Annotated in this window: 422 protein-coding genes, 6 tRNA genes, 6 pseudogenes and 1 riboswitch (2 of these 435 cut by a window edge); of the genes and pseudogenes, 177 read left to right on the top strand and 257 right to left on the bottom strand. The window is 60.9% G+C overall.

Going from position 1 to position 457,370, the window contains the following annotated elements:
* Positions 1–62, top strand: the 3' end of a protein-coding gene (locus tag ACD590_RS03020) for an FAD-binding oxidoreductase (RefSeq protein WP_047621995.1). The gene continues 1,375 nt to the left of window position 1, outside the view; the window shows 62 of its 1,437 coding nt (coding positions 1,376–1,437); its start codon lies off the left edge, out of view; its stop codon occupies positions 60–62.
* Positions 63–112: 50 nt separating this feature from the next.
* On the opposite strand, the gene ACD590_RS03015 is transcribed toward ACD590_RS03020, so the two are convergent.
* A complete protein-coding gene (locus ACD590_RS03015) occupies positions 113–3,448 on the bottom strand; it encodes a DUF1217 domain-containing protein (RefSeq protein ID WP_439002110.1) in 3,336 nt (1,111 codons plus the stop codon).
* A gap of 300 nt (positions 3,449–3,748) precedes the next feature.
* On the opposite strand from ACD590_RS03015, the gene ACD590_RS03010 reads away from it, so the two are divergent.
* Positions 3,749–4,315 carry a DUF6101 family protein gene (locus ACD590_RS03010; RefSeq protein WP_017990459.1) on the top strand — a complete coding sequence of 189 codons (567 nt, stop codon included), beginning with the start codon at positions 3,749–3,751 and terminating at the stop codon, positions 4,313–4,315.
* A gap of 95 nt (positions 4,316–4,410) precedes the next feature.
* Here ACD590_RS03010 and ubiA read toward each other — a convergent pair whose 3' ends face one another.
* From ubiA to ACD590_RS02985, 5 genes are all read right to left on the bottom strand, one after another.
* The gene (gene ubiA / locus ACD590_RS03005) at positions 4,411–5,370 is read right to left on the bottom strand and encodes a 4-hydroxybenzoate octaprenyltransferase (protein ID WP_439002109.1); all 960 of its coding nucleotides are present in this window, start codon (positions 5,368–5,370) and stop codon (positions 4,411–4,413) included.
* Positions 5,371–5,528: 158 nt separating this feature from the next.
* Positions 5,529–6,341, bottom strand: a complete 813-nt coding sequence (locus tag ACD590_RS03000) for a MipA/OmpV family protein (protein ID WP_439002108.1) — start codon at positions 6,339–6,341, stop codon at positions 5,529–5,531.
* Positions 6,342–6,452: 111 nt separating this feature from the next.
* A complete protein-coding gene (locus ACD590_RS02995; RefSeq protein WP_439002107.1) occupies positions 6,453–7,034 on the bottom strand; it encodes a histidine phosphatase family protein in 582 nt (193 codons plus the stop codon).
* Positions 7,035–7,101: 67 nt separating this feature from the next.
* Positions 7,102–8,361 (bottom strand): class I SAM-dependent methyltransferase, encoded by a 1,260-nt coding sequence (locus tag ACD590_RS02990; RefSeq protein ID WP_439002106.1) that lies wholly within the window; start codon positions 8,359–8,361, stop codon positions 7,102–7,104.
* Between the two features lie 133 nt (positions 8,362–8,494).
* Positions 8,495–10,804, bottom strand: coding sequence for a Tex family protein (locus ACD590_RS02985; RefSeq protein ID WP_047621987.1), 2,310 nt, complete (start codon positions 10,802–10,804; stop codon positions 8,495–8,497).
* Between the two features lie 219 nt (positions 10,805–11,023).
* On the opposite strand from ACD590_RS02985, the gene glyS reads away from it, so the two are divergent.
* Both glyS and ACD590_RS02975 read left to right on the top strand, forming a co-directional pair.
* Entirely contained in the window at positions 11,024–13,138 is a 2,115-nt protein-coding gene (glyS, locus tag ACD590_RS02980; RefSeq protein WP_439002105.1) for a glycine--tRNA ligase subunit beta, read from the top strand.
* Positions 13,139–13,195: 57 nt separating this feature from the next.
* Positions 13,196–13,684, top strand: a complete 489-nt coding sequence (locus tag ACD590_RS02975) for a DUF523 domain-containing protein (RefSeq protein WP_193445774.1) — start codon at positions 13,196–13,198, stop codon at positions 13,682–13,684.
* Between the two features lie 78 nt (positions 13,685–13,762).
* Here ACD590_RS02975 and ACD590_RS02970 read toward each other — a convergent pair whose 3' ends face one another.
* The 10 genes and pseudogenes from ACD590_RS02970 to ACD590_RS02925 form a co-directional block, all read right to left on the bottom strand.
* The gene (locus ACD590_RS02970; protein ID WP_247265855.1) at positions 13,763–15,586 is read right to left on the bottom strand and encodes a methyl-accepting chemotaxis protein; all 1,824 of its coding nucleotides are present in this window, start codon (positions 15,584–15,586) and stop codon (positions 13,763–13,765) included.
* A 261-nt stretch (positions 15,587–15,847) separates the two neighbouring features.
* Positions 15,848–16,396: pseudogene (locus ACD590_RS02965) on the bottom strand (methyl-accepting chemotaxis protein); the annotation flags it as partial.
* Between the two features lie 114 nt (positions 16,397–16,510).
* Positions 16,511–16,972, bottom strand: a complete 462-nt coding sequence (locus ACD590_RS02960; protein WP_065277932.1) for a plant virulence effector HPE1-like domain-containing protein — start codon at positions 16,970–16,972, stop codon at positions 16,511–16,513.
* 99 nt (positions 16,973–17,071) lie between these two features.
* Positions 17,072–18,349 (bottom strand): phosphoribosylamine--glycine ligase, encoded by a 1,278-nt coding sequence (gene purD, locus ACD590_RS02955; protein ID WP_439002104.1) that lies wholly within the window; start codon positions 18,347–18,349, stop codon positions 17,072–17,074.
* A 65-nt stretch (positions 18,350–18,414) separates the two neighbouring features.
* Positions 18,415–20,349 carry a DUF2207 domain-containing protein gene (locus ACD590_RS02950; RefSeq protein ID WP_439002103.1) on the bottom strand — a complete coding sequence of 645 codons (1,935 nt, stop codon included), beginning with the start codon at positions 20,347–20,349 and terminating at the stop codon, positions 18,415–18,417.
* Between the two features lie 37 nt (positions 20,350–20,386).
* Complete coding sequence (gene aroA / locus ACD590_RS02945; RefSeq protein WP_439002102.1) at positions 20,387–21,649, bottom strand: 3-phosphoshikimate 1-carboxyvinyltransferase; 1,263 nt, start codon at positions 21,647–21,649, stop codon at positions 20,387–20,389.
* Positions 21,650–21,757: 108 nt separating this feature from the next.
* The gene (locus ACD590_RS02940; protein ID WP_439002101.1) at positions 21,758–22,309 is read right to left on the bottom strand and encodes a LemA family protein; all 552 of its coding nucleotides are present in this window, start codon (positions 22,307–22,309) and stop codon (positions 21,758–21,760) included.
* Positions 22,310–22,449: 140 nt separating this feature from the next.
* Entirely contained in the window at positions 22,450–23,406 is a 957-nt protein-coding gene (locus ACD590_RS02935) for a glycine--tRNA ligase subunit alpha (RefSeq protein WP_018245021.1), read from the bottom strand.
* Positions 23,407–23,575: 169 nt separating this feature from the next.
* Positions 23,576–23,767, bottom strand: coding sequence for a membrane protein (locus ACD590_RS02930; protein ID WP_003556931.1), 192 nt, complete (start codon positions 23,765–23,767; stop codon positions 23,576–23,578).
* Positions 23,768–23,785: 18 nt separating this feature from the next.
* Entirely contained in the window at positions 23,786–24,646 is an 861-nt protein-coding gene (locus ACD590_RS02925) for a S49 family peptidase (RefSeq protein WP_113543179.1), read from the bottom strand.
* Positions 24,647–24,829: 183 nt separating this feature from the next.
* On the opposite strand from ACD590_RS02925, the gene ACD590_RS02920 reads away from it, so the two are divergent.
* Positions 24,830–26,170, top strand: a complete 1,341-nt coding sequence (locus ACD590_RS02920; protein WP_018245019.1) for an Nramp family divalent metal transporter — start codon at positions 24,830–24,832, stop codon at positions 26,168–26,170.
* 17 nt (positions 26,171–26,187) lie between these two features.
* On the opposite strand, the gene ACD590_RS02915 is transcribed toward ACD590_RS02920, so the two are convergent.
* Both ACD590_RS02915 and ACD590_RS02910 read right to left on the bottom strand, forming a co-directional pair.
* On the bottom strand, positions 26,188–26,964 hold the full coding sequence (locus ACD590_RS02915) for a methyltransferase (RefSeq protein WP_047621971.1): 777 nt from the start codon (positions 26,962–26,964) through the stop codon (positions 26,188–26,190).
* A gap of 6 nt (positions 26,965–26,970) precedes the next feature.
* Positions 26,971–27,198, bottom strand: a complete 228-nt coding sequence (locus ACD590_RS02910) for a putative signal transducing protein (protein ID WP_003545870.1) — start codon at positions 27,196–27,198, stop codon at positions 26,971–26,973.
* Positions 27,199–27,306: 108 nt separating this feature from the next.
* On the opposite strand from ACD590_RS02910, the gene ACD590_RS02905 reads away from it, so the two are divergent.
* The 4 genes from ACD590_RS02905 to moaB all read left to right on the top strand — a co-directional run bounded on the left by ACD590_RS02905 (position 27,307) and on the right by moaB (position 31,821).
* The gene (locus ACD590_RS02905) at positions 27,307–28,323 is read left to right on the top strand and encodes a polyprenyl synthetase family protein (protein WP_018245017.1); all 1,017 of its coding nucleotides are present in this window, start codon (positions 27,307–27,309) and stop codon (positions 28,321–28,323) included.
* Positions 28,324–28,456: 133 nt separating this feature from the next.
* Positions 28,457–30,289, top strand: a complete 1,833-nt coding sequence (locus ACD590_RS02900; RefSeq protein WP_018245016.1) for a tetratricopeptide repeat protein — start codon at positions 28,457–28,459, stop codon at positions 30,287–30,289.
* A gap of 69 nt (positions 30,290–30,358) precedes the next feature.
* Positions 30,359–31,270, top strand: a complete 912-nt coding sequence (locus ACD590_RS02895) for a 4-(cytidine 5'-diphospho)-2-C-methyl-D-erythritol kinase (RefSeq protein WP_018245015.1) — start codon at positions 30,359–30,361, stop codon at positions 31,268–31,270.
* The gene (moaB, locus tag ACD590_RS02890; protein ID WP_018516570.1) at positions 31,270–31,821 is read left to right on the top strand and encodes a molybdenum cofactor biosynthesis protein B; all 552 of its coding nucleotides are present in this window, start codon (positions 31,270–31,272) and stop codon (positions 31,819–31,821) included. Before ACD590_RS02895 ends, moaB begins: the two co-directional genes overlap by 1 nt.
* Before the next feature lie 34 nt (positions 31,822–31,855).
* Here the strand turns inward: moaB and ACD590_RS02885 are convergent, their stop codons facing one another.
* The gene (locus tag ACD590_RS02885; RefSeq protein WP_026231129.1) at positions 31,856–32,170 is read right to left on the bottom strand and encodes a hypothetical protein; all 315 of its coding nucleotides are present in this window, start codon (positions 32,168–32,170) and stop codon (positions 31,856–31,858) included.
* Positions 32,171–32,351: 181 nt separating this feature from the next.
* Complete coding sequence (locus ACD590_RS02880; protein WP_018245012.1) at positions 32,352–32,870, bottom strand: glycosyltransferase family 2 protein; 519 nt, start codon at positions 32,868–32,870, stop codon at positions 32,352–32,354.
* A 139-nt stretch (positions 32,871–33,009) separates the two neighbouring features.
* On the opposite strand from ACD590_RS02880, the gene ACD590_RS02875 reads away from it, so the two are divergent.
* The gene (locus ACD590_RS02875) at positions 33,010–34,167 is read left to right on the top strand and encodes a PA0069 family radical SAM protein (RefSeq protein ID WP_018245011.1); all 1,158 of its coding nucleotides are present in this window, start codon (positions 33,010–33,012) and stop codon (positions 34,165–34,167) included.
* A gap of 276 nt (positions 34,168–34,443) precedes the next feature.
* Positions 34,444–35,133 (top strand): ribonuclease HII, encoded by a 690-nt coding sequence (locus ACD590_RS02870; RefSeq protein ID WP_439002100.1) that lies wholly within the window; start codon positions 34,444–34,446, stop codon positions 35,131–35,133.
* A 92-nt stretch (positions 35,134–35,225) separates the two neighbouring features.
* On the opposite strand, the gene ACD590_RS02865 is transcribed toward ACD590_RS02870, so the two are convergent.
* The 11 genes from ACD590_RS02865 to ACD590_RS02815 form a co-directional block, all read right to left on the bottom strand.
* Entirely contained in the window at positions 35,226–35,717 is a 492-nt protein-coding gene (locus ACD590_RS02865; RefSeq protein WP_018245009.1) for a F0F1 ATP synthase subunit B, read from the bottom strand.
* Between the two features lie 3 nt (positions 35,718–35,720).
* Positions 35,721–36,344: a F0F1 ATP synthase subunit B gene (locus tag ACD590_RS02860; RefSeq protein WP_018245008.1), complete on the bottom strand. Its 624-nt coding sequence runs from the start codon at positions 36,342–36,344 to the stop codon at positions 35,721–35,723.
* Between the two features lie 77 nt (positions 36,345–36,421).
* Positions 36,422–36,649 carry a F0F1 ATP synthase subunit C gene (locus ACD590_RS02855; RefSeq protein ID WP_003545854.1) on the bottom strand — a complete coding sequence of 76 codons (228 nt, stop codon included), beginning with the start codon at positions 36,647–36,649 and terminating at the stop codon, positions 36,422–36,424.
* Between the two features lie 67 nt (positions 36,650–36,716).
* On the bottom strand, positions 36,717–37,469 hold the full coding sequence (locus tag ACD590_RS02850; RefSeq protein WP_018245007.1) for a F0F1 ATP synthase subunit A: 753 nt from the start codon (positions 37,467–37,469) through the stop codon (positions 36,717–36,719).
* A gap of 62 nt (positions 37,470–37,531) precedes the next feature.
* On the bottom strand, positions 37,532–37,870 hold the full coding sequence (locus ACD590_RS02845; RefSeq protein WP_012756239.1) for an AtpZ/AtpI family protein: 339 nt from the start codon (positions 37,868–37,870) through the stop codon (positions 37,532–37,534).
* Positions 37,871–38,141: 271 nt separating this feature from the next.
* Positions 38,142–39,353 (bottom strand): cell wall hydrolase, encoded by a 1,212-nt coding sequence (locus ACD590_RS02840; RefSeq protein ID WP_028734917.1) that lies wholly within the window; start codon positions 39,351–39,353, stop codon positions 38,142–38,144.
* Positions 39,354–39,506: 153 nt separating this feature from the next.
* Positions 39,507–41,405: a potassium transporter Kup gene (locus tag ACD590_RS02835; protein ID WP_439002099.1), complete on the bottom strand. Its 1,899-nt coding sequence runs from the start codon at positions 41,403–41,405 to the stop codon at positions 39,507–39,509.
* Between the two features lie 18 nt (positions 41,406–41,423).
* Complete coding sequence (locus tag ACD590_RS02830; RefSeq protein WP_018449361.1) at positions 41,424–42,401, bottom strand: magnesium transporter CorA family protein; 978 nt, start codon at positions 42,399–42,401, stop codon at positions 41,424–41,426.
* Between the two features lie 336 nt (positions 42,402–42,737).
* Positions 42,738–43,898, bottom strand: coding sequence for an Mrp/NBP35 family ATP-binding protein (locus ACD590_RS02825; RefSeq protein WP_210066970.1), 1,161 nt, complete (start codon positions 43,896–43,898; stop codon positions 42,738–42,740).
* 636 nt (positions 43,899–44,534) lie between these two features.
* The gene (locus ACD590_RS02820) at positions 44,535–45,269 is read right to left on the bottom strand and encodes a LuxR family transcriptional regulator (protein ID WP_018449364.1); all 735 of its coding nucleotides are present in this window, start codon (positions 45,267–45,269) and stop codon (positions 44,535–44,537) included.
* Between the two features lie 254 nt (positions 45,270–45,523).
* Positions 45,524–46,321: an IclR family transcriptional regulator gene (locus tag ACD590_RS02815; protein WP_439002098.1), complete on the bottom strand. Its 798-nt coding sequence runs from the start codon at positions 46,319–46,321 to the stop codon at positions 45,524–45,526.
* A 108-nt stretch (positions 46,322–46,429) separates the two neighbouring features.
* On the opposite strand from ACD590_RS02815, the gene ACD590_RS02810 reads away from it, so the two are divergent.
* The 5 genes from ACD590_RS02810 (at position 46,430) to ACD590_RS02790 (ending at position 50,492) form a co-directional block, all read left to right on the top strand.
* Positions 46,430–47,197 carry an SDR family NAD(P)-dependent oxidoreductase gene (locus ACD590_RS02810; RefSeq protein WP_182563996.1) on the top strand — a complete coding sequence of 256 codons (768 nt, stop codon included), beginning with the start codon at positions 46,430–46,432 and terminating at the stop codon, positions 47,195–47,197.
* Positions 47,197–48,114: a 2-dehydro-3-deoxygalactonokinase gene (locus ACD590_RS02805; RefSeq protein ID WP_439002097.1), complete on the top strand. Its 918-nt coding sequence runs from the start codon at positions 47,197–47,199 to the stop codon at positions 48,112–48,114. Before ACD590_RS02810 ends, ACD590_RS02805 begins: the two co-directional genes overlap by 1 nt.
* A 13-nt stretch (positions 48,115–48,127) precedes the next feature.
* Positions 48,128–48,769: a 2-dehydro-3-deoxy-6-phosphogalactonate aldolase gene (locus tag ACD590_RS02800; RefSeq protein ID WP_047621959.1), complete on the top strand. Its 642-nt coding sequence runs from the start codon at positions 48,128–48,130 to the stop codon at positions 48,767–48,769.
* The gene (locus ACD590_RS02795; RefSeq protein WP_439002096.1) at positions 48,766–49,653 is read left to right on the top strand and encodes an SMP-30/gluconolactonase/LRE family protein; all 888 of its coding nucleotides are present in this window, start codon (positions 48,766–48,768) and stop codon (positions 49,651–49,653) included. Before ACD590_RS02800 ends, ACD590_RS02795 begins: the two co-directional genes overlap by 4 nt.
* A 233-nt stretch (positions 49,654–49,886) precedes the next feature.
* A complete protein-coding gene (locus tag ACD590_RS02790) occupies positions 49,887–50,492 on the top strand; it encodes a PRC-barrel domain-containing protein (RefSeq protein WP_018244995.1) in 606 nt (201 codons plus the stop codon).
* A 53-nt stretch (positions 50,493–50,545) separates the two neighbouring features.
* Here the strand turns inward: ACD590_RS02790 and ACD590_RS02785 are convergent, their stop codons facing one another.
* On the bottom strand, positions 50,546–51,910 hold the full coding sequence (locus ACD590_RS02785) for a putative bifunctional diguanylate cyclase/phosphodiesterase (protein WP_439002095.1): 1,365 nt from the start codon (positions 51,908–51,910) through the stop codon (positions 50,546–50,548).
* 126 nt (positions 51,911–52,036) lie between these two features.
* Complete coding sequence (locus tag ACD590_RS02780) at positions 52,037–53,758, bottom strand: response regulator (RefSeq protein WP_112906032.1); 1,722 nt, start codon at positions 53,756–53,758, stop codon at positions 52,037–52,039.
* Positions 53,759–53,941: 183 nt separating this feature from the next.
* Between ACD590_RS02780 and mutL the strand changes: the two genes are divergently transcribed.
* Complete coding sequence (gene mutL / locus ACD590_RS02775) at positions 53,942–55,744, top strand: DNA mismatch repair endonuclease MutL (RefSeq protein ID WP_439002094.1); 1,803 nt, start codon at positions 53,942–53,944, stop codon at positions 55,742–55,744.
* Between the two features lie 171 nt (positions 55,745–55,915).
* Positions 55,916–56,146 (top strand): DUF2093 domain-containing protein, encoded by a 231-nt coding sequence (locus ACD590_RS02770; RefSeq protein WP_003588271.1) that lies wholly within the window; start codon positions 55,916–55,918, stop codon positions 56,144–56,146.
* Between the two features lie 92 nt (positions 56,147–56,238).
* Here ACD590_RS02770 and lpxK read toward each other — a convergent pair whose 3' ends face one another.
* The 6 genes from lpxK to ACD590_RS02740 form a co-directional block, all read right to left on the bottom strand.
* The gene (lpxK, locus tag ACD590_RS02765; RefSeq protein WP_283186107.1) at positions 56,239–57,303 is read right to left on the bottom strand and encodes a tetraacyldisaccharide 4'-kinase; all 1,065 of its coding nucleotides are present in this window, start codon (positions 57,301–57,303) and stop codon (positions 56,239–56,241) included.
* Positions 57,304–57,585: 282 nt separating this feature from the next.
* A complete protein-coding gene (locus ACD590_RS02760) occupies positions 57,586–58,308 on the bottom strand; it encodes an HAD family hydrolase (RefSeq protein WP_222284445.1) in 723 nt (240 codons plus the stop codon).
* Between the two features lie 9 nt (positions 58,309–58,317).
* Positions 58,318–59,637 (bottom strand): lipid IV(A) 3-deoxy-D-manno-octulosonic acid transferase, encoded by a 1,320-nt coding sequence (gene waaA / locus ACD590_RS02755; RefSeq protein WP_028734924.1) that lies wholly within the window; start codon positions 59,635–59,637, stop codon positions 58,318–58,320.
* A 170-nt stretch (positions 59,638–59,807) separates the two neighbouring features.
* Positions 59,808–60,056, bottom strand: coding sequence for a DUF4170 domain-containing protein (locus tag ACD590_RS02750; RefSeq protein WP_018244984.1), 249 nt, complete (start codon positions 60,054–60,056; stop codon positions 59,808–59,810).
* 61 nt (positions 60,057–60,117) lie between these two features.
* Positions 60,118–60,927, bottom strand: coding sequence for a 3'(2'),5'-bisphosphate nucleotidase CysQ (locus tag ACD590_RS02745; RefSeq protein ID WP_283186106.1), 810 nt, complete (start codon positions 60,925–60,927; stop codon positions 60,118–60,120).
* Positions 60,928–61,003: 76 nt separating this feature from the next.
* Complete coding sequence (locus ACD590_RS02740) at positions 61,004–62,350, bottom strand: TldD/PmbA family protein (protein ID WP_018244982.1); 1,347 nt, start codon at positions 62,348–62,350, stop codon at positions 61,004–61,006.
* Positions 62,351–62,469: 119 nt separating this feature from the next.
* On the opposite strand from ACD590_RS02740, the gene ACD590_RS02735 reads away from it, so the two are divergent.
* From ACD590_RS02735 to ACD590_RS02720, 4 genes and pseudogenes are all read left to right on the top strand, one after another.
* Positions 62,470–64,284 carry a monovalent cation:proton antiporter-2 (CPA2) family protein gene (locus ACD590_RS02735; RefSeq protein WP_439002093.1) on the top strand — a complete coding sequence of 605 codons (1,815 nt, stop codon included), beginning with the start codon at positions 62,470–62,472 and terminating at the stop codon, positions 64,282–64,284.
* Positions 64,285–64,404: 120 nt separating this feature from the next.
* Positions 64,405–64,776 carry a VOC family protein gene (locus ACD590_RS02730; RefSeq protein ID WP_168299030.1) on the top strand — a complete coding sequence of 124 codons (372 nt, stop codon included), beginning with the start codon at positions 64,405–64,407 and terminating at the stop codon, positions 64,774–64,776.
* Between the two features lie 3 nt (positions 64,777–64,779).
* Positions 64,780–65,187: pseudogene (locus ACD590_RS02725) on the top strand (EVE domain-containing protein); the annotation flags it as partial.
* 44 nt (positions 65,188–65,231) lie between these two features.
* Positions 65,232–65,373: pseudogene (locus ACD590_RS02720) on the top strand (IS481 family transposase); the annotation flags it as partial.
* Between the two features lie 95 nt (positions 65,374–65,468).
* On the opposite strand, the gene ACD590_RS02715 reads toward ACD590_RS02720, so the two are convergent.
* Genes ACD590_RS02715 through ACD590_RS02705 form a run of 3 tightly spaced genes read right to left on the bottom strand, consistent with a single transcriptional unit; the run spans position 65,469 to position 69,015 of the window.
* Positions 65,469–66,350, bottom strand: a complete 882-nt coding sequence (locus tag ACD590_RS02715) for a patatin-like phospholipase family protein (protein WP_018244977.1) — start codon at positions 66,348–66,350, stop codon at positions 65,469–65,471.
* A 12-nt stretch (positions 66,351–66,362) separates the two neighbouring features.
* Entirely contained in the window at positions 66,363–66,923 is a 561-nt protein-coding gene (gene rsmD, locus ACD590_RS02710) for a 16S rRNA (guanine(966)-N(2))-methyltransferase RsmD (RefSeq protein ID WP_017959156.1), read from the bottom strand.
* On the bottom strand, positions 66,904–69,015 hold the full coding sequence (locus ACD590_RS02705) for a pseudouridine synthase (protein ID WP_439002092.1): 2,112 nt from the start codon (positions 69,013–69,015) through the stop codon (positions 66,904–66,906). The genes rsmD and ACD590_RS02705 overlap by 20 nt, the downstream gene beginning before the upstream one ends.
* Positions 69,016–69,105: 90 nt before the next feature.
* Here ACD590_RS02705 and ACD590_RS02700 point away from each other — a divergent pair, with 90 nt between their 5' ends.
* Complete coding sequence (locus ACD590_RS02700; RefSeq protein ID WP_439003505.1) at positions 69,106–69,543, top strand: nucleoside deaminase; 438 nt, start codon at positions 69,106–69,108, stop codon at positions 69,541–69,543.
* Between the two features lie 49 nt (positions 69,544–69,592).
* Here the strand turns inward: ACD590_RS02700 and ACD590_RS02695 are convergent, their stop codons facing one another.
* The 4 genes from ACD590_RS02695 to ACD590_RS02680 all read right to left on the bottom strand — a co-directional run bounded on the left by ACD590_RS02695 (position 69,593) and on the right by ACD590_RS02680 (position 75,379).
* On the bottom strand, positions 69,593–70,222 hold the full coding sequence (locus tag ACD590_RS02695) for a hypothetical protein (protein ID WP_026231134.1): 630 nt from the start codon (positions 70,220–70,222) through the stop codon (positions 69,593–69,595).
* 133 nt (positions 70,223–70,355) lie between these two features.
* Positions 70,356–73,247, bottom strand: a complete 2,892-nt coding sequence (gene ileS, locus ACD590_RS02690) for an isoleucine--tRNA ligase (protein WP_026231135.1) — start codon at positions 73,245–73,247, stop codon at positions 70,356–70,358.
* 285 nt (positions 73,248–73,532) lie between these two features.
* Positions 73,533–74,516 (bottom strand): bifunctional riboflavin kinase/FAD synthetase, encoded by a 984-nt coding sequence (locus tag ACD590_RS02685; protein ID WP_026188634.1) that lies wholly within the window; start codon positions 74,514–74,516, stop codon positions 73,533–73,535.
* A gap of 14 nt (positions 74,517–74,530) precedes the next feature.
* Positions 74,531–75,379: a TIGR01459 family HAD-type hydrolase gene (locus ACD590_RS02680; RefSeq protein ID WP_439002091.1), complete on the bottom strand. Its 849-nt coding sequence runs from the start codon at positions 75,377–75,379 to the stop codon at positions 74,531–74,533.
* A gap of 364 nt (positions 75,380–75,743) precedes the next feature.
* Between ACD590_RS02680 and groES the strand changes: the two genes are divergently transcribed.
* The 3 genes from groES to ACD590_RS02665 all read left to right on the top strand — a co-directional run bounded on the left by groES (position 75,744) and on the right by ACD590_RS02665 (position 78,962).
* Positions 75,744–76,040 (top strand): co-chaperone GroES, encoded by a 297-nt coding sequence (gene groES, locus ACD590_RS02675; protein ID WP_003545797.1) that lies wholly within the window; start codon positions 75,744–75,746, stop codon positions 76,038–76,040.
* A gap of 72 nt (positions 76,041–76,112) precedes the next feature.
* Positions 76,113–77,753, top strand: a complete 1,641-nt coding sequence (gene groL / locus ACD590_RS02670) for a chaperonin GroEL (RefSeq protein WP_018244970.1) — start codon at positions 76,113–76,115, stop codon at positions 77,751–77,753.
* A gap of 732 nt (positions 77,754–78,485) precedes the next feature.
* Entirely contained in the window at positions 78,486–78,962 is a 477-nt protein-coding gene (locus ACD590_RS02665; protein ID WP_026188633.1) for a hypothetical protein, read from the top strand.
* Between the two features lie 142 nt (positions 78,963–79,104).
* Here the strand turns inward: ACD590_RS02665 and ACD590_RS02660 are convergent, their stop codons facing one another.
* On the bottom strand, positions 79,105–79,815 hold the full coding sequence (locus tag ACD590_RS02660; protein WP_439002090.1) for a glutathione binding-like protein: 711 nt from the start codon (positions 79,813–79,815) through the stop codon (positions 79,105–79,107).
* Between the two features lie 192 nt (positions 79,816–80,007).
* Here ACD590_RS02660 and ACD590_RS02655 point away from each other — a divergent pair, with 192 nt between their 5' ends.
* Positions 80,008–80,421 (top strand): DoxX family protein, encoded by a 414-nt coding sequence (locus ACD590_RS02655; RefSeq protein ID WP_439002089.1) that lies wholly within the window; start codon positions 80,008–80,010, stop codon positions 80,419–80,421.
* An 82-nt stretch (positions 80,422–80,503) separates the two neighbouring features.
* Here ACD590_RS02655 and hisG read toward each other — a convergent pair whose 3' ends face one another.
* Genes hisG through hisS form a run of 3 tightly spaced genes read right to left on the bottom strand, consistent with a single transcriptional unit; the run spans position 80,504 to position 83,883 of the window.
* Positions 80,504–81,199, bottom strand: a complete 696-nt coding sequence (gene hisG / locus ACD590_RS02650; protein ID WP_112906022.1) for an ATP phosphoribosyltransferase — start codon at positions 81,197–81,199, stop codon at positions 80,504–80,506.
* The gene (locus ACD590_RS02645; RefSeq protein ID WP_018244965.1) at positions 81,196–82,317 is read right to left on the bottom strand and encodes an ATP phosphoribosyltransferase regulatory subunit; all 1,122 of its coding nucleotides are present in this window, start codon (positions 82,315–82,317) and stop codon (positions 81,196–81,198) included. The genes hisG and ACD590_RS02645 overlap by 4 nt, the downstream gene beginning before the upstream one ends.
* Positions 82,318–82,359: 42 nt before the next feature.
* On the bottom strand, positions 82,360–83,883 hold the full coding sequence (hisS, locus tag ACD590_RS02640; protein WP_018244964.1) for a histidine--tRNA ligase: 1,524 nt from the start codon (positions 83,881–83,883) through the stop codon (positions 82,360–82,362).
* 130 nt (positions 83,884–84,013) lie between these two features.
* On the opposite strand from hisS, the gene ACD590_RS02635 reads away from it, so the two are divergent.
* The 3 genes and pseudogenes from ACD590_RS02635 to copM all read left to right on the top strand — a co-directional run bounded on the left by ACD590_RS02635 (position 84,014) and on the right by copM (position 85,743).
* On the top strand, positions 84,014–84,772 hold the full coding sequence (locus ACD590_RS02635; protein ID WP_439002088.1) for a hypothetical protein: 759 nt from the start codon (positions 84,014–84,016) through the stop codon (positions 84,770–84,772).
* 168 nt (positions 84,773–84,940) lie between these two features.
* Positions 84,941–85,308: pseudogene (locus tag ACD590_RS02630) on the top strand (hypothetical protein).
* A 75-nt stretch (positions 85,309–85,383) separates the two neighbouring features.
* Entirely contained in the window at positions 85,384–85,743 is a 360-nt protein-coding gene (copM, locus tag ACD590_RS02625) for a CopM family metallochaperone (protein WP_018244961.1), read from the top strand.
* Positions 85,744–85,809: 66 nt separating this feature from the next.
* Here copM and ACD590_RS02620 read toward each other — a convergent pair whose 3' ends face one another.
* Positions 85,810–86,859: an aldo/keto reductase gene (locus tag ACD590_RS02620; RefSeq protein WP_439002087.1), complete on the bottom strand. Its 1,050-nt coding sequence runs from the start codon at positions 86,857–86,859 to the stop codon at positions 85,810–85,812.
* Positions 86,860–87,209: 350 nt separating this feature from the next.
* Here ACD590_RS02620 and ACD590_RS02615 point away from each other — a divergent pair, with 350 nt between their 5' ends.
* On the top strand, positions 87,210–87,914 hold the full coding sequence (locus ACD590_RS02615) for an HAD family hydrolase (protein ID WP_018244959.1): 705 nt from the start codon (positions 87,210–87,212) through the stop codon (positions 87,912–87,914).
* Between the two features lie 29 nt (positions 87,915–87,943).
* On the opposite strand, the gene ACD590_RS02610 is transcribed toward ACD590_RS02615, so the two are convergent.
* Both ACD590_RS02610 and ACD590_RS02605 read right to left on the bottom strand, forming a co-directional pair.
* Positions 87,944–88,447, bottom strand: a complete 504-nt coding sequence (locus ACD590_RS02610; RefSeq protein ID WP_018244958.1) for a hypothetical protein — start codon at positions 88,445–88,447, stop codon at positions 87,944–87,946.
* Positions 88,444–89,073: a DNA-3-methyladenine glycosylase I gene (locus ACD590_RS02605; RefSeq protein WP_112906015.1), complete on the bottom strand. Its 630-nt coding sequence runs from the start codon at positions 89,071–89,073 to the stop codon at positions 88,444–88,446. Before ACD590_RS02605 ends, ACD590_RS02610 begins: the two co-directional genes overlap by 4 nt.
* A 249-nt stretch (positions 89,074–89,322) precedes the next feature.
* On the opposite strand from ACD590_RS02605, the gene ACD590_RS02600 reads away from it, so the two are divergent.
* From ACD590_RS02600 to ACD590_RS02590, 3 genes are all read left to right on the top strand, one after another.
* Entirely contained in the window at positions 89,323–90,072 is a 750-nt protein-coding gene (locus ACD590_RS02600) for a L,D-transpeptidase (protein WP_018449395.1), read from the top strand.
* Positions 90,073–90,312: 240 nt separating this feature from the next.
* Complete coding sequence (locus tag ACD590_RS02595) at positions 90,313–91,005, top strand: L,D-transpeptidase (RefSeq protein ID WP_439002086.1); 693 nt, start codon at positions 90,313–90,315, stop codon at positions 91,003–91,005.
* A 123-nt stretch (positions 91,006–91,128) separates the two neighbouring features.
* Positions 91,129–91,803, top strand: a complete 675-nt coding sequence (locus ACD590_RS02590) for an outer membrane protein (protein WP_018244954.1) — start codon at positions 91,129–91,131, stop codon at positions 91,801–91,803.
* 19 nt (positions 91,804–91,822) lie between these two features.
* Here the strand turns inward: ACD590_RS02590 and ACD590_RS02585 are convergent, their stop codons facing one another.
* The 4 genes from ACD590_RS02585 to ACD590_RS02570 all read right to left on the bottom strand — a co-directional run bounded on the left by ACD590_RS02585 (position 91,823) and on the right by ACD590_RS02570 (position 96,320).
* Entirely contained in the window at positions 91,823–92,263 is a 441-nt protein-coding gene (locus ACD590_RS02585; RefSeq protein ID WP_026231136.1) for a hypothetical protein, read from the bottom strand.
* Positions 92,264–92,305: 42 nt separating this feature from the next.
* On the bottom strand, positions 92,306–93,616 hold the full coding sequence (gene glcF, locus ACD590_RS02580; protein ID WP_439002085.1) for a glycolate oxidase subunit GlcF: 1,311 nt from the start codon (positions 93,614–93,616) through the stop codon (positions 92,306–92,308).
* A gap of 68 nt (positions 93,617–93,684) precedes the next feature.
* Positions 93,685–94,884 (bottom strand): glycolate oxidase subunit GlcE, encoded by a 1,200-nt coding sequence (glcE, locus tag ACD590_RS02575; protein ID WP_439002084.1) that lies wholly within the window; start codon positions 94,882–94,884, stop codon positions 93,685–93,687.
* Positions 94,881–96,320, bottom strand: coding sequence for an FAD-linked oxidase C-terminal domain-containing protein (locus ACD590_RS02570; protein ID WP_018449400.1), 1,440 nt, complete (start codon positions 96,318–96,320; stop codon positions 94,881–94,883). The genes glcE and ACD590_RS02570 overlap by 4 nt, the downstream gene beginning before the upstream one ends.
* Positions 96,321–96,481: 161 nt before the next feature.
* Here ACD590_RS02570 and ACD590_RS02565 point away from each other — a divergent pair, with 161 nt between their 5' ends.
* Complete coding sequence (locus ACD590_RS02565; RefSeq protein ID WP_018244949.1) at positions 96,482–97,378, top strand: LysR family transcriptional regulator; 897 nt, start codon at positions 96,482–96,484, stop codon at positions 97,376–97,378.
* A 13-nt stretch (positions 97,379–97,391) separates the two neighbouring features.
* Here the strand turns inward: ACD590_RS02565 and ACD590_RS02560 are convergent, their stop codons facing one another.
* On the bottom strand, positions 97,392–98,243 hold the full coding sequence (locus tag ACD590_RS02560) for a LysR family transcriptional regulator (protein ID WP_439002083.1): 852 nt from the start codon (positions 98,241–98,243) through the stop codon (positions 97,392–97,394).
* 138 nt (positions 98,244–98,381) lie between these two features.
* On the opposite strand from ACD590_RS02560, the gene ACD590_RS02555 reads away from it, so the two are divergent.
* Positions 98,382–99,377 carry a zinc-dependent alcohol dehydrogenase family protein gene (locus ACD590_RS02555; protein ID WP_427147079.1) on the top strand — a complete coding sequence of 332 codons (996 nt, stop codon included), beginning with the start codon at positions 98,382–98,384 and terminating at the stop codon, positions 99,375–99,377.
* A gap of 19 nt (positions 99,378–99,396) precedes the next feature.
* On the opposite strand, the gene ACD590_RS02550 is transcribed toward ACD590_RS02555, so the two are convergent.
* Positions 99,397–100,554 (bottom strand): adenosylhomocysteinase, encoded by a 1,158-nt coding sequence (locus ACD590_RS02550; RefSeq protein ID WP_439002082.1) that lies wholly within the window; start codon positions 100,552–100,554, stop codon positions 99,397–99,399.
* A gap of 155 nt (positions 100,555–100,709) precedes the next feature.
* Positions 100,710–101,621: a LysR substrate-binding domain-containing protein gene (locus tag ACD590_RS02545; RefSeq protein ID WP_439002081.1), complete on the bottom strand. Its 912-nt coding sequence runs from the start codon at positions 101,619–101,621 to the stop codon at positions 100,710–100,712.
* 234 nt (positions 101,622–101,855) lie between these two features.
* On the opposite strand from ACD590_RS02545, the gene ACD590_RS02540 reads away from it, so the two are divergent.
* The 5 genes from ACD590_RS02540 to ACD590_RS02520 all read left to right on the top strand — a co-directional run bounded on the left by ACD590_RS02540 (position 101,856) and on the right by ACD590_RS02520 (position 107,312).
* Positions 101,856–102,368: an NUDIX hydrolase gene (locus ACD590_RS02540; protein WP_113542636.1), complete on the top strand. Its 513-nt coding sequence runs from the start codon at positions 101,856–101,858 to the stop codon at positions 102,366–102,368.
* Positions 102,369–102,430: 62 nt separating this feature from the next.
* On the top strand, positions 102,431–103,927 hold the full coding sequence (locus tag ACD590_RS02535) for an inorganic phosphate transporter (RefSeq protein ID WP_439002080.1): 1,497 nt from the start codon (positions 102,431–102,433) through the stop codon (positions 103,925–103,927).
* Between the two features lie 17 nt (positions 103,928–103,944).
* A complete protein-coding gene (locus ACD590_RS02530) occupies positions 103,945–104,682 on the top strand; it encodes a 16S rRNA (uracil(1498)-N(3))-methyltransferase (protein ID WP_131704181.1) in 738 nt (245 codons plus the stop codon).
* Positions 104,683–104,829: 147 nt separating this feature from the next.
* The gene (locus ACD590_RS02525) at positions 104,830–106,203 is read left to right on the top strand and encodes a glutamate--cysteine ligase (RefSeq protein ID WP_439002079.1); all 1,374 of its coding nucleotides are present in this window, start codon (positions 104,830–104,832) and stop codon (positions 106,201–106,203) included.
* A 242-nt stretch (positions 106,204–106,445) separates the two neighbouring features.
* A complete protein-coding gene (locus ACD590_RS02520) occupies positions 106,446–107,312 on the top strand; it encodes a DUF937 domain-containing protein (RefSeq protein WP_439002078.1) in 867 nt (288 codons plus the stop codon).
* Positions 107,313–107,507: 195 nt separating this feature from the next.
* On the opposite strand, the gene ACD590_RS02515 is transcribed toward ACD590_RS02520, so the two are convergent.
* Positions 107,508–107,807 (bottom strand): DUF1127 domain-containing protein, encoded by a 300-nt coding sequence (locus ACD590_RS02515; RefSeq protein WP_439002077.1) that lies wholly within the window; start codon positions 107,805–107,807, stop codon positions 107,508–107,510.
* Positions 107,808–108,022: 215 nt separating this feature from the next.
* On the opposite strand from ACD590_RS02515, the gene ACD590_RS02510 reads away from it, so the two are divergent.
* A complete protein-coding gene (locus tag ACD590_RS02510) occupies positions 108,023–108,979 on the top strand; it encodes a LysR substrate-binding domain-containing protein (RefSeq protein ID WP_032995021.1) in 957 nt (318 codons plus the stop codon).
* 6 nt (positions 108,980–108,985) lie between these two features.
* On the opposite strand, the gene ACD590_RS02505 is transcribed toward ACD590_RS02510, so the two are convergent.
* The 3 genes from ACD590_RS02505 to ACD590_RS02495 all read right to left on the bottom strand — a co-directional run bounded on the left by ACD590_RS02505 (position 108,986) and on the right by ACD590_RS02495 (position 111,135).
* Positions 108,986–109,627, bottom strand: coding sequence for a TetR/AcrR family transcriptional regulator (locus ACD590_RS02505; RefSeq protein ID WP_032998819.1), 642 nt, complete (start codon positions 109,625–109,627; stop codon positions 108,986–108,988).
* Positions 109,628–109,850: 223 nt separating this feature from the next.
* Positions 109,851–110,267, bottom strand: coding sequence for an MAPEG family protein (locus ACD590_RS02500; protein ID WP_439002076.1), 417 nt, complete (start codon positions 110,265–110,267; stop codon positions 109,851–109,853).
* 112 nt (positions 110,268–110,379) lie between these two features.
* The gene (locus ACD590_RS02495; RefSeq protein WP_247265017.1) at positions 110,380–111,135 is read right to left on the bottom strand and encodes an SDR family NAD(P)-dependent oxidoreductase; all 756 of its coding nucleotides are present in this window, start codon (positions 111,133–111,135) and stop codon (positions 110,380–110,382) included.
* A 92-nt stretch (positions 111,136–111,227) separates the two neighbouring features.
* Here ACD590_RS02495 and ACD590_RS02490 point away from each other — a divergent pair, with 92 nt between their 5' ends.
* A complete protein-coding gene (locus ACD590_RS02490) occupies positions 111,228–112,145 on the top strand; it encodes a LysR family transcriptional regulator (protein WP_439002075.1) in 918 nt (305 codons plus the stop codon).
* Between the two features lie 7 nt (positions 112,146–112,152).
* Here the strand turns inward: ACD590_RS02490 and ACD590_RS02485 are convergent, their stop codons facing one another.
* The 3 genes from ACD590_RS02485 to ACD590_RS02475 all read right to left on the bottom strand — a co-directional run bounded on the left by ACD590_RS02485 (position 112,153) and on the right by ACD590_RS02475 (position 115,568).
* The gene (locus ACD590_RS02485; protein WP_131605784.1) at positions 112,153–112,707 is read right to left on the bottom strand and encodes a hypothetical protein; all 555 of its coding nucleotides are present in this window, start codon (positions 112,705–112,707) and stop codon (positions 112,153–112,155) included.
* Positions 112,708–112,709: 2 nt separating this feature from the next.
* Positions 112,710–114,194: an IMP dehydrogenase gene (gene guaB, locus ACD590_RS02480; protein WP_018244933.1), complete on the bottom strand. Its 1,485-nt coding sequence runs from the start codon at positions 114,192–114,194 to the stop codon at positions 112,710–112,712.
* 381 nt (positions 114,195–114,575) lie between these two features.
* Positions 114,576–115,568 (bottom strand): MBL fold metallo-hydrolase, encoded by a 993-nt coding sequence (locus ACD590_RS02475; RefSeq protein ID WP_439002074.1) that lies wholly within the window; start codon positions 115,566–115,568, stop codon positions 114,576–114,578.
* 250 nt (positions 115,569–115,818) lie between these two features.
* Here ACD590_RS02475 and ACD590_RS02470 point away from each other — a divergent pair, with 250 nt between their 5' ends.
* On the top strand, positions 115,819–117,243 hold the full coding sequence (locus ACD590_RS02470) for an MFS transporter (protein WP_018244931.1): 1,425 nt from the start codon (positions 115,819–115,821) through the stop codon (positions 117,241–117,243).
* Between the two features lie 108 nt (positions 117,244–117,351).
* On the opposite strand, the gene ACD590_RS02465 is transcribed toward ACD590_RS02470, so the two are convergent.
* From ACD590_RS02465 to ACD590_RS02455, 3 genes are all read right to left on the bottom strand, one after another.
* Positions 117,352–117,735: a VOC family protein gene (locus tag ACD590_RS02465; RefSeq protein WP_130651761.1), complete on the bottom strand. Its 384-nt coding sequence runs from the start codon at positions 117,733–117,735 to the stop codon at positions 117,352–117,354.
* A gap of 158 nt (positions 117,736–117,893) precedes the next feature.
* Positions 117,894–118,613 (bottom strand): RlmE family RNA methyltransferase, encoded by a 720-nt coding sequence (locus tag ACD590_RS02460; RefSeq protein WP_018449420.1) that lies wholly within the window; start codon positions 118,611–118,613, stop codon positions 117,894–117,896.
* Positions 118,614–118,622: 9 nt separating this feature from the next.
* On the bottom strand, positions 118,623–120,188 hold the full coding sequence (locus tag ACD590_RS02455; protein WP_439002073.1) for a Ppx/GppA phosphatase family protein: 1,566 nt from the start codon (positions 120,186–120,188) through the stop codon (positions 118,623–118,625).
* A gap of 243 nt (positions 120,189–120,431) precedes the next feature.
* Here ACD590_RS02455 and ACD590_RS02450 point away from each other — a divergent pair.
* Positions 120,432–120,505 (top strand) — tRNA-Gln (locus tag ACD590_RS02450).
* 225 nt (positions 120,506–120,730) lie between these two features.
* Here ACD590_RS02450 and ACD590_RS02445 read toward each other — a convergent pair.
* Positions 120,731–121,726 carry a KpsF/GutQ family sugar-phosphate isomerase gene (locus ACD590_RS02445; RefSeq protein WP_166480824.1) on the bottom strand — a complete coding sequence of 332 codons (996 nt, stop codon included), beginning with the start codon at positions 121,724–121,726 and terminating at the stop codon, positions 120,731–120,733.
* A gap of 177 nt (positions 121,727–121,903) precedes the next feature.
* On the opposite strand from ACD590_RS02445, the gene ACD590_RS02440 reads away from it, so the two are divergent.
* Both ACD590_RS02440 and ACD590_RS02435 read left to right on the top strand, forming a co-directional pair.
* On the top strand, positions 121,904–123,019 hold the full coding sequence (locus ACD590_RS02440; RefSeq protein WP_439002072.1) for an IS110 family transposase: 1,116 nt from the start codon (positions 121,904–121,906) through the stop codon (positions 123,017–123,019).
* 590 nt (positions 123,020–123,609) lie between these two features.
* Positions 123,610–124,581 (top strand): rhamnan synthesis F family protein, encoded by a 972-nt coding sequence (locus tag ACD590_RS02435; protein WP_439002071.1) that lies wholly within the window; start codon positions 123,610–123,612, stop codon positions 124,579–124,581.
* 31 nt (positions 124,582–124,612) lie between these two features.
* Here ACD590_RS02435 and ACD590_RS02430 read toward each other — a convergent pair whose 3' ends face one another.
* Entirely contained in the window at positions 124,613–126,457 is a 1,845-nt protein-coding gene (locus ACD590_RS02430) for a hypothetical protein (protein WP_439002070.1), read from the bottom strand.
* Between the two features lie 228 nt (positions 126,458–126,685).
* Here ACD590_RS02430 and ACD590_RS02425 point away from each other — a divergent pair.
* Positions 126,686–127,875, top strand: a protein-coding gene (locus ACD590_RS02425) for an IS3 family transposase (protein WP_115156737.1) whose coding sequence is annotated in 2 segments (ribosomal slippage) — positions 126,686–126,938 and positions 126,938–127,875 — 1,191 coding nt in all. Because the reading frame shifts where the segments join, the coding sequence is not laid out codon by codon here.
* A gap of 220 nt (positions 127,876–128,095) precedes the next feature.
* Here the strand turns inward: ACD590_RS02425 and ACD590_RS02420 are convergent.
* From ACD590_RS02420 to ACD590_RS02410, 3 genes are all read right to left on the bottom strand, one after another.
* Entirely contained in the window at positions 128,096–129,337 is a 1,242-nt protein-coding gene (locus ACD590_RS02420; protein WP_439002069.1) for a glycosyltransferase family 1 protein, read from the bottom strand.
* A gap of 226 nt (positions 129,338–129,563) precedes the next feature.
* Entirely contained in the window at positions 129,564–130,640 is a 1,077-nt protein-coding gene (locus ACD590_RS02415) for a methyltransferase domain-containing protein (protein WP_439002068.1), read from the bottom strand.
* Between the two features lie 330 nt (positions 130,641–130,970).
* Entirely contained in the window at positions 130,971–131,981 is a 1,011-nt protein-coding gene (locus tag ACD590_RS02410; RefSeq protein ID WP_128401378.1) for a glycosyltransferase, read from the bottom strand.
* Positions 131,982–132,243: 262 nt separating this feature from the next.
* On the opposite strand from ACD590_RS02410, the gene ACD590_RS02405 reads away from it, so the two are divergent.
* From ACD590_RS02405 to ACD590_RS02375, 7 genes are all read left to right on the top strand, one after another.
* A complete protein-coding gene (locus ACD590_RS02405) occupies positions 132,244–133,131 on the top strand; it encodes a class I SAM-dependent methyltransferase (protein WP_439002067.1) in 888 nt (295 codons plus the stop codon).
* 70 nt (positions 133,132–133,201) lie between these two features.
* Positions 133,202–134,002: an ABC transporter permease gene (locus tag ACD590_RS02400; protein WP_439002066.1), complete on the top strand. Its 801-nt coding sequence runs from the start codon at positions 133,202–133,204 to the stop codon at positions 134,000–134,002.
* A complete protein-coding gene (locus ACD590_RS02395) occupies positions 133,992–135,227 on the top strand; it encodes an ABC transporter ATP-binding protein (protein ID WP_439002065.1) in 1,236 nt (411 codons plus the stop codon). The genes ACD590_RS02400 and ACD590_RS02395 overlap by 11 nt, the downstream gene beginning before the upstream one ends.
* Positions 135,228–135,436: 209 nt before the next feature.
* Entirely contained in the window at positions 135,437–135,979 is a 543-nt protein-coding gene (locus tag ACD590_RS02390; RefSeq protein ID WP_439002064.1) for a TylF/MycF/NovP-related O-methyltransferase, read from the top strand.
* 18 nt (positions 135,980–135,997) lie between these two features.
* Positions 135,998–136,495: an acyltransferase gene (locus tag ACD590_RS02385; protein WP_439002063.1), complete on the top strand. Its 498-nt coding sequence runs from the start codon at positions 135,998–136,000 to the stop codon at positions 136,493–136,495.
* Positions 136,496–137,473: 978 nt separating this feature from the next.
* The gene (locus tag ACD590_RS02380; protein ID WP_439002062.1) at positions 137,474–138,574 is read left to right on the top strand and encodes a hypothetical protein; all 1,101 of its coding nucleotides are present in this window, start codon (positions 137,474–137,476) and stop codon (positions 138,572–138,574) included.
* Positions 138,575–138,579: 5 nt separating this feature from the next.
* A complete protein-coding gene (locus tag ACD590_RS02375) occupies positions 138,580–140,382 on the top strand; it encodes a glycosyltransferase family 2 protein (RefSeq protein ID WP_439002061.1) in 1,803 nt (600 codons plus the stop codon).
* A 199-nt stretch (positions 140,383–140,581) separates the two neighbouring features.
* Here ACD590_RS02375 and ACD590_RS02370 read toward each other — a convergent pair whose 3' ends face one another.
* The 3 genes from ACD590_RS02370 to ACD590_RS02360 all read right to left on the bottom strand — a co-directional run bounded on the left by ACD590_RS02370 (position 140,582) and on the right by ACD590_RS02360 (position 144,195).
* Complete coding sequence (locus ACD590_RS02370; RefSeq protein ID WP_439002060.1) at positions 140,582–141,493, bottom strand: glycosyltransferase family 2 protein; 912 nt, start codon at positions 141,491–141,493, stop codon at positions 140,582–140,584.
* Between the two features lie 100 nt (positions 141,494–141,593).
* A complete protein-coding gene (locus tag ACD590_RS02365) occupies positions 141,594–142,784 on the bottom strand; it encodes a hypothetical protein (protein WP_439002059.1) in 1,191 nt (396 codons plus the stop codon).
* A 10-nt stretch (positions 142,785–142,794) separates the two neighbouring features.
* Complete coding sequence (locus tag ACD590_RS02360; protein ID WP_439002058.1) at positions 142,795–144,195, bottom strand: MBOAT family O-acyltransferase; 1,401 nt, start codon at positions 144,193–144,195, stop codon at positions 142,795–142,797.
* Positions 144,196–144,661: 466 nt separating this feature from the next.
* Here ACD590_RS02360 and rfbC point away from each other — a divergent pair, with 466 nt between their 5' ends.
* Genes rfbC through rfbA form a run of 4 tightly spaced genes read left to right on the top strand, consistent with a single transcriptional unit; the run spans position 144,662 to position 148,052 of the window.
* Positions 144,662–145,228, top strand: a complete 567-nt coding sequence (gene rfbC, locus ACD590_RS02355; protein ID WP_131647306.1) for a dTDP-4-dehydrorhamnose 3,5-epimerase — start codon at positions 144,662–144,664, stop codon at positions 145,226–145,228.
* 13 nt (positions 145,229–145,241) lie between these two features.
* Complete coding sequence (gene rfbB, locus ACD590_RS02350; RefSeq protein WP_439002057.1) at positions 145,242–146,297, top strand: dTDP-glucose 4,6-dehydratase; 1,056 nt, start codon at positions 145,242–145,244, stop codon at positions 146,295–146,297.
* A gap of 1 nt (position 146,298) precedes the next feature.
* Positions 146,299–147,192 (top strand): dTDP-4-dehydrorhamnose reductase, encoded by an 894-nt coding sequence (rfbD, locus tag ACD590_RS02345; RefSeq protein ID WP_439002056.1) that lies wholly within the window; start codon positions 146,299–146,301, stop codon positions 147,190–147,192.
* Positions 147,189–148,052 carry a glucose-1-phosphate thymidylyltransferase RfbA gene (gene rfbA / locus ACD590_RS02340; protein WP_131647285.1) on the top strand — a complete coding sequence of 288 codons (864 nt, stop codon included), beginning with the start codon at positions 147,189–147,191 and terminating at the stop codon, positions 148,050–148,052. The genes rfbD and rfbA overlap by 4 nt, the downstream gene beginning before the upstream one ends.
* Before the next feature lie 27 nt (positions 148,053–148,079).
* Here rfbA and ACD590_RS02335 read toward each other — a convergent pair whose 3' ends face one another.
* From ACD590_RS02335 to ACD590_RS02325, 3 genes are read right to left on the bottom strand one after another with little or no spacing between them, the layout of a single operon-like run.
* Positions 148,080–148,883 (bottom strand): anti-sigma factor, encoded by an 804-nt coding sequence (locus ACD590_RS02335; protein ID WP_439002055.1) that lies wholly within the window; start codon positions 148,881–148,883, stop codon positions 148,080–148,082.
* Positions 148,880–149,485 (bottom strand): RNA polymerase sigma factor, encoded by a 606-nt coding sequence (locus ACD590_RS02330; RefSeq protein WP_439002054.1) that lies wholly within the window; start codon positions 149,483–149,485, stop codon positions 148,880–148,882. Before ACD590_RS02330 ends, ACD590_RS02335 begins: the two co-directional genes overlap by 4 nt.
* A gap of 48 nt (positions 149,486–149,533) precedes the next feature.
* Positions 149,534–150,070, bottom strand: coding sequence for a tetratricopeptide repeat protein (locus ACD590_RS02325; RefSeq protein WP_193445703.1), 537 nt, complete (start codon positions 150,068–150,070; stop codon positions 149,534–149,536).
* Between the two features lie 168 nt (positions 150,071–150,238).
* Between ACD590_RS02325 and ACD590_RS02320 the strand changes: the two genes are divergently transcribed.
* From ACD590_RS02320 to ACD590_RS02310, 3 genes are all read left to right on the top strand, one after another.
* Complete coding sequence (locus tag ACD590_RS02320; RefSeq protein ID WP_439002053.1) at positions 150,239–151,291, top strand: type III polyketide synthase; 1,053 nt, start codon at positions 150,239–150,241, stop codon at positions 151,289–151,291.
* Positions 151,288–151,791, top strand: coding sequence for an isoprenylcysteine carboxyl methyltransferase family protein (locus ACD590_RS02315; protein WP_439002052.1), 504 nt, complete (start codon positions 151,288–151,290; stop codon positions 151,789–151,791). Before ACD590_RS02320 ends, ACD590_RS02315 begins: the two co-directional genes overlap by 4 nt.
* Before the next feature lie 76 nt (positions 151,792–151,867).
* Positions 151,868–153,115, top strand: coding sequence for an NAD(P)/FAD-dependent oxidoreductase (locus tag ACD590_RS02310; RefSeq protein ID WP_439002051.1), 1,248 nt, complete (start codon positions 151,868–151,870; stop codon positions 153,113–153,115).
* Here ACD590_RS02310 and ACD590_RS02305 read toward each other — a convergent pair.
* The 8 genes from ACD590_RS02305 to ACD590_RS02270 all read right to left on the bottom strand — a co-directional run bounded on the left by ACD590_RS02305 (position 153,105) and on the right by ACD590_RS02270 (position 161,876).
* Complete coding sequence (locus tag ACD590_RS02305; protein ID WP_113542212.1) at positions 153,105–153,644, bottom strand: gluconokinase; 540 nt, start codon at positions 153,642–153,644, stop codon at positions 153,105–153,107. The two genes, ACD590_RS02310 and ACD590_RS02305, sit on opposite strands and share 11 nt — an antisense overlap.
* 27 nt (positions 153,645–153,671) lie before the next feature.
* Positions 153,672–154,625: a peptide ABC transporter ATP-binding protein gene (locus tag ACD590_RS02300; protein WP_439002050.1), complete on the bottom strand. Its 954-nt coding sequence runs from the start codon at positions 154,623–154,625 to the stop codon at positions 153,672–153,674.
* Entirely contained in the window at positions 154,622–155,638 is a 1,017-nt protein-coding gene (locus tag ACD590_RS02295) for an ABC transporter ATP-binding protein (RefSeq protein WP_018445769.1), read from the bottom strand. The genes ACD590_RS02300 and ACD590_RS02295 overlap by 4 nt, the downstream gene beginning before the upstream one ends.
* Complete coding sequence (locus tag ACD590_RS02290) at positions 155,638–156,528, bottom strand: ABC transporter permease subunit (protein ID WP_439020841.1); 891 nt, start codon at positions 156,526–156,528, stop codon at positions 155,638–155,640. Before ACD590_RS02290 ends, ACD590_RS02295 begins: the two co-directional genes overlap by 1 nt.
* Positions 156,529–156,537: 9 nt before the next feature.
* On the bottom strand, positions 156,538–157,542 hold the full coding sequence (locus ACD590_RS02285) for an ABC transporter permease subunit (protein WP_439002049.1): 1,005 nt from the start codon (positions 157,540–157,542) through the stop codon (positions 156,538–156,540).
* Positions 157,543–157,629: 87 nt separating this feature from the next.
* Positions 157,630–159,225, bottom strand: coding sequence for an ABC transporter substrate-binding protein (locus ACD590_RS02280; RefSeq protein ID WP_439002048.1), 1,596 nt, complete (start codon positions 159,223–159,225; stop codon positions 157,630–157,632).
* A 339-nt stretch (positions 159,226–159,564) separates the two neighbouring features.
* Entirely contained in the window at positions 159,565–160,047 is a 483-nt protein-coding gene (gene rirA, locus ACD590_RS02275) for an iron-responsive transcriptional regulator RirA (RefSeq protein ID WP_018244873.1), read from the bottom strand.
* A gap of 332 nt (positions 160,048–160,379) precedes the next feature.
* Complete coding sequence (locus ACD590_RS02270) at positions 160,380–161,876, bottom strand: CoA-acylating methylmalonate-semialdehyde dehydrogenase (protein ID WP_018445771.1); 1,497 nt, start codon at positions 161,874–161,876, stop codon at positions 160,380–160,382.
* Positions 161,877–162,070: 194 nt separating this feature from the next.
* On the opposite strand from ACD590_RS02270, the gene ACD590_RS02265 reads away from it, so the two are divergent.
* Positions 162,071–162,385, top strand: coding sequence for a putative quinol monooxygenase (locus tag ACD590_RS02265; RefSeq protein ID WP_018244870.1), 315 nt, complete (start codon positions 162,071–162,073; stop codon positions 162,383–162,385).
* Positions 162,382–163,263, top strand: coding sequence for a LysR family transcriptional regulator (locus ACD590_RS02260; RefSeq protein WP_131704701.1), 882 nt, complete (start codon positions 162,382–162,384; stop codon positions 163,261–163,263). Before ACD590_RS02265 ends, ACD590_RS02260 begins: the two co-directional genes overlap by 4 nt.
* Here the strand turns inward: ACD590_RS02260 and ACD590_RS02255 are convergent.
* From ACD590_RS02255 to traA, 3 genes are all read right to left on the bottom strand, one after another.
* Complete coding sequence (locus ACD590_RS02255; protein WP_128401352.1) at positions 163,235–163,426, bottom strand: hypothetical protein; 192 nt, start codon at positions 163,424–163,426, stop codon at positions 163,235–163,237. The genes ACD590_RS02260 and ACD590_RS02255 overlap by 29 nt on opposite strands.
* Positions 163,427–163,468: 42 nt before the next feature.
* Positions 163,469–163,906, bottom strand: coding sequence for a DUF4174 domain-containing protein (locus ACD590_RS02250; RefSeq protein ID WP_439002047.1), 438 nt, complete (start codon positions 163,904–163,906; stop codon positions 163,469–163,471).
* Between the two features lie 109 nt (positions 163,907–164,015).
* Positions 164,016–168,638: a Ti-type conjugative transfer relaxase TraA gene (gene traA / locus ACD590_RS02245; protein ID WP_439020839.1), complete on the bottom strand. Its 4,623-nt coding sequence runs from the start codon at positions 168,636–168,638 to the stop codon at positions 164,016–164,018.
* Positions 168,639–168,936: 298 nt separating this feature from the next.
* Here traA and ACD590_RS02240 point away from each other — a divergent pair, with 298 nt between their 5' ends.
* Positions 168,937–169,950 (top strand): nucleotidyltransferase and HEPN domain-containing protein, encoded by a 1,014-nt coding sequence (locus ACD590_RS02240; protein WP_128408936.1) that lies wholly within the window; start codon positions 168,937–168,939, stop codon positions 169,948–169,950.
* A 31-nt stretch (positions 169,951–169,981) separates the two neighbouring features.
* A pseudogene (locus ACD590_RS02235) lies at positions 169,982–170,163 on the top strand (IS481 family transposase); the annotation flags it as partial.
* Positions 170,164–170,280: 117 nt separating this feature from the next.
* Here ACD590_RS02235 and ACD590_RS02230 read toward each other — a convergent pair.
* Positions 170,281–170,357: transfer RNA gene (locus ACD590_RS02230), tRNA-His, on the bottom strand.
* 130 nt (positions 170,358–170,487) lie between these two features.
* Positions 170,488–170,937: a phasin gene (locus ACD590_RS02225; protein ID WP_131604439.1), complete on the bottom strand. Its 450-nt coding sequence runs from the start codon at positions 170,935–170,937 to the stop codon at positions 170,488–170,490.
* Positions 170,938–171,150: 213 nt separating this feature from the next.
* Between ACD590_RS02225 and ACD590_RS02220 the strand changes: the two genes are divergently transcribed.
* Entirely contained in the window at positions 171,151–174,948 is a 3,798-nt protein-coding gene (locus ACD590_RS02220) for an ATP-binding protein (RefSeq protein WP_439002045.1), read from the top strand.
* A 221-nt stretch (positions 174,949–175,169) separates the two neighbouring features.
* Here ACD590_RS02220 and ACD590_RS02215 read toward each other — a convergent pair whose 3' ends face one another.
* Positions 175,170–177,122 carry an acetoacetate--CoA ligase gene (locus tag ACD590_RS02215; RefSeq protein ID WP_439002044.1) on the bottom strand — a complete coding sequence of 651 codons (1,953 nt, stop codon included), beginning with the start codon at positions 177,120–177,122 and terminating at the stop codon, positions 175,170–175,172.
* A 276-nt stretch (positions 177,123–177,398) separates the two neighbouring features.
* On the opposite strand from ACD590_RS02215, the gene ACD590_RS02210 reads away from it, so the two are divergent.
* On the top strand, positions 177,399–179,291 hold the full coding sequence (locus ACD590_RS02210) for an AsmA family protein (protein WP_439002043.1): 1,893 nt from the start codon (positions 177,399–177,401) through the stop codon (positions 179,289–179,291).
* A gap of 89 nt (positions 179,292–179,380) precedes the next feature.
* Here ACD590_RS02210 and ACD590_RS02205 read toward each other — a convergent pair whose 3' ends face one another.
* The 5 genes from ACD590_RS02205 to ACD590_RS02185 all read right to left on the bottom strand — a co-directional run bounded on the left by ACD590_RS02205 (position 179,381) and on the right by ACD590_RS02185 (position 184,989).
* On the bottom strand, positions 179,381–180,199 hold the full coding sequence (locus ACD590_RS02205; protein WP_018244860.1) for an ABC transporter permease: 819 nt from the start codon (positions 180,197–180,199) through the stop codon (positions 179,381–179,383).
* A 3-nt stretch (positions 180,200–180,202) separates the two neighbouring features.
* Positions 180,203–181,114, bottom strand: a complete 912-nt coding sequence (locus ACD590_RS02200; protein WP_439002042.1) for an ABC transporter permease subunit — start codon at positions 181,112–181,114, stop codon at positions 180,203–180,205.
* A 4-nt stretch (positions 181,115–181,118) separates the two neighbouring features.
* Positions 181,119–182,261 carry an ABC transporter ATP-binding protein gene (locus ACD590_RS02195; RefSeq protein WP_012756109.1) on the bottom strand — a complete coding sequence of 381 codons (1,143 nt, stop codon included), beginning with the start codon at positions 182,259–182,261 and terminating at the stop codon, positions 181,119–181,121.
* Positions 182,262–182,355: 94 nt separating this feature from the next.
* The gene (locus tag ACD590_RS02190; RefSeq protein ID WP_439002041.1) at positions 182,356–183,453 is read right to left on the bottom strand and encodes a polyamine ABC transporter substrate-binding protein; all 1,098 of its coding nucleotides are present in this window, start codon (positions 183,451–183,453) and stop codon (positions 182,356–182,358) included.
* Between the two features lie 126 nt (positions 183,454–183,579).
* Positions 183,580–184,989: a helix-turn-helix domain-containing protein gene (locus ACD590_RS02185; protein ID WP_018244857.1), complete on the bottom strand. Its 1,410-nt coding sequence runs from the start codon at positions 184,987–184,989 to the stop codon at positions 183,580–183,582.
* Between the two features lie 190 nt (positions 184,990–185,179).
* On the opposite strand from ACD590_RS02185, the gene aceA reads away from it, so the two are divergent.
* Entirely contained in the window at positions 185,180–186,469 is a 1,290-nt protein-coding gene (gene aceA / locus ACD590_RS02180) for an isocitrate lyase (protein ID WP_112905983.1), read from the top strand.
* A 21-nt stretch (positions 186,470–186,490) separates the two neighbouring features.
* Positions 186,491–186,727, top strand: a complete 237-nt coding sequence (locus ACD590_RS02175; RefSeq protein ID WP_439020837.1) for an SMc00767 family acetate metabolism repressor — start codon at positions 186,491–186,493, stop codon at positions 186,725–186,727.
* Between the two features lie 142 nt (positions 186,728–186,869).
* Here the strand turns inward: ACD590_RS02175 and ACD590_RS02170 are convergent, their stop codons facing one another.
* Positions 186,870–187,739: a LysR family transcriptional regulator gene (locus ACD590_RS02170; protein WP_439002040.1), complete on the bottom strand. Its 870-nt coding sequence runs from the start codon at positions 187,737–187,739 to the stop codon at positions 186,870–186,872.
* Between the two features lie 90 nt (positions 187,740–187,829).
* Between ACD590_RS02170 and ACD590_RS02165 the strand changes: the two genes are divergently transcribed.
* Complete coding sequence (locus ACD590_RS02165; protein WP_018244853.1) at positions 187,830–188,066, top strand: hypothetical protein; 237 nt, start codon at positions 187,830–187,832, stop codon at positions 188,064–188,066.
* On the opposite strand, the gene ACD590_RS02160 is transcribed toward ACD590_RS02165, so the two are convergent.
* The 4 genes from ACD590_RS02160 to ACD590_RS02145 all read right to left on the bottom strand — a co-directional run bounded on the left by ACD590_RS02160 (position 188,039) and on the right by ACD590_RS02145 (position 194,623).
* Entirely contained in the window at positions 188,039–189,886 is a 1,848-nt protein-coding gene (locus ACD590_RS02160; RefSeq protein WP_026188629.1) for a methyl-accepting chemotaxis protein, read from the bottom strand. The genes ACD590_RS02165 and ACD590_RS02160 overlap by 28 nt on opposite strands.
* Positions 189,887–190,145: 259 nt before the next feature.
* Positions 190,146–192,677: a methyl-accepting chemotaxis protein gene (locus tag ACD590_RS02155; protein ID WP_439020835.1), complete on the bottom strand. Its 2,532-nt coding sequence runs from the start codon at positions 192,675–192,677 to the stop codon at positions 190,146–190,148.
* Between the two features lie 311 nt (positions 192,678–192,988).
* The gene (locus tag ACD590_RS02150) at positions 192,989–193,132 is read right to left on the bottom strand and encodes a hypothetical protein (protein WP_003556626.1); all 144 of its coding nucleotides are present in this window, start codon (positions 193,130–193,132) and stop codon (positions 192,989–192,991) included.
* Between the two features lie 270 nt (positions 193,133–193,402).
* Positions 193,403–194,623, bottom strand: coding sequence for an NAD(P)/FAD-dependent oxidoreductase (locus tag ACD590_RS02145; protein ID WP_026188628.1), 1,221 nt, complete (start codon positions 194,621–194,623; stop codon positions 193,403–193,405).
* Between the two features lie 88 nt (positions 194,624–194,711).
* Between ACD590_RS02145 and ACD590_RS02140 the strand changes: the two genes are divergently transcribed.
* The 5 genes from ACD590_RS02140 to edd all read left to right on the top strand — a co-directional run bounded on the left by ACD590_RS02140 (position 194,712) and on the right by edd (position 201,676).
* Positions 194,712–196,148 carry a glutamine synthetase family protein gene (locus ACD590_RS02140; RefSeq protein ID WP_018244849.1) on the top strand — a complete coding sequence of 479 codons (1,437 nt, stop codon included), beginning with the start codon at positions 194,712–194,714 and terminating at the stop codon, positions 196,146–196,148.
* A 9-nt stretch (positions 196,149–196,157) separates the two neighbouring features.
* Positions 196,158–197,456, top strand: coding sequence for an NAD(P)/FAD-dependent oxidoreductase (locus ACD590_RS02135; RefSeq protein ID WP_439002038.1), 1,299 nt, complete (start codon positions 196,158–196,160; stop codon positions 197,454–197,456).
* Between the two features lie 134 nt (positions 197,457–197,590).
* Positions 197,591–199,066 (top strand): glucose-6-phosphate dehydrogenase, encoded by a 1,476-nt coding sequence (gene zwf / locus ACD590_RS02130; protein ID WP_018244847.1) that lies wholly within the window; start codon positions 197,591–197,593, stop codon positions 199,064–199,066.
* Positions 199,067–199,076: 10 nt separating this feature from the next.
* Positions 199,077–199,775 carry a 6-phosphogluconolactonase gene (gene pgl / locus ACD590_RS02125; protein WP_028734002.1) on the top strand — a complete coding sequence of 233 codons (699 nt, stop codon included), beginning with the start codon at positions 199,077–199,079 and terminating at the stop codon, positions 199,773–199,775.
* A 77-nt stretch (positions 199,776–199,852) separates the two neighbouring features.
* A complete protein-coding gene (gene edd / locus ACD590_RS02120; RefSeq protein ID WP_018244845.1) occupies positions 199,853–201,676 on the top strand; it encodes a phosphogluconate dehydratase in 1,824 nt (607 codons plus the stop codon).
* 118 nt (positions 201,677–201,794) lie between these two features.
* Here edd and ACD590_RS02115 read toward each other — a convergent pair whose 3' ends face one another.
* The 6 genes from ACD590_RS02115 to ACD590_RS02090 all read right to left on the bottom strand — a co-directional run bounded on the left by ACD590_RS02115 (position 201,795) and on the right by ACD590_RS02090 (position 208,973).
* Complete coding sequence (locus ACD590_RS02115) at positions 201,795–202,148, bottom strand: hypothetical protein (RefSeq protein WP_018445791.1); 354 nt, start codon at positions 202,146–202,148, stop codon at positions 201,795–201,797.
* A 176-nt stretch (positions 202,149–202,324) separates the two neighbouring features.
* Positions 202,325–203,413, bottom strand: a complete 1,089-nt coding sequence (locus ACD590_RS02110; protein ID WP_018244844.1) for an ABC transporter ATP-binding protein — start codon at positions 203,411–203,413, stop codon at positions 202,325–202,327.
* A gap of 145 nt (positions 203,414–203,558) precedes the next feature.
* Complete coding sequence (gene bglA, locus ACD590_RS02105) at positions 203,559–205,211, bottom strand: beta-galactosidase BglA (protein ID WP_439002037.1); 1,653 nt, start codon at positions 205,209–205,211, stop codon at positions 203,559–203,561.
* A gap of 34 nt (positions 205,212–205,245) precedes the next feature.
* The gene (locus tag ACD590_RS02100) at positions 205,246–206,409 is read right to left on the bottom strand and encodes a carbohydrate ABC transporter permease (protein WP_439002036.1); all 1,164 of its coding nucleotides are present in this window, start codon (positions 206,407–206,409) and stop codon (positions 205,246–205,248) included.
* Between the two features lies 1 nt (position 206,410).
* Positions 206,411–207,424 carry a carbohydrate ABC transporter permease gene (locus ACD590_RS02095; protein ID WP_018445795.1) on the bottom strand — a complete coding sequence of 338 codons (1,014 nt, stop codon included), beginning with the start codon at positions 207,422–207,424 and terminating at the stop codon, positions 206,411–206,413.
* A 187-nt stretch (positions 207,425–207,611) separates the two neighbouring features.
* Positions 207,612–208,973 (bottom strand): ABC transporter substrate-binding protein, encoded by a 1,362-nt coding sequence (locus ACD590_RS02090; protein ID WP_018244840.1) that lies wholly within the window; start codon positions 208,971–208,973, stop codon positions 207,612–207,614.
* 297 nt (positions 208,974–209,270) lie between these two features.
* On the opposite strand from ACD590_RS02090, the gene ACD590_RS02085 reads away from it, so the two are divergent.
* Entirely contained in the window at positions 209,271–210,296 is a 1,026-nt protein-coding gene (locus ACD590_RS02085) for a LacI family DNA-binding transcriptional regulator (RefSeq protein WP_018072597.1), read from the top strand.
* Between the two features lie 16 nt (positions 210,297–210,312).
* Here ACD590_RS02085 and folD read toward each other — a convergent pair whose 3' ends face one another.
* The 26 genes from folD to ACD590_RS01955 form a co-directional block, all read right to left on the bottom strand.
* Positions 210,313–211,212 carry a bifunctional methylenetetrahydrofolate dehydrogenase/methenyltetrahydrofolate cyclohydrolase FolD gene (gene folD / locus ACD590_RS02080; RefSeq protein WP_222284317.1) on the bottom strand — a complete coding sequence of 300 codons (900 nt, stop codon included), beginning with the start codon at positions 211,210–211,212 and terminating at the stop codon, positions 210,313–210,315.
* 120 nt (positions 211,213–211,332) lie between these two features.
* A complete protein-coding gene (locus ACD590_RS02075; RefSeq protein ID WP_439002035.1) occupies positions 211,333–213,099 on the bottom strand; it encodes a succinoglycan biosynthesis protein exop in 1,767 nt (588 codons plus the stop codon).
* Positions 213,100–213,318: 219 nt separating this feature from the next.
* Positions 213,319–214,158, bottom strand: a complete 840-nt coding sequence (locus ACD590_RS02070) for a WecB/TagA/CpsF family glycosyltransferase (protein WP_018445798.1) — start codon at positions 214,156–214,158, stop codon at positions 213,319–213,321.
* A 290-nt stretch (positions 214,159–214,448) separates the two neighbouring features.
* Positions 214,449–214,988 carry a hypothetical protein gene (locus tag ACD590_RS02065; protein ID WP_112905977.1) on the bottom strand — a complete coding sequence of 180 codons (540 nt, stop codon included), beginning with the start codon at positions 214,986–214,988 and terminating at the stop codon, positions 214,449–214,451.
* Complete coding sequence (locus tag ACD590_RS02060; RefSeq protein WP_003556590.1) at positions 214,988–215,353, bottom strand: hypothetical protein; 366 nt, start codon at positions 215,351–215,353, stop codon at positions 214,988–214,990. The genes ACD590_RS02065 and ACD590_RS02060 overlap by 1 nt, the downstream gene beginning before the upstream one ends.
* 124 nt (positions 215,354–215,477) lie before the next feature.
* Positions 215,478–216,041: a rod-binding protein gene (locus ACD590_RS02055; protein WP_018244835.1), complete on the bottom strand. Its 564-nt coding sequence runs from the start codon at positions 216,039–216,041 to the stop codon at positions 215,478–215,480.
* Between the two features lie 32 nt (positions 216,042–216,073).
* Positions 216,074–216,487 carry a hypothetical protein gene (locus tag ACD590_RS02050; RefSeq protein ID WP_018244834.1) on the bottom strand — a complete coding sequence of 138 codons (414 nt, stop codon included), beginning with the start codon at positions 216,485–216,487 and terminating at the stop codon, positions 216,074–216,076.
* 7 nt (positions 216,488–216,494) lie between these two features.
* Positions 216,495–217,247, bottom strand: a complete 753-nt coding sequence (gene fliR, locus ACD590_RS02045) for a flagellar biosynthetic protein FliR (protein ID WP_018244833.1) — start codon at positions 217,245–217,247, stop codon at positions 216,495–216,497.
* Positions 217,244–219,331, bottom strand: coding sequence for a flagellar biosynthesis protein FlhA (gene flhA, locus ACD590_RS02040; RefSeq protein WP_018445802.1), 2,088 nt, complete (start codon positions 219,329–219,331; stop codon positions 217,244–217,246). Before flhA ends, fliR begins: the two co-directional genes overlap by 4 nt.
* Before the next feature lie 215 nt (positions 219,332–219,546).
* Positions 219,547–219,813, bottom strand: coding sequence for a flagellar biosynthesis protein FliQ (gene fliQ, locus ACD590_RS02035; protein ID WP_017967052.1), 267 nt, complete (start codon positions 219,811–219,813; stop codon positions 219,547–219,549).
* A gap of 105 nt (positions 219,814–219,918) precedes the next feature.
* A complete protein-coding gene (gene flgD / locus ACD590_RS02030; protein WP_439002034.1) occupies positions 219,919–220,347 on the bottom strand; it encodes a flagellar hook assembly protein FlgD in 429 nt (142 codons plus the stop codon).
* On the bottom strand, positions 220,338–220,787 hold the full coding sequence (gene flbT, locus ACD590_RS02025; RefSeq protein ID WP_018244830.1) for a flagellar biosynthesis repressor FlbT: 450 nt from the start codon (positions 220,785–220,787) through the stop codon (positions 220,338–220,340). Before flbT ends, flgD begins: the two co-directional genes overlap by 10 nt.
* Positions 220,784–221,131, bottom strand: coding sequence for a flagellar biosynthesis regulator FlaF (flaF, locus tag ACD590_RS02020; protein WP_003545562.1), 348 nt, complete (start codon positions 221,129–221,131; stop codon positions 220,784–220,786). Before flaF ends, flbT begins: the two co-directional genes overlap by 4 nt.
* A 34-nt stretch (positions 221,132–221,165) precedes the next feature.
* Complete coding sequence (locus tag ACD590_RS02015; RefSeq protein WP_130728889.1) at positions 221,166–222,212, bottom strand: flagellar hook-associated family protein; 1,047 nt, start codon at positions 222,210–222,212, stop codon at positions 221,166–221,168.
* Positions 222,213–222,215: 3 nt separating this feature from the next.
* The gene (gene flgK / locus ACD590_RS02010) at positions 222,216–223,703 is read right to left on the bottom strand and encodes a flagellar hook-associated protein FlgK (protein ID WP_018244828.1); all 1,488 of its coding nucleotides are present in this window, start codon (positions 223,701–223,703) and stop codon (positions 222,216–222,218) included.
* 19 nt (positions 223,704–223,722) lie between these two features.
* Entirely contained in the window at positions 223,723–225,027 is a 1,305-nt protein-coding gene (locus ACD590_RS02005) for a flagellar hook protein FlgE (protein ID WP_439002033.1), read from the bottom strand.
* 126 nt (positions 225,028–225,153) lie between these two features.
* A complete protein-coding gene (rem, locus tag ACD590_RS02000) occupies positions 225,154–225,825 on the bottom strand; it encodes a transcriptional activator Rem (RefSeq protein WP_003545558.1) in 672 nt (223 codons plus the stop codon).
* Between the two features lie 280 nt (positions 225,826–226,105).
* A complete protein-coding gene (locus ACD590_RS01995) occupies positions 226,106–226,663 on the bottom strand; it encodes a transglycosylase SLT domain-containing protein (protein ID WP_018244826.1) in 558 nt (185 codons plus the stop codon).
* A complete protein-coding gene (locus ACD590_RS01990; RefSeq protein ID WP_439002032.1) occupies positions 226,611–228,044 on the bottom strand; it encodes a flagellar hook-length control protein FliK in 1,434 nt (477 codons plus the stop codon). The genes ACD590_RS01995 and ACD590_RS01990 overlap by 53 nt, the downstream gene beginning before the upstream one ends.
* A complete protein-coding gene (motC, locus tag ACD590_RS01985; RefSeq protein WP_130715630.1) occupies positions 228,041–229,336 on the bottom strand; it encodes a chemotaxis protein MotC in 1,296 nt (431 codons plus the stop codon). The genes ACD590_RS01990 and motC overlap by 4 nt, the downstream gene beginning before the upstream one ends.
* A 4-nt stretch (positions 229,337–229,340) precedes the next feature.
* Complete coding sequence (locus tag ACD590_RS01980) at positions 229,341–230,669, bottom strand: MotB family protein (protein WP_018244823.1); 1,329 nt, start codon at positions 230,667–230,669, stop codon at positions 229,341–229,343.
* Positions 230,666–231,295, bottom strand: coding sequence for a hypothetical protein (locus ACD590_RS01975; RefSeq protein ID WP_439002031.1), 630 nt, complete (start codon positions 231,293–231,295; stop codon positions 230,666–230,668). The genes ACD590_RS01980 and ACD590_RS01975 overlap by 4 nt, the downstream gene beginning before the upstream one ends.
* A 204-nt stretch (positions 231,296–231,499) precedes the next feature.
* Complete coding sequence (locus tag ACD590_RS01970; protein ID WP_018244821.1) at positions 231,500–232,462, bottom strand: flagellin N-terminal helical domain-containing protein; 963 nt, start codon at positions 232,460–232,462, stop codon at positions 231,500–231,502.
* Between the two features lie 300 nt (positions 232,463–232,762).
* Positions 232,763–233,674, bottom strand: coding sequence for a flagellin N-terminal helical domain-containing protein (locus tag ACD590_RS01965; RefSeq protein ID WP_018244820.1), 912 nt, complete (start codon positions 233,672–233,674; stop codon positions 232,763–232,765).
* A 247-nt stretch (positions 233,675–233,921) separates the two neighbouring features.
* Positions 233,922–234,830 (bottom strand): flagellin N-terminal helical domain-containing protein, encoded by a 909-nt coding sequence (locus ACD590_RS01960; protein WP_047622530.1) that lies wholly within the window; start codon positions 234,828–234,830, stop codon positions 233,922–233,924.
* A gap of 282 nt (positions 234,831–235,112) precedes the next feature.
* Positions 235,113–236,018, bottom strand: a complete 906-nt coding sequence (locus tag ACD590_RS01955; protein WP_018244818.1) for a flagellin N-terminal helical domain-containing protein — start codon at positions 236,016–236,018, stop codon at positions 235,113–235,115.
* A gap of 447 nt (positions 236,019–236,465) precedes the next feature.
* On the opposite strand from ACD590_RS01955, the gene ACD590_RS01950 reads away from it, so the two are divergent.
* The gene (locus ACD590_RS01950) at positions 236,466–238,382 is read left to right on the top strand and encodes an O-linked N-acetylglucosamine transferase, SPINDLY family protein (protein ID WP_130715629.1); all 1,917 of its coding nucleotides are present in this window, start codon (positions 236,466–236,468) and stop codon (positions 238,380–238,382) included.
* A gap of 243 nt (positions 238,383–238,625) precedes the next feature.
* Here the strand turns inward: ACD590_RS01950 and fliP are convergent, their stop codons facing one another.
* From fliP to flgF, 13 genes are all read right to left on the bottom strand, one after another.
* Positions 238,626–239,363, bottom strand: a complete 738-nt coding sequence (fliP, locus tag ACD590_RS01945) for a flagellar type III secretion system pore protein FliP (protein WP_018244816.1) — start codon at positions 239,361–239,363, stop codon at positions 238,626–238,628.
* Positions 239,360–239,863: a flagellar basal body-associated FliL family protein gene (locus tag ACD590_RS01940; RefSeq protein WP_018445812.1), complete on the bottom strand. Its 504-nt coding sequence runs from the start codon at positions 239,861–239,863 to the stop codon at positions 239,360–239,362. Before ACD590_RS01940 ends, fliP begins: the two co-directional genes overlap by 4 nt.
* 12 nt (positions 239,864–239,875) lie before the next feature.
* Positions 239,876–240,592, bottom strand: a complete 717-nt coding sequence (flgH, locus tag ACD590_RS01935; RefSeq protein ID WP_003556536.1) for a flagellar basal body L-ring protein FlgH — start codon at positions 240,590–240,592, stop codon at positions 239,876–239,878.
* Positions 240,589–241,131, bottom strand: coding sequence for a MotE family protein (locus tag ACD590_RS01930; protein WP_439002030.1), 543 nt, complete (start codon positions 241,129–241,131; stop codon positions 240,589–240,591). Before ACD590_RS01930 ends, flgH begins: the two co-directional genes overlap by 4 nt.
* Positions 241,128–242,249, bottom strand: coding sequence for a flagellar basal body P-ring protein FlgI (locus tag ACD590_RS01925; RefSeq protein ID WP_027685986.1), 1,122 nt, complete (start codon positions 242,247–242,249; stop codon positions 241,128–241,130). The genes ACD590_RS01930 and ACD590_RS01925 overlap by 4 nt, the downstream gene beginning before the upstream one ends.
* Positions 242,246–242,728: a flagellar basal body P-ring formation chaperone FlgA gene (gene flgA, locus ACD590_RS01920; RefSeq protein ID WP_018244812.1), complete on the bottom strand. Its 483-nt coding sequence runs from the start codon at positions 242,726–242,728 to the stop codon at positions 242,246–242,248. Before flgA ends, ACD590_RS01925 begins: the two co-directional genes overlap by 4 nt.
* Before the next feature lie 15 nt (positions 242,729–242,743).
* Positions 242,744–243,532, bottom strand: coding sequence for a flagellar basal-body rod protein FlgG (gene flgG, locus ACD590_RS01915; RefSeq protein WP_028734020.1), 789 nt, complete (start codon positions 243,530–243,532; stop codon positions 242,744–242,746).
* 19 nt (positions 243,533–243,551) lie between these two features.
* Positions 243,552–243,893, bottom strand: a complete 342-nt coding sequence (locus ACD590_RS01910; protein ID WP_028734021.1) for a flagellar hook-basal body complex protein FliE — start codon at positions 243,891–243,893, stop codon at positions 243,552–243,554.
* A gap of 2 nt (positions 243,894–243,895) precedes the next feature.
* Positions 243,896–244,312: a flagellar basal body rod protein FlgC gene (flgC, locus tag ACD590_RS01905; RefSeq protein WP_027685989.1), complete on the bottom strand. Its 417-nt coding sequence runs from the start codon at positions 244,310–244,312 to the stop codon at positions 243,896–243,898.
* 4 nt (positions 244,313–244,316) lie between these two features.
* Positions 244,317–244,709, bottom strand: a complete 393-nt coding sequence (gene flgB / locus ACD590_RS01900) for a flagellar basal body rod protein FlgB (protein WP_027685990.1) — start codon at positions 244,707–244,709, stop codon at positions 244,317–244,319.
* 177 nt (positions 244,710–244,886) lie between these two features.
* The gene (locus ACD590_RS01895) at positions 244,887–245,429 is read right to left on the bottom strand and encodes a flagellar protein (RefSeq protein ID WP_168298652.1); all 543 of its coding nucleotides are present in this window, start codon (positions 245,427–245,429) and stop codon (positions 244,887–244,889) included.
* A 2-nt stretch (positions 245,430–245,431) separates the two neighbouring features.
* A complete protein-coding gene (gene fliI / locus ACD590_RS01890) occupies positions 245,432–246,829 on the bottom strand; it encodes a flagellar protein export ATPase FliI (protein ID WP_018244807.1) in 1,398 nt (465 codons plus the stop codon).
* A 21-nt stretch (positions 246,830–246,850) separates the two neighbouring features.
* A complete protein-coding gene (flgF, locus tag ACD590_RS01885) occupies positions 246,851–247,585 on the bottom strand; it encodes a flagellar basal-body rod protein FlgF (protein WP_113544505.1) in 735 nt (244 codons plus the stop codon).
* A 254-nt stretch (positions 247,586–247,839) separates the two neighbouring features.
* Here flgF and motA point away from each other — a divergent pair, with 254 nt between their 5' ends.
* From motA to ACD590_RS01855, 6 genes are all read left to right on the top strand, one after another.
* Positions 247,840–248,712 (top strand): flagellar motor stator protein MotA, encoded by an 873-nt coding sequence (gene motA, locus ACD590_RS01880; protein ID WP_018244805.1) that lies wholly within the window; start codon positions 247,840–247,842, stop codon positions 248,710–248,712.
* Positions 248,713–249,663, top strand: coding sequence for a FliM/FliN family flagellar motor switch protein (locus ACD590_RS01875; protein WP_439002029.1), 951 nt, complete (start codon positions 248,713–248,715; stop codon positions 249,661–249,663).
* A 65-nt stretch (positions 249,664–249,728) separates the two neighbouring features.
* On the top strand, positions 249,729–250,313 hold the full coding sequence (gene fliN / locus ACD590_RS01870) for a flagellar motor switch protein FliN (protein WP_047622533.1): 585 nt from the start codon (positions 249,729–249,731) through the stop codon (positions 250,311–250,313).
* 28 nt (positions 250,314–250,341) lie between these two features.
* A complete protein-coding gene (fliG, locus tag ACD590_RS01865) occupies positions 250,342–251,382 on the top strand; it encodes a flagellar motor switch protein FliG (protein WP_003545520.1) in 1,041 nt (346 codons plus the stop codon).
* A gap of 335 nt (positions 251,383–251,717) precedes the next feature.
* A complete protein-coding gene (gene flhB / locus ACD590_RS01860) occupies positions 251,718–252,797 on the top strand; it encodes a flagellar biosynthesis protein FlhB (protein WP_026188625.1) in 1,080 nt (359 codons plus the stop codon).
* A gap of 5 nt (positions 252,798–252,802) precedes the next feature.
* On the top strand, positions 252,803–253,246 hold the full coding sequence (locus ACD590_RS01855) for a hypothetical protein (RefSeq protein ID WP_018072559.1): 444 nt from the start codon (positions 252,803–252,805) through the stop codon (positions 253,244–253,246).
* A gap of 114 nt (positions 253,247–253,360) precedes the next feature.
* Here the strand turns inward: ACD590_RS01855 and visR are convergent, their stop codons facing one another.
* The 13 genes from visR to ACD590_RS01790 form a co-directional block, all read right to left on the bottom strand.
* The gene (visR, locus tag ACD590_RS01850; protein WP_113544501.1) at positions 253,361–254,107 is read right to left on the bottom strand and encodes a transcriptional regulator VisR; all 747 of its coding nucleotides are present in this window, start codon (positions 254,105–254,107) and stop codon (positions 253,361–253,363) included.
* An 8-nt stretch (positions 254,108–254,115) separates the two neighbouring features.
* Positions 254,116–254,862: a transcriptional regulator VisN gene (visN, locus tag ACD590_RS01845; RefSeq protein ID WP_028734030.1), complete on the bottom strand. Its 747-nt coding sequence runs from the start codon at positions 254,860–254,862 to the stop codon at positions 254,116–254,118.
* Between the two features lie 448 nt (positions 254,863–255,310).
* Positions 255,311–257,002 carry a flagellar basal-body MS-ring/collar protein FliF gene (gene fliF / locus ACD590_RS01840; RefSeq protein ID WP_018244797.1) on the bottom strand — a complete coding sequence of 564 codons (1,692 nt, stop codon included), beginning with the start codon at positions 257,000–257,002 and terminating at the stop codon, positions 255,311–255,313.
* 210 nt (positions 257,003–257,212) lie between these two features.
* Entirely contained in the window at positions 257,213–257,602 is a 390-nt protein-coding gene (gene cheT / locus ACD590_RS01835; RefSeq protein WP_018072555.1) for a chemotaxis protein CheT, read from the bottom strand.
* Positions 257,603–257,618: 16 nt separating this feature from the next.
* Positions 257,619–258,173, bottom strand: coding sequence for a chemoreceptor glutamine deamidase CheD (gene cheD / locus ACD590_RS01830; RefSeq protein WP_018244796.1), 555 nt, complete (start codon positions 258,171–258,173; stop codon positions 257,619–257,621).
* The gene (locus tag ACD590_RS01825; RefSeq protein WP_003556488.1) at positions 258,170–258,559 is read right to left on the bottom strand and encodes a response regulator; all 390 of its coding nucleotides are present in this window, start codon (positions 258,557–258,559) and stop codon (positions 258,170–258,172) included. The genes cheD and ACD590_RS01825 overlap by 4 nt, the downstream gene beginning before the upstream one ends.
* Positions 258,560–259,603 carry a protein-glutamate O-methylesterase CheB gene (gene cheB, locus ACD590_RS01820; protein ID WP_018445823.1) on the bottom strand — a complete coding sequence of 348 codons (1,044 nt, stop codon included), beginning with the start codon at positions 259,601–259,603 and terminating at the stop codon, positions 258,560–258,562.
* Complete coding sequence (gene cheR, locus ACD590_RS01815; RefSeq protein ID WP_026230582.1) at positions 259,600–260,508, bottom strand: protein-glutamate O-methyltransferase CheR; 909 nt, start codon at positions 260,506–260,508, stop codon at positions 259,600–259,602. Before cheR ends, cheB begins: the two co-directional genes overlap by 4 nt.
* A complete protein-coding gene (locus ACD590_RS01810; RefSeq protein WP_012756045.1) occupies positions 260,505–260,972 on the bottom strand; it encodes a chemotaxis protein CheW in 468 nt (155 codons plus the stop codon). Before ACD590_RS01810 ends, cheR begins: the two co-directional genes overlap by 4 nt.
* Before the next feature lie 4 nt (positions 260,973–260,976).
* On the bottom strand, positions 260,977–263,268 hold the full coding sequence (locus ACD590_RS01805; protein WP_018244794.1) for a chemotaxis protein CheA: 2,292 nt from the start codon (positions 263,266–263,268) through the stop codon (positions 260,977–260,979).
* A 17-nt stretch (positions 263,269–263,285) separates the two neighbouring features.
* Positions 263,286–263,651 carry a chemotaxis response regulator CheY1 gene (cheY1, locus tag ACD590_RS01800; protein ID WP_003545492.1) on the bottom strand — a complete coding sequence of 122 codons (366 nt, stop codon included), beginning with the start codon at positions 263,649–263,651 and terminating at the stop codon, positions 263,286–263,288.
* Positions 263,648–263,944 carry an STAS domain-containing protein gene (locus ACD590_RS01795; RefSeq protein WP_003545491.1) on the bottom strand — a complete coding sequence of 99 codons (297 nt, stop codon included), beginning with the start codon at positions 263,942–263,944 and terminating at the stop codon, positions 263,648–263,650. Before ACD590_RS01795 ends, cheY1 begins: the two co-directional genes overlap by 4 nt.
* Positions 263,945–264,007: 63 nt before the next feature.
* Positions 264,008–265,636, bottom strand: a complete 1,629-nt coding sequence (locus ACD590_RS01790) for a globin-coupled sensor protein (protein ID WP_439002028.1) — start codon at positions 265,634–265,636, stop codon at positions 264,008–264,010.
* Positions 265,637–266,465: 829 nt separating this feature from the next.
* Between ACD590_RS01790 and ACD590_RS01785 the strand changes: the two genes are divergently transcribed.
* Positions 266,466–267,887 carry an ArnT family glycosyltransferase gene (locus ACD590_RS01785; protein ID WP_439002027.1) on the top strand — a complete coding sequence of 474 codons (1,422 nt, stop codon included), beginning with the start codon at positions 266,466–266,468 and terminating at the stop codon, positions 267,885–267,887.
* Positions 267,888–267,893: 6 nt separating this feature from the next.
* Here the strand turns inward: ACD590_RS01785 and ACD590_RS01780 are convergent, their stop codons facing one another.
* Positions 267,894–268,199, bottom strand: a complete 306-nt coding sequence (locus ACD590_RS01780; RefSeq protein ID WP_018244791.1) for a helix-turn-helix transcriptional regulator — start codon at positions 268,197–268,199, stop codon at positions 267,894–267,896.
* 34 nt (positions 268,200–268,233) lie between these two features.
* On the opposite strand from ACD590_RS01780, the gene ybaL reads away from it, so the two are divergent.
* The 4 genes from ybaL (at position 268,234) to ACD590_RS01760 (ending at position 273,998) form a co-directional block, all read left to right on the top strand.
* Entirely contained in the window at positions 268,234–270,054 is a 1,821-nt protein-coding gene (ybaL, locus tag ACD590_RS01775) for a YbaL family putative K(+) efflux transporter (RefSeq protein WP_018445828.1), read from the top strand.
* 54 nt (positions 270,055–270,108) lie between these two features.
* A complete protein-coding gene (locus tag ACD590_RS01770) occupies positions 270,109–270,489 on the top strand; it encodes a hypothetical protein (RefSeq protein ID WP_018445829.1) in 381 nt (126 codons plus the stop codon).
* A gap of 82 nt (positions 270,490–270,571) precedes the next feature.
* On the top strand, positions 270,572–273,118 hold the full coding sequence (gene secD / locus ACD590_RS01765; protein WP_018244788.1) for a protein translocase subunit SecD: 2,547 nt from the start codon (positions 270,572–270,574) through the stop codon (positions 273,116–273,118).
* A gap of 163 nt (positions 273,119–273,281) precedes the next feature.
* Positions 273,282–273,998, top strand: coding sequence for a sensor histidine kinase (locus tag ACD590_RS01760; protein WP_018244787.1), 717 nt, complete (start codon positions 273,282–273,284; stop codon positions 273,996–273,998).
* Positions 273,999–274,001: 3 nt separating this feature from the next.
* Here ACD590_RS01760 and ACD590_RS01755 read toward each other — a convergent pair whose 3' ends face one another.
* From ACD590_RS01755 to ACD590_RS01745, 3 genes are all read right to left on the bottom strand, one after another.
* Positions 274,002–274,439 (bottom strand): response regulator, encoded by a 438-nt coding sequence (locus tag ACD590_RS01755; RefSeq protein ID WP_018445830.1) that lies wholly within the window; start codon positions 274,437–274,439, stop codon positions 274,002–274,004.
* Between the two features lie 30 nt (positions 274,440–274,469).
* Positions 274,470–275,174, bottom strand: coding sequence for a response regulator transcription factor (locus tag ACD590_RS01750; RefSeq protein WP_018244785.1), 705 nt, complete (start codon positions 275,172–275,174; stop codon positions 274,470–274,472).
* A gap of 480 nt (positions 275,175–275,654) precedes the next feature.
* The gene (locus tag ACD590_RS01745; RefSeq protein ID WP_018445831.1) at positions 275,655–276,032 is read right to left on the bottom strand and encodes a response regulator; all 378 of its coding nucleotides are present in this window, start codon (positions 276,030–276,032) and stop codon (positions 275,655–275,657) included.
* Between the two features lie 28 nt (positions 276,033–276,060).
* Here ACD590_RS01745 and ACD590_RS01740 point away from each other — a divergent pair, with 28 nt between their 5' ends.
* The 4 genes from ACD590_RS01740 to ACD590_RS01725 are packed head-to-tail and all read left to right on the top strand — an operon-like array spanning position 276,061 to position 282,017.
* Positions 276,061–278,364, top strand: a complete 2,304-nt coding sequence (locus tag ACD590_RS01740) for a sensor histidine kinase (RefSeq protein WP_018244783.1) — start codon at positions 276,061–276,063, stop codon at positions 278,362–278,364.
* Positions 278,351–278,776: a response regulator gene (locus ACD590_RS01735; protein ID WP_018244782.1), complete on the top strand. Its 426-nt coding sequence runs from the start codon at positions 278,351–278,353 to the stop codon at positions 278,774–278,776. The genes ACD590_RS01740 and ACD590_RS01735 overlap by 14 nt, the downstream gene beginning before the upstream one ends.
* Before the next feature lie 4 nt (positions 278,777–278,780).
* Positions 278,781–280,376: a response regulator gene (locus ACD590_RS01730; RefSeq protein WP_018244781.1), complete on the top strand. Its 1,596-nt coding sequence runs from the start codon at positions 278,781–278,783 to the stop codon at positions 280,374–280,376.
* A 21-nt stretch (positions 280,377–280,397) separates the two neighbouring features.
* Positions 280,398–282,017, top strand: a complete 1,620-nt coding sequence (locus tag ACD590_RS01725; RefSeq protein WP_439002026.1) for a VOC family protein — start codon at positions 280,398–280,400, stop codon at positions 282,015–282,017.
* 3 nt (positions 282,018–282,020) lie between these two features.
* Here ACD590_RS01725 and ACD590_RS01720 read toward each other — a convergent pair whose 3' ends face one another.
* The 3 genes from ACD590_RS01720 to ACD590_RS01710 form a co-directional block, all read right to left on the bottom strand.
* Positions 282,021–282,914: a DMT family transporter gene (locus tag ACD590_RS01720; RefSeq protein WP_439002025.1), complete on the bottom strand. Its 894-nt coding sequence runs from the start codon at positions 282,912–282,914 to the stop codon at positions 282,021–282,023.
* A 107-nt stretch (positions 282,915–283,021) separates the two neighbouring features.
* Positions 283,022–284,506, bottom strand: a complete 1,485-nt coding sequence (locus tag ACD590_RS01715; protein WP_439002024.1) for an FAD/NAD(P)-binding protein — start codon at positions 284,504–284,506, stop codon at positions 283,022–283,024.
* A gap of 54 nt (positions 284,507–284,560) precedes the next feature.
* A complete protein-coding gene (locus tag ACD590_RS01710; protein ID WP_247265629.1) occupies positions 284,561–284,989 on the bottom strand; it encodes an OsmC family protein in 429 nt (142 codons plus the stop codon).
* A gap of 144 nt (positions 284,990–285,133) precedes the next feature.
* Here ACD590_RS01710 and ACD590_RS01705 point away from each other — a divergent pair, with 144 nt between their 5' ends.
* From ACD590_RS01705 to ACD590_RS01695, 3 genes are read left to right on the top strand one after another with little or no spacing between them, the layout of a single operon-like run.
* On the top strand, positions 285,134–285,394 hold the full coding sequence (locus ACD590_RS01705; RefSeq protein WP_247265628.1) for a hypothetical protein: 261 nt from the start codon (positions 285,134–285,136) through the stop codon (positions 285,392–285,394).
* A 46-nt stretch (positions 285,395–285,440) separates the two neighbouring features.
* On the top strand, positions 285,441–285,674 hold the full coding sequence (locus ACD590_RS01700; protein ID WP_018244775.1) for a DUF2188 domain-containing protein: 234 nt from the start codon (positions 285,441–285,443) through the stop codon (positions 285,672–285,674).
* Between the two features lie 18 nt (positions 285,675–285,692).
* Positions 285,693–286,544, top strand: a complete 852-nt coding sequence (locus ACD590_RS01695; RefSeq protein WP_439002023.1) for a Ku protein — start codon at positions 285,693–285,695, stop codon at positions 286,542–286,544.
* 157 nt (positions 286,545–286,701) lie between these two features.
* Here the strand turns inward: ACD590_RS01695 and ACD590_RS01690 are convergent, their stop codons facing one another.
* Positions 286,702–287,505 (bottom strand): Ku protein, encoded by an 804-nt coding sequence (locus ACD590_RS01690; protein ID WP_439002022.1) that lies wholly within the window; start codon positions 287,503–287,505, stop codon positions 286,702–286,704.
* Positions 287,506–288,076: 571 nt separating this feature from the next.
* Between ACD590_RS01690 and ACD590_RS01685 the strand changes: the two genes are divergently transcribed.
* Positions 288,077–289,411: an O-antigen ligase family protein gene (locus tag ACD590_RS01685; RefSeq protein WP_047622549.1), complete on the top strand. Its 1,335-nt coding sequence runs from the start codon at positions 288,077–288,079 to the stop codon at positions 289,409–289,411.
* Positions 289,412–289,456: 45 nt separating this feature from the next.
* On the opposite strand, the gene ACD590_RS01680 is transcribed toward ACD590_RS01685, so the two are convergent.
* Entirely contained in the window at positions 289,457–290,602 is a 1,146-nt protein-coding gene (locus ACD590_RS01680) for a right-handed parallel beta-helix repeat-containing protein (RefSeq protein ID WP_439002021.1), read from the bottom strand.
* A gap of 596 nt (positions 290,603–291,198) precedes the next feature.
* Between ACD590_RS01680 and ACD590_RS01675 the strand changes: the two genes are divergently transcribed.
* Positions 291,199–293,040, top strand: coding sequence for an acyltransferase family protein (locus ACD590_RS01675; protein ID WP_047622551.1), 1,842 nt, complete (start codon positions 291,199–291,201; stop codon positions 293,038–293,040).
* A 162-nt stretch (positions 293,041–293,202) separates the two neighbouring features.
* Here the strand turns inward: ACD590_RS01675 and ACD590_RS01670 are convergent, their stop codons facing one another.
* Positions 293,203–293,898, bottom strand: coding sequence for an alpha/beta hydrolase (locus ACD590_RS01670; RefSeq protein ID WP_439003504.1), 696 nt, complete (start codon positions 293,896–293,898; stop codon positions 293,203–293,205).
* 520 nt (positions 293,899–294,418) lie between these two features.
* On the opposite strand from ACD590_RS01670, the gene ACD590_RS01665 reads away from it, so the two are divergent.
* From ACD590_RS01665 to ACD590_RS01620, 10 genes are all read left to right on the top strand, one after another.
* Complete coding sequence (locus ACD590_RS01665) at positions 294,419–294,901, top strand: MSMEG_0572/Sll0783 family nitrogen starvation response protein (protein WP_018244765.1); 483 nt, start codon at positions 294,419–294,421, stop codon at positions 294,899–294,901.
* A 75-nt stretch (positions 294,902–294,976) separates the two neighbouring features.
* Positions 294,977–296,023 (top strand): Nit6803 family nitrilase, encoded by a 1,047-nt coding sequence (locus ACD590_RS01660; RefSeq protein WP_439002020.1) that lies wholly within the window; start codon positions 294,977–294,979, stop codon positions 296,021–296,023.
* Complete coding sequence (locus ACD590_RS01655; RefSeq protein WP_439002019.1) at positions 295,950–297,068, top strand: MSMEG_0568 family radical SAM protein; 1,119 nt, start codon at positions 295,950–295,952, stop codon at positions 297,066–297,068. The genes ACD590_RS01660 and ACD590_RS01655 overlap by 74 nt, the downstream gene beginning before the upstream one ends.
* A complete protein-coding gene (locus ACD590_RS01650; RefSeq protein WP_130750811.1) occupies positions 297,065–297,607 on the top strand; it encodes an MSMEG_0567/Sll0786 family nitrogen starvation N-acetyltransferase in 543 nt (180 codons plus the stop codon). The genes ACD590_RS01655 and ACD590_RS01650 overlap by 4 nt, the downstream gene beginning before the upstream one ends.
* A 2-nt stretch (positions 297,608–297,609) precedes the next feature.
* Positions 297,610–298,584, top strand: coding sequence for a sll0787 family AIR synthase-like protein (locus tag ACD590_RS01645; RefSeq protein WP_317277861.1), 975 nt, complete (start codon positions 297,610–297,612; stop codon positions 298,582–298,584).
* Positions 298,581–299,750 carry an MSMEG_0565 family glycosyltransferase gene (locus ACD590_RS01640; RefSeq protein WP_439020833.1) on the top strand — a complete coding sequence of 390 codons (1,170 nt, stop codon included), beginning with the start codon at positions 298,581–298,583 and terminating at the stop codon, positions 299,748–299,750. The genes ACD590_RS01645 and ACD590_RS01640 overlap by 4 nt, the downstream gene beginning before the upstream one ends.
* Positions 299,743–300,030: an MSMEG_0570 family nitrogen starvation response protein gene (locus ACD590_RS01635; RefSeq protein WP_018445851.1), complete on the top strand. Its 288-nt coding sequence runs from the start codon at positions 299,743–299,745 to the stop codon at positions 300,028–300,030. The genes ACD590_RS01640 and ACD590_RS01635 overlap by 8 nt, the downstream gene beginning before the upstream one ends.
* Positions 300,031–300,041: 11 nt before the next feature.
* Positions 300,042–301,316 carry an MSMEG_0569 family flavin-dependent oxidoreductase gene (locus tag ACD590_RS01630; protein WP_130759246.1) on the top strand — a complete coding sequence of 425 codons (1,275 nt, stop codon included), beginning with the start codon at positions 300,042–300,044 and terminating at the stop codon, positions 301,314–301,316.
* Positions 301,317–301,318: 2 nt separating this feature from the next.
* Positions 301,319–302,179: a Pnap_2097 family protein gene (locus ACD590_RS01625; protein WP_439002018.1), complete on the top strand. Its 861-nt coding sequence runs from the start codon at positions 301,319–301,321 to the stop codon at positions 302,177–302,179.
* A gap of 181 nt (positions 302,180–302,360) precedes the next feature.
* Positions 302,361–303,380 (top strand): LacI family DNA-binding transcriptional regulator, encoded by a 1,020-nt coding sequence (locus ACD590_RS01620; protein ID WP_183619644.1) that lies wholly within the window; start codon positions 302,361–302,363, stop codon positions 303,378–303,380.
* A gap of 33 nt (positions 303,381–303,413) precedes the next feature.
* Here the strand turns inward: ACD590_RS01620 and ACD590_RS01615 are convergent, their stop codons facing one another.
* The 12 genes from ACD590_RS01615 to ACD590_RS01560 all read right to left on the bottom strand — a co-directional run bounded on the left by ACD590_RS01615 (position 303,414) and on the right by ACD590_RS01560 (position 315,307).
* On the bottom strand, positions 303,414–304,424 hold the full coding sequence (locus ACD590_RS01615; RefSeq protein WP_183619646.1) for a zinc-dependent alcohol dehydrogenase family protein: 1,011 nt from the start codon (positions 304,422–304,424) through the stop codon (positions 303,414–303,416).
* Between the two features lie 88 nt (positions 304,425–304,512).
* The gene (locus tag ACD590_RS01610) at positions 304,513–305,301 is read right to left on the bottom strand and encodes an L-iditol 2-dehydrogenase (protein WP_018244754.1); all 789 of its coding nucleotides are present in this window, start codon (positions 305,299–305,301) and stop codon (positions 304,513–304,515) included.
* A gap of 132 nt (positions 305,302–305,433) precedes the next feature.
* Complete coding sequence (locus ACD590_RS01605) at positions 305,434–306,492, bottom strand: carbohydrate kinase family protein (protein ID WP_018244753.1); 1,059 nt, start codon at positions 306,490–306,492, stop codon at positions 305,434–305,436.
* Entirely contained in the window at positions 306,492–307,163 is a 672-nt protein-coding gene (locus ACD590_RS01600; RefSeq protein ID WP_183619650.1) for a D-lyxose/D-mannose family sugar isomerase, read from the bottom strand. Before ACD590_RS01600 ends, ACD590_RS01605 begins: the two co-directional genes overlap by 1 nt.
* Positions 307,163–308,317, bottom strand: coding sequence for a Gfo/Idh/MocA family protein (locus tag ACD590_RS01595; protein WP_183619652.1), 1,155 nt, complete (start codon positions 308,315–308,317; stop codon positions 307,163–307,165). The genes ACD590_RS01600 and ACD590_RS01595 overlap by 1 nt, the downstream gene beginning before the upstream one ends.
* Before the next feature lie 21 nt (positions 308,318–308,338).
* Entirely contained in the window at positions 308,339–309,163 is an 825-nt protein-coding gene (locus ACD590_RS01590; RefSeq protein WP_130750789.1) for a class I fructose-bisphosphate aldolase, read from the bottom strand.
* Positions 309,164–309,320: 157 nt separating this feature from the next.
* The gene (locus tag ACD590_RS01585) at positions 309,321–310,094 is read right to left on the bottom strand and encodes an SDR family NAD(P)-dependent oxidoreductase (protein WP_182563804.1); all 774 of its coding nucleotides are present in this window, start codon (positions 310,092–310,094) and stop codon (positions 309,321–309,323) included.
* A gap of 11 nt (positions 310,095–310,105) precedes the next feature.
* A complete protein-coding gene (locus ACD590_RS01580) occupies positions 310,106–310,831 on the bottom strand; it encodes an SDR family oxidoreductase (protein WP_018244748.1) in 726 nt (241 codons plus the stop codon).
* A gap of 29 nt (positions 310,832–310,860) precedes the next feature.
* Positions 310,861–312,138: a D-tagatose-bisphosphate aldolase, class II, non-catalytic subunit gene (locus ACD590_RS01575; protein ID WP_439003503.1), complete on the bottom strand. Its 1,278-nt coding sequence runs from the start codon at positions 312,136–312,138 to the stop codon at positions 310,861–310,863.
* Positions 312,138–313,115 carry a tagatose kinase gene (locus tag ACD590_RS01570; RefSeq protein WP_439002017.1) on the bottom strand — a complete coding sequence of 326 codons (978 nt, stop codon included), beginning with the start codon at positions 313,113–313,115 and terminating at the stop codon, positions 312,138–312,140. Before ACD590_RS01570 ends, ACD590_RS01575 begins: the two co-directional genes overlap by 1 nt.
* Positions 313,116–313,145: 30 nt before the next feature.
* The gene (locus tag ACD590_RS01565) at positions 313,146–314,360 is read right to left on the bottom strand and encodes an ROK family protein (RefSeq protein WP_113541873.1); all 1,215 of its coding nucleotides are present in this window, start codon (positions 314,358–314,360) and stop codon (positions 313,146–313,148) included.
* Between the two features lie 62 nt (positions 314,361–314,422).
* The gene (locus ACD590_RS01560) at positions 314,423–315,307 is read right to left on the bottom strand and encodes a sugar phosphate isomerase/epimerase family protein (RefSeq protein WP_439002016.1); all 885 of its coding nucleotides are present in this window, start codon (positions 315,305–315,307) and stop codon (positions 314,423–314,425) included.
* 297 nt (positions 315,308–315,604) lie between these two features.
* On the opposite strand from ACD590_RS01560, the gene ACD590_RS01555 reads away from it, so the two are divergent.
* The 6 genes from ACD590_RS01555 to ACD590_RS01530 all read left to right on the top strand — a co-directional run bounded on the left by ACD590_RS01555 (position 315,605) and on the right by ACD590_RS01530 (position 320,916).
* Entirely contained in the window at positions 315,605–317,038 is a 1,434-nt protein-coding gene (locus ACD590_RS01555; protein ID WP_018447076.1) for an extracellular solute-binding protein, read from the top strand.
* A gap of 96 nt (positions 317,039–317,134) precedes the next feature.
* The gene (locus ACD590_RS01550) at positions 317,135–318,010 is read left to right on the top strand and encodes a carbohydrate ABC transporter permease (RefSeq protein ID WP_017966968.1); all 876 of its coding nucleotides are present in this window, start codon (positions 317,135–317,137) and stop codon (positions 318,008–318,010) included.
* Between the two features lie 4 nt (positions 318,011–318,014).
* The gene (locus tag ACD590_RS01545; protein WP_018447077.1) at positions 318,015–318,851 is read left to right on the top strand and encodes a carbohydrate ABC transporter permease; all 837 of its coding nucleotides are present in this window, start codon (positions 318,015–318,017) and stop codon (positions 318,849–318,851) included.
* Positions 318,852–318,855: 4 nt separating this feature from the next.
* Positions 318,856–319,062: a DUF2160 family membrane protein gene (locus ACD590_RS01540; protein ID WP_018447078.1), complete on the top strand. Its 207-nt coding sequence runs from the start codon at positions 318,856–318,858 to the stop codon at positions 319,060–319,062.
* A gap of 55 nt (positions 319,063–319,117) precedes the next feature.
* Positions 319,118–320,179, top strand: coding sequence for an ABC transporter ATP-binding protein (locus ACD590_RS01535; protein ID WP_018244740.1), 1,062 nt, complete (start codon positions 319,118–319,120; stop codon positions 320,177–320,179).
* A gap of 11 nt (positions 320,180–320,190) precedes the next feature.
* Positions 320,191–320,916, top strand: coding sequence for an SDR family oxidoreductase (locus tag ACD590_RS01530; RefSeq protein ID WP_113541875.1), 726 nt, complete (start codon positions 320,191–320,193; stop codon positions 320,914–320,916).
* 3 nt (positions 320,917–320,919) lie between these two features.
* Here the strand turns inward: ACD590_RS01530 and ACD590_RS01525 are convergent, their stop codons facing one another.
* The 5 genes from ACD590_RS01525 to ACD590_RS01505 form a co-directional block, all read right to left on the bottom strand.
* Positions 320,920–321,177, bottom strand: coding sequence for a hypothetical protein (locus tag ACD590_RS01525; RefSeq protein ID WP_018244738.1), 258 nt, complete (start codon positions 321,175–321,177; stop codon positions 320,920–320,922).
* 174 nt (positions 321,178–321,351) lie between these two features.
* On the bottom strand, positions 321,352–322,497 hold the full coding sequence (locus ACD590_RS01520; RefSeq protein ID WP_018244737.1) for a CaiB/BaiF CoA transferase family protein: 1,146 nt from the start codon (positions 322,495–322,497) through the stop codon (positions 321,352–321,354).
* Between the two features lie 43 nt (positions 322,498–322,540).
* Entirely contained in the window at positions 322,541–324,205 is a 1,665-nt protein-coding gene (locus ACD590_RS01515; RefSeq protein WP_439002015.1) for an electron transfer flavoprotein-ubiquinone oxidoreductase, read from the bottom strand.
* A gap of 42 nt (positions 324,206–324,247) precedes the next feature.
* Entirely contained in the window at positions 324,248–325,135 is an 888-nt protein-coding gene (locus ACD590_RS01510; protein WP_439002014.1) for a 3-hydroxybutyryl-CoA dehydrogenase, read from the bottom strand.
* Positions 325,136–325,196: 61 nt separating this feature from the next.
* Positions 325,197–326,372: an acyl-CoA dehydrogenase gene (locus ACD590_RS01505; RefSeq protein WP_018244734.1), complete on the bottom strand. Its 1,176-nt coding sequence runs from the start codon at positions 326,370–326,372 to the stop codon at positions 325,197–325,199.
* A 117-nt stretch (positions 326,373–326,489) separates the two neighbouring features.
* Between ACD590_RS01505 and ACD590_RS01500 the strand changes: the two genes are divergently transcribed.
* From ACD590_RS01500 to ACD590_RS01485, 4 genes are all read left to right on the top strand, one after another.
* Complete coding sequence (locus tag ACD590_RS01500; protein ID WP_018244733.1) at positions 326,490–327,404, top strand: LysR family transcriptional regulator; 915 nt, start codon at positions 326,490–326,492, stop codon at positions 327,402–327,404.
* A 193-nt stretch (positions 327,405–327,597) separates the two neighbouring features.
* Complete coding sequence (ppc, locus tag ACD590_RS01495) at positions 327,598–330,354, top strand: phosphoenolpyruvate carboxylase (RefSeq protein ID WP_439002013.1); 2,757 nt, start codon at positions 327,598–327,600, stop codon at positions 330,352–330,354.
* Positions 330,355–330,443: 89 nt separating this feature from the next.
* Complete coding sequence (locus ACD590_RS01490; protein WP_439002012.1) at positions 330,444–331,406, top strand: C-terminal binding protein; 963 nt, start codon at positions 330,444–330,446, stop codon at positions 331,404–331,406.
* A 21-nt stretch (positions 331,407–331,427) separates the two neighbouring features.
* Complete coding sequence (locus ACD590_RS01485; protein ID WP_247264797.1) at positions 331,428–332,423, top strand: phosphotransferase family protein; 996 nt, start codon at positions 331,428–331,430, stop codon at positions 332,421–332,423.
* Positions 332,424–332,754: 331 nt separating this feature from the next.
* Here ACD590_RS01485 and ACD590_RS01480 read toward each other — a convergent pair whose 3' ends face one another.
* The 9 genes from ACD590_RS01480 to ACD590_RS01440 all read right to left on the bottom strand — a co-directional run bounded on the left by ACD590_RS01480 (position 332,755) and on the right by ACD590_RS01440 (position 342,200).
* A complete protein-coding gene (locus ACD590_RS01480; protein ID WP_018447581.1) occupies positions 332,755–333,306 on the bottom strand; it encodes an NADPH-dependent FMN reductase in 552 nt (183 codons plus the stop codon).
* Positions 333,307–333,359: 53 nt separating this feature from the next.
* The gene (locus tag ACD590_RS01475) at positions 333,360–334,478 is read right to left on the bottom strand and encodes an alcohol dehydrogenase catalytic domain-containing protein (RefSeq protein WP_439003502.1); all 1,119 of its coding nucleotides are present in this window, start codon (positions 334,476–334,478) and stop codon (positions 333,360–333,362) included.
* 109 nt (positions 334,479–334,587) lie between these two features.
* Positions 334,588–335,727 carry an amino acid ABC transporter substrate-binding protein gene (locus ACD590_RS01470; RefSeq protein ID WP_439002011.1) on the bottom strand — a complete coding sequence of 380 codons (1,140 nt, stop codon included), beginning with the start codon at positions 335,725–335,727 and terminating at the stop codon, positions 334,588–334,590.
* Positions 335,728–335,861: 134 nt separating this feature from the next.
* The gene (locus ACD590_RS01465; RefSeq protein WP_439002010.1) at positions 335,862–336,863 is read right to left on the bottom strand and encodes a VOC family protein; all 1,002 of its coding nucleotides are present in this window, start codon (positions 336,861–336,863) and stop codon (positions 335,862–335,864) included.
* Positions 336,864–336,961: 98 nt separating this feature from the next.
* Positions 336,962–338,278, bottom strand: coding sequence for a phosphopyruvate hydratase (eno, locus tag ACD590_RS01460; RefSeq protein WP_439002009.1), 1,317 nt, complete (start codon positions 338,276–338,278; stop codon positions 336,962–336,964).
* Positions 338,279–338,323: 45 nt separating this feature from the next.
* Entirely contained in the window at positions 338,324–338,767 is a 444-nt protein-coding gene (locus tag ACD590_RS01455) for a cupin domain-containing protein (protein ID WP_245498899.1), read from the bottom strand.
* 139 nt (positions 338,768–338,906) lie between these two features.
* Complete coding sequence (locus tag ACD590_RS01450; RefSeq protein WP_018244723.1) at positions 338,907–339,614, bottom strand: ABC transporter ATP-binding protein; 708 nt, start codon at positions 339,612–339,614, stop codon at positions 338,907–338,909.
* A complete protein-coding gene (locus ACD590_RS01445) occupies positions 339,604–341,346 on the bottom strand; it encodes a branched-chain amino acid ABC transporter ATP-binding protein/permease (protein WP_439002008.1) in 1,743 nt (580 codons plus the stop codon). Before ACD590_RS01445 ends, ACD590_RS01450 begins: the two co-directional genes overlap by 11 nt.
* A 2-nt stretch (positions 341,347–341,348) precedes the next feature.
* Positions 341,349–342,200 (bottom strand): branched-chain amino acid ABC transporter permease, encoded by an 852-nt coding sequence (locus ACD590_RS01440; RefSeq protein WP_439002007.1) that lies wholly within the window; start codon positions 342,198–342,200, stop codon positions 341,349–341,351.
* Positions 342,201–342,573: 373 nt separating this feature from the next.
* Between ACD590_RS01440 and ACD590_RS01435 the strand changes: the two genes are divergently transcribed.
* Positions 342,574–343,575 carry a LacI family DNA-binding transcriptional regulator gene (locus ACD590_RS01435; RefSeq protein WP_130728834.1) on the top strand — a complete coding sequence of 334 codons (1,002 nt, stop codon included), beginning with the start codon at positions 342,574–342,576 and terminating at the stop codon, positions 343,573–343,575.
* A 206-nt stretch (positions 343,576–343,781) separates the two neighbouring features.
* Here ACD590_RS01435 and ACD590_RS01430 read toward each other — a convergent pair whose 3' ends face one another.
* From ACD590_RS01430 to ACD590_RS01415, 4 genes are all read right to left on the bottom strand, one after another.
* Positions 343,782–344,315 (bottom strand): carboxymuconolactone decarboxylase family protein, encoded by a 534-nt coding sequence (locus ACD590_RS01430; RefSeq protein WP_018244718.1) that lies wholly within the window; start codon positions 344,313–344,315, stop codon positions 343,782–343,784.
* Between the two features lie 174 nt (positions 344,316–344,489).
* A complete protein-coding gene (locus ACD590_RS01425; protein WP_130718745.1) occupies positions 344,490–345,263 on the bottom strand; it encodes a fumarylacetoacetate hydrolase family protein in 774 nt (257 codons plus the stop codon).
* Positions 345,264–345,695: 432 nt separating this feature from the next.
* Positions 345,696–346,460, bottom strand: coding sequence for a LuxR C-terminal-related transcriptional regulator (locus ACD590_RS01420; RefSeq protein ID WP_439002006.1), 765 nt, complete (start codon positions 346,458–346,460; stop codon positions 345,696–345,698).
* 715 nt (positions 346,461–347,175) lie between these two features.
* Positions 347,176–348,264: a hypothetical protein gene (locus ACD590_RS01415; RefSeq protein ID WP_439002005.1), complete on the bottom strand. Its 1,089-nt coding sequence runs from the start codon at positions 348,262–348,264 to the stop codon at positions 347,176–347,178.
* A gap of 602 nt (positions 348,265–348,866) precedes the next feature.
* Between ACD590_RS01415 and ACD590_RS01410 the strand changes: the two genes are divergently transcribed.
* From ACD590_RS01410 to ACD590_RS01395, 4 genes are all read left to right on the top strand, one after another.
* On the top strand, positions 348,867–349,442 hold the full coding sequence (locus ACD590_RS01410; protein ID WP_131607034.1) for a PE-PGRS family protein: 576 nt from the start codon (positions 348,867–348,869) through the stop codon (positions 349,440–349,442).
* A gap of 103 nt (positions 349,443–349,545) precedes the next feature.
* Complete coding sequence (locus ACD590_RS01405; protein ID WP_028731523.1) at positions 349,546–351,261, top strand: type I secretion system permease/ATPase; 1,716 nt, start codon at positions 349,546–349,548, stop codon at positions 351,259–351,261.
* Between the two features lie 14 nt (positions 351,262–351,275).
* Positions 351,276–352,700, top strand: a complete 1,425-nt coding sequence (locus ACD590_RS01400) for an HlyD family type I secretion periplasmic adaptor subunit (RefSeq protein WP_131704510.1) — start codon at positions 351,276–351,278, stop codon at positions 352,698–352,700.
* A 7-nt stretch (positions 352,701–352,707) separates the two neighbouring features.
* Positions 352,708–352,986, top strand: a complete 279-nt coding sequence (locus ACD590_RS01395) for an IS3 family transposase (protein ID WP_018244711.1) — start codon at positions 352,708–352,710, stop codon at positions 352,984–352,986.
* A gap of 989 nt (positions 352,987–353,975) precedes the next feature.
* On the opposite strand, the gene ACD590_RS01390 is transcribed toward ACD590_RS01395, so the two are convergent.
* The 10 genes from ACD590_RS01390 to ACD590_RS01345 form a co-directional block, all read right to left on the bottom strand.
* Positions 353,976–354,051, bottom strand: a tRNA-Phe gene (locus ACD590_RS01390).
* 282 nt (positions 354,052–354,333) lie between these two features.
* Entirely contained in the window at positions 354,334–354,546 is a 213-nt protein-coding gene (gene yacG, locus ACD590_RS01385; protein ID WP_018244709.1) for a DNA gyrase inhibitor YacG, read from the bottom strand.
* Positions 354,547–354,677: 131 nt separating this feature from the next.
* Entirely contained in the window at positions 354,678–355,298 is a 621-nt protein-coding gene (locus ACD590_RS01380; protein ID WP_439002004.1) for a Maf-like protein, read from the bottom strand.
* 57 nt (positions 355,299–355,355) lie between these two features.
* Positions 355,356–355,574: a translation initiation factor IF-1 gene (gene infA / locus ACD590_RS01375; protein WP_003545338.1), complete on the bottom strand. Its 219-nt coding sequence runs from the start codon at positions 355,572–355,574 to the stop codon at positions 355,356–355,358.
* 123 nt (positions 355,575–355,697) lie between these two features.
* Positions 355,698–356,183: an arsenate-mycothiol transferase ArsC gene (locus ACD590_RS01370; RefSeq protein WP_018244708.1), complete on the bottom strand. Its 486-nt coding sequence runs from the start codon at positions 356,181–356,183 to the stop codon at positions 355,698–355,700.
* Positions 356,180–356,653, bottom strand: a complete 474-nt coding sequence (locus ACD590_RS01365) for a UPF0262 family protein (RefSeq protein WP_018244707.1) — start codon at positions 356,651–356,653, stop codon at positions 356,180–356,182. Before ACD590_RS01365 ends, ACD590_RS01370 begins: the two co-directional genes overlap by 4 nt.
* A 6-nt stretch (positions 356,654–356,659) precedes the next feature.
* Positions 356,660–357,958, bottom strand: coding sequence for a histidinol dehydrogenase (gene hisD, locus ACD590_RS01360; RefSeq protein ID WP_439002003.1), 1,299 nt, complete (start codon positions 357,956–357,958; stop codon positions 356,660–356,662).
* Between the two features lie 56 nt (positions 357,959–358,014).
* Positions 358,015–358,446 (bottom strand): DUF2948 family protein, encoded by a 432-nt coding sequence (locus ACD590_RS01355; RefSeq protein WP_018244705.1) that lies wholly within the window; start codon positions 358,444–358,446, stop codon positions 358,015–358,017.
* Positions 358,447–358,603: 157 nt separating this feature from the next.
* Positions 358,604–359,896, bottom strand: coding sequence for a UDP-N-acetylglucosamine 1-carboxyvinyltransferase (gene murA / locus ACD590_RS01350; protein WP_018244704.1), 1,293 nt, complete (start codon positions 359,894–359,896; stop codon positions 358,604–358,606).
* Between the two features lie 107 nt (positions 359,897–360,003).
* Positions 360,004–360,198: a hypothetical protein gene (locus ACD590_RS01345; RefSeq protein WP_028731527.1), complete on the bottom strand. Its 195-nt coding sequence runs from the start codon at positions 360,196–360,198 to the stop codon at positions 360,004–360,006.
* A gap of 152 nt (positions 360,199–360,350) precedes the next feature.
* On the opposite strand from ACD590_RS01345, the gene ACD590_RS01340 reads away from it, so the two are divergent.
* Together ACD590_RS01340 and ACD590_RS01335 are read left to right on the top strand one after the other, a co-directional pair.
* Positions 360,351–360,425: transfer RNA gene (locus ACD590_RS01340), tRNA-Thr, on the top strand.
* 257 nt (positions 360,426–360,682) lie between these two features.
* A complete protein-coding gene (locus ACD590_RS01335) occupies positions 360,683–360,925 on the top strand; it encodes a DUF982 domain-containing protein (RefSeq protein ID WP_018244702.1) in 243 nt (80 codons plus the stop codon).
* 291 nt (positions 360,926–361,216) lie between these two features.
* Here the strand turns inward: ACD590_RS01335 and ACD590_RS01330 are convergent, their stop codons facing one another.
* The gene (locus tag ACD590_RS01330; protein ID WP_018244701.1) at positions 361,217–361,477 is read right to left on the bottom strand and encodes a hypothetical protein; all 261 of its coding nucleotides are present in this window, start codon (positions 361,475–361,477) and stop codon (positions 361,217–361,219) included.
* 116 nt (positions 361,478–361,593) lie between these two features.
* Entirely contained in the window at positions 361,594–361,854 is a 261-nt protein-coding gene (locus ACD590_RS01325; protein ID WP_018244700.1) for a BON domain-containing protein, read from the bottom strand.
* 179 nt (positions 361,855–362,033) lie between these two features.
* Between ACD590_RS01325 and ACD590_RS01320 the strand changes: the two genes are divergently transcribed.
* The gene (locus ACD590_RS01320) at positions 362,034–362,300 is read left to right on the top strand and encodes a hypothetical protein (RefSeq protein ID WP_439002002.1); all 267 of its coding nucleotides are present in this window, start codon (positions 362,034–362,036) and stop codon (positions 362,298–362,300) included.
* Between the two features lie 107 nt (positions 362,301–362,407).
* Positions 362,408–364,468, top strand: a complete 2,061-nt coding sequence (locus ACD590_RS01315) for an ATP-dependent helicase (protein ID WP_182563799.1) — start codon at positions 362,408–362,410, stop codon at positions 364,466–364,468.
* Positions 364,469–364,479: 11 nt separating this feature from the next.
* Here the strand turns inward: ACD590_RS01315 and ACD590_RS01310 are convergent, their stop codons facing one another.
* From ACD590_RS01310 to mscL, 5 genes are all read right to left on the bottom strand, one after another.
* The gene (locus tag ACD590_RS01310; RefSeq protein ID WP_439002001.1) at positions 364,480–365,532 is read right to left on the bottom strand and encodes an enoyl-CoA hydratase/isomerase family protein; all 1,053 of its coding nucleotides are present in this window, start codon (positions 365,530–365,532) and stop codon (positions 364,480–364,482) included.
* A gap of 81 nt (positions 365,533–365,613) precedes the next feature.
* Positions 365,614–367,575 (bottom strand): putative bifunctional diguanylate cyclase/phosphodiesterase, encoded by a 1,962-nt coding sequence (locus ACD590_RS01305; protein ID WP_047617029.1) that lies wholly within the window; start codon positions 367,573–367,575, stop codon positions 365,614–365,616.
* Positions 367,576–367,683: 108 nt separating this feature from the next.
* Entirely contained in the window at positions 367,684–368,718 is a 1,035-nt protein-coding gene (galE, locus tag ACD590_RS01300; RefSeq protein ID WP_026188615.1) for a UDP-glucose 4-epimerase GalE, read from the bottom strand.
* A gap of 221 nt (positions 368,719–368,939) precedes the next feature.
* The gene (locus tag ACD590_RS01295; RefSeq protein ID WP_334541652.1) at positions 368,940–370,106 is read right to left on the bottom strand and encodes a pyridoxal phosphate-dependent aminotransferase; all 1,167 of its coding nucleotides are present in this window, start codon (positions 370,104–370,106) and stop codon (positions 368,940–368,942) included.
* A 122-nt stretch (positions 370,107–370,228) separates the two neighbouring features.
* Positions 370,229–370,666, bottom strand: a complete 438-nt coding sequence (gene mscL, locus ACD590_RS01290; protein ID WP_012755977.1) for a large conductance mechanosensitive channel protein MscL — start codon at positions 370,664–370,666, stop codon at positions 370,229–370,231.
* A 206-nt stretch (positions 370,667–370,872) separates the two neighbouring features.
* Between mscL and ACD590_RS01285 the strand changes: the two genes are divergently transcribed.
* Positions 370,873–374,397 carry a hybrid sensor histidine kinase/response regulator gene (locus ACD590_RS01285; RefSeq protein ID WP_439002000.1) on the top strand — a complete coding sequence of 1,175 codons (3,525 nt, stop codon included), beginning with the start codon at positions 370,873–370,875 and terminating at the stop codon, positions 374,395–374,397.
* Between the two features lie 8 nt (positions 374,398–374,405).
* Here ACD590_RS01285 and ACD590_RS01280 read toward each other — a convergent pair whose 3' ends face one another.
* Positions 374,406–374,963 (bottom strand): TetR/AcrR family transcriptional regulator C-terminal ligand-binding domain-containing protein, encoded by a 558-nt coding sequence (locus tag ACD590_RS01280; protein ID WP_439001999.1) that lies wholly within the window; start codon positions 374,961–374,963, stop codon positions 374,406–374,408.
* 137 nt (positions 374,964–375,100) lie between these two features.
* On the opposite strand from ACD590_RS01280, the gene ACD590_RS01275 reads away from it, so the two are divergent.
* On the top strand, positions 375,101–376,303 hold the full coding sequence (locus ACD590_RS01275) for an MFS transporter (protein WP_166480621.1): 1,203 nt from the start codon (positions 375,101–375,103) through the stop codon (positions 376,301–376,303).
* Positions 376,304–376,312: 9 nt separating this feature from the next.
* Here the strand turns inward: ACD590_RS01275 and ACD590_RS01270 are convergent, their stop codons facing one another.
* Both ACD590_RS01270 and ACD590_RS01265 read right to left on the bottom strand, forming a co-directional pair.
* Positions 376,313–376,756 (bottom strand): YybH family protein, encoded by a 444-nt coding sequence (locus ACD590_RS01270; protein ID WP_130651692.1) that lies wholly within the window; start codon positions 376,754–376,756, stop codon positions 376,313–376,315.
* Positions 376,757–376,874: 118 nt separating this feature from the next.
* The gene (locus ACD590_RS01265; RefSeq protein ID WP_439001998.1) at positions 376,875–377,279 is read right to left on the bottom strand and encodes a GFA family protein; all 405 of its coding nucleotides are present in this window, start codon (positions 377,277–377,279) and stop codon (positions 376,875–376,877) included.
* Between the two features lie 58 nt (positions 377,280–377,337).
* Between ACD590_RS01265 and ACD590_RS01260 the strand changes: the two genes are divergently transcribed.
* Positions 377,338–377,838 carry a MarR family winged helix-turn-helix transcriptional regulator gene (locus ACD590_RS01260; RefSeq protein ID WP_018244688.1) on the top strand — a complete coding sequence of 167 codons (501 nt, stop codon included), beginning with the start codon at positions 377,338–377,340 and terminating at the stop codon, positions 377,836–377,838.
* 164 nt (positions 377,839–378,002) lie between these two features.
* On the opposite strand, the gene ACD590_RS01255 is transcribed toward ACD590_RS01260, so the two are convergent.
* From ACD590_RS01255 to ACD590_RS01230, 6 genes are all read right to left on the bottom strand, one after another.
* Positions 378,003–378,212, bottom strand: coding sequence for a cold-shock protein (locus ACD590_RS01255; protein ID WP_003545273.1), 210 nt, complete (start codon positions 378,210–378,212; stop codon positions 378,003–378,005).
* A 280-nt stretch (positions 378,213–378,492) separates the two neighbouring features.
* Complete coding sequence (locus ACD590_RS01250) at positions 378,493–379,056, bottom strand: YdeI/OmpD-associated family protein (RefSeq protein WP_018244686.1); 564 nt, start codon at positions 379,054–379,056, stop codon at positions 378,493–378,495.
* A gap of 119 nt (positions 379,057–379,175) precedes the next feature.
* Positions 379,176–381,389 (bottom strand): FAD-dependent oxidoreductase, encoded by a 2,214-nt coding sequence (locus ACD590_RS01245; protein ID WP_439001997.1) that lies wholly within the window; start codon positions 381,387–381,389, stop codon positions 379,176–379,178.
* 16 nt (positions 381,390–381,405) lie between these two features.
* A complete protein-coding gene (locus tag ACD590_RS01240; protein ID WP_017990215.1) occupies positions 381,406–381,789 on the bottom strand; it encodes a cupin domain-containing protein in 384 nt (127 codons plus the stop codon).
* 2 nt (positions 381,790–381,791) lie between these two features.
* A complete protein-coding gene (locus tag ACD590_RS01235; RefSeq protein WP_018244684.1) occupies positions 381,792–383,000 on the bottom strand; it encodes an acetyl-CoA C-acetyltransferase in 1,209 nt (402 codons plus the stop codon).
* Positions 383,001–383,139: 139 nt separating this feature from the next.
* Complete coding sequence (locus tag ACD590_RS01230; protein ID WP_018244683.1) at positions 383,140–384,936, bottom strand: acyl-CoA dehydrogenase C-terminal domain-containing protein; 1,797 nt, start codon at positions 384,934–384,936, stop codon at positions 383,140–383,142.
* Positions 384,937–385,301: 365 nt separating this feature from the next.
* Between ACD590_RS01230 and ACD590_RS01225 the strand changes: the two genes are divergently transcribed.
* From ACD590_RS01225 to ACD590_RS01190, 8 genes are all read left to right on the top strand, one after another.
* Entirely contained in the window at positions 385,302–385,661 is a 360-nt protein-coding gene (locus tag ACD590_RS01225) for a hypothetical protein (RefSeq protein ID WP_018244682.1), read from the top strand.
* Positions 385,662–385,847: 186 nt separating this feature from the next.
* Positions 385,848–386,549, top strand: coding sequence for an SDR family NAD(P)-dependent oxidoreductase (locus ACD590_RS01220; RefSeq protein WP_018244680.1), 702 nt, complete (start codon positions 385,848–385,850; stop codon positions 386,547–386,549).
* Positions 386,550–386,635: 86 nt separating this feature from the next.
* On the top strand, positions 386,636–387,001 hold the full coding sequence (locus ACD590_RS01215) for a VOC family protein (protein WP_018244679.1): 366 nt from the start codon (positions 386,636–386,638) through the stop codon (positions 386,999–387,001).
* Between the two features lie 330 nt (positions 387,002–387,331).
* Positions 387,332–391,111 carry a peptidoglycan-binding protein gene (locus tag ACD590_RS01210; protein ID WP_439001996.1) on the top strand — a complete coding sequence of 1,260 codons (3,780 nt, stop codon included), beginning with the start codon at positions 387,332–387,334 and terminating at the stop codon, positions 391,109–391,111.
* A 368-nt stretch (positions 391,112–391,479) separates the two neighbouring features.
* Positions 391,480–392,403: a sulfite exporter TauE/SafE family protein gene (locus tag ACD590_RS01205; RefSeq protein ID WP_017966911.1), complete on the top strand. Its 924-nt coding sequence runs from the start codon at positions 391,480–391,482 to the stop codon at positions 392,401–392,403.
* The gene (locus tag ACD590_RS01200) at positions 392,403–393,203 is read left to right on the top strand and encodes a TIGR02186 family protein (RefSeq protein ID WP_018244677.1); all 801 of its coding nucleotides are present in this window, start codon (positions 392,403–392,405) and stop codon (positions 393,201–393,203) included. Before ACD590_RS01205 ends, ACD590_RS01200 begins: the two co-directional genes overlap by 1 nt.
* A 225-nt stretch (positions 393,204–393,428) precedes the next feature.
* Positions 393,429–393,986, top strand: coding sequence for a dihydrofolate reductase family protein (locus tag ACD590_RS01195; RefSeq protein ID WP_439001995.1), 558 nt, complete (start codon positions 393,429–393,431; stop codon positions 393,984–393,986).
* A 150-nt stretch (positions 393,987–394,136) separates the two neighbouring features.
* Positions 394,137–394,718 (top strand): transglycosylase SLT domain-containing protein, encoded by a 582-nt coding sequence (locus ACD590_RS01190; RefSeq protein WP_018244674.1) that lies wholly within the window; start codon positions 394,137–394,139, stop codon positions 394,716–394,718.
* Between the two features lie 54 nt (positions 394,719–394,772).
* Here ACD590_RS01190 and pdeM read toward each other — a convergent pair whose 3' ends face one another.
* The 3 genes from pdeM to ACD590_RS01175 form a co-directional block, all read right to left on the bottom strand.
* The gene (gene pdeM / locus ACD590_RS01185) at positions 394,773–395,498 is read right to left on the bottom strand and encodes a ligase-associated DNA damage response endonuclease PdeM (RefSeq protein ID WP_032981568.1); all 726 of its coding nucleotides are present in this window, start codon (positions 395,496–395,498) and stop codon (positions 394,773–394,775) included.
* Positions 395,499–395,587: 89 nt separating this feature from the next.
* On the bottom strand, positions 395,588–398,098 hold the full coding sequence (locus ACD590_RS01180; protein ID WP_439001994.1) for a ligase-associated DNA damage response DEXH box helicase: 2,511 nt from the start codon (positions 398,096–398,098) through the stop codon (positions 395,588–395,590).
* Between the two features lie 152 nt (positions 398,099–398,250).
* Positions 398,251–398,883, bottom strand: a complete 633-nt coding sequence (locus tag ACD590_RS01175; protein ID WP_028731552.1) for a YitT family protein — start codon at positions 398,881–398,883, stop codon at positions 398,251–398,253.
* 133 nt (positions 398,884–399,016) lie between these two features.
* Between ACD590_RS01175 and ACD590_RS01170 the strand changes: the two genes are divergently transcribed.
* Positions 399,017–399,517 carry an RrF2 family transcriptional regulator gene (locus ACD590_RS01170; protein ID WP_131606998.1) on the top strand — a complete coding sequence of 167 codons (501 nt, stop codon included), beginning with the start codon at positions 399,017–399,019 and terminating at the stop codon, positions 399,515–399,517.
* Positions 399,518–399,540: 23 nt separating this feature from the next.
* A complete protein-coding gene (locus ACD590_RS01165) occupies positions 399,541–400,002 on the top strand; it encodes a carboxymuconolactone decarboxylase family protein (protein ID WP_018072447.1) in 462 nt (153 codons plus the stop codon).
* Positions 400,003–400,390: 388 nt separating this feature from the next.
* Here ACD590_RS01165 and ACD590_RS01160 read toward each other — a convergent pair whose 3' ends face one another.
* Together ACD590_RS01160 and ACD590_RS01155 are read right to left on the bottom strand one after the other, a co-directional pair.
* Positions 400,391–401,026: a YitT family protein gene (locus tag ACD590_RS01160; RefSeq protein ID WP_018447629.1), complete on the bottom strand. Its 636-nt coding sequence runs from the start codon at positions 401,024–401,026 to the stop codon at positions 400,391–400,393.
* A 211-nt stretch (positions 401,027–401,237) separates the two neighbouring features.
* The gene (locus ACD590_RS01155) at positions 401,238–402,170 is read right to left on the bottom strand and encodes a methyltransferase (protein ID WP_439001993.1); all 933 of its coding nucleotides are present in this window, start codon (positions 402,168–402,170) and stop codon (positions 401,238–401,240) included.
* 144 nt (positions 402,171–402,314) lie between these two features.
* Here ACD590_RS01155 and ACD590_RS01150 point away from each other — a divergent pair, with 144 nt between their 5' ends.
* The 3 genes from ACD590_RS01150 (at position 402,315) to ACD590_RS01140 (ending at position 404,510) form a co-directional block, all read left to right on the top strand.
* Positions 402,315–402,581 (top strand): DUF6460 domain-containing protein, encoded by a 267-nt coding sequence (locus tag ACD590_RS01150; protein ID WP_028731556.1) that lies wholly within the window; start codon positions 402,315–402,317, stop codon positions 402,579–402,581.
* A gap of 1 nt (position 402,582) precedes the next feature.
* On the top strand, positions 402,583–403,080 hold the full coding sequence (locus ACD590_RS01145) for a CAP domain-containing protein (RefSeq protein ID WP_439001992.1): 498 nt from the start codon (positions 402,583–402,585) through the stop codon (positions 403,078–403,080).
* An 83-nt stretch (positions 403,081–403,163) separates the two neighbouring features.
* Positions 403,164–404,510 carry an MATE family efflux transporter gene (locus tag ACD590_RS01140; RefSeq protein ID WP_439001991.1) on the top strand — a complete coding sequence of 449 codons (1,347 nt, stop codon included), beginning with the start codon at positions 403,164–403,166 and terminating at the stop codon, positions 404,508–404,510.
* On the opposite strand, the gene ACD590_RS01135 is transcribed toward ACD590_RS01140, so the two are convergent.
* Positions 404,486–405,574 (bottom strand): quinone-dependent dihydroorotate dehydrogenase, encoded by a 1,089-nt coding sequence (locus ACD590_RS01135; RefSeq protein ID WP_439001990.1) that lies wholly within the window; start codon positions 405,572–405,574, stop codon positions 404,486–404,488. The two genes, ACD590_RS01140 and ACD590_RS01135, sit on opposite strands and share 25 nt — an antisense overlap.
* A complete protein-coding gene (locus ACD590_RS01130) occupies positions 405,571–405,924 on the bottom strand; it encodes a DUF952 domain-containing protein (RefSeq protein WP_047617685.1) in 354 nt (117 codons plus the stop codon). The genes ACD590_RS01135 and ACD590_RS01130 overlap by 4 nt, the downstream gene beginning before the upstream one ends.
* Before the next feature lie 118 nt (positions 405,925–406,042).
* Between ACD590_RS01130 and ACD590_RS01125 the strand changes: the two genes are divergently transcribed.
* The 5 genes from ACD590_RS01125 to ACD590_RS01105 all read left to right on the top strand — a co-directional run bounded on the left by ACD590_RS01125 (position 406,043) and on the right by ACD590_RS01105 (position 409,196).
* Positions 406,043–406,441 carry a hypothetical protein gene (locus ACD590_RS01125; RefSeq protein WP_028731559.1) on the top strand — a complete coding sequence of 133 codons (399 nt, stop codon included), beginning with the start codon at positions 406,043–406,045 and terminating at the stop codon, positions 406,439–406,441.
* Between the two features lie 91 nt (positions 406,442–406,532).
* The gene (locus ACD590_RS01120; RefSeq protein WP_003545225.1) at positions 406,533–407,180 is read left to right on the top strand and encodes a response regulator; all 648 of its coding nucleotides are present in this window, start codon (positions 406,533–406,535) and stop codon (positions 407,178–407,180) included.
* Positions 407,181–407,296: 116 nt separating this feature from the next.
* Positions 407,297–407,959, top strand: a complete 663-nt coding sequence (locus ACD590_RS01115) for a S24 family peptidase (protein ID WP_018244658.1) — start codon at positions 407,297–407,299, stop codon at positions 407,957–407,959.
* Positions 407,960–407,970: 11 nt separating this feature from the next.
* On the top strand, positions 407,971–408,681 hold the full coding sequence (locus ACD590_RS01110; RefSeq protein WP_439001989.1) for a thermonuclease family protein: 711 nt from the start codon (positions 407,971–407,973) through the stop codon (positions 408,679–408,681).
* Positions 408,682–408,782: 101 nt separating this feature from the next.
* Positions 408,783–409,196: a tellurite resistance TerB family protein gene (locus tag ACD590_RS01105; RefSeq protein WP_018072434.1), complete on the top strand. Its 414-nt coding sequence runs from the start codon at positions 408,783–408,785 to the stop codon at positions 409,194–409,196.
* A gap of 33 nt (positions 409,197–409,229) precedes the next feature.
* Here the strand turns inward: ACD590_RS01105 and ACD590_RS01100 are convergent, their stop codons facing one another.
* A complete protein-coding gene (locus tag ACD590_RS01100) occupies positions 409,230–410,105 on the bottom strand; it encodes a transporter substrate-binding domain-containing protein (protein ID WP_439001988.1) in 876 nt (291 codons plus the stop codon).
* A 427-nt stretch (positions 410,106–410,532) separates the two neighbouring features.
* On the opposite strand from ACD590_RS01100, the gene ACD590_RS01095 reads away from it, so the two are divergent.
* Positions 410,533–412,536: a methyl-accepting chemotaxis protein gene (locus ACD590_RS01095; RefSeq protein ID WP_439001987.1), complete on the top strand. Its 2,004-nt coding sequence runs from the start codon at positions 410,533–410,535 to the stop codon at positions 412,534–412,536.
* 57 nt (positions 412,537–412,593) lie between these two features.
* Here ACD590_RS01095 and ACD590_RS01090 read toward each other — a convergent pair.
* Positions 412,594–412,975 (bottom strand): annotated as a pseudogene (locus ACD590_RS01090) (VOC family protein).
* Between the two features lie 415 nt (positions 412,976–413,390).
* On the opposite strand from ACD590_RS01090, the gene ACD590_RS01085 reads away from it, so the two are divergent.
* Positions 413,391–413,669: a hypothetical protein gene (locus ACD590_RS01085; RefSeq protein WP_028731565.1), complete on the top strand. Its 279-nt coding sequence runs from the start codon at positions 413,391–413,393 to the stop codon at positions 413,667–413,669.
* Positions 413,670–413,695: 26 nt separating this feature from the next.
* Here the strand turns inward: ACD590_RS01085 and ACD590_RS01080 are convergent.
* A tRNA-Gly gene (locus tag ACD590_RS01080) sits at positions 413,696–413,769 on the bottom strand.
* 59 nt (positions 413,770–413,828) lie between these two features.
* Entirely contained in the window at positions 413,829–414,923 is a 1,095-nt protein-coding gene (locus ACD590_RS01075; protein ID WP_018244652.1) for a 2'-deoxycytidine 5'-triphosphate deaminase, read from the bottom strand.
* Positions 414,924–414,996: 73 nt separating this feature from the next.
* Positions 414,997–415,075, top strand: a riboswitch (SAM riboswitch).
* A 42-nt stretch (positions 415,076–415,117) separates the two neighbouring features.
* Here ACD590_RS01075 and ACD590_RS01070 point away from each other — a divergent pair.
* Positions 415,118–416,302, top strand: a complete 1,185-nt coding sequence (locus ACD590_RS01070; RefSeq protein WP_439001985.1) for an O-succinylhomoserine sulfhydrylase — start codon at positions 415,118–415,120, stop codon at positions 416,300–416,302.
* A 242-nt stretch (positions 416,303–416,544) separates the two neighbouring features.
* A complete protein-coding gene (apaG, locus tag ACD590_RS01065; RefSeq protein ID WP_003556205.1) occupies positions 416,545–416,937 on the top strand; it encodes a Co2+/Mg2+ efflux protein ApaG in 393 nt (130 codons plus the stop codon).
* A gap of 209 nt (positions 416,938–417,146) precedes the next feature.
* On the opposite strand, the gene ACD590_RS01060 is transcribed toward apaG, so the two are convergent.
* The 3 genes from ACD590_RS01060 to ACD590_RS01050 form a co-directional block, all read right to left on the bottom strand.
* On the bottom strand, positions 417,147–418,139 hold the full coding sequence (locus tag ACD590_RS01060) for an Hsp33 family molecular chaperone (protein WP_018244649.1): 993 nt from the start codon (positions 418,137–418,139) through the stop codon (positions 417,147–417,149).
* Positions 418,140–418,227: 88 nt separating this feature from the next.
* A complete protein-coding gene (gene argF, locus ACD590_RS01055) occupies positions 418,228–419,142 on the bottom strand; it encodes an ornithine carbamoyltransferase (protein WP_018244648.1) in 915 nt (304 codons plus the stop codon).
* A 42-nt stretch (positions 419,143–419,184) separates the two neighbouring features.
* Positions 419,185–420,384: an aspartate aminotransferase family protein gene (locus ACD590_RS01050; RefSeq protein WP_047617086.1), complete on the bottom strand. Its 1,200-nt coding sequence runs from the start codon at positions 420,382–420,384 to the stop codon at positions 419,185–419,187.
* 420 nt (positions 420,385–420,804) lie between these two features.
* On the opposite strand from ACD590_RS01050, the gene ACD590_RS01045 reads away from it, so the two are divergent.
* Entirely contained in the window at positions 420,805–421,338 is a 534-nt protein-coding gene (locus ACD590_RS01045) for a GcrA family cell cycle regulator (RefSeq protein WP_018447648.1), read from the top strand.
* A 264-nt stretch (positions 421,339–421,602) separates the two neighbouring features.
* On the opposite strand, the gene phoB is transcribed toward ACD590_RS01045, so the two are convergent.
* The 7 genes from phoB to phoR all read right to left on the bottom strand — a co-directional run bounded on the left by phoB (position 421,603) and on the right by phoR (position 429,736).
* Positions 421,603–422,286: a phosphate regulon transcriptional regulator PhoB gene (gene phoB / locus ACD590_RS01040; RefSeq protein WP_003545181.1), complete on the bottom strand. Its 684-nt coding sequence runs from the start codon at positions 422,284–422,286 to the stop codon at positions 421,603–421,605.
* 147 nt (positions 422,287–422,433) lie between these two features.
* Positions 422,434–423,147, bottom strand: a complete 714-nt coding sequence (gene phoU, locus ACD590_RS01035; RefSeq protein ID WP_003556199.1) for a phosphate signaling complex protein PhoU — start codon at positions 423,145–423,147, stop codon at positions 422,434–422,436.
* Between the two features lie 44 nt (positions 423,148–423,191).
* Positions 423,192–424,007 (bottom strand): phosphate ABC transporter ATP-binding protein PstB, encoded by an 816-nt coding sequence (gene pstB / locus ACD590_RS01030; protein WP_439001984.1) that lies wholly within the window; start codon positions 424,005–424,007, stop codon positions 423,192–423,194.
* Positions 424,008–424,022: 15 nt separating this feature from the next.
* Positions 424,023–425,345 carry a phosphate ABC transporter permease PstA gene (gene pstA, locus ACD590_RS01025; protein WP_130699389.1) on the bottom strand — a complete coding sequence of 441 codons (1,323 nt, stop codon included), beginning with the start codon at positions 425,343–425,345 and terminating at the stop codon, positions 424,023–424,025.
* Positions 425,342–426,823, bottom strand: coding sequence for a phosphate ABC transporter permease subunit PstC (gene pstC, locus ACD590_RS01020; protein WP_439001983.1), 1,482 nt, complete (start codon positions 426,821–426,823; stop codon positions 425,342–425,344). The genes pstA and pstC overlap by 4 nt, the downstream gene beginning before the upstream one ends.
* 171 nt (positions 426,824–426,994) lie before the next feature.
* Complete coding sequence (locus ACD590_RS01015) at positions 426,995–428,029, bottom strand: substrate-binding domain-containing protein (RefSeq protein ID WP_003556194.1); 1,035 nt, start codon at positions 428,027–428,029, stop codon at positions 426,995–426,997.
* 483 nt (positions 428,030–428,512) lie between these two features.
* The gene (phoR, locus tag ACD590_RS01010; RefSeq protein ID WP_439001982.1) at positions 428,513–429,736 is read right to left on the bottom strand and encodes a phosphate regulon sensor histidine kinase PhoR; all 1,224 of its coding nucleotides are present in this window, start codon (positions 429,734–429,736) and stop codon (positions 428,513–428,515) included.
* Between the two features lie 242 nt (positions 429,737–429,978).
* Here phoR and ppk2 point away from each other — a divergent pair, with 242 nt between their 5' ends.
* Positions 429,979–430,860, top strand: a complete 882-nt coding sequence (gene ppk2, locus ACD590_RS01005) for a polyphosphate kinase 2 (protein ID WP_026188606.1) — start codon at positions 429,979–429,981, stop codon at positions 430,858–430,860.
* A 112-nt stretch (positions 430,861–430,972) separates the two neighbouring features.
* Here ppk2 and ACD590_RS01000 read toward each other — a convergent pair whose 3' ends face one another.
* The gene (locus tag ACD590_RS01000; RefSeq protein WP_130715547.1) at positions 430,973–432,160 is read right to left on the bottom strand and encodes a regulator; all 1,188 of its coding nucleotides are present in this window, start codon (positions 432,158–432,160) and stop codon (positions 430,973–430,975) included.
* Between the two features lie 288 nt (positions 432,161–432,448).
* Between ACD590_RS01000 and ACD590_RS00995 the strand changes: the two genes are divergently transcribed.
* The 3 genes from ACD590_RS00995 (at position 432,449) to ACD590_RS00985 (ending at position 434,459) form a co-directional block, all read left to right on the top strand.
* On the top strand, positions 432,449–433,408 hold the full coding sequence (locus ACD590_RS00995; RefSeq protein WP_439001981.1) for an NAD(P)H-dependent flavin oxidoreductase: 960 nt from the start codon (positions 432,449–432,451) through the stop codon (positions 433,406–433,408).
* A gap of 110 nt (positions 433,409–433,518) precedes the next feature.
* Positions 433,519–433,594, top strand: a tRNA-Thr gene (locus ACD590_RS00990).
* A gap of 259 nt (positions 433,595–433,853) precedes the next feature.
* Positions 433,854–434,459, top strand: coding sequence for a hypothetical protein (locus ACD590_RS00985; protein WP_247265642.1), 606 nt, complete (start codon positions 433,854–433,856; stop codon positions 434,457–434,459).
* Between the two features lie 111 nt (positions 434,460–434,570).
* Here ACD590_RS00985 and ACD590_RS00980 read toward each other — a convergent pair whose 3' ends face one another.
* Both ACD590_RS00980 and ACD590_RS00975 read right to left on the bottom strand, forming a co-directional pair.
* A complete protein-coding gene (locus ACD590_RS00980) occupies positions 434,571–435,071 on the bottom strand; it encodes an ankyrin repeat domain-containing protein (RefSeq protein WP_130750659.1) in 501 nt (166 codons plus the stop codon).
* 64 nt (positions 435,072–435,135) lie between these two features.
* Positions 435,136–435,309 carry a hypothetical protein gene (locus ACD590_RS00975; protein WP_165420482.1) on the bottom strand — a complete coding sequence of 58 codons (174 nt, stop codon included), beginning with the start codon at positions 435,307–435,309 and terminating at the stop codon, positions 435,136–435,138.
* A gap of 369 nt (positions 435,310–435,678) precedes the next feature.
* Here ACD590_RS00975 and ccoN point away from each other — a divergent pair, with 369 nt between their 5' ends.
* The 13 genes from ccoN to ACD590_RS00910 all read left to right on the top strand — a co-directional run bounded on the left by ccoN (position 435,679) and on the right by ACD590_RS00910 (position 446,338).
* Complete coding sequence (gene ccoN / locus ACD590_RS00970; RefSeq protein ID WP_439001980.1) at positions 435,679–437,322, top strand: cytochrome-c oxidase, cbb3-type subunit I; 1,644 nt, start codon at positions 435,679–435,681, stop codon at positions 437,320–437,322.
* Positions 437,323–437,325: 3 nt separating this feature from the next.
* Positions 437,326–438,078: a cytochrome-c oxidase, cbb3-type subunit II gene (gene ccoO, locus ACD590_RS00965; protein WP_018244636.1), complete on the top strand. Its 753-nt coding sequence runs from the start codon at positions 437,326–437,328 to the stop codon at positions 438,076–438,078.
* An 18-nt stretch (positions 438,079–438,096) separates the two neighbouring features.
* Positions 438,097–438,267, top strand: coding sequence for a CcoQ/FixQ family Cbb3-type cytochrome c oxidase assembly chaperone (locus tag ACD590_RS00960; protein ID WP_003546168.1), 171 nt, complete (start codon positions 438,097–438,099; stop codon positions 438,265–438,267).
* Entirely contained in the window at positions 438,258–439,136 is an 879-nt protein-coding gene (ccoP, locus tag ACD590_RS00955; RefSeq protein ID WP_018244635.1) for a cytochrome-c oxidase, cbb3-type subunit III, read from the top strand. The genes ACD590_RS00960 and ccoP overlap by 10 nt, the downstream gene beginning before the upstream one ends.
* A complete protein-coding gene (locus tag ACD590_RS00950; protein ID WP_018244634.1) occupies positions 439,133–439,327 on the top strand; it encodes a hypothetical protein in 195 nt (64 codons plus the stop codon). The genes ccoP and ACD590_RS00950 overlap by 4 nt, the downstream gene beginning before the upstream one ends.
* Positions 439,328–440,152, top strand: a complete 825-nt coding sequence (locus ACD590_RS00945; protein ID WP_439001979.1) for a DUF2189 domain-containing protein — start codon at positions 439,328–439,330, stop codon at positions 440,150–440,152.
* Between the two features lie 88 nt (positions 440,153–440,240).
* Positions 440,241–442,454: a heavy metal translocating P-type ATPase gene (locus ACD590_RS00940; RefSeq protein WP_439020830.1), complete on the top strand. Its 2,214-nt coding sequence runs from the start codon at positions 440,241–440,243 to the stop codon at positions 442,452–442,454.
* Positions 442,433–442,591: a cbb3-type cytochrome oxidase assembly protein CcoS gene (ccoS, locus tag ACD590_RS00935; RefSeq protein ID WP_439001977.1), complete on the top strand. Its 159-nt coding sequence runs from the start codon at positions 442,433–442,435 to the stop codon at positions 442,589–442,591. The genes ACD590_RS00940 and ccoS overlap by 22 nt, the downstream gene beginning before the upstream one ends.
* A 34-nt stretch (positions 442,592–442,625) precedes the next feature.
* Positions 442,626–442,937: a hypothetical protein gene (locus ACD590_RS00930; protein ID WP_112905879.1), complete on the top strand. Its 312-nt coding sequence runs from the start codon at positions 442,626–442,628 to the stop codon at positions 442,935–442,937.
* A gap of 118 nt (positions 442,938–443,055) precedes the next feature.
* The gene (locus ACD590_RS00925) at positions 443,056–443,469 is read left to right on the top strand and encodes a hypothetical protein (RefSeq protein ID WP_439001976.1); all 414 of its coding nucleotides are present in this window, start codon (positions 443,056–443,058) and stop codon (positions 443,467–443,469) included.
* Between the two features lie 258 nt (positions 443,470–443,727).
* The gene (locus ACD590_RS00920; protein ID WP_439001975.1) at positions 443,728–445,218 is read left to right on the top strand and encodes an MFS transporter; all 1,491 of its coding nucleotides are present in this window, start codon (positions 443,728–443,730) and stop codon (positions 445,216–445,218) included.
* Between the two features lie 40 nt (positions 445,219–445,258).
* A complete protein-coding gene (locus ACD590_RS00915; protein WP_018244627.1) occupies positions 445,259–445,699 on the top strand; it encodes a hypothetical protein in 441 nt (146 codons plus the stop codon).
* 63 nt (positions 445,700–445,762) lie between these two features.
* Positions 445,763–446,338 (top strand): AAA family ATPase, encoded by a 576-nt coding sequence (locus tag ACD590_RS00910; RefSeq protein ID WP_439001974.1) that lies wholly within the window; start codon positions 445,763–445,765, stop codon positions 446,336–446,338.
* A gap of 98 nt (positions 446,339–446,436) precedes the next feature.
* Here ACD590_RS00910 and ACD590_RS00905 read toward each other — a convergent pair whose 3' ends face one another.
* Positions 446,437–447,282: a class I SAM-dependent methyltransferase gene (locus tag ACD590_RS00905; RefSeq protein WP_439001973.1), complete on the bottom strand. Its 846-nt coding sequence runs from the start codon at positions 447,280–447,282 to the stop codon at positions 446,437–446,439.
* Between the two features lie 277 nt (positions 447,283–447,559).
* Here ACD590_RS00905 and ACD590_RS00900 point away from each other — a divergent pair, with 277 nt between their 5' ends.
* Positions 447,560–447,811: a hypothetical protein gene (locus ACD590_RS00900; protein ID WP_018244624.1), complete on the top strand. Its 252-nt coding sequence runs from the start codon at positions 447,560–447,562 to the stop codon at positions 447,809–447,811.
* A 139-nt stretch (positions 447,812–447,950) separates the two neighbouring features.
* On the opposite strand, the gene ACD590_RS00895 is transcribed toward ACD590_RS00900, so the two are convergent.
* A complete protein-coding gene (locus ACD590_RS00895) occupies positions 447,951–448,328 on the bottom strand; it encodes a nuclear transport factor 2 family protein (RefSeq protein WP_439001972.1) in 378 nt (125 codons plus the stop codon).
* Between the two features lie 126 nt (positions 448,329–448,454).
* Between ACD590_RS00895 and ACD590_RS00890 the strand changes: the two genes are divergently transcribed.
* Positions 448,455–448,913: a MarR family winged helix-turn-helix transcriptional regulator gene (locus ACD590_RS00890; protein WP_439001971.1), complete on the top strand. Its 459-nt coding sequence runs from the start codon at positions 448,455–448,457 to the stop codon at positions 448,911–448,913.
* 25 nt (positions 448,914–448,938) lie between these two features.
* Here ACD590_RS00890 and ACD590_RS00885 read toward each other — a convergent pair whose 3' ends face one another.
* Together ACD590_RS00885 and ACD590_RS00880 are read right to left on the bottom strand one after the other, a co-directional pair.
* Positions 448,939–450,936 (bottom strand): ABC transporter ATP-binding protein/permease, encoded by a 1,998-nt coding sequence (locus tag ACD590_RS00885; protein WP_439001970.1) that lies wholly within the window; start codon positions 450,934–450,936, stop codon positions 448,939–448,941.
* A gap of 808 nt (positions 450,937–451,744) precedes the next feature.
* Entirely contained in the window at positions 451,745–452,644 is a 900-nt protein-coding gene (locus ACD590_RS00880; protein ID WP_130651651.1) for a GntR family transcriptional regulator, read from the bottom strand.
* 227 nt (positions 452,645–452,871) lie between these two features.
* On the opposite strand from ACD590_RS00880, the gene ACD590_RS00875 reads away from it, so the two are divergent.
* The 5 genes from ACD590_RS00875 to ACD590_RS00855 all read left to right on the top strand — a co-directional run.
* Positions 452,872–454,374 carry a UxaA family hydrolase gene (locus ACD590_RS00875; protein WP_018447674.1) on the top strand — a complete coding sequence of 501 codons (1,503 nt, stop codon included), beginning with the start codon at positions 452,872–452,874 and terminating at the stop codon, positions 454,372–454,374.
* Positions 454,375–454,520: 146 nt separating this feature from the next.
* Complete coding sequence (locus ACD590_RS00870) at positions 454,521–455,540, top strand: aldo/keto reductase (protein WP_439001969.1); 1,020 nt, start codon at positions 454,521–454,523, stop codon at positions 455,538–455,540.
* 9 nt (positions 455,541–455,549) lie between these two features.
* Positions 455,550–455,996, top strand: a complete 447-nt coding sequence (locus tag ACD590_RS00865) for an RbsD/FucU family protein (RefSeq protein WP_018244616.1) — start codon at positions 455,550–455,552, stop codon at positions 455,994–455,996.
* 208 nt (positions 455,997–456,204) lie between these two features.
* The gene (locus ACD590_RS00860; RefSeq protein WP_028731590.1) at positions 456,205–457,194 is read left to right on the top strand and encodes an ABC transporter substrate-binding protein; all 990 of its coding nucleotides are present in this window, start codon (positions 456,205–456,207) and stop codon (positions 457,192–457,194) included.
* A gap of 107 nt (positions 457,195–457,301) precedes the next feature.
* Positions 457,302–457,370: the 5' portion of a sugar ABC transporter ATP-binding protein gene (locus tag ACD590_RS00855; protein WP_018244614.1), read on the top strand. 1,485 nt of this gene lie beyond the right edge of the window; only the first 69 of its 1,554 coding nucleotides appear in the window; its start codon is at positions 457,302–457,304; its stop codon lies beyond the right edge, outside the window.

Raw genomic sequence — 457,370 nt, 5'->3', positions numbered from 1 at the left:
AGCGCGCCTTCGATCCCGCCAATATCATGAACCCGGAAAAGGTTGTCAGCCTCGATCCTTGAGGCCGACGGTCAGAGCGATCAGGCCTGCTGCGTGCAGCAGGTCAGGGCGATCAGCTTTGCTGCGTGCCGCCGCCGGTCAGGATCATCAGCGCCGGCGACTGCTGGGCAGCGTTCTGGACATCGTACATCGCGGTAAACCGGCGCAGCAGCTTGTCGACCTTCTTCGGATCCTGGAGATCCTCGAGCTTGACGAAGCGGTTGATCAGATCGGCCTGCTTGGCGACATCCATGCCCGAGATCTGCGATGGCAGGCTGTAGGCTGTGGTGATGACCTGATAAAGCGCCTTGTCGCCGAGGATCGAATAGATCGAAGTGATGCTCGAGGCCTTGCGGCTGAAATAGAGCGCCAGGCGCACGCCGTCGTTGGTTTCGCCTTGCTGGGCTTCCATCGTCTGCTGGACGTAAAGCTCCTGGGTGTGGTCCTCGGCCGCCTTGTTCTGAATCGTGCCGATCTTGGCGCGGGTCAGATTGCCGTCCTTGTCGAAGTTGAAGGCGGCGACGATATCCTGGAAACGCGCATCGGCCTTGGTGTTGAGGTAGCTCTTCTTGTCGTCGGGATCCGAGGTGAAGATCTTCTTCAGCGTGGCCCTGTCGTAATCCTTCGGGTCAAGATTGTTCGCCTTCAGGACCAGGTCTGTCAGGCGGCTGTCATCCAGGAAATCGTCGAGCGACTTCACCTTCGCCATGCCCTTGGCGAAGTAATCGACTTCTGCCGTCGCATCTTTCGAGGCCTTGTCCTTCACCGGACCGTCCTTCATCAGCATGGTGATATGCGATTTATAGTCGGTGGCGTATTTGGCCATGGTCGCGTCGGGAAGCGCCTGGAAGGGTGACGCCGCCTTGCCGTCGGGGCCGAAGTTGAAGGCGCGGGCAAGGTTGGTGATGCGTTCATCCTTGAGCGAGGCGATATAGCCATCCGGATCATAGGCATCGCTCGTCAGGATCTTGCGCATCATCGAGCGCGGGACGTCCTGATCGGTCAGACCGAAGGCCTGCAGCGCCACATGATAGAGATCCGGCAGATTGTCATTGCTCTTGCTGAAATCGGCGGACGAATTGCTGCGCAGGAAATCATTGACGGTCTTGACGTCGGAGAAATTCAGCAGGCTGCTGCTGTCGGCCATAAGCTTCTGGTAGTTGGATGCGACCTCGTCGATCGCCTCGTCGCGTTCGTCGTCATAACGCGCCGCGTAATTGTCGTTGGTGGTCTGCGCCTGGTCGGCCGTCTGGACCGAACTGACGACAGGAAGCGATCCGTCGGCGGCGAAGTTGAAGTCGGCGTTGAGATCGGCGTGGCCGGCTGCGGCAGCCGCCGTCGCATCGGTCAGGATGCTCTTCAGATCGGCGTCCGAGATATCGAACGGCAGATTGTAGGTGCTCTTCAGGAAATTGGTGATGGTGCCATCGGCGATGAGATCATCGACATTGCCGATCGTCGCCATCCGGGCGGAATAGTCGTCCGTCCGCGCTGAGGCAGTAAATTTCGTGCTGCTGATCTGGCTGGCCGTCTGCGCCGCCATGCCGTCCTCAAGCGTGCCGTCCGCCTTGAAGTTGAAGGCGGCGGCAACATCGGCATAGGTGCCGGTGCCGCTCTGATCGGTCAGGATATTGCGAAGATCGACGTCGCTGACCGTCGACGGGATGCCGTAGGCGTTGCGGACGAAATTGTTCAGCTTCTGGTCCGTCAGCAACTGATCGACGTTTGAAATGCCCGCGATGGTCGACTGGTAGTAGACTGCTGCATTGTCGGCCTTGCTGGTGGTGCTGGCACTTTGTGTTGCCGTCTGCGACGCGTAAAGGGTCGCGACCGAACCATCCGCTTTGAAATTGAAGAGATCGTGAACGTCGCTGTAGCCCTGGGCGCTGGCAGCCGTGCGGTCGACGAGGAAAGTCCTCAACGTCGCATCGGAGACGCTGTCGGCGATCTGCATGCTGTTTCTGATATAGCTGACCGCAACAGCATCGGACATGATGTCATCGACATTGGTGACATTGCCGATCATGCTGTTGAAATGCGCTGCGTTCGCCGCCGACTTGTCGGTGGTCGACTTCCGCTGCGCCGCGGTCTGGATCACGGAACCGTTGATCGAGCCGTCTGCCTGGAAGTTGAAGTCGGCATTGAGATCGGCATGGCCCTGGGCCGCTGCATAGGCGGAATCGGTCAGGATGTTCTTCAGGTCGGCATTGCTGAAACTCGTGCCGAGACCATAGGCATCCTTGATGTAGCGGGCCAGCACACTGTCGGCGAGCAGGTCGTCGACATTGGTGATGCCGGTCGACTGCGAGGTGACGGTATAATAGTTGTTGGTGCTCGATGCCGCCGCCTTCAGGCTGTTTGCCTGGTCGACCGACTGGACGCGCGCCGTGCTGGAGGTCGACCCGTCAGCCTTGAAGTTGAAAGCATTGTAAACATTGGTAAAACCCATCAGCTGGGCATAACCGGGATCGGTCAGCACCGCGCGCAGCGCTGCCGCGGTGAAGTCGGCGCCCATACTATAGGCCGTCGTGATGTAGGAGGTCAGCCGCTTGTCGGCGACCAGATCGTCGACGTTGGTGATCGTGCCGATCTTCGCGGTGTAATAGGCCTTGTTGTAGTCCGCCGCCGTCTGACCGACGTAGTAGACATCCGAACCGACCGAATTGTCGATGATGAGGGACTGGGAATTCAGGGTGTAGGACTCGACGACCGAGGCCTTCTGCGCGGCGGTCTGCGCCGTGCCGTTGACGGTGCCATCCGCATTGAAGCTGAACTGGGCGGCAAGCGCCTTGTACTTGTCGCCGCCTTGCGTGTTGACGACGCTCGTGGGATCGCTGAGATCGCTCGTCAGCACCTGCCGCAGAAAATCCTTCGACGCATAGGTCGGATCGATCTTGAAGGTCTTCAGCACATAGGTGCGCAGCCGGGTGTTGTTGACCAGGTCGTCGACGGTCTGCACGCTATCGATATTGTTGCTGTAATAGGTGCTCTCGGCGGTCGCGGCCTTGTCGGCATCGATGAAGGACTGCTTGTAGAGGCCGATGAGGTCGTCCTCCTGCGCGTCCGTCTGCACGTCCTTGGCCGGCTCGTTGAAATTGAAGGCGGCGGCGAACTCGCGGTAGCGCGTATCGGAAAGCTTGTTGGCGTAGCTGTTGGGATCGGTGAGATCGCTCTCGAGCACCTTCTTCATGAAGGCCTTGGCGTAGGTCATGTCCTCGAGACCATAGGCCTTCATCGCATAGCTGTAGAGCTTGTAGTCGCCAAGGAAGTCGTCGACTGACGTGACCTTGTTGATATGGTCAGCGTAATACTGGGCATCCTTCTTGACCGTCGCTTGCGACGCAACCTTGTTGAGGCTGGACGTCATATCTCGCGACAGGATCGTGTAAGCGAGGGAAGCCGTGATCATAAAAAGCGCCCTTTTCGGCAAAATCTCTAAAAGAACGACGAACTGCTGGTGAGCACATTTTGCCATGGAAAACTTACCTGAGGCTTACCTCTGGATGCATCATTTCAGGACACCACGCCGTTCACCTTCCGGAAACCCTGCCGGATTCGGTTTTGATAACCATCAGAGGAGGCAAAGTTTTCTTAACCGCAATTTTTAAGCTGTACGGAAGGGCGGCTGCCTATTGTCGGCCATAGAGGACGAAAAGTCCCAAGGAGAAGACCGGAAATCGGCTCTCAGGTAAGACAAGGGTAGAATGAAATGAACAATCCCGTTATGAAGCCCGCTTGGGCTGGCACGACGTTACGCCTCGATCCGTCCCGCTTTCCCCAGCAGGTCAGCTACGCCATCCACGATTGTTCGGATGACGTGAATATCACGATAGACGAACGCGGTGCGGTCCTGCGCAAGGTCCTCCCCTCCAGCGGCCTGCCGCTCTCGATTGCGCTGCCGAAGCGCGTTTTCAAGGGTGTCGCCGCCCGCGCCATCGACCATGGCGACGGCGATGTCACCGTAACCCTGGAACTCCACCACGCCGATCCGGAGCTCTGCATTCCGCTGCTCGTCGCGCATGATCTCAGCGACATCGCCGCCGACTGGCGCAGCTGGTCCGAAGCCTTCCGCATTCCGATGCTGATGGTCGAGGCCGACGGCGTCGCCCGGCCGCTCGAAGACCATATCGGCGCCTTGCGCACCAGCGATCTCAAGCCTCGCCGCCGTCATTCCTACTTCGCCAATCGCCGTCCGCGCTTCCTCGTGCGCCGTACAACCGGCCGGCTGGGCGTCGCGATGAAGATCGAAGGTAAGGAAATCATCGCTCGCAACTGAACAAAAACGCGACAGTTCCATTTGGCGACGTCGCTTCGGAACCATTTTGAAACCCGGCGCCCGCGCCGGGTTTATCGTTTCATTCGTCGTCCCAATCAGGGAATGGCAAACAACAGCGAGATGAAGAGGCCGAAGAAGATGATCAGGCCGACGCGGTTGTTTGACTTGAAGAGCGCCAGGCACTGGTCGGCATCATCGATATCGAGCCGGACGATCTGCCAGGCGAACATGCCGGCCGCACCGAGCAGACCCAGAAACGCGATGAGATTGGCGCCGGCGAGAGCGAAAGCGATGAACATCAGCACCAGCGTCAGTCCATAAAGGCCGATCAGCCATTGCCGCGTCCTGTCGCCGAACAGGCGCGCAGTGGAGCGGACGCCGATCAGCTCGTCATCCTCCTTGTCCTGATGTGCATAGATCGTGTCGTAACCGATCGTCCAGGCGACGGAGGCGGCGTAGAGCAGGATGGCTGCAAAGGAGAGGCCGCCGAAAATGCCGGCCCACCCCATCAGCGCACCCCAGGAAAAGGCAAGCCCCAGGTAGAATTGCGGCCAGTCGGTGAAGCGTTTGGCAAAGGGATAAAAGGCCACGATCCCGAGCGAGAGCACGCCGAGGAAGACGTTGAGCCAGTTGAACTGCAGCAGCACGAAGAGGCCGACGAGCGCCTGCGAGCCGATGAAGATTTTTGCCCGACGGCGGGTGACGCGGCCGGAGGGGAGCGGACGTGACCGCGTGCGCGCCACTTCCATATCGATCTCGTGGTCGACGAGATCATTGTAGGTGCAGCCGGCGCCGCGCATGGCGACCGCGCCGATGAAATAGAGGAACAGGTGAGATACCAGCAGGCTGCCGGAATAGATCCCCTCGCCGATCGCCGCGTTGGCGGCAAGGGTCGCCGACCAGAAGCACGGCCACATCAAGAGCTGCCAGCCGATCGGGCGATCCCAGCGCGCGAGCTGCGCATAGGGCCAAAGCCATGGCGGCAGGATCCGGTAGACCCAGTTATCGGAAGGTGCGTCGGAGACGCGATCGTTGAAGTCGCCAGTATCGTGCATGCCGCTCATCTAGCGGCGGGCCGCCGATCCGGTCAAGAAGCGATCATTGTATTGCCAGTTGCATCATTCCTTCGATCGGAATCGATCTAAGGATAAAATATACGTAAATTCAAAGTGTTGCAGCGCCGCGCGCCTGAAAGGACCCGCAGCGCCGTCAATCACTGCAGTGAGAAATTGAACTTGTAGGTCGCCGAGACGCCGATCAGGACTTGGTTCTTCGAGCCGCGCTCGCGCACGAGGCTGCTGTCGGCGGCAGGACCTGCCAGCCGCTTATATTCGAGGAAGGAACTGGCCGAGAGGTTTTCCGTCGCCTTCCAGGTGAGCGCCGTGCCGGCGCCATAGGACTGGATGCCCGACGAGGGCTTATAGGGATCAAGGCCGCTTGCCGCCGCCTGCTTGGCGTTGACGCCATAATAGGCGTCGTAATAGCCGCTGGTGGCGAAGGTCGCACGCGGGCCGCCTGACAGTTGCAGGTCGGGCGCGATATCGGTGAAGGCATCGACCGCGAGATCGGCAACGATACCGTCATGCGAGCGGATGCCCTGGCGGACTTCGGCGCGGGCGCGAAGGAAATCGGTCGGGTAAACTTCGACAAAACCGCCGGCTTCCGCCCCCCATTTGACCTTCTTCAAGCCCTTCAGCTCGCTGCCGTCGCCGTCATCGCGCGACGGGACGAACCTGCCGACGATGCCGGCACGGAAGGCGCCCTTGTCGATGAGGGCGAAGGACGGATTGTCATTGCGCGACGAAAAACGCGGGCCGGCGCCTTGGCGGCCGACCGAGATCAGCGGGCTGAACTTGAATTCATTATGCGACGAGCCCTCGAATTTCGGGGCGGAAAAGCCGGCGACGCCGACGCTCAGATACCAGTCGCCGGACCAGAAGTGCTGGCCGCTTTCCTGGGCGGCGGCCGAACTGGTAGATAAAAGGGCAATAGCCAAAGGGATCGATACGACTGATCGATGAGACACGTCCGCACTCCAGAAAACGCAAAAACAAAGCCGCGGAGGGCGGCGGCCGCTACATTTATCCCGATCTCGTTACCCCAATGTTAACCACGGCGGTGAGGGAGACGATTGTAGCTAACGCTGGTTCCAGCGGCGGATGACCGGTTCGGTCAGATCGTGTTCGTAGCCGAGCACGCTGATGCTGGCCGTATCGAGCACGAAACGGGAGCCATCTTCCGGCGGCAGGCCGAGCCAGCGGGCGGCGAGGACGCGCAGGAAATGCGAGCTCGAAAAGATCAAAATGGTGCCGGCCGTTTCGCGAAGCGCATGGATGACGGCGTCTGCGCGGGCACCGACATCGGCGGCGAACTCGCCATTCGGGCAGCCGTCGCGAAAGAGCTGCCAGCCGGGGCGGTCGGCAAGGATCGCCTTGGTGGTGATAGCTTCATAAGCGCCGTAGTCCCATTCGGCGAGATCGTCCTTGATCACCGCGCCCGATCCGAATCCGGCGAGCGTGCAGGTCTTGCGGGCCCGCGCGGACGGGCTCGACCAGACGGCGGAGAAGGTAGGGCCCGCCAGCCGGTCGGCGAGTTTGCGGGCGGCCTCCTCGCCGTTCGCCGTCAAGGGAATATCGCTGCGTCCGGTATGGCGCCCGGACAGGCTCCATTCGGTTTCACCGTGGCGGACCAGGTAGATCTCGGGAAACGCACTGCTCATCGGCACGTCCTTTCATTGGAAGCGGTCCCTCGGCAAAACCGCCAGCGGAAGCGGCCCTTCCGCGGGATCAGAACGTCACCTTTTCCAACGGTGCGCGCCTCCCCTCGAATTCCTTCAACTTGGCTTCGTTGCGGGCGATGTAGTTGCGATTGTCGGGAACGGCGAACTGGTTCTTGGCGACCTGGATCTGCAGGATGAAGAGCTCGTCCCAGCGGAAGCCCATTTCGGAACCAGCCAGATAGAATTCCCACATGCGGAAGAACTGCTCGTCGTAAAGCGCCACCGCTTCGGCCTTGCGCGCCACGAAACGCTCGCGCCAATGGCGCAGCGTATAGGCATAATGCATCGGCAGGATTTCGATATCCTTGACCAGCAGCCCGGCTTTTTCGAGCGGCGGCACGACCTCGCCGACGGAGGGGATGTAGCCGCCGGGGAAGATGTACTTCTCGATGAAGGCATTGGTGCCGAAGCTTGGCTTCGGACGGCCAATCGAATGCAGCACCATGACGCCGTTGTCATCGAGCAGATCCGATACCTTGCGGAAGAAATTACCGTAATTGCCGATACCGACATGTTCGAACATGCCGACCGAGACGATGCGGTCGAACTTCCTGCCCGTCATGGTGCGGTAGTCCTGCAGTTCGAATCGCACACGGTCGGCAAGGCCGCGCTTTTCGGCGCGCAAACGCGAGACCTTGAGCTGTTCCTCGCTCAGCGTGATGCCGGTGAAATCGGCACCGTCGGTCGCTTCCGTCAGATACATGCCCATGCCGCCCCAGCCGGAGCCGATCTCCAAGATGCGCTGGTTCGGCTCGAGCAGAAGCTTGGCAGCGATATGGCGCTTCTTGGCGAGCTGCGCCTCGTCGAGACCAATGCCCGGCGGCTCGAAATAGGCGCAGGAATATTGCCAGTCCTTGTCGAGGAAAAGATCGAAGAGCTTGGCCGACAGGTCGTAATGATGGGCGACATTGTGCTTGTTGCGATTGACCGGCACGCGGCTCTTCAGCTGCTGCCAGGCAATGCGGCCGAGGAGCAGAGCCGCCATCTTGAAATCGAAGATTTCGTTGGTGGTGTTCTGTTTCACCAGCGACAGGAAATCGTAAATGTTGCCCTGTTCGAGAATGAACCGGCCCTGCATATACATTTCGCCGAGCTTCATGGTCGGGTCGCGCCGGATGGCGTCCTCGGCCTCCTGATCGGCAAGGCGGGCGACAACGGTTTCACCCGTGCCGTCGCCGATAGTATGGGTTTCGCCATTGGCAAGGGTAAGTTTCAATGAACCCTTGCGGACGATTTGCTGGACGATCGATAAGAATGCCGACGCCATGGACGCCTCGCAAATGTGACAGGATGGTCACATCAACTTAGTAGCTCTCTTTCGCCTTACAAGCGCCGGATTTAGCACTCCGTTCAGAACGCTGCCAAACTGTTGCATTTTTGCCGAAATGCCGGTTAAACCCTTATTTTCGCTTCATGGCTTCGGCAAGTGCCGCGCCGAATGCGCCCTGGCTCTCCGGTTTCTGAGCCGCGGGCCGGCGCTCGTTCTGCGGCCGCGACCCTTGGCTTGGGCGAGAATCACCACGCGGCGGCGGCGCTGATGAGCCGTCATCGCGTCGCATGGAAAGACCGATGCGCTTGCGCTTGGCATCGACTTCGACAACCCGCACCTTGACGACATCACCCGCCTTGACGACCTCGTGGGGATCCTTGACGAAGCGGTCGGCAAGCTGGGACACATGCACCAGACCATCCTGGTGCACGCCGATATCGACGAAGGCGCCGAAGGCGGCGACATTGGTGACCGTGCCTTCCAGCACCATGCCGGGCTGGAGGTCGGAAATTTCGTTGACGCCCTCGGCGAAGGTCGCGGTCTTGAAGCTCGGACGCGGGTCGCGGCCGGGCTTTTCCAGCTCCGCGATGATGTCTTTCACCGTCGGCAGACCGAATTTCTCGTCGATGAACTGGCGCGGATCAACCGATTTCAACACCGCGCTATCGCCCATCAGCGCGCGCAGATCGCGGCCACAAGCGGCGACGATCTTCTTGGCGACACCGTAGGCCTCCGGGTGCACCGAGGAGGAATCGAGCGGCTCCTTGCCGTTGGGAATGCGCAGGAAGCCGGCGCATTGCTCGAAGGTGCGGCCGCCGAGGCGGGCGACCTTCAGGAGATCCTTTCGCGTCTCGAAACGGCCTTCGCTGTCGCGGTGGCGGACGATGGCGTCGGCGATCGACGGGCCGAGGCCGGAGACGCGCGACAGCAGCGGCGCAGAAGCGGTGTTGAGATCGACACCGACGGCATTCACCGCGTCTTCCACCACGGCATCGAGCGAACGCGACAGCTTCTGCTGGTCGACGTCGTGCTGATACTGGCCGACGCCGATCGACTTCGGCTCGATCTTGACGAGTTCGGCGAGCGGATCCTGCAGGCGCCGCGCGATGGAGACGGCGCCGCGCAGCGACACGTCGAGATCGGGAAACTCAGCTGCTGCGGTTGCCGAGGCGGAATAGACCGAGGCGCCGGCTTCCGACACGATGACCTTGGTCGGCTTCGGCGCCGGCAACTCGGCCAGCATGTCGGCCACCAGCTTTTCGGTTTCGCGGCTGCCGGTGCCGTTGCCGATCGAGATCAGCTCGACATTGTGCTTGCGGATCAGCGATGCGAGCTCGACCTGGGCGCCACGCACGTCGTTCCTCGGCTGGAAGGGATAGACGGTCGATGTCGCCACCACCTTGCCGGTGCCGTCGACGACGGCGACCTTGACGCCGGTGCGGATGCCGGGATCGAGGCCCATCGTCGCGCGCGAGCCGGCGGGCGCGGCCAATAGCAGGTCCTTGAGATTGCGGGCGAAGACGTGGATCGCCTCTTCTTCGGCCCTTTCGCGCAGTTCCCGCATCAGGTCGAGCGAGAGCGACATGGAAAGCTTGACGCGCCAGCTCCAGCTCGCGACCTCCATCAGCCAGCGGTCGCCGGGACGGCTGGTACCGATCTCGTAGGCCGCCACGATCATGCGTTCGACCGGCTTGTTCGGAGAGGCGGTCTCGGCGTCGGCCTCGATCGTCAGCGTCAGAACCTCCTCGTTCCAACCGCGCAGCATGGCGAGCGCGCGGTGGCCCGGCGCCGTCGCCCAGCGTTCGGAATGGTCGAAATAGTCGGAAAACTTCTCGCCGGTCGCCTGCTTGCCGTCGACGACTTTCGCCTTCAGCAACGAGGCCTGGCGCATATGGGCGCGCAATCTGCCGAGCAGGTCGGCATTTTCGGCAATGCCTTCGGCAATGATATCGCGCGCGCCTTCGAGCGCCGTCTTCACATCGGGCACATCAGCTGTGACGAAGCCTTCGGCCAAGACCGCCGGTTCCCTGGCGCGGTCGGCGAGGATCGTCTCGGCGAGTGGGCCGAGGCCGCGTTCACGGGCGATTTCGGCCCGCGTGCGGCGCTTCGGCTTGTAGGGAAGGTAGAGATCTTCGAGCTCGGCCTTGGTTTCGGCCCCAGTGACCTTGGTCATCAGCTCGTCGGTCATCTTGCCCTGGCCGGTGATCGATTCGACGATCGCGTCGCGCCGGGCTTCGAGCTCGCGCAGATAGACCAGCCGCTCGGCGAGATTGCGCAGCTGCGTATCATCCAGCCCGCCCGTCACTTCCTTGCGGTAGCGGGCGATGAAGGGCACGGTGGCACCCTCGTCGAGCAACTCGATGGCGGCTTTGGCCTGTTCGGGCCGGGCGTTGATTTCGGCGGAGATGCGGGCTGCGAGAAAACGGAGGTCTGCGGCCATGGGATTTCCTGTTTCGTCAGAGGTGGCGGGACCATAGCGGCGAAAAGCGGCAAGGCAATGTTGGAGTTTACGGCTAAGCGCCGATCCACAGGATAAGCATGCCGGAAAGGCGGCGATTTTGCGGTTGTGCAGATGCGCCATTCTTTGCTAGCAGAAGCAACGTTTTGACCCGGCGCCCATGCCATCCCTCCCCGGTCGCGGGAGGCAAGGAAATTCGACATGCCAAACCTTCTTCTCGAACTCCGCTCCGAAGAGATTCCGGCCCGCATGCAGCGCAAGGCTGCCGGCGACCTCAAGAAGCTCGTCACCGATGCGCTTGTCGAAGCGGGTCTGTCCTACGAGGGGGCGCGCGAATACTGGACGCCGCGGCGGCTTGCGCTCGACATTCACGGCCTGACGGCCCGCTCCGCCGATGTGCGCGAGGAACGGAAGGGGCCGCGCACCGACGCCAACGAGAAGGCGATCGAGGGTTTTCTGCGCGGCGCCGGCCTTTCGTCGGTCTCCGAGGCGCAGGTGGTGAGCGATCCGAAGAAGGGCGACTTCTACGTCGCGGTCATCTCCAAGCCCGGCCGCGCGACGGAAGAGATCGTCACCGATGTCATGCCCGGCATCATCCGCGATTTTCCCTGGCCGAAATCGATGCGCTGGGGCAAGGCCTCGTCCAAGCCCGGTGCGCTGCGCTGGGTGCGGCCGCTGCAGTCGATCGTCTGCACCTTCGGCCCGGAGCATGAGGAGACCACCGTCATCCCCTTCGAGATCGACGGCATCACCGCTTCCAACATCACCTACGGCCATCGCTTCCATGCGCCCGAGGCGATCACCGTCCGGCGCTTCGACGATTATGCGGCGAACTTGGAAAAGGCCAAGGTCATCCTCGACGCCGAGCGGCGCAAGGACATCATCCTGCACGACGCCCGCGACATCGCCTTTGCCAACGGGCTGGAGCTGGTGGAAGACGAAGGCCTGCTGGAGGAGGTCTCCGGCCTCGTCGAATGGCCGCAGGTGCTGATGGGCAGTTTCGAGGAGGATTATCTCTCGATCCCCTCGGAAATCATCCGGCTGACGATCAAGACCAACCAGAAGTGTTTTGTCACCCGCAAACAGGGTGAAGAGACGCTTTCGAACAAGTTCATCCTCGTTTCCAACATCCAGGCAAGCGACGGCGGCAAGGAAATCGTCCACGGCAACGGCAAGGTGGTGCGGGCCCGGCTTTCGGATGCGCTGCATTTCTGGAAACGCGACCAGGGCAATCTGCCGGATCTCGAGACTTTGACGGCTTCGGCGGCAAAGTTCGGCCTCGACATCAAGAAGCCGCTCGACCAGCGCATGGCCAAGCTCGATGCTCTTGACGTGACCTTCCATGCCAAGCTCGGCACACAGGGCGCGCGCGTCGCTCGCACCCAGGCGCTGGCCAAGGAGCTGGCAAAGATCACCGGTGCCGACGCGGCTCTGGTCGATCGCGCCGCCGTGCTCGCCAAGGCCGATCTGCGCACCGAAGCCGTCGGCGAATTCCCGGAACTGCAGGGCTTGATGGGCCGCAAATATGCGGCGCTGCAGGGGGAGGACGCCTCCGTTGCCGCCGCGATCGAGGACCATTACAAGCCGCAGGGTCCGTCGGACCGCGTGCCGGAGGACAGAGTGGCGATCACGATCGCGCTTGCCGACAAGCTCGATACGCTGATCGGCTTCTGGGCGATCGATGAAAAGCCGACGGGGTCGAAGGATCCATTTGCGCTGCGGCGTGCGGCCCTCGGTGTCGTCAGGATCCTGCTCGAGCGAAAGATCCGCCTGCCGCTGTTGGCAACGACAAGGGATGGCGACCTGCTCTCCTTCTTCCACGACCGTCTCAAGGTCTATCTGCGCGACCAGGGCGCCCGCCACGATCTCATCGACGCCGTGCTGACTTCAGATGCCGACGACCTGTTGATGGTGGCGCGCCGCGTCGAAGCGCTGACGGCCTTCATCACCTCGGAGGACGGCAAGAACCTGCTCGCCGGCACCAAGCGCGCGACGCAGCTGCTCGCCGCCGAGGAAAAGAAGGGCACCGTGATCGCCGATGGCGTTTCGGAAGCGCTTCTGAAGCTCGATGCTGAGAAGGAACTGTTCGCCGCAATCTCCAGCGCCTCGAAGGATGCCTCGGACGCGGTCGCCAGGGAAGACTTCCGCTCGGCAATGGAAGCGCTTTCCAAGCTGCGCGGCCCGGTCGACCGCTTCTTCGAAGACGTGCTCGTCAATGACGAGGACGCCGCCATCCGCGCCAACCGTCTCGCCCTGCTGCGGCTGATCCGCGAAGCGACCGGAACGGTTGCGGATTTCTCGAAGATCTCGGGGTGATATTCGGCCGCCATCGGCGGTCTGGCATTGCCGCCGTCATCGCGTTATTCAAGAGACATGCAGAGCAAGATTCTTGTCAGCGCCTGTCTTATGGGCCAGGCCGTCCGCTATGACGGCCGGGCGAAGCCGTTGCTTCATCCTGTGATCGAGACATGGCAGGCCGAGGGCCGGCTGGTGACGATCTGTCCGGAGATGTCGGCAGGCATGACGGTGCCGCGGCCGCCGGCCGAGATCGCAAATGCCGCAACCGGCGAAGAGGTGCTGGCCGGCACGGCGCGGGTTGTCGAGCTGACGGGCGCCGACGTGACGGAAGAGTTCCTGCAGGCGGCGGAAAATGCCGTGGCGCTCGCACGACAGGCAGGCTGCCGCTATGCGCTGCTCATCGACGGCAGCCCCTCCTGCGGTTCGGCTTTCATTTATGACGGCACCTTTTCCGGCCGCAAGCAGGCCGGCCACGGCGTGACGGCGGCGGCGCTGAAAGCTGATGGCGTCGAGGTGTTTTCCGATCACCAGATCGAGGAACTGATCGACCGTATCGCGCAATGAGCCTCAAAAGGCACGGCCGCCGGAGAACCGACGGCCGCTAAAAATTTGGTGATAAAAACGCTTTTGTCCCCGCGCCGTTTAAGCGGCGCGGCGACCTTGATGCATGGCCGGAGCGGCGCTTTCGCCACTGACCCGGAAGCCGCGGATGAGGTCGATCAACTCGTCAGTATCGCTGGCCAACGTTTCGGCCGATGCCGTGGTCTCCTCGGCCATGGCGGCGTTCTGCTGGGTGGCGGCGTCGAGCTGGTTCATCGACGAGGAGATCGAGCGCAGCGTCGTATCCTGTTCCGAGGCGCTGTGGGCGATCTTGGCGACGATCTCGTTGGCGGCCTTGATCTGGTCGGAGATGCGCTTCAGCGCCTCGCCTGCCTCACCGACCAGACGGACGCCGTGGTCGACCTGGCTGGAGGAGCGGGCGATCTGGTCCTTGATCTCCTTGGCGGCCGCGGCGGAACGCTGGGCAAGTTCGCGGACTTCCTGGGCGACGACCGCAAACCCCTTGCCGGATTCGCCGGCGCGGGCTGCCTCGACGCCGGCATTCAGCGCCAGCAGATTGGTCTGGAAGGCGATCTCGTCGATGACGCCGATGATCTTGGTAATCTCCGACGACGACTTCTCGATGCCGCTCATCGCTTCGATCGCCTGGGTGACGATCGCATCGCTATGGGTGGCTTCGGTGCTGACCGCGTGGACACGCTTGCTGGCTTCATGGGCGCCATCGGCGGTCTGGCGGACGGCGACGGTGAGTTCATCGAGCGCGGCCGAGGTTTCCTCGAGGCTGGCGGCCTGGCGTTCGGTGCGCTGCGACAGCTCGTTGGAAGCGCGGCGGATCTCTTCCTTGCTGGTGCCGATGTCGGTGCCTTTGGCGCTGACCTTGGCCATGGCGGCTTCGAGATGCGACAGCGCATCGTTGAAGTTGTCGCGAAGGGCGGCGTATTTCTGGCCGAGATCGGCGCAGCGGACGGTGAGATCGCCGCGGGCGATCATCTCCAGCGCCTGGCCGATCGTCGTCACCACCCGCGCCTGCAGTGTGGCTTCATCCTGCTGCTGGCGCAGATTGTTTTCGCGCTCGTTTTCCAGCGCCAGCTGCTGGGCCGCCTCGCGATCGGACATCGCATGACGTTCCCTGATCTTTTCCTGCAGCGACTGCGTAGCCTTCGCCATCATGCCAACTTCGTTGTTCATGCCGATATGCGGGATAGTGATTGAAACATCCTCTTCGGCGACAGCCTTCAGGGCGGCATGGACGTTGTTGAGAGGTCCCGAAATGCCGCGGATGACGATATAGGCGGCCGTCATGGCAAGGAAGAACAGAACGATGCTGCCGGAGAGCGCGGTCAGGATCGTGCTGTTTATCTGAGCATCGAGATCATCCATGTAGACGCCGGTGACGACGACGACCTTCCAGGGATCGAAGGCCTGTCCATAGGCCGTCTTGCGGTAATCGCCGGCCGGCTGGCCCGGTTTGCTGGTGGAATAAAATTCGACGAGACCGCCGCCCTGCTGCCCGAGCTTGACCAGCTCTTCGCGATAGAGCTTGCCTTTGCTGTCCGCCTGGCCCTTCAGGTTCTGCCCGACTTTCGCGGCGTCGTAGTGGAACATCATCTGGACGTCGTAGCTATAGCCGAAGAAATAGCCGTCCGGATCGTATTTCATCCCGTTGACGGTGGCGTAGGCCTGCTTCTGGGCATCCTCGAGCGTCATTTCGCCCGCGGTTACCTTGGCCTGGTAAAGCTTGAGAACCGAGACCGCCGACTGAACCTCAGCGCGGAGCATGTCATAACGCTCCTTGTAGATCGCATCGACCGACGATCGGATCTGCAGGGAGGTGGCGATCGCAAAAGCGATCATCAGGCCGACGACCAGCAATATGAGCTGCTTCGATATCTTCAAATTTTTCATGACGCCTCGCAACGGGAATGGATAGCTGCATTCCGGTGCGGTTTTCTACCGCCTGTGCGAGCGCGCCAAACAAGACGACGCGTCTACCGCTGCTAAAATAAACATGCTGCGACCGGGTAAGTAACAATTGATGCCCACCCTATAAAAAAGCTTTAATTTTATTGTTCCCACCGCGCATTTCCCTAAAAATCCAGGGGTGCTTTACAAAGCAAAACCGCCGGATTTTCATCCTGCGGTCCATATCATTTGCTTCTAAAGTTCTCAGCCGGCCCGTCGCATCGGTTCGGCCTGGCGGTGCTGTGGCGCACCGACACGGAAGCCGCAGATGAGATCGATCAGCTCGTCGGTATCGCTGGCCAGCGTTTCGGCCGATGCCGTGGTCTCCTCGGCCATGGCGGCGTTCTGCTGGGTGGCGGCGTCGAGCTGGTTCATCGACGAGGAGATCGAGCGCAGCGTCGTGTCCTGTTCGGAGGCGCTGTGGGCGATCTTGGCGACGATCTCGTTGGCAGCCTTGATCTGGTCGGAGATGCGCTTCAGCGCCTCGCCTGCCTCGCCGACCAGACGGACGCCGTGGTCGACCTGGCTGGAGGAGCGGGCGATCTGATCCTTGATCTCCTTGGCGGCCGCGGCGGAACGCTGGGCAAGTTCGCGGACTTCCTGGGCAACGACCGCAAAACCCTTGCCGGATTCGCCGGCGCGGGCTGCCTCGACGCCGGCATTCAGCGCCAGCAGATTGGCCTGGAAGGCGATCTCGTCGATGACGCCGATGATCTTGGTAATTTCCGACGACGACTTCTCGATGCCGCTTATAATTGCACTTCAAAACAGGAATGCACCCCCGCTGCTCATCGAGGGTGCATTCGTCCACCGGTGGTGGAACCCCAAGCGATCGAAACCTTGATCAGGTAGGGGCAGGGAACTTTTTTAGAAACGCAGCTTAAACTCGGAAACGTTAATCGCTGCCGGTTGTTCCGCCATACCTGCCGCAACGGGCCTGGCGTCGCCGCCAATGACGGCCGCGGTGGTTGCATTCATGTCGATACCGTCTACCGGCGCCGCTGGCGGCGCGGCCGCAATCATGGATTCAGGCGTCGCCTTGCTGACGAAGACGACGGGCGAGCCGCCCATCCAGCCTTCGGTGCGATAGATCTTCTTTTCGCCGCCGACGTCCCGGACTTCACTTGCCTGGAAAGCACCGGGCTTCAGCTCCGGCACCGTATAGTCCTTCTTGGTCAGTTCGGCCTGGAGCGGCGGGCAATCGGCACAGCTTTCGGTGACGATGCTGCCTTCAGCGCGCGGCGCAGTTTTGCCGATCACCTCTATCGAGGACGCCATCGCAGAGCCTGCCATCAGCAGGATTGCCGCACCGAGGAAAATCTGACGCATCAATGCCACTCCGTCTCATCTTGGGAGCGGTATAGCGCAGCTTTGTTTCCATCCCGTCAGGGGAAAGGGTAAAAATTTAAAGAACGGGCCGGTTTATACTCACTCCGAGCCCGTTTCGCGCTCGATCGCCCGCCAGCCGATGTCGCGCCGGCAGAAGCCGTTTTCCCATCTTACCCTGTCGAGCAGCGCGTAGGCGCGGTTCTTGGCCTCGGCAACCGTGCCGCCTGACGCGGTGACGTTCAGCACGCGGCCGCCGGTCGCAACCAGTGCACCGTCTTTCAGACCCGTGCCGGCATGAAACACCTTCTCGCCCGCGCCTGCATCCGGCACGGAAAGAATCGGCGTGTTCTTCTCGTAGGCGCCGGGATAACCCTTGGAGGCCATGACCACCGTCAGCGCCGGATCGTCGTTCCATTCGGCGTTCACCTGATCGAGCGTGCCATTGGCGGTGGCGAGCAGCAGCGGCAGGAGATCGCTCTTCAAGCGCATCATCATCACCTGGCATTCAGGATCGCCGAAGCGGACATTGTATTCGATCAGCTCCGGCCCCTTCTTGGTGATCATCAGCCCGGCGAAAAAGACGCCGGAGAAGGGATGACCGCTCTCGGCCATGCCGCGCATCGTCGGCTCGATGATCTCCTTCATGGTCCGCTCGACCATCTCAGCGGTCATGACAGGCGCCGGCGAATAGGCGCCCATGCCGCCGGTATTGACGCCGGTATCGCCCTCGCCCACCCGCTTGTGATCCTGGGCGGTTGCAAGCGGCAGCGCATGTTTGCCATCGCAGAGGCAGAAGAAGCTCGCTTCCTCGCCATCGAGATAGGCTTCGACGACGACTTCGGCGCCGGCAGCGCCAAAGGCGCCCTCGAAACAGTCGTCGACCGCCGCCAGCGCCTCGTCGAGCGTCATCGCAACCGTCACGCCCTTGCCGGCGGCAAGACCATCGGCCTTGACGACGATCGGCGCGCCCTCGGCGCGGATATAGGCTTTGGCCTTCGGTCCATTGTTGAAGCGTTGGTAGGCGCCTGTCGGAATGCCGTAGCGGGCGCAGATATCCTTGGTGAAGCCTTTGGAGCCCTCGAGCTGGGCTGCGGCAGCGGAGGGACCGAAAACCACAAGGCCATCGGCGCGCAGCCGGTCGGCGAGGCCGGCAACCAGCGGCGCCTCCGGGCCGACAACGACGAAATCGATCGCCTTGTCCTTGCAGAAGGACGCGACCGCTTCGTGATCCTCGATGTCAACCGGCACGAGGACGGCGTGTTCGGCAATGCCGGGATTGCCGGGTGCGGCGTAAAATTCCGTCATCAACGGCGATTGCGCCAGCTTCCAGGCGAGCGCATGCTCGCGTCCGCCCGATCCGATCAACAGAACCTTCATGCGCGACCCTTTCCTTTTCTGTCTGGCGGTTAAGGGCCAAGGGCTAAAAGGTCAAGCGGGAAAGCTTACCAGCCCCCGCCTCCGCCGCCTCCGCCGCCGCCTCCCGACGAGCCGCCGCCGGAAAAACCGGAGGAGGAACTCGATGGCGGCGGCGCGGGAATCGTCGACGCGATGGTCGAGGCCATGGACGAGGAAAAGCCGCCGATGCGATCGGAAAAGCTGCCGCTGTTGAAGTTGCCGGAATACCAGGTGGGCGCATAGGCAGCAGCCGCGCCGGCAGCGGCCGCCGCAAGCCAGGTTTCGAAAGTGCGCGACCAAGGCTTTTCGACGCCGAGCGCCACCGCATAGGGCAACAGCGTCTCGAAATGCCGCGGCGACATTTCCGGAGCGCCTGCCGTGTTCATCCGGTCCTTCTCGGCAAGCGTCAGATACTGGCGCAGGCCGTCTATGCCATCCATCATCTTGGCGCCGAGCGGGGTCGGCGCGCCCATGATGAAGAAATAGAGGATGTTCAACAGCACGATGCCGCCGACGGCAAAGAGCATCGGCGTTTCGTGCAGTTCCACCAGCGAGGAGGCAAGCGCCAGAACCATGGTCGCCAGAATGCTGATGCCGATGAAAACTCCGACGGCGGCGGCGATGATGGCGATGATCTTGCCGAACAGTGATTTGCCGCGATGCAACGACCTGACGAGGCCGGCGGCGAACACCGCGACGAAGACCGAGATGGCGCTCGGGATCAGCATCAGCGCGATGGTGTCGGGCGCCAGCGAACCGAAGACGAACAGGATCACCAGGGCTGCCGCGCTGAGCGCGATGCCGCCTGCGGTATAGGCCAGGTTGGAATTGTAATATTTGCCGCGATGCTCCTTCTCGATCGCCGAGCGGAAGGCTTGGCCGACAGACTTCACCCGCTCGCCATTCGCCTTGTCGATCGTCAGCGTCGAACCGGCACCGCCGGCAACCTTCAGCAATTCGATTTCGCCGGCCTGGAATTTCTCCTTGCCGAGCGGCTTGCCGGTGCCTTGGATGACGATCGAATTCTTCAGGTCTTCGAGCTTGACGTAGCCGCGGACGGCAAGATTGAGCGCGGTGGCGGACAGCGCCGTCCAGCCCTCGCCGGAGAAGCCCTTATTGTCGATATAGTTGACCAGCGCCGGCGAGATACCATCGGGCGCGTCCCAGCGCGGCACGACGACGCCGCGGGCGGGATCGCGGCCGACCTTCAGCCAGGAGCGCGTGTAATAGGCGAAAACGAGGATCAGGCCGCCGAAGCCGATGAAATAATTGCGGTTGTCCTTCAACCACCAGGTGCTTTCCATATCCGCGCTCGGCGGATCGATCGAACCCTTCGGCATGCGGATCGCGAAGGTCAGGCCTTCGTGGGCGTCAAGCGGCGCGGTGGTGGAAAAGACCGGGCCAGCGCCGGTTTCGCTGACGCGGGCATTCTTTTCCGTCGCGCCCTGGGGGCCAGTGAAGAAGGCCGTCTCCGTCGCGCCGACGCCGGGCGGCAGCTTCACCGTCGCGGTTGCCAAGCGGATCGGGAAGATCCAGCCATTGCCGGTGACGTTCCAATAGAGTTCGTCGTGATCGTCGAAATAGCGGATCTGGCGATTGGTCCTGTAGGTGAAGACGTATCGATGACGGCCCGGCGTCACGGTCACGTCGGCAGAACCGGCATAGATGCGGATGCCGCCTGATATCGATTCGGTGTGCCAGGGCTCGTTATCGCCATCGCGCTGGACCGATACCATATCGAAATCGACGCTGCGGCGGCGGCCCGCGGCATCGGTGAAATAGAGCGGGAAATCACGGAAGATGCCGTGGTTGATCTGATTGCCCTCGGCATTGACGGTGATCGTTTCCGTCACCGTCATCGCGCCACTTTTTTCGAGCGCGATGTCGGAGGCGAAACTGTCGATCACCTCGGCGGCAAAGGCCCCCGGGGCGGCGAGCATCAAGACCAGTGCAAAGCAAAATCCGAAAAACCGACGCCCCATCCCTGTCTCCCGCCGGCAGCCTCGGCTGCGCGTTCCGTCAATCGTTGTCCTGATAGGTCACGCCGAGTGCCGCCAGCGTCCGCCAATAGGCGGGGAAGGTCTTGCCGACGCAATCGGGATCGAGAATGGTGATGCCGTCGATCTTCAGCCCGGCGAGCGCAAAACTCATGGCGATGCGATGATCGGCGAAGCTGTCGATATCCGCCGGCAGACGCTTGCCGGCAAGTGCGGGATCCGACTGCACGACCAGATCGTCGCCGTCTTCGTGGGCAAGCCCTGAAACAATGCGGTTGAGGCCGGTCGAAAGCGCCCGGATGCGGTCGCATTCCTTGACGCGCAGATTGGCGATGCCGACGAAGCGAACCGGCGTCTCGTTGAAGGCGGCAAGCACGGCAAGCGTCGGAACGGCATCCTGCATCTGCGAGCCGTCGATCTCTGCCGGCAGATGCGGGAATTTGGCGATGATGTCATAGGCGCGCGCATCGGGCTGCGAGAAGGTATCGGAGGGAACACCGAGATCGATCGCGCCGCCGGTGAGAACCTCGGCCGCCCAGAGATAGGTCGCAGCCGAGGCATCGGGCTCGACGATGAAGTCGGCGGCGCGGTAGCCGGTCGGCTCGACACGCCAGGTGACCGGGCTGGTCTTCTCGACCTTGGCGCCGAAAGCCTTCATCGCCGCCGTGGTCAGATCGATATAGCCGAGTGCACCGATATCCTCGCCGACGAGCTCGATGTCGACCGGCCGGTCGCCGCCGGCCGCCATCATCAGCAGCGCGGAGACATACTGGCTGGACAGGCCACCATCGATTCGGATGCGGTCGGCCTGGAAGCGGCCGGTGCCCTTGACGGTGACCGGCGGGCAGCCGGTCTCGGCGGTCGCATCGATGCCGAGCGTGCGCATCGCCTCGACCAGCGGGCCGATCGGGCGCTTGCGCATATGTTCGTCGCCATCGACGATGACGGTGCCGTCGACCAGAGCCGCGGCCGCTGTCAGGAAGCGTGTCGCCGTGCCGGCATTGCCGAGGAAGAGCGGCGCCTTGGGCGGCAGCAGCCTGCCGCTGCCGGTGACGACGAAACTGGTATCGTCAGGCTCGTCGATTGCGACACCCATGACACGCAGCGCTTCGGCCATATAACGCGTATCGTCGCTCTTCAGGGCCCCGGTCAGCCGGCTGGTGCCCTTCGCAAGGCCGGCGAGCAGCAGGGCGCGATTGGTGATCGACTTGGAGCCCGGCGGCATGGCGCGGCCGGAAAGCGGCCTGCCAGGCGGGATGATCGTGAGTTTGGCTGTGCGTGTCATGCTGTTTCTTCCGTCCATGGGGCGACCTTAAAGCGCGAAATGCTCTAGCCGGCCGCAATTCTGCCCTTGCTCTTAATCGCTTTCCGGCAAAGGCAAAATGCCGGATCGTCAGAATTTCACGGTGGGGACGGCGCGATCGGCCTCGTTGGTGATTTCGAAATATTCCCGTTTCGAAAATCCGAACTGGCCGGCAACGAGATTGGACGGGAAGCTTTCGACCTTGACGTTCAGGTCGCGGGCCGCACCGTTGTAGTAACGCCGCGCCATCTGCAACTCGCCTTCCATGGTTTCCAGCGAAGCCTGGAGCTCGGCAAAATTCTGGTTGGCCTTGAGATCGGGATAGGCCTCGGCGAGCGCGATGACACGACCGAGCGCCTGGCCGAGCAGGCCTTCCGCCTGCGCCCTGCCGGCGACATCGCCAGCCGGTACGGCCTGCGCCTTGTTGCGGAGCTCAACCACCTCTTCAAGCGTCGACTTTTCATGGGCGGCATAACCCTTGACCGTCTCGATCAGGTTCGGGATCAGATCGGCGCGGCGCTTGAGCTGGACGTCGGTGCCCGACCAGGCCTCTTCCGCCATCTGCCGCGCGCGAACCAGGCCGTTGTAGATGAAGATGAGATAGAGCGCGACCAGAACGATGACGCCAAGCGCAATAAACATCGCGAATTCCCCCGCAGCGAAGTAATGTCCGCGCGGAGACTACGCGGGTTTGCCGGCTGCCGTCAAACGCCGATATCCGCGACGATTCGGGGTGCCCGACCAGCCGTCGATATCGACGATACGGCTGGCAGGCTGTTGCGTTACGCCGCCTCTTTGCCCAGGTTGACGCCGCCGGCATCGGTCAGCAGGAAGGCTTCGCCGCAGGCCTTTGCGAGCGTGCGAACGCGCAGGATATAGCTCTGGCGCTCGGTGACCGAAATGACGCCGCGGGCATCGAGCAGGTTGAAGACATGGCTTGCCTTGATGCACTGGTCATAGGCCGGGAAGACGCATTTGTGCAGGCGCTGGTTGGCGTTGTCGCCCGGCGCGCCGGCATCGAGCAGCGCCCGGCATTCCTTCTCAGCATCGACAAAATGGCGATGCAACATCTCGGTATTGGCGAACTCGAAATTATGACGCGAATATTCCTGCTCGGCCTGCAGGAAGACGTCGCCATAGCTGATCTTCTCGTCGCCGTCGCGGCCGTTGAAGTTCAAATCGTAGACATTGTCGACGCCCTGGACATACATGGCGAGGCGTTCGAGACCATAGGTGAGTTCGCCGGCGACGGGCGAGCATTCGATGCCGCAGACCTGCTGGAAATAGGTGAACTGCGAGACTTCCATGCCGTCGCACCAGCATTCCCAGCCAAGGCCCCAGGCGCCGAGCGTCGGGCTTTCCCAGTCGTCCTCGACGAAACGGATGTCATGCAGCAGCGGATCGAGGCCGATCGCCGCCAGCGAGCCGAGATAAAGCTCCTGCAGATTTGCAGGGTTCGGCTTCAGGATGACCTGATATTGGTAGTAATGCTGCAGCCGGTTCGGGTTTTCGCCATAGCGGCCGTCGGACGGGCGGCGAGACGGCTGAACGTAAGCCGCCTTCCATGGCTTGGGGCCGAGGGCGCGCAGCGTGGTGGCCGGGTGGAAGGTGCCGGCGCCGACTTCCATGTCGTAGGGCTGCAGCACCGCGCAACCCTTGTCCGCCCAATAGCTATGCAGGGTCAGGATCAGCGCCTGGAAAGAGCGCTTCGGGTTCATATGGTCTGGAATAGCTGACATCGAACGGCACCGATTGCTGGGGAATTATCGGCGCGACAGGTGCCATGGAGGGCGGCGGGGGTCAAGACTTTTGCAGCGATGAAGAGGCGTCGAATGCCGATGGGGAAGAGGAATTCCGCTGCCCCTCCCCCTCACCAACCGGGTGAGCGGCAGTGCGTGGCGACGCCTTTTATTCGCCCTCGCGCTTCAGCCGGTATTCTCCCGTTGCCGGGTCCTTGACCAGCGTGCCGATCGCGCCGGTCTGACGCTCCTTTTCAGCGCGGCGCGATTTTTCGGCGAGCTTGCGGGCATCGGAGACGAAGCGGCGGTAGAGCCACCAGGCTGAGAAAACCAGAATCAGGATGGTAATTAGTTGCGGCATGCCCCTCTCTTGCTCCCTTCAAAGCCCGAAACGACTCCACAATGCTCTCTCTTCCGCCGCTTCGACAAGCCCCGTTGCGAGACCGGATGCAGCGCCTTCGAATGAGACCGGCGACACACCTGGAATCCGGCGGCCGAACAGGCCGCGGCCGGCGGTGACGAGCTCCAGCTTGGTCTTCTGGCCGTAGCGCCTTTTCAGTTCCTGGCGCATGTCGCCGAGGCCATCGATGAGGCCGAGCTCCAGGCCGCGCGTGCCGCTCCAGAACAGGCCGGAAAACACCGCCGCATCATCCCTCAGCTTGCCGGCGCGACGTTCGCGCACCATTGAGATGAAGACCTGATGGATTTCGAGCTGCAGGCTCTTCAGATACTCGATATCCTTTTCCTTTTCCGGCTGGAAAGGATCGAGGATCACCTTGTTTTCGCCCGCCGTATAGACGCGGCGTTCGACGCCGATCTTCTTCAGGAGTTCGGGAAAACCGAAGCCGCCGGAGACGACGCCGATCGAGCCGACGATGGAGGTAGCATCGGCAATGATCTCGTCGCCGGCAAGGGCGATCATGTAACCGCCGGAGGCGGCGACATCCTCAACGAAGACCAGCACCTTCTTCTGCTTCTCGCGAGCGAGCTCGCGAATGCGGGTGAAGATCAGGCGCGACTGGACGGGCGAGCCGCCCGGCGAATTGATGGAGATGGCGACCGCCGGCGCGTCCTTCATGGCGAAGGCTTTTTCCAGAACCGGAGAGACATTGGCGAGATTGAGGGTCGGCCTGAACTGGCCGCCGCCGCTGATGATCGCCCCCTGCAGCCGGACGACCGGGATGGTGATGCCGTCCTTGCGGAACCGTTTCGGCAGCAGTTTTCTCAAGAATCCGGCCATTTCCCATCCTTCGCTTCGGGTCGCACGATCGCAGTTTACGATCGGCATCCATGTATGCGCTGGAACGGCAAACGCAATGGCCGCGTTCCTGAAAATAGCAGGTTTGATTTTGTTGTTGCGAATGACTTGCATTATCATTCTAATTCGTCATAGTGCCCTGACGATAAAACAGGTGGAAATCGCATGGACGTCCTCAATCCGAATGCAAAGAGCGGCTGGCGGCACGAACGCGGAGAGGGATCGCTCTCCGATGTCTACCGCACCGTCGGAACCGGGCGTCACAGCTCGAGGTGGCGCAGGGCAGCAGCCTTCGCCGGGCCGGGCTACATGGTCGCCGTCGGTTACATGGACCCGGGCAACTGGGCGACCTCGCTCGCCGGCGGCTCGAAATTCGGATACGCGCTGCTCACCGTCGCACTGCTTTCCAACCTGATGGCGATTGTGCTGCAAGCGCTCTGTGCGCGTCTCGCGATCGCTTCCGGGCGCGATCTTGCGCAGGCCTGCCGCGACGCTTTTCCGAGATATGTCTCGGTACCGCTCTGGGCCCTTGCGGAAATCGCCATCATCGCCACCGATATCGCCGAGGTGATCGGCACGGCGATCGGCCTCAATCTGTTGATGGGCATCCCGCTCGAACTCGGCGTGCTGATCACCGCGCTCGACGTCTTCGTGATCCTCTTCCTGCAAAAGCTCGGCTTCCGCTGGGTGGAGGCCTTCATCATCGCGATGCTCGGCGTCATCGCGGTCTGCTTCGGCGTGCAGATCCTGCTTGCCGACCCACAGTGGGGCGCCGTCCTCACCGGCTTCTTCCCGACCACCGACATCGTCACCAATCCGGAGATGCTCTACCTGGCGCTCGGCATTCTCGGCGCGACCGTCATGCCGCACAATCTCTACCTTCACTCCGGCATCGTGCAGACGCGGGCCTACGGCCATACCGTTCCCGAAAAGAAGGAGGCGCTGACCTTTGCGACGATCGACTCGACGGTCGCGCTGTGTTTCGCGCTTCTGATCAACGCCTCGATCCTCATCCTTGCGGCGGCGGCCTTCAATGCGCACGGCAAGACCGACGTCGTCGAACTCGGCGAAGCCCATTCACTGCTGTCGCCGCTGCTCGGCCTCGCTATCGCGCCGACGCTCTTCGGCATCGCGCTTCTCTGCTGCGGCCTCAACTCGACGGTGACGGCAACGCTTGCCGGCCAGATCGTCATGGAAGGCTTCCTGAAGATCCGGCTGAAGCCCTGGATACGCCGGCTGATCACCCGCGCCATCGCCATCGTGCCGGCGGCGATCGTCACCATCTGGTACGGCGACCAGGGCACGGCGCAGCTTTTGATCCTCACCCAGGTGGTGCTCAGCCTGCAGCTTTCTTTCGCCGTCTTCCCGCTTGTCATGTTCACCGCCAGCAAGGCCAAGATGGGCGAACTGGTGGCGCCCCGCTGGCTGAGCGGCATCGCCTATCTGATCGCGGTCGTCATCGCCGGGCTGAACGTCAAGCTGCTCTTCGACTTTGTCACCGGCTAAAGCGTGAACTTACCACTCTAAAGCCTGGCGTAGGCCGCCCGGCCATTGTTGAAATCATCGACGAGAGGGGAGAACTTGTGGCTCCCCTCTTCGTGCATGATCAGAGGGGCGCGCAGCGACAGCCGCGCCCGCGATCCCTTGATACCAGTCACCAGGATACGGACGGCATTTTCGCCCGGACGCGGGTGGATAGCGGTGATCTCGATGCCGCCGAAGCGCCGGCCGCAGGCGGCAACGATCTCGGCGATCGACTGAGGCCTGGCGATCAACGACAATTGCCCGCCTGGGATCATGATGGCGCCAGCCGTGCGGATCCAACTTTCGAACAGGCCGTCGGTCATCGCATGGGCTTCGGCCTTCAGCGCATCCGGCGTGCGCCGGTCGCCGGCGTCGTTGAAGGGCGGATTCATGATGACGTGGTGGAAGCTCTCATCGGTGAGCCCGGCATCGTTGCGCGCCTTGGCGGTCAGCGTCACATCAGCCTCGACGACGCTGACGCGGTTGGCGATTTGGGCATTGTCGGGCAAGAGGATGCTGCGGCGGGCATAATCGGCCATCTCGGCCGAGCGCTCGAAGAGCACCACTTGTGAATCGGCAAGCCGCGAGGCGACGGCAAGGCCGGCAGCACCGGCGCCGGCGCCGAGATCGGCAACCCTGACCGGGCGATCGTCGGCGACCAGAGCCGCAAGCAGCATCGCATCCATGCCGGAGCGATGGCCCCTGCCCTTCGGCTGCACCACATGAAAGGCGCCGCGATGAAAGGCATCGATGGTGTCAGCGGTTTCCCCGGTCATCGGAGCTCACTTCCGCTCGCGCAACTCGCCACCGAGACCGGCATCGGTGAGGATGCGGCGCGCCTGATCGGCCATCTCCTCATCCACCAGCAGGCGACGCGACAGCATGCCGAGCGAGCCTTCCAGCACGCTCATGCCCTGGTCGGCGATGAAGCAGTGAATTCCCGCATCCTTCATCAAACTCTCGGCATAAGAGAGCAGAACGGGGTCGTTGGCGCGGATAAGCTCATGCATTTGCCGTCGTTTTCCTTCCAATTTCGCTCAGCGCGACAATTCACCCCTTGCCGCGTCCATCGCCCCTTTCTATTGTCAGGTGCAAAGAATGAACAGGAGTCCGGGTCGTTGGGCGTGGTCATACCGCTTGAAGAAAGCAAAAACAAACTGGCATCCATCAAGCCATTGGTCGATCTCACCAGGGCGGACATGGAGCGAGTGAACCAGCTCATTCTGTCCAAGGCCGGCTCCGACGTGCAGATGATCCCCGAAGTGGCGAACCATCTGATCTCGTCCGGCGGCAAGCGGCTGCGGCCGATGCTGACACTGGCTTCCGCCTCGCTGTTCGACTACAGGGGCGAAAACCACGTCAAGCTCGCCACATCGGTCGAGTTCATGCACACGGCGACGCTGCTGCATGACGACGTCGTCGACGAAAGCGATCTGCGCCGCAGCAAGCCGACGGCGCGGATGATCTGGGGCAACCAGGCAAGCGTGCTGGTCGGCGACTTCCTGCTCGGCCAGGCCTTCCGCATGATGGTCGATGTCGGCTCGCTCGATGCGCTCGACGTGTTGTCTTCCGCCGCCTGCGTGATTGCCGAAGGCGAAGTGCTGCAGCTTTCGGTCGCCAAGAACATGGAGACGACCGAGGACGATTATCTCTCCGTCATTCGCGCCAAGACGGCGGCTCTCTTTGCTGCCGCCGCCGAAGTCGGGCCGATCGTCGCAGAGGCCGGCCGCTCCGGCCGCAATGCGCTGAAATCCTACGGCATGAATCTGGGGCTCGCCTTCCAGCTCGTCGACGATGCGCTCGACTACGGCGGCAAGGCTGCCGATCTCGGCAAGAATGTCGGCGACGATTTCCGCGAGGGCAAGATCACCCTCCCTGTTATTCTCGCCTATCGCCGCGGCACCGAGGACGAGCGCGCATTCTGGCGCGATGCGATCGAAGCCGGCAACAGCACCGACGCCAACCTCGAAAAAGCGCTGGGGCTGATCACCAAATATGGCACGCTCAGCGACACGATCGGCCGCGCGATCCATTATGGCACGATCGCGCGAGACGCGCTTGCGCCGCTTCCCGATACGGTGTGGAAATCCGCCCTGATGGAAGTGATCGACTTCTGCATCGAGCGCGTCAATTGATCAAACGTCCTTGATCGCAGGCTGATTTTCTTGCGGCGCCGCTTCAAAAAAGCCATCCTGTTATGAATCAGTGATCGCAACTTGTTTTGCGGCCGGCACCATTGTCGGGACGCTGTCGAAGAAAGGTTTCCTAATGCGGCAGAGACTTGCCATCCGTCTTCTTACGAGCGCAGCGCTTGCAGCTGTCCTTTCGCTGGGCAGTGTCGGCGGCGTGAACGCCGAGGATGCGGCCAAGGCAGACGATGCCGGCACGGCCGCTCACTTTGATGCCGATAGCGTTACCAGTTTCTCCGGAGCCTTCCTTGCCGCGCGCACGGCCGATGTCGATCATGACTACGAAACGGCGATCGAGCTCTACAAGAAGGCGCTGCAGATCGAGCCCGGCAATCCCGAGATTCGCCAGCGGCTGATGATCTCGCTGCTGCTCAATGGCGACATCAAGGAGGGCGTCAAATACGCCAACGACCTGAAGGGCGATCCTTCCGTCGAGCGCATCACCACGATCGTGCGCGGCATGGATGCCGTACGTCGCGACGACTACAAGACCGCCGAGTCCATCCTGAAATATAAGGGGCCGAACGATCTCGATCGGATGATGAACGACCTGCTGCTCGCCTGGGCCCGCGTCGGCGCCGGCCGCGGCAAGGAAGCGCTCGCCATGGTCGAGAAGATGAAGGGGCCGGACTGGTTCCGCATCTTTCAGAATTACAATGCCGGCGCGATCGCCATCGCCATCGGCGACGTGAAGTCCGCCCGCCAGCATCTGAACGATGCCGTGCTCGACAAGGAAGGCGGAGCGACGGCGCCCGATACCTTCATGCGGGCGGTGATGGCGCTTGCCCGCCTCGAAGCAACACAAGGCAACAAGCAGAAGGCGCTCGACGCCGTTTCCGTCGGCGACAACCTGCTGCCGAACTACGCGCCGCTGAATGCGCTGCGCGACAGCGTCGAAAAGAACGAGAAGCAGGAACAGCAGGTCAAGACGGCCGAAGAAGGGGCTGCCGGCGTGCTCTTCTCCGTCGGCGGCGCGCTGAACCGCGACGGCGCCGAGGATATCGTCTCGCTTTACCTGCAGACGGCCAATGCGCTCGATCCGAACAGCGCCGATACGCTGGTGCTGCTCGGCGGCATTGCCGAGAAGCAGAACCAGATGGACCGCGCCATCGCGCTCTACAAGAAAGTGCCGGAGAATTCACCGATGCGGCGCATCTCCGAGCTGCAGCTCGGCCTTGCCCTTGCCCAGGGCGGCAAGGTGGATGAGGCGCGCAAGCACCTGCAGGCGCTGATCGCCTCCGACCCGAAGGACATCCGCAGTTACCTCGCCTATGGCAGCGTCCTTTCCGACGCCAAGGACTACCAGGCGATGGCCACCAATTACGACAAGGCCGTCGATGCGATCGGCCCCATTCCCGGCCGCGCCAACTGGAGCGTCTTCTTCCAGCGCGGCATCGCCTATGAGCGGCTGAAGAAGTGGGACCAGGCGGAACCGAACTTCCGCAAGGCGCTGGAGCTCAATCCCGACCAGCCGCAGGTGCTGAACTATCTCGGTTATTCCTGGATCGACATGAACCGGAACCTCGACGAAGGTCTCGGCATGATCAAGAAGGCCGTCGATCTTCGCCCTGACGATGGTTACATCATCGATTCGCTCGGCTGGGCCTATTTCCGCCTCAACCGCTTCGACGATGCCGTCGACGAGCTGGAACGGGCCGCACAGATCAAGGCCGGCGACGCGACGATCAACGACCATCTCGGCGATGCCTACTGGCGCGTCGGGCGCAAGCTCGAGGCCGTCTACCAGTGGAACCGGGCGCTCAGCTCGGAGCCTGAAGCCGCCGAAATTCCGAAGATCAAGGACAAGGTCGCCAACGGCCTGCCTCCCGCCAGCGACGATGCCAAGGCGGCCGACAAGAAGCAGCCGGATCCGGCACCCGTCATCCCGCCGCCGGTCGACAAGAAATCCTGACGGGCGGGACGTTTGCCTGGAGAGGGCCCTGAAGAGGGCTTGGCCGCTTCGAGATCAAAGAAGTAGAGCATGATGTCGTCCGAAAACCGCTCAGACTTTTCGGCATCATGCTCCAGCATCTCCGAGGAAGCTCGTGCGAAAATCAACCTGGCCCTGCATGTGACGGGCCAGCGGCCGGATGGCTATCATCTGCTCGATATGCTGGTGACCTTCACAGATCATGGCGACCGGCTGGACTTCATGCGGTCGCCGACCGACGAATTTACCCTGTCTGGCCGTTTCGGCGAAACACTTGCCGGCGACGGCGGCACCAACCTGGTGCTGAAGGCGCGCGATCTCCTGCGCGAGGCGATCGGTCCCCTCGCCTTTCCCGTCCGTATCCAGCTCGAAAAGAATCTGCCGGTTGCCTCCGGCATCGGCGGCGGCTCGGCCGATGCGGCCGCGACGCTGCGTGGGCTGATGCGGCTCTGGGGCACGAGCTTGCCCGAGGAGGCGCTCGCAGCTCTCGCCCTGAAGCTCGGCGCCGACGTGCCGATGTGCCTTGCGAGCCGGCCGCTGATTGCCCGCGGCATCGGCGAAAAGATCGAACCCGTGCCGGAGCTGCCCGTCCTTGCCATGGTGCTCGCCAATCCGCTGAAGGGCGTCTCCACGCCCGAGGTTTTCCGCCAACTGGCGACAAAGAACAATCCGGCCCTGAGCCTGCCACCGAGCCGGCCTCTAGCTGCCGACTGGCTCGCGGCGATTGCCGCTGCCCGCAACGACCTGGAGCCGCCGGCGCGCGAACTCGTGCCGGAGATTGCGGCGATCTCGGCGATGCTGCAGGCTAACGGCGCGCTTTTGACCCGCATGTCCGGTTCCGGCGCCACCTGTTTCGGCATCTTTGCGACCATGGCTGCTGCCGAAGATGCGGCGGCAGCTCTTCACGACGAGCGGCCCGACTGGTATTTCCAGGCGACGGAAACGGTTTCGGGAGGCGCATGATGGCAGGTCTGGACGAAAAGCGGCCCTTCATCGCGGTCGGCATTGCGGTTCTGACGATCTCAGATACGCGCACGCCGGAGACAGACAAGTCAGGCGACACGCTGGCGGCGCGGATCACAGAGGCGGGCCATAGGTTGGTCGACCGGGGAATCGTGCCTGATGATCGCGCGGAGATTGCCGCGCGGGTGAAGGCCTGGACTGACAGAGAAGACATAGACGTGGTCATCACCACAGGCGGCACCGGCTTTACCGGCCGCGACGTGACGCCCGAGGCGCTGGAGCCTTTGTTCGAAAAGCGGATGGACGGCTTTTCCGCCATCTTCCACCGGATCTCCTACGAGAAGATCGGCACGGCGACGATCCAGTCGCGCGCCACGGCAGGCGTTGCCAACTCCACCTTCATCTTCGTGCTGCCGGGCTCGCCCGGTGCCTGCCGGGATGCCTGGGACGGCATTCTGAAAGGACAGCTCGACTACCGCAGCGCGCCGTGCAATTTCGTCGAGATCATGCCGCGTCTGGACGAACACCTGAAACGCGGCGCGACGAAGTAGGGCATGGTTGCCCCTGGCGAACCAGGGGCATTCACTATGTGGCCAGGCCCGGCAAGACGGGCATGGTGTCCCAGCTATCACCCGACAGCAGAACGCAGCTTATGCCGTGAACATCCGTGACGATGAGGGTCCAGGTGCCGCTTTCGGCGGCATAGACCTCCAGAATGGCGTTCTCGTTGATCAGTCCGACTGCCGTGAGCTTTTCGGCGAAGTTTTTGTCCAGGAAATTGACGATTTCGGGTCGGCCTGCGCAACTGCGCATCATCTGCGATGCTGCCGAATGCGGATGCGCGATCACCAATGTCGGCAATATGACGGCAATGAGGCCGTAGATCATACTGCGTACCATGACGCACCTCCTTTCGCCGGAAACCGGCAGAAGAGGAGATTTTCGCTGACCTGTTCTGCCGTTCACCGGCATTCCATGGCCATTCCGTTGCGAAGCGAGGCGCTTCGACGGCGCCATGTTCGAATTATAGCGCGAAATCCTATTGGGCGCCATCTTTTGCTCATGGAGAGGTTTGCGGCACCTACCGTGCAGCGCGGGCAACCCAGGACGGAATCAGTTCGCTCGCGAGTTTGCGCGGCTTCTGGCCCTTGACGAATTCGGTAAGCCGCATCCCGCTTTTGGCGATGGCGAGCGCCTGCTTCTTCGGCAGGAGAAAGCCGAGTTCCAGCGGCGGCACGGCACGGCCGACACGCTGGAAGAACGGGCGCCTGTAACCACGCGAGGCGGTGAAGCGCGCCGGCAGCTTGTTCAATGCGACATATTCGGCGATCTCATCGATCCAGCCGGCCTGAGGTCTCGCGCCCGGCTCGACGAAGAGCAGCCATTCGCCGCGGGCGGAGCGGACGATGTCCTTGATATCCCACTGCGAATGGAAGCGGCAGCCGGCGGCGTCGGCCACCCGCGAGGTGCCGTCGCGCGAGCCGTGATCGAGCACGACCACATCGCTCACCAGCCCCTCCACCGCGCCTGCCACCAATACCGATAAGGTCTGCGCCAGCTCAGATTCCTGATCCTGACATTCGAGAACAACCGTCAACATTGACCATTTATAATGCGCCGCACAAATTTTTGCCAGCACCGTTTTCCTCATTTTGTTCTTGCATTGTTCTCGTTTTGCAGATAGGAATTTAATCAGCAGAACGGGCGGAGGCGATGGCTTTCCGCCACGGGAGAATCCGATGAGAGAGCAGTCCCTGGCAGGGCAGGCCGCATTCGCGCCTGCCAATACGGCAGATATTGCCGATGCGATGATCGTTTCCTCCGGTCTGAGAGTCGAGGTCGATCGGCGGCGTGGACGTGGGGCGGGGCTGAACCCGACAGGTCGGTTCGAGGCGCTGCAGCGGGAGACCGTCGACGATGGCTGGCAGACGTGGGAAGAGCTGCCGCCCTTCAAGACAGAAGTGCAGGTCGAGAAGCCGCGCACGGCAATCACCCGCAACGAATCGCCGGACATTCCCTTCGACCGCTCGATCAATCCCTATCGCGGCTGCGAGCACGGATGCATCTATTGTTTCGCCCGGCCGACACACGCCTATATGGGGCTTTCTGCAGGGCTCGATTTCGAAACGAAGCTCTTTGCCAAGCCCGATGCGGCAAAACTCCTGGAGCGGGAACTCGCCAAGCCCGGCTACAAAGTGCGAGTGATCGCGATCGGCACCAATACCGATCCCTATCAGCCGATCGAGAAGGAATGGCGCATCATGCGCGGTATTCTCGAGGTGTTGAACAAGGCGAACCATCCGGTATCGATCGTCACCAAGTCGGCGATGATCCTGCGTGATCTCGACATTCTGCAGGAGATGGCAGCTAAGAACCTGGTGCGCGTCGGCATCTCGGTGACCACGCTGGATCGCAAGCTTGCCCGGACGATGGAGCCGCGTGCCGCCACGCCGCCGCGGCGGCTGGAGACGATCCGCACCCTTGCCGAAGCAGGCGTGCAGACGGCTGTCATGGCCGCCCCGCTCATCCCGGCGCTGAACGACCACGAACTTGAGCGCATCCTCGAATCGGCCAAGGCTGCCGGCGCCGCCGAGGCGAGCTATGTCATCCTCAGGCTGCCGCTCGAGGTCAGCCCGCTGTTTCGCGACTGGCTGCTGCAGCATTACCCCGATCGTTACCGGCATGTGATGTCGCTGGTGCGCTCGATGCGCGGCGGCAAGGATTATGACGCCGAATTCGGCAAGCGCATGAAGGGCGCCGGCCCCTATGCCTGGCAGATCGCCCGGCGTTTTGAAATGGCAGCCCGACGTTTCGGCCTGACACGCCGCAGCGTGCCGCTGCGCGACGATCTGTTCGTGCCGCCCGATGGCAGCGGCGTGCAGTTGTCGTTGCTCTAACCTTTTGTTTTTACGCAATTCCGGACCGAAAACCGCGCCGCACTTTTCCTGGAATTGCCTCTAACCTTTTACGCAATTCCGGACGGGAAACCGCGCCGCACCTTCCTGGAATTGCTTCGAGCTTGCGCATCGGCTCTCGAAAAAACCGCCTGTTTTCGAGCCCGAGCGCAATTCCCGCGGATGGCCCTGACCGCCACCATCCGCCGGAGCGTCCCCGGCCGCCGCCCTGATCCGGGGACTTGCGGGCAATCGGGTTGGCGTGCGAGGTTCAGCCGCATGAAACCTCGCACGTCACCCGATTCTCCCCTGCTTTTCGACACGGTTCCGCTCGTGCCGGATTTCCGGCTGGAACTCAAAGCCCGCAAGGCCGGCCACTGGCCGGTTGCCGGTGCCGACGAGGCAGGCCGCGGGCCGCTGGCGGGACCGGTCGTTGCTGCTGCGGTCATCCTTGATCCGCGGCGCATCCCTGAGGGTCTGAACGATTCCAAGCAGCTTTCGGCGCAACGGCGCGAGGAACTGTTCGTACAGATCCTGTCGACGGCGACCGTCTCGATCGCCTCCTCCAGCTCGACGCGCATCGACGAGACGGATATCCGCAAGGCAAGCCTCGACGCCATGCGCCGAGCCATCTGCAGCCTCGCCATTCCGGCAAGCTACGTGCTGACCGACGGGCTCGATGTGCCGCCCGGCCTTGATTGCCCCGGGCAGGCCGTGGTCAAGGGTGATGCCCGCTCGGTCTCGATCGCCGCCGCCTCGATCGTCGCCAAGGTGACGCGCGACCGGATGATGGCACGAGCGCATAATGTATTTCCGGATTACGGTTTTGCCGCGCATGTTGGCTATGGCACGGCGCAGCACCGCGCCGGCATCGAGAGGCACGGCCCCTGTTCCCTGCACCGGATGAGCTTCAGGCCGTTGCGAAAGGTCGAGGATGGTCCTGAGACGGACGAGCTGCTTTCCGAATAGGCCATTCAAAAAAAGCCAAGCAGAAGAAAAAACCGCTCAAACGAAAAGGCCGGGACATTCCCGGCCTTTCCTCTCAATCTTTTTCGAAGCGCTCAGTTGAGCCGCGTCTTGACCTGGCCGACGGCATTGCCGAAGAGCTCGGACTGAACCTTGGCATCGGCCTGCTTGGCAAGCACGGTTTCTGCGGCGGCGATCGCCAGATCGACAGCAGCGGAACGTACCGCCTTCATCGCTTCGGCCTCGGCCTGCTTGATCTTCTGCTCGGAGAGCGCCGTGCGATTGGTGACGAATTCTTCCGTCTTCTTCTTCGCTTCAGCAGTCAGCATTTGGGCTTCGCGCTCGGCGGCGGCAACGATATGGGCCGCCTCGGCTTCCGCTTCCTTGCGCTTGCGCTGGTATTCGGCGAGCAGGTGCTGGGCCTCTTCGCGCAGACGCTTGGCTTCGGCCAATTCGTTGCGGATCTGGTCGGCGCGGTCGTCGAGCGACCGTGCCATCATGCCCGGAACCTTCAGGTAAACGACCAGCGCCAGGAAGAGGACGAGGCCGACAAAGGCGAAGAAAGTCGCGTCAAAGGCAAATTCCATCGATCAAGCCTCCTTCTTGGCAGCCGCGACGGCGGCAGCGACATCGGCCTTGGCAACGGTGCCGCCGATCAACTGATCGACAACGGCAGCCGCCGTCTCCTCGGCAATGGTGCCGACGTCGGCGAAGGCCTTGGCCTTGATCTCGCCGATGCGGAGCTCGGCAGCCTTGATCTTTTCCGACAGGCTCGCCTCGACAGCGCGACGATCCTCTTCGGCCTTGGCCTTAGCGGCGTCTCGGGCGGCGGCGCCGATCGCGTTGGATTTGGCGCGGGCAGCGGCCAGTTCACCTTCATAGGTCCGGACGGCGGCGTCGGCTTCCGCCTTCAGGCGGGCTGCCTCTTCCAGATCCTGGGAAATACGCGTGTGACGCTGATCAAGGATGGCCCCGATGCGCGGCGCGATGACCTTTTGCATGAGCAAATAGAAGACGCCGAACGTGATCACCAGCCACAGCAGCTGGGACGCGAAGGTCGTCGAATCGAAAGGCGGGAAAGGGCCGCGGGCGTGTTCGCCTTCGGCAACACCAGTCTCGGTATGGACCTCGCCTGCGGCCGGAGCGGCGTGCGCATCCGTACCCGTCGCTGCCGCCGGTGCTTCCTCAGCGTAAGCCGGGGTCACAAAAAACATGCTCACCTCCAGGTGGACTGCAAATGCAAAGGATCACGGCTTGCGGTCGCAGGCCGTGATCCATCTATTCGCCGATATCAGACGGCGAAGAGGAGGAGGAGAGCGACGAGCAGCGAGAAGATGCCCAGAGCTTCCGTAACGGCGAAGCCGAATACCAGACGGCCGAACTGGCTGTCAGCGGCAGACGGATTGCGCAGAGCGCCGGAGAGGTAGCTGCCGAAAATATTGCCGAGGCCGAGAGCCGTACCGGCCATACCAAAGCAAGCCAGGCCTGCACCGATGTACTTTGCTGCTTCCGCTTCCATGTTGAACTCCTTTGAAATGGTTGTTGCGGCGAATGACTGACGCCCTTTGACGTCGATGTCGTTATCCTTAGTGCCCGCCCGGATGGATTGCGTCGTTGAGGTACATGCAAGTCAGCACCGCAAAGACGTAAGCCTGAAGGAAGGCGACGAGGAACTCGAGACCGGTCAGGGCGACGGTCATGATGAGGGGAAGAACGGCGCCGCCGACACCGACAGCACCAAGGGCTCCGAGCGAGGCGACGAAGCCTGCGAACACTTTCAGCGTGATGTGACCGGCGAGCATGTTCGCAAAAAGACGAACAGAGAGTGAAATCGGACGGGACAGGAAGGAGATGATTTCGATCGTGACGACCAGCGGCAGCAGAACGCCCGGCACGCCCGAGGGCACGAAGACATTCAGGAAGTGGAAGCCGTGCTTATAGAAACCGTAGACGAGAACCGTACCGATAACCAAGAGCGCCAGCGCGAAGGTGACGATGATCTGGCTGGTGACCGTGAAGAAATACGGGAACATGCCGAGCAGGTTCGCCGTCAGAACGAAGGTGAAGAGCGAAAAGACCAGCGGGAAGAACTTCATTCCCTGCTTGCCCGCGCCTTCCTTCAGCATGTTGGCGATAAACTCATAGGACATTTCCGCGACCGACTGCGAACGGCCCGGCACGATGGCGCGGTTCGAGGTCGCGAAATAGAGGAAGCCGACGGCAACGGCAGCCGAAGCGGCCATGAAGAGCGATGCATTGGTGAACGAAAAATCAATTCCGCCGATTTCGATCGGCACAATCTTCTGGATCAGGAACTGATGAGTCGGATCGTTAGACACCGCTTGTTCTCTCTCGTTGGCCCGCAGGACGCGGGGTCATTGCACTGGACCGGAACCGGTCCTTATTTCTTGTCGTCCTTGTCGTCCAGGGGATGGGCCACCACCCCCGCAGAACGCAGCACGTTCAGAACGCCGGCACAAAATCCGAGAAGCAGAAGAACAATCAAACCCCAAGGCGCCGTGCCAACAAAACGGTCGAGGAGATAGCCAAGCAGAGCACCGACGACGATTGCGGAAATGAACTCGCTGGAAAGCTTCATCGCCTGGGCATAACCTTTGCGGCTTACCTCGGCGCGGGCTTCCCTAGCCTCGTCTTCTCCCGTCTCGACGCCCTTGGTCGCGAGTTTCGCTCCCAATTGCGCACGGCGCTTTTCAAGACTTTCCTCGCGGTCGTCCGCCATGGATCTCTCCTCGTCTGCCCGTCGCCCGCACTCCCGCTACCCCGGTCATTCGGACCCCGGACACGAAGGTTGAGACCCTTCCGGCCCGTTCTGAAGTCGCGCGCAACATAGTTTTAGGGATTAGCATAGTCAAGGCGTAGACAGCTTCTGTCCAGCGAGAAAATAATTCTATCAAATCAAAGAGATAAATCGACTCCGGATCGATCGCGCAAATTCGACGGAAAGAATCCGCTTTTCCGGGCCGGAAATCTGCTTGCCCAAGCGATTTATCTCAACTCCAGCCGCCGCCATAGGTGCGATAGAAGACGTGAAGACCGATGCGACCGACCTTTTCCATGGTCTTTGCCCATTTCGGTCTGACATAGACGGCATGATAGTGCGTCGCCGAGCCCACCTGCGGCAGCCAGATCTTGCCTGATGTCACCGCCATCGCCACATCGCGGGCGACTCGCCAGTGATATTCGGAGTTCACCCTGTCCTTGATGCTGTCGCAGGCGAAGGAAAACTGGCAGCGGTTGCGCCAATCCTCGTTCTGGTAGACGACGCCGCAGATGGTCTTCGGATAGGAAGGGTTGCGGACACGGTTGAGGATGACCTGGGCGACGGCCGCCTGGCCCTTCACCGATTCTCCCCGTGCCTCGAAATAGATGCCGGAGGCGAGGCACTGCTGTTCGCGGGCGGAGAAGACGCTCGGCGCCAGCACGCTTGCGGCCCAGGCATGATCGCGCGGGCCGATCTCCGGAACGAAGCGGCCGCTGTCCGGCTCGGCCAGGATGGAATCGAAGGGCGATTGGCGGGCATAGTCAGGTGTTGCCGGCGCATAGGCTGTGGCCAGCACATCGGCCTTGTTGCTGGTGACGAGGCTTGCGAGCATTGCCGGCACGCCATTATCGGTCACAACAGGCTGCGTCTTATAGAAAGATGTGGCGATCTGGATTTCCTTGCCCTGGATCTTCGGCTTGACGAAGGCCGACCTGTCCTTGAGATCGAAGCTCGGGGTGAAGAGCATCTTGGTGCGCTCGAGGATCGAGCCGGCGGAAAAGTCCTTCGGCGGCTGCATCTTCTCGACAGCGACGACGCGGCCCTTCTTGGTGCTGCGATTGACCCGATCCTCGTCCGGCGTGTCCTCGTGGCCCTTGTCCTTGGCGGTGAAGGCGACCTTGCGGCCATCGGGCAGCACCATGCCGGCACCGGCGGAGATCGAACCCGTCACCATCGGCTCGGCGAAGGCGAGTTCGGCCTGGTGGATGGAGCCGGCCGGCGAATTGGTCAGCACCATGCGCCAGTTCTCCCCCTCATGATCGAGGCCGGCGAGCATGGCGGCCAGATCGGCATGAGATGCGACGCTCGGGAAAATCAGCCAGCCGGCAAGACCGAAGATTACGGGCGACACCCAATTCTCGGGAATGAGACGCAGCTTGCTACGGGAAGGGCTCTTTCGACGCAACACGGACTCCGGGCATGGAACGCGGGAACATTCCATTGAAAATCTCGCATTAACCTTGACGTCCGGTTAACAGGCCGTGCCGGAATGTGCCTATGGGCAGCTCAGCACAACCCGAAGGGATGCGTGCTGTCGCAATACCCGCGACTTCTCCCCGTCGACACGGGGAGAAGGGCCGGCGGCGAAGCGCAATCAAATAATAACGTGCGAGCCCAGTTCCACCACGCGGTTGGCCGGCAGACGGAAGTAGTCCGAGGGATTGGCGGCGGCGTTGGCGAGGGCGATGTAGAGCCGGTCCTGCCAATAGGGCATGCCCGACTTGGCGTCCGGCACCAGCTTGCGGCGGCCGAGATAGAAGGAGGTCGACATGATGTCGAACTTCAGCCCTGTCTTGCGCAATGTCGCCAAGGCCTGCGAGACGTTCTGCGATTCCATGAAGCCGAACAGCAGCTCGACGCGGGAGAAACGCTCGGAAATCTGCTCGACCTTGTAGCGGTCGTGGCTTGGCACGCGCGGCTTGTTGATCGTGCGGATCGTCAAGATGACGTTGCGATCGTGGAGCACATGGTTGTGCTTGAGATTGTGCAGCAAGGCGGCGGGGGCGGATTCCGGATCGCTGGTCAGGAAGATCGCCGTACCCGGGACCTGGGCCGGCGAATGTTCGCTCTTGCGCTCGATCGAGCTGACGAAGGAGGCGAGCGGAATATCGGTATGGCGGGTCTTTTCCATCAGGATCGCCGTGCCGCGACGCCAGGTCCACATGACGACGGTAAAGGCCGTGGCGATCATGATCGGGATATAGCCGCCGTCGTGGATCTTCAAAAGGTTGGCGCCGAGGAAGATCATTTCGAGCACGACGAGCGGCGCAAGCGCGATCACCGCGACGGGAAGCGACCAGTTCCAGCGGGCACGGACGAATTCGAAGGCCATGATCGAGGTGACGACCATGGCGCCGGTGACGGAGATGCCATAGGCGGTCGCCAGCGCGTCCGAAGTCTTGAAACTCAGCACCAGGAAGATGACGCCGATGAACAGCATGGCATTGACCGACGGCACGAAGATCTGCCCGGTATTGGTTTCCGAAGTGAAGAGGATTTCCATCCGCGGCAGAAAGCCGAGGTTGATGCCCTGACGCACCATCGAGAAGGCGCCGGTGATGACGGCCTGGCTGGCGATGATCGTCGCAGCGGTCGCCAGGATAACGACCGGCAGCAGCGCCCATTTCGGATACATCAGATAGAAGGGATCGGACATCGTCATCGGATTGCCGAGAACGAGCGCCCCCTGCCCGAGATAGTTCAGCGTCAGCGCCGGGAAAACCAGCAGGAACCAGGCCCACTGGATCGGGCGGCGGCCGAAATGGCCGAGATCGGCATAGAGCGCCTCGGCACCCGTCACCGTCAGGAAGACGGCGCCAAGCACGACGACGCCGTAAAAGCCCTCATGCAGCAGGAAGCTGACGGCATAATAGGGATTGAAGGCGGCCAGGATGCCGTAATCGTCCGAGATATGGGAAATGCCGGCGGCAGCCATGACGAGGAACCAGACGGCGGTGATCGGGCCGAAGAACTTCGCGACGGCGCCGGTGCCGCGCGATTGCACGACGAAGAGCAGCGCCAGGATCACCACCGAGATCGGCACGATATATTCCGCGAGGCTGGGTGTGACGAGCTTCAGACCCTCGACGGCCGACAGCACTGAAAGCGCCGGCGTGATCATCGCATCGCCGAGGAAGAGAGCGGCACCCATCAGGCCGAGCAGCATCAGGATGGCGGTATGGCCGTTGGCGGTCTTCATCAGCAGTGCAAGCAGCGACAGCGTGCCGCCCTCGCCGTCGTTGTCGGCGCGCAGCAGGAAGAGCACATATTTGATGGTGACGATGATCGTCAGTGCCCAGATCATCAGCGAGATCAGGCTGATGACTTCAAAACGGGTGACGCCGTCATGGGCCACCGGCTTCAACGCCTCGCGAAAGGCATAGAGCGGGCTGGTACCGATATCGCCGTAGACGACACCGACGGAACCCAGCCCGAGATAGAACAGCTTTCGCGGCGTCATATGGCGTTCGTTCGGATGGCTCTCTTCGGACATGAAGTTGCAACAGGCTCCTTAGAGCCAGCCTTTCCAGCGGAAAAAGAAAAAGGGGATGACGGCGGATATCACCATCAGGGCCAGCGAGTAGGGATAACCCGCGACCCAGGTCAGCTCCGGCATGATCTGAAAGTTCATACCATAGATGGAGGCGACCAATGTCGGCGGCAAGAACACCACCGAGGCAATCGAGAAAATCTTGATGATCGAGTTCTGCTCGATGTTGATGAGGCCGAGCGAAGCGTCGAGCAGGAAGGTGATGTTGGCGGCGACGAAGGAAGCATGCTCCGACAGCGACTGGATATCGCGCGAGACGGTGCGGCAGAGCTCCTTCGCCTCGCGGTCCTGCTGGATCGCCGGGATCGTGTGAAAGAACGTCAGCAGGCGGGCAAGCGAACCGAGACTGTCGCGCACCTTGCTGATCATCCGGTGATGGCCGGCAATATCGCGCAGCTTCTCCTCGAGGTAGTTCGAGGGCTTGCGCACCTTCCTTGCCCGGTCGCCGAAGACATGTGTCGACAAGATGTCGAGGCGCGAGACAGAGATTTCGAGGATCTCGGCGGTGCGGTCGACGATCGTCTCCAAGAGCTTGGCGAGAAGGGCGGCACCACTGCGCCAGTTTTCCGGCAGCCGATGGAGCGCGGCGATGAATAGCGCAAAGGATTTGGGATGAGCGTAGCGAATGGTGACCAGGCGGTTTCCGGCCAGGATGAAGGCGACATCGGTCAGAGTCGGTACGTCGGTGTCAGCCTTCCAGAGCAGCGAGGCGGTCATGAAGACGGCGTCGTTTTCGACATAGAGACGGGCAGAAGGCTCGATATCCTTGAGATCGTCGCGGGTCGGAACCTCGATGCCGAGAATTTTTTCGACATAGAGCTCCTCGTCGCGGGTCGGCTCGATCATGTCGATCCAGACGACGTCCTCGGGAAAGGAGGCGGCATGCGACAGATCGCGGATCTCGACCGACTTGCAATTCGAACAGTAAGCGGTAATCACCGGTAGTCTCTCCGGCTGCATCCAACCTCAAAGGCCGGCATGCGCATTGTGCTCAACCGCATCGCAGTTCCCAATCCTTCGATCGACAAGACAACTCCGAACTTGCAGGCGGGCCGCCTCTTCGAAACGAAGACGACCGTCATTGAGCATCTGCAGCAAACGCCATCATGGCGCCGCGGCATATGAAGCAAAGCCGTGAAATAATCAAGACATCTTCCGTGAAGCGCGGCTTTTCACCACGTTTCCCCCACAATTTGGGGTATCCGCCGCGGTGATTCGGCTCGCTCAAGCACCGACGTTATCCCGGAACCGCTGCACACTTCCGGGCGACATGCATTATTCGAAGACGATCGTCGGCGCCGGGCGCTGGGACTGGCCGGCGATCTGCTCCCAGACCTTGGCGGCGATGCCGCGATAGATGCCGGCGACGACGCCGTTCGGCTCGGAGGCGACGAGCGGCGTGCCGGCGTCGGAGGTTTCGCGAATGTTCATCGTCAGCGGCACTTCGCCGAGGAAGGGCACGCCGATGCGCTCGGCCTCCCTGCGGGCGCCGCCATGGCCGAAGATGTCGTAGCGGGTGCCGGTATCAGGAGCGATGAAATAGCTCATATTCTCGACGATGCCGAGCACCGGCACCTCGACCTTGCGGAACATGTTGAGGCCCTTGCGGGCATCGATCAGAGCGAGATCCTGCGGCGTCGAGACGATGACGGCGCCGGCAAGCGGCACCTGCTGGGCCATGGTCAATTGCGCGTCGCCGGTGCCGGGCGGCATGTCGACGACGAGGACATCAAGTTCGCCCCAGGCGACTTCGCGCAGCATCTGCAACAGCGCCGACTGGACCATCGGCCCGCGCCAGATCATCGCCGTCTCCTCATCGACAAGGAAGCCCATCGACATGACCTTGAGGCCATAATTCTCCATGGGATTGATGATGCGGCCGTCGATCTGCGTCGGGCGGCCGGATATCTTCAGCAGTCGCGGCATCGAGGGACCATAGATATCGGCATCGAGAATGCCGACGCGAAGACCGTTGGCGAGCAGCCCGAGCGCGAGATTGACGGCGGTGGTCGACTTGCCAACCCCACCCTTACCCGAGGCGACGGCGATGATGGCGCCGATGCCAGGCACACCGATCTTGCCGGCGCGCGGCGGCTGTTGAGGGGCGTGGGCCGCGTGATCGTGGCCGGGATGACCGTGCGGCGGGTTCGGCGCAGGGCGGGCAGCCGGAGCGGCGGCGGCCGCCTTCTTGTCCGCGGTCAGTGTGACGAGGGCGCCCTTGACGCCCGGCATTTCCTTGATGACGCGCTCGGCAGCGAGCCGCATCGGCTCAAGCTCCTTGGCGCGGTCGGCCGGAACGGTGATCGAGAAATAAACCTTTCCGTCGGAGATGAAGACGTCGGAGACCATGCCGAGCTCGACGATATCGTGCTCGAGATCCGGTCCACGCACGGTCTTCAACGTTTCGAGAACCTGTTCCTTGGTGACGTCGGTCATTCCACCCTCACTGCTTTTTCTTGCAGACTACAGCGCCGCGCGTCTTTCAAGACGCGCAAAGGACGCTGTAGCACTTTGAATTGCTGCATGATTTCAGCCTTGATCGAAATCGATCAAGGCTGAAATCATGCAGTAGAGATAGTGGAGACGGAAGCCTTCGCCAAACAAAATCATCGGGAAGAAAATCGATTTGGCGGCGTGCCAAAAGAGCGCCGGGGAATTGGCAATCCGTTGCGGCCATCAAGTCCGCCGGGCTTTCGCCCTGATGGCCGCAACGGTCTCCCCGAGAACCGGCGCAATCCGGGGCGAACTAGAGCAAGCCGAGCAAAAGGCCAGTGAAAAGTGAACCGGGAAGAGGAAATCGCAAACAGCTGCGAAAGAAGCGGTGCCAAAACGCAACAACCGCCGCCGACACCGAAGGGCCGGGAGAAAGCGGCATCGGCGTCGGGCAGCGGTGTGTCGGCCGCGCCATTTCCTGGCGCTGGTCTCAAAGTCCCCTCTGGACCTCTCGCAAAAGAGATGCAGAAAGCGTGCCAGATGGAAAATCAGCGCAAAAGCGCTTGGGACAGCCCGCCAACGGGAAGGACTTGCCTATGCGCTGGGCGGCTTCGAAAGCATTCGGTTGTTTTTTGCAACTTATTTGATCAAGCCAATGCGCAGCGCCTTGGCGACGGCCTGGGTGCGGTTGACCGTGTCGAGCTTCTTGGTGGCGCGGTTGAGGTAGTGATTAACCGTGTGCTCGGACAGGGTGAGGATTTCGGCGATTTCGGCACTGGTCTTGCCGGCCGCCGTCCAGTTGAGGCAATCGATCTCGCGGTCGGTCAGCGTGTCGGTGATGCGCGTATCGAGGTTGCGGATCTCGGCAAGCCTGTCGAACACATGGATGGCGATATAGCAGAGTTCGCGCATTTCGGCCGGGCTGAAGGGTTCGCGGTCGCCGGCGAAAGAGACGGCGCCGCGCAGTCCGGAGGGCTCGTGCGTCGGAAAATAGGCGCCGCGCATCATCTTGAAGCGCTCGAACAGGGAGGCGACGAGGATGGACTTGCCGTCGTCCCGCGACCAGTTCTGTCTTGACATGTCGTAGAAGAAGGGCCGCGCAGATGTTCTGAGGCGTCTGAGGACCGGGCTGTTCACCATCAGGCCCTCCTGGTCGTAGAGAGCCAGAAGCTCGGCCGGCCAGCTGGTGATGACAGTGCTGCCCTGAAGATCGAAGGAAGTGATCGGCGGCAGGTTGAGGACCATGAAGGCACGGCTACGATAGGCTTCCGTCACCCGTTTCATGAAACGGAAAATATCGAACTGGGTCTTCAGGCCCGCTATTTCCTTGATATAATCGTCTTCTTCCGTGGATGTTTGCGACAAGGGTGCCATCACATTTCTTCATCTTCGGCACAGCGGCCGGCAAACCGTTTGCGAAACCTGCCCGCTATGGGTGTTTCGATTGCATCGGGGAACGACGATCGCTGGTTGGAATCGGCTTCAGCGTTGAGCGTTCGGCCGGTGACTGGTTGTAGATTTCGCGGACCGTTCTAGTTGTGGTGATTCGTCGGCAAATCTCAATATCGCGCTCATCATAAGCATGCTCTGCGATTCCGTCCAGCAGCGGGCTGATTGCAATTTTTCTCTCAGCGGCGCGGACCGAGACGGACGCGCATGCCTTCCATGATCCTCGCAGCCGCCAGTTGAACCGGAACGGCCCATTGGTGCAGAAGTTCCATCGACAACCGATAGGCCGGGCCGGTAATCGAAATACCCCCCATAAAGGTCCGATCCTCCGACCAGACCGGTGCGGCGACGCAGCGGATGCCGGCCTCATGCTCCTCGCGGTCGAAAGCATAGCCCTGATCGGCAATCTCGCGGATTTCGGCAAGCAGCGTTTCGGCCGAGACATGGGTCGAGGCGGTAAAGCTGGTGAAGCTCAGGCCGGCGACGAGATCGACGAGGCTTTCGGCCGCAAGCAGCGAAAGGGCGGCCTTGCCGACGCCGGTGCAGTAGCAAGGCGAGGCATTGCCGATCTGAGAATACATGCGCACCGGCTGTCGGCCTTCGACCTTGTCGAGATAGATGATCGACTGGCCCCTGAGAACGCCGAGATGCACCGTCTCGCCGGTTGCCCGCTGCAGATCGGCAAGGTGCGGCTCGGCGATCATGCGGAATTCGTTGCGCGCCCAGCTGCGCGCGGCGAAATCGAGCAGGCGCAGGCCGGGCGCATAACGGCCGTCGCCATCGAGCTCGAGCAGCCCTTCCTCGACCAGATGGCTGAGCTGGCGATGCAGCGTGCCGCGCGGCTGGCCGGCGAGAGCCAGAACATCAGTAAAACGCAGCGGCGCATCCGCATGGGTGACGAGATCGAGCAGAACCATCAGTTTGCCGAGCGTGCCGGTCTCACGTGCCTGTGCTGCGCCGCCGCCGTTTGAATCCATTGCCTCATCCACCCTTGACAGAAAGGCCACTGTAATTCGATAATTCCATATAGTCAAATTAAGTTCCAAATAATGGAACAACGATAGGGTCGGGAGGCGACGGTGACCATGATGCCAGCAGCACAATTTCCCGAGTTCAAAGACCGAGCCGTGCTCGTGACTGGCGGCGGATCGGGCATCGGTGCTGCGATCGTCGAAGGTTTCGCGCGCCAAGGCGCCAAGGTCTCGTTCATCGATATCGCCGAGGCGGCCGGCCGCGAACTCGCCGACAGGCTGTCGCGGGAGACGGCGCATCCGGTCTCCTTTCACCATGCCGACCTGCGCGACATCGAGGCGATCCGGCGCACGGTCGATAGCGTCATTGCCAGCTCAGGGCCGATCCGCGTGCTGGTCAACAATGCCGCCTGGGACGACCGCCATGAATTCGACGCGGTGACCGAGGCCTATTGGGACAACAACCAGGCGGTCAACCTCAAGCATGTGTTCTTCACCTCGCAGGCAGTCGTGCCGTCGATGCGGGTGGCCGGCGGCGGGGCGATCATCAATATGTCGTCGATCGCCTTCAAGCTGAACATGGGCGGCTTTCCCGCCTATGCGGCAGCCAAGGCGGCGGTCGTCGGGCTGACGAAGAGCCTGGCGGGCAGGCTCGGGCCCGAGAACATCCGGGTCAACTGCATTCTGCCCGGCATGGTCGTCACCGAGCGGCAGATGCAGCACTGGCTCACCGAGGAGAGCATTGCGCGCTCGGTCGAGGACCAGTGCCTGAAGGTCGCGCTCAAGCCCGATGCGATCGTCGGTCCCTGCCTGTTTCTTGCATCCGACTGTGCGGCTGGAATGACCGCCCAGTCCCTGATTGTCGATGGAGGCGTTCTGTAATGGCAAATCCCGCTTATGTCGCGGTGGACTGGGGCACCAGCAGCTTCCGGCTCTGGCTCATGGGTAGGGACGGCACCGTCCTTGCCGAACGCCGCAGCGGCGAAGGCATGACGAGCGCGGCAAAGACCGGCTTTTCCGCGGTGCTTACCGGCCATCTCACAGCCATTGAGGCGCCGGAAAACCTGCCGGTGATCATCTGCGGCATGGCCGGCGCACGGCAGGGCTGGGTCGAGGCCGGTTATATCGACGTGCCGACGCCGCTTGTCTCGATCCTGACCGGGGCGGTCTCCGTGCCCGGCGAGAGCCGCGACATCCGCATCCTGCCGGGCCTTGCCCAGCGGGACATGGCGACGCCGGACGTCATGCGCGGCGAGGAAACCCAGCTTCTCGGCGCGCTCGGCCGCGCAAGCTCCGGGGCGCAGGCGGTCTGCATGCCCGGCACGCATTCGAAATGGGTGCATGTGACGGACGCCAACGTCACCGGCTTTTCGACCTTCATGACCGGCGAGCTTTTCGACGTCATCAGCAAACACACGATCCTTTCGCATGCCGTTGCCGGTGCGGCAGAGCAGCCGGCGGATGCGGCAGCCTTCGAGGCCGCCGTCTCGGCCGCTTTCGCGCGCCCGGCCCTTGCCTCCAACCTGCTGTTTACTGCCCGCTCGGGCCAGCTCCTGCACGGGATTTCTGCCGCAGCGGCGCAAGCCCGGCTATCCGGCACGCTGATCGGCCTCGAAATCGCCGGCGCGCTGCAAGATGCGGCAAACGGCACCGACATCACCCTCGTCGCCTCAGGGCGCCTGCAGGCGCTCTACGAACAGGCCTTCACGACCCTCTCCCTTGCCTTCACCGCCATCGACGCCGACGCGGCCGTGCGCCGCGGGCTTTCGGCTGCCGCCGAAGCCATCTGGCCGAATTGAGAAAGCTGACACGATGAACCGTATCCCCTTCCCTGACATGAAGCGCCCGCTGATCGCCATCCTTCGCGGCATCCGGCCTGACGAGACCGAAAGCGTCGTCGGTGCACTGATCGAAAATGGCCTGACGGCGATCGAGATCCCGCTCAACTCGCCGGAACCGTTCAAATCCATCGAGATCGCCGCGAAGTTGGCACCGGCCGACGTGCTGATCGGCGCCGGCACGGTGCTGACCGTCGAGGCGGTCGACAGCCTGCATGCGGCCGGCGGCAAGCTGCTCGTCACCCCGAATGTCGAGCCCGAGGTGATCATCCGGGCGCGCGACTACGGCATGGTGACGATGCCGGGCGTCTTTACGCCGACCGAGGCGCTGGCAGCAGCGCGCGCCGGGGCCACCGGTCTCAAATTCTTTCCGGCCAGCGTGCTCGGCCCTTCCGGCATCACGGCGATCCGGGCAATCCTGCCGCCGGAGCTGATGATTGCCGCCGTCGGCGGTGTGTCGGATAAGAATTTCGGCGATTATACCAAGGCCGGCATCTTCGCCTTCGGCCTCGGCACCAGCATCTACAAGCCAGGAATGACCGCATCAGAGGTTGCCGAGCGCGCCAAGGCGACCATTTACGCCTATGATGCAGCCATTGGGAGCGTGAACGTATGACCGATATTTATGAGTTCGAGGGCAAGACACTTTGCAATACCAATTCCGTTCTCGGTGAAGGCCCGACCTATGATCCGGACAGCAATACCGTCTGGTGGTTCAACATCCTCGGCAAGGAACTGCACGAGCTCAATCTTTCGACGGGCGCGAAAAAGGTGCATCCGCTGCCTGTGATGGCGAGCGTGCTTGCCCGCATCGACGCCGGGCGGCAGCTGATCGCGACGGAAGAAGGGCTTTTCGTGCGCGACATCGCAAGCGGCAACCTCACCTTCTACGCAGCACTCGAAAACGACAGGCCGGAAAACCGTTCGAACGACGGCCGCACGCATCCTTCCGGTGCACTCTGGATCGGCACGATGAGCAAGCGGGCGGAAAACCAGGCCGGCGCCATTTATCACGTCGCTAGCGGCAAGGTGACGAAGATCTTCAACGGCATCAGCATCCCGAATTCAATCTGCTTCTCGCCTGACGGCACGATCGGTTATTATACGGATTCCCGCATCAACCGGCTGATGCGCGTCATGGTCGATCCATTGACCGGCCTGCCTTCGGGCGAGCCGATCGTGCTTGTCGACAGCATGGACGACCCCGGCGACATCGACGGCTCGGTGGTTGATGCCGACGGCTATTTGTGGAATGCGCGCTGGGGTGCCGGCGTCGTCGACCGCTACAGTCCGGACGGCCTGCGCATCTCGCGCTACAAGGTTCCTGCCGTCCAACCCTCCTGCCCTGCCTTCATCGGCGTCAATGCCGACCGCCTGGCGGTAACGACCGCCTGGGAAGGGCTGGATGAGGATGCCCGTTCGGCGCAGCCCAGTGCCGGCGCGCTGTTGGAACTCGGCATCGAGGTCAAAGGCGTGTTCGATCCCGTCTACGTGATCTGATCACCGGGTGATCGGAGGCCATCAGAGGCGCTCCCGACCGGGGCGCCTTTTCTCGTTTTAGCGGCGGTTCTTCGATAAATGTTCCGTGAAAATCGAGAAATTTTCCGTGTCTTCAACCGGAACCAATCGCTCCACCAGTCATTTTCCCTTCGAACCGGCGCGGCAACGAGACCTGAGAAACAGGTGTTGCCGCGCCAGCGAACACTCTAGGGAAAAACAAAGGTAGGTTCGAAATGACACGCAAACTTCTGACGACCGTTGCCGCTGGCGCACTGTTTGCCACGGCTTTCGTACCGGCGGCATTCTCGCAGACAGCCCCGCAGCCTGCGGATCCCGCTGCTCCGACCCAGGCGGCCCCCGCCGATCCGGCAGCACCGAAGCCGATGACGCCTGACGTCACCAAGCCCGCAGGCGATGCTGCACAGGCTCCGGCCGCAGCACCGACGGCAGACACGGCTCAGGCCGGCTATCTGACGGAACAGTCTCCGGACCAGGTCAGCGCCAACACCTATATCGGCCAGTCGGTCTATAACGGCAACAATGAAAGCATCGGCAGCGTCAACGACCTGATCCTGAAGAAGGATGGCGGGTTTGTTGCTGCAATCGTTGGTGTCGGCGGCTTCCTCGGCATCGGCGAAAAGAACGTCGCCGTGCCGATGGAAAAGATCACCGTCGCGCAGAACACCCAGGACGGCAGCGTCAAGCTGACGACCAGCGAAACGTCTGAATCGCTGAAGGCCGCACCTGAGTTCAAGACGCTGGCAATGCTGGCGGCCGAAAAGGCTCCGGCTGCGACCGGTACCGACACCACGGCAACCGGCTCGACCACGCCTAAGTAATACGTGCGTGGTAGTATAGCGTAGGCGATGGCGCTCCCAGGGGCGCCATCGTTTTATGCGCTGACACGCTCCATCCCGGTCGGATCATAATAGTTCTCGTGCAGGAAGCGCAGCGTCGCGATACCGTCCGCCGGGCGGCCGAAATGATAGCCCTGGCCCATGCCGCAGCCGAGCGTGCGCAACTTCACTGCCTCGGCATAATCCTCGATACCTTCCGCCACGACTTCCAGCTCCAGGCCCTCGCACATGGTAAGGATCGCCTTGATGATGTGTTCGGAGGCGCGATCGGAATTGATGCGCGAGACGAAGGCACGGTCGATCTTGATCTTGTCGAAGATGAAGTCGCGCAGGCGCCCGAGGCTCGACTGACCGGTGCCGAAATCGTCGAGCGAGATGCGCACACCGGCGGCGCGCAGATCAGCGATGATGCGATGAGCGGTATCGGCCGAACTCATCACCGCGGTCTCGGTGATCTCCAGCTCCAGGCGATGCGGATCGAAGCCGACGCGCCCAAGGATCGACAGGACGCTGCTGCTCGTGCCCGGATCCATCATTTGGGCCGAGGAAAGATTGAACGACAGAAAGAGTTCGCGCGGCCAGGAAAGTGCTGCTTCGGCAGCTTTACGCAGCAACGCCTCCGACAGCGCGTCGATGAAGCCGCGCTCTTCGGCGAGCGGCACGAAGACGCCGGGCGACACGAAGCCGAGATCGGGATCGTTCCAGCGGGCAAGCGCCTCGAAGCCGACGACCTGATTGTTGGACAGCGAGACGATCGGCTGGAAATGCACGTCGATCGCATCCGAGATGATGGCGTTTCTGAGCGCCTGCTCCAGCTGCGTGGCGCGCTTCATTTCCTGCGCGATCTCGCGCGAATAGACGGTGATCTGGCCGCGACCGCGGCGCTTGGAACGGTAAAGGGCGGTCTCGGCGCTCTTCAGCAGTTCCTCGCAATCCTCTCCGGCGAACGGATAGATGGAGAAGCCGAGGGAAGCGGAGAGACGGACGTTGCGGTCGCCGAGGTCATAAGGGGCCGATAGCACCTCACGGATCATCTGGCCGAATTTCTCGGCGCTCGCCCGCTCGAAGATCAACGGCAGCACGAAGGCGAATTCGTCGCCATCATGGCGGGTCACAAGCGCGCCATCAGGAATACAGGCCCTGAGACGATGGGCGACCTGGCAGAGGATTTCATCGCCGGCTGTCGAGCCGAACAGATCGTTGATCGGCTTGAAACTGTCGAGGTTGACGATGCCGATGGTGAAGGGGGCCGGATCGCTGGCGCGCTCAGAAGAGATCTGCAGGACCTTCTCCCGCATGCGATTGCGGTTTCCCAATCCGGTCAGCGGATCGGTATAGGCCATCGCCTGAAGCTCATTCTGACCCACGGTCAAGAAAGCTATTTCCGCCGATTTCATCATGCAAACCCGAGCTTCCCCCGCAGCCATGCAAAAGAATGACCGGCATGTCTTAACAATTCGATAGGAAATCAGCGGCCTCTGCCGCCTGAAACGCCCAAATTCTAGGGAGTTGACGGGTATCGCCTTCTAGTTTCGCGCCCGCATAGGTTCGTCCATCAGGTACTTCTGAAACACCGTCTCAAGCATATCGGGGCTGACGGGTTTCATGATGACGTCGTCCATGCCTGATTTGACGCATTCGGCGCGGTCGCGCTCGAAGGCCTGGGTGAGCACGCCGATGATCGGAGTGCGGGTGCCGCCGCCGGTTTCCTCCATCTGCCGGATGAGGCGGGCGGCCTCGAAGCCGTTGAAACCGGGCAGGGAAATATCCATCAGCACGATCTGTGGCCGGTGCTCGGCCCAGAGGCGCACGGCCTCGTCGCCGGTCGCTGCCAGCATATGGCGGTAGCCGAGGCCTTCGAGGATCTGCGAGAAGACGATCTGGTTGATATCGTTGTCTTCGGCCACAAGAACCTGCAGGCCGACCACATCGTCGGAAATGCTGATTTCCCAATCCGTATCCGAACCGGCAGCGCTGCGGCTGTTGCGATTGAAATGGCGGGCGATCTGGAATGTGAGCTCGTTGGCGATCTGGAAACCGTCCATGACGAGCGCCGGGATGCCGTATTGCTCGGCGAGCTCGAGGCAGCGCATACCCATCTGGTTGTCGATGATCAAGAGATCGAGCGAGATGCCGGAGGAGGTAGCGATTTCCAGGAACCGCTCCTCTTCGTCCTCGCCGCGGACCGAGCAGGATTCGAAGCCGTATTTCGTCAGCGTCCGCAGCGCGGCGGTCTCGGCTGCGAGGTCGGCAGTGACGACGAGGACCTTGCGGCCGGAGAAATTCTCCGGAACGATCGCTTCCATCGCCGCCGGTTCGCGCCGCTCGACGCCGGTTGGTACCGGCACATAGGCCCGGCGGTAGCTTTGATTGCTGGAGGCGGTGATCGCGGACGCTTGGCCGAACTCGTCGAGATCGGCGCCGTCGCGCGGCAGGTCCTGCATGGTCGATACCAGGAAATAGCGGCCGGGTTTGCCGATGCGGTGCTTGCGGCTGACGATGTCGCGCTCGATGCCGTCGCGGGAGATCTGACGCTGGCGAGAGACGGACATCTCGCCGGTCTCCAGTACGTGGCGGTCGCTCTCCTCGAAACGCTTGGCGATCTCCTCTGAAAAAAGATCACCGCTCTTGCGCCCGAGCACCTCGTCGGCGCTCGTTTGATATTTCTCGCAGAAGGCGAGATTCACCGCAACATAGGTGAGGTTGCGGTCCTTGACGAAAAGCGGAAACGGCAGATTGTCGAGAATGTCCTCGGTGAGCTGCACACGCTCAAGATCGGAGCGCCATTGCTCTTCGCGCTTCTTGTTCTCGGAAATGTCGGAGATGATGGTGACGCCGTAACCGCCCGGCAGCCTGCGCTTGACGAAGCGGACCCAGCTGTCGGCGCCGTGGCGCTCGACGGCGTCGAAGCGCTCACGCCAATGCGAGGCGATTTTCTGCGACAGCCAGTCCTCGCGGCTCAGCGAGCCGCCCTGCCTGACATCATATTGCTGGCGAATGCCGGTGTCGTACATCGCACCGAGGAAATCGCGAAGCCGCGTTCCCGGCTTCAGCATTTCGGCGGGCAGCGGAAAGAATTCGAGGGTCTGGCGGCTTGCGAAGATCAGGTGATCGTTCTTGTCGTAGATGATGAAAGCTGCGGAAAGGCTGTCGCACACCACATCGAAAAGCGCCGTCTGCAGATCGGCCTCGGCGGGAGACCCATCGATTTCTGATGATGTGTCCGCCTTTTCGAAGCCGGCACTCATTCCATTGCGTCCCACATCTGTTCGATTTCACAGCTTCCGGAAGTATGTGATTAGAAATGCCATTTTTATGTTAAAACCGGCTTAACACTAGCCACCCCTAAATTCGGAGACGGCGGTGATCACGCTTTGGGAAAGCGCATCGAAAGCCCTTCCCTCCGGCCCGCGAATCCCCGAAAATAGCCCATGGCCATCAGACAGCTTTCCGAAACTCTCATCAACCAGATCGCCGCCGGCGAAGTCATCGAACGGCCGGCGAGCGCTGCCAAGGAACTGATCGAAAACGCGCTCGACGCGGGCGCGACGCGCATCGAAATCGCCACGGCTGGCGGCGGCAAGGCGCTGCTGCGCGTCAGCGACAACGGGTCGGGCATGGACGCGGCCGATCTGGAACTGGCGGTCAGGCGCCACTGCACCTCGAAGATATCGGAGACGCTCGAAGATATCCGTACGCTCGGCTTCCGCGGCGAGGCGCTGCCCTCGATCGGCTCGGTCGCGAGGCTCAGCATTGCAAGCCGCAAGCGCGACAGCACAGGCGGCCACGAGATCGCCGTGACCGGCGGCAAAATCGCGCATATGCGCCCGGCTGCCGCCAATCCCGGGACGATCGTCGAGGTGCGCGACCTGTTCTTTGCCACACCGGCCCGGCTCAAATTCCTGAAGACGGAGAAAGCCGAGGCCGGCGCCATTACCGAGATCGTCAAGCGCATGGCGATCGCCTTTCCGGCGGTGCGCTTCGTGCTGTCGGGTTCGGACCGCACGACGCTGGAATTCCCGGCGACCGGCGACGATCATCTGGCGCGCATGGCGCAGGTGCTCGGCAAGGAATTCCGGGACAATGCGATTGCGCTCGACGCCGTGCGCGAAGAGATCTCGCTGACTGGCTTTGCCGGCGTTCCGACCTTCAACCGTGGCAACTCCGCTCATCAATATGCCTTCGTCAACGGCCGGCCGGTGCAGGACAAGCTGATCCTCTCGGCGATCCGCGGCGCCTATGCCGAGACGATCCCATCCGGACGCTATCCGGTGGCGGTGCTGTCGATCACGCTCGATCCCGCTCTCGTCGACGTCAACGTGCATCCGGCAAAATCCGACGTGCGGTTCCGCGACCCTGGCCTGGTACGCGGTCTGATCGTCGGCGCCATCCGCGAGGCCTTGGCGCGCGACGGCAGCCGAGCGGCAACGACCGGGGCGAGCGACATGCTGCGTTCCTTCCGCCCCGGCTTCCAGCCGAATACCCAGCGGCCGCAGGGAGGATGGTCGGCCGAGACATCGCCCTCCCGGCCCTTTCAACCGACAACGGGTTTCGGCGAGCGGCCGCAGGCGTCCTTCGACGGACTTTCGATGCCGACGGCACGGGCCGAGCCGCAGTTTTCGCCGCAGCCGGCAGCCCCCGAACCAAACGCACGGTATCCGCTCGGCGCGGCGCGGGCGCAGATCCACGCCAACTATATCGTTGCCCAGACCGAGGACGGGCTCGTCATCGTCGACCAGCATGCCGCGCATGAGCGGCTGGTCTTCGAAGCAATGCGCAAGGCGCTGCACTCCAAGCGGCTGGCCTCTCAGGTGCTGCTCATCCCCGAAATCATCGACATTCCGGAAGAGGATTGCGACCGGTTGATGCAGCATGCGGCCGAGCTTTCCGAACTCGGCCTTGCGATCGAGCGCTTCGGCCCAGGCGCTATTGCCGTGCGCGAGACGCCGGCAATGCTCGGCGAGGTCGATGCGCATGGGCTGATCCGCCAGCTTGCCGACGAGATTGCCGAATGGGACACGGCGTCGGGCCTATCGGCCAAGCTCGAATATGTGGCGGCGACCATGGCCTGCCACGGCTCGGTGCGCTCCGGACGGCGGCTGCGACCGGAGGAAATGAACGCGTTGCTGCGGGAAATGGAAGTGACGCCCGGCTCCGGCCAATGCAATCACGGCCGGCCGACCTATATCGAATTGAAGCTCAGCGATATCGAGCGGCTTTTCGGCAGAAGCTAAAAAAGCTGGAAAAGCAACCCTTTCGGGAGTATGGCAGACTAAAGCGTGTCGCGATCTTTCAGATTCGCTTGCCACGCTTTAGGTCTTTGGTGTTCCGCATGTCGTGATCGCAAAACCGCGGCACACTTTTGCGCAACATGCTTTAATGACAGACTGCAGGGAACGGAGCGCATGAATTTGTTCGAAGGACACGGAAACCGCGAAGCGAAGATCCGGTATCTCGATGGCGATTTCCAGATTCTCTCGCCCGGCTCCTATGTCGTCTGCGCGATGACGGGAAAACAGATCCCGCTCGATGAATTGCGCTACTGGAGTGTTGCCCGGCAGGAGCCCTATGCCGACGTGATCTCGGCGATCGAGGCCGACAAACGCGCCGGCGTGCTGCCAAACCAGCGGCGCTAGAGCCTCTCAGCTTCCCTGGAATTACAGAACTGCTCCAGCTTTTTACGCAATTCCCGGCAAAACCGCTTCGCGCTTTGCCTGGGAAAACCACGTCACACTTTTCCTGGAACTGCCTTGGCCGCAGTTTTGATCTCCCGCAGGCGCCGTTCGCGGCAGGCGACGATCGCCCGGTCGATGATGAGGCTTGGGGCGAGGTGATCCTCGAATACCATGTCGACCTCAATCACCCGGCTCTTTTCGGCGAGCTGCGCCGCCTTGCCGGGATGGCCGGAGAGGCGGACGAAATCCTTGGAGGTGGTGACGATCAAGAGACCTTGACGCTCGGCAGTCGTCAGGATGTCGTCGATCTCCTCCTCGGTCAGGTGCTCGTGATCGCCGAAGGACTTGGCGACAACGATCTCGCCGCCGCGGGATTCAATCGTGCGGAAAAATTTCGCGGGATCGGCGATGCCGGCGAAGGCAAGTACCTTCGTGCCGGCCAGCGTATTGTCGCCGCGCACTTTCAGCGATGCTGTGAAATAGGGCTTTGCCGCCCGCGCCGCCATCCGGACGATCCTGTCGGCGGCATTGCCGCCGCCGACCTTGAGCAGCGCCGTCGCAGAACGCAGCTGCTGGCGGATCGGCGCGCGGACCGGACCGCCCGGCACGATATGGCCGTTGCCGAGGCCGCGGGTCGCGTCGATAACGAGCAGGGCATAGTCGATCGCCAGCCGGGCGCTCTGGAACCCATCATCCATGATGATGAGATCGGCGCCCTCCGCCACCAGACGCGCAGCCCCTTCGACGCGCCGGCGGGAAATCACCGTCAGCGCTTCCTGGGCAAGCAGCAACGGCTCGTCGCCAACGGCGCCCGCCCGATGATGATCGGGGTCGACGACGGTCGTCACATCGAGCGAACCGCCGTAACCCCTGCTGAGAAAGCCGGGTTTCAGCCCCTTCGCCTTGGCGGCGCGGGCGATCGTCAGCGCCGTCGGCGTCTTGCCGGCGCCGCCGACGGTGAAATTGCCAACGCAGATGACGGGAACCGGAACGGAGGCGCGGCGCGCATGGGCCATGCGGTGGCCGGCGATACGGCCATAGAGAAAAGAAAGCGGCAGCAGCAGCCAGGCCCGCCAATCGGCTTTCCTCCACCAAAACGGTGGCGCTTCGGATATCATCTTGCCGTCCCGCTCCCCTGCCCGGCTTGTTCTCACGCAATCCCTTGGGAAAGTCGCTGCGCGCTTTTCCCGGCAAAACCGCTGTGCACTTTTGCTGGAATTGCTTTAGCCACAGCCAGCCCCTTGCTTTTCGACCGGACGGATTGAGAAGCCAAAACCTGAAAAAATGCAAGCCCTTACGGCACCGCGCCTCCGACAGGACGCGTCAAGGACGCTCTACGACTTTGAACCGGCACTTAACCGCGAAAATCGATTCCGATGTTCGCGGTTAAGTGCCGGCGGTCAGGCGGGCTGCAGATCGGGCAGCAGGGTCTCGATGGCGGTGATATCGTCAAGCACGTGATCGGCTGCGGCAGCAAGCGAATCCCGCGAACCGGTGCCGGTCAGCACCGCGATCCTCAGCCCCGTCCCGGCATTCAGACCCATATGCAGATCGTGGTTGTTGTCGCCGACCATGGCGACCTCTTCAGGCGAAAGACCGGTTGCAGCGCAGAAGCCGAGCACCATGCCGGGCTCCGGCTTGACGCCGAAACCGCTGTCGTAGCCGGCGATGTAATCGACATAGGGGGCAAAACCGAAACGTTCCGCCGTCTGGCGGATCGATCGTTCATTGTCGCTGGAGGCGACACCGAGCTTGAAGCCGCGCCGATGCAGCCGGGCGAAGAAACCGGCAAGATCGGTCACCGGCACGGAAAATTCGGCAGCGCTGGAAAAGAGCTCGTCAAGGCGGACCGTCAGTTCGCCGACATCGACCATCGAGCCCGCGGCAACGAGACCCTCGGCGATCTGGCGGGTATTGCCGGCGGCAAGCAGGCTGTCGGGAACGATATGGCCGGTCACCGGATCCATGCCGCAAGCGGAAAGCAGCCGGTCGGCGAGAGGCTCATCCCCCTGGGCTGCGATGCGGGCAAGCTCGCGGTTGACCGGCAGCCAGCTCTCATCATAGTCGAGCAGCGTGCCGTCCTTGTCGAAGAGAATGCCTTTGATAGGGGACGCTACCGACATCATATCTCCTTAGACCTGGGCCACGGCCTTGGGCAACAGCCGCGCCTTCACCGTCAGCGGATTGATATAGGGTTCCAGCCCCTTCACCGTCGCCGTCAGCGCGCCGCGCATCTCGTGCACGGCGGTGATGCCGGCCTCGATCATATTCCGGCGGGCTTCGTCGTTGATCAGCAGGTAATGCACGCCCTTGGCCAGCATTTCGGTATCGCGCACCATGCGGGCGCTGCCGCTGCGGGCAAGCTTCTGATAGGCATCGCGGAAATTCTGCACATGGCCGCCGGAGAGAATGGCGCAGCCGAGCATGGCAGGCTCCAGAGGATTCTGGCCGCCTTCGGCAAAGAGCGAGCGGCCGACGAAGGCGATTTCCGTCAGTCTCAAATAGAGGCCCATTTCGCCGATCGTATCGCCAAGGAAGATATCGACATCGGCGGACAAGACATCGTCGCGGGTGCGGCGGGCGACCTTCAGCCCCTGCTTGACCAGGGCCGCCTCGATCTCGTCGCTGCGCTCGGGATGGCGCGGCACGATGATCGTCAATTGGCGATCTCGCTCCCTCAGCGCCCGGTGAACGATGGCGGCGGCATTCTCCTCGCCGTCGAAGGTCGAGATCGCCGCCCAGGTCTTGCGCTCGCCGATCTGCTTCTTATAGCGGGCGAGGACAGCGCTGTCATAAGGCGGTGCGTCGGTATCGACCTTCAGATTGCCCGAGGTGATGACAGGGACAGCGCCGAGATCGCGGAAACGTTCGGCATCGACATCCGACTGGGCGATGACGAGGGCAAGATTCTCGAACAAGGCTTCGGCGATCGCCGGGCGCCGGCGCCAGCGGGCAAAGGAGCGGTCCGACATACGGGCATTGATCAGAATCTGCGGAATGCGGCGGTGGCCGAGTTCCAGCACCGTTGCCGGCCAGATCTCGGATTCGGCGATGATGGCGCAATCGGGCTGCCAATAATCGAGGAAGCGGCTGACGGAGGGCTTCAGGTCGAGCGGCACATATTGATGGATCGCTTCCTGGCCGAGGCGCTCGGCGGCGAGCTTGGCGGAGGTGATGGTGCCGGTCGTCAGGATGACATGAATGTCGCGGCGGCGGATTTCACGGATCAGCGGGATGACGGCGTTGGTTTCACCGACGCTTGCAGCATGAAACCAGACGAGCGGGCCTTGCGGCCGGTTGGCGCTCGGATAGCCAAAACGTTCCAGGCGGCGGGCCCGGTCTTCCTTGCCCTTGGCCGTGCGGTAGGTGATATAGAGGCCGACCACAGGAGAGGCCACGGTTCCCGCCAGACGGTATGCGTTCAGACCGAAGCGCGCCATCCGGGAGCTCATTGCGCCAGCCTCCGATCAAAACCGATCGACATCAAACCCATTCCCTAATTATCGTTGCGGCCGCAATGGCCGATTAATTTGTTCAGAATGCGTCCAACAATCCGGATCGACGGCGCCCGATGCACCAAAGCCCCGCTCGACGAGCGGCCGGCCGGCAGCACTTGCCAAGGTCAGTTGCCCCTGGCCTTTTCCTGCGGATCAAGCAAACGATGCATGTGGACGATGAAGTAGCGCATATGCGCATTGTCGACCGTCTGCTGCGCCTTCGCCTTCCAGGCCGTCAGCGCCGTGGCATAATCCGGGAAAATGCCGACGATATCGAGACCCTGCAGATCACGGAACTGGACGTCATCGAGGCTTTCCAGTTCGCCGCCAAAAACGAGATGCAGAAGTTGCTTCTTGTCACCGGATTCAGTCATTTTTTGTTCTCTTTCTGCCTATTCTCCTCCGCCACCCATCTGCGGGATTTTGACGGAAACGTCAACTGTCTCGTCGCCCCGCAAAGGCCGCGAGGAATTCGCCGAGGCGGGGCGTTGGGGCCGCGCAGAGGACCTTGTGGGTGACTTCGGCACGGTTGTAGACGATCGGCTGGCCTTCGATGTCGACGAGGCCGCCGCCGGCGCAGACAAGGATCAGATCGGCGGCTGCAAGGTCCCAATCATGGGAATTGCCCTTGACGAAGGTGCCTTCGAGACGACCATCCGCCACCATGGCGATGCGATAGGCGAGCGAGGGAATGTATTTCTCGCGCTTCACCCGGTCGCGGAACGCCGACGGAAAGGTCTTCAGCAGGTCGTCGCCGATCGCAAGGCGGCTCATCTCTTCCGCTCCGGCGGCCGAGACGGTGAAGGGCACGCCATTCTTCAGCGCCACGCCGCCCTCGACCGCCTCATAGAGCTCCTCGAGCGCCGGGGCATAGAGCACGCCGGCCACCGGCCGGCCGCGATGAACCACCGCGACGCTGACGCACCAGACCTTCTGTCCGCCGAGGAAGGCGCGCGTGCCGTCGATCGGATCGATGATGAACAGCGTCTCGCGTGAGAGACGGTCGGCATCGTCGTCGGTTTCCTCCGACAGCCAGCCATAATCCGGCCGGGCCTTGCGCAGGATGGTCTCGAGCGTCTTGTTTGCGGCGAAATCGGCAGCGCTGACAGGAGACCGGTCCTCGTTCTTCCACCAGACCTCGGGAGACTGGTTGAAGAAGCCGAAAGCGACGGCGCCCGCCTCTCTCGCAGCATCGGCGATCAGCGTGAGATCGCTCTGCCACCGGGCTTTCTCCATGTCGCTCATCAGATCAATCCATTTCTGAACTACGGTTGGAGCATGATGTCGTCCGAAAACCGCGCACACTTTTCGGCATCATGCTCTAGCGCCCGGCAAGCGTCATGCCTTCGATGGCGAAGGTGGGGGCCGCGACGCCGAACTTGCGATCGATGTCGTTTGCCGGCGTCAGGCGCATGAACATCTCCTTGAGGTTCGAGGCGATCGTCACCTCGGAGACCGGGAAGGTGAGTTCGCCGTTCTCGATCCAGAAGCCGGTGGCGCCGCGGCTGTATTCGCCGGTGATCATGTTGACGCCGTGGCCGATCAATTCGGTGACATAAAAACCGTTGCCGACGCTGCGGATCAAATCCTCCGGCGAAATGTCGCCGGGTTCCAACGCAAGGTTGGTGGAGGAAGGCGAGACGGCAGTGCCGCCGCGCACGCCGCGGCCGTTGGTCTCGAGGCCGAGCTCGCGCGCGGTCGAGGTCGAGAGGAACCAGTGCTTCAAAACACCATCCTCGATCATGACAAGCCGCTCGCCGGACACACCCTCGCCATCGAAGGGCCGCGAGGAGGGCCCACGCACGATCAGCGGATCGTCGGTGATCGACAGGCCCGACTTCAGCACCTGCTGACCCATTCTGTCGCGCAGGAAACTGGACTTGCGGGCGACGGAAGCACCATTGATCGCACCGGCGATATGGCCGACGAAGCCGCGGGCGACACGCGGGTCGAAGATCACCGTGACGTCCTTGCCGGTCGGCACCTGGCGCGGATTGACGCGCTTGATCACCCGTTCGCCGGCGCGACGGCCAATTTCAGCGGGGTCGTCGAGCTCGGCATAATAGAGACGGCTGTCGAAATCATAATCGCGCTCCATGCCGGTGCCTTCACCGGCGATGACGCTGACGGAATGGCCGAAACGCGAGGCCATGTAACTGCCTTCGAATCCGTGCGAGGTGGCAAGAACGAGGCCGCCCATGCCGGCTGAGGCGCCGGCGCCGGAGGAATTGGTGACACCCTTGACCGCAAGCGCGGCCGCTTCAGCGGCAAGACCCGCCTCGCGCAGCATCTCGGAGGAGACCTCCGTGGTATCGAGCAATTGCAGGTCGGGATAGGATCTCGAAAGGCTCGCCTCATCCGCCAGGCAGGCGAAGGGGTCTTCCGGGGAAACCTTGGCCATGGCAACGGCGCGTTCGGCAAGCGCCTGAAGATCGAAGCCCGGATTGGCCGAAACGCTGGCGACGCGCTTGCCGATGAAGACGCGCAAAGAAAAATCGTCGCTTTCGGAGGATTCCGTGCCCTCGACCTTGCCGAGGCGCACGCTGACCGATTGCGAGCGCGACCGGACGACGACGGCATCGGCGGCATCAGCCCCTGCCTTCCTTGCCAGATCGATCAATTGAGTTGCGCGGGAAAGAAGTGTCGAGGAATCAATTTCAGAGGACATGATTTGGCCTTTCCTTCGGCTTCCATCTATTGTGCACTCTCCCAAGCATCAAGGCCGCCGCCGCCGATTCTTTATCGGGGCTGCCTGCGTGCTCCCTGCCGTTGAAAGAAATTGTCAGCATGTCAGCGCCCAATGCCCTTTTTTCCGAAACGATCCTGCTGCTTGGCGGCGCGGTGGTCGCCGCTCCGATCTTCAAGAAGCTCGGGCTCGGCACGGTGCTCGGCTACCTCGCCGCCGGCATCGTCATCGGCCCGGTCTTCCACGGCATCACCGATGGCGAACAGATCCTCGCCGTCGCCGAACTCGGGGTCGTCTTCCTGCTCTTCATCATCGGACTGGAGCTGAAGCCCACCCGCCTGTGGCAGATGCGGCGCGACATCTTCGGCCTCGGCTCGGCGCAGGTGGTGCTGACGGGCCTGGCGCTGACCGCGCTTGCCTGGTTTTCCCAAGTTCTCGACTGGCGCGGCAGCATCGTTGCCGGATTTGGCCTGGCGCTGTCTTCGACCGCCTTTGCCATGCAGATCCTCGAGGGCGACGGCGACGTCAACACCAGATACGGGCAACGTTCCTTTTCGATGCTGCTGTTCCAGGACCTGGCAATCGTGCCGCTGTTGGCGCTGATCACCATCCTCGATGGCGGCGACAAGGGCAACAACGCACCGCTGTTGGATTTCGCGGTCGCCGTCGGTGCGGTTGCGGCGATGATCGTCATGGGACGCTACCTGCTAACGCCGCTTTTCCAGATCATCGCCCGGACCGGCGCGCGCGAGGCAATGATTGCCGCCGCCCTGTTCGTCGTCATGGGATCGGCGAGCCTGATGCAACTTGCCGGGCTTTCGATGGCGATGGGCGCCTTCTTATCCGGCGTGATGCTTGCCGAATCCTCCTACCGGCACGAGCTGGAGGCGGATATCGAGCCTTTCCGCGGCGTGTTGCTCGCTATCTTCTTCATCGCCGTCGGCCTGTCGCTGGAACTCGACGTTCTCGCCGACAACGCGCTCTTCGTCATCGTCGCCGTGCCGATCGTCATGGCCGTCAAGGCGATCGTCATCTATGGGCTCTGCCGGATCTCGGGCTCCCCGCACGACGATGCGATCCGCATCGCCTTCCTGCTGCCGCAGGGCGGCGAATTCGGCTTCGTGCTGTTCACCACGGCGGGTACGGTCGGGCTGATGTCGACGAGCACGGCCTCGCTGCTGGTCGCGGTCGTCACGCTGTCCATGGCGCTGACGCCGATCGGATCGGCCCTTTCGAAGCGGCTGCTGCGCGGCGACGAGCAGGAGGAGCTGGACGAGGATTTCGAGGGTGCCAGCGCCGACGTACTGATGGTCGGCTTCTCGCGTTTCGGCCAGATCGCCGCCCAGATCCTGCTTGCCGGAGGGCGCAGCGTCACCGTCATCGATTTTTCGGCCGACCGCATCCGCCAGGCCTCCTCCTTCGGCTTCCGCATCTATTTCGGCGACGGTGCCCGCAAGGACGTGCTGCGCTCGGCCGGCATCGACCGGGCGAAGATCGTGCTCGTCTGCACGCAGAAGAAGGAGATCACCGACAAGGTGGTGGAGCTGGTGCAGGCCGACTATCCGCAGACGCGGCTCTACGTGCGCTCCTACGACCGCATCCATTCGATCGAACTGCGCAACAAGGGCGTCGACTACGAGCTGCGTGAAACGCTGGAATCGGGCCTGCTCTTCGGGCGGCGAACACTGGAGGCGCTTGGCGTTTCCGAGGTCGACGCCTATGAAATCGGCGAGGATATCCGCAAGCGCGACGAGGCGCGTCTGGTGCTGCAGGTGTCCGAAGGGCTGCAGGCCGGGCGCGACATGCTGTTTTCCCACCCCGTCCGCCCCGAACCGCTGGTCAAGCCGAAACGTGCTGCCGATCCCTTCGAGGACGATCCGCTGGCCGGAACGGCGGATGCGACGGCGGACGCTTAGATCAACTCCAGGACGTGCGAAGCTTGAGCGTGGCGAACTCGCCGCCGGGGACTCGCTACTGCCAGAATCTGTCAGCATGTTTCTGTAAATGTCCTCCTGACTGACAAACAGGAGCTTACCGTGATCGACAGCAACAGCATTCTACTCTTCGTCGCCGACGCGCCAAAGAGCGCCAGCTTCTATACCCGACTGCTCGGGCTGGACGCCGTTGAGGCCAGCCCGACCTTCGCCATGTTCATCCTGCCTTCGGGTCTGGCACTTGGACTCTGGGGCAAGACGGGCGTTGAGCCGGCGCCAGCTCCCACGGGCGGCGGCTGCGACCTCGGTTTCAAAGTCGCGACAGCAGACCTGGTCGATACGCTTCACACCGAATGGCAAGGCAAGGGCGCGACCATCCTTTTGCCGCCGACCGACCTCGATTTCGGCCGTAGCTTTGTCGCGGCGGATCCCGACGGGCATCGCCTGCGCGTCTATAACGTGGCGGAAGCCTGAAACATGTCCCGCAACTGGATCGCAGTGGCATCGGCAAACCATGTACGCATCGGGCGGGAAGCGGGTTTCATGCAGGTTTGTCACGGAAAGGCCGCTCCGCTTAGGCGGAGCGCGCCTGGTGACCGCGTGATCTACTATTCGCCGACCGAAACATTTGGCGGCAGGGATCGGCTGCAAGCGTTGACTGCAATTGGCATGGTCAAGGAAACTGATGCATATCAGGTGGAAGTTCATCCCGACTTCCGCCCCTGGAGGCGGGATGTCGCCTGGTGGCCGGCCATGGAAACGCCTATCCGGCCACTGCTCGACCGACTATCCTTCACAAGCGGTCGGGCAAGCTGGGGCTATCAACTTCGCTTTGGCCTCTTCGAGATCGACAATGACGATGCCGAGCTGATAGCCGAAGCGATGCTCGGTGAAACGCCCGCGGAATTTGGGCTGCCCGACCGGTTTGGAACCTCCCGAAAAACCGCACAGGCCCCAGCCTCCGCTTCCTTGACCCGTCCATCTTCGCGCGGGTCTGCACGGCCCATCGCACCGAACATCTGCTGACCAAGCCTTCATCCGTGGACCAACGATCAATCCGACCGACAGAGCGGTTCAGCTTTTCATTGAAGCGCAGAGCCGCTCTAACTTTTTATTCTTACGCAATTCCGGGCGGAAAACCGCTTCGCACTTTTCCTGGAATTGCTCTAGCGCTTCAGCCGCGCCTCGATTTCCCGGTCGAGGGCGAATTTCAAATCGTCCTTGACGCCGACGGACATGGCGAGGACTTCGCGGGCCTTGAGGAAATCCATAACGCCGGTGCGGCCGACCGTCGGGCGCAGGAAAATATGCGGCGGCCGAAGCTTCAGCTTCAGCGAGATCGCCGTCTGCATCATCAACTGGCCAGAACCGAAGATGCTCTCCATGCGGTTCGGAATATGGGTGCCGTCGCCTTCCGGCGCGCCGACGACATCGATGCCGACGACGATGTCGGCAAGATCCATCAGGCATTCATAGGGCACCGGATTGCTGATGCCGCCGTCGATCATCACCCGGTCGCGCAGGCGCACCGGCATGAAGACGGCGGGGATGGCGGACGAGGCGGCCAGCGCCGGAAACAGTTCGCCCTGCTCGATGATGACTTCGCACTGCCCGTAATAATCCGTGGTGATCACCTTCATCGGGACCAGCAGGTCCTCGAAGCGGGCCGGCAGCTCGGACGGCAGGAAGGCTTTCAGGATCCGCTCCAGATTGAACTGGCCAATGCGGATACCCTTGGCCACCGCATCGCGCACCGTCGCCGGCCTCAGCCCCCAGATCCGAGCAACGACCGCCGTCTTATTGCCGACGGTCGTCAGCGCATGTTCGCGGATTTCGGCGCCGGACATGCCGGCAGCCATGCCGGCGCCCATGATCGCGCCCATCGACGAACCTGATACCGCCACCGGGCGGATGCCGAGTTCATCGAGCGTTTCGATGATATGGATATGGGAAAGTCCGCGCGCGCCGCCGCCGCCGAAAGCGACCGCAACCGTTGGCAGATCGCTGATCGCGGGCAATTTCGGGCTGATGATCTCTGCCTGCTGCACGCCCGCCCCCGCTTATTGCGGCTGATATCGGAAGAAATGCACCCTCGTATCGCCAAAGATGCGGCTTTCGAGGAAAACATAGGAAGGATGGACGGAAACGACAATATCGGCGCGTTCTTCGAGCACGGCGATTGCGCCAGGCCGTAGCCAGCCGCCTTCGGCCGCCGCCGCCATCGCCTTCTCACCGAGACCCTTGCCATAGGGCGGGTCGGCAAAGAGCACGTCGAAGGGTTCGAGATTGCCGACGCTGCCGAGATCGGTCGCATCCCGGCGCAGGATGCGCGTGCGGCCGTGCAGGCCGAGCGCATCGATGTTCTCCCAGAGCAGCGCCCTGCCCTCGACACTGTTTTCGACGAAGAGCGCATGGCGACAGCCGCGTGAAACGGCTTCGAGGCCGACGGCGCCGGTGCCGGCAAAAAGGTCGAGGATCCGGGTGCCATCGACGCATTCCGGATAGGCATGGCTCAATATATTGAACAGGCTCTCGCGCGTCCGGTCGGCAGTCGGCCGGATCTCGTTGGATTTTGGCACGGCGAGAGGCCGTCCGCGAAACTCACCGCCGACGATCCGCACCGCGCGTCATTCCCTTTCCTTTAGCACCACCTCTGGACGGCCCGCCTGCAGGCCTGTCGCCGCCCGGCCTGTCACCGCCGGGTTTGGCGCCTTTCGGCTTGCCGGAAAAACTCTTGGCCCCACCAGGCTTGGCCCCACCGGGCTTGGCCGCAAAGCCCTTGCCGCGCGGCCTGTCACCAGAAGGCCTGTCACCCGAAGGCTTGTCGCCGAACGGTCTTTCCCCGCGCGGACGCTCGGAGCGCCCCTCGCCGGCAAAGCTTCTGGCTGCCCGCGGACGCTCATCACCGTCCTCGCGCGGCTTGCGATCGCCACGCGGCTTGTCGCCGAAGGGCCGGTCTCCACGCGAGGGGCGATCACCGAACGGCCGGTCGCCGCGCGGACGCTCCGAACGGCCTTCGCCGGCGGTGGTTCTGGCGGCACGAGGACGCTCGTCGCCGTCCGTACGCGGCTTGCGATCACGGCGCGGCTTGTCGCCGAAGGGCCGATCCCCACGCGAGGGGCGATCACCGAACGGCCGGTCGCCGCGCGGACGCTCCGAACGGCCTTCGCCGGCGGAGGTTCTGGCGGCACGAGGACGCTCGTCACCTTCCGCACGCGGCTTGCGATCACCGCGCGGTTTGTCGCCGAAGGGCCGATCCCCACGCGAGGGGCGATCACTGAACGGCCGTTCGCCGCGCGCCGGGCGGTCGCTAAAACCGCGGTCCTCGCGAGCGGGGCGATCCCCGAAGGAACGCTTGCGGCCGAAGCCCTCGCCCTCATCCTTGCTACGGGGCTGCTCGCTCGAGCGGATCCATTCGCCATCCTCTTCGCGCACGCGGTTCACCTGTGTGCGCGGGCGATCCTCGATGCGATCATTCTTGGCAGGCGCCTGCTCGCCACGCCGGCGCGCGGTCTGCGCATTCTTGGCGGCTTTCGCAGCAGCCTTTTCGCCGAGCGGCCGGGCGCCCGGCGCCATCCAGACATTGGCGCTGCGGCGCTGACCGAGCGGCTGCGGACGCTTCGGCCTTTCATCGTCCCGGCGCCCGCCATCGCGGCGGTCGTCCTCTTTGCGCGCGCCACCGTGGCGGTCGTCGCGCTTGGTGTCGAGGCGGCTCAGCGCCCGTTCGCGCTTGTCCTCGTCGCGGCGCGGACGCTCGCGCCTTTCCGGTGCTGCTGGCTCTGCCTCTTCCTCGGCAGCAACGGCCGGCGCATTGTAGATCGGCGCGTCGAAATTCGCCTTGGCCTCCTCGATGAGGCGCGGGCCGAGCTGGTCGCGGAGTGTCCGGCCGCGCACTTCGATCACGTGGCCTTCCGGCAGGTCGCCGAGTTGGAATGGACCATAGGAAATGCGGATCAGGCGGTTGACGTCGAGACCGAGCGCACCGAGCACGTTCTTGATTTCGCGGTTCTTGCCTTCGCGAAGGCCCATGGTGATCCAGACGTTCGAGCCTTGCGTGCGGTCGAGCGTCGCCTCGATCGAGCCATAGAGCACACCGTCGACTGCGATGCCGTCCTTCAACTTGTCGAGCGCGTCCTGATCGATCTCGCCATGGGCGCGGACGCGGTAGCGCCGCAGCCAGCCGGTCGCCGGCAGCTCGAGCGCCCGGGCGAGGCCACCGTCATTGGTCAGCAGCAGCAGGCCTTCGGTGTTGATATCGAGGCGGCCGATCGACATGACGCGCGGCAGCTCTTCCGGCAGGTTGTCGAACACGGTCGAGCGGCCTTCCGGATCGGCATTGGTGGTCACGAGACCGGCCGGCTTGTGATAGAGCCACAACCTGGTGCGCTCGATGCCTCGGATCGGCACGCCGTCGACTTCGATCCGATCGGCGAGCGTGACGTTGACGACGGGGGTTTCGAGCACCCTGCCGTTCAGCGTCACACGGCCTTCCATAATCATGCGTTCGATGTCGCGGCGGGAGGCAACGCCAGCGCGCGCCATCACCTTGGAAATGCGTTCGGCCTTGGCCTCGCCATCGGTCTCGGCGGCGATCGCGCGTGCGGCCGCAGGCTTTGCCGGCTTCTCGCCGTCCGCCTTCGGGCCGCCTTTCGACCTGATATCCCGTGAAAGGGGCTTTGCGCCCGGGCGTTTTGGCTTGTCTTTGGGTGTCATTTGTTGTTTGCCTGCCTTTTGGGCCTGTCTATCAGGTCACGCATCTGCGGTTAAGTGGAAATTCTTGCGATCGTGAAGACAAATCGTTTCATGGAGATGGCGCTTGAAGAAGCGCGCGCGGCCGGAGAACGCGGTGAGGTGCCGATCGGCGCCGTCGTCGTTATCGACGATATCGCCGTTTCACGCTCGGGAAACCGTACGCGCGAGCTCAAAGACGTCACCGCGCATGCCGAAATCGCCGCGATCCGGCTCGCCTGCGCAGCGCTTGGACAAGAGCGCCTTGTCGGTGCCGATCTCTACGTGACGCTGGAGCCTTGCACCATGTGCGCAGCAGCCATCTCGTTTGCGCGTATCCGCAGGCTCTATTACGGCGCCGAGGACCCGAAGGGCGGCGCCGTCGACAATGGCGTGCGATTCTATGGGCAGTCGACCTGCCACCACGCCCCGGAAGTCTATTCCGGCTTCAACGAGGTCCAATCGGCCGATATGCTGCGAAAGTTCTTTTCGCAAAGGAGAGAGGCGCCGTAATCCCCAGCGCCGGTGCGCGCCGACGTCATCCTTGTCGGCGCCGAAAAAGCTATTGCAGGAAGTTCCACCACTGCTTGCCGGTGTTGGCGACAGCTGCTTCCTTCTTGCGCTTCTTCTGCTTCTTGAGCTCGGGCTCGCCGACATCATCGAGCTTTGCCGGATCGTCGACGGTGCGGTAGCCGGGCGGCGGATCTGATATATAACGCCGCTGATCGACATAGGAGCCCTTCTGCAGGGCACGGGCTTCACGATAGGCCTTGGTCTGGGCTTCCGTTGTGCGCCGACCGCCTTCGATTGCCGAGCTGGCCAGAGGCGAGCGGTAATTCGGATTGTCCGAATTCTCGTCGGCTTCCGAAACGAGACGGGCGCGGGTCTCCTCCGGCGATTCAAGCCATTGCGGATTGTCCTTGTTGGCGACCGTCTGCTGCGGCGCAACGAGGGTCTCTTTCTGCGCCTGTGCCGGCAGCACCAGCGTCGGCCGCGGCGTGTACTTGACGCCCTTGTTCTTCGGGTCCGGTCCGGTCAACGACACGGACTGGCCGAGATCGTCGGTCAGCTGTTCCATGGCGGTCTTGTCCGTGCCGTAGGTCGGGCTGCTGGCGCAACTGGACACCAGGGAGCATCCCGCCACTACAACAGACAGGCAGGCGCCCATACGGAACCAATGCGTTGCTAACATGAAAACCCTTCCAGCCCTGCCGGTGCAATCCTCGCCCAACCGGACAACCGTCCCCCTGACGCAAAAATCCGGCCATTTTCAGGCAGCTTTTACCGGATGAACCGCGAAAGCGCAATTCATCCGGCAATATTCTTCACTTGAGCGCGGCAAGCTCGCGAAGGGCAGCAGCGTCGCGGGCCGAAACATCGGGATATTCCGGATCGGAGCCGACATCCCTGGTGATGCGCCAGGAGCGGGCGCATTTTTCACCCTCTGCAAGCTTCGGCACGACGCTGACCTCAGGCACCTCGGCAAGGCGGAAAGCATCCGTCGGTCCTTCGCCGGCCTTGATCTCGATTGCCGAGGTGATGCAGACCTCGGTGAAGTCCTGGCCTTCCAGCGCCTTTAACAGCTCCGGATCGGCAATGTGGACAAGCGGAGCCGCTTCCAGCGAGGAGCCGATGCGCTTGTCCTTGCGCTCGATTTCCAGGGCGCCGGTCACAACCGAACGCACTGTACGGATCTTCTTCCACTTCTCGGCCAAGGCATCGTTGCGCCATTCCTTTGCAACCGGAGCAAACTGCTCAAGATGCACGGACACGGCGGACGGGTTGCGCGACAGCCAGGCCTCCTCGGTGGTGAAGGGCAGCATCGGGGCAAGCCAGGTCACCATGCAATCGAAGATCTGGCGGATGACGTGCAGGCTGGCACGCCGGCGCAGGCTCGACGGCGCATCGCAATAGAGCGCATCCTTGCGGACATCGAAATAGAAGGCCGAAAGCTCGACATTGGCGAAATCGATCAGCGCGCGGGCGATCTTCTTGAAGTCGAAGGCATCGTAGTTCTCGCGCACCAGCTCGTCGAGCTCGGCAAGCCGGTGCAGCATCAGCTGCTCCAGCTCTGGCAGATTGGAAAACGCGATCTCCTCGCCCTTGTCGTGGGCGAGCGTGCCGAGCATCCAGCGAATGGTGTTGCGCAGCTTGCGATAGGCGTCGACATTGGTCTGGATGATCGTCTTGCCGACACGCAGGTCGTCGGCATAATCCGAGGTCATGACCCAGAGGCGCAGGATATCGGCGCCGGCATCCTTCATCACCTCCTGCGGTGCGGTCACGTTGCCCTTCGACTTGGACATCTTCTCGCCCTTCTCGTCCATGGTGAAGCCATGGGTGAGGACGGCGTCGTAAGGCGCACGGCCACGGGTGGCAGCCGATTCCAGCAGCGACGAATGGAACCAGCCTCGATGCTGATCGGAACCTTCGAGATAAAGATCGGCCGGCCACTTCAGATCCGGACGGTCTTCGAGCGTGAAGGTGTGCGTCGAGCCCGAGTCGAACCAGACGTCGAGAATATCCATGACCTGCGTCCAGCGGGAATGGTCATGATCATTCCCGAGGAATCGCTCCTTGGCGCCTTCGGCAAACCAGGCGTCGGCGCCCTCATGTTCGAAGGCTTCGAGGATGCGGGCGTTGACGGCTTCATCGACCAGGACCTCGCCCTGCTCGTCGGCAAAGACGGCGATCGGCACGCCCCAGGCGCGCTGGCGCGAGAGCACCCAGTCCGGGCGACCTTCGATCATGGCGCGCAGGCGGTTCTGGCCGGCGGCGGGCACGAAGCGCGTATCGTCGATTGCACCGAGCGCGCGCGAACGCAGCGTCGTGCCGTCGGCAAGGGTCTTGTCCATATAGACGAACCATTGCGGCGTGTTGCGGAAGATGACCGGCTTCTTCGAGCGCCAGGAATGCGGATACTGGTGCTTCAGCCGGCCGCGGGCAAAGAGCGCGCCGCGGGCGATCAGCTCCTTGATGACGCGGTCGTTGGCATCGCCCTTCTTGCCGTTGTCGTCGATGACGCGGGCGCCTTCGAAGCCGGGGGCGTCTGATGTGTAGAAGCCGCCGTCGTCGACCGGGAACGGGATCTTGGTCTCGACGCCGCGGGCCTCAAGCGTGCGGACAGCCGACATCCAGGCATCAAAGTCTTCGCGACCGTGGCTTGGCGCCGTGTGCACGAAACCGGTGCCAGCATCGTCGGTGACGTGATCGCCATCGAGCAGCGGCACGAGGAATTCATAGCCACCGCCGAGACCCTTGAAGGGATGCGCACAGGTCATCGCTGCGAAGTCAGCCGAAGAGACATCGCTCAAGCGCTTGTACTGCAGCTTGGACTTGGCAAAGGATTCCTCGGCCAGCTTATCGGCAAAGATCAGCTTTTCGCCCGGGCGCGGGCCAAAATCGTTCTCGGCGGCCGTCACCTCATAGAGGCCGTAGGAAACACGCTCGGAAAAGGAGACCGCGCGGTTGCCGGGGATCGTCCAGGGCGTGGTCGTCCAGATGACGACGAATGCATCCTTGAGCGCAGCCGGACCTTCGACGACGGGGAATTTCACCCAGATCGTGTCGCTCTCATAGTCCTGGTATTCGACTTCTGCCTCGGCCAGCGCGGTGCGCTCGACGACCGACCACATGATCGGCTTGGAGCCGCGATAAAGCTGACCGCTTGCGGCGATCTTCAAGAGTTCGCCGGCGATGCGCGACTCCGCGTGGAAGTTCATCGTCGTATAGGGATTGTCGAAGTCACCCTCGATGCCGAGACGCTTGAACTCTTCCGCCTGGACCTTGATCCAGCCGGCGGCAAATTCACGGCATTCCCGGCGGAATTCGTTGACCGGGACCTCGTCCTTGTTCTTGCCCTTCTCGCGGTACTTCTCTTCGATCTTCCATTCGATCGGCAGGCCGTGGCAATCCCAGCCGGGCACGTAATTGGCGTCGTAGCCGCGCATCTGGAACGAGCGGTTGATGACGTCCTTGAGGATCTTGTTCAACGCGTGGCCGATATGGATGTTGCCGTTGGCATAGGGCGGACCGTCGTGAAGGACGAATTTCTCGCGGCCGGCGGCGGAAGCGCGCAGTTTCTTGTAGAGACCCATCTCCTGCCAGCGCTTGACGAGTTCCGGCTCCTTCTGCGGCAGGCCGGCGCGCATGGGGAAATCAGTCTCGGGCAAATAGAGGGTCTTCGAATAGTCGATCTTTTCGGCTGTGTCGGTCATGTCTGGCAATCGTTTCTGGCGGCCCGGAAAGGGCGCAACGGGCGTGAAATAGCTGGTGGCGGAAGCGCTCGTTTCCAAGCGCTGAAAACCCGGACCTTCCGGCCGCTTAGCGCGCGCGGAAGGCCGGGCCGATAATTCGCATCATCATTGCCAGCCGAAATTTCGTCATCGCGCCGGTTCATAGGCGTTTTTGCCGGGAAAAGGAAGAGAAGAATTGGCGGCTAGCAATCGGCATCAACGGCTGGAATTGACGGTGTCCCAGCGACAGCCGCACTCAAGGCGACCTTAGGAAAAGCACAGTTTCCCATCAAGCGCACTGAGCGGCGTAACACCCGCAAGCAGCGCCCTCGCCTCTTCCTCATCGCGTTTGATCTGGGCGACGAGCGGATCGAGGCCGTCGAATTTCAGCTCGGGTCTAATATAGCCGAAGAAGGAGACTGAGCAGAGCTGGCCGTAGAGATCGCCGCTGAAATCGAAAAGATAGGTTTCGAGCAGCGGTGCGCCGTTTTCCGTCACCGTCGGCCGGCGGCCGTAGCTTGCGACGGCATCGTGGAGCGTGCCGTCCTGACGGCGGAAGCGGACGGCATAGATGCCGGCAGCAAGATCGACCTCCGGCGGAAGGCGCATGTTGGCCGTCGGGAAACCGAGCTGACGGCCGAGCTTTTCGCCGTCGATCACCTCGGCTTCCACCGTGTAGCGGTAGCCCAGCATGCCGGCGACTTCGCTGACGCTGCCCTCCTTCAGGAGGGCGCGGATATGGCTTGAAGAGACGACATCGGCGTTTTCGTCGCGGAAGGCATCGATCAACGTGACGCCGAAGCCGTAGCTATGGCCGGCATTCATCAGGAAGGCGGGACCGCCCTCGCGGCCGCGGCCGAAATGGAAATCGAAGCCGGTGACGACTTCGGAGGCGCCGAGCCAATCCTTCAGGATCGAATGGATGAAATCATCGGCCGAGCGCTGCGAGAATTCGTAGTCGAAGGGATACTCGATGACGGCGCTGAAACCCAGCGTTTCCAGGATGCGGGCCTTCAGCGGCGCGGGCGTCAGGCGGAAGACCGGCGCCTGCGGCCGAAAGACCGTGCGCGGATGCGGCTCGAAGGTCAGCACCAAAGCGGGGATACCGCGCGCCTTGGAGATTTCGAGCGCGCGGCTCAGCACCGATTGATGGCCGCGGTGCACGCCGTCGAAATTACCGATGGCAATGACGCCGCCCTTCAGATGGGCGGGCAAGGGTTCCCGGGTTTCATTGCGGTGGAAGACGGTCATCGGCTGGCTTCTCTTCATGCAAGGCGTGGCATCCACCACTTCGGCGCGGCTTTTTCCCGTTCGAGATAGGCGTTGAGGATCGCCTCGTCGGTTTCGCCGTTGAGGGTGTATTCCCTAGCGTGGATACCGCCGCTGATGTAAAGAAGGTCGAGGCCATAATTCAAGGCACCGCGCACATCGGTCGGCATGCCGTCGCCGATCGCCAGCACTCGGTCGACGGGGAAATCGCCGCGAAGCTCGCGGGCAGCGGCCAGCGTCGCCTCGTAGATCGGCCGGTGCGGCTTGCCGGCGATGCGGGTGCTGCCGCCGAGCTGTTCGTAATAGGCTGCCATGGCGCCGGCGCAGGGGATGATGCGATGGCCGCGCTCGACGATGAGGTCAGGATTGGCGCAGATCATCGGCACGTCGCGGGCTTTGAAGTCGAGAAGCATGTCGGTGTAATCCTCCGGCTTCTCGGTCTCGTCGTCGAAAAAGCCGGTACAGACCAGCGATTGCGCTTCGCCCGCCGGCCGGCGCTCGACGCCAATGCCTTCGAGAAGCGCCTTGTCGCGCTCCGGGCCGAGCAGAAAGACCGTCTTCGGCCCTTCGGAGATCAGCCGGCGCGTGACGTCGCCCGAGGTGACGATCTTGTCATAGGCGCTGTCGGGAACGCCGATCTGGCGCAGCTGCTCGACCACCTGCCAGGAAAGACGCGGCGAATTGGTGATGAGGACGACGGTAAGACCACTCTCGCGTGCCGCTTCGAGTGCTGCCGCCGCCTTCGGGAACGGATCGACGCCGTTGTGAACGACGCCCCAGACATCGCAGAGCACCACATCATAGTGACTTGTTATCTCCGAGAAGTTTTCTATCCGCTTCGCCATTCCGATTTCCCGATTTGCTTCCGTCATCGGTGACATTGCAAAGGCGCAGGGCGATGGCAAGGCATTTTCTTTGCTGCCGGCCAATGGGAAGATTTCGACCGGCGATCGGCGGGAGTGGATGGGCAAAGCTTGACGATCCCATCCCGAGGCGGAGGGGTACGGCTGCGCCGGGTTTCGGCCGCAATCTCCGACTATTCTCCGGCCTCTTCACAATTCCGGCGCAAAAATTCGTGATTGCTCTCATTGACTCCTTTCGGAGCCATCCCTAAATGCTCGTCGCTAGCACTCACCGCAAGGGAGTGCTAACACCTATCCATGTGGGCCACTCCGGTCCGCGAATGTCATTCGATCGAGGGATTAGACAATGGCAAGCACCAACTTCCGCCCCCTTCACGACCGCGTCGTTGTTCGCCGCGTTGAGTCCGAAGCCAAGACCAAGGGTGGCATCATCATTCCCGATACCGCCAAGGAAAAGCCGCAGGAAGGCGAAATCGTCGCCGTCGGCTCCGGCGCGCGCGATGAGTCCGGCAAGGTTGTCGCACTCGACGTCAAGGCTGGCGACCGCATCCTGTTCGGCAAGTGGTCCGGCACCGAAGTCAAGATCGACGGCGAAGACCTTCTGATCATGAAGGAAGCCGACATTATGGGCATCATCGGCTGATCGGCCGACCTGCTTTCCCGAAATGGCTGACGGGCTCTTTGCCCGAACAACTCGAATTCAGGAGTTAAGAATATGGCATCTAAAGAAATCAAGTTTGGCCGCACCGCGCGCGAAAAGATGCTGCGTGGCGTCGACATTCTCGCCGATGCAGTGAAGGTCACGCTCGGCCCGAAGGGCCGTAACGTCATCATCGACAAGTCCTTCGGCGCTCCGCGCATCACCAAGGACGGCGTTTCGGTCGCCAAGGAAATCGAACTCGAAGACAAGTTCGAAAACATGGGCGCCCAGATGGTCCGCGAAGTTGCTTCGAAGACCAACGACATCGCCGGCGACGGCACCACGACTGCAACCGTTCTTGCCCAGGCGATCGTTCGCGAAGGCAACAAGGCCGTTGCCGCCGGCATGAACCCGATGGACCTGAAGCGCGGCATCGATCTTGCTGTTGCTGACGTCGTGAAGGATCTCCAGGCCAAGGCCAAGAAGATCTCCACCTCGGAAGAAGTTGCACAGGTCGGCACGATTTCGGCCAATGGCGACAAGCAGGTCGGTCTCGACATTGCTGAAGCCATGCAGAAGGTCGGCAACGAAGGCGTCATCACGGTTGAAGAAGCCAAGACCGCCGAAACCGAACTCGAAGTCGTCGAAGGCATGCAGTTCGACCGCGGCTACCTCAGCCCCTACTTCGTGACCAACCCGGAAAAGATGATCGCAGACCTCGAAGATGTCTTCATTCTCCTTCACGAGAAGAAGCTCTCGAACCTGCAGTCGATGCTCCCGGTTCTGGAAGCTGTCGTCCAGACCGGCAAGCCGCTCCTTATCGTCGCTGAAGACGTCGAAGGCGAAGCCCTCGCAACGCTCGTCGTCAACAAGCTGCGCGGTGGCCTCAAGATCGCTGCCGTCAAGGCGCCTGGCTTCGGCGACCGCCGCAAGGCCATGCTCGAAGACATCGCCATCCTGACGGGCGGCACTGTCATCTCTGAAGATCTCGGCATCAAGCTCGAATCCGTCACGCTCGACATGCTCGGCCGTGCCAAGAAGGTTTCGATCTCCAAGGAAAACACCACGATCGTCGACGGTTCGGGCGCCAAGACCGACATCGAAGGCCGTGTTGCCCAGATCAAGGCTCAGATCGAAGAAACCACCTCCGACTACGACCGCGAGAAGCTGCAGGAACGTCTTGCCAAGCTCGCTGGCGGCGTTGCCGTCATCCGCGTCGGCGGCTCGACGGAAGTTGAAGTGAAGGAAAAGAAGGACCGCATCGACGACGCGCTCAACGCGACCCGCGCTGCTGTTCAGGAAGGCATCGTCCCCGGCGGCGGTATCGCTCTGCTCCGCTCCTCCACGAAGATCACCGTCAAGGGTGCAAACGACGACCAGGAAGCCGGCATCAACATCGTTCGCCGCGCCCTGCAGTCGCTCGTTCGTCAGATCGCTGAAAACGCAGGCGACGAAGCCTCGATCGTTGTCGGCAAGGTCCTCGACAAGAACGAAGACAACTTCGGCTACAACGCCCAGACATCCGAATATGGCGACATGATCGCCATGGGTATCGTCGACCCGCTCAAGGTCGTTCGCACGGCGCTGCAGAACGCTGCTTCTGTCGCATCGCTGCTGATCACCACCGAAGCCATGATCGCCGAACTGCCGAAGAAGGATGCCCCTGCTGGCATGCCGGGCGGCATGGGCGGCATGGGCGGTATGGACATGATGTGATAGGCCAACGGCCTTTCACAGCATCGTTCATGAAACCGCCCATCATCTAAGATGGTTCAGCGCGTCAAGCGCGCTGAACTGGCGGTATGGACATGATGTGATCGGCGAAAGCCATCACTGACCACCATTCCGGTATCCGGAACAGGAAGGGCGGCCCTCGGGTCGCCCTTTCTTTTGTCCAAAGCGATTCGACGCCCGGCCCAATTGGCATAGCGATGAAACGTTTGCCTGGCTCCTATTGCCGACTCCGCGGCGCGAAGCTTGCGCCAGGCTTGCGCTGCCCGCGTCTTTCTCAGCTTGCCAACATGCGAGAGAACACAGTGTTGCGGCAAGATTTCCGGCCTGACGCGGAGTGAAAACGCTTCCAAAACCCTCAAGGATGATCTTCCGATGCTGTTTCTCGCGAAATCGCGCGCAAATGCAGACATCCCGTGAAAGGATGCGAATCCGAATACCCCTTAAAAAGCCGTTGCCGTTTGTCCAAAAGCCCCTATAAATCCGCGCTGCAATTAAAGCGCGCCCGGCGATAATTTTTCGCCAATAGACGAGACCGGAGCGCGGAAGGCGATGCGTGAACGTTCGGCTTCGAAGGGCTCCGGTTACGGAGGCCAGATGGCCGTGGCAATCATCGCCGGAGGTAAGCGCGGGCATCATGCCCGCTGCTGCGTGATCCTGTTTCTTTGTGTTTGCCGAGCGTGCGGCGGAAGAGCCGCATCCGAACTGGGGAACGCCTTGTTTAAGATCGCCAGAGCCAATGCAGCCGCACCCTTGACGCCCGGCTCGCTTGATGACGCCAATCAAAATCACGAGATGTTGGCGCAGTTTTCCGTTTCCGAAGCCTGGACTGGAGATTTTTCGAGCGGGATGCTCCGTCTCGGCGAATGGAGCGCGATGCTGCACGGCCTTGCCGCACAGGAATGCGGACTCTTAAGCCTGATCCGCTGCTACGACGCCAAGGAGCGCAGCCACATATTGGAGCTGTTTGAGCAGGCGGCGACGCTCTGCTCCTCCTTCTGTTTTTCGACGACGATCATCATGCCGAACGGCTTCCGCCAGCCGCTGTTCTGCATGGGCGAGTCGAACGGGCTTGAGCAGAAATACAGCGGCAGCATGGTTGGCGTCTTCATCTTTCCACGCTTCAAGCTGGAAGGGGCAAGCCAGATCACGACAGCGCCGCGCGTCTTTTCAGATGCGCAAAAGTCGCTGTAGCCCGCAAATTGCTGCACAACTCCTTAAATCGGTTCCGATCTAAGGAGTTGTGCCGGAGTTGGCGATAGGCCGGAAGAGCAAAATCAACGGCCGCTCCCGACGTCTTCGAGAGCGGCCTTTCTACTTTCCAGCGATCTGTTGGTTACTCCGGCTTGACCGGGATGTTGAGGCCCCTGGCACTGGCCGGACGGGCGATGCAGCGCTCCAGCCAATCCGAGACGGCGGGGAATTTCGCATATTCGAGCACCTCGCGACCGCCATAGAAGATATCGGCGCCGCGAACCCAGGTGAAGGTGGTGATGTCGGCGATCGTATACTGATCGCCCATGATCCACTGACGACCCTTCAGCCGGCCCTCGAGCACGCCGAGCAAGCGTTTGGATTCATCGCGATAGCGCTCCACCGGGTAGGCGTTGTTGGCGACCTTGTCGGCAGCGAATTTGTAGAAATGTCCGAACTGGCCGAACATCGGGCCGATACCCGCCATCTGGAAAAACACCCACTGGATGGTTTCGTAGCGACCGGCAGCATCAGCAGGGATGAGCTTGCCGGTTTTTTCCGCGAGATAAAGCAGGATGGCGCCGGATTCGAAAAGACCGATCGGCTTCCCGTCGGGACCGTTTGGATCGATGATCGCCGGAATGCGGCCGTTCGGATTGAGAGATTCGAATTCCGGCGACTTCTGCTCGTTGGCGGCGAAGGAAATATAATGCGGCTCATAGGCGAGAGCGAGCTCTTCGAGGGCGACGGAGACCTTCACCCCATTCGGCGTCTGCAGGGAATAGAGCTGGATGATATCGGAATTTCTAGCCGGCCAGCGCGTCGTGATCGGAAATGCGGAAAGATCTGCCATCGGAGCCTCCGTGTTATCAGCCGACCCACAAAGGCAAGCGATGGCCGATCATCGTTCCATATTATTGAACGAACTGTCCGCTTCCGTTTATCTTTCCATAAAGCAAGAAAAAGGCGACATAGGTGACATCCGAGGTCCATCCGGTGCCGGGGCACCCAGATCTCCAGAGTCCTTCAAACGGAGACAACATCCATGTCCAACGTCATCATCCTGATTGCCCGCATTCTTCTGTCTTTCATGTTCATTCTTTCCGGCTTCATGAAGCTCACCGATCCTGCCGGTACTGCGGGCATGATCGCCGGTGCCGGCCTACCGGCAGCAACCCTGCTGGCCTATGTCGCAGGCCTTTTCGAACTGGTGGCCGGCCTTGCGGTTCTCACAGGCTTCCAGGTCCGCATTGCCGGCTGGCTGCTCGCCGCCTTCTGTGTCTTCACGGGCATTGCCTTCCACCTGCCCTACGCGAGTGGCACGGAACTCGTGAACATTCTCAACCAGATCATGGTCATGAAGAATATCACGCTGGCCGGCGCGTACATACTACTCGCCACCGTCGGTGCCGGCGCCTACTCGCTCGACGCCCGCCGCGGCGCCTATGCGGCTGCGTAACACCAGCAGACATACTCCCCTGACATACAGAACCCGCCGTCATCCGACGGCGGGTTTTTGCATGCTTTTCGAATGGCACTAGCTAGAGGGCGTCGCGCACTGCCTCGATGATTGCCTGCACAGCCGGTTCACTGGCATGACTTTCCTTGCGGGCGCGCACGAGGCAGGCCTGCGAATGCAGGATGACGCCGTCCTGGAGCACCTTTAGGTGGTTGGCGCGCAGCGTCGAGCCGGTGGAGGTGATATCGACGATGATATCGGCCGATCCGGACGCGGGAGCGCCCTCGGTGGCGCCCAGGCTTTCGACGATGCGATAAAGCTGAATGCCGTGCTGGCTCGAAAAGAACTGCTGGGTCAGCCGCCAGTATTTGGTGGCGATGGCAAGGCGCCTGGAGTGGCGGGCGCGGAAATCGGCGGCGACATCGACGAGATCGGCCATGGTGTCGACATCCAGCCAGATCTCCGGCACGGCAACGACGACATCGGCATGGCCGAAGCCGAGCCGGGCGCAGAATTCGACCCGCTTGTCGACCTCGGCAAAACCTTCCCGCATCAGATCCTCGCCGGTGACACCGAAATCGACGGTGCCGTTGCCGATTTCACGGGAGATTTCGGAAGCCGAGAGGAAGGCGATCTCCACATCATCCCAGCCTTCGACGCGGCCGCGGTAGGAGCGATCGTTGCCAACCGCCGAGATCGTCATGCCGGCACGTTCGAAGATCGCCGAAGCGTCCTCCTTCATCCGGCCCTTGGAGGGAAGCGCGATGGTGATGGTCATGCGGCTGCCCTTTCGGTTTCGATACGGTCGAGCCAGAAGGAGAAGCCGACGGCCGGAATGCGGTCCGTTGCGCCGAGGAAAGTCAGGAGCCGATCGAAGCGGCCGCCGCCGGCCAGAACCGCGGTCGAGCCTTCCACCGTCACCTCGAAGACGAGGCCGGTGTAATAATCGAGCGGCCGTCCGAAGGCGGCGCGATAGTCGAGGCAGGAAAGATCGACGCCGGCATTGGAAAGTGCTGCGACCCGGCCATTGAAGCGCGCGAGGGCGTTGCCGAGTTTCAGCCCGGCAGCATCGGCGAAACCGGCAAGGGCCGCGGACGCATTGACGAGCGGCACGTCAAGCGACAGGAACTCTTCCAGCACGTGGAAGGCCGCGTCGTCGAGGCGCGTTTCGGAGAGGATGAGCTTTTCCTTGAGCCGTCGGGCAATCTCCAGGGCCGAACGGCCGGCATTCGTCGAATAGCCAGTCTTCTGCATCTCCCGTTCGAGATGGGCGACCAGCGCCTGCTCGTCGCCCGATGCGACAAGCCTGGCGATATCGTCGTCCAGCCCGGTGACGAATTGCGGGCTGACGAGGCTGGCAAGCAGCGCTTCCAGCTGGGTCATATTGCCGAAGGCGTGGATCAGCCGCTTCTGCCAGCCGAGCGGCAGGCCGAGCGCCTGGACGACCGCCTCGAACACCGCCTGGTCGCCCAGCGTCACCGCCAGGCGGCGGCCCGGCAGCAGACGGGCGAGAATGCCGGTGGCATCGCCGATGGCGCGGGCGTCGGCGTTTGACAGGTCGATATCGCCGAGATCCTCAATGCCGGCCTGATAGAATTCGTTGGCGCCGTCGCGGCGCTGGCGGAAAACCTCGCCGAGATAGGCATAACGCTTCGGCGTGCCGGTCGCCGTCTCGATGTGGCGCAGACAGACGGGGATGGTGAATTCGGGACGCAGGCAGAGGCTGGCGCCGGTTTCGCTCTCGGTCATGAAGATGCGGCGGCGCAGATCCTCGCCGGCGATATCAAGGAAAGGTTCGGCCGGCTGAATGACAGGCGTGTCGATGCGCTCGGCATTGCGCGCGACAAATTCGGCAAGCAGGTCGTTGGAGAATTCGGGGAGGTTGATCAGAGGCATGCGGGCCTCCGAACGATAGGCAAAGAGCGTGTCGGAAATGCCTCAGACATTGCCGCCCGCCCTCTTTCGATCCTCGGCCTGCGCAGCAAGGATCTCCTTCACCTTGGCGACGAGGTCGGCTTCCGGCGCCGTCTCCTGCGCCACGCGCGCTTCGCGCCAGCTGGCATTGTCTTCGATCTCGCCGGAGAGCCGCTTGCCTTCGATCAGATCCTTGATCTGCACGACGCCTTCGGCGCGCTCGTCGCCGCCCTGGATGATGGCGACAGGGCAGCCGCGGCGATCGGCATATTTCAGCTGGTTGCCGAACTTCTTCCAGTTGCCCTGGAACATCTCGGCGCGAATGCCGGCGGCGCGCAGTTCCTGCGTCATCTTCTGATAGCGCCCCATCGCCTCGACATCGCCGTCCATGACGGTCACCAGCACCGGCTCGATGACCTCACTGGCGCCGAGCTTGCCGAGGTTCTTCAGCGCCGTCATCAGCCTGGAGACGCCGATCGAAAAGCCGGTCGCCGGAACCGGCTGACCCATGAAGCGCGAGACGAGGCCATCATAACGACCGCCGCCGCCGACCGAACCGAAGACGACCTTTTCGCCCTTTTCATTGGTGACGTCGAAGCTCAGTTCGGCCTCATAGACCGGGCCGGTATAATATTCGAGGCCGCGGACGACGGAGGGGTCGATCTTGATGCGGTCAGGGCCATAGCCGGCGCTCGCGACGAGAGCCCCGATGAAATTCAGCTCCTCGACGCCTTCGCCACCCCTGGAGGTTCCGGCAACGAGCTCGGCGAGGCGGGCGGCACTTTCGGCATAGTCCTTGATGCCGACGAAGAACAGCACCTTGTCGATCTGCTCCTGGTTAAGCCCGGCGCCCTTGGTGAAGTCGCCGGATTCATCCTTGCGGCCGGGGCCGAGCAGCAATGCCACGCCCTCCGGGCCGAACTTGTCGAGCTTGTCGATGGCGCGCAGCACGTTCAGCCGCTGGCCGGCCTTGTCGTCGCCGCCGAGACCGATGGCCTCGAGCACGCCATCCAGGACCTTGCGGTTGTTGACGCGGATGACATAGTCGCCACGTTTGATGCCGAGGGCTTCCAGCGTATCGGCCATCATCATGCACATTTCGGCATCGGCCTGGACGCCGGGCGCGCCGACGGTATCGGCATCGAACTGCATGAACTGACGGAAGCGGCCGGGGCCTGGCTTCTCGTTGCGGAAGACGTAACCGGCGCGATAGGTGCGGTAGGGCAACTGGATCTCGTTGAAATTCTCGGCGACATGACGTGCGAGCGGCGCCGTCAGGTCGTAACGCAGCGACATCCATTGTTCGTCATCGTCCTGCAGCGAAAAGACGCCCTCGTTCGGCCGGTCGCTGTCAGGCAGGAACTTGCCGAGCGCATCGGTATATTCGAACAGCGGCGTTTCGAGCGGATCGAAACCATAATGCTCATAGACTTCCCTGATCTTTGCCGTCATCTCGTTGACGGCGCGGATATCGCCGGCCGTCCGGTCGACGAAGCCGCGCGGCAGGCGGGCCTTGAGCTTTTGTGGTTTCTTCTGCTTGTCGTTCATTTCCGGGAATTCCACTGACTGTGACAGTGGCGGTTTCCTAGCGGATTGGGCGGGGAGCGGCAAGGGCGAAGGGTCTTGATGTGGCTGCGAGAATCGATTGAACGAAGAGGCATCCATCAGAAATGCGGATATGCTCATGATCACTGAGGCGCTTCTCTATGCCGCGACCTTGCCGCTGACCGGCAAGCCGCATCGAAAGTTCATCCGCTATTCCGTCAATCTTTGGTCGCGCGCCGGGCGCTGCGCCGGGGATTGGGCCGAACATGAGGAGATGAGCCGGAAGGCGATCCTGGCGGCGAGCGCCGATCTCAGGCAGAAGCGGACCGCCGTCGTGCTCGGTTCCGGCCTGTTGCGCGATGTACCGATCGGGGTGCTGGCGCGAGATTTCGACACCGTCGTGCTGGTCGATCTCGTTCATCTCGCCTCGGTGCGCCTGTGGCTGTCGGCCAAGGGCTATCGCAATGTCCGGCTGATCGAGCGCGATCTCTCCGGCTACGATGAACTTGCCGCCGGCCGCGAGCCCGAACCGCTCGGCTTCCTGCGCGCTGTGCCCTATCTCGATCTGGTGGTTTCTGCCAACCTCTTGTCACAGATCGGTCGCGGTGTGAAACGGCGCCATGAAGCTGACGCCGGGCGAATGCCTGAAGACACGGTGGAAAGGCTGATCGCGGCACATCTGGCCGGGCTTTCCGGGCTTTCCTGCCGCAGTTGCCTGGTGACCGATATCGCCTATGCCGTTATCGACCGCAACGGCAAGACACATGAGGAGGCCGACCTGCTGCATGGCGTTTTGCCGCCACCGGCAAAAGCTAGCTGGACATGGCCGGTGGCGCCGCTCGGCGAAGAGAGCAAGGATTACCGGATCGAGCACAAGGTCATAGCCGCCTAGCGCATCGTGCTTTCCGAAAAATCGGAATCGATTTTCGGAAAGCACGATGCGAGGATTGAAAGTGTTACAGCGTCCTTTGCGCGTCGGAAAAGACGCGCAGCGCTGTAGTGATCAGGATGTGATCGCCGGTCGGCTTGGCTTGCATCCGGCCTTCGCCTATAAAACAGCATGCGCATGCTCGCCCTCATCACGATGTTTCTCGGCTGGCTGGTCTACAGCGCCATGTCCGCATGGGCGGGCTGTCCGACATGTGCGTCGATGAACGCACCGGTTGCCGTCGAAACCGGCAGTATGCACCATGAGATATCAGGCATAATATGCCTGGGGCGGCTGATAAGGCCGATCCGTTGAAAGACCCTTGCGCCACCGGTAATTCCGCGCATATGCCGCTTTGCGCCGCCTGTCTGCTGCTGCCACCGGCGGTGATGGTCATGGCCAGCGGGAAGTCCATCTTCGGCTATCCCGCCCCGGCGCCTGCCCGCGCCCTCGATGACAACAAACCGACACCGCAGTCGCCGCCTCCCCGACTGTCCTGACACCACAGCAATCCATGCCAATCGGGTGGCCCAGCTGCCCGGCAAACCTATTGTCAGACAGAGGAAGGAACTCTCATGTCTTTGAAAATCATCGCCCTCACCGCAATGCTCGCCATCATTGCCGCTCCTGTCCTTGCCGAAGACAAACCGATGGATATGAGCAAGCCGATGGGCAACCACGATGCGGCAAGCCACGCCTTCAGCGAGGCCAACGCCAAGATGCACAAGGATATGATGATCGAGTATAGCGGCGATGCCGATGCGGATTTCGTCCGCGGCATGATCCCGCACCATCAGGGCGCGATCGATATGGCCAGGATCGAGCTGCAATATGGAAAAGATCCCGATATCCGCAAGCTCGCCGAAGCCGTCATCAAGGCGCAGGAAGCCGAGATCGCCGAGATGAACGCCTGGCTCAAAGCCCACGGCAAATAATCGATCGTTGATAAAAAGGGGAACGCCGGAAATGTCCGGCGTTCCCCAGGACTTATGTTGGCGAGGTCAGTCCTTCGGCTCGAAATCAGCCGGGCGGCGGCCGGCGCCCTGTCGCGCCAGCATCCAGCCCGGATACTCGGGCGCAAGCGCGCTCACCTCGTCGAGCTTCTTCATATCGTCTTCATCGAGCTTCAGCTTGACGGCGGCAAGGTTCTGGTCAAGCTGATCGACCCGCTTGGCGCCGATGATGACTGTGGTGACGAAGGGCTTGGCGAGGATATAGGCGAGCGCCACAGTGGCGACGCTGACGCTATGCTTTTCGGCGACTTCGCGCATGACGGCGACGCAGGCCCAGGCCTTGTCCTTGTCGACGGGCGGGAAATCGAAACTGGCGCGGCGGCCTTCGCCGTTGCCGGGCGCGCCGGGACCGTATTTGCCGGAGAGCAGACCGCCGGCGAGCGGCGACCAGACCATCAGGCCGAGCTTTTCCTCCTGCATCATCGGCACGATGTCGCGTTCGAGATCGCGGCCGGCGATGGAGTAATAGGCCTGCACGGTTTCAAAACGGGCAAAGCCGCGGCGTTCGGAGAGGCCGAGCGCCTTGGAAATGCGCCAGGCCTGCCAGTTGGAGACGCCGATATAGCGCACGAGACCGCGGGAAACGAGATCGTCAAGAGCGCGCAGCGTCTCCTCGATCGGCGTCACCGTATCGGTCGCGTGGATCTGATAGAGGTCGATATGATCCGTCTGCAGGCGCTTGAGGCTCGCCTCGACGGAATCCATGATGTGGCCGCGCGAGGCACCGCGGTCGTTCGGCTTGTCGCCCATGACGCCGTAGACCTTGGTGGCGATGACGACGTCCTTGCGGGGGATGTCGAGGTTCTTCAGCGCCTGGCCGAGCAGCCTTTCGGACTCGCCGGATGAATAGACGTCGGCCGTGTCGATGAAATTGACGCCTGATGCAAGCGAGCGCTCGACGATCCGGTCGGCGGCATTCTGGTCGACGTCGGCGATGGCGCCCCACATACTGCCTTGTTTGGCTTCGCCGAAGGTCATCGTGCCCAGGCAGATTTCCGAGACGAAAAGTCCCGTATTTCCGAGTTGATTGTAACGCATGGTCGAAAAATTCCTTTGTGTCTGCCGCAAGAGGGGCTTGCGAACTGCTGAACTTCATTTTTTGATTATTGGCCTGCATATGACAGGCACAGCCGTGGCTGGCTGCAAGGTGAGGCGATTTTCATGTAGTGCGGCGGCGGCGCTTTTCAACGCCGACGCGCGGCGCTGTAAAGGCGGATGCCCTTGTCTCGACACAGGCATCCGATAGATTGCCGGCCATATTTCCAGAACAGGATGATTTTAGGCCGGGTCGGCCTAAAATCTGAATCCTGTTCTAAGTTAAATAGTGAGAGCATGATGTCGTCCGAAAACCGCTCACACTTTTCGGCATCATGCTCTAGGGTGCGCATATGGCGACGCGACCATTGACCACGATCGGCTTCGATGCCGATGATACACTCTGGCAGAACGAACAATATTACCGACTGACGGAAGCGCATTTCACCGGGCTTCTTGCCGATTTCGCCGAAGGACCGAAGATTTCCGAACGGCTGCTGGAAGCCGAGAAACGGAACCTTCGCCACTACGGCTTCGGCATAAAGGGTTTCACGCTGTCGATGATCGAGACGGCGATCGAAATCACCGAGGGCAAGATTCCGGCCGGCGTGATCGCCAAGATCCTCGATACCGGCCGCGAGCTCCTCTCTCATCCCGTCGAAACCATGCCGCATGTGCGCGACACGCTGGAAGCGCTTGCCGGCAAATACCTGCTCGTGATGATCACCAAGGGCGATCTCTTCGATCAGGAGCGCAAGCTTGCGCAATCCGGGCTCGGCGACTTCTTCGACGCCATCGAGATCGTCTCCGATAAGACGGCCGTCACCTATCGCCGCATCTTCGCCAAGGTCGGCGACGGGCCGGAGCGGGCGATGATGGTCGGCAATTCGCTGAAATCGGACATCGTGCCGGCAATTGCCGCCGGCAGCTACGGCGTTTTCGTGCCGCACGAACTGACCTGGGTGCTGGAACATGTGGACGAGCCGAAAGAGGCGCCGCGTTTCCGCAAGATCGACCACCTCGGCGAATTGCGCGACCTGATCGACCGGCTCTCATAAGCTGCCAAGCTGCGCTTGTAGCTCTTGGCTCACTGCTTGGCTGGCGCCTTTGGAAACAGCGACGGGCGCTCCGGCTCGGCGGCCGGTTTCGGCTGCTGCGGGGCAGCCGCCAACGGCTCGATCAGGATGCTGAAGGGAGCGCCGAGGCCACGGCGCGGCGAGACCTTGGAATAATAGGGGCGCAGCAGCCAGGTGGCGTTCTCCTTGACCGTTGTCTCGAAGCTCATGCCGTCCTCGTCGGTGCCGAAGAAGGCCTCGTCATCCGGTTTCGACAGGTCGAAAATCGCCAGGAAGGCAAATTTGCTCTTACTGGAAAAACTGATCTTCATATGCTGGCCGGCGCGCACCGGCAGCGTATAGACATGGCTATTGCCGAACTTCGTCCAGCCCTTCAACTGCATGGTGACGGCCGGGAACTGCAGCTTCTCCAGCTTCTCGCCGGGATCGAGCTGCGGCGTCTGCGCCATGGCGGAGACCGTCAGGAGGAAAAGGGCAGCGGCGGCGATAATTGTTCTCACGGATAGATCTTTCATGGGCGGACCAGAGCGGTGCGCATCGCCTCGACCTCGGGCCGGCAGAAGCAACCTTCCAGATGATCGTTGACGAGACCCATCGCCTGCATGAAAGCATAAACTGTGGTCGGGCCGACAAAGGTCCAGCCGCGTTTCTTCAGATCCTTCGAAATGACCACGGATGTCGGCGTCGTCGGATTGGCGACGATGTGATCACGGTCGACCACTGCCGGCCGCTCGTTGTGGCCGGGTTCGTAGCGCCAGAAATAATGGGCGAGCGAGCCGAATTCGTCCCTAAGCTCGATCGCACGCTTGGCATTGTTGATGGTCGAGACGATCTTGCCGCGATGGCGGATGATGCCGGCATCGGCAAGGCAGCGAGCGACATCCCCTTCGCCGAAGAGGGCGACCTTGTGGAAATCGAAACCTGCGAAGGCGGCGCGGAAATTCTCCCGCTTGCGCAGGATCGTCAGCCAGGAAAGGCCGGACTGGAAACCTTCGAGGCAGATCTTCTCGAAGAGGCGGATGTCATCGGTGACAGGGCGGCCCCATTCCTCGTCATGATACCGGAGATAATCGGGCAGATTGGCGTGCCAGTGGCAGCGGCTCCTGCCGTCCTCGCCGATGATGATGCCTGTCGCGCTCATGATCCTTCATTCTGCGGCGGTCCGCTTCGTTCTCCGGTCATTGATTCCGGCTTTACCATTTGCAAACCGTCTTTCCAAACCGAACGGTAACCCTGACGAAAAGTTTATCCCAACGGTCGGCTTTTCGTGAATCGATCTTTACCATTCGCTGGCGGATTGGGTGGCAGCGTCTTTGCCGGGCGGAACATCTCCGTCCGGGCGGACATGTCCCGCCAGCGCATTTTCGGTCATTTGTAGAGAGTTCGTCCGATGATGAAACAGCTTGTTCTTGCCGCAGCCCTCTTCGGCATTTTCTCCACGGCCGCCCTTGCAGACGACCGCTATGCCACTCGCCCGCCCGTCGTGCTCAGCCCCGATCTGACTGCGCCCTGGATCAACCAGCTGGGCGGCGGCACCGTTCGTCCCGTCGTCTATCAGCGGCCGGTCGTCCGCCAGCAGCAGCGCGGCCTTTTCCAGCGTCGCGTGCTGCGCCAGGCGCCGCAGGCCGCGCCGCAGACCGTTTCGGCGATCAATCCCGGCATCCCGTCGATCCGCCATCCGATCGAACCGCAATACCTGCCGCAGATGGTCGACTACGACACGCAGGAAAAGCCGGGCACGATCGTCATCGATACCAACAACCGCTTCCTCTATCTGGTGATGCAAGGCGGCAAGGCGCGCCGCTACGGCGTCGGCGTCGGCAAGCCGGGCTTCGAATGGGCGGGCGCCCACAAGATCACCCGCAAGACCGAATGGCCGGACTGGACGCCGCCTTCCGAGATGATCAGCCGCGAGGCCGCCAAGGGTCATTACCTGCCGGCGCGCATGGACGGCGGGGCGGAAAACCCGCTCGGCGCGCGCGCCATGTATCTCGGCTCGACGCTTTACCGCATCCACGGCACCAACGCGCCCTGGTCGATCGGCAGCGCCGTCTCCTCCGGCTGCATTCGCCTGCGCAACGAAGACGTCATCGACCTCTACGATCGCGTCAGTGTGGGAACCCGCGTCATCGTCATGTAACGGCGGCGCAATACTTACAGCGCCGCGCGTCTTTTCGAGAGCCGCAAAGGGCGCTGTGACCCTTTAAATTACTGCATAATTTTTTCTTAAGTCGATTCCGATTTGAGGATCAATTATGCAGCAGGGGCCGCAAGAACATCCTGCTCCCCTTCTCCAAAATTGCTGTATCCGGCCACGCCGATCTTGAATCGGGCAGAAGTTCATGTAGCTTCGGGCGGATTTGCTTGAGGGGAATCGATCATGATCAAACTAATGCCGGGTCTGGCTGCTGCCGGACTTGTCCTGTCCTTGATGTCTACATCCGCCTTTGCTGCACCCGCGGGCCCCGCGTCCGACAATGCACGACGCCCGGCGCAGATCGTGCGCGTGGCGCAGATGCCGAAATACGTGAAGACGCAGTTCAAGCGCAAAAAAGTGCGCCTGGTAACGACGGAAGCCGCCGGCACCGTCATCATCGACACCAACAACAAATATCTCTACCTCGTCGAGGGCAACAACCGCGCCACCCGCTATGGCATCGGCGTCGGCCGCGACGGCTTCGGCTGGTCGGGGGTGGTCAAGATCGGCCGCAAGGCTGAATGGCCCGCCTGGACGCCGCCGGCAGAGATGCGCCGCCGCGAAGCCGCCAAAGGACACATGATTCCTGCTTTCCAGGAAGGCGGCGAGGACAATCCGCTCGGCGCCCGCGCCATGTATCTCTACCAGGGTGGCCGCGACACGATCTTCCGTATTCACGGCACCAATCAGCCCTGGACGATCGGCCTCAACATGTCTTCGGGCTGCATCCGGATGATGAACGAGGATGTGACGCATCTCTACGATCGCGCGCCTGTCGGCACCAAGGTGATCGTCATCGGCCCCGGCAACCGGCAGGGCAATGTGGCGTTTGAGGACCGGGGCATCGACGTGCTGCGCACGATGTTTGGCGGCTGAGCAACACTTTCAAAAAAAACGAAAGGCGCTTTTTGACGCGCCTTTTATTTTGCTTAGACTTTCAGGCCGAAAGCTGGCAAACCTGCCTAAGAGTCGACACATTTGCAATATCGGGGCTATTCAATGACATATGCGCTGCGTTCCTCCGCTTCCGTACTTGCGGGCATCGCGTTTTTCACAATCTGTTCGGCAGTTTCCGCCTCGGCGGAAGACCTGCAATTCTCCATCTACGGCGGCTACCAGACCGCGCCGCATAGCGGCGTCGATCTGTCCGACGGCACGCACTTCACCGCCGGCTGGGAAGGTAAGTCCTTCGGCAGCCCGCCTTATTACGGCGGCCGCGTCACCTGGTGGCTCGAGAATTTCAACAAGCCGAACTGGGGTATTTCGCTCGATTATACCCATGACAAAGTCTATGCCGACGACGATACGCTGGCCAAGACCGGCTGGTCGCATTTCGAATTCACCGACGGCCTGAACCTGATCACGGTGAACGGTCTCTACCGTTTCCAGGATCCGACACGCCGCTGGACCCCCTATCTCGGCGCCGGTATCGGCGTGAACATTCCGCATGTTGAAGTGATTCGCCCCGAGGGTAAGACCTGGGCTTATGAATTCGGCGGCGTGACGCTGCAGGCCCAGGCCGGCGTCGACTTCAAGGTGACCGAGCGCTGGTCGACCTTCGTCGAATACAAGGGCACTTATTCGCGCATCGACGTTCCGATCGACAGCGGCGTGGACCTGAAGACCAACATCTTCACGAATGCCGTCAACGTCGGCGTATCGTTCCACTGGTAAATAAATTTCGGCTGCGGTGCTATTTCGTGCCGCAGCTGACCTTGCCCTCGACGGCATAGGGTTTTTCACCGCCTTCGATCGTCAGGGAATAGGTGCCGCTGAAATTTGCCGACGGCTTGCCGCGCTCACCGGCGACGACCACCAGATCCAGCGTTGCTCCGTCGGTATCGTCGCCGCCGCCGTCAAAGACCTCCATAAGCAGTTCGCCGTCGCGCGACCAGTGATTGGTCAGGTGCTGCGATTCGAAAACACGCTTTCCGAATACTGTCGATTGGGCCTCATCCTTGACGATCAACGCGCCGCGGAAATGGTTCAGCTTGTGGCCGGCATCGCTTTCGAAACCGCTTTCGAGCGTGAAGCGTGCTTCCTTGTCATCGGCGGAACAGAAATAACGGCTATTTGCATGGGCGGTGCCTGCCGCACCGAGCAGTCCCGCAAGCACAATCATTCCCCGCCACATCGTCTAAACTCCCGAGACCGGCCCGACGGGCCTTCGCAAGCTTCAGCCTAACGGCAAACCTGTTAATTTTTCCGGCACAGCGCCGCCGTAGGCCCAATCGAGCAGTTCGACCGTATGCAGGATCGGAATGCCGGTGCCGGTAGCGATCTGGGTGATGCAGCCGATATTGCCGGTGGCGATGACATCGGCCTTGGTGGCCTCGATGTTCTTGACCTTGCGCACCTTCAGCGCAGCCGAGATCTCCGGCTGCATGATGTTGTAGGTGCCGGCAGAGCCGCAGCAAAGATGACCTTCGGCGGGATCGCGCAGCGTAAAGCCCGCCGCTTTCAGCAATTGCTTCGGCGCAAGCGTGATCCGTTGCCCGTGCTGCATCGAACAGGCGGAATGATAAGCGACCGTGATGCCGTTCGGCATGTGTGCCGGCAGGTCGAGGGTGGCGAGATATTCGGTGACGTCCTTGGCGAGCGCCGAGACCCTGGCCGCCTTTGCAGCATAGGCGGGATCGAGGCGCAGCATGTGGCCGTAATCCTTGATCGTCGTGCCGCAGCCCGAGGCGGTGATGATGATCGCGTCGAGACCCTGCCCCTCGATCTCGCGCGTCCAGATATCGACATTGGCGCGTGCACTGGCGAGCGCCTGTTCGGCGCGGCCCATGTGATGGACCAGCGAGCCGCAACAGACCTCGCCTTCCGGAACCACGACCTCGACGCCGAGCCGCGTCAACAGCCGGATCGCTGCCGCGTTGATGCCGGGATCAAGCACCGGCTGGGCGCAGCCGGAAAGGATCGCCACTCGGCCGCGCCGTTCCGTTTCGGGCCGATGCGTGCCGGGTTTTGCGAAGTCCGAAGCTGCGGGCACGCGGCGCGGCGCAAGTGCCAGCATGGCGGCGAAGGGTTTCAGCGCGCCACCCCGCATCAGACCGGCGAAGGGCCGGCCGAGGCGAGCGAGATTTAGCGCCAGGCGGAAGCGGCCGGGATAGGGCAGCACGGCGGCAAGGATGGCGCGCGTTAGCCGGTTCATGAACGGGCGCTTGTAGGTCTTTTCGATATGGGCGCGGGCGTGATCGACCAGATGCATGTAATCGACGCCGGAGGGACAGGTAGTGACGCAGGCAAGGCAGGAAAGACAGCGGTCGATATGGGTGACGACCTCGGTATCGGCGGGGCGGCCGTTTTCCAGCATATCCTTGATCAGGTAGATGCGGCCGCGCGGGCTGTCGAGCTCGTTGCCGAGCGTCACATAGGTGGGACAGGTGGCGGTGCAGAAACCGCAATGGACACATTTGCGCAGGATCTGCTCGGATTCGGCGACATCGGGATCGAGGAGCTGGGTCAGGGTGAAGTTGGTTTGCATCTAGCGGGATCCCCCACGGGTATTGGAGGTTTTGCTGGAGATAGGGAGACACGGATCCATCTTGTCCCTCACCCCATCTTCCCCGGATTGAATATGCCGGCCGGATCGAACTTTTCCTTCACCCGCCGTGACAGCATCACCACCGCCTCGGGCTCGGGATGGAAGGCTGATGTGACCGCCCTCGCCTCATCCGATGCACGGATCAGCGTCGCATGGCCGCCGCCGAGCGCCTTGATATAGCGACGAACCAGTTCGGCTTCTGGGCCTGCCTCCATGCGCATCCAGACGAGGCCACCCTGCCAGTCGTAGAAGGCGTCGACGGCGGCTTCGAGGCGGAGTGCGGCGACCAGCTGATGGCCGGTGCCGGGGGCGACCGAGACGCGCCAGACCGGCCGCGCCGTGCCGTCGGCATAAGGCAGCACGTCACGAATTTCCTGCCAGAGCTTATGACTTTCCGGCTGCTCCAGCCGCGTGACCGTGGCGAAGGCCGACATTGCCGCGGCAAGCTTTTCGATGCGTACGTCGACCGAGCCCGGCAGGCCTTCGATGCGCAGAACCGTCGCTTCGCCCTCGGGCAATTTGCCGGCGAGGAATTTCCACGTCACCGTCAAGGGCAGATGCGCGGCACCTGAGACTTCGACCGGCAGCGCCATCGCCGCCGCCATAGCGTTTGCCGCCTCGGCGTCGTTGAGGTCCGATAGCACCACCGTCCGCTCCGTCTTCGGGCGCGGCGGCACACGGAAGGTGACTTCGGTGAGGAAACCCAACGTGCCATGCGAGCCGGCGATCAGCTTGGCGAGATCGAGGCCGGTGACATTCTTCATCACTCGGCCGCCGGCCTTGATGATCTCACCCCTGCCGTTGACGAATCGCACCCCGAGCAGGCTGTCGCGGGCAGCACCCGCGATCAGCCGGCGCGGACCGGAGACATTGGTAGCGAAGACGCCGCCGATGGTCGGCCCGCCGGATGTGCCCATCACGGGACGATGATCCATCGGCTCGAAGGCGAGCATTTGGCCACTTTCCTGAAGTGCCGCTTCGACCTCGGCAAGTGGCGTGCCGGATCGGACCGTCATGACCATTTCGCCGGGATTATAGGCGACGATGCCGGTAAGCCCGGTCGAGCGCAGCCGGTCCGGGGCAGCAACGGCATTGCCGAAGCCCGAGCGGGTATTGCCGCCGCAGATCACGAGCGGCCGGCCGCTCTGCGCATGGGCGCGGACGATCACTGCGGCCTCTTCCTCGCTCGTCGGCATCAGATCGATCATGCGGCGGGGCGCCCTTCGAGCGGGAAGACCTTCGACGGATTGAGGAGCCAGCCGGGATCGAAGGCGGCACGCGCTGCCATCTGCTGGGCGAGGTCGGTCTCCGAATATTGGTGACGCATCAGGTCGCGCTTCTCGATGCCGACGCCATGTTCGCCGGTAAGGCAGCCGCCGGCATCGACGCAGAGCCTCAGAATATCGTTGCCAGCCGCCTCGGCGCGGGCGGCATCCTCTGGATCGTTGGCGTTGAAGAGGATCAGCGGATGCATATTGCCGTCGCCGGCATGGAAGACGTTGGCGACGCGCAGGCCGTAATGATCGACGATCTCGGCGGTTCTTTTCAGCACGTGGGAGAGCTGGCTGAGCGGCACGGTGCCGTCCATGCAGATATAGTCGGCGATGCGGCCGGTGGCGCCAAAGGCGGATTTGCGGCCCTTCCAGATCAATGCCGCCTCGGTTGCCGACTGACATTCGCGCACGGTCTTGACAGCGTGCCGGCGGGCGATCTCGACGATGTCCTTCAGCGTGGCGTCCATCTCCGCTTCCGACCCCTCGACCTCGACGATCAAAAGCGCACCGACATCGAGGGGGTATCCGGCATGGGCGAAGGCTTCGCAGATCTCGATCGCCGGCTTGTCCATGAATTCGATCGCCACCGGGATAATGCCAGCGGCAATGACATCGGCAACGCAGGCGCCGGCCTCTTCCGAGTTCTCGAAGCCGAAGAGCACGGGGCGCGCGCCTTCCGGCTTGGCGATCAACCGCACCGTCGCCTCGGTGACGATGCCGAGCTGGCCTTCATGGCCGCAGACGAGGCCGAGCAGATCATAGCCTGCCGCATCCAGCGCCTTGCCGCCAAGCTCGATCACCGTGCCGTCGACCAGCACCATCCTGACGCCGAGCAGATTGTTGGTGGTGACGCCATATTTCAGACAGTGAGCGCCGCCGGAATTCATGCCGATATTGCCGCCGATGGTGCAGGCAAGCTGCGAACTCGGATCAGGCGCATAGAAAAAGCCGTCCGCGGAGACGGATTCGGAGATATTGAGATTGGTCACGCCGGCCTGGACCACGGCGACGCGGTTCGGCAGATCGATTTCGAGGATGCTGTTCATCTTCGACAGGCCGAGCACGACGGCATCCTCCTGCGGGATGGCGCCGCCGGAGAGCGAGGTGCCGGCGCCGCGCGGCACGACGGGAATGCCGTAGCGATGGCAATAACGCATGACGGCCGAAACCTCAGCCGTGGTGCGCGGCAGGGCAACGGCGAGCGGCAGGCGACGATAGGACACAAAGGCGTCGGTCTCGAACGGTACCAGCTCGCGCGCCTCATGCACCAGGCATTCCGGCGGCAGAAGATCGGTCAGATCGGCAACGATCTGGGCTCGGCGCGCCAGCACGTCGGCGCGGGGGCTGAGAAACGAAATGGCGTCGGACATGGCGCTCTCCCTGGCCCTGACGAGGGGGAATGACAGCGGGAAGATGACAGCGGAAACCGGCCGCGAACCTCCCTGCCGCCGATAGACCGGCTTAGCACTTTCCCGAAAGTGGCGCAAATGCTAAGCACTTATGCCAAAAGGGGAAAAAGTCACTAAACCTTATGACCAATCTGGGTGATCTCGAAATCTTTGCCAAGGTCGTTTCGACAGGCAGCATGTCGCTCGCCGGGCGTGCGCTCGGCTTTTCCCCAGCCGTCGTCTCCAAACGGATCAAGCGGCTGGAAGACCGGCTGGGTACCCGGCTTTTACAGCGCACGACGCGGCAGATCTCGCTGACGGAAGCCGGACAGGGCTTCTACGACCGCGTTCTCGGCATTCTCGCCGGGCTGGAGGAGGCAGAATTTTATATCTCAGGCCGCTCGGCGCAGATGCACGGCACGCTGAAGATCTCGGCCCCGACCTCCTTCGGGCGCATGCATATCGCGCCGCATCTGAAAGATTTCATGGAGGCGCATCCGGAGCTTGCGATCAACCTGGTGCTGACCGACGAATTCAGCGACATCGTCGGCGGCGGCTTCGATCTGGCGATCCGCATCGCCGAACTTACCGATTCGAGCCTCGTTGCCCGCCGTCTGGCGCCGGTACGCCGGCTGCTCTGCGCTTCACCGGACTACCTTGCAGCGCATGGCGAGCCGAAGCATATCGAAGAGCTGAAACACCACCGCTGCCTGCCGGCCCACAATAACGACACCTGGCGGCTGAACGGGCCGGACGGGGCGCTGAGTCTCAGGCCGGAAGGCATGCTGATCACCAATTCCAGCGAGGTGATCCGCGAGGCTGTCATCGCCGGCCTCGGGATCGCGTTGCGCTCCACCTGGGATATCGGCGAAGAGCTCAAGGCAGGCCGGCTGGTGCAGGTGCTGCCGGCCTATGAGGGCTCGCACAATGTCGCGCTGTCGGCCGTCTATCCCAGCCGGCAGTTCCTGCCGGCCAAGGTGCGGCTGTTCATCGACTATCTGGCAGAGCTTTACGGTCCCGTCCCCTATTGGGAGCGCTGATGGCAGCGCCGGTTCAGCGCGCCAATCTCTCGATGACGAGATCCAGCAGGGCGCGCAGCCGCGCCAGGCGCTTCATGTCGCGGTGATAGCCGACCCAGGTGTCGCGGCCCGGCGTCGGTTCACCGAGATCGACCAGTTCGATGGCGGCATGCGAATCGCCAAGCGGCCGCGGCAGGACGGCGAGCCCGGCTCCATTGGCACAGAGCGCCGCCTGCACGTCGCGGCTGTTGCTGCGCATGACGATGTCGGCCCGCGGCAACAGGCGTTGCAGCCAGCCGACATCCGGCATGTCGCCAAAAGCCTCGTCCATGGTGATGAGGCGGGCGCCCGTGCCGTCGCCGGCTTCGGGGTGCTGCGCGCCGCGTCTGATGTAAAGGCCGTATTCGATATGGATGAGCTTGCGCGATATGATCTCCGCTTCCGTGAAAGGTCGGATGCGGAAGACGAGGTCGGCTTCGCGTCGCGACAGGTTGAGAAGCCGGCTGTCGGTCAGCAATTCGATCTCTACCTTCGGATGGACTTGTGAGAATTCCGCCAGCACCGGCGAAAGCACATGCGCGCCGAACCAGTCGGATGAGGATAGCCTGAGAAATCCATCGAGCTGACGGCTGCCGCCGGCAAGGACGCGCTCCATGGCGAGCGCCTCCTCCTCGATGCGTTCAGCGCCGGCGAACACCGCTGTGCCTTCGTCGGTCAGCACGAAGCCATCAGCCGTGCGCTGAAAAAGCGTCTGGCCGAGAGAGGCTTCAAGGACACGCAGCCGCCTGCCCATCGTCGGCTGCGTCAGCCCGAGGCTGCGGGCTGCTGCCCCCAGCGTGCCGAACCGGGCGATGGCCAGAAACAGCTTGAGGTCGCTCCATTCCATCGCTCGCATCCGTCAAACAAAAATGCATGGGCTTCAGTCGTTATCTTTCATTTTCATTCGCGTTTCAATGAACCATCTTTCTTCCACGCCAATTGCGGTGCCCCTGCAGACGCCGCACCGCGAACGAAGGAGAGTTCCATGCCTGTAGAATCAACGATGAAAGCGCTCCTGGCGCAAATGCCGAATTCGCCATTGCGCATCGCCGATATTGCAAAGCCGGTGCCCGGCGAAGGCCAGGTTCTGGTGCGCATTAAGGCAAGCGGCGTCAATCCGCTCGATCTCAAGATCCGGGCCGGCAACGCGGCCCATGCCCGCCATCCGCTTCCCGCCATTCTCGGCATCGATATGGCCGGTGTCGTCGAAGAGATCGGAACTGGCGTCAGCGGTTTCCGCCGCGGCGACTCGGTCTACGGCATGACCGGCGGGGTCGGCGGCATTCAGGGATCGCTTGCCGAATTTGCAGCTGTCGACGCCGGTCTGCTGGCGCTGAAGCCGCAAAACCTGTCGATGCGCGAGGCAGCCGCCCTGCCGCTGATCTCAATTACCGCCTGGGAAGGGTTGGTCGACCGCGCCGGGGTCAAGGCCGGCCAGAAGGTTCTTGTGATTGGCGGCGGCGGTGTCGGCCATATCGTCGCACAGATCGCCAAGGCTGCCGGAGCCGCGGTCTATGTGGTCGACGGCGCTTCGAAAACGGATTATCTCACCGGCCTTGGCGCAACGCCGATCGATCGTGACGCGGAAACGGTTGAAACCTATGTCGCAAGACACACCGGCGGCAAGGGTTTCGATCTGGTCTACGATACGGTCGGCGGCCAGGGGCTCGATACGGCATTCCGAGCCGTCAGCCAGTTTGGCCACGTTGTGAGCTGCCTTGGCTGGGGAAGCCATGCGCTGGCGCCGCTGTCCTTCAAGGCCGCCACCTATTCCGGCGTCTTCACGCTGCTGCCGCTTCTGACCGGCGAAGGACGCGCCCATCATGGTGAGATCATGCGGGAGATGACGAAGCTCGTCGAAGCCCGCAAGGTGATGCCGAAGCTCGACCCGCGCCGCTTCACCCTTGCCGATACAGATGAGGCACATCGGCTGATCGAAGACCGGCAGGCAGACGGGAAGCTCGTCGTCGAGATCGACTGATCTCAATCCGTCGGCAGAATTAGCGCGCCAGATCGAGATAGGCGTTTGCTACCAACGCATCAATATCGGCGGGCACAGGCACGAGGCAGGATTGGGGACCGGCTTCGCCCCTGGCGATACGTTCCAGACAGCGGGCCTGAAGGGTGAAGCCGAGATCCATCGACTCGACCGTATTGCCGAGCGGCCGAGGACCGGCGAGATTGGTCATGTGACCGCCGCCCAGCACATGGAAGGAACGGCCGTCGCTGAGATGGAAGGTCTCGATATGATCGGCCTCGTAGCGGTCGGTGCCGGTGACATCGGGATGGCGACGGAAGGCTTCGACATCGATCTCATGCGGGAAATGGCCGCCATTCATCAGGATCGCGCCGTCATTGACGAGCGGCAGGTCGGCTGCCGTCACGATGCCGGCAAAACCTGTGACGGTGACGATGATATCGGCCGAGCGGATCGCTGCATCGCGCAGCGGCGTGACGAAACCATCGAGATGGGCTTCGAGCGTCGTCACCGGATTGATATCGACGACACTGACGGTTGAAAAGGCATTGCGGAAACAGGTGGCCGTGCCCTTGCCGCAAGCACCGTAGCCGAACACCGTCACGCGTTTGCCGTTGGTGGAGCGGTTGGTGAAGCGCAGATAGCTTTCGAACAGGCTCTGGCCGACGGCATGCCTGTTTTCGGCGAATTGTTTGATCGGGCTGTCGTTGATGACGAGGATCGGCATGTTCAGCCGCGCGCGCAGCGGCAGCAGGCGCGTACGGCCCGAGGTGGTCTCCTCGGTGCCGCCGCGGAGATTGGCGTAGGGTTTTTCCGCCGCGATGGCGAAGAGATCACCGCCATTGTCGAGCAGCAGATCCGGCTTTTCGGCAATGACCGCTTCGAGGTTCTGATGGTGAGCGGCCGGATCCGTCGTCTGCGTCGCGAAAACCGTGATGCCCTGCGAGCGCAGGAACTCGACTGTCGAAGGCTGGGTGCTGTTGAGATTGCCGGTGCAGACAAGACGCGCGCCGCCGGCGCGAAGCGTCGTCAACAGCGCCACCGTCTTCGGCTCCAGATGAATGCCGGTGCCGATCGACAGGCCCTCGAAAGGACGCGTCCGCTCGAATTCGGCGGCCGTCGCCTTGAGCAGCCTGCAGCTGTTGCCGATCCAGTCGATGCGGGTTGCGCTCTTTTCCATCATCTCTCTTCCCAATTCCGTGTTCGTGCGGTTTCTGGGGTTTGCGCAATTCCGGACGCAAAACCGCTGCACACTTTTGCTGGAATTGCTTTAGCGGAGCGACGAGGCGGCCGATATGGAAGTAATTCTGGCGAAGGGGCAGAAAATCTGCTCTTTCAGGCCGGTGTCCCGCAGCGAAGCAGCCAACCGGACAGGGCCGCGAAGGCTGGCCGTTTCGCATCCGGCATGCGGCAGCAGAAGCTATAACCCGATGGCCGGGAAATGAAGCCGTAGGGCGCGACCAGATGCCCGCGCTTGAGATCGTCCTCGATCGAGGCACGCGGGGCAAGTGCGATGCCAAGCCCGGAGCGGGCGGCAGCCAGGGCCAGCAGCAGATCCTCGAATTCTTGGGCGCGGGAAAAGACGACCGGCGGCGTGCCGCTTTCGGCAAACCATTCTTCCCAGAGCTTCGGAACGCTGCGGCTGGCGAGCATCGTCAGCGCGCCCATCGCCACCGGGTCGCGCAATAGTGTCGCGGCAAGCGAAGGCGTGGCGACCGGGCCGAACTCGTCCTCCATGAATCGCAGGGCAGTGATGCCCGCGGCAGGACGATATTCACCGCCCATGATCACAGCGTCCAATTCTGGGTGCATCTGCAACGGTTCGACGATGGTCATCGGCATGATGTCGACCGCCGTGTCGCCGAGACTTGCCTGCATCGCTGCGACACGCGGCATCAGCCACCAGACTGCGAAGGCGGAGGGCACGCCGAGACGGATGCGGTTCGCCGCAGTCCCGTCGAGCTCAAAAGCAGCACGCTGCAGGATGTCGAAAGCCGCACCCGAAGCTTCGGCAAAAGCCCGGGCCTGCAGGGTCGGGACGAGCCTGCGGCCGTCACGTGTGAAGAGCTTGCGGCCGAAGTGATTCTCCAGCGTGGCGATCTGCTGGCGTACGGCGCCGCGCACCACATTCAGCTCTTCGGCAGCCTTCAGAATGCTGCCATGACGGCAGACGGCCTCGAAGGCGCGGATGGCATTGAGCGATGGAAGACGCATGAGGACGACATTCACCAGATCATAGTGGATCACTAAATCTCGCCATTGAACGAAAGGCAAGATCACGCCATATTGTACAGCTGTGCAATGTGACGCATTCGAGACAGGGTGTGACGGATTTTCCGAACCTGTCCCACCTCGATTTCCCCTATGAACGGCGATCAAATCGCGTTTCGAGTCGTGCTGCGCCTTTTTGAATTGCGTAAGCTTTCCGTGATATACGTATATGAGTGATTCCTAACGACGACTGTGAAGGTGACCCGACCATTGACTCTTTTCGCCCGACTGGCTTCCGATGTGCAACTGATGTTCCGGCGCCCGCCGCGACAGCAATATGGTGCGCTCTGCTACCGGGTAAAGAAGAAGAGCGGCGAGGTCGAGGTGCTGTTGATGACGAGCCGCGACACCGGCCGCTGGGTCATTCCCAAGGGCTGGCCGATGACGCGCAAATGCGCCCATGAGGTCGCGATGCAGGAGGCCTTCGAGGAAGCCGGCGTCCGCGGCGTAGTCGAAACGGAAACGCTTGGCGCCTACAGCTATTCGAAGGTGCTGCGCGACGGGGTACAGGTGATCTGCAAGGTGCAGGTCTATGCGCTTGAAGTCACCGACATGGCAAAGAACTTCAAGGAAAAAGGCGAGCGCCGCATTGAATGGGTCTCGTTCGACGAGGCGGCAGGGCGCGTGCGTGAACCGGAGCTCCGGCACCTCTTGCTCGCCTTCAAGCGGACGATGACCGATCGGCTTTCGACCGGAGCGGCAAAGCAAATTCCGGCGGAATGAATCCTGCCATCTTGCACTGCTAAGAAAGCAGCGTAGAAGCAGAGTCATCCTCAGGAAAAAGAATGCCGCCACGTCCCGCAGTCCTCACGAAACGTACGCTCGACAAGGACCTCGACAAGATCACCCATGCCGAGGACGTGGCGAAGCATGTTTTGCGACGGCTGGTGGCGCCTGGCCTCGGATTGATTTTCGTCGGTCTCGTCATGCTCTTTGCTGGCGTCTATGTGTTCGACCGGCCGGGAGCGATGCTCGTCGTGGCAGCGGCGGCCCTTGCCGGCTACATGGCGATGAACATCGGCGCCAATGACGTGACCAACAATGTTGGTGCTGCCGTCGGAGCGCGTGCCATGACGATGGGCCAGGCACTGGTCATCGCTGCGATTTTCGAAGTTCTTGGCGCCACGGTCGCCGGCGGCGAGGTCGTCAAGACGATTTCGGCAAACATCGTCGACGCCGTCCAGGTGCCGCCGGTGCTGCTTGGCTGGATCATGATGGCGGCGCTGATGGCGGCGGCCCTCTGGATCAACCTCGCAACCTGGATGAACGCGCCGGTTTCCACCACCCATGCGATCGTCGGGGCGGTGATCGGGGCCGGCATCTCAGCCGTCGGGCCGGAACCGGTGAACTGGCGGGTGATGCTGGAGATCACCTCGAGCTGGATCACCTCGCCACTGATCGGCGGGCTGATCGCTGCCGGGCTGCTCTATCTCGTCAAGACGCTGATCATCTATCGCGACGACAAGATCGCGGCCGCGCAGCGCTGGGTGCCGGTGCTGGTCGCGGTGATGGCCGGCGGCTTCATGGCTTATATGGTGCTGCAGCTGTCGCCCCCGGGCAGGTTCCCGCCGCTGACCGTCCTCCTCATCGGGATCGGCATCGGGCTGGTAAGCTGGCTTGCCGCCCGGCCGCTCCTTCTTGCCCAAGCGCGGGCTCTCGAAAACCGCAACAGCTCGCTGCGGACGCTGTTCCGGTTGCCGCTGATCGGCTCTGCGGCGCTGCTGTCCTTCGCACATGGCGCAAACGACGTTTCGAACGCGGTCGGGCCGCTGTCGGCGATCGTCCATTCGGTCGGCATTGGCGGCGGCGGCATCGGGCATCCGCCGCTCTGGGTGATGCTGATCGGCGCCTTCGGCATCTCCGTCGGCCTGCTGCTCTTCGGGCCGCGCCTCATCCGCCTCGTCGGCGAGGAGATCACCAAGCTCAATCCGATGCGGGCCTATTGCGTCGCGCTGTCGACCGCCTTTACCGTCATCGTCGCCTCCTGGCTCGGCCTGCCGGTTAGCACCACACATATCGCCGTCGGCTCCGTTTTCGGCGTCGGATTCTTCCGTGAATGGTACACGCGCCACTCGAAGCGTCGCATCGCCTATATCAGGCGCAAGGCCGAGAGCTTTGATATCGACGAGCCGGAAGAGCCGAATATCCACGAGACGCGGCGGCGTTATCTCGTGCGCCGTTCGCATTTCATGACGATCATCGCCGCCTGGATCGTCACCGTGCCGGTTTCGGCAGCGCTTGCGGCAATGATTTATTGGGTTATGTTCGCGCTCTTCGTCTGAGGTCTCGAGTTTTTCGAATGCGCGCCAATTTCCGTATGCAACGGCTTTACGTTGAGGCGCCGCTTTCCAGCGGTGCCATCGTGGAGGCAAATGCCGATCAGTTCAACTATCTCGCCAATGTGCTGAGGATGGAGGAAGGTGGGGCGATCCTGCTCTTCAACGGCCGCGACGGCGAGTGGAAGGCTACCCTCTCCTTCCCCACACGCAAACGCATTCAGCTGACGGCTACCGAAGAGACGCGGCCGCAGCCGCAGCCTTGCGACCTGCATTATCTCTTTGCGCCGCTCAAGGTCGGCCGCATGGACTATCTCGTGCAGAAGGCGGTCGAAATGGGGGCGGGCCTGCTCCAGCCGGTCATGACCCAGCACGTCCAGGGCAAGATCACCAGTCTCGACAAGCTGCGCGCCAATGTCGTCGAAGCGGCGGAACAATGCGGCATTCTCGGCATTCCCGATGTGGCCGAGCCGGTGAGACTTCTCGACTTGCTCGATCGCTGGCCAAGCGAGCGCCGCATCATCTATTGCGACGAGGGCGATGCCGGGCAGAACCCGCTGCCGGTGCTGTCAGCGATCAAGGAGAGACATCTCGCTCTGCTCGTCGGACCGGAAGGCGGCTTTTCGGAAGAGGAACGGGCGCGGCTTCGAAGCCTCGATTTCGTCACCGCCATTCCGCTCGGACCGCGCATCCTGCGGGCCGATACGGCAGCCGTTGCGGCCTTGGCGGTGGTCCAGGCGGCGATCGGCGACTGGAACTAAGGTCGAAAACGGGTTGACATGGAAATCGCTGTTATTTTTTTGATGCGTCGTTGAAACAATTTCACTTGCAACATGGGTGGCTTGGGTCCTAATCACCCTTCCAACTGCCCGGCCCCCTGGGCGCCTTTTTGAATACAGGTATCCCGCATGGCCCGCGACACTACCGACCAGACACCGCTCTCTTCGGTCCAGGATTTGACCGATTATATCGCCGCGGGCAACAAGCCGCGGGAGCGCTTCCGGATCGGCACCGAACACGAGAAATTCGCCTTCTTCCGCGCCGACAACAGCCCGGTTCCCTATTTCGGCGATGCCAGCATTTCGGCCCTTTTGAGCGGCCTGCAGAAAAAAAGCGGCTGGGAGCCGATCACCGACGGCGGCAACATCATCGGCCTTGCCGAGCAGCACGGCATGGGCGCGATCTCGATCGAGCCTGGCGGCCAGTTCGAACTCTCCGGCGCACCGCTGGAGACGATCCACGAGACCTGCAAGGAATCGAACCAGCATCTGGCGACGCTGCGCGAAATCGCCGAGCCGATGGGTATCCGCTTCCTCGGCATCGGCGGCAGTCCGAAATGGACCTATGCGGAAACCCCGCAGATGCCGAAATCACGCTACGAGATCATGACCCGCTATATGCCGAAGGTCGGCACCCAGGGTCTCGACATGATGTACCGCACCTGCACGATCCAGGTGAACCTCGACTTCTCCTCGGAAGCCGACATGCGCAAGAAAATGCGCGTCTCGATGAAGCTGCAGTCGCTGGCGACCGCTCTGTTTGCATCCTCGCCCTTCACCGAGGGCAAGCCGAACGGGCTGCTCTCCTGGCGCGGCGATATCTGGCGCGACGTCGACAACCGGCGCGCCGGCCTGCTCGACTTCACCTTCCGCGACGACTTCGGCTTCCGCGACTATGCCGAATGGGCGCTCGACGCGCCGATGTATTTCATCGTCCGCGACGGCCACTATCACGACTGTACCCATGTCACCTTCCGCCAGTTCATGAACGGCGCATTGAAGGGCGAGGTCGCCGATCCGGCGCCGACGATGGGTGACTGGACGAACCATCTTTCGACACTCTTTCCCGACGTGCGGTTGAAGCGTTTCCTCGAAATGCGCGGCGCCGACGGCGGCCCGTGGCGACGCATCTGTGCGCTGCCGGCCTTCTGGGTCGGCCTGCTCTACGATGATGCGGCACTCGAGGCTGCCGACGAACTGACGAAGGATTGGAGCTTTGCCGAGATCAGCGCCCTGCGCAATGCCGTTCCCGCCGAAGGGCTGAAGGCGCAATTTCGCGGACATCCGCTCTTCGACATGGCGCGCGAGGTGGTCGGCATATCAAGGGCCGGTCTCAAGGCGCGCGGCAAGCTCAACCGGGAAGGCCAGGACGAGTGCATCTTCCTGGCGCCGCTCGACGAGGTGCTCGCCAAGAAGGCGACGCTGGCCGAGGATCTGCTTTCGCTCTATCACGGCCGCTGGCACGGTTCCGTGGAGCCGGTCTTCGAGGACTATCAGTACTGAGTCCGACCCAAAGCGGTTCCGGTTTTACCGGAATCGCTCTGACAGCCCCTATTTTCGACTGTCTCCGAGCGGCGGAAACGAAGGCCGGCAACGTGGTGCTCCACCGACCGGCCGCTGGAGCCTTGGTCGCATGCTCTCGATAAATTCCTCCCTAAGTTCTTATGGCAAAAAGCAGTTTGCGCATTGCCATTTCCGGTTATAGTGGCGTTACAACGCGTCACGACCCGGGGAAAGGGACTTCCATGCTGCCACTCTTCGACATGATGATGCAGGCGCAGAACGGCGCGGCGATGGAGGCGATCGCCCGGCAGTTCAACCTCGCGCAAGAACAGGCGACGAAGGCGATGGCGGCGCTGATGCCGGCCTTTTCCGCCGGGCTGAAACGCAGCACCAGCAATCCCTATGATTTCGTCGGGCTGATGCAGGCGGTCTCCTCCGGCAATTACGCGCGATATTTCGAGGATATGAACCGGGCTTTCACGCCGGAGGGTATTTCCGACGGCAACAACATCCTTGCCCAACTCTTCGGCTCGAAGGAGGTTTCGCGCGCGGTCGCCGCCCAGGCCGCACAGATGACCGGCATCGGTCAGGATATCTACAAACGGATGCTGCCGGTGCTGGCCGATACGCTGATGGGCGGGCTCTTCAAGCAGACGACCGGCCAGATGGCCTCGCCGGTCAACCCCTTCGTCAACACCGCGATGAACGAGACCATCCAGAAATGGCTGGAAAGCACCGGCTTTGCGCCGAAGCCGAGGACAGCTCCGGAACCCAGCATCTTCGACAATCCCTTCACGCAGGCGATGCAGCTGATGTTTTCGGTGCCGAAGCCGGAAGCGACATCTCAGCCGAACCCCTTCCTCGACAATCCCTTCGCCCAGGCTTTCCAGGAGATGATGGGCGGGCTTGGCCAGCAGCCGGCGGCCCAGACTAAGACCAAGGCACCGGAGGCGCCGAAGGAAGAGGCGAAGATCAATACCGACAGCTATACCGAAATCCTAAACGCCATGTTCGACAGCGGGCTGGAGGTGCAGAAGAACTATCAGAGGAACCTGGAAGCGATCTTCGAAACCTATCGGCCGAAGTCCTCCTCTGAGACCAGCGAATAACCCCGAAAGTCGGAATCGATTTTCGGAAAGGAATTCGCGCAAATCCATAATATTGCAGCGTCCTTTGCGCGTCTGGAAAGATGCACAAAGGACGCTGTAGGGCATAAAAAAACCCGGAGATGGCTTGGGAAAGCCGATCACCGGGTCAAGCGGCAGGGCTAATTGGCTATCACCCTGCGGGGAAACTCGACGCTCCTACTCTTCGTGGGAGCGGAAGAGCGACAGGCGCCAGCGATTGCGCGCTGAGCGCGTCAGATGTTCCGACGGGTCCTCGAAGAAGGTCGACGCCAGGAACGCGGAGGTCAGGTCAGCCCTGCTAAGGCCGATATCCCTCAGCTGAGTGTCGTTCAGATCGTGTAGACCGTTGATCTCCATGCGATTGCGGAACACGCGAAAGAAGGAGGTCAACGGTGTGAAGCCTGCTGCCAGACGCTGGAAAAACGTCGGGGTGAGCTTGCCGCAGTCGAGTTCTATTGTTCTGTCTGTCATCCGCATGGGACTCTCCTTTCTTTCGATTTTCTTTTAGGCGCGCAACAACCCAGCCCTCCCGCGAGGTCGCACGGGAAGGAGCAAGGCTGAATTGGGCTCGGACAGGCAGGGTGTCTGTCCTTCACTTTGCTTGATTTGCATCCCGAAGATGCCAAAGACCTATTGATCAGTCCAACGAATGTTTCTAATGATTATCATCAGCTATCTTTATGGGTGACAACATGTCCGCGCCTCTTGATCTCGACCAATTGCAGACTTTCATCGCCATCGTCGATTCCGGCAGCTTCACCAAGGCCGCCGACCGGGTCTACAAGACCCAATCGGCCGTCTCCATGCAGATGCGCCGTCTCGAGGAACGCATCGGCAAGCAGCTGTTCATCAAGGACGGGCGCGGCAACCGGCTGACGGTCGAGGGCGAAAAGCTGCTCAACTATGCCCGGCGCATCATCCGCCTCAACAACGAGGCGATCGCGGCCTTCGACGACAACAGGCTGGAGGGGATGCTGCGGATCGGCACGCCGGACGACTATGCCGACCGCTACATGCCCGAAATCATCGGCCGCTTCGCCAAGACGCATCCGAATGTCGAGCTCTATATCGTCTGCGAGCCCTCGGTGGATCTTGCCGAACGCATGCATAAGGGCGAGCTCGACATCGCGCTCGTCACCCACAATCCGCGCGAGCGCATGTCCGATGTGGTGAGAACCGAGCCGCTCTGCTGGGTGGGTTCGGCCAACCATCCGATCCGCGACGATGCGCCGGTGCCGCTTGCCGTCGGCCGGCGCGACTGCCAGTGGCGCCAGCTCGCCTGCTCGGCGCTCGATGCTGTGGGACGCGAGCACCAGATCCTGTTCACGAGCTGGTCCTGCACCGTCGTTGCCGCCGCCGTGCTTGCCGGCATGGCGGTTTCGGTGATGCCGGAATCGGCGCTGCGAACGGGCATGAAGGTGCTGAGCCAGGCGGACGGCTTCCCGGCGCTGCCGCCGGTGCAGATCGGCATCATGAAGCGACCTGGCGTTTCGCTCTCACTGATGAACGCGATCACGGCGCATATCACCGCCTGCCTCGACAACATCACGCCCACTGTCGTCGACGACACGCTCGAAGCGGATGTCAAATCCGCTCAGGCGCGCCTTTATCCGCGGCTGAAGGCGGCCAATATGGTACCAAGCTGGTAAGAGCTCTCAGGCGGCGCGCGACACGGTCGCAGTGAAAAGGGAGGCGCGGATGACGCGCTTCCACTCATCGAGCATACGCCGCGCTAGGCCCTCCTCGCTCACGGCGGCAAGCCGGATGACAGCGCCGATCAGGTGGCTGAACAGGTAAGTGCGCGCATACATTTCTTCGTCGCAAAGGTCGGGAGCCAGCTGGCGCACGGCGTCACGGAAGATGCCGGCGACGTGACCGCTATGCTCGATATTCAGCTGCAACAGATCCTGATCGGTCTCTGTTCCCATCCAGACGCCGAGATAGACGGGATCGTTGTGGTAGGAATCGTAATACCAGTCGATGGTGGCGCAGACGACATCCAGCGCCTGATCAAGTGACTGTACGCCGGTGAACATCGCCGCCATCTTCGCCTGGATCGCCGAGGCGTGCTGGTCGAACAGGGCTTTGACGATCGCCGCCTTCTCCGGGAAATACTGGTAAACCGAACCGATCGGCACCTTGGCGGCGGCGGCGAGCTCCGTCATCCGCATGGCGCTGACGCCCTTTTCGGCGATGATCTTGGCGGCGGCGGCGAGAATGAGGTCCAGCCTCTGGATGCTGCGTTCCTGCTTCGGCTTCCTTCGCAGGCCTATCCGATCCATGCTTTCCGCGCCCATGTCGTTCCCATTCTTTTTGTTCGCGGCGGAAGGCATGTGCCAAATCACCGCGTCGGGTCGATATGACATGCAGGTCTTCATCCGCCGTAAATGGAAACGTTCGCATTTTAACGGCCGGGAAAAGCGTGTGTAATCGCGATTTTAGGCTGCGGTTTTATCGACTCACAACCCGATCCAAGCGATCTGGTCCGCATGATGGTTGATGGTCAACTCGCCTGCCGCTTCACCCCATCGCCATCCAAATGGCGAGCCAGACCCACATGGCGGCCAGAGCCAAATAACCGGCGGCGAAGATCGGGCTGCGATAACGCAAGTCGTTGCTGGTGACATGGATGGCGGCGTGGGCGTAGCGCAGGGCGACGAAGGCCCAGGCGAGGCCGAGGGCGACGAGATTGTCGGCCTCGGTGACATAGAGAAGAATGCAGCAGGCGTAGAACAGCACAGGCAGTTCGAACTGGTTGGCGAGGCAGTTCTTCACGACAAGGCTTTCGGCCGGCTCGTCACGATTTTCGCGATAATCCGATTTCGCGATGGTGCCGGCGCGGACCATTTTTGCACGCCGAAGCCCAAGAACCGCATAAAGACCATAGACCAGGGCCACATGGGCGAGGAGTGGCCAGAAGATTTGATAGCCGGTCATGTGTGGCCGTTTCCTTTCCGCTTCCGATTTCGACGCGAGCATTAGTCGAAAGACGATCGGGATACCAGCGTCGGCGGCCCGCCATCAAAAACTGGCGGGCCGCCGGACTTCATCACACCTGCGCGGCGCCGCCGTCGGCAAAGAGTTCGGTACCGGTGACGAAGCTCGAATCGTCGGAAGCGAGAAAGAGTGCGGCGGCGGCGATCTCTTCGGCGCGGCCGACGCGCCCCATTGGCACCTGCGTTGCGAGATAATTGAGCAGGCCCTGCTGTTGCACCTCATCCTTGCCGGCGAGTTCGACGAGACCGGTTGTCTTTGTCGGACCGGGGCTCAGCGTATTGATACGAATGCCGCGATCCTTGAGATCGAGGATCCAGTTGCGAGCGAAGCTTCGTAGCGCGGCCTTCGAGGCGGCGTAGACGCTGAAGGCCGGAGTACCGGTCGAGCCCGCCGTCGATCCCGTCAAGATAACCGATGAGCCCTGACCGAGCAGCGGCAGCGCCTTTTGCACGGTGAAAAGAACACCTTTCACATTTCTGTCGAACGTGTCGTCATACTGCTCTTCGGTAATTTCGCCGAGTGGCAGCATCGAACCACCGCCGGCATTGACGAACAACACATCTATCCGGCCGGCTTCGGCTTTCACGCGGTCATAGAGCCGGTCAAGGTCCGCCAGCTTTGCCGAGTCCGCCTGGATGCCAACAACCTTACCCCCTATCTCCGCAACGGCCGCGTCGAGCACGTCCCTGCGCCGGCCGGTCACGAAAAGCTGGGCGCCTTCGGCGGCGAAACGCTTGGCAGTCGCAAGACCGATGCCCGACGTTGCGCCAGTAATCACTGCAATCTTTCCACTCAACCTCTGTGTCATTGTCGTCTCCTGTTGTTCGACCAAGGCTGAGATATGGACGCGACGAACGTTTCGAAATAGAAAGAAATGAAAGCTATTATTGCAGGAATGAAATGACGAAATTTCCGGATTTCGAAGGCCTCGCAATGTTCGCCAAGGTCGCCGAAGAGCGTTCTTTCGCCCGCGCCGCTAGGACGCTCGGTGTGTCGGTGCCTACCGTTTCGCGGGCTGTCAGCCGGCTGGAGGAGAGACTTGGCGCACGGCTATTCAACCGCACCTCGCGGCAACTGGCGCTGACCGATTTCGGCTTGCGATTGGTCGACAGTGCCTCGCGGCTCTATGCGGAAGCAGAGGCTGCGGAAAATGCAGCGCGCGAACTGTCCAGCCAACCGCGGGGGCTTATCCGGCTTGCCGTGCCGATGGCCTTCGGCACACGCTGGCTAGCGCCGATCCTGCCCGACTTTTTCGACCTCTATCCCGATATTTCTATCGACCTGCATATGAGCGACGCCATCGTCGACCTGGTGGGAGACGGTTTCGATGCTGCCCTGAGAATTGCCGTTCTGCCGGATTCCTCATTGGTCGCCCGGAGGCTGACAGCGGTCGCTCCGTTCATCCTCGCTGCACCGGCGTACATCGATAGATACGGCGCGCCGCGGCATCCGCGCGAGCTTAAGGCTGACCATTGCCTAGGGTACGCCTATCGGCCGCGCCAGGACGTCTGGCGCTTTCGCAATAAGGCAGGCGAAGAGGAAGTTGTCGTGCCGGCCGGTCCGTTGCGCTCCACCAATTCGCAAGCCTTGATTCCGATGGCGTTGCACGGCCTTGGGATTGTAGAGCTGCCGGAATTCATGGCGCATGAATATCTCGCCGATGGCAGGTTGAAAGCGATCCTCGCCGACTGGACGCTGCCGAGCGGAGCACTCTATTTCGTCACGCCCTCTGCCCGGGCTCGGCCTGCGAAGGTGGAGGTGCTCTCGGATTTCATGGTGGCGCGGCTATCAAATCCGACGTGGCGGTGGACAGGCTGATAGCACCTTAGTCTTGGCGCGGCGAGAGCCAGCGGGCGATGGCAAGTCGGGCGATGAGGATGAAGCAGATAGCAAGGCTTGCGAATTTCAGCCGCGTCATCCACGGCAGCAGCTGTGTTGCAAGGCCTGAGGGCGTACCATCGCCGAAGGCGATCAGGCTCGAGATGTTCTCGCCGTAATCGGCGATGCCGTAGATGAACGGCAGCAGGTAGACCGCCTTGCCGACGAGCGGATGCGCCGATCGGCCGAACCATGCGCCGCCGGGACCGAGCTTGAGGAAGGCGAGAAACAGCAGCGCCGTCAGCAATGCCGGAAAGATCAGCTCCGGCCCGAAATACATGGCGCGCAGCAACCTGGTCGCCGTCTCGTTCTCATCGAGCAGCTTCTGCATGTGGAAGACCGCGGACTCGTCGTAACCGGCGAAATAGGTATCGAGCACCGCCTGGCCGGTTTCGTGCTTGAACGGAACGACGAAGCCGAAGGTCGTCCAGGCGAGCACGGCAAGACAGAGGGCTGCGAGCAGCGCGACGATCCAGAGAGGAATCCGGCTGCCCGCCTTCATGATCAGAGGCCGGCGCCCGGATAGTTCGGGCTCTCGCGGGTGATCGTCACGTCATGGGCGTGGCTTTCGCGAAGACCGGCACCGGAGATGCGCACGAAAGTGGCGCGGTCCTGGAAATCCTTGAGGTCCTTACCGCCGACATAGCCCATGGCCGCTTTGAGGCCGCCGGCGAGCTGGTGGATAACACCCGAAACCGGCCCCTTGTACGGCACCTGACCTTCGATGCCCTCAGGCACAAGCTTCAGCGTGTCTCGCACCTCGGCCTGGAAATAACGGTCGGCCGAGCCGCGGGCCATGGCGCCGACGGAGCCCATGCCACGATAGGCCTTGAAGGAGCGTCCCTGGTAGAGATAGACCTCGCCCGGGCTCTCATCGGTGCCGGCAAGCAGCGAGCCGATCATGACGGCGGAAGCGCCGGCGGCAATCGCCTTGGCAAGATCGCCGGAGAACTTGATGCCGCCATCGGCGATGACGGGCACGTCCTGATCATTCGCGGCCTGCACCGCCGACATGATGGCGGCGAGCTGCGGCACACCGACGCCGGCGACGATGCGCGTCGTGCAGATCGAACCCGGACCGATACCGACCTTGACGGCATCGGCGCCGGCATCGATCAGCGCCCTGGTGCCGTCATAGGTGGCGACGTTGCCGGCCATGATCCGCACCGAGTTGGAAAGCTTCTTGACGCGCGTGACGGCATCAAGGACGCGCTGCGAGTGGCCATGGGCGGTATCGACGACCAGAAGGTCGACGCCGGCCTCGATCAGCCGCTCGGCGCGCTCGAAGCCATCATCGCCGACGCTGATGGCGGCGGCAGCGCGAAGCCTGCCCTGCGCATCCTTGGAAGCGTTCGGGTTCAGCTGCGACTTCTCGATATCCTTGACGGTGATGAGGCCGACGCAACGGCCTTCGGTATCGACCACCAGCAGCTTCTCGATGCGATGCGAATGCAGCAGGCGCTTGGCCTCCTGTTGATCGACGTTTTCCTTGACGGTGACCAGTTTGTCCTTGGTCATCAGCTCATGGATCTTCTGTTCCTGATCGGTAGCGAAGCGGACGTCGCGGTTGGTCAGGATCCCGACGAGGCGGCCGGACTTCTCCACGACAGGGATGCCGGAAATGCTGTAGGATTTCATGAGCCCGAGCGCATCGGCAAGCGTCGCATCGGGGCCGATCGTCACCGGATTGACAACCATGCCGCTTTCGAATTTCTTCACTTGCCGGACCTGCTCGGCCTGCTCGATCGGCGTCAGGTTGCGATGAATGACGCCAAGGCCGCCGGCCTGGGCCATGGCGATCGCAAGGCGGCTCTCGGTGACGGTATCCATGGCTGATGAGATGATCGGGATGTTGAGTTCGAAATCCCGGGCGATGCGGGTGGAGATATTCGTCTGGCCCGGCATGACCTCGGAATGTCCCGGCTGCAGCAGCACGTCGTCGAAGGTGAGCGCGTCTGCGCCGGTTGCCGTTTCAATGATGCGTGCCATGGCCAAATTCCTTCATTTAATAAAAATGCGACCCTGTCCGGAAACGAATCGTCCGCCCCGGCGGTCTGCATGGGTTGCTTGGAAGTTGGCGAGGGCTGGTAACACGTCTATGACAGGAAGGAAATAGCAAAAAGCCCGGCATGTCCGCCGGGTTCGTCATGGGTGCCATGCGCCAAGAGCATTGCAGGAAAAGCGCCAGCGCATCGGCCCGAAAATCGGAATCGATTTTCGGAAGCTCGATGCGAGGATTGAAAGTGTTACAGCATCCTTTGCGCGACTGAAAAGACGCGCGGCGCTGTAAGCGCTTTTCCGTTCGGAATTGCATAAAAACAAGAAGTTAGAGCGGTCCAGCGCTTCCGTGAAAGGCTGAACCGGTTCGGATCAGATGTTGAACTGATAGGTCTTCGGCACGAAGCGATAACCGCCATCCTGCCTTTCGACGAAGCCGACCGCCGGGAACGGCATGTGATAGCCAAGGAAGGCGATCTTCTCGCTCGCAATCATCTCGAAGACATTGCGGCGCGTGGCCGCCGCCTGCGTCTTGTCCATGTCGAAGCGCACTTCCCAATCCGGCCGCAGCAGCGACAGGATATAGTGATTGGCCGTATCGCCGGTGAGTACAAGGCGCTTGCCCTCGGATTCGACGTGGAACACCATATGCCCCGGTGAGTGGCCGGCCGCCAGCATCGCCGTTATGCCGGGCGCGAAACTGTCCCCTTCCTTAATGAAAGTGGTCTTTTCGGCGAGCGGCACCACATTGGCAAGCACCGCCTTGTGACCGCCTTCGGCCGGCGTGCCCTCACGTGCCTTGTCCGACCAGAAATCATATTCGGCCTGGCCGACGACATAGCGGGCATTCTTGAAGGCAGCCGCACCGTCTTCCATCAGACCGCCAATATGATCGCCGTGCAGATGGGTGAGCGCCACCAGCGTGACGTCGTCGGTTGAATATCCCGCCGCCTTCAGGCCTTCGGTCAGTTGACCGGCGCCACGTGCGCGGCCGCTGGCGCCGAAGCCGGTATCGACGAGGATGACATCCGAACCGGTATCGATAAGGGCCGGCGTATAGCCATTCATGAACTTGTCGGCCGGCAGGAAGTTTGCGGTCAGCAACGTCTTGACCGTTTCGGGGTCCTGATTGGTGCCGAAGGTTTCATAGGGCTTTTCGACAATGCTGGTGCCGTCGCGGACGACGGTGAACTTATAGGAACCTAGCTTGAATTGATTGACCTCGGGCAAAGGTGTTCCATCCATATGATTGCTGTCTCCAGTTGCGGCCGCTTCGGCCCTCTCTTTAAAAATTGCCGGCGCCGCCAGCAGGCCAAGGCCCGCGGCAAAAAGGGTGCGCCGCTTTATTCCCGATGAAATTGCCATATGTCCATCCTCTTATGACGTGCGGTGCGTCGCCGCACGGCCCCCGATGTCAGTTCCGCCGGGTTTTCATGCCCGGCGGAGTCGACATATCTCAATCTTGACACGCGACGTTGATGCGCAAGCCGTCTCACGCAGACGTGAAGCAAACGTGTCGTCGACCCGGATTTGGGGATTGGCATAACCCACAGCTGGGACTAAATAGCACGAGCCTTTCCAGCTCCAATCCGCTGCCCCATCAAGGCTCCCGCCTATGAATCGCATCGTCCCGCTGATCCTTGCCGTCGCCCTTTTCATGGAACAGATGGACTCGACCGTCATTGCGACCGCGCTGCCGGCGATCGCTAGTGATTTGCATGTCGGGCCGATCACGCTGAAGCTCGCGCTGACCTCCTACATGGTGGCGCTGGCAGTGTTCATCCCCGTCAGCGGCTGGATGGCCGACAGGTTCGGCGCCAAGAAGATCTTCCGGCTTGCCATCTCCGTCTTCGTCATCGGCTCGATCTTCTGCGCAATCTCGTCCAACCTCGTCGAATTCGTGTTTGCCCGCTTCCTGCAGGGCATGGGCGGCGCGATGATGACCCCGGTCGGCCGCCTCGTGCTGGTGCGCACCACGAAGCGCAGCGATCTGGTCTCGGCCATGGCGCTGCTCACCATCCCCGCACTTGTCGGCCCGCTCACCGGCCCGCCGCTCGGCGGCTTCATCACCACCTATTTCAGCTGGCACTGGATCTTCCTGATCAACGTGCCGGTCGGCATCATCGGAATCTGGCTTGCGACGATCTTCCTGCCCGAAGTGGAAGCGACGGCGCCGCCGCGGCTCGATTTCACCGGTTTCGTGCTGACCTCGCTATCGGCTGCGGGCGTCGTCTTCGGCCTGTCGGTGGTCAGTCTGCCGGCCCTGCCCCCGATCATCGGCGTCACCGCCACCTTGATCGGCTTCAGCTGCGGCGTCCTCTACGTGCGCCATGCCAAGCGGCACCCGGCGCCGATCCTCAACCTCAACCTGTTCAAGAACCCAACGTTCCGCGCCTCCACCTTGGGCGGCACGCTGTTTCGCATTTGCGTTGGCGCCATGCCCTTCCTGACGCCGTTGATGCTGCAGCTCGGCTTCGGGCTGACGCCGTTCCAATCCGGTCTCATCACCTTTGCCGGCGCGATCGGGGCGATCACCACCAAGTTCATGGCGAAGCGGGTCTTTGCAGCCGCCGGCTTCCGCACCACGCTTCTCGGCGCCGCCGGGGTAACCACCCTGGTGACTGTCATCACCGGCCTGTTCACGCCGTCTACGCCGCACCTCGTCATCATCGGCGTGCTGCTGCTCGGCGGCTTCTCCCGCTCCTTCATGTTCACCGGGGTGAATGCGCTTGCCTTCGCCGACATCGATGATGCCGAAGCCAGCCAGGCGACATCGATGAGCTCGGTGATGCAGCAGGTCAGCCTCGCGCTCGGTGTTGCGGTCGCCGCCGCGATCCTGGAGAGCTCGATCTATATCAGCGGCGAAGCGCTGCAGGTGGCCGATTTCCACCTTGCCTTCTACATCATTGCCGGACTGACGGTGATTGCGACCATTCCCTTCATCCGGATGGACCGCAATGCCGGCGCACTCGTTTCCGGCCACCGCTTGAAGACGATGACGGCAGCAACTGTTGAAGCCGAACAGCACGCGGTGAAATAGAGCATGTCGCGCAAAAGCGTGCAGCGGTTTTGCGGTACCGACATGCGTGGAAACAAAGACTGAAGCGCGAGGAACGAATCTGAAAGATTGCGACGGTTTAGGTCACCGTTACTGCGGGTTTTCGCAGACGGCAGAGAGCTTGTTGCCGTCGAGGTCACGGACATAGGCGGCATAGAAATGGGCATGGTAGGAGCGCAGGCCGGGTTCACCCTCATCCACGGCGCCTGCCGCGATCGCCGCCGCATGGAAGGCGTCGACATCGGCCCGTGTTTCGGCCGCAAGTGCCACCATGGCGCCATTGCCCGAGGTCGCCCGGCGGCGATTGAAGGGCGTCACCACCCAGAAGCGGCAGCGCGTATCGCCCTCGGCGGCATAGCCGATTTCCTCTTCGGAAGAACGCTGGCGGCGATAACCGAGCACAGGCAGCACGGCATCATAAAAATGCCCTGCGCGATAGAGGTCGTTGGTTCCGAGCGTGACGTAAAGAAGCATGGGATCAGCGGTTCAAATCCTGACAGCGCCGCGCGCCCTTTCAGATATGCAAAGGACGCGGCAACGCTTTCCATTGCTGCATATCTCATCTTTAAATCGACAGCGCTTTAAGGAGCTATGCAGTCGATCGCCATCATCCGTCAGGACCGGCACGAAGATCAAGCCTCTTCAGCGTCGCCTTCGGCCTTGCGCCCCTTGAACCCCTTGGCCAGCAGGAACATCTCGACCGATTCGGCGCGCGACGAGTTCGGCTTGACATGGACGACCTGGCGGAAGTTCTGCTTTAGCATGGCGAGCAGCTCACGCTCGGTGCCACCCTGGAAGGTCTTGGTGAGAAAATGTCCGCCTTCCTGGAGCACTTCGACGGCGAAATGTGCCGCGACTTCGCAGAGATGCATGGTGCGCAAATGGTCGGTGCGGTGGTGGCCAGTGGTTGGCGCCGCCATGTCTGAGATGACAAGATCGGGCGTGCCGCCGACGGCCTCCAGCAGCTTTTCCGGCGCACTGGGATCGAGGAAATCGAGCTGCAGGATCTTGACCCCCGGCAGCTGGGTCATCTCAAGGAAATCGATCGCGGCCACACGAATATCATCATCCGTCGAGCCGGTGACCTTGGCTGCGATCTGCGACCAGCTGCCCGGCGCAGCGCCGAGATCGATGATGCGCTTGGCGCCGCGCAGGATATGATGTTTCTCGTCGATCTCCAGCAGCTTGAAGGCGGCACGGGCGCGATAGCCTTCGAGCTGGGCGCGTTGCACATAGGGATCGTTGAGGTGGCGCTCCAGCCATTGGCGGGAGGAGGCCTTCATCTTCTTGTTTTTGACGCGCTGGCCGAGCTTGCGGCCGGTGCGGTTTCCCGCGATCGGTGCCTTGGTCATGCCTTCTTCCTATCTCGCGCGCTGGCCGCGGCGGTTACGGTTGCGCCGCCACACGCCGTCATCGGCCATCATGTCTGTGAGCAGGCCTTCCCTCAAGCCACGATCGGCAACGCGCATGCGCGGGCTTGGCCAGCGGCGGCGGATCGCCTCGAGAATGGCGCAGCCAGCCAGCACCAGATCGGCCCGATCCGGCCCGATGCAGGGATTGGCGGCGCGGCTTGCGAAATCCCAGGAGAGAAGCTTTGCCTGCATGGCGGAGACCTCGTCATCGGACAGCCAGATGCCATCGACCTTGCGCCGGTCATAACGCGGCAGATCGAGATGGACGCCGGCAAGCGTCGTCACCGTGCCAGACGTGCCGATCAGATGGAAGTCGCCGGTCTGGGCGACCTCGATCTCCGGGCAATCGAAGTGTCCGAGCATGCCTTCGACTTCGCGCACCATGCCTTCGAAAGCCTCCGGCGTGACGTCGTGCCCGCCATGGCGCTCCGACAGCGTGACGACGCCGACCGGCAGCGAGGTCCAGTGGGTGATGTGATTGGCGAGGCGGCTGAAGCGATTGTCGCCGATACGGATGACGGCAATCTCCGACGAACCGCCGCCGATATCGAACAGCACGACGGAGCGCGTCTCGCGACCGACCAGCGAGGAGCAGCCGGAGACGGCAAGCCGCGCTTCGGTTTCGCGATCGATGATCTCGAGCGCGAGGCCGGTTTCTGCAACGACGCGGCTGAGGAATTCCTCGCCATTGACGGCCTGGCGGCAGGCTTCGGTGGCGATCAGCCGCATGCGGCGGATCTCCCGGTTCCTGAGCTTGGAGGCGCAGATCCTCAAGGCCTCGATCGCCCGCTCCATCGCCTCGTCGGACAGACGGCCGCTGGCCGCAAGGCCTTCGCCGAGGCGCACGATGCGGGAAAAAGCATCGACGACGCGAAATTGTCCCGGACGGGTCGGCTGGGCAATGAGGAGACGGCAATTATTGGTGCCGAGATCGAGAGCGGCATAGAGCTCCTCCGGCCAAGCATGCTCGCCGGCCTGGCGATCCCCCTGATGCCCGGGATTGATATGGCTTTCCTGGCGGCCCCTGCGGTTGGCGCTCGCACCATTCAATGTTTCACGCAGCTCGGCACCGAGCGCCGTCTCTTCCGCGCGGCGTTCCTGTTGCGAGACACCTGATGGTTTTGCCGATGTCAGAGGCCGGCCCTGAAGACCGCGCTTGCCGCGATGCTTGCGGCGGTTGCGACGGCTGGGCGCCGAATCGCCATCGGACCGGGCGGCATGATCTGCCGCTCCGGCCTGTTCCATCACATGAGGTTGAAGTGAACCATCCTGCGCAGCACCATGGCCGCCACGACGGCGACGCTTGCGCTTGCGGGCCGGATTACCGGCTGCATCTTCCATCGGGCGCGCTGGCTGTCCGGCACCGCCGGAAGGCTCAAGCGAAGCGGGATGAGCCGCGTTGCGGGATTGCCCACCACGTTTGCCCTTACGGCGCCTGGACTTCTTGCCGTCCTTGCGCCCTGCCGCCGACGCCCCGTCAAATTGCGGCTTTGCGCCGCCTTCGGGGTCTTCCACGTTGTTTTTCCACCGCGCCGCGCAAGTCTTGAGATATGCAGCAGGCGCTCATTCGATTTTTGCGTTGCGGCAAGAATATCAGCGCCCGCCGAAATCGCCAAATTCTTTTTTGGACGGGGGATTTGGCGTGGTTTCACCTCTTCGACGGCAGCACCGAATTTTTTCAAAACGGCTATTTGCAATCCGCCCGCTTTTGGTTATAAGCGCCGCACAGCAGCCAAGCCATGCTTCGGCGGCAACTGCTGGGGAATAGTTCAATGGTAGAACGACGGACTCTGACTCCGTTAATCTTGGTTCGAATCCAGGTTCCCCAGCCAAAAATTTTTCTCAGTCAACGCGGCGACCGGAAATAGGGCAGCAAACTTGCGCATGTGATGTTGCGGGTGCTTGCAATGCAGTTCCCTGCAATTCCGCACGTTCGATAGCAAGATCGCGCCTCCCACGGATTATGGCGAGAAGCGCTTCTATAGCGCGACCAACTGCGATTCTGCTGGCAATGGCCGCGACCTCAGAGTCGAGCCCGTCTGATCGAATGAACCTGATCAGGCAACGCCGATCCGCAGCAGGTCGTGGAAATGCACCAGCCCGACCGGCCGACGGTCGTCGTCGATGACGATCAGTGCGCCGATGTGATGCTGGTTGAGCAGTGCCAGGGCCGCGGTCGCCAGCACCGTCGGCTTCACCGTCTTCGGCGTCCGCGTCATGATGTCGTCGACATCAAGCTCGGCCAGGTTGCGTGTGAGATTGCGCGCCATGTCGCCTTCGGTGACGATGCCGCAGAGCCGCCCATCTTCATCCAGCACCCCGACGCAGCCGAAATGCTTGCGCGACAGCACCGTGATCGCCTCCGGCATCGGCGTGCCCTTGGCAACGAGCGGCAGCCGCTCGCCGGTATGCATGACATCGGCGACATGCATCAGGCTCGCACCCAGCTTGCCGCCGGGATGGAAGACGTGGAAATCCGTAGCGGTAAAGCCGCGCGCTTCCAGGAGCGCCACCGCCAGCGCGTCGCCGATTGCAAGCTGCATCAGCGTCGAGGTCGTCGGCGCCAGCCCATTCGGGCAGGCCTCCTGCTCGTTCGGCATCAGCAGGACGATATCGGCGGCGGTCGCCAGCGAGGACCCTTCGCTACAGGTGATCGCGATCAGCGGAATGGAGAAGCGCCGCGTGAAGGAAATGATGCTCTTGAGCTCGGCGCTCTCGCCACCTTTGGAAATCGCCAAGACGACGTCGTCGCGCGCAATCATGCCGAGATCGCCGTGATTGGCCTCCGCCGCATGCACGAAAAAGGCGGGCGTTCCCGTTGAGGCGAATGTCGCCGCCAGCTTGGCGCCGATATGCCCGCTCTTGCCGACGCCGGTGACGATCACGCGTCCGGAGATGTCGCCGATGACTTCGACGGCCCGGGTGAAGGGACCGGCCAATCCGTCGTCAAAGGCCTGTTCGAGCGCTTCAAGACCGCGTCTTTCGGTCTCTACCGTGCGTTTTGCCGACTCGAGCACGCTGTTTTCAACGAGGTTTATCGCTCTTCTGATCATGAAGTTGCGTTAGACCTTTTCACTTTCCGAGTCCACCCCGCACGATTTCGGTCGGCATCTGGGGAATAAACGTAAGACCGTATGTCCGTCTTCGTGGCTGAGGTGGCTCGCCCTACACTGGTCTTCCGAGGGTTGCTCGGACAGGCCGAGCCGATCCTCATCACAGGAGGACGAGCCGTGGCAGATTATAGAGAAGCTTTTGTTGGAATCGACGTCGCCAAATTAAAGAATGCGATTGCTGTCGCTGAATCCGGCCGGGAGGGAGAGGTTCGCTTTTGGGGTGAGGTTGACGCGTCAGATACCAGCATGCGCCGCATCATCCAGCGGATAGCAGCAAAGTTTGATCGCGTTCATTTCTGCTACGAGGCGGGTCCGACCGGATACGGCCTACATCGGCTGATCCGATCGCTTGGCCATGAATGTGTGGTCGTCGCGCCTTCCTTGATTCCCAGGAAACCAGGCGACAGAGTCAAGACCAACCGTCGAGATGCACTCGCGCTCGCCCGGCTATTGAGGGCCGGCGAGCTCACAGCGGTGTGGGTTCCCGACGAGGGCCATGAGGCGATGCGAGACCTCGTTCGCGCCCGGGCTTCTGCAGTCGAGACGTTGCGGGTTCACCGGCAACAGATCAGCGCCTTCATGCTCAAGCATAGCCGCATCTATCCACGCAAGAAGTGCTGGACGATGCGATATTTGCGCTGGCTGCAGGAGCAACAGTTCGATCATCCGGCGCATCAGATCGCCTTGCAGGAGATGGTCGAGGCAGTGCGCGTCTCGAAAGAGCGCGTGGAACGATTGGAGAAGGTCATCGAGGAATTCGTGCCGAATTGGTCTCTCGCGCCGGTCGTCCGAGCGCTGCAGACCCTGCGTGGGGTCGATCTGATTGTCGCCGTCACCTTCGCCACAGAGGTCGGCGACGTCAGCCGATTTGAAAGCCCCCGCCAACTGATGGGATATCTCGGCCTGGTGCCCGGTGAGCGATCAACAGGTGAGACAGTCAGACGGGGCTCGATCACCAAGGCAGGCAATGGCCGGGTCCGGCATATGCTTGTCGAAAGCGCCTGGACCTATCGGCATCCACCAAAGGTGGGCGCAAGGAAGCTATATCGGCTGGAGGAAGCGCCACCGAAGGTGCGGGAGATAGCATGGAAGGCTCAGAGTCGGTTGACGGCTCGTTATCGAATGTTGACCGGACGCGGAAAGCGAACGACGGTGGTTTGTACGGCCATTGCCCGTGAGCTGACCGGCTTCATGTGGGCTGTTGCAAGGGAGGCGCAGGCGGGCAGATCGTAGGCCGCCGCATCGAACTTGCACCCTCGCGCATGGGCGGGGGCGGAACAACGGCAGGGGAACACCCGTCAGACGCTTTGTGGCCGGCACTTGACCGACGCCCGTAGTAAGATCGGAACAGCCCCGGACGCACAATCGGGAATGCGGTAGCCAATCCGCGCATCAGAGCTTGATCACCGACGTCCTTCAGTTCCGCCTCCACCCATACGCGATCATCATCATGAACTGCCGTTCGATTGGACGGTCGGTTCCTCGCGCCCAAAGCATTGACAACGGACATCAGAGCGCTGTTTTGCTCCCGCCTGTAGGAATCTGTTGTTGATTTCATTGGGAATTTTTCAATGGAAATCAACATTCCCTGGCGGGGCCATTGACACCCTGATGCACTTGAGTTCTTTGAGACCGCTGCACATCAGATTGTAACCGGGCAAGTTGCTTCAGCCCGGATGTGGCTGAAGTTCTGCACCGATATCCTGAATGTCACGACTAAATGGAATGCATCGCTCAATGAGTTTTTCCACCTCGGTTGAATGGTAATCGGTGAGGCATGACAGGGGTGAATTAAGATATTTGACAAGAGCGGAGCACATTGGATGAACGAAGCCCGCCACGCAGATTTCACCATCTTCGCCCATGTTTACTACCCTGACACTTGGGAGGAAATGGCCAACGACCTGGACGCAGTCATCCGACAGCCGTTTGACCTGGTTATCACTCGGCCGGCCGGCTCCCGTCCGGTGGCGCGTCCCCAGACTTCCTATCTTCGCTTCGCGACCGAACTTGAGGTCGAAAACCGAGGCCGCGATATCCTGCCGTTCCTGACGGCCTTAAAACAACAAATCGCGCCGCCTTTCGACATCGGCCTGAAGATGCATACCAAACGGTCCCCTCATCACCGAGACGGGGATGGCTGGCGACAATTTTTAGTCGGTTCGTTGCTGAAGACGGAAGGTAGCGGACGCTTGTTGGGCCACAAGTTGTTGGAGTCCGAGCCTTATATCGGTCTGATCGCGGCGCGGGCGCATCTCCTGCCCCTCGATGGCCGCACTTCGATCAACGAGAAGGTCATGATGAAGACCCTGCGGCGGATAGAGCATTTTCGTGCCGCGCAGAAATGCGGAGGTGCTTTGGAGGGCAGTATCCATCCATCTGCGCTTAAAGGTAGCCGCTTTCCCGCGGGATCGATGTTCTGGTTTCGCCGCGCCGCGTTGAGAAAGGCAGTCGAGATCGATTTTACCGACCTGTTCGTTCGTGAGGGCGGCCAACTCGACGGGACAGCCGCCCACGCCTTCGAACATCTGTTTGCGCTCATTGCCGAACGAGAAGGTTTAATCGCGGCCAGCATGGAAAACGTAGCGCCAATCCTTGATCATCGTGGCGCGCCTCTATCGCGACCGGAATTGATGAAGCTGATCGAGGATAGTCTGGCGCACGACAACCCATTCCTGGTGCCCTTAGCGGACTTCTGGCGTCGCCACCCTACCCTTCTGAAATGGGCGCTCAGCGTTTATGCTAGCCTACCCCAGAGTTCGGTGCGGCTGTTGCGAAGAAGCATTGGGCGATGATGGTGATCCTGCCCCAAGCCCGAGTGGGACATTAGTTTGCAAGAGGCATCTTTTGGTCGTCCGAAACATTGCCATCCGAACCACACGCCGGATTTGCCGGAGGCCGCTTACTTGTTCCGGTTTGCGCAGGGTCATCGAATAATTCGTCAACGAAGCCTCTCGCGGTCTGGGCGCTAAGCACCATCGCAGCTCCGTTCGTTGACGACAACGATCGAGCAATAACGCCAGTGCCGTCCACACCCGGTTCTAGCGCAAATGTCCTCACGCCGCGCGCTTCAGCAATCCTGGTGACAAAGGCCGCCAAGCCTTCCGGATCGCGTCGGTAACCGCCCGCCGTCAGCAGACAATCTAGGGAACGCAGGATACGATCATCCCCGGCAAGAATATTCTTTGCCTCGAGCGCATATGGGACTATCCGTCGTTCGATCATGGCGCGCGTCGAAGCGGCCAGCGCATGCGGCGTCACTAGGACACGAAGAAGCACATCACGCCGGTGACGCAACTCGTCGATCAGGGGCAATAGGAGCTCGAAACTCTCCGGCGCCTCAAGCAAGACGGCGATCTCTCCAGCGAACGGTGTCTCGATATAGCCAGGGCGAGGCCGGGTCGTCGCTTTGCCGATGAGGGTGGCCCAGGCCTTGCCAATTGCCTTGGAGGAATAGGTCTCCGCCAATATTGGACGAGCAGCTGCGGTCGCAGCGGTGCGTTCGGTAGCGCCGAGCGGCCCAAGGAAGCGGCGCAGACCTGCCTCCCAGTCGTCGAATGCCACCGCTCCCTTCAAAGGCTCCATCGAAGGGAGACGGGTTGTCACGACAGGCACGCCGTGCTCAAGAGCGAGTACGGCCCGGTTCGCAGACTTCGTTGCCGAGAACGCATCTATGCCGAATGGCAGAAGGCACACGTCGGCATCTTTGAGTGCTTCGAAAACAGCGTCAGTGGACCAGTCGACATAGCGGGTCGGCACGCCGATTTGGGCAATCGCGTTATCAAACGGCACTTTATTATTTGAAATGACCGTTAGCTCAAGCGGAATATCACGACACACCGCCTCAAGAGCCGGGGCTGCAAGCATCAGAGCTAACATACCGAAATCGCTATGTGGCGCACCGTAATTTCCGAACCACAAAACGGACTTCGGGCGCACGTGTGGTACGGTATTTACACCTGCAGGTACTAATCCACCGCCGGCAACATTGCTAGAATTTAAACCTTCTTGAGACGCCGACGCGCCGCTCAATGTCGCCAGGCGCATACCGATGAGCCGGTACACCAATGAGATCTTGCGTTTGAGGATTGCCATCGCGTCTTCAGGATGGCGTGCCATATGAAAAATAAACCGCGAGGCACGCTGCACGAAAGTGACGGGCCGCCTTTCGGCAGATGGCGAGACCTGCTCCTGAAGTCCTCCGGCCGCCGCGATGCTCTCCCTGGTCTCGACCTGATCGGGAATAACGACAAAGCACACGCCGGATCTCAATAGGGGCTTCAGCGCCTCGGCAAGCGCCGGACTGGGGACGACGATTGCATCCGCAAAAGCACCAATGCCGGCCAGGCGGAGTGCCGGGTGGAAGTCAGGCGCCATGGGATAGTTCGCTACGACGATGTTGTCGCATAGATCAACCAACACCTTAACGCCCTGGTCTTTGGCCAGACCTGCCAACTTCAGGCTCTCGCGATCAAGATGCTTGACGAAGACGATCGCGTCGAGCTCCTTTAGGTGCGGGATTGCTTCCTTTGAAGACTTGTAAAATACACTTTCGATCTCAAGCTCGCGCAAGGCAAGTACGGGATAATAACAGCGATAGCGCGTGCTCGCCAAAAGGTAGTTGAGCTGCGGACTGACCCAGGCAACACGGGGACGGGGAAGATCTGCCATAAAATTTCTTTACGCGGTGGAAGTCGGCAGTCACTAACCACAGACCTTGCATGCACACAACAGCATTTTGCAACTTTAGAGCATGACTCCAGATGGTCCTATAAATCCGGCACGATGATATTTCTAAGCAGCATATTTATGGCGCCCGGGTCATCGAAGAAGGCTTGACCTGCCACTGCGAATTTCCTCCAGAATGGATTAGAGTCCGGCCTATTAAGGGACGGACGAATGAAGAAGCAGCGATTTACGGAAGAGCAGATTATCGGTGTGCTGAAGGAGCAGGAGGCTGGCGCGAAGGCGGCCGACCTCTGCCGCAAGCACGGGATTTCAGAAGCGACGTTTTATAACTGGAAAGCCAAATATGGCGGCATGGAAGTCTCCGAGGCGAAGCGGCTGAAGGCGCTTGAGGACGAGAATACCAGGCTGAAGAAGCTGTTGGCCGAACAGATGCTTGATGCAGCCGCGCTCCGCGAGCTTCTTGCAAAAAAATGGTAGGGCCTGCCGCCAAGCGTGAAGCCGTCACGCATCTGAAGGCCGTCATGGGTCTTTCGGAACGGCGGGCCTGCCAGATCGTATCCGCCGACCGCAAGACGATCCGTTATCGGTCCAATCGACCGCCGGAGGTCGATCTGCGAGCGAAGCTGCGTGACCTCGCCAATGAGCGACGGCGTTTCGGCTACCGTCGGCTGTTCATCCTGCTTCGGCGGGATGGAGAGCCGTCCGGCGTCAATCGCATCTACCGTCTTTATCGCGAGGAAGGGCTTTCCGTTCGCAAGCGAAAGGCCCGGCGGCGTGCTGTCGGCACGCGTGCACCGATCCTGGTCGAAGCGAAGGCCAATGCCCGCTGGTCGCTGGATTTCGTCCACGACCAGTTCGCCTGCGGCAGACGCTTCCGCGTGCTCAACATTGTCGATGATGTGACGCGCGAATGCCTGGCAGCGATCCCGGACACATCTATCTCCGGTCGACGTGTCGCCCGAGAACTGACGACGCTGATCGAACGACGCGGCAAGCCCGGAATGATTGTCTCCGACAACGGGACCGAACTAACGTCGAATGCCATCCTCGCCTGGTCGAAAGATCACAAGGTCGAGTGGCACTACATCGCGCCGGGAAAGCCGATGCAGAATGGCTATGTCGAGAGTTTCAACGGGCGCATGCGCGACGAACTGCTCAACGAAAGCCTGTTCTTCGGCCTCGATCATGCCCGAAGCGCCATTGCTGAATGGGCCGACGATTACAACCATTTTCGGCCGCACTCATCCCTCGGATACCAAACCCCGGCAGACTTTGCCGGGACCATCGCCGCAACCGGCTCCAACGCTGCGCAAGATGAAAGCTTCGCGTTTCCGCCGGTTGCTCACACCGCGCCACTTGGCGTATTCAAAACCGCCGGGGCTCTAGTCGCCGCTGGATGAAAGTTCAGTGGCAGGTCAGGCTTTGACCCGTTCGGCGGAGGCTGCGAGCTTAGTCAGCGGCTTTGACCTTCGCCTTCCGGCCACATCAATTTTTGCGTGATAGTCCATGACTGTCCCTCGTTTGATGCCTGGGGCCGATACAATCGGCCCCGCCGACATGAGGCAGGGCGAATTTGACGCTACATTGCCCAATTCAGCCGACACGCGAGTTATTCCGGATTCAAGACAGTCGCTTGCTTTCCGGCACATAATGACTTTTAGAAATAGTCTCGGCGCGCTCAGAGGGAAGCCCAGCTAGTTTAAGCACACGCGATAGCTGAACCGCCATGTGACCTAACCCATGATGATTGATCAGCCGTTCGCGCGCAGCTGCGAGCGTTCGTTCTGCCAGTGCGCGGTCAGCGAGAACCTGCGGCAGCACCTCGGCCCACTGCATATCGCCAACCCGCACCGCTGCGCCATTTCGGCTGCAATCCTGATAGATGGCGTGGTCCGAAACGATGGCCGGGATGCCCGCAGCTGAATATTCCACCCATTTTGTATCGGTCTTAGCCTCGTTGAACCGGCCAGGCCGGAGCGGTGCGAGTCCCCAATCCCAACGCATGGCAGCAAGCTGGCTCAGAAAACCATCGTAATCGCCGACCGCCGGCACATGCTCAACGCGTGGACCAAACCCGGCCAGCTCTGGTGGCGGCCGCAATGAGCCGAAGATGGTGAATTGCAGATCCGAGTTAGCGGTAAGACCAGCGATGACGCCAGGCAAAGCAAGCTGGAGATCGGCGGCATGACTTGAAGAAGCCATGTAGCCAAAGCGAGGCCTGCTCTGCGCGACCGGGCCACCACCCGAAATCGGATCGCTTGCACTGGCAATTTCGCCGGCGAACATACTGGTGGCGAGTTGAGCATGCTTGCGCAGTTGTTCACCCAGCCGTTCTGTCGAGAGGTAAACCGTGTTCGCTCTTTCGAGCAGGGTTCGAATTGCCTGCTGGCGCGCCGGCGCACCATACTTCTTAGCCTTCTCGATGCCCGCCTCTATCGGCACCTCAAACAGGTTGTCATCGATGTGATAGACGAGCGGTATCCGCTTATCGGCGGACTTTTGCAAAAGCGCCTCGGCCAGCGAGCCGCCATAGCGGCTGACGAACACCAAATGTGGCGCCGCCTGCTGCCAGGCGTCCCTGAGAAGTTGCTGTGCCGACCCGCCCGATTTTAGGGCCAGACGCTCGTCTTCCTCAGTCAAGATCACCATCCGCATGTCGCCAGCTGCTATTGCTGCATGGGCAGGACGAAGAAGATTGATCTGAAGGGTTGCCCCAGCGGCGTCGGCGATCACCAGCAACCGAAGCTTTGCCTTGTCGGGATCGGCCGGGCCGAGCAAACGGCCAGCTGGAGCCGAGGATCGTTGACCCAACTTGGCCATCGACATCAGACGAGCATACGAGGCCTCTATCCAACGCGCCATGACTATATGCTCTTACTGCTCAGATTGCCTGTCGCGTTGCAGCACGGCCTTGGCGCGATCACAGCCTTTATGAGGCGAGGCAAACGATTGTGGAAGACCCAATATTGCAGACGAGAAACGAAAGCCATGTCACAAAGCCGGTCATTTACCTGTAATTGCAAATTGATGAACGGCTCGGCAACGGCTAGACATGCCGATAAGGGCCTCTGAACGGTGAAAGCTAGCCTCAATTGGAACCCGCCTTGGGATCACGCCACAATACCCAACCGAAGTCCTTGTTGTTTGGAGAAGTGCTCAAGAAGAAATGTGAGAATAGTCCCCTCTCGATCGCAATACGGGCTAGCTGCCGGAACCCGCTCGGCGTGTAATAGTGAGCGTGGATAGAGTAATTTCGTGCAGCGAGATCCTCAGGGGTATTATAAGGCGCGGTGTAATGGCACCACTTATCGTACTTTTCTGGCGTCAGCGACCATGTGCCTGATTCATACTCCGAGAGCCAGTCGGTCGGCGTGCTTGCCGGCTGTCGCAAGTCGAAGCAGTAGCGCAGATCGGGTACGACCCCCACGACGACACCTGTCGGCTTGAGTTTACTCGACCAGTTTTCCAATACCCCAAGCGGATTCATAAGGTGCTCGAAAACATGGTTTGAAAAAATGAAGTCGAGACTGCCTGCAACACAGGATTCGATGCGTTGAGCATCACCTATGATGTAGCGAGACCACAGCTCCTGCTTTTCCGGGGTAACCTCGATATGTTTTCCGTAATTGCGTAGCCATTCGTCGATGGGCAGTGCTTCCAAGTAGCGCACATCGACATTGCTACCTGGTTTCACGAAAGGATTGCTGCCGGGGCCGACTTCAATGCCGGTCCCCTGCAGATAACCACGTGCGGCAGCACGCGGGTCGAACACTGGACCTGACTTCAACTCGACAGACTTATTGCTCGAATTGGTGATTTCGAGATCATAGCCGTCGACATAACCGATCCAGCTTGGCCACGTGAGCAAGATCGAGCCGTTTGGATCGACTGTTGCGACCGAGGCCGACTGGCGACCATCGGAGGAACGAACCACAATCTCTATTGACGAGGGAACACTTTCACTTGCCACGAGGCTCCAGCCCAGGTCGCGCGGAAATGTCTCCATTACAACGAACTCGTCAGCCCGTTTCAGCTTCAATCGCGCGCCCGGCTGCAGCACTATACCGCAGTACCAGTGCGGTTTATCATAACGGAATGGCTCAACGGTCCCGTTAAGAACCTCTACACAGCGATCATTACGTTTGACGATATCGAATAGATTCACAAGAAATACTCAGCTTCTAGAATGGGGCCTTACCCGTTACCAAAAAGTCCATGTCGTGCGAACGATCCCATAGCAGAGAACCGCACCACCTTGCCCTCAATGAGACTGGCTTCGCTGCAGGCAATCCCGTAGCTCATCCGATGTAGACAACGTACAAATGAATTCTTTTGAGCGGAACAACATTTATAAACTCAAGCACTTCAACAACCTTTACACGTTCAACTGAACGCGCGACTTGTAGAGACACCAATGGTGCTGGTGGACTGCTCGCTCGAGGAGCGAGGCGCTGAACAGCCGTTCGCAATCCAATGCCTCAAGCCAAAATGGCATTCACCCCATGAGTCGACGCTTCAACGAACCCAAAGTTCCAAGTATGCCACTGCTTGCCGCATGCGCAACAGCAGCAGCCGGCCCTTTCTCCTTAGCCAGCTTAGCCTCGTAGGCTTTTACCGCAGCCGCCCGCTCGCGAGCCGCCCCGAAGACCGCTTTATGTTTGACAAAGCCGGCAGCCGCATCGATTGCTTCATAGCGCTTCACCTGCTCCGGCGTTATCTGCCGCACCGGCCCTGCTCCAGCATCCTTGATTTCTTGGATTATCGACGGACGGACATAGCCAAGGTTAACCTCCTCCTCGATCTGGCTTAGCGTCATTGAGCCGTTCTCGAGCATTATCCGAACTTCCTCCAAGAAGAGGTAACCGGTTGGGTTATTGACGTAAACCCAAGGCTGCGTGTTCATGTCCGTCCAATGGATCAGTCCGGTCTTGTTGGCATCGTAATGCTCAAGGCTGTTCCATTCGAACGGCACGCCGTAGTTAATCTCTGACTCATCCAGAATGCACATGTCGTAGAGCAGGTCCTGATAGGTGTACTGCCCATCAAGGCCAGCGATGATCTTGACCGGATCCCAATCAGAAAGGGCCTCGCAATCGAGCAGCATCACCGAGCATTGCTTAACGCGCTTCTTAAGCGCGCCCGGCTTGGATTGCTTCTGCGCCTCATCAGGCAATTCCTCCTGAATGATTATCTTGGCGGAATTGAACGGTAGATTCCATAGCTCGCGAAAGTCACGAAACACCAGCATGTCAGCGTCGAGGTAAATGGCGCGGCCTTTATATCCCATCAACTGCGGGATCGCGAAGCGGGCGAACGAGAAACCGGTGCGCTTTCCTTGCCGTATGTCCTTGGGGTCGGGCAGCACCACATCGTCCATCGATCGCAACTTGATGTTCATGCTGGTGTGGCGCCTGATCGAATGCTCCAGAACAGGGACAGCGAGAAGCTGTGATCGGTCCGCGCCTACAAATATGTACGCTGTATCGCTGTCATTCTCGTTCGTCATGCCTGTCTCCAATTTCGATCTGAAATTAATGCCTCGCGCAGGGGCTTACTTTTTTCTAGGCGGCTTTGGTGTCGTAAGCAAGATATTCGCTCCCTCGTCCACCGAACCGAATCCGGATTGACTGTCGTCAATTTAAAATTGCCACCCTAGTGCATTCATATTATGGGAGAGCCGGCCGAACCACAGCCCAAGCCGGATACTGACTTGAGTAACGGGAACTCATGAGATAGAGAGCGTGCGAAGGATAACGGAAATAGATGTCTTGAAGAAGATTTTGGGTTCTTTCAGCGGCGATTCTGCGAATTGCACCACCGGAACGTCTGCCAAGGACGAGAAACCAGCGTTCGCCGCTTGGCCGAACGCCGAGACAACTGTGCACTCATTTGGTGAGGTTGAGATACCTGGCGTCGACAATCTTCCTGACGACGAGCTCGAACGACTGAATAAGTTGCTGCCGTGGGCCGCTTTCGTGTTGGATAGTAAGGGACGCGAGTTCGGCGTTGCTCACTCCGCCACTAAGCGCAACTGGCCGCAGTCAATGCCCGATCCACGTATTGTCGAGCTTGACCGGCGCATCCCGTTGCGCGATCTCACCGTCTTTGAGATCGGCTGTTTCGAGGGCATTCACACGGCCGCGCTCGCGATGCATGCCAAGCACGTGCTGGCCTGCGACAGCCGGATCGAAAACGTTGTCAAAACGATCGTGCGCTGTGCCATGTACGGCACGTCTGCCCATATATTCCGCTGGGATGCGGAGGAGAATTTGCCGGTCGGCGTCTCGCTTGATTGCGATGTGTTGCACCACGTGGGTGTACTCTATCACTTGACAGATCCCGTCGGACATCTGAAGGCCCTGTTGCCGCACGTGCGCAAAGCGGTCATGCTCGATACACAGATCGCGCCGGAAGATGCCCAGAGCCTCAGCTATGAGACCGGTGGACGGACATACCGATATCATCATTATCGAGAGGCAGGCCGCGATGCGCCGTTCGCTGGTATGCTCGATCACGCCAAATGGATGTTTAAGGGAGACTTGCTCGCGCTGTTAAGTGAGGCTGGCTTCGACTCGATTGATGTAGCCGATTTTGAGATACAGCGGAACGGCCCACGTATCCTTATATACGCAACTCGTAGCGGCAACGATCGCTGATACGGAGAGCGAAGGGTGCGTGTAACTGGTGCACAGCGTAGATTCAGGCGATGAGAAGGTCGTCCGAGCAATGAGACAAACAATCCGCGGGATAGCACGCAACGCCCGGCTGGCGTGGGATCTCGCATATCGCGATATCGCCGCCCGTTATGGTAATTCCATCGGCGGTCCTTTCTGGCTTATCATCACCCCCGTGAGCTTCGCAGGGATCTATTGGCTAGTGTTCGCATACTTCTTGCGCCTCAAATGGCTGGACCCTGTAACGGGAGCAGAGGTACCTTACCTCGTGCCGCTATTTGCCGGGCTGGCGACTTATCTTCTGCTCAACGACGTAATCATGTCCTCGCTGTCGACTTTCCGGCAAAAAAGAGAATATGTGAGGCGGGCAGCAGTTCCTATATGGGTACTTTGGCTCTCGATGATCATGAGAGTTGCTGTCAGCTCTACAGTGAATTTTTTGGTGCTGGCTGCAATGGCCCTTATCGCTGGGCTTATTTCGGTGAAGTCGCTGGCTGCGATTCCGCAGGCGCTGCTTTTGGTGATGGTCGCGGCTATTGCGATTTCGCTGTTCCTATCGTTGCTCGGTCCGTTTTTCAAAGATCTCGACGAGCTCTCACGTATTCTCTTGCGAGTGTTGTTCTACACCTCGCCGATTACCTATCCGCTGACCACTGTACCGGAGCGTTTCGTTGGTTATCTGTGGGCCAATCCGCTGACTATTCTGGTCGAGGCCGTCCGCAATTCCTTCGTTTTCGGGTTGGCACCATCACCTTTGTCTTATGTCGTGATGCTTGTTTCTTCTCTGGCACTTTTCGGGGCAGGAATTTGGCTATACTCGCGACTGAAGGGACCGATCGTCGATGTCGTCTGATCTGCTTCTGGAGGCCCGCGGTGTCTCCAAGTCATACTCTATGTCGCTCTCGCCGCGCGAGCGATTCTTCGAGGCAGTGTTTGGCTGGACACCAGACAAGCCGCACCATGTGGTGTTGGACAACATCGACATCGAGGTTCGGCGGGGTGAAACGCTGGGCATTATGGGCCGCAATGGTGCTGGCAAGACGACGCTCCTTGGCATTCTCGGCAACGTTATCGAGCCATCTTCAGGTAGTGCCATCACCCGCTACGGCACTATCGCTGTCCTGCTCGCTGTGGGAGCCGGCTTCAATCCACAATTCACTGGGCGGCAGAATGCCGAACTGTTCTGCAGCCTGATGGGTCTCAGCAGCGCCGAGACCGCGGCACGCATGGGCGCCATAATCGCTTTCGCCGAGCTTGATGATTATTTCGACATGCCACTCAGGACGTACTCGTCGGGCATGATGGCGCGCCTCGGCTTTGCTTGTGCGATCCATGTGGACGCCGACATCGTCATCATCGACGAGACGTTGGCGGTTGGTGACGCCAACTTCCGCGTCAGGTGTTACGACCGCATCCAGCAAATGCAGCGCAACGGCCAGACATTCCTGCTCGTCAGCCATAGCCCTAACCTGGTCGCTAACTTCTGCACGCGCACGATCGTTATCGAGAAGGGACGCAAGGTGTTTGATGGGCCTCCCCTGGACGGCCTCAACGTGTACAAGGATATTCGCGAGAACCTCGCAGCCGGCAAGAAGTCGCTCGCGAGCGGTGGCAGCTCTGACCTCGTGGCACCAAAGCTGCGGCTTGAAAATGTACGCTTCAACGAGGTGACAGCCAGCGACGGCGTGAAACGCGGCAATTTGACCTGTGACCTCCTCTCAGAGGCCACTGTCCCAAATCCGGTGGTTAGCTTCGGCATACGCAATCAGGAAGGGATAGTGATTTGCAGCTACGACAGCGAGCATGACATAACTCAACTGAAACCAATGTCGACCGGCGACCGAACGTCGCTTGTGTTCGAGTTTAAGAACATCCTGCTTGCTGGAGCTTATTTTATCAGTGCCCGCGTGGCTGAGCAGGTGGGCGATGTGACACTGACCCTCGGCACCCACCACAACATCGCTCGTTTCGATATTGTTGGTAAAGGGACGAACTCCGGGCTAGTTGATCTTAACGCAACGCTGACTACGGCCACTCCATCGCACAATGACAGCGCTCCTGAGGTAGCAATTCGATGACAACGACAACGACTGCGCAACGGCCCCCAAAGCGGCCCTCAGTATACAGCGTTCGGCAGGAACTTCCCCACAATCGCCCTTACGACTTATACTATGCGGAGAAAGTCCCTCTGCTTCAGGTCTTTGAAAAGGCTGTGCTGGCTTGGGACAACCGCTCACGTTCAGGCATACTGCGAAATCTGGCCCGATCAGTTGGTGTCGGGAGACCAATGCAAGCTGCAGAATGCGGCGTCTACCGTGGACACTCGCTGGTGGCGTGCCTGCGGATCGCGCGAGATCTGCGCCTGCCGGTCAACTTCATTGGGCTCGATAGCTTCGCAGGTCTGCCATCGCTGGTCGAAGAGGACCTCAAGGTGGCGCCTGAAAATGCACCATACCGAAACAAGGTACTGTTTGACGATACCTCGTTCGAGGCCGTCAATGAACTCGTCACATCCGCCGGTTTCGCTGGCCATGCCAAGTTGATTCGAGGCTTTTTCGTCGACACCTTGCCGACACTTCCGGAGACCCGTTACGACTTCGTCAATATCGACTGCGATCTGTATGCGCCGCACATCGAGTGCCTAGAATACTTCTACCCTAAGATGCATACTGGCGGCATTATTTTCTTCGACGACTATCACTCTCGCGATTTTCCGATGGCCAAAAGCGCTATCGACAAATTTCTAGAGGACAAACCGGAAACTCTCCTACATCTGCGGTTCGGACCAGAGGGCACCAACCACACCAAGTGCTACATCGAGAAGCTGTAGCAGAGGAAGCAAGACCGCATGTCGCAAAGCTTGATTATTGATCCAACCGCTCGCATTGACGAGCGGGCTGTCATTGATGCGGGCGGCGGTAGTATTGTAATAGGGCGTAAGACCACAATCGCCTCTTTCGCCATGCTTCTTGCATATGGAGGCCAGATTGAGATTGGCGAGTTCTGCAGCGTCAATCCATTCTGCGTATTGTATGGTCATGGTGGTCTGCGAATCGGGAACTATGTGCGTATCGCTACGCATACCGTGATAATTCCGGCAAACCATGTCTTCGACGATCCTGATACTCCAATCACAAATCAGGGCTTGACCAAGCTCGGCGTCACGATCGGAGATGATGTTTGGATCGGTGCTGGAGCTCGAATTCTCGACGGTGTGACGATAGGGAATGGTGCGGTTATCGGGGCAGGATCTGTCGTTACAACTAACGTGCCTGAGCGGACCATTTTCGCCGGCGTTCCCGCTCGCAAGCTCGGAGAACGTGGCACGAAGCCGTTTACGACTTAGCAAGTTACCCAGCGCAGCATCAATGGCAAGTGAGGCCGCAACCTCAGGGAGTATCCGTGTGGCCGAAACGATGGGAAAAATGGGGTCACAGAGAAGACGGTGAAAGGTGTATCTCGGCAATTGCGCATCGCTATACTAGTGCGTGGTAACGACAAGGGAAACGTGCGTATCCTGCGTCGCGCACTCTGGCCCGCCTCTGTATGGCAGGCGGCTGGTTATCGAGTTGATCTCCATTTAACTCCACCGTCACGAACACGGCTGAAGCGCTACGCTGCACTCGTCATGATTGATCCCGCTCGCACCGATGAACTAAATTGCTGCGACGAAGCGGTCGAACTCGGCTTGGCGCTCATTGTCGACGTCAGTATGCCGGAAGGGGCCTCACCCGGCAGCCAGAACCGCTCAAGCGCAATTTCAGCGGTCACTCGTAATTGCTTGGCGCTGGCAACGATCGTGACAACGAGATCGCGCGCAGAGGCTGAAGAGTTCGCGAGTCTTGTGCCTGCTGACGTTCAGACGCTGGCTCTACCCGATCCATCGGAGGATGTCGTCGACACAACCCAGTTGTTAAACGCTTTCCGGGGCGATCTGCGCCGTGCGAGGGTGCGCGGTCTCCTTTCATCTCTGCCACAGCGCTGGCTGTCGCCGCGAAGTCCTCTCGCAGCCCCATGGCGCATGCTCAATATGGCCCGCTCGATTCCACTTTCGTGGTGGCTGACACGCGTACCCCGCGCGGTGGCAAGACGGCTTGCAACGCGATTTAGGTCCATTGCAGTTAGACCATCCCGGGCTAAGGAGGAACCGAGCCAGACATCGAAAGCAGCACAACGTAGTGTCGCGACTATGCCCACCACAGATGTAAGCCGGCAATTCGCGTCACGCACTGACCGGGCGGCGAGTGCTCAGCAATGGGCCGGCATTGTTGAACAGGCCTTGCATCAGGCTGATAGAGCCAGTCTGACAGGGACGCCCCTACGTGTGAACGCCCTGGTTCTGATGGACCTGATCCAGGATCTCGATGTGATCTTGCCAATTGTGGAGCGCATGCGAACCGACCGACGCTTCGCAGTGACAGTCGCGATTACGGACTGGCTCGACAAGGTTTCTCCACGTGTCTCGCGCGAATTGCTCGCCCGCTCCGTGGTCCCGCTAGTCATAACAAAGAAAGACGCTATCTCGGGCTTAGAGCCTGATCTTACCAGGGTAAATGCGGTGATCACCGCGTGTGAAACCAACCATCCCGCCCATCGCGTACCCCACGCAGTGGTGCGCCGGGCGAACAATCGCGCCATTCCGACTTACACGCTGCAGCACGGGCTGGAGAATGTTGGGCTGACCTATTTCGAGCCCTACCCAGATCACGACGGCCCCATCGAGATCGCCTCCTCGACCATCCTGACCTGGGGTCCGGTCGAAAAGCTACCCGCAGAGGTAAGCCCGACAATGCGGGCACGCTGTTTCGCCGTCGGGACACCGAAGCCGCCGCAACCTCCACGGGTGGAACTGCCTCTTCATCTCCAGGCCGGTCCCGTGGTGGCCGTGTTTGAGAACCTGCATTGGGAGCGCTATACCGATAGCTATCGCGATGCATTCATCCAAGACCTCCGTCAGGTCGCGGCGGCGCGTCCGGCAATGACGTTCCTGTTGAAGCCGCACCACGCTGGCAGGTACCTAGCTAAAAACAGCCATCTGCTGGCGGATGCGCCTGCCAACATCGTTTTGGCCGATCCCACAGTGCCGCCTTGGGAGGCCTATACGGCCAGCGCGATTATCGGCTCTGTCGACGCGGTGATCACAACGCCTTCTACGGTAGCCCTCGATGCCGCCCGTGCGGTTCGCCCCGTCGCCGTTGCTGGCTATGGCATGACGTTGCCAGTCTATGAACCGTTGCCAATTTTGACGAGCGCTGGTAGCTGGCTGAGCTTCATCGACGGGGTTGGTGCCGCGTCAAGTGACCTGCAGTCCTGTCTCGGAGAATTTCGTATGCGACATGTAATCGAGGGCGATGCCGTTGGCCGTATCCTCGAGAGAATCGCTGCGGACGTGCGCCGCCCTAACGAAGAGAAACGGTCGGGGTAGAAGGCATGATGGAGGTTAACGACATTCTAACTCTACCTCAGCGCCTCGTAGCGGCTCTGCGCAGGCGACTAGGCGGTGGCGCGAACATCCCTGTCCATGCACCTGCCATAGGCAAGTTGACATATGTTGACTGGGTGAGCCGCTACGCGACAATCGGTCAGCCCGAGCGCCGCCGGCTTATTGAGCTGCAGCAGAAACTTGCCGAACCGCCACTGATAACAGTCCTAATTGACGCAAACGGCACGAGCCCCGAGCACATCGAGCTGAGCCTTCGTTCCATCGGTGAGCAAACCTATGACCGTTGGGAGGCAATCCTCGTTGATCCGCCTGTTGACTTCCGGGCCCGAAAAGACGGAATACCAGCCAAAATTTTGGAGGTCAGGCGCACCGACAGGGCGGTCTTTGAGGAATTGTTGGAGGCCGCCTCGGGGACGCTCATCGTACCAATGGTGGCAGGTGATCAGTTGTCTCCGGCGGCATTGACGACTTTCGTGCTTGGATTTGCAGAAAGACCTGACACAAAGGCGCTTTACGCTGATGAGGACCGCATCGACTCGGCCGGCCGACGCTCCGATCCGTGGTTTAAAGGTGCCTGGAGCCCCGATCTAGTGCTGGCCCAAGCCTATACCCTCAGGTCCTGCGCTCTGAGCCGTGAGACCATTCTGGCTGCGGCCTCGCAGAGCGGGGATAAATCCTCGTTAACGGACGCAGTCTATGCCACCTGGTTGTGGCTCGCCGCGCAGGACGAGTTCTCGATCCAGCACCTACCATTCGTGCTCTATCATCGAAGGGCCGATGCGCCTCGCGCGGAGCCCAATGCATTCGCCGAGGCAGTTCAAGCCTCCCCCTTCGCGCGTAAGCACGGTCTTGAAATTCGTAGCAATGACAATGGCGAAGCCGGATGGCGCCACGTCGTCTGGCCAACACCTTCCCCGGCGCCGCGCGTATCGCTTTGCGTGCCGACGCGCGACCGTCATCAATTGCTCTCAAATTGCGTCGAGGGCCTACGTCAACACACCGACTGGCCCGATCTTGAGATCCTCATCGTTGACAATGGTAGCGTTGAGGCCGAAACCCATGCTTACCTCGACAGTCTTGCCGGTGATCCTCGAGTAAGAGTGTTGCGCGATGACGGCCCGTTCAACTTCTCACGGCTCAATAATTTAGGCGCGGCAGCCTCAACTGGCGCTTTGTTCGGTCTCATCAACAACGACCTTGCGGTCAAAGAGCCCGACTGGCTGCGCGAGATGGCAAGCCATGCCGTGCGCCGGGATGTTGGTGCGGTCGGGGCGTTGCTACACTACGGCAACGATACGGTGCAGCATGCGGGCGTCGTGCTGGGAATTGGCGGTGTAGCCTCCCACATCCATAAGGGCCTGCCTGCTGGACAAGCGGGCTATCATGGCCGGGTGACGGTGGCGCAAGATGTGACATGTGTCACAGCGGCGTGCCTCATCACCCGGCGTGAAGTTTATGAGCGCCTCGGGGGGCTCGATGAGCAGCGCTTCCCCGTTGCATATAACGATGTAGACTTCTGCTTGCGCGTTCGCAGCGCTGGGCTTAGGGTTATTTATACTCCACACGCACATCTATATCATTTGGAGTCCGCTTCGCGTGGCCGCGACGACGGCGGCACCCGCCGGGCTCGACTGGAGCTCGACAAGGCGGCTATGCGGGAACGATGGGGCGCGAAAATCGCCGAGGACCCGTTCTACAGTCCGAACCTTTCCGATAAGGCCACAGATTGCCGACCAGCATTTCCTCCGCGCGTTGCGCTTCCATGGGCAGAGGCATCGCATTATCCCTGACCGTCGCTGCCGGCTACGGAGTTTCCGCTAGCTGACGACTGATGCCTGAGTAATGGGTGGTCGATCCGATTATGGGCCACCGGGAATCGCGTTAACGTTGCATCACCAAATGGCACGCCTGCGCCGAATTTCTGATAGTTTCCAGATCTGCATCGAGGTGCCCCGCTTCCGTCGAAACCGCCGATAGCCAGCGCAGCGCCTACAGCCTGTTCAGTAGAGCGAGGATGGGAAGAAATTTGGTCTGGAGCGCGCTTTGGCGCTTTATCCCGGTTCGCTTGAGCACGGACAATCTCTCAAAGGGCCAGCCGCCATGGCGAGCCTGCTGAAAGGCATGGAACGCGGTACGATTTTCGGGAGTAAGGCGATCTTCGAAAGTCGCGATTGCGAGCTCATGGACAGTGTTCCACGCGCGCCATTGCCCCTGGAGGGCCATCCACAACCTTACGATTTGTCCCGAGGTACTATTGTTGGCGCCGATCAAGTTGGCGGCGTGCTGGCGGTATTTCAACACGGGCTCGGAATCATATCGGACAATCCCGCCGCAGCCCGCGACAACAATATAGAACCACCAGTCATGGGAAATGAGTCGTGTTTTCGGCAAGGTGCTGACCACAAGATCCCTCGCCGCCTGATTGAACATCATGGTGTTGCCTCCGCCGATGCTCTGGACCAGGGCGTTGCGAAAACTTGGCTCGAGTTTAAACTTGGGTGACATGCCTACATGGTTGAGGTGCTCATCGACAATTTCAGTCCGAGCGAAATAAACTGCCGGTGCGCCTGCATCGGTCCGCGCCAGCCAGTCAATCCCACGTTCGAGTTTTTCCGGATACCAAATGTCATCTTGGTCGCTGAACGCATAAACGTCGGCGTTCTTGAGCTTCGAAAGATTGCCCAGGAAATTTCCGCAAAAACCGAGATTGACGGGATTTCGTATCAAGCTGAAGCGAGCATCATTTACGGCCAGAGCTGCCAGCATTTCGACGGTACCATCCGTTGAACCGTCGTCGAAGAACGTGACATGCCAGTCGGTGAGCGTCTGCGCCTCAATAGATGCAATCTGCTCCCGAAGATGGCGCATCCCATTATAGGTCGCGCAAAGAATCTCGATCAATTGAACATCTCCGAATTTTCAACGGGAAGCGGCAGCAGCGCGCTCACCGGCAATTGGCACAGGGCTATGCAGCTCACAATCCCATGAGCCGCATGCGAACCTACTTGCCATTGCACGACGCCAGTTCCTGCGAGGATGCGCTCTCGACGGCTCGGCGTGAGATGGCTGGAAGTAGCTGTCCGTCTTGCTCGAACATCGCCTCCCCTTGCAAGATAGCCTCTAGGAGTAGAGTTGAACCGGTACACGTCTCCATGTGATCTTCGTCCGAAAAAAGGCTCCAATCCTCGGCAAATCCAAGCCCCTCACGCTCCAGATCAATGAACGGAATGTGATATTTTTCGGACACCCTCTTTAGGTCCTCAACATGCAAATCCAGGCCGTACTCTTTCTCGAATTCAAGCACATCGGATCGCACCGGCGGCTGATAGAAGACGATCTGAATATTGTGTGCTTTCCCCCATATTGCGAAATGGTCGAATAGCCCATCCCAGGGAAAATTGCTTCTGATATCAGTGAGCCTCTGAATTTTAGGATGTTCGCGCGCAATGGGCGGAAGTGGATTCGCATTCATCGCGGCAGACAAATCAATCCGCTCACCATTTGGACGAACCGTCTTGAACCAGGGATCATCGTAAACCGGGATGGAGCCATCTGCCCCGATTAGCCTGCGGTATAAATTCGTCAGGCGAAGTTCCGATCTGTACCGCACAAAGTGAAGCAAATGGGAATCTGGCGACCCTCCATTCGTTTCGTAGTTGATAATTTCCGCTTTGGTCTGCTTTGCCTGATCCAGTTGATCGATAAAAGGCATCAAAGAAAGGAGCAACGGAAAGTATTTCTGGTGATCTCTTTCCATGGTTAGCCCATCGCGACGCCTCATCAAAACTGGTGCCTCAACATACACCTTTCGCAAATTGGGGAATTGACGCCGTAATATTTCCGCCTGCACGAGCAGCCCGTACGAGATTGCATTATACGAGTTCCCGGATCCGTTGACTGCGTCCGCAAGCCCAAAGCGGGCGGGCCTGAGGACCTTTGAACGAGAACTGCCGACGAACGCAGTATGCACGGCCTCCGGATCCGGCAACTGTTCGAACAGCGCGACATTGTGTACCAGAAATTGGTTGCCGATTTCGCGTCCGAATATCTTTGTTTCCGGCAGCGACCGAAGCAAGCCCTCTACACCCTCCGTTCTCGTTGCGGCCTGGGACATTTCATAAGCGCGAACCGCCCCCTCAACCATGGCTAGCGCCAGAACAGACACGACGACGTAAGCGAATATCGTTCTCACCGCTGCTCTCCTAGAATTGGAAATAGATGAATTGCGCGCCATCCACATAGTAAATGAGTGAGAACACAAACATTGTTGAGAACACCAAAAGCTGATTCCGGGTTGAATAATGGGTTATGGGTTGAGAATTTGTGGTTTTATTTGCGATAAAATACAAAATAACAAACATAACCAGCAATTCAAAGAAAACTCCATCCAGTCTTGTTTGCATATACCCGGCACCGAAGCGAAATATATTTGAAACGACCATTAGCGCCTCGGAGAGGGTCGGCGCCCTGAAAAATATCCATGAAAAGAAAACCACCGCCATGGTGAGAATCCACGACATCGGCCCCCATGAGAACACCGCCTTCACGCCCGATGGGAGCCTCACGAGGTGGTAGTACCTGTTCACGCTGAGGGCGAGGCCATGAATTCCTCCCCATATGACGAAGTTATAACTGGCTCCGTGCCACAAACCTCCGAGCAACATGGTAATCATTAGATTTCGAGTGATTTTGAAATTGGAAAGATCTCTCGATCCCCCGAGCGGAATATACAAATAGTCGCGAAGCCAATTCGACAGCGTGATGTGCCAGCGACGCCAAAACTGTTGAATTGATCGCGCCGTGTATGGAGAATTGAAATTCGAGGGCAAGTCATAGCCAAAGAGCTTTGCCGCCCCTAGAGCCATGAGAGAATAGCCCCAGAAGTCGCAGAAAATCTGAACGCCAAATCCGACAACAGCCAGCAGATTGTCGAGGCCGCCATAATTGTCCGGGTTGGCAAATGTCGTATTGACGTAGGGAGCGATACCGTCGGCGATTCCACACTTCAGAGCGAAACCAGTGACAAAAAGATACGCTCCCGTAACAATGAGATCGCTTGAAAGCTTCTGCAGGGTGCCAATTTGCGGCATGAACTGATTAGCGCGGCAAATCGGGCCGGCAATCAGGTGCGGGAAGAACAATACGAATATCGACAGCTTCAGCGGATTTCGTTCCGCGACCATCTTTTTATTGTATAGATCGACAGCATACGAAATCAATTCAAAGACATAAAACGAGATGCCTAACGGCAGAAGAGCCGGAATCCTGGGGCTCTCTACCGCGATTCCGATCAACTGAAGTCCATCGACTACATTGTCGACGAAGAAGGAGAGGTATTTGAATGAGAATAATATGCCCAGATTTGCCAACATCACCAGCCATAGGCCCAGACGGCTGTTCCGCGGATAAACCCCGACAGTGATGACCCAATTCAGAATAATGAGGCCAAGCAGCAGAAATACAAATAGAAAACTCCACTGAATATAAAAAACAACACTGGCAATAAATACTATGACCTGCCGGAGAGGGACAGACTTCGTAGACCAATACGCCAATAATGTAAGAGCCAGAAGGATCCCATAACCTTCAGAATTGAACAGCAAACGTCACCTCTCCGCGATCCAGCTCGTACAACGGGCACCCAGCGACTTGTGGATCCGTTGTTTCATCACCCATGCCGCAAACCCCATGCGGCAGCGGCAAATGTCTATGCCGGCGTGCGCCATAGCGCATGATTGACACCTATGCCAAGCGCCAACTGGTATTCAAAGGGTGTCAGGAATGAATTCTCTTTTGGCTGCAGCCGTTATGTCACTGCAAAGCACCTTGCGACCTCGGATAGAGACAAGCGGGACGCAAAGCCTCGACGCAATTTTGCTGGAATTACTCTAGAAGCCAACACTTTACCTTGGCTTCAATCGTTTGCTCCGGCGCCGCACACAACTGGCGGCAGAACTGGATTCTCATCTTGCCGTCGGGGCCTCGCCAAGGTATGTGCTCAGCAGCACAATTGGCTATATTGCCGGCGTCGGCCGCTGTCACAATCCAGCGATCGAGCCTAATGCAAGGATGTATGCGTTGAATGTAGAACAACTGGAGATCGGGGACGTCAAAAAGATCACTCCCGCCAGGTTCGGTGACTCGAGGGGCTATTTCAGCGAAGTCTTCAAAGATTCCTGGTTCCGCACTAGTGTGGCCGACGTATCTTTCGTGCAGGATAATGAGTCCCTTTCAGCCCAACCGGGAACCGTCCGGGGATTACATTTTCAGTTGTCTCCCTTTGCGCAAGGCAAACTTGTGCGTTGTCTCCGTGGCGCGCTCCTGGATGTGGCGGTCGATATCAGACATGGCTCTCCGACATATGGGAAGTGGGTCTCCGCAGAACTGTCCCCTGAGAATGGCTCACAGCTTTGGGTGCCAGCCGGATTTGCGCATGGGTTCGTCACTTTGCAGCCCGATACGATCATAAGCTACAAAGTCACAGCGCCCTACAGCGCGGAACATGACCGTGGCGTGCGGTGGAACGACGCCGAGATCGGGATCGAGTGGCCGCAGATGGATGCCTACGTTCTTTCTGATAAGGACAATAAGCAGCCACTGCTTTCCGAACTCCCCGAATATTTTCAATTTTCGTAAAACGGAGGGCCTCATGCGTGTTCTTGTAACAGGTGGCGCTGGCTTCATCGGTTCGGCATTGGTGCGCTATCTCGTCAGCGAGATCGGCGCCGACGTTCTCAATATCGACAAGCTGACCTATGCCGGCAATCTTGCCTCGCTGAAAGCAATCGAGAATGCTCCGAACTACAGGTTTCTCAAGGCCGACATTTGCGACAGAAGCGCGGTCAGCAGCGCTTTCGAGGAGTTTCGTCCCGATTATGTCATGCATCTGGCGGCGGAAAGCCACGTCGACCGCTCGATCACCGGCGCGGCGGATTTTATCGAAACGAATATAAACGGCACCTTCAGCATGCTGGAGGCCGCGCGGCAATATTGGCAAGGTCTTCCGGCGGACGAAAAGGCGGCATTCAAGATGCTGCACGTGTCTACCGACGAAGTCTATGGTTCCCTCGGCGAAGACGGGCTGTTTGCCGAGACGACACCTTACGATCCGTCCTCTCCCTACTCCGCGTCCAAGGCAGCAAGCGATCACCTCGCGACGGCGTGGGAAAGGACTTACGGCCTGCCCGTGATCATTTCCAACTGTTCGAACAATTACGGTCCTTTCCATTTCCCGGAAAAGCTCATTCCTCTCATCATATTGAACGCGCTGGAACGGAAGCCGTTGCCCGTCTATGGAAGCGGCTCCAACATTCGCGATTGGCTCTATGTCGACGACCACGCACGAGCGCTTTGGCTGATCGTGCAACGGGGCCGTCCCGGCGAAAAATACAATGTCGGCGGGCGCAACGAGCGGCGAAACATCGACGTGGTCGAGCGCGTGTGCGCGATCATGGATGAAATCCGGCCAGGAACCGCGCGGCATAGTGATCTTATAAACTATGTTGCCGATCGGCCGGGCCACGATGCACGCTATGCTATCGACGCCACCAAGCTCGAGACCGAACTCGGCTGGAATGCACTGGAGAATTTCGACAGCGGTATCCGCAAGACCGTTGAGTGGTATCTGGAAAATGCTTGGTGGTGGCAGCCGCTGCGTGAGCGTGTGTATTCCGGTGAACGCCTCGGCGTGTTGAAAAAGGTGTGAGATGCGCATCGCGGTAACAGGCAAGTGCGGCCAGGTCACGTCTGCGTTGCAAGCGCTGAACGTGGGAGCTATCGAGGTCATCGCCATCGGGAGGCCCGAGTTGGATTTGCTCGAGCCGTCGACGGTGCGTGAAACCATTGCGAAGCTCAAACCTGACGTCGTCGTCTCGTCGGCCGCCTACACTGCCGTTGACAAAGCCGAAAGCGATGAGGCGGCGGCTTTCGCCATCAATCGAGACGGCGCAAGGGCCATCGCCGCAGCGGCTGCCGAGCTGTCCCTTCCCGTCATCCACCTCTCGACCGATTATGTTTTCGATGGCGACAAGCCCGAAAGCTATGTCGAGAGCGACCCGGTCGGACCGGTATCCGTCTATGGCAGATCGAAGCTCGAGGGCGAATTTGCGGTCGCCGCCGCGAATGAAAACCATGTCATCCTGCGGACAGCCTGGGTCTATTCAACGTTTGGCCACAACTTTGTGAAAACCATGCTCAGGCTTGCGGAGACGCGGGAAGAGTTGAGCGTTGTGAGCGATCAACTGGGTTGCCCGACCTCAGCCAACGACATAGCCGAGGCTATCGTCAAGATAGCAGGCAGGCTAGCAAGTGACTCCAGTCCGGACTTGCGTGGCGTTTTTCATTTGGCCGGCAACGGCGAAACGAGCTGGGCTGGGTTTGCACGATATGTAATGTCAGTTCTCGAGGAAAAGACCGGCAGGCGCGTCACCGTCAAGGACATTGCCACCGCTGATTACCCCACAGCCGCGAAACGGCCAGCCAATTCCAGATTGTGCTGCGATAAGTTGAAGGGCCTCTATGGCGTGAGCATGCCGGATTGGCGGATGTCAGCGCGAGATGCTGTGACAAAGCTCTTGGAAGAGCCGAAGGAGGCCGTATGAAGGGTATAGTGCTTGCGGGGGGGAGCGGCAGTCGCCTGCACCCGATGACTCATTCGGTCTCGAAGCAGTTGCTTCCGATCTATGATAAACCAATGATCTACTACCCGCTGACGACCTTGATGCTGGCTGGCATACGGGAAGTTTTGATCATCTCCACTCCACACGATATGCCGCTCTTTCAGCGTTTGCTGGGTGATGGCAGTGAATGGGGCATGTCTCTGAGCTATGCTGTCCAGCCAAGTCCCGATGGACTGGCCCAGGCCTATATCATCGGCGCAGACTTCGTGGCGGGCGGGCCATCCTGCCTTATCCTTGGAGACAATATCTACTTCGGCCACGGCCTTCCGGAACTCCTCGAAGAGGGTGTGTCCAAGGGTGATGGCGCGACGGTATTTGCCTATCATGTGCACGATCCCGAACGTTACGGTGTCGTCGAATTCGGCAGCGACATGACTGCCATTTCGATTGAAGAAAAGCCGGCTAAGCCCAAATCGCACTGGGCTGTCACCGGCCTATATTTTTACGATGCAGACGTCGTTGATATCGCAGCCAATCTAAAGCCATCGCCACGCGGCGAATACGAGATCACCGATGTCAACAAGATCTACCTGGAGCGGGGGAAGCTGCGTGTCTCGATGATGGGCCGGGGATATGCCTGGCTCGACACCGGCACACCCGAAAGTCTGCTTGAGGCCGGCGAGTTCGTCCGAACGCTTGAAAAACGCCAGGGCTTCAAAATCGCCTGCCCGGAGGAAATTGCGCTGGCGAAAGGCTTCATAACCAAGGAGCACTTCGCCCAGATTGCCGCCAAAGCGGGCAAAGGCGATTACGGCCAATATTTGCGTGGTCTGGTGGAATAATAGCTGCGATTCGGCAGAATATAGAGGTCAGGCTGAAAGCCTCCTCCTGACGTCCTCTCCCAATTCCTTCATGCGGTCGGCCGGAATGCGGCCGATCAGCATGAAGGCGTGCGTCTCGTTCGACCAGTAGATCACATTCAGGCCCTTGCGGCTTTCGAGGTCCGGCGCCTTACTGCCGGCATCTGATTTGACGATGCACAGCGCTATCGGACCGGTTTCGGGATCGAGATAGGCGATCTGGGCGAGCGGCTTGCCATCATATTGCAGCATCAGTGCGCGTTTGAAATCGATGCCCGGAAGCGACACGGCTTCGGGGGAGAGCGACAGGCCGAGTTTTTCGTCGAGCGAGCCGAGCTGGGCGGCCTGGATGTCTCTCTCGGGTACGGGGCCGGCGAGAGTCTCCGGGGTATAGAGTGAGATATAATCGGCGACCACGGCGCGCCATTCGCTGTTTTCGTCCTTTGCCGAAAAGCTCCTGCCGATGCCGATGACGGCGCGGTCGATCGCGATGCCGGCTACCAGCGAGGCGGCGAGCGCGCCGAGGAAGCGGCGACGGCTGCCGAAAGCGGGCGTGGGGTCGGATCTTGCGCTCTGCTGCACCGGGATGGCAGCGAGCATCGTCTCCAGCTTTTCGCGTGGGGCCTCAGACAGCAACGGGGCGAAGGCTTGCTCGAACGGCAGGCTGGCACGCGCCAGAAATTCCAGCCGTTCGGCGGTGCTCTCGTCTTCGTTCACAATGGCTTCAATGCGCGCAGCCTCTTCGGCCGTCAGTTCACCGTCGATGAAGGCGGTCAGGTCCTCGTCGGAGGGAATGGTGTGCTTCGTGTTCATTGCCGTCCCCCTTCCGATCCGACGCCGGAGAGCTTGGCGCGGGCAGCCGCCAGCCGGCTCATCACGGTTCCGATCGGGATATCCAATATGCCTGCAACCTCGCGATAGGAAAGTCCTTCCACATAGGCGAGGAAAATCACCGTCCTCTGCGCCTCAGGCAGCGCATTCACCTGTTTCAGCACCTGACCCGCCATCACATGCGTTTCGGTGTCGTGCGCACCATCGAAGGTCAGCGTCTCCCCGGCATCGACGAAACCCTGGCCCTGGCGCACCCGGCGGGAACGGATCTCGTTCAGCCAGATCGAATGCAGGATCGAAAACAGCCAGCGGTCGAGCCGGGTGCCGGGGATGAACTGATCGGCGCGCTCCAATGCGCGAAGGCAGGTCGCCTGCACCAGATCGTCGGCGACATCGCGCTGATGCGAGAGAACGAGACCATAACGCCAGAGCCTTGCCAGATTTTCCGTCAGGCCGCTCCTGATATCCGCTTCGCTCGCGATGGCCGCCTCCGCCAATCCTGCATCCCTCGAAACCGCCGGATGAACCGGCGATTCCATTCTCGCGCGACTATAGGCAGGAAAATGGGTGCGCGCGACCGACATTCTTACATCCCTTTCGTGCTTCCGTTTTCCCGCGCCGTGGCCTGCTGATCAGATCTTCGAGGGATCAAGGATTGCAGCGTTCAGATCCTGATACTCCTCGCAGCCGGTGCCGCAGATCGCCTTGATTGACTTCAGCTGGTCTTTGGCGAGATCGAGCTGACCCTTGATGACATAGGCTTCGCCGAGATATTCGCGGACCTTGGCGTATTGCGGATCCATCTTCACCGACTGCAGATAATAGGAGATGCCCTCGTCGGTGCGGCCGAGCTTGCGGGTGGCATAACCCCGATAATTCAGCACTTCGGCGGTGTTCTTATCCTTGACCGTGTCGAGGACGGCAAGCGCCTCCTCATAACGACCGGCCTTGGCCAGCGAATAGGCATAGTCGGCGCGGTTCTCGTCGGAGACGTTGGCGCTCTGCTGCTTGACGCATTTCTTGGTCTTCTGGTCGTAGATCTCGCCCTTCTTGCAGGTGGGCGTCGTGCTGCTATCATTGCCAACCGCAAAAACCGGGCCGGAGACAACAGAAGCGGCAAGGCAGCCGCCGAGAATGATGGAAGCGATGCGGGCTGTCATGATCGTCATGGGGAAACTCCTCGAAAGTGACGTTGCGACGAGAGAACACCGCTGCATCCAGCTTTATTCGGCTGCTGCTTGCATTTCTTTCTTCACCCTTTCGTGAAGCTTCAGAGCTGAATAATTTGGGCGTCTGCGTGTTTTCCTTCGTTCCGCCGGAGGGACAAGGAGAATTCTGTGACCGATACCGTCAAACTCGTCAGCCTCGCCGTTGCGACACCCGAACATGTCATTTTCCAAAAACAGGCGGTCGAAGCCTCGGCCCGGTTGTTTGCCGACCGCTTCGAAGATTTCCGCCATCTTGCCCGCGTCTTCGATAGCGCCGGTATCGAAAAGCGCCATGCGGCGCGGCCGCTTGCCTGGTTTGACGAGCCGCATGGTTGGCAGGACCGGATGCAGGCCTTTGCCGAGGTGGCAGGCGGGCTTTTCGTCGAGGCTGCCACCTCTGCCCTTCGCCAGGCAGGGCTTGAGGCCGGCGATGTCGACTGTGTCGTGACCGTCTCCTCCACCGGTTTTACGACACCGAGCCTTGATGCGCAGCATAGCCGCAGGATGGGTTTCAGACCCGATATCGAACGCGTGCCGGTCTTCGGGCTCGGCTGTGCGGCCGGCGTATCAGGCTTTGCGATCGCCTCGCGGCTGGCGCGAAGCCGGCCGGGCACTGTTGTGCTTTTCGTCTCGATCGAGCTTTGCACGCTCGCCTTCCGGCTGGACGAGCTGACGCGGCCGAACATCATTGCGACGGCGCTTTTCGGCGACGGCGCTGCCGCCTGCGTGCTGCGATCAGGCGGAGACGGACTAGCGGAAGTTGAGTCGACCGGCGAACATCTCTTTCCCGACACGCTCGATATCATGGGCTGGAAGATCGATGACGGCGGCTTCGGTATCGTGCTGGCGCAATCGCTGCCGCCGTTTGCCGAAAAGGAGCTCGGCCCGGCGGTGTCGGCCATTCTGGCGCGAAACGGGCTGAGGGTGGAGGATATCGACCGCTTCATCTGCCATCCCGGCGGCATGAAGGTGCTGGCCGCGATGGAGAGCGCGCTTTCGATACCGCCGGGCACGTTGGATCACGAGCGTACCGTGCTGGCCGAATACGGCAACATGTCCTCGCCAACCATCCTGTTCGTGCTGGAGCGGGCAATCCGCGCCGGGTTGCCGGCGCGCTCCGCGATGATCGCCATGGGGCCCGGCTTTTCGGCCAGCTGCGTGACGCTGCGGAGGGCGGCATGATGTGGCCGTCGATCGGGCTTTTGACATTCGTGACGCTGCAGCGGCTGGCGGAACTCGTGCTCGCCCGGCGCAACACCGCCGCTCTTCTCGCCAGGGGCGCCAGAGAGGTGGCACCCGAGCACTATCCCATCATGGTGGCGCTGCATGCAGGCTGGATCATTGGTCTCTGGCTGCTTGCACCGGGCAGGCCGGTCGCGCTCTTCTGGTTTCTCGTGTTCATGGGGCTGCAGGCGCTGCGGCTCTGGGTGCTGGCGACGCTGAAAGGCCGCTGGACGACGCGGATCATCATCCTGCCCGGCGCGCCACTCATCAGATCCGGACCCTATCTCTTCCTCCGCCATCCGAACTATGCGATCGTCGTCGGCGAGATCGCCGTCCTTCCCCTCGCCTTCGGCCTACCGCTTTACGCGATCGTCTTTTCGCTTCTCAACGCGCTTATCCTCCATGTCCGCGTGAAGGCTGAAAATGCCGCACTGAAAAGCGCAATGATTTTGAAATGAATGCGATTTTCCGTTTGCGTCGCGGTATCGGCACGGGCATTTTCACCCCGATAAACAACGTGGAATGCAAGCGGAAATGACTAAAAACGCAATCGTGCTCGGCGCCGGCATCGTCGGGGTTTCCACGGCCATCCATCTTCAGCGGCGCGGCCGGCAGGTAACGCTGATCGACCGCAAGGATCCGGGCAACGAAACCTCCTTCGGCAATGCCGGCCTGATCCAGCGCGAAGGTGTCGCGCCTTACGGCTTTCCCCAGCAGCTCGGGCTTTTGCTGCGTTATGCGCTGAATACCCGCATCGACGCGCATTATCACCTGCGTACGCTGCCGAGCCAGCTCGCCTTTCTCGCCCGCTACTGGTGGAATTCCAATGCGCGCCGCCACGCCATCATCACCCGGGCCTATGCGCCGCTGATCGCAAATTCGGTTGTCGAACACAAGGATCTGATCGAGGCGTCGCAGGCCGAAGGGCTGATCCGCAAGGACGGCTGGATGAAGATTTTCCGCACTGAAGCCAAGCGCGACGGGGCTCTTGCGGAGGCCGCACTTTGGCAGAATGAATTCGGCGTGGAGTATGACAGCCTGACGCCGGCCGATATCGCCCGCATGGAACCTCATATGACCGGCGATTTCGCCGGCGGTATCCACTGGCGCGATCCCTGGTCGGTGCTCGACCCGCATGCGCTGACATCGGCCTATCGCCGCTATTTCGAAAGCCTCGGTGGCAAGTTCGTCACGGGTGACGCCGCCTCGCTCGGTCAGTTCGGCTCCGGCTGGAAGATCATGACCCGGGAAGGTCCGCTCGAAGCAGAGGATGCGGTGATGGCGCTCGGCCCCTGGGCGGCCGTTGCAACGCGCCGGCTCGGCTATTCCTTCCCGCTCGGCGTCAAGCGCGGCTATCACATGCACTATGCCGCCGAGGGCAATGCCGTGCTCAACAACTGGACGCTCGATGCCGAACGCGGCTATCTCCTTGCGCCGATGCGCCGCGGCATCCGCCTGACGACAGGGGCGGAGTTTGCAACGCTCGACGCACCGAAGACGCCGGTCCAGCTCGACCGGGCCGAAGCCGTGGCGCGTACGATCTTTCCGCTCGGAGGCAGGCTCGATCCCGAACCTTGGATGGGGGCGCGCCCCTGCACGCCCGACATGATGCCTGTTATCGGCAAGGCGCCGCGCCATCAGGGCCTGTGGTTTGCCTTCGGCCATGCCCATCACGGGTTGACGCTCGGGCCGGTGACCGGCCGCGTGCTTGCCGAACTCATCACCGGCGAGACGCCGTTCATCGATATCGCGGCCTATTCGCCGCAGCGTTTCAACCCGTAACGCCGAGCGCTGCGAGGCCTTCGAGCGCCGTTGCGGCGATGCCGTCGATCGTATCGTCGATATCGACAGTGACGACGCCCGGCTCGCCTGTGGGCACCTCAAGCGTCGCCAACTGGCTGTCGAGCAGCGAGACCGGCATGAAATGTCCCTTGCGCTCGCCCATACGCTTCATCAGCAACGCCCTGGAACCTTCGAGATAGACGAAGAACAGATTGCCACCGGCAGCAGCCCGCAGCCTGTCGCGATAGATGCGCTTCAGCGCCGAGCAGGAGACGATGATGCCCTCGCTTTTCTCCAGCGAGGCCTTCATGTCTTCGCCGATCCGGTCGAGCCAGGGCATTCGGTCCTCATCGGTCAGCGGAATGCCCTTCGACATCTTTTCGACATTGGCGGCCGGATGAAGCGCATCACCTTCGACGAAGACCAGGTGCAAGGCTTCGGCGAGTTTCTCGCCGACGGAGGATTTGCCGCAGCCGCTGACCCCCATGACGATGATCGCATGAGGCCTGTTCATCTGCTCATCCGGCATGTTTACTCCTCGGGCTTATCTTCCCGCTCAATCGAGCGGGAAATGACAGGCATATTGATGTGTGCCTTCCCCAGTTAATTCGGGAGAAACCTGGCGGCAATGGTCCTGCGCCTTCCAGCAGCGCGGATTGAAGTGGCAACCCGACGGCGGCTTCAACGGCGAAGGCAGTTCGCCCTGCAGGCGAATGCGGGTCTTCTCGCGATCGGGATCGGCAATCGGCGTCGCCGACAGCAAGGCTGCCGTATAGGGATGGCGCGGCCTGGCGAAAACCTCGGCGGCGGGACCGGTTTCCACCGGACGGCCGAGATACATTACCATCACCTCGTCGGCGATATGATGGACGACGGACAGGCCGTGCGAGATGAAGAGATAGGCAAGCCCCATCTCCTTCTGCAGGTCCATCAAGAGGTTCAGCACCTGCGCCTGGATCGAAAGGTCGAGCGCCGAAACCGGTTCGTCCAGCACCAGTACCTTCGGCCGCAGCATCAGGGCGCGGGCTATGGCGATGCGCTGGCGCTGGCCGCCTGAGAACATATGGGGATAGCGGCCATAATGCTCCGGACGCAGACCGACGCGGGCCATCATCTCCTCCACCTTGCGGCGGCGGGCGGCGGCGTCGAGATTGGTGTTGATCTTCAGCGGTTCTTCGAGGATCGAACCAACTTTCTGGCGTGGGTTGAGCGAGCCGTAGGGATTCTGGAAGACGATCTGCACCTGGCTGCGCAGGCCGCGGTCGCCGACATGGGCGGGCTTGCCGTCGATCAGCAATTGCCCCGATGTCGGATTCTCGATCATGGTGACCAGGCGGGCGAGCGTTGACTTGCCGCAACCGGATTCGCCGACGACGGCGAGCGTCTTGCCGGAATGCAGGCTGAAGCTGACACCGTTCAGCGCCTTGACGGTGGCATCGGCTTTGAAGAGGCCGCGGTTGACGGTGTAAAAGCGGGCGAGATCCCTGCCCTCGAGAACGGCGTCCGTCATACGAGGTCTCCTGCAGTTTCAACGGCCATGATGCCGGGATGCCCGAGCGGCTTGCCGTCCTTCAAAGGATAGTTGCAGAGCGCCAGTCCGAGCTCCGGCCCCTGGCGGACAACGCCGCGCTCGCATTCGACCGTGGCGAAGCCACAGCGCGGCGCAAAGAGACAGCCCGTCGGGCGACCATGCTGGCCGGGAACGACACCGGCGATCGAGGGAAGACGCTGGCCGACTTTGGCGCGTTCCGGCAGAGCGGCGAGCAGGGCTGCGGTATAGGGATGATGCGGATCGCGGAACAGCGCCCTCACCGGCTGTTCTTCGACCTTCTGGCCAGCATATTGCACCTGCACGCGTTCAGCGGTTTCGGCAACGACGCCCATGTCGTGGGTGATCAGCACCAGCGCCATGCCCTGCTCCTTCTGCAGGCGAACGAGCAGATCGAGGATCTGTGCCTGGATCGTCACGTCCAGCGCGGTCGTCGGCTCGTCGGCGATGAGCAGCTTCGGATTGCAGGCGAGCGCCATGGCGATCATGACGCGCTGGCTCATGCCGCCGGACATCTGATGCGGGAAGTTCGACAGGCGCTCTTCCGGCGCCGGAATGCCGACGAGGTTGAGCAGTTCGATCGAACGTTGGCGGCGCTCCGTGCGGTTGAGGCCCATATGGAAGCGCAGGGTCTCGCCGAGTTGGAAGCCGACCGTGAAACACGGGTTCAGGCTGGACATCGGCTCCTGGAAGATCATCGCCATATCCTTGCCGACGATCCTGCGGCGCTGGCGGGCGGAGATGCCGCGCAGATCCTTGCCGTCGAACTGCATGCGGTCGGCGGTGATCTTCGCCGTCCAGGGCAAAAGCCCCATCAGGGCAAGCATGGCAACGGATTTGCCCGAGCCGGATTCGCCGACAACCGACAGGATCTCGCCCTTATCGCAGACAAGCGATACGCGGTCGACGGCGCGGAAGAGACCGGAAGAGGTCTGGAATTCGACAGTCAGATTTTCAATCTCGAGGAGTGGCATCACGACCTCTTCAGTTTGGGATCGAGCGCGTCGCGCAGGCCGTCGCCCATCAGGTTGATGGCGAGAACGGTGATGAGGATGGCAAGACCCGGAAACGTCACCACCCACCAGGCGCGCGAAATGAACTCACGGGATTCGGCTAGCATCGTCCCCCATTCGGGTGTCGGTGGCTGAGCGCCCATGCCGAGAAAGCCGAGGGCGGCGGCATCGAGAATCGCCGCCGAGAAGGCGAGCGTCGCCTGAACGATCAGGGGGCCCAGACAGTTCGGCAGGATCGTCTTGAACATCAAACGGAAGGTGCCGGCCCCGGCGACACGCGAGGCAATCACATATTCCTTCTCACGCTCTGAGATGACCGAGGCGCGCGTCAGCCGCACGAAATGCGGCTGGTTGACCAGCGAAATCGCGATCATCGCATTGGTAAGCCCTGGCCCGAGCACGGCCACCAGCACCAGAGCCAGCAGCAGCGACGGGAAGGCCAGGATGATATCCATCAGGCGCATGATCGCGGTATCGATCTTGCCGCGGAAAAATCCGGCGACGAGGCCGATCAGCACGCCTGAAATGACCGAAAGCGTAACGACGACGACGCCGATGAACAGCGAAAACCGCGCGCCGTAGATCAGGCGCGAAAGGATATCGCGGCCGACGGCATCCGTTCCAAGCGGGAAGGAGGCGCTGCCGCCCTCCATCCAGAACGGCACGGCCAGCAGTACCGCACGGTTCTGCTCGTTCGGCTGATGTGGCGCAAAGAGCGGCGCGAGGACTGCGACGACCAGAATGATGATGAAAACCACCAGGCCGATGACGGCGCCCTTGTTGCGGGAGAAATAATGCCAGAACTCCGCAAGAGCGGATGGTTGGCCGGTTTTGACGGTGACCGCGCTCATGGACCGCTCCTAGTGACGAATGCGCGGATTGATGAAGCCGTAGAGAACATCAACAATCAGATTGACCAGCATGATGACGCCGGCGATCAGCAGAAGACCGCCCTGGACCACGGCGTAGTCGCGCTTGAAGACCGAATCGACCATCCATTTGCCGATACCCGGCCAGGAGAAAATCGTCTCTGTGAGGATGGCGCCGGCAAGAAGGACGCCGATCTGCAGACCGATCGTGGTGATGACGGGGATCATCGCATTGCGCAACGCGTGCACGCCGACGACGCGCAACGGCTTCAGGCCCTTCGAGCGCGCCGTGCGGACATAATCCTCGCCCAGAACCTCGAGCATCGCCGAACGCGTCTGGCGGGCGATAACGGCGAGCGGGATGGTCGCCAGCACGATGGTCGGCAGAATGAGGTAGCTGACCGCCGAGGCGAAGGCGCCCTTTTGGCCCGACAGCAGGCTGTCGATCAGCATGAAGCCGGTGACCGGCTTGAAGAAATACATCAGCGAGATGCGGCCGGAAACCGGTGTCCAGCCGAGATAGCCGGAGAAGAAGATGATAAGCAGCAAGCCCCACCAGAAGATCGGCATGGAATAACCGATGAGGGCAACACCCATCATGCTCTGATCGAACCACGTGCCTCGCTTGACGGCTGCAAAGACGCCGGCGGGCACGCCAAGACAGACCGCGATGATGATGGCACAGAGCGAAAGTTCCAGCGTTGCCGGGAACAACGTGAAGAACTCACCGAGAACGGGCCGCTTGGTGACGATCGAGGTGCCGAGATCGCCGTGCAACACTTTTACGATATAATCGAAATATTGCACATATATGGGCCGGTCGAAGCCGAGATCGTGCATGATCTGGGCGTGACGTTCCGGCGCCATGACACGTTCCCCCGACAGAAGCATGACCGGATCACCGGGAATCAGGCGGATGAACGAAAAGGCAATGAGTGAAACGCCGAGAAACGTCGGGATCAGCACCGCGAGGCGGCCGATGAAAAAACGCAACATAGCAGGTTTTCCAATAGTTTCCGGCGGTCAGGGGAACCTGACCGCCGGCCGCACCCGGCGTTGACCGGGTAGTTTACAGATTTTTTATTATTCGGAAATGTCCACGCCGTCGAAACGGTGGATGCCAAGCGGATCCATGAAGAAGCCCGAGACCTTCTTGCTCATCGGAACGAAGACCAACGAGTGGTCGAGCGTATTCCAGGGAGCTTCCTTCTTGAAGATCAGCTGCGCCTGCTCATAAGCCTTCGTGCGCTCGGCGACGTCGGCCGTCTGCTTGGCCTTCGTCATCAGATCGTCGAATTCCTTGTTGCACCACTGAGCGCGGTTGTTGCCGCCGACAGCGTCGCAGCCAAGCAACGTATCCATGAAATTGTCTGGATCGCCGTTGTCGCCGGTCCAGCCGAGGATGACGGCACCGTCGCGATTCTTGTCGGACGAGAGCTTCAGATATTCGGCCCATTCATGGGTGACGATTTCCGCATCGACGCCGACCTTGGCCAAGTCGGCCTGCATCAATTCGGCGGCGCGACGCGCGTTCAACATGTACGGACGCGAAACCGGCATCGCCCAGATCTTCATCTTCAGATCCTTGACGCCGGCATCTGCCAGCATCTTCTTCGACGCATCGGGATCGTACTTGTCGTCTACGACGGCGTCGTTATAGGACCACATCGTCGGCGGGATCGGGTTCTTGGCAACGGCCGCGGCACCCTGGAAGACGGCATCGACGATCGCCTGCTTGTTGATCGCCATGTTCAGCGCCTTGCGGACTTCGGCCTTGTCGAATGGAGCAATCAAGGTGTTGTAAGCGAGATACGAAACGTTCAGGCCGGCCTGCTCGAGCACGGTCAGGTTCTCGTCCTTCTTAAGTTCGGCGACGTCAGCCGCATTCGGATAAGGAATGAGGTGGCATTCGCCGGCCTTCAGCTTCTGGGCGCGCACGGCGGCGTCAGAGGTGATGGCGAAAACCAGATCGTCGATCTTTTCCTTACCCTTGAAATAGGTTTCGTTGGCCTTGTAGCGGATAACGGCATCCGGCTGGTAGGCGACGAAGGTGAACGGGCCAGTGCCGAGCGGCTGCTGGTTCATCTGCGCCATCTTGCCGTCGGCGGCGAGCTTGTCGGCATATTCCTTGGAGACGATCGAGGCGAAGTCCATGGCGAGGTCGGCGAGGAACGGCGCTTCGGGATGGTTGAGCGTGAACTTGACGGTGAGGTCGTCGACCTTCTCGACCGACTTGATCAGCTCCGGGAAGCCCATGCCGGCAGCATATTCGTAAGAGCCGCCCTCGACATACTTGTTCCACGGATTGTCAGCCTTGAGCTGGCGCTCGAAGGAGAAGATGACGTCGTCGGCATTGAAGTCACGCGTCGGCGTGAAGAAGTCGGTGGTCTGGTACTTCACGCCCGGATGCAGCTTGAAGGTGTACTCCTTGCCGTCGGCCGAAACGCTCCAGGTGTCGGCCAGGCCCGGCTCGATCTCGGTGCCGCCATGCTTGAATTCGACGAGACGGCTATAGACCGTGCGCGACGACGCGTCGAAGGTCGTGCCTGCCGTATAGAGGCTCGGGTCGAAGCCTTCCGGCGAGCCCTCGGAGCAATAAACAAGGGTCTTGGACCAGGCCGACGTCGCCATGACGGAAATCAAGGCCGTCGCTGCCAGGAGGACAGAGATCTTTTTCATAATATTGTTTCCCGGTTGTTCTTTTTTGATGTTTGGAGATCGTAGAATGGCATCACGATCGACGGTTGATGGAACGATATTTATCTACTGAAAGCAACGGGCTACGCAGAAAAATTTTCCAGCTGGACAATTTTAGAAATTTTCAGTCAAAAATCAGCCGCATTTGGAAATATTCAGACAAAAAAGACCGGAATTTTGTCGCATTTGGTATAAAAGCGCGCCCATCGCGACATGCAACCGGCATTTCCCAGCATTCCGAAGGCCGATGAGACGCCCGCAAAAACAAAAACCGCGGTTGCCGGGGCAACCGCGGTTCAGAAGCATATTCTGCTCTCTAATTCAGGCGGCGGGGGCAACGATCGCGGGTTTGCGATATGCCGGCTCGCCGGTAATCCCGAGAAGGAAATTGATCTGCGGACGCGCCTTGACGAGGTCGTCGATGGAATATTCCGACAGCACGGCGAAGAAGGCGTTGAGCGCCTTGCGCAGCGCCGAATTCAAACCGCAACTGTCGACCAGCGGGCATTCGACTTCACCGTCATCCTCGAAGCATTCGGCCATGGCGAAGCTGTCTTCCGTCACCCGAACGACGTCGAAAAGACTAATGTCGGCGGCCGGCTTGCCCAAGCGCACACCGCCATTGCGACCGCGCACGGTTTCGACCAGACCCGCCTTGTTCAGCGGCTGAAGGATCTTGAAAAGAAAGAGCTCGGAAACGCCATAGGCCTTGGCGATTTCCGGAATCCGGCTCAAGTGGCCGTCATTGGCAGCACAATACATCAACATGCGAACCGCATAGTTCGTCTGCTTCGTCAACCGCATGCCATTCTCCTGACTCGTCTGTTCAGACCTATATAGGCGGTTTGGTAGTTTTGAACAATTCCAAAATATGAAATTCGCATTCAGCTTATGAGGCCATTTGCCGCGACGTCAATCCCGCTCCAGGATCTCGACGTCATCCAGGATGGCCCGCCTGCGCTCGGGCGTGCCTTGCGCATCAATTTGACCTCGGCACTGGGGGAATAGGAGATGGCGAGCAGACTCAGGACATCCTCGACGCCGGACCGATATCGCCGGCAATCAGCATGACGAGGAAAAATTCGGGAGCCAAATGGCCCCCGAATTGCAGATTTCAGATCGGAATGTCGTGACGATCACTTCATCGTCGGCATGACGAATTCAGCGCCGCTCTTGATGCCCGAGGGCCAGCGGGCAGTGACGGTCTTGGTCTTCGTCCAGAACTTGATCGAATCCGTGCCATGCTGGTTGAGGTCGCCGAAGCTCGAGGCCTTCCAGCCGCCGAAGGAGTGATAGGCGAGCGGAACCGGGATCGGAACGTTGATGCCGATCATGCCGATATTGATGCGCGATGCGAAATCGCGGGCGGCATCGCCGTCACGGGTGTAGATGGCGACACCGTTGCCATATTCGTGCTTCATCGGCAGCGACAGCGCATCCTCGTAGTTCGCGGCGCGAACGACGGAAAGGACAGGTCCGAAGATCTCGGTCTTGTAGATATCCATCTCGGGCGTGACATGATCGAACAGGCAGCCGCCGACGAAATAGCCGTCTTCATAACCCTGGAGCTTGAAATCGCGGCCGTCGACGACGAGTTTGGCACCTTCTTCGATGCCGCGGTCGATCAGGCCGCGAACACGGGTATAGGCTTCTTTGGTGACCAGCGGGCCCATGTCGGCCTTGTCGTCGGTATAGGGGCCGATGCGCAGGGACTCGATTTTCGGCGTCAGCTTCTCGACGAGGCGGTTGGCGGTCTCCTCGCCGACCGGAACAGCAACCGAAATCGCCATGCAGCGCTCGCCGGCCGAACCGTAGCCTGCGCCCATCAGCGCGTTGACGGCCTGGTCCAGGTCTGCATCCGGCATGATGATCATGTGGTTCTTGGCGCCGCCGAAGCATTGGGCGCGCTTACCGTTCATCGCCGCGGTGCCATAGACGTAGCGGGCGATCGGCGTCGAGCCGACGAAGGAGACGGCGCCGATATCAGGATCGGTGAGAATTGCGTCAACCGCACCCTTGTCGCCGTTGACGACGTTGAGGATGCCGGCGGGCAGACCGGCCTCGATCATCAGTTCGGCGAGGCGGATCGGCAGGGAAGGATCACGCTCGGAGGGCTTCAGGATAAAGGCGTTGCCGCAGGCGATCGCCGGCGCAAACATCCACATCGGGATCATGCCGGGGAAATTGAAGGGGGTGATGCCGGCGCCGATGCCGACCGGTTGGCGGATCGAATACATGTCGATCGCTGGCCCGGCGCCCTCGGTGAACTCGCCCTTGGCGAGATGGGGAATGCCGCAGACGAATTCGCAGACTTCGAGGCCGCGAATGACGTCGCCCTTGGCATCCTCGATCGTCTTGCCGTGCTCCTTGGAGAGGATTTCGGCAAGTTCGTCCATGTGCTTGTTCAGGAGTTCGACGAATTTGAAGAAGACGCGGGCGCGGCGCTGCGGGTTGGTGGCAGCCCATTTCGGCTGCGCAGCCTTGGCGTTTTCGACGGCGGCGCGCAGTTCCTCGACGCTTGCGAGTGCGACCGTCGCCTGCACTTCGCCCGTCGCCGGATTGTAGACATTGCTCACGCGGCCGCTGGTGCCGGCAACCTGCTTGCCGCCGATGAAATGACCGATCTCACGCATGGGTGTTCCTCCTGTTTTTCGATGACCGACAATCGCACTTCAATTTGCACAAATCAATGCGCTGATGTAAGCAACCGTTGTGCGCAAATTATAGCCCTATCGTCGCATCAGGCGCTGCGGCTGCTTCCAAACTTGGCCCTGCACGCCAACAAGTCAAACGCCGACAAGTCAAACCCTGGGGGGAGGTCAAACCGATGAGCCGGAAACCCATCGTCAGAATGGCGGAACTGGAGATCGATCCGGACACGCTTGAAACCTATCGCGCCTTGCTCACGGAAGAAATCGAAGCATCCCTAGCGCTGGAAGACGGTGTCCTTTCCCTGAGCGCTGTTTCCATCAGGGACAGCCCAAATCGGATCCGTATCCTTGAAGTCTACGCCGACCAAGAAGCATACGAGGCCCATCTGCGGACACCGCATTTCCTCAAGTACAAGAACCAGACGGCGCAGATGGTGACATCGCTGACGCTTGTCGAGGTCGATCCGATTGCAATGCGTGCCAAGCCATGAATTGGGATGATGTTCGGATTTTCCTAGCCGTCGCCCGCACCGGGCAGATCCTTGCCGCCTCGAAGCGGCTGGGGCTCAATCACGCCACGCTCTCACGACGATTGACTTCGCTGGAAGAGGCGCTGAAGACGCGGCTTTTCATCCGTCGCACGAATGGCTGCGAGCTGACGGCCGAAGGCGAAGTGTTCCTGGCATCCGCAGAACGGATGGAAACGGAAATGCTCGCAGCACAGGCCAGCCTTGGCCACACAGATACGGCAATTGCCGGGACTGTGCGCGTCGGTGCGCCTGATGGGTTCGGTGTTTCCTTTCTTGCGCCGCGCATGGGCAGACTGATCGAGCGCCATCCGGAGCTGAAGATCCAGCTCGTACCGGTGCCGCGCTCTTTCTCGCTGTCGCAGCGCGAGGCGGATATCGCCATCACGCTGGAGCGGCCCGAACAAGGCCGGCTCGTCTCCTCCAAGCTCACCGACTACACGCTCGGTCTCTATGCCTCACGCGACTACCTCGCCTCCCGGGGCACGCCAGGCGATATCGACGCGCTGAAGGCGCATCCGCGCATCGGTTACGTCGAAGACCTGATCTTCACCGCCTCGCTGAATTTCTCCGGCGAGGTGATGCGGAGCTGGGATGCAAGCTTCGAAATTTCGACGGCGATCGGGCAGACGGAAGCGGTGCGATCAGGCGCCGGGATCGGCATCCTGCACGATTATATCGCCCGGCAGTATCCTGAACTCCAGCGCATCCTGCCGGAGGTTTCGATCCGCCGCGCTTACTGGACGACCTATCACGAAACGGCGCGCGACCTCATGCGCGTCAGGAGCGTCGCCGATTTTCTGCAGGAACTCGTCAGCGCCGAACGGCACATCTTTCTTTAAGCTTCGAAGCGTGTTTTGCCGGTTCGTCGTTCTCGTCGGGATTTGGAACCGGCGCTTCATCGGGCAGCCGGTCAGGCTCCGGTTCCTTGATCGGCGGCACCGGCTTCCAGCCGGGCCCGGGCATCGGCGGCTGATCGGGAATGGGTTCGTTGGGCACGGACATGACCGCCTCCCTTTGATGATTTCAGTTTATGCGACGTCGGGGCTATTTGTCCGGCTTCAGCGATTCGGCAGCGCGCATCGGCATGCTGTCGATAATGGCAAAGAGCTCGCCATCGGTAATCGGCTCGCTGGCCTTGAGCTTCACGGTGCCGTCCTTGCCGAGAAGGAAAGCGGCGAATTCGCCCACCTCCGGTGCCTCGAGATCGCGGCGGATCGCTTCGCCGTCGAGGCCGCCAACCGCACCGAAGAGTGGTCGAACGCCGGCACCGGAAATCTTGAGCACCACCAGATCACGCTCATCGAGCGCTGAGCGGTCGGCCAGCAGGTGATTTTCCTGCCGGGCGGCGCGAGAATTATCCCTGTCGGCGAAAACAACGAAGACGCGGTTCTTCCACTGAAACTGGGCGAGACTTTCGGCCGGCGCATAAGCGCTGTTGGTCTCGTCGATCTTCGTCGCACCGTAGAGAAGAGTTTTCGACATGCATATTCTCCCGTCAACTGGAGAACGGCCCGAGACGGCGCGGGTTCCATCGAAACGTCAGGGAACCGTATTTTTGGTTTCGCTTCCCAACTTCATCGGTGAGATCCGTTTAAAGGCCATTCACACCGATGCCACGGCCACGACTGACAGCCCGCTGGCGCCGTTCCGAGATGATCTGTTCGCTGCTTTCCATGCGCACCGTCCGCTGCAGGACCTTCAACCTGTCCTGCATCGCCTCGAAGGCGCTGCGCTGCGCTTGTGGCACACGGTTGATGAGATCCTTTTCGCCGCGAATGATGGCATTGCGACCAAAGCGCTCGTCGAGTGCCCGGCTGACGGCGGCGAACTCCCGGCGAATGCTGGGATCGAGAGGGGCAGCGGAAGCCGTCAGCTTGCGGTCGTTGTTCTTCGCCTCGGCAGTCAGTCGCATGAGCACGTCTTCCGCCGCCGTCGACAGAGCAGGAATGGCAACCGCCATGCGCCGCCGCTCTTCGGCAATAGCCTGGCGTTCGGCATCGAGCACATTGACGTAGGCCGAACCGAGCGATCGCAAACGGGCGCCGGCTTCAGGCACGGCCTGCACCGCCTCTTTCCGCTCCCGGCCGACGGCCAGCATCCGGTCCATCAGGCGATCGGAACCGCGCAATGCGCCATAGGCGGCCGGATCATTGGTCACCGCGGCCGCGATGCGCTCGCCAGCAAAGCCTTTCTGAAGCAGCTCTTCGATCTTGCCGACGGCGTCGACCGGATCGCGCCAGATCGCGCTTGCCACCGCCGCCAGCGCTGCTCGCTGCTGGCGATAGAGAGGATCTGAGAGCACACGCGAGCGCGCCTCCTCGTCGATCGCGGTCCTGAACTCGGTGACGGCGGCAAGCATGGGGACATTCTCCATCCCTTGATCGGCACTGGCACCGGCAACAATCTTCGAACGATCCCGCCGCTCGGCGAGATGCTGCTCGTCGGCAAAGCGCTTCACGGCCTTGAACAGCCGGGTCAGCTTCTCGCCTCTGATACTGGCGAGGTCCTCCGGCATACGCTCGACCATGTTGCGTTCGCCAACCGCGTCGGCCTTCGAGGTAAACGCGCTCCAGCCGAAGCGGGCGGTCAGCGCCTCGCTGACCGCCTTGACCTCCTGGACGATCGAGCGGTCTTTGGCGGCAAGCGCAAAGGCGGCCTTGTAGGCGTCGTCACCACCTTGCCTGCGCACCGCCTCGATCTCGGTAAGACGTGCCATCACCTTTTCGGAGAGCGCCGGGATCGGCAATGCCATATGGGCGCGGCGCTGTTGCTCGTGGCTTTCGAAGCGTTCGGCATTCCGGCGGAACTGGGTGGCATGGGCGCGGACGAGCGGCAGTAGGTCCATCAATGCCGTGAAAGCGACACCGCGCTGGTCGCGTGCCGCACGACCGTCGACGATCAGGTCGGAACCCCGCAGGCGGCCGAGCCGCTCGGGTGCTTTGGCAAGATCATCGGCAAGCCTGCGCGGATCGACGCTTGTATCCGATGAAAGCGCGTTCAAGGCGACAAGGGCTGCATCCGGGTCACGATAGATCGTCTCCAGCAGCGGCCGGAGGATGGCTTCCCGTTCCTTCCAGGCAGGAGACGAAAGTTGTGCCAGCCGCGCATCTTCCTCGGCACTCCTGGCAAAGCCTGTGGTGGGTGGGATCAGATATCGGCCGCTCGCAACATCCGCCTCCAAGACGGTTTGGGGTTCACGTTCCTCGTTGTAGGCGATGCGCCGTTCCCGCTCGATCGTGAAGCCGAGCGCAACGCTTGCCCGCTCCCACAGCTTCGCCAGCTGCTCGCGCCTCTCGGCAATCCCGGCCCACCGCCGGGAAAGGCTTTCTTCCGCCCCGGCTGCGGCAAGCGAAAGGTGATCGAGACCACGGCGGCGCGCGAAGTCGTCGGCATGGGCGCGATAACCGGCCTCGCTTTCAAAATCGAGCGTCGTCGTCTTGGCGCCGGAACGCGACAGGCGCTCTACCAGTTGCTTGAACACATCCGGTCGATGGCTTTCCCGCTCGATCCGTTGCTGACGCGCTTCGGCGGTTTCGATCCGCTTGGCGGTCCAGACGTTGCGGTCGACCTCTCTTTCCTCGAACCGCTTCTGGCCGGTTTGCTCGTCGACGATCGCAACCTTGATCGTCACCCGCTCGACGCCGTCCTTGCGCAGCGTGACGGTATCGCCTTCTGAGACGCCACCTTCCTCGAGCGCCTTCGGCAGGCTGACACCCCATAGACGATGGAGGGTGCCGTCATCTGTTCTGACATCGGCATAGGGGCTATCGTCGGCATCCTCGTCATTCGGCCGGAACTTGGCTTGTCCTGTTTCCACGAGCGCGCCGGTGACGCCGGCGGCATGATCGACATGCGGCTTTCGTCCCCATTCCGGCTTTGCTTCAAAATCGTCCTTCGCCGCATAGAGATCGACGCGGTCTCTGTGCCTCGTCATCGACACATAGGTCAGGTGCTGGTCCATCATGCCGGTGGCGAGCACGAAGGTTCGCTCGACCGTGGCGCCTTGAGACTTGTGAATGGTCGCGGCGTAGCCATGATCGACATTGCGATAGCTGCTCTCGCTGAAGACGACATCACGGCCACTGTCGAGACGGACCGAAAGCACTGCGTCGCCACGTTTGTCGCCGGTGGAAACGACCGTGCCGAGCATGCCATTCTTCACATGTTGCGGGCCGAGACGAGTTGCGCGCGGTTCAACGAAGCGGGCATTCTCCAGGAAGATGATGCGGTCACCGGCAGCAAATGCCCGCGCGCCGCGCTCGGTCTGGAAAGCGCGGTTCTCACCAAGTGCGCCCTCTCCCACCATCACCGATCGCAGCGCCTCGTTCAGATACTTGACGTCCTCGTTGGTGTGGGCGAGCACCAGCAGTTCGTCACCACGAAGACGACCGTCATTGCCTGCCGTGGTTGAGTTCTGGATTGCCTGTTTGCGCGCTTGGCTCCAATCGGCGACGATCCGATCGATCGTTTCCGCCCGTGTCCCTGCCTCGATCAGATGCCCCTGCTGGGCATAGGCATCGAGGCCTTTCCCGGTCTCGCCGCGCGCAAAAAGCCGCGACGCCTCGCGCGCCCATGGCTGGCGCTGGCGGCGCACACCGGCAAGTTCGGCAAAACCGATCCGCTCAGTGATCGCCCGGAACGCCGCGCCCGCCTGGATCGGCTGCAGCTGCATCGCGTCACCAACCAGCACGACCTTCACCTCGGCTTGCTCGGCGATGTCAAGCAGGCGGGCCATCTGCTGCGACGACACCATGCCGGCCTCGTCGATGACAAGCACATTGCCACGTTCGAGCAATTCGCGTCCGCTGGCCCAGGCGAGTTCCCAGGCGGCGAGTGTCCGCGACCTGATGCCGGAACTGTCTTCCAGCCCTTCGGCGGCTTTCCCGGCAAGGGCAGCACCGATCACCCGGCGACCATCGCTCTCCCAGGCAACGCGGGCGGCGGCAAGCAAGGTCGACTTGCCGGCGCCGGCAAGGCCGACCACGGCGGCGATACCTTTGTCGCGGGTGATATGGTGGATGGCATCCGCCTGTTCCGGATCGAGCCGGAAGGAGTTTTCCGGATCCTGCGTTTCGACCTGCCTGATCGCGGCTGCAACCACCCGATCGGAAACGGCAAAACCACGGCGCTCCGCCAAAACCCGCGCCGACCGCCCCATGTCATATTCGATGCGCAGCATCTCCCGCGTGGTGAAGACGGCAGGTTCGCTCGCCTTTCCCGTTTCGGCATCGATCTGCTGCGGCTTCAGCATGATGAGATCGTCCGATGCCATCAGTCGCGCGCGGATATTGGCGAAGTCCGCGGGATCGTCGACAGTGCGATGCAGCGCCTTGGCGATATCGCGCTCATCGAAGGTGGAGCGTTCATTGCTCAACTGCTTCAGCAGGAGCGCAGGATCGGCAAGCAGCCGGTCGGCCATCTTCTGGCGACGGGCAAGGTCGGCCGGAGCAAAATACATCTCCGCGTCCCTGCGGGAGAGGGCTGCCTTCTCCGGTCCGAGGTGCTTCTGCGCGATGCCATCAAGGCCCTGTTCGGCATAGGAGCGGCCATCGAGCCGGATCTCGTGACCGGCAAGCGCCAGGTGCCGGCTGGCCGTCTCCGCCCAGGCGATCTTCCACGCCTGCAAGGTTTCCTTGTCGCCGCCCCAGGACTTATAAACAATCCGACCAGTGGGCCGCCTGGCCGTGACAAAACGCAATGGCTCGCCATTCTCTCCCAAAACAGGAGCGTTTTTCGGCCCGAAGCCCTCCTCCGTCAGCGGTCTCACGGTCGTTAACAGATGGATATGCGGATTGCCGTCTTTGTCGTGATAAACCCAATCGGCGACCATTCGCTCGGACGTAAAGTTATCACGGACGAACTCGCGCACCAGCGCGATGTTCTCGGCCCGCGTCAGCTCTTCCGGCAACGCGATGATCAGCTCGCGCGCCAGCCGCGCGTTTGCCTGTTTCTCGAAAGCTTCAACAGCATTCCACAGCGCTTCACTGGCACCAGCGACGGAACGCCCCTCGACCGCCGACCGCAGCCAGGCCGACGTCTGATCCGGTAGGGCCAGTTCCTCGTGCACCAGTTCGGAAGCCCCGCCGCGATAGCTGAACGAGGTACCGGCCTGTTCGTCCATCATCCTCGTGCGATGACGATAGGCGGCGGCCGAGACGATGTTGCGTCCCGCTCCCCTGCTGATCACCTGCGCTCTGACGAACATGATCGCCATGATTGTCCTCGCATATTCGGAGCAGTGCACCAACGAGCGACGCCGCTCTCTTGCAATGGTCAGGCCGAACGACGTTTTTGCGCCGGGTCCTTATCAGTTGCGACAAATAAGCGATTTAACTGAGTTATTCAAGATAGTATAATCGAAAACTTAATTCACGCTTTGTTCGGGCTGTCCACGGCGTTCCGACTACGCCGCGATCAGACGATACTTGTCCCTAAGCGACTGAAGTTTTTCATCAATCACGAGCGTGGGTTGGCAACCGGATGAGACACAAGGGCAAAGCTGGAGTTGAGCGGTGCTAAATTTGCCAGTAGACGATATTGGATCTTTCGCCTATCGATTGCTCATGAAATCGTCGCTCGATCATATGCCGCTTCGCAAGCAGCGAGAACTCGGCCGGGTTCTCGAAATCCTGCACGAAGAATTCGAGGATGCGCTGAAGGAAGGTACGGCCGATTTCAAGAAGCGCGGCAGGATCCTGAAGATTCTCCTGTTCGGCTCCTACGCGAAGGGTGGATGGGTCGATGAACCCTTTACCATGAAGGGGTATCGCTCCGATTTCGATCTGCTGATCATCGTCAACAACCGCAAGCTCTGCGAATTCACCGAATATTGGCACAAGGCCGCCGACCGGCTGATCCACGAGGCCTCGATCGAAACGCCGGTTAGCTTCATCGTCCATTCCAGACGCGAGGTGAACACCTACCTCAAGGAAGGACAGTATTTTTTCTCCGATATCCGCAAGGAAGGCATCGTTCTCTACGAACTCGACGATGAGCCGCTGGCCGAGCCCGAGCCTCTTTCGGCGGAGGATCGACTGCGGTTGGCAAAAGAGATTTTTGAGCAAAGGTTTGCCGAAGCCACAACCATCCTGGAGACAGCTAAATTTCAACTCAGCAGGTCGGAAAGGACCGGGGACGCCTGGATAAATTGGTCGGCATTCAGCCTGCATCAATCGCTCGAACAAGCCTACTCCTGCGTCCTGTTGACCCTAACCAACTACGGCCCGCCATCGCACAACATCAAGTTTCTGCGCTCGCTCGCTGAGGAGCAGGACCGTCGTCTGGCCGAGGCCTTTCCGCGTGATCAGCACAAGGAACGCGCCTGGTTCAATACGTTGAACGAGGCATACGTGAAGGCGCGCTATTCGAAACATTTCGAAATTAGCGAGGAAGCGCTTGGCTGGCTCGCTGAACAAACTGCATTACTGCTCGAACTGGTCAAGACGGTTTGCGAAGGGCACCTGGAGGTCCTTAAAGGAATAGTTGGCAGCGACGTAATCAAACGAGATTCGCGGTCATGCGGTTGACGTAATTCGGCATCTCGGCACGACCGGCTAAAAAATTTTCAATTGCTACAAAGATGACGGCCTGGAGGCCGTGGCGGATCGGTCGCGACGGCCGAAGCATTGCGCCAACCACTCCGTGAACCGGTCGAGGCGATGAGCATCTCGCAAAAGAAGCCGCATTGGGCTGCCAGGAAGATCAGAGAACTGCTGGTCAAGCGCGTGGCCGGCGATGTCGGCCTGCGGTCGAGCAAAGGACTTTGCGACCGATCGGCAACCCGTTCGCCACGAGGTTGTCACCTATGTCTTAGGGACGCTCTGTTACCTATGTCTTCGATATGGACAAGTGGGAGATGGTACGGTTGGGGGGTCTCGAACCTCCGACCTCAGGTGCCACAAACCTGCGCTCTAACCAACTGAGCTACAACCGCATAAATCGCGCTTGGCGCGACGGGGGTCACATACGAGGACTTGGCGACGAATTCAAGCCCCATTCCTCGCCAATATACAAAAAGGCTGGACGCGAGGTCCAGCCTTTTATCTCCGATCGGTAAAAACCGATCAGGCAACCTTGAAGGAAGCCATGGCCTTTTCGGCGGCGTCCTTGGAGGGCTTTGCGAGCTTCTCGGCCACCTGCTTGGTGGTTTCCTGGATCGACTTCGCCTGCTGGACGGTGAGTTCGGCCTGCTTGCGGATGAACGAGGTCTGCAATTCGAAGAATTCGGCCGGCGACTTGACGCCGAGCAGCGCTTCGAAGTGCGACAGCGAGTTCTCGGAATTGACGCGCAGGATGTCGATCGCCTTCAGGCCGATCTCGACCGAGCCGGCCTGTGCCGTCTGAACGGTGGCTTCGAGCGTCTTGCCGGCTTCCTCGCCAGCGGTCTTCAGCTTGGCATAGGCATCCTTCGACTGCTGAGCGCCCTTTTCGGCGAACTCACGGAAAGATTCCGTGAACTTGGACGGGTCGAAAGAAGCGATTGAAAAAACGTCGTCGGTCTTTATGGTAGCCATGGGTCGCATCCTTTGGGTTGAGGCAGCCGCTGCCTGCGTTTGTTGGATGATGCTTATATAAGACATTTCATTGTGCATTGCAACAATTATTGTGCGGTGCACAAGACGTTAACCTTTCCGGCCGAAAACCCCCTCCTCTTCTGGACCGGCATGCGCCCCGCAGTTATTAATAAGCCGTTAATTTAAGAAGGCCGACAGCGACAAGGTTCGAACATGCCCGCAGTCCAATATCCGTTCATCGATATCGCCGTGCATGCACGGGTACGAGAACGCTTTTCACGCGGCGAGGCCATGGTGCTGTTTTCGGCCGATCTTGCCCGTCTGCTCTGGGCGAACGGTGCAGGTGCCGAGCTTTTCGGCCATTCGGCTGTCTATGACCTGCTCGATCAGGGGGTCGACCGCGCCGACATCACCTTCCGCCAGCTGGAAACCGCCGCGCGCCAGCTGACCGATATCGGCGACAGCCGCAGCCTGATGATCCGCGTTGCCAAGGGCTTTCAGCGTGCCCAGGTACAGGCGGCTGCCGAACTGATCCGGCTTTCCCAGGGCGAAAAGGCTATCCTGTTTTCAGTGCCGATCTCGGCAAAGCCACTCGCGGCCGGCGCATCGGCGGCCCAGATGCTGCAGGGACTTGATGATCCCGACACACATATGGCGGTGATCGGCGCCAATGGCGAGGTCATCGCGGCCTCGCCGGGCTTTGCCTCGCTCGGGATCTCCGAGCAGACGGCAAAGACCTTGATCAACCTTGCCGGCGCGCATCCCGACCGGTTGGTGAAGCGACCCGTCGCCACCAGCAGAGGCAATCTTCCGGCCGCCGTCGGCAAGCTCAGCGACGATCCGGCTTTCAATCTGCTTTTTGCCGTGGAGACTGCGGTCGGTCATCTCGACCCGATCGATACGCCCGCGCTCGACCCGGTCGATGCGCCCACACAGGAAGAAAGCGTGCCGCCGGCCGAAGCGCTTCAGGACGAGCCTGTCGCCGCTAAAGGCTTCACCGAGATCATCGACGCGGTCTCGGGAATCGAAGAGGTCGAGGAGACGCTCGAGGAGATCGCCGGCGAAAGCGAACAGCCTGCCGGGACAGCTCTAGCATCCGCCGACGAGGCGGTTGACGATGGGCTGTATCCTGCCGGGGATGCGAAGCCGGAGAGCGACGAGAGAACGATCGATAGCAGCGCGGCTGAAGCCTCCGAGCCCGCCGCGGTCATCGAGGACGATTTGGCCTCCGTTGCCGAGACGGTGGAACCGCCTGTTGAAGCCAGCGAAACGCCTATCGAAGACACGCCGGAAGCGGTCCATGAACAGCCCGTCATCGCAAAGTCTGAGGTCGCCGACCTGCCCCCGCTTGCGGCTGAGCCCGGCTTCGTCTTCAGGCCGAACAGCCGCGCCACGCGCTTCGTCTGGAAAATCGACGCCGAAGGCCGGTTCAACGAGGTCAGCCACGAATTTGCCGAGGCCGTCGGTCCGCACGCCTCCGACATCATCGGATCTGCCTTCGGCGATGTCGCCGCCCTCTTCAATCTCGATCCTGACGGCAAGCTTTCCGAGGCGCTCGCCCGCCGCGACACGTGGTCGGGCAAGACGATCCTCTGGCCGGTCGAAGGCACCAGCCTCGTCGTTCCGGTCGATCTGGCGGCGCTGCCGACCTATACCCGCAACCGCGACTTCGATGGGTTCCGCGGCTTCGGCGTCGTCCGGCTTTCCGATGCCCAGGAAGATCCGCTGGCGCTCGGTCTGACACTCGGCCCTGATGGTATCGGCCATGACGCAGCGAGCCTCGGCCCACCTGCCGAAACCATTGCCGAGGTGGCAGATGAAGCGGAGACAGCGCTTGAAGAACCGCTGATCGAACCCGCCCTGACGCAAGAGGTCGAGGATCAGGCGCCGCAGACGGAGACAGCGCCGGAAGAGATTGCCACCGAGCAGGTGGCCATCGAGACACCTGCCCAGGAAAGTGCAGCAGAAAAAGCGGAAGGCAGCGTCGATGCCGGCGACGTTTGCGCAGCCGAGCCCGCGGCCGATCTTCCGCAAGAGCCGCCGGCGCTTCGCATTTCGGAAACGCCCAATCGCCGTTTCTCCGACAAGATCGTTCAGCTCCACAACAGCGGCGCTGCGCTGACGGCCGCCGAACAGGCCAATTTCCGCGAGATCGCCAAGCGCCTCGAAGCCTTCGGCGCCAGCAAGGACGAGCCTGCCGTTCCGGCGCCGATAGAAACCGCCGTCACCGAAACCGCCGGCTTCGAAAAGGCCTCCGGACCCGAAGAGGTCGAGGCCGAAACATCCATCGCCGAGAAGGCGGAAACACTGTCGCTCGAAGAGGTGGCGGCGCAGGAGGCGATCTTCGAGAATGCCGTCGAGGCGCAGAGCGAAGACGACGGCGCCACCGAAGAGCCTTCAGTCATCGCCGAAGACGAGGCAACGGAAGGGCTCGAGGAGACGGTCAGCCAGATCGAGGTTCTCACAAGCTTCATTCCGCCGCGCGTCAAGATGACGGACGGGCTTTCGGTGGGCACGGTCGACCAGCTGCCTGTTGCCGTGCTCATCCATATCGGCGATGCGCTGATCCATGCCAATCCGGAATTCATGCGGCTGACGGGCTACGATTCGCTCGAGGCATTGCGCGAGGTGGGCGGCATCGAAGCCCTGCTGCAGCGCCGTGAACTCGAGGAAAAGTCTGTCGGCTCCGGGACCATGATGCTCGTCAAGGCCGATGATACGCTGGCGCCGGTAACCGCGCGGCTACAATCGGTGCGCTGGGAAGACGCCAATGCATTGATGCTGGCGTTGATGCCGGTGGAAGGCAAGGAAGATGGCCGTGGCGAAGCAAACCGGTCCGAGGGCCGTTCCGAAGGCCGCCCCGAGCGGATGGTCGAGAAGGTCGCCAAGCTTCAGGTCGAAGTGGAAGAATTGCGCTCGATCCTGGAAACGGCGACCGACGGCGTCGTCGTCATCGGCACCGAGGGCGACATCCGCTCGATGAACCGGTCGGCCAGCGCGCTTTTCAATTACGACGAGCAGGAGACGCGCGGCAAACCCTTCGTCATGCTGTTTGCCCATGAGAGCCAGAAAGCGGTCATCGACTATCTGAACGGCCTCTCCGGCCATGGCGTGGCAAGTGTGCTGAACGACGGGCGTGAAGTGATCGGCCGCGAGGCCGCCGGCGGCTTCGTGCCGCTGTTCATGACGATGGGCCAGCTCACCTCCTCAAACGGCTATTGCGCCGTCATCCGCGATATCACCCAGTGGAAGCGCACCGAGGACGAGTTGCGCAACGCCAAGGGTGCGGCTGAAACCGCCAACGCCCACAAGACCGATTTCCTCGCCCGCGTCAGCCACGAGATCCGCACGCCGCTCAACGCCATCATCGGCTTTTCCGACATGATGGCGGGCGAGCGCTTCGGCCCGATCGGCCATCCGCGTTATATAGAATATGCCAATGACATCGGCCGCTCCGGCCGGCATGTGCTCGACATCGTCAACGACCTGCTCGACATTTCGAAGATCGAAGCGGGCGAGATGGATCTCGATTTTGATGCCGTCGGTCTCAACGAGGCGGTCTCCGAGGCCGTGGCGCTGATACAGCCGCAGGCGAATGGCCAGCGCGTCATCATCCGCACGGCGCTGTCGCAATCGGTGCCCGATGTCGTGGCCGACCTGCGCTCGATCAAGCAGATCGCCCTGAACATCCTGTCGAACGCCATCCGCTTCACCCCATCAGGCGGGCAGATCGTCGTTTCCACGTCCTATGAGGCCAATGGCAGCGTCGTCCTCAGGGTCCGCGATACCGGCATCGGCATGACGCGCAGCGAACTCGACCAGGCGATGAAGCCGTTCCGGCAGGTCTCCTCGACCCAATCGCGCCATCGCGGCGACGGCACCGGGCTCGGCCTGCCGCTGACCAAGGCGATGGTGGATGCCAACCGGGCAACGTTCTCGATCAATTCGACGCCCAACGAGGGCACGCTCGTCGAGATCACCTTCCCGTCGCAGCGCGTGCTGGCCGGCTGATCGGAGCGCAAAGAAAAGGCAGCCAGAGGCTGCCTAGAATTTGGTGCTGTTCAACAAGAGCTCAGTCGATCAACGTCATGTTTCGGAGGCTAGAAAGCCCCAGGCCGCCTCGTTCATGTGCGACCCTCAAGATGGCTTCACCTTTGACAAACCTTTCTTAACGAAAGGTTTCCATGACAGGAGATTGATAGAGGGTGAAAGCTTGTAGTTTCCGATCGCTGTCAATCCTTCAGTTCGCTTAGCCCGGCGAAGAGCCGCAGCGCCTCGGGATTGGCAAGCGCTTCCTGGTTCTTAACCGGCCGGCCGTGAACGACCTCGCGAACGGCAAGCTCGACGATCTTGCCGGATTTGGTGCGGGGAATATCAGCAACCGCGATGATCTTCGCCGGCACGTGCCGCGGCGAGGCGCCGGTGCGAACACGCGTCTTGATCGCTTTGACGAGATCCTCCGTCAGCGTCACACCGGGGGCAAGGCGAACGAAGAGGATGACGCGCACGTCGTCGTCCCACTCCTGGCCGATGCAGAGCGCCTCGGCCACCTCCTCCATCTGCTCGACCTGATTATAGATCTCCGCCGTGCCGATGCGAACGCCGCCGGGATTGAGCGTCGCATCCGAACGGCCGTGGATCACAAGGCCGCCATGCTCCGTCCATTCGGCGAAGTCGCCGTGGCACCAGACATTGTCGAAGCGGTCGAAATAGGCGGCGCGATATTTGGCGCCATCGGGGTCGTTCCAGAACATTACCGGCATCGACGGGAAGGCCTTGGTGCAGACGAGCTCACCCTTCTCCCCGCGCACCGGCTTGCCATCATCGTTCCAGACATCGACGGCAAGGCCGAGGCCGGCCCCCTGGATCTCGCCGCGCCAGACCGGTTGCAACGGATTGCCGAGCACGAAGCAGGAGACGATATCGGTGCCGCCTGAGATCGAGGCGAGCTGCACGTCCTCCTTGATGCCCTCATAGACGAAGGTGAATCCTTCCGGCGACAGCGGCGAACCGGTGGAGGTCATCAGCCGCAGGCTGGAAAGATCGTGACTTGCGCGCGGCGTCAGCCCGCCCTTGCGCACCGCGTCGATATATTTCGCCGAGGTGCCGAAGATGGCGAATTTTTCGGCCTCGGCATAGTCGAACAGCACGTTGCCATCGGGGGCGAAGGGCGAGCCGTCGAACAGGCAGAGCGTTGCGCCGCTGGCGAGACCGCTGACCAGCCAGTTCCACATCATCCAGCCGCAGGTGGTGAAGTAGAACAGCTTCTCGCCCGCCTGCAGGCCGCAATGCAACCGCTGCTCCTTCAGATGCTGCAGCAGCGTGCCGCCGGCCGAATGCACGATGCATTTCGGCACGCCTGTCGTGCCTGACGAAAAGAGGATGTAAAGCGGATGCGCGAAGCCAAGCCGCGTGAATTCGACTTCCCTTGCCTCATAGGGCGCGACAAAGGCTTCAAGCGTTGAAGCCCCCGGCGTCTTGCGCGCCACTGCCTCCGCATCGCCGGCGTAGTGGACAATGACGGAGGGAACACCCAGACTTTTTGTGACGGTGGCGACCTTGGCACCGACATCCTGCAGCTTGCCGGAATACCAATAGGCATCGCAAGCGATGAACAGCTTCGGGCCGATCTGGCCGAAACGGTCGAGCACACCCTGCTCGCCGAAATCAGGGGAACAGGACGACCAGATGGCGCCGATCGAGGCGGCGGCGAGCATGGCGGCGACGGTCTCCGGCATGTTCGGCATCATGGCGGCGATGCGGTCACCCTTGCCGATCCCGAGTGCTGCGAAGGCCTGCTGCAGCTTCGAGACCAGCGCGCGCAGCCGGTCCCACGACCAGCGGTCCTCGGCCTTGTCCTCGCCGCGGAAGATGATGGCATCGCCCTCTCCGCGGCCAGACAGCAGGTTTTCGGCGAAGTTCAGTGTCGCGTCAGGAAAGAAGCGGGCGTCCAGCATGCGATCGCCATTGGCAAGCACCTCTGCGCCGCGCTCTCCCTTCACGCCGCAGAAATCCCAGACGGTCGACCAGAAATTCTCCCGCTCGGCCACCGACCATGCATGCAGCTCCTCAAAGCCAGAAAGAGAAAGCCCGAAATCGGCATTGCAGCGTTCCATGAAGGCATGGATCGGGCTTTTTGCAACGGCATCCGCCGAGGGCACCCAAAGTGGTCTGTTATCCTGCATTCAATCCTCCTCCCCAATGCCGTCTTTATATCATGCTGCATTGCATTATAAAGTGCGGAACCGACGCGATCCGTCGCCTGGAGCATGATGCCGAAAAGTGTGAGCGGTTTTCGGACGACATCATGCTCCAACTATTTAATTGAAAGTGCTACAGCGTCCTTTGCGCGTCTGAAAAGACGCGCGGCGCTGTATGGGATTTGCATATGCCTGATATTTCCTATATCCGCCGAATTCAGCGCATAACGGGATGACCGGCTGAATTTGCCGGCGGAGATCATGAGCACGTCAAGACATCGCAGGTGGCGCAGGAAGATCGGACCCGTTTCGCGCTGGCTTCCGGCCTTCGCCCGCCTGTCGACGGTATTCCTGCTGATAGCGCTCGCGCTTTTCGTAGCGCTCAGGGTCGCCGCACCCTATCTCATCTCGACCGGCTTCGTGCGCTCCGGCATCGAGGACGCGCTGTCGAAATGGACGGGCTACCATGCCGAGATCAAGGGCAGTCCGGTTCTCGAATTCTGGCCGACGCCGCGCATCACACTGAACCAGATCACCATCCGCCAGCCGCGCGAAAGCGGCGACAAGCTGCTCGGCAGTATCGAAAGCCTGTCAGCCGATTTCAGCCTCATCGATGCGTTGCGAGGCCGGACGAGCTTCCACGAATTCCACCTGGTGCGCCCCAACCTGGCGCTGACGCGCGACGAGAAAGGGCTGATCGACTGGAGTTATGCCGGCCTGCTCGCACGCGCGATCAACGGCGTACGCTCCGAAAACGGAGCTGAGGTGCTTGCTCGGGATCTCGATGCCGAGATCGGCGCCGTGACGGTCGAGGACGGGACGCTTGTGGTCACCGACATCAAGTCCGCCAAGACCTATCATTTCGATAGCGTCACCGCAGATATCGCCTGGCCGAGGCTATCCGGCGCGATCTCGGCGGTCGTCATCGCCCGCATCAACGGCGAGGACCTGAAGGTCGATTTCGCCTCGCGCCAGCCGCTGCTCGCCTTTGCCGGCAGGAATGCCGAGACCCGGACGTCGCTCGCATCAAACCTGTTGACGGCGCACTTCCAGGGGATTGCCAGCATCGCCAGCCTTTCGGCCCTTTCCGGCAATATCACCGCCAGCATTCCCGATGTGCCGGCACTGCTGACGTGGTCGGGCAAATCGATCCCCGGCATCGCAACGTTGAAGAGCGCTTCGCTGGAATCCGACATCATGTCGTCGGGCAACGGGCTGCGCTTCAACAATCTCAGTCTCTCGCTGAACGAAGCGAGTGCCACCGGGGTGATGGACCTTTTCACCCAGCCCGGAAAACGGCCGAAGATCGGCGGCACGCTGGCCTTCGACCAGATGAACCTCAAGCCCTTCCTCGATGCCTTCGCCCTCAGGCTCGCCGCCGGCGAGGCGGAGGAAATCTCCGCCGGCATAACCGGGCCGCTGCGGGTGCTCGATGTCGACGTCAGGCTTTCGGCACGGCGCGCGCAGATGGGTCTCTTCGAGCTTTCCGACGTTGGCGCCAGCGTGATCGTTGCCGGCGGCGAAGCGAAATTCGATATTGGCGACAGCCAGTTCGAAGGCGGCGAGATGACCGCGCATCTGGAAGCGACGCAGCGCGACTTCGACGGCGGCGGCAGGCTGCAGCTGTCGATCCGCAATGCCGACTTCGCGGCCCTTGCAGAGCGCCTGCAACTGAAGGGTCCGCTGCCGCTTGCGACAGGATCGCTCGATCTCGACCTGCAGTCGCCGAAGGCGATCTGGACGACCGGCCTTGCCGACGTCACCGGCAAGCTGCACTTCTGGACCAGGGAAGGCACGATTCCCGGCATTGATGCTGCGGCATTGCGCACGCAGGCAGCCGAAAAGCCGTTCTTTCCGCTGAGCGCGGCAGCAGGCGGCGCCTTCGCCTTCAACCAGCTGAACCTGCAGGCCGATTTCGCCAACGGCACCGCCGAGATGCACGACGCCCGTATCGCCGGCGCCACTCAGACGCTGACGCTTTCCGGCGTCATCACCTATCAGTCGAACGGGCTGGCGCTTTCCGGATCGCTGGAGGCAACCGATCCTGCCAAGGCCGCAGAGCTGCCGCTTCTGCCGTTCTTCGTCGGCGGTTCATGGCCAAACCCGGTGATCTCGCCGGTGCCGCTTTTCGGCAATACACCCCACGCGCAATGAAGCATGTCGCGCAAAAGCGTGCAGCGGTTTTGCGAGAACGACATGCGTGAAATAGAGACATAAAGCGCGACCAGCACGCGCTTTAGACCTCACGCCCCGGCGGCGGCGGCGCGTTCGTCCCTCTGCCGCTGTGTTTCGCGGCGCTTGGTGATGATCGAGGCGCAGATGACGCCGAAGGCGACGACGCCGATCAGGATCGTGCACACCGCATTGATCTCGGGCGTCACGCCGAGGCGGACCTGGCTGTAGATCCTCATCGGCAGCGTGGTGGCGCCAGGCCCCGAGGTGAAGCTCGCAATCACCAGATCGTCAAGCGACAGGGTGAAGGCCAGGATCCAGCCGGAGAGCACGGCTGGCGCGATGATCGGCAGGGTGATCTCGAAGAAGGTCCGCACCGGCGGCGCGCCGAGATCCTGGGCAGCTTCCTCGATCGAATGATCGAAACTGAGCAGGCGCGACTGCACGACGACGGCGACGAAGCACATGGTCAGCGTCGTGTGCGCGAGCGTGATCGTCCAGAAGCCACGGTCGAGACCGATCGCCACGAAGAGCAGCAGCAATGACAGGCCGGTAATGACCTCCGGCATGACGAGCGGGGCATAGACCATGCCCGAAAACAACATGCGGCCGCGAAAACGGGTGTAGCGCACCAATGTCAGCGCCGCCATCGTGCCGAGGATGGTTGCAAACGTTGCCGACAGCAGCCCGACGCGCAGCGTCACCCAGGCAGCGTCGAGCAAGGCCTGATTGCTCATCAACGAGACATACCATTTCGTCGAGAAGCCGCCCCAGACAGTCACGAGTTTGGATTCGTTGAAAGAGAAAATGACGAGAAGCACGATCGGCAGATAGAGGAAGGCGAAGCCGAGCGTGACGGAGACGATGTTGAAACGGGTCCATTTCAGCATGGTTTATTTCCCCCGCTCTTCGGCTTTGGCCTGGACATTCTGGAAGAAGACGATCGGCATGACCAGGATCAGCAACAGGATGGTCGCCACCGCCGAGGAGACCGGCCAGTCGCGATTGGAATTGAACTCGTTCCACAGCGTCTTGCCGATCATCAGCGTCTGCGACCCGCCGAGCAGATCGGGAATGACGAATTCGCCGACGGCCGGGATGAAGACCAGCATGCAGCCGGCCACCACGCCGGGGATCGACAGCGGGAAGGTGACGCGCCAGAAGGCGGTGATCGGCGGGCAGCCGAGATCCTGTGCGGCTTCGATCAGCGTGCCGTCCATCTTCTCGAGCGCCGAATAAAGCGGCAGCACCATGAAGGGCAGATAGGAATAGACGATGCCGATATAGACGGCGGTATTGGTGTTGAGGATGATCAGCGGCGTATCGATCAGGTGCAGCGACAGCAGCAGTTGGTTGAACAGGCCCTCCGGCTTGAGGATGGCGATCCAGGCGTAGACGCGGATCAGGAAGCTCGTCCAGAAGGGCAGGATGACGAGCATCACCAGCGTCGGCCGCAGGCCACGTGGCGCCTGCGCCATGCCGTAGGCGATTGGATAGGCGATCAGCAGCGTCAGGAAGGTGGAGATCGCGGCGATTACCACGCTCGACACATAGGCGTTGAAATAGAGCGGGTCGTCGGTGAGGTAGGTGTAGTTGTCGAGGGAGAATTCGCCGATCTTGCTTAAGAGGCCGGCCCAGCCGTCGGCGAAGGAAAAGACAGGCTCATAGGGCGGCATGGCGATCGCCGTCGTCGACATCGAAATGCGGAAGACGATGAAGAAGGGCGCCAGGAAGAAGAGCAGCAGCCAGGCGTAAGGGATGACGATGACGAGGCGATTGTAGAGGCCGGACGCGAACTTGCCCATGATTTCAATCCTTCAGCAGGACGCCGGCATTCTCGTCGAAGGAGACCCAGACTTCCTGATCGTAGGTGAAGGGGTCGTCGACGGAGCGCTGCGCATTGAGGGACGAGGCCTTGACGACGTTGCCGCTCTGCAATTTCACATGGAAGACGGTCATGTCGCCGAGATAGGCGATATCCCAGAGTTCGCCTCTGGCGGCGTTGACGGAGGCGTTGGCGGGCGGCGTGCGCCCGACCCGCATCTTTTCCGGCCGGATGGCGAAACCGACGGCGCTGCCTGCAGAAGGTGTTTCGGCGGCGGCGACACGCACGCTGAAGCCGCTGTCGACTGATATCTCGACGGTGCCGTTGCCCGATGAGGCGACCTTGCCGTCGAAGATGTTCACGTCGCCGATGAAATCCGCGACGAAACGGCAATTCGGCGCCTCGTAGATCTCGGCCGGCGTCGCCACCTGCACGACCTTGCCGTGGCTCATGACGGCGATACGGTCCGCCATGGTCATCGCCTCTTCCTGGTCGTGGGTGACGACGACGAAGGTGAGGCCGAGATTCTGCTGCAGGTCCATCAGCTCGAACTGGGTTTCCTCGCGCAGCTTCTTGTCGAGCGCGCCGAGCGGTTCGTCGAGCAGCAGCACCTTCGGGCGCTTGGCGAGCGAGCGGGCCAGCGCCACGCGTTGGCGCTGGCCGCCGGAAAGCTGGTTCGGCTTGCGGGAGGCAAATTGCTCCAGCTTGACGAGCTTCAGCATCTGCAAGACGCGGTCAGTCATCTCGTCCTTCGCCATGCCGTCCTGTCTCAGGCCGAAGGCGATGTTCTTCTCGACCGTCATGTGCGGGAAAAGCGCATAGGACTGGAACATCATGTTGACGGGGCGCCTATAGGGCGGCGTGCCGGCCATGTCGGTGCCGTCGAGCACGATTTCGCCCGAGGTCGGCTGCTCGAAGCCGGCAAGCATGCGCAGAAGCGTCGACTTCCCACAGCCGGAAGCGCCGAGCAGCGCGAAGAACTCGCGGTGGTAAATATCGAGCGACAGGTTATCGACGGCGGTGAAATCACCGAAACGCTTGGTGACGTTCTTGATGGATATGAAGGGCTTGGCGGACGGATCGGTCCAAGGTGCGAAAGAGCGGCGAATATTGCCTAGAGACTTCATATTGTTCCCCGAAAATACATTCTTTTGCTCCCGGCTTCACCGGCCGGAATCGTCAAAAAAAGACCCGGACGTTTCCGTCCGGGCCGTTATTCTATCATTGGCCGGTGACCACGGTGGTCCATAGCCGCGTCACGATCCGCTGCGTCTTCGGATCGAGCGGCGGAACGGTGAAGAGTTTCGCCATCACCTCGGGCGTCGGGTAGATCGCCGTATCGTCGAGGACCTCCTTGTCGAGGAACTGCTGCGACGCCTTGTTGCCGTTGGCGTAGAAGACGAAGTTCGAGGCCTTGGCGATCACTTCCGGCTTCATCATGTAGTTGATGAATTCATGGGCTTCGGCGACATGCGGCGCATCTTTCGGAATGCCGAAGACGTCGAAGAAGATCTGGGCTCCCTGCGACGGCACCGAATAATCGACCTTGACGCCGGCATTGGCTTCCGAGGCACGGTCGCGGGCCTGGAACATGTCGCCGGAATAACCGAGCGCGATGCAGATATCGCCGTTCGCCAGCGCGCTGATATATTCGGACGAATGGAACTTGCGGACGAAGGGACGGACGGCCGTGAGAACCTCCTGTGCCTTCTTGAGATCGGCTGGATCGGTGCTGTTTGGATTGAGCCCGAGATAGGCGAGCACCGAGGGCACGACGTCAGTCGGGGAATCCAGCATATAGATGCCGCAATCCTTGAGTTTCGCCGCTTTCGCCGGATCGAACAACGCGTCCCAATTGGGCTTTTCGTCGGTGCCGAGGGCCGCCTTGACCTTGTCGACATTATAGCCGATGCCCGTCGTGCCCCACATGTAGTCGACGCTGTATTCATTGCCGGGGTCGAAGGACGCCACGCCCTTCATGATGACGTCCCACATATTGACCAGGTTCGGCAGCTTCGACTTGTCGAGCTTCTGGTAGACGCCGGCGGCGATCTGGCGCTGCATGAAGGATACGGTGGGGACGACGACGTCATACCCCGAACCGCCGGCCAACAGCTTGGTTTCCAGCGTCTCGTTGGAATCGAAAGTGTCGTAGACGACCTTGATGCCGGTTTCCTTGGTGAAATCCTCGAGGATGGAACTGTCGATATAATCCGACCAGTTGTAGACGTTGACCACGCGCTCCTGGGCAAAGGCCGGAGCGGCAGCAAGGAGTGCGGTAACGGCGGCGGCCGTCACGCATAGGATGGTTGACCTCATGACTTCTCCTGTTTGTTCAAAGATTCCGCACCCCCGGACATCTTTTCCCTCTGGTTTTCCACGCAGACTAAGAAGGAATTTCACAGCCCACAAGCGCAAAATCCTGCGCCCTCAATGATTTCACAATCACTGGAAATCGAAGGCGCTGAGCCCGGCCACCATCTCATCGAGCCCGAGCGGTCTCGTCACCGGCGGCTCGGCCCGGGAAAGGCAGCCGCGCCGCTCGCAAAGGCGACAGGCCGGGCCGATCGTGACCGGATCAAGCGCCATCGCCTGCCCATAGACCACACCCTCGCCAAGGGCAGCGTCGCAGCCGATCAGGATCGCGGTGCGCCTCACCCTTTCGCCGAATTCGACGCTCGGTCCCTCCAGGGTGCGGGCGACCGTCAGGAAGGATGCCCCGTCCGGCATGACCACCGTTTCGGCAAGGATCTGGCCCGGCTGCAGGAAGGCGGCATGGATATTGAGCTTCGGACAGCCGCCGCCGAAACGGGCCTGCGGAAAGCCCTGGGCGCCTGCCCGGCGCAGCCGGTGGCCAGCGGCATCGATCTCAATCAGGAAGAAGGGAATGGCCGCCGCGCCCGGGCGCTGCAGCATGGCAAGGCGCGCGGCGGCATGACCGAAGGAGACGCCGAAGCGTGCACGCAGAATGTCGATATCGTAGCGCGTTGCCTTGGCGGCCGAAAGAAAGGCCTCATAGGGCATTGCAAGCGCCAGTGCGGCGATGCGGGCAAGCTCGAAACGGGCGATGCGGCGCGCCTCGGCGGAGGAAAGCGAGAGATCGGCGAGCTCGGCATCGATTGCCGGCAGCAAAGCAAGGGTCGCAGCCTCGATTGATATCTCATGCGCACGGTCGGCCTGTGACAGGCGCTCCGAGATGAAAAGCCGCATTGAATGGCGATCGAAACGGCGGCGCAGATCCGGCATCACGTGGACGGGCAGGACACGCACCGCGATGCCGCGCTCGGAACGCAGCCAATCCTTCAGCCCGGCAGCAAGATCGAGGCCGCCGGGGAGCGTTGCGGCAAAAGCTTCCGCCGCCGTCTCGATCCGTCCGAAATAACCAGACCTGCGCTCCAGCGTCTCGCGCACCTCGTCCAGCGGCAACCGGCCGGCGGCGACCGGTGCATGTCCTTCGGCGACCATCAGCGCCGTCAGATCGGACAGCCTTGCCGCCTGCTCCCGATAGGCGCGATAGAGCTTGATCATGCCGCTCGCGGCATTGGGTGCTGCCTCGGCCACCTCCACCAATTCCTGATCGCCCGGCAACTCGCCCGACAGCAGCGGATCGACAAAGATCTCCTTGAGCTGGTCGAGACTGCCGCCGGTCTGCCCCCGCAATTCCTCCAGATCGACCCTATAGACGCTTGCAAGCTTGAGAAGGAGCTGCACCGTCAGCGGCCGCTGGTTGCGCTCGATCAGGTTCAGGTAGGACGGCGATATTTCAAGCGCCTCGGCCATGGCGGTCTGCGTCAGCGCCAGCGCATTGCGGATGCGCCTGACTTTCGGGCCTGCGAATATCTTTCGTTCCGCCATGTCACACCCTTTGACAAGGAAGGAGCGCTGTATTTACAAAATTTTACAAATTCACAGCGCCGCTCTGTCAATCCTCGTCATCTTAACCTCTTTCCAAGCAAGAAATCAAAGGTTTTTCTGGCCATCTCGGCTCATATTGTCAATCTTGTCATGCAGCACCTTTGTCGGGCTTTTTAGTAAGGAGAGCAGCATGACGGATTTTTACAAGCTTGTTCCAAACGCACCAGCTGATCGTTTCGACGGCATCGAGAGACCTTACTCGGCCGATGACGTGCGGCGGCTCAGAGGCTCGGTGGCGCTGCGCCATTCGCTGGCCGAAATGGGGGCGGACCGGTTGTGGCAGCTTCTGCTCCAGGAGGATTTCGTCAATGCGCTCGGCGCACTTTCCGGCAACCAGGCCATGCAGATGGTGCGCGCCGGGTTGAAGGCGATCTATCTCTCCGGCTGGCAGGTGGCGGCCGACGCCAATACGGCATCGGCGATGTATCCCGACCAGTCTCTCTATCCGGCCAATGCCGGTCCGGAGCTTGCCAAACGCATCAACCGCACGCTGCAGCGCGCCGATCAGATCGAGACCTCGGAAGCCCAGGGACTTTCCGTCGAGACCTGGTTCGCACCGATTGTTGCCGATGCGGAAGCAGGCTTCGGCGGACCACTCAACGCCTTCGAGATCATGAAGGCCTATATCGAGGCGGGTGCAGCGGGCGTTCACTTCGAGGACCAGCTCGCTTCGGAGAAGAAATGCGGCCATCTCGGCGGCAAAGTGCTGATCCCGACGGCCGCCCATATCCGCAATCTCGACGCCGCGCGGCTTGCCGCCGACGTCATGGGCGTTGCGACGCTCGTCATCGCCCGCACCGACGCGGAAGCGGCAAAGCTGCTGACGTCAGACATCGACGAACGCGACCAGCCCTTCGTCGACTATGATGCCGGCCGCACGGTCGAAGGTTTCTATCAGGTGCGAAACGGCATCGAACCCTGCATCGCGCGTGCCGTCGCCTATGCGCCGCATTGCGATCTCATCTGGTGCGAGACCTCGAAGCCGGACCTCGATCAGGCGCGGCGCTTTGCCGAAGGCGTGCACAAGGTGCATCCCGGCAAGCTGCTCGCCTATAATTGCTCGCCTTCCTTCAACTGGAAGAAGAATCTCGACGAGGCGACGATTGCGCGGTTCCAGCGCGAACTCGGCGCGATGGGCTACAAGTTCCAGTTCATCACGCTCGCCGGCTTCCACCAGCTGAACTACGGCATGTACGAACTGGCGCGCGGCTACCGGCAACGGCAGATGTCGGCCTATTCCGAGCTGCAGCAGGCGGAATTCGCCGCCGAGGTCAATGGCTATACCGCGACCAAACACCAGCGCGAGGTCGGCACCGGCTATTTCGACGCCGTGTCGCTCGCCATCACCGGCGGCCGGTCTTCGACCACGGCGATGCACGGCTCGACCGAACATGCGCAGTTCAAACCGGCTGCGGAATAACTCGAAGAGGAGGAGATGATCATGGCATCCATCACACGCGTCAGGGAACGGGCCGAGGAGCAGGCAAGCAGCATGAGCGAGGATCAGCAGACGACGATCCGCATGCTCGCCAACGACCTGCATCGGCTGAACCAATCGGTCATGAAAGCTGTCGAGGCCGGCGCCTCGGTCGAACTGGTGCGCTCGGCCCGTCATCACGGCGGCGACGGCAACTGGGGCGACCTACTGATCCCCATCGTCGTCACCAACCGGCATTGACGAAAAGCCGACCGTTGGCGGGCCGGCGAAGTCGGCCCGCTTCTTCAATCGCCGCGCGACCTATCGGGTGCGCGGCGCTTTACGTCTCTATTTGATGCATGTCGTGGCGCCAAAACCGCTGCACAGTTCTGGGTGACATGCACTAGCCGCGGCTCGGTCGTTTTCCGGCGAAGAGATCGGCATAACTTTTGATGAGCTTGGTCATGCGGTCGGCGACCGTGCGGATCTCCGGGCGATGACGATCCTCTGCATTCATGACGATCCATTGCCGGTGGCGCAATTCTGGCAACTCGCCGCCCTGCCGCTGCAATTCGGGGTGGAGATCGCCGACGAAACAGGGAAGCACGGTCTTGCCGGCGCCGGCGCGCACCAGATCCGGCAGCGAACGCGGCCGATTGACGGTGGCGACGATCCCCGTCGCGGCCTTGGCGTGCGGCCAGCGCAGATAGGCCGATATCGCCTCTTCCTCGGCGACTGCAATCCAGCGCTCGTCGCTCTCGGCAGCGTTGCGTCTGATATAGACGGCATAGGCCACCTCCCCAAGCTGACGTGCGGCGAGATTGGCCTCCTCAGGCTCGAAGGCGCGAATACCGATATCGCTCTCGCGATAGGCAAGGCTCGCCCGCGCCTCGCCGATGGTGAGCGAAATGGCAAAGGCATCGCCCGGCATGCGGATTGCGGCGAAATTCTCCGTCAGCAGCCAGGCGACCCAGGTGCCGGCGGCAATCCTGACGGTCGTGCCGCCCTCGCCGGATTGCCGCCACGCCTCGACCTTGCGGGCGGCGGCTTCCATTTCCTGAAGGTGATCGAGCAGCGCCTGACCATCCAGGGTCAGTCGGTATCCGGTCTGGCTGCGGACAAACAATGCACGGCCGATCTCCTGTTCGAGATCGAGCATGCGCCGGCCGACGGTTGCAGGACTAAGCCCGCTTGCGGTGCTTGCTCCCGTCAACCCGCCGAGCCGGGCGACCTGCAGGAAAAGCTGATAGGAATCCCAATTCGCATTTTTCATCAATGAAAAACATAGCGGGATTTTTCCCGTTTATAAAGAGAAATTCGATGCCTAGATCAGGTGATGGCTTACATAGGAAAGGACATCGTCATGATCGACATGATCACCATTGCAGGTACCATCGGCTATCGGCACTCTCCCAAGCGACGCTGTTGCAGGGCGGACGAGGATAGATTCTATGCCGAGTTCGGAAACAGCAGCCTCATTGGCTTCGCCGCCTGGCTGACGTCGCTCGATCTCAACCTGGGGAGGCACCGCAAGGCCACGGCGCAATCCCGTGGCAGCTGCGGCTGCGCGGTTCAGGCGACTTTTCTTGCCCCGAGATGAGCCGGTGCGGATTCTGCGACGATGCGGAAACGCTCGATCAGCGCCATCAGCGTGTCGGCCTCGCCGGCGAGCAGGCGGCTTGCCTGCGTCGTCTCGGCAACCATCGACGCGTTCTTCTGGGTCATCTGGTCCATGGCGTTGACCGAACCGTTGACTTCCTGCAGCGCGGCCGACTGATCGCGGCTGGCCGTCGCGATGGTTTCGACATGGCCGCTGATTGCGATGATCTCCTGGCTGATCGAGGCAAGGACGCTGCCGGTCTTCTGGACCAGTTCGGACCCTGCCGTCACTTCCCGGCTCGATGTCTCGATCAACGACTTGATCTCGCGCGCCGCATCGGCCGAGCGCTGGGCGAGTTCGCGGACTTCCTGGGCGACGACGGCAAAACCCTTACCCGCCTCGCCCGCGCGCGCCGCTTCGATGCCGGCATTCAGCGCCAGAAGATTGGTCTGGAAGGCAATGTCGTCGATCACCTCGATGATCTGCTCGATACGCTGCGAAGCCTGCTCGATGCGATCCATGGCGGCGACCGCATCGCCGACGACGGCGCCGGAATTGTCGGCCGTCTTCTTGGTCGCGGCCACGACATTGTTGGCCTCACGGGCACGCTCGGCGGACGAACGAACCGTCACGGTGATCTCTTCCACCGCGGCCGCAGTCTCCTCAAGGCTCGCCGCCTGCGCCTCGGTGCGTTTCGAAAGCTCGCCGGCAGAGGCGGAGACGGCGCCGCTGTTGCGCTGGATGCTCGAGGCGCTGTCGCGGATGCCGGACAGCGTGTCCTGGAGCCGCAGAAGCGAAGCGTTGAAATCAACGCGCAACTGCTCCAACCGGCCGACGAAAGGCGTGCCGATCGTCTGCGAGACGTCGCCCTGCGACAGGCGCCCGAGGCCGGCGGCAAGCTGGTTGACGGCAAAATCGATCTGGCCGTCGAGCGAGCGCTTGTCGGCATCGTTCCTGGCGCGTTCGGCATCGCTCAAGGCGCGCTGTTCGGCGGCCTGGGTCTCCAGATCGCGCCTTGCGCGGGCGCTGTCGCGGAAAAGCGCCAGAGCCCGGCCGATGTCGCCGAACTCGTTCTTCTTTTCGATACAGGGAATCGCTCCCTCGAGATCGCCCGCGGAAATCGAGTGGACGCTCGTCGTCAGCGCCTGCAAAGGCTTCACCGACAGGCGGATCGCATAGAAGGCGAGAACGCCGACGATGAGCATGACGATGGCGCCAACGCCGAGAACCAGCATCTGCAGATCATACATGCGCTGGTAATAGAGCTCCATCGGAATACCGATGAAGAGAATGCCGACATTGGCGTTCGAGGCGTTCTTGATCGGGAAATAACCGGTCATGAACTTGCGGCCGAAAAGCTCCGCCGGTCCGTAATAGGCTTCACCCCTGGCGAGAACCGGCTGGGCCGGGTGCTCGGCGACCAGCTTGGTGCCGACGGCGCGGTCGCCGTTTTCCTTCTTGACGTTTGTGGATATGCGGACGTAGTCGCCACCCTGCTTTTGGAAGATGGTCGCAACGCCGGCGATCGACTGCGCGGTGCGGTCAACCAGCGAATGATCGGCAAGGGCAGGAATGGCGTCTTCGGTGACGGCGGAGAGCTGATTGTCTTTCAGTTCGATCTTTGCAGCCTGATCAGCCGCGCCGTAGAGGACAGCCATCGCACGGGCGGCGTCCTTCGCGTCGGAGACGGCCCCGTCCATGACCTGATGGCTCAGATTGTAATAGGTCACGCCGACGATGGCGGCCGTGCTGATGGCCAGCAGAAACAGCGTGATCGCAACGATCTGGCGTACGATCGACGTAGAGAAAAGGCGCAGCATCGAGACCCCCGGGAGATAAACCAAGGTTAAATTAGACTAAAAGCGTTAAGGAAGATTCTCCGCAAATCATGGCTGTCGGAGATATTCATCGCCTCGTTTCCAGGCGTTTTTCGATTATCCCGGCGTGATAGGCTGCCCCGGCATTCGAGCTATTCTTCCATCGTTCAAATCTTCTCAATCGAGGCACTGTTTTGCAGAATAAAGAAAAACGGCCCCGGAAAGTCCGGGGCCGTTCGCATGAAGACGGATCGATCGATGATCAGGCGGCGCGGTAGACCGGCGCACCGGTGGCTTCACCGTCGATCTTGAACTGCTGGATGAGCCGGCGCAGCGAATCGGCCTCGTCGGCCAGTTCGCGGCTGGCGGCGGTTGTTTCCTCCACCATGGCGGCGTTCTGCTGCGTCATCTGGTCCATCTGGTTGACGGTCGCGTTGACGCTCTGCAGCGCGTTGGACTGGTCGTGGCTCGCGCGGGCAATCATCTCGACATGCTGGCTGATAGTGACGATCTGGGCGCTGATCTTGGCGAGCACCGTGCCGGTCTCCTGCACGAATTGCGAGCCGGAATTGACCTCGTTGGTCGACTTGTTGATCAGCCCCTTGATCTCCTGCGCCGCGGCGGCGGAGCGCTGGGCCAGTTCGCGGACCTCCATCGCGACCACCGCGAAGCCCTTGCCGGCTTCACCGGCGCGCGCCGCCTCGATGCCGGCGTTGAGCGCCAGGAGGTTGGTCTGGAAGGCGATCTCGTCGATGACGCCAATGATCTGCTCGATCTGGCGCGAGGCATCCTCGATGCGGCCCATCGCGTCGATCGCATTGCTGACGACGACGGCGGAATCGTCGGCGCTGCGCTTGGCCTGGCGGACGATCTGGTCGGCATCCTTGGCGCGTTCAGCCGACGAACGGACCGTGACGGTGATTTCATCGACGGCGGCCGCGGTCTCTTCGAGCGAGGCAGCCTGCTGTTCGGTGCGCTTGGAGAGGTCCTCGGCGGACTGGGCCATCTGGTTGCCGTTGCCCTGGATCAGTTCGACATTGTCGCGGATCTGGCTCATCGTCGCCTGCAGGCGCATCATCGAACCGTTGAAATCCTGGCGCAGCTGTTCGAGACGGCCGATGAAGGGCGTTTCGATCGTCGTCGAGATATCACCCTGCGACATGCGTTCGAGGCCGGCGGCGAGCGCGTTGACCGCAAATTCGATCTGACGATCCATCTCGCGCTTTTCGGCGTCGTTGCGCTGGCGCTCATGTTCGGCCGCGGCGCGTTCCTCGTCGCTCTGCTCCTCGATGCGGATCTTCGAGATGGCGTTTTCCTTGAAGATGCCGAGCGCGCGGGCCATGTCGCCGATTTCATCGTGGCGCTGCTCGCCGGAGATGCTGGTATCCAGCGCCCCTTCGGCGATGCGGCGCATAGCGGCGGTGATATGGCTGATCGGGCGCTGCAGCGTCAGCACCAGGGCAATGCCGCCGAGGATCGACAACAGGATGCCGAGACCGGTGGTCATGACGGAGATGCTGTTTGCCTGGGTGCGCTCGGTGCCGGCCGTCTCCTTCTGCAGCTCGGCGAAATCAGTCAGCTTTTTCCAGATCTGGTCGAGCTCCTGGCGGGCGGCGGCATAGGCGGTGACGCGCTCGCCGATCGTGTCGACGATCTTCGAGCCGCCGCCGGAGATGATGTCGAGCGCCGGCTGGATCGCGCCTGATATGCCTTCGGCAAAACCCATGCCCTTGGCGCTGGTGATCAGTACCTGCATGTCCTTGCCGAGCGTGCCGGCCTGCTGCTGCAGACGCACGAGATTTTCCTTGCTGGAGTCGGCGAGAAAGTCGGAAAGAACGATCTGCAGCAAATAGACGGAATTTTCGAGACGCCTCGTATCCTGCAGGACCGAGTTGGCCTGGGCAATCCGGCCGTCGAGCGCGGCGAATTCCTGGGTCGCGTCACGCATTTTCTGCGTGGCGGTCAGCTGCGTATAGGTCGAGGTCTGGCGGAAGCGCGAAACCAGGCGGCCGAGTTCGGTGGCGGTCTCGTCGGTCGGATTGGGCGTCTGGACGATCGCCTTGATTCCGTCGATGGTCGCAGCCAGGGCGTCGATGACATTCTTCTGATTGCTCGGAACCGAGATGGCGATCAGACGCTGCGATTTGATGATCTCCGGCATCTGTTCGTTGATGAAGGCGATCTTGTCCTGCGGTGTCTGCGGCTTGCTGAAGCCGCTGGCGACGGTGCCGAGAAAATCGCCGCCCTTCAACAGGCGGTCGGCCGTGCGAAGGGTGCTGGTGGCGGCGCTCTCGTCGCTCTGGACTGTGCTCTGCAATTCCTCGGCCTGATAGGACACGGTGAAGCGGGTGCTGATCACGCTCTTCTGCGCTGCATCGATCTGCTCATGCAATGCCCGCTCCTGCTCGTGCAGCGCCCAGAGCTTGTCAACGACTCCCGAAATGTCCTTGGTGCGGCGCGATGCCTCCGCAAGGCTGTCGCGACCGGCGGCCTCATCACCGACCTGGTTCAGCGTCTGGTCGAGCACGCCTTGCTGGGTCTTCAGATCCGCGAGCAGCTTGTCGCGCGCCTCAGGGCTGGTGACGCGCAGGAAATCGTCCATCGAACCATAGAGATCTTTGAAGCCGCTGAGCGACTGCAGCACGCTGTTGGATATTTCCATGCGGCCCTGCAGCAGCCCCGAAGCGTAGAGGCCCGTCAGGCCCACCGCCGAAATGGTGACGACGAAAGGCAGAACGAAGATCAGGACTTTCGTCTTGATCCTGAAACGGGAAAGAATCTTGTCAATCAACATGGCGTTCCGGGCCTTTCATACACCACTCCTCCCGCAGGCAGCCACATGGCGCCAGCCGGGTGCACATCGAGCTATTCTTAATTACATTGGGGAACCCGGAGGCCAGGCGGCAGTCATTGCCAGTTCATGTCCAAACAACTTGGAGATGCCCAAATATTCGCGAGCAATTGTGTCAGATTAGATATTAATTTTCGGATAAGCTGTTATGGCGGGTTAAGCCAAGGCAGTGAAATAGTTGCAAATTATGGGCCGCGACGCCGCGGTGCGACAATAGTCACGTCGCAACGTTCATTCCAGATCTGCGGACGGGATCAGATGAAGTGCGAGAGCAGCAGCGCGATGCTGGCGGCGGTGGCGCCAGCGGCAAGCATCAGATAACGCAGGGCGACCATTCGAGCGTTCGGCTTTGCCTCGGCAATTGCGATGGCGCGGGCGCGTCGTGTGTTTCTGGTCATGGTCGAAACCTCACTTCTCTCTAACACAACAACAATCCAACAAATCGGCTTGCCGGTAAAGCTTAATTTAGGAACGACCTTGCAAACCGCCAATTGAGACAGGATGGCGCACCTCTATTAAAAAGTCTTGAATCGGCTTTTCTAAAGCACGTCGCGTTGAATCGGAATCATGCGACGCGCTTTAGGTCTTGCTTTCTGATCAGCGCTGTGCTCCTCGGCTTCATGTATGTCGTTATCTCAAAACCGCTGCGTACTTTTGGGCGACATGCATCAGGCCCATTCACCGGCGGCAAAACCGGAGGCCCAGGCCCACTGGAAATTATAGCCGCCAAGCCAGCCGGTGACGTCGACGCATTCACCGATGAAATAAAGGCCGGGCACTGCTTTTGCTTCCATGCTGCGGGAATCGAGCGCTGCCGTGTCGATGCCGCCGAGCGTCACTTCGGCGGTGCGATAACCTTCCGAGCCGGACGGTTTGACCGCCCAATTCTGGACGCCAGCGGCAAGACGCAGCAGCGCCTTGTCTGGCAGGTCGGCCATGTTGCCGGAAATCTTTTCGCGTTCGACGAGAAATTGTGCCAGCCGCTTCGGCAGGATGTCGCCAAGGGCTGTCTGCGGCGACTGGCGGCCATTGAGCTGCTTTGCCGTCTTCAAATGCGCCGCAATATCGATATCCGGTTCGATGGCGACCACGATCTCGTCGCCCTCGCGCCAATAGGAAGAAATCTGCAGGATGGCCGGGCCGCTCAGCCCGCGATGGGTGAACAGCAGCGCTTCGCGGAAGCCGGTCCTGCCATGGCGAATTTCTGCCGGGGCGGCGATGCCGGCAAGCGGGGCGATGCTTTCCAGCAGGCCGGGATCGAGCGTCAGCGGCACGAGGCCGGGCCGGGTTTCGAGCACGGCCAAGCCGAACTGCTCGGCGAGGCGATAGGCAAAGCCGGTGGCACCCATCTTCGGGATCGACTTGCCCCCGGCGGCGACGATCAGCGATACCGCTTCATAATGACCTTCGCCGGTCGATACGCGGAAGCCGACTTCGGTCTTTTCGACACCTGATATCTCGGTGCCGAGATGCAGCATTGCACCGGCCATACGCATCTCGGCCAGCAGCATGCGGATGATGTCTTTGGCGCTATCGTCGCAGAAAAGCTGGCCGAGCGTCTTTTCGTGCCAGGCAATGCCATGACGGTCGACCATGGCGATGAAATCGGCAGGTGTGAAACGGGCGAGCGCCGATTTGCAGAAATGCGGGTTGGCGGAGAGGAAATTCTTCGGTCCGGCATGGATATTGGTGAAATTGCAGCGGCCGCCGCCCGATATGCGGATCTTCTCGCCAGGCGCCTTGGCATGGTCGAGGACCACGACCGAGCGACCGCGTTTTCCCGCGCCAATGGCCGCCATCATGCCCGCCGCCCCGGCGCCGATGACGATGACGTCGCTTTTGCGCTGCAAATCCGTTTCCCCGATCAAAATCACGTCTTCTTTTTCCATCAAAGGGCGAAAGTCAACGTTTGCCACCCCTCGCCAATTGGCAAAGTCTGGTTATGATGGTGCCACGATCAACACAAACCGGTGTGTCATGTCCCCAAAAAAGACGACGCTGAAACCTGCCAGAAACGTACCCGCCTCGAAGAAAACTCCCCCGGAACCCGGATCCCTGCGTGGCGTTGCGAACTGGAAGGAAGCAGCGCGGTGGCTGAGGGACAGAGGCATCGAAGACATCGAATGCATCACGCCGGACCTTGCCGGCGTTGCGCGCGGCAAGATGATGCCGAGCTCGAAATTCACCTCGAACACGTCGCTGGCACTGCCTTCGGCAATCTACCGGCATACGATATCGGGCGAATATCCCGACGAGACGGAGAGCTTCCGCTACGAGCCGCGCGACAGCGACCTGAAGCTGATGCCCGACCTTTCGACGCTTTCGGTCGTGCCCTGGGAGACCGACCCGACGGCGCAGGTGATCTGCGATATCGTCGATTCGGACGGCGGCGAAGTGCCCTATACGCCGCGCAACGTGCTGAAGCGCATCATGAGTCTTTATCACGAGCGCGGCTGGAAACCGATCGTGGCGCCCGAGATCGAATTCTATCTCGTCGCCAAGAACGACGATCCCGACTATCCGCTGCACCCGCCCAAAGGCCGGTCCGGCCGCTCGATCCTCGGCGGTCAGGGCTATTCGATCGCCGGCATCAATGAGTTCGACGAGCTGATCGACGACGTCTATCATTTCTCGGAGAAGCAGGGGCTGGAGATCGATACGCTGATCCACGAAGAGGGACCGGCGCAGCTCGAGATCAACCTGCGCCACGGCAATCCGATCGAACTTGCCGACCAGGTGTTCCTGTTCAAGCGAACGATCCGCGAGGCGGCGCTGAAGCACGACATCTACGCGACATTCATGGCCAAGCCGATGCAGGGTCAGCCGGGTTCGGCGATGCATATCCATCAGTCGGTGGTCAATATCGAGACGGGCAAGAACATCTTCTCCAATCCCGACGGATCGGCTTCAAAAGAATTCTTCCATTTCATCGGCGGCATGCAGAAATTCGTGCCGAGTGCGATGGCGATGCTTGCGCCCTATGTGAATTCCTACCGGCGCTTGCAGCCGGATATGTCCTGCCCCGTCAACAATGCCTGGGGCTACGACAACCGGACGACGGCTTTCCGCGTTCCGGTTTCCGATCCACAGGCGCGGCGCGTGGAAAACCGGCTGCCGAGCTCGGACGCCAACCCCTATCTCGCACTCGCCGCCTCGCTCGCCTCCGGCCTGCTCGGCATCATGAAGGAGATCGAGCCGACGGCGCCGACCGAGGATTCGGCCAATGAGGGCTCGATCGACCTGCCGCGCGGCCTGCTGGAGGCCGTGGCGCTGCTCGAGGACGAACCCGCTTTCGAGGAAATGTTCGGCAAGCAGTTCATCGGCCTTTATGCCGGCGTCAAGCGCGGCGAGTTCGAGACCTTCATGCAGGTGATCAGCCCCTGGGAGCGGGAATTCCTTCTGCTCAACGTGTGAGGGACTATCATGGCATCGCAGGAGACATGGCAGAGCCCGATCGCGCCGGGGCTATCCTGGTATCAGGCAACCGTCGGGGAGCGGCCGACCTATGCCGCTCTCGACGGCTCGAGAACATGTGACGTCGCCATCGTCGGCGGCGGCTATACCGGCCTGCAGGCCGCCTATAATCTTGCCAAATCAGGCGTTTCGGTGGCCCTGATCGAGGCCTGCCGCTTCGGCGACGGGGCGTCCGGGCGCAATGGCGGCCAACTCGGCACTGGCCAGCGATGGTGGCCGGAAGAACTCGAGGAGAAGATCGGCTACGAACGCTCGAAGGCGCTGTTCGATCTTGCCGAGGCGGCCAAGCGCCATCTCATCGATTTCGCCCGCGAGCATCAGATCGAGATCGACTATGTACCCGGCCAGCTCAACGTCGCACATAAGGCGAGCTACAAACGCGCCTATTACGAAAATGCCGAGATCGCCGCCTTCCGCTACGACTATCCGCATCTGCGCTTCATGGACGAGAAGGAAACGCAGGACAGGCTCGGCTCGAAGCGTTTCCATTGCGGCGTGCGCGATGTCGGCACCGGCCACATCCATCCGCTGAAGCTGCTGGTCGGGCTCGCGCGGGTCGCTGCCAATGCCGGTGCTGAAATCTTCGAGATGACCAAGGCAACGGCGATCCGCCAGGGCGGCGGCAAGGTGACGATCGAAACCGAAAGGGGAACGATCACCACTGAGCGCGCGCTGATCGCCTGCGACGGCTATATCGACGGCCTCGAACCGGTGACGGCAAGCCATGTCATGCCAATCCGCTCCTTCATCGGCGCCACGGCGCCGCTCGATGGGCATCCCGGTGTGCTGCCGGGGGGCGAGGCTGTGGCCGATTCGCGCTTCGTCGTGCGCTACTTCCGCAAATTCGGGGACGGCCGCCTGCTGTTCGGCGGACGCGAGGCCTATACGTCGGACAATCCGCGGGACATTTCTGAGCACATCCGCCGGCAGATCGCCGAGATCTACCCTGACCTGAAGAACATTGACATCACCCATGCCTGGGGCGGCAGCGTCGGCATCACCATGCCGCGTCAGCCCTTCGTGCGCGAGGTCATGCCCGGGGTCATCTCGATCGGCGGTTATTCCGGCCATGGCGTCATGCTGTCAAACTACTGTGGCAAGCTCTACGCGGAAACGGTGCTTGGAAAATCCGGCGATCTCGACCTGTTCACATCGCTCGATATTCCCGCCTTTCCCGGCGGGGCCCGCATGCGCGCCCCGTTGCTTTTCCTCGCCTTGTCGTGGTTTGCGCTTCGCGACAAGTTTTAGTCCGATTGCGGATTTCCTCTTCCGGAAATTCTCTCTAAAACCGGTTCCTGAGAGATTCATTGCACTGCACACTGGCTTTTTTAAATCGATTAGATTAAAAGGGCCGCCAACCAGCCTGATTGAGAGACAAGCTCATGAGCAGCCAAATCATTCCCGTTGAGCCCTTTGATTATGTCGTCTTCGGCGGCAGCGGCGACCTTGCAGAACGCAAGCTTCTGCCCGCGCTGTATCATCGCCAGATCGAAGGCCAGTTTTCGGAACCGACCCGCGTGATCGGCGCCTCGCGCAGCCCGTTGACGCACGAGGAATACCGCAAATTCGCCAAGGACGCGCTGAACGAGCATCTGAAGAAGGGTGAATACGACGAGGCGGAGGTGGAGAAATTCTGTGCCCGCCTCTACTACGTCTCGGTCGACGCCCGCACGGATGCCGGCTGGGATCAGCTGAAGAAGCTGCTCGACGAAGGCAAGGATCGCGTGCGCGCCTTCTATCTCGCCGTCGCTCCGGGCATCTTCGGCGACATCTCGCAGAAGATCCACGACCACAAGCTGATCACCAAATCGACCCGCATCGTCGTCGAGAAGCCGATCGGCCGCGACCTCGCCTCGGCGCTGCAGCTCAACGACACGATCGGCCGTGCCTTCAAGGAAGAACAGATCTTCCGCATCGACCATTATCTCGGCAAGGAGACGGTGCAGAACCTGATGGCGCTGCGCTTTGCCAACGCGCTCTATGAGCCGCTGTGGAACGCCAACTACATCGACCACGTGCAGATCACCGTGGCTGAATCGGTCGGCCTCGAAGGCCGCGCCGGCTATTACGATACGGCTGGCGCACTGCGCGACATGGTGCAGAACCACATCCTGCAGCTGCTCTGCCTGACGGCGATGGAAGTGCCCTCGTCGATGGATTCGGAAGCCGTTCGCGACGAGAAGCTGAAAGTGCTGCGCGCGCTGAAGCCGCTCAATGCCTCAAACGTCGAGCAGGCGACGGTTCGCGGCCAGTATCGCGCCGGCGCATCGGGCAGCGGCCCGGTCAAGGGCTACCTCGAAGAGCTCGAAGGCGGCGTGTCGAATACCGAGACCTTCGTTGCCATCAAGGCCGAGATCAACAACTGGCGCTGGGCGGGCGTTCCTTTCTACATCCGCACCGGCAAGCGCCTGACCGGGCGCATGTCCGAGATCGTCATCACCTTCAAGCCGATCCCGCATGCAATCTTCGATCAGGCGGCCGGGCGCATCGTTGCCAACCAGCTGATCATCCGCCTGCAGCCGGATGAGGGCGTCAAGCAGTCGCTGATGATCAAGGATCCGGGCCCGGGCGGCATGCGCCTGCGCAACGTGTCGCTCGACATGAGCTTCGCCCAGGCCTTCAACGTCCGCAATCCCGACGCCTACGAGCGCCTGCTGATGGACGTGATCCGCTCCAACCAGACCTTGTTCATGCGCCGCGACGAAGTCGAAGCCGCATGGAAATGGGTGGATCCGATCCTCAAGGGTTGGGAAACGACCGGCCAGCAGGTGCAGGGCTATACGGCCGGCACCTGGGGCCCGAGCCAGGCCATCGCGCTGATTGAGCGCGACGGCCGTACCTGGCATGACGAGATCTAGGACGAAACCGATGGCATCGACCCTGCATTCCTTCGCCAGCGCCGCAGATCTCGCCGGCAACCTCGCCGACAAGGTCGCGGATACGCTTTCGGCGGCGATCGCCGCTCGTGGAACGGCGTCCATCGCCGTTTCCGGCGGCTCCACGCCGAAGGCCTTCTTCCAGGTGCTTTCGACGCGCGACATCGCCTGGGACAAGGTGACAATCACCCTTGTCGACGAACGCTTCGTGCCGGCCGACAATGCGCGCTCGAACCATTTGCTGGTCGACGCCAATCTGCTGCAGAACAAGGCAAAGGCGGCACACTTCCTGCCGCTCTATCAGGACGTGGCTTCCGTGGAGGAGGCAGCCTTGCTCGCGACCGAGAAGACCAAGGCGATCAGTTCCCCCTTCGACACCGTCATCCTCGGCATGGGCGGCGACGGCCACACGGCCTCGTTCTTTCCCGGCGGCAGCAATCTTGCCAAAGCGCTCGATGCATCGACGCCGCGCGGCATCATCACCATGGAAGCGGAAGGAGCCGGCGAGCCGCGCCTGACCTTCACCTTCTCCAGTCTTGAGGATGCCGCACTCCTGGTTCTCCATATTGAGGGCGAAGGCAAAAAAGACGTTCTCGCCAAGGCGGAAGGCAGCGGTGACGAGGCAGAAATGCCGATCCGCGCCGTTCTGCGCCGGGCCACTTCCCCGGTCGAGATCTACTGGGCTCCCTGATCAGCCGTCATCCGGATTGAGATTCAGGCCAGAGCCGCCGAAACAGATAGAGACAACGAACAAGGCAGGGATTTTCCATGTCCGCTCACGCACGCATTTCTGCGATCACCGATCGCATCGTCGAACGCTCGAAGCCAAGCCGCGAGCGCTACCTGGAACGCCTGCGCGCCGCCGCTTCCAAGGGTGTCGCGCGCTCGGTGCTCGGATGCGCCAATCTTGCCCATGGCTTCGCGGTCTGTTCCCCCGCCGACAAGGATGCGCTCGCCGGCGACCGCATCCCCAATCTCGGCATCATCACCGCCTATAACGACATGCTCTCGGCCCACCAGCCATTCGAGACCTATCCGGCAATCATCCGCGAGGCGGCAGCCGAAGCAGGCGGCGTGGCGCAGGTGGCCGGCGGCGTGCCGGCGATGTGCGACGGCGTCACCCAGGGACAGCCGGGCATGGAGCTCTCGCTCTTCTCGCGCGACCTGATCGCCATGTCGGCGGGCGTCGGCCTGTCGCATAATATGTTCGATGCCGCCCTCTTCCTCGGCGTCTGCGACAAGATCGTGCCCGGCCTCGTGATCGCTGCCCTGTCCTTCGGGCACTTGCCGTCGATCTTCGTTCCGGCCGGTCCGATGACCACAGGCCTGCCGAACGATGAGAAGTCGCGCGTGCGCCAGCTTTTCGCCGAGGGCAAGGTCGGACGCGCCGAACTGCTGGAGGCGGAATCGAAATCCTATCACGGCCCCGGCACCTGCACCTTCTACGGCACCGCCAATTCCAACCAGATGCTGATGGAGATCATGGGCTTCCACATGCCCGGCTCGTCCTTCATCAATCCCGGCACGCCGTTGCGTGAAGCGCTGACGCGTGAAGCCGCCAAGCGGGCGCTGGCGATCACCGCACTCGGCAACGAATTCACGCCGGCGGGCGAAATGATCGACGAGCGCTCGGTCGTCAACGGCGTCGTCGGCCTGCATGCGACCGGCGGTTCGACCAATCATACGCTGCACCTCGTCGCCATGGCGCGGGCGGCCGGCATCCAGCTCACCTGGCAGGACATCGCCGAGCTTTCGGAAATCGTCCCGCTGCTTGCCCGCGTCTACCCGAACGGCCTTGCCGATGTGAACCATTTCCAGGCGGCCGGCGGCATGGGTTTCCTCATCAAGGAACTCTTGAAGCACGGACTGGTGCATGACGACGTGCGCACGGTCTTCGGCCAGGGTCTCCAAGCCTATACGGTCGATGCCCGTCTCGGCGAAAACGGTGCCGTCCTGCGCGAGCCGTCGCCGGAAAAAAGCGTCGATCCCAAAGTGCTCTCCAGCATCGAGACGCCGTTCCAGGCGAATGGCGGGCTGAAGATGCTGCGCGGCAATCTCGGCAAGGCGGTCATCAAAATATCCGCCGTCAAGCCGGAACGCCACATCATCGAGGCGCCGGCGATCATCTTCCACAGCCAGCAGGAGCTGCAGGACGCTTTCAAGGAAGGCAAGCTCAACCGCGATTTCATCGCCGTCGTGCGCTTCCAGGGCCCGAAGGCGAACGGCATGCCGGAACTGCACAAGCTGACGCCGCCGCTCGGCGTGTTGCAGGATCGCGGCTTCCGCGTGGCGCTCCTCACCGACGGGCGCATGTCCGGTGCATCCGGCAAAGTGCCGGCAGCGATCCACGTCACGCCGGAAGCGGTCGACGGCGGTCCTATCGCCCGCATCCGCGAGGGCGACATCATTCGGCTGGACGCGATCAAGGGCACGCTCGAGCTGCTCGTCGATGCGGCTGATTTGGCCGAGCGGGAGCCGGTGACCGTCGATCTCTCCGACAATGAATTCGGCATGGGCCGCGAACTCTTCGCGCCGTTCCGCCGCGCCGTCGGACCTTCGGACCAGGGTGCAAGCGTGCTCTTCCACCACTGAGTGGGTGGCTTCTGGCAAACAAAAACCCGCGGGGAGCATGAAGCACCCGCGGGTTTTTGATTTCAATCCGGCTTACTGAAGTAGTGAGCCATTCACACGTTCTGGCGGACGCGCGGCTTTAGGCTCGAATATCGAGAACGTAGTCGCGGTGCGCCGGATGGGTGCTGTAGACGAAGATCTTGTTCAGCTCCTTCTGCGTCAGCAGGCGCAGGAAGCGGACGTCGATCGTATTGTTGGCGTTGACCTTCATCAGCAGGCAGCCGACCTTGGTGATGCGGGCATCCGGAATATCCAGATAGAACTGCTTCGGCAGGCTGAACTGGGTCAGGATTGCGAGCGTCGCGCTGCTCATCGAAATCCGGACAATGTCGCAGCGGCGCGAAGCCGCATGCATGACGCCCTTTTCCGTATATTCGATGCGCGCGGCGTTCATGGTGTCCTCCATCTTGAACCGCGCCTCGCGGTCATACATGAAGGATTCTTCCTTGCTCAGGAAATGAGATTTTGGCTGTGACGGATTGGAAGCGGCCACGTGCTTATCCCCCTCATAAATTGACGAGGAAAAGGTAGCAGCCGATCTTTAACAGAAAGTGAGAATTAGGCCCGTCCCGCACAATTCTTGGGGCCATCACCCCAAAAATGGCCGCCTCACTTCCGGTAGGTATGGCCGGTTGCGTCAAAGAGATGCAACTTCTGCCTGTCGGCTGCAAACCGCATCCTCTGTCCCTTCTTCACATCATAGATGCCGGGCAGCTTGACGACGATCGGCTCGCCCGGAACCAGGCCCTCGATATAAAGCAACGTCACTTCACCGAGCGCTTCTACGATCGACACTTCACCTTCGAAAAGGTAGTCGCCGCCATCGGCAACCCGGAGATCCTCCGGACGAACGCCGAAGCTTGCCTGCTTGCCCATTTCCGACGCGTCGGTCGCCACATCAAGGGTCACCGACATGCCGCCGGTCAGCGTCACCGTCGTCTGGCTTCCGGTTCCGGCGACCGTCGCCGGAATGATGTTCATCGCCGGCGAGCCGATGAATTTCGCGACGAAGAGGTTTGCCGGGCGCTCGTAGAGGTCCAGCGGCGCGCCGACCTGCTCGATATTGCCGGCTGAGAGAACGACGATGCGATCGGCGAGCGTCATTGCCTCGACCTGGTCGTGGGTCACGTAGATCATCGTCGTATCGGCCATCTGTTCGTTCAGACGGGCGATCTCGATGCGGGTCGCGACGCGCAGAGCGGCATCGAGGTTGGAGAGCGGCTCGTCGAAGAGGAAGACCTTCGGATCGCGGCAGATGGCCCGGCCGATCGCCACGCGCTGGCGCTGACCGCCGGAAAGCGCCTTCGGCAGGCGATCAAGATATTTGGTCAGCTGCAGGCTCTCGGCCGCCGCCCGGACCCGGCGGTCGATTTCCTGCTTGCTTTCGCCGGCGATCTTCATGCCGAAAGCCATGTTGTCGAACACGGTCATATGCGGGTAGAGCGCATAGGACTGGAAGACCATGGCGATGCCGCGCTTGGAGGGCGGCACGTCATTGACGAGATGGCCGTCGATATACATCTCACCGCCGGTGATCGCCTCGAGACCGGCGATCATGCGCAGAAGCGTGGACTTGCCACAGCCGGACGGACCGACGAAGACGATGAATTCGCCCTGCTTGATATCGAGGTCGATACCATGGAGAACGTCCACGGAACCGTAAGATTTGCGGATATCCTTCAGCGTCAGTCCAGTCATTTCTCTCTCCCCTGTGTTCCTTAGGCCTGTGTTCCTAGAGCATGATGCCGAAAAGTGTGCGCCGTTTCCGGCATCATGCTCTATTTCTTTGATTTAGATCAGGATTCAGATTTTTGGGCCCCATGGGGCCTAAAATCATCCTGATCTAGGCAAGACGGGCGAAATACGCCCCCCAGGCCGGAATATCGATCTTGTCGCCATAGTTGTTGCTAGTAAAGCCATGGCCCGTCAATGCCTGCCATTCTCCAGCAGGCAGAATGACGGCGGCCTCGGCCGGACTCATGTTGAAGATGCAGAGCAGCTTCTCATTACCGTATTCACGGGTGAAGACCAGGCTATCGCCCTGTTGTTCCTCGAATTCGATCTCGCCCTTGGCAAAAGCCGGGTGCAGCTTGCGGAAGGCGATGAAGCGGCGATAGTGCTCCAGCACCGAAGTCTCATCGCCCAGCTGGACGCTGACGGCACGCAGGATATGCTCGACCGGCACCGGCAACCAGGGCTTGACCGTCGAGAAGCCGCCCTGGGCGACTTGGCTGTCCCAGACCATCGGCGTGCGGCAGCCGTCGCGGCCCTTGAATTCCGGCCAGAACTGAATGCCGTAGGGGTCCTGCAGATCCTGATAGGCGAGATCGGCCTCGGTCAGCGCCAGCTCCTCGCCCTGATAGAGGCAGACGGAGCCGCGCATGGTCATCAGCAACGAGGCATAAAGCTTGGCAAAGGCGTCGTGATCGGCGACCAGCCCGCCCCAACGGCTGACATGGCGCATGACATCGTGATTGGAGAAGGCCCAGCAGGCCCAGCCATCAGGTGCGGCGGCTTCGAAATCCAGCATCACCTCCTCGACGCGCTCCGGCGTCAGCGGATCGGGCGCCAGGAATTCGAAGGCGTAGCACATATGCATCTTGTCGTTGCCGGAGGTGTATTCACCGACGATTTCAAGGCCGCGCTGGCTGTCGCCGACTTCGCCGACGGCGGCGATCGCCGGGAATTCTTCGAGAACGGCGCGGAAGCGCTTCAGGAAGGCAAGGTTCTCCGGGCGGTTCTTGTCGTAGAGATGCTCCTGAAAATTATAGGGATTGACCGCCGGCGCCGTCGAGGCGTTGCGGCGCTCGGGAGCAAGCGCCGGATTGTCGCGCAGTTGCGTGTCATGGAAATAGAAGTTGATGGTGTCGAGGCGGAAGCCGTCGACGCCGCGATTGAGCCAGAAGCGCACGACGTCCAGCAGACGGTCCTGCACCTCAGGGTTATGCAGGTTCATGTCCGGCTGCGAGGTCAGGAAATTGTGCAGGTAATATTGCATGCGCGTCGGATCCCACGCCCATGCCGAGCCGCCGAAGATCGACAGCCAGTTGTTCGGCGGCGTGCCATCCGGCTTGGCGTCGGCCCAGACATACCAGTCGGCCTTGGCGTTGGTCTTGCTCGAGCGGCTCTGCACGAACCAGGGATGCTGATCCGAGCTGTGGGAGATGACGAGGTCGATCATCACCCGGATGCCGAGGCGATGAGCCTCGGCGATCATCGTGTCGAAATCCACCAGCGTGCCGAAGATCGAATCGACATTCTCGTAGTCGGAAACGTCATAACCGAAATCGCGCATCGGCGAGGTGAAGAAGGGCGAGATCCAGATTGCATCGACGCCAAGGCTTGCCACATGCGGCAGCCGGGCGGTGATGCCCTTCAGGTCGCCGATGCCGTCGCCGTTCGAATCCTGGTAGGAGCGCGGGTAGATCTGATAGATCACTGCGCCGCGCCACCAGTCCTTGTCGGGGGTCGAGATCGATTGAGAAGCCACGTTCATGGAATATCCTGTTTGAAGTCACGGTCGGGAATGGTCAGCCTCCCTTGACCGAACCCGCCAGCAGACCGCGCACCAAGTAACGCTGCAGCCCGAAGAAGACGAGCAACGGCACGATGATGGTGACGAAGGCCGACGCCGTCAAAATCTCCCAATTGCCGCCGCGAGAGCCGAGCAGCGCGTTCAGGCTGCCGGTCAGCACGAGGTGATCCTTGTCGGTGCCGAGGAAGACCATGGCGACGAGCAGGTCGTTCCACACCCACAGGAACTGGAAGATGGCGAAGGAGGCGAGTGCCGGGAAGGACAGAGGCAAAACGATGCGGACGAAGATCTCGAAATCGCTCGCGCCATCGACGCGGGCGGATTCGATGATCTCCTTCGGCAGGCCGGCAATATAGGCCCGCAAGAGATAGATGGCGAGCGGCATGCCGAAGGCGGTATGGGCCAGCCAGATGCCGGGATAGGTCTTCGACGGCTGGCCGAGCAGATTGCCGATCTCGTTATAGAGGCGCAGCAGCGGAATCAGCGACATCTGCAGCGGCACGACGATCAGGCCGACGACGAGCGCAATCAGCAGCCCGCGGCCGGGAAACTCCATCCAGCTCAGGGCATAGGCGGCGAAAGCGGCAATCAGGATCGGGATGATCGTCGCCGGGATCGTCACGGTCAGCGAGTTGATGAAGGACTGGCCGATGCCCTCGCCGGTCAGAACCGTTTTGTAGTTCTGCATGGTGAATTCCGGCGGTGCGGAGACGGACGCATAGATGCGCTTCGGGCGTTCGTCGGGCGAGAAGGCGGCATTCTTCACATAGCGATAACTGCCGTCGCTGTTGATCTGCAGAGTTTCGCCGTCGCCGAGATCGGCGGTCTCGCCGGCCTTGAAGGCGGCCGGCTGCTGTATACGGTTGCCGAAGGCCTTCACGGCACGGCCGGTCTGGCCTTCCAACACATTGCCCGAGATGACGTAGGTCGTACCTTCCTGCTTTTGCTGGTCGGGTGTACCGAGGCGGACCGCGGCCGTCTGGGTCGAGCCGACGAAGGCCGTCCACCACCCGGAGACGACGATCTGGTCCTTGTCGCGTAGCGCGCTGACGAAGATGCCGAGCGTCGGGATGAGCCAGACGATGACGATCAGCAGGACGGCTGCGTGAACGAAGAGGCGGGCGGGGCCGATCTTGAAGTAGCTTCCGATAGCGGTCATCTCAGTGCCCCTTCAGTTCGCGATTGGCGCGGCGCACGTTCCAGACCATGATCGGCGTGACGGCGAGCATGATGATGATGGCGATGACCGCACTTCGGCCGGAATCGCCGCCGCCGCGGAACATCCAGTCAAACATCAGGTTCGCCAGCACCATCGTCTGCCACTGGCCGTTGGTCATGGTCAGCACGATGTCGAAGACCTTGAGGACGAGAATGGTGATCGTTGTCCAGACGACGGCGATGGAACCCCAGACCTGCGGCACCATGATGCGCCAGAAGATCTGCCAGCCATTGGCGCCGTCGATGACGGCGGCTTCGATCGTCTCCTCGGGGATGCCGCGAAGAGCGGCCGACAGGATGACCATGGCGAAACCGGTCTGGATCCAGATCAGGATGACCATCAGGAAGAAGTTGTTCCAGAAGGGAATGGAGATCCACACCTCGGGCGTTCCGCCGAAAGTCTGGACGATGGCGTTCAGCAGGCCGATCTGGACGTCGTTGCCGCCGCGATATTCATAGATGAATTTCCAGATGACCGAGGCGCCGACGAAGGAGATCGCCATCGGCATGAAGACGATGCTCTTGGCGATATTGCCCCACCAGATGCGATCGGTCATCACGGCGATGACGAGGCCGAAGAAGGTGCAGGCGGCCGGCACGACGGCCAGCCAGAGGATGTTGTTGAAGATCGACTGACGGAATTCGCGGTCACCGAGCGCCCATTTGTAGTTGGCGAGGCCGACGAACTGCAGACCGGCTCGGTCGTAAAAGGAGAGGATGAAGGTCGCAACGACCGGATAAACGAGATAGACGATAAGCAGGAAGAGTGCCGGGCCGATGAACAACCACGGCCGGACGAGCGCACGGCGGTTGAGATTGCGCGATGCGGCGCGGATGTCGCCATCCTTCACCGGCAGAGCGAGATCCAGGATCTTGTTCGAAAAATAGAAATAGGCCGAGCACGCGAAAACGGCGACGACCACGACGCCCAAAGCGGACACTATCTGCGACAGCATTTCGTCCCTCCCCTGCTTCCCCTGATCTTATTCCGACCGGTTGTTATGCTGACGGATCAGCGCCGGTCATCGTCAATCTTTTTGTGTTGCCCAATCACAATATATCCTGCGATGGCCGGGCTCTTTGCGAGCCCGGCCAGTCATGCAAGCCATGCCGCCGGCAAGCCGGCGGCATAATTTTGAAAGATTACTTGATACCGTCCCAGGCGCTCTGGATTTCGCCTGCAGCCTCTTCAGCGGACTTGCCGCCGACGAAATCGACCATGCCCGTCCAGAAGGCGCCGGCGCCGATCTTGCCCGGCATCAGGTCGGAACCGTCGAAGCGGAAGGTGGTGGCGGAGGTCAGAATCTCGCCTTCCTTCTTCATCTGCGGGTTGGCATAGGCCTCGGTGCTGACGCCCTTATACGGCGTCAGGAAGCTCGACTGCGCCATCCAGACCTCATGGGCGATCGGGGTCTTCAGGAAGTCGATGAAGGCGCGGGCCGTCTTCGAGTCCTTGGCGATCGAGACGAGCGTGCCGGCGCCGAGAACCGGCTTGCCGAGTTCGGGATGCGAAGCAAAGGTCGGCATGTAGAAGAAGTCGGCATCCTGGCCGAGCTTCGTGCCCTCAGGGAAGAAGGACGGAATGAACGAGGCCTGATGGTGCATGTAGCACTTCGGCGGAACCGCGAAGAGGCCCTTCGGGCTGTCACGGAAATCGGTCGAGGCCACGGCTGCGACGCCGCCATCGACGTATTTCGCGTTCTTGGCGAACTTGCCGAACTCGTCGATCGCGGCAACGACGGCCGGATCGGTGAACTTCAACTCGTTGGTCGTCCACTTGTCGTAGGCTTCCGGCGGCTGCATGCGCAGCATGATGTCTTCGACCCAGTCCGTCGCCGGCCAGCCGGTGGCGCCGCCGGAACCAAGGCCGATGCACCAGGGAACGCCGCCATCCTTGACGATCTGATCCGTCAGGGCATGCAGTTCTTCCATGGTCGTCGGGATCTTGTAGCCGGCTTCCTCGAAGTTCTCCGGAACATACCAGACCAGCGATTTTACGTCGGCCTTATACGGGAAGGCGTAGAAGGCTTCCTTGCCGTCCTTGCCCTTGTAGGTGCCGTAACCGACCCAGCTGTCGCCGGCGCCGTAATTGTCCTTGATCCACTTGGAGTTGTCATCGCCGAGCGGCGTCAGGAAGCCCTTGCTGGCGAGATCGGCCAGGAGGCCCGGCTGCGGCAGAACGGCGATGTTCGGCGGCGAGCCTGCCTGCGTATCGATGACGATCTGCTGTTCGTAGTTTTCGGAAGAGGAGTATTTGACATCGATGCCGGTGGCTTCGGTGAAATAGGCAAGAACGCTCTGGAAGAACGCCTCGTCCTCGCCGCGCCACGGCCCGAAGATCGTCAGCGGCTGGCCCTTCAGATCGGCATGAGCAGCCTTGAACTCGTCATAGCTCTTCCAGTTGAACTTGGCATCCTGTCCCGGGGCAAATTTTAGATCGGCTGCAGACGCAGTACCGGCAAAAAGCGCTGCCACGGCAACGCCCATCAAAAATGACTTTTTCATGTGATCAACCTCCCATCACAATCCCAACCGCGCCGAATTCCCTCCAAAAGAAATTTCAAAGCGCTTTGACAGCCAACTCATTTCACTTTCGGGGGAATGGAGTCAAGTCAATTCGCGAAAACCCGCTGTGAACATGCTAGCTATCGCAGCGCAGCAACGTCTATCGGGAAATATGGAGCGATTTTTCTTGAGTCAAGCGCGCCAGATGATACATAATTGAAAGCGCTTTGGATGCCACTGGGAGGCGGCAAGCCTTTTCAGGACGGCGGACGGGCGGGCCGGGAGGAAGCATAGCAGGTGAATCTCAAGCAGCTATCGGAATTGCTGGGGCTGTCGCAGACGACGGTGAGCCGAGCGCTGAACGGCTATCCCGAGGTCAACGAGGCGACCCGGGAGCGTGTGCTCCAGGCTGTCAAGGAAACCGGTTACCGCCCCAACAAGGCGGCGCAGCGGCTTGCGACCGGCAAGGCAGGCTCGATCGGCCTCGTCATGCCGACGGCGCCCGGCCACCAGTCCGACGTGCATTTCGGTGAATTCCTGGCCGGGCTCGGCGAAGAGGCCGTACGCCACGATTTCCACTTCGTGATCATGCCGGCCGACCCGGATGACGAGGTGGCGGCGCTGCGGCGCCTTGCCATCAGCGGCAATGTCGATGCCCTGTTCGTCGCCTATATGCGCGGCCACGACCCGCGGCTCGCCATGCTGAAATCACTCTCGATGCCCTATGTCGTGCACGGCCGCTCCTTCGGTTCGGAGCCGGACTATCCCTATCTCGACATCGACAATGAAGGGGCCTTCTACGATGCGACGCGGCTCTTGCTGCAACTCGGCCATACGCGCTTTGCGCTGATGAACGGACCGATGCATCTCGATTTCGCCATCCGCAGGAAGAACGGCGTCATATCAGCCCTTGCCGAGCGCGGGCTTGCGCTCGATGAGGGTTGCATGAGCCACGCGCTGATGACGGACGAGCAAGGGCTGCTGGCGATGGAACACTTCCTGCAATTGCCTGAGCGGCCGACGGCGATCCTCTGCTCCAGCACGGTGCTGGCGCTCGGCGCGATCCGCGCGGTCAACCAGGCCGGATTACGGCTCGGCGAGGATATCTCGCTGATCGCCCATGACGACGTGCTGCCGCTGCTGAAACCGGAAAGCTTTTCCGTGCCGCTGACGACGACACGCTCGTCATTGCGGGCGGCCGGCGTTCGCATCGCGCAGCGGCTGATCGGCACGGTCAAGCAGGCCGGCCCCTTCCCCGACCAGGAGCTCTGGAAGACCGAGCTGATCGTCAGAGCCTCGACCGGTCCTGTTCCCCAGGCCTAGAGCCTTTCTGGTCTAATCAAAACTGCGGCGGTGTCTGCCCTGCCGTGCGATGGGCGGCGATGACGGTGTTGGCCATCAGCATGGCGATGGTCATCGGCCCAACGCCGCCGGGAACCGGGGTGATGGTGCTGGCGACCGCAGAGACCTCCTCGAAGGCGACGTCGCCGACGAGCCGGGTCTTACCCTCGCCTCTTTCGGGGGCGGGCACCCGGTTGATGCCGACGTCGATGACCGTCGCACCTGATTTGACCCAATCGGCCCTGACCATCTCCGGCCGGCCGACGGCGGCCACCAGGATATCGGCGTTGCGGCAGACCTCGGCGAGATTCTTGGTCCTGGAATGAGCGATCGTCACGGTCGCATTGGCGTTGAGCAGCAATTGCGCCATCGGCTTGCCGAACAGGTTGGAGCGGCCGATGACGACGGCGTTGAGGCCGGAGAGATCCTCGCCATGGGTGCGGCGGACGAAAACCATGGCGCCGGCCGGCGTGCAGGAGACCAGTCCGGTCTTCAGGTCGCCGGTGGCGAGCTTGCCGGCATTGACGACGCTCAGGCCATCGACATCCTTTTCCGGCAGAATGGACTGGATGATCGCCTCGCTGTCGAGCGGCTTCGGCAGGGGCAGTTGCACCAGGATGCCGTGGATCGACGGATCGGCATTGAGGGTGGCGACGAGGGCTGCCAGCTCCTCCTGCTTCGTTTCGGCCGACAGCGTGTGCTGGACGGATTTGAAGCCGCATTCCTTGGCCATGCGGCTCTTGGAGCCGACATAGGCGTGGCTTGCCGGATCGTCGCCAACGATGACGACCGCAAGGCCGGTGGTGACGCCGCTGCTCTTTTCCAGCGCCGCCGTCGCACTCTTGACCGTCTGAATGACCGATGCTGCTACGTTCTTGCCGTCGATTACTGTCGTCACGCGTCTCTCCGCCCTGTTTCGCGTCAATCTATGGATAGTTGACGAGCGTCAAATGCCCGCTAACGCCCTATCCTGTCGGAAAGCGGCAACGCAATATCAAAAATGCAAGGAAATGTTCGTTTAACGCAGCGGCTGCCGCGCGTCGAGTGCATGAACACGAAGCCGGTCGCGCAGGCCGGAGATCTCGGAGCGCAGCATCTCCATCTCGTCGACCTGGGCGGGGTCCTGCGCAGGGATCAACGGCGGTGGAGCCTGCGGCCGGGATACCGGCATTTTCTCCCTTGCGGGATTGGCGACCGGCCGACGCAGGCGCAGCATGAAAGCCGCGGCAAGACCGACCGCAAGGCCCGCGGCGGCGCCCATCAGCGAGCGGCCGATGCGGCCATCCGTTGCCGATACCGCCGTCGCCAGTGCCGGCTTCAGGAGAACGATACGACCGTCGGCGGCCGCTCCCACCGCTGCGGACGTCGCCTCTTCGAGGCGCGAGCGCGCGGCATTGGCTTTTTCGCGCAGCTCGGTCAGGCGTGACAAATCGACGCCGGTGTCCCGGCTCTGGGCGATCAGCGTATTGCGGCGGTCATTGAGGCCCTTGCGCGCATCGACGGCGGCCTTGGCGGCGAGGTTGGCGGTCTGGCCAAGACGGGCAAGCTCCTTGCCCATATTCTCCTTCAAACCATCAGTTTCGGCCTGCTGCTGCAAGAGGCGCGGATGGCGCGGGCCGAGCTCGGCCGAAAGCTGCGCAAGCGCTGTCTTGGCGACGGCATATTTGTCGCGCCAGTCCTGCAGCGCCGGCGAGAGCATATCGGAGGGCAACGAACCGTCGAGCACCTCGGCAAGTTTTGCGGCCTTCAGCCGGTCGGTCTGCGCCTTGGCGGCAAGAATATTCTGGTCGGCCGTTTTCAGATCGGCATCGAGCTGGTCGATCTGGCGGCGAAGATCAATCGCCACCTTGACGTTGCCCTCGCCGCTCTTTGCCGTGAAGGCGGCAAGCTCCGCCTTGGCCTCGTCATAGGTTTTGCGCAAGGCGGCATCGGTTTCGGCGTCGCCGGGGCCGTCTGCTGCGGAAACCGCTTCGGCAAGCTTGGCGGCGATGCGCATGGATTTGCCGCTGTCGCCGGTCGTCACCCTGACGAGGATCGTGCCTGTCGCGGCATCGGGCAGTATCTCGACCGCATGCTTCAGCGTCGCCTCGGCGCGCGAGGCCGGATCGGCAGCAGCACCGGTCGCCGAGAGGAGATCGAGCGCGACGCCGAGCGCATTGGCGCTGGCGCCGGCGAATTCGGGATCATGATCGAGTTTCAGGGCGGCGACCGTCGAAGCAACAGAACGCGCCGACAGCAGCCCTTTCGCAGCAGCCTGGGTGAAGGCAGCGCGGCTTGCGGCATCCGCCTTCACGGAAAGCGTCGTTTCGGCGCGATAGAGGGCCGGCGAGGCCGGCATCAGCGCCGGCAGGCCCGCACTGATGATCGTCGCGGCCGCGACCATCGTCGCAAGACCAATGCCGCCGACACGGCGGCGCGGCACCGGCCGGGGCTCGGCGGGTTCTTCACGGATCGCGGCCAGCGGTTCCGGTGAGATCATCGGTTCGTCGGCCGGAACGCTCAGCTCTTCATCGCCCGCCGGCTCCTGAAGAAGCGGATGGCCGACGTCGTTGGCGGCCCGGAGGCGGTTGCCGAGGATGGTTTCGATGCGGTCGACCAGCGGTGCGGTGCGCGCCGCCCTGGCGCGCTGCTCCTCCAGCACCCGGCCGATGGCGCGCAGCAATTCGGTCTCGGGCGGCGCAATATCAGGCCGGCTCGACCGGGGCGCCCCGTAGGAATCCTCAAGGGGGCGCTGCCCTGCGGCTGCGCGATCCTGGAAGCTGTTTCTGGCCCTGATATCGTACATTTGCGCCACATCTCATGCACATGATGGCCGAGTTCGCTCATCCGCACGGACGCAGATGATTAAGCCACTCTAAACATTCATGGCAAAGAAATGGTTAACCGCAGCGGGTAAGAACTAAGCATAGTCCCTTAAATCGGAAACGATTTGAGGACAAAACTATGCCGCAATTTAAAGTGCTGCAGCGTCCTTTGCGCGTCTCAAAAGACGCGGCGCTGTGGGTCAGCTCGCCTTCTTGCGATCCGACTGCGGCTGCAGCGCGCTGCCGTGCTCTTCCGGATAGCTGAGGATCCTTTCGCGCCGGCGGAAGCGATAGCGCAGGACATGGAAGAGGAATACCGGGATGCCGATGACGTAACGGCGCCAGAGGCGCGCCGGCTCCTGCAGCAGGCGATAGGCCCATTCCAGGCGCATCATCCGCACAGTCCTCGGCGCGCGTGGGACGGCGCCTGAGACGAAGTCGAAGAGAGCGCCCACCGTCAACACCAGACGCGCATGATCGGTGCGAATATGATCGTGAACCCACTTCTCCTGCAGCGGCGTCCCCATGCCGACGATCAGGATATCGACCTTCTGGCGCTCGAGCTCCTCGATGACATCAGTGGGATCGACCTTGTCGAAGTAACCGTCGGAAACGACGACGAATTCGTGCCAGGGCGTGTGCCTGCGGAAATTTTCCGCCGCCGCCTCGACGACCGAACGCTTGCCGCCGATGAGGCCGATGCGGCGCGGGGCCTCCATGAAAGTCAGGAAGGCCGGCACGAAATCGGTGCCGTTCAGATTGGCCGGAAACGGCGAACCATGGGCGATCTGCGATGCGATGTTGAGGCCGATGCCATCCGGCAGCACCAGATTGTGCGACATGATTCGGTAATATTCGTCGTCGCGCAGCGTGGTCAGCATGTTGTGGGCGTTGACGAAACAAACCACGGTCTGGCCGACGGGAATGGAGGCCAGCTCGTTGATGAAAACGAGGGCGTCGTCCCAGCCGAGATCGCAGACCGGCAGATCGAAGATCGTCCGCCGCGATGCGAGCACCGCGAAGTTTGCAATCAGATTCATTCCTACCTCCTGCCGAGGGTGCTGCATGCGCCCGACATCCCGGAAAACAAGCCCATATTTCCGCACCGGAGGTCTCGAAAGGACCGGTCGCGTCCCGCCGGGACGCGTCGCTCCGATCCCGGATAAGCGGCGCATGCCAAGCTGTGACACCTGATATAACAGGACGGTTTCAAACAACCCTTAGGAAAATTCCTTGAATTTCCATGCTCGCATAAGTGGTTTATTAACCACGCGCGCCAACGACAAACGGCGCCCTCAGGCGCCGTTTGTCGTCAATGATGTGATGGTCCTTAGTGGGCCGCTGGTGCCGGGGCCTCACCGGCCGGTACGGTCTCGACGATCTTGACGGGTGTGCCCACCTTCTTCGGCTGACCGGCGGAGCTTTCCTTGACCTCTTCCTTGGAGAGATAGTCGAGCTGCTCCAGCATCACTTCGGCGACGTATTCGCCACCCAAACGCTCGTTCATGCCCTTCTTGATCTCCTCGCGGAAGGCGTTCGGATCGAAGGATTTGATGTGGGCGATATCGACCATCTTGTTGCCGACAAGCAGGCTGAAAAGCTCGTCCGTCGTCATCTCGCTCAGCGGCAATGTCACGCCTTTCAGCATGTCCTTGTTCATCATGAACGAAACGCGGCCGAGGAAGTAACCGGTGATCGCACCGTTACCGATGATCGGTACCGTGATCGTTTCGCCCTTCACCAATTCGAGCGCGCTCTGCTTGGAATCCGTTGCCGCCGGCGCCGGCGCGGTCGCCAGGTACACCGAGAAATAGACCGATGCCAAGGTGATGGCGCAAACCCAGACACCGGTGAGGACGAGCTTGATCATCAGTTTCCACGCGCGGCGAATTGTTCCTGGGAATAGGTGCCGTCGGCATCGGCGTCCTGAACTGCGTTCTTCAGGAGGTCGGCCACGGCGCGAACCGCTTCGAGATGCGCCTCGACGCGACGGGCATTGAGAACCAGTTTCTTCTTCAGGCCGTGCAGCTGATCGAGATGGGCAGCGGCAAGCTCGGCCGGATCGGTGTCGCGGAAAAGCATCGACAGCTCGTAGAGGCAGCGGCTCTTATGTGCATTGGAGACCTTGAGATCGAACTGCGGATCGTTGCCGATCCGGGTGTTCTCATTGTCGATGATCATTTCGAGCCGTCCGAGAACGGATTTGATCCTGTATTCGTTCGAAACTATTTCCATTGTACCCCCGGTTATGCGTCGCTTAGAGCATGATGCCGAAAAGTGTGCGCGGTTTTCGGACGACATCATGCTCTAACTATTTAATTGAGAACGAGATTCAGATTTTAGGCCAACGGGCCTAAAGTCATCCTGTTCTATCGGACTTGGCTTCGGCGGTCGGCGTGCCAAAAGTCTTGCGCTGGAAGTCATCGATCATGCTGAGCGCGGTGTTGCGGTCATCGTCATCGGTCGAGGCATTGACGATCTTGCCTTCCTGCCGGCGCAACTGCTCGCTGTACATCTGCTTGGCAATACCGATGCCGTCACCCTTGGCCATGGTGTTGCCGAGCTGTTCGGCCATCATGCCTTTCCAGATATCGCCGGTCGCGCCCTTGCCGTAGACATCTTCGCTTTCGCTCGGCAGCATGGACTTGACGAAATTCTGCAGGACCATGGCCTCGAACTTCCGGTAGCTTTCCGGAACTTCCTCGGCCTTGGTGCGGTTCTGGATGTTGGCGAGGCCGCTCTTCTGGCCGATATGGTCGAGAACGTCGACCGTATTGGAGAAGCCCTTGCCATTCTCGGCGAGACTCGTTGCGGCAAAGGCCGCACGATTTGCCTTCAACTTTTCCTGGGCCGCCTGAACCTCCATGGGGTCGGCAGCTTTGACAACGTCCAGGACCAGATCACTGGGGGGCGAAATAGCCACGTTACAATCCTCTGAATTTAAGATCGTAACGACTATGGTTTTTGAAGCTTGCTGGAGGCTGGCGTTGCGAATTGCTGGTCGATGACATCGTAGACGGCGTTGTCATCGGCCTCGCGGCGCTCGGCGTCGAGGGCTTCCTGCATGCCCTCTTCAAAGCGGTCGCCCTTGGCGCGCTCGCGCGCCAGTCGCATCTCGTGGATCTGCTGCATGCCGGTCAGCTGCTGGTCCTTGATGCTGAGCCTGCCGAATCGGTCGGCGTAATTCTGCGAGAATGCGTGGTGGACGGGGTCCATCGAGCCGAGCGCGATGATGACGTCGTCCATCGCCGCATTGACCTCGACACGCTGACGGCTGGTTTCGGCCAGGTCGTTCTCGGCCATTCGTTCGATATGCCGCTGCACCGAGAGCAGTCGCTTGAGCTTCTGGGAGCGCTTCTTTTCGATCATATCAGCCTCATCGCCCGATATAGATCGAGCCGAAGGACTGGCCGAACTGGCTGAGCAACGCCGCAATCGAGAAATAGATCAGGAAGAGCCCGCCCATCAGCAGATAGGGCGTGGAAATGAAGTAGACCGGGATCTGCGGCGCCAGCTTGTTGATGAAACCGATCGAGACGTTGAAGATCATGCCGTAGATCAAAAACGGGCTCGACAGCCGCAGCATGATGTAGGTGGTCTGCTCCAGCGTGTCGGTGAAGGAGATCAGCGTCGCGCGCATCTGCATCAGGCCGCCGAAAGGCATGGTCGTGTAGGAATCGATCAGCGCGCGGAAGACGATGTGATGGAAATCCATGATGAAGAGAATCATGATGCCGGCAAAGGTAATGAAGCCGGAAAGGCTGGTCTCCGGCGTGTCTTCGAGGATGTCGGCCGAACCCGGTTGGGTGTAGCCGACCATCATCGCGATGATCGTCGCGGCGAACTGCATGCCGATCGTGTAGATCCTCGCCAGCATGCCGTACATCACGCCGATCAGCGATTCGCTGAAGATCAGGCCGATATAGGTTCCCGAGCTTGTGTGAACGGCCGGGTAGACAGTGTCCCAGAGCAGCGGCATGACAGCGATCGAGAGCGCGCCGGCGATGAAGACGCGCAGCTGTTCGGGCACGCGCGCCGAGGAAAAACCCGGAAGAGCCAGCACACAGCCACCGATCCGGCAGAAAACCAGAAACAGCGCGAGAACGGTCCCTTGCGGGTCTGTTATCATGAAATAGAGCCCAAAATCTTTATCTCGATGCCCTTGGCCAGTTCGACATGCGACAGGACCGGGAGCGTGGCGAACAGCCGTTCGATGATCATGCGCACATAGGAGCGTGTTTCCGGCGACGTGACAAGGGCGAATGGCAGGCCGCGATCCATGAACTCACGGATAACTTTGGTGGCCTGCTCGCTGAACTCTTCCAGGCTGCGCGGATCGATGTCGAATTCGATCACCTCACCCTTGGCGTCGCGCTTCAGCGCCTGGTGGAAAGCCAGATCCCATTTGCTGCCCAGCCGCAGGACGCGCAGCACGCCGTTGTCGGCCAGGTCGCCGCAGAGCTGCTGGGCCATGCGGATGCGGACATGCTCGACGATCTGCTCGGTCTTCCTGACATGCGGGGCGAGCTCGGCCACCGCTTCGAGGATGAGATGCAGGTTGCGGATCGAGACGCGCTCGGCAAGCAGCAGCTTGAGCACCGCCTGCAGGCCCGAATAGGACATGTGCGACGAGCAGATCTCGTCGGCAAGCTTCTTGTATTCGGGATCGAGCCGGTCGATCAGCACCTTCACGTCCTTGTAGGACAGAAGCTGCGGCAGGTTGTTGCGGATGACCTCGCTCATATGGGTCAGCACGACGGAGACGTTGTCGATCGGCTGGAAGCCCTCGCGTTTCAGATCGTCGGCGAAGTTTTCAAGGATCGAAACGGCAGGCATACCGAAAGCGGGTTCACGGATTTCGTCGCCGGGAATGCTCGGCCGGCGGCCGGCGCCGGTCACGACGAGGACTTCGCCGACGCGTAGCAGGTTAGAGGCGACCGTCGTGCCGTGGATGCGGATCTGGTAGGACTTCTCGGCGATGGCGATATCGTCGGTCACCTTGATCTCGGGTACGACGAAACCGTATTGCGTGGCAAACTTCTTGCGCATCTTGCCGACACGGAAGGCGAGCTCCTGGTGGGCGCCGAGCAGGCGCGTCGAGACCATCTTGCCGAGTGCGAGCTCGATCTCCGAGGTGCGCAGCACCGACTTGACCGAATCCTTTTCCAGCTCCTTGTTCTGGACGACCTTCTTTTCTTCCTGCTCGCGGCGAAGCTTGTTTTCAGCTTCGACCTGACGCGGGATGAACCAGGCGCCGAAAGCGAGAAGACCGCCGAGGACCACGAAGGGGACAAACGGCAGGCCCGGCATCAGGGCCAGCACGAACATCAGCACGGCCGAGACGGAAAGCGCGCGGGGATAACCGCTCAACTGGTTGACGACCGCCTGGTCGGTGGAGCCGACGGTGCCGCCGCGAGAGACAAGAAGGCCGGCGGCGAGCGAAACGATCAGGGCCGGCATCTGCGAGACGAGGCCGTCGCCGACGGAGAGCTTGACGAAGACGTCGGCCGCTTCGCCGATCGGCATGCCGTGGCGGAAGTAGCCGATGATGATGCCGCCGAAGACGTTGATGCAGGTAATGATGAGGCCGGCGACGGCATCGCCGCGCACGAACTTCGACGCACCGTCCATCGCACCGAAGAAGGAGCTTTCTTCCTCGAGTTCCTTGCGCCGGCGCTGGGCTTCCTTTTCGTCGATGATGCCGGCCGAAAGGTCGGCGTCGATCGACATCTGCTTGCCGGGGATGGCATCCAGGGTGAAACGCGCGCCGACTTCGGCGATACGCGTGGCGCCCTTGGTGATGACGATGAAGTTGATGGTGATGAGGATCAGGAAGACGATCAGACCGATGACGAAGTCGCCGGACATCACTAGGCTTGCGAAACCGGCGATGACGCCGCCCGCTGCTTCGTGGCCTTCATTGCCGTGGGACAGGATGACGCGTGTCGTCGCGATGTTCAGCGCCAGCCGGGTCATCGTCGCGATCAGCAGAATGGTCGGGAAAGACGAGAAATCGAGTGGTTTCTGGATCCACAGCGAGACCATCAGGATCAGCACCGAGAAGGCGATCGAGAAGGCCAGTCCCATATCGATCAGGAACGGCGGAATCGGCAGGAAGAGAATGCAAATGATGCCGATGATGCCAAGGGCAAAACCGACATCGCGCAGGCTCGGGGCGACTTTTGGAAGGGGGAGTGCAGGTGGTTGCGCCATGACGATTCCGTCTCTTCATGAGAGGAGGCGGACATGCGGCCCGCCCAATTCGGATCGAGAGTTAAACGGCGAAGCTTGCGCGAAGGTGGCTCAGAGCGGTTCAGCTTTTCATGGAAGTGTAGAACCGCTCTAACCTTTTGTTTCTACGCAATCCCCGGCAAAAGCACTTCGCGCTTTGCCTGACAAAACCGCTGCGCACTTTTGCTGGAATTGCCCTAGAAGCCGGACTGGATGCGCGAGAAGACCAGATTGGTGAAAATGGAGATCTGCGAGCCGGCGAAAGGTGCGGTGACGCCGACCGTGATCAGCACGGCGACGATCTTCGGCACGAAGGTCAGCGTCGCTTCCTGCACCTGGGTCAGCGCCTGGATCAAGGCAATGATGAGACCCACTGCCATCGCGACGATGACGGCGGGACCCGCGGCAATCAGGACGGTCCAGATCGCCGCCTGGAACAGATCCAATGCATCAGCTTCATTCATCCGAAGGCAACCTCATATCGCCTTGAAGCAGCCCCGCCGCGGCCGGACCACCATTGGTTGGTATCACTCGACGCATGGGCCGCTAAGGCGCGCGGCGCTGTCGTATCAGGTATCGCTGCTAGGAGCCTTGTCGGCAACAGTGATTCCCGCCTGCACCAGTATATTACCGCCAGCCGTGGTCGTCGCTATGATTCCGTCGGAATAAACCTTGACGGATTCGACGGTGCCTTTAACGGTGCCGTCGGCGCTTTCCATGTATTTGCCGACGTAGCTGCTGGCCTGGGTGAGGCTCGAGCTTGCGAGCAGCGTGTCCAGTTTGGTGTTGGTCTGGATCGTCTGTTCGACCTGCGAGAAGCTCGCCAGCTGCGACATCTGCTCGCTGGCGTCGACCGGATCCGTCGGATCCTGGTTCTTCATCTGCGCGATGAGCAGCTGAAGGAAATTGTCGTAATTCAGCGTTGCCTTCTGCTGAGCCGAGCTCGTCGAGTTCGAAGTGCCCGTCGTGCTCACGCTTGATGTGGCATCTACCGCCATGGTGCAATCTCCCTGCGAATCTGCTCGACCATTGTCGGCGGCATTTCGTGGTTGTTGAGAATACTGTCTTCGATCGTGTAGAGGCCACGGATCGCCTTGAGCGCATCGAAGGCGCGGCCCGTCGAGACGAGCGCATCAATGCGCTTCAGTTCGGCGAGGATCTCCTCGTTCTTGAAGCAGGAGAGCAGCATGGTGATCGACTTGCGGAACATCGCCGTCGAGTGGTCCTTGCCCTCAGGGTTGATGAGGATCATCTGCGCAATGAAATAGAGCTGACGCAGCGGCGTCGTGGCGCCCTCCGGTTGGAGGACGTGGTTTTCGAGAAGGAACGTCACATCATTCAGGAATTCCAGCGCGACCTTGCGGTCGACGCGCAGGACGGCGCCGTTGATGAAGATTCTTTCTCCGGCTTTCAGAGAAATGCGAAGTGTACTTTTCATTTAAGTCCATCCCTGATGATGGTGGTAACGTCGATGATGCCCTGGTAGTTATTGGACTGACGTTTTCTGATCCTGTCACATTCCTTCAATATCCAGATCGCGATCGAGATGAGGTTGGCCCTGAGCTCGATCTCCAGCTGGTTGTCGGGATGTTTCAGATCCTCGATGAAGCTGATCCACACCCGGCGTGTATAAAACAGGGCTTCAATGGCTTCGCGGCCGTATTTTTCCTTTTCGCGCGCCAACGACAGCAGGTCTATGGACCGGTCAAGAACCTGCCATTCCCGCTCTTTCGCGTCGGCCACCGAGTCCTGCATGACTTCGGCATATGAGAACTGATACATTCATGCATCCTTCTTTATTGCGCGCCTTTGCTCATCAAAGGTAGTTTACAAGACTCAACTGCTGGATCTTCGAGACGATCGTGTAAGCGGTTTCAAGCTGCGTTTCCAAAGTCTTGACGAGGGTCGAGGCTTCGTAGGGATCGACACCCTGGAGATCGACCAGCTTGTTCTTGATGATGTTCGACTGGGCGTCGAGAGCGTCGTTGGACTTCTTGACGCGCTCCTGGGAAAGGCCGAGCTGGCTTGCCTGCGTTACAAGGCCGCTGGTCGCCTTCGTCGTATAGCTGATCGCCTGCTTGGACACCGTGCTCATCGCATCGCTGCTGAGGTTCTGGCCCAACAGCGCCGAGGTCATCACCGAGGCGAGCGCGAAGTAGCGCATGCCTTCGGAATTGGCGTTGGTCGAGGATTCGATCACTTCCGAGTTGCTGATGCGGCTCGTCATGTTCTGGCTCGATGCCTGCGACCAGCCGGTCGTCGGGTCGGTCCAGGCGGTCTCGCTGAACATCGGCTCTACCGTCGTGGTGATGAAGGTGCTCATTTCGGCGCCGGTGAGATCACTAACCGCCTTGCCGAGGCCCGTTGCATAAGTGTTCAACTGCGTGACGATCGCTGCGCTCGTCCCTGTCGTCTTGTCGGTCAGCGGCTGCACGTCGGTGTTAATGCCCGAGAACAGATATTCGCCGTTCACCATGGTATTGGCAGTGTCCATCATGGTGGACAGGGCGCTGGTGGCGGACTGGATGGCGACGGTGATGCTGCCGGGATCGTGGCTGCCCTGGAGCGCCGTAAGCTTCGAAACGAGGCCGTCGCCGACGTCCTTCATCTTGGAAAGGCCGAGCTGCGATGATTCCATGCGTGCGTTGACGAGCGAATTGCTTGATTTGATCGAGGCTATCCTGTCGACCTCGCGGCTGAAGTCGACGCTCCTGGCGGCGTTGCCGCCGAGCGAGACACCGATATCCGCATAGACTCCCGTCGTCGCCTCCATCGTTGCTTTCGTCATCTGGTTCTGCGCCTGACGGATCGTCAACCGCATCGCGTTCTGAATGGCCGAACTTGAAATAAATGAGCTCTTCATGGCTTAACTCGCAATATCCAGCAATGACTTCAACATTTCGTCAACGGCGTTCAGGATCTTGGTCGCCGCCTTGTAGGACTGCTCTATGTCAAGGAGCAGCGTCAGCTCCTCGTCGAGGTTGACGCCGGTCTCATTGGAATAGGCTTCGTCGGAGCGCGACAGCGCCGCCGAGGTGTTTTCCGCAGCCGTCGTCGCGTTGCTGCGGTACTGCTCGAGCCAGCCGAGGGAATTCGTGGCGTATTCCATGATGCTGACGTTTGAATCGATGCCGGTCGTGGCGTCGAAGCCGACCGCCGGTCCCGCCGCCGGATCGAAATCGATGTCGGAGCCCAAGGCGGTATAGAGACGATCGAGGTCCGTCGTATAGCCGCTGAGGTGGGTAGGGTTGTTGACGACGCCGTTGGCGTTGACACCGCCATCGCGCAAGCGCATCGGATCGCCGCCCTGCGAGGTGATGACGGTGCTGCTGACGCTGATGGTCGACGCCATGCCGGCAACCGCAGCGCTGCCGGTATCGACCGTGCCGCCGCTCCAGGTGAAGAGACCGGGCACATAGGCCGGCGTGCCCGACGTGCTCTGCTCCTTGAAGAGCGAGACCAGGCCGCGGGCGATTTCATCGAGTTGCTTCTGGAAGTTGGGAGCGATCTCGTCACGGACCTGCAGGAGCGATTGAAGGCTCCCCTGCCCCGTCGTCGTCGACCCGCTACCGCGCGGAAGGGCCACACCGTCGACATAAACCGAATTGCCTGTGATGGTCGCGGTATAGATATCCTGAGACTTGAACGTCACCTTGCGCGGAACCGTCTCGAAGAGGATCGTCCCGTCAGACGTGCTCAGCACCATGTCGTTGTTGTCGCGCGTCGTTGCGTTGACGCCGACGATCTGCGAAATCTGCTTGAGAGCCTTCTCACGCTCGTCGAGGGCGCCGGATGCATCCGCACCCGAGGCCGTGGCGGTCTTCACCGCGTTGTTGGCCTTCTCGAAGTCGCTGAGGAGCGAATTCAGCTTGTCGACGTCGGTGGCGATCTGCTTGTCGGCGGTGGCGCGAACGTCCTGAACGGATTGCGAGGCATTGTTCAGCGAGTTGGCGACGTCCTGGGCGGCGGTGATGGCGCCCTGGGCGGCGACGGTGCTACCCGGCGCCGTGCGGAAGGCCTGAAGCTTTTGCTGGAAAACGCCGAGATAGGTGGATGGCGACGTTTCGTAGTCGTTGCCACCCATGATCGACTTGAGGTCCTCGAGACCGCCGAGCAATGCCTGCTGGGCGCTGTCCTGAGAGGATGTCTTCAGGTACTGGCGCAGCAGCGCATCTTCCTGCGCCCGGTCGATCTTGACGACCTGGGCACCGTTCAAGGACGTGGTGAGCATCGCCTGCCGGCGCACGTAATCTTTGTTGCCCGCATTCGAGATATTGTTCGATACGACACTGCTCTGCGTGCCTGTATTGTTGAATATGCTCTGTGCGGTATTAAGTGCGGATGTGAGCGACATGGCTTACCCGGTACCTTGCTTATCTCTTGAGGTTGACGAGGACGTCCATAATGTCGGACCCCGTCTGGAAGACCTTGGAATTGGCGGTATAGCTGCGCTGCGATTCGATCATCTCGGTCAGTTCGCCGGCGAGGTCGACGTTCGAGCCTTCAAGGGCGCCTGACTTGATGGTGCCAAGACCGTTGGTCTGCGGGAAGCCGGTGACGGTGACGCCGGACTGACCGTTGGCGCTGTAGACGTTGCCGCTCTGGAGCGTCAGCTTGTCCGGGCTGGCGACGTTGGCGAGCGGGATACGGTAGAGCGGCTTGTTAGTGCCATCCTCGTACTTGGCGTAGACGATGCCGTCGCCATCAATCGTGACGTCCTTGACCGGGCTTGCAGCCTGGCCGTTCGGCGTACCCGTGCCGGCAAAGGCAGCGCCGAGCTGCGTGAAGCCGGAGAGATCCATATTGATGGTCTGACCGGTCACCGTATCGGCGATGTTAACGGTGCCCGTCGAGTTGGTTATTTTGCCGGTGGCGTCGAAATCGAGCGTGGTTGTGCCAACGGCGCCGCCTGCGCTGTACGGAAAGGAGCTCGTGCCACCCGTTGCCGCATTGGCGTTGCGGAAGATCGCAACTTCCCAGCTGCTGTTAACGGCGGGAGGTGCCGGCGGCGGCGTCGCCGCGACCGAGGTCTTGGTGAAGTAGAAGTCGTACATCACCTTGTTGCCGAGTGTGTCGTAGGCGACCATGGAGAACTTCTTGGTGTCGGCTGTCGGCGTGGCGGGGTTGGCGCTCGGCCGCGTCGCAGCGGCCGCAACGACATTGGCGCCGGAATCGAGATTGCCCTTGAAGATCCCGGATGTCGAGGCGATGGCGGTCAGCCCTTCCTGGTTGACGTTGACAGGAACGAGGCCATCGAAGCCGTTGACGACAACAGCAGGAGAGCCGGCGTCGTAGGAATAGCCCATCAGCATGAAGCCGGCGGCATTGACGAGATTGCCTTCGTCGTCCTTGGTGAAGTCACCGGCGCGGGTCAGAACCGGCGTGCCATCCGCACCCTGAACGATGAAGAAGCCATCGCCCGAGATCGCAAGATCGGTGCCCGAGGTGGTGTAGGAAATATCGCCCTGGTCGGAGACAGACTGGCGGACCGAGGACTGAACGCCGCCGGAATTGTAGTTTCCGCCCGAGGAAGGCAGAACCAGCGACGAGAAGCTCGTCGACACGGACTTGTAACCGGTCGTGTTAACGTTGGCGATATTGTCGGCGACCGTGCTCAAGCGGTTGGCCTGCGCGTTCATCCCCGATACTGCCGTCTTCATGCTGCCGAAAATGCTCATCTGAAAACCTCGTTTTACCTGTTATGCACGAGAGTATTTGTCGGGCCTTGCGTGAAGCTGTCTGTCATGGCGAGGCGCGAGGCCAAGTTTAAGGTTCAGCCGGGCGCCGCCGCCCGGCCGAGAAAATCAGGCCCAATCAATGCAGTAGCCAAGGAAGCGCTTGGAATCGACCGGATCGACGCCGAGCTTTTTGCGCAGCTTCTTGCGCAGCTTCGAGATATGGCTTTCGACGACATTCTCCTCGACCTCTTCATCGAAGATGCCGTAGATGGCGTTGAAAATCTGGGTCTTGGTGACCCGGCGACCGCGATTGGCGATCAAATATTCAAGGATGCGGCGCTCGCGCCGGGGAAGCGCGAAGACTTCGCCGTTGATCTCGGGGTCACGGCCATCCGAGAAGACGCGGATCCCGCCGATCTCTGTGTAATTGGTGATTGCCTTCAGCCGGCGTCGGATCGCAGCCGCCCTAGCGAGGATCTCGCGGGGATGCACCGGTTTGCGCACCACGTCGTCCACGCCGCAGTCGAACAGCGCAAGGGTGTTTTCGAGCGAGTGCTGGTCGCTGACCGCAATCACCGGCGCCATCGACCGATCCCGGATCGCCCGGGGTAGTTCGAAGTTGCGCTGGCCCTGACCGATCAGGAAGGCCTCGACTGCAGCTATATCGGAATCGGCGGCGGTCTGTACCCACTCGCCGAATTCCGCTGGATCAAAGCCGGTGGAGGGAATGCCCTCACGACCAAACAGAGATGTGTATCCATCTTTCACGAGCTCACGCTCATCAACCACTACGATCATTCGTCCGCCTCCGAATCAGTGTGGCACTTCGATGATCTATGGGTACGAATCGCACGAATCGGCGACAACTCGTTAAAGTTAATGGCAGAAACTAATAATTGATTAAGATCTGGGTAGCGATTTGATCTATATCTAGTGGGTGCACTTATTTATGCACACCAAAATTTCGTGGAAAAGTTAACGGTCCGTTAATTATGGCTTGCGCACAGGATTCACGCCGGATTCCTGCCACATTGTGACACAGTTTCGTCACAATACGCCTCTTCTATCTTTGGTTGAATCAATTTTGACAAAAGTTACTCGCATTGGGAGTCCACTTGCCGTAGCCCGTGGCGACCAGATTGGCGATGACGCGGCAGACATATTGCTTCTGTGCCGGATTGTTGTTGGGGCCGGCATGGTATCTAGCTACCGCCATCGTCCATGTCTCATGACGGTCATGCAGGTTGCGGAGGAATTTCGCAGCATATTCCACGTTGCGATGCGGGTCGAACATCTCCTCGGCGGAGCGGAAATTCTCGCCGTGAAAGTAATGGTTGATCTGCATGCAGCCGATATCGATGAGCTTCGCGCCGCTGTTGCGGGCGACATCGAACTGCCTCAACGCGTCCTGCTCCGAGGGCGGAAAGATCGCTTTGCCTTCGACGTTCATGGCATAGGGATAGAGCGAGCCCTTGCGGCCGGTTTCCGTCAGGCCGACCGAATAGAGGATGCCTTCCGGGATGCCATACTTGGCCGCTGCCGACTGGATCTCGCGCTCGCAGGCGCCGGTAGAAGCGGCTGCCTCAGAGGTAAACGCCGCCAGTGCCGCTGCTACCGCCAGCACGAGCGTCTTCAATACCCGTCTCGCCTGCGCCATTGAAGCCTCCGTCCGTCCGCTGTGCCGTCTGATTGTGGCGCTCGCGCGCCTCGCCGCCCTGCCCCTGCTGGGTGAGCGGCTGCTGCTGGGAGGCCTGGCTGCCCGCCTGGTTGCCGGCGTCGGAACGCTCGACCGGCGCCATGCTGATGGTGACGTTTTCGACCGCGTAGCCCTGGCTGCGCAGAGCTTCGAGAATCTTGCCGTGATCCTCCTTCATTTGACGGTAAGCCGCCCCGGTTTCGACCTTAAGGTCGACGTTCAGTGCGTCGCCGGACAGCCGCATGGTGGCCGTCACCAGACCGAGGTCGAGCGGGTTCATCTGGATCTTCAGCGTATTGACCACCTTGCCGGTGCTCGTCCATTCCGCTGCGTTGGAGAGCGCCGAGCTCGGCTCCATGGCGCGCGCCCATTCGGAATCCCCCGAGAGAGCTGCGGTCACGGCGGCGGAATTCGAATTCTGCATCAGGCCGATATAGCGGCGCGATTCCAGCACCGAAACGTTTTCGACATCGGCTTTCTTCGAGCCATCCTTCGCTCCGGCCTGATCGGTGCCGATGTGAACATCCATCGACACGCCGCGGCCATCGGCGCGGCTGATCCTGAATGTCTTGCCATCGGCGGCTTCGGCATTCTCCGCTCCGGGAACCTTGATGTCATCCGCCTTGCCGCTCTCGATGTTGCTGCTGACCGCCGCCAGGGCGTCGGACGCATGGCCGCCCATCTTGGCGTCGAGCTTCTTGTCGGCCGTTCCAGCCTCATCGACCTTGGCGGAGACGTGATGCGCGGCTACCGCCGCCGGCAAAGTCACTGCACCATCGGCAGGTTCCTGCTTCAGCAAGCCGAGAACATCCGAAATGCCGCCGTCATCGCCATCGCTGGTCTTGTCCGTCTCGGTTTCCAATGCGTCGCCCTTGGCGTGCTTGGCGCCCTTGGCGGCCGGAGCGACCTCATCTGCGGAACGGTCCTTCGGATCGAGCTTGCCCAAGCCGAGATCGGCCGGCACTTTGACCTCAGGCTTTGCGGGTTTTGCCGCGACCTTGTCGACACTGGCGATCGTTGCCGGCTGAACATCAGCCTGCGCCTTCAGCGCGGCGTCGCTAAGATCGATCAATGGCTTTGCGCTGCTGCGGCCGCGGATCGTCTGCGCCACGTTGTCGGCGCTTCCATCGGCAACCACGCCCTGATCCGGCTGCGCATCGTCGGGCTCATCATTGGCGGTACCGCTGCTCGCCTTGGCCAGCGCGTCGGAGAAGCCGTTCTTTTGGCCGGCGGCATCGTCTTTTCCGGCCGGTCGCGCAGATTTCGCAATCGCGGCGGACTCCGCACCGGGGGCTCCGCCCGAGACGCTCATATCCATCATTGTTCGTTGCCTTCCTGCGCCAGAAGACCGTCGATCTCGTCGAGCTTGGATCGATTGGTCGTCACAAATGCGTTGAATGAGGGGTCGGTATCCTGGCTCTGGCCAGTCGATGCCACGCCTCCCGGAACAGGCTCGGGAAGCGCGCCTGGCGCTTCCGATTGCGTGGCTATAGCCACAGCCTTTTCAGAAGTGATTTCTTGATGATCAGTGTTAGGGTTGGAGGCTTGCGTCAAGCTTGCCGGGTCGGGAGCGCGCAGGATCTGCTCGGCAACGGATCGTGCGGCCTCCTGCAGCGCCTGATCCCGCGGCGAAAGTGTATTACCGTCGATGCCGCTGACATTCTTCGCCGCCCGGTCGATATCCTCTGTGGGAAGGCCGGCCATGCCGCCATAGAAATCCGCGAGCGGACCGAAGGCATTTTCGGTGTCGGCGCCAAGCGATTGCACACGTCCGACCGCCATGCGCGCCAGCTCCGGCTTGCCTGATATCGCGGCGGCGCGGGCGATGCGCAGATAGACCTCGCGCTGGCGCGGAGCGTCCATGAAGGAGAGGATATCGATGACGTCCTGCGGTTTCACGTCGTGATCGTGGCCGACGACGAGCGTGACGAAAAGATCGGCGAACTGGCTGGCATAGGGCGAATGCAGGAAGCGTCTGACATAACGCTGCGAATAGGCCATTCCCTTGTCGAGTATGCCCTTGTCGACGCAGATGGCTACGGAGCGGCGCAACGCCGCTTCCTCGACGATCGTACCGGGTGCTGCAAGACGCGCCTGGTCGTAGAGATCCAGCGCGTCTGTCGGTTTCGTCGCGATCAGCACGTTGCCGCCGATCAGCGCAAGATAGGGGCCGATCTTCTTGTCGCGATATTCCCTGGCCGTCTCCTCCAGCGTCTTGGCGACAAGCAGCCCCTTGCCGCTCAGATATTTGCGCAGCACATCGGTGACGCGGTTGTCGAAATAGCCGTTGACGTCGTGGGCGATCAGATATTCGAGCGTCTGGGGATTGCCGCCGCTCATCGCGTAGATCAGCGCTGCGTCGACATTGCGGTCGTCGTCGAACGTCGAAGGATCGACAGTGCGCAACCGCTCGTCGATCGTGCCCAGCATGAAGCGCTGCATCTCGCCGGCCGAATGATCGCCGCTGACGACGGAATCCTGCACGAATTGCAGCGACCGCAGCATCTTGTACGGCGCGAGATCATCCGGATCCTGTGCATTGCCTGCTGCCGGCGAAAGCATCGCCAGGCCAAGGGCCACAAATCCGACGTAGCGATGCTGCCGACGCGCCATTCGACTATCCTTGATCCGCCTGCACCAGAATCTCGATCCGGCGGTTGGTCGCGTTGAACGGGTCAGACGGCAGCTTCAGCCGACGGTCGGCGAAGCCGGAAACCTGGGAGATGCGTTTCTCGTCGAGCCCGCCGCGCACAAGCATGTAGTAGGCGCTCTGTGCGCGATCCATCGAAAGCCGCCAATTCTCGTTCTGCGTGCCCTTATACTGGCGCCCGTCCGTGTGGCCGCGGATGGCGATCGCACCACCCCTCGCCTTCAGGATCGCACCGATCTTTTCCATGGCGAGCACCATCTCCTGGCGCGGAACCGCAGAACCGATATTGAACATCGAATCGTCGGTCTGGTCGGAGATGCTGACCAGCAATCCGCCCTCGGACGCCGTCACGGTCAGACCTTCGGCGAGCTTGCCGGCGACACCGCCGATCTGCTGGGCGATCTGGGCCTGCAGCTGCTCGGCTTCCTTCTTCTGCTGCTGCTCGGTCTCGGAGGCACTCTTGTCCGCATCCTTCTGATGATCGGCGTCTTTCTGAGCGTCGGCTTTCTTGCCCTCAGGCGACTTGCCGTCCTTGGCTTCGACCGCGCCCTTGGTTTCCTTGGTTTCCTTGGTTTCTTTGGTTTCCTTGGCCGCCTTCTGATCGGTGGTCAGCGGTATCGGCTGCATATCCTCGACCTTGGCGATCTCGCTTGTCTCGCTCTCGACCGCCTGCTGGTCGTCGCTCTTGCCGGGCGGCAACGTCTTGCCGGCTGTCGTGACCTCGACCTGCTTCGTCCAGAAATCCGGATCGAAGGGATCACGATAGGCCTCGCCGCCGTCGGCGCCGGTGGCCGGGCCGGAATCGGCGGCACCGCCGTCACCCTTGGCGCTGACGTTGGCCTGCTGGCCGACCTCCTGGGCGATCTCGGCCAGAACCGAATAAGGATTTTCGAAGAAATCGGCCTCGGAATAATTGGTTTGGTCGCCTGATGTCGATGTCTGATCGTCACCATCGGCCGCAGCCTTGCCGTCGTTCGGATCTTCTTCCTTCTGCTTCGACTTCTCCTGCTTCTCTTCGCCCTCGGCGTTGTCGACGGGCTTCTTCAGGCCCTTCTCGGTGGGCTTTTCGTCGGAGAGTTTGATCGGATTGAAATAGGTCGCGACCGACGCCTTGGTCTCCTCGTTGGCGGCATTGACCAGCCACATGACCAGGAAGAACGCCATCATCGCCGTCATGAAGTCGGCATAGGCAATTTTCCACGCACCGCCATGGGCGCCATCGTGATCACCGCCGCCATGTCTCTTGACGATGATGATCTCGTTCTTGCCGTGGTGGTGGTTTTCGCCTTCGCTCATTCGAGAACTTTCTTCAAGCTGGCTGCCCAGGCGGACATACGGGTGACGATGACGGATTCACCGATTTCGACGGCGAGATCGATATCGTCGGTCTCAATGTGGCGAACCGCCCCGGCATGTTCGCCGAGCTCGGCCTTCACTATGTCGAAAAGCCGGGCCGGCCCCCTGACGACGATCGCTCCGGCCGCGCCTTCGAGGATCGCGTCGCGCAGCAGGGCCGCGAGGCTTTCGGCGGCCTTGGCGGCGAGCGCGTCCGTCATCACAGGCGCGATGGCGGACGCGGCGCCGGCGCTGACCAGCTGCGCCACCTCTTCGGCGATATCGCGGATGCGGGATGCAATGACCGCCGCCGCCTCGACTTCGTAGCGAAGCTTCAGTTCCTCGAGTTCACGCGCATGGACCTCCGCCAGCGTCCGCGCCTCGAGTTCGTATTTGTCAGTCAATTCCGCGGTCGCTGCGGCATGACCTTCCGCATAGGCTTCGCGGCGCTCTGCCTCGATATCGATCGCCGGTTCGCTCGGCATTTCGGGGAAAGCGTCGCCGCCGAAAACATCCATGTCGAGGATCGGCGCTGACGATTCCGGTTCACCGAAATCCTTCAAATACCGGGAAAGCGAAATGCTCATAAAAAAACCATCCAGCATTCGGGAGGCATGCAACATGCCCGCCCCCGCTCAAAGTGACCTTGCGCGCCGCCATCCCCTTCGAAACGGACAAGGGCCTGACCTTGCGCCGGCACGGATTCGGACGATGCCTTCATGCCGGAAACTAGGAAGTCAAACTTGCGCGAGGATGAATGGCGCCGCCGCCACCCGTGATCGCGCCCGCCCCTATTCCAGCAGGATCAGGATCTTGCTTGCGGCCGTGTTGAGGATCGAGATCGCTTCGACGGCCATTTGTTTCTGGGTTTCGATCGCCTTCTGCCGAATCGAAGCCTCGTCCATGTCGGTATCGACGAGCGCACCGACGCTCTTGTCGATCGAATCGGACAGATCGGCGGTATAGTCGATCTGATCATCGATGCGCGTCTTCATCACCCCGATGGACGCGGCCGTCGTCGTCAGCGAGGAGAGCAGCGAGTCGGTGACGTCAAGCATGTCGGTGAGTTGTGCATCGGTCGTGGTTTTGCCAATCGCAATTTCCGTACCTGTCGCCGGCGTGGTGGAGTTAGCGTTCAGCAAATAATAGTTCCGCGACGTCGTGCCGCTGTTATTGATCGCATTGGCATCGACCGGCTTGGTCAGCAGGCCGCCGCTGGCATTGTTCTTGTCGATGAGGATGGTCTGCGAGGATGGGAAATCGATGGTCTGGGCCTGATATTCGCCGGTCGGAGCGCGCACGAAACCAGAGATGACCTGCCATGTCGGCGGCGCAGCGGTGTCACCGTTCAACAGCCAGTTTTCACCCGCAAACGACGTCGATTCGACGACGGTCTGCAACTGCTCTTTGTATTCGCTGATCTCGGCGTTGATCTTGTCCTTGTCGGCGCCAGGCTCTCTTGCCGAAACCAGCTTGGCGCGAATCTGGCCGATGAGATCGATCGCCGAGTCCATCGCCGTGTAGGTCGCATCCACCTTGGCAGCGCCGAGACCGAGCGCATCTCCGATCGTTCCGAGATTGGTGCTGTCCGAACGCATGACGGTCGCGACCGACCAGTAGGACGCATCGTCGGCGGCCGTCTCGATACGATATCCCGAGGACACCTGCTGTTGGGTCTGGTTGGCTTCTTTGTTGATGCTGCGCAGCACCGCAAGCGCATTCACCGCGGCCGCGCTGGTAATCTTAACGGTCATCGACAGGTCTCGGAATCGGGGTGAAAGGGCAGGCCGGATTACCGGCGGCGACTGAACTGGCGTCATGCCTCCGGCAGAGTTTCTACCGGCGTGTCGCAAAAGCAAATCAACTCGAGGCGAAGTTAACTCGATACCAACCTATTGGGCAAGAGCGCAGCACTGAGCCTGGCGCAGCGATCGAAATGTCGACCAAAGCATTGATATAAAAGAAAGAACCGCGCCACTTCGGGCGCGGTCCGGGAGGCTTTGCGCTTGCTGCCAGACGGTGGCGCAAGATTCGGTCCAGCTTCAGCGCCAGATTTAGCTGCGGAACAGCGTGAGGATGTTCTGAGCGCTGGAGTTGGCGATCGACAGCGACTGGATGGCCAGCTGCTGCTGCGTTTGCAGCGCCGTCAGCTTGCTCGATTCCTCTTCCATGTCTGCATCGACGAGGCGGCCGACGCCCGAGTCGATCGAGTCGCTGAGCGCGCCGACGAAGTTTTCCTGCAGCTCGATGCGAGTGGAAATCGAGCCGAGCTGCGATGCAGCCTTGGTCATGGCATCCAGGCCGGCCTCGATTGACGTCAGGGCCATGGAGATCTCAACCGAGCCGAAAGTGCTGATGTCCATCGAGTAGATCGAGCCGATCGTACCAGATGATGTGCCGAGAATGCCGGAGCTCGTCTCGATCGTGCCAGTCGAGGTCATGCCGAAGAGGACGTTGCCCGCGGAGCTCGAGTTCAGAATGTAGTCCGTTGTCTTGACCGAGACATTGCCGTTGCCATCGCGCACGAAGGTGGAAACGACGCTCTTGGTGCCGTCAGCGCCGGCAACCCAGTTTTCACCGGAGAAGGAAGCCGATTGCGCGATGCTCAGAAGCTGCTGCTGCAGCTGGCTGATTTCTTCCTGAATCTTGGTTTTGTCGACGCCCTTTTCGGTCGCGGCGACGATCTTCGCCTTGATTTCGCTGATGACGTCGATGGCGCTGTCCATCGCGGAGTAAGCGGTGTCGACCTTGGCGGCGCCGAGGCCGAGAGCGTCGGAAACGGCGGAAAGTGCCTTGTTGTCCGAACGCATGGTCGTTGCGATCGACCAGTAGGCGGCGTTATCGGCTGCCTTTTCGACGCGGTAACCCGACGATACGTGGTTCTGCGTCGTTTCTAGGCTGTCGTTGATTCCGCGGAGTGTCTGAAGAGCGGCCATCGCCGCGACGTTCGTCAAAATGCTGGTCATGAAATGATTGCCCCTTGTTGGCAAATGGAAAAAAGGGACATTCCGGGAAGCTACCGGGAACGGGGATCAGCCTCATGCCTGTTAACCGGTTCTTAAATTTGGTTAACTCGCCGTCTCGTTGACCGCAGAAGACAGCATTATGGTTAATCAACAGTTAACGGAAATTAAAAAAGCCGCGCTCCATTGAAGCGCGGCTCGATTCCGAGATGCCCGCCGGAGACCGGCGGGCCGATATTTCCGAGGGTTATTAGCCGCGGAACAGCGTGAGGATGGTCTGCGAAGAGGAGTTCGCGATCGACAGCGACTGGACCGCCAGCTGCTGCTGGGTCTGCAGGGCGCTGAGCTTGGAGGACTCTTCTTCCATGTTGGCGTCAACGAGACGGCCGACACCGGAGTCGATCGAGTCGCTGAGGGCCGACACGAAGTTTTCCTGCAGCTCGATGCGCTTGGAGATCGAGCCGAGCTGAGCGCCGGCGCTGGTCATGGCCTTCAGAGCCGATTCAACGTTGGTCAGAGCGGACTGGATCTCGCCGAGGGTGAAGTTGGTGATGTCCATTGCGTAGACGGAACCGGTCGCACCATTCGAAGTACCGAGGATACCCGTGGAGGTTTCGACCGAGCCGCCGCTCATGCCGAACAGAACGTTGCCCGTGGAGCTGTCGTCGAGAATATAGTCGGTCATCACGACCGAAACGGCGTTGGAGCCGTCGCGGACGAACGACGAAACAACGTTCTTGGTGCCGTCAGCGCCGGCAACCCAGTTTTCACCGGAGAAGGAAGCCGACTGCGCGATGCTCATCAGCTGCTGCTGCAGCTGGCTGATTTCTTCCTGGACCTTGGCCTTGTCGACGCCGTTTTCAGTCGCGGCAACCAGCTTGGCCTTGATGTCGCCGACGACATCGATGGCGCTGTCCATGGCGGAGTAAGCGGTGTCGACCTTGGCAGCGCCGAGGCCGAGAGCGTCGGAAACGGCGGAAAGTGCCTTGTTGTCCGAACGCATGGTCGTTGCGATCGACCAGTAAGCAGCGTTGTCGGAAGCCTTGCCGACGCGATAGCCGGACGAAACGTGAGCCTGGGTTTCCTGGAGACCCTGGTTGATACCACGGAGAGTCTGGAGGGCTGCCATTGCAGCGTTATTGGTGTTGATGCTCGTCATAGTTTGCTTGCCCCTTGTTGGCAGATCTTAAGAAGGGACATTCCGGATTTTCGGCCGGCCCACAGCGATCAGCATCATGCCTGTTAACCATCTCTGTTAAGGTTAACTCGCCGTTTCGATGGGCCTAGAAAACAGCAAGATGGTTAAAGAAAGCTAAATCGAGATCGGAAATTATTCAAAAATATCTGAGGCTTAGAAGGATTTTCATTAACCTTATATTAAAACATTTCGCGGCCGGGGATGACCCGGCCGCGAAACTTGGAAACCTTGTGCCGACCGGTCTTAGCGGAAGAGCGACAGGATGTTCTGCGAAGAGGAGTTCGCGATCGACAGCGACTGGATCGCCAGCTGCTGCTGGGTCTGCAGGGCGCTGAGCTTGGAGGACTCTTCTTCCATGTTGGCGTCAACGAGACGGCCGACACCGGAGTCGATCGAGTCGCTGAGAGCAGACACGAAGTCGTCCTGGGCGTCGATGCGGCTGGAGAGCGAACCGAGAGCAGCGCCGGCGCTGGTCATGGCCTTCAGAGCCGCTTCAACGTTGGTCAGAGCCGACTGGATCTGGCCGGCGGTGAAGTTGGTGATGTCCATCGCGTAGATCGAACCGGTCGCACCACTCGAAGTGCCGAGGATACCGGTGGAGGTTTCGACCGAACCGCCGCTCATGCCGAACAGAACGTTGCCCGCAGAGCCGCTGTCGAGAACGTAGTCGGTCGTGGTGATCGAAACGGCGTTGGAGCCGTCGCGGACGAACGAGGAGACGACGCTCTTGGTGCCAGAGGCGCCGGCAACCCAGTTTTCGCCGTTGAAGGAAGCCGACTGAGAGATGCTCAGGAGCTGCTGCTGCAGCTGACCGATTTCTTCCTGGACCTTGGCCTTGTCGACGCCGTTTTCAGTCGCGGCAACCAGCTTGGCCTTGATGTCGCCGACGACATCGATGGCGCTGTCCATGGCGGTGTAAGCGGTGTCGACCTTGGCAGCGCCTACGCCGAGAGCGTCGGAAACGGCGGAAAGTGCCTTGTTGTCCGAGCGCATGGTCGTTGCGATCGACCAGTAAGCAGCGTTGTCCGAAGCCTTTTCAACGCGGTAACCAGAAGAAACGTGGTTCTGCGTGTTGTTGAGGCTCTGGTTAACGCTACGCAGCGTCTGGAGAGCGGCCTGCGCGGAAGTATTGGTGTTAATGCTTGTCATAAGTCTGTCCCCTGGAAAACTAGATACAAAAAGGAGGACATACCGGACTATAGTACCGGCGATGACGGACCAGCTTCATGCTACTCGGCGCCTTTTTTGTTTGGCCCAAACCCGTCATGTCCAGGGCAATCTCGCAGCCAATGCTTGCCAACTCCTTAAAAATACAGGCCCCAGGCCGGCTCCTCGCAGGGGATAGTTAATGCTTGCTGAATATATTCCTTGGCACTCTAATTCTCTTGAAAACTAAGCGTTTTCCCTAGGCAAAAGTCGGCATTTCCCCTCGAAAGCAGAGGTTCACCAAGCGCACCGGTTTCAAGCAAGCTTCGAATGCCAATGTGGCAGGCGCCGGGATAGCACCATCGGACCGATCCGCCCGTTTTTTGCGGAGGACGGCCTGTCCGTGCCTCGGCGGTCGACGCCAGAACATTTCCTTCACGGAGTTGGGTTTTGAACAGCAAAGTTTCGTTCTCTGCGGCATCCAAGGATTACCAGATGGGCCGCTACACACAGTCCTTGGCAACGCTCAACCAGCTGATGGATATTCAGCAGGACGCCAAGACCTATGCGCTGCTGGCCAAGAACCTCGTGCAGCTCGGCTTCAAGGCCGATGCCGCGAAAGCCTATGGCCTGGCCGGCAACTGCGAAGGACCGAACTCCTACGAATACCAGAAACAGGCGGCCAAGCTGCACTACGAGACCGGCAGCGAGGACGATGCTCTGCTGATCGCCATGCGAAACCTTAGCAAGGCGCAGGAAGACCCGGAACTCGCCTTCATCATCACCGCGATCTATCTGAAGCGGCAGCAGCGGGATATCATCCGCCCGTTCAAGACGGTGCTGTCGCAGAGCGCCAATCCCGATCATATGCGCCTGGCAGCCCTGCTACTGAGCGACGATCTGAACGATGCAACCAACCAGAGCCTCTCGCGCAACCTCTTCAAGCGGTTTCCAGGCAATCTTGCATTCCGCTTCCTGCATCTGGTTTTCGCCCGCGAATTCAATGAGTTCGAAGAGGCAAGCAAACATCAGGCGGTGATCGATGCCTCACTCGCAAAGGGCGATGTCGAGATCCTGCGCAAGGATAACCCGTTCTATCATCTGCACTGGTGCGGCAACGAGGATTTCAACCGATATGCGACGATCGGCACCACCCCCCTCAACCCGGAACGGGTGGCCCTCCGCCGCAACCAGCCGCACAGCTGGTCGGACAAGATCCGGATCGGCTACATGTCATCGGACTTCTGGGATCGCCACGCCACGATGAAGCTCTTGCAGCGCATCCTCGAACTGCACGACAAGGACCGGTTCGAGGTGACGCTCTTCTGCCATACAGGCCCTGAGTACCTCAAGCACAACAATACCGACCGCAGCCGCTGGGGCCGGATCGTCACCGTTCACGGCTTCTCCGACCAGGGGATGCTGGCAGCGGTGCGCGAGCATAATATCGACATCATGGTCGACCTGAAGGGCCATACTTCGGGCAGCCGCGCGTCGGCCTTCAATTTGCCGCTCGCGCCGGTGCATGTCGGCTGGCTCGGTTTCCCCGGCAGCACGGTCAATATCGATCTCGACTACGTCATCGGCGACCATTCGGTATTGCCCGAGGTGGCCAAGCCCTTCTACCATGAGAAATTCTGCCGGCTGCCGGAGAGCTACCAGCCGAACGACCCGATGCATCGCCCGAAGCCACGCCCTGTCACCCGCGAGCAGCTCGGCCTGCCGGAAGACGCCTTCATCTTCGCGTCCTTCAACGGCAACCGCAAGATCACGCCGGAGACGATCGACAGCTGGTGCCGCATTCTCAAGCGCGCGCCGAACAGCGTGCTCTGGCTGATGGCGAACACGCCGCGCAACCAGGCGAACCTCTTGAAGCAATTCCAGGCGGCTGGGATCTCCGCCAAGCGGATCATCTTCTGCCCGCGCGCGCCCTACGAAGAGCACATCGACCGTCAGCAGGCGGCCGACATCGGCATCGACACCTTCCCCGTCAACGGCCACACGACCACCTCGGAGCAGCTCTGGGGCGGTCTGCCGGTCCTGACCGTCAAGGGCACCAACTTCGCCTCACGCGTCAGCGAGAGCCTGCTCAGGGCCATCGACCTTCCTGAACTCGTGGCAAGCGACCTGCAGGCCTATGAGGATCTTGCCGTCGAACTGGCTGAGAATCCCGCGCGGATCGCGCAATACAAGACGCATCTCAAGGAGAAGCGTTATATCGCGCCGCTCTTCGATGCCGAACGGTTCTGCGACCATCTGGAGCAGGCCTATGAAATCATGGCCGAGCGTGCCAAGCAGGGTCTTGCACCCGATCACATGGACATTCCGGCGCTGCCGCCGCGCACGGTGCCGTTCGCGGCCGAGTGAGGCTTTCGATCTGCACTCCGTTGCGCGTCGGTTCAGACGCGCAACGGGCGCTGCAGCACTTTGGGACGGCTGCACAATTAGAAACCCGCCGGAGCGATCCGGCGGGTTTTCTCATAGGCGAATATCAAGCTGCGGCAGCCGGTTAGAGCAATTCCAGGAAAAGTGCGAAGCGGTTTTCCGTCCGGAATTGCGTAAAAACAAAAGGATAGAGCGGTTCTGCGCTTCCGTTAAAGCTGAACCGCTCTAGCTGAACGAGCGCACCAGGCTGCCGACGAGCAGGTTCCAGCCGTCAATCAGCACGAAGAAGAGAATCTTGAAAGGCAGCGAGATCGAGGTCGGCGGCAGCATCATCATGCCCATCGCCATGGTGATTGTGGCGACGATGAGGTCGATGACGAGGAACGGCAGCACGACGAGGAAGCCAATCTCGAAGCCGCGGCGAATTTCGGAAATCATGAAGGCCGGGATCAGCACGCGGTAGTCGATCGGATTGGTCGTCTGGATATTCTGCCCGCGTTCGCGCGCCAGATCGACGAAGAGCGCCAGATCCTTGTCGCGAGTATTGGCCGCCATGAAGGTGCGGAAGGGTTCGGCGATACGCTGGACCGCCTCGGTCTCGTTGATCTGATTGGCAAGCAGCGGCTGTACGCCGTTCTGCCAGGCCTGATCAAATGTCGGCGACATGACATAGAAGGTCATGAACAGCGACAGCGACAAAAGGATCATGTTGGAAGGCGTCGAGGAGAGGCCCATCCCTGAGCGCAGGATCGAGAAGGCGATGATGAAGCGCGGGAAGCTCGTCACCATGATCAGGATGCCAGGCGCGACCGAAAGAATGGTCAGCAGGCCGAATGTGCGGATGATCCAGGCGGCGACGGAGCCATCGACGGGCACGTTCAACAAGTCAGTCGGCAGCTGCTGTGCCACCGCCAGTTCCGGTACCGCCATCATGGCGGCAAGGAAAACTATGAGACGAATCATTCGATGACAAATGTCCTGAACATGACCTTCGATACCCGCCCTTGCGAGCGAAGGTCAACACGTTCCTGTATGTCATCCTTGAGATATTGAAAGCCGCGCGGCCCCTCGATCTGCTGAAGGGAAACGGTTCTGATATAGGCGAGGATATCCTGGTGAATATCCTCGGAAACCTTGACATCCGGTGGCCCGTTGAACAGCAGCGCGACTTCGAGTCGCACCCAGTTTTCCGAGGGGTAGGCGAGGTTCGAGGTGATCGGCTCGAGCTGGACGACGTTGTTGGCCTCGGTCGAGATGCGCGCCAGACCTTCCTCGGCCTTCTTCTTGGCCTCGGCATCCTTGGCCTGCTCGACCTCCTTGGCACCCTTGATGTTGGGCGCGACGATCGTGCCGACCGCCCAGCCGCCGCCGGCGCCGAGCAGGGTCAGGACGACGACGCCGATGATCGTCATCAGCGTGCCGGATTTCTTCGGTTGGCCTGCGCTTGCGTCTGGTTCTGCCATCGTCGTTCAGCCTCAAAGCGGCGAGAAAAGATCGACGGCCTGCTGGCCGCGCGGAGGCTGCTGCACTTCCATCAGGCGGCCGCGGCCACCGTAGGAGATGCGGGCTTCGGCGATCTTGTCGTAGGAGATCTGGTTTTCGGCATTGACGTCCTGCGGACGAACGATACCAGCAACGTTCAGAATGCGCAGTTCCTGGTTCAAGCGGACTTCCTGCGAGCCCGATATGACGAGGTTGCCGTTCTCGAGAATGCCGGTGACGACGGCGGCGACCAGAAGGGTGAGCTTGTCGGTGCGCTCGATCTTGCCCTTGCCGTCGGTGCTGGTATCGGAGCCATAGGTCAGATCGGTCTTGGACTCGGGCGTCCAGCCGAAGATCTGGGCGTTGACGTCCCAGTTCATGCCGCTCGAATTCTTGCGGCTGCGGTTGGTCTCGTTGTCGAAGGAGCCCTTGTCGTTGATCTGGATGTCGACGGTCAGGATGTCGCCGACGTTGAGCGCACGCGCATCCTTGAAGAGAGCGGCCTGCGAATCGCTCCACAGCGAGTAGCCCTGCGCCACGGCGCGCGGCTGCTTCGGATAGAGCGCCATCTGCGGCGTCTGGCCGTAGGCAAGACCGCTTCCGATCGGGCTCATGGCGGGCGCGCGGCCGATCTCGCTGACCGCGGTCGGAGACTGGCAACCTGCAAGGAGTGCGAGGGCGGCGATCGCGGCCGGGAAACGCATATTCATGAAGGATCCTTCGACGTATTGGGATCGGACGCACTGGCAATGACGCTGGCGATGGCAGCGGCCTTCTGCGGGTCCATCTCGTTGAGGATGAGGCTCGACTGCCGCGGGCCGAGCCGCATGATCACGGCGGAGGCCACCTCGATCTTCATGTCCTGCAACTGGAGTGCGGCCGCATCCGGCTTCATCTTCTTGTAGATCTCGGTGAGGCCGGCTTCCGCCTGCTTCAGGAAATCGTCGCGCCGCTTCAGCCAGTCCTGATATTCGGCCTTGCGCTTGTCCATCTCCGCCATGCGGGCGTCGATGTCGGCGCGAAGCTTTTCCAGTTCCTGCTTCTGCAGGAGATAACGCTGGTCGCGGGCGGGCTCGGCAATGTTGGTACAGAACTGCTTGATCTCGTCCTGGGACGTGATGTCGCCAGCCGGTGCATGTTCCTGCGCGAAGGCGCCGGGGATCGACAGAAGGACGAGGCCCGCGGCCGGCAGCGCCAGACGGCGCAGCAATTGCGGGACCGTCATGTCAGGGTTGATGATCTTGATCATTGCAGCACAAGCTCCGCCTGCAGGGCGCCTGCCGATTTGATGCCCTGGAGAATGGCGATAATACCATCCGGTTTCACCCCGATGTTGTTGAGGCCGGCGACGAGGGTCCGGAGGTCAGGGCCGTCGATGATCGCGACGCGCCCGCCGGTCTGCTCCGCGGCGATATCGGTCTGCGGCTGGACGGCGGTTACGCCGCGCGAGAAGGGTTCGGGCTGGATGATCTGCGGCGTTTCGGTGACCTGAACCGTCAGGGTGCCGTAGCTGACGGCAACCGGCGAGACGCGGACGTCCGAGCCGATGACGATCGTTCCGGTGCGTTCGTTGATGACCACCTTGGCCGGCGTATCGGTCTCGACGATGAGATTTTCGATATCGGCCATCAGCCGGGTGAGATCGGCCGTGCGCGGCTTCTGGATCACAACTTCCTGCGAATCCTTGGCTTCGGCAACCGGGCCGCCGAATCGCGCCGAGGCATAACCATTGACGATGTCGGCAATACGGATCGCCGTCGAGAAGTCGGGGTTGCGCAGCTGCAGGACGAGATTGACCGAATCCTTGAAGCGGGACGGCAGTTCGCGCTCGATGATCGCGCCGCCGGGCACGCGGCCGGCAGTGGTGACGCCTTCGGTGACGGTCGCCGCCTGGCCCTGCGCCTGAAAACCGGAAACAATGGCGGCACCCTGCGCGACGGCGTAGATCTGGCCGTCGGCGCCGGAAAGCGAGGTCATGACGAGCGTGCCGCCGCGCAGCGACGTCGCATCGCCGAGCGAGCTCACCGTCACGTCGATACGGCTGCCGGGGCTTGCGAAAGGGGGCAGGTTGGCGGTGACCATCACGGCCGCCGTATTCTTGGCGTTGGACTGGCCGCCCTGCGTCGAGATGCCGAGATTCTGCAGCATCGCGCGCATCGACTGCTCGGTGAAGGGCGAGGACCGGAAGCCGTCGCCGGTCCCCTGGAGGCCGACGATGAGGCCATAACCGATCAGCTGGTTATCGCGGCCGGCCTGAAGGGAGGCGATGTCCTTGATGCGGGAGGTCAGCGCCCAGGCGGGCGCGACATCAGCCAAACTCATGGCGAGAACCGCGACAAGAGTAACGAAACGGAAGAACAATTTCATTTTGCCCTCACATGGACCGTGCCGTCCGCAAGCACGGTGCCGCTGACGATGACGCCGGAATCCATATTGCGCGCGCGGACGACCTGCCCCGTCGCGCCATCTTCGAGCGGCGTGCCGGCGGCGGAGATCGTCATCGCGCCGAGCGAGAAGACCAGGCGGATCGAAGAGCCACGGGTCACGGTATAGGCCTCGCGCAGGGCCGAAACCGAGATGGTGCGGCCCGGCAACAGCGTGCGCTTGGAAACCATGCCTTCGACCTGCGAAACGGATTTGGCATAGTCGCCGGCGAGGTTGGGGTTGGTGACCTCGACCTCCTGAAGCTGGCTGGCCGACAATGTGTCGCCGGGGTAGATGATCGTGGTCGGGACGACGGCATAACCCATGCCGGCATCCGCGTTCGCAGGCAAGATAATGCCCGCGACTGCGATCGTGGCTGCCGCCACCCATCCTGAGATGTGTCCTGCCCGGCAAAACATCATGTTTCGGCCCTTCCCTTACTTCAGGTTCTTGCTGACGATGGAGGCCATTTCATCAGCGGTGGTGATCACCTTGGAATTCATTTCGTAAGCGCGCTGGGCCGAGATCAGCTCGGTGATTTCCTTCACCGGGTCGACGTTCGAAGATTCCAGATAGCCCTGCTTCATGTAAGCGAATCCTTCCTCATCGGGATTGCCGATAACGGCTTCGCCGGAGGCCGGCGTTTCCTGGAAGAGATTGTCGCCGAGCGGCTGGAGACCCGCCTCGTTAACGAAGTCGGCAAGCGTCAGCTGGCCGAGCACGGTCGCATCCGTCGCACCCGGCAGCTTGGCAGAAACCTGGCCGGAGCGGCTGATCGTCAGCTCGGTCGAGCCTGTTGGAATGGTGATGCCGGGAAGGACCTCGTAGCCGTCGATGGTGACGAGCTGGCCCTGGTCGTTCTTGTTGAAGGCGCCGGCGCGGGTGTAGAGCGTCGTGCCGTCGGTCGACTGGATCTGGAAGAAGCCCTTGCCGATCAGCGCCACGTCGAGATCATTGCCGGTCTGGGTCAGTTCGCCCTGGAGATGCAGGTTGCGGACCGCCGAGGTCTGGACGCCGAGGCCGATATTGGCACCTTCCGGAACGACGGCCTGGTTGGCGCGGTTGGCGACACCCTTGGCACGTTCGGTCTGGTAGAGAAGATCCGAGAATTCGGCGCGAGCGCGCTTGAAACCCGTCGTATTGATGTTGGCGATGTTGTTCGCGATGACTTCCAGATTGGTCTGCTGGGCATCCATGCCCGTTGCTGCGATGGCGAGCGCTCTCATGTGTTCGTCCTCAAATCAGTTACATCTGCATCTTGGTGACTTCGAGAAAGGCCGAGACGACCTTGTCGCGGATGGCAATCGCGGTCTGCAGCGTCTGCTCGGCCTGGAGCATGGAATCCACAACTTCACGCGTCGTCGCCGTGCCCTTGATACCGGCAAAGGACATGCTTTCCGCACCCTTCAGGCTGCTGACCGCGTCGCTCGCCATGTTGCCCATGACGGAGGCGAAGCTCATGCCATTGGCCGCACCGGCGGCGCCCGGCATGGTGGCGGCAGACGACGAGGCGGAATTTTCGGTGTCGACGGCGCCGAGCGCGCGGGTCATCGAAAGGTTGCTGACATTCTGGACGCTGCTGATCATTATTATTGGCTCTTCAGGAGATCGATCGTGGAGGAGATGAGATCGCGGGTCTGTTTGATGGTCTGCAGATTGGCGTCATACGAGCGGTTGGCTTCGCGCATGTCGGCCATCTCGACGAGGATGTTGACGTTCGGCAGTTTGACGACGCCCTTCTGATCCGCAGCCGGGTTGCTGGGATCGAATTCAGTGCTGAAGTCGCCTTCGTCGACGCCGACCTTCTTGACGCCGACCGTCTCGACGCCGCTGGCGCGATCCATCTGCTGGCCGAAGGTAATCGTCTTGCGCCGATAGGGCTCGGCGCCGGGCGTGTCGCCGGTCGAGCGGGCATTGGCAATGTTTTCCGAGACGATGCGCAAGCGCGTTGACTGCGCTTCGAGCCCGGAGCCGGCGATTTTCATTGCTGCTGAAAGCGGATCCATGACTTTACCTTCTGACGGTCATCAACATCATGCGGTTGAAGGAACTGACCAGCGAGGTGTTCAGATCGTACTGGCGCTTGATATCGCCCGACTTGGAAAGCTCCTCGGCCAAACCGACGGTATTGCCGGATTCCTGGACGCCGATTTCCTGGTCGAGTGCAGCGTCCTTGACGTCGATATCGCCGCTGTTGCTGAAATCGTTACCGCTGAGATGCGCCGGATTGGTGCGCGCCATGGCGATGTCGGACTTGTCGAGCACAGCGTCAAAGGGCGTGACGTCCTTGGCGTGGAACTTCGGGGTATTGGCATTCGCGATGTTGCCGGCAACAACCTGCTGACGAATCGTCAGCCATTCCGCCTGTCGCGAAGCCAAGTCGAAAAGTTGGATTGGTTGCATGAAACTCTCCGTTTTTACTGTCCCGAACCTAGTGCGGTAATCTTGCGTGGGACTTACGGGAATTCAGGCTTCGCGAGGCTTTTGTGCGAACGCCGCCATCAAAAGAACAGGGGCAAAAGAACAGGGGCTCCGGCCGGTTCGCGGCGGAGCCCCTGTTGCCTGGGTTTGCAGACAGGTTCAGTTGTTCTGGTAGGTCTCGCCCTTGGAGGTGACGATCACCCATTTGCCGTCGCGCTGCTCGAGTGTCGCAAGGCGGCTTTCATCGGGCAGGATCGAGCCGATACGCACCACATACATCCCGGAGGGATCCTCGATCAGCGCCCGGCCGTTGGAAACATGCAGTAGGCGGAAGGATGATTTGCCGGGGAAGGGCTGATCCTCCAATATGGGGCCGCCATCGCGCTCCTTGCCGAGATCGGACACCGTTGCGGTCGTCAGCGGATCGATTGGCGGGGCCTTCTTATCCCCCTCGTTCTTGTTGACCATGGCAAGCGGCGAGACGCTGAAGACGTTGCGCGCCGGCCAATCCGGCAGTTCGCGCGAATTGCTGCTGGTGGCAACATTGATGCCGAACTTGTCCGCGTTGAAGAACACGTACCAGGGGAAGAAAGCGGCGGCGCCGGCAAGCGCCAGGCCGGTAAAGGTCAGCAGCCGATCCAGGATGACGGTTTTCCTGCGCTGCTTCAGGGAAGCGATGCGTTCGTCGTCGAATTCAGTCACGTCTATCTCCTCTGGATGGGTCCGCCCTGATTGCCCATGCCGGCTGCAGCCTTGAGCGCGCCGGCGAGATCGGCAAAGGCATCGGGCGAGTCGCGATCGCCCGGAGACTGTTTCAGGACGTCGTATATGATCGGCACCTGCTTGACCGCCATGTCGAGATCGGGATCGGCACCCTGGCGGTAACCGCCGATCAGGCGCAGGTCGCGCGTCTCTTCAAAGCGGTGAATCAGCACCTTCAGCCGCGACACCAGCTTTTCCTGGTCCGGCGTCCAGGCCTTGCGGGCAAGACGCGAGATCGAGGCAAGCGGATCGATCGGAGGATAACGCCCTTCTTCGGCGAGACTGCGCTGCAGGACGATATGACCGTCGAGGATGCCGCGCGTCGAATCGGCAATCGGGTCGTTGTGATTGTCGCCGTCGACGAGGATCGAGATGATCGCCGTGATGGTTCCGGCGCCCTCGGGGCCGGGACCGGCGCGTTCCAGCAGACGTGGCAGCTCGGTGAAAACGGAAGCGGGATAGCCGCGCGCGATCGGCGGTTCGCCGGAGGCGGTCGCTACCTCGCGGATCGCATGGGCGAAACGCGTGACGCTGTCGACGATGAAGAGGACGTTCTCGCCCTTGTCGCGGAAATGTTCGGCGATGGTGACGGCCGTCAGCGGCGCCATCTTGCGAAGCATCGGGCTCTCGTCGCTGGTTGCGACGACGGCGATCGCCTTCCTCATATTGCTGCCGAGCGTATCCTCGATGAATTCGCGCACCTCGCGGCCGCGTTCGCCGACGAGCGCAATAACAACCTTGTCGAAAGCATCAGCGCGAGCGAGCATGGACAGAAGCGTCGACTTGCCCACACCGGAGCCGGCGAAGATGCCGAGGCGCTGCCCCAGGCAGAGCGGCGAGAAGATGTCGATCGCGCGCACGCCCGTCTTGAAGCCGGTCTCGACACGCTTACGGGTCATCGAGGGCGGCGCGGTATTGGAGATCGAGCGGCGATCGAGCCCCTCGGTGACCGGACCCAGCCCGTCGATCGGCTCGCCCAGCGAGTTGACGGTGCGCCCACACCAGCTGTCTGACGGTGAAATACGGAAGGCGCCCTTGCGGATGACGGTATCGTGTATGCCGATCGGCTCGCCGGGTTCGATCGGGCAGACATAGATCAGTTCCGGCTCGACGCGCACGACTTCGCCCAGATGGATGCCGGTCGCGGATTTATGGGCCACGAACTCGCCGAGACGAACATGGCGGGAGAGGCCGTGAACCGTGTAATGGCCGGCGGCGATGGTCTGCACGCGACCGCCATGGGCAACTGCGAACTCCGGCGATGCGTATCGGTCGACGAGGCCCGCCAGATGCGCCAGCTTCGGGGAAAGGCCGTCCTCAGACAGTAGCGTGGTGCTCATGCTTTAACTTTCAACTTTCGCCTAGCGGCTGCCCCCAAGTGTCTGGACGGCTTCCTTGAAGGAATCTTCGCTGTCGCGCATCAGCGACGAGACGCTTTCGAAGGCGCGGTTGACTTCGATCAGCTGGGTGATCTCGCGCATGGCGTTGACGTTGGAGTTTTCGAGATAACCCTGCTCGACACCGACATTGAAGCGGTCGACGACGGCGCGCGGCTGGTCGGTGGTCATGATGCCGCTGTTTTCGTAGCGCAAGTAACCCCTGCTGATATCGGCCTCGAACAGGCCGAGGGAGCCGACCTGGCGACCGCCCTGATAGATGATGCCGTCGGTGCCGACGGCGGGCTCGCCGCCTTTGGTATTGAGCTGGATCGGGGCACCGCCAGCGTCGAGAACCGGATATCCCCGGATCGAAACAAGTTCGCCGGTTTCCTTGATCGTGAAGCGGCCATCCCTCGTCAGGACGCGGCCGGCCGGCGTATCGAGCGAAAACCACGCATCACCCTTGATGGCGAAATCGAGCATGTTGCCGGTGTGCTGCAGTTCGCCGTTTCCCTCGTTCAGATAGTCGTTGCCCTGGGAAACGAACGCGACCTTGGTGTTCAGCTTGTTCTTGGTATTCGCCACCATCTCGTCGAACTTCACCTCGGTGGCGCGAAAACCGGTCGTATTCACGTTCGCCATGTTGTCTGCGATGGTGTTCAGACGCTTTTCGAGGGCCATCTGCGACGACAGAGAAACATAAAGACCGGATTGCATGTCGGTAAGCTCCAAGCATTGGCGATGAACGGGACGAAAAGCCGGGCGTCGTCTTGAGTGGTTCGGCCGGGATTTCGCTGAGGCGGCATCTCAGAAACGGGCGCGGGCACCCATTCGTCTCCTTTAGACTGACGGCAGATGCTTGCGCGAAGCTGGCACGCGGAAATGCCTCGCGATCGGGCCTTTCATCAGCCTCACGCAAGGCAGAAACCCTATCCGTCTCAAAGAAAAGCAACGTTCAGATTGGGCTGACGATGAATATCATTATCGGATTTATAGTGACTTGCGGCTGTATCGTCGGCAGCTTCATGGCGATGGGCGGCGAAGTGGACGCGCTGTTCCAGCCCTTCGAATTCCTCATCATCGGCGGCGCCGGCCTCGGCAGCTTCATCATGGCGAACCCGATGAAGGTGGTGAAGGACTCCGGCAAGGCGCTCAGCGAAGCCTTCAGGCACGCCGTGCCGAAGGAACGCAATTATCTCGATACGCTCGGCGTGCTCTATTCGCTAATGCGCGACCTGCGCACCAAGTCGCGAAACGAAATCGAAGCCCATATCGACAATCCGGCCGAATCGACGATCTTCCAGGCGGCTCCGACGGTTCTGAAGAACAAGGAGCTGACGGCGTTCATCTGCGACTACGTACGCCTGATCATCATCGGCAACGCTCGCAGCCACGAGATCGAGGCGCTGATGGACGAAGAGCTCAACACCATCATGCACGACAAGATGAAGCCCTACCACTCGATCCAGATCATGAGCGATTCCTTCCCGGCGATCGGTATCGTCGCGGCCGTTCTCGGCGTCATCAAGGCGATGGCCCACATCAACGATTCGCCTGAAGTGCTCGGCCACCTGATCGGCTCGGCGCTCGTCGGCACCTTCCTCGGCATTCTCCTGTCCTACTGCGTCTGCTCGCCGCTGGTCTCCCAGATCAAGGTCGTGCGCAACAAGCAGCACCGCCTCTACGTCATCGTCAAGCAGACGCTGCTGGCCTATATGAACGGCTCGGTACCGCAGGTCGCTCTCGAATACGGCCGCAAGACGATCTCGGCTTACGAGCGTCCGTCCATCGATGCGGTCGAGCAGGAAATGATGAACCCAGGTGGCGAAAACAAGGCGGCTTAAATGACTATGAGCAATGCTTCGCACGACAAACCGGCAATGGATCCTGCCCTTCTCGCCAAGCTGACAGGCGGGCTTGGCGACAGAGGCAGGGTCGCCAAGATCTGCAGTTCCTTCGGGGAGATCTACAGTGAATTCTTTCCCGACGTCATCAAAAGCGAGACCGGCCTCGACGTGACGGTCAACTATCTCGGCTGCGAGATCGGCTACAAGAACCACCTCATCGAAGACCTGAGCGCGAACGTCACACTCGTTGACGCGACGCTGCGCAACTGGTCGCAGAACATTACGCTTGCCTGCGGCAACGGCTTCGTCATCACGCTGATGGAGCATCTGCTCGGCGCCACCGCCGATACAATCGAGGAACCGGCCGACCGGATGCTTTCGATCATCGAGCTCGATCTGGCGATCATGGTCTTCGACAAGATCGCCAAGGTGCTGCGCTCGGCCGTCAACGCGCCGGGTGGTTTCGAACCGAGCCTTTCGGCTCCGCACGCCCATGACATGCGCGCCCGGCCGCAGGAGGATCGTCCGGATGAATTCGCGGCCGCCATCAACATGTCGATCGCGCTTGCCGGCATCGTTTCGGAATTTTCGTTGATCGTTCCGCAGACGGCACTGCTCAAGACCAAGGTGACGCCGCCGAAGCCGAAACGCCAGGCCAGCAGCAACTCAGCGGAATGGACCGAACAGCTCGGTGACCAGGTCCGCCGCTCACATGTCACGCTCGAGGCCAAGATCAGGCTGCAGGACCTGACGCTGCGCACGATATCGAAGCTGATGGTCGGCGACGTCATTCCGTTCCGCGACCACGGCGACGTGCGTGTCGAGGTCAGCGCCAACAGCAAGGAATTGTATGTGTGCGAGTTCGGGCGTTCAGGCGAAAACTACATGGTCCGCGTCAAGGATACGATGAACTCGGATGATGAACTCATCCGTCATTTAATGAATTAATCGGTTCTCTGGCTTTTGGGCTGCAAAGGCAGTTTGAGGCAAGTTTCAACTGGAATAGTGATTTCATGGCTACGAAGAAAACACAGCAGAACAGCGACCTCTCCCTGGATCTTCCGGGCAGCGAAGCGGATCTCGATCAGGCGATCGACGATCTGCGCGGCGTGCTGAAGCAGGATGCCGACGGCGACCTGTCGCAGTTTGGCGACGACCTGCAGAGCGACCCCTTCGCAGCAGGAACGGACCTGGCGGCCTTTGGTGGCGAGACTTCGGAAACCCCCTTTGGCAGCGACGATTTCGGCGGCGACTTCGGCGGCGGCGATGCCAGCCCGGCTGCCGGCATGGATTTCGGCAGCAGTTCCTTCGAGGCGTCGCCAGCCCCGCTCGGCAGCGCTTTGAATTCCAACTTCGACCTGATCATGGACATCCCGATCGACGTCCAGATCATGCTCGGCACCAGCCGCATGCAGGTCTCCGGCCTGATGAACCTCAATGAAGGGGCGACGATCGCCCTCGACAAGAAGATCGGCGAACCGGTCGAGATCATGGTGAATGGCCGCAGGATTGCCCGCGGCGAAATTACGGTGCTTGATAACGACGACACGCGATTCGGTGTGAAACTAATAGAAGTTTTGAGTACGAAAAAAGCCTGATCCCTGTGTGGGACGGAGAGGTTAGACCATGATGGACTTTGACGATTTCGGCGGCGCGCTAGCCGGGAAACCGTTGACCCAGGCTGAAAAGGCGGCGGCTGTTCTTCTCGCTATGGGAAAGGGAGTCGCCGGCCGGCTGTTGAAATATTTCACCCAGGCCGAACTGCAGACCATTATCTCATCCGCCCAGTCGCTACGCGCCATTCCGCCGGACGAGCTGCTGTTGCTCGTCTCCGAATTCGAAGACCTCTTCACCGAGGGCGCCGGACTGATGGACAACGCCAAGGCGATCGAGGCCATCCTGGAAGAAGGCCTGACGCCCGACGAAGTCGATAGCCTGCTCGGCCGCCGCACCGCATTCCAAGCTTACGAAACCTCGATCTGGGATCGCCTTAGCGAGGCGGAGCCGACATTCGTCGCACAGTTCCTGCTGCGCGAACATCCGCAGACCGTCGCCTATATTCTTTCGATGATGCCCTCCTCCTTCGGCGCCAAGGTGCTGCTGCAGCTTCCCGACAACCGCCGCGCCGACATCATGAACAGAACGGTCAATATGAAGGCGGTCAGCCCCAAGGCTGCGCAGATCATTGAAAACCAGGTCATGACGCTGCTTGCCGAGGTCGAGGCAGAGCGCAATGCAGCCGGCTCGACGAAGGTCGCCGATCTCATGAACGAGCTCGACAAGCCGCAGGTCGACACGCTGCTGAGCTCGCTCGAATCGATCAGCCGCGAATCGGTCAACAAGGTTCGCCCGAAGATCTTCCTGTTCGAGGACCTCATGTACATGCCGCAGCGCAGCCGCGTCATGCTGCTCAACGACATCTCGACGGATGTGCTCACCGTCGCGCTGCGCGGGTCGCCCCCCGAGATTCGCGAATCGGTTCTCTCCGCCATCAGCCCACGTCAGCGCCGCATGATCGAATCGGATCTGCAGAGCGGCATGGGCGGCGTCAATCCGCGCGAGATCGCGATTGCCCGCCGCGCCGTGGCCCAGGAAGCGATTCGCCTGGCCAATTCCGGTCAGATCGAGCTCAAGGAAAAGGAAGGCGACGCTTCGGCGGCCGCCTAAAACGCGTCGCAGTGAACTGATTCATGCGACTCGTTTTAGTTCCTTGTTTTATGCACGTCGTTATCCCGGAACCGCTGCACACTTCCAGGCAACATGCATCGGCACGTCGAGACTGTTGACAAATCCGGCATGCCGAAAGGCGGCTGTTGATCGCCGTGCCACAGGCGACTACCCTTCCAGCCATAGACCGCGCTCTAAAGCGCGTCGCATAGAACTCGGTTCCTGCGACGCGCTTTAGATCTTTGTTCTGATGCATGTCGTTATCCCAAAACCGCTGCACCTTTTTGGGCGGCATGCATTAGCTGCGGCCTATTTTTTTGACGGAGGGCCGCGACTTGGCAGACGATGACAAGGACAGCAAAACAGAAGCCCCAACCGCGAAAAAGCAAAGCGATGCCGCGGAAAAGGGCAACGTGCCGTCTTCGCGCGAGCTTTCGATCTTTGCGACGATCCTCGCGACCTTCATTTACCTCGTATTCTTCCTTCCCGACAGCGTCGGACGCATGAGTGAAACGCTGCGCGACATCTTCGAACAGCCCGATCAATGGAAGATCGAGACGGGGCCGGATGTCCTGGCGCTGTTCGGGCGGCTCGGCTGGGCAAGTGCCGCGCTGGTGGCGCCCGCCTTCATCCTGTTCATGGTGTTCGGCATCGCCTCCTCCGTCTTCCAGAATCTGCCGACACTGGTGCTTGAACGCATCCGCCCGCAGGCCTCGCGTATCTCGCCGATCAAAGGCTGGTCACGACTGTTCAGCGTGCCCGGCCTGGTCGAATTCGGAAAATCGCTGTTCAAGGTCGTCGTCGTCGGGGTGATCCTGTTCTTCGTGCTCAGGAGCGAATATTTCGGCTCGATCGACGCGATGTTCTCCGATCCGCAGACGATTCTCGTGCGAATGATGGCAGCGATGCGCAAGATCATCATCGTCATGCTGATCGCCACCGCGATCGTGGCGATCGCCGATCTTTTCTGGACGCGCCATCACTGGTTCACCGAGCTGAAGATGACGCGACACGAGGTGAAGGAAGAAAACAAGCAGGCGCAGGGCGACCCCTTCGTCAAGAGCCGGCAGCGCTCGCTGATGCGCGACCGCGCGCGCCGGCGCATGATCGCCAACGTGCACCGCGCGACGCTGGTGATTGCAAACCCGACGCATTATGCGGTGGCGCTGCGTTACGCGCGTGAAGAGAACGATGCGCCGGTGGTGCTGGCCAAGGGTCAGGACCTTATTGCGCTCAAAATCAGGGAGATTGCCGAGCAGAACGGCATACCGGTGTTCGAGGATCCGCCGCTTGCGCGCTCCATGTTTGCGCAAGTCTCGATCGATAGTGTCATCCCGTCAGTCTTCTATAAGGCCGTTGCGGAGCTCATCCACCGGGTCTACGCCGCAGACGCCAAGAACAAACGGGTCAGATAAGCCGAATGAAAAAATGTCCCCACTCTACCCAGCGTGAAAAGATCCTCGCAGACGCGATCAGCCCGGTCGCCACTGAACTGCGCCTTCTGGATGCTTCTGACCTTATTTCACTGCTGCGCTTCGAGTATTACGGCAATCTTTCCGATCTCGTCGCATCGGCGGCGGAGCTTTTCTTTCATCCGGGCACGGTGAATTTCGGCCTGGGCGGCAATTATACGCTGGAGTGGGGCGGCAAGCCTGAAGTCGTTCTCGACCTGGAAATCAAGCCGCGCGGCGTCACCGTCTACGCGCAGCTCACCCTTGCCGAAGATCACGCCGGCATCGAGATCAATCATATCGCTTTCCAGGACCCCTCGGCCGATCCTGACGAGAACACCATCTTCCTCAAAAAGAGCCTTCGGGAAGCGCGTTACAGCGTGAACCAGCCGCCTCAGGCGCTGGCCGGCTGACGTCTTTCAAGACAACCGCGCGCTTTCACATTCGCCTTGGACCGCAATTCAAAGCGTTACAGCGTCGCTTGCGCGTCTGAAAAGACGCGCAACGCTATGAAGGACTGCGCGGGTTCAGCTGATATAACCGAGCCGGATCGCCTTGGCGATCGCCTGAATACGGTTGACGGAATCGAGCTTGATGGTCGCCGAGCCGAGATAGGCGTTCACGGTGTGCACCGACAGGCCAAGCTTGTCGGCAATCTCTTCGCTGATGCGGCCGTCGCCGGCAAGCTGCAGACAGGCGATCTCGCGTTCGCTGAGCGCCTCGGCGGCGGCCGTGCGGCGTTCGTCGAGCGAGAGTAGATCCATCATGATATGGCAGCAGCGGCCGTGCAGCTCGACGATGGTATCGCTCGAGGGATCGATCTCATCGCCGGTAAAAAGGATGAAACCGTTGCCGACGGCGCCGAGCCGCACCGGAAAGGCAAGTCCGGAGAAAGGCAGAATACCGTCCTGCAGCCGTGTCATGAACGGCGCGAAGTCCGCCGGACCGGGCGCCGCACGGTCGTAACCGCCGGCCCATGAAAGCGGCAGCAGCGATTTGTCGATATGGTCGAGAAGAATATCGCCATAGGCGTCCGTGAAGGCCTTGCCGAAACCGCCATTGGACGGTCCCCAGTTCTCAAGCTCGCAGACAAGCCGCTGCTTTGCCGGAAGGCCCGAACCGCTGACGCGGAAGATCGCGAATCCTTGCGCATCGACGAGCTTCTGCATCGCGATCAGCCGCGGAAAAAGATCGGACCGGCTGGAAATCCTGCTCACACGCACCATGCGCAGCTGCTCAGCGCTGCTCATCGTCCTGCCTGATGGGTGCCCCATAGATCCCCCTATACGAGATTATTCCGGACGGCGAAAGCAATGGCCTCGGACCGGGTCTTGGTCGCCGTCTTGCGCATCACACTGGTGATGTAGTTGTTGATGGTATTGCGGGAAATTCCGAGGATCATCGCGATCTCGTCGCTGGTCTTGCCCTCGGCAATCCAGAACAGGCATTCCAGTTCCCGGTCCGTCAATTCGAAATCGCGATCGACCCTCGTCCCGCCGCAGCGAAGGAAGCTCGCGACATAACCTGCAAGCAGACCGACATCGCGCAACCGCTCCGGCGAAAGAATGAACCCCTCGCCGAACAGGAACATCAGAGCCAGCCGCGACCGGCCGACATTGAAGGTCACCGAACAATATTGGCGGCTGGCGCCGTCCGGAACTTCGGCACTGTCAGGCAGAAGAGCAAAATTCGGCTGGAAGACCTGCATGCATCTTTCCAGCTCGGTCGAACGGGCATAGCCACGGACCAGATCATTGGCGATGTCCCTGACCAGGTCGAAGGGCCAATCAGACGAAACGATGAAATCGAGGCCACTTTCCTGGAGGAGATCGCAGCGCGCCAGAAGATAGTGCGAAGCACCCACGTAGTCCGTCAGTGCGCGCAGGCCAGACTGCAACCTGCCGCTGCTGGTGACACCGTGGAGGCGCTGGAGCAGCTCATCGCGCGGCAACAGATCCGGCACCACCGCACTCGCGAAATTCGCCATCTGCCTCTCGCCTTTGCTCGCCTGAATTACATTCATATCCATTGGCAACGTCCTGCGGCTGAGAAACGATCGAACTCGGTGCAACAGCAATTTTTCTGTAAGGGATTCAATTCAAGTCCCGCTCGAATCCCATTTCGAATCACCTAAGGGTAAGCCAGCCGATGCAAATCACCATCTCCGACTTCTAGGGATTTACTTTCGCTGTCGCCAATGCACTGATTCGATCACTCGTTCCAGCCTTCAAGATATAAGGAGGCTAAGGTGATTCTGGCGGTATCGCAACTTGCTTCGCGTTTTACGCGAGTCCATCTCATCATGTCGCGCTACAGCCGCATTTCAGTGATCGGGTCTATCGTCTTATTCGAATTCCCGACCCTGAATGTCAGGCCGGGTCTCTCGTATCTGCAGTCACGGCTTTTCAGCAAACAGCGGTTGGGGAATCACGCTTCGGGTACCGACATGAAAAAAGGCCGGTTGCCCGGCCTTTGCTTTACGCTGCGTCGTCGATCGCCCATTTCCTGAGGATTTTCGCGGCGCGTTCCTCGTTGATCTCGACCATACGGGAAAGCTTGCGTTCCGGGCCTTCCTTGACGCGCCGATTGAAGTTTCCATCGTCGTCGCCGAGGCTGAGCAGGTCTTCGGTACTGTCGAAGCCGAAATCGGACCCGAAGCCGTCCATGAGAGCGCCACCGGCGGCGCCTGATGCAGGCGCGAAGTCCGGAAGCTCGAGGCCGGCCGCTTCCGGCGTGGCGTCGCCGAAAGCCGCGGAGCTGCCGTTGCCGCTGACGCTGCGCACCAGCGGCCGCAGACCCATCCAGACCACCACGAAGGCGACCGCGACAAAGGCGAGCGAGTTGATGATGCCGGCAAGGTTGCGGCTCAGCATGTCCATAACGCGGACGCCACCGGTGGCGTCTTCAAGCAGCTGGTTTTCGAGGAAGTCCATGGCCGTGACGGTGACGACGTCGCCGCGCTTGGCGTCGATGCCGGCCGCCGAAGCGACGATCTTCTGCATTTCGGCAAGATAGGCATCAACCTTGGTCTGGTCGGCGGGTTCTCCGACCATCTTGGCGATGCGGCCCTTGTTGACCACCACAGCGATCGAAAGCTTCTCGACCTTATAGCTGTTACGGGTCGTCGCCGTCGTCTTGCTGTTGATTTCGTAGTTGGTCTGCTCTTCGCGCTTGTCGGATTTGTCCTGCGATTCGGGCCCGGCGGAACCGCCGGCCTCGGGGGCCGCCTGCGGAATGTTCTGCTCGACCGTCGTCGCGCTATCGGACTGCTTCTGCTGTGACTGCTGGGCTTCCTTCGTCGAGCGAACCGAGCGTTCGACCTTGGATTCGGGATCGTAGGTCGTTTCCTGGATCTGCTGGGCGTCCGTGTTGAGATCGGCGGTGACGCTGGAGCGGAAGTTGTCCATGCCGAGGAAGGGTGCCAGCGCCTTGTCGATGTTGGATTCGACTTCCTGCTGAACGTTCTGGACGATGTTGAGCGAGCGGTTCAGCGAGCTGTTGCTCGCCTCGTCGCCGGAAGCGAGCAGCTGGCCGGCGGAATCGAGAATGGTCACGTCATCGACGTCAAGCCCCGGCACAGCCGAGGCGACGAGGTGGCGGATCGAGGTCGCTGCGCTGCGCCCGGTGGTCGCGCTGGCGCGAATCATGACGGAGGCAGTCGGTTTCTGCTCCGCCTTCCGGAAGTTTCCGACCTCCGGCATGACGATGTGGACGCGTGCGGCTGTTATGCCCGAGATCGACTGGATGGTGCGGGCGATTTCGCCTTCCAGCGCCCGAACCCGCGTCACCTCCTGCATGAAGGAGGTCAGGCCGAGAGAGCCGACATTGTCGAAGAGTTCGTAACCGGCATTGGCGCTGTTCGGCAGGCCGCGCTCGGCAAGCATCAAGCGGGCCTTGCCCGTCATCCCCGCGGGGACGCTGATGCTGGTGCCGTCCGTGCCGACCTGGAAATTGATGTTGGCTTCGGCAAGCGCCATGCTGATCTGGTTGAGATCCGGCGAGTCCAGACCGACATAGAGCGTTTCCTGTGCCGGCTTGTTGACGAAAAGGGCAGCCGCAAGGACGATTGCGATAGAGACGGCACCGACGCCTCCAAGAATCATCAGGCGCGTTCGGCCCAAGGCGCCGAAGTTCTTAAATATCTGAACTAATTGATTTAACAGATTCATTCTGTTCTCGCACGATCCGTCAAAGACAAAGCAGGCTTATTGCCTCATCAGACGAATAGTCGGCGAAACTTGTGCGAGCGTTTCGTGAAGAACGGCAGGGCCGAAAAGGTCCCAAGCATGTCGCGCAAAGGTGTGCTGCGGTTTTGCGAAAACGACATGCGCAAAATGGGCCTAAAGCGCAAGGCGCGAATCTGAAGATTGCGACGCGCTTTAGAAGAAATCGAAGTCGCCGGCTGCCTTGCTCAATGGCTGGGAATGGCCGTGGCGTGTGGCGCCGCCCAATGCCTTCTGCATCTCTGCCAGCTTGACGAGGCTGAGCGCGGTTGCGACATCGACTGCCCAGCCGTGCGGGATTTCACCGGTGATGGTATCGATAAATTCGGCAAGGCCGCGCGATTTCTGCACTGCCAGATCAATGCCCTGCATGACCTTCATGGCATCCGGCGAATTCAGGATTTCGGCGCCGCCGATTTCGAGAAGCTGCGGCTCGATGCGCTCGATGAGATAGGCGACATCGTGCAGTTCGGACACGATGCGCATCAGGATGTCGCTCAGCGCTTCAACAGGCGCAGGCGGCTCCATCACCGGGTTAAATGTCATATGAAAATCCTCGCCATCAAAAAAATTCGATACTGGTTTCGACGGGCTTCTGCGGAGCGGCGGGACGCTGCTCGAGAGCGACAGTTCTCTGCGTTTCGGCGCCGGTCAGGGGGTATTGCCGCGCACGACCGGAGACCGGCCAATATTCAAGCTTGCGTCCATGCTCTCCACCGGTCGAGGAACCGACCACCGGAATGCCTTCATCCCTCAGGAACTGCACGGCGAAGGCCGCGTTCTGCTCACCGACATTGGAGAATGTCGAGATCGTCTTCGCGCCGCCGAAGATTTTTGCTTCCAGCCGGTCGCGCCGGGCGCCCTGCTTCAGGAGGCCGTTGATCAGCAGTTCCATCAGATGCACGCCGTACCGCGTGGCATCGCCACCTGAAGTCGGCGACGTCGCCGAACCGGGCAGCAGAAAGTGGTTCATGCCGCCGACACCGGCGACAGGATCTCTGAGGCACGCAGCCACGCACGAACCGAGAATGGTCGAGAGGACCGCATTCGGATCGCTCAGAACCTTGTACTCGCCCTGAATGATGTGCACGCGGCGGGCTGCCCCCTCAGTGATCATTTCAGGGCTCCAAACACGGCTTCGATGGCCGCTTTCATCTTCTCGATCGTGAACGGCTTGGCGAGCACGTTGTTGGCGCCGAGCTGGGCCGCCTTCTGCACCAGCGCGCGGTCGCCCTGGGCGGTCAGGATGATGAAGGCCGCCTTCTTGGTGTTCGGGTTGGTGCGAACAGCCTGAAGGAAGCCGATGCCATCCATCTTCGGCATGTTGAAGTCCGAGATCACCAGGTGGTGCGGCTGCTCGGCCATGATCTTCATGCCCTGCTCGCCGTCGCCGGCCGAGGTGATCTGCTTGAAACCGAGCTGAGTCAGCGCGTCGCTGAGCAGCAACCGGCTCGTTACCTGATCATCGACGATCAGAACTTTGATTTTCTCCGCGATCGACATTTATTCGGTCCCTTCCTTTCGGGCGGCTGTCATTTTCAATATTTCTTCACCGATGGCAGACAGCGGGAGCTGCTGCTCAACGGCGCCAAGTTCGTGAGCAACCCTTGGCATTCCGTAAACGACACAGGTTTTTTCGTTCTGGCCGAGCGTTCTGGCGCCGGCGTGGCGCATTTTCAACAATCCGGCGGCGCCATCGCGGCCCATTCCGGTCAAAATCACACCGACGGCATTGCGGCCCGCCAGTTCCGCGACCGAATCGAAAAGTACGTCCACCGAGGGGCGGTGACCGTTGACCGGTGCCCGGTCTATGAGACGGCAGCACGGCGCCGAGGCGCTGCTGACCTGGAGGTGACGCTCGCCGCCGGGCGCCAGATAGATCTTGCCGATTTCGAGACGGGCACCATCGGTCGCTTCCTGCACCACCGGCGCACAGAGGCGGTTCAGTCGTTCGGCAAAGCTCTTGGTGAAGGTCGGCGGCATATGTTGGGTGATAACGGTCGGCGGGCAATTCGCCGGAAATTTCTGCAGCACGGCGATCAGCGCCTCGACACCGCCGGTCGACGAGCCGATCGCGACGATCTTGCGGCCGACGCGGAAATCGGCGACCGAGGGTGGTGGCGCGACGGCGGCAGCAGGCTGGGAATACTGGCGTTGCGTGCGCGCGGCGGCCTTGACCTTCTCGGCGAGGTCGCCAAACGGCCTGAGTTCGCCCGGCGCCGGCTTGCCGACGCAGTCGAACGCGCCGATCTCCAGCGCCGCAAGCGTCGCCTCGGCGCCGCGATGGGTCATGGTGGATACCATGATCACCGGCATCGGACGCAGCGTCATGATCTTTTCGAGGAAATCGAGACCGTTCATGTTCGGCATCTCGATGTCGAGCGTCACGACGTCGGGGTTCAGCCGCTTGATCGCCTCGCGCGCTTCCAGCGCATCGCCGGCCTGGCCGATGACGTTGACCTCGGGGTCGGAACTCAGCACGGCGGTGATCAGGCCCCGCATCGTCGGGGAGTCGTCAACAACGAGAACTCTTGCCGGAGCGCTCATGCCTTCCTCCCGAGACCTTTGGCCGTATAGCGATAGGTCGTGATGCCGATATTGTCGAAGACGTGTTTTGCCTCACCCGAAACGCGCTCGGAATGGCCGATATAGAGATGCCCGCCCTCCGGCAGCAGACCGGCGAAACGCTGCCAGATCTTCATCTGCGTCGGCTCGTCGAAATAGATGACGACGTTGCGGCAGAAGATGACGTCGAACTTGCCCTTGAACGGCCATTGCGCCATCAGGTTCAGCTCGTTGTAGGTGATCAGCCGCTTGACGCGGTCGTCGACCTGGAACTTCCTGCGGCCCTGTATCTCGACTTCGCTGAACCATTGCTTGCGCATGGCAGGCGACACGGTTTCAAGCGCGCTCTCGTCATAGGCGCCGGCCCGGGCGATCGCGAGAATCTTCGGATCGATGTCGGTTGCCAGGATCTTGAAGTCGTAGTCCGCGACATTCGGCATCAGCGACAGCACCGTCAGCGCGATCGAATAGGGTTCCTGCCCATCGGAGGAGGCGGCTGACCAGATGCGCACCCTGCCGCCCGATCTCGCCCGCTGCAGAAGTTCCGGCAGGACATGGTCGCGCAGGTGGTCGAAATGGTGGTTCTCGCGGAAGAAGCGGGTAAAATTGGTGGTCAGGTGCGAAAGCATCTCGCGCCGCGGCGCAGCACCCGCCGGCGAAGCGACGAGCTCGCAGTATTCCCGAAAGCCGGACAGACCGAGATTGCGGATATGCTTCGATAGACGCGAATAGACCAGCGACGCCTTCGTCTCGTTGAGGAAGATGCCGGCATCCGAATAGATCATTGCGGCGATCTCGGTGAGGTCGCGGCGCGTCAGCGGATATTCTCCGCTCGCCAGGACCTCGTCGGATCCCTGTCTCTGATCTTTTGCGCCCATTACACTCATGCGGCTTCGCTTTCGGTCTCTGGAAAGAGGGATTCGAGTTCGATCAGGCAGATCATTCGCTTCTCGATGGCGAGAATGCCGCGGGCAAATTGACGCTCGAGTTCGGAGGAGATCTCGGGCGTCGGCTGGATGGTTTCGTCGGTCACCGTCAGGATATCAGAAACGGCGTCGACCAGGAGGCCGACGACCTTACGCCGGACCTGGGCGACGATGATGACATGACGGGCGGTCGGATCGGCCGGCTTCATGCCGAGCCGGGCCGCAAGATCGATGATCGGCAGCACCGCACCGCGCAGGTTGATGACACCCAGCATATAGCCAGGCGAATGCGGCATCGCGGTCGCCGGAGTCCAGCCCCGGATTTCGCGAACCGACATGATGTTCACGCAAAATTCCTGATCCCCGATGCGGAACGCGATCAGCTCGCGATCCCCCTCGTTCAGATTTTTTACAGTGTACGACATTCCCTTAGCCCACCGCTGCTAACGACATTTCCGCTTTGAGCGACTGGCCGCGCGAGGCGCCGACAACTGCGTCGACATCGAGGATGAGAGCCACGCGGCCGTCACCGAGGATTGTGGCGGCAGCAATGCCCGGCACGTGGGTGTAGTTCGCTTCCAGGCTCTTGATGACCACCTGGCGCTGACCCTGGATGGCGTCGACCATCAGGGCGCGCTGGCCGCCGCCTTCGGATTCCACCAGAAGCGCCACGCCCTCGACCGGATTGGCCTGGGTGGCGCGGAAGTTCAGGATGCGGCCGACATCGACCAGCGGGCAGAAGCTGTTGCGGATCGAGATCAGCCGGTGGTTGGCACCGAAGGAATGGATCGCGGCAGCTTCCGGCTGCAGGGTTTCGACGATCGCGGTCAGCGGCACGACCAGCGTCTGGCCGGCGACGGTGACTACCATGCCGTCGAGGACGGCGAGCGTCAGCGGCAGGCTCATGGTGAAGACCGAACCGTGGCCCGGCTTCGAGGTGATGTTGATGCGGCCGCCGAGCGCCTGGATCGAGCGCTTGACGACGTCCATGCCGACACCGCGGCCGGAGATGTCGGAGATCTTGTCGGCCGTCGAGAAGCCCGGCAGGAAGATCAGGTTGTCGATTTCCTCGTCCGACAGGTTAGCGTCGGCCGGGATGAGGTCGTTGTCGATCGCCTTCTGGCGGACCTTCTCGCGGTTGATGCCGGCGCCGTCGTCGGCAAGCTCGATCAGGATGCGTCCCGAACGATGCTTGGCGGTGAGGCGGACCGTGCCTTCGGTGTTCTTGCCGGCAGCTGCGCGCTTTTCGGGTGTTTCGATGCCGTGGTCGACGGCGTTGCGGATCATGTGGGTCAGCGGCTCGGCCAGCTTGTCGATGACCGTCTTGTCGACTTCGGTGTTTTCACCTTCAGTGATGAGGCGGATCGATTTGCCGGTCATGTCGGCGATTTCGCGGACGATACGCGACATGCGCTGGAACACCGGCTTCACCGGCTGCGCGCGGATCGCCATGACCGAGTCCTGGATCTCGCGGGTGAGCTGCTGCAGCTCTTCGAGGCCCATATTGATCGAGGAGGTGCCGGTCGTGTCATTCTCGATGACACTCTGCGACAGCATCGCCTGGTTGATGACCAATTCGCCGACGAGGTTGATCAGGCGGTCGACACGGTCGAGATCGACGCGGATCGTCTGGCCGGCACCGGCGGCATTGTTCTGGGCGGCAGCACTTGCTGCGGCCGCTGCGGCGGCTGCCGATTCCTTCTTCTCGACGCGGGCGGCGGCTGCGGCCATCTGCGTGACGTTGGAGGCAGTTTCGGCGGCGGCAACGGCTGCGGCCGTCTCCTCGGCCCGCGCGTCTGAGGCGGAAACCTCTTCCGTTGCGCCCGTTTCGTCCAGGATCGACAGATCGAAGGGGACCGGCACCATCGGCAGTTCGTCGTTGCTGGTCGCGTCCGCCCTTGCTTCTTCGACCGGCTTCACCGTCAGTTCGCAATCCCACTCGGCGAATTCGAAGACGGTGCGAATAGCGTCCTCGCCTTTGTCCGTCTTGATCGTGACGTTCCAGAAGAAATAGGCGCCTTCCGGATCGAGTTCCTCCAGGCCCGGCAGCTCATCCGTATTGCAGTAGATGGTCATTTCGCCGAGGCGCGAGAGGTCGCGCAGCAGCAGGGTGGCGTCATTGCCCTTGGAATAGAGTTCGTAGCGCGGCTTGAAGATGACTTCATAGGCCGGCATGCCGCCCGCATCGCCCTCGCCGCCGAAATCGTCGAAGGAAAAGGGGACTGGCTGGAAGCCGCTGTCGTCGGTCGGCTTGGGGGTCGGCGCCGGAGCGGCCGGAGCAGCCTTTGCGGCGGCCTTCGGCGCCGGCGCTTCGGACGATGCCGAGGGAGACGGCAATTCGCCGTTGGCCAACGCCTCAAGTTCCTTGACGAGGCCGCGGCTGCGGCTTTCATCGACGCTGCCGCCGTCGCGTGCGGCGTTCGTCAGGTCGGCGAGCACGTCGGCCGACTTCAGCATCACCTTCAGGACATCCTGGTTCGGCTCAAGCTTGTTGGATCGAACGCAATCGAGAGTGGTCTCGAAAACATGGGCGAAGGCTACCAGATCGTCAAGGCCGAAGGCGCCGGCGCCACCCTTGATCGAATGCACGGCACGGAACACCGCATTGACGGTTTCCGGATCGCGATCGCCATCATTCATTTTCAGAAGACCGGATTCCAGCTCGGCGAGCTGTTCCTCGCACTCCTGGAAAAAGATCTCTTTGATTTCGTTCATATCCATAGGAGCAAATCCTGGGTTTAAGCGGTTACACGCTCAATGGCATCGATCAGCTTGGCCGGGTCGAAGGGCTTGACGATCCAGCCCGTGGCACCGGCCTGGCGGGCGCGGTTCTTCTTTTCCGCGTCGCTTTCGGTGGTCAGGACCAGGATCGGGATCGCCCGATATTTCTCGTTGCGGCGGACACCTTCGATGAAGCCGAAACCGTCGAGGCGCGGCATGTTGATGTCGGTCACGATGACATCAGGGTTGGACTCTTCGAGAACCTCGAGGCCCTCGATGCCGTCTTCCGCCTGGATCGTCTCGAAGCCGGCATTGTTCAGCGTCACGAGAAGCATGTTTCGGATGGTGCGGGAATCATCCACGGTGAGCACTTTTTTCTTCATTGCCGAATCTCCTTGGCAAGCAGGTGGTCAATATTGACGCCAACCAGCTGCATCGTTTTCTGAAATGCGTCGGACACCTTGGAGAAGGTGAACGGCTGCTTGTCCTGCTCCCAGGTCTTCTCGGCGGACATCAGAACCTGGGCGCAAAGAGCACCGATCCGTTCGACGCCGGAAGCGTCTATCGAAAGACCGCTACCCCGGAGGGAGAGGAGTTTATCGCGCAAGGCGGAAGCCTCGTTGAGGTCGAGCACCGCTGTCAAATCCAGCGTCTTGCCACTCTTCTTTGCTGCCATCAGCTTTTCCTTGTCCCCTTATCCCCGGCCCGAAAAGACGAGCTGGGGCAATCATCCGATAGGTTAGTAAACATTCCGCCCACCTCCGACGCCTGCGAAGGGCTGTGGAAGGCCAAAATCGTCATTTTCGTATTCGTCCACGGCCGGTGCCGGACGGGCGGCGGCCTCGATGGCGCGCGGCGGTGTCACGCGAACCGGTGCTTGACGCCCGGCAGTGGCATTTTCCCGGGCGATGCGGAATTCGCGAATCGTCTGGCCGAGCTCGAGAATGACGGTGTGGAGGTGGTCGGCGCCTTCAGCGGAGCGCTCCGCAAGTCCAGCACTATCCGCCACTTCGCCACCCAGGCCCTTGACGTCTGAAGTCACGCTGTCGAGGCTGGCGGCATGTTCGCCCGTTCGAGTAGCGATGCCGGCGATGGCGGCGTTGATGTCGGTTACCTGACGCACGATGCTGCCGATCGAATCCTGCGTGCGGCCGACCATCTGCACGCCGGCGTCGACTTGCGCCTTGGTCGTCGTCACCAGCGTCTTGATCTCGCGGGCGGCTTCGGCCGAGCGCTGGGCAAGGGCGCGAACTTCCTGGGCGACGACGGCAAAACCGCGGCCGGAATCGCCGGCGCGAGCGGCCTCGATACCGGCATTCAGCGCCAGAAGATTGGTCTGGAAGGCGATCTCGTCGATCGCGCCGATGATCTGGCCGATCTTTTCGGCCGACTGCTCGATATCGGCCATGGCGCTGATTGCGCGGCCGACGACCTCACCGCTTGCCTCGACGGCAGCGCGCGTCGTGGCGGCCGCCTGTTCGGCAGCGCGGCTGTCGGCAGCACCATCGCGCACACTGCCGGCAATGCCGGCAAGGGCCGCAGCGGAAAGCTGCAGCCGATCGGCCTGGCCGGAAGCCGTGCCGGCGAACTGCCGCGACAGACCGGCAAGCGAGCCCGTCGCCGCTTCCGCCTTGACCGTGCGCTCAGTAATGGCGGTGAACTCGGCCTGGAGGCCATCCAACGCGCCGTTCAGCGCGGCGGCGATCCCGGCATAGGCGCCGTCGACGGGCGCGCGTCGCGTCAGGTCGCGTGCGGAAAGACCGTCGATGACATCGCCGAAGATCCGGGCGATCTCGGCCTCGTTGTCGGCGCGCTGGTCGGCAAGCGCACGCTGCTCCCCGGCGCGCAGCGCGTTGAAGCGGAGCGAGACGGCAATTTCCACATCGACCATGACAATGCGGATGATCGCCGTCATCAGGTCGGAGATTTCGCGGGTGCGGCGCTTGGCCGACGGCAGCAGCGGACGGCCGGCGATCTCCTCGGCGAGACCGGAAACGACATGCTCCAGCATGACGGCATGGCCGGCCACGTGCCAGCGCGGGTCGAGGCCCATTTTGCTTTCGGTATCGGAGAGAACCTTGACGCGCTCTGCATAGAGGCTGTCGAACCGCGCATCCGTCAGCACATCCCAATGCGAGGACTGCAGATCGTGCAGGCGGTCGACCTGGCGCTCGCTCTCGAAATTGCGCGAGGCGTCGGGGAATGACTGGAACCTGTGAAAGAGATCCCTGAGGCCCGCCTTCAGATGCGCCTCGAGGGCCGGCCGGTTGCGGCGCACCAACTCGCACTGGTCGGCATCGAGACCGGCAAAGCGCAGGCGGTCGCGCAAGCTGCCTGCCTGCGCGCCACGAGCCTGATCTGATGGCATATCCTGCCTCAACGCCTGTCCCCAACCACTTTCCGGGCAAAGGCCCGGCCAAAAACTTTCGCAGCATCCGATGAACGCGAAGCGTGGAGACGGTCCTCACCACCGGTCGCAACCGGCGGATCGAGCCCCCTGATCAGCTATGTTTCGGAGCTGTCTGAAGAGATGGATACCGGATCAACCCGGTACGGCGGGACGGCGTCATGCCTGGTGGGAACGAGTGCATCTTCCCATTCCGACGTGTAACCCAATGTTTATGGTTAATTCCTTGCTTGAAGGTTAATAAGCCTTTCGCGGTGCAGGCTTTTGAAGCAATTCAAGGCCGTTCACAGCAAATACTGCTGCGGAGTTGCACGGCTGCTACAAGGCACACGCAAGCTCCGTGTTATATGCCGGTCGATAACCAAGACATGACGTCGACAAGGACAGAGCAATGATTGTTCTCGGATTGGGTTCCTGCTTGATTGCAATGACGCTGCTTGCCGCCGTCGCCCGTCTCGATTTTCTCGCTGCAAACCGCGATCTCCGCGCGCTTCGGGTGTTCTAAAGCGCATCGCGATCTTTCGGATTCGCTCCTCGCGCTTTAGTTCTCTGTTTTCCGCATGTCGTTATCCCAAAACCGCTGCACAGTTTTGCGCGACATCCAGTAGAGCGCCGTGCGTCCTTTCGGACGCACAAAGGACGCTCTAACACTTTGAATCTACGCATCGTGCTTTCCGAAAATCGATTCCGATTTTCGGGCCGATGCGCTAGATCCACCCTTCCCCGTTGGCAGTCCGACACCTTTGGTGTATCGCACTCGCGCCTTTCATGTCAGCGGAACTATCGGTTCATGTCCCCCAGATCTGGTCTCCTCATCGTTCTTGGCTTCACGCTCTGGCGCGTCGTCACGCTCAATTTCGATGCGACGGACCTTTTCGTCGACGAGGCGCAGTACTGGTTCTGGTCGCAGAATCTCGATCTCGGCTATTATTCCAAGCCGCCGATGATTGCCTGGGTGATCCGGGCGATGACCGAGCTTTCCGGCTCCAACGCCATCTATTGGATCAGACTGCTCGGACCGCTGATCCACATGGCGGCGGCACTGGTGCTGATGAAGACGGCAAAACGTTTCGTCGGGCCGGAGGTCGAAGGCTGGACGGGCGCCACCTACATCACGCTCCCCGGCGTTGCGCTTTCTTCGGTGTTCTTCTCGACCGACGTGATCCTGCTATTCTTCATCGCGATCGCGCTGCTTGCCTATTTCGGCCTTACGCAGCGACGCTCGGTCGAGCTGGCGCTCGTCATGGGCCTTAGCGTCGGCCTCGCCTTCCTGACGAAATATGCCGTGCTGTTCGTCGTTCCGGGCGGCGCGCTTGCCCTCCTCCTCATTCCGGCGGCACGCATCGCCATCCGGGATTGCATCATCGCGGTCGCGGTCGCGGCGGTCGTCGCCCTGCCGAACCTGTGGTGGAACCTGCAGCACGACAACACGACGGTGCGGCATACGCAGGATATCGCCCATTGGAGCGAACTCGGTATCAATGTCCGTCGCGGGCTTGAATTCTTCTCCGCCCAGTTCGGCGTCGTCGGGCCGATCATCTTCTTCGCGATGCTCTGGGCGGTCTATCACATGATCAAGGGCAGGAGCGACGACCGCGAGAAGATGCTGATCTGGCTGTCGATGCCGGTGGTGGTGCTCATCACGCTTCAGGCAACCGTCGCCAAGGCCTATGCCAACTGGGCGGTGACCGCCTATGTCGCCGGGACCATCCTTGCCGTCTGGCTGCTTTACCGGATGTGGCCGAAGGGGCTCAAGCTGTCGTTGACCATCAACGGCATCGCCAGCCTGCTTTTTCCGCTGGCGACGATCTTTCCGCATCAATTGCTGCTGCCGAACGGCGACGAGTTGATGAAGCGCTATCTCGGCCGCGCCGAAGTCAGCCGCGAGGCCGCAGCACTCGCAGCTCAGGCCGGCACCGACATCATCGTCACCGACAATCGCGACATGGTCGCCGATCTTTTCTATACGCTCCGCGATGCGACCTACAGGATCTATGCGCGAGCGCCCGCGGGCCTTCCGGAGAGCTATTACGAGCAGGAGTTCGCTCTGCCTGCCGACATCACCGGCAAGGTGCTTTTCCTGACGGACAGGCCCTTCACCTGCGCCACCGAGACGCCCGAGGTACTGAAGAACTGGCAGCCGACGGAAGGCAACTACAAGGGCAAGGCGCTTTCCATCTACAAGGTCTCAGCCACCTGCCTGGCACCCTGAGCCGGTTCAGCCGGCTGGATCAGGCAGGCAAAGGCCGGTGCCTGCCCCTTCGATCTCCACGAATTTGACGCCGCCCTCCTCGAAGGCGAGGCGCAGCTGCGCCTCCGTCGCGCGGTGGATGTCGTGGTGCCGGCCTTCATAATCGCGGATGGTGCTGCGCGAGACGGCAGCCCTCTCGGCAAGATCGGTCTGAGTCCAGTCGAGCAGTCCGCGCGCCGCGCGACAGAGAGGGGGAGTGAGAATTGTTTCCCTTGCGCCTTGACCCATGATTTCAAGTTGCCCATATTGGTCGATATAGACCATATATGTCATATTACGAACGGGATTTCCAGATCGGGAGACAGCAATGCCACACGATACGCCCTTGATTTCGACAATCGTCGGCGGCCTCGTGCTGGCTTTCATCTTCGGCGCCTTCGCCCATCGGCTGCGGATGCCGCCGCTCGTCGGTTATCTCATCGCCGGCGTGCTTGTGGGGCCACATACGCCAGGTTATGTGGCGGATCAGAACCTTGCGCCGGAGCTGGCCGAAATCGGCGTCATTCTGCTGATGTTCGGCGTCGGGCTGCACTTCTCCCTGAAAGACCTGCTATCGGTGCGCGGCATCGCCGTGCCCGGCGCGATCGTGCAGATCGCCTTTGCGACACTGCTCGGCTGGGGGCTTGGCGCCTTCATGGGCTGGCCGACCGGCGGCAGTCTGGTCTTCGGCCTGGCGCTTTCGGTCGCCTCCACCGTTGTGCTGTTGAAAGCGCTGCAGGAGCGGCGCCTCGTCGAGACGGAGCGCGGCAGGATCGCCGTCGGCTGGCTGATCGTCGAGGATCTCGCCATGGTGCTGGCGCTGGTGCTGATCCCGGCCGCAGCCAGCATCGGCGGTGAGGGTCACGCTCCCGTCGAGCCGCTCTCGGCCGCGTTGAGCCGCCTGTTCGACCTCGATCTCGGCATCGGCGGCATGATAGCCATGACGCTGGTCAAGGTGGCGCTGTTCGTGGCGCTGATGCTGGTCTTCGGTCGTAAGCTCATTCCATGGACGATGCACCGCATCGCCCATACCGGTTCGCGCGAGCTCTTCCGGCTTGGCGTGTTGGCGATCGCGCTCGGCGTCGCCTTCGGAGCGGCAAAGCTCTTCGGCGTATCGCTGGCGCTCGGCGCCTTCTTTGCCGGCATGGTGCTTGCCGAAAGCGAGCTCAGCCATCGCGCAGCACAGGAAAGCCTGCCGCTGCGCGACGCCTTTGCCGTGCTGTTCTTTGTCTCTGTCGGCATGCTGTTCGATCCGAACATCCTGATCGACAAACCGCTGCCGATCCTTGCCACCATCTTCATCATCGTCATCGGCAAGTCAGTCGCAGCGCTCCTGATCGTGCTCGCCTTCAAGAAACCGCTCGGCACCGCGCTGACGATTTCGGCCAGCCTCGGCCAGATCGGCGAATTCTCCTTCATCCTCGCCGCCCTCGGCGTCGAACTGGGACTGCTGCCGGAGGAAGGCCGCGATCTGATCCTTGCCGGCGCCATCATCTCGATCATCCTCAATCCGCTGCTGTTTTTCCTCTGCGACCGCATGCGGCCGCTGCTGGATGGTGCAAAGCGCGAAGACGTCGTGGCGGACCCTGCTCCCGCTGCGGATGCGATAGCAGCGCAGGAGGAGATGCCGCCCGAAGACGACGAGGTGCACCCAACCGCTCTCAGCGGCCACGCCATTCTGGTCGGCTATGGGCGGGTTGGCAGCATCGTCGGACAGAATCTCAAGTCGTCAGCCACACCTTTTCTCGTCATCGAGGACTCCGACAAGCGCATCGGCGAGCTGAAGGTGCAGGGTATCGAAACCCTGGCGGGCAATGCGGTGATGCGGGAAACGCTCGACCTTGCCAATCTTTCCGGCGCCCGCAGCATTGCCATCGCCATCCCCAACGCCTTCGAGGCCTGCCGCATCGCCGAGCAGGCCCGTAGCGTCAATCCATCGATCCTCATCGTCGCCCGCGCCCATTCCGACGCCGAGGTCGATGAGCTGAAGCTCTATGGCGCCGACACCGTCATCATGGGCGAGCGTGAAATCGCGCTTGGCATGGTTGACCGGCTCGCCCAAGTGCATCATGAGAGTGAACCCTATGAAGACGGGCATGGGCCTGATACAATTATGCCGACGGACGACCCTCCGCCGGAAAGAGAATGAGAGATTGGCGCGCTTTTGAGCCGATACGGGAGTGACATCGCCGGGACGGAGAAGATGGAGCTGGACCAGCACCGTCTGACGAGCCGTATCGCCGCTTCTCTCCTCGTCGCCATCCTTGCCTATCTCGGCCTGCTTTTCGGCGGCAATCTGGTGATCTCGCCAGCCGCTGCCGTCAATACGCTTTCCTCTTCCGGTCGAGATCCGCAGCCGCCGCAGTTGACTGCGCGCGACACCGTGCGTGGGCTGCTTGCCACGGAGCGCAAGCTTGCGCCGAAGCAGACGGCACATGACGCCGGCTCGCCTGCCCTTGCCGCCGCTCCGGCCCTTGATTTCGCCGGCTGGAACATATCAGCCGCTTTTCCGGCATTCGAAGCTTCGCTTCACGCCGCAGTCTCCAGGACCCATCAGCCGCGCGCACCGCCGGTCGCTGCCTGACGCTCGCGCCGATCGGCGCTTCCGACATTGACGACATGCCGCCAGCGCCCGAGCGCCGGCCCTCGATATCAAGGAATACAACATGCGTACTTCACCATGGCTGGTGTTCACCTATACGGTGATCATCCTACTCGGCCTATTGATCGCCCTGCCGAACGTCCTGCCGCAATCCGTCCTCCAGCGCGTGCCGGCCTGGCTGCCGCATGAGCAGGTGTCGCTCGGCCTCGACCTTCGCGGCGGCTCGCACCTCGTTCTGGAAGTCGACGAAGCCGACCTGACCAAGGAGCGGCTGCAATCGCTGCTTCAGGACGCGCGCCGCGTGCTGCGCGAAAAGGGCATCCAGCCGAAAGCCGTGGTCCGCAGCCAGAACCAGATCGTCGTGACGCTCGCCGATGCCTCACAGAGCGATGCTGCCGTCACCGAACTCAAGACGCTCGCCAACCCGATCAGCACCGGCCTCAGCGCCGGCCAGGCCGATCTTGATGTCACCGCGAACGGCGCCACCATCACCGTCGGCTTCTCGCCGGCCGGCATCTCCGCCAATGTCGACAATGCCGTCCAGCAGAGCCTCGAAGTCATCCGCCAGCGCGTCGACCAGGTCGGCGTCTCCGAGCCGACCATCCAGCGCATCGGCGCCAACCGCGTGCTCGTCCAGCTTCCGGGCGCGCAGGATCCGTCACGCCTGCGCGAACTTCTCGGTTCCACCGCCAAGATGTCGTTCCACATGCTGGCGCCGAACAATGCGCCCGGACCCGGCGTGACCATGCTGAAGGACGATGAAGGCCGATCCTATCCGGTCCTCGACCGCGTCGAAATCTCCGGCGACCGCCTTTCGGATGCCCGCGTCGGCTTCGACCCGAACACGCATGAGCCGATCGTCAGCTTCCGCTTCGACAGCGCCGGCGCCAGCCGCTTTGCCGAGATCACCCGCCAGAATGTCGGCAATCCCTTCGCCATCGTCCTCGACGACAAGGTGCTGAGCGCGCCTGTTATCCGCGAGCCGATCACCGGCGGTTCCGGCCAGATCTCCGGCAGCTTCTCGGCCGATAGCGCCACGACGCTGGCGGCCATGCTGCGCGCCGGCGCCCTGCCCGCCAAGCTGACGGTCATCGAAGAGCGCACCGTCGGCGCCGACCTCGGCGCCGACGCGATCAAGATGGGCATTTATTCCGGCATCGTCGGCTTTGTCCTCGTCGCAGTCTTCATCTTCGTTCTCTATGGCACCTGGGGCTTCCTGGCGAATATCGCACTGTTGATTCACACGATCCTGACCTTCTCGGCGCTTACGCTGGTTGGTGCGACGCTGACGCTACCGGGCATTGCCGGTGTCGTGCTCGGCATCGGCCTCGCGGTCGACGCCAACGTCCTCATCAACGAGCGCATCCGCGAAGAAACGCGCAAGGGCAGGAGCGCCTTCGCCGCCATCGACACCGGTTTCCGCCGTGCCTATTCGACCATCATCGACGGCAACATGACGGCCCTGATCGCTGCGGCCATCCTGTTCTTTTTCGGCTCCGGACCGGTTCGCGGCTTTGCCGTGACCATGGCGCTCGGCCTGATCATCTCGATGTTCACATCGGTCGCCTTCGTGCGTGTGGCGATGATCGAGATCACCCGCCGCAGAAAGCTCAAGGTGCTGAACATCCGGCCGTTGATCCCGTTCAGCCCCTATGACAAGCACATCCAGTTCATGAAGGCGCGCTTCTTCGGCATCACCGTCTCAGCGCTGCTTTCGATCGCCTCCGTCGTGCTCTTCATCCATCCCGGCCTCAACTACGGCGTCGATTTCCGCGGCGGCATCCAGATGGCCGTCAGGACCACCGCCCCGGCCGATCTTGCGACGTTCCGTGAAGGCCTGAACACGCTTGGTCTCGGCGAAATCTCGCTGCAGTCCTTCGGTGACAAGAACAGCATTCTCGTTCGTGCCCAACGGCAGGAAGGCGGCGAAGAGGCACAGACGGCAGCGGTGACCAAGCTGAAGGCCGAAGTCGCCAAAATCGATCCGACCGCCACCATCGAGGGCACCGACGTCATCGGGCCGAAGGTCAGCGGCGAGCTTGCCTGGGCCGGTATCCTGTCGGTCGTGATCGCAAGCTTCGCGATGCTCATCTATATCTGGGTACGGTTCGAATGGCCGTTTGCCGTCGGCGCCATCGTCACGCTGGTGCTCGACGTCACCAAGGCGATCGGCTTCTTCGCGATCACCGGCCTCGACTTCAATCTGACAGCGATCGCCGCCATTCTGACGCTCGTCGGTTACTCGGTGAACGACAAGGTCGTCGTCTATGACCGCATGCGCGAAAATATGCGACTCTATAAGTCGATGCCGCTGCGCGAGATCATCGACAAGTCGATCAACGAGACCTTGGCGCGAAGCCTCTACACCAATGCGACGGCCTTCCTCGCCCTGGTGCCTATGGCGATCTGGGGCGGTAGTGCCGTCTCGAGCTTCGCGATCCCGATGGTCTTCGGCATTCTCGTGGCCGGCGCCTCGTCGATCTTCATCGCAGCACCCATCCTGCTCTTCCTGGGCGACTGGCGCCGCCGCCATGCCAAGGCACCGGCAACCGATGCGGCAGTTGAGATCATCCCGCCGGAACAGGGTCGCCCGCGCAAGTCCGCGAGCTAAATCCCCGTTTTTAACGCATCTTTGAAGAGGGCGCCGGTTGCAGAGCCGGCGCCCTCTTTCTATTGTCGGCTGCTGCATTATGTGCCAATTCAAAGTGTTAGAGCGTCCTTAGCGCGTCTGAAAAGACGTGCGGCGCTGCAATTGAGATCGGGGAAACCGCCAGATGTCATCCGACCCGACGAGACCGCCGGAAACCACCGTTGCCGGAGACAGCGAGGAGCGCATCAAGCGTTTTCTCGCAACCGCCTCGCACGACCTGCAATCGCCGCTCCGCCATATCGCCATGTATGCCGAGCTGCTGCTCGACGATCTCGAGGAGACGCTCGACGGCGAACAGCTTCAGAGCCTCCGGATGATCATGGAAAAGGCGCAGACGGCGCAGCGTCTCACCAAGGCGTTGATGAGCCTTGCCGGTGGCACACCTCAGGTGACGCCTGAAGAGATCGATCTGCAGGCGTTGGCCGAAAATGTCTGGGGCGAACTGACCGATGAGACGGCGGTCCGTGAGGCAACGCTTGAAAGCGACGGCCTGCCTTCCATCCGTACCGACCCTGCCCTCTTCGGTCTGGTGCTGCGGCATCTGCTGACCAATGCCCTCACCTATCGCAGCGAAGTGTCGCCGCGTGTGGCCATTGCCGCGGAGCGCGAGGGGACGGACTGGTTCATCCGGATTGCCGACAATGGGATGGGCATCGATCCGGCTTATCGGGAGCGGATATTCGAGCCGTTCTGGAAATTGCCGAAGCCGGGAGCAGTCCAGGGCGCCGGTCTCGGACTGACGACGGCGCGGGAGTTTCTGACGGCGCTTGGCGGCGATATCAGCCTCGAACATTCGGATGCAAGCGGCAGCTGTTTCATCATCCGCCTTCCCATCGCATGATGGTTAGATGCTGTAATCGTCCTTCCAGAAATCCGGGACGTCATAGGTCACATATTCGCGGATGATGTGCTGCAGCGCCTGGGCATCGATTTCGTCCTTGCCGATGCGGAAATCGACGCCGTAATCCGGGAATTCCTGGAAATAGCCGCCCGATATATCGGTCGAGACAACGCCGATCGGGCCGGTGTAACCGATGCCCCGCAGCTCCGGCACCGTTTCGCGGAAATCGGCATTGGGCAGCAGGCGGTTGTCGAGCAGGATGAGATCGAAGCGCGCCAAGCGGATCTTTTCCAGCGCGTCACCGATCGATGGCGAATATTCAACCTCGACGGCCGGCTCGGAGAGATCGGCGATCTTCTTCTTGAGCGCACGGAATTCGATGAATTCGTCATCGACAAAGAGAACCTTGACAGTGTTCCTTCGGCTCGTTTCGGTGATCATCGTCTCATTTCCCCAATCCCGAAACCAACTTCACGAAACCAAACCATTCCTCAAGGCGATCGCCACCATATGAACGCGGTTGACAGCGTCAAGTTTGCGCGCGGCCGCGGTGATGTGCGAATTGACCGTATGTTCGGACAGACCGAGAATGATGGCGATTTCCGCCGACGTCTTGCCTTCGCTCGTCCATTTGACGATTTCCGATTCGCGCTGGGTCAGCCGTCCGGACATTTCCGGCGTCAGGATTTCCTCGTAGAGCTTGTCGAAAATGCGCATGGCGTCGAGAAGCATGTCGGCGATCTCACTCTGATCCGGCTCCTGACGCTCGCCGCTGAGCACGAGGCAATATCGCCGCCCTTCCGGCGTAAATAGCGGGATGAAGAGAAAGACGCCGCTCAGGAATTCGTTGAAAACAAGATTGGACGGGTAAGCTTCCGGCTGTGCGCTCCTGCCATGGACCGGCGTTGCCAGGAACTGGGCGCTCTTTGCCCGGACGGTCCCGAGCGCTTCCTTCAACGTCGTGATGAAAAGGCCGACACGTCGCTCAGCGACATTGGTGATGACGATATCACGTTCACCGAAAGGGGCCGAAGCCTCGGAAATGCGGGCAAGCGCGAAATTGTTGAAGTTGTAATGCTGCGCCGCCGACTTCAGCAGACGGAAAAAATCGGTGCGGTTGATCGCCCGGCTAAGCTCCGGTCCGGCATGAAAGGGAATTGCCGGGGCATTGCTCATTCCAACTCTTCCTCTCCTCCCGCCAATACCTCTAATCCCGAAATCTTGGGATATACGTCTTAAACGCGAAGAGCTACAAAAATTGCGAGACGGTTGATGAGGGATATCGAAAACGGGGACTTTCGATATGTAAGGCGGAAATCATCAATTATCTCAACGACAGGTGATGCACGGGCAGATTTTACTGAGGGGCAGTAGTTCTTACCTGGGTATCGTATTCTTCCTGCATTCAACATCCATGAATGCGAGAAGGCAGTGCCAGACGTAAGCGCGAGAGAGCCGATAGACCCATTCAGCTAAGGGGTTGGCTGATGTTCGTGGCGGCGAACGCGGGTTGATCGGTTCTCTCAGCGCTTATTTTGCGTTCCATATTCTTCGCTCCGGTTGCATCTTGTGATGCGTCCTCGACCTTGTCAATTGCGGTTCGTCATATGGCTTGGACGAATGAGGGGGAACAGGTCATCCGGCTTTCGCCGTATTCTACATCTCAAGATTGAGAATGATCGAGGCAAGGTCAAGTGGCTTTTCCAGATAGACATCGGCGCCGGCATCGAGTGAGCGCGCGCGGTCCTCGGCAGCATCCGATCCGCTGCAGATAGCAAGCCGCATCGCCTTGAAACGATCATCCAGGCGCAACCGAGTGATCAGGCCGATGCCGCTATCGAGTGGCATGTAGAGATCGGCGACCAGCACGTCAGGCGGTGTCTTGCCTTCCGCCGCGCGCGTCTCCAGCGCCTCCAGCGCCATTTCGGCTGCGGAGAAACAGAATAGATCGACGTCTATCTGCTGCTTTCTGCAGATATAGTCGAGATAGAAGAGGTCATCCTTGCTGTCGTCGACATAAAATAGGGTGGTCATCTAGCACCGAAATTTGGATATTGTTCGAATGAACCTCGCTGTCCTTCGACATCACCATATCGCGGTTCCACTGAAATTCGATATACCTCATCGCAGATCATTTCGCAAAAAGCGTGGCACCGCCCCGCCTTGCCTATTGAGTATTCCTCGATTTCGGAAAAGATGGCCGCGCGAACCGAAGGAGGACACACGGGTGCAGGATCAGGGCAACGTGGACCTGCAGGATCAGCCAAGGCGGCACTACCGTGCCTTTGCGATTGCGGTCGGCTGCCTGATGTTCCTTCTCGGCTTGACTGCCCTTGCCGGCTGGCTGCTGCAGGTCGAGATTGTCATTTCGCTGGTTCCCGGCTTTCCGTCGATGGCCTTCAACACCGCGCTGTGCTTCGTGCTTTCCGGCGTGGGGCTTGCCGCCTCGACACTGGCGGCCCGCCGTTTTCGCGTGACGGCAACGATCACGGCGGGGCTTGCGGCGGCGATCGCTGCGGCCCGGCTCGTGGAAATCGTCACGATCGGGCGGACTTTTCACAATGTCGACGTGTTGATCACGCGCTTCCTGGTTCCGCCCGATTTCATCGCCAAGATCGGCGGCGGCATGGGACCGAACACGGCGTTGGTCTTCCTGATCGCCAATCTTTCGCTGCTGCTCTCGCTCCACATGGAGAAAAAGAGCCAGGTGGTGCAGGAACTGACGAGCTATGTCGTTGTCACGCTCGGCATGATCGCGCTGGCCGGCTATGTCACCGACGCCGAACAGGGTTACCGCTGGGGTCCCTATGCGGCAATGGCGCTGCATACGGCGATCGGCATCGTGATCTTCGGCTCGGGGCTTCTCGCCCGCTCCTGGTGGATGCAGCCGGCAAACCGGGCGCAGATCCCGCTCTGGATCCCGGCTGCGGTCTGCTTCACCGGCCTTCTCGTCGATCTCTATACGCCGCTGGGTGTCGCCAACGGCATTCTCTATGTGCCGCTGGTGCTGACGGCGCTCTGGTTCGGCAACAGAAATGCGCCGCTTTTCTTCGCCTTTGCCTGCACCGTGCTGTTGATGCTCGGCTTTTTCGCCGTCAGGCACAATGAGGCGGCGTTCTGGCAGGAGATCGCCAACCGCACTATTACGGCTGCCACGCTCTGGCTGATCGCGCTCCTCGTCTACTATTTCATGCGCAACACCCATCACCTGGAAGGCGAGCGCGTCCGCTTCGGCGCGCTGGTGCGCGGCACCCCTGATGCCGTCGTCGTCATCGACGAGCGTGGAACGATCAAGAATTTCAATCCGGCGGCTGAAAGCATGTTCGGCTACTCCCCGCAGGAGACGATCGGCCGGAATATCAAGATGCTGATGCCCGAACCCTACCATTCCGAGCACGACGGCTATCTCGCCCATTACCGGCAGACTGGCGAGGAGCGCATCATCGGCACGACGCGCATGGTCTCCGGACGACGCAAGAACGGCATCGTCTTTCCGATCGATGTTTCCATCAGCGCCGTCGTCACCGGCCAGACAAAGACCTTCGTCGGTATCGTGCGCGACATCAGCGAGCGCGTCCGGCAGGAAGAACGGATGAAAACGACGCTTTCCCAGCTCGAGGCCTATACGGCCGAGCTCGAGCGCAGCAACCACGACCTCGATGAATTCGCTTATATCGCCTCGCATGATCTCAAAGAGCCGCTGCGCGGCCTGCACAACCACTCCCGCTTCCTTCTGGAGGACTATGAAGACAAGCTCGACGAGGACGGCGTGCGCCGGCTGAACCGGCTCGTGCGTCTCAGCCAACGCATGGAGAAACTCGTCAACGACCTACTTTATTTCTCCCGGCTCGGGCGTCAGCAGCTGGCGGTCAAACGCACCGACATCGGCCTGATCGTCAAGGATGTCGTCGCGACGATGGAGTTGTTGCTGGAGGAGCGGCATGCCAAGGTCATCATTGACGGCCGGCTGCCGGAGGTGGTCTGCGACGCGCCGCGGCTGACCGAAGTGTTCCGCAATCTCATTACCAATGCGATCAAATACAACGACAAGCCGGCGCCGCTCGTCTCGATCGGTTACCTCGACCGTTTCGTCGGCAAGGACGGCACGGTTGCCCGCAACGTGTTTTTCGTTAAGGATAACGGCAAGGGCATTCCGCAGGAATTCCACGAGGATATTTTCCGCATTTTCAAGCGGCTGGAAAAGTCGCAGGATTCCGACGACGGCACCGGAGCAGGCCTTACCTTCGTGCGCAAGATCATCGCGCGGCACAATGGCGATATCTGGCTGGAATCCGAGGTCGGCACCGGCACAACATTCTATTTCACCTTGGGAAAAAAGCGCGAGGGGCAAAATGCAGCAGCGTGACACGCAACCGATCCTGATCGTCGAAGACAGCGAAGACGATTTCGAAGCGACGATGCGCGCCTTCAAACGCACCAACCTGCGCAACTCGATCCGCTGGGCGGCTTCCGGTCAGGAAGCGCTCGACATGCTCGCCTCAATGGTGCCGAAACCGGGACTGATCTTGCTCGATCTCAACATGCCGGGCCTTGACGGCCGCAAGACGCTGGAGGCGATCAAGTCGAATGCCGGCTGGCGCAAGATCCCGGTGGTGATCCTCACGACCTCCGACGACGAACGTGACATCGAAGGCTGCTATGCGCTCGGCGCCAATACCTATGTGCAGAAGCCGGTCGATCTCGACGGGCTCTTCGCCGCGATCCAGCGGCTGAAGGAATACTGGTTCGAAATCGCCATCCTGCCGCTCGAGGACTGACAGATTGGCGGAACACTGCTCCATTCTCATCATCGACGACAACATCGACGATCGCGAGGTCTATCGCCGCATATTGGGCCGCGTTTCCAGCACCGCCTATACCGTCGTGGAGGCGGAGACGGGCGAAGAGGGCCTTGCACTGAACGGCCGGAAACGGCCGGACTGCATCCTGCTCGACTATTCGCTGCCGGGGCGCGACGGGCTCGGCGTTCTTGCCGATATCCTGGAGGATGACCCCGCCGCCAACGTCATCATGCTGACCGGCCAGGGCAACGAAACCGTCGCCGTCGAGGTGATGAAGAGCGGGGCACGCGACTATCTGACAAAGGATTCGCTTTCGCCTGAAACACTGCATCGCTGCATCCAGAACGCCATCATGCACGGCATGCTGGAAGCAAAGCTGGAGCAGAAGCGACAATCGCTGGAGATCTTCACTCGCGCCATGGCCCATGATCTGAAGGAGCCGCTCCGGACGATCAAATCCTTCAGCCGCATCCTGCACGGCTCTGCCGCGCTCCCGGCCGAAGACCGGGAGTTGCTTGATTACGTACTCAGCGCCGCCGACCATATGGAAGACCTGATCGTCAAAGTCTCGGGTTTCACCAAGCTCGAGGCCTACGGCGGGCTGGAGCTCAGGCCGGTCTCGCTATCGGCCGTGCTCGACCAGGTGGAGGACAATCTGCGTCAGCAGACCGAAAGCCGCGGCGCCGTCATCATCCGCGGGGCGCTGCCGGAGGTCATGGGCGATGCGACGCTGCTGACCCAGCTCCTGCAGAACCTGGTGTCGAATGCCATCCGCTATTGCGAGCAGAAGGTTCCGGAGATCAGCATCATAGGCGAAGCGCAGGGCGATATCTGCCGCCTCACCGTGGGTGACAACGGGCCTGGCATCGATCCGGAGCATCGCGAACTGATTTTCCAGCCGTTCAAGCGCCTCGTCGGTCGTGGCATCGAAGGCACCGGGCTCGGCCTTGCCATATGCCGCCGCATCGCGCAGATGCATGGCGGCTCGATCTGGTGCGAGGCAGAAAATGGGCCGGGCGCCACCTTCATTCTCGAAGTGCCGCTCGCCGAGGTGAGGTCCACGCCGCCTGCCGCATCGGTCATCCCGCACAGCGCCAAGCCGGCGGAGCAGCCAGGCGAAGGTTCGGGCAGGCTGGCCGAGGTGCTGCTGGTGGAAGACAGCCCGGCCGACATCCAGATTCTGAAGATCAAGCTGATGCGGCGGGAGAAGGTGAATTTCAACCTGCATGTCGCCACCAACGGACGCGAGGCAATGCGGCTGCTCGAAGAACGCGCAGGCATCGCCGATGTGCCGCAGATCGACCTGATGCTGCTCGACATCAACATGCCGATCATGGACGGCTTCGAGGTGCTGCATGCGCTTTCAGCCGACGTCCGCCTCAAGCAAATTCCCGTCTGCATCCTCAGCACGTCAAGCGACGAGAGCGACATGCGACGGGCCAGAAATCTCGGCGCGCGCGCCTATATGGTCAAGCCGCCGACCCTGCAGCAACTGGAAGAGGCGCTCGAAGATGTTGAACATTTGGAGTTGTTGCAGCGCGGCGATTCGCTTGCGCTTTGTGCGGAACAAAACTAAGCGATCGTCATTGGCAACGGTATGACCTTCGCAGCTCTCATACTCGCGCTCCTGACGACGCCGCTTCAATCAGGACTGCTCTCGATGGTATCAGGCATACATCACGTCACGGCCGTCACCCGAAAGGTGCAGGCGAACGTGGACTTCTACGCGGGATTTCTCGGCATGCGGCTCGTCAAGCAGACAGCCGGTTACGAGGACGCGACGCAACTTCATCTCTTCTATGGCGATGCGGCAGGGACGCCGGGGTCGCTGCTGACCTTCCTCGCCTGGGAAGATGGCGCGCCCGGCCGGGCCGGCTATGGCCAGATCAGCGAAATATCGCTGTCGATCGACCCTGCCAGCATCGGCTACTGGCTGACGCGCGCCATGAGTTTCGGCCTGCGCTCAGGGGGCCCGGCCGACGAATTCGGTGAGCCCGTCCTGCGGCTGAAGGACCCAGATAACATCATCCTCAAGCTCGCAGGCGCAAAGAACCTGGTATCGCCGGCCGCCTGGGACGGCGCCTCGATCCCGGTCGAGCATGCCATCCAGCGGGTGCGCGGCGCCACCATGCTGACGGAGAAGCCAGCCGAAAGCCGCAGCTTCCTCGAGAGCCATTTCGGTTACCGTTTGCAGGCCAGCCGTGGCACGATCGACAGGCTGGTGTCGCAGTCCGGCGACATTATCGACGTGCGCGATGCACGTGGCTTCTGGTCCGGTGCGCCGGGCACCGGCACGGTCGATCACGTCGCCTTCCGCGCCGCCGACGAGGAGGCGCTGCATTCGGTGCGAAAGGCGCTGGAAGCGACCGACGCGTCGCCGACCAATATGCACGACCGCAAATATTTCCGCTCGCTCTATGCTCGCGAGCCCGGCGGCACGCTGGTGGAGCTTGCGACCGACAAGCCGGGCATGACCGTGGACGAAGAGCACGCCGCCCTCGGGGGCAAGCTCTTCGCGCCACCCGAAGCCATCACCAATCTCCATGACCTGAAGGTGATGCTGCCGCAATTTTCAATGCCCGGTCAGCCGCGCATCAATTATCGCGAGCTGCCATTCGTCCATCGTTTCTATACGCCCCCCGATCCCGATGGCAGCGTCTTCGTGCTGCTGCACGGCTCCGGCGGCAATGAGACGACGCTGATGCCGCTGCTGAACAAGGCGGCGCCGCGGGCGACGCTGCTCGGCGTGCGCGGCCGGGCGACGGAGGAAGGGTTTCCACGCTGGTACAAGCGCATTACTCCCTTCTCCTTCGACCAGAACGACATCAAGACCGAGGCGGAGGCCTTCGCGGCCTTCATTGAGGGCGCTGTCAAATCCTACGGGCTCGATCCTCAGAAGGTCGTCTATGTCGGCTACTCCAATGGCGCCAACCTTTTGAACTCGCTGCTCTACCTGCACCCGAACCTGGTTCACAAGGCGGTGCTGCTGCGCTCCATGCCTGTGCTCAGCGACTATCCGCATGCCGATCTGAAAGGCACGGACCTGCTCGTCATCAGCGGCAAGACGGATGCCTACGGCAAATATGCGAGCGAGTTGGAAGAGAGGCTGAAGAGTTCAGGCGCCACCGTCGATTCCGACGTCATCCCCGGCGGCCACGATCTCGGCGATGCCGACATTCCGATCATCCAGAAATGGCTGCTGCAGGAAAATCGCTGACGATCAACCGCGGCGGGCAACCATTATGCCGGCCAGCACGACGGCGCCGCCGAGCGCCTGCATCGTCCCGATCGCCTCGTTTAGCAACGCCCAGGCGAGAATGGCCGCAACAACCGGCTGCAACAGCAGCGTCAGCGAGGAAAAGGCCGCCGGCAGATAGGCCAGCGCATAGGTGATCGCCACCTGCCCGCCGGCATGGCTGATAAAGGCCAGGCCGAAAACGATCGACCAGCCGTAGACGGTCGCGGGCAGCATATGGCCCTCGTAGATCAGGCCGATCGGAAAGATGCAGACCGCAGCGCAGGCTGTGCTCCACAACATGATGCGGATCGTATCGAACCGGCTGCGCAGCCTGCCGATCGCCAGGATGTAGCAGGCATAGAAGAAGGCGGCGATCATCGCGATGCCATCGCCGCTGAAATCGCCGTTGCCAATGGCTGCGGGCCCGCCCTTCAAAATGACGAGGCCGGAGAGAGCCACGGCAAGTCCGAGCATGAAGATGCGGCTGATCCTCGCGCTGAAGAAGAGGAAGGCGATCAGCGTGACGAAAACCGGTGCGAGGTTGGCCAGCAGCGTCGCATTGGCGACCGACGTCATGGTGAGCGAAAGGTGCCAGGCGCCGAGGTCGAGCGCCAGCATGACGCCTGGCAGAATCAGCATGCCATAGTCGGAAAGGCTCTGCGGCTTTGGCCCCGCATCCTTCTTCAGCAGCGAGACGGCGAGGATCGGGATCAGCGCCAGCACCACGCGCCAGAAGGCCGTCGCCATCGGTCCGACCTCGGACAGTCTGACGAAGATCGGCGAGCCGCCGATCGCCGCCCCGCCGAGAAGCAGCGCCGCGAGGGCGAAACGATTGGAAGGCGAGGCTTCGGAAAGGGTGGAGGCAGCCTGCGACATGGTCTCGATATTTCTGGTCGCCCGAATGCCGGGCGGGAATTGGTGGCCGAGTGACTATCAGAAGTCGCTCACCGGGGACAGTCGAAGAGCGACATATTGGTGGAAAATCAGGCAGGATGCCTATTCGTCGCGCTGGTCCGCAGCTTTTCGGCGATCTCGCCGGCGATGAAGAAGGCATGCTCGGTCACCTGCGGTAGGCCCATCAGCTCGCCGAACGTGCCGCGTGCCAACGGGCCGGAGATCAGCAGCGAAGGATCTGCATGTCCGGACGGGCCGATCGCTTGCGAATGCTGGTTACAGGCAAGGCCAAGGCCGGTCGGATCGAGCGATAGGTGGCCGCTTGCCGCAAGTGCCGCGAGCCAGGGCTGGGTTTCGAGAATGCCACCATGCGCCGGGCCGGTGGTGACGACGACGGCGTCATAGCGCCGCTCCAGCGGCTGGCGCTGTTGACGCGGCTGCAGGGTGCAAAGAATGAGTTCGCCCTCGATGCGCGCATCGGCAACCGACCCGGCCAGGATATCCAGGCGGCCCGAGGCAATCGCTGCGTCGAGCACGGCCTCGACCTGCGGGGCGATGCGAAAGCGATGCACATCCCAATAGGGACGCAGATGGCGGACGAGACGGCGTCGTTCGGCAACCGGTAGCGCCTGCCAGAGATCGTATCCCTGCGCCCGCACCTGATCGATCACGCCATGCCAGCTTATGCCCTCTGCCTTCGCCGCTTTTATGGCAGTGCGGATCGCTGCCAACAACGATATGGCCGAATGGGCGGCATTGGAGACGAAATCGCCGAAGAGCTCCTGCGGTACCGGCGGATGGCCGCGAGACCGCAGACCGCGGCGCGAGATCGCGGTCACCGAACCGTCATGCCCGCGCTGCGCCAGCGAGGCAATGACATCGGCAGCCGTCAGGCCATTGCCGATGACCAGCACCCGGTCATGCGGGCGGACCACGTCGAGCGCGCCCGGCTTGGTGGTATCGGCGACGAAACGGGGATGGGCGGCAAGCCGGGTCGCAAGCCGGCCGGGGGCTGCCGGCGGCGGATGGCTGGTGGCGATCGCGACGATATCGGCCTCCGTCACGCCGCCTCTGTCGTCGCGGATCGACCAACGGCCGGCACGGGCTTCGACAGCCGTCACCGCAGCGCGGCAATGACGCACGCTACCGTCTTCCAGCAGCGGCTTCAGCAGCGAGGCGACATATTCGCCGAAGAGCCGGCGCTGGGGGAAGAGCGAGCCATCGGGCTGCCTGGCCTCAGGGTCGCCGGCGACGGCGTCGCGGGCTTCGATCCAGGCCAGGAATTCGCCCAGGTCATCGGGCTGCAGGCTCATCTTGGCGGCGGGAACATTGATGCGGTGGGCCGGATCGGCCGTGTCATAGGCAAGGCCGCGGCCGAGTTCGGCGCGCGGCTCGAAGACCATGATGGCAGGGCGCTCGCCGCAGTCGGCTCTCGCGAGATGATAGGCGACGCCGGCGCCGGAGACACCGCCGCCGATGATGGCGACGACGGGCTGTTCAGACGTCGGGAGAGGCTTGGGCTGCATGGTGGCCGGGATCATTGCTTTCGATGCCCGAGCATAGAAGCCGGGCATTGGTCACGCAATCCTCCGCTCTCTATTGTCTATAATTATTATGTAGATACAGAATTACGCCGATATCGTCGTCGAGAACTCGGGATTGCCTCGGATGGTGTTGCTCACCGTGCAGATCTCGTCTTCGGCGGCATGGGCGATTTTCTGTCGGGTTTCCTCGTCGATATCGCCCTTGATCGAAAAGGCGATGTTGAACTTGGCGACGCGCGAAAGGCCTTCCGCCGCCTTCTCGCCGGTGACCTCGGCAGTGATCTCGCTGATCTTGTCGAGAACGCCCATCTGGCTGGCGGCGATGCGGGCGCTGAGCACCAGGCAGGCCGAGAGCGAGGAATAGAGCAGATCGAGCGGATTGAAACCCGGCTGCGACGGCGCGGTGACGATATCGATCTCGCCCTTGGTGGCGGAGGTGACGTGCGGGAAACCGGTACGGCCGAGAACGGCGGTGGCGCCGGTCGGGCGGGGACGAGCCTTGAGATCGGCCATGTTGAAATCCTCTTGCGAATATCTTGCAGATGGTGATTTCCGCCCGAGGCGGCAATGGCAAACGCCGCCCCTGGGTTTCGGAACCTTTCCATCCGTCATCAGTTGAATACACCTGAACGAAATCAGTGACAAAGGTGGATTGCGATGCCTGACGTCCGCAGCATGGATAACCAAGGCCGGCGGATGGATGCTCGCGATCGGCTGATCGTTGCGCTTTATGCGCAGTTGAAGGCCGAGCGGGAAACCCGCGAAACGCTGGAATGGGCGATCCGAAATGGCGCCGTCTCACAGGCGGTGCTGGAAGCCATCGCTGCCGATCCGGTTCCCGTCGTCACCAGCGAGGATATCGCATCGCTGGAGAAGATCATTGCACTCGATGAACGGCACAAATCAAAGCGGAACTAGCCGACGACATCATGCACCCTATTTAGTTGAGAAGAGGAGATCCGAAATGGCCGATATCACCTATCAGGTCGTGCCGCATGACAATGGCTGGGCCTATAAGCTCGGCGACACGCTTTCGGAAACCTATGCGACAGCTGATGAAGCGATTGTCCATGCCAAGGACGCCGCATCGCGCCAGAAGATCGGCAATGGCGATGCGCTGCTCGCCTATCCCGCACCCGACGGCCGCGGCTGGGCATTTCAGGAACTCGAAACCGACAAGAGCGGCAGCCGGCTCTGATTTGCGACGGAGGATGGAATGGCCGCTCGGGCAAGCTGGAAGGGTCATCTGAAGGTAGGCGACCTTGCCTGCGCCGTCGGGCTCTACACCGCTGTTTCCTCCTCTGACCGCGTCTCCTTCAACATTATCAACCGCAGGACCGGCCACCGGGTGGAACGGCAATTCGTCGACAGCGAGACCGGTAAACCGGTCGAGCGGGGCGACCAGGTCAAGGGCTACCAGATGGAGAATGGCGACTACATCGTCATCGAGGGCGACGAGATCGCCGAAATCATGCCGGAAAGCGACAAGGTCCTCAATATCAAGGCTTTCATCGCCTTCGACGATATCGACAAGCTATATTTCGACCGCCCTTACTATCTCGCGCCCGTCGACGAACATGACGAGGCGCTGTCGCTGATCGCCAGGGGCATGCGTGACGGCAAGGTCGCGGCTCTGGCCGAAGCCGTGCTTTTCCGGCGAATCCGGACGCTGCTGATCCGTCCGCATGACGACTACATCGTCGCGACGATGCTGAATTTCGACCACGAGGTGCGCTCGGCCGATACGGTCTTCAAGGATATCCCCGACATCAAGTTCGACAAGGAAATGATCGAGCTTGCGGGCCATATCATCGGCACCAAACAAGGCAGCTTCGAACCGAGCACGTACGAGGATCGCTACGAGGCTGCCCTCGTCGAACTGGTGAGGGCTAAGATCGAAGGCCGGGCGCCACCGAAGAAGAAACAGGCCCCGGAACGCAAGGTCGTCGACCTGATGGAGGCACTGCGCCAGAGTGCCAAGATGAGCGGCAAGGCGCCAGCAAAGAAGGCCCTGGCGAAGAAGAAGGCGCCGGCGCGCAGCGACAGCCGCAGCAAGAAGGCAAGCTGAGGTAGTTCTCGAAACCTATGAGGCGAAATGCAATTTCACGCTCACCCCGGAGCCCCACGCGGGCGGCTGTCGTCAAAAGGTCGGCGCGGCTGTAAAAGCCGCAACACCAGCGAAGGCGATTGGCCGAAGGGCGCGCGCATGGGGGCGATGCCCGAGTTCAGTGGGGCTTGCGTCCGCCTTCCGCGGCCAGGCTCTTCTTCAGCGCATCCATGATATTGATGACGTTGCCGGTCGATTTCACCGGTGCGGGTTTTGCCACGGGCGCTGCCTTCTTCAGGCTCTTCTGCTTGCCGCGGATCATCGACTTCAGGCGTTTCTGGACCGGGTCCTGCACCATGCTCGGGCTCCAATCCTTCGTCTCTTCCTTCACCAGTTGCGTCATCAGCGTCAGCAGCTTGCTGTCGATCTCGGTCTTATCGTCGAGTTCGGCTATGGGATCACGCACCTCGTCGCCATAGCGCAGGGTCCAGAGAACGATGCCTTTGCCTTGCGGCTCCAGCAGCACGGCACGCTCGCGACGATAAAGGACAAGGCGGGCGATGCCGACGACCTCATTCGCCTTCATCGCCTCGCGGATGACGCAGAAGGCTTCCACCCCGACCTTGTCCTCGGGCGCCAGAAAATGCGGTTTGTCGTACCAGATCCAATCGATCGAGCCGCGCGGCACGAAAGTGTCGATCTCGATGGTGCGGGTACTTTCGAGCCCGACCTCCTCGATCTCCTCGTCTTCGAGAAGAACATAGTCGTCGTCGCCGCGCGGATAGCCCTTCACCTGGTCCCTCTCGGCCACCGGTTTGTGGGTGACGCTGTCGACATAGCGGCTTTCGACGCGGTTCTTCGTCTGGCGATTGAGGACATGGAAACGGACCTTGTTGCTTTCGGTCGTCGCCGGCGTCAGCGAGACCGCGGCGGTGACGAGCGAGAGCTTGAGATAACCTTTCCAGAATGTCTGACGTGCCATGTCTGTCCTGCCTCCCGGACACGGTTGGGCATGGCTATCAACGGCGGGTTCGGTCTTTGGTTCCGCGAGCTGAACGAAGTTTCGATTGGCGACAACAGCCAACCTCCCGGCGTGCGTGTCAGGAGCGCGATCGTACCCGCCGGGGAAGTTGGACAAGATCATACCCACATTGAATGACAGTGGCGTTACGCAGTTGCGAGCGTGTGGCAGCGGATGGCTAGGACCAGTTGGCGCGACATATTGGAAGGTTTAGCAAACTGGATTCGACGAATAATATGGCTTAGAGTGGCGCCCACATGGCGGCTTAAGCAGAAATTGAAGCAATAACTTATTGATCTGGTTCATGAATTGCACGCCAACCACACACACTGCAAAAGAGCTACGTGCCGGCTGTTTTGGATTGTGGGAGTGGCGAACCAATCGAACCGTATCGATTTGTGATGGATTGTAGACAGAAACCAGTGTCGATGATTTCATGTCGCATACAGAGTCCGGCAGAGGTAAATTGTGATTTTGGCTCAGTCCTATTTCGAATAGGAACATCCCCGAACATGAGATAGAAGAGCTCTTAATGGCGATACAAGACGCGTCTATAGCACGAGACTATTATCAAGGCAGCCACCGTCGGCGCACTGCGTCCAGATGGCGCGTCAGGCGAGACGTGCTGGCGAAGCTGGTTCTTACTGTCGCATTTTATGCGGCGCTTTGGCGGGCGACCGGCATGTGGTACGGCCTGCCTGCAAATTTCGATGATGGCGCGTCGGTAGACCCGCTTCCGATGAAGTTAATGCTTTACAGCCTTATCCCATTGTCCGGTCTGTATTTTCTGTTGGAACAACGGCAATTCATAAGAACCTTTTCAAGGATTTCACCGCTCATCGGGGTCGTTGCCATTTCCTGTCTGACATCAATCGTCTTCTCGATTGACAAAGGTGCATCTTTAAAGGGATTGGCCGCCGTCATCGTTCTTGCGGTCCCGCCGCTTCTTTATCGCGCGCGCTATGGCAACGTGGAAGCATTTCGCATCCTGGGGCGTTTTGCGATCGCGGCGGCATTTATCAATGTTCTCTATACTGCCGCTTTCCCGCAATTTGCAATCATGCGCGGCAGCTATGCCGGTATGGTAAAGGGAGCGTTTTACCACAAGAATACATTGGGACAATTTTGCTCAGTCAGCTTTGTTTGCCTGTTGTCGACGCAGAAGCTAGGTCGACTTCGTTACAGCACGCTTGTTCGATGGGCTGCGATGCTTTGCCTCCTCGCTTTGATTGTAGCGACAAAGTCCTCGACAGCGGTTGTATTGACGATGTTCGGCAGTGTCATGCTGTATGCTATCCGGATTATCCACGTCTACCCAAATCGCCTTTTTCGCTCATTTGTCGTCGCTCTGCTGTTTCTTCTTGTGGGTTTTGCGGCCAGTTTCATTTATTTAGGTGTGGCCTCTGCCGTTGCTGAAGCTTTCGGCAAAGACCTTACTTTCTCGGGGCGCACCAACATCTGGGAACAGCTGTTTCCGCTGATATGGGATAGGCCCATAACCGGCTACGGCTTTGCGATGTTCCGCCAGCCTGATGTCATGGAGGAATATGTCAAGGTGACGTTCGACGCGCGGTCGACGCACAACACCTATCTCGAACTTGCCCTCAATATCGGCATTCCCGGTGTCGGTGCATGGGTTGTGTTTTTGGTGACTCGTCTTTTCCGGAAGATGACAATCGTCGAATCCGATCAAGAGCAATCGGGCGCCAGACGGAAGGAGATCGTGATTATCATCCTGATCATGCTTGGATCCATGACAGAGGCAGGGATGATGCTCGCACCCTTTATTCTCTGGCCACACACGGTGATTGCACTCTCCGAGCTGCGTCCGAGGTTGTTGGCAAACCGGAGACCGCGTGAGGCTTGAGACGCGGAGGCTTCACGGAGGCTCCGCCTGGCCTCAGTGTGGCGATTAAATAGAGAGATAGCGCTTCTGCCAAGGCAGCATGTTTTCTTGCCATGCACGCGGCGTGAAATCGTCATAGGCCGTCTCGGCAATCGCCAACATCCAATTCTGCCCCTTGCGGGCCAGCAATACGCATGACAATTCCATGCCAGGCTCGATCGCAATGGAGGGCCGGTTGGCGCCTGATATATCGATCCCTTTGTTCCGCCACTGGATGCGGATTTCGTCGGGCTCGGATGTCCATTCGCCGGAGGAAACGGAAGCCTTTCCGTCCGGCTTGACGCGAAGCGGCGGCGGCGTGACGTTCAGAAAGCTGCCGTCGTTGAGATAGTTGTCTTCGATTTCCCCCGCAGTCGCTCTGCCGTTTCCTTTCAGAAAGATGTCCTGCTTGCACCGCAAGAATATGTTGCGTCGAAAGCTTCCAGACCACGGCCGATTGGCAAAAAACCCAATCTCACATTCGCTGATCACGTTATCGTGGATATCCATGTCTTTGCGAAATGCCAGGCTCTGGTCCGAGTAACCGCTCAAACTCACGCCACGATTGCTGTTCTCGATCCTGTTGTCATAAACATGGTGGCCAGCATGGTCGACTTGATCGCCAACCCCATACCCGAAGGAATAATCATTCATCTTCCCGTCGCGCATGACGTTACTGCGCACGACGGCATCGTCGCCGATCGATGAAAAGGAGAAATTTTTCCCCCCGATGAAATTGTATTCAACAAGGTATTGTCGCGTTCTACCGCAAACCAGCGCCCCCTTGTTGGATGTGCTGGTCGGCGACTGAAGAAAAAGGTTGCCCCGAACCACCACATTGGAGCTCACATTGCGATCGTCGTTTTCGTAGGCGAATTGGCAACAATCCGCCCCCTGGCCGGGCGCCGGGCCGACGCGGTTGTTCTCCAGCAACACGTCCGACGTCATGGTTAGGTAAATGCCGTCGCCGTTCACATTCTCGGTCTCACAGCGCCGTATGACGAGATTCCTGCCATTGTGAAATTTGAAGCCGCGGGGAGAATTCTTGACGATCACGTCTTCGACCACCGTATCGGAAAACACCTGATAGGCGACGCCGATGTCCGGAGCGCCGTCGATGACCTGTCCCCGCGTAGATGCACCGTGAATTTTCTTTCGCGAGATGGCGGGCATCGGATCTCCATTCGATACGGTTACAGCTTCTAATAATGAGGGGTCGTGTGGCGGATGTTTGAATATCTGGAAATTATCCTAAACTGAACGACCGCTGAGAAATCCATGTAAATAGACCCATGACGTCCCGGCCACATCGATTGAAACTGTGTCCGTCCAGCTGCGTGCTCTGCCCTGGGATCGCCTTCCGGCACTCTGTTGGTCACACGTTCGCCCAATTTGGCCTGCAAGCCGTCCTTGCAATGCCGCGCTGCGTTTCGGCAGTCAATGTTAAATCGCCCGTCAGCCTTATGGCCTGAGTTGTGGAACCGTTGAAAGGCAGCTGTAAAATGTGCCCTTTAGTCGAATCACCGTCGAAATGAGAAGCGGATGGACATCGCTCTCCTTCTCGCCAGCTTCATCGGACGAATGGTAAAATAAGCAATACTCCGAAAACACCGATGACCCTTGCGGCCCCTCCGCCGACTCTCGAGGCCGTTTCTCGCTGTGGACAGAAGCCCGTCTAAGGCGAGTAGTTTTCATTTCACCCTGATGCTGATTGCATATTGACCGGTCTCACGGTACGAAATCCTGGGAGGCCAAATATCGAGGCCCAAATGATTACGCATCGTCAAGATATCGACGGCCTGCGTGCCGTAGCCGTAATTTTTGTGATTCTTTATCACTGTGGATTTGACCGCATTCTCCCCGGTGGATTTATCGGGGTGGACATTTTTTTCGTGATCTCGGGATACCTGATTACGAAAATCATTCTTGCTGACGTTGGGGATGGCCGATTCTCGATTGGCAACTTTTATAGTCGCCGCGCAAAACGAATTCTTCCCGCTGTCGTGGTCATGTATGCCGTTGTGATGGCGGCTTCTTATTTTACGATGCTGCCTGACGAAAGCTTGCGGGTCTTTAAGTCTGTCACTTCCTCCGCGCTTTTTGCCTCAAATGCTTATTTCTATTTTACAACTGGATATTTCGATGATTCCTCGGAATTCAATCCAGTTCTGCACACATGGTCGTTGTCGGTCGAAGAGCAGTTCTACGTCTTTTTTCCACTGATCGTCATGTTGGCAAGCCGATATGGGCGCAGGGCAACCGGGATGGCCATAGCGGGGCTTTTTGCGGTCAGCATCATTGCTTCCATTATCACTGTTCCAATCAACCGCTCCGCAGCCTTTTATCTTGTACAGTATCGCGCGTGGGAACTGCTCGTAGGCGCTCTCATCGCAGGACCGGCACTGACGAAATTCTCTGATGCGCGGATCAACGATGTGCTTTCGGCAATCGGTGCTTTGCTCATCTGCCTCAGCGCGTTGCTGCTGTCGAAGACGTCCGAGTTTCCCGGATTGACGGCGTTGCCCGCGACCGCAGGCACGGCGCTGATCATCTGGACGGGCCCAAGCACCCTTGTCAGCAAGCTTCTCTCATTGAGGGTCGCCACTGCTATAGGCTTGATCTCGTACTCCCTCTATCTGTGGCATTGGCCGATTTGGGTGTTTTCGAACCAGTACGGAGCTTGGGAGCATGGCTGGCAATTGGTGCCGATCGCTTTGAGTTTCATCGTCGCATATGTTTCGTGGCGATTTGTCGAAACGCCGTTCCGAACAATGAGATACCGACCTCTCGTGTCCGTAGCCGCCGGAGCTGCTTCAATCGCATCCGTAGCAATGCTGGCATTTGTCGGGCAACTCGCTGCCGATCAAATGAAAGAGGACAACACGGCTGTTGAACGGGTGGCGGAATTTGCTGACTACGACCCTTCGAAAGCCTTTCGCAGTGGACAATGCTTCCTCACGTCAAACGACGGCATCGAAAAATATGATCGTGATGCCTGCCTGGCTCTATCAAACAATCAGCAAAACATAGCGCTTGTCGGTGATAGTCACGCCGCTCATCTATATCCCGGGCTAAGGGCGCTTTCGGGGGCCAATGTCATTCAAGCGAACGCATCAGGGTGTCGTCCCACCCTCGACGCCGAAGGCGAGGAACGCTGCATTGAACTCATGAACTACATGTTCAAGGATTTCTTGCCGAGCCATAAAGTCGATGTTCTCGTATTGGCTGGACGCTGGACAAAAGATGACGTGAAACTCATCAGAAAGACGGTGGATTACCTATCACCGTTTGCCAAAAAGATCGTCGTCTTCGGACCAGTGGCAGAGTATAAATCTTCCCTGCCGCGGTTGCTCGCACACAGTCTCTACGACAAGCAACCATTTAAAGCCGCCGATCATCTGGTGCCTCGACAACACATCGGTCTGGACATTCAAGACGCATTGGCCGGAAGCGGGGCAACATACATCTCTACCTATAAGACGATGTGCAATCCAGATTGTGTGGTGTGGACAAACAGCGGAGACCCAGTCCAATTCGACTATGGGCACTTCACCGCCGACGGCTCCCGCGTTCTGATTTCAAGAGTTAAGCAAGCCCTCGTCGTTCAGTGATAAGAGCGTGCCCATCATCGCGCGTTTAGTTGAAATGATCACATCGATACCGGCGCAGCAGGGATTAAGCCGGAGCATGGAAGGCGGAAGCGATCAAGCAGATGATCGAGCGGCTCGCGCGGAGGCGCTCATTCTCACGCCCCCGCCACAAGCGCTTTGTTCTTACTTTGAGACTGCCATGGCCGCCTCATCGATAAAAGCCGCGACCTCCAGAGGCTTTGATTGCGGCAAAGCATGACTTGCTTCCAAGGTCATGACTTTCCGAGCATTGATACGAGCCGACATTGCTGCCTGGTTTTCAGGAGCAATCATCCTGTCTTCACTTGCTATTTGATACCAGGATGGCTTCTTCCGCCAGGCGGGCGCGGTGATGACGTCACCAAAGGTACCGGCAAGCGGCGCTTTTTGGGTGGCCGCCAGAACGACACCTTCTTCGGGAGGCAGATCCTGGCAGAAGCTTTCATGGAATTTGTCGGCCTTGAGCCAGAGATAGTTGTCGCTGTTCGGCTCGATATTGGCCAGTGCCGCAGGCGGATGCTGTTGGGTGATGCTGCCTGGACTTTCGCCTGCATCGGGGGCGAATGCGGCGATATAGACAAGCCCCGCGACATTCGGTTGATCTCCGGCTTCGGTGATGACCGCACCGCCGTAGGAATGACCGACGAGCAGGACCGCCCCTCTCTGCTGGGTCACTATCTTGCGTGTCCGTTCGGCATCCTCGGCTAGCGACGTCAACGGCAGTTCGACCGCGCGAACGGACTGATAGCCCCTATGCGCCAGTTCGAGTATCACCTTTCCCCAATGGGCGGCCCCGCCCCAAAAGCCGTGCACCAGAATGATCGTGGGTTTATGACTCATTAGTTTCTCCTGTTTTCTGAAAAGAACGATACGACCGTGATCTGCGAGAACGGACTCCAAATATCCTCTGTCGGCGGAAGAACGGCCTCACGCACACATCCAACCGCTTTAATTGATTGCATTCAATATAGCTAGATTTTTTCGATTGACGCGATAACGCCTGTTGACGCGTAGCCCTTCTTCGAACCGAGACGCATCCATTGTATTGCGATGCCGCCGGAAAGGCGGCCTCAACTCGGACAACAGCTTCGATCCTGGCCCGCGCCGGGCAAGTATCAATGCTTCCTGCTATGATTGACGACCAATTGAATGCACCTGTTTTGAGCTTTCGTGCATTCGATTTTTGCACGCCGTCGCTCAGAAAATTAGCTCTAAAATTTTCTCTTTCGTTATTGATTGCATAATTGAATGCATTATCGAAATATTTGACTGCTATTTGTGCATAATCAATCTGGCATAGCGCTTGCAATTGGATGGATGCTCCCCGGATGGGGATCGGATTTCAATCAAGGAGCCATCCATGCCCGCAGTGACCAAGCCAGCCAATCAAAAAGGCGACTTTCTTGTCGATTACGAGGACAAGGTTTTTGAGGACGTACAGGCCGGCGAAGGCGAAAAGGCCCTCGTCACCTTCCATACAGTAGCCTTCGAAGGATCGATCGGATTCGTCAACCTGCTGCAGGCGACGCGCCTGAAGCGGAAGGGGTTCGAGACCTCGGTCCTTCTCTACGGCCCGGGCGTCACGCTCGGCGTCCAGCGCGGTTTTCCGACGCTCGGGGCGGAGGCCTTTCCCGGCCATCTGAATTTCAATAACCAGATCGTCAAGTTCATGGAAGAAGGCGGCAAAGTCTATGCGTGCCGTTTTGCCCTTCAGGCGCTTTACGGCCATGGCGAAGGCGCGCTGATCCCCGGCATCACGCCGATCAGTCCGCTCGACGTTCTCGACCTGATCCTGATCCATCGCCGCGACGGCGCCTTCATCCTTGATACCTGGACGCTCTGAGCATCAGGCGCCCCAAAAAATAAAGGGCGGAGCCTTGGCGCTCCGCCTCCCCACCCGTCAATCGAGGATTTCGTCATGGAGAAAAAACCGAGCGTCCGGGTTGCCGCCGCGCAGATCGCGCCGGATCTGACCTCGCGCGAGAAAACACTGGCCCGCGTGCTGGATGCAATTCGTGAGGCCGCCGCCAAAGGCGCCGAGCTGATCGTCTTTCCCGAAACCTTCGTCCCCTGGTACCCCTATTTTTCTTTCGTGTTGCCGCCGGTTCTTTCCGGCAAGGAGCATGTGCGACTTTATGAGGAAGCCGTCACGGTGCCGAGTGCTGCCACCGATGCCGTCTCGGCAGCCGCCCGCCAGCATGGCATCGTCGTGGCGCTTGGCGTCAACGAGCGTGACCACGGATCGCTCTATAATGCCCAGCTGCTGTTTGATGCCGATGGCACGCTCCTCCTCAAGCGTCGCAAGATCACCCCAACCTTTCATGAGCGAATGATCTGGGGCCAGGGCGACGCCTCCGGCCTGAAGGTGGTCGACAGCGCCGTCGGACGCCTTGGGGCGCTGGCCTGCTGGGAGCATTACAATCCTCTGGCCCGCTACGCCCTGATGGCCCAGCACGAGGATATCCATATCGCCCAGTTTCCGGGCTCGATGGTCGGACCGATTTTTGCCGACCAGATGGAAGTCACCATCCGCCACCACGCGCTGGAAAGCGGTTGTTTCGTGGTCAATGCCACAGGCTGGCTGACCGACGAGCAGATCGCCTCCATCACCTCCGACGCCGGCCTGCAGAAGGCCCTGCGCGGCGGCTGCATGACCGCGATCATCTCGCCCGAAGGCAAACACGTCGTGCCGCCGCTGACGGTAGGCGAAGGCATCCTGATCGCCGATCTCGACATGAGCCTGATCGTGAAACGCAAGCGGATGATGGATTCGGTCGGCCATTATGCCCGGCCCGAGCTGTTGCATCTTGTCATGGATGGCCGCGCCACGGCGCCGATGGTCACCACCACCCAGCCATCCCTCCCCACAGCCGAAGCAAGGACCCTTTCCGATGGAGAATACGACACGTCTGCCGACCGAGATTCTGATCAACGAATTGCAGTCCTACGGAGCCCGGCTCGTTGACCCCAGGGCCGGGCATGAAAGTCGCCGCGGTGGTGCCGGACCTTCCGACCACAAGGCGCTGACCATTGACGGCATGACGGTGATGGTGCCGGTTCACACCGCACCCGCATTCGAGAGCCCCTATCTGGTGGAAAAGCCGGACGAGATGGGCCGCAGCCGTATCAGCCGGGATGGCACGGTGCTGGGCGAGGTTTCCTTTCCCCTGCGCCCGCGCTTCTACGAGCGCTCGACCGCCGACGGCATTCCCTATTCGCAGATCGCCGTTCTGCACGGCAAGGACGTGCTCGCTACCACCGTGCTGCAGACCTGCATCCGCTATCAGAGCCGCACCAAGACCTGTCAGTTCTGCGCCATCGGCCAATCGCTGGCCGCCGGCCGCACTATCGCCCACAAGACGCCAGAGCAGCTCGCGGAAGTCGCCAAGGCCGCCGTCGAACTGGACGGCGTCAAACATATGGTGATGACCACCGGCACGCCGAAGGGCGACGACCGCGGTGCTGCGATCCTCGCTGACAGCGCCCGCGCCATCAAGGCGGCCGTCAATATTCCTATCCAGGCGCAATGCGAGCCGCCGGAAGACGATATATGGTTCACCCGCATGAAGGAGGCCGGCGTCGATGCACTGGGCATGCATCTGGAAGCCGTAACGCCGGAGGTGCGTGCCCGCATCATGCCGGGCAAGGCACAGGTCTCGATCGCCAAATATATGGCCTCGTTCAAAGCCGCAGTGGAGGTCTTCGGGCGCGGCCAGGTCTCGACCTACATTCTGGCGGGTCTCGGCGACAGCCGTGAAGCCATTCTGGACATCTGCGAAAAGCTGGTTGCGCTCGGTGTCTATCCCTTCGTCGTGCCCTTCGTACCAATCTCCGGCACGCCGCTCGAAAGCCACCCGGCGCCGCGGCCCGACTTCATGCACTCGATCCTCGGACCCTTGTCCAGGATGCTGGTCGCCAGCGGCTTGAAGGCCGTCGACATCAAGGCCGGCTGCGGCAAATGCGGCGCCTGCTCCGCCCTTTCCACCTATGAAAGGATGCTCACCAAATGATGCTCGAAGCCTTTGCTCCCTATCGCTCAAGCGAATTCCAGGTGAAGTTCGCAACCTCCGCCTGGGAGCGCCGCGAAGCGCATACGCTACGCCGCGCCGTCTTCTGCCAGGAGCAGCAGATCTTCGAAGGCGATGACCGCGACGCGATCGACGACGACGCCATCCCGATCGTGGCTCTCTCCATGCTCGGCATTGCCGCCGACCAGTTGGTCGGAACGGTGCGCATCCATCAGGCCGAACCCGGCCTCTGGTGGGGCTCGCGACTGGCGGTCCATCCGGATTTTCGCAAGATCGGCGCCCTGGGGGCGACCCTGATCAAGCTCGCCGTATCCTCCGCCAATGCGATCGGATGCCACACATTTCTCGCCAATGTGCAGGTTCAGAACGGTCTGCTGTTCCGCAGGCTGCACTGGGATGTGATCGAGGAGTTCGAGGTCTACGGCAAGCCGCATCTCAGGATGAAGGCCGACCTTGCCTATTATCCGCCCTGCGTCACACCCGAGGCAGGCTTCACCGCCCTTTCCAGAAAGGCGGCGTGAGAATGGTCGCGATCGACATCAAGACCCTGGCGGCAAAACTCTCGACCAGCAGCGGCATCGCCGCCAAGCAGGATATCGGCACGATCGCGGCAAGGCTCGGCCTGCAGGGGCAGCAAATTGCCGTCGGCGACGATTGCGCCGCGCTGCGCGATGGCGACGGTTATCTGCTTTTTGCCATCGAAGGGTTCATGAACGAGTTCGTCGCCGCCGACCCCTGGTTCGCCGGCTGGTGCGGCGTCATGGTCAATATTTCCGACGTCGTTGCCATGGGCGGCCGGCCAATCGCCGTGGTTGATGCCGTCTGGGCCAATGGCGAGGCTGGCGCGACACCCGTTCTCGAAGGCATGCGGGCGGCATCCAGCGCCTTTGGCGTGCCGATCGTCGGCGGGCACACCAATATCCGCACCGAACGCGGCCAATTGTCGGTCGCCATTCTCGGTCGTGCCAAGAAGCTGCTGACGAGCTTCGATGCAAAGCCGGGCGATGTGCTGGTTGCAGCGATCGACCATCGCGGCCGTTACCGCGAACCCTTCAACAACTGGGAAGCCGCCACCGATGCCGCGCCGGCGCGCCTGCACGGCGACCTCGAGCTGCTACCCGAGATCGCCGAGGCCGGGCTGGCGCTGTCTGCGAAGGATATCAGCCAGGGCGGCATCGTCGGCACGGCCATCATGCTGGCCGAATGTTCGCATGTCGGCATCGATATCGACGTCACCGCCATTCCCCTGCCCGCCGGTGTGAGCCTCGACCGCTGGCTCGTCACCTTTCCGAGCTTCGGCTATCTGCTCTCGGTCGCGCCGGAACATGCGGTCGATGTCGTCACCCGCTTCACCGCGCGCGGCATCAGCGCCGCGGTCATCGGCGCAGTCGTGGCTGGTGCCGAGGTCGCACTGGTCGATGGCGAGAGCCGTGCAGTGGTGCGCAATCATGCCGAAACACCCCTTTTGCAGCTCGGTCGGCAGGATGTCGCCGCATGAGCCTCCCGCCGCACCGAACCCTGCGCATTGCCATGCTGACCCATTCCACCAATCCGCGTGGCGGCGTGGTTCATGCCATGCAGCTTTCGGAAGCGCTGACCTCGCTTGGCCATGAGGTGGTCCTGCATGCGCCTGATGCCAAGGGGGCGGGCTTCTTTCGTCAGCCCTCCTGCGGCACGGCCTGCATTGCCGTGCGGCCGGCACCCGCGGACATGACGCAAATGGTCGAGCAGCGGATTGCTGACTATGTCGGTTATTTCCGGAGAACCGGAACCAATGGCTTCGACCTGTTCCACGCCCATGACGGCATTTCCGGCAATGCGCTGGCAACCCTCAAGCTGGAGGGCCTGATCCCGAATTTTGCCCGCACGGTCCACCACATCGACCAGTTCGCCGATCCGCGTCTGATGGCTCTGCAAGATCGCGCGATCGACGCGGCCGATATCTTCTTCGCCGTCAGCCGCCTCTGGCGGGACAAGCTGAGAGAGGATCGCGGCATTGATGCGGTGGTAGTCGGCAATGGTGTCGACACCAACCGCTTCTCGCCTGCCTGGAGCGGCGAGCAGGTCGCTCTGCGCGACAGGCTGCAGCTGGGAAGCGGGCCGATCTTCCTTAGTGTCGGCGGCATCGAGGCGCGAAAGAACACCCTTGGTATTCTCGAAGCCTTTCGTCAGGTCCGCGCCATCCGGCCGGATGCCCAGCTCGTCATTGCCGGGGGCGCCTCGCTCCTGGACCATGGCGACTATCAGGAAGAGTTCCGTTCTTGCCTCGCCTGCCTCGGTCGGGACGCCGCGGCGGTGCATATCACCGGTCCGATAGCAGATACCGACATGCCCAGCCTCTACCGGCTGGCGGATGCGCTGGTATTTCCCTCGTTCAAGGAAGGTTTCGGCCTCGTCGTTCTCGAAGCCATGGCCAGTGGCATTCCGGTCGTGACGTCCTCGATTGCGCCCTTCACCGAATATCTGGGTCCCCGCGATGCGATCTGGTGCGATCCGCACCATCCCGTCTCCATTGCCGAGGGCATGGCGCTGGCGCTGGTCGCACCGATCCGCGAGCAGATCATTCCCCGTGGTCTCGAGGTTGCCGCCCGCCATGGCTGGCACCAAACCGCAATAGCCCATCTTGCCCGCTATCACAGTCTGTTGGAGCCCAACCATGCCTGAAATGCGGTTCGTCATTGCCTGGCCGGATGGCCGCAAGGAGACCTGTTACTCGCCCTCCCTGGTGATCAAGGACTATTTCGCCGAGGGCCGAAGCTATCCGCTGTCCGACTTTCTCGATCGCAGCCGCACGGCGCTGACCATCGCCAGCGACAGGGTCAAGGCGAAATACGGCTATCCCTGTTCCCTAGCGCTCGGCCAGCTGTCGCGCATCGAACAGGCCGCCACTCCCTATCTCACCGACGCAGGGGCCGAAGTCCGCTGCGAAAGCTTCATCCTTTGAAAGGACCCACCATGACCACACCATTCCTCAAGAGCCATTACAGTGCAGTCGTCATCGGCGGTGGCCAGGCCGGGCTCTCGGCCTCTCATTATCTGAAGGGGCACGGCATCGATCACGTGGTCTTCGAGAAGAAGACCGTTGCGCATAAGTGGAAGAACGAACGCTGGGACGCCTTCTGCCTGGTGACGCCGAACTGGCAATGCCAGCTTCCCGACCATCCCTATGACGGCACGGATCCGCACGGTTTTATGGTCAAGGACGAGATTCTCGCCTATGTCGATCGCTTCGTGAAAAAGCTCGATGCGCCGGTCTTCGAGCAAACCGGCGTGACGTCGCTCGAAAAGCACGGCGACCTCTTCCGGCTCGCGACTTCGGCGGGCGCGGTGACCGCCGACGCCGTGGTGATCGCCACCAGCCTCTATGCAGCTCCGGCCATTCCGCGTGCTGCCGAGCGCCTGCCCGAGGACATCATGCAGATCCACACCGCCGCCTACCGCAGCGCCGATCACCTGCCGGACGGCGGCGTCATCGTGGTCGGCTCCGGCCAGTCCGGCTGCCAGATTGCAGAGGATCTGCATCTGGCCGGCCGCAAGGTGCATCTCGTCACCGGCAACGCGCCACGCTGCGCCCGGTTCTATCGCGGTCGCGATGTAGTCGACTGGCTTTCCGATATCGGCCAGTACGACATCACGGTCGAACATGATGGCATGACGAAGAAGAAGCACGACACCAACCATTACCTGACAGGACGCGACGGCGGACGCGATATCGATCTGCGCAAGTTCGCGCTGGAGGGCATGGCGCTTTATGGCCGCATGTCCGGCGTCGCCGCCGGCCGGATGCTGTTCGAGCCGAACCTGAAGGCCAATCTCGACGGCGCCGACCGTGTCTACAACGGCATCAATGCCCTGATTGACCGGCACATCGCCGAAAAGGGCATCGATGCTCCGGCCGGGTCCCCCTATATCCCCGTCTGGGAGCCTGAGGCGGAGATCGCCGAACTCGACCTGAAGGCGGAGGGGATCACCTCGGTCATTTGGGCCACGGGATTCAGTCCGGATTGGTCCTTCGTCGGACTGCCGATCTTCGATGGCAATGCCTATCCCGTTCATCGCCGCGGCGTCACCGTCGTCGATGGCGTTTACGTGCTCGGACTTCCCTGGCTCTGGACCTGGGGCTCGGGCCGGTTCCTCAGCGTCGGCAGAGATGCCGAACATGTGGTCGGGCATCTGGCAGCTCGACGTTCGGCGCAGACATCGTCTCTCAAGCAATCGGTCAGCGCCTAATCATGAGCGCGGCCCTTCTCGATTTTCCGCCCGCAGGACCTTCGGCACGCGACCTGATGGAACGTGCCCTTGATCCGCACATGCTGCTCGGCATGCCCCATTTGAATGGAAACGGGCTATCGGAGACCTGGCTGATGAAGGAACTCGGCCATCGTCACTGGCTGATGCTTGCCTGTCATCTCGGGCTCGACAATGCGGATTTCAGAACGGCCGATGGAGAGGAGGCCTATGCCGCGATCTGTGCAACGTCACTGACGGATGCATGTTTCGACGTCGTACAGGCAAACGACATTTTGACCATCCACTCGAGACTGTCCGCAGTCTCGCGAACCCGGACGTCGACCCGACACGAATTGTCTGTCCACGGACGAAGCGTCGGCGCGGTCGAACTCATCTCAACCTTCGTTCACAGAACGATCAAAGACAACAATCACTCGATAGCGCGTGTGACGTTGCCTGAGCCGCAGGGACAGCGGTTCCAGCCTTGTCTTCTGGCCCAGAATGCTGCAGACATCCGGAATGGGCGGTTAGCAACGCATTTCGGGTTTCCGGTCCCCGCCAACAAAGCGCTCCGAACCTTTCGGTTTGATCCCAGCACCTCCCAGGAGTTCAACGGCGCAGGCCTGTTTTACTTTGCCGAGTATCAGGCTCTCGCCGATCGCGCCTTGGAAAACTGGTTTCCCTGCAAGGGGCCGGTCGTCCGTAAGGCCGTCTTCTTCCTGGGAAATATCGAACGAAATGAAAGCGTTGTCTTCGACCTTGTTGATTTTTCCGACGACCAAAAAACTGTCCATGGGCAGCTACGACGCGAAAACGGGAAAGTGATTGCCAAAATATTCGGTATATGGACGTTTCTTCGCTGAGGCATGGAGGGGAGCCCACACGTTCGGCGTGTGCTTGATGCGGCGTCCCGCTAATGATCTAGTGGAATGACAAATGGAGGTGAACTTCAGCAGCCCGCCTGATGAATCGACCGCTCCTGTGCTAGCGTCCTATGCGCGCCTGAAAAGACGCGCGGCGCCGTAGAGAAAGAAATGCGAGCACGTGACGACCAGCATCAGACATATCGCTAAGCTTGCAGGAACGTCAGTCTCTTCGGTCTCGCGTGTTCTCAACAACAGCGGTTATGCCTCGCCTGAGCTCAGGGACCGGGTCGAGGCGGCAATCCGAACACTGAACTACACACCCAGCAAGGGTGCACGTATGCTGCGGGGTGCACCAAGCCGGATGATCGGACTGATGCTGCCGTCGATTGAAGTGCCTTTCTTCGGCATCCTGGCCCATGCCATCGAACAGGAACTGTTCCAGCACGGCTATCAGACGTTGATCTGCAGCACGGCGGAAAACATGGACCATGAGGTGCGCTACATCTCGATGCTGCTCGCCCAGCGCGTCGACGGCGTCATCGTGGCGAGCGCCTTCGGCAGTATCGAGCATTTCGGGGTGCTCAGGGACGCCCGTATTCCGATCATCGCCATTGACCGCGAGCTGAGCGGCATAGCCGACGACGCTGTCATGGCCGATCACGAGGAAGGTGGACGGCTGATGGCGCGCCATCTGATCGACCTCGGCCACCGGGCGATCGCCATCGTCGGCGCGCCGGCACACAGCCAACCTATCCAGCTTCGCCTTCAGGGCATCACGGCGGAAATGGCCAAGGATGGCATCGCACCTGCCATCGTGGCGATGGCAGAAGAGCACAGTTTTGCAGAGACCTACCGGCTGGCGCGAGAATTGCTGGCGTCTCGACCTGAGGTCACCGCGATCATCGGCACAACCGACGTTTCGGCGATTGCCGCAATCCATGCCATCCAGGATCGCGGATTTTCCGTTCCGAACGACTATTCGGTCGTCGGCTTCGACGACCTGCCGGAGGCAGCCTACGTCTTTCCACGGCTGACAACGGTCGCACAGCCGATCCGCGATGTCGGGCGGCAGGCAGCACGGCTGCTGGAAGCGCTGATCGAAGAGCACCAGACAGGGGACGCATCTCGGCAGGGTGCGATCGTAAAGGTGCCGGTCACGCTGATCGAGCGCGATTCCACCGGCCCCATCCGCAGCTGAGCAGGCGGTGCGGATCAGAGTGGCGCGGCAAAGCTAGGGTCGGACGATGACCTTGATCTCGCCCGGTAATGGCGCGTTGCCCACCACGTCGGCGACCTCCTCGAGACCGATGGTTTTGGTGACCAGCGCGTCCAGCTCCAATGTCCCGTTTGCTACCATTGCCGCAGCGCGCGAATGGGTGAAGGGATTGAGGTAGGCCGGCCTGATATCGACTTCGTTCACCAGCAGATCGAAGGGCAGAACCGGCACCTCGACACCTGCCGGCGTGACCCCGAAAAGCACGAAGGTGCCACCGCGCCGCGCCATCCTCAGACCGCTTTGAAGCGTGTCGGGCACGCCGGCGCACTCGATGACCACGTCTGTGCCGCCTTTGGTAACCTCTCGCACGGAAGCGATCGTGTCCGAGGAGGCCGGGTCGAAGGCGTGCGTCGCCCCCAGGCGCAGAGCGGTTTGGCGTCGCGACTGCTGGCGCGTGATCAAAATGATCTCGCTCGCCCCCGCCAGGCGGGCCAATTGCACCATCAGCAGACCGATCACGCCCCCGCCGAGGATCGCGACGCTGTCGCCCGGACGGATCCTTGCCTTGTCGATGGCGTGGATACAGCAGGCCAGCGGTTCGCTGAAGGCGCCGTGAACGGGATCGAGGTCGGCCGGCAACACGAAGGCCTGCGCATGCGGTACCGCCACATATTCCGCAAAGCCGCCATCCCGTGTCACGCCGATGGCAGTCAGGCTCTCGCACAGGTTCGGCCGCGCCCGCGTGCAAGCCGGACAGATGCCGCAGGCGATGTTGGGGTCGACCGTGACGAGTTCCCCACCGCTAAACCGTGTCACACCATCGCCGATCTCCTCGACTATGCCGCAGAATTCGTGGCCCAGCGTGACGGGGATCGCTGTCGGATATTCGCCCTTATACATGTGGCGATCGGAACCGCAGATGCCGGCTGCTGCCACCCTGACAAGCAGTTCGCCTGGCCCGGCAACCGGTTTCTCAACGTTGCGCATGGTCAAAGACCCGATCGACTCCAAGCGTACAGCCTTCATTCCACTCCTCCAGACCTCAAGTTCGATTGCCGATCGTGCTGATGAAGCCGCCTTGCAGGATGATGCACCCGCGACGCGGCTCAAACGCTCAGCTCATGACATTGCCGCCATCGACATTGTAGCACTGCGCCACGATGTATGCTGCATCAGGCCCGGCCAGGAAGGCCGCCATGGCAGCTTGTTCTTGGGGAGCGCCAAATCGTCCGGCGGGAACGGCGGCAGCCACGCGGCGCTTGACGTCACCGGGTTTCAAACCTTCCCGGCTGCCGAGTTTTGCATCGACGACGTCCCACATCGGCGTATCGACGACGCCGGGAGCGATGGCGTTGACGTTGATGCCGTACCGGATCAGCTCCAGAGCGCAGCTTTGCGTGATGCTGATGACCGCCGCCTTGGATGCGCAGTAAGCCACAGCAGGACCTTCGCCCCGACGCCCCGCCTGGGACGAGAAGTTGATGATGCGTCCACCTTCCCCTCTCTCCACCATGTGCCGGGCAACGGCCTGTGTCATGAAAATCACGCCTTCGATATTGACCTGAAATACCCTAGCGGTGCGCTCCCGGGATATTTCCAGAATGGACTCGACCTCGTAAATGCCTGCGGCGTTGACCAGGATGTCGATCTGACCGGCGGTGGCTATGGAAAAGCGCGTCGCTTCTTCGATGCTGTCCTGGCTGGTCACGTCAAGGGCCACACCCCAGGCACCAGGGCCGATCGCTTCCGCCACCCGCGCGCATCGTTCACCGTCGAGATCCGCCACGACAACCCTGGCGCCTTCGGCGGAGAAGCGTTCGCATACGGCCTTGCCGATGCCGCTAGCTCCTCCTGTGACCAATGCCACCTTGCCGGAGAGCCGCGCCGTTTCCGCATATGTCATCGCACTGCCTCCCCGGTCGGACCTGCGCCGGCAAGGGTGCCGTGCGCGGCTGCCATAATGAATAGTTTCATGTTTGCTCCTCCCTTGACTGAACTATAATCGTAGCCGCCCTCCTGAGGCGACGCCAACGGGCTAAGCGGATTGCGGGCTCGTCTCCTGCGCCTCCCGAAGGAGCACAGACATGTCGGGGATGCCGTCGGTGGCCGTCGCACCCGCGAGGCAATGCGCAGCCGCAGCATGGGCGACGGCGCAGATATGCTCGACCGGCCAGTTCTCATGCAGGCCGTAGAGCACGGCGGCACAGAAGGCGTCTCCTGCGCCGACCGTACTGACGATGTCATCGGGATCGACGGGTCGTGAACGCGTCATGATCGGGGAGGCGCCGGGCGTAAACCAGAAGCAGATTTCCGGCGCATGGATGATCGCGCCTTTGGTGACGCCTGCGGCAAGCAGGCGCTCGCCCGCTTCCAAAAGCCCCGCCTCGATCAAATCTCCCTTCGCATCGCGAACGATGACGCCGGTTGCCCGACCCGCCTCCATCTCGTTGATAATAAGGAAATCGCAGAAGGGCAGAGCGACGCCGACCTTGGCCGCAAATTCCGGGTCTTCGCTCGATACGAAATCCACGCAGGTCGTCAGCCCCGCGCGGCGTGCGGCTTCCAGCAGGCGCGATGCTCCCGAACGACCGTCGGGGCTGATGCGGTCGAGACCCGGCAACAGCATGAGATAACCGAGATAGAACAGCCGATAGCCGGCCTTGGCGAAGGCTGCGGGTGAGACAAGCTCATCCGTGACGGCATCGTTGGCGCCGCCATGATAGAAGAAGGTCCGGTTCTGGCCGGGCACATTCATGACATGCGTATGCGCCGTCACCCGGTCGGCAAGCGCCGTCAAACCACCGACATCGACGCCGGCAACCGTAAGGCGGGCCTTGACGATCTCTCCGTCCTGATCAGCGCCGATGCATCCGGCCGCCGCCAGCTTTCCGGGAAATCCGAGCGAGGCCAGATCGGTGACGACATTGGCCGCCCCGCCCCCCACGCCCAGATCCTGGTGCAGGATATGCGCGAGATTGCCCTGTTCTGGCCAATAAGACAGGGTGTGGACGCGATCGACGATGAAGTTTCCCGCGCAGACGATGCCGCCCTGCTTCTGACTGTCGCGATCGCAAACCTCCTCCCCGACCCGCATCAGCTGACCCCTTCATTCCACAAGGGTCTCAGCGGCGGCTCATCTTCCTCGATCGCGGCAAAGCGCCCGATCGGCTCCAGAAAGAAATTGTCGTTGTTGTCGTCGTTGACCTGGCTGACCTCGCCGACAAGGACAGGTCCGCCCCCTTTCCTGCCGTAGAAGCGATGGTAGAGCCCCCTGCGGATCGTCACGCTTTGGCCAGGCTGGAGAACCAGCGGCTCCCATGCAGCGAGCCGGCGCGGCAACCCGTCGACCGGAACCGTCACATCCTCCGTCAGCACATTGCCATCGGCATCGGTTGCGGCGAATTCGATGATGAGATCGCCGCCGGCGCGATTGATGATGTCTTCCATCTTCGCCGCATGGCGGTGCGTCGGCGTGACCTGGCCTTCTTCGACGAAGAGCAGCTTTTCGGCATAGGTCCGCTCCCCCTCGACATCAACGATGCCATTGCGCAGGCAGAACAACACGAGGCCGCATTCGGCAAACCGGTTCGAGCCGAAATCGGTGACATCCCAACCCAGCTGATGGGCGCGCAAATAGGATGAAGCCTCCGGATGTGCGGCAAAATCCGCCGCCGTCCAATACCCCCATGCCGGCAGGGACCAGTGCAAGCGCTCGAGGGTCTCGGTTGCCCGCAGCAACGCGGCGTTGATCGCAGAGCGCTGCATCAGACGGACGCCCCGTCATACGCGACCGGTACCACGACGTCCTCGCGACCGGATTTAAGGGCTGCCGTCAGAACCGCATGATGCTCCTGCGCCTCCGCCGGCGTCGCGCAGCCGAAACCGTTCGCACCCCCGCCGGCAAGCTCATCGACGAAGGCCGCCCACATCTGCTGTATGGCGTCGGCAAAACCGAATTCGAAGATCTTGCCTGTTATGGCCGGAAACAGCGAGCCATAGCCAAGATCCTCGGTGCTCCAGGCCTGCGCTCCGCCATTATAATCCATCCACTGCCACTGGCGCGGCGACTTCGTGCTGAAGAATGCGCTTTTCTTCATGCCGAGAACCCTGATGTACCAGGTGTTGGATTCGCCGGGCGCGATGCGCCAGGTTTTCAGCACCATAGGGAAATCCTGATCCCCGGTGCGTACGCGGCTGCTGATCGTGGCATTGTCCCAGGTGGTGCAGGGCAGCATGCCGCCCTTGCCGTCGGGACGTTCGGTAACCTTCTTGACCAGTTGCGCATGCAGGGTCGTCGGGCGCCAGCCGAGACGCAGCGGCACGTGCAGCACATGCATGCCGAGATCACCCATGCAGCCATAGTCGCCATTGATCTCGGCCATGCGCTTCCAGTTGATCGGCTTCTGCCGGTCAATATCCGAAGAGTGCAGGAAACCCGCCTCGACTTCGAGGACATCCCCCATCTCGCCGCTTTTTGCGAGCGCGATGACCTTCTGTGCGCCGGGGAAGAAAGGCATTTCCGACGAGCAGCGGACCAGGAGTTCGGGATGCTCGGCCAGAACCGCCATGATTTCCCGGTTCTGAGCGGCGTCCATGCCGAAGGGTTTTTCGCCGAGAAGATGCTTTCCGGCCTTCAGGATGTCGATATAGAATTGCTGGTGCAGCACATGCGGGACAGCGCAATAGACCGCATCGATCTCCGGATTGGCCAGAAGCTCCTTATAGTCGGCTGTGAACTGCCGAACGGTCGGCACATGATCCCTGAACCAGTCGAGCAGCGTCGCGTTGGTATCACAGACCGCGACGATTTCCGGTCGCGCCTTCACATCGGCCAGATGCAGCCAGCGCGCCGCAGCACTCGCGAACTCGCGCCCCATCAGACCGCAGCCGATGACGCCGAAGCGGAATATTTTCGTCATGACATCTCCTCCCCAGGCGCGTCAGCCAATATGAAGCGAGGCTTGCTCGACGGAAGCCTTGTCATGGACGATCGCCATCAAGGCCCGCGTCATGCCGCCGGGATTGTTGTGTTGAATGACGTTGCGGCCATAGACGATGCCACGGGCGCCCTGCTCCATCAACTGCTTGGTGCGGATCAGGATTTCCTGATCCGAAACGCGGCCGCCGCCGCGCACGAGCACCGGCAGGCCCTGAGCGATCTCGACCACGCGGTGATATTCCTCGACATTGTCGCAGGGGTCGGCCTTGATGATATCGGCGCCGAGTTCGGCGGCCTGGCGCACAAGCGGCAGGATCTTGTCGATCGCGCCGTCGACCATGTAGGCGCCCTTTGAATTGTCCTGCATGACAAGCGGCTCGACCATCAGCGGCATGCCGTAGATCTCGCATTCGCGTTTCAAGCTGTTCACATTGCGCACACAGGCGCGGTAGACGTCCGGCTGGTCCGGCAGCATCAAGAGATTGACGACGACACAGGCCGCATCCAATGCAACGCCCTGTTCCACCGCCCTGTCGATCATTTCCGAAAACAGCTGAGACGGCAGGGGATTGCCATAGATGTTGGCGATGTCGGTGCGCAGCACCAGTGCCGGGCGCTGCTTGCCGGGAATAGCCTGCAGAATGGGTGCCGTCCCCGGCGGCAGCTGAATGGCATCCGGCGCCGCTTCCGCGATCACCTCGATGGCAGTCTTCATGTTCTCGATGCCGGCAAGGAAAGTCCGCTCATTGAACATGCCGTGATCGATAGCAACGTCAAAACAATTTCCAGACACGCCGAAGAGTCGGTTCAACCGCGCGGATTTCATCATGCTCCTCCCAGATATGGCAACGTTTCCACATTCGAATAAACAGAGCAGAATTGCGAGTCAAGAAAATGTGGTAACGTTTCCACATTCGTTGATTTGTCCGTAGCCGGCCTTCCCATGCGGACGAGGCGCCGCTCGCGCCTCGCCCGCGCAAGCACTACCAGCAGGTGAAGCCTGCATCGACGTTGACGATTGATCCGGTCATCAGGCTGGCGGCGCCCGACGCGAGGAAGAGGACGGCGCTTGCAACCTCTTCCGGCGTTCCCATCCTGCCCATCGGCGTGTCGGCGAGCCAGAGCGGAATACGCTCGCGATTGGCTTCGACGGCCACCACCATCGGCGTCTCGATATAGGTGGGCGCGACAGCATTTACCCTGACGCCGTGGTGCGCCCACTCGGCGGCCAACGAACGCGTGAGGTGATGGACTGCCGCCTTGGAGACGTTATAGGCCGTCTGAGGCTGGGGCCGGTTGCAGATGTGACCCGACATCGAGCCGAGATTCACGATGGCGCCGCGTTTCATCGAAATCATGGGACGACCGAACGCGCGCGAGCACCAGAATACGCCGTTGAGATTGACGTCCATCATGCGCAGCCAATCCGCGTCGGTGAGCTCTTCCGCTGGGATGCCACTCTGGCCAATTCCGGCATTGTTCACGAGGATCGTTGCCGGCCGGCCGCCATCGGCAAGCTCGGTTGCGATCGCATCCATTCGGGCTGCGTCGGTGACGTCGCCGACCCGGACTTCGACGTCGTACCCCTTGTCGCGCAGCGCAAGCGCTTGCTCAGCGTCGGCCTCGTTGCGTTCGATAACGACGACGGCGGCGCCCGCCTCCGCCAGCGCCTCGCTGCAGCACAGCCCGATCGCGCGCCCTCCGCCCGTGACCACCGCCCGTTCGCCGTCGAGGCGAAATTTCTGCTGGTAACTCATGTTCGGCTCCTTCAGATGTCAAAGGCGCTTGGAAGCACCACGATATCACGGATGGTGACGTTGCGCGGACGGGTCAGCATGAAGATGATCGCGTCGGCGACTTCCTTGGGCTCGATCAGAGCGCCGGCCTCCTTGGCCTTGCGAAGGTTTTCCTCCGGCCAATCCGCAAGCAAAGCGCTGATCACCGGCCCCGGAGAAACCGACCCCACACGAATGCCGCTTTTCAGAAGCTGGCGTCGCATCGTCTGGACGAAGCACGTCATCGCCCACTTCGATGACGAATAGACCGGTTCCCATGGAATCGCCGAATGTCCGGCGACCGAGCTGGTGACGACAATGTCGCCCGTGCCACGTTCGATCATGTGCGGAATGACGTTTCGAACGTTCTTGATGACGACGTTGACGTTGAGATTGAGCATCCGATCGATGGTATCGAGGTCGGTTTCCACCAGGTCACCGCCGATATAGGTGCCTGCATTGGCATGCAGGATGTCGAGTTTGCCGGTCTTCGACAGAATGCCCTCGAGTAATCCCGCACACTCGCCCGGATCCAGCAAGTTGATCTTGAGCGGAATAGCGCGCTCGCCAAGCCGGTCGCAAACTCTCTCAAGGGCCTTCTCATCGCGGTCCACCAGCACGACCGTCGCGCCAGCGGCGAGCATTGCCTCCGTCGAAGCGAGTCCTATCCCGGATGCCGCGCCGGTGACCGCCGCGATCTTCCCATTCAATTCCGTCATCGATTTCTCCTCCTGCTTGATCCTGATTGTCAATTCTTCCCGACGCCGCAGGCGGCGTGATAGTCCGAGAGACTCTTCGTCACTCTCCAGATCAAAACCTGTTCCGGATCGAGCGGCGCATCTGCGAAATCCTGCGCGGCCGGCATATGCTGCCAAAGCAATGGCAGCGGTACGGATTGGCCTCGAAGGGCCTCGCATAGGCGCCGGACGGCCTCTTGTGCTTCAGCTGACGCCCAATAATAGCGGATGCGGTCAGACAGCGAATAGTGCCGCAGCCAGCGCATCTCGGCGTTCGTCCCGTGGTAGTGGCGGCTCCAATTGCCTGGCTGATCGAGCATCAGCGCTTCCATCGCCGCATAGAGCGGACGCTCGCCGTAATTGGGCAAGAGGTCCGACGCGATCGCATCCAGCGCATAGAGCGCCTCGCGCAGGACGAAGGTCAGCTCGGGACCGACCTTCAGAATGGGAAACCCGTCCTCCACCAGCGCGGTCAACGGCCGGGTCCCCTGATAATCCGTCGAGTGAGCCTCGAAGACGAATTGCGGCTCGTCGGTCAGCACCGATTTCAGCGCGTCTATCTTGCTGCGATCATAAAGGATGACATTGTGATTGCCGAACTCGACGCCCGGCTGAACGACCAGCCCGATGGCCCGTCCAAACGCTTGCCCGAGTCCTGCCTCCGCAAAGATCCGGCGGTGGACTTCGATCGTCTTCAGCGCCGCTGCGGCGGCCGTCGGTTCGATTGATGTGAGGGCATGATCGGCCCCGCCAGGCGGCGGCACTTCGGTGCCGATGACATAAACCGGCATTGCGCCGCCCCTCTTCTTCGCCGACGCCTCGGCGACCGCCGCAAGCCGGGCGGCACGATGGGCCGTGGTTTCGTCGTCGAGCGCCACCGGCTCCTCCTTGCAGCCCATCGAAGCATCGAGGTGAATCTTGCGGAATCCGGCGTCGACATAGGCGGCAACCATCTTCTCGGCCTCGGCCATGGCCTCTTCCGCCGGGCGGTCGCGCCAAGGATTGGGGCCGAGGTGATCGCCGCCGAGAACGATAAGTTTTTCGGGGCACCCCTCCTCCGCCGCGATCTTCATTACGAGGGACGCGAAGTCGCTTGGCGTCATTCCGGTGTAGCCGCCGAGGTGATTGACCTGATTGCAGGTCGCTTCGATCAGGACGGTGCTCTCGTGTTGCCGCCCGTGTCGGAGTGCTGCTCGAAGCACGATCGGATGGGCGGAGCAGACGGAGGTCACACCTCTCGGGTGGCCTTCGCTCCTCAGCTTGGCCAGTTCGTTGAGATGCACCTGCATCACGGGCGCCTTTCCGTTGAAGCGATAAACGCATCGAGTTCTTGCTGAGTGCCGGCACCTTCCATCGGACCGAGGACCGTCACGTTGCGGGCGCCAGCGGCCGAGGCATAGGTAAGCGCTTCCTTCTGAGACATTCCGAGCCGCCGGCAGGTGAGATAGGCACCGCCAAAGCAATCGCCGGCGCCCGTGGGGTCGACCTGCTGAACGACAAATGCCGGCGCGTCGATGCGGTCTCCTTGCCTGCCGAAGTAGGTCGCGCCTTCGGCTCCGCGCTTCAGCACGACCTCCTTGACGCCAATCTCCAACAAGCGGCGGATCGCTTCTGCCTCGCCTTCGACACCTGCGGCACGCTCAAGCTCTTCTCCCGACGGCAGAAGCAGATCGGCGGCAGCCACGAGCTTGGAAAACCGGCGCTCGGTGTCCGCGTCCAGCTTCAATTCCTTGCGAATGTTCGGATCCACCGAGAGAGTTCCCCCGCGTGCCTTGACGATGTCGACCGCCTTGTCGATCACCGCGCGCGCACTGGGGACAGACAGCGCCGAACCCATCACGTGAAGATGGCCGCTCCGATTGATGAGATCGGCGACCGCTTGAGACCAGCCGAAGCGCGCAGCTGCTGATGTGGCGATGTTGTAGACGAAATCCCGGGAGCCATCCTTGCGGTAGCGAACAAACGCGCTTCCTGTTGGATAGTCCGGATCGATCGAGATCGTCGAAACATCGACGCCGTCACGTTTGAGGCGATCGGTATTAACACGACCGAAATCGTCATCGCCGACCGCGCCGACCATGGCGGCCTTGCCGCCCAGGCGGCCGCACTGCGAGATGAAGATCGCCGGCGCCCCGCTCGCGAACGGACCGACGAGCGGCTGGGCTTCGAGAAAACCGTCTCCCACCGTCGTGGCGACGATCTCGACGAGGATCTCCCCTACGCAAACCGTGGGACCAAGCTGGTCCGGAGCCAGTACTGAAGTCATTTGCAATCCTGCTTTCGATCGTTCTTGTCGTCAACTCGTCGCCGATTGGACCGGCGCGCCATCCTCGCTGCCGAACTCCTCGCTCTCCAATGACAGAAAGCGCTGGTGCAACATGCATGCCGCCCCGAAGGCAGAACCGAACTCCGCATCATCGTCCACGACGATCTCAGGTGTGGGGAAGGGTATATTCTGGCCCTCCGACATGTGGACCGCCACGCGGGCGGCGACCATCGGGTAGAGGGATGCGACGGAGCCACCTAGCACGATCCTGTCGGGGTCGAGCAGACGACAGGCCTGCAGCAATGCGTATGCGAGATGGCGCGACCAGGTTTCGGCGATATTGACCGCAGCCGGGACACGGTCACGAACGCCGCCGAGGAATTCCTGCAGATCCGCGTGCTTACGGCCAACAGCCTCACGATACTGCCGGATGAGCACCTCGCGACCGATCAGCTGTTCAAACTTCTGACCGCCGCTTCCCGGCACCAGAGTGTGGCCGATTTCGCCCGCCAGGCCGTGGCCGCCCCGGAATAGCTTGCCATCGATCATGATGCCGCCGCCGACGCCCGTTTCCATCAGCAGGAACAGGGTCACGCCTGCGGCACCGTGGCGATAGCTGTCACCGATCGCAAAGGCGTTGGCGTCGTTTTCGACCGCGATCGGAACGGCCGCCGGGAAGGCGGACCGCCCAATCTCCTTCAACGACACGTCTCGCCAGCCGATGATGGGGGCAAGCGTGACAATTCCGTCCGGCCGGATATGGGCCGGCGCCGAAATGCCCAGACCCTTGCACCGTCCGATCATCCCTTTCGCCATCGCGCCGACAATCAGCTCGACGCCCTGCGATACGGCCTCCTCCACCGTCGAAGATGGTGTGTCGAACGCTATTTTCCGGCATGCCCGGACGTCGGCGGAGAGATCGACAACTGCAGCCGATATATGCTCGACGCCAATCTCGATTCCGACGAAGAATGCGGCATCGGGGACCAGTTCGAGCATGATGCCCGGACGACCGGCGCGGGAATGCTCCAGGCGCTGTTTGCCGCTCTCGTCCGACTCCTGAACGAACCCGCCTTCCGTCAGTTCGGCGACGATCTCTCCCGAAGATGAGCGATTCATCCCGAGCTTCCGGGCCAGGTCGGCCCGGCTGAGGCTTCGATGGGCATAGATCGTCTGCAAGGCGGCGACGATATTGTTCTGTCGGATCCTGCGCGGCGAACTTCCCATGGAGACGGTGTCGTTCATATTTCAATTCCCTTCAGTCGGCCCAACCCTTACACGACTGGAACAGGCTGTCAGAAGGATAATTAGGGCCGCGCGTTTGTGGCGCGGCGACGCTTGGCCTCGTCATATTTCAGCTCGATGTAGCGCTTCGCGTGCGCGGCAAGCAGATCATTATCCTCCCAGGTGTCGCGCCAGATCGCGCAGGCGAGTGACAGGCCTTCGTCGACGACCGTCGTCGAGAAGCTCTCGAACACGATGTCGCGCTTGTAGTCGATGTCGAGCAGGGCGTCGAAGATCAGATCGAAGTTGATGACGCCGTCGCCGAGATAGCCGCGATTGCTCTCGCCGATGTGAAAGTAACCGATCTTGTCGCCGGCCAGACGGATCGCGGCGGCCGGATTGGCTTCCTCGATGTTCATATGGAACGTGTCGAGGTGGAGACGGACATGCTCCGATCCGGTCTCGGCGATGAACTTCAACCCCTGCGCCGCCGTATTCAGCAGGTTCGTCTCGAACCGGTTGACAACCTCCAGGACGAGGTCGACGTTCGCCTGCCTGGCGACTTCGCCGGTCGCGGCGATCGCAGCGACGCTGTTGTCCCAGCCCTTCTTCGTCGGCTGGCGATTGTACTTGGTGTGCGCGGAATAAAGAATCCCGCCGAGCTTGTTGCCGCCGATATCACGGACCGCACGAACGGCGTCGGCCAGTGTCTGCTTGCCAGCGGATACCGCAGACATGTCCTCGCTCGATACGTCCTTGTCGAGCGGCAGGCCCATCGTCACGCCAATCTCGACGTCAAGCGACTGCGCAAGCTTTGCCAGTCGATCGAGGTTGAATTTCTCGGGGCGCAGATAGGCAAATTCGATGGTGCGATATCCGTGTTCGGCCGTCTTGTTGAGGGCCATCTCCAGCCCTTCCTGCGTTTGGCCGCCTGTCCATACAAATGAATGGATACCCAATCGACGCATAGCCTTTTCCTCCAAAAAATGCCCTTGGCTGCGCACAGTGCTATGCCATTTAGTTTGGCAAGACAACAAATAATTTCGGATGCAATTTTTTTGCTGCTTTGCAAAATTACCTTGCAATGCAATATTTTATCCTTCTCACCATTGCATTCCGCTCTCTGCCAGAAATTAGTTTCTGCAAAAATCAATGGGATAGATCCGCGATTTGCATGTTTAGACAACAAATGTTGCGCTGGCAGTTTTTTTGGCCTACACAAAAGACCGGCGAAATGATCTCGCTGCACTTTGGGAGGATTGAAAATGAACTATGCTTTGAAGGCTAGCGCGCTTGCGCTGACGCTCAGCCTCGCCACTGCCGCTTCGCCGGCCTGGGCTGACTTCTGGTCCGACGCTGGAGCCAAATTCAAGGGCGTGACACTGCACGGCGTCACCGAGAGCACCCCGCCATCGAACTACATCAGGAACGTCCTCGCTCCGGAATTCGAAAAGAAGACCGGCATCAAGGTCGACATCGAGACGACATCCTGGGATCAGATGTACGACAAGGCCATCAAGGACATGGAAGCCAAGACCGGCATCTATGACATGGTCTACATCGAGCAGGACATCATCTATTCCTATCTGGCCAGGAATTTCCTCGTCGACATCACGAAGACGCTGAAAGACCAGCCGGATCTGAAGGCGCCGACCTACGACGATGCGAACTTCACCAGCTTTGCCAACTACTTCAAGGACGCGAGCGGCGATCTGTTCGGCGTTCCGATGGAAGCCTTCCTGAAGACGTATCTCTATCGCAAGGACCTCTTCGACGATCCGAAGATCAAGGAAGCCTTCAAGAAGGAAACCGGCAAGGACTTGAAGCCGGCGACCACACACGCGGAATACACCGAGATCGCCGACTTCTTCACGAAGTACGGCAAGGACAATGGCATGGAGCTCTGGGGCACGACCGCCCAGGCACATACAGGCCATGCGGCGTCCTGGTATGAATTCTTCGAGTCCATCGTGCCGACCTTCGGCGTCTACAATTGGGGCATCGACGCGAAGAACAACTATGCGGCGACGGTCGAACATGGCGGCGCGATGAACAGCGACAAGGCGAAGGCGGCGTTGAAGTATTGGCTGCACCTGCGCGACATCGCTCCTCCGGAATCGACGCAGTCAACCTGGACGGAAACCGCAACGACCTTCGCCGCGGGCCGTGTCGCCCAGGGGCTGATCTACGGTGAGAACGCCGCGTGGATCGCAAGCGATCCAGCGCAGTCGAAGGTGGTCGGTCAGGTCGGATTCGCTCTGCCGCCGCTCGAGCCGGGCGTGCTGGACGACGCGAAAGCCGGAAAGGGCTATATCGGCTACTATGATGGCGGCGCTTTCGGCGTGCCGGTTACGTCCAAGAACAAGGAAGCGTCGCTGCTCTTCCTCGAATTCATCGGTCAGAACGAAGTGCAGCCCGATTGGGCCATCGCCGCACCGCGCATCACCAACACGGCGACATTCGATGATCCAAAAGTGAAGGAAATGGACGTCAAGCTCGGCGGCTTCTACACGATGCTGAAGGACGAGGGCAAGCTCTTCGCCGGCGCTCCTCCCTACCCCTTCCACGCTCAGGTGCGTGAAGCGACCGCTCCCATCTTCTACGACATCCTGACCGGCAAGATCGCTCCCGATGAAGGCCTCGACCAGATGGCGGCCAAGGCCGAAGAGGAGCTCACCTCGCTCGGCTATCGCAAATAAAATATCCTCCCCAACTGACGGGTCGTTCCGACGACCCGTCATCTTTCGCTCCCTGATGGAGCGGACGTCCACATAGCGTTCAATGGGGGATAGGCGATGCATTCGCAGAAGCTCGGGTGGCTGTTGCTGTCACCGACCATAGTGATCCTCGGACTGTTCGGGATCTTTCCTTTCATCTACGTCCTCTGGGTCTCTTTCCATTCATGGAACCCGTTCGCGGCCAATCCGGGCATGATCTTCAACTGGGCTGAGAACTATCGGCGGCTCGTCTTCGACCCGCAGTTCCTGGCATCGCTCGGCATAACCCTGGCATTCGTCTTCTTCGCGGTCGTGTCGGAGCTGGTCCTCGGCTATATCCTCGCCCAGGCGCTGCTCAAGGACTTTCCCGGAAAAGCGGTGTTTCGCACGATCCATACTCTGCCCCTGATCATGGCCCCCATCATCGTCGGCTCAGTCTGGAAGCTGATGACCACCCCGTCCATCGGCATCATTCCCTATCTCCTCAGGAGCTGGTTCGGGTACGATCTGAATATCGGCCAGAGCGCCGTCGCGGCCTTCACCGTCACTGTCATCATGGACATCTGGCACTGGACGCCGCTCGTCACCCTCTCGCTGATCGCCGCACTCGTCTCGCTTCCATCAGACCCGTTCGAGCAGGCGCAGATCGACGGCGCCGGCAAGAGCCAGATCTTCTGGCACATCACGCTCCCCTTGATCCGCCCGGCCATGCTGGCCACTGTGTTCATCAGGCTCATGGACGCGCTGCGCACCGTCGACGAAGTCCTGATGCTGACCGGAGGCGGCCCGGGCTCATCGACGCGCTACATCGGCGTCCATATCTTCAGGGAAGTTTTTCCCAAGACGAATTATGGCTACGGTTCGGCGATCTCCGTCATCGTCCTCTACCTCACCATCGTCGTCTGCTGGCTGCTCTATGTTGGCTTGATTGCGCCCCGCGTGAAGAGAGGTTGAAGCGATGAAGACCAAAAACCCCTGGCTTCCGGTCCTCCTGTGGACCTTGATAAGCTTCGTGACCCTTTTCCCGATCTATTGGCTCTTCGTCATATCGGTGAAACAGCCCTTCGACCTGTTCTCGACGCCCGATGTCATTCTCCGGAGCTTCTTCTGGAAGAATTACCAGGACGTGCTGACCAATCCGACCTTGCGCGGATACATGCTCAACTCGCTGATCATTTCGTCAGGCAATGCGCTGCTCGTCACCACGCTCGGCTTCCTTGCCTGCTACGCCCTGACGCGCTTCGACCTCGCCGGCAAGGAAAGCATCTTCTTCTGGACGATCACCAACCGCATGGCGCCGCCGGCGGTCTTCCTGTTGCCGCTTTTCCTGCTGCTGACACAGGTCTACAGGATCGGCGACTTCTCGCTCGCCGATTCCAAGCTGGGCATGATCCTGGTCTATTGCTCCTTCAACCTTCCTTTTGCCATCTGGACGCTGCGCCCGACCGTGGAAGGCATTCCGAAGGAGTTGGACGAGGCGGCCTATATGGACGGCGCGAGCCCATGGACCGTCCTCTATGATATCATCTTTCCTTTGGCACGGCCCGGACTTGCGGTGACGCTGATCCTGACCTGGGTTTTCGCGTGGAACGAATACCTGCTCGCGGCGACGCTCACCAACTTCCATGCGCGGACTCTGACCACCGGCTTGTCGGAATATGTGACGACGACGGGAACGGCCTGGGGCATCATGGCCGCGATCTCAATGCTGACATTGGTTCCGGCGCTCATCGTCTTTTCGGTGGTCCAGCGTCACATCGTCGCCGGCCTGACCTTCGGTGCCGTGAAAGGATGAAACGATGACGTCTCAATCAGGAAATAACGAACCCAAGCCGGGGTTTCTGCCGATCGAAACGAACTGGTTCGACCGGCTCTTCATCTCGATCGTTATCTGGGTCGCACTCTCCCTGTTCTGGATGCGGTTCATCGAGCCGTTCGGGCTTTCCGTATGGTTTGCGGCGGCAATCTCGGCGGTCCTTGGCGCCTACATCGTCTGGAAGGGATGAGCCGATGAATTCCATCAACAACATCAAAGCCGTGCTGCTTTAGGGAGGAACGACATTGGCAAACGTACAGGTTAGCGACGTCACCAAGAAATATGGCTCTCTTCAAGTCATGCACGGCGTCAGCGTCGACATCGAGGACGGCGAATTCGTCGTGCTGGTCGGTCCATCCGGCTGCGGCAAATCCACCCTGCTCCGCATGATCGCAGGTCTTGAGACGGTCAGCAGCGGAGACATCCGGATCGGCGGCCGTGTCGTCACCGACGCTCCTCCAAAGGAGCGTGACATCGCGATGGTTTTCCAGAGCTACGCGCTCTATCCCCACAAGACGGTCGCCGAAAACATGGGCTTTCCGCTGAGGATGGCCAAGCGTCCGAAGGCGGAGATCGACGAGAAGGTCGGCAAGGCAGCCGAGATCCTCGACCTGACGCGTTATCTCGACCGCTATCCGAAGCAACTGTCGGGCGGACAGCGTCAACGCGTGGCGATGGGTCGTGCCATCGTCCGAGATCCGAAGGTCTTCCTGTTCGACGAGCCATTGTCGAACCTGGACGCTAAACTCCGCGTCACCATGCGTGTCGAGATCAAGGAGCTTCACCAGCGGCTGAAGACCACCACCGTCTACGTCACGCACGATCAGATCGAGGCCATGACGATGGCCAACAAGATCGTGGTCATGCGCGACGGCAGGGTCGAGCAGATCGGCAAGCCTCTCGATCTCTACGACTTCCCGGTAAACCTCTTCGTTGCCGGCTTCATCGGCAGCCCATCGATGAACTTCCTTCAGGGCCGCATCGCCACACGCGACGGCAGGAAGGTCGTCGTCACCGACCAGGGCATCACCCTTCCGATGGCAGACACAAATGCGGATGAGGGAAGAGCCGTTACCTACGGCATCCGACCGGAGCACATCACGATCGGCGATGAAGGCGTACCTGTGGAGGTGTCGGTGTTCGAGCCCACGGGTTCGGAGACATTGATCTTCGGCCGCACGGGAGGCGTGCCGATCGACGCGCTGATCCGCGAGCGCATCGAGGTAGATCCCGGACGGACAATGTACTTCCATATCGATCCCCGGCGTGCACACATCTTCGATCGGGAAACAGGCCAGAGACTGTAGGAGGACGGCCCATGGACTTCAAAGGAAAGACGGTCATCGTGACCGGCGCCGGCAAAGGCATCGGACGCGAAATTGTAAGGATGCTCGCCGAACGGGGAGCGCAAGTCGTCGCCCTGACCCGGAGTGCTGCCGATGTCGAAGCGCTGCGAGGGGAATCCGGCTGCCGGGCTATACAGGTCGATCTTGCGGACGCCGATGCGACCAGAGAGGCTGCCATCGCTGCCCTTCCCGCCGATTTGCTCGTCAACTGCGCCGGCACGACCGAGCTCCAACCGTTCCTGGAGACAACCGTCGAAGCATTCGACCGTCTTGTCGCGGTCAACACGCGTGCTCCGATGATCGTCGCCCAGGAATATGCCCGTTCGCTGATCAAGCAGGGCCGCAAAGGCGCCATCGTCAATGTCTCGTCGGTCGCCTCCTTCGTCGGCCTCGCCGACCACGCTGCCTATTGCGCGTCGAAGGGTGGATTGGATGGCTTGACGCGGGTCATGGCAAGGGAGCTTGCACCTCACGGCATCCGCGCGAACGGAATCCATCCCACGGTGACGCTGACCCCGATGGCGGTGAAGGCATGGAGCGATCCCGAGAAGGCCGCGGGGATGATGAAACGAATTCCCGTCGGTCGCTTCGCCGAGCCAGCAGACATTGCTGAGGTTGTTCTTTTCCTGCTCTCCGACGAGGCTGCGATGGTGAACGGGATATCGATGCCGGTGGACGGTGGCTACATGATTGCTTGAAGTTCAGGACTGCCGCGTGGTACGAGCCCGCGATTGCAATACGGGAAGCGGCGACGTTGACCGCCGCACCAACCGGCGTAGCTCATCCTGATCGATAAAATGATCGGTCACGCCGGCCTCTTTATCCGGATGACTGAAGACTAGACCGTCGGAATCCTCAAGCTTCAGAGCTTGCTCCGTATTCATGATCCCCAGTGCCTGGCGCTCGTACTCGGATTCGAGTGCCGCCTCGACGATGGCTTTTCTCTTGCGCATGTCCATGTCCTCCGTTCCTCAAAGGGTAACGGACAGGCGGAGTCGCGGTTCCGATCAAGGCATCACGATATGAGACTGGCTGAAACGAGCGTCCGCCGATACACGGCCGCGCGGGCCGCGCTGTTTTTGGCCCCTCACGAAAATTGGCGAATTCCTGTTCGATGGCACAAGCTCAAGGCATCAGTCCATCGAAGACCAGTCTGACTGCACTTTGCCATTGTGCTCGCCAAGCTTTGGCGACTTACGATGCTGAATCAACATCGCCCCTGAAAAGATGATTGGCGTCCGGATGCCCGGTATTCCTTCATTCTCCACCGCCATCTTCCGATGCGCGACTTGCGGGTCCGCGAATACATCCTTCACGGTGTTGATCGGCCCGGCGGGAACGCCCACACACGCGAGGTCGGCCAGCAGATCCGTCCGCTTGAAGAGCCTCGTGCTCGCTTCCATCATGGATGTCAGTTCTTCTCGATGTCGCACTCTGTCCGCGTTGGTCTTGAAGCGGACGTCGTCCGCCACAGCGGATAGCCGGAGGATTTCGCATAGCCTCTCGAACTGACCATCGTTCCCGCAGGCGATAATGATATTGCCGTCGGATACCGGAAATACCTGGTATGGTGCGATGTTGGGATGCGCATTGCCGAGTCTCGTCGGTGCCTTTCCCGAGGCCAGGAAATTCATCGCCTGGTTGGCCAACACGCCCACTGTGCTGTCCAGCAGCGCCATATCGATATGCTGTCCCTCACCTGTGCTGTTCCGGAGGGTCAAAGCGGCCTGGATAGCGATGACCGAATAGAGCCCTGTGAAAATATCGCCGAACGCCACGCCAATCTTCTGCGGCTCCCGATCTGGTTCACCGGTCAAATCCATGATGCCCGCCATGCCTTGGACGATGAAATCGTATCCCGCACGTTCGGCATATGGGCCGGTTTGGCCAAAGCCGGTAATCGAGCAGTAAATCAGCTTTGAATTGATCGCCTTCAGGCTCTCGTAATCAAGACCGAACTTCTTCAACGCGCCTACCTTGAAGTTCTCGACGACGACATCCGCGTTCGCGATCAGTGCACGAAGCTTTTCGACGTCTTCCGCCGAATTGAAATCCGCCGTGATGCTCAGTTTTCCGCGGTTGCAGCTATGGAAGTAGGCCGCAGCGACGTCATCGCCATCCCGAATGAAAGGAGGCCCCCAGCGGCGCGTGTCATCGCCCTCCGGGCTTTCCACCTTGATGACGGTCGCTCCAAGGTCGGCAAGTGTCTGTCCAGCCCATGGACCAGCCAGGATACGCGCCAATTCCACGACCCGAACGCCTTCAAGTGGAGATTGCATCGATAACTCCCTAATCATTCCTAAGTCCGCGGATCAATATAGGCTACATATTCGGATAGACCGGCCCCTCGCCGCCCTGCGGCGGCACCCAGTTGATGTTCTGGTTGGGGTCCTTGATGTCGCAGGTCTTGCAGTGCACGCAGTTCTGGGCGTTGATGACGAAGACGTCCTTGCCATCCTTTTCCACCCATTCATAAACGCCGGCCGGACAGTAGCGCGTCGACGGGCCGGCATAGATGTCGTGTTCCGAACTCTTCTGCAGCGCCATGTCCTTGACCTGCAGATGCACCGGCTGGTCTTCCTCGTGATTGGTGTTCGACAGGAACACCGAGGACAGCCGATCGAAGGTCAAGACGCCATCGGGCTTCGGATAGGCGATCGGCTTGTGCATCGAGGCAGGTTCGAGCGACTGCGCATCGGTCTTGCCATGTTTCAGCGTGCCGAAGACGGAAAGGCCGAACAGCGTGTTGGTCCACATGTCGAAGCCGCCGAGCGCTACGCCAAGTGCGGTGCCGAACTTCGACCACAGCGGCTTGACGTTGCGCACCCGCTTCAAATCCTTGCCGATGTCGCCTTTGCGCCATTCAGTCTCGATCTCGGTCACTTCGTCATGACTGCGGCCTGATACAATCGCGGCGGCGATCTTCTCGGCCGCCAGCATGCCCGACAGCACCGCATTGTGGCTGCCCTTGATGCGCGGCACGTTGACGAGACCGGCCGAACAGCCGATCAGCGCGCCGCCGGGGAAGGAAAGCTTCGGCACCGACTGGTAGCCGCCCTCGGTGATGGCGCGAGCGCCATAAGACAGCCGCTTGCCGCCCTCGAAGGTGGTGCGGATCGCCGGATGGGTCTTGAAGCGCTGGAATTCCTCGAAGGGATAGAGATAGGGGTTCTTGTAATTGAGGTGGACGACGAAGCCGACCGCCACCAGATTGTCTTCCAGGTGATAGAGGAAGGAGCCGCCGCCGGTCTTCATGCCGAGCGGCCAGCCGAAGGAGTGCTGCACCAGGCCCGGCCGATGGTTCTCGGACTTGACCTGCCAGAGCTCCTTGATGCCGATGCCGAATTTTTGCGGTTCACGGTCTTTCTGCAGATCGAACTTGGCGATCAGCTGCTTGGCGAGCGAACCGCGCACGCCCTCGCCGATCAGCATATATTTGCCGAGCAGTTCCATGCCGCGGGTATAGTTCGGCCCGGGTTCGCCGTTCTTCTCGATGCCCATGTCGCCGGTGGCAACGCCGGTCACGGCACCCTCGTCATTGTAGAGCACCTCGGTTGCTGCAAAACCCGGATAGATTTCGACGCCGAGTTCTTCGGCCTTGGTCGCCAGCCAGCGACAGACGAGCCCAAGCGAGACGATGTAGTTGCCGTGATTGTTCATCAGGGGCGGCATCAGCACATTCGGCAGGCGAACAGAGCCGGCCGGACCGAGCAGCAGGAAGTGATCTGATGTGACCTTGGTCTTGAACGGATGATCGGCCTCGTCGCGCCAGCCGGGCAACAGCCGGTCGATGCCGATCGGGTCGACCACGGCGCCCGAGAGGATATGCGCGCCGACTTCCGCGCCCTTCTCCAGCACGACGACCGACAGCTCCGGATTGACCTGCTTCAACCGGATCGCCGCCGCAAGACCGGCAGGACCGGCGCCGACGATCACCACGTCGAATTCCATGCTCTCGCGACTTTCGTCTGCGTGTTCTTCGGTCATGATAAATGCCTGACAAATCTCGATGTTGGGATGAGATGGGGGTCAGCGAGTTGGTCGAGCTGGAACGTATCCGTAGTCGTAGAACCCGCGTTGTGTCTTGCGACCGAGCCAGCCAGCTTCGACATATTTGACCAGCAGCGGGCATGGACGGTATTTGCTATCAGCCAACCCTTCGTGAAGGACCTGCATGATGGAGAGGCATGTGTCCAAACCGATAAAATCTGCCAGTTCGAGTGGCCCCATCGGATGATTGACGCCGAGCTTCATGCCGGTGTCTATGGCTTCTACGTTTCCAACACCCTCATACAGAGTGTAGATCGCTTCGTTGATCATAGGGATGAGGATACGATTTACGATGAAAGCCGGAAAATCTTCGGAGACGGTGACCGTTTTGCCGATGGATTCGGCGAAATCCTTGGCTATGGCAAATGTCTCTTGATCAGTTCCGATGCCGCGAACCAGCTCGACGAGCTTCATAACCGGTACGGGATTCATGAAGTGTATCCCTATAAAACGATTGGGCCTGTCGGTTGACGCCGCGAGCCGCGTTATGGAGAGCGACGATGTGTTCGTCGCCAAGATCGCGTCAGGCTTCAGCACGGTGCACACATCCGTAAAGACTTTCCTCTTGATGTCTTCATTCTCGCTGACCGCTTCGACGACCAAATCGGCAGTCGCCAGATCCGAAAGGGAGAACGCTCCCTTTATTCGGGAGATCGCCTGCTCAGCCGCCTCGGCCGGCATTTTGCCGGTTTCCGCCTGGCGCCCGAAATATCCGGCGCTCGCTTCGATGCTCGCGCGAATTCGACTTTTGTCGAGATCGTAAATCAGCGCCTCATACCCGTGTCTCGTCACGACCTCGACGATCCCAGTACCCATTTGTCCGGCACCAATGACGGCGACGGTAGAAATCTTATTCACTACAGGCATGCTGCCTCTCGCTAATCCGGAGGTTGAAGGACGGATCTGTGCCGAATAGGCTATCGGGGAATTAGGAGAACGCCTGGAGGTCCGTCTGGGCACGCCCAAGGATCAGGGCATGGACGTCGTGGGTCCCTTCGTAAGTGTTGACCGTCTCCAAGTTCTGCGCGTGGCGCATGACGTGATATTCGATCTGAATGCCGTTGCCGCCATGCATATCCCGGGCTTGCCGAGCGATATCCAGCGCCTTTCCGCAGTTGTTACGCTTGACGAGCGAGACCATTTCCGGGGCCATCTTGTGCTCATCCATCAGCCGGCCAACGCGAAGCGAACCCTGCAGTCCGAGCGTGATTTCGGTCATCATATCGGCGAGCTTCTTTTGATAAAGCTGCATCCCTGCAAGCGGCTTCCCGAACTGTTTGCGGTCCAGGCCGTATTGACGAGCGCGGAACCAGCAGTCCTCCGCGGCTCCCATAACGCCCCAGGAGATGCCGTAGCGGGCGCGGTTGAGGCAGCCAAACGGCCCCTTGAGGCCGGAAACGCCGGGCAGAAGCGCATCCTCTGTGACTTCGACACCGTCCATTACGATTTCGCCTGTGATCGAGGCACGCAGCGAAAGCTTGCCACCAATCTTCGGGGCCGAAAGGCCCTTCATGCCCTTTTCGAGAACGAAGCCGCGTATTTCATTGTTGTGAGCCTCGGACTTGGCCCATACGACGAAGACATCGGCAATCGGCGAGTTCGAGATCCACATCTTCGAGCCGCGCAATCGGTAGCCGCCCTCAATTTTCTCGGCGCGGGTTTTCATACCGCCGGGATCTGAGCCTGCGTCAGGCTCAGTCAGGCCGAAACAGCCAATCAGTTCACCGGAAACGAGGCCCGGCAGGTACTTCTTCTTCTGCTCGCCAGAGCCGTAGGCGTAGATCGGATAAATGACCAGCGAGGACTGCACACTCATCATCGAGCGATATCCGGAGTCGATGCGCTCGACCTCGCGAGCGACCAGACCATAGGCAACATAGGATGCGTTCGCGGCCCCGTACTCTTCAGGCAGCGTCACCCCAAGAAGGCCAGTCTGCCCCATCAACCTGAACAGCTCTGGGTCGGTCGCTTCTTCGAGATAGGCGTCCTGGACGCGCGGCAAGAGTTCGGATTCTGCGAAAGCCGCAGCGGACTCGCGGATCATCCGTTCATCTTCGGTCAGCTGGTCGTCGAGCAGAAACGGGTCGTTCCAAGTAAAGGCCAAGATGGTCGTCCTCCCATTGAGGTTTTTGGCAGTTCGAATTTGACGGAATTAAAGCCGCTTTTTCGCAACTGAGAAAGCGAGGTTTACTCATCGGCCCATGAGCTATAGTAATAGCTCATGGCAAACCTCTCGCGAAGGCTCCTTCCCTCCACCTCGGCTCTCGCGGCGTTCGATTCCGTCGCGCGGATGGGCACCTTCTCTGCGGCAGCGGAGGAGCTTTCCCTGACACAGGGAGCCATCAGCCGGCAGATCGCGTCGCTGGAGGAACAACTCGGCGTTTTACTGTTCGAGCGCACCAGCCGTGGTGTCAACCTCACAGAGGCGGGCACAAACTATGCCCGTGCAATTGCCAACGCTCTTGCGGAAATTCGTTCCGCTTCACTGCAGGCCATGACCCAACAACATAGCGATCAACTCAATCTTGCCATCTTGCCGACATTCGGCACCCGCTGGTTGATGCCGCGCATTCCGCGATTTGTCGCCAGACACCCCGAGATCACGTTGAACTTCGCCACACGCATTGGCGTGTTCGATTTCGATCGCGACGACATAGATATGGCGATTCATATCGGCCAGCCCGATTGGCCCGGTGCGGAAAGCACATTTCTTATGGAAGAGATGGTGGCACCGATCGCGTCGCCACTTTTTCTCAGTTCACATCCCATCGTGAAGGTTGAAGATCTGCTTCGCCTGCCGCTGCTGCAGATGGCGTCCCGTCCCGGGGCCTGGAGCCATTTTTTCGAAAGCCTCCAGGTCAACGGCACCCCGTCGCAGGCCATGCGGTTCGAACAGTTCAGCAATGTGGCCCAAGCCTGCATTGCTGGATTGGGGCTCGCGTTGATGCCGCTTTTCCTCATCGACTCCGAGCTCGCAAATGGCCAGCTCGTTCAAGCCTTTCCACATCAGGTCAAAAGCACCAGCGCCTATTATGCGGTCGCGCCGCTGAGCAGGAAGGACTTCCGGCCTGTCGTTGCGTTCCGCGCATGGTTGCTGGAAGAGGTCGCTCGTTACCAGGAAGGCATTATCGGCTGATAGCGGGAGCCGATGAAACCATACCTAAGACACCTTCGATAAATCTGGAATGTCGCCAGGGCTTCGCCATCTGTGCGGCCTTTCGCTCCTGTTCGTTGCGAGCGTCGCTTGACTCCTCGGCTAAATCCTGTCAATTTATGCTAACGTTAGCACAAGGAATGCGCATTTGCACCTTCAATTGAAGAAAGCATGCATGCAGGCGAAACGCCTCACGACCAGCAAGGCTCTGGTGAAGGACGTTCGGCTGCTCGGCCGCCTGTTGTGCGAGGCTATTGAAGCAAGCGACGGCAAAGAAGCCCGTGAGGTCGTGGAACAGGTCCGCAGCCTCTCGGTTACCGGTCACAGAAGGACCGGCCCGCACCTAAACGACAAGCTCGCCCCCTTTTGTGCGACCATGCCTCCCCAAACCCTCAAGCGTGTGATCCGCGCGTTCAGCCAGTTTTCTCAACTCGTGAACATTGCCGAAGACGCACACCAAGCCAGGATGCAGCGCTTCAGCATCGCCGATCGTGAACCTGCCATGCCGGGAACAATTGCCAGATCGCTTTCCGTTCTGGCTGCGGCCGGGGTAGAGGCGAAAGATATCCGCAAACTGCTTCTTGAAGCGGTCGTCTCGCCCGTTTTCACAGCGCACCCGACTGAGGTTCGGCGCAAGAGCGTTATCGAAATCGAGCAGGAGCTTGCACGATGCCTGACGCAGCTCGACCAAGCCGGCCTGATTGAGCAGGAGATAGGTCGGTATCAAGAGGACTTGGAAAGGGCGACGACGACGCTTTGGCAAACGAATAGCCTTCGGGGAAGGCGACTTCAGGTCGTGGATGAAATCCTCAATGGCTTGTCCTATTACGACAGCACCATTTTCCGGGTGATCCCGGAGGTATACGAGATTCTCGAAGATCAGCTTCGAGACTCACCCTGGAGTATCGGCGAGGACGCGCTGCCGCCATTCCTGCGCATGGGTTCCTGGATCGGTGGCGACCGGGATGGCAATCCCTATGTCAACGGCGAAACCCTGAGGGAGGCGCTCCGGTTGCAGAGTGAGAGAGTTTTCTCGTTCTATCTCGGCGAACTGCACAGCCTTGGCGCCGAACTTTCCTTGGATGACCGGTATGTCAAAGTCTCGCAGGAGCTTCAGCGCCTCGCGACCGACTCCCCCGACAGATCGGAGCGGCGCCGACACGAGCCATATCGCCTGGCGATCTCGGGCATGTATGCTTGCCTGGCGGCCACGGCACGTAAGTTCGGCAGCACGGAACTGGTTCGCGAACCTGTGGCGGCCGCCCCTTCCTACCTGTGCCCTGCCGAATTCGCCAAAGACTTGGCGACGATCAGCAAATCCCTGACAGCCAATGGCGCTGAAAAGATCGCAACTGGAAAACTGCGCAGACTCCAACGTGCCGTGGACGTCTTCGGTTTTCACCTTGCCAGTCTGGATTTAAGACAGAATTCCGAGGTTCATCAACGGGTTGTTCATGAGCTTTTCGAGAACGTGCGGCCTGGCACACGTTACGAGGCGTTAGCGGAGAGTGACAAGATCCGCTTGCTCACCGAGGAACTGCGGTCTTCCCAGCTGCTGATTACACCGCTCAGGACCTATTCGGCCGAGACGGTGTCGGAGCTTTCCGTTCTGCGTGAAGCTGCCCAAGCCCATAAGCACTATGGCCGCGTCAGCGTCCCCAATTACATCATTTCGAAGGCCGGAAGCGCTTCCGACCTTCTGGAGGTCATGGTCCTGTTCCGTGAGGCGGGGCTGTTCCGGCCCGATGAGCCCGAAGCGGCGTCAATGAACATCATACCTCTTTTCGAGACGATCTCGGATCTTCGAAGGTCGCATGACGTGATGCAAACAGTTTTGGCCGTCAAAGCCTATCGGACATATGTGGAAGCGCTCGGCGGCAAACAGGAAATTATGCTCGGCTATTCGGACAGCAACAAGGATGGCGGTTATCTAACTTCGGGATGGGAACTGTATAAGGCAGAAACGGCCTTCATCCAGCTCTTTGAGCGTGAAGGCGTTCGCCTCAGCCTGTTTCACGGTCGCGGCGGCTCCGTGGGCCGCGGTGGCGGCCCAAGCTATGAAGCCATCACCGCCCTGCCCCCTGGCGCGGTTGCCGGATCGATACGGCTGACGGAGCAAGGTGAAGTTATTGCGGCGAAATATTCCAATCCGGCACTGGGTCGTCGGAATCTCGAACTTCTTATAGCCGCGACGCTGGAAGCGTCCTTGCTGCCTTCCGACGCACAAGAGCCGGATCCCAAATATCTTGGCGCCATGGAGGAACTGTCCGACCTGGCCTTTGGCGCCTATCGCCGTTTGGTTTACGAGACCGAGGGGTTTGAACGGTTCTTCTGGGAAGCAACGATCATCGGCGAAATCGCAAAACTGAACATTGGCAGCCGCCCAGCCTCACGCAGTTCCTCATGTCGCATCGAAGACCTGCGTGCGATACCCTGGGTGTTCGGCTGGTCGCAGAGCCGCATGATGTTGCCGGGTTGGTTTGGATTCGGTTCGGCCGTGCGACAATGGCTGGCCGGACACCCCGACGGATTGCAAATTCTTCAGGGAATGCACCGGGACTGGCCTTTCTTCCAGACGCTGATTGCGAACATGGAGATGGTGTTGGCCAAGACCAACATGGCGATCGCGGCGCGGTATGTGGGCCTCACCCCTGATGCATCCACCCATGAGAAGATTTTTGCACGCATAAAAGACGAATGGGAAGCGACGACAACTGCGCTATTCGGCATAACGGATCAGGCCTCGCTGCTCGTGAATAATCCGGCACTCAAGCAGTCGATCCATCATCGCTTTCCCTGCCTCGACCCGCTTAACCACATGCAGATCGACCTTCTTCGTCGCCACCGTGCCGGAGAAGGCGATCAGGACACTGAAGAGGCGCTGCATCTGACCATCAACGGAATTGCAGCAGGGCTACGAAACAGCGGGTAAAGTGCGCCAATGTGGATGGCGTAAGCCTATTTTTCTTGACCTTGACAAAGCCGCTGCGCTAACGTTCGCATAAAATTGGGAGGAAATTCATGAGACGAACCGTGCTGTTGACGGACTACGCCTGGCCGGATGACAAAGTGGAGCGGGAGGTAATCGAGCGGGCCGGGCTTACCCTCGTCAGCGGTCCGGCCGAGCCGTCTCCGCCTGCTGAGATCGACGCTTTGGCTGCAAAGCATCAGCCGGATGCGATTCTGACCTGCTGGGCTCAAGTTAGCGAGACGGCAATCGCTGCGTCTCCTAACCTCAAGATCGTCGCTCGTCTCGGAGTTGGCCTGGACAATATTGCAGTCGATGCAGCGACGGAGCGGGGGATATGGGTGACGAATGTTCCCGATTATTGCGTTGCAGAAGTGTCTGACCACGCCGTGGGTTTTGCGATTGCCTGGGCTCGCGGGCTGATCCACTTCGACCGCGAAGTTCGCAGCGGGCGCTGGGACCCGGCTTCGGCAAATCTCCGCAGGCTTTCGGAGCTGACCTGCGGCATCGTTGGGTTTGGTCGTATCGGCCGTGCGACGGCAGCAAAAATGCAGGCGCTCGGATGCCGGGTTACAGCACATGATCCCCATGCCTCGAATGTTCCAGTGGATGTGGAGCTTGCCGACTTCGATAGACTTCTGGCCTCGAGCGATATCGTCATCGTCCATGCGCCACTCTCGCCGGCGACGCGTCATCTGATCAACAGGGACGCCATCTCGAAGATGCGTCGCGGAAGCCTGCTGATCAACGTCAGCCGAGGCGGCGTTGTCGATACTGCCGCGGTGATCGAGGGTTTGGAATCCGGCATTCTGAGCGGCGTCGGCCTTGATGTCCTGGAGGATGAACCACGCGTTCCACAGGAGCTGATCGCTCATCCCGGCGCGATGATCACTCCGCACGTCGCCTTCTCCTCGGATGCTTCGCTGATCGAGCTGCGTCGCCGGGCGGCGGAGGAAGTCGTCAGGGTTCTCAGCGGAGAGAAGCCTGAACAACCCCGCAACAGCCCCCGCCGCTAATGCCGCAAGGACACTGGGTTCATGTCTGTAGATGAGATGACGATTTTCGATGAGTTCTTGCTGAAGAGCGGTTTGAGGAGCGCTTCCGAGGAGGCGGTCTACAAGCCTCTGACGGGTGGTGTTTCTTCAGATATCTACCGTGTGGAGCTTCCTGGCCGGCTCATCTGCGTGAAACGCGCACTTCCCAAGCTCAAGGTATCCGCCGATTGGCAGGCGCCGGTGTCGAGAAATGTGTACGAATGGAACTGGATATCCTTCGTAGCGCAACACTTCCCTTCTGCCGTTCCGACGCCTCTCGCACACGACGCGTCGTCTGGCATCTTCGCCATGGCGTTTCTTCCCGGCGATCAATATCCGCTGTGGAAGACCGACCTGCTCCACGGAAGCGTTGACCGAAAAGCGGCAGAGCTAACGGGCCGGCGAATTGGACAGATCCATTCCGTCAGCGCCCGCACATCGGGGTTGTCGGAAAAATTTGATTCTGGACCGAATTTCTATGCTCTTCGGCTCGAGCCCTATCTGGTGGCGACCGCCGCCAAACATCCCTTCGTCAGCGATCGCCTGGCAGAGCTGGTTCAGCGCACGGCCGAAACAAAGCTGGCGCTCGTCCACGGCGACGTCAGCCCGAAGAACATCCTGCTGGGCAAGAACGGCCCTGTGTTCCTGGATGCCGAATGCGCCTGGTTTGGCGACCCCGCTTTCGACCTCGCCTTCTGCCTCAACCATCTATTGTTGAAGAAGGTCGTCGCCGGACAGGCGGCATCTGAGCTCGCATCGTCATTCGCGGCGTTGACGGCAGCCTACCTGGATCAGGTCGACTGGGAAGATCGGGACGCCCTCGAGGCTCGGGCTGCAAGCTTGTTGCCCGCTCTCTTCCTCGCCCGGGTCGACGGCAAATCGCCCGTCGAATACATAACCGACGAATGCCAGCGCGAAACGGTCCGCAAAGCCGCCATCCCGCTGATCGCATCGCCTCGGCAAAAGCTGGCTGACGTAGCGCAGGCCTGGTTTCCATAACGGAACCCCACTCCTCAGGCAGCGGCATTTTTCTTTGCCGCTGCACCGATAACCGCGCGGCCCTTGTGAAATGGTCAGAAGAGCGAAACAACGACTTTCGGGCAAGAATTCCCATCACCACGACAAAACCGACATGACACTCTCGAAGCGGCGCGCGCGTCACATCGGGCGGTCGAGCAGCATAGGCCGCTGAGGTTTCGCCTGCCAGCTGAGGCTTCGCCCGTGAAAATACCAAGCCCATCGGGAAAGCGGCGCATTCATTAAAAGAGAGTATAATAAGCCATCGCGCTGGTCCCGCGATGGCAGATAGAGACTTTGCATCTGCTTCGGCTCAGAACCGAGCGACCCAGCTTTCGAAAGCAACCAGGAAGCTCTCGATGAACTTCTGGGTTCCTTCATTGAGGAAGACCCCGTGATCGCCCACTAATTTGTCGGCCGTGCTCAGGTAAACTTCAGGCTGGGGCATGGTCGGCACGTTGATGTTGGTCAGGATAACCCTGAGCTGAAGTGCCGCGGCTGCGCCGCCGATGAGACCGGGAGAAGCGCCAGTCACCGCACCGGGCTTGTGATCCCACACGCTTTTTCCGAAGGGGCGAGAACCGACTTCGATCGCATTCTTCAATGCCGCGGGTACGGATCTATTGTATTCAGGCGTCACGAAGATCGCGCCATCGCAAGCCTTGATGCGCTCACGGAAGGATGTCCATTCCGTCGGCGGCGTCTCCGTCTCCAAGTCTTGGTTATAGAGCGGAAGCTCGCCGATGGGCACGATTTCCAGGTTCAGTCCGCCGGGCGCCACTTTCTGCATTGCACGGGCGAACTTCAGGTTGATCGAAGCCTGACGAAGGCTTCCGACCAGGACCGCGATATCTTTCTTGGACATGTTCTCTCTTCTCGCGCGAGGGATGCGCCGGCGATAGCCGGCGCCGGTGATTGTTACTGATAGGAGGCAGGGACCGGGGGAATGACCACATAGTTGCTGAAGCCGCCGTCGCGTTCGCCAATGCCTGATATGGCTTCGTTCACCCGCTCAAGCGGATAGATCTTGTGCTCGAGATACGACAGGTCGAGCGCACCGGTGCGGACCATGTCTGCCATTTCCTGCCCCTGCGCAGCGCTGAACCAGTTCGAGCCGATGAGTTGAACTTGCTCGTCCATCAGCCACTTCACGTCGACTGGAACATCTTCTGCGACGCCACCAACGACAACCACGCGGCCGCCCCGACGAACTCCGCGCATGGAGTCGACCACGGTCGCGGCGGGGGCTCTCGCGCCCAGCGCACTGATAACGAAGTCCACTCCCTCGCCACCGGTTTGGGCCTTCGCCCATTCTCCGGTCGAGCCTTCGCCGAGCACGATGGTGTCGATGCGGTCAGGGGCAATGGCTTTTACGCGGCCCAGCAATTCCCTGCTTCTGCCGGTGCCCAGTATTTTGGAGATCCCCATCGCAAGACCGAGCTTGGTTGCCGCGACACCAAGCGTACCGGTGATCCCGTCGATGAGGCAAACCTGACCAGGTCCAGCCTGTGCATTCTTCAGGGCGCCATAGGATGTACCGAGGTAACCGAAGCGGCCGGCCTGCTCGAAGCTGAGGTTATCCGGCAGGCACACGAGCGAGTATTCCGGGGCGGTCATGAATTGGCTGAAGCCGCCGTACGGATAAAGATCAAAGATCCTTTGACCATCGCGGCTGGTGCTGAAGTACCCATTCAAGGTGTAGTAGCGGCATTGGCTGCGGTTGCCTGACCGGCACGCCTTGCAAGAACCGCAGGATCTGAGAGGGCTTACATAGACACGATCGCCAATCTTGACATTGGTGACCGCCTCGCCGACTTCGGCAACGACCCCGGCTGGGTCCAAACCAAACACCGCCGGAAACTTCGGCAGTGGCTGGTGGGGGAACCAGGTTGGCCAATTATTGATGACGTTGGCCATGTTGGGCACGATACCGCAGGCCCTGACCTGCACCAGCACGTCGTTGGGCCGGGGCGTGGGAACCGGAATCTCATCCAGCGACATCGGCTGATGCAGAGCATGCAGCCGAGCGGCGATCATAGTTTTAACCATTAACTCCTCCATAGGGACATCGGTCGGACGGTGCCCGACCGAATGCATTTTTTTGCAGTTTCAGACAGGTGCGCGGCACAGTGCCGAGCGGCATTCGTCAGGGGACCAGGAACTCCTTCCCGGCCGGTCGGAAATCCGCAGGCCAGACAGTCACCCAATCCTTTCCTTGAACTTGCTTGAGCTTCGTCGATGGCTTCCCGGCATTGAACTTGCCGTCGAAAGTCCTTGGTCCGACGACTGTCTCGACGGTATTCGAGCGCAACCACGCAGCCATCGCGGCGTCGTCCAATTTCCCCGCCCCTTCTGCTGCCGCTGCAAGGATTTGCCACGCAGCATATTCGACCGCAGCCTGATACTCCGTACGCGGATAGGGGAAACCCGCCGCCTTCGCCTTGCTGTCATAAGCGCTTACGAATTCCTGGGCGCCGTGATACGTGAGGAACGGCTCGTGCTCTTCAAACCAGGTCAGAGAGGTCAAGCCGTTCGCCTTGGGGTGAGCTGCGGTCGGGCCGGGTGCCGGGAACAGATAGAATTGGTTCCTGGGCTGGTAGTCGATCCGGCTCATTGCATCGAGAAGCTGCACGGCCTCCATGCCGATCGCACCGGACCAAAGCAGGTCCGGATCAGCCGCTTTGATGCGGTTCGCGATTGCGCCGAAGTCCTTCGTGCCGAACTCGTATTCAAGGCCCAGCACGTTCTTGATGCCACGCTTCTCAGCAACTTGCTGGCCGCCCTTGGCGATCGTCAGGGCCGACGGGAATTTGCTCGTGACGAACGCGATCGTCTTGGGAGGGGTCGGCAGGCTCGCATAGGCATCGAGAACAACCTCGGTATCCGTCGATTGCGGCTCGGCCCCGATCGGAAGAGACGGGAACTGCAGAGGATATGGGGCGAGACTGGGGTCCCCCAGGCTGCTCTGAACCAGCATCTTCTTGAACCGGGCGGCAACGCCCATTGCTGCGATGATCGAAGACGTGCCATAGGGCCCCATCAGGAGATCGACCTTATCTGCGGTCACCAGCCGCTCATAGAGCGTTCGAGCATTGGCGGGCAGCGATTGGTCGTCGAGAAGGACGAACTCCACCTTTCGTCCGAGAATACCGCCTTTGGCGTTGATCTGCTCGACGAACACTTCTGCGGCGAGCTTGTGGATTGTGCCTACGCCCGCAAGCGGACCCGTTAACGGCAGCGTTCCGCCGACGCGGACCGGTCCTTCTTGGGCAAAAACTCTCGGCATCGAGCTGAAAGCTGCTACTGCGGCCGCAGACCCGAGGAATGCTCGTCTATTCAGTATCATGGAATTCGCACTCATCTCATCCTCCCAGATGCTTCCGGCATGTCATCATCAGTCTCTGCCGCCGGCGGCAGGTCTCAGCTCTTCGCCAGCCCCTCTGCGTAGCGTTCCAGCGTCATAGGGTTCGGCATTTTCTCGGGGTGCTCCAGCGGTACTCCCGTAAACTCGCTGGCCTCGAAGAACCACCTCGAGACGGCCGGCATTCCCCAATGGACATTGGTGCTAAGGGCTGCCGCGTCCCAACGAATGGGCTCCAATTCCGCGTCTATCGTGGTGTAGTGATTGTTGAAGAACTCCACCCGGTGTCCATCGGGATCGCGCAGGTAGACGAATAGGACTCCGGAAGGGCCATGGCGTCCAGGTCCGCGCTCAACGCTGTCCCCATATCCGTAACGACTGGCAAAATCGCACACGGCGAAGATGTCGCTGCTTTCGGGAACCGTATAAGCAAAATGATGCAGCTGCGGGCCGATGCCAGGCACCAACGCCAGATCGAGGCAGACACCTTTGCGATACATGAAGTTCGCAATGAGATTGTCGCCGGCCGCGATATATTCCGAAGTCCGGAAACCGAGTTCGCCGTAGAACGCGCTTAGACCCAACGGATCGGCGACCATGATCTGGCAATGATCGAGCCCCTGGGCTCGGGCGCCACGATGTTCATGCACCTCGAGGAACTTACGGGGATGGACACTCATGCTGGAGCAAAGCTCGATGCGAGCGCCCGACGGATCGCTGACGAGCAGGGTCCGCCCTTGATTTCGAACGTCGACCCATTCCGCCGGAAGCCCCTTCTCATCAAAGAAGAACTTGGCCTTGTCGAGGTCCTCCTCCAGAAACACCCGATAACCGATCCGCCTGCACGTCGGCTTCCCGGCGGCAGGTGCGAGCACGAGACTGTGATGGCAGGCCTCGGACAATCCGCGAAGGTATGAAACACCGTCCGCGAATTCTGTTTCAATCAGGCCGCCGACATTGAGGTAGAAATCTCGGCTACGCTCCACATCATTGACTTCAAGCACGACGTGGCTGAAGCGCGTGATGTTGAAGGGAGGTTTCAAATTAACAGCCGGAAGCATGTCATCCTCATCTATCTTTGCTAACGTTAGCATAAAAGGGCCGGCGCTTTTGTCAACGCCTGTCATTGAGCGCGACCGGCAACCGGCCCATCCAAAATCTAACCTACAGCAGCAACTGCGGCTGGCTTTTCAGCCAAGTCTAGCGCCGACCAGCCAGCGAACGAAGCCTCTTTTCCAAGGGCCTCCTCGATACGGAGAACCTCGTTCCACTTGGCCATCCGCTCGGAGCGTGAGAACGATCCGACCTTGAGCTGCTTGGCATCCCAGCCGACCGACAGATGGGCGATCGTCACATCTTCCGTCTCACCGGATCTGGCCGAAACAATTGTTCGAAAACCCGCTTTCTTGGCAACAGAGAGCGCTTCGAACGTCTCTGTTATCGTGCCCGCTTGGTTCGGCTTGATCAGCACCGCATTGGCGCTTTTATCCTTGATCGCTTCGGTTACCCTCGCCGCGTTTGTCACGAAGAAGTCGTCGCCGATGATTTGGCATTTGGAGCCGTAGCGAGCGGTAAACTCCTTGAATCCATCCGGATCGTCCTCAGCGAGCGGATCCTCGATAGAGACGATTGGATAGGCCTTCAACCAGCCGCCAAGCATGTCGATCATCTTGGCCGTATCGAGCTGCCGATCTTCCAATGCCAGCGAATACTTGCCCTCACGACCGAATTCGGAGGCCGCTATGTCGAGCGATATGGCGACTTCGCCGCCTGGCTTCAGACCGGCGGCCTCGATCGAACGCACCAAGGCATCGAGAGCTTCTTCATTGCTGGTGAAGGCAGGCCAATAGCCTCCCTCGTCCGCCACGCCCTGGAGCTTTCCGGCGCGTTTCATAATATCGCCTGCCGCGCGGTAGACTTCGGCGGTCCACTCCAAAGCCTCCGCGAAAGTCGAGGCAGCAGGGCACATGACCATGAAATCCTGGACGTCTACCCGGCGTGCTGCATGCGCTCCACCTCCAAAAATCTGGATTTCCGGCAATGGCATCGTGATCCCCCTGTCGGAGCCCGCGAGATACCGCCAGATCGGTTGGCCGGCCGCAGCCGCGGCTGCGTGAAGCAACGCCATCGATGTTGCCACCGATGCATTTCCACCCAGTCTGCTCCGGTTCGGGGTGCCATCCAGCTCGATGATGGCGTGGTCTAACCCGACTTGATCCCTGGCATCTCGGCCAACCAGCAACTTGGCGATTTCTCCGTTGACGGCAGTCAGGGCCTTGTTGATCCCCAAGCCGGCAAGGGCGCTGCCGCCGTCACGAAGGTCGAGCGCCTCGCCAGTGCCGGTCGATGCACCAGCGGGTGCGATGGCTCGGCCGGTCGCACCAGAGGCCAGCTCGATCTCTACCTCAACGGTGGGCCTGCCACGGGAATCCCAGACGCGACGGCCCTGCACTTTTCGGATTTCGGTGTTGGTCATGTTCAGTTGGTCCACAAGGTCAGATTGAAATTGAATTATCGGGCCTCACAGGCCGTCATCGTAATCCGTCATATCGGGGGTCCGTGCGCCAACCAGCACCACGGCGATGGTTGCCGGTTTGTCGCTCTTGTTTCGCCAAGCGTGACGCGTTCCGTTCTGGACGAAGGCGTCGAATTGGCGCAAACGGGTCTCATTGCCACCGTCGAGTTCCATCCAGATCTCGCCGTCCAGAACAATTCCATAATCGACGGTGGGAGTTTGATGCTTGCCATCCGGCTCGAAGCGCTCGGCCAAACCTGGACTGACCGCCAGGTTCTCCGCGAGTGCCGCCGGACCATCAAAATCCGGGGACATAAAAACGGCATCTGGTGGGAACGTTAGCACTAGGAAGCGCGTTTCGCCGGGCTCCGGAACGAAGCTTGTGACCAGCGGAGTTGGATCGGTTCCGTTGAATGGAATGGCGGTGGACGTCGAAGTCGACCAGATCATCCGCGATACCAATCCAGGGACCGTCCTGAATATGTCTGTGCGGGGAACGGCGCCGTCCTGGGCGAACCTGGCAGCACCCTGACTGCCGTGTTCCGTCACGACGCGCCGGAGATGTAAGGGAACTCTCCCGTTCGAATTTTCAGATACCAAGATACGCCTCCCTGATGCTTGGATCATTGATGAGAACCTCCGGCGCTCCGGAGGCCGTTACGCGGCCTTGCTCGATCACGTAGGCCTGATGGGCAATTTCTAGCGCCTTGTTCACGTTCTGCTCGACGAGCAGCACCGCTACGCCTCGCTCATTGATCATCTGGATGATTTTGAACATTTCCCCGACGATCAAAGGCGACAGCCCGAGCGACGGCTCGTCCATGAGCAAGACGCGCGGCTTGGCCATCAGGCCACGGCCGATCGCAACCATTTGCTGCTGCCCACCCGACAAGGAGCCCGCCAACGAATCCTGGCGCTCTTTCAGAATAGGGAAAAGCTGAAACACCTCAGCGAGCGTGGCGTCGCGCTCCGCCCGAGCGACCGAGCGGTAGGCACCGAGCAACAGATTGTCGAGGACCGTCATCGCCGTGAAGAGACGGCGCCCTTCGGGGACCACTGCTATGCCGTAATCGCAGACCCGATGGCTCGGCACCTTGGAAACGTCGTTACCCTCGATAACGATCTTTCCTTTGTGCGGACGGAGAATTCCGGCGATGGCATTGACCAGCGTGCTCTTCCCTGCCCCGTTCGGACCGACGACCGAAACAATCTCGCCTGGTTTTACACTGATAGACAGGTCCCACAGAGCAATCGCATCTCCGTAGCCGACCTCGATCTTATCGACCTCAAGCAGCATGACTGGCCCCCAAGTATACGCTGACCACAGCGGGATCTCTCATCGTTTCGCTTGGATGCCCAAGCGCCAGGACCTTGCCTTGATCCAGTACCGCGACGCGGTCCGCCAAAGCGACAACCGCCCGCATGAGGTGTTCAACGAAGATGATCGTCGTACCGCCAGCCTTGATCCGCTTGATCATTTCAACCGCGTGGTCGACCTCGGCCGGATTCAAGCCACAGAGCACCTCATCGAGCAGAAGCAGACGCGGTTTTGCGGCCAGCGCTCTCGCGAATTCGACAAACTTTCGGTCATGCAGGTTCAATGCTGCGGGGAGCACGTCGGCCTTTTCAGCCAGGCCAGTAAAGGCGAGCGCCTCCCTGGTAACTGCGTCGACCACAGCCGCACCCATGCCATCTGCGCTACCAAATTTCGCGCAGAGCTGAACGTTTTCGAGGACTGTCAGATTATCGAACAAGCGCGGGATCTGGTATGTCCGCGCCACGCCCTGCTGCGCGATCAGATGTGGTGACCGACCGGAAATCTCCTCGCCTTGCAATGTGATCGTACCGGAGGTCATGGTGTAGTGGCCGCTGATCATGTTGATCAATGTGGACTTGCCGGAGCCATTCGGCCCAACCAGAGCCAGGATTTCACCCCGCCAAACGTCCAGCGTCACGCCAGTCAAGGCGCGGATACCACCGAAGGATTTGGTGACATTCTCGCATTTGAGAAGCACCGGACCGGAACCTGCTGCGGCTAGAGGCGCGAACTGAGTAACGGCCTGAGCAGCCGTCGCCGGTGCGCCACTTCCGCCGCGCCTGTCGGCAAACCTGCGAATAAGGCTGGGGACGATGCCGGACGGCAGCACCAGGATTACAACTATCAGCGCAAGTGCAACGCCGGCACGGCCGAATTCCGCATGAGCGCCGCTGACGATAGCGCTCTGTAACACGGTGATGATGACCGCGCCGATCGCAGGCCCAGCCCAATGGCGAGCGCCGCCGAGGATGCTCATGAGCACGACATAGAGAGGAACGGTCACCGCAAACGTCTCGCCAACCGTGACGTAGCCTACATATACGGCGTGAATCGCACCCATTCCGCCAGCAAGTGCCGACGAAATCGCAAACGAGATCAGCTTATAGCGAAATGTCGGAACGCCTTTCACCTCTGCAACGTCTTCATCGTCGTGGATTGCGAGCAAGCCCTGACCGAATTTGCTGTGAAAGATGAAGTACGATGTCGCCAGCGAAGCAAGAACCGCGATAAGCCCGAACATGTAAAGGGAGCCGGACGCCGTCACACCGATCATCGGGATTTCGATCCCCGAGAGGAATACGCCTGTGCCCGAGTCCAGCGAGGTGTTTGACACAATGGCCGCGACAACGAACGTCACCGACAGCGTCAGCAGCGCGAAGAACTCACCGCGCAGAGCTGCGGAACGAAAGACAACCAAGCCAATCAGAGCGGCGATCGCGGCCGCCAGCAGTGCTGCAGCAGGTATCGTCGCGACGAAAGGCCACGACAACTGCGTCGTCAGCGTGGCGGTTGTGTAGACACCAATCCCGAAAAATGCTGCGTGACCAAAACTCCAGTAACCCGTGTAACCGCTCAGGATGCCCCAGCTCGTCGCCAGCACGACCCAGAAGAAGATGATGTACAGATAGGAAAGGTAGTAATCCGCCATTCCCAGGTAAGGCAGCAGGGCCAGGACCGCTACGATAGGCGCCGTGATTAGAAGCTTTTTCATAGTCAAATCACCGGTTTGCGCAAGAGGATGACGATGAGCACGCTGAATGCTACGAGCGGCGCCCAAGCGGGATTCACAACGGACATGGTAAGGCTTTCGGCCACGCCAATCAGCATTCCGGCGCCCAGTGCACCGATGGGGCTGCCCAATCCTCCAATGATGGCGACGGCAAATACGACCCCTATCCAGGCCTCGATTTGAGATGGTGCCAAAGTTCCGATCAGGGCGATAAAAACACCTGCGATACCCGCTGTCGCAGAGCAAAGGCCAGCCAGAATATATGACACGCGAGCAGAATTGATGCCGAAGGCTGACGCTACGGGGGCGTCATGGGCGGCAGCACGCAGCGCCTTTCCGAGCATGGTCTTGTTCAACGCGTACCACGCCGCTCCAGCAAGCACCCCGGCGCAAACAAAGGCGGAAAGATCCAGCACGGGCACAAAGATCGGACCGAGCCGGATGGTGGTCTGGGCATAGGGTGTTTCATAACGAAGGAAGTCAGCCGACCAGATCCATTGGATCAGCGACTCGATCAGGATCGTGACGCCGAACGTCACCAGGAGAGACGCGAATTCCTTCACCTGAAAGCGTACGAACACACTGTGCAGCGCAACGCCGAGCACGAAAAACAGCGGCGCGATCACCAGAACGCTCAAATATGCCGGGACTCCGTATACGGTGCCAAACTGATAGGTCAGGTAAGCGCCAAGGAACGCCAGCGCGAAGTGACTGAGGTTCACCAGCTTCAACAAGCCCCAGCTCAGGCTGAGACCCATCGCCAGCAGGCCATAGATCCCACCCAGCAAGACGCCACCAACAGCGGATTGCAAGAAAAGAGCAAGGGTCATCAGCATCCACGTCCTTCTGTGGATACGATGATCGGTTCCAGGAGCACCAGACCATCCATACGTTATGCCTCCTCCATTTGCGCTAACGTTAGCACAAATATTCGTCCCACAACGAAGCCTCTGTGTCAACAGCATTCCGCAGGTTAATTCGTTGGCGGACCCTTCTGCGAGTGCGGGGACACCAGGTAAAATATCTAAAATTTTTAGATCAACAGTTTGAAAATATAGAAATTTATAAACGCATCTTGATCATCGCACCGATGCATCAGGGGCGAAAATTCGAGCACGTTGATTTGGCATAATCGTTTGCGATTTCGGAGTTTGACAACCGGGGCGTCAATGCTATCGTTGGCGAAAGTGATCATTCGAGCCAAGCACAATGGTAACAATTAAAGATATCGCCGCCACACTGCAAGTTTCACCTTCAACCGTAGGTCGCGCTCTTGCCGACGATCGACGCATCAGCGTCGAGATGAAGCGAAAGGTGAACGAAGCTGCAACTCAAGCGGGGTACGTTGCCAATCGTTCCGCACGCATGATGCGTGGGGTTCAGAGCAATCTCGTTGGGCTGATCGTCCCAGATATCCGGAACAGCTTTTATTCAACTATTGCCCATGCTCTCTCGCGGTGCCTTCTTTCAGCGAATTACCAGCTGACCTTGTGTGAAACCGATGACGACAGAATGCACGAGCTTCGCCACATCAAGGAACTCACAAGCGTCAACGTCGCCGGGATCATTCTGGTCCCGAGCGCAAAACCTCATCCGGATTCTGCGCGAATCCTGAAGATGACGCCTCACATCCAACTGCTGCGAAAGGCACCGCTGCTCGGCGAACAATGGTTTGGGATTGATGACAGACGGGCGCTTTACGAAAGCACTGAACATATCATCAATGAAGGTCACAAACGGATCGCTTATATCGGCGGCACGGAAGAGCTTCCCACTGGCGCAGCCCGCGTGCAGGGTTTCCGGGATGCGGTGAAGAGCTCCGGCCAGACGATCACCGTTCATGAGGAACTGGGCGCGCCTTCGTCACCCGAATTCGGACGGGAGGCCGTGCGTCGCCTTCTTTCCTTAAAGGATCGACCGACGGCGCTTGTGATCGGTGCGGTACAAAACACTTCCGGAGTCATTGATGAAATACAGGACCAGGCTTTGCGCGTTCCCCGCGACATTTCCGTCATCGGGTTTGGCGATGAACTTGGGTATCGGTGGTGGGGACCGGGACTTACGACAGTCCAGTTGCCTGTTTCGGAGTTGGCAACGGCTTGTGGGCTTTGGTTCCTGCATCATCTTCAGAACAAGGGCGACCTAAGCAAGCCCTACAGCTTCATCTCTCCGCCCCAGTTGGTCATTCGCGGCAGCACGAGCGCTCCGTGAAACGCCGGCAGGATGTCGATCTCCCGCAGCAAGCCGCCAAATCAGAGAGAGGCGCCCGTCCGGCGACGTGCACCTCTCTTTGATTGGCTGCGATTCATCCGATATCCCAGGGCCGGACGCTGAAAGCTCTGGAATGATCTTGATGAGACGCCGCCAAAACTATGCGGCAAGCCGAGGCGGACGCCGCTTCCACGCCGCCCGCTTGCTCACCGGTACCCTTCCTCAAGGTCGATTTTCAACGCGCCCATGAGACGAACACCGGAATTGTACCAGGCGACGTTGATTGCGAGTTCGACAAGCTGCTTCTCCGACAGGAACTTTGCAATCCCGTTCCACACTTCATCGGAAACATCGACGTGCAGCGTAGAGTCCTTGGCAAAGGCCATCACAGCCTTTTCCTGCTCGTTAAAAAGGCTCGAGGTCTCGAAGTCCGGAATTGCTTGAAACTGCTCTTCCGTCAGGCCTGCCTTGAGGCCATGAGAATGGTGATGCTTCACCTCGTACTCGGAATTTGTGCAGTATCCGACAGTAAGGATCGCCATCTCACGCAGCTTCGGGCTGAGGTCAGCAGCCCGGACCGCGTTTGCGTAGGTCAAGAAGTCGTCGAGGATCGCTGGAGCATTGGCGAGCGCAAGGAAAATGTTTCCGGTCGGAACCTTCCTCTCCTTCAGCAGGCGCTCATTGAGCGTGGGTTGCGTCTCGGCCAGTTCGGTATTCGGGATATATTTTACTCGTGCCATTTCTCCGCCCTCAGCTTGTCTTCGCAAATCTTCCTGCCCGAAGGTCTACGGTCAAAACCGGCCCTCGGCCAAATGCTAACGTTAGCATTAATAACACTCGAAAACTTAAGGTCAACCGAAATTTTCGCCGTGTAAATGCAAAGCTGTTTGTGAAGAATCGCCGCTCGTGACTACTTAATGCGGCGCAGGAACCACGGGATTCTTCAAAACACCGATACCGGGGATTTCCACCTCAAGATCGTCGCCGGGAACGATCGGACCGACACCTGCAGGCGTACCGGTCATGATCACATCGCCGGCCAGCAGCGTCATGAAGCGACTCAAGTAAGCAACAATGTCAGCAACCGAGTAGACGAGGTCTCGCGTATTCCCCGCCTGTTTGACGGTGCCGTTTTGACGAAGGATGACGTCAAGGTTCGTCGGATCGAGATCTGTTGTAATCGCCGGACCCATCGGCGCAAAAGTATCATAGCCCTTACCCGCCAGCAGGCAACCGAACTTGCTTTCCTGCCGCTGTATAATGCGGTCACTGATATCATTGCCACATGTGTAGCCGAGGACGTGCTGCAAGGCATGTTCCTTGCGAATGTGGCGTCCGCCTTTGCCTATGATGGCGACCAGTTCCGCCTCGTAGTGGACGATTTCGCCATCACTTGGATATTCAATGGCATCTCCGTTGCCGCTGGCTGCCGTGCTTGGCTTCATGAACAGCACCGGGAGCGTCGGCTGCTCTTTTCCGGACTCGTCGGTGTGCTGCCGGTAATTGTACGCGACCCCAAATATGCGAGGCCGCTCTACCGGGCATAGTAGGCGGACGTCGTAAAGATCATCCATCTGCCCGGTTCGCTCGATTGCCTGGAAGGGATCGCCAGTAATCCGCTCGATCCTGCCCTCGCTTTCGACCCCGTAGTGAATTCCATCGGCTGACTGGTAGCGTACAATCTTCATTGGGATCTCCATTTTTGCTAACGTTAGCGCAAGCACGGGGATTTCGTCAACATACTTGCCTTCCGTCTTCAGCCAGGTATCCGTAACAAGGCGGTTCCGGCACCTACCTCCGCCCGCGATCGCCGACCTCGAGAATGGGTCCGCCCGTTCCTGGTGCCGATCTTCCGCCGCAAATGAGCATGCGCCTGCCCTGCGTCTCCCCATCCTCTCTGCAGCGGTGGGCGACCGAGACGGACGCGGTACCGTTTTATTAACAGGCAACCGACGATGGACCGTGTGGGGACAAGAAATGCGGCTCGTTGAGTTTCTGTAGGGCGGGCGACAAATACCCTGATGCGAGATTATGGGATATCCGCTGACAGGCTTTGATGCAGCCCCTGCCGAAGATCGTTGCTCAGAACGCCAACATGGCAATCAGCAATTGGACACCGCCTAACTCGGCGAGACGTCGGGCCCACCGGCGGCTCTTTGAATCAAGCGGGCAACCACTTCAGTGCGGTTCTGCGCCTGCAACTTGCGCATGATGTGTTGCAAATGCATCTTCACCGTATGCCCCGATAAATTGAGTTTTCCTGCAATTACCTTATTTGAACAGCCGCATTGCAACTCTGCGAGGACATCCGCTTCCCGGGGAGTGAAATCAGCAAACGCCAAGTACTGCGTCCTATCATCCAAGCTCTTTTCGGCCTCATTTCGGGCCGGACTATGCTCGCTCGAGTCGTTTGTACCAGTTCCCAATAGCTGCGGGAAAAATGTTCCTCCTGCCAGGACGAGGCGAAGACCGGCAAGGGCAATGTCAATGGGAAGTGAAGTCGAGAAAAGGCCGCGGATGCCCATCTTGAGCGCCTGACGGGCTATGATGGCGTCATCCGTACCTGAGAGCAACGTGACAGGCGCCTCAGGAAAACGTGCCGCAATCGCCGCGAGATCATCCCGCAGGCTGGTGCTCTCAACACCTCTGCCGGCCAGACCTAATACAATCAAACGCACCTCAGCTCCAAGAGCTCGATCGAGACTCTCGGTCGAGATCAGATCTATAACGTTCCACCCGGTGAGTTCACGCTCAAGAAGCTTCACCACGGTGGTGCGCGCCAATGTAGAATGCTCAACGATGATCACAGTTGGTGCATTGCGCCCCGTACGGCGCCTAGTTCTATCAGTGTCGGACACTTGCGTGCTCCCCAAGAGTATTTGCAACGCAACAGCTGATTATATTATTCCTGTTCTCACTACATGTCATGATAAAAAGTGAGTGTATTTCAGATATCAATAGTCTGATCTCTCATGATAATTCTTATAGTCTATAAGATTTCATCGATAGATAACTGGGCTTGCAGAGAACGTTTAAGAGATTTTTCGTGTAGGCTTGCTGGTTCGACTTGTCGCTGCAGACTTTCCAGCCTTCGCCGAATTCACGTACGGCAAGGGGGTCAACAAAGCTTTCAAAGGTACTGTAAATGCAACCGATCTGCGACAGACCCATTTAGGAAAGAGCCATTGGATAGAACGAACTGCGATCGGCCGGGCTTTGTTTCCATATCTCAATTCGAAACAGTCGCAGACCCGGCAGCAAAATGACAACCGCGAAAAGAAACAAAAGCCTGAGATCGCTGATTACCCGTTATGATTAGTAAAACGGCGCTCTAATGACGCGTTAATACCAGTTGTTTCGCTCAGGCAGCACTGCGCCGGCACCGCCAGATGCCGGACAGGGTCAGGGCCCCTGGCGGCCGAAATCGGCGGCAATGCTGATGAGGTCATGGTGGAAGGTTCAGCATCTCAGTGAGCCCGCCGTTCAGTACCATGGCGGCCAAGGAGGCGAACGCCGGGCGGCGGAAACAATATGGCTTGAAAGATCGCACGAAGAACGGTTTCGTGGAGTTGAGCCTCTGCTACAGGTGGAGTCCATCTGCTAGCTGTGCATGAAGTCCAGAATGTCGTTTACGAGAGCCGAATGGGCGTCTGTGAGGTTGCCCTCTCCGCCGTGCCCCGCGATGCCGGCCAACTGAAGCGCGTGTTGGTCATAGAGAACATGATCGATCTGCTGGGCGTCCGCCGTCCCGCCGGCGGGAACGGCAATGTTGATGGGATGGAAATAGCCGAAATTGACATCGACCATGCTGCCGGTTGACGATCCGTCCCCACCGCCGCCACCCGCGTGATTGCCGGTAAAAATCGTATCTGACGACAGGTTAAAGCCACCGCCATTGCCGCCGATGCCTGCGATCTGCACAGTGCCCTGATCGAAAATGACATTGTTTGTCTGATGAGCCTCTGCAGAGCCGCCTGCGGCGCCCACGGCGATGTTGATCGGTGAGAAGATGGCAATACTGACGTCGACCATGCTGCCGACGAAATATCCATCGCCGCCATGACCCGCATAAAAGTCGCCGGTCAATGTGAGCGCAGTTCCCGGGCCCATCGACGGGCCATGGCCCGCTACGTTATGGTCTCCGCCCGAGCCGCCCATGCCGCCGATCTGGGTTGCGCCCTGCAGGAACAGGGCGTTGTTCGATTGGTCGGCGTGAGCCTCCGCGCCAGGGCCTGCAGCCACGGCGGTATTGACGGGGGCAAACAGCGCGACTTCGGTGCTGACCAGTCCACCGTAGAAGAGCCCGTTGCCGCCGGTGCCGGCATGATTGACGCCATCGCCGCTGCCGATGGCAACATTGCCGCTTCCACCATTCCCGCCTATCCCAGCCATTTCGGTGGGATGCTGATTGATGAGCGCATCGTTGCCTTGGAAAGCGTCGGCACCCGAATGAGGTCCTGCAATAGCGGCATTGGACGGCATGAAGACGGCCAATGAATTGCTGCTGATCACGCCTTCGCTTATTCCATCGCCACCGCTGCCGGCGGAATTATAGCTTGGACCGGAAGCGACATCCAATGGAAGCCAGGTCGGCATCAGCGCCAGGTGCCCCGCGGCCACGTTGGAGACGAGGTGTTGATCGGTGCCCGCCTTGGGCAAGTCTTCCGATGAGGAACGAGTTTCCGCCATTACCGTCTCCATTCGCGGTCAACCGCACGGCCACCGAGCGTGCGGCGCTATGCAGCCTGAATTGTTCAGGCATTGTGCATCTGAACGCCGGAAAAGCAGAGCCTGCAATTCGTCTACATCTCATCGGCTAGTGCTGTAGCCATTTGGCTGTCATGGCCGCGGCGCCCGTTGCGCGAGTTTGCAAGCACTCAATCCCCGTTTGGGTTAGAGGCCCTACATCTTGCACACTCGTTCTCGCGGCGGATCATGAAAGCGTTTCACCTCCAAGCGGGGTCTCCTGCGCCAAGCGCAGCCTGATCAGAACCCCGGAATGCAGCCGGTTCGCTTGGGTGGCCGTTGCTCCGAAAAACGGCTTTGCTTCGACGAGGTCGCAGACATGATCATGACCATGCCATCCGGCCGCAAATCACTTCGTACTAATCCTAAATAACATTCCGTCGCCTGCAAGTATACATCCGAATGAACATCACCGAATATCTAGATAGTTCACAGATTAAATCGCATGCATTATTCGATTGCGGTTGTATTGGCTGGCGGTGACATGCTGGATACCCACGCCGTAAAAGTAACGATGACGAAACGAAGTAGAAGGAGTGACATCAATGCCTATTCCACAGATATCTGACACGATTCATCTCAACAACCCGGATGCCGGTGACGCGAATGCCGGCAACGGCGGTGATGGCCACAACGATGGGAACATCAACTACAACCCGGTTGCATATGTAGACCCCGTGCAAACGGTCTACGGGGCAGATACCCATCTGCACAATGGCGATCACGTTTGGCAGAAGGCAGGTTGGGACGCCGGCAGTGGCGGAGACGGTGGCTTTGCTCAGGCCAAGAACGGCTTCCTGGCGAAGGTCACGAACAGCGGCGACGGCGGCGCGGGGGGAGATTCCCACTCCAACGGCAGCCAAGGAAACTCGAGCGGCGGCGACACGGCCTCCGTGCATGCGGCTACGACCGCGACACAATATACGCAGCTCGTGGCCGATCAGCATGCCACCATCCTCGCCGGCGTCGGCGGCAACGGCGGTAATGGGAACAACGCTCTCGGCGGCGACATCTCGTCAGCATTGGTTCACTCGGATCCCGAAACGACGACGGTGAACAATTCTCTCGATCACTTCATAAACGCCTTCGGCCATATCGACGTCGACCATCTCGGCTCATGAACTCAAACTCCGAGGGTCGCCGGTTTCGGCTGGCGACCCTCCTGAATTGCTGAACCAGCACGCAGTCTTTTCTCGTCAGTATCAAATCCAGCGAGAGCTGATAATGACAACGATTTCCATAAAGCCATTGCGCCCGCAGACACAGCTCGTTGTCGCGCTCCGAGCCTGTGCCGGAGCCTTCGGGTTGGTCTTCCTCTATAGCTGCGGCTACAATCTCTTTCTTCTGGCGCCGTCCATCTATCTTCTGCAGATCTATGACAGGGTCCTGTCGAGCAGAAGCGCCGACACGCTCCTGATGCTGACGATGATCATCGCCATCGCCGTGCTGGTCGGGTCCACGCTGGATATCGTGCGCAGGGCAGCTCTTTCGCGCATCGGCAGCTGGCTGGACCACAGGCTGCGGCCCCTGGTGCTCACCGCATCATTCGAATATGCCACTCGCGCCGATACGGGAGCCGCCACGGAGTGCTACAGGGACCTGGCCGCACTACGCCAGTTTCTCGATTCACCGGCCAGCTCGCTTTTTTTTGACGTTCCCTGGGCGCCGGTCTTCCTGCTCCTGCTCTTTCTCGTTCATCCGCTGCTTGGGACCATCGGTCTTCTGAGCGCCGTTGCACTTCTGCTGTTTGCGTTCCTGACGGAACTGGCGACGCGAGAGCCGCTTGCCCACGCCAATCTTGCCCTTTCGATGAGCTATCTCAGATTTGCGACCGCCCTCAAAAACATCGAGGTCATCAGGGCAATGGGCATGCAGGATGGCGCAGCGCAGATCGTCTATCGCGATGCAGAAATGGCCAGAAGGGCGCAGGACATCGCGATGCATCGCACGGAGATCATTATTGGTTTCTCCAAATCGATCCGCACGCTCGCGCAGATCCTCATGATGGGATCGGCGACATGGCTGGTGCTCATAAACAGCGGCAGTCCCGGGATCATCTTCGTTGCGAGCCTGCTGCTCGGGCGCGGGCTTGCACCAATCGAGGGGGCAATAGGTGCATGGCGCTCCTTTACGTTTGCGCGCAATGCCTTCCGTCGCTTGAACAGAATGCTGATAGCAGTTGCATCGGAACGCGACGGCCGAATGGTGCCGATACCGGAACCCAACGGCCTCGTTCTCGATAACGTCAGCTATATCAAGCCATTCGCCGATCGGCCGATATTGACAGGCATCACATTGCGCCTCGCGCCCGGCGATTGCATAGCGCTCATCGGTCCGTCGGGATCAGGGAAATCGACACTGGGTCGCGTCATAGCAGGCGTTGTGCAAGCAACGAGCGGATGCGCTCTTCTCGGCGGGGTAGATATCTCGGCTCTGCGCCTTTGCGGGGGGACTCGCCACGTCGGATATCTGCCGCAAGACATCGAACTTTTCGGAGGAGCGATCAAGGATGTGATCGGCCGGCTGGACGGAGGAGACCCCGGCAAAGCGATCGATGCCGCGAAGCTGGTCGGGTTGCACGACGCGATCATGCGGCTGCCCCAGGGCTACGAGACCGATATCGGTGAAGGTGGAAACCTGCTCCTTCGAGCGCAGCGCCAACAGCTGGGACTGGCACGGGCGGCCTATGGCAATCCGTCTCTGATCGTTCTCGACGATCCGAATTCGAGCCTGGATTATGACGGCGAACGGATGCTGTTTGCGGCAATCGAGCGCATGAAATCCAGGGGGATGACCGTCGTGATCATAACTCACCGGATGGGGATCCTGCCAGTCACCAACAAGATTGCCATCATGCGTAACGGGACTGTGGCTGCCGTCGGCGACAGTGAGCGAATTTATGAAACTTATCTTCAACCACCGTCTCGAACAGGAACGTAGGGAGAAACGCCGCCATGACCCTAGTTCAACTGGACGCAACGCCGGCGAAATTTTCAAATTCGCCAAGGACGGGTCGGCGGTTGGCCAAGCAACAGACGGCCTATTTACCGGTGATCGAGGCGAAACAACGCGGACCCGCGCCCTCCTCGCCCATGCCGGGGCTCAGAGGCGTTGTCTGGACGGGCAACCTGTTGATCCTGGTCTTCATCGTCGGATTGGGGATCTGGTCGGTTCTGGCGCCGCTGAAAAGCGCTGCGGTCGCATCGGGCGTCATCGAACCGGAATCCAGCCGCAAGACCATTCAGCATCTGGAAGGCGGGATCGTGCGGCGGATCCTCGTCAAAAACGGCGATGCTGTCATGGCCGGGCAAATCGTAATCGAGATCGACGATACGAAGTCTCGCTCGGAGCGCGACAGCATTCAAGGGCAACTTTGGGAGGCCGAAGGAAGCCGCGCTCGCCTGCTTGCGGAGCAGACGGGCGGCGACCATGTCGCCTATCCTGGGAATCTCAGGGCAGCAATGACCAAATATCCCTTGGTCGGCGCGATTCTGATTGGGCAACAGAAAATTTTCGAAGCCCGTCGCCGGGTCATGCAGGCGGAAATTCAGATCGCCAATGAAAAAATCGCGCAGGTGCGGCAGGAAATTGTCGGACTTGGCGCGCAGAAGGCGGCGCTGGCCGACAGAGCCGCGATCTCTCGGCAGGAACTGGATCAGGTTACGACCCTTAACGCCAAAGGGCTGGAAACAAAAAGCAGGCTTCTCAACCTCCAGCGGGAAAGGGCAGACCTTGATGGCCAGCAGGGTGAAGTGGAGGCGCAGATCTCCCGCGCCTACCAGGTGATCAGCGGGTCACAGGCCGATCTCGCAAAGCTTGAGAGCGACCGGTTGAGCGAAGTCGCACAAGGCATGCGCGAGACGGAAAGCCGGATCATGCAACTGCGCGAGCGCTTGCGGGCGATCGACGACCAGCTTTCAAGGACCTATATCCGCGCTCCCGAAGATGGAACCATCATGAACCTGCGCGTCCACACCGCTGGTGGGGTGATCGGCGCGGGTGAACCACTGGTCGATCTTCTGCCAGGCGCCGATCGCCTTGTCGTGTCTGCCCATGTCAGGCCGGAAGACATCAATCTCGTCCATGCGGGGCTCGAGGCACAGGTTCACCTCCTTCCATACAATCAGCGGCGCGTTCCACTCCTGAAGGGCCGGGTCGAGTATGTTTCAGCGGACCGTCTCATCGATACGCAGAACGGCCAGCCCTACTTTGCCGCGACGATCCGTGTAACGGACGAGCGGCTTGCGAAAATGAGAGATGTCGAACTGGTCGCGGGCATGCCCGCACAGACACTAATCGAAACGGGCGAAAGCAGCGTGGCGCTCTATGCCATCAGACCACTCCTCGACAGTTTCAACAGAGCATTTCGCGAGGACTGAGGCGGTGATGGGCAAGAGAAAATTCGACGACAACCAGATTACCGGTATTCTGAAGGAGCACCAAGCCGGGGTGACGGTGGCAGATGTTTGCCACAGGTACGGCATCAGCGAGCCGACCTTTTATCGGTGGCAATCCTTGCAGTCCGGAAATGTCGGTCTCCATGCCAAAAGATTGAGAGCTTTGGAGGAAGAGAACCAGAAGCTCAAGAAGCTTTTGGCCGAATCCATGCTCTCGGCGGCAACACTGAGCGAGATGCTGGCGAAGACATCGAAAGGGCGACACTAACCTCTAAACAGAGGGGTTTGTGTTGGCCGCCTTCAGGCCCTGTACCAACGCGACTGGGGTCTACCTGTTGCCGTCGTCTACGGTCAGGTGATGCTAGAAGTTTGCATCGACAGCATAAATCGTCGCGCACCGAAGCAAACCTACTGGCTTGGACTGCGCATAGCGGATCGATAATGGAATCCATGGAACGCAAAAACTGACTGGAACGACATCGCCATCCCGCCGCGCTCAGTTAGCCGGAGCGCTCGTCAACCCAGTGATGCGTGCCACGTAGGCCGTCGTTTAATACCAGCGTCCTCGGCCGTACCAGCCGCCGCCGCCTAGCAAAAGAAGTATCACAACGATTATGAGAAGGGTTGTGAGATCCATGTGTGTTCTCCTCGGGGACCACCACCATCTCGTTCGCGCCTGACGGGCGTTGCTCATGGTGGGACTCCTTAGCTTATAACGGCAATGACCGGGGTTGGTTCCATTCGATGACCCTACCCGGCCGGCGCCGACCTGGGCGGAGTTTAAAAGAAGGATGCAACATTGGGCCGGGAGGGCACACTCAATCTCCACAGCCCTCCGCCAGCGTACCGGCCGCAGCAAGGACGGAAAGCTGCGAGGGGTGAAACCCGGCAGCGCGTGGTATCAACGGCTATCTATCGCTTCGTGGCATCCGGCCACGGCTTGGCGATGACGAGGGCGCACCGTCAACCTGGTTCTGGCTGAGGCCTCAGACACACCTGTCGCAACCATTCTACGCGAGATGGGCAAGGACTACGCAACGATCGCTGAGATGCTCGGGCAGAAGACCGAGGCCATGGCCAAGCACTATTCGCGTCTGGCTGACACGTCCAAGAAGATGGCGAGACGGTCAGCGATTTCGATGTCGAGGTGAACAGACGAAAACGAAAAGCGTCTAGAAGACAAAAATAGTGTCTAGACGCGGCCGGACCACATTAACATAAGGAACTAAAACATGCGCAAAAGCAGTGATTTATGAGTGGTGCCCAGGACCGGAATCGAACCAGTGACACGCGGATTTTCAATCCGCTGCTCTACCAACTGAGCTACCTGGGCTAACCTGCCTCCGATGGTCCCTTTCAGAAAAGGAACCGCGGGGCCTTGGTTCACCCCGGAAGCGAGCGGGGTTATAGCATCTTGTTCGCCCATGGCAAGCGTCAAATGACTCTTTTTTGACGGTCTTGCCGGCTTTGCCGATTCATGAGGAAAAATAAGAGCTTCGCCGGCGGAATTCTCTGACGAGCGTCGCGTCAAAGCGGATTCATATGACCCGCTTTAGATCTTTGATCGATGCATGTCTTTATCCCAAATCGCTGCGCACCGTTGGTGCGCCACGCACTAGCTTTCCTCATCGGGATAATCGGCCTTGGTCTCGTCGTCGGCAACCGGAATGGCATAGGCGCCGGTCAGCCAGCGGGAGAGGTCGGCCTCGCGGCAGCGGTTGCAGCAGAAGGGGTAATGTTCGCGGTGGGAAGGTTTGCCGCATTCGGGGCAAGGGCGCGTCTTGCGCAGCGGTTCGACCTTGGCGGCCGCTTTCTTCTCTTCAGGCATATCTGTCCGTCCTAAAGCATGTCGCGTAAAAGTGTGCAGCGGTTTTGCGACAACGACATGCGTAAAAACAAAGCCTTAAAGCGCGAGGGATCTGAACGATCGTGACGCACTTTAAGCATCGGCCGTCGGGCTCAGCCCTCGGGCCACCGGCTATGCACATCGAAGCCTTCGCCGGTCAAAAGCAGAATGGTTTCATAAAGCGGCAGGCCGACGACATTGGTGTAGGAGCCCACCATCTTCTGCACGAAGGTGCCGGCGAGGCCCTGGATGCCGTAGGCGCCTGCCTTGCCGCGCCACTGGCCGGAGGCCAGGTAGTTCTCGATCTCGAAGCCAGAGAGACGCTTGAAGCGTACCTTGGTCTCGACGATCTTCTGACGGATCTTGCGATCCGGCGTCACCAGGCAAACGCCGGTGTAGACCATATGGTTGCGTCCCGAGAGGAGATGCAGCGAACTCAACGCCTCGTCGGCGAACTCAGCCTTGCCGAGAATGCGCCGGCCAACGGCGACCACCGTATCGGCAGACAGGATATAGCTGCCCTTCCAGGTGATATCGCCCTTGATGGCGGCAAGGGCAGCTTCCGCCTTCTCAGCCGAAAGCCTGCGGGCGAGCGAACGCGGATGCTCCGCCTTCTTCGGCGCCTCGTCGATATCCATCGGCATCAGGCGCGAGGGCTCGATACCGGCCTGGTTGAGCAGGTCGACGCGCCGGGGCGAGCCTGAGGCCAGAATGAGCTTGTATTTCAGCGCCATGGAACCTCGACCATCGGCAGACGGGAGCAAGAACCCTTGCAGGACCTTCGGGCGAACTTACTTGAAACGGTAGGTAATCCGGCCCTTGGTCAGATCATAGGGCGTCATTTCCACAAGCACCTTGTCGCCGGCGAGAACGCGGATGCGGTTCTTGCGCATGCGGCCGGCGGTGTGGGCGATGATCTCGTGTTCGTTTTCGAGCTTCACGCGGAACGTCGCATTCGGCAGAAGTTCGGTGACGATTCCCGGGAATTCGAGGACTTCTTCTTTAGGCATATAAGTGTTTTCTTCCTGTGGGTTGAATAGGCAGCGCAGCGCGCGCCTTTAAAATTTGGGCGGAAACTACACAATCAACGCAGGTTTGTGAACCTTGTTGAACGGCCTTTCCTTTATTTGTTTTCATGCCGATTGCGCGGCAATGCCATTTCGTTTGAGTAGCCGGCTTTCGATGAGGCCGGCCAGATGATCGCGGACCTCGCGGTAGCTCTCCAGTATCTGCTCGCGCGTTCCGATTGCAACCGTCGGATCCATCGTCGGCCAGTAGACGACATCGACCGCATTCGACCGGGTCAGCTCAAGTGCCGCATGATGGGCCTGCGGCGACAGCGTGATGATCAGATCGAAGTAATCATCCTCGAGCTCTTCCAGCGTCTGCGGCTGGCGGCGCCCGAGGGAAAGACCGATCTCGTCGAGCACGACATCTACGAAGGGATCGCGCTCGCCGGCGCGAACGCCGGCGGACCTGATATAGGTATTGGCCGGCAGAATGCTACGGGCGATCGCTTCGGCTATCGGCGAGCGGATGGCATTCATCCCGCACATGAAGAGGATGGCGCCCGGCCTCTTTCCCTCCTCGACGTCGACGGGCCGCTCCATTGCCGTCATCCGCGCCAGTAGAGCACGCAGACCAGCGTGAAGAGGCGCCGGGCGGTGTCGAAATCGACCTCTATCTTGCCGGCCAGCCTATCCTTCAGCGTCTGCGAGCCTTCATTGTGGATGCCGCGCCGGCCCATGTCGATCGCCTCGATGCGGCTTGGCGTCGACGAACGGATCGCTTCGTAATAGCTCTCGCAGATCATGAAGTAATCCTTGACGATCCGCCGGAAGGGCGTGAGCGACAGGATATGGGTGGCGACACCGCCACCCTCGTCGGTGGTGATGGCAAAAACCAGCTTCGAATCGACCAGCGAGATGTTCAGCCTGTAAGGTCCGCCGACATGGCCGAGCGGCTCGAAACTATTCTCCTCGATCAGATCGAAGATGGCGACGGCGCGTTCATGCTCGACATCGGGCGTCGAACGGCCGATCGTATCGTCAAGGACGACGTCGCAAAGCCGGAATTCGCCCTTCGCCATGCGCCCTCACCTTTCGAGGTTGAGGCGGATCGCGACCGATCGCGCATGGGCATCGAGGCCTTCGGAAACGGCAAGGGCGATCGCCGCCGGGCCGAGGGTGCGCAGCTGCTGCGGGCCGAGGCGCAGGATCGAGGTGCGCTTGACGAAATCAAGCACCGAAAGACCGGACGAGAAACGCGCCGAACGCGCCGTCGGCAGCACATGGTTCGAACCGCCAACATAATCGCCGATGACTTCAGGCGTATGGGCGCCGATGAAGATCGCTCCGGCATTGCGGATGCCGTCGAGCAGCCGGTCCGGATCGACGACGGCGAGCTCCAGATGCTCGGCAGCGATGCGGTTTGCCAAGGGTATGGCCTGTTTCAGATCGGCAACCAGGATGATCGCGCCGAAATCGCGCCAGCTTGCTGCCGCCGTCTCAGCCCGGTTCAACGTCTTCAGCTGGCGTTCGACCGCCTGCTCCACCGCCTTGCCGAATGCTGCATCGTCGGTGATCAGGATCGCCTGGGAACTGACGTCGTGCTCGGCCTGCGCCAGGAGGTCGGCGGCGATCCAATCCGGATTGTTGTCCTTGTCTGCAATGACAAGCACTTCAGAGGGGCCGGCGATCATATCGATGCCGACGGTGCCGAAGACATGGCGCTTGGCGGCAGCGACATAGGCATTGCCGGGGCCAGTGATCTTGGCGACCGGGGCGATCGTCTCGGTGCCATAGGCAAGAGCCGCGATCGCCTGGGCGCCGCCGACACGGTAAATCTCGGTGACACCGACAAGCTTGGCGGCGGCAAGCACCGCCGGATTGACGGCGCCGCCAGTGGCAGGAACGGCGATGACGATGCGATCGACACCGGCGACCTTGGCCGGCACGGCGTTCATCAGCACCGAGCTCGGATAGCTCGCGGTGCCGCCCGGAACATAGAGCCCGACCGCTTCGATCGCCGTCCAGCGCGAGCCGAGACCGACGCCGAGGTCATCCTCGTAGATATCGTCCTTCGGAAGTTGCCGGCGATGGTGGGATTCGATGCGCAGTGCGGCGAGCTTCAACGCGCCCAGCACTTCCGAGGGCACCGCTTCGACAGCAGCGTCGATTTCCTCTGATGTGACGCGCATCGGGACGGTGGCGAAATCGATGCCGTCGAATTTCAGCGAATATTCGGCAAGCGCGACATCGCCACGGGCTCTGATATCATCGATGATGGCGCGAACGACGATGTTCACATCCTCGGAGACTTCACGCTTCGTCGTCAGAAAGGCGGCAAAATGCTGCTCGAAACCTTCCGATGCCTGATCCAGCCAGATTGCCAAGGCCGATATTCCTTCTCAACTCGAAACTGCGATGTTCAAACTCAAGGAGTCAAGCACTAGAGGTGGCGAGGCTTCGAGGAAGCCTCCCAGGCGCCGCCGATATCGGCCAGCTGGACCTCGATGCATTCGACATCGAGCGCAATCGAAGCCGTGCCCGACAGCGACAGCTCGATCGTGCCCTCCGGCCCCTCGCCCTTCTTCTCGAAGCGCAACGCCAGCAGCGACAGCACCTCGTCCCGCTTCTGACGGTCGATGCCGAGCGAGCGGACGGCAAGCGCGCGCTTGAAGACCAGGGCAGCGCGGCGACGCTCGAAACCCCTGCGCTTGCGCTCGGCACCTTCCCAGACGAAACGATTAACGGCAAGCGCGAACTGCGCGTCGCGCGGCGACCAGTCGATGTCGCCGACCTTGAAGACGCTGTCCTGCATATGCGCGGAAATGATCGCAAGATCCTCGTCATCGAGCGCAACAAGTTTCAGGTCGGTCATTCAGTCTCAATCCCATTGCCGGCCGAAGCCGGGCACCGCCGGAATGGCGATGCGTCAGACAAGGGAAATAAGGCGCTGCGGCCAATTACGCAACCGGGATAAGGATCGCCTTAGATCCGGATTCCGATTTAAGGAATTCTGCTCCAGCGCCCTCTCCTCACTCGCTGATGCGCTCGACGATGGCGCCGCAGCGGGTCAGCTTCTCCTCGAGCCGCTCGAAACCGCGGTCGAGGTGATAGACGCGGGACACCGTGGTTTCGCCCTCGGCGGCAAGGCCGGCGATGACCAGCGAGACGGAAGCGCGCAGATCGGTCGCCATGACAGGCGCGCCGCGCAGGCGCTCGACACCCTCGATCTTCGCCGTCTGGCCGGACAGTGAGATCCTGGCGCCGAGGCGGGCAAGCTCCTGCACATGCATGAAACGGTTTTCGAAGATGGTCTCGGTGACATGCGAGACGCCTGAAGAGCGGGTCATCAGCGCCATGAACTGCGCCTGCAGATCTGTCGGGAAGCCCGGGAAAGGATCGGTGACGATATCGACCGGCTTGATGCCGGCTCCATTGCGCTTGATGCGCATGCCATTGTTGGTCGACGAGATTTCCGCACCGGCGCGGCGCAGCGTTTCCACCGCGGTTTCGAGCAGCGCCACATCGGTATTCTCGAGCACGACGTCACCGCCGGCCATGGCGACGGCCATGGCATAGGTGCCGGTCTCGATGCGATCCGGCAGGACGCGGTGGCGGGCGCCGGAGAGCGAGGTGACGCCTTCAATGGTGATCGTCGCAGTACCCGCGCCCGATATTTTGGCGCCCATGGCGTTCAGGCAGTTGGCGAGATCGACGACCTCAGGCTCGCGGGCGGCATTGCCGATCACCGTCGTGCCGCGGGCAAGCGTCGCCGCCATCATCATCACATGGGTGGCGCCGACGGAGACCTTCGGGAAGGTGTAGCGTGCGCCGATCAGGCCGCCAGCCGGAGCCTTGGCGTTGATATAACCGGCATCGATCTCCATGCTCGCGCCGAGCGCCGTCAGGCCCTCGATGAAGAGATCAACGGGGCGCGTGCCGATGGCACAGCCGCCCGGCAGCGACACGCGGCAATGGCCTTCGCGCGCCAGCAGCGGGCCGATGACCCAGAAGGAGGCGCGCATCTTCGAGACCAGTTCATAAGATGCTGTGGTATCGACGATGGTGCGGCAGGTGAAATGGATCGTGCGCGAATAGGAATCTTCCTGGCGCTCGCGACGGCCGTTGACGGCGACATCGACGCCGTGATTGCCGAGGATGCGCATCAGCAATTCGACATCGGCAAGATGCGGCACGTTTTCGAGCGTCAGCGTATCGCTGGTCAGAAGCGAGGCGATCATCAGCGGCAGTGCGGCATTCTTGGCGCCGGAAATCGGAATGATGCCATTCAGCTCATTACCGCCGACGATTCTGATACGATCCATGTGCGCTTACGGGCAGCGCCCGCCTTTCCTGAAAGTTCTGCCTTGGAATAAGGAGTGAGGTGTTTAGGGGATTTCTCGACACGCTTCAATTCGCGACGGACGGAACATTACGATTCGTCCATTTTTGCGGCGGGCAGCCCATTTGTTTCGTCGGCCTGGCCCGAACGGCGGGCGCGGACCTGCTGTTTGCGTCGCCCCAGATTTTCCCTGAGCTTGTCGGCGGCGCGCTCGCGGCGCAGTTTCGCCTGTGCCTCGATCGCCTCTTTGCGGCTCTGCTGGCCGGATTCGGTCTTTTCGTTCATGGGAACAGGATTAGCTGAATTCGCGCCGATCCAAAAGGCCCTTCGCCGCAATCGACGCGAAGTTGGAATTTGCAGCTTGCGCTGGCCGCCAAGCTGTGGCAATAGCCCCCCGTTCTCGCGATTGAGCCACCCGGCTCGCGCGGTCTGGTCCTGCTGCCGTAGCTCAGTGGTAGAGCACACCCTTGGTAAGGGTGAGGTCGGTGGTTCAATCCCACTCGGCAGCACCAGTTTTCTTGAAAAGACAGTCAATCTCGACTCCACCCTTCCCGGCGAAAACACCTTATAAGTTGGCGTTTCTTATCAGTTGGCGTCCATAGGCTTTCCTGTCATGGGTCGAGGCGAAACCATTCGTCGCGGCATCAGTGACGATCCGCCCATTTGCCGACGGTGAAAATCGCGCTAGAGTATTAGCTATCGCAGAGTCTCCCCGGAGGAACTGGGAGATGTTGCGCTCATTTCTGTCGAAAATCGTGGAGGAGCGTCGATGGCAACTGAAAGATGGAACAGCCCGGTCAAGGTTGGTTTCGAAAATGCCGATGCGCGAACGGTCAATGGTCCGTTCGATGCGCTGAAGTGCCTGGCGGATCTCTGGCCGAGTGTGCGCGGGCTTCGTTATATCAAGGCCCGCAGCACCTGCCGGGCAGCGCTCGACGGGCGCAAGAGCGTGGAAGAGGCGAGAGCCGAGTTTCTGGCGGCAGCCGAAGAGGCGAAGCTGAAGCTTCATTGAACTGGTGCATAATCCTTTCCGAAAATCGATTCCGATTTTCGGGGTTATGCGCTGCACTTCGGTCAGGATTTCCAGGCCGCTTCAGGTCGTTCGTAAACGGAACGTGCCGGAACGGGACAATGCTTTAATTTTGCTTAACCCTGCATCGAACTCGCGCCGGGTTTTGGTGCAGCAGGCGTTGCGCCTGGTACAGGTGTATTCATAGAAGATGGCCAGCCATCATGATGATGGTTAGAGGCTCGTCACCTCTGCGGAAACGCCGGCGAGCCTCGTCCGAGTGAAGCGGATGTTTCAGCAGTCCGCGCCCCCCTCATTCTCCACTTCGACATAACCGACACCAATGATCGTGCCATCCGCCGCGCGGATGAAGGACGGCAAATACTGAGGATCTGCCGGCGTGCAGGCGACGGTCCCGGTATATTCGTTGAGGGCGATCTGGTCCTTCGGCAAAGCGGAATAATTCGTGCCGGTTTCCAGCGAGGCATGGGCGGAGCCGGCAAAGACACCGCCTGTTATCAAGGTCATTGCAGAGATGCGAAGAAGCGACTGCATGAGGGTCTCCAGCGTTTAGGTCCGGCCTTTCAACCCGTGGGAGGGTGTTTTGGTTCCCTTCATGCATCGCAAAGACATGAGCGCGCGAACCGGCGCGGCATCCCATTCTCAAGACTTCAGCGTCGCAGCAGGCGACCACGCACATAGCCTCGCCCGACGACGCCCTCGGCGATCTCGATCGCCCGCTCGACATCGCCCCGCCGGCGCACGAAACCCTCCAGGATGAGATAGGAGCCCGATATGCTGACGGTGATTTCGCCGGCTTCGAAATCGGCGGCCGCATGAAGGGCGCTCTCCACCGAGGCGCGCGTCGCGGCATCGCTGTGGCCCTGCCGGCCGGGCTCGTCATGCCCCGTGAATGCTGGAAAGCCGAGCACCGTGAACGTTTCCTGATGTTGGTTGATGTCTGTTAACGTCGCAGGTACGCATTTCGTTGCGTCCCCCGGAAAAGAAGAGCCTGCTCGACAGCGATACCTGCGCGGGCGGCATGGGCTACCCTTGGCGAAAGGTGCGGCGGCTTCCATATCTGGCTGCAGTCGAAAGAGGAATGATGACGATGAAAGCGCTTCTGCCTGCCTTGTTTGCCGGGGCATTGCTTGCCGGCTGCTCTTCGGCCGATACGCCGGCACTGGACCCCATTCCCGGCAGCATTACCTATGGCGGCCAGCCGCGAACGAAGCTCACCAAGTCGCCGGTCGGCAGCGCCGTCTACAACCAGTTCTACAACGGGACGGGACAGCGCGTGGAGGAAACCTATATCCTTCAGGCCGACCGCAGCCTGAAGCTGGTGCGGCGCGTAGTCGGTCCGGATTTCCCCGACTGAGATGTTGCTCGCGCGCCAGATCGCTTGACAGGGACGGCAATCGCGAACATTCAAGGAACATCTAATCTTTCCCCAGTGATTCTGCGGGAGCCCGACCGGACGGCTGGATGTATCTCGAAAAGCTCAATCCGCAGCAGCGCATGGCCGTCGAGCACGGCACGCTCATCGACGGCAACCATATTGCCGGGCCGCTGCTGGTCATTGCCGGCGCCGGCTCGGGCAAGACGAATACCTTGGCGCATCGGGTCGCCCATCTGATCGTCAAGGGCGCCGATCCCCGCCGCATCCTGCTGATGACCTTTTCGCGCCGGGCAGCCGCCGAAATGGCGCGGCGCGTCGAGCGCATCTGCCGCGATGTGCTTGGTGCGAATGCCGGCGTCATGGCGGATGCGCTTTCCTGGTCCGGCACCTTCCATGGCATCGGCGCGCGGCTATTGCGCGATTATGCCCAGCAGATCGGCCTCGACCCGGATTTCACCATCCACGACCGCGAAGACAGCGCCGATCTGATGAACCTGATCCGGCACGACCTCGGTTTCTCAAAGACGGAAAGCCGCTTTCCGACAAAGGGCACCTGTCTTGCCATCTATTCCAGGGCGGTGAATTCGGAAACCGCGCTCGACCTCGTGCTGCGCGACGTCTTTCCCTGGTGCGCGGCGTGGGAAAAACAGCTGCGCGAACTTTTCGCCAGCTATGTCGAGGCCAAGCAGAGCCAGAACGTGCTCGACTACGACGATCTGCTGCTCTACTGGGCACAGATGGTCGGCGAGACTGTCATTGCCGAGGATATCGGCAGCCGCTTCGACCATGTGCTCGTTGATGAATATCAGGACACCAACCGGCTGCAGGCCTCGATCCTGCTGGCGCTGAAGCCCGGCGGCCAAGGGCTGACCGTCGTCGGCGACGATGCGCAGTCGATCTATTCCTTCCGTGCCGCGACGGTGCGCAATATCCTCGATTTTCCCGCCGCCTTCAGCCCGGCCGCCAATATCGTCACGCTCGACCGCAACTACCGCTCGACGCAGCCGATCCTCGCCGCCGCCAACGCCGTCATCGATCTCGCCTCGGAGCGCTTCACCAAGAATCTCTGGACCGAGCGGCAATCAGCCGAGCGGCCGCGCCTCGTCACGGTGCGCGACGAGGCCGAGCAGGCGCGCTACGTCGCCGACATGGTGCTCGACAACCGCGAGGAAGGCCTCACGCTCAAGCAGCAGGCCGTGCTCTTCCGCGCCTCGCATCACAGCGGGCCGCTGGAGGTCGAGTTGACCCGGCGCAACATTCCCTTCGTCAAATTCGGCGGGCTGAAGTTTCTCGACAGCGCGCATGTGAAGGACATGCTGGCCGCCCTTCGCTTCGCGCAGAACCCGCGCGACCGGGTGGCGGGCTTCCGGCTGATGCAGATCCTGCCGGGCGTCGGGCCGTCGACGGCGCAGAAGACGCTCGACCTGATGGCCGAGGATGCCAGCCCGATTTCTGCTCTCGCTGCCATGCCGGCGCCGCCGCGTTCCGGCGAAGACTGGACAATGTTCGTCTCGATGCTGCAGGAGCTGAAGACCGGCAAGGCCGGCTGGCCGGCGGAAATCGGCCTGGCGCGGCAATGGTACGCGCCGCATCTGGAACGGCTGCACGAGGACGCAGCGACGCGGCAGGCCGACCTGTTGCAGCTCGAGCAGATCGCCGGCGGTTATGCCTCGCGCGAGCGCTTTCTTACCGAGCTCACCCTCGACCCGCCCGATGCGACCAGCGACCAGGCGGGCGTGCCGCTTCTCGACGAAGACTATCTCATCCTGTCGACCATCCATTCCGCCAAGGGCCAGGAATGGACGAGGGTCTTCATGCTGAACGTCGTCGACGGATGCATACCGAGCGATCTCGCCGTCGGCACCACCGCCGAAATCGAAGAGGAACGCCGGCTGCTCTATGTCGCGATGACGCGCGCCCGGGATGGTCTCGACCTTGTCGTGCCGCAACGCTTCTTCACCTATGGTCAGAACTCGCAGGGCGACCGGCACGTCTATGCCTCACGCAGCCGCTTCATTCCGGCGACGCTGCTTCAGTTCTTCGAGGCCTGCAGCTGGCCACAGATGAAATCGCAGACCGTCGCCCAGCAGCAGGCGCGGCAGGTGCGCATCGATGTCGGCGCCCGCATGCGCGGCATGTGGCGATAACTGGATAGCGTTCAGAGTGAAAGCGGCGGTTCGGCCGGTTTCAGGAAATTCTCGACCGTTGATGCCTCCACGGCCTCGACTGACGCCGGCGACCATTGCGGATTGCGGTCCTTGTCGATGACGGCGGCGCGGATGCCCTCGAAAAAATCGGGATTATCAAGCATCTGCAGACAGGCGCCGAGTTCGCGGCCGAGACATTCGGCAAGCGAGGCGCTGCGGCGGCCGGCCCTGAGCAGCCGTAAAGCGAGCTTGAGGCTGGTCGGTGAACGCGTCAGCATCACCCGGCGTGTCTCGGCGGCAAATTCGCCTTCCTCCCCGGCAAGCGCTGCCAGGATTTCCTCGACGCCGTCGAAACGGAATGCGCGATCGATCATTGCTGCGTTCTGCTTGAGCCGGCTTTCTCCCGCGAGCTCGGATAGCGCTTGTAACACGGCATCAACATCACTGGACGAGCTGCCACGCGGCAGGTCCGACAGAGCATCAGTCACCTCACCCAGCCGAGACGACGCGATCTGAAGGTCGGCAAGCCCAGCGTGGATCGCATCGGCCGCGCCAATATCAAGCCCTGTCAGACCGAGCCATGTTCCGGCTTCGCCCGGCGCGCGCGGCAGCAGCCAGGTGGCGCCGACATCCGGGACATAGCCGATGCCGGTTTCGGGCATGGCAAGCCGCGTGCGCTCGGTGACGATGCGGTGGCGGCCGTGCGACGACAGGCCGACGCCGCCGCCCATGGTGATGCCATCCATCAGCGCAACATAGGGTTTGGGATAGGAGGCAATCATATGGTTGAGGCGGAATTCCTCGCGCCAGAAGCTTGCCGCCAGGCCATCGCCAGCGCGGGCGCTCTCATGCAGGGCGCGGATATCGCCGCCGGCACAGAAGCCGCGTTCGCCCTCCCCCATCATCACGACGCTCGCCACCTCGGAATCCCCGGCAAAATCGTGAAGGGCCGCAGTGATCGTGCGGATCATCGGCAGCGTCAGGCTGTTCAGCGCCCGCGGCCGGTTGAGCCGGATCACCCCCGCGGTCTCCCGCCGTTCAATGATGACTTCGCCGTCTTGCATGGTTCACCTCATCCTGTTGAACCATGAATAGCCGACGATGCAGCATCGCTCCAGTCGATTTAAGACCGGTCGAAGATTGGTTCAGGCAGACAGCGAATTGCGGGCGGAGGCTGCGGCCTCGCACCGGGCGGCGTAATCAATGGCAAGTTCCAGCGGCAGCGGCCGCGAGAAATGATAGCCCTGCGCCAGACGAACGCCCATCGCCTTCAATCCCTCGGCGATCTCTTCGCTTTCGACGCCTTCGGCGACGGAGGCAATGCCGAGATTCTGGCACAGATTGGCGACCGAGCGGGTGATGTTCATGCAACGGGCGTCACGATCGAAATTCATCACGAAGGACTTGTCGATCTTCAGCTTGTCGAAGCCGAGACGATGAATATGGCTGAGGCTCGAATAGCCGGTGCCGAAATCGTCGAGGGCAATCGAGATGCCGGCGGCGCGCAGCATAGTGATTACCTGGTCGGCGGTGTCGAAATCGGAGAGCAGTGCCGTCTCGGTGATCTCGAATTCGATGCGCCTGGGATCGATGCCGGAGCGGGTGATCATGGCAAGCAGCGCCATCGAGGTCTCGTGGTCGCAGATATCGCGTGCCGAGAGATTGAAGGACAGCCTGAGATGCCGTGGAATGATCGCCAGCGCTTCGAGCGCCTTGGCGAAGAGGATGCGGGTCATGCGGCCGATGACTGCCGTGCGCTCGGCAGCGGGAATAAAGGCTTCGGGACTGATCCGGCCGAAGCGGGCGCTGTCCCAGCGGGCGAGCGCCTCGTAAGCGACGACGCGGCCGCTCCTCAATTCGACGATCGGCTGATAGTCGAGTTTCAATTCCTGGGCGAAGTCGTTCGCCTGCAGTTCGAGTTCGATCAGGTGGCGCTGGGTCAGGATCTTCTCGTGCTCGGCCGAGAAGAATTCGACACCGCTGCTGCGCTTGCTCTTGACCTGATAGAGGGCGAAGTCTGCTTTCTCGTAGAGATCCTCGGCCGTGTACTCGCCAATATCGGGATAGACGATGCCGCAGGAACCGAAGACACGGACCGAGCCGTCGGGGATTTCGTAGGGATCGCGGACGGCAGCACAGAGCGCCTGACCGAGATCGGCGATCGCCTGGCGTGTCATCGAGCAGGGGAAGATGATACCGAACTCATCGCCGCCGAGACGAGAGACGATGCCCTCTTCGCCGACCAGCGTGACGAAGCGGCGGGCCGTCTCCTTGAGCACGAGATCGCCGGCGGCATGGCCGAAGACGTCGTTGACAGGCTTGAAGCCATCGAGATCGAGAATGCCGAGGACGGGCGGCGTCGACGGATCCTTCTGCAGCCGTTTTTCCAGCGAGAGAAAGAAGCTGCGACGATTGGCAAGGCCGGTCAGTTGGTCATGCAGCGCGTTGCGGCTGTTGACGAGGTTCAGCTCCTCGGCTTCCGCCTGCTTCTGCTTCAATTCCTCGGTCAATTGCACGAGACCGACGAAATTCTGGAAATAGCTGTTGATCACCCGGAGGAAAGGCAGAATCAGGAAGAGGCCGCTGACGGCAGTCGCGACGAAAACGGGATTGCCGGAGAACATGAAGGTCGCAACCATGGCCGAGAAGGTGATCACAGTGGTCAGCGCCGCCGCTATCGGCAGATGCATCAGGCAAAAGATGCAGGAAATGCCTGTCACGACAAGGAAATAGGCGATCTGCCCCTGCTGGGAAGCATCGCCATATTGGTAAAGCGCGATTGCCCAGCTGCCGAAAGCGACGGCCAGGATGGCGGCGCCTGATATGGTGATCTTCATCAGCCTGTATGCCCGCTCGGCGGTCACGTCTTCCTTGCCCCTGATCTCCCACCAGCAGAGACGGAAGACGCAGACGACGCTCAAGGTCACGGGAATGTAGAGCGAGAGCCAGAGGGGCGCGGATTTGAGGTGGGTGATCGCCACCGCAAGGGCGTTGATGATCAGCAGGACATAGAGAATGGGGATCTGCGACGACAGGGCCTGGAACTGCGCCAGCAGAAGCGTCGGATTGTCTTTTTGCAGCTGCAATGAGGCCAGAAAGTTCTTCATCTTCTCTTTTCCGTTGGCCATTGCCAGCCAGAGAAAGCTTGATTTTTCCTTATTCACGTAACGGCATTGGGCCCCCGCATGGGCGGGGACCGTAAACAGGCTCCAGCATCAGAAAGAAGCGGCGGCGAGTGCCCGGTGGATGCTGTGCAGGTCGTCGACGCTCTTGTTCGACAGGAACAGTTCCCAATCGAGCGAGCTCTGAACGATGGTTTCGAGCGAATCGTATCTGGGCTTCCAGTCGAGCACTTGCCGAGCGAGCGAAGCGTCTGCGACGACGCTTGCCGAATCGCCGGCGCGCCGCGGCGCCATATGGATCTTGAAGGAATGCCCATGCAGGCGGGTGACCATGTTCAACACGTCGAGCACGGAATAGCCGCTGCCGTAACCACAATTGGCGACGAGCGAGCCCTTGCCTCTGCGCAGGTGCTGCAGCGCTTTCAGATGTGCATCCGTGAGATCGCTGACATGGATGTAGTCGCGCACGCCGGTGCCGTCATGGGTGGGATAATCGATGCCGTAGACATTGACGCTGTCGCGCCTGCCGAGTGCTGCCTCGCAGGCGACCTTGATGAGGTGCGTGGCGCCTGACGTCGACTGGCCGGCACGGTGGTGGGGGTCGGCGCCGGCGACGTTGAAGTAACGAAGCGCGACATAGTTGAAATCATAGGCGGCGGCGGCATCGCGCAGCATGAACTCGGTCATCAGCTTCGACTGGCCGTAAGGATTTTCCGGATTGAGGGGGGCGGTCTCCTTCACCGGCAGGTCGGTCTTTTGCTGACCATAGACGGCCGCCGTCGAGGAGAAGACGAAGTTGCGGATACCGGCCTTGACCGAAGCACTCAGAAGCGCCCGGGTCTTGCCGGAATTGTTGTCGTAATAGGAGAGCGGATCGGCGACCGAGACCGGGACGACGGCGGAGCCGGCGAAATGGATGATCGCCTCGATGTCGTTTTCAATGAAGACCTTTTTCAGTATGTCGGGGTCGGCAATGTCGCCGAGATAAAAACGCGCCGCCGGCGCCACGGCCCAGCGAAAGCCTGTGGAGAGGCGATCGAGCACGACCACATCCTCGCCCGCATCGAGCAGCGCCCACACCATGTGACTGCCGATATATCCGGCGCCGCCCGTCACCAAAACCGCCATGTCCCGCATCCCTGCTTTCGTTTTTATAAGCAGGGGCATCAGGCGCCGGTTTTTCTTTCCAATTTTCTTATCGAATGGCCTTTCAAGGGGCTTTGAACGGGTATGTTTGGAGTCGTGGTTAGAGGCCGATTTCGGGCTTTGCTAGAGTTTTATCGATCCGGCGATTCCGGCACAAAATCGATCCGGCCACCCGCCACGATAGCTGTTGCGGCCAGTGCTTCTCAGAGCTTGAGGATATAGTCGCAGAGACGCTCGGCTGCGGTCGCTACCTGCGTGGGGTCACGCAGGAAACAGGCGCGCAGGAAGAGTTCGCCGCCTCGGCCGAAGGCCGTTCCGGGGGCAAGGCCAACGCCTGTCTTGTCGACGATGTCGAGCGCTGCTTTGCGGCTGTCGGCGACGCCGTCGATCTTCAGGAAGGCGTAGATTGCGCCGTCCGGCTTCAGCGTCTCGACCCGATTGGTGGCGATCAGCGCATCGCAGAGAATATCGCGGGAGCGGGCCGCCTTGGCGATATTGGCAGCGACGAAATCGTCGCCTTGATCAAGGGCTGCAACGGCGCCCTTTTGCATGAACTGCGCCACGCCCGATGTCGAATATTGGATGAGGTTTTCGAGCACCTGTCCCATCTCCGGCGGTGCCACGATCCAGCCGACGCGCCAGCCGGTCATCGACCAGTTCTTCGAGAAGGAATTGACGAAGATGATCTTGTCATCAGGTTCCATCACATCGAGGAAAGAGGGCGCGCGGCCACCGGCAAAATAGTAGCGGGCATAGATTTCATCCGCCATGATCCAGAGGTCGTGCCTGCGGGCAAGCGCCAGGATGTCGACAAGGTCCTGTTTCGTGGCCGTCCAACCCGTCGGGTTCGACGGTGTGTTGATGAAGATGCCCTTGGTCTTCGGCGTGATCGCGGTTTCGATGCGGTCACGGTCGACCACCCATTTACCGCCTTCGAACTGCAGCTCAACACCGACGGAGCGCGCACCTGAGATTTCGAGAGCGGCGGCGATATTCGGCCAGGAAGGCGAGAGGTAAACCAGTTCGTCACCCGGCGAGGTCAGCGCCTGCACAGCGATCTGGATCGCCTGCATGCCGGAACCGGTGACGTAGAAATGCTCGACCGGAAGCCGGATTCCGAAATGTCTGGTGTAATAATCCGAAAGCGCCTGGCGAAGCTCCGGAATGCCGCGCTGCCAGGTGTAGAAGGTCTCGCCGGCGGCCAGCGCGTCCATCGCCGCCCTGCTGATGAAATCGGGCGTCGGCAGATCGCCTTCACCCACCCAGAGCGGCAGCAGACCTTCGCGGCCACGGGCATAATTGACGACTTCGACGATCCCGCTTTCGGGCGCCGCTACGGCGCGCGGGCTGAGGCTGCTCACGATCGACATGCATATCTCCGGTTTCCGCCTTCATAGCGGATTTGGGCCGGCGAATCCCATGACATCCAGTGATGGCATATCTATTTTCGTGATGATTGAGCCCGGCCGGAGCGGACGGGCTCCAGCCCGGATCAAGCCGTCGGGCGCGTGGCGAGAAGATCGCGGATTTCCGTCAGCAGCTGAACGTCTGCCGGCGGCGCTGGCAGCTCTTCCGGTGCCACCTTTTCCTGGCGCTCGACCTGGGCACGCAGGGTGTTTACGCCCTTGACCATCAGGAAGATGATCCAGGCGAGAATGAGGAAGTTGATGAGCACGGTGAGGAAACTGCCATAGGCAAACACCGCTCCCTGCTCGCGGGCGGCGGCGAGCGACTGTGCGTTGACGGCCGACGACAGTGGGAGGAAGTAATTCGAAAAATCGAAACCGCCGAAAATGGCGCCGACGATCGGCATAATGAGGTCATCCACCAAAGATTTGACGATGCCACCGAAGGCGCCGCCGATGATGACGCCGACTGCAAGATCCATGACATTGCCGCGGGCGATAAAGGCCTTGAACTCATTGAGCATCGGATCCGTCTCCCTTTGATACAATTGTTTTTATTAGCTACATCTTCATTGCAATTAATCAATCGGCAATCGCAATTATTCGGGGATACCCCGTGCGGTCTTTGACTTAAGGCCTAGACCGGCGGGAATTCTCAAAGTGTCTGAAATAACTTAAGCTGACCCACGTTGCGGGAGGTCCTGGCGGGTTTTCCGCCGGCGGAGGGTCAATGCTTCCAGGCTGGGTCATATTCGCGTCTGCCTTCGGCTATCTGCTCCTGCTTTTCGCCGTGGCTAGCTATGGCGACCGCAAGAACCGCAGCCCGAGCACGCTCGACCGCGGCCCCGGCACGCTGGAAGGCGGATGGCCGGTGGTCTATGCGCTGAGCCTTGCGATCTACTGCACCTCCTGGACCTATTTCGGCAGCGTCGGGCTTGCGGCGCAGCGCGGCCTGGAATTTGCCGGCATCTATATCGGTCCCATCCTCGTCTTCACGCTCGGCATGCCGCTGCTTCGCCGCATCATCGAGCTCGCCAAGGCGGAGAAGCTCACCTCGGTCGCCGATTTTGTCGCCGCCCGCTACGGCAAGAACCCGACGGTTGCAACGATCGTCGCCCTAATCTCGCTGATCGGCGCCATTCCTTATATCGCGCTGCAGCTCAAGGCGATCTCGAGCACGGTCAGCGCCATGGTCAATCCGTCCGATTACGGCATCGGCAGCGGCAATCTCTATTTCCTCGACCTGCCGCTCGTCGCAACGCTGGTGCTTGCCTGCTTCGCCATCATGTTCGGCACGCGGCATACGGATGCGACGGAGCATCAGGATGGGCTGATCCTCGCCGTCTCGATGGAATCCGTCGTCAAGCTCGTCGCCTTCCTGACGGCGGGCGTCTGCGTCATCTGGTTTCTCTTCGATGGCCCGACTGATCTCTGGCGCAAGACCGTCGACAATGAGCTGGTCATGTCGGCGCTCAGCTACCATACGCCGATCAGCCGCTGGATCACCCTGATCATCTTGTCGGCTTTCGCGATCATCCTGCTGCCGCGCCAATTCCACGTGACGGTTGTCGAAAACCGAACCCCGAAACAGCTGAAACTCGCAGGCTTCCTGTTTCCCAGCTATCTCATCGCCATCAATCTCTTCGTGCTGCCGGTGGCGATCGGCGGGCTCTTGACCTTCGGCGGCACCGGCAATGCCGATTTCTACATGCTGTCGCTGCCGCTTGCCGGCCAGATGCCCGTCATTTCGCTGATCATCTTCATCGGCGGTTTCTCCGCCGCAACGGCAATGGTCATCGTCGATTCCGTGGCGCTGTCGATCATGGTGTCGAACGATATCATCATGCCGATCTTCCTCAGGCGCAAACTCGCAGGCCGCGCCAGCCTGCGCGACAATTTCGCCAAGACGCTGCTTAACATCCGCCGCAGTGCCATTTTCGCCGTGCTGCTGTTCGGCTACGCCTATTACCGTTCGACCGACAGCACCGCCGGCCTTGCCTCGATCGGCCTTCTTTCCTTTGCCGCCATCGCGCAAATCGCCCCAGCGCTGTTCGGCGGACTGATCTGGCGACGGGCAAACGCGCGCGGCGCGATCCTCGGGCTGACCTCCGGCTTCGTCATCTGGGTCTACCTGCTGTTCCTGCCCTCGCTCGGCGGGCCTGATTATTCGTATGTGGCGAGCGCCGTGCTCGGCTTCATCTTTCCCGGGACCTCGCTGTTCACCGCAGCCGACGCCGATCCGCTGGTCAATGCGACGGCGATGAGCCTGCTCGTCAACACCGCCTTCTTCGTCGTCGGCTCGCTCACCCGCAACGCCAAGCCGCTGGAACGCATTCAGGCCGGCATCTTCGTCAAGCGGCATTCGCGCTCGCAATTTGCCACACGCGGCTGGAAGACCCGCATCAGCGTCGGCGATCTCAAGGCGGCGATCTCACGTTATCTCGGCGAGGAACGCATGCAGCGCTCGTTCACGACTTACGAACAAGGCTCCGGCCGCAAGCTGGAGGACGAGCAGCCGGCCGACATGGCGCTCATCCATTTCAGCGAACAGCTGCTCGGCAGCGCCATCGGCTCATCCTCGGCCCGGCTGGTGCTGTCGTTGATCCTGCAGAAGATCGAGGATGCCTCTTCCGACACGGCCTGGCTGCTCGATCAGGCGAGCGAGGCGCTGCAATATAACCAGGACATGCTGCAGACGGCGCTTTCGCAGATGGACCAGGGCATTGCCGTCTTCGACAGTTCCAACCGGCTGACGATCTGGAACCGGCGCTTCCGGCAATTGCTGGATCTGCCGGAAAGTGCCGGCCAGGTCGGTTTTCCCTTGTCCGATATCGTCACCACGCTCAGCCAGCGCGGCGACATCGCGCCCGGCGATCTCAGCCAGACGGTGCGGCATTTCCTGACGCTCGACAAACCCTTTTCACTGGTGCTCGGCGGCGGCGAGCGGATCATCGAGGTACGCTCCAATGCCATGCCGGACAAGGGCATCGTCGCCACCTTCACCGATATCACCCAGCGCGTCAGCGCCGACCAGGCACTGAAACAGGCGAATGAGACGCTGGAACAGCGCGTCGCCGAACGCACGGCCGAGCTTACCCGGGTCAACCGCGAACTCGGCGAGGCACGCGCCGCCGCCGACGAGGCGAATATCGGCAAGACACGCTTTTTCGCCGCCGCCGGCCACGATATCCTGCAGCCGCTCAATGCCGCCAGGCTCTATTCCTCGGCACTGGTCGAACGCATGGCGCAATCCGAGAACAGTCCGATCGTGCGCAACATCGATTCCGCTTTGGAATCGGTCGAGACCATTCTCGGGGCCGTGCTCGATATCTCCAGGCTCGATACCGGCGCCATGCGGCCGCGGCTCGCCTCCGTCGCGCTCTCCGACCTGCTGGAGCGTATCCAGACCGATTTCGCCCCGATCGCCCGCGAAAAGCAGCTGAAGCTGGTGGTGATGCCGACGTCGCTCAGGGTCCGCTCCGACCCCAATCTTCTGCGCCGGCTGGTGCAAAACCTGGTTTCCAACGCCATCAAATACACGATCACCGGCAAGGTGCTGGTCGGGGCGCGGCGGCGCGGCAACCAGGTGATCATCCAGGTCATCGATTCCGGCATCGGCATCCCACCGTCGAAATTCCGCACCGTGTTCAAGGAATTCGCGCGGCTGGACGAAGGTGCGAAAACCGCCTCCGGCCTCGGGCTCGGCCTGTCGATTGTCGACCGCATCGCCCGCGTCCTCAACCATCCGGTCGAGCTGCAGTCGACACATGGCAAGGGCACGGAATTCCGTATCGCCATGCCGCTCGACGTCTCGCGCCCGGCCGCGGCCACAGCGGCAATCACGCCTGCCGACCGTCCGGGGCAGCCGCTGAGCGGGTTGAAGATCCTCTGCATCGACAATGAGCCGAAGATCCTCGAAGGCATGCGGCTGTTGATCAGCGGCTGGGGCTGCGAGGTGGAGGCGCTGGATTGCCTCGCCGACGTCACCGCCGTCGATGGCCAGGAGGGAGCGCCTGATATCGTCATCGCCGATTATCATCTCGGCGACGGCACCGGCATTGCCGCAATCCTGCATCTGCGCCGGCAGTTCGGCGCCGATATCCCCGCTTTGCTGATCACGGCCGACCGCACGCCGGAGGTCCGCAGCGAGGCCGAGCGATACGGCATCGCCGTTCAGCACAAGCCGGTGCGGCCGGCGGCGCTGCGCGCCTATATCACCCAGATTTCCGGCCTCAAGCGCGCAGCTGCGGAGTAAGAGGCAGCCTACAGCGGCGCGCCCATGACGCGCGAGACGAGATCGCGCACGCGCGCTGCATCCGGCACATCGCCGAACAGGATGCGGTACATGATCGGCGCCACGACCTGATCCATGACGCGCTCGACATCCGGAAAGGCCTCGCCGCGGGCCTTCGCCCTCTCGGCGATGAGACCGACCTGCTGGCGGGTAAATTCAGCGCATTTACAGGCATTTGCGCTCGCTTGCGCCGCCAATACGTCGCGGATCATCTCGCGGCCCGGGCCGGAGGACATTTCCTCGGCATATTGCTCGGCCCAAGCTTCCAGATCGGCCTTGCCGCTGCCGGCATCGATCGGCTGCATATCCGGCCGCAGCCGATCGACGGCGACATCGGCGAGAAGCTGTTGCAGGTCGCCCCAGCGGCGATAGATGGTCGACGGCGTCACCCCCGCCTTGCCGGCGATCAGCGGGATCGTCACCTCGGCGCGGCTCATCTCCGCCAGCAGCCCACGGACTGCCTTGTGCACCGATGCCTGAACCCGGGCGCTTCTGCCGCCCGGACGGAGGTTCTCTTTGACTGTCATGCCTGCAACCCGACTTTCGCCCCTTGACACCGTTGGTTCAAAATCTTTGATAGAACTATTAACGCAAATAATTTGCTTTTATGAGGCGCCAGCTCTACATAAGCTAACGCAACGGCTTAGCTTTAAGGGGCTTATATATGTTCGCCGCAGCCAAATCCACCGAGAATTCGCCACGCCCCTCGATCGGCTTTCATGCGCTGACGCTCGCGACCTTCTTCGGCGCCTCCGCGGCGCCGACGCCGCTCTACCGGATCTATCAGGAAAACTTTTCCGTCTCGCCGGTGCTGATCACGGTGATCTTTGCGGTCTATGCCTTCGCGCTGCTGGCGGCGCTGCTGACCGCCGGTTCGATCTCGGATCATCTCGGCCGCAAGCCGGTGATCTTTTTCGCCCTCGTGCTCGAAATCGTCGCCATGGCGCTCTTCGTTGTCGCCAGCGGTCCCGGCTGGCTGATCGCAGCACGGATCGTGCAGGGGCTGGCAACGGGAATCGCCGGCGCCTCGCTCGGAGCAGCGCTCGTCGATGTCGACCGGGCAAAGGGACAGATCGTCAACTCGATCGCGCCGCTTTCCGGCATGGCGGTGGGTGCGGTCGGCACCAGCGCCTTGATCCAATACGGCCCCTTCCCGATGCATCTGATCTATGCGCTGCTGCTCGTCGCCTTCACGCTGCAGGCGGCGGCCATCTGGCTGATAGGCGAGACCGGCGGCACGCGGCCGGGCGCGCTCGGCTCGCTGATACCGCGGGTCACCGTTCCGCCGCAGGTGAAGCGGCCGCTGTCGCTGGTGACGCCGATCAACATCGCCAACTGGACGCTTGCCGGTTTCTATCTCTCGCTGGTCCCGTCCTTGGTCGCCACCACGACCGGCAGCCGGGCGCCGCTGACCGGCGGGGCCGTCGTCACCGCATTGATGGTAAGCGGGGCGATCGCCGTCTATCTCAGGCGCAGCAAGACGGCATCGGCCAATCTGGCTTTCGGCGTGTCGGCCAAGACGCTCGGCATCCTGACCGTCGTTGCCGGCGTACATCTCGCCAATGTGCCGCTGCTGCTGATCGGCACGATTTTTACCGGCGCCGGTTTCGGCACCAATTTCCTCGGTTCGATCGGCACGATCATGCCGCTCGCCAAACCGGATGAGCGCGCCGGGCTGCTGTCGGCCTTCTACGTCCAGAGCTACCTCGCCTTCAGCCTGCCAGCGATCCTGGCCGGGTTCCTGGCAAAATCGGCCGGCTACGCGCTGACGACCGATATCTATGCGACGGCGATCCTGCTGTTGATGGGCGTCGGGATGATGAGCATTCGCGCCGACCGGCGCAGGGTGGCGGAGAGCGCTGTCTGAGGACGCAGTTCACGGCTTCAGATCAAGCAGCGCCCGGCCGCTGCCATCCATGGCGAAGGGCACCGAGGCGTGCTGGTGGGCAACCAACCAGCGGCCGTCCTGCTTGACGAGACCGAGGGTCTGGCGGAACCAGAGATCGACCTCGGTGCCATCGGTCTTGGTCCCGGTCATGCGCATGAGGCCGCTCCAGAAAGCGACATCCTCTCCGGCCGTCAGTCTGGCATCGCGCACCTCGCCGCCGATCGGGCCTTCCCACGTATCGAACCAGGCTTGCAGACCCGCCTCGTCCTGGCCGTAATAGACGAGCGGCGGCGCCAGCGAAAATTCGACGGAATCCTCGGCCTCATAGGAAAGCGCGTCGCTGGCGTTCTTCTCACCCAGCGCCTTTGCCCGCATCATCAGCATGGCGATGATTGCCTCTTCCTCGATCCTGGCATTCGCTTCATCTTTCACGGTCGTTCTCCTTCTCCGTTATGGACAGAGGACGAAGGGGAGGAGGACGATCCGACAGGGATGCATTTCCGTTTGCGCAATTCCAGCAAGACTGCTGCGCAGCTTTGCTGGAATTGCCTCAAAGATAACTCGTCACCGCCGGTTCGTTCCACCAGGCATCGTGCCTGCCGTCGGAGTAACGGACAGGCAGTGCTGCCAGTTCCTCAGGGGTGATATCGTCAAGGCAGGCGATGTTGATCGAGACATAGGCGCCACCAATCGCTTCGACATAACCGTCGCCATAGGCTGATACACCGCAGGTGCGGCAGAAGCGATGATGGCCGCTCCTGGTGTTGAACTGATAGTCGGCCGTTTCCGCCTGGTCGCACATCAGCCGGAAATCCTCCGGCTTGACGTTGGCGCCCCAATAGCGCCGCTTGGCGCAGATCGAACAATTGCAGCGGCCGGTGCCCTCGTCGAGGTCCATGTCCACCTCGTAGTGCACTTTGCCGCAATGGCAGCTTCCTCTGTAGGTTTTCTTCACGGCGCTCTCCTCCTTCGGCGTTGTCTTCAGTCTCCGAATATGACAATATATTGTCATTATGGATGAGATACAAAATAGACAACATGTTGTCAAACAAAATCGACCGGAGCGGACGATGGAGGGGGATGCCTTTTCCGCTTTTGCGATCACCGCCCTTCGCCTCGCCGGCCATCTGACGGCGGCGGGCGACCATTTGGCAAAGCCGGCAGGGCAAACCAGCGCGCGCTGGCAGGTGCTGGCCGCGGCGCGGCGCGGCAACATGTCGGTGGCGCAGATCGCCCGTGCGCTCGGCGTCGCCCGCCAGGGCGTGCAGCGGCTCGCCGATGTACTGGAGGGTGAAGGGCTGATCGCCTATGCCGACAATCCGCAGCACCAGCGCGCCAAACTGGTGCGGCTGACGGAAGAAGGGGCGGCGCGGCTCGGCGTCATCGAGATCGCGCAAGCCGGATGGGCCGACAGGCTGGGCGGCGCCTTCACGTCAGCCGAACTCGATGCGGCGCGGGCGGTGATGGCCCGAGTCATGGAGATGCTGGAGGCGGATGAGGCGTCCCGCGGCTGAATAACTCACCGGCATGTCTTGGGAAACCGAGCGGATAAGGCACGGCATCCGCCTGCCAGACACAAAAAAAGGCCGGGTTAACCCGACCTTCCCTGCTATCTCAACGAACCGTGCCAGTACATCCGTGGTCACGATCCGGAGATGATATTCAAAGCCTTGAAGGCTCAGGCCGCCTGGAGGCGGTCTGCCGACATCTTGCCGGACTTGTTGTCGCGGACGAGCTCGTAAGACAGCTTCTGGCCATCCTTGAGATCGCGCATGCCAGCGCGTTCAACGGCGGAGATGTGGACGAAAACGTCGGCTGCGCCGTCATCCGGCTGAATGAAGCCGAAGCCCTTGGTTGCGTTGAACCACTTTACGGTACCTGTGCTCATGACGATATCCTTTTCGAATCGTTCATAGAAGAATGCAGCTCGAACAAATGCCGAGCGGCGATGAAAACCGATTTTGGAGGAAGTTCGCCAGGAACGACGCGAGGCCGTTTCAAAGTTCATCTAGCAAGATCGATGCGCGGATATGTAATCGGAAATTGTGTCCGTGACAAGGCCGCACCAAGGGAAATCGGTGACGTTTCAGACACCGCGGACAGGTCTTTCCCTGCCGCGTGGCGCGGAAAACCGGGGGCGATTTTTTTTGCAGAAACTGAAATACCGTCTATTCGGCCTGCGCCAACCTGGTGATCGCCTTGCCGAGGCGGGCGACCCGCACTTCCGGGCTCGTTGCCTTCAGGAGTGGCAGGACGATTGCATATTGGCCGGTCTTGTCGAGCCGAGCAAAGGCAGCGCCAGCGGCAGCGTTCTCAGCGAGCGCCGCCGCCAGATCGTCCGGTAGGCCGGTATCGCGTTGTGGAGCGTAGGCGACAGCCCAGCGTCCGTCGGCTTTGGCGGCAGCGACTTCGGCAAGCCCCGCGGGCCGCATGCGCCCGGTTTCTGCGAGTGCTGTGACCCGATCGACATTGAGCTTGGACCACGGACTTTTGGCGCGCCGGGGCGAATAACGCTGCAGGTAGGAGTTCGCGTCAAACCCCTTGCGCTGGCTGTCAATCCAGCCGTAACAGAGCGCCGCATCCAGCGCCTCATCGATGCTGATGAGAGTTCGTTTCGGATTTTTCTTACCAATCTTCAGCCAGGCGCCGGTCGATGCTGCGTGATGCACGCAGAGCCAATATTCCCACTCCAATGGATCGGCGAAGGCGAGGATGTCGGTGGATGGTTGCATGGGCGGTCCGATCCGGGTGACAGCGAGGCGTGTGTTGCTTGGCGATTACGGATTGCCGTCACCCCCTGCCCCATTCAACATTTGAAACCCGGCAAGAGCGGCACAGCTTAAAAGGCGGCCTAAGCCGCCTTCCCCACCTTTGCATAGGGGTCGAACCGACCGTAAAAGGTCTCGCCCTTGGCGGCCATGTCCTTCAGCAGCGGCGTCGGCTTGAAGTGACTTCCGTAAGTACTTGCTAACTTCTTAGCCAGTTCCACGAAAGCCTTCGCGCCCATCCCGTCGATATAGCTCAGCGCTCCGCCGGTGTAGGGCGCGAAGCCAAAGCCCAGGATCGACCCGACATCCGCTTCGCGCGGATCGGTGACGATGCCTTCCTCCACGGTGCGGGCGGCTTCCAGCGCGATGGTCACGAGGAAGCGTTGCTTCAGGACGTTGACGTCAACCTCGTCCGCCTGCTTCTGCGGGTAGAAGGTCTTGAGGTCGGGCCAGAGGGACTTCTTCGCCGGTTTCGGTGGATAGTCGTAGAAGCCCTTGGAATTCTTGCGGCCGAAGCGACCTTCCTTTTCCACCATGCGGGAGATGAGCTCCATATGCCTGGGGTCGATGGCTTTTTCGCCGAGATCGGAGACCGTCGCTTTGAGGATTTTCAGCGAGAGGTCGATGGCGACCTCGTCGTTGAGCGCCAGGGGGCCAACCGGCATGCCGGCCATCTTGGCGGCATTCTCGATCATGACAGGCGGCACGCCCTCGATCAACATGTCGTAGCTTTCCGACATGTAGCGCAGCACGCAGCGATTGACGAAGAAGCCGCGGGTGTCGTTGACGACGATCGGCGTCTTCTTGATGGCTGCGACATAATCAAGAGCGACGGCCAGCGCCCTGTCGCCGGTGTCGCTTCCCAAGATGACCTCAGTCAGCATCATCTTCTCGACAGGCGAGAAGAAGTGGATGCCGATGAAATCGGCCGGGCGTTTCGAATTCTTGGCGAGACCCGATATCGGCAGAGTCGAGGTATTGGAGGCAAAGATCGCGCCATCGGGCAGCACGGCTTCGACCGCCTCGATGACCGATTTCTTCACCTCCCGGTCCTCGAACACCGCCTCGATGACGAGATCGGCGTTGGCGAGGTCGGCATAGTCGGCCGACGGCGTGATGCGGGAGAGCAGTGCGGCTGCTTCATCCTGCGTAAGACGCCCCTTACCGACTGAATCCTTGACCAGACCTTCCGAGACGGTCTTGCCCTTGGTCGCCGCTTCGATGTCGCGGTCGATCAACGTCACGGAAATGCCGGCGGCGGCGGTGACATAAGCGATCGAGGCACCCATGAAGCCGGCGCCGACGACGCCGATATGTTTCAGCTCGGTCTTGGGGTGACCGGCCGGGCGGCGGGCGCCCTTGCCGAGCTCCTGCATGGAGATGAACAGCGAACGGATCATCGAGAAGGCTTCACGGGTCTGCAGCACCTCGGTGAAATAACGCTGCTCGATCTTCAGACCGGTGTCGAACGGCACCTGCAGGCCTTCGTAGACGCATTTCAGGATGGCAAGCGCTGCCGGATAATTGCCCGATGTTTCCCTGCGCAGGATCGCAGGCGCCGCCGGCCAGAGCTGGGCGGAAGCCGGCGTCCAGATGCCGCCGCCCGGTACCTTGAAGCCCTTCTCGTCCCAGGGGGCGACCGGCTTCAGGCCATCCTTGATCATCTGCTTGGCGGCCGGGATGAGCTGATCCGGTTCGACCACCTGATGCACCAGGTTCATCGCCTTGGCGCGGGAGCCGGTCAGCGACTGGCCCGTCGTCATCATCTGCAGCGCATCCTGGGCGTTCGCCAACCGCGGCACACGCTGCGTGCCGCCAGCGCCGGGGAAGATGCCGACCTTCACCTCAGGCAGCGCGATCTTGACGCTCTTGGCATTGGAGGCGACGCGGCCGTGGCAGGCGAGCGACAGTTCGAAGGCGCCGCCCATGCAGGTGCCGTTGATGGCGGACACCCAGGGCTTGCCCGATGTTTCGAGTTTGCGGAACAGGCCGCTCATGCGGCCGACCAGACCGAAGAGGTTCTGCACCGCCGTCTCTGGACTCTTTGCCTTCTCCTCCTGGTAGGAACTGAACATCGACTTGATCATCGACAGATCGGCGCCGCCGGAGAAGGAGGACTTGCCGGAGGTGAAGACGACACCCTTGACGGCGGCATCGGCGGTCGTGGCGTCGATGATGGCGTCCAGTTCTGCCATCACCTCCGCGGTGAAGACGTTCATCGATTTACCGGGCATGTCCCAGGTGACGAGAGCGATGCCGTCGGCGTCGGTTTCGAGCGTGAAATTGGTGTAGGTCATTGGGTTTCCTCCCCGATCAGGCCGGCAAATGGCTGCGCTGCGCGTCTAAGGTCTTCGTCTTTTCGGTGACGACATCGCCGGTATGCTTGGTCTGCGACGGCTCGAAAAGCACGATCCAGCATTCCTCCTCGGCAACCGGATTATGCTCGACACCTCTCGGCACGACATGGAAATCACCGGCGCTCAGATGCACATGCGGGCGGTCGCGATATTCGATGGTAAGCGACCCCTTCCAGATCAGAAAAAGCTCGTCTTCGTCGCGGTGCGAATGCCAGGTCAGCTGGCCCTGGACCTTGGCGAGCTTGACGCTCTGGCCGTTGAGATCGGCGATGACGCGGGGCGACCAGTGCTCGGTGACCTCGGCATATTCGGTTTCGATCGTGCCGGTGTTGAAGCCCATCGTCAGACCCTTTCGATAACCGTTGCCGTGCCCATGCCGGCGCCGATGCAGAGCGTCACCAGCGCGGTGTTGAGGTCGCGGCGCTCAAGTTCGTCCAGCACCGTGCCGAGGATCATCGCGCCGGTGGCGCCGAGCGGATGGCCCATGGCGATGGCGCCGCCATTGACGTTGATCCTGTTGTGATCGATGTCGAAGGCCTGCATGTAGCGCAGCACCACGGCAGCGAAAGCCTCGTTGAGTTCGAAGAGGTCGATGTCGGCAAGGTTCATGCCTGATCGTTTCAACAGTTTCTCGGTGACGTCGACAGGCCCGGTCAGCATCAGGGCCGGATCCGAGCCGATATTGGCGAAAGCCTTGATGCGGGCGCGCGGCTTTATGCCCATGCTCTCACCGCCGGCTTTGGAGCCGAGCAGGACGACGCTGGCGCCATCGACGATGCCGGAGGAATTGCCGGCATGGTGGACATAGTTGATGCGTTCGATCTCCGGATGGGCCTGGATGCCGACGGCCTCGAAGCCGCCCATCTCGCCGGGCATCTGGAAGGACGGATTGAGGGAGGCGAGCGCCTGCATATCCGTGCCGGGGCGCATGTGTTCGTCCTTTGCCAGGATCGTCAGGCCGTTCTGATCCTTGACCGAGATGACCGACTTGTCGAACCAGCCCTTTTCCCAGGCATGGGCGGCACGCTTCTGGCTTTCGACCGCGTAAGCGTCAACATCGGTTCTGCTGAAGCCGTATTTGGTGGCGATCAGATCGGCCGAGACGCCCTGCGGCATGAAATAGGCCGGGAAATTCACGGAAGGATCCATGAACCAGGCGCCGCCGGACATGCCGAGGCCGACGCGGGACATGCTTTCGACGCCGCCCGCGATGACGATGTCGTCGGCCCCTTGGGCGATCTTGCCCGCACCGAAATTAACGGCATCGAGGCCGGAGGCGCAGAAGCGGGAGATCTGCATGCCGGGCGCCTTCGTGGAGTAACCGGCTTCGAAGGCGGCGGCCTTGGGGATGACGGCACCGGCATCCATCACCGGATCGACGCAGCCCATGATGATGTCGTCGACCGTTTCCGTATTCAGCCCGTTGCGATCGCGGATTGCCTCCAGCGTCTTTGCCGCGAGGCGGACGGAGGGCACCTCATGAAGGGCGCCGTCCTTCTTGCCGCGGCCGCGCGGCGTACGCACGTGGTCGTAAATGAAAACCTCGGTCATTGTCTCATCTCCCTGACGGCGCGGCGGCGCCGGTGAATTTCGTTCTTCCCTCTTTCGCCCAACAGGCCACCTCTGCCTGGGTCGAGCCACCGGTCTCGACCCGTCCTTCGGACCCCCGCTGGGGAGAAGAGGGACACAATCAAAACGCTTCGGCGGCCAGTTCCATCATCGTGTCGGCGCCGGCCTCGATGCGTGCCTTGCGAAGCGCGGTTTCCGGCATCAGACGTTCCATGAAGAAGCGGGCGGTGATCAGCTTGTTCTTCAGGTAATCCTCGCGGGCGGCATCGCCTGATGCAAGGCCATCTTCGGCGGCTTTCGCCATCTTCGCCCACATATAGCCGAGAATGACGAGGCCGAAGAGGTGCATGTAGTCGGTCGAGCCGGCGCCGGCATTGTCGGGCTTGGCCATGGCGTTCTGCATGAACCACATGGTCGCGCCCTGGACGTCGTTCAAGCCCTTCTTCAGATGCTTGGTGAAGAAGGAGAGCTTTTCATTGTTGCGGTTCTCCTCGCAGAAATCGCCGATCTCCTTGAACAGGGCCATGGCGGCGCGGCCGCCGTTCAGGGCCAGCTTGCGGCCGACGAGATCGAGCGCCTGAATGCCGTTGGCGCCTTCATAGATCATGGCGATGCGGGCATCGCGCACATACTGGCTCATGCCGTGTTCTTCGATATAGCCGTGGCCGCCGAAGACCTGTTGGGCCATGACGGCATGATCGAAGCCCTTGTCGGTCATCACGCCCTTGAGGATCGGGGTGACGAGGCCGAGAATATCGTCGGCCGTCTGGCGCTCCTTCTCGTCGGTGGCGCGGTGGGCGATATCAGATTTGAGCGCGGTCCAGAGCAGGAAGGCGCGGCCGGCCTCGTTGAAGGCGCGGATGGTCATCAGCGTGCGGCGAATATCCGGATGGACGATGATCGGATCGGCCTTCTTGTCCGGCGCCTTGGGGCCGGACAGCGAGCGGCCCTGGATGCGATCACGGGCGTAGCTGGCGGCGTTCTGATAGGCGATCTCGGAAATGGCGATGCCCTGCAGGCCAACCATCAGGCGAGCCTCATTCATCATCACAAACATGGCGTTGAGGCCACGGTTTTCGGCGCCAATCAGGAAACCCTTTGCCTCGTCGTAATTCATGACGCAGGTGGCGTTGGCGTGGATGCCCATCTTGTGCTCGATCGCGCCGCAAGAGACAGCGTTGCGGGCGCCCGGCGCGCCGTCGTCGCCGACGAGGAATTTCGGAACGATGAAGAGCGAGATGCCCTTGGTGCCCTCAGGCGCACCCTCGATGCGGGCGAGCACCAGATGGATGACATTGTCGGTCAGGTCATGCTCGCCGGCGGAGATGAAGATCTTCTGGCCTGATATTTTGTAGCTGCCGTCAGCCTGCGGCACTGCCTTGGTGCGCAGCATGCCGAGATCGGTGCCGCAATGCGGCTCGGTGAGGTTCATGGTGCCGGACCACGTGCCATCCACCATCCTCGGCAGATAGGTGGCCTTCTGCTCGTCGGAGCCGTGGACGAGCAGCGCGGCGATCGCGCCCTGGGTCAGGCCGGGATACATCATCAGCGACATGTTGGCGGCCGAGGTATATTCGCCGACGGCGGTATGCAGCGTGTAGGGAAGCCCCTGCCCGCCGAATTCCTCCGGCACCGCAAGACCGATCCAGCCGCCGTCGCGATAGGCCTTGTAAGCCTCCTTGAAGCCCTTCGGCGTCGAGACGCTGGCATCATCGTGGCGCGTGCAGCCTTCCTGATCGCCGGAATAGTTCAGCGGAAAGAGAACTTCCTCGGCAACCCGTCCGGCCTCGCCGAGGATCGCTTCGATCATATCGGGGGTCGCGTCGGCAAAACCGGGCAGATTGTTGTAGCGTTCGAGGCCCAGCACGTCGTTCAGGACGAAGAGCGTATCGTTCACCGGGGCCTTGTAGACTGGCATCTCTCGAATTCCTCCCATTCGGCTGACCGGCTCGCGCCGGCCTTGGGCACTGTCTTACAAAATATTGACGTTTGCGTAAACGTCAAATTCTGCAGTTGTGAAGTCTTTTCTTGAAAAAATTCGAGAGCACGAATCCGCGGGCATGCGGCCCTGGGAGGAGACGCCATCTCATCTTCCTTGTCCACCGCGGAAAGGAGTCAAAGCGGTAGCGTTTGTAACCGCGCGAACGGAGGGCCGGCGAGAACAAACCGTTGCAGCGCAGTAGGTCAGTAGTGCTGTCTTAACCATCGCGATAAGTTGGTTGCGATGGTTCAGTGGCCGGCTGCTATACCGGAATGTATGAAATAGCTCGTTCGGGAAATCATTTGAAACAGATAATTGGTGCCACAATAGGATTGCTGATCACTTGTTCAGCGGCATTTGCGGAGGAACCGGCGCTCCATCCCAAATTGTCGAAAGAGCAGTTTCTGACCTTTGCAGCCGGGGCGGCCGTTGCGGTTATGTATTGTGGGAAGCTCGAACTAAATGCCGATTTCGTCGCCGGGTATCAGTACGGAACCGGTATCTATCCGCCACTCGATCCCTATTTCCGATCAGAAATGTCCCGGCTTGAGAAAGAAGCCCAAAACGACCCGAAGAGCTACTGTTCGGCGACACGACGGATGTTTTACAAGGGCAACAAACCAAAGCCGTTGGCAGCTCCTCTTTTGATCGACAAGCCGTGATAGCGCCTCTGCGCGAGGGACTGTGACGCCTTCAACGACTCGGCAGGAGAGACAGGTCTTTCCTTGATCCCTCGCACGCGCATCAGTTCCTATTCAATCGATTCGGCGACTGAAATTTCAATCGGGCTGTAGCGCCAGCCGCTCAGGCTTCCTACGTCTTTCGGACGATCCATCGAGGAAGATATCATGATCGACTTTCCCTATGAGAGCGCACTCATCGTCGGCGCCGGCTCCGGCATCAGCGCATCGCTTGCCCGGCAATTGTCGGCGCAGGGCGTCAAGGTCGGGCTCGCCGCCCGCAATATCGAGAAACTGCAAGGGCTCATCGAGGAGACCGACGCCAGCGCCTTTACAACAGACGTCTCGCAGCCGGAGAGCGTCGCGGCGCTGTTCGACGAGGCTGCTGGCGCGATCGGCGGGCCCGACGTGGTGATCTTCAATGCCAGCGCCCGCCTGCGCGGCCCGCTCGCCGAACTCGATCCCGCCGAGGTGGAAAAGGCGATTGCGACCACCGCTTTCGGCGGTTTCCTGGTGGTGCAGCAGGCAGCGCGGCGAATGATCCCGCGCGGCCGCGGCGCCATCCTGATCACCGGCGCGTCGGCAAGCGTGAAGGGCTTTGCGCAATCGGCCCCCTTCGCCATGGGCAAGTTCGCGCTGCGCGGCCTTGCCCAGAGTGCCGCCCGCGAACTCGGGCCGATGGGTATCCATGTTGCCCATTTCGTCATCGACGGCGCCGTGCGCTCGCAGATCCGGCCGGACCGGGTGGAGAAGCCGGATGGCACGCTGCTGCCGGAGGCGATCGCCCAGACCTATATCGACGTGCTCCGCCAGCACCGCAGTGCGTGGTCGCTGGAGGTGGAAGTCCGGCCCTGGACGGAGAGCTTCTGAGCCCCTGCTAACGGCGAACAAGGCAACTTTCGCGGCGGTTTCAAACAGGCTAGACTTTGCCGTCAACGCTGGCTGGGAGGATACCAATGCCGCGCCTCGACCATGTCACCATCGAGACCCGCGATGCGCCTGGGATGATCGGCTTCCTGGAAGCCGTGCTCGGCGTCAGGGAAGGCTATCGGCCGCCCTTTCCCTCGCCCGGCCATTGGCTCTATCTGGACGACCGCCCGGTCATCCATCTCAGCCTGACATCGCGCGCCACCGATTTTCCACCCGGCATCTTCAACCATGTCGCCTTCAGCCTTTACGAATTCGGGCCGGCGCTGGAGCGCATCAAGGCGGGCGGCTATCGCTATGAATATTACGATATTCCCGACACCGATCTCGGCCAGGTCTTTGTTTACGGGCCCGAAGGCGTGAAGATCGAGCTGCAATATCCCCGGCCCGCCTGAGCGCGCCGTCGCCATTCGATGTGACGCGTTCGGGGGCAATTGCCGCCAAAAACGGCGTTTGGAACACAAACGTTAAAAAATTCCCATCGACATTAACGGCTTGTTTACCACGTTTCGTGAAAGGTGCGGATTGAGCAGTAGCGATCCGCATTCCTTTCCCCAGTCTCGCGTTCCTAAGAGATGCCGCTAAATCGTTCAGCTTGAGGAAAGTCTAATTGACTATCGTCTTATGAATGATGCGCTCCGGTCCGCGTAAAGACGCGGGCAGCAGACGGAAAAGCCAAAGATCGAGCTCTGACGAGAGGTCGAGCAGTCGAAGCGAGCAAGAAGATGAACGGATCGCGATCAAATCCTTCCCGACAGTCCGACAGGACCTCGCTCGATGCGCTGAACCGCACGATCGAAGGGCTGGAGGCGCGCATCGAAGGGCTGATGGGCAGCGGGCGCGAGCAGCGGCCGCGCACGGCAACGGCCGAGCGCGACCCATATGCCGGATCCCATGCTCCCCGGCCCGCAAAGGCCCCGTCAGAGCCGCGGCCGGATCCGCTCGCCGAAATCCGTCAACGCCAGCGCACGCTCGAAGCCAGCCGCGAACGGCCCTACGCACGCGAACAGGCCCCGCAGCTTCGTGAACCCACGCCCCGCGCCGCCGCCCCGGTGCCGGCGCCCGTCTTTCGCGCCGGCGACGACACGATGACGGAGATCGCCCAGGCGCTCGTCAACCTGCGCCAGGACCTGAAGCGCGACATTTCCGAGGGCGTCACCCGCGAGATGAACGCGCTGCGCGCCGAGCTGCGCGAAATCAAGACAAATGCCGGAGACGGCCGTTTCGCCGACGACATGCGCGCCGATATGGGCCGCCTTGCCCAGAGCATCACCCAGCTGACCGGCCGCTCCGCCGCGCCGGAGGCCACCGGCCTTCGCGAGGATTTCGAAGAGCTGCGCTCGCTGATGGACGGGCTGGCGCGCGAGGATTCGCTGCGCCACATGGAAAACCGCTGGGACGGTTTCGAAAACCGGCTTGCGGCGCTCGATACCGAAGGGCTGCAGGAAGAGCTCGTTTCGCTCGCCTATCGGCTCGACGACATCAAACGCCATATCGGCGGCATGGGCGAAAGCCCGGCCGTTCGGGCGCTGGAAGACAAGCTGATCTCGATCGCCACGGCGATGGAGCATTTCGGCAATATGATCCAGCCGCACGACCGGGTGATGTCCGAACAGTTCGCCGCCATGGATATGCGGCTCGACGAGATCAGCCGGGCGATCGCGGCAAGCGGGCGCACGGCCGCCACCAATGATCCGGGCCTGATGCAGCGGTTGGAAAGCCGGCTTTCGGCGCTGGCCGATCAGATCGACCTGATGAGCCATGACGCAGCCAACCGCGTGAACCCGGCCGACGAGCTGGCGATGCGGCTGGAGGCGCTGACGGGACGCGTCGAGGAGCTGACCAAGGCGGAAGCGACGTCGCGGCTCGACGAACGGCTGGAACATCTCTCCTATCTGTTGGAGCGCACGCAGGAGACGGCGCCGCAGCCCGACCTCACCGGCCCGCTTTCCGATATTTCCCGCAAGATCGACGCGCTTGAGAACGGCGCCGTCAACGATGTGCTGGCGCAGCGGCTCGACCATCTCGCCCGGCGCATCGACGAGATGGCCCATCAGCAGCAGGCGCCGGCGCCCGCCGCTGTGGCCGACGACGGCGCTTTCCGTCGTCTCGAAGGACGGCTGAGCGACATCGCCGCCCGGCTGGAGGAAAGCACATCGGCAGCGCCGACCGATCCGCGCGCACTGAAGAACCTCGAAGACCAGATCGCCAATCTTTCGGCACTGATGAGCGCGCCGCGCGAGAGCGCCGTAATACCCCCCGAACTCGACCAGCGCATGGGCGCGATCGAAGACTATATGGCGACGAGCGATGAATATATCATCGAGGCGGCACGCCAGGCGGCAGAGGCCGTGGTCGAAGCCTATTCGCGCCATGGCGGTCCGCAGGGTGTCATGCCCGCCGCCGACATGTCGGCGCTGACGGCGCTGGCCGAGGATCTTCGCCACCTCGAGGATATCAGCCGCGACAGCGAGGAACGCACCCACAAGACTTTCACGGCGCTGCACGAGACGCTGGTGCATATTGCCGATCGCCTCGACGGCATGGAAGATCGCGGCCGGCCGGTCGCCCAGATGCCGGTCGCCGACGTCGATTTCGATGTCGATCCCTATGCGCTGATGGTGGCCGAAGCGGAGATGGCCCGGACGCCGGCCGCTGCCCCGACAGCGAAGGCTTCTCCTGTTATCCGCACGGCCGAGGTCGCAGCCGAACCTGCCGCCCCGGCGCAAGCCACCGCCATGAGCGGAACGAGCGCGATCGCCATCGAAGCCGCGACCAGGACGACGGAAGCTGCGACAGCGGCCCGGGCACAGGTCCCGGCGAAGGCCAGCCTGCTCGCCAGCCTCGGCAAGCGGCTGCTGCCCGGCAAGAAAGCCGAGAGCCGGGCGAGCGAACGTCCGATGATCGACCCCGCGCCGTCGATCGATCCCACCGACGTGGTGCCGACGGATGCGTCGAACGAATTGCTCGAGCCGGGCTCGGGCGCACCTGACGTGAAGAAGATCCTTGAGCGGGTTCGCGCCAGCCAGAGTGCGGCACGCGGCAAACCTGCCGGCGAAACCGATCGCGCCGATTACATCGCTGCTGCGCGCCGTGCGGCGCAGGCGGCCGCGATGGAGGTGGATGCCAATCCGAAGCAGCCAGCCGTCAAGGCCGAGAAGAAAGGCGCGACCGCCGACAAGGCCGGCAAGGCTTCTGACAAGACAGGCAAGACCAGCGCCTTTTCGCGCTACCGGCGGCCGATTCTGCTGGCGGTCGGCGCCGTGCTGCTCGCCATCATGGCCTTTCCGCTTGCCCGAACGCTGACGAGCGGCGAGCGCGCGCCGCAGCCGCCAGCGGAAGTCTCGGCACTGACCGGTGCTGCGGAAAACCCGGCGGCGGCCTTGCCTGAAGCGACACCTGCCCAGCCGGATGCCGCCGCTCTCGGAACGACCACTCCGGCAACGGAAGCTGTTCCGCCCGCCGCCGAACAGGCGCAGCCGGAAGCAATCCCACCGGCCGGTGGTGACCATCTGACCGATATGACGCCGCTTGACGGCGAAGGGGCTGCGACCCTTGCCCCTCCCGGTCCGTCCGGCGCAGCGCAGGAAACATCGGGCTTCGTTCCCGCACCCGCACCGCAGGCCGCCATCACCATTCCCGACACCGTCCAGCCGAAATCGCTTGCCGATGCGGCGAGTGGCGGCGATGCGCTGGCGCTGTTCGAAATCGGCGCGCGTTATTCCGACGGCCGCAACGGCATGACGGTCGATCAGAAGCAGGCGGCGAACTGGTACCAGCTTGCGGCCGACAAGGGCTTTGCACCTGCACAATACCGGCTCGGCAGCATGTACGAGAAGGGCAACGGCGTCGAACGCGACATCGCCAAGGCAAAGGGCTTCTACGAGCAGGCGGCCAACCAGGGCAATGCCAGCGCCATGCACAATCTCGCCGTCCTCTACGCCTCCGGCGCGCTGGGCCAGCAGGATTATGCAACGGCCGCTTCGTGGTTCACCAAGGCTGCGAACCTCGGCATCACCGACAGCCAGTTCAACCTGGCGATCCTCTGCGCTAGGGGCAACGGGGTTCCGGCGGATCTCGAAGAGTCCTACAAATGGTTTGCGATCGCCGCCAAGGCCGGCGACAAGGATGCGGCGCAGAAGCGCGACGAAGTGGCCAAAGCCATGAAGCCCGACCAGCTCGAACGGGCGCGCGCCAAGGCCGATCTCTGGAAGCCGGAGCCGGTCGACCACCGCACGAACGCCATCGACATCCCCGACGAATGGGCAGGCACCGGCGCGAAGACGGCGACCGTCGACATGAAGAAGGCAGTCCGCAACATCCAGGCGATCCTCAACAATAACGGCTTCGACGCCGGAGTGCCGGACGGCGAAATGGGTGCGAAGACCGTGACCGCGATCAAAAACTTCCAGAAGTCCGTCGGGCAGGAGCCGGACGGCAAGGTGACCGACGCGACCGTGAAGGCGCTGCTCGAACGCAACAAGCAGGGCAGCAAGGCGATCTAAACGGGCCTGGCGGCATTAAAGCGCCGCGCGTCTTTTCAGACGCGCAATTGACGCTGTAACCCGCTGAATTACTGCTTAATTTATCCTTCAATCGGAATCGATTTAAGGATAAATTATGCGGTAGGCCGCAAGGCTTTTTCCAATTTTGCCGTCGCCTGTCACAAAACCTGAAAAAAGCCGGATTATGCCCGGACATATCGATCCGCGCATCCGGCGAATCCTCTGCCACCGATCTCTCCGCCAATCTCTATGGCTAATCACGGGGCCGATCGAAAGCCTCTGGCAACGATTTCACAGTATGGTGCGCATTCGAACGGGGACGTGACAAGAAACCGCCCGGCAGGAGCGGTCATCATTCGGGGTCGGCTGTGACAATCTATCTGCCCATCGCAGAATTGTCGGTGAACATTTTCATCATTCTCGGCATGGGGGCGGCCGTCGGATTCCTGTCTGGAATGTTCGGCGTCGGCGGCGGCTTTCTCATCACCCCGCTGTTGATCTTCTACAACATCCCGCCCGTCGTCGCGGTCGCGACCGGCGCCAACCAGGTGGTAGCGTCGTCGATATCGGGCGCGATCACGCATTTCCGGCGTGGCTCGCTCGACGTCAAGCTCGGCACGGTGCTGCTGGTCGGCGGTCTTACGGGTGCGACGGTCGGCATCTGGATCTTCTCGCTGCTGCGCGCCATCGGCCAGCTCGATCTGATCATCTCGCTGATGTATGTCGTCTTCCTCGGCACCGTCGGCGGACTGATGCTGCTCGAAAGTATCAATGCCATGCGGCGAGCAGCGCGCAACGAACCGCCCGCACCGCGCAAGCCCGGCCACCAGCATTGGGTGCACAAGCTGCCGCTCAAGGTGCGTTTCAAGAAATCGAAGATCTATCTCAGCGTCATTCCAATCGTCGCACTCGGCTTTGCGATCGGCATCCTCACCTCGATCATGGGTGTCGGCGGCGGCTTCATCATGGTGCCGGCGATGATCTACCTGCTGCGCATCCCGACCAATGTCGTCGTCGGCACCTCGCTGTTCCAGATCATCTTCGTCACCGCCTATACGACGATCGTGCAGGCGGCGACGAACTTTTCCGTCGACATCGTGCTTGCCTTCATCCTGATGGTGGCCGGTGTCATCGGCGCGCAATACGGCGTGCGGGTCGGCCAGAAGCTGCGCGGCGAGCAGCTGCGCGCCCTGCTCGGCCTGCTGGTGCTTGCCGTCGGCCTGCGTCTTGCAATCGCGCTGGTGGTGGCGCCGGCCGACGTCTATTCGGTGGTGATGGGAGCGGGCAACTGATGCGCTTGGCTGTTTTCGTCATCGCGTTGCTTTGCCTGCTGCCGGCCTCTGCCGGAGCCCAGTGGCTGCCGGGGCAGGCAACGGAGGCGGTCCGTGAAGGGTTGGAAATCGGCACGTCGACCAGCGAAATCGCCATCACCTCGGATTTCCACGGCGCGGATTTGACCATCTTCGGAGCGCTCTCGAATACCGACCAGCTGCTGCTCGCCGTCGGCCAATATGACGTGGTCGTGGTGCTGGAAGGCCCGCGCGAGGATGCGACGGTGCGCAAGAAGGAACGCGTCTTCGGCATCTGGGTGAACACCCGCTCGATGACCTTCGAAGCGGTGCCGCATTCCTATTCGATGTCGAGCTCGCGCATGATCGACGACATCGTGACGCCGCTTGACCTGATCGATCAGGGGATCGGCATCGACCACATTCCGCTGACGCCGGTCGGCTTCGTCGGCGACGGCAGCAATCTCGGCGAGTTCCGCGAGGCCTTCCGGCGACTGCAGCAGGGCGGCGGGCTCTATGACCGCAATCCGAGCGGCGTGCGGTTCGTTTCCTCCAACCTCTTCAAGGCGAGCCTGCGCCTGCCGGCAAACATTCCGAACGGGGTGCACAGCGTGCGCGCCTATCTGTTCAAGAGCGGCATTTTTGTGACCGAGAAATCGCTGCCGTTGCGGGTCATCAAGACCGGCATCGAGCAGACGATCACCGATGCGGCGCATGATCAGCCGATCCTCTACGGCTGTGCGGCGGTGCTGCTCGCCGTGATCACCGGCTGGGGTGCCAGCCTGATCTTCCGTAAGGACTGATCCGCCGCAAGGCGCTCAAGCGGATTTCTTCCTGAAAATAGGCTCGGCAAGACAACCGGGCACGAAGAGCCTGCTCGGCGGCAGCTGCTTGCCCGGATGTTTTGGCGGCAGTTCATCCATGCCTCCAAAAACCGCTTGCATTTCGCTATCAGTCTATCTAGTTTTCAACTAGTTGCTATTCGCAATCGGTTTTATCTCGGTTGGCAATTCAGAAGGAGGATGGAAATGAGAAAGCTTGTTGTCTGGAACCTGATGACGCTCGATGGTTATTTCGAAGGCACGAAGCCGTGGGATATCGACTTCCACAATCTCGCCTGGGGACCTGAATTGCAGCGCGTTGCCGAACAGTTCGGGAAGGAAGGCGATCTGCTGGTATTCGGCCGCAAGACCTATGAGGGCATGGCCTCCTACTGGCCGACCGCCGAGGGCGAAGGTGAGATCAAAGCCTATATGAACGGCATCGCCAAGATCGCCGTGTCGCGGACGATGACCGAGCCCGGTTGGAACAATGCCCGTGTCGTCAGCGATCCGATCCCCGAACTGACGAGGCTGAAGCAGGAGGACGGCAAGACGATCTTCATCTTCGGCAGCGCCGAGCTTGCCGACAGCCTGCTGAAAGCAGGGCTTATCGATGAAATCAGGGTTTGCCTGGTGCCTGTCATTCTCGGCGGCGGCAATCCGCTTTTCAAACAGGCAGAGGGCCTGGTGCCGCTGAAGCTCATCGAATCCTCGACGACGGAAGGCGGCGCGGTAATCCTGCGCTACGAACCCGTCAAGGCTTAGGGATTTTGATGTGCGAATCCGTCCCGATGGTCAGGCCAGGGTATCCATCCCTGGTCGCACAAGAGAGCAGCCTGGGAAGTTCGCATTCGACTAAAAACCGGTTTTTAACATTTACGAGTTAGTAATCTCTCGGAAACGAGAGGTTTTGTCATGCGTACTCGTATCGTTCTGACGGCCATGGGTCTCGCGCTGCTTGCCAGCTGCGCGACGGCGCCGAAGCAGACGAGAAACATCTGTGCCGTCTTCGACGAGCGCGACGGGCTTTTCTCCAGCTGGCAGAGTGCCGCCGAGCGGACGGAGAAGAAATACGGCGTGCCCGTACCGATCCTGATGGCGACGATGTATACCGAATCCGGCTTCCAGCCCTATGCGCGGCCGCCGCGCACCAAGCTGTTCGGCTTCATTCCCTGGACCCGGCCTTCGACGGCCTACGGCTATTCGCAGGCGCTCGACGGTACCTGGGATCACTATCAGTCGCAGACGGGGAACTGGACCGCGCGGCGGGCGAACTTCGCTGACGCGATCGATTTCATCGGCTGGTATCACTACCAGAACAGCGTGGAGACCGGCATTCCGCTGAACGATGCCTATAATCTCTATCTCGCCTATTACTCCGGGCCGACTGGATACAAACGCGGCGACTGGCGCTCGAACGGGCAGCTGCAGCAGACGGCGCAGAAGTTTGCGCGGATGGCCGGGACGTATCAGCGGCAGTTGCAGGAGTGCGATTGAGGATAGTTTGAGGGCGTGCCATGTCCGCCCCCCTCTGCCCTCAAATAACAGGCGCTATCCCCACAAATTGCCGTATCTGACAGAATAAATCCGGTCCTTGCCGAGCAGATGCGCGATCAGCGACCCCCGGTCGAAAAGACCGTGCATCGCCTTGTGGCGAAGGTCGAGACCGCCGCTCATGAGGCCGAAGGCCGGCATCAGCAGGCGGGCGCCGTCGGTGGCAAAGCAGGGGCGGCGGACGGATTTCTCGCGGCGGCGGACGGTCGCCGACGGATGCAGGTGGCCGGCGATCTCACCACTCTGCAAGCCGTTCTTCGGCTCGTGCCGGAAGGTCAGGCCGGCATAATGCATCTCGTCAGCGGATGTGCCCGGCAGATCGACGATGCCATCCGGATCATGGTTGCCATTGATCCAGATCCATTCGCGGCCGCGGGCCATATTGACGATCAGCGTGCGGAAATTCTCCGGCAAATGCTTCGAGCCGATGCGGTCGTGGAAATTATCGCCGAGCGAGATGACGAGCTTCGGATCATAACGCGAGATGACGGCGGCAAGGACGGTCAGCGTCGCCAGCGTATCGTAAGGCGGCAGCATCATGCCGCGGCGGGCGAAAGCTGCGCCCTTTTCCAGATGCAGGTCGGAGACGACGAGCAGGCCGGCATCGGGCAGATAAAGCGCGCCGAGCGGATCGCAGACAGCGGCAATGCCATGGACCGATGTCTCGATGCCCGGCATGACGGCCAGTCCTGATATGTCGCGCGCCAGCGCCAGGCGGTTCATCACGGTCGTCATTCCCAAATCGTCGTCATTCCCAAATCGTCGTCAGGCCTAAATCGTCGGGCCCCAATTCTCATCAGGCCCGATTCTCGTCAAGCGAGCGCTTCGGCGATCAGATCGTCCGCCGCTTCGGCGAGCAGCGCGTCATGGGCCTCGCCCGGCACCGCCTCGCGTCCGATTTCCAGCATCACCGGCACGGCGAGCGGGGAAATATGGTCGAGAGCGCGGTGGGTGATGTGGCCCCTGATTCGTCTCAGCATATCGCCAAGACGGCCAATATCCAAAAGTCCCGTCGCCGCATCCTGCCGCGTCGCCTGCAAGAGGATGTGATCCGGCTCGTGGCTGCGCAGCACGTCGTAGATCAGATCGGCGGAGACGGTGATCTGGCGGCCGCTCTTTTCCTTGCCCGGATGACGGCGCTCGATCAAGCCGGCAATCACGGCGCAATTGCGGAAGGTGCGCTTCAACAGGAAGGATTCGTCCAGCCAGGCTTCGAGATCGTCGCCGAGCATGTCTTCGTCGAAGAGGTCGGAGAGGCTGAGCCGGCCATTGCGGATCATCAGCCCCATATCCTCGAGGCCCCAGATGGCAAGCGAATAATCGGTGGCGACGAAACCGAGCGGCTTGGCGCCTATCCGCTCCAGCCGGCGGGTCAGCAGCATGCCGAGCGTCTGGTGGGCGAGACGGCCTTCGAAGGGATAGGCGACCATATAGCCGCGGCTGCCGCGCGGGAAGGTTTCGATCAGGAACTCGTCGCGCTTCGGCAGCATCGACTTGTCGTTCTGCAGCGACAGCCAGTCGCGCACCTGATCCGGCAAGTGGCGCCAGCGATCGGGATCGGCGATCATCGCCCGCACCTGCTCGGCGAGATAGGTCGACAGCGGAAACTTGCCGCCATTATAGGAGGGGATCTTCGGATCGAGCGAAAAGGCCTGCGACGCCAGGCATTCGTTCTCGCGAATACCCTCGAAGCGCAGAACCTCGCCGGAGAAGACGAAGGTATCGCCCGGCGACATCTGCTCGAGGAAATATTCCTCGACCTTTCCCAACGTAGCGCCGCCGCGGCCGATCCTGCCGCCCTCGCCGCGCTTGACCATGCGGATATTCAGCATCGGGCTTTCGACGATGGTGCCGAGGTTGAGGCGGTATTGCTGGGCGACTGCAGGATTGGAGACGCGCCAACGGCCCTCCTTGGTCTTGCGGATACGGGCGTAACGCTCATAGGTGCGGAGCGCATAACCGCCGGTGGCGACGAAATCGACGATGCGCTCGAAGGTCTCCCAGCTCAGATCGGCATAGGGCGAGGCGCTGGTGACCTCATCGTAGAGTTCCAGCATGTCGAAAGGTTCGGCGCAGGCCATGCCGAGCACATGCTGGGCGAGCACGTCGAGCGCGCCGCGACCGACAGGCGGGGTATCCTGCGCGCCGATATAATTGGCGTCGAGGGCGGCCTGGCACTCCATGACCTCGAAGCGGTTGGCGGGCACAAGGATCGCCTTCGAGGGCTCGTCCATGCGGTGGTTGGCACGACCGATGCGCTGGGCAAGACGTGAGGCACCCTTCGGCGCGCCGACATGAATGACGAGATCGACATCGCCCCAGTCGATGCCGAGATCGAGGGTGGAGGTCGCAACGACGGCGCGCAGCCGGTTTTCGGCCATCGCCGCCTCGACCTTGCGGCGCTGGGCGACGTCGAGCGAGCCATGGTGGAGCGCGATCGGCAGGTTGTCGTCATTGATCGTCCAGAGCGCCTGGAACAGCATTTCGGCCTGGCTGCGGGTGTTGACGAAAAGCAGCGTCGTGCGGTGTTCAACCAGTTGCCGGTAAACATCGGGAATGGCGTATCGGGCGGAATGGCCGGACCAGGGAATGCGCTCTTCGGTCGACAGGATCGAGATATCGGGCTTGGCGCCGCCTTCGACGACGACGAGGCCTGCATGATGCTCGCTCCCCTCTTCCTGTCCGACCAGCCATTTCTGCAGATCCATGGGTTCGGCGACAGTGGCCGACAGACCGATGGTCTTGAAGCCGGGGGCAAGGCGGCGCAGGCGGGCAAGGCCGAGCGAAAGCATATGGCCGCGCTTGGAGGTGACCAGCGAATGCAGCTCGTCGAGGACGATATATTTCAGGTCCTTGAAGAAGCGCTCGGCCTCCCGGTTCGCCAGAAGCAGGGCGACCTGTTCGGGCGTCGTCAGCAGAATATCCGGCGGGTTGAGCTTCTGGCGCTGGCGCTTGGCGTTCGGCGTGTCGCCGGTGCGGTTTTCTATCGTGACCGGCAGGCCCATCTCCTCGACCGGCTTCATCAGGTTGCGCTCGATATCGATGGCAAGCGCCTTCAGTGGCGAGACATAGAGCGTATGGATGCCGGTGAAGGCGGAGCCGGGCGGGATCTTGCCGCGACGGGTGAGATCGGTGAGCGAGGGCAGGAAACCGGCGAGCGTCTTGCCGGCGCCGGTCGGCGCAATCAGCAGCGTGCTTTCGCCGGCCTCGGCGCGGGCGAGCAGTTCCAGCTGATGGGCGCGCGGGCGCCAGCCCTTTTCCGCAAACCAGCGGGTAAAGGCGGCAGGAAGCAGGGCACGGGCTTCGGAATCGATCTGGTCCACGCCCTGAAACTAGTGAAACGCCGGGGAAAGAGAAGAGCGGCCAAAGCATGTCGCGCAAAAGTGTGCCGCGGTTTTGCGATAACGACATGCGTAAAAACAAAGACCTAAAGCGCGATGAGCGAATCTGAAAGATCGCGACGCGCTTTAGCAATTCACATGGCGATATAGCGATCCTTGCGGTGGTTGATGGCGATCGTCAGGTTGAGAACGATCGCACCGAGCACCGAGCAGGCGATGATGAAGGGGCTAGCGACGAAGAAAGAGAGCGCCAGGATGACGCCGTCGAAGCCGAGCTGGACGAAGCCGGCGCGCCAGCCGAAGCGATCCTGGATATAGAGGGCGAGAATGCCGATGCCGCCGAGGCTGGCGCGGTGGCGGAAGAGAGCCAGCATACCGGCGCCGATGACGAGGCCGCCGAAGAGCGCACCGGCGATAGGATCGACATGCGCCATGCTGATGAAGCCCGGGACGAATTCCGACAGAACCGAGGTGAGCGCGATGGCGGCGAAGGTCTTGATGGTGAAGGCAGCGCCCAAGCGGCGGAAGGCGAGATAATAGAAGGGCAGGTTCACGACGAAGAAGCAGAGGCCGAAGCTCAGGCCGGTCGCATAATGGGCGAGGAAGGCAAGGCCTGCCGTGCCGCCGGCAAGCAGCCCCGCGCCGGAGAGAAGCGATACGCCGAGCACGGCGAGCATACTGCCGGCGACAATGCCCTGGGCGTCGTCCAGCAGCGAGTGACGATCGGCGCTGGAATTCAGAAGGCCTGCGAAAGCGTTGGATGCCATGTTGTTCCCCTGTCGGCTTTGCCGTCTTCTATCCGGGGTCAGGATAAAGGCAAGTGGCAAGCATCGAGGACACCGCTTGACAGCTGGCATAATCGTGGATATTTTTTATCCACGAATTGAGGAGGCCAGGTGCATGAAGATGGGCGATGGGGTCGAGCAGGCCATTCACAGCGTTGCGATGCTTTCCGGCCTTTCCGAAGGCGGTGTGCTTTCGGCGGCCGCGCTGGCGGAATTCCACGGCGTTTCGACAAGCTATCTGCTGAAGCATCTGCAGGCGCTGTCGGGCGCCGGCATCCTCGATACGGTTCCGGGGCCGAAGGGCGGATATCGGCTGGCGAAGGCGCCGAAGGAGATTTCGTTGCTCGACATCGTGCTCGCGGTCGAGGGGTCTGCCCCGGCGTTCCGCTGCGCCGAAATCCGCCAGCGCGGTCCGAACCCGGTCTCCGAACGCTTGTTCGCCCAGCCCTGCACCATCAACGCGGCGATGCTGAAAGCCGAACGGGTCTATCGCGCCGAACTCGCCAAGACGAGCCTCGCCGATATCGGCATTGAACTCACCGCCGTCGACGACGGATCGATCGCAGCTAGAGGCTGCGCCTTCCTTGAAATCCATGAACGCAAGACGGCTCGTTGAGCCACCAACAAAGGAGAAAGACCATGCAACCACGTTTCAACTTCGCCAAAGCCGCCCCCGATGCCTACAAGGCGGTCGCCGCGCTCGAGCAATATGTCCAGTCCTCCGGGCTGGAGCGCCGCTTCATCCACCTGATCAAGCTGCGCGCCTCGCAGATCAATGGCTGTGCCTATTGCGTCGACATGCATGTGAAGGAAGCCCGCCACGATGGGCTCAGCGAACAATGGATCAACCTGATGTGCGTCTGGCGGGAATCGCCGGTCTATGACGCCCGTGAACGGGCGCTGCTCGGCTGGGTGGATTCGGTCACCAATATCGCCAAGACAGGCGCGCCTGATGCCGACTACGAGACGCTGAAGGCGCATTTTTCCGAGGAAGAGATGACGAAGATTACGGTGGCGATCGGCGCCATCAACATCTGGAACCGGCTTGCCGTCGGCTTCCGCTCGCAGCATCCGCTCGATGCTGCAACGAAGGCAGCCTGAGATATCTGCTGAGAGGGAAATCATCCTTGCAACCGACCCGAAAATCTCGGGTCGGTCGAATATCGGATCATTCGTGTTCCCGAGTGGCCCGTACGGCAACGGCGTCAAACCGATTGCCCGGGAGGTCGATGCTGTTGAATATGTCTCGGACGACTTTCGCAATTTCTTCTGCGGAAGCGCCCTTGGCGTATTCTTCCTGCATACGGCGTCTGACAAGTTTTTCCAAATCTGACATAGTTCACCTCATCAAATCCGGCGCGAGATGAGTTTCGCGCCGAGACCGATCACAGGCAAGTTACGTTTTATTTAGAATGGCTTACCGATTGGTAATGTTAGAGCATGTCGCGCAAAAGTGTGCGGCGGTTTTGCGATAACGACATGCGTAAAGCTAAAGCGCGATGTAGCGATCAGCCCGGTGATTGATGGCAACGAAGAGGTTGAGGACGACGGCGCCTAGCACGGAATAGAAGACGACAGGCGGCGTGGTGACGAAGAAGGCGGCGGCGAGCACGCACATGTCGATGGCGAGCTGGACGAGGCCGGCTCGGATGCCGAAACGTTCCTGCAGATAGATGCCGAGAATGCCGACACCGCCGAGGCTGGCGCGGTGGCGATAGAGCGCCAGCAGGCCGAAGCCGAGCAGCAAGCCGCCGAGAAGGGCCGCCCAGGCCGGATGGATGCTCGAAATGGACAGGAAGCGCGACTGCACATCGGCAATCACCGAGGTCAGGCCGATGGCGATGAAGGTCTTGACGGTGAAGGCCATGCCGAGGCGCTTCCACGAGAGATAGAAGAACGGCAGGTTCAGCAGGAAGAAGGCGAGGCCGAAATTGGCGCCGAAGGCATAATGCAGGAGGAAGGCCACGCCGGCGGTGCTGCCGGTGAGAAGGCCGGCGCTGGCGAGCACATAGAGGCCGAGAGCGGCAACCAGGCTGCCGGAGAATATGCCCTGCACATCTTCGATCGGGGTGTGGCGCGTCGCAGTCGTATTCCAGAAGCCAAGGGCATTGATGAGCTGTGTCATGTCGCCAGTCTCCACGGCAGACGATTTTAAAAAACGCGCTGGGAGAGACCCGGCGCAACGAAATTTTGCATAATGAAAGAAGCCGGAGCGCCTCGGCGATAATTGCCGGGCATCTCTGCAGATGCAGTGCAATATCGGGTTTTTCGGTCTTCCGATCAAGCAAAATAGGTAAGCAATGCTGACCTATTAAAAAATCGCAAGAAATGTTCGCTCACGCTGGTTTGCGCGTAAGGAACAGAATGCCGGAAACCGGTTTTCCGCCATCTTTGCGAATGACCGACTTGACGATCTTCAGGATTTCCAGTTCGTGACGGGCAAGAAGCATCCTGACATAGCTTTCCGAATGGGCGTAACGCAGCGACGGGGCGAGATGAAAACCGTCGCCGTCCCCTGCATCCTCGACGGAAAAGGCGATATCGGCGCCTGATGCAGCGAGATCTCCGACGATGGCAAAGACGCTCTCGAGATTGCCGAGATACATCAGCACATCGGCTGCCGTCACCAGATCGGCGCGATGGCGCGTGGCATCCGCAAAGACGCCGGAGAGCTCGGGCGCGAGCGAGAGATCGGCCTGGGCAAGACTGTCATAGACCCGTTTCTCGGCGGCCTTCGCGAGCATGTTCTGCGAGAGGTCGAAGCCTTCAAGGCGGTCGACATTGGCGCGGATCTCCGGGCCAAGCAGACCGGTACCGCAGCCAAGATCGACGGCGTGTTCGTAGCGCCTGCCGGTGGAGGCGACGAGCGCTGCGAGCTTCTGCGGGACGTTGTAGTCGAGCTTGTCGACAAGGGCCGATTCGAACCGATCGGCATAGTCGTCGAAGAGGCGCTCGACATAGCGGCTCGGCGGGCGGTCGGGCGTGGCCGCGTCGCCGAGAAGGGCAAGCTTGAGGGCGGCGCCGAACATGTCTTCGGGATCGAGGGCAAGCGTCCTGCGATAGGCCTCGATCGCGGCTTCGCCCCTGCCCGCCTTTTCGCGATAGGTGGCGAGGCGATACCAGCCGGCGGCCCAGGCGGGCACGAGTTCGAGGGCCTGTTCCATCAGCTCGGCGGCCGCTTCCGGCTCGCCGCCTTCTTCGAGCATCCGGGCATAATCGGCGCGGCGGTCGGCGATGACGTCGCCTGAGGAAAGCTGGTGGGGCTGCATCAATGGACCTAATTGGTTGGCCCGCATTTGGCGGCGGCCACAAAAAAACTCAAGTCCTATTTCAGAGGCGAAGCGGCCAATTCCGGAAAGGGCTTGCGGGCGGCACGCCGCGACCTTATTCCAAGGGCAAACAGGAGATGGCTTATGTCCGATCAGGCGAACAGGTTCCTCGGCGATTCAATCGGCCGTACATTGATAAAGCTTGTCGTGGTGTCGCTGATCGTCGGTTTCGTCATGACCGTCTTCGGCCTGACGCCGTGGAGCATCATCGATGGCGTCCGCGACTTCGTCCTGGAAATCTGGCATCGGGGCTTTTCGGCCCTCGGGCGCGTCGGCGACTACCTCATCCTCGGCGCGACGATCGTCATCCCGCTCTTCGTCATCCTTCGTCTTTTCAGCTACCGCCGGTAACATGACATCCATCGATCTTTCCAGGCGCGGCCTGTTGCGCCTTTCCGGACTTGCACTCGCCGCCGGCATCGCCGGTTGCACCACGACCCCGCGGATGGCCGGCACGCCTTCCGACGGCGAGGACGAGACGGCGAGCGTGCTGCCGCTCGTCAACCAATTGCGGGCGAAGCACGGCCTGCCGCCGCTTGTCGTCGATCCGGCGGCGAGCACTGCCGCCCTGTTCCAGGCGAAACGCATGGCGAGCGCCGGCAAGATGGCACATCTGATGGGGATGACCGACAGTTTCGGCGCGCGCGTCAAGGCGAGTGGTGTGCGGCTGCCGGCGGCCGAAAACATCGCCTCCGGCCAGCAGAGCGTCGATGCCGTGGTGACGGCCTGGATCAACTCGCCGCATCACCTGGAAAACATGCTCGGACGTTATGACGGCCTTGGCGTCGCCGTCGCCCATAATACATCTTCCAGGAACCTGCCCTATTGGGCCATGGTGCTTTCCAGCTGAGGTGATTCCGCCTGCAGCAGTTCAAGTGATGCAGCGTCTTTTGCGCGTCTAACGACGCGTGTCGCTGTCGCGACGAGGCCGGCATGGATACACGCAGCAATCACAACGCGCTTGCTTTTGACGTGACGCACCGGCTGGTGCTGGCGATCGCCATTCCGATGACGCTCGGCTTCATGACGACGCCGCTGCTCGGGCTGACGAACACCGCCGTGGTCGGCCGTATGGGCAATGCGGAAGCGCTGGCCGGGCTGGCGATCGGCGCCATGCTCTTCGACCTGATCCTCGGCAGCTTCAACTTCCTGCGCGCCTCGACCACAGGCCTGACGGCGCAGGCCTATGGCCGTCGCGACCAGCACGAGCAGCAGGCGGTCTTCGCAAGGGCGATGATTTCGGCGCTCGGCTGCGGACTGGCGCTGCTCTGTCTTTCGCCGCTGCTGATGGCGGCGGGGTTGAGGCTGATGGGGGCGGAAGGAGCAGTCGCCGAGGCAACCGGCACCTATTTCTCGATCCGCATGCTGGCAGCACCCGCAGCGCTGGCGAATTACGCCATCCTCGGCTTCGTGCTCGGGCGCGGACAGGGCAATATCGGACTGCTGCTGCAGGCGATCATCAACGGCATCAACATCCTGCTTTCCATCTATCTCGGCCTGACGCTTGATTGGGGCGTGGCGGGGGTCGCCTGGGGAACGATGGCCGGCGAAACCGTCGGCGCGCTCGCCGGGCTTGTCATCGTGCTGCGCGGCTTCGGCAAGGCAGCGCGGCCGGCATGGTCCGAGGTCTTTTCCCGGCACCGGCTGGCCGAGCTTTTCGCGCTCAACCGCGACATCCTGATCCGCACCTTCGTGCTGATCGGCGCCTTCACCATCATGACGCGGATCGGCACCAGCTTCGGCGCGGTGACGCTTGCCGCCAATGCCGTGGTGATGAATTTCTTCCTGCTGTCGGGCTATTATCTCGACGGGCTTGCCAATGCCGCCGAACAGATCATCGGCCGGGCGATCGGCGCACATTACCGGCCGGCCTTCGACCGCGGGCTGAAGCTGACGACCTTGTGGTCCTTCGGACTGGCGGCGATCGGCTCCGCCTTCTTCTTCCTCGCCGGACCCTGGCTGATCTCGGTGTTGACCACCTCGCCGGAGGTACGGCAGGCGGCCGAAACCTATTTGCCCTGGGCGGCGGTGACGGGACTGACCGGCGCGCTCGCCTTCCTGATGGACGGGGTCTTCATCGGCGCCACGTGGTCGGCCGACATGCGCAACCGGATGCTGATATCTTTTGCCGGCTATCTCTTGATGCTCGCGGTCTTCGTGCCGCTCTTCGGCAATCACGGCCTGTGGCTGGCGATGAACGCCTTCCTGCTCTTCCGCGGTTTCTTCCTGGCGATGCTGGTGCGGTCGCGGGCCGATCAGACCTTCCGCGCCGCCCAATAATCCAGCCGGGTATCGCGCAGGTCGCGGATCGAGGCAGCTTTTTCGCGGTCCAGCAGTTTCGAGAGGCCGCGGACGATATCGCCGGCCAAGCCGGGGCCTTCATAGACCATACAGGAATAGAGCTGAACCAGATCGGCACCCGCCCTGATCTTCTCCAGCGCCGTCTCGGCCGACGAGACGCCACCGACGCCGATGATCGGCAGATCAGGGCCGACACGCTTGCGCATCCTGGCGAGCACGGCCGTCGACTTTTCGAATAGCGGCACGCCGGAAAGGCCGCCGGCCTCCTTCGCCTGGCGCTGATCCTTAAGGCCCTCGCGCGACAGCGTGGTGTTGGAGACGATCAGGCCGTCGAGCGCATGCGAGAGCACTTCCGCGGCGATATCGTCCATGCCTTCCTCGGTCAGATCAGGCGCGATCTTCAGAAAGACCGGGATCTTCCGGCCGGATGTCGCCGTCATCTCGTCGCGCGCCGCAAGCACTGCGGACAGCAGTACCGCAAGGCTTTCGCGCCCCTGCAGGTCGCGCAGGCCGGGGGTGTTGGGCGAGGAGATGTTGGCGGTGAAATAGCGTGCGACGGAATAAAAGCGGCGGATGCCGGCGAGATAATCGGCGATGCGGTCCTCGCTGTCCTTGTTGGCGCCGATATTGACGCCGATCATGCCACCGCCGCTCAGCGCGGCGAGGCGCTCGAAAGCGACATCATGGCCTTCATTGTTGAAGCCGAGACGGTTGATGACGCCTTCATCCTCCACCAGGCGGAAGATGCGCGGGCGCGGATTGCCGGATTGCGGCTTCGGCGTCACCGTGCCGATCTCGGTGAAGCCGAAGCCGAGCTTCAGCAGCGCCTCCGGCACCTCGGCATTCTTGTCGTAGCCTGCGGCCATGCCGAGCGGATTTTCGAAGGTAAGGCCGGCAACGGTCTGGCGCAGGCGCGGATCGGGCGTGAGCTGGCAGGCGGGCACGAGGCCGGATTTCAAGGCGGCGATCGACATGCCGTGCGCCGTTTCCGGATCGAACAGGAAGAGACCCTTGCGGGCGAGACGCTTGAAGGGATCGATCATGGCTGCAGCTCCGGGAAAATATGGGCACCGGCTTCGTCGAGCGGCAGCGGCGCCTCCCATAGCACGGTTGCAAGCGGCAGGTCGGCGTAGAGATGTGGGAAGAGATCGCCGCCGCGCGAGGGCTCAAAGACCAGCTTGTCGCCAAAGCCGCGGCCATCGACGGCAATCAGCAGCAGGCCGGACTGGCCGGCAAAGTGCAGGGCAGCGGTCTGCTTCACCTGGTCCGCCGTCGAGAAATGGATGAAGCCATCTTGGAGATCGATGCCGGCGCCATGAAAAATGCCGGTTTGTCTGGCTTGCTGCCAGAGCGTTTCCGTCACGATCTTGTAAAGGGTCGGTGTCAGGGTCATCATGGCCTCACGATGGGCTGTTCCTTGGTCACGAGGGCTTTGCCGGAAAGAGGCGGCGATGTCCACGCCCCGGCGCGAAAAACGGGACCGCCACAAGCAAAATCCGGAGGATGAGACGATGAAGGTTTTGATTCTGACGCTTGGCGTTTTTCTCATGCCGTTGGCGGCCGCGGCGGCCGAAGCCGATACCGGCCGCTTCCAGCTGGAGAAGAGCGGCGATCATTTCGTCCGGCTCGACCGGCAGACCGGGGCCATGTCGATCTGCCAGGACAAGGACGGCGCCCTCGTCTGCCGGATGGCAGCCGACGAGCGGGCGGCCTATGAGGACGAACTCGACCGGCTGGCAAAGCGGGTGACGGCGCTCGAACAGGGCAATGTCGCCCAGCGCGCGCTGCCGAGCGACGCCGAGGTCGACCGTTCGATCAGCATCATGGAGCGGATGATGAAGAGTTTCATGGGGATGGTGAAGGAGTTCCAGGCTGAGGAAAACACCAATCCCCTTCCGCAGAAGACCTGATCTGATATAGTCATGTCAGCAAGCCGACATGCAACGCGGAGGGATGGCGTCGCATGCAAGGCATGATCGGGCTCTTGGGAGGGAGTTTTCGATGCAGGAACAGACCATCATCATTGCGGACGATCATCCGCTTTTCCGCGACGCGCTGCGCCAGGCAGTGATCGGCATGGAAGGCCGGCAATCGATCGTCGAGGCCGGCGATTTCGCTGCCGCACGTAGAGCGGCAGGCGCTCATGCGGACGCCGACTTGATGCTGCTCGACCTCGCCATGCCCGGGGTCAGCGGCTTTTCCGGCCTGATGGCCTTGCGCTCAGAATTTGCCAGCCTGCCAATCGTCATTGTGTCGGCAACCGATGACGCGACGACGATCCGCCGGGCGCTGGAACTCGGCGCTTCCGGCTTCATTTCGAAATCCTCCGGCATCGAGGATATTCGCCGCAGCATCCAGACGGTGCTTGCCGGCGACATCGCCACGCCTGAAAGCTATCGCGACGGCCAGGAGCAGGATCCCGATGTCGCCGACCTGATCCACCGCCTGCATACGCTGACGCCGCAGCAGAGCCGGGTGCTGACCATGCTTGGCGAGGGGCTGCTGAACAAGCAGATTGCCTACGAACTCGGCGTCTCCGAGGCAACGATCAAGGCGCATGTCTCGGCGATCCTGTTGAAACTCGATGTCGACAGCCGGACGCAGGCGGTGATCCAGCTCGGCAAGATCAACATGGCGATGGTCGCCTGAGCGCTGCATGCGATAACAGGATTTTATTCCTCTTCTATCTTTACTCAGGCGGCGCGGTCGGTTAATATTCGGCCGGGTTGGAGCGCGGCGTTGAATGAGCCGCGACGGAATCGCGCATGCTGTCACACGACCAGATCTGGGAAGCGCTCGACAGGCTTGCCGAACGGCACGAGCTGACGCCATCCGGACTTGCCCGCCGCGCCGGCCTCGACCCGACCTCCTTCAACAAATCGAAACGGCTTTCCGCCGATGGGCGGCTGCGCTGGCCCTCGACGGAATCGATCGCCAAGGTGCTCGACGCCACAGGCGCGAGCATGGAGCAGTTTATGGCCTTCATGCGGCCGGATGCCGGCTCGGGACAGCAGGAAGGCGCATTTCCTCAGCGAGGCGGCTCCATTCCGCTGCTCGGCTTCGCGCAGGCGGGCGCGGGCGGCTTCTTCGACGATGGCGGTTTTCCGGCCGGCCAGGGCTGGGACGTGGTGGAATTTCCGGCGGCCCCGGCACAGAAATCAGGTGTCTATGCGCTGGAGGTGCAGGGCGAGAGCATGATGCCGCTCTACCGCGACGGCGATGTGTTGATCGTCGAGCCGGGGGCGCAGGTGCGCCGCAATGACCGCGTCGTCGTGCGCACAAACGAGGGCGAGGTGATGGCCAAGGTGCTGCTGCGCCAGAGCCCGCGATCGATCGAGCTGATGTCGCTCAATCCCGAACATCCCAACCGCATCCTCGAGCTTTCCGACGTCGCCTGGATCGCCCGCATCATCTGGGCCAGCCAATAGGAAGATATTCCATGCGCCCTGCCGCCTTCATTACAGGTATCACGGGGATGGTAGTGGTGGTCGGCCTGCTGATGGCGGGCGAAGCAAGGCTTGGCGGCGGCACGGCCGGCGAAGAGACGGCGTCCGCAGGGGAGACGGCGACAGCACCAGCGGATGCGGCCCCCGAGGCCGGCGAACCCGCGACGATGTCGGACGACCGTGCCGAAATGATTGCTCGCTCGGTAGAACCGGTGGCCCCACCCGCTCCAGACCCGGGCGACGGGGTGACATCCAAACCGGCCGATCTGCCGCAACAAGCGGAGACGGCAGCCGGGAAAACGGGAGGTCCGACGACGAAAAAGGCGATGGAGCTGGCGCGGCCGGCCGTCGACAATGCCGGCATCCTTTCCTTTGGCGAGCGCAGGCTTCAGCTTGCCGGCATCGTGCCGACGCCGGTCGACAGGATTTGCGGGCCGGCAGACCGGCAATGGCCCTGCGGCATGATGGCGAAGACGGCGCTGCGCCTGCTGTTGCGCAACCGCAGCGTCACCTGCGACCTCGACAGTGCGGAATGGAAGGAAACGGCGACGACTGCCTGCCGGCTCGGGACACAGGATCTCGGCTCATGGCTTGCCGAAAACGGCTGGGCGGAAGCAGCGGCGGGTTCGCCGCTTGCGGAGATCGCCGAGACGGCCAGGCAGGCCAGAAAAGGCATTTACGGCGACGATCCGCGCCGCAAATAACCGGCAGCCTTGGCAAGCGATCGGACAGCCCGGATCGGGCCGATCCCTTGTAATGGCTGTCGCCAATTCCTAATCTGGGCTGATCGAAAAAGGAATCAGAGATGAATAAGCCGCTTTCCGCCCATGATGCGCTGATCTACGTGATGGTGATGGCATCCGCCGTCGACAGCACGATGAACGACAGGGAACTGGAGAGGATCGGCCAACTGATCGGATTCCTGCCTGTTTTCCGGGATTTCGATGACGACAAGCTGATTGCGGTGGCGCGCGACTGCGCCTCTCTGCTCGCCGGGCCGGAGGGCCTCGACGTCGTGCTCGAAACCGTGCGCGATACCCTGCCCGCAAAACTTTACGACACGGCCTATGCGCTGGCCGTCGAGGTGGCATCCGCCGATCTCTCGGTCAAGGCGGAGGAGTTGCGGCTGCTCAGCCTGCTGCGTGACCGGCTCGGCCTCGACAAGCTCACCTGCGCGGCAATCGAGCGCAGTGCGATTGCCCGGTTCCGCAAGGGCTAGGGGCTAAAGCGCGTCTCGCGTCTTTTAGCGGCTTCAATAGAGCCCGTAGGGAAAGTAGCGCAGATAGATTTCCTGGAGGCGGCCGTTGCGCGACAGCGTGGCGAGCGCGTGGTCGATGGCGGATGTCAGCACACTGTCCTTCTGCCGCAGCATGATCGTCATGCCCTCGCCGAGAAATTGCTCGGAGAGATAGGGACCGTCGAACAGCGCGCAGCATTTTGCCGAGGCCGGCGAAGAGACCCAGAAGGAAAGCTGCAGCGCATCGGCAAAGGCGGCATCGACCTTGCGGTCCCTGAGCGCCGCCAGCAGGGCGTCCTTTGTGTCGAATGGCTCGGCTTTGATCGCCGGAAAGAAGGCTGCCAGCATTGCCTCGTGCACCGTACCCCTGACCACACCGACCGGATGTTTCGACAGGGCGGCAGCGGTCTTTCCGTCGAGCGGCACGGCGAGATTGCGCACGAAGCGCGCCGGCAGCATCAGATAAGGTCTGGAGAAGACGAATTGCCGGCGCAACTCCGGGGTCACGGCAAAACCGGCGATGACGGCATCGCCCTGCGAGGCGGCGAGCGCGTCCCTGAGGTCGGCGAAGGGGAGTGCCTGGATCTGGCACTTGTCTGAAATCTCCAACTCGCTGCAGATTTCGCGGGCGAGGTCGACATTGAAGCCGGAGAGCTTGCCGTTCTGATCGGTGAAATTGAAGGGCGGGAAGTCGACCGAGGTCAGGAAGCGCAGGCGCACCAACGAGGAGAGATCGGGCCTGGCAAGACGTTCGCGTGCATCGAAGAGCAGCGGCAGCGAGGGGGACGCCTGCTGGGCGGCTGCGGCCAAACTCGAAAGAAGCACGCCCAGAAACAGGCCGAACGCGAGAAAACCCTTCAGAGTCAGGGATGCCAGCTTGGATTGCATCATCGTGATCTTGGTCTCTGGGTTAAGCGCGAAGCATTGCGGCGTCGGCGAGATGTATCAGAGTCATGCGTGGTGGGGAATATGCGTGGAGGTGAGCCGGATCGTGCTGAGGGCACGTCCCCTCGCTCCGTTTGGGGAGAGAGTTAGGGTGAGGGCAGCCGGCGTGGACCGACAGCCGTGGCAACGCACCTGAGACGACAATTCAGCCCCTAAAAATCACAGTCATCCGCCGCCCGGTGTTAGCGCGGAATTAAAGAATATCGCCTTTTATTTGTCGCGACGACATCGGACCCCGCCAGCCGATCGCATGATGCAAGCGTCAGCCCAAACGTAATCCTAAACCGCGATATTGAAGCAGCGTTTTTTCTGCAACAATTGATTTCAAAAGCACCGGGCGCGCGACACGCCCCGTCAATCGGGTGACATTTCCATGCTGAAACATCTGAAAATCCGCACAAAAATCATATCGGTCGTGGCGCTGCTCGGGCTGATCACCATGGCCGGGCTGATCTATGTCATCTCCGAGTTCCGCCGTGCGGACGCCGCCTATAGCGCCTTCATCGATCATGAGGCGCAGGCCTCGATGCTGAGCGCGCGCGCCAGCGCATCGGCGGTGGCCTCGGTGTTGCAGGTCACCCTGCTTGCCGACATGAAGCCCGATACGCCGGCATTCCAGACGGCGCTCGCCACACCGAGCAAGCTGCCGCAGGCGCGTGACCGCATGAAGCAGGCTCTGGCGCTGGTGCCGAGCCGCAAACCGGCGATCGATGAAATCCAGGCCGGAATCGATGAGATCGAAACCCTGGCGAACAAGATCACCGAACAGAGCAAAGCCAAGGACAGCGCCGGCGCGCTTTCGAATGTTGCCCTGATCAATGCCAAGCTCAATGCGCTGACGCCGAAGATGATCGCCAACAATGATGCGATGATGGCGATGCTCAACGATGGCGGCGACGCGCTCTCGGCTTCCGTCAACGGGCGGATCGTCTTCTGTTTCGTGCTGATCGGCATCGCCGTTCTCGCCGCCGTCGGCTTCAGCGTTTTCGTCGCGCAGATAGGCATCGCCGGCCCGATGGCACAGCTGCGCCAGCGCATGACGCGGCTTGCCGAGGGTGACACAACAAGCGATGTCAGCGGCCTCGACCGCGGCGACGAAGTCGGCCAGATGGCAAAGGCCGTTTTGGTCTTCCGTGACAATGCGATCGAGCGAGCCCAAATCGAGGCGCGCGCCGAAGCCGACCGCAACGTCAGCGACAGCGAGCGCCGCGAACGCGAAGCGCAGAAAGTCCGCGAAGCATCCGAACTGGAACGCGCCGTCGCCGCACTCGGCGACGGCCTGCGCCGCCTTGCCGCCGGCGATCTCGCCTCGCATATCGACGAGCCCTTCGTCGCGCATCTCGATGCGCTGCGCGAGGATTTCAACAACTCGGTCGAGAAACTCAACGAAACCCTGCATACGGTCGGCGCCAATGCCCGGGCGATCGGCGCCGGCGCCAATGAAATCCGCTCTTCCGCAGACCAGCTTTCCCAGCGGACGGAACAGCAATCTGCCTCCGTCGAAGAAACGGCAGCGGCGCTGGAGCAGATCACGACGACGGTGCGCGACGCCGCCAAGCGGACCGAGGAAGCGAGCCAGCTCGTCGCCCGTACCCGCCTTGGCGCTGAAAAATCGGGCGAGATCGTCCGCAAGGCGGTCTCCGCCATGCAGCAGATCGAGAAGTCCTCGGGCGAAATCTCCAACATCATCGGCGTCATCGACGACATCGCCTTCCAGACCAACCTTTTGGCTCTGAACGCCGGCGTCGAAGCGGCGCGTGCCGGTGAAGCCGGCAAGGGTTTTGCGGTCGTCGCCCAGGAAGTGCGCGAGCTCGCCCAGCGCTCGGCCAAGGCGGCCAAGGAGATCAAGGCGCTGATCAGCACCTCCGGCACGCATGTGCAGACCGGCGTCTCGCTGGTCGGCGAAACCGGCAAGGCGCTCGACGCGATCGTCGCCGAGGTGCAGGAGATCAACCAGCACGTCCACGCGATCGCCGAGGCCTCCCGCGAACAGTCGATCGGTCTGCAGGAGATCAATACCGCCGTCAATTCCATGGACCAGGGCACGCAGCAGAATGCGGCGATGGTCGAGGAATCCACCGCCGCCAGCCACAACCTGGCAACGGAAGCGGCAGCGCTCAACAATCTGCTTGGCCAATTCAGGCTGACCGGCACCGGCGGCTTCACCGCCAGCGCGCCAATCGCGCCGGCCCACACCGCCGCACCGCGCGTTGCCGCCCGCCCGGCAGCCAGGGCAGCCCCGATCCGCGTCGCTAGGGAAGGCACCGCCCGCCCGGCCGCCTCGCCGGCCCGCGCGCTCGGCCAGAAGATCGCCAACGCCTTCGGCGCCGGCGGCAGCACGTCGCCGAGCCAGGATCCCGACTGGACGGAATTCTGAGCCGGTCAAAACAGGCATTGGCAAGGGCGGCTGCGGCCGCCCTTGCTATTTGGGGACCTAACCCTGTCGCCAGCCGATCTCGACCAGGATGTTTCCGGGCGCCGTGCAATAAAACAGCCAGCCGCCGCGCATGGCGACCGGCGGGCCAGACAGATCAGCACCAGCAGCCGCAAGCCTGGCATGGACCGCATCGACATCCGGCCTTTCCACGCAGAATGAAGCCGATGTGATAGGTCTGGCGCCCGATCTCCACCTGATCGGCGGTGCCGAACTTGGCGATGGCGTGGCTGAGGACAATTTCGAGGCCGGTATCGTCTTCCAGAATCGCGAGGCCGTTCTGGCCGCGCATATCTTTAATCCTCAGGCCGAAATGGCGGATCAAGAAATCCGCCGTGGCAGCAATATCGGGAACGTGGAAATCGAGATGGTTCAGGCGCATGACAGTCTCCGTTCGAAAAAATCCCGGGACTGCCTTTTTGCCGTCTCCGCACGCCGCCGGGATCCCGCATCTTCATGCGGATCACGTCGCGGGTTCTCGTGCCATGGCACGGAGCAGAGCTTCGCCGGAGCGCTTAACGCTCCAGCGGAAGGGACCGGGCTTACCTCAACCGATCCTGCCTTTTTCGACGATGCCGATCTAGCAGACGGCACCGGTTTCGGCAATGGATGCGTCGGTGCACCACTGGTGGAACGGGATTGTCACCCTAATATTAATAGGTGGCCGTCGACCACTCGATCACGGCGTCCCCGGCGACGCTTCCCGAAGGGTTGAAGAGCGGCATGGGCATTCGTGTCGTGAACTCTCTCCGGCAAAGCGTAGAGTGATTCTACTCACGGCATTGGGAGGGATGGACATGAAACCTGCAATCATCGGCCTCATCGGCACGCTCGTTCTCGCCGGATGCAGCACCGTCACCTATGGCGGCCCCGGCCTCGAACCCATACCGGGAAGCATCACCTATAGTGGCCAACCGCGCACCAAACTCACCAAATCACCGGTAGGTTCCGCCTTTCCGCATGATTTCATCGACCAGTACGGCCAGCAGGTGGAGGAAACCTACATCATCCAGCCCGACAGAAGCCTGATCATCGCGCATCGTCGGTACAAGCCGATCCGGTTTTTTGGGGATTAGGCGCATCAGGTATAGTTTGCGGGAGCTGGAGCGGGTGAAGGGAATCGAACCCTCGTATTCAGCTTGGGAAGCTGCTGCTCTACCATTGAGCTACACCCGCGTTGATGCGAGATTTCCAACAGATGGGGGCCGCTGTCAAGTCGCGGCCGCCGGGAAGGCTCAGATGCGGAAGTGCTTCGAGAGCTTGAGGCCCTGGGCCTGGTAGTTCGAGCCGAGACCCGAGCCATAGAGGCTTGCGGGCTTTTCCTGCATGTGCTCGTAGACGAGGCGGCCGACGATCTGGCCGTCTTCGAGGATGAAGGGCACCTCGTGGCTGCGCACTTCGAGCACGGCGCGGCTGCCGCGGCCGCCGGCCGGAGCATGGCCGAAGCCAGGATCGAAGAAGCCGGCATAATGGACGCGGAATTCGCCGACCAGCGGATCGAAGGGGGTCATCTCGGCTGCATAATCCGGCGGCACGTGCACGGCCTCGCGCGAGACGAGGATATAGAACTCGTCCGGATCGAGGATCAGTTCGTTGCGGCCACGGCTGTAGAGCGGCTCCCAGAAATCATAGATGTCGTGCTGGGCCTTCTTGTCGACATCGACGACGGCGGTGTGATGCTTGCCGCGATAGCCGATCAGGCCTTCCTTGTCTCCGGCGAGGTCGATCGACAGCGCGATGCCGCCGCCGGAAACGTTGGGCAGCTTACTGGCGACCAGCGTCTCGCTTTCATGCAGCTTCAACAGTTCCGGCTCGCCGAGCAGAGCCTGGCCGACGCGAAAACGGATCTGCGACAGGCGCGAGCCGCGGCGCACGACGATCGGGAAGGTGCGTGGGCTGATTTCGAGATAGAGCGGGCCGGCATAGCCTGATGGAATCTTGTCGAACTCCTGGGCGTAATCGGTGATGACGCGGGTGAAGATATCGAGGCGCCCGGTCGAGCTCTTCGGATTGGCCGAGGCCGACATGTCGGCCGGCAGCGCCAGGCTCTCCATCAGCGGCACGATATAGACGCAGCCGGTTTCGAGCACCGCCCCCTCGGAGAGATCGATCACATGCAGGCTCAGCCGGTCGAGCTTGTCGGACACCAGATGCGAGGGGCCGGGCATGAAGCTGGCGCGCACGCGAAACGCCTTGGCGCCCAAGCGCAGGTCGAGACTTGCCGGCTGGATCTGGTCACGGTCCAGCTCCCGTTCGGAGATCAGACGCTCCGTTTCGAACAGCGCGGAGATCGCGCGATCCGCCAGAATTCCCGTTTCACGAGCCATCATGCCTCATCCATCATTTGCCGCCGACAAAACCAAACTCGGGGAATTGACGCAAGCAGCTAACAGCAGTATTGCAGAATTATCCCGTGGTGATTTGGCCGGTCGGCTTGCAGCCACGTTAAACAAGTGGCTAAAAAGACCGGGTTGAAACCGGTCTGCTTTTGCGACCGGTTTTTTTGTTATGTGAAGGTGATGGCATGAGCAAGACCTGGCGCCCGGCAACCCAACTCGTCCACGGCGGCACGCTGCGTTCGCAATATGGCGAGACGTCCGAGGCAATCTATCTCACGCAAGGGTTCGTCTACGAGACGTCGGAGGCAGCCGAAGCCCGCTTCAAGGGCGAGACGGAGGGCTTCATTTACGCCCGCTACGGCAGCCCGACCAATGACATGTTCGAAAAGCGCATGTGCATGCTCGAAGGCGCCGAAGACGCCCGCGCCACCGCTTCCGGCATGGCCGCCGTCACCGCGGCGATCCTCTGCCAGCTGAAATCAGGCGATCATATCGTCGCCGCGCGCGCCCTCTTCGGTTCCTGCCGCTGGGTCGTCGAGACGCTGGCGCCGAAATACGGCATCGACTGCACGCTGATCGACGGCCGGGATCTTGCGAACTGGGAAAAGGCAATCACGGCGAAGACCAAGGTGTTCTTCCTGGAAAGCCCGACCAACCCGACGCTCGAAGTGATCGATATCGCAGGCGTCGCTAAGCTCGCCAACCAGATCGGCGCCAAGGTCGTCGTCGACAACGTCTTCGCCACGCCGCTCTTCCAGAAGCCCTTGGAACTCGGCGCCCATATCGTCGTCTATTCCGCCACCAAACATATTGACGGCCAGGGCCGCTGCCTCGGCGGCGTCGTGCTCTCCGACAAGGAATGGATCGACGAGAACCTGCACGACTATTTCCGCCATACCGGCCCGGCCATGTCGCCGTTCAACGCCTGGACGCTGTTGAAGGGCATCGAAACGCTGCCGCTGCGCGTGCGCCAGCAGACCGAGAATGCGGCGAAGATCGCCGATTTCCTGGCCGAGCAAGGCAAGGTCGCCAAGGTGATCTATCCCGGCCGCAAGGACCATCCGCAGGCCGATATCATCGCCAAGCAGATGACCGGCGGCTCGACGCTGGTCGCCTTCGAGCTGAAGGGCGGCAAGGATGCGGCCTTCGCGCTGCAGAACGCGCTTGAGATCGTCAAAATCTCCAACAATCTCGGCGACAGCAAGAGCCTGATCACCCATCCGGCGACGACGACGCACAAGAACCTGACGGAAGAGGCGCGCGCCGAACTCGGCATCTCGCCTGGTACGGTCCGCCTTTCGGCCGGCATCGAGGATACCGACGACCTGATCGAGGATTTCGCGCGGGCGCTTGCCAGGGTTTCGGCCTGATCTAGGGATAAACGCGGCCGGACCTCATTTGGGGTTCGGCCGTGCCGGACCTCACAAGGTGAGGCTGGGGGAACAAGATTGCCCGCCGCGGCGTTCCGAAACGGAATTAACACTGACAATTAGGCTTAACGATCGAAAACCCTTCGGATCACAGCCGTTTCAGCAATGATAATTGTTCCGTTTCTTGACGGACAGGGCCTCTTATAAGATACGGGTAACATATCTTGACTAAGGTGCAAGGCATGTATCGCGCCCTCACAAGAGACATCGAAGTTGTAGTCGAACCGTTCTATCTGGAGGAGCAATCCGATCCGGACGACGATCGTTATGTCTGGGGTTACCGGATTGTTATCAGCAACAATTCCGGCATCGCCGTTCGCCTGGTCAACCGTTACTGGAACATCACCGACCAGAACGGACAGGTGGACGAGGTCACCGGTCCCGGCGTCGTCGGCGAGCAGCCGCGCCTCAGCCCCGGCGACACCTACGAATATTCCTCCGGCTGCCCGCTCGACACGCCCTCAGGGCTGATGTTCGGCCATTACCAGATGGAAACGGACGAAGGCGAGATGTTCGATGTCGACATCCCCGCCTTCTCGCTGGATTCCCCGGGCTTGCTGCGCGTGCTCAACTGACGTGTGACGCCATAGGCCGTACACCTCTGCCCAAGAGATCCCCGACACTGGCCCCTCATCCGGCTGCCGCCACCTTCTCCCCGTAAACGGGGCGAAGGGACCATGCCGCGACCTCTCCGTTCCTCACCCAGCTCTTGCGGGGCACGTCCCCTCGCCCCGTTTACGGGGAGAGGGTGAGGGTGAGGGGCAGCCATTAATGCGCACGGAGCCTATTCAGCCGGCTGAAGCTCGGCCGGCTCGAAGCGGTAGGTGGTCGAGCAGAATTCGCAGGTGACGGCGATTTCGCCGTTTTCCTGGCTGGCTTCGATCTCTTCGGCCGAAAAGCCCTTCAGCACACCCTTGATCTTGTCGCGCGAGCAGCTGCAGCGATCAAAGACGGCGCGCGGTTCATAGACGCGCACGCCGCGCTCGTGGAACAGGCGAAACAGCAGCCGCTCGGTACCGACAAGCGGATCGGTGAGTTCATCGGCGTCGATGGTCTCGACCAGCGAACGGGCTTCGACCCAGGCATCGTCCTCGCCATGCGGGCGGTTGCCGGTGTCGCCGTCGCCGCCGTGGAGATCCGGCTGGCGCATGCGCTCCGGCGCTTCCGGCAGGAACTGGGCGACGAGGCCGCCTGCCCGCCAGCGATGGCGCGGCTTGCCCGCATCGTCACGATCGAAGAGTTCGGCCGCGGCAAGGCGGACGCGCGTCGGGATCTGCTCCGACTGGCGGAAATAGACGCCGGCAATTTCTTCCAGCGTGGTGCCGTCGAGCGCGACGATGCCCTGGTAAGGCTGGCTGAACTTTCCCTGGTCGATGGTGAAGGCGAGCACGCCCTTGCCAAGCAGTTGCTCCGGCTCGGTTTCACCAGACTCGATCGCCTTGTTGAGCAGCGCCTGATCGAAACGGGCATAGGCGCGGACGTTTTCCGGCGTCGAGAAATCGGCGACGAGGAGATCGACCGGGCCATCGCCCTTGGTCTGCACCGTGAACTTGCCGTCGAACTTCAGCGAGGTGCCGAGCAACACCGTCAGCACGACGACTTCGGCAAGCAGCCGGGCAACGGGTGCGGGATAATGATGGCGCTCGAGGATCGCATCGAGCATCGGGCCGAGCTGGACGGCGCGGCCGCGCACATCCAGCCCCTCCACCTGGAAGGGGACGACATGGTCATCGCCGGCGAAATCAAACTGGCCGAGGGCGGCTGCAGCTTCTGCCATGGCTTTCACTCCTAGTTTAGAGCGATGGGCCAGCGTGCCCTTCGCTCACGCGGTCGCGAGTTTGTGACTCGCGACGTCCGATTATGGTTCAGATCGCGCCCAGGCACCAAGCAAGAATCGACTTCTGCGCATGAAGACGGTTTTCCGCCTCATCGAAGACCACGGATTGCGGACCGTCGATCACTTCGTCCGTCACTTCCTCACCGCGATGGGCGGGCAGGCAATGCATGAACAATGCATCATTGCCGGCTTTCGCCATCAAGGCCGCGTTGACCTGATAAGGCTGGAAGACATTGTGACCCCGGGCCCGATGTTCCTGATTCATGGAGACCCAGGTATCGGTCACCACGCAATCGACGCCGGCGACCGCACGGTCGGCATCATGGCAGAGCATGATTTCGGCGCCCTCATTGCGGGCCCAGTTCAGATAGTGATCCTTGGGCTCGGAGCCAAGGGGTACGGCCATGTTCATGCGGTAGCCGAAACGCGCGGCACCCTCGACCAGCGAATGCAGCACATTGTTGCCGTCGCCGGTCCATGCGATGGTCTTGCCCTTGATCGGGCCGCGGTGCTCTTCGAAGGTCATGATGTCGGCCATGATCTGGCAAGGATGGGTGTCATCCGTCAGCGCATTGATCACAGGCACGGTCGCATGCTCGGCAAGCTCGACCAGCCGCGAATGTTCGGTGGTGCGGATCATGATCGCATCGACATAACGTGACAGCACCTTGGCGGTGTCGCCGATCGTCTCGGCGCGGCCGAGCTGCATCTCGGTGCCGGACAGGAACAGCGTTTCGCCGCCGAGCTGGCGCATGCCGACGTCGAAGGAGACGCGGGTGCGCGTCGACGGCTTCTCGAAGATCATCGCCAGCATCTTGCCGGCGAGCGGCTTGTCGCCCTTGCCGGCTTTGAAGGCCTGCTTGCGGGCGAGCGCATCGTTCATGATGGTTCTGAGATCGGCTGATGTGACCGCCGAAAGATCGAGGAAATGTTTAGGGCTCATATCGTCTTCTTACCTGTGCTGCGCCCGAAGGCGGCAATCTCTTCAAGCCGTCTTCTTGACCTTGGAGGCGCGAATGCTTTCGGCGGCGCGCTCGATGCGGGCAAGGCCCTCGCGGGCTTCCTCGGCGGTAACCACGAGGGGCGGAAGAAGGCGGATGACGTTGTCGCCGGCGGGTACACCGAGCAGATGGGCGGCGCGGATCGCCTGCAGCAGTTCGGCTGAGGGAACGGCAGCCTTGATGCCGAGCAACAGCCCCTCGCCTCTGATATCTTCGATCACATCGGGGTAGCGATCCTTCAGTGAGGCGAGGCCCTGGCGGAAGACCAGTGCGACGTCGCGCACATGCTGGAGGAAGCCATCGGCAAGGATGATGTCGAGCACGGCACTGCCGACGGCCATGGCGAGCGGATTGCCGCCATAGGTCGAGCCATGCGTGCCGGCCTTCATGCCGGAGGCGGCCTCTGAAGTGGCAAGGCAGGCGCCGAGCGGGAAACCGCCGCCGATGCCCTTGGCGACAGCCATGATGTCGGGGGTGACGCCCGCCCATTCATGGGCGAAGAGCTTGCCGGTGCGGCCGACGCCGGTCTGGACCTCGTCGAGGATCAACAGCAGGCCGTTGTCGTCGCAGAGCTGGCGGAGCGCCTTCATGAATTCGGTGGTGGCAGGACGGACGCCGCCCTCGCCCTGCACCGGCTCGATGAGAATCCCAGCCGTGGCATCGGTGATAGCGGCGCGGACCGCTTCGATGTCGCCGAAAGCCACCTGATCGAAACCCGGCGCCTTGGGGCCGAAGCCTTCGAGATATTTCTCCTGGCCGCCGGCGGCGATCGTCGCCAGCGTCCGTCCGTGGAAGGCGCCTTCGAAGGTGATGATATGGAAGCGCTCGGGATGGCCCTTGGAAAACTGGTAGCGGCGCGCCGTCTTGATCGCGCATTCGAGCGCCTCGGCACCCGAATTGGTGAAGAACACCTTGTCGGCGAAGGTGGCGTCCGTCAGCCGTTTTGCCAGACGCTCCTGGCCGGGGATCTCATAGATGTTCGAGAGGTGCCAGACCTTGTCGGCCTGCTCCTTCAGTGCACCCACAACATGCGGATTGCTGTGGCCGACTGAGGTAACGGCAACGCCGGCGCCGAAATCGAGATATCGCTCGCCGCTTTCGGTGATCAGCCACACGCCCTCGCCTCGCTCGAACCGCAGCGGGGCACGAGAATAGGTGTCATAAAGCGGCGCGGCTTCAGCCATGGCGCGATCTCCATCAAAGTTGCCGGGCAATGACTCCGGCTAAGGAAACCAGGCCCGAAAAATCAAAAATGCCGCCTTGCGGCGGCGAGTGGCACTATTTCCTTTTCGCGCTGCAATGTCAACAAAACTGCGCCCTTAGCGCATGCAGCAAGGGTGTACAGCGGCATTTTCAGTCTTCAACAGGCATTATTGCAGAAATGCCACGCAGAGGCAGCAAGTTGGGGAAAACTACGAATTCGATTCATCCGGATTCATGCGACTCTTGTCACGGAGTCAGCCTCACACTAGGTTAAAGATCAATTACTAGACTGCATGCGGCGGAACTAGTCACCAAAATTGATCAAGCGTTTCTTGTTTCGGAGCTCCCGGGACAACGGTGAGGGATTCTGCCATCACCAACGCAAAAGGTGGAGACAGGGCATGAACTGGACAGACGAGCGGGTCGAGAAACTCAAGAAACTTTGGGCCGAAGGACTGAGCGCCAGCCAGATCGCTGCGCAGCTTGGCGGAGTCAGCAGAAATGCGGTCATCGGCAAAGTGCACCGGCTGAGCCTGCCCGGCCGTGCCAAGGCCGGCGGCACCAACACCGCCGCACGAACGCCGAAGCGCAATACGTCGGCGCCGCGCGCGCCGAACTACGCCTCACGGGTCGCCACGCGCACCGTTACCCGCCAGCAGGGCGCGACCATGCTGAAGGAAGAGATCGAGATCGAAACGATCGAGGAAATGGAATACGTGCCGAGAGGCAACGTGGTCGTGCCGATTTCCCGACGCCTCGGCCTGACGGAACTGACCGAACGCACCTGCAAGTGGCCGGTCGGCGATCCGCTGAAGGACGACTTCCATTTCTGCGGCTGCGAATCCCCCGACAATTCGCCCTATTGCAGCTACCACCAGAAGCTTGCCTACCAGCCGGTCAACGAACGCCGCCGGGCGGCCGCGCGGGCCAGCTGAGCGGCGCCCGACCATCGTTAGAATGCAGAAACGGGCCGAGTGGCCCGTTTTTTTATGCAATGTTGGTTCGTGCCTATGGCTGCCCCTCATCCGGCTGCCGCCACCTTCTCCCCGCGCGCGGGGAGAAGGGGATATGCCGTGACCTCTCCGTTCCCCGCCAACCTTTCGCGGGGCACGTCCCCTCGCCCCGTTTACGGGGAGAGGGTTAGGGTGAGGGGCAGACGTCAGCACGAGCGACTTTGTCAGCAACTCAAATGGAAGCCCTCAGGCTTCCATCGAATAACCGGCGCCGCGGACGGTGCGGATGACGTCCTGCATGTTGGAAAAATTCAGCGCCTTGCGCAGGCGGCCGACATGGACGTCGACGGTGCGCTCGTCGACATAGATATCGTGGCCCCAGACGCCGTCCAGAAGCTGCGAGCGGGAGAAGACCCGGCCCGGTGACGACATCAGGAATTCCAGCAGGCGGAATTCGGTGGGGCCGAGGCGGACTTCGCGGGTCTTGCGATGGACGCGATGGGTCTCGCGGTCGAGCTCGATGTCACCGCATTTCAGCACCGTCGACAGCACCTCGGGACGGGCGCGACGCAGCATCGCCTTGACGCGGGCAACGAGCTCGGGGGTCGAGAAGGGCTTGACGACATAATCGTCGGCGCCCGTCGACAATCCGCGAACACGCTCGCTCTCTTCGCCGCGCGCCGTCAGCATGATGATCGGCAGGCGCTCGGTTTCCGGCCGCATGCGCAGGCGCCGGCAGAGCTCGATGCCGGAGACGCCGGGCAGCATCCAATCAAGGATGAGAAGATCGGGCGTGCGCTCCTGAAGCCGCATTTCGGCTTCGTCGCCACGAAGGATGGTATCGACCTCGAAGCCTTCCGCTTCGAGATTGTAGCGAAGAAGCACGCTGAGGGCTTCCTCGTCTTCAACAACTGCAACTCTCGGGATCATGCGTGTCGGTCTCCTCGCGCATGATCCTTAAATCGGGGGTGATTTAAGCAATGCATCCTGCGCAAATTCAGAAATTGGCTGCGACCTCATTGCGCGCCCGGACGGGCGCGCACGCAATTGACTGGTCCGGGCGACTGGCCCGGGCGGCTATTCCGTCACCGCGCCGACGGTGTTGGCGCTGTCGTCCTTCGGACGGTCGCCTTCCGGCTGAGCACCTGTCGTCATGTAGAAGATCGTCTCGGCGATGTTGGTGGCGTGGTCGCCGATACGCTCGATGTTCTTGGCGCAGAAGAGAAGATGCGTGCAGCTGGTGATGTTGCGCGGATCTTCCATCATGTAGGTCAGGAGCTCGCGGAACAGCGAGGTGTACATCGCGTCGATCTCGTTGTCGCGTTCGCGGATCGCATTCGCCTTGTCTGCGGAACGATTGGTGTAGACGTCGAGCACTTCCTTGAGCTGGACGAGCGCCAGCTCGGACAGATGCTCGAGGCCGCGGGCGAGCTTGCGGGGAACGCCGGTGCTTTGGACGGCGATGACGCGCTTGGCGGTGTTCTTGCCGAGGTCGCCGACACGTTCGAGATCGGCGGCGATGCGGATCGAACCCATGATTTCGCGCAGGTCCGAAGCCATTGGCTGACGGCGAGCGATGGTGACGATCGCCTTGTCGCCGATTTCGCGTTCGGCATGATCGAGGATCACATCGTCCGAAATGACCTTCTGCGCCAGCGCGGTATCGCCGTTGACGAGAGCGCGCACGGCTTCGCTGACCATCTGCTCGGCCAGGCCGCCCATTTCGGAAATCCGCCTGGACAGGAACTTCAAATCATCATCATAGGCAGAAAAAATATGTGTCGATGCCATGGGGCTTTATCCTCGAATAACGGGAAGGCTTGGTGTCGCCAAAATCAGCCGAAGCGACCCATGATGTAGTCCTGGGTGCGCGGATCGTCGGGATTGGTGAACATCTTGTCGGTGTCGTTCTCCTCGACGAGATTGCCGAGGTGGAACATGGCGGTGCGCTGCGAGACGCGCGCGGCCTGCTGCATGGAGTGGGTGACGATGACGATCGTGTAGTTCTCGCGCAGCTCGTGGATCAGCTCCTCGACCTTGGCGGTGGCGATCGGGTCGAGCGCCGAGCAGGGTTCGTCCATCAGGATGACTTCAGGGCTGACGGCAACGGCACGGGCAATGCAGAGGCGCTGCTGCTGGCCACCCGACAGGCCGGTGCCGGACTCGTGCACGCGGTCCTTGACTTCGTTCCAGAGACCGGCGCGCTGCAGGCTGGTCTCGACGATCTGGTCGAGATCGGCCTTCGACTTGGCAAGGCCATGGATGCGCGGGCCGTAGGAGACGTTTTCGTAGATCGTCTTCGGGAACGGGTTCGGCTTCTGGAAGACCATGCCGACGCGGGCGCGAAGTTCGACGACGTCGATATCGGGATCATAGATATCGTCGGCATCAAGCGTGATCTTGCCAGTGACGCGGCAGCCGTCGATCGTGTCGTTCATGCGGTTGAGGCTGCGCAGGAAGGTCGACTTGCCGCAGCCGGACGGGCCGATCAGGGCGGTTACGGTGTTTTCGCGGACGTTCAGATTCACATCGAAAAGCGCGCGCTTTTCGCCGTAGTAAACCGAGACATCCTTTCCGATCATCTTATACGGGACGTTGCTCATCTTCTGATCCAGCGCCTTTTCAACTGCAGCTTCCGTCAACATATTCATGATGTTTAACTCCGTTTACCAGCGGCGCTCGAAGCGACGACGCAAGAGGATGGCGCCCATGTTCATGACGATCAGGAACAGGAGCAGGACGATGATGGCACCCGAAGTACGCTCAACGAAGGCACGTTCGGCCTCGTTGGCCCACATATAGACCTGTACGGGCAGAGCCGTCGAGGGATCGAGCGGCGTCGTCGGCGCGTTGGCGACGAAGGCGACCATGCCGATCAAGAGCAGCGGCGCGGTTTCGCCGAGCGCATGCGCCAGGCCGATGATCGTGCCGGTGAGGATGCCGGGCATGGCGAGCGGCAGAACGTGGTGGAACACCATCTGCATCTTCGAAGCGCCGAGGCCGAGCGCTGCGGCGCGGATCGACGGCGGCACGGCGCGTAGTGCCGCACGCGTGGCGATGATGATCGTCGGCAGGGTCATCAGCGTCAGCACCAGGCCACCGACCAGCGAGGCCGAGCGCGGCAGGCCGATGAAGTTGATGAAGACGGAAAGACCGAGCAGGCCGTAGACGATCGAAGGGACCGCGGCGAGGTTGTTGATGTTGACCTCGATCAGGTCCGTCAGCTTGTTCTTCGGTGCGAACTCCTCGAGATAGATCGAGGCGGCGACGCCGATCGGCAGAGCGAGCACGAGGACAATCAGCATCAGATAGAGCGAGCCGATCAGCGCGACGCCAAGGCCTGCGGCCTCCGGACGGCTGGAATTGCCGTTGACGAAGAGGCCGGTGTTGAACTGCTTGTGGAGAGCGCCGCTCGCCTTCAGCTCGTTCATCCAGGCAACCTGCTTGTCGTTGACCTTGCGGTTCTTCTCATCGACCGACAGGTCGATCTGGCCCTTGCTGGCGCTGTCGACATTGGCGTCGGCGAGCACCGTGACATTGACCGTCTTGCCGATAAGCGACGGATCGGCGACGACCATGTCGCGCAGCTGAACCGGCGCACCCTTGGAGAGCATGGCGGATGCATCGCGCACATCGGGACGGCTTGCGGCATTGACGTTCAGCTGCTTGACGATCGCGTCGCGCAGGAGAACCGGGTAGTTGGCGGCGATCAGCACCGAAGGGTCGGTCGCACGCTTATTGTTCGGATCGATCGTCTTCTCGGAGAATTCGATCGGCAGGGTAATCGCCGTCTGCTGGAAGGCGGTATAGCCTTTGCCGATCACCGTCCACAGCAGGATGAAGAGGAAGACGAGGCCGAAGGTGATGGCGGCGATGCCATAGGCCTGGAACCGGCGCTCGGCGGCGTAGCGGCGCTTGATGCCGATGTCGCGGCGCACGGGCGCCTTGGAAACGGTGACGCCTGATGTGGGAGAAACAATATCCGTCATTCGTACTGCTCCCGGTATTTGCGCACGATGTAGAGCGCATAGATATTGAGGCAAAGCGTGATGCAGAACAGCGTGATGCCAAGGGCAAAGGCAACCAGCGTCTGCGGCGAGGTGAACTCAAGGTCACCAGTCAGCTGGTTGACGATCTTGACGGTCACCGTCGTCATCGGCTCGAAGGGGTTGATCTGGATGCGGGCGGCGACACCGGCGGCCAGCACGACGATCATGGTTTCGCCGATGGCGCGCGAGGCCGTCATCAGCAATGCGCCGACGATGCCGGGAAGAGCGGCGGGGAGAACCACTTTCTTGATGGTTTCGGAGCGTGTGGCCCCAAGACCGAGCGAACCGTCACGCAGGGCGCGCGGCACGGCGGTGATGATGTCGTCCGACAGCGAGGACACGTAGGGGATCAGCATGATGCCCATGACGATGCCGGCCGTCAGAACGCTCTGCGCCTGGATGAAATTGCTGTAGTTGCCGCTCAGAAGACCGCTGATCTGGGCGGAGAAATCGCGCAGGAACGGACCGACGGTGACGAGCGCGAAGAAGCCGTAGACGATCGTCGGAATGCCGGCGAGCACTTCGAGGAGCGGCTTGGCGACGCCGCGCACTTTCGGCGAAGCGTATTCGGCCATGTAGATGGCGGCGAAGAGGCCAACCGGCACGGCGACCAGCATCGCCACCAAGCCGATATAGATCGTGCCGAGCAGCAGCGGGATGAGGCCGAACTGGCCGAAGGAAGAGCTGCCGGCGCCGGCAAATCGCGGATCCCAGACGGTGCCGAAGAAGAAGTCCATGGCGGGAACGGCCGCAAAGAAGCGGGCGGCTTCCGACAGCATGGAGAGCACGATGCCGATCGTCGTCAGAATGGCGATCGAGGAGGCGAGCAGCAGGCCCCAGAGCATGACGCGCTCGACCCGGTTGCGGGCGCGGAAGCGCGGAGCGATGGAACGCAGCGCATAGAAGGCGCCGGCAATGGCGAGAGCGAAGACAACAGCCGTCATGGCGATGCGGCTCGTCATGCTCATGGTGTTGAGCTTTTTGGCGGCGTCGAGCATGTAAGGCAGCGGCTGGCCGGCGAGCGGCACGCCCTTTTCGAGGAGCTTGGCCTGCAGGGCTGCGGGATCGCTGGAGACCGCCGCAGCTTCATCCGCGGTCAGCATCGTCAGGCCGCGGGCGACCGTCGCCACCATCGAATAACCAAGATCCTGCTCGACCGAGGCTTGAGCCTTGATGCCGTCAGGGACAGCGCCGCGAACCGAGGACTGGATGATGCCGGGGCTGATGGAGAGCCAGAGGCAAAGGACGATGAGGGCGGGAAGAACCGCCCAGATCGCGGCATAGGCGCCGTAATAGGCCGGCCGTGAATGCAATGCGGAGGATCGGCCTCCGGCAAGCGCCGTGGCACGGTTGCGCGCGACCAGATAGGCGGCGGCTCCGATCACCACAATGCACAAAAGTATGATGGATGTGCTCATTCGTTACGTCCCCAGGCCCATAGCCCCCAAAAAGCCCGGCAGCTTCATCAGCCTGCCTTCAGCTTCCACTCATGGAGAAGGAATTCCAACCCTGCAGCTCCAGAACCGCCGGCGCGCAGGGACATAAGGCAATGCCGGCGCGGGCTGAAAGGCGCCGCGCCGGCAAAGTTATTACATGGACTTGCCGGCTTCGACGTCCTTGCGGATCGCGTCGCGTTCGGCATCCGGAGCGGCAACGAGGCCGTATTCGACGAGCGGGCTGTCGGGGCCGATCATCTGGTCGGATACGAAGAAGTTGACGTATTCCTTCAGACCCGGAACGGCGCCGAGATGTGCCTTCTTGACGTAGAAGAACAGCGGGCGGGAAACCGGGTAGGTGCCGTTAGCGATCGTTTCCGTGGACGGAACGATACCGCTCATGCTCGCAACCTTGAGCTTGTCGGCGTTGTTTTCGTAGAAGGAAAGGCCGAATACGCCGACGCCGGTCTTGTTGGCGGCGATGCGTGCGAGGGTTTCCGGATAGTCGCCGTCGATGTCAACGGCAACGCCGTCCTTGCGGACTGCGACGCAGGCCTTGCCCTGGGCAGCCTTGTCGGCGATTTCCTTGGCGATGACGTCGGTTGCGCCAGAGGCCTTGCAGCCGGCGGCGAGAACGTTCTGTTCGAAGACTTCGCGGGTGCCGTGCTTTTCGCCCGGGATGTAGGCAGCGATATCAACAGCCGGAAGCTTCGGGTTGACTTCCGACCACTTCTTGTAAGGGTTGGCGACGAGCTTGCCGTCGACGACAACCTGGGCTGCGAGGGCCTTGTAGATGTCGGCAGGAACATAGGCGACGTCAGGGTTGGAAGCGTCGGTTGCGAAGACGATGCCGTCGTAGCCGATCTTGACTTCCTGGATGTCGGTTACGCCGGCAGCCTTGCAGGCTTCGGCTTCGTTCTTGTTGATCGGACGCGAAGCGTTCGCAATGTCGATGGTGTCTTCACCAACGCCCTTGCAGAATTCCTTCAGACCAGCGCCCGTGCCGCCGGATTCAACGACCGGCGTCTTGAAGTTGGTGAAGGTTTCGCCGAAGGACTCGGCAACGATCTTTGCGTAAGGCAGGACGGTGGACGAACCAGCAACCTGAATCTGGTCGCGGGCGACGGCAGCGCCAGCGAAAGCGGCAGTTGCAGCGAGCGCGGCAACGGTGAGCTTGAAGGTGTTCATGTAAATCTCCCGGCATTTGGGCTTGTGTGAGTGCGGCCTTAGAGAGGCCCTCGCATTGCCTTTTTTCATCGGCGAGACTCTCTTAGCGCTGTAAGCACCGTCCTTTTATGTCAAAGGCGTGAAACATTTGTGACAGGTTAAGTCTTTGATTTATAATAAGATATTCTAAATAGGCCGATCAATCGTGTCGGCGAACGGCAAATTCTGGCCGGCAATCCACCTTGCGTTGTAGAAACAGGCTGCATATCGGCGACGAGCAGTGAAGTGGCGGCTTACCGCTTCCGTCCTTTCATTAACGTTGTTCCGCGTGATTTGCCCCTCATCCGGCTGCCGCCACCACCGGGGTCGAGCCACGGGTCTCGACCCGTCCTTCGGACCCCCGCTCGCAGGGAGAAGGGACATGCCGCGCCCTCTCCGTTCCCACTCACTCTCGTAGGGCACGTCCCCTCTCCCCGTCTTTTACGGGGAGAGGGGACGCATACGTCAAAAGCGGACGGTAAAATCGGTACCCTTGCCGACTTCCGACTTGACGATCAGCCGCGCCCGGTGGCGGGTGAGGATGTGCTTGACGATGGCAAGGCCGAGGCCGGTGCCCTTCTTCGAGCGGCTGTCCTCGATGCTGACACGATAGAAGCGCTCGGTCAGGCGCGGCACATGCTCGGCCGGAATGCCGGGGCCTTTGTCGACGATGCTGACCTCGACCGGCTGGCCGGTGCCGTTCTTCAGCCAGACATCGACGATCTCGCCCTCCTGGCCGTATTTGCAGGCATTTTCCATCAGGTTTTCGAAGACCTGGACAAGCTCGTCACGGTCTCCCAGCACCTCGACCTTGCCGTCGGGCAGATGCAGGTTGATGTCGACGCCGACATCCCTTGCCAGCGGCACCAGCGCATCTCTGACATGACCGAGCAGCGGCACCAGATCGATCTTCTCATCCGGGGCGATGTGCGATTTCAGCTCCAGGCGCGAGAGCGAGAGCAGGTCGTCGACCAGCCGGCTCATGCGCGTCGTCTGATCGAGCATGATATTGAGGAAACGCGCCTGCGCCTTCAGATCGTTCTTCGCCGGCCCCTGGATGGTCTCGATGAAGCCGCGCAGCGAGGCAAGCGGCGTGCGCAGCTCGTGGCTGGCATTGGCGACGAAATCCGAGCGCATGCGGTCGATGCGGCGGACCTCCGAAATATCACGGAAGGAGAGGATGAAATAGCGCTCATGTGGACCGTTATCGGTCGCGAATTCGACAGGAGCGCTACGGACGATATAGACGCGCTCGGATGGCAGCCGCTCGGAATGCTCTATCTGGTTCGGCGCGTTGGTGGCGATGGTTTCGCGCACCATGTCGAGCACGCCCGGCGAGCGCAGGCGGGCCGATATATGGGCGCCGAGCGCCATCTCGCCGAAGGCCTTTTCGGCAGCGCGGTTCTGGAAGAGCACCGAGGCGTCGTCCGACAGCAGCATGACAGGAAAATCGAGGCCGGCGAGCGTTGCAGAAACCTCCGGCAGGCGGCTTGGCGGCGCCTCCGGCTCGATCTCCACCGGCGGAGCGGGGTCGGCCTCGATGATCGGCGCCTCGTTGAAAAGCGCGGTGAGGATCATCACAAGCAGCAGGACAAGCACAACCCATTTGTTCATGCCGGCGGCAAGCGCGGTAAGCGCGCTGAGGATCGCCGCAAGCAGCACCGGCCGCTCGCGCCTTATGCGCGCCAACAGGCTTTTTCTCCATGGAGTTTCGTCTGGCAAGTGCCCTCGCGGCGTCGATTCGTTTTTCTTTATATTGAACTCTGCCTGATAGCGGCAATTCATGACAGAAGTTTTCGGGCCGCAGCGTCTCAAGCGAAAGTCCGCAGCCGAAACCCACAAAAAATGATCGGCCAACCGCGAAAGATTTGATTTTCAACGGTAACTATGTTCGCCTGCAGGAAGAGAACAATCAGGCTGAGGAGGATCACATGGACGAGGACGTCGAAAACAGGGCCGTGGAGCTGGAGATCCGCGGAAAGAAACGCACCTTCGATGTCGACGATCCCATTCTGCCGGACTGGGTGGACGAACACGCGCTGGAATCCGGCGATTTTCCCTACAAGAAGAAGCTCAAGGAAGAGGACTATCTGGAGGAGCTGGAAAAGCTGCAGATCGAACTCGTCAAGGTGCAGTTCTGGCTGCAGGCGACCGGCAAGCGGGTGATGGCGCTGTTTGAGGGACGGGACGCCGCCGGCAAGGGCGGCGCGATCTCCGCCTCCTCCGCGCATATGAACCCTCGCCTTGCGCGCGTCGTGGCGCTGACCAAGCCGACCGAGCGGGAGCAGGGGCAATGGTATTTCCAGCGTTATGTCGCGCAGTTTCCGACGGCCGGCGAATTCGTGCTGTTCGACCGCTCCTGGTACAACCGCGCCGGCGTCGAGCCGGTCATGGGTTTCTGCACGCCGCAGCAATATGAGGATTTCCTCAAGCAGACGCCGCAGCTCGAAAAGATCATCGCCCATGAGGGCATCTTCTTCTTCAAATTCTATCTCGATATCGGCCGCGAGATGCAGCTGAAGCGTTTCCACGACCGCCGGCACGATCCGCTGAAAGTCTGGAAACTGTCGTCGATGGACATCGCAGCGCTGACGAAATGGAGCGATTACAGCGACAAGCGCAACCGGATGCTGAAGGAAACCCATACGGATTTTGCGCCGTGGACGGTGATCCGCGCCAATGACAAGCGGCGGGCGCGCCTCGAACTCATCCGCCACATGCTGAACAAGATGGATTATGACGGCAAGGACAAGAAGGCGCTGGGAACGGTCGATGCGGAGATCATCGGCTCAGGCCCAGGTTTTCTGAAATAGGGCTTTCTGAAATAAGGCCACCGATTGCATCGCGACCGGGGTCACCTGCTCCGGTGGGACGGGGGTCACCGGCTCCGCCGGGACTGAGCCACCGGCTCCGCCGGGGCTGAGATCATTGCCCCGGCAGAATGCGGATGGCGAAGAGGTTGATGCCGCGCGCCTTGCCGTCGAGATCGCTGTTGATCGTCAGCGTGCCCGGCGAATTCGGCGCCAGCGAGCGGTCGAACTTCACCTGCAGCAGCGCATCCGATTTTTCCCGGGTGACGTTGAAGCGATGGCGGGCGCAATTGCCGAGCGTCTGGAAATTGCATTCGACGGTGATTTGGGTCGGCTCGTCGGTGGTGGATTGCAGTGTCAGCGCGATCGTCGAGGATTTGCCGGCAAGCTGCTGCAGCACCGAGGGGGGTACGCTGATCGAGATGTTGCCATCGGCCGTACCGCTCTCGGAAATCAACCGCACGGCAGGGCCGTCATTCTCGGCGATTTTTTCAGTGCGCGCCCGCGGGCCGCTTTGGATCTTGTCGGCGTCTTCAGGCTTGAACAGCGGGATCCAATCGGCCGAGAAACTGTTCTGCGGATCGATGGTCACCGGCTGATCAGTGTGGGAGGCGGCATTGCCGTCGCCATCGTCATTGCCGGTGAAATCCTCGGGCTGGGTGCTTGCCGGCGGGTTGGCAACGCTGGTGTCGCGCTCTGCCGCCGACATCAGCAGACCTGATGTATGCGCCCACCAGGCGCCGATGCCGATGAAGGCCAGCAGGACGCACCAGACGAGCAGTCTCGAAAAGAATTTTCGCGGCTTGCGGCGGCCTGCCGCCCGCTCCGGGCGGAAATCCATATTGGTGGCGCGCTGACCGCGGGCAAGGCGTTCCTCGCCGACAGGGGCGGCAGCCAGATGATCGGCACTCCCGGCATGCACGTCGTCGAGGCTGGACTCGTCGCCGCGGCTTGGGGCCACGTCGGGCGCACGGGTCTCGCCTGAAACCATGGGACCGTCGAACTGATCGACTTCAGCTTGGTGAACCGGCGGCGCCGGCATTTCCACCACGGGCGGCACGGGCACTTCAGGCGGCCTCTGGCGGGGGTGAAGGCGGTCGCGCTCCTCGCCTTCGATGGCGTGGATGGTGCTTTCCAGGCGATGGCGGTGATGGGCGACGACCTCGGTGTCAGTGATATCCTGCTTGCGCAGGCCGGCTTCCAGCGCCTGGCGGGCGGACTGATAGATCCTCGCTCGAACCTCCGGATTATCGCGATCGGAATTCTCGAGCGCAGTTCTGATGGCCGTTTCTAATCCGCTCACATTCAGTCCTTCACCTTGAATTCGGCATCGGACTGCAATCCCCGCCGTTCTCCATCAAAATTCGGTAGCGTCAAGTGCGGCAAACCGCAAGCCTTGCGAGGGCGGGCCGCCGTCGATCGGCGGGGATAATCGGCAGGTTTCACCGCTTGCGGGCCTTATTCTATTAGCTTTCTCGGACGTATATATTCGGGCTGAAATCGACGAAGGCATGGCAGCCGCTCTTTTATCGGCTTTTCATCTCTGTTATGAGATTGACGTTTTCGTAAACGTCAATGGAAGTGACGAACCATGGCCCTGCCCCCGATCCTCAAGGACAGATTGAGACTGCCGGTCATCGGCTCGCCGCTGTTCATCATCTCGCACCCGGCGCTGACGCTGGCGCAATGCAAGGCCGGCATCGTGGGGGCGTTTCCGGCGCTGAACGCCCGGCCGGAAAGCCAGCTCGACGAATGGCTGGCGGAGATTACCGAGGAGCTTGCCCGCCACGACGCCGCCCATCCGGAGCGGCCGGCCGCCCCCTTTGCCGTCAACCAGATCGTGCATATGTCGAACAAGCGGCTGGAGCACGACCTGTCGCTCTGCGTCAAATACAAGGTGCCGATCGTCATCTCCTCGCTCGGCGCCGTGCCCGAGGTCAATGCGGCCGTGCACTCCTATGGCGGCATCGTGCTGCACGACATTATCAACAACCGCCACGCCCATTCGGCGATCCGCAAGGGGGCTGACGGGCTGATTGCGGTCGCGGCCGGCGCCGGCGGCCATGCCGGCACGTTGTCGCCGTTCGCGCTCGTCCAGGAAATCCGCGAATGGTTCGAGGGGCCGCTGCTGCTGGCCGGTGCGATCGCCACCGGCGGCGCCATCCTTGCCGCAGAAGCGATGGGCGCCGACATGGCCTATATCGGCTCGCCCTTCATCGCCACCGAGGAAGCCCGCGCCGCGGACGCCTACAAGCAGGCTATCGTCGAAGGCGCTGCTGGCGATATCGTCTATTCCAACTATTTCACCGGCGTGCACGGCAACTACCTCAAGCCCTCGATCGTCGCTGCCGGCATGGACCCGGACAACCTGCCGCTTGCCGATGTCTCGAAGATGGATTTCGAGCAGGCCGTCGGCGGCGCCAAGGCCTGGAAGGACATATGGGGCAGCGGCCAGGGCATCAGCGCCGTCAAGGCGGTCGAGCCGGTGGCCAAACTCGTCGACCGGCTGGAGGACGAATACAGGGCGGCACGCGCCCGGCTGGCGCTCTGAGGCGCCCTCCCCTCTTTTTTGCCAAAGCCACGACAGGGCGCTTGAAATCTTCCAACAATCGCTGTATCAGCGCCATGCAAATCGCGGGCCGTATGCTTCGGCCGCGAGGGGCCGCTTTAGCTCAGGTGGTAGAGCACATCATTCGTAATGATGGGGTCGCAGGTTCGAGTCCTGCAAGCGGCACCATTTTCTTTCAATCCCCCTTTTAGTTCATCTATTGACACTCGATAGGCGCCTTTTCACGACTTCGCGAGGTTGATGAAGTTGAGGCGAGACGGCGAAAGACTTTGAGCGACTTCGACTCCTCTCGCATCATAGTCAGCGAGCCCAATCATTTCTTGTGCTGGGCGCTCGGGTCAAAAAGGCAAGGGGATGACGCACGACGGGGATATTCGAAGCCTTGGCTTCCGCGCTTACCGCGCCAAAGGTAGTTAAAGGACGGAGAATGGCCACAATCACAAAGCTGGACGCTGCCCGTAGACAGTTACTTGCCGCAATCCACCTTCATTGGTTTTTCATCGAGCCGATCGCCGTCTATCAGCTGGCGACGAATGCCTCGGAAATATGCGACGCGATTCTAAAGAAGAGCGGCGGCACCAGAATAAAGCAGCATGTGGCAGAGCAACAGGGGTGGGAGATTGGCCAATTGAACGCTCTGATCAACGTCGCGAGAAATTTCTCAAAGCACGCTGATCGAGACCCGGAGGCCGAGACGGAAGATTTAGTCTTTGAGGACTGCAATGGGGTCATTCTAACTGCCTGCATCGACTATTCGATGGCCGCACGGCGGGCTCCAGATATCGTAGGCGCCTTCATCATCTGGTTTGCCGCCACGAACCCGGAGAAGACGGGGTCATTTCTTTCCGAAGAGGCCCACTCCCTATTCCCCGGGCTCGGGAATATGAGCCGGTCCGATCAAATTCTTGCGGCGCGTCGATATGTTCTTCATCCCCCACCAAGCGAAGTGCTGAATAATGCCCGCAACGAGCTCTCCGATTTTTGGCGATGGAAGGAGCTACGAAGCCAAGGACAAAATTTCCGAACCGAATAGTTAAGCGATCATCTCAAGTTCCTGACGCCTCGTTGAGACTCGACCAAACAAGTGGTCGAACTTGCCCGGGGCAATCTCAAGTCCCTTTGCGGCAAGAGTGCTTTCAGAAAACTATGCACTCCCCCGCGACAAGTATGAGTTGATCAGGTCCGCGGCATCGTCCTCTCCCTTCTCGCGTGCAATATCGGCGGCGGCTGCACCAGTGCGATCGGTCTTTGTCAGGTCCGCATGGTTCTCCAACAATAGTTTTGCAACTTCGGTGCTTCCCCAGGCGGCCGCGCACATCAGCGGGGTCACGCCATCGGCCGTCTCGGCGTTTACGTCCGCGCCAAGGGACAGTAGGTAGTTTGCAACGGCTGCTTCGCCATTCGCAGATGCCTCGTGCAGTGCCGTCATTTCACCACGACCAATCGCGTGTACTGATGCACCGTTCCGCACTAGCGTCTCAACCGCTGCAAGCAAACCTTCAGCTGCCGAGACCATGAGCGGTGTTCGACCATGTATGCCGACTTTGTTCAAGTCGAGTTCCTTGGACTCGATTTCTAGCTGAGCTTGTGAAGCGCCGGCCACGATTCGCTCAATGAAATGCTCAATCTTTGACTGATCGTTCATGGGAGTACGTTGAAGTTCTCTATCATCGCTCTCCTCCAGTCTGGAGGGACATTGTTCGCACACACTACGTTCTCTCGATGCCCTCGCCAATGCTTGGAAGCGCTGCTTCGACGTGACCTCTGGCAAGCTCATAAATCCAGTATTCGTGCGGATAAGCCTTGGTCTGCAGTCTCTCCAGATCCGCAAGAGCATCGTCCAGCAGTTCGGTGGCATCCTGCTTTGAGAGAATGCCATTCATCAGCAGGCGCCGAAGGATGTTAACCTGTATCGCTGTATCGCTGTCTGGCAGGGGATGGCTGCTTCCAGATTGCCTAGCATTTACCTTGTGTATTCGTCCGTCATCTTCCCTGTCACTCCCAATCCAAACGCAATCCCTACCCGGTCATCAGCCTTGGCCAGTGGCAAAGCTCATCTGGCGTCAAATGACAACGGGAACGTTCGCTCCATGAGCGAATAACACGGTCTTCTGCTTCAGGCACAAATCGGTCCAACGGCGATTGTGATGGACGATCCATGTCTATCTTCGCGTGTGCAGGCTCGCAGAACTGATTGCCTTTCAACGCTTTGTGGCGCACCATCATCGACATAGCCGGGGGGATGGGGAACAATGGGACAACTCACGACCGGCGAACGGGGGTTCGCGGCAGCTATACTTATCGCTTTGATGGTTGTCGGTGTCGCGATGGCGGCCGCTGGCCGCTTCGATCCCATCGGCATACATGGCGCTATCGTCCTTGTGTATTGCGGCGCGTTGTTCTGCTACATCCTGACCTCGGCTTTCGACGAAGAACCGGATGCTTCGCGCTTTTCCAGCTACTATGACGATCCGATCAAGGTCGGCGTGGCCTTCACATTGGCGTGGGCGATCTTTGGCATGTTCATCGGCGTCTGGGCAGCTGCACAGCTTGCCTGGCCGAGCCTGAATTTCGATACGGCGTGGTCGAGCTTCGGCCGTATACGGCCCGCCCATACGACAGGGGTGATCTTCGGCTTCGGCGGAAACGCGTTGATCGCGACATCATTCCATGTCGTTCAGCGAACATCGCGCGCAAGGTTGGCCGATCAACTCTCGCCCTGGTTCGTGATCGTCGGCTTCAACCTTTTCTGTCTGATCGCGGTCAGCGGGTATTTCATGGGCGTTACCCAGTCCAAGGAATACGCGGAAGCGGAATGGTATGCCGACCTCTGGCTCGTGATCGTTTGGATCGCCTATTTCGCGCTCTTCGTACGCACCTTGGCGCGGCGCAAGGAACCCCACATCTACGTGGCCAACTGGTATTATCTCGCCTTCATCATCGTGGTGGCGATCCTCCACATCGTCAACAACCTGGCAGTGCCGGTATCGTTCGGACACGCCAAAAGCTACACGGTCTGGTCCGGTGTACAGGATGCGATGGTCCAGTGGTGGTACGGGCACAACGCCGTGGCGTTTTTTCTGACGTCGGGCTTCCTGGGGATGCTCTACTACTATCTGCCGATCCGCGCTGAGCGGCCGATTTTTTCCTATCGATTGTCCATTCTCAGCTTCTGGGGGATCACCTTCTTCTACATGTGGGCGGGGTCCCACCATCTCCATTACACCGCGCTGCCTATATGGGTGCAAAACCTTGGAATGACGTTCTCGGTCATGCTGCTCGTTCCGTCGTGGGCGTCGGCCGGGAACGCGTTGCTCACGTTGAACGGGGCTTGGCATCGCGTGCGTGACGACGCCACTCTTCGCTTCATCATGATGGCGGCCTTCTTCTATGGGCTGTCGACATTCGAAGGGTCTTTCATGGCAATCAGACCCGTCAACTCACTGTCTCATTATACCGATTGGACGGTCGGCCACGTTCATGCCGGTGCGCTGGGCTGGGTTGCCATGATAACGTTCGGCGCGTTCTACACACTCGTTCCATCGATCTGGAAACGCGAAAGGATGTATTCTGCAGCCCTGGTCGAAGTCCACTTCTGGTTGGCGCTTGCTGGCACGCTCATCTACGTTTTCGCCATGTGGAATTCCGGCATCATCCAAGGCTTGATGTGGCGCACTTATTCCGCCGACAACAGTTTGGTCTATTCATTCGTCGACAGTCTGCTGGCGATGTATCCCTACTACATCGCACGCGCTTTCGGAGGGCTGCTTTTCCTCCTTGGGGCGATCGTGGCGAGCTTCAATATCTGGATGACCGTCCGAACGGCTCCCGCCGCGGGAGCAGTTCACGATGCGCCCCTGACTTCGGGCATTCTCGAAAACGCACCGGCGGAGTGAGAGATGAGCGAACGTCTGCACGGAAGACTGGAACGGACGGCCGTCGGGTTTATGCTGGCTATCGTTGTAGCGGGAAGCGTCGGCGGGCTTGTCGAGATCGCCCCGCTGTTCACGATCCACGAGACGGTCGAGGACGCCCCCGACATGAGAGTGTACACACCCCTCGAGGCGGCGGGCCGGAACATCTATGTTCGCGAAGGCTGTTACGCCTGCCACAGCCAGATGATCAGAACGCTGCGGGACGAGGTCGAGCGGTACGGTCCTTATTCTCTTGCCGTCGAATCCAAGTACGACCATCCCATGTTGTGGGGATCAAAGCGCACGGGTCCCGATCTGGCGCGCATCGGCGGGAAGTATTCCGATCTCTGGCACGTGGCCCATTTGATCAACCCTCGCGAGGTCGTGCCGGAATCCAATATGCCGTCCTATCAATGGCTGGCAACAACCCCGCTCGATCTGGGCGATCTGCGTGACCAACTGGCGGCCCTGAGAAGCGTGGGAGTGCCTTATACGGATGACATGGTCGCAAACGCGTCAGCCGATGCCTTCGGCCAAGCCAATCCAGATAGCGAACAGTCCTCAGGCGTCACGGAACGTTATGGGCAAGACACGCAGGTCTCTGCGTTTGACGGCGTAAAAACCAGCGTGACGGAAATGGACGCCATGGTCGCCTATCTGCAGGTGCTTGGCCGGCTCACAAAGGCTGCCTACCAGAACACTGCGGCACCGGAGCAGATGCCGAACCCCAACAATTGATTCCTCAGGGGATTTGAAATGGATCTTACCCACGAAACCATGTTGGAACTGTCCAAGGTTTGGGGCCTGTTCTATCTCATTTTGTTTTCGATCGGGGTGATCATCTACACCTTCTGGCCTTCCAACAAGGCGCGTTTCGATCGGGCGGAAACGGACATATTCGACAAGGACGACACCCCATGGCGATAGAGGAAGTCGATCCCGTAACAGGCCGGAAGACGACGGGACACATCTGGAACGGCATCAAGGAGCTCGATACCCCTGTACCGCGCGGGGTTCTGCTCTTCCTGATCATCACCCACCTGTTCGCCGCTCTCTGGTGGATCCTGTATCCGACCTGGCCGCTTGGAAGCACATATACGAGGGGCCTGATCGGCACGAGTCAAAAACAGGCGGTAGAGCGAAAGATCATAGAAGCCGATGCTTCGCGCGCGCCCTGGATCGAGAAGATCGAGACCAGTTCCTTTGATGAAATCCGTGCAGACGAAAAGCTGATGGAGAAGGTGGCCTCCAGCGGCCACCAGTTGTTCGGAGACAACTGCGCCGCCTGTCATGGAAGGGACGGCAAGGGCGGACGAGACTTCCCCGATCTTACCGATGACGACTGGCTTTGGGGTGGAGGACCAGAAAAAATCGTCCAGACCATGACGGTGGGCGTCAATACGACGCACTCGCAAAGCCGGGTGTCGCAGATGCCTGCGTTCGGAACAGACGAAATGCTCAACCGAAAACAGGTGAGCGACGTCGCCGCCTATGTCTATTCGTTGAGCAATACGTCCACCGAATCCGTAGACGCCAGCCAGATCGCTGCTGGCCGCCAAGTGTTCATGGCTAGCTGTGTGGCATGCCACGGCGAAGATGCCAAAGGCAAACAGGATGTCGGTGCGCCGAACCTGACCGACGGCCGCTGGATTTACGGCGGGGGTATCGAACGGATCGTCCAGTCGATCCATGGCGGACGGCAGGGACATATGCCCACCTGGGACGAACGCCTAAGTCCAGCTGAGATAAAGATACTCGCGCTTTATGTGAACAAGCTGGGTGGGGGTCAGCCGTGACGCCCGAAGCGAAGAGCCCCATACCCCGCGTTTTCAAGTGGCTGCTGATCGGACTGACCGGCGCGATCTTTGTCGGCGCCAACGCCCATTTTGTTTACATGGCGATCACCACTCAGCCCGCCTGCATCGAGCATATCAAGGAAAAAGGCCAGCAACCCAACCAATTCAGGGCCGCCGCTTCAGCTTGCTGAATGCGCGAGGAGGATCAGATGCCGCAGGACGACACTTCCGGCCGATATCGGAGCGAGGTATCAGGGATAGAGGAGACGATGAATCCCAAGTGGCAGCGGCATCTGCCCCTCGGCGCTCCTCTCGGTTGGCTTGGCCAAGGCTGGCAGGACTTGATCCGGCAACCCTGGCCAAGTCTGGCCTACGGGTTCGTGGTGTTCTTACTCGCGTTGGCGGCCACCGTGATGCTATTTCGGCTCGAGCGCGACTATCTTCTCTTTCCTGCGTTGGCGGGCATATTGATCGTCGCCCCGCTCTTTGCCGCAGGGCTCTATGTCAAGAGCAGGAGTTTGGCGAACGGCGAGCGCATCTCGCTTCGTCAGATGTTGTTCGTCCGGCCGAGAGCTGGAGGGCAGGTGTTTTTCACGGGGATGCTGCTGTGCATGGTGATGCTGCTCTGGATGAGGGCGGCGGTCATTATCTACGCGCTCTTTTTCGGCGTTAATCCGTTCCCCGGCCTTGGTGGCGTAACAACGCTATTGGTCACCACCCCCTCGGGCTGGGGCATGCTGATCATCGGCTTGTGTGTCGGCGCATTGTTCGCTGGATTCGCTTTTGCAATCGGGGTGTTCTCAATTCCGATGCTTCTGGATGAGCGCATAGACGCCTTCACAGCGATGGGCGTCAGCGTTGTCATGGTCTGGAACAACATGGGACCGTCAATGGTCTGGGGTGCGATCGTGCTCGCCCTCTTCCTCGCCAGCCTGCTGACGGGACTTGTCGGACTCATCGTCGTTTTTCCTTTGCTCGGCCACGCCACATGGCATGCCTACAAGGCAATGAGGTAGCGAGGAACGGACAATGACCTGCTGCGCGTCAATTGCGTCGTCGCTCCCCGATCCCGGACCAAGAAGGCCGGGTGTGGACGAGGTTGCGTTGGCAAGCAAGGATTTGGGCAGTGGTCTCAGGCAGATCACCCTGTCCGTCCCGGACATGCAATGTGGCGCCTGCATGGCGCTTTTGGAATCGACGCTTGGCAAGCACCCCGAAGTTCACATGGCGCGCGCCAATCTGACGGCGAAGCGTGTGACCATCCACTGGCACGCGGAAAATGGTTCGCCGCCCGATTTTGCCGCCCTGATCGGAACGATCGGTTACACGGCCGTCTTGCCGATGGAAGGCCGCGATCAATCGGACGGTGAGATATCAGGGCTGTTGCGCGCGCTGGCAGTCGCCGGCTTTTGCTCAATGAACATCATGGTGCTGTCCGTATCGGTCTGGGCGGGCGCAGACCCGGCAACACGTCAGACGCTCCACCTGATGTCGGCCGCGCTCGCACTACCGGCCGTGATCTACTCCGGGGCGACATTCTACCGGTCGGCGTGGCGGGCGCTCGTGCACGGTCGGGCAAACATGGATGTGCCGGTCAGCATCGGCGTCCTGCTCTCGTTCGGTCTCAGCGTATACGACACGTTCGCCGAAGGACGGCAAGCTTACTTCGAGGCCAGTACCTCATTGATCTTCATTTTGCTGGTCGGACGCACGCTGGACCATCTGATGCGACGGCGGGCGCGATCGGCGGCGGCGTCTCTGGCCGACATGATGCCGAAAGGCGCTAATGTGATCCGCGCGGATGGACGGATCGAATATGTTCCACTGAGCGACATCGTTTCCGGCACCCACACCCTGATTGCAGCCGGCGATAGAATTCCAGCTGACGGGACGATTCTCTCCGGCCAGTCGGAACTTGACCGTTCATTGCTGACGGGAGAGAGCCGTTGGGAGGCGGTTGGACCAGGCGGACAGGTTCGCGCGGGAGAATTGAACGTCGGCCATCCCCTGACTGTCGAAGCCACCGCCGCACCAGGAGATTCGACACTCGCCGAGCTGCATAGGATGCTGGAAGCCGTCGAGGACGGCCGGTCTCAATACCAGATACTCGCCGACAGGGCCGCGCGTCTCTATGCTCCGGTTATCCACGGACTGTCGGTGCTGACATTCCTTTCGTGGTTTGCGGTGACACAGGACATCCACCTCTCCCTGACGATTTCGATCTCGGTCCTGATCATTGCCTGCCCTTGTGCGCTGGGACTGGCGGTTCCGATGGTTCAGGTCGTTGCAGCACGCAGATTGTTCACCCAGGGCGTCGTGGCACGGGACGGATCGGCATTGGAACGTTTGGCGGAAATCGACACCGTCGTTTTCGACAAGACCGGTACGCTGACGCAATACGAGCCGACGCTGTTGACCGGGAACTGGACCGGACCACTGGAATTTTCACTGGCTGTGTCACTGTCGCGGTTTTCGAGCCATCCGATGTCGAGAGCGATCGCGGATTACGCCTCACGGCGCGAGTGGGAGGCTCTCGCGCTCGATGACGTCAGGGAGATACAAGGCAACGGTCTCGAGGCGTCTTTCCGAGGGGAAGTTTATCGACTTGGGCGAGCGGCATGGGCGGCGAGCGGCGATGCAGACGACCGCACTGCCGCAGCTTCTACTATCGTCCTGACGCGACAGGGAGAAATCCTCGCCTCTTTCGTTTTTGGAGAGAAGGTTCGAGCCGGGTCGGCGATGGCGGTGCAGTTCTTGAAGAGCCGCGGCATCGCCGTCGAAATGCTGACGGGCGATGTCCCCGAAGCGGCACTTGCAGTGGCACGGGAAGTCGGAATCGACTCCGTAAAAGCAGCCGCCCTCCCCAAGGACAAGGCCGAGGCGATCGATGCGTTGCGTGGTCTCGGACGCAAGGTGATGATGATTGGTGACGGAATAAACGACGCGGTCGCGCTGAAGACCGCGCATGTTTCCATGGTTCCGGCGTCAGGAAGCGACATCGGTCGCAGCGCCGCCGATTTCATCCTGCTCAATGGAGACATGGACGGAATAAAGGTCGCGCTGACGACGGCGGGTCGTGCGGCCGTGCTGATCCGCCAAAATTTCGCTTTGGCTATCGTCTACAATGCGTGCAGTATTCCTCTCGCGCTATTGGGTTATGCCAACCCGCTCATCGCCGCGATAGCGATGTCGACGTCGTCGATATTGGTCGTCGCGAATGCGATGAGGCTTGAGATTGACGGTACGCCGCCAGGGCGGGAAATGCGGCGGATAAAAAATTGGCGGGAGTGGGATAAATGGGCGCATTGTCGTTTCTGATACCCATAGCTCTGTTCATGGGCATCGCCGGGCTTGGCGCCTTCCTTTGGTCCCTGCGCACCGGTCAGTACGAAGATCTGGATGGCGCAGCAGAAAGGATATTGTCCGAAAAGGACGACAAGCCTCTCAGCGGCTGAAGGATCGATTGTAAACGCTTTGAAGGAGGGTCGAATGGAAGACACGGATAGCCAGTCTCCGCCGGTTGAACATGATACCGCCCAAGCGTCACGCATCCCTACCATTGATCCATCGGAGGCTGTGACGGGGGTTGCCATTGTCTTGGGTATCCTTGGCGGAGCAATCGGCGTCGTTTCCACCTTGTTCCAGGCCGATGCATCCAGTGTTGGCTCCTGGATCGTCTACTGCCTCATTGCAGCGTTGGCGGGCGGCTCTGCAGGGATCGTCGTTGGCGGAATGTTTGGAGCGATTTTCGCAGTAACCAGGGGAATAACGGTACCCGCCCGCAGTGATCGTCAGGGCTGAAGAGGCTAGGCCCAGGTCACCGCCTCCGGCGCAATAGTGCCAACCAGCCCAATCCATCCCGGAACAATGCCGCCGACCAGCTGGTTTTCTCCCTGAGACAACCAGCATGGAGAAAATCATGTCCTGCAAATTCATCGCGATATCGCTGCTTTCGGTCGGTCTCGCCGGCTCGGCGCTGGCCCAGACGACCGGTGGCGCGGATGCCAATGGGCGGCTATCGGTGGCGCCGATCATCGGCGGATCAGGGAGTTCGGGCGCAGCCGGTTCCGCCGGGGCCGGGTCGGCTGGCACTGGGTCTGTCAGCGGCGGTGCAGCGGGCACCGGGTCTGTCGGCACAGGCTCGGCGGGAACTGGTTCTGTCGGAATCGATCCCGGCACCACCGGCAGCACGACCGGCAATGGCGGCGTCGATCTCAACAGCGGCCGCAGCACCATCAATCCCGGCGGCGTCAATCCCAACCTGCAGCAGACGCCGGGTTGCACCGAGGGAAGCGCGAACAGCGGCTCGCTCAGTGAGGCATGCCCGCAATGAGGATAAAGGTGATTAGTTGCCTTCCCCCCTGATAGAACGGAAGCCCGGGCGGAACGGCGCCAGGGCCTTCGTTTTCGACCGACCTTCCTCAAATGACGCGAAAACAAATGCCCTTATGAGAAACCGGTCGCGGCCTGCTTTACCGGCCGGGCTTGAGATCGTAAAAGGACGGCATCACTCCGCAAGCGGCGCATCGCCCCACACCCAGCCAGCCTGCCGATATTTCCGGCATCTGCGGAGCACCCGAAGAGGATCGTCATGTCGAATGCAGCGCAACGCTCGAACCGCGTGCTTATCGTCGCCACCATCATGCTCGCGACCTTCATGGTGGCGATCGAGGCGACGATCGTGGCGACCGCGATGCCGCGCATCGTCGGGGAGCTCGGCGGCTTTTCCTATTACAGCTGGGTGTTTTCGGCCTTCCTGCTGGCGCAGTCGACGACCACTGTTATCTACGGCAAGCTTTCGGACATTTTCGGGCGCAAGCCGGTGCTGATCGGCGGCATTCTGATCTTCCTGGTCGGCTCATTGCTCTGCGGGTTTGCCTGGTCGATGATGTCGCTGGTGCTGTTCCGGCTACTGCAGGGGCTCGGCGCCGGCGCCATCCAGCCGGTGACGACGACTGTTATCGGCGATCTCTTCAAGCTCGAGGAGCGCGGCCGCGTGCAGGGCTTCATGGCGACCGTCTGGGCGACATCGGCCGTCGTCGGGCCGCTGGCCGGCGGCATCATCGTCGACAATATCTCCTGGGCCTGGATTTTCTGGATCAACCTGCCGATCGGCATCATCTCGATCATCGCCTTCATGCTCTTCCTGAAGGAGGACGTGGCGCACAAGCAGGCAAAGATCGATTACCTCGGATCGGTGCTGTTTTCGATCTCGATCGTCGCACTTCTCGTCATGCTGACGGAAACCGATGCCAGCGTTGGGATTCTGCTGTCGCTTTTCGCCGTCTTCGTGATCGCGGGCATCCTTTTCCTGGCCCAGGAGAGGCGGGCGCCGGAGCCGATCATTTCAATCCCGCTCTGGAGCCGAAGGCTGATTGCGACCAGCAATGCGGCAACGCTGCTGGCCGGCATGGCGCTGATCGGGCTTTCGACAATCCTGCCGCTCTATGTGCAGGGCGTGCTCGGCCGCTCGCCTCTTGTCGCGGGGTTCACGCTCACCATGCTCGTCGTCGGCTGGCCCTTGGCGGTGATGCTCTCCGGCCGTTTCTACAGGGCCTTCGGCATCCAGCGCACCTTGCGCGTCGGCAGCCTGATGTTTCCCTTCGGCGCCTGTTTCCTGTTGTTCCTGACCCCTGACAGTTCGCCGATCGTTGCCGGCGCCGGCTCCTTCTTCATGGGCTTCGGCATGGGTCTCATCAGCCTCACCAGCATCGTGCTGGTTCAGGACAGCGTCGAATGGTCGATGCGCGGCAGCGCTACGGCGTCGATCATCTTTTCCCGCAGCCTCGGCAATACGCTCGGCGCCACCGTGCTCGGCGCCATCCTCAATGCCGGCATCAACCACTATGCGAGCGGCGAGGCGGCGGCGGGCCTTCACGAGGCACTGAACCAGCCGACCGGGCTCTCGGCGCTCGCCGCCGATCCGGCGATCCGCTCGATCTTCAATGCGGCCCTGCACTGGAGCTTCTGGGGCGTGGTCGTCGTCGCGGTGCTGACTTTCTTCACCACCTGGCTGGTTCCGGTCGGGCCCAGCCAGAAGCGCGAGGCGGCGGCCGTCGCAAGCGAGGCGGCTTCGCATTAGGCGGCTCAGCCGTTCGGCGCGACTTAGGTAAAGGGCTCTGATGGGTTACGATCTTCACATTACCCGTAAGGCAAATTGGTTCGATGCCTCTCCATCGATCGCTCTCGACGAATGGCTCGAGTACGTTGCCAGTGATCCCGAAATTCAGCATGACGGTTTTGCCGAAACTCCCGCCGCCGACGGGGGTGTTTTACGGGTGGAACAGGCGGGCATATGCGTGTGGAAAGGATACTCCCGCGGCGAAAATCGAAAAAACGCCGCATGGCTTTGGTGGAGCGGAGACAACATCGTTGTCAAAAATCCTGATCAAGAAATCCGTCGGAAAATGTGGCTTATCGCCCAATCTCTCGAAGCCAAAGTCCAGGGGGAAGAGGGAGAATATTATGACCATGATGGCGAGATGATCGTGATGAAAGCCATACTCGCGCCCGAGCCTTCGATGCCTCCCGATCCAAAGCGTCCATGGTGGAAATTCTGGTAGATTCCAGACAATGTTCTGCACTGCGTTGTTGCCGGTGGATTGTATTGGGAGAGTTGTCGGACGATGGGTGTTTTCGTTTTGCTCTTGGGGTTTCCGGGCGTCGGGAAGCTGACAATCGCCAAAGAACTCGGCTCGCTTCTATCAGCAAGGATCGTTGATAATCACTGGTTCAACAACCCGATCTTGCGCCTCCTCGACGAGGATCAGACCGCTTCGCTGCCTGAGGGTGTCTGGGAGTACACCGGCAGGGTCCGGCAGGCCGTCCTGGATGCAATCACCGCCTATAGCGGCCCGTCGGCGAATTTCATCTTCACCCATGCCGGTGTCGAAGGCGATGAGCGGAGCGCACGGACGTACCAACAGTTCGTTGATGCCGCCAGACAGCGCGCCGCGGTCTTCGTTCCGGTGAGATTGCTTTGTACCGAGGAAGAATTGGCGCGTCGCGTTTCCTCCCCCGCACGGCGCGACCATTTGAAAACGACCGACGTCGAGACTTCAAGAAACCGAAGCCAACAGGCCGTGGTTCTTGATATCCCGCACCAGCACGCGCTGACCCTAGATGTGACGTTCACGTCGCCTTTCGAAAGTGCTGCGGCAATACGGGATCATGTTGTGACCTGCCTGCCGAACGGGAGCTGATTGTGCGATTGCATGCAACGAAAGAGGATATTCCGAAGTGTGGTGTCGTCATCGACGCCACGCTCCCGCTCGCCGTCGTTGTCGACGAGATTTTGAGGCTATCGCGTGCCTGTGATCACAGTTGCTGTTGAGAGAAGGTGAACCTTGCCGTCGCTGACGGATTGGAGAGCGAGCTCCAGGACCTCGCGACGGATCTTCTCCCGTGTTGCCGCGTCGGCCCTGGATAGTCCGGCGACAACAGGCGCGGCGATCTCGGTCATGAAGTCCCAGTAGCTCGCCGGGGCATCGTGCACCATCATCGCCGACACCTCTTCCACGGCGACGTCGAGAAGGCCCGCCTCTTTGAAGGTCTCGACCATCATGCCTTCCCCCGCGCAGCGGAACAGGCCCGGAGAACCGGAGGGCGGCGGGGGCATGTCCACGTGGCGGGCGATCGTGCCCATGATCGTGGTCGCCCATGGATTTTTGGCAGGCGCGCTCCAGACTGCGGCACAGACCCGCGCCCCGGGCTTTGCGACGCGCGCCATCTCCCTGGCGGCGGCAGCGATATCCGGGAAGAACATAAACCCGAACCGGCATAGGACGGCGTCGAAACTGGCATCGGCAAAAGGCAACGCTCCCGCATCGCATAGGCGAGTTTCGAAGTTTTTGAGGCCACGTCTGGCCGCATTTTCGGCGGCAGCAGTCAGCATATTTTCCGAGAGATCGGTGACGACAACCTGACCGTCGGGGATTGCCGCCGCCGCCGTCAGGCCGGGTTCGCCAGTGCCGGCGGCTATGTCAAGCACGCTAAAGCCGTTGGAGAGATTGGCGCGCCGAAGCATGGCGTCGCCAAACGGGGCGAGCCAACCGAGAACCAAGCTGTCCCATTTCTTCCAGCCGGCGGAAAATTTGTCCCACGTCTCACGTTGCTGGTTACGGATATCGTCGAGATTTGCTGACATGCACCGGCTCCCCCATCCGTTCAACCGGCAAAGCCGGGAACGTCGGCACTATGCGCCGCTGATGTCGGGATTCAATGGAAATAAACGCCATCGGGCCAATCGCCAGGCGCGACCAAACCCGTTGGGACGGAGTGATTGAATTGACCAAGACTATTGGAGCTTTTATACGATAGCTTTTGCGAAACTCCGGACTAGCCAAAAATAATCCTTTTAAATCAATGGGCTTCACCTGGATGGTGCCAAATCAAGAATACGGAACCAGCGGATAGCTGATGCGATGCAGCCCGGCTGCATGCATCAGCCATGGAGAAACAAAATTATAAAGATCATGGTCTTACTGCACAGCGCCGATGGCATGGCTTGGCAGTCTCCCCCTAAAGGCACCAGCCTGAAGACATTGAGCGAAGCCGAAGAGCAAGGTTTCATCTTGATCCGCGGGGAATTCCAGAAACGGCAATTTCGTCTGACAGAGCTGGGCTCCGACTATGTCGAGCGCGACAAGCGGCGTCTGGAAGCTCGCAGGCTCTGAACCGATACCGCCGGCTAAGCGCGAACTGAACGCACAAGCCAAGCGGCCCGACGGGCGAAAGGCGGGTCTGACAATGGCGCTTTGCAACAGGAGCGGTCATCCGTGAATAGCGAGTACCAGCTTACAGAGCACGCTGGGCTTACAGGGCATCCTGGATATCGAAGCGAACGATCTTATCGCCTTCCATGCGGAAAATATGCGTCACGGTCTTGTCCTTCAGGCCATGGGCCTGCCCCTCCAGCGGCCGGCCATCGAGGTCAAAGACCGACTGGATCACCTCGACAGCGACGGCGCCATCTTGCGTTTCCTTAAATGCGACCGGCTCGACGTGTGGACTGATCATAGCCCACTGACGTCCCCAGTAGTCGCGTACGGCCTCACGACCATAGATGTGGCCGCCGTCCATGCCATTGGCCCAGGCGACATCGTCGGAAAGGACGGCAAGGACAGCGTCGATGTCTCTGACGTTGAAGCTGGCATAGATGCGCTTGATCATTTCGACATCATTGTTGGACATTTCGTTTCCTCAGTGGAGATTGAAACTTTCTCTGGGCGGCATCGAAACGGCATTGCCTCCTGCCGCGCGTCAAGATACATACGTACATATATATCTCGCGGTCAAGCGCAGGCAAGAGGTGAGCGAATGAATGAAGACGTGCTTTCTACGCCTGGCCATCTCATCAGTCTTGCGGCGCGGGGGTTTGCCCGCCTCAGCGAGTCACGGCTTAAACCGCTCGGCTTCGGTGTCGGTCAGTTGCCTGTCCTCGTCGCGCTGCAAAATGGCAAGGCAAGCACACAGCGCGACCTCGCCCGCTTTGCCAGGATCGAGCAACCGCCGATGGCGCAAATGCTCGCACGCATGGAGAGGGATGGCTTGATCGAGCGGACACGCGACCCGGCTGACGGCCGCAGCAGCCGCATCGTGCTGACAAGAACCGCACAGGAACGCATGCCGGAGGCAATTACGGCCTTGTTCCAGAGGAATCGTGAGGCATTGACCGGGTTCACGGGTGCGGAAGCGGGACAATTGGTCGATCTGCTCAAGCGGCTGATCGAAAATCTGGATCAGATTGCGAACGCAGAGGCTTCGTCAGGCGATTGATGGTTTTGTGGCCAAACGGACAATTCTATTCGGGGACTGCGCTGTCTTTATTCGAGGTCGTGCTGTTTTTCGGCAGGGAGGGGTTCTTCAAAACGCGTGACAGCAAGTTCCGTTTTCTCTTGCGCGGGACAAGATCGATATCGCTGACAAGTTTTGCGCCGCCCTCGCGCCGCTCCAGCGTGATCTTGCGGCTATGGAAGGCTTCGAGCTCAGCCCGATGCGCGACACTGATGATCGTCACTTCAGGCAATTCATCGATCACCATCTGCATCATCTTATCCTGGCTCTTCTCATCGAGTGCTGAGGTTGCTTCATCCAGTACGATGATATCGGGGTGGTGGAGCAGCAGACGCGCAAAGGCGAGCCGCTGCTTTTCACCGCCCGACAATGTCTGGTCCCAGGGCGCGTCTTCCTCGATCTTGTCGTTCAGATAATCGAGCCCCACCTTGTCGAGCGCCGCCTTGATCTCATCCGGCGTCCAGCTATCGGCGGCGCCAGGATAGGCGACGGCACGGCGAAGCGTCCCGGACGGGATATAGGGCCGTTGCGGCAGCATGAACAATCGTCTGTCGGCGTGGAAATTGACGCTGCCCTCACCCCACGGCCAAAGACCTGCGATGGCGCGCACCAGCGTGCTCTTGCCCGAACCGGATTCACCGGCGACGAGCACCCGCTCGCCTGGCTCGATCACGACCTGGGTTTCCTTGACCACGGCGGTGCCATCGTCAAGCGACACGGAGAGATCGTTCAGGCTGAGCATCGCCTCGCCTTCCGTTTCACCGCGCTTGATGCGTCCGAGCGCGTTGCTCTGTTCGGCGCGCTCGAGCCCGTCGAGCGACATCATCAGCGAAGCGATACGCCGGGCACAGGCGTTCCAATCTGCGAGACGGGGATAGTTGTCGACCAGCCATCCGAACGCGCTCTGAACGATGGCGAAGGCAGAGGCAGCCTGCATGACCTGCCCAAGCGTCATGCTGCCTTCGAGAAATTTTGGAGCGCACAGCAGAACCGGGACGACCGGCGCAAACAGGCTCGATCCCTGCGACACAAGGGCTGTGCGCATGTGCTGGCGTGCAAGGAGCGCCCATTGCCTGAGCACGTTGGCAAAGGTCTTGCCGAGGTCGTTCCGCTCCTCCTCCTCGCCGCCGAGCAAGGCGATGCTCTCGCCGTTTTCCCGCACATGCGTCAGCGTGTAGCGAAATTCGGCTTCCGCTTGGTTTTTCGCCTCGGAGACGCGGACGAAATGGCGGCCGATGACCGTCATCGAACTGGAGGTGATCGCGGCGTAGAGGACCGCAGTGACGACGAGAAAGCCGGGAATGGTGACGGTCCAACCGGCGATCGTCAGAGTCAGAGCCCCGCCGATCGTCCAGAGCACCAGGATGAAGGTCGAGGCCGACAGAAAGGCGGCAATGACGCCAGAGATGAAATCGACAGGTGCTTCGGTGGCAATCCGTAAATCCTCCGCGATGCGCGCTTCGGGGTTCTTGTGGTCGCCGCCGATGAGGTTCAACTGATAGTAACGACCGCTTGCGAGCCAGCGCGCGATGACGGCGGTCGTCAGCCAGGAACGCCAGCGGCGCTGGATCATCATGCGAAGGGCGACTTGTGTGGTGACAAGGGCTGCAGTTCCGAGCGCCAGTGGCAGGAATACGACGCTCAGGAAATACACGGTGCGGGCATTATGTTGCTCCAGGGCGTCAAAAATCGCGCGGTTCCAGAGATTGATTCCGTACTGGAAGCCGACATTCATGCCGATCAGGGTCAATAACCCGATGGTGCACGGCCAGGCGAGCTTATCACCGCCACGGCCCCAATAGCGGCGCGCGCTGATCCAGAAACGCTTCAGCAAATACCGCTTGCGCGCCTGCTCGGCCTCTTCAGGGGTCAGCTCCGGATCAGGTTCGATGGCATCTGGCGGCGGCATGACCTCGACAGTCGATGCCGTCTCCTGGGGCGAGTTCCCGGCACCGTGCGGTTCGGTGCCGTCGACCGATTTCGGTTTGAGTTTAGCGTCGGCCATAAGCGCGATAACGGCTTACACATCGAAATGTTTCATGATCGCTGCCATCCACCGTATCGAAAAACATCTGCCCCTCACCCTAACCTTGCCGGGGTCGAGCCTCAAAGGCCGATCTCCTGGCCAAGGGCGGATTGGCGCCGGCGAAGCTTGCGAAGTAACCGTTCAAGATTTGCCCCTCACCCTAACCCTCTCCCCGTAAACGGGGCGAGGGGACGTGCCCTGCTAGAGGTAGCGGGGAACGGAGAGGTTGCGGCATATCCCCTTCGCCCCGTCAGAACGGGGAGAAGGTGGCGGCAGCCGGATGAGGGGCAGAGGCTGGCGCCGAGCCAATTCCTTCTTGCTCGGATTAACGTCGTGGTCTCAGGCGAAAGCGCCTGAATGCAGCCGTCAGGCAGAGATGTGCCCAAATCAGCCCATCGCAGAAAAAGAAAAGGACGATCAGATAAAATAGTGCCGGTTGTTCGGCAGCCTTGAGTACGGCGGATTGTTTATCGTGCAGCTCTCTCTGAACCAGCCACACTAACGGGACGCTCAGCGGCAAAGGACTAAATAGCGTCAGGCCGATAATCACAGACCAAGCCCGAAACTGCTCTATCATAGCCTTGAATTCCGGTGACGCCCCGGCAGTGCCGTCACCATCACGCCGGTCTCTCTCTCTCTCTCTCTCTCTCTCTCTCTCTCTGAATCACATTTTGGCGCCAACTTCCAGATGGTGGACAAATGGGATGCGTGCAACTCTGCGCATCGCCGGTCACTGATGGCATTTGCCCCCATAAAACGCACCTTTCCCGGAACTGCTCTCACCTCCTCAAGCGGATTCGGTGGCGATCTGCGGCAGGGATTGCAGGAGGGTCTGGCGGGCGGAGTGCAGATGCGCGCGGCAGGCGGTTTCGATTGCCGCCTGGTCGCGGGATTCGAGGGCTGCGATATAATCCAGATGTTCGTGGATGGCGCGCTCGTTGCGCTGGCGGGCGGCGGTCTTGTTCCACTGGTAGTGATAGTGGAAGACGATGGCGATCGCGTCGTAGAAATCGGCGATGAAGCGGTTCTTCGAGGCGCGGTGGATCAGCAAATGGAAGCGCTCGTCTAGGACGGAGAAATCCTTGAAGCGCTGGTTGATGTCGGCAAGCATGGCGTGATGTTCGTCGCGGATGGCGGCAAGATCGGCCCAGCTCTGATTATCCCTGGAAAGCCGGCCGAATTCGGCGGCAGAATGCAGCTCGAACATTTCGCGCACATCGGCAAGCTCAAGCGCGAATTCGCGGGTGAACCCTTTGAGCGTCCAGTGGCTGTTCGGGCGTTTCTCGATGAGGCCGAAGCGGGAGAAACGGATCAGGAATTCGCGTACGCTGGTCGTGCCGGTGCCGATCTCGCGGGCAAGCTCCAATTCGTTGATCTGCATGCCGGGTGCTGCATCATCGGCAAGGATGCGCTGCATGAAGCTGCGCTCGATAATATCGTGCAGGGAATCGGTTTCTTCGGAGGGAAAGAGGTCGCGGTCTGTGGGTTGGCGCAGCACGATCTTCTGGCGCTTGTTCCAGCGGATGATGCCCTCTTCGCTGAGCCGCGTCAGGATGGCGCGCGCCGTCGAGCGGCTGACGCCGAGCTGGGCGGCGATCTCCGGTTCCGAGGGCAGCGCCGTATCCGTACGCAGGGCTGCCGCATACCTGTTGTAGGCTTCCTTGAAGACCGTATTCTGCCTTGCCACCAGACCCCGCTTTCCGCCCTCGTGACCGTCGCCCGCTTCAAAGCAGGACGGAGCGGACCGGGGCTTGTTCAAACGACCTTTAGCTTAATTCCGGTCGCCTGCGGCTCATTGCCTCCCTCGTCCACAGGATCAATATTCCCGTTGACTTGAAAATGTTTATTGTAGATAAAAAACAAAATCAATGCGCTTTCGCCGATGTAGCGAGCCTTTCCCAGGGAGATAGAGACTTGGACAAACTGCCTTGGATCATCCTTTCGGCCGGCGACAATGTCGCGGTCGCAACGGCGGCAATTGCGCCGGGTTCGACGGTTGCCGGCATTCAGACCCGTGAGAAGATCGACCCCGGCCACAAGGTGGCGATTGCGGATATTCCGCTCGGATCACCCGTGGTCAAGTACGGACAGGCGATCGGCCGCACGACGGCCGAGGTCAAGGCCGGCGACCATGTGCACAGCCACAACCTGCATTTCGAAAACGACCGGCTGGCGGCGACCGCCAATTCGGCGCCGGAAACGGCGACCACCGATGACAAGGCGCGCACCTTCATGGGCTATCGCCGCGCCGACGGGCGGGCGGCGACGCGCAACTATATCGGCATCATCGCCAGCGTGAACTGTTCCACCACGGTCTGCCGGGCGATCGCCGACGAGGCGAACCGGACGATCCTGCCGCATTACGAGGGCATCGACGGTTTCGTGCCGATCGTGCACGACCAGGGCTGCGGCATGAGCTCGACCGGCGACGGCATGAACGTGCTGCATAGGACGCTCGCCGGCTACACCAGACATGTGAATTTCGGCGGCGTCCTGATGATCGGCCTCGGCTGCGAGGTCAACCAGCTGACGCTGTACGGCCAGAGCGGCGCCGGCGCCTCGAAGCGGCATTTCAACATCCAGGATGCCGGCGGTTCGCGCCGCGCAGTCGAGCGCGCCATGGGCATGCTGCGCGAGATCGCTGCCGATGTCGGCAAGGAAAAGCGCGTGCCGATGTCGATCGGTGAGATCATCATCGGCCTGCAATGCGGCGGCTCGGACGGCTTTTCCGGCATCACCGCCAATCCGGCGCTCGGTGTCGCAGCCGACCTGCTGGCGGCCGCCGGCGGCACGGCGATCCTGTCGGAGACTTCGGAAATCTACGGTGCGGAGCACCTTTTGCGCAGCCGCGCCGTCAGCGACGAGGTGGCAAAGAAGCTCGACGACAAGATCGCCTGGTGGGAAGATTACGTCGCGCTGCACGGCGCCTCGCTCGACAACAATCCGTCGCCCGGCAACAAGCGCGGCGGGCTGACGACCATCCTTGAAAAATCGCTCGGCGCGGTCGCCAAGGGCGGGCGTTCGCCGCTGACGGCGGTTTATGGTTATGCCGAGCGGGTCACGGCCCCCGGCCTCGTCTTCATGGACACGCCCGGCTACGACCCGGTCTCGGCGACCGGCCAGGTGGCCGGTGGGGCAAACATGATCGCCTTTACGACAGGTCGCGGCAGCTGCTTCGGTTGCCGGCCGGCGCCGTCGCTGAAGCTTTCCAGCAATTCGGCGCTCTATGCCTCGATGGAAGAGGACATGGACATCGATTGCGGCACGATCGCCACCGGCGATGCGACGATCAGCGGCAAGGGCCGCGAGATCTTCGACCTGATCGTCGATACGGCATCAGGCAAGAAGACCAAGAGCGAGCTCTTCGGCTATGGCGACAATGAATTCGTGCCCTGGCATCTGGGCGCGACGCTCTAACCTTTGCTTTGACGCAATCCCAGGAAAACCGCTTCACACTTTTCCTGGGATTGATTTGAAGTACGCAATCCCGGACGGAAAACCGCTTCACACTTTTCCTGGGATTGCTCCATAGACCAAGCTCAAGTTCTTCGCGAGGAGGCATGATGAAGACGAGACGGATCGGCAAGACCAAGCTGGAGGTGACCGAAATCAGTTTCGGTGCCGCCGCTCTCGGCGGTCTCTACCGCGCCTGCCCGCGCGAGCAGGCGATGGATACGCTGCAGGCGGCCTGGGACAGCGGCATCCGCTATTTCGACGTGGCGCCCTGGTATGGGCTCGGCCTCGCCGAACGGCGGGTCGGCGATTTCCTGCGCGACCAGCCGGACCGCAGTTACGTGCTTTCCACCAAGGTCGGCCGGCTGCTTCGGCCGGTGCCGACCGGCACCGTGCCTGATTACAGCTATGTCGACCCGCTCTCCTTCGATGCCGATTACGACTATTCCTATGACGGCATCATGCGCTCGGTCGAATTCAGCTATGCGCGCCTCGGCCTCAACCGCATCGATATTCTTTATGTGCACGATCTCGGCGTCTACACACATGGCGCGGCGAAAAACGCGGTCCACCAGAAGCAGTTTCTCGATTCCGGCGTGAAGGCGCTGGAGGAACTCAAGTCGTCTGGCGCGATCTCCGCCTTCGGCCTCGGCGTCAACGAAGTGCCCGTCTGCCTCGACGTCATGCGCCATTCCGATCTCGACTGCATCCTGCTTGCCGGCCGCTACACGCTGCTCGACCGCTCGGCCGTCGCCGAACTGCTGCCGCTCTGCCGGCAGAAGGGCACGTCGCTCGTCGTCGGCGGCGTCTTCAATTCCGGCATCCTCGCCACCGGCCCGGTGCCGGGTTCGCATTTCGACTATATGCCGGCTGATGACGACGTGCTTGCCAAGGTCGGCGCCATGGAGGCGATCGCCAAAAGTCACGGCGTATCGCTGGCAGCGCCCGCCCTGCAGTTTCCGCTACGCGAGGCGATCGTCGCCTCAGTGCTGATCGGCACGGCCAAGCCGTCCAGCCTGACGCGCAATATGGAGATCGTCGAGCCGCGGCTTGCCGACGAGATCTATGCCGAATTCGAACCCTATACGCTGGTCGCGCCGCCGCTCGGCGCCGAAGCCGTCCGAGTCTGAGGAGAGACTATGCTCAAGGGTATTCATCCGCTGCTTGGCCCCGACCTGCTCCATGCGCTGAAGACCATGGGGCATGGCGACGACATCGTCATATCAGACGCCAATTTTCCCTCGGGCTCGATGGGTCCGCCGGTCATCCGCGCCGACGGCGTCAGCGCCACTGCGATGGCCGAGGCTATCCTGACACATATGCCGCTCGACACGTTCGTGCCGGAAGCGGCGTGGCGGATGGAGGTGGTCGGCGATCCCGATGCGATGCCGGAGGTCTGCACCGAATTCCAGCAGATCGTTTCCAAGCATGCCGGCGATTTCCGCATCGTGCCGGTAGAGCGTTTTGCTTTCTACGCGATGGCTCGCAAGGCCACCTACATCGTCGCGACGACGGAATTCCGGCTGTACGGCAACCTGATTTTGAAAAAAGGCGTAGTCCATCCTGATGAGGTCGACATGGCCTGATCCTTATTTTAGGGTATCGTGGTATTGGAATAAAATCAGTTGCTTGGCGGGAGTTTGCCAAAGAAAAAAAGCCGGTTTGGCGCTCTTGCAATTTGATTGCGCCTCGGCTAGCTTCACCCGGCAAATGTTTTTTATCGATAAAAATCGTCCGCCTGCGTTCAGCGGCCGATTTATTTGGAGGAGAACGCACCCTGAGAGGAGAACCCTTATGAGTATCGTGAAATCCCTTCTGTCCCGCCGCGCCTTTACCGCGCTTGCAGGTGCCGCAGTCATCGCCACGGCGATGCCGGCAACGTCGTTTGCCGCCGACGTGACGATCCCGATCATCGTCAAGGACACGACGTCCTTCTACTGGCAGATCGTTCTGGCCGGCGCCCGCAAGGCCGGCAAGGATCTCGGCGTCAACGTGCCGGAACTCGGCGCACAGGCCGAATCCGACGTCAACGGCCAGATCAGCATTCTGGAGAACGCCGTTGCCGGCAAGCCGGCCGCCGTCGTCATTTCGCCGACCGAATTCAAGGCGCTCGGCAAGCCGATCGATGAAGCCGCCAAGTCGGTTCCGATCATCGGCATCGACTCAGGCGCCGACTCCAAAGCGTTCAAGTCGTTCCTGACGACCGACAACGTCCAGGGCGGCCGCATCGCCGCCGACGGTCTTGCCGCCGCCATCAAGGAGATGACCGGCAAGGAAGAAGGCGATATCGTCATCCTCACCAATCTTCCCGGCGTCGGCTCGCTAGAGCAGCGCCGCGAAGGCTTCCTGGATCAGATCAAGACCAAGCATCCCGGCCTGAAGGTCATCGCCGACAAGTATGGCGACGGCCAGGCGACGACCGGCCTCAACATGATGACCGACCTGATCACGGCCAACCCGAACCTCGTCGGCGTCTTCGCCTCGAACCTGATCCTGGCGCAGGGCGTTGGCCAGGCGATCGCCGAAAACAAGCTCGGCGACAAGATCAAGGTCATCGGCTTCGACAGCGACGACAAGACGGTGGGCTTCCTCAAGGATGGCGCGATCGCCGGCCTCGTCGTTCAGGACCCCTATCGCATGGGCTATGACGGCGTGAAGACCGCGCTTGCCGTCTCCAAGGGCGAGAAGGTTCCGGAAAATGTCGATACCGGTGCCAATCTCGTCACCAAGGCGAACATGGCCGATCCGAAGATCGACGCGCTACTGAACCCGAAGATCAAGTAACAAAAACAGACAGGCCGCGCCGGCTTCAAAAACCGGCGCGGCCTTTTCCATCCGTGGTATGTTTTGTGCGGGATGGAGAGCAGAGGCGACACAAGGAGGAGAGGTCCATGATCGGACTGGAAGAGGTCAGTCATCGCCATGATGACAGCGCGACGCTGAAAGAAGCCAATCGAATT

This window comes from Rhizobium sp. 862_C5_N1_2 (assembly GCF_051811205.1).
Taxonomy (GTDB): Bacteria; Pseudomonadota; Alphaproteobacteria; order Rhizobiales; family Rhizobiaceae; genus Rhizobium; species Rhizobium leguminosarum.
Note: the sequence above shows the minus strand (reverse complement) of the source record. Positions and strands in the feature narration are given on the sequence as shown.

What these genes read in the sequence shown, in the direction of transcription:
- glcF (WP_439002085.1), bottom strand. Translation starts at nt 93,616, where the DNA reads ATGCAAACCAACTTCACCCTGACCCAGCTCCTCGATCCCGATGTCGCC.
- ACD590_RS02785 (WP_439002095.1), bottom strand. Translation starts at nt 51,910, where the DNA reads ATGATGAAATCGGCGGAAATAGCTTTCTTGACCGTGGGTCAGAATGAG.
- ppc (WP_439002013.1), top strand. Translation starts at nt 327,598, where the DNA reads ATGCAGGCGAAACGCCTCACGACCAGCAAGGCTCTGGTGAAGGACGTT.
- ACD590_RS01655 (WP_439002019.1), top strand. Translation starts at nt 295,950, where the DNA reads ATGGAGAATACGACACGTCTGCCGACCGAGATTCTGATCAACGAATTG.
- ACD590_RS01825 (WP_003556488.1), bottom strand. Translation starts at nt 258,559, where the DNA reads ATGTCGATCGCGGAGAAAATCAAAGTTCTGATCGTCGATGATCAGGTA.
- ACD590_RS02810 (WP_182563996.1), top strand. Translation starts at nt 46,430, where the DNA reads ATGATGCCAGCAGCACAATTTCCCGAGTTCAAAGACCGAGCCGTGCTC.
- ACD590_RS01085 (WP_028731565.1), top strand. Translation starts at nt 413,391, where the DNA reads ATGAAACCTGCAATCATCGGCCTCATCGGCACGCTCGTTCTCGCCGGA.
- ACD590_RS02750 (WP_018244984.1), bottom strand. Translation starts at nt 60,056, where the DNA reads ATGACTGAATCCGGTGACAAGAAGCAACTTCTGCATCTCGTTTTTGGC.
- ACD590_RS02695 (WP_026231134.1), bottom strand. Translation starts at nt 70,222, where the DNA reads ATGTTAGCAACGCATTGGTTCCGTATGGGCGCCTGCCTGTCTGTTGTA.
- ACD590_RS01120 (WP_003545225.1), top strand. Translation starts at nt 406,533, where the DNA reads ATGCAGGAACAGACCATCATCATTGCGGACGATCATCCGCTTTTCCGC.
- ACD590_RS01700 (WP_018244775.1), top strand. Translation starts at nt 285,441, where the DNA reads ATGGCCGATATCACCTATCAGGTCGTGCCGCATGACAATGGCTGGGCC.
- ACD590_RS02595 (WP_439002086.1), top strand. Translation starts at nt 90,313, where the DNA reads ATGATCAAACTAATGCCGGGTCTGGCTGCTGCCGGACTTGTCCTGTCC.
- flhA (WP_018445802.1), bottom strand. Translation starts at nt 219,331, where the DNA reads ATGGCGCAACCACCTGCACTCCCCCTTCCAAAAGTCGCCCCGAGCCTG.
- ACD590_RS02565 (WP_018244949.1), top strand. Translation starts at nt 96,482, where the DNA reads ATGACCAATCTGGGTGATCTCGAAATCTTTGCCAAGGTCGTTTCGACA.
- ACD590_RS01135 (WP_439001990.1), bottom strand. Translation starts at nt 405,574, where the DNA reads ATGATCGATCCCTTCAAGCGTCTCGCCCGCAAGGGTCTCTTCCTGTTC.
- ACD590_RS01580 (WP_018244748.1), bottom strand. Translation starts at nt 310,831, where the DNA reads ATGACGGAATTGAATGGGAAGATCGCGGCGGTCACCGGCGCGGCATCC.
- phoU (WP_003556199.1), bottom strand. Translation starts at nt 423,147, where the DNA reads ATGGCATCGACACATATTTTTTCTGCCTATGATGATGATTTGAAGTTC.
- ACD590_RS01335 (WP_018244702.1), top strand. Translation starts at nt 360,683, where the DNA reads ATGGCAACTGAAAGATGGAACAGCCCGGTCAAGGTTGGTTTCGAAAAT.
- ACD590_RS01980 (WP_018244823.1), bottom strand. Translation starts at nt 230,669, where the DNA reads ATGAGCGAAGGCGAAAACCACCACCACGGCAAGAACGAGATCATCATC.
- ACD590_RS01665 (WP_018244765.1), top strand. Translation starts at nt 294,419, where the DNA reads ATGCCCGCAGTGACCAAGCCAGCCAATCAAAAAGGCGACTTTCTTGTC.
- ACD590_RS02820 (WP_018449364.1), bottom strand. Translation starts at nt 45,269, where the DNA reads ATGGCACCCTTGTCGCAAACATCCACGGAAGAAGACGATTATATCAAG.
- ACD590_RS01990 (WP_439002032.1), bottom strand. Translation starts at nt 228,044, where the DNA reads ATGATGGATATGAGCGTCTCGGGCGGAGCCCCCGGTGCGGAGTCCGCC.
- ACD590_RS01680 (WP_439002021.1), bottom strand. Translation starts at nt 290,602, where the DNA reads ATGCCCGCCATCTCGCGAAAGAAAATTCACGGTGCATCTACGCGGGGA.
- ccoO (WP_018244636.1), top strand. Translation starts at nt 437,326, where the DNA reads ATGAGCGAACGTCTGCACGGAAGACTGGAACGGACGGCCGTCGGGTTT.
- ACD590_RS01140 (WP_439001991.1), top strand. Translation starts at nt 403,164, where the DNA reads ATGGATACACGCAGCAATCACAACGCGCTTGCTTTTGACGTGACGCAC.
- cheD (WP_018244796.1), bottom strand. Translation starts at nt 258,173, where the DNA reads ATGATCACTGAGGGGGCAGCCCGCCGCGTGCACATCATTCAGGGCGAG.
- ACD590_RS02335 (WP_439002055.1), bottom strand. Translation starts at nt 148,883, where the DNA reads ATGAACACGAAGCACACCATTCCCTCCGACGAGGACCTGACCGCCTTC.
- ACD590_RS02895 (WP_018245015.1), top strand. Translation starts at nt 30,359, where the DNA reads ATGATGTCGTCCGAAAACCGCTCAGACTTTTCGGCATCATGCTCCAGC.
- ACD590_RS01235 (WP_018244684.1), bottom strand. Translation starts at nt 383,000, where the DNA reads ATGACCGAGGTTTTCATTTACGACCACGTGCGTACGCCGCGCGGCCGC.
- ACD590_RS01970 (WP_018244821.1), bottom strand. Translation starts at nt 232,462, where the DNA reads ATGACCGTTAAGATTACCAGCGCGGCCGCGGTGAATGCGCTTGCGGTG.
- ACD590_RS02140 (WP_018244849.1), top strand. Translation starts at nt 194,712, where the DNA reads ATGTCCCCAAAAAAGACGACGCTGAAACCTGCCAGAAACGTACCCGCC.
- ACD590_RS01695 (WP_439002023.1), top strand. Translation starts at nt 285,693, where the DNA reads ATGGCCGCTCGGGCAAGCTGGAAGGGTCATCTGAAGGTAGGCGACCTT.
- ACD590_RS01105 (WP_018072434.1), top strand. Translation starts at nt 408,783, where the DNA reads ATGAATAAGCCGCTTTCCGCCCATGATGCGCTGATCTACGTGATGGTG.
- ACD590_RS01585 (WP_182563804.1), bottom strand. Translation starts at nt 310,094, where the DNA reads ATGAGTTACCAGCAGAAATTTCGCCTCGACGGCGAACGGGCGGTGGTC.
- ACD590_RS02300 (WP_439002050.1), bottom strand. Translation starts at nt 154,625, where the DNA reads ATGACGGACGCCGTTCTCGAGGGCAGGGATCTCGCCCGCTTTTACACC.
- ACD590_RS02600 (WP_018449395.1), top strand. Translation starts at nt 89,323, where the DNA reads ATGATGAAACAGCTTGTTCTTGCCGCAGCCCTCTTCGGCATTTTCTCC.
- purD (WP_439002104.1), bottom strand. Translation starts at nt 18,349, where the DNA reads ATGAAGGTTCTGTTGATCGGATCGGGCGGACGCGAGCATGCGCTCGCC.
- ACD590_RS01255 (WP_003545273.1), bottom strand. Translation starts at nt 378,212, where the DNA reads ATGAGCACAGGTACCGTAAAGTGGTTCAACGCAACCAAGGGCTTCGGC.
- ACD590_RS02645 (WP_018244965.1), bottom strand. Translation starts at nt 82,317, where the DNA reads ATGCCTCTGATCAACCTCCCCGAATTCTCCAACGACCTGCTTGCCGAA.
- ACD590_RS02745 (WP_283186106.1), bottom strand. Translation starts at nt 60,927, where the DNA reads ATGAGCGACATGGAGAAAGCCCGGTGGCAGAGCGATCTCACGCTGATC.
- ACD590_RS02115 (WP_018445791.1), bottom strand. Translation starts at nt 202,148, where the DNA reads ATGTATGACCGCGAGGCGCGGTTCAAGATGGAGGACACCATGAACGCC.
- ACD590_RS02250 (WP_439002047.1), bottom strand. Translation starts at nt 163,906, where the DNA reads ATGTCGAAAACTCTTCTCTACGGTGCGACGAAGATCGACGAGACCAAC.
- ACD590_RS02165 (WP_018244853.1), top strand. Translation starts at nt 187,830, where the DNA reads ATGATCGACATGATCACCATTGCAGGTACCATCGGCTATCGGCACTCT.
- ACD590_RS02780 (WP_112906032.1), bottom strand. Translation starts at nt 53,758, where the DNA reads ATGAGTGCCGGCTTCGAAAAGGCGGACACATCATCAGAAATCGATGGG.
- ACD590_RS01295 (WP_334541652.1), bottom strand. Translation starts at nt 370,106, where the DNA reads ATGTCGATCGTGAGCAGCCTCAGCCCGCGCGCCGTAGCGGCGCCCGAA.
- ACD590_RS01595 (WP_183619652.1), bottom strand. Translation starts at nt 308,317, where the DNA reads ATGACGAAAATATTCCGCTTCGGCGTCATCGGCTGCGGTCTGATGGGG.
- ACD590_RS01240 (WP_017990215.1), bottom strand. Translation starts at nt 381,789, where the DNA reads ATGGGCTTCAACACCGGCACGATCGAAACCGAATATGCCGAGGTCACC.
- ACD590_RS01440 (WP_439002007.1), bottom strand. Translation starts at nt 342,200, where the DNA reads ATGCTGATGACCCTTGCTCTTTTCTTGCAATCCGCTGTTGGTGGCGTC.
- ACD590_RS01430 (WP_018244718.1), bottom strand. Translation starts at nt 344,315, where the DNA reads ATGGCACGAGTAAAATATATCCCGAATACCGAACTGGCCGAGACGCAA.
- ACD590_RS01490 (WP_439002012.1), top strand. Translation starts at nt 330,444, where the DNA reads ATGAGACGAACCGTGCTGTTGACGGACTACGCCTGGCCGGATGACAAA.
- ACD590_RS01165 (WP_018072447.1), top strand. Translation starts at nt 399,541, where the DNA reads ATGCAACCACGTTTCAACTTCGCCAAAGCCGCCCCCGATGCCTACAAG.
- ACD590_RS00915 (WP_018244627.1), top strand. Translation starts at nt 445,259, where the DNA reads ATGGGTTACGATCTTCACATTACCCGTAAGGCAAATTGGTTCGATGCC.
- ACD590_RS01115 (WP_018244658.1), top strand. Translation starts at nt 407,297, where the DNA reads ATGCTGTCACACGACCAGATCTGGGAAGCGCTCGACAGGCTTGCCGAA.
- ACD590_RS02985 (WP_047621987.1), bottom strand. Translation starts at nt 10,804, where the DNA reads ATGGCCGCAGACCTCCGTTTTCTCGCAGCCCGCATCTCCGCCGAAATC.
- ACD590_RS00895 (WP_439001972.1), bottom strand. Translation starts at nt 448,328, where the DNA reads ATGTCCAACAATGATGTCGAAATGATCAAGCGCATCTATGCCAGCTTC.
- cheB (WP_018445823.1), bottom strand. Translation starts at nt 259,603, where the DNA reads ATGAGCGCTCCGGCAAGAGTTCTCGTTGTTGACGACTCCCCGACGATG.
- ACD590_RS02075 (WP_439002035.1), bottom strand. Translation starts at nt 213,099, where the DNA reads ATGTACGATATCAGGGCCAGAAACAGCTTCCAGGATCGCGCAGCCGCA.
- ACD590_RS01615 (WP_183619646.1), bottom strand. Translation starts at nt 304,424, where the DNA reads ATGAAGGCTGTACGCTTGGAGTCGATCGGGTCTTTGACCATGCGCAAC.
- ACD590_RS01770 (WP_018445829.1), top strand. Translation starts at nt 270,109, where the DNA reads ATGGAGCTGGACCAGCACCGTCTGACGAGCCGTATCGCCGCTTCTCTC.
- ACD590_RS02975 (WP_193445774.1), top strand. Translation starts at nt 13,196, where the DNA reads ATGCAGAGCAAGATTCTTGTCAGCGCCTGTCTTATGGGCCAGGCCGTC.
- ACD590_RS01575 (WP_439003503.1), bottom strand. Translation starts at nt 312,138, where the DNA reads ATGCAGGTGCATCTCAACGAACTGGCCAAGCTGAGGAGCGAAGGCCAC.
- ACD590_RS01690 (WP_439002022.1), bottom strand. Translation starts at nt 287,505, where the DNA reads ATGGCACGTCAGACATTCTGGAAAGGTTATCTCAAGCTCTCGCTCGTC.
- ACD590_RS02255 (WP_128401352.1), bottom strand. Translation starts at nt 163,426, where the DNA reads ATGTCCGTGCCCAACGAACCCATTCCCGATCAGCCGCCGATGCCCGGG.
- ACD590_RS02285 (WP_439002049.1), bottom strand. Translation starts at nt 157,542, where the DNA reads ATGTTGCGTTTTTTCATCGGCCGCCTCGCGGTGCTGATCCCGACGTTT.
- ACD590_RS02315 (WP_439002052.1), top strand. Translation starts at nt 151,288, where the DNA reads ATGATGTGGCCGTCGATCGGGCTTTTGACATTCGTGACGCTGCAGCGG.
- ACD590_RS02150 (WP_003556626.1), bottom strand. Translation starts at nt 193,132, where the DNA reads ATGACCAGAAACACACGACGCGCCCGCGCCATCGCAATTGCCGAGGCA.
- glyS (WP_439002105.1), top strand. Translation starts at nt 11,024, where the DNA reads ATGCCAAACCTTCTTCTCGAACTCCGCTCCGAAGAGATTCCGGCCCGC.
- ACD590_RS02260 (WP_131704701.1), top strand. Translation starts at nt 162,382, where the DNA reads ATGAATTGGGATGATGTTCGGATTTTCCTAGCCGTCGCCCGCACCGGG.
- ACD590_RS01780 (WP_018244791.1), bottom strand. Translation starts at nt 268,199, where the DNA reads ATGACATATATGGTCTATATCGACCAATATGGGCAACTTGAAATCATG.
- ACD590_RS02865 (WP_018245009.1), bottom strand. Translation starts at nt 35,717, where the DNA reads ATGGAATTTGCCTTTGACGCGACTTTCTTCGCCTTTGTCGGCCTCGTC.
- ACD590_RS02530 (WP_131704181.1), top strand. Translation starts at nt 103,945, where the DNA reads ATGCGCGCCAATTTCCGTATGCAACGGCTTTACGTTGAGGCGCCGCTT.
- ACD590_RS02525 (WP_439002079.1), top strand. Translation starts at nt 104,830, where the DNA reads ATGGCCCGCGACACTACCGACCAGACACCGCTCTCTTCGGTCCAGGAT.
- ACD590_RS01470 (WP_439002011.1), bottom strand. Translation starts at nt 335,727, where the DNA reads ATGCCGAGAGTTTTTGCCCAAGAAGGACCGGTCCGCGTCGGCGGAACG.
- ACD590_RS01525 (WP_018244738.1), bottom strand. Translation starts at nt 321,177, where the DNA reads ATGGACATGCGCAAGAGAAAAGCCATCGTCGAGGCGGCACTCGAATCC.
- ACD590_RS02840 (WP_028734917.1), bottom strand. Translation starts at nt 39,353, where the DNA reads ATGGAATGTTCCCGCGTTCCATGCCCGGAGTCCGTGTTGCGTCGAAAG.
- ACD590_RS02070 (WP_018445798.1), bottom strand. Translation starts at nt 214,158, where the DNA reads ATGAATCTGATTGCAAACTTCGCGGTGCTCGCATCGCGGCGGACGATC.
- rfbA (WP_131647285.1), top strand. Translation starts at nt 147,189, where the DNA reads ATGAAGGGTATAGTGCTTGCGGGGGGGAGCGGCAGTCGCCTGCACCCG.
- traA (WP_439020839.1), bottom strand. Translation starts at nt 168,638, where the DNA reads ATGGCGATCATGTTCGTCAGAGCGCAGGTGATCAGCAGGGGAGCGGGA.
- ACD590_RS01675 (WP_047622551.1), top strand. Translation starts at nt 291,199, where the DNA reads ATGATTACGCATCGTCAAGATATCGACGGCCTGCGTGCCGTAGCCGTA.
- ACD590_RS01875 (WP_439002029.1), top strand. Translation starts at nt 248,713, where the DNA reads ATGACTATGAGCAATGCTTCGCACGACAAACCGGCAATGGATCCTGCC.
- ACD590_RS02290 (WP_439020841.1), bottom strand. Translation starts at nt 156,528, where the DNA reads ATGAGCGCGGTCACCGTCAAAACCGGCCAACCATCCGCTCTTGCGGAG.
- flaF (WP_003545562.1), bottom strand. Translation starts at nt 221,131, where the DNA reads ATGTATCAGTTCTCATATGCCGAAGTCATGCAGGACTCGGTGGCCGAC.
- ACD590_RS01635 (WP_018445851.1), top strand. Translation starts at nt 299,743, where the DNA reads ATGCCTGAAATGCGGTTCGTCATTGCCTGGCCGGATGGCCGCAAGGAG.
- ACD590_RS02305 (WP_113542212.1), bottom strand. Translation starts at nt 153,644, where the DNA reads ATGCCGGATGAGCAGATGAACAGGCCTCATGCGATCATCGTCATGGGG.
- ACD590_RS01380 (WP_439002004.1), bottom strand. Translation starts at nt 355,298, where the DNA reads ATGGCGCTGAAATACAAGCTCATTCTGGCCTCAGGCTCGCCCCGGCGC.
- ACD590_RS01480 (WP_018447581.1), bottom strand. Translation starts at nt 333,306, where the DNA reads ATGTCCAAGAAAGATATCGCGGTCCTGGTCGGAAGCCTTCGTCAGGCT.
- ACD590_RS01465 (WP_439002010.1), bottom strand. Translation starts at nt 336,863, where the DNA reads ATGCTTCCGGCTGTTAATTTGAAACCTCCCTTCAACATCACGCGCTTC.
- ACD590_RS02805 (WP_439002097.1), top strand. Translation starts at nt 47,197, where the DNA reads ATGGCAAATCCCGCTTATGTCGCGGTGGACTGGGGCACCAGCAGCTTC.
- ACD590_RS01400 (WP_131704510.1), top strand. Translation starts at nt 351,276, where the DNA reads ATGACCCTAGTTCAACTGGACGCAACGCCGGCGAAATTTTCAAATTCG.
- ACD590_RS01705 (WP_247265628.1), top strand. Translation starts at nt 285,134, where the DNA reads ATGCCTGACGTCCGCAGCATGGATAACCAAGGCCGGCGGATGGATGCT.
- ubiA (WP_439002109.1), bottom strand. Translation starts at nt 5,370, where the DNA reads ATGCACGATACTGGCGACTTCAACGATCGCGTCTCCGACGCACCTTCC.
- ACD590_RS02795 (WP_439002096.1), top strand. Translation starts at nt 48,766, where the DNA reads ATGACCGATATTTATGAGTTCGAGGGCAAGACACTTTGCAATACCAAT.
- ACD590_RS01910 (WP_028734021.1), bottom strand. Translation starts at nt 243,893, where the DNA reads ATGATCAGCAGCGTCCAGAATGTCAGCAACCTTTCGATGACCCGCGCG.
- ACD590_RS01250 (WP_018244686.1), bottom strand. Translation starts at nt 379,056, where the DNA reads ATGCAACCATCCACCGACATCCTCGCCTTCGCCGATCCATTGGAGTGG.
- ACD590_RS02265 (WP_018244870.1), top strand. Translation starts at nt 162,071, where the DNA reads ATGAGCCGGAAACCCATCGTCAGAATGGCGGAACTGGAGATCGATCCG.
- waaA (WP_028734924.1), bottom strand. Translation starts at nt 59,637, where the DNA reads ATGAGCTCCCGGATGGCGCGCTTCGGTCTGAACGCATACCGTCTGGCG.
- ACD590_RS00995 (WP_439001981.1), top strand. Translation starts at nt 432,449, where the DNA reads ATGGCCCTGCCCCCGATCCTCAAGGACAGATTGAGACTGCCGGTCATC.
- rfbB (WP_439002057.1), top strand. Translation starts at nt 145,242, where the DNA reads ATGCGTGTTCTTGTAACAGGTGGCGCTGGCTTCATCGGTTCGGCATTG.
- eno (WP_439002009.1), bottom strand. Translation starts at nt 338,278, where the DNA reads ATGACCAACACCGAAATCCGAAAAGTGCAGGGCCGTCGCGTCTGGGAT.
- copM (WP_018244961.1), top strand. Translation starts at nt 85,384, where the DNA reads ATGTCTTTGAAAATCATCGCCCTCACCGCAATGCTCGCCATCATTGCC.
- ACD590_RS02770 (WP_003588271.1), top strand. Translation starts at nt 55,916, where the DNA reads ATGAATTTGTTCGAAGGACACGGAAACCGCGAAGCGAAGATCCGGTAT.
- galE (WP_026188615.1), bottom strand. Translation starts at nt 368,718, where the DNA reads ATGGCGGTTTTGGTGACGGGCGGCGCCGGATATATCGGCAGTCACATG.
- ACD590_RS02590 (WP_018244954.1), top strand. Translation starts at nt 91,129, where the DNA reads ATGACATATGCGCTGCGTTCCTCCGCTTCCGTACTTGCGGGCATCGCG.
- ACD590_RS01565 (WP_113541873.1), bottom strand. Translation starts at nt 314,360, where the DNA reads ATGAACGACACCGTCTCCATGGGAAGTTCGCCGCGCAGGATCCGACAG.
- ACD590_RS01650 (WP_130750811.1), top strand. Translation starts at nt 297,065, where the DNA reads ATGATGCTCGAAGCCTTTGCTCCCTATCGCTCAAGCGAATTCCAGGTG.
- guaB (WP_018244933.1), bottom strand. Translation starts at nt 114,194, where the DNA reads ATGGCACGCATCATTGAAACGGCAACCGGCGCAGACGCGCTCACCTTC.
- motC (WP_130715630.1), bottom strand. Translation starts at nt 229,336, where the DNA reads ATGGCGCGTCGGCAGCATCGCTACGTCGGATTTGTGGCCCTTGGCCTG.
- ACD590_RS02475 (WP_439002074.1), bottom strand. Translation starts at nt 115,568, where the DNA reads ATGGCAATTTCATCGGGAATAAAGCGGCGCACCCTTTTTGCCGCGGGC.
- ACD590_RS02740 (WP_018244982.1), bottom strand. Translation starts at nt 62,350, where the DNA reads ATGTCCTCTGAAATTGATTCCTCGACACTTCTTTCCCGCGCAACTCAA.
- ACD590_RS01015 (WP_003556194.1), bottom strand. Translation starts at nt 428,029, where the DNA reads ATGAACACCTTCAAGCTCACCGTTGCCGCGCTCGCTGCAACTGCCGCT.
- ACD590_RS01355 (WP_018244705.1), bottom strand. Translation starts at nt 358,446, where the DNA reads ATGACCGACCTGAAACTTGTTGCGCTCGATGACGAGGATCTTGCGATC.
- ACD590_RS02760 (WP_222284445.1), bottom strand. Translation starts at nt 58,308, where the DNA reads ATGTCGGTAGCGTCCCCTATCAAAGGCATTCTCTTCGACAAGGACGGC.
- ACD590_RS01605 (WP_018244753.1), bottom strand. Translation starts at nt 306,492, where the DNA reads ATGCGGGTCGGGGAGGAGGTTTGCGATCGCGACAGTCAGAAGCAGGGC.
- ACD590_RS02855 (WP_003545854.1), bottom strand. Translation starts at nt 36,649, where the DNA reads ATGGAAGCGGAAGCAGCAAAGTACATCGGTGCAGGCCTGGCTTGCTTT.
- ACD590_RS01520 (WP_018244737.1), bottom strand. Translation starts at nt 322,497, where the DNA reads ATGCAATCTCCACTTGAAGGCGTTCGGGTCGTGGAATTGGCGCGTATC.
- ACD590_RS02395 (WP_439002065.1), top strand. Translation starts at nt 133,992, where the DNA reads ATGTCGTCTGATCTGCTTCTGGAGGCCCGCGGTGTCTCCAAGTCATAC.
- flgK (WP_018244828.1), bottom strand. Translation starts at nt 223,703, where the DNA reads ATGTCGCTCACATCCGCACTTAATACCGCACAGAGCATATTCAACAAT.
- flgF (WP_113544505.1), bottom strand. Translation starts at nt 247,585, where the DNA reads ATGCAATCCGGTCTTTATGTTTCTCTGTCGTCGCAGATGGCCCTCGAA.
- infA (WP_003545338.1), bottom strand. Translation starts at nt 355,574, where the DNA reads ATGCCTAAAGAAGAAGTCCTCGAATTCCCGGGAATCGTCACCGAACTT.
- flgD (WP_439002034.1), bottom strand. Translation starts at nt 220,347, where the DNA reads ATGGCGGTAGATGCCACATCAAGCGTGAGCACGACGGGCACTTCGAAC.
- ACD590_RS02915 (WP_047621971.1), bottom strand. Translation starts at nt 26,964, where the DNA reads ATGACCGGGGAAACCGCTGACACCATCGATGCCTTTCATCGCGGCGCC.
- ACD590_RS02090 (WP_018244840.1), bottom strand. Translation starts at nt 208,973, where the DNA reads ATGAAAAAGTCATTTTTGATGGGCGTTGCCGTGGCAGCGCTTTTTGCC.
- ACD590_RS02660 (WP_439002090.1), bottom strand. Translation starts at nt 79,815, where the DNA reads ATGGCAGATCTTTCCGCATTTCCGATCACGACGCGCTGGCCGGCTAGA.
- ACD590_RS01475 (WP_439003502.1), bottom strand. Translation starts at nt 334,478, where the DNA reads ATGATCGCCGCTCGGCTGCATGCTCTGCATCAGCCGATGTCGCTGGAT.
- ACD590_RS01110 (WP_439001989.1), top strand. Translation starts at nt 407,971, where the DNA reads ATGCGCCCTGCCGCCTTCATTACAGGTATCACGGGGATGGTAGTGGTG.
- aceA (WP_112905983.1), top strand. Translation starts at nt 185,180, where the DNA reads ATGACGGATTTTTACAAGCTTGTTCCAAACGCACCAGCTGATCGTTTC.
- ACD590_RS02270 (WP_018445771.1), bottom strand. Translation starts at nt 161,876, where the DNA reads ATGCGTGAGATCGGTCATTTCATCGGCGGCAAGCAGGTTGCCGGCACC.
- pstA (WP_130699389.1), bottom strand. Translation starts at nt 425,345, where the DNA reads ATGACGGATATTGTTTCTCCCACATCAGGCGTCACCGTTTCCAAGGCG.
- ACD590_RS01720 (WP_439002025.1), bottom strand. Translation starts at nt 282,914, where the DNA reads ATGTCGCAGGCTGCCTCCACCCTTTCCGAAGCCTCGCCTTCCAATCGT.
- ppk2 (WP_026188606.1), top strand. Translation starts at nt 429,979, where the DNA reads ATGGACGAGGACGTCGAAAACAGGGCCGTGGAGCTGGAGATCCGCGGA.
- ACD590_RS02495 (WP_247265017.1), bottom strand. Translation starts at nt 111,135, where the DNA reads ATGACACAGAGGTTGAGTGGAAAGATTGCAGTGATTACTGGCGCAACG.
- fliP (WP_018244816.1), bottom strand. Translation starts at nt 239,363, where the DNA reads ATGATTCGTCTCATAGTTTTCCTTGCCGCCATGATGGCGGTACCGGAA.
- ACD590_RS01710 (WP_247265629.1), bottom strand. Translation starts at nt 284,989, where the DNA reads ATGGCCGATCTCAAGGCTCGTCCCCGCCCGACCGGCGCCACCGCCGTT.
- flgG (WP_028734020.1), bottom strand. Translation starts at nt 243,532, where the DNA reads ATGAGAGCGCTCGCCATCGCAGCAACGGGCATGGATGCCCAGCAGACC.
- ACD590_RS01310 (WP_439002001.1), bottom strand. Translation starts at nt 365,532, where the DNA reads ATGCAAGACGGCGAAGTCATCATTGAACGGCGGGAGACCGCGGGGGTG.
- ACD590_RS01555 (WP_018447076.1), top strand. Translation starts at nt 315,605, where the DNA reads ATGAACTATGCTTTGAAGGCTAGCGCGCTTGCGCTGACGCTCAGCCTC.
- ACD590_RS02215 (WP_439002044.1), bottom strand. Translation starts at nt 177,122, where the DNA reads ATGCAGGATAACAGACCACTTTGGGTGCCCTCGGCGGATGCCGTTGCA.
- ACD590_RS01125 (WP_028731559.1), top strand. Translation starts at nt 406,043, where the DNA reads ATGAAGGTTTTGATTCTGACGCTTGGCGTTTTTCTCATGCCGTTGGCG.
- flgC (WP_027685989.1), bottom strand. Translation starts at nt 244,312, where the DNA reads ATGGATCCGCTTTCAGCAGCAATGAAAATCGCCGGCTCCGGGCTCGAA.
- ACD590_RS01365 (WP_018244707.1), bottom strand. Translation starts at nt 356,653, where the DNA reads ATGGCGAAGGGCGAATTCCGGCTTTGCGACGTCGTCCTTGACGATACG.
- hisS (WP_018244964.1), bottom strand. Translation starts at nt 83,883, where the DNA reads ATGAACGACAAGCAGAAGAAACCACAAAAGCTCAAGGCCCGCCTGCCG.
- zwf (WP_018244847.1), top strand. Translation starts at nt 197,591, where the DNA reads ATGAGCAGCCAAATCATTCCCGTTGAGCCCTTTGATTATGTCGTCTTC.
- argF (WP_018244648.1), bottom strand. Translation starts at nt 419,142, where the DNA reads ATGAGCCCTAAACATTTCCTCGATCTTTCGGCGGTCACATCAGCCGAT.
- ACD590_RS02790 (WP_018244995.1), top strand. Translation starts at nt 49,887, where the DNA reads ATGACACGCAAACTTCTGACGACCGTTGCCGCTGGCGCACTGTTTGCC.
- ACD590_RS02685 (WP_026188634.1), bottom strand. Translation starts at nt 74,516, where the DNA reads ATGACCGTCTTCCACCGCAATGAAACCCGGGAACCCTTGCCCGCCCAT.
- glcE (WP_439002084.1), bottom strand. Translation starts at nt 94,884, where the DNA reads ATGATCGATCTGATGCCGACGAGCGAGGAAGAGGCCGCAGTGATCGTC.
- ACD590_RS02160 (WP_026188629.1), bottom strand. Translation starts at nt 189,886, where the DNA reads ATGCTGCGCCTTTTCTCTACGTCGATCGTACGCCAGATCGTTGCGATC.
- ACD590_RS02990 (WP_439002106.1), bottom strand. Translation starts at nt 8,361, where the DNA reads ATGGCGTCGGCATTCTTATCGATCGTCCAGCAAATCGTCCGCAAGGGT.
- ACD590_RS01610 (WP_018244754.1), bottom strand. Translation starts at nt 305,301, where the DNA reads ATGACATATGCGGAAACGGCGCGGCTCTCCGGCAAGGTGGCATTGGTC.
- ACD590_RS01075 (WP_018244652.1), bottom strand. Translation starts at nt 414,923, where the DNA reads ATGATGGCTCGTGAAACGGGAATTCTGGCGGATCGCGCGATCTCCGCG.
- ACD590_RS02220 (WP_439002045.1), top strand. Translation starts at nt 171,151, where the DNA reads ATGCCCGCAGTCCAATATCCGTTCATCGATATCGCCGTGCATGCACGG.
- ACD590_RS01745 (WP_018445831.1), bottom strand. Translation starts at nt 276,032, where the DNA reads ATGACCACCCTATTTTATGTCGACGACAGCAAGGATGACCTCTTCTAT.
- ACD590_RS01410 (WP_131607034.1), top strand. Translation starts at nt 348,867, where the DNA reads ATGCCTATTCCACAGATATCTGACACGATTCATCTCAACAACCCGGAT.
- visR (WP_113544501.1), bottom strand. Translation starts at nt 254,107, where the DNA reads ATGGGGCACCCATCAGGCAGGACGATGAGCAGCGCTGAGCAGCTGCGC.
- pdeM (WP_032981568.1), bottom strand. Translation starts at nt 395,498, where the DNA reads ATGAACCGCCTGGCGCTGGCGCGCGACATATCAGGACTGGCCGTCATG.
- ACD590_RS02585 (WP_026231136.1), bottom strand. Translation starts at nt 92,263, where the DNA reads ATGTGGCGGGGAATGATTGTGCTTGCGGGACTGCTCGGTGCGGCAGGC.
- ACD590_RS02470 (WP_018244931.1), top strand. Translation starts at nt 115,819, where the DNA reads ATGAATCGCATCGTCCCGCTGATCCTTGCCGTCGCCCTTTTCATGGAA.
- murA (WP_018244704.1), bottom strand. Translation starts at nt 359,896, where the DNA reads ATGGATCGTATCAGAATCGTCGGCGGTAATGAGCTGAATGGCATCATT.
- ACD590_RS01670 (WP_439003504.1), bottom strand. Translation starts at nt 293,898, where the DNA reads ATGAGTCATAAACCCACGATCATTCTGGTGCACGGCTTTTGGGGCGGG.
- ACD590_RS02505 (WP_032998819.1), bottom strand. Translation starts at nt 109,627, where the DNA reads ATGGGCGCGGAAAGCATGGATCGGATAGGCCTGCGAAGGAAGCCGAAG.
- visN (WP_028734030.1), bottom strand. Translation starts at nt 254,862, where the DNA reads ATGGATATGAATGTAATTCAGGCGAGCAAAGGCGAGAGGCAGATGGCG.
- ACD590_RS01855 (WP_018072559.1), top strand. Translation starts at nt 252,803, where the DNA reads ATGAAAAAATGTCCCCACTCTACCCAGCGTGAAAAGATCCTCGCAGAC.
- ACD590_RS02800 (WP_047621959.1), top strand. Translation starts at nt 48,128, where the DNA reads ATGAACCGTATCCCCTTCCCTGACATGAAGCGCCCGCTGATCGCCATC.
- ACD590_RS03015 (WP_439002110.1), bottom strand. Translation starts at nt 3,448, where the DNA reads ATGATCACGGCTTCCCTCGCTTACACGATCCTGTCGCGAGATATGACG.
- ACD590_RS01755 (WP_018445830.1), bottom strand. Translation starts at nt 274,439, where the DNA reads ATGATCACCGAAACGAGCCGAAGGAACACTGTCAAGGTTCTCTTTGTC.
- ACD590_RS02280 (WP_439002048.1), bottom strand. Translation starts at nt 159,225, where the DNA reads ATGAAAAAGATCTCTGTCCTCCTGGCAGCGACGGCCTTGATTTCCGTC.
- ACD590_RS02825 (WP_210066970.1), bottom strand. Translation starts at nt 43,898, where the DNA reads ATGACCGACGTCACCAAGGAACAGGTTCTCGAAACGTTGAAGACCGTG.
- ACD590_RS02900 (WP_018245016.1), top strand. Translation starts at nt 28,457, where the DNA reads ATGCGGCAGAGACTTGCCATCCGTCTTCTTACGAGCGCAGCGCTTGCA.
- ACD590_RS01175 (WP_028731552.1), bottom strand. Translation starts at nt 398,883, where the DNA reads ATGGCATCCAACGCTTTCGCAGGCCTTCTGAATTCCAGCGCCGATCGT.
- ACD590_RS02555 (WP_427147079.1), top strand. Translation starts at nt 98,382, where the DNA reads ATGCCTGTAGAATCAACGATGAAAGCGCTCCTGGCGCAAATGCCGAAT.
- ACD590_RS02210 (WP_439002043.1), top strand. Translation starts at nt 177,399, where the DNA reads ATGAGCACGTCAAGACATCGCAGGTGGCGCAGGAAGATCGGACCCGTT.
- ACD590_RS01095 (WP_439001987.1), top strand. Translation starts at nt 410,533, where the DNA reads ATGCTGAAACATCTGAAAATCCGCACAAAAATCATATCGGTCGTGGCG.
- ACD590_RS01445 (WP_439002008.1), bottom strand. Translation starts at nt 341,346, where the DNA reads ATGAAAAAGCTTCTAATCACGGCGCCTATCGTAGCGGTCCTGGCCCTG.
- ACD590_RS01320 (WP_439002002.1), top strand. Translation starts at nt 362,034, where the DNA reads ATGAAAGCGCTTCTGCCTGCCTTGTTTGCCGGGGCATTGCTTGCCGGC.
- ACD590_RS02995 (WP_439002107.1), bottom strand. Translation starts at nt 7,034, where the DNA reads ATGAGCAGTGCGTTTCCCGAGATCTACCTGGTCCGCCACGGTGAAACC.
- ACD590_RS02410 (WP_128401378.1), bottom strand. Translation starts at nt 131,981, where the DNA reads ATGACGAACGAGAATGACAGCGATACAGCGTACATATTTGTAGGCGCG.
- ACD590_RS02390 (WP_439002064.1), top strand. Translation starts at nt 135,437, where the DNA reads ATGCAAGCTGCAGAATGCGGCGTCTACCGTGGACACTCGCTGGTGGCG.
- ACD590_RS01500 (WP_018244733.1), top strand. Translation starts at nt 326,490, where the DNA reads ATGGCAAACCTCTCGCGAAGGCTCCTTCCCTCCACCTCGGCTCTCGCG.
- ACD590_RS02205 (WP_018244860.1), bottom strand. Translation starts at nt 180,199, where the DNA reads ATGCTGAAATGGACCCGTTTCAACATCGTCTCCGTCACGCTCGGCTTC.
- ACD590_RS02845 (WP_012756239.1), bottom strand. Translation starts at nt 37,870, where the DNA reads ATGGCGGACGACCGCGAGGAAAGTCTTGAAAAGCGCCGTGCGCAATTG.
- ACD590_RS02225 (WP_131604439.1), bottom strand. Translation starts at nt 170,937, where the DNA reads ATGGCTACCATAAAGACCGACGACGTTTTTTCAATCGCTTCTTTCGAC.
- ACD590_RS01275 (WP_166480621.1), top strand. Translation starts at nt 375,101, where the DNA reads ATGTTCGCCGCAGCCAAATCCACCGAGAATTCGCCACGCCCCTCGATC.
- ACD590_RS03010 (WP_017990459.1), top strand. Translation starts at nt 3,749, where the DNA reads ATGAACAATCCCGTTATGAAGCCCGCTTGGGCTGGCACGACGTTACGC.
- ACD590_RS00885 (WP_439001970.1), bottom strand. Translation starts at nt 450,936, where the DNA reads ATGGCCGACGCTAAACTCAAACCGAAATCGGTCGACGGCACCGAACCG.
- ACD590_RS02610 (WP_018244958.1), bottom strand. Translation starts at nt 88,447, where the DNA reads ATGAAAGATCTATCCGTGAGAACAATTATCGCCGCCGCTGCCCTTTTC.
- ACD590_RS02385 (WP_439002063.1), top strand. Translation starts at nt 135,998, where the DNA reads ATGTCGCAAAGCTTGATTATTGATCCAACCGCTCGCATTGACGAGCGG.
- ACD590_RS02635 (WP_439002088.1), top strand. Translation starts at nt 84,014, where the DNA reads ATGCTCATGATCACTGAGGCGCTTCTCTATGCCGCGACCTTGCCGCTG.
- ACD590_RS02930 (WP_003556931.1), bottom strand. Translation starts at nt 23,767, where the DNA reads ATGCCGCAACTAATTACCATCCTGATTCTGGTTTTCTCAGCCTGGTGG.
- ACD590_RS02960 (WP_065277932.1), bottom strand. Translation starts at nt 16,972, where the DNA reads ATGCGTCAGATTTTCCTCGGTGCGGCAATCCTGCTGATGGCAGGCTCT.
- ACD590_RS02570 (WP_018449400.1), bottom strand. Translation starts at nt 96,320, where the DNA reads ATGTCCGACGCCATTTCGTTTCTCAGCCCCCGCGCCGACGTGCTGGCG.
- ACD590_RS01925 (WP_027685986.1), bottom strand. Translation starts at nt 242,249, where the DNA reads ATGAAATTGTTCTTCCGTTTCGTTACTCTTGTCGCGGTTCTCGCCATG.
- ACD590_RS01530 (WP_113541875.1), top strand. Translation starts at nt 320,191, where the DNA reads ATGGACTTCAAAGGAAAGACGGTCATCGTGACCGGCGCCGGCAAAGGC.
- ACD590_RS01550 (WP_017966968.1), top strand. Translation starts at nt 317,135, where the DNA reads ATGCATTCGCAGAAGCTCGGGTGGCTGTTGCTGTCACCGACCATAGTG.
- ACD590_RS02110 (WP_018244844.1), bottom strand. Translation starts at nt 203,413, where the DNA reads ATGACTGGACTGACGCTGAAGGATATCCGCAAATCTTACGGTTCCGTG.
- lpxK (WP_283186107.1), bottom strand. Translation starts at nt 57,303, where the DNA reads ATGATATCCGAAGCGCCACCGTTTTGGTGGAGGAAAGCCGATTGGCGG.
- ACD590_RS02190 (WP_439002041.1), bottom strand. Translation starts at nt 183,453, where the DNA reads ATGAGGTCAACCATCCTATGCGTGACGGCCGCCGCCGTTACCGCACTC.
- ACD590_RS01600 (WP_183619650.1), bottom strand. Translation starts at nt 307,163, where the DNA reads ATGCAGCGCTCTGCGATCAACGCCGCGTTGCTGCGGGCAACCGAGACC.
- flgB (WP_027685990.1), bottom strand. Translation starts at nt 244,709, where the DNA reads ATGCAACCAATCCAACTTTTCGACTTGGCTTCGCGACAGGCGGAATGG.
- motA (WP_018244805.1), top strand. Translation starts at nt 247,840, where the DNA reads ATGAATATCATTATCGGATTTATAGTGACTTGCGGCTGTATCGTCGGC.
- cheR (WP_026230582.1), bottom strand. Translation starts at nt 260,508, where the DNA reads ATGAGTGTAATGGGCGCAAAAGATCAGAGACAGGGATCCGACGAGGTC.
- ACD590_RS02005 (WP_439002033.1), bottom strand. Translation starts at nt 225,027, where the DNA reads ATGAGCATTTTCGGCAGCATGAAGACGGCAGTATCGGGGATGAACGCG.
- ACD590_RS01960 (WP_047622530.1), bottom strand. Translation starts at nt 234,830, where the DNA reads ATGACGAGCATCAACACCAATAACGCTGCAATGGCAGCCCTCCAGACT.
- ACD590_RS02435 (WP_439002071.1), top strand. Translation starts at nt 123,610, where the DNA reads ATGAACGAAGCCCGCCACGCAGATTTCACCATCTTCGCCCATGTTTAC.
- ACD590_RS01590 (WP_130750789.1), bottom strand. Translation starts at nt 309,163, where the DNA reads ATGAAATCCGCGCGGTTGAACCGACTCTTCGGCGTGTCTGGAAATTGT.
- ccoP (WP_018244635.1), top strand. Translation starts at nt 438,258, where the DNA reads ATGGCGATAGAGGAAGTCGATCCCGTAACAGGCCGGAAGACGACGGGA.
- fliQ (WP_017967052.1), bottom strand. Translation starts at nt 219,813, where the DNA reads ATGAATGAAGCTGATGCATTGGATCTGTTCCAGGCGGCGATCTGGACC.
- ACD590_RS01245 (WP_439001997.1), bottom strand. Translation starts at nt 381,389, where the DNA reads ATGACCTACACCAATTTCACGCTCGAAACCGACGCCGACGGCATCGCT.
- ACD590_RS02620 (WP_439002087.1), bottom strand. Translation starts at nt 86,859, where the DNA reads ATGCGTTACAATCAACTCGGAAATACGGGACTTTTCGTCTCGGAAATC.
- ACD590_RS01395 (WP_018244711.1), top strand. Translation starts at nt 352,708, where the DNA reads ATGGGCAAGAGAAAATTCGACGACAACCAGATTACCGGTATTCTGAAG.
- mscL (WP_012755977.1), bottom strand. Translation starts at nt 370,666, where the DNA reads ATGCTCAATGAGTTCAAGGCCTTTATCGCCCGCGGCAATGTCATGGAT.
- fliI (WP_018244807.1), bottom strand. Translation starts at nt 246,829, where the DNA reads ATGAGCACCACGCTACTGTCTGAGGACGGCCTTTCCCCGAAGCTGGCG.
- ACD590_RS01190 (WP_018244674.1), top strand. Translation starts at nt 394,137, where the DNA reads ATGCGTACTCGTATCGTTCTGACGGCCATGGGTCTCGCGCTGCTTGCC.
- ACD590_RS01805 (WP_018244794.1), bottom strand. Translation starts at nt 263,268, where the DNA reads ATGGATATGAACGAAATCAAAGAGATCTTTTTCCAGGAGTGCGAGGAA.
- aroA (WP_439002102.1), bottom strand. Translation starts at nt 21,649, where the DNA reads ATGACACGCACAGCCAAACTCACGATCATCCCGCCTGGCAGGCCGCTT.
- ACD590_RS01415 (WP_439002005.1), bottom strand. Translation starts at nt 348,264, where the DNA reads ATGGCGGAAACTCGTTCCTCATCGGAAGACTTGCCCAAGGCGGGCACC.
- ACD590_RS00900 (WP_018244624.1), top strand. Translation starts at nt 447,560, where the DNA reads ATGCAGCCCGGCTGCATGCATCAGCCATGGAGAAACAAAATTATAAAG.
- ACD590_RS01660 (WP_439002020.1), top strand. Translation starts at nt 294,977, where the DNA reads ATGGAGAAAAAACCGAGCGTCCGGGTTGCCGCCGCGCAGATCGCGCCG.
- mutL (WP_439002094.1), top strand. Translation starts at nt 53,942, where the DNA reads ATGGCCATCAGACAGCTTTCCGAAACTCTCATCAACCAGATCGCCGCC.
- ACD590_RS01170 (WP_131606998.1), top strand. Translation starts at nt 399,017, where the DNA reads ATGAAGATGGGCGATGGGGTCGAGCAGGCCATTCACAGCGTTGCGATG.
- rem (WP_003545558.1), bottom strand. Translation starts at nt 225,825, where the DNA reads ATGATCGTAGTGGTTGATGAGCGTGAGCTCGTGAAAGATGGATACACA.
- ACD590_RS01450 (WP_018244723.1), bottom strand. Translation starts at nt 339,614, where the DNA reads ATGCTGCTTGAGGTCGATAAGATCGAGGTCGGCTACGGAGATGCGATT.
- moaB (WP_018516570.1), top strand. Translation starts at nt 31,270, where the DNA reads ATGGCAGGTCTGGACGAAAAGCGGCCCTTCATCGCGGTCGGCATTGCG.
- ACD590_RS02815 (WP_439002098.1), bottom strand. Translation starts at nt 46,321, where the DNA reads ATGGATTCAAACGGCGGCGGCGCAGCACAGGCACGTGAGACCGGCACG.
- ACD590_RS01955 (WP_018244818.1), bottom strand. Translation starts at nt 236,018, where the DNA reads ATGACAAGCATTAACACCAATACTTCCGCGCAGGCCGCTCTCCAGACG.
- ACD590_RS01940 (WP_018445812.1), bottom strand. Translation starts at nt 239,863, where the DNA reads ATGGCAGAACCAGACGCAAGCGCAGGCCAACCGAAGAAATCCGGCACG.
- ACD590_RS02400 (WP_439002066.1), top strand. Translation starts at nt 133,202, where the DNA reads ATGAGACAAACAATCCGCGGGATAGCACGCAACGCCCGGCTGGCGTGG.
- ACD590_RS02550 (WP_439002082.1), bottom strand. Translation starts at nt 100,554, where the DNA reads ATGGAAAAGAGCGCAACCCGCATCGACTGGATCGGCAACAGCTGCAGG.
- ACD590_RS01345 (WP_028731527.1), bottom strand. Translation starts at nt 360,198, where the DNA reads ATGAACGAAAAGACCGAATCCGGCCAGCAGAGCCGCAAAGAGGCGATC.
- ACD590_RS01965 (WP_018244820.1), bottom strand. Translation starts at nt 233,674, where the DNA reads ATGACCAGCATTTTGACGAACGTCGCGGCGATGGCCGCTCTTCAGACA.
- ACD590_RS02520 (WP_439002078.1), top strand. Translation starts at nt 106,446, where the DNA reads ATGCTGCCACTCTTCGACATGATGATGCAGGCGCAGAACGGCGCGGCG.
- ACD590_RS00910 (WP_439001974.1), top strand. Translation starts at nt 445,763, where the DNA reads ATGGGTGTTTTCGTTTTGCTCTTGGGGTTTCCGGGCGTCGGGAAGCTG.
- ACD590_RS02420 (WP_439002069.1), bottom strand. Translation starts at nt 129,337, where the DNA reads ATGGCGCGTTGGATAGAGGCCTCGTATGCTCGTCTGATGTCGATGGCC.
- ACD590_RS01785 (WP_439002027.1), top strand. Translation starts at nt 266,466, where the DNA reads ATGTCCCCCAGATCTGGTCTCCTCATCGTTCTTGGCTTCACGCTCTGG.
- ACD590_RS00890 (WP_439001971.1), top strand. Translation starts at nt 448,455, where the DNA reads ATGAATGAAGACGTGCTTTCTACGCCTGGCCATCTCATCAGTCTTGCG.
- ACD590_RS01715 (WP_439002024.1), bottom strand. Translation starts at nt 284,506, where the DNA reads ATGCCCGGCTTCTATGCTCGGGCATCGAAAGCAATGATCCCGGCCACC.
- rirA (WP_018244873.1), bottom strand. Translation starts at nt 160,047, where the DNA reads ATGCGGTTGACGAAGCAGACGAACTATGCGGTTCGCATGTTGATGTAT.
- pstC (WP_439001983.1), bottom strand. Translation starts at nt 426,823, where the DNA reads ATGAGCACATCCATCATACTTTTGTGCATTGTGGTGATCGGAGCCGCC.
- ACD590_RS02330 (WP_439002054.1), bottom strand. Translation starts at nt 149,485, where the DNA reads ATGTCGGTCGCGCGCACCCATTTTCCTGCCTATAGTCGCGCGAGAATG.
- ACD590_RS02445 (WP_166480824.1), bottom strand. Translation starts at nt 121,726, where the DNA reads ATGATCAGAAGAGCGATAAACCTCGTTGAAAACAGCGTGCTCGAGTCG.
- ACD590_RS02325 (WP_193445703.1), bottom strand. Translation starts at nt 150,070, where the DNA reads ATGACGATCATGACAGCCCGCATCGCTTCCATCATTCTCGGCGGCTGC.
- ACD590_RS02950 (WP_439002103.1), bottom strand. Translation starts at nt 20,349, where the DNA reads ATGGGGCGTCGGTTTTTCGGATTTTGCTTTGCACTGGTCTTGATGCTC.
- ACD590_RS02155 (WP_439020835.1), bottom strand. Translation starts at nt 192,677, where the DNA reads ATGTTGATTGACAAGATTCTTTCCCGTTTCAGGATCAAGACGAAAGTC.
- ACD590_RS01640 (WP_439020833.1), top strand. Translation starts at nt 298,581, where the DNA reads ATGAGCCTCCCGCCGCACCGAACCCTGCGCATTGCCATGCTGACCCAT.
- ACD590_RS01455 (WP_245498899.1), bottom strand. Translation starts at nt 338,767, where the DNA reads ATGATCTGGTCGACTTCGACGTCCACCGCCATTCCATTCAACGGAACC.
- bglA (WP_439002037.1), bottom strand. Translation starts at nt 205,211, where the DNA reads ATGAACGTGGCTTCTCAATCGATCTCGACCCCCGACAAGGACTGGTGG.
- groL (WP_018244970.1), top strand. Translation starts at nt 76,113, where the DNA reads ATGGCATCTAAAGAAATCAAGTTTGGCCGCACCGCGCGCGAAAAGATG.
- ACD590_RS02430 (WP_439002070.1), bottom strand. Translation starts at nt 126,457, where the DNA reads ATGGCAGATCTTCCCCGTCCCCGTGTTGCCTGGGTCAGTCCGCAGCTC.
- fliR (WP_018244833.1), bottom strand. Translation starts at nt 217,247, where the DNA reads ATGATAACAGACCCGCAAGGGACCGTTCTCGCGCTGTTTCTGGTTTTC.
- ACD590_RS01070 (WP_439001985.1), top strand. Translation starts at nt 415,118, where the DNA reads ATGAGCAAGACCTGGCGCCCGGCAACCCAACTCGTCCACGGCGGCACG.
- ACD590_RS01625 (WP_439002018.1), top strand. Translation starts at nt 301,319, where the DNA reads ATGAGCGCGGCCCTTCTCGATTTTCCGCCCGCAGGACCTTCGGCACGC.
- ACD590_RS01060 (WP_018244649.1), bottom strand. Translation starts at nt 418,139, where the DNA reads ATGGCAGAAGCTGCAGCCGCCCTCGGCCAGTTTGATTTCGCCGGCGAT.
- ACD590_RS00925 (WP_439001976.1), top strand. Translation starts at nt 443,056, where the DNA reads ATGTCCTGCAAATTCATCGCGATATCGCTGCTTTCGGTCGGTCTCGCC.
- ACD590_RS01930 (WP_439002030.1), bottom strand. Translation starts at nt 241,131, where the DNA reads ATGATCAAGATCATCAACCCTGACATGACGGTCCCGCAATTGCTGCGC.
- ACD590_RS01740 (WP_018244783.1), top strand. Translation starts at nt 276,061, where the DNA reads ATGAACCTCGCTGTCCTTCGACATCACCATATCGCGGTTCCACTGAAA.
- ACD590_RS02940 (WP_439002101.1), bottom strand. Translation starts at nt 22,309, where the DNA reads ATGTTTATTGCGCTTGGCGTCATCGTTCTGGTCGCGCTCTATCTCATC.
- ACD590_RS02185 (WP_018244857.1), bottom strand. Translation starts at nt 184,989, where the DNA reads ATGGCGGAACGAAAGATATTCGCAGGCCCGAAAGTCAGGCGCATCCGC.
- cheY1 (WP_003545492.1), bottom strand. Translation starts at nt 263,651, where the DNA reads ATGAAGAAAAAAGTGCTCACCGTGGATGATTCCCGCACCATCCGAAAC.
- ACD590_RS02910 (WP_003545870.1), bottom strand. Translation starts at nt 27,198, where the DNA reads ATGCATGAGCTTATCCGCGCCAACGACCCCGTTCTGCTCTCTTATGCC.
- ACD590_RS01540 (WP_018447078.1), top strand. Translation starts at nt 318,856, where the DNA reads ATGACGTCTCAATCAGGAAATAACGAACCCAAGCCGGGGTTTCTGCCG.
- secD (WP_018244788.1), top strand. Translation starts at nt 270,572, where the DNA reads ATGCGTACTTCACCATGGCTGGTGTTCACCTATACGGTGATCATCCTA.
- ACD590_RS01570 (WP_439002017.1), bottom strand. Translation starts at nt 313,115, where the DNA reads ATGACTTCAGTACTGGCTCCGGACCAGCTTGGTCCCACGGTTTGCGTA.
- pgl (WP_028734002.1), top strand. Translation starts at nt 199,077, where the DNA reads ATGGCATCGACCCTGCATTCCTTCGCCAGCGCCGCAGATCTCGCCGGC.
- ACD590_RS02680 (WP_439002091.1), bottom strand. Translation starts at nt 75,379, where the DNA reads ATGGCGAAGCGGATAGAAAACTTCTCGGAGATAACAAGTCACTATGAT.
- edd (WP_018244845.1), top strand. Translation starts at nt 199,853, where the DNA reads ATGTCCGCTCACGCACGCATTTCTGCGATCACCGATCGCATCGTCGAA.
- ACD590_RS01750 (WP_018244785.1), bottom strand. Translation starts at nt 275,174, where the DNA reads ATGAGCAATGCCCCGGCAATTCCCTTTCATGCCGGACCGGAGCTTAGC.
- ACD590_RS02615 (WP_018244959.1), top strand. Translation starts at nt 87,210, where the DNA reads ATGGCGACGCGACCATTGACCACGATCGGCTTCGATGCCGATGATACA.
- phoB (WP_003545181.1), bottom strand. Translation starts at nt 422,286, where the DNA reads ATGATCCCGAGAGTTGCAGTTGTTGAAGACGAGGAAGCCCTCAGCGTG.
- ACD590_RS02200 (WP_439002042.1), bottom strand. Translation starts at nt 181,114, where the DNA reads ATGGGCAAGTTCGCGTCCGGCCTCTACAATCGCCTCGTCATCGTCATC.
- ACD590_RS00975 (WP_165420482.1), bottom strand. Translation starts at nt 435,309, where the DNA reads ATGAATGGCATTCTCTCAAAGCAGGATGCCACCGAACTGCTGGACGAT.
- ACD590_RS02970 (WP_247265855.1), bottom strand. Translation starts at nt 15,586, where the DNA reads ATGAAAAATTTGAAGATATCGAAGCAGCTCATATTGCTGGTCGTCGGC.
- ACD590_RS01230 (WP_018244683.1), bottom strand. Translation starts at nt 384,936, where the DNA reads ATGCCAGTCTACAAGGCCCCGGTGAACGATACGCTCTTCGTCCTGAAC.
- ACD590_RS02935 (WP_018245021.1), bottom strand. Translation starts at nt 23,406, where the DNA reads ATGTCAGCTATTCCAGACCATATGAACCCGAAGCGCTCTTTCCAGGCG.
- ACD590_RS01315 (WP_182563799.1), top strand. Translation starts at nt 362,408, where the DNA reads ATGTATCTCGAAAAGCTCAATCCGCAGCAGCGCATGGCCGTCGAGCAC.
- ACD590_RS02835 (WP_439002099.1), bottom strand. Translation starts at nt 41,405, where the DNA reads ATGTCCGAAGAGAGCCATCCGAACGAACGCCATATGACGCCGCGAAAG.
- ACD590_RS01560 (WP_439002016.1), bottom strand. Translation starts at nt 315,307, where the DNA reads ATGCGTCGATTGGGTATCCATTCATTTGTATGGACAGGCGGCCAAACG.
- ACD590_RS02050 (WP_018244834.1), bottom strand. Translation starts at nt 216,487, where the DNA reads ATGATCGAAAAGAAGCGCTCCCAGAAGCTCAAGCGACTGCTCTCGGTG.
- flgH (WP_003556536.1), bottom strand. Translation starts at nt 240,592, where the DNA reads ATGAATATGCGTTTCCCGGCCGCGATCGCCGCCCTCGCACTCCTTGCA.
- ACD590_RS00945 (WP_439001979.1), top strand. Translation starts at nt 439,328, where the DNA reads ATGCGCGAGGAGGATCAGATGCCGCAGGACGACACTTCCGGCCGATAT.
- fliN (WP_047622533.1), top strand. Translation starts at nt 249,729, where the DNA reads ATGGCTACGAAGAAAACACAGCAGAACAGCGACCTCTCCCTGGATCTT.
- flbT (WP_018244830.1), bottom strand. Translation starts at nt 220,787, where the DNA reads ATGAAAAGTACACTTCGCATTTCTCTGAAAGCCGGAGAAAGAATCTTC.
- ACD590_RS02145 (WP_026188628.1), bottom strand. Translation starts at nt 194,623, where the DNA reads ATGGAAAAAGAAGACGTGATTTTGATCGGGGAAACGGATTTGCAGCGC.
- ACD590_RS01370 (WP_018244708.1), bottom strand. Translation starts at nt 356,183, where the DNA reads ATGACGGCAATGGAGCGGCCCGTCGACGTCGAGGAGGGAAAGAGGCCG.
- ileS (WP_026231135.1), bottom strand. Translation starts at nt 73,247, where the DNA reads ATGACCGACACAGCCGAAAAGATCGACTATTCGAAGACCCTCTATTTG.
- ACD590_RS02500 (WP_439002076.1), bottom strand. Translation starts at nt 110,267, where the DNA reads ATGACCGGCTATCAAATCTTCTGGCCACTCCTCGCCCATGTGGCCCTG.
- ACD590_RS02295 (WP_018445769.1), bottom strand. Translation starts at nt 155,638, where the DNA reads ATGCCACTCCTCGAGATTGAAAATCTGACTGTCGAATTCCAGACCTCT.
- flgA (WP_018244812.1), bottom strand. Translation starts at nt 242,728, where the DNA reads ATGATGTTTTGCCGGGCAGGACACATCTCAGGATGGGTGGCGGCAGCC.
- ACD590_RS01150 (WP_028731556.1), top strand. Translation starts at nt 402,315, where the DNA reads ATGTCCGATCAGGCGAACAGGTTCCTCGGCGATTCAATCGGCCGTACA.
- ACD590_RS01735 (WP_018244782.1), top strand. Translation starts at nt 278,351, where the DNA reads ATGCAGCAGCGTGACACGCAACCGATCCTGATCGTCGAAGACAGCGAA.
- fliG (WP_003545520.1), top strand. Translation starts at nt 250,342, where the DNA reads ATGATGGACTTTGACGATTTCGGCGGCGCGCTAGCCGGGAAACCGTTG.
- ACD590_RS01685 (WP_047622549.1), top strand. Translation starts at nt 288,077, where the DNA reads ATGGCGATACAAGACGCGTCTATAGCACGAGACTATTATCAAGGCAGC.
- yacG (WP_018244709.1), bottom strand. Translation starts at nt 354,546, where the DNA reads ATGCCTGAAGAGAAGAAAGCGGCCGCCAAGGTCGAACCGCTGCGCAAG.
- ACD590_RS02655 (WP_439002089.1), top strand. Translation starts at nt 80,008, where the DNA reads ATGTCCAACGTCATCATCCTGATTGCCCGCATTCTTCTGTCTTTCATG.
- ACD590_RS02060 (WP_003556590.1), bottom strand. Translation starts at nt 215,353, where the DNA reads ATGGAAATAGTTTCGAACGAATACAGGATCAAATCCGTTCTCGGACGG.
- ACD590_RS01435 (WP_130728834.1), top strand. Translation starts at nt 342,574, where the DNA reads ATGGTAACAATTAAAGATATCGCCGCCACACTGCAAGTTTCACCTTCA.
- ACD590_RS02375 (WP_439002061.1), top strand. Translation starts at nt 138,580, where the DNA reads ATGATGGAGGTTAACGACATTCTAACTCTACCTCAGCGCCTCGTAGCG.
- ACD590_RS01645 (WP_317277861.1), top strand. Translation starts at nt 297,610, where the DNA reads ATGGTCGCGATCGACATCAAGACCCTGGCGGCAAAACTCTCGACCAGC.
- ACD590_RS01280 (WP_439001999.1), bottom strand. Translation starts at nt 374,963, where the DNA reads ATGACAGTCAAAGAGAACCTCCGTCCGGGCGGCAGAAGCGCCCGGGTT.
- ACD590_RS01220 (WP_018244680.1), top strand. Translation starts at nt 385,848, where the DNA reads ATGATCGACTTTCCCTATGAGAGCGCACTCATCGTCGGCGCCGGCTCC.
- ACD590_RS01160 (WP_018447629.1), bottom strand. Translation starts at nt 401,026, where the DNA reads ATGACACAGCTCATCAATGCCCTTGGCTTCTGGAATACGACTGCGACG.
- ACD590_RS02860 (WP_018245008.1), bottom strand. Translation starts at nt 36,344, where the DNA reads ATGTTTTTTGTGACCCCGGCTTACGCTGAGGAAGCACCGGCGGCAGCG.
- ACD590_RS02700 (WP_439003505.1), top strand. Translation starts at nt 69,106, where the DNA reads ATGGAGATGGCGCTTGAAGAAGCGCGCGCGGCCGGAGAACGCGGTGAG.
- cheT (WP_018072555.1), bottom strand. Translation starts at nt 257,602, where the DNA reads ATGACATTTAACCCGGTGATGGAGCCGCCTGCGCCTGTTGAAGCGCTG.
- pstB (WP_439001984.1), bottom strand. Translation starts at nt 424,007, where the DNA reads ATGAATATGTTGACGGAAGCTGCAGTTGAAAAGGCGCTGGATCAGAAG.
- ACD590_RS00865 (WP_018244616.1), top strand. Translation starts at nt 455,550, where the DNA reads ATGCTCAAGGGTATTCATCCGCTGCTTGGCCCCGACCTGCTCCATGCG.
- ACD590_RS01760 (WP_018244787.1), top strand. Translation starts at nt 273,282, where the DNA reads ATGTCATCCGACCCGACGAGACCGCCGGAAACCACCGTTGCCGGAGAC.
- ACD590_RS01260 (WP_018244688.1), top strand. Translation starts at nt 377,338, where the DNA reads ATGGATGAGATACAAAATAGACAACATGTTGTCAAACAAAATCGACCG.
- ACD590_RS01725 (WP_439002026.1), top strand. Translation starts at nt 280,398, where the DNA reads ATGACCTTCGCAGCTCTCATACTCGCGCTCCTGACGACGCCGCTTCAA.
- ACD590_RS00920 (WP_439001975.1), top strand. Translation starts at nt 443,728, where the DNA reads ATGTCGAATGCAGCGCAACGCTCGAACCGCGTGCTTATCGTCGCCACC.
- ACD590_RS02925 (WP_113543179.1), bottom strand. Translation starts at nt 24,646, where the DNA reads ATGGCCGGATTCTTGAGAAAACTGCTGCCGAAACGGTTCCGCAAGGAC.
- ACD590_RS02490 (WP_439002075.1), top strand. Translation starts at nt 111,228, where the DNA reads ATGACGAAATTTCCGGATTTCGAAGGCCTCGCAATGTTCGCCAAGGTC.
- ACD590_RS01050 (WP_047617086.1), bottom strand. Translation starts at nt 420,384, where the DNA reads ATGGCTGAAGCCGCGCCGCTTTATGACACCTATTCTCGTGCCCCGCTG.
- groES (WP_003545797.1), top strand. Translation starts at nt 75,744, where the DNA reads ATGGCAAGCACCAACTTCCGCCCCCTTCACGACCGCGTCGTTGTTCGC.
- ACD590_RS01285 (WP_439002000.1), top strand. Translation starts at nt 370,873, where the DNA reads ATGCTTCCAGGCTGGGTCATATTCGCGTCTGCCTTCGGCTATCTGCTC.
- ACD590_RS01195 (WP_439001995.1), top strand. Translation starts at nt 393,429, where the DNA reads ATGAGAAAGCTTGTTGTCTGGAACCTGATGACGCTCGATGGTTATTTC.
- ACD590_RS01215 (WP_018244679.1), top strand. Translation starts at nt 386,636, where the DNA reads ATGCCGCGCCTCGACCATGTCACCATCGAGACCCGCGATGCGCCTGGG.
- rfbC (WP_131647306.1), top strand. Translation starts at nt 144,662, where the DNA reads ATGTATGCGTTGAATGTAGAACAACTGGAGATCGGGGACGTCAAAAAG.
- ACD590_RS01045 (WP_018447648.1), top strand. Translation starts at nt 420,805, where the DNA reads ATGAACTGGACAGACGAGCGGGTCGAGAAACTCAAGAAACTTTGGGCC.
- ACD590_RS00980 (WP_130750659.1), bottom strand. Translation starts at nt 435,071, where the DNA reads ATGAACGATCAGTCAAAGATTGAGCATTTCATTGAGCGAATCGTGGCC.
- ACD590_RS00960 (WP_003546168.1), top strand. Translation starts at nt 438,097, where the DNA reads ATGGATCTTACCCACGAAACCATGTTGGAACTGTCCAAGGTTTGGGGC.
- ACD590_RS01795 (WP_003545491.1), bottom strand. Translation starts at nt 263,944, where the DNA reads ATGGCAGCAAAGAAGAGTGGCAAGACGCTGGATTTGACAGCGGTGCTC.
- ACD590_RS02195 (WP_012756109.1), bottom strand. Translation starts at nt 182,261, where the DNA reads ATGAAGTCTCTAGGCAATATTCGCCGCTCTTTCGCACCTTGGACCGAT.
- ACD590_RS01330 (WP_018244701.1), bottom strand. Translation starts at nt 361,477, where the DNA reads ATGCAGTCGCTTCTTCGCATCTCTGCAATGACCTTGATAACAGGCGGT.
- ACD590_RS02175 (WP_439020837.1), top strand. Translation starts at nt 186,491, where the DNA reads ATGGCATCCATCACACGCGTCAGGGAACGGGCCGAGGAGCAGGCAAGC.
- ACD590_RS01210 (WP_439001996.1), top strand. Translation starts at nt 387,332, where the DNA reads ATGAACGGATCGCGATCAAATCCTTCCCGACAGTCCGACAGGACCTCG.
- ACD590_RS00930 (WP_112905879.1), top strand. Translation starts at nt 442,626, where the DNA reads ATGGAAGACACGGATAGCCAGTCTCCGCCGGTTGAACATGATACCGCC.
- ACD590_RS01515 (WP_439002015.1), bottom strand. Translation starts at nt 324,205, where the DNA reads ATGACCGAAGAACACGCAGACGAAAGTCGCGAGAGCATGGAATTCGAC.
- ACD590_RS01405 (WP_028731523.1), top strand. Translation starts at nt 349,546, where the DNA reads ATGACAACGATTTCCATAAAGCCATTGCGCCCGCAGACACAGCTCGTT.
- ACD590_RS00860 (WP_028731590.1), top strand. Translation starts at nt 456,205, where the DNA reads ATGAGTATCGTGAAATCCCTTCTGTCCCGCCGCGCCTTTACCGCGCTT.
- ccoN (WP_439001980.1), top strand. Translation starts at nt 435,679, where the DNA reads ATGGGACAACTCACGACCGGCGAACGGGGGTTCGCGGCAGCTATACTT.
- ACD590_RS00870 (WP_439001969.1), top strand. Translation starts at nt 454,521, where the DNA reads ATGAAGACGAGACGGATCGGCAAGACCAAGCTGGAGGTGACCGAAATC.
- ACD590_RS01545 (WP_018447077.1), top strand. Translation starts at nt 318,015, where the DNA reads ATGAAGACCAAAAACCCCTGGCTTCCGGTCCTCCTGTGGACCTTGATA.
- ACD590_RS02870 (WP_439002100.1), top strand. Translation starts at nt 34,444, where the DNA reads ATGAAACCTCGCACGTCACCCGATTCTCCCCTGCTTTTCGACACGGTT.
- ACD590_RS01790 (WP_439002028.1), bottom strand. Translation starts at nt 265,636, where the DNA reads ATGCCATCAGATCAGGCTCGTGGCGCGCAGGCAGGCAGCTTGCGCGAC.
- fliF (WP_018244797.1), bottom strand. Translation starts at nt 257,002, where the DNA reads ATGAATCTGTTAAATCAATTAGTTCAGATATTTAAGAACTTCGGCGCC.
- ACD590_RS02875 (WP_018245011.1), top strand. Translation starts at nt 33,010, where the DNA reads ATGAGAGAGCAGTCCCTGGCAGGGCAGGCCGCATTCGCGCCTGCCAAT.
- ACD590_RS02735 (WP_439002093.1), top strand. Translation starts at nt 62,470, where the DNA reads ATGTCAGCGCCCAATGCCCTTTTTTCCGAAACGATCCTGCTGCTTGGC.
- ACD590_RS02460 (WP_018449420.1), bottom strand. Translation starts at nt 118,613, where the DNA reads ATGACCAAGGCACCGATCGCGGGAAACCGCACCGGCCGCAAGCTCGGC.
- ACD590_RS02135 (WP_439002038.1), top strand. Translation starts at nt 196,158, where the DNA reads ATGGCATCGCAGGAGACATGGCAGAGCCCGATCGCGCCGGGGCTATCC.
- apaG (WP_003556205.1), top strand. Translation starts at nt 416,545, where the DNA reads ATGTATCGCGCCCTCACAAGAGACATCGAAGTTGTAGTCGAACCGTTC.
- ACD590_RS02560 (WP_439002083.1), bottom strand. Translation starts at nt 98,243, where the DNA reads ATGGAATGGAGCGACCTCAAGCTGTTTCTGGCCATCGCCCGGTTCGGC.
- ACD590_RS02095 (WP_018445795.1), bottom strand. Translation starts at nt 207,424, where the DNA reads ATGCTGTCGCAGATAGTGTCCGCTTTGGGCGTCGTGGTCGTCGCCGTT.
- ACD590_RS02605 (WP_112906015.1), bottom strand. Translation starts at nt 89,073, where the DNA reads ATGAGCGCGACAGGCATCATCATCGGCGAGGACGGCAGGAGCCGCTGC.
- ACD590_RS00985 (WP_247265642.1), top strand. Translation starts at nt 433,854, where the DNA reads ATGGCCACAATCACAAAGCTGGACGCTGCCCGTAGACAGTTACTTGCC.
- ACD590_RS02885 (WP_026231129.1), bottom strand. Translation starts at nt 32,170, where the DNA reads ATGGTACGCAGTATGATCTACGGCCTCATTGCCGTCATATTGCCGACA.
- ACD590_RS01485 (WP_247264797.1), top strand. Translation starts at nt 331,428, where the DNA reads ATGTCTGTAGATGAGATGACGATTTTCGATGAGTTCTTGCTGAAGAGC.
- ACD590_RS02015 (WP_130728889.1), bottom strand. Translation starts at nt 222,212, where the DNA reads ATGAAGAGCTCATTTATTTCAAGTTCGGCCATTCAGAACGCGATGCGG.
- ACD590_RS02920 (WP_018245019.1), top strand. Translation starts at nt 24,830, where the DNA reads ATGGACGTCCTCAATCCGAATGCAAAGAGCGGCTGGCGGCACGAACGC.
- ACD590_RS02510 (WP_032995021.1), top strand. Translation starts at nt 108,023, where the DNA reads ATGTCCGCGCCTCTTGATCTCGACCAATTGCAGACTTTCATCGCCATC.
- ACD590_RS01425 (WP_130718745.1), bottom strand. Translation starts at nt 345,263, where the DNA reads ATGAAGATTGTACGCTACCAGTCAGCCGATGGAATTCACTACGGGGTC.
- ACD590_RS01100 (WP_439001988.1), bottom strand. Translation starts at nt 410,105, where the DNA reads ATGATGCAATCCAAGCTGGCATCCCTGACTCTGAAGGGTTTTCTCGCG.
- ACD590_RS02880 (WP_018245012.1), bottom strand. Translation starts at nt 32,870, where the DNA reads ATGTTGACGGTTGTTCTCGAATGTCAGGATCAGGAATCTGAGCTGGCG.
- ACD590_RS02465 (WP_130651761.1), bottom strand. Translation starts at nt 117,735, where the DNA reads ATGCTTCTTTACGTCACGCTCGGAACCAACGACCTCTATCGCGCAGGG.
- ACD590_RS02515 (WP_439002077.1), bottom strand. Translation starts at nt 107,807, where the DNA reads ATGCGGATGACAGACAGAACAATAGAACTCGACTGCGGCAAGCTCACC.
- ACD590_RS01810 (WP_012756045.1), bottom strand. Translation starts at nt 260,972, where the DNA reads ATGTCGTACACTGTAAAAAATCTGAACGAGGGGGATCGCGAGCTGATC.
- ACD590_RS01630 (WP_130759246.1), top strand. Translation starts at nt 300,042, where the DNA reads ATGACCACACCATTCCTCAAGAGCCATTACAGTGCAGTCGTCATCGGC.
- ACD590_RS01155 (WP_439001993.1), bottom strand. Translation starts at nt 402,170, where the DNA reads ATGCAGCCCCACCAGCTTTCCTCAGGCGACGTCATCGCCGACCGCCGC.
- ACD590_RS02310 (WP_439002051.1), top strand. Translation starts at nt 151,868, where the DNA reads ATGACTAAAAACGCAATCGTGCTCGGCGCCGGCATCGTCGGGGTTTCC.
- ACD590_RS02065 (WP_112905977.1), bottom strand. Translation starts at nt 214,988, where the DNA reads ATGATCAAGCTCGTCCTCACCGGTGTCTGGGTTTGCGCCATCACCTTG.
- rfbD (WP_439002056.1), top strand. Translation starts at nt 146,299, where the DNA reads ATGCGCATCGCGGTAACAGGCAAGTGCGGCCAGGTCACGTCTGCGTTG.
- ACD590_RS01975 (WP_439002031.1), bottom strand. Translation starts at nt 231,295, where the DNA reads ATGAGCATTTCGCTTTCCCGGTATTTGAAGGATTTCGGTGAACCGGAA.
- ACD590_RS01145 (WP_439001992.1), top strand. Translation starts at nt 402,583, where the DNA reads ATGACATCCATCGATCTTTCCAGGCGCGGCCTGTTGCGCCTTTCCGGA.
- ACD590_RS01510 (WP_439002014.1), bottom strand. Translation starts at nt 325,135, where the DNA reads ATGCCTGTAGTGAATAAGATTTCTACCGTCGCCGTCATTGGTGCCGGA.
- ccoS (WP_439001977.1), top strand. Translation starts at nt 442,433, where the DNA reads ATGGGCGCATTGTCGTTTCTGATACCCATAGCTCTGTTCATGGGCATC.
- ACD590_RS01200 (WP_018244677.1), top strand. Translation starts at nt 392,403, where the DNA reads ATGCGCTTGGCTGTTTTCGTCATCGCGTTGCTTTGCCTGCTGCCGGCC.
- ybaL (WP_018445828.1), top strand. Translation starts at nt 268,234, where the DNA reads ATGCCACACGATACGCCCTTGATTTCGACAATCGTCGGCGGCCTCGTG.
- ACD590_RS02100 (WP_439002036.1), bottom strand. Translation starts at nt 206,409, where the DNA reads ATGACCGCTATCGGAAGCTACTTCAAGATCGGCCCCGCCCGCCTCTTC.
- ACD590_RS00905 (WP_439001973.1), bottom strand. Translation starts at nt 447,282, where the DNA reads ATGTCAGCAAATCTCGACGATATCCGTAACCAGCAACGTGAGACGTGG.
- ACD590_RS01130 (WP_047617685.1), bottom strand. Translation starts at nt 405,924, where the DNA reads ATGACCCTGACACCGACCCTTTACAAGATCGTGACGGAAACGCTCTGG.
- ACD590_RS02705 (WP_439002092.1), bottom strand. Translation starts at nt 69,015, where the DNA reads ATGACACCCAAAGACAAGCCAAAACGCCCGGGCGCAAAGCCCCTTTCA.
- ACD590_RS02170 (WP_439002040.1), bottom strand. Translation starts at nt 187,739, where the DNA reads ATGAAAAATGCGAATTGGGATTCCTATCAGCTTTTCCTGCAGGTCGCC.
- hisG (WP_112906022.1), bottom strand. Translation starts at nt 81,199, where the DNA reads ATGACCATCACCATCGCGCTTCCCTCCAAGGGCCGGATGAAGGAGGAC.
- ACD590_RS02485 (WP_131605784.1), bottom strand. Translation starts at nt 112,707, where the DNA reads ATGAAGGCGGGCAGCCGGATTCCTCTCTGGATCGTCGCGCTGCTCGCA.
- ACD590_RS02535 (WP_439002080.1), top strand. Translation starts at nt 102,431, where the DNA reads ATGCCGCCACGTCCCGCAGTCCTCACGAAACGTACGCTCGACAAGGAC.
- ACD590_RS01305 (WP_047617029.1), bottom strand. Translation starts at nt 367,575, where the DNA reads ATGAAGAACTTTCTGGCCTCATTGCAGCTGCAAAAAGACAATCCGACG.